375 protein-coding genes, 1 tRNA gene and 6 pseudogenes (2 of these 382 only partly in view) are annotated in these 461,373 nt (G+C 58.6%); 176 read left to right on the forward strand and 206 right to left on the reverse strand.

The window, feature by feature from the left end:
* A protein-coding gene (locus ACJJU9_RS12810; RefSeq protein WP_407728630.1) for an MFS transporter crosses the window boundary here: on the forward strand, positions 1-1,148 show its 3' portion. It extends 166 nt beyond the left edge of the window; the window shows 1,148 of its 1,314 coding nt (coding positions 167-1,314); its start codon lies beyond the left edge, outside the window; the stop codon is at positions 1,146-1,148.
* A gap of 74 nt (positions 1,149-1,222) precedes the next feature.
* Here the strand turns inward: ACJJU9_RS12810 and ACJJU9_RS12815 are convergent, their stop codons facing one another.
* The 6 genes from ACJJU9_RS12815 to ACJJU9_RS12840 all read right to left on the reverse strand — a co-directional run bounded on the left by ACJJU9_RS12815 (position 1,223) and on the right by ACJJU9_RS12840 (position 9,724).
* Positions 1,223-2,434 carry an amino acid deaminase gene (locus ACJJU9_RS12815; protein ID WP_407728631.1) on the reverse strand — a complete coding sequence of 404 codons (1,212 nt, stop codon included), beginning with the start codon at positions 2,432-2,434 and terminating at the stop codon, positions 1,223-1,225.
* Positions 2,435-2,450: 16 nt separating this feature from the next.
* Positions 2,451-2,840: a RidA family protein gene (locus ACJJU9_RS12820; protein ID WP_407728632.1), complete on the reverse strand. Its 390-nt coding sequence runs from the start codon at positions 2,838-2,840 to the stop codon at positions 2,451-2,453.
* 51 nt (positions 2,841-2,891) lie between these two features.
* On the reverse strand, positions 2,892-5,144 hold the full coding sequence (locus ACJJU9_RS12825) for an ATP-dependent DNA helicase (RefSeq protein WP_407728633.1): 2,253 nt from the start codon (positions 5,142-5,144) through the stop codon (positions 2,892-2,894).
* Positions 5,141-6,790 (reverse strand): VRR-NUC domain-containing protein, encoded by a 1,650-nt coding sequence (locus ACJJU9_RS12830; RefSeq protein ID WP_407730987.1) that lies wholly within the window; start codon positions 6,788-6,790, stop codon positions 5,141-5,143. Before ACJJU9_RS12830 ends, ACJJU9_RS12825 begins: the two co-directional genes overlap by 4 nt.
* A gap of 157 nt (positions 6,791-6,947) precedes the next feature.
* The gene (locus ACJJU9_RS12835) at positions 6,948-8,390 is read right to left on the reverse strand and encodes a hypothetical protein (protein WP_407728634.1); all 1,443 of its coding nucleotides are present in this window, start codon (positions 8,388-8,390) and stop codon (positions 6,948-6,950) included.
* A gap of 317 nt (positions 8,391-8,707) precedes the next feature.
* On the reverse strand, positions 8,708-9,724 hold the full coding sequence (locus ACJJU9_RS12840; protein ID WP_407728635.1) for a zinc-dependent alcohol dehydrogenase family protein: 1,017 nt from the start codon (positions 9,722-9,724) through the stop codon (positions 8,708-8,710).
* Between the two features lie 289 nt (positions 9,725-10,013).
* Here ACJJU9_RS12840 and ACJJU9_RS12845 point away from each other — a divergent pair, with 289 nt between their 5' ends.
* Together ACJJU9_RS12845 and ACJJU9_RS12850 are read left to right on the forward strand one after the other, a co-directional pair.
* Entirely contained in the window at positions 10,014-10,928 is a 915-nt protein-coding gene (locus tag ACJJU9_RS12845; RefSeq protein ID WP_153355524.1) for a LysR family transcriptional regulator, read from the forward strand.
* 445 nt (positions 10,929-11,373) lie between these two features.
* Entirely contained in the window at positions 11,374-11,697 is a 324-nt protein-coding gene (locus ACJJU9_RS12850; RefSeq protein ID WP_407728636.1) for a hypothetical protein, read from the forward strand.
* Between the two features lie 615 nt (positions 11,698-12,312).
* Here ACJJU9_RS12850 and ACJJU9_RS12855 read toward each other — a convergent pair.
* From ACJJU9_RS12855 to ACJJU9_RS12900, 10 genes are all read right to left on the reverse strand, one after another.
* On the reverse strand, positions 12,313-16,233 hold the full coding sequence (locus ACJJU9_RS12855) for a hypothetical protein (RefSeq protein WP_407728637.1): 3,921 nt from the start codon (positions 16,231-16,233) through the stop codon (positions 12,313-12,315).
* Between the two features lie 553 nt (positions 16,234-16,786).
* Positions 16,787-18,046, reverse strand: a complete 1,260-nt coding sequence (locus ACJJU9_RS12860) for a type II toxin-antitoxin system HipA family toxin (protein WP_407728638.1) — start codon at positions 18,044-18,046, stop codon at positions 16,787-16,789.
* A complete protein-coding gene (locus ACJJU9_RS12865) occupies positions 18,039-18,356 on the reverse strand; it encodes a helix-turn-helix domain-containing protein (protein WP_407728639.1) in 318 nt (105 codons plus the stop codon). The genes ACJJU9_RS12860 and ACJJU9_RS12865 overlap by 8 nt, the downstream gene beginning before the upstream one ends.
* A 259-nt stretch (positions 18,357-18,615) precedes the next feature.
* A complete protein-coding gene (locus ACJJU9_RS12870) occupies positions 18,616-20,832 on the reverse strand; it encodes a TonB-dependent receptor (RefSeq protein ID WP_407728640.1) in 2,217 nt (738 codons plus the stop codon).
* A gap of 115 nt (positions 20,833-20,947) precedes the next feature.
* The gene (locus ACJJU9_RS12875) at positions 20,948-21,940 is read right to left on the reverse strand and encodes a siderophore ABC transporter substrate-binding protein (protein WP_407728641.1); all 993 of its coding nucleotides are present in this window, start codon (positions 21,938-21,940) and stop codon (positions 20,948-20,950) included.
* Between the two features lie 14 nt (positions 21,941-21,954).
* A complete protein-coding gene (locus ACJJU9_RS12880; protein WP_407728642.1) occupies positions 21,955-22,716 on the reverse strand; it encodes an ABC transporter ATP-binding protein in 762 nt (253 codons plus the stop codon).
* Entirely contained in the window at positions 22,713-23,663 is a 951-nt protein-coding gene (locus ACJJU9_RS12885) for an iron chelate uptake ABC transporter family permease subunit (protein ID WP_407728643.1), read from the reverse strand. Before ACJJU9_RS12885 ends, ACJJU9_RS12880 begins: the two co-directional genes overlap by 4 nt.
* Positions 23,660-24,601 carry an ABC transporter permease gene (locus tag ACJJU9_RS12890; RefSeq protein ID WP_407728644.1) on the reverse strand — a complete coding sequence of 314 codons (942 nt, stop codon included), beginning with the start codon at positions 24,599-24,601 and terminating at the stop codon, positions 23,660-23,662. The genes ACJJU9_RS12885 and ACJJU9_RS12890 overlap by 4 nt, the downstream gene beginning before the upstream one ends.
* A complete protein-coding gene (locus ACJJU9_RS12895; RefSeq protein ID WP_407728645.1) occupies positions 24,601-26,367 on the reverse strand; it encodes an ABC transporter ATP-binding protein in 1,767 nt (588 codons plus the stop codon). The genes ACJJU9_RS12890 and ACJJU9_RS12895 overlap by 1 nt, the downstream gene beginning before the upstream one ends.
* Positions 26,361-28,148, reverse strand: coding sequence for an ABC transporter ATP-binding protein (locus tag ACJJU9_RS12900; RefSeq protein WP_407728646.1), 1,788 nt, complete (start codon positions 28,146-28,148; stop codon positions 26,361-26,363). The genes ACJJU9_RS12895 and ACJJU9_RS12900 overlap by 7 nt, the downstream gene beginning before the upstream one ends.
* A gap of 190 nt (positions 28,149-28,338) precedes the next feature.
* On the opposite strand from ACJJU9_RS12900, the gene ACJJU9_RS12905 reads away from it, so the two are divergent.
* The 6 genes from ACJJU9_RS12905 to ACJJU9_RS12930 all read left to right on the forward strand — a co-directional run bounded on the left by ACJJU9_RS12905 (position 28,339) and on the right by ACJJU9_RS12930 (position 37,385).
* Complete coding sequence (locus tag ACJJU9_RS12905; RefSeq protein ID WP_407728647.1) at positions 28,339-28,983, forward strand: TetR/AcrR family transcriptional regulator; 645 nt, start codon at positions 28,339-28,341, stop codon at positions 28,981-28,983.
* A 190-nt stretch (positions 28,984-29,173) separates the two neighbouring features.
* A complete protein-coding gene (locus ACJJU9_RS12910; protein ID WP_407728648.1) occupies positions 29,174-31,846 on the forward strand; it encodes an RHS repeat-associated core domain-containing protein in 2,673 nt (890 codons plus the stop codon).
* A gap of 356 nt (positions 31,847-32,202) precedes the next feature.
* The gene (locus ACJJU9_RS12915; RefSeq protein WP_153389672.1) at positions 32,203-32,712 is read left to right on the forward strand and encodes a sigma-70 family RNA polymerase sigma factor; all 510 of its coding nucleotides are present in this window, start codon (positions 32,203-32,205) and stop codon (positions 32,710-32,712) included.
* A 5-nt stretch (positions 32,713-32,717) separates the two neighbouring features.
* Positions 32,718-33,707 carry a FecR domain-containing protein gene (locus ACJJU9_RS12920; protein WP_407728649.1) on the forward strand — a complete coding sequence of 330 codons (990 nt, stop codon included), beginning with the start codon at positions 32,718-32,720 and terminating at the stop codon, positions 33,705-33,707.
* Between the two features lie 180 nt (positions 33,708-33,887).
* The gene (locus ACJJU9_RS12925; RefSeq protein ID WP_407730988.1) at positions 33,888-36,284 is read left to right on the forward strand and encodes a TonB-dependent siderophore receptor; all 2,397 of its coding nucleotides are present in this window, start codon (positions 33,888-33,890) and stop codon (positions 36,282-36,284) included.
* Positions 36,285-36,761: 477 nt separating this feature from the next.
* Positions 36,762-37,385 (forward strand): glutathione S-transferase family protein, encoded by a 624-nt coding sequence (locus ACJJU9_RS12930; RefSeq protein ID WP_153438859.1) that lies wholly within the window; start codon positions 36,762-36,764, stop codon positions 37,383-37,385.
* A gap of 58 nt (positions 37,386-37,443) precedes the next feature.
* On the opposite strand, the gene ACJJU9_RS12935 is transcribed toward ACJJU9_RS12930, so the two are convergent.
* From ACJJU9_RS12935 to ACJJU9_RS12960, 6 genes are all read right to left on the reverse strand, one after another.
* Positions 37,444-38,787 carry an OprD family outer membrane porin gene (locus ACJJU9_RS12935; RefSeq protein WP_407728650.1) on the reverse strand — a complete coding sequence of 448 codons (1,344 nt, stop codon included), beginning with the start codon at positions 38,785-38,787 and terminating at the stop codon, positions 37,444-37,446.
* A 137-nt stretch (positions 38,788-38,924) separates the two neighbouring features.
* Entirely contained in the window at positions 38,925-40,760 is a 1,836-nt protein-coding gene (locus ACJJU9_RS12940) for a dipeptide ABC transporter ATP-binding protein (protein ID WP_407728651.1), read from the reverse strand.
* 10 nt (positions 40,761-40,770) lie between these two features.
* Complete coding sequence (gene argH, locus ACJJU9_RS12945; RefSeq protein ID WP_407728652.1) at positions 40,771-42,276, reverse strand: argininosuccinate lyase; 1,506 nt, start codon at positions 42,274-42,276, stop codon at positions 40,771-40,773.
* A gap of 6 nt (positions 42,277-42,282) precedes the next feature.
* Positions 42,283-43,809, reverse strand: coding sequence for an ABC transporter substrate-binding protein (locus ACJJU9_RS12950; protein WP_407730989.1), 1,527 nt, complete (start codon positions 43,807-43,809; stop codon positions 42,283-42,285).
* Between the two features lie 116 nt (positions 43,810-43,925).
* Positions 43,926-44,693 carry an ABC transporter permease gene (locus tag ACJJU9_RS12955; RefSeq protein WP_228386082.1) on the reverse strand — a complete coding sequence of 256 codons (768 nt, stop codon included), beginning with the start codon at positions 44,691-44,693 and terminating at the stop codon, positions 43,926-43,928.
* A gap of 103 nt (positions 44,694-44,796) precedes the next feature.
* Positions 44,797-45,717, reverse strand: a complete 921-nt coding sequence (locus ACJJU9_RS12960; RefSeq protein WP_353232771.1) for an ABC transporter permease — start codon at positions 45,715-45,717, stop codon at positions 44,797-44,799.
* Between the two features lie 189 nt (positions 45,718-45,906).
* On the opposite strand from ACJJU9_RS12960, the gene ACJJU9_RS12965 reads away from it, so the two are divergent.
* On the forward strand, positions 45,907-46,827 hold the full coding sequence (locus tag ACJJU9_RS12965) for a LysR substrate-binding domain-containing protein (protein WP_407728653.1): 921 nt from the start codon (positions 45,907-45,909) through the stop codon (positions 46,825-46,827).
* 61 nt (positions 46,828-46,888) lie between these two features.
* Here the strand turns inward: ACJJU9_RS12965 and ACJJU9_RS12970 are convergent, their stop codons facing one another.
* The 18 genes from ACJJU9_RS12970 to ACJJU9_RS13055 form a co-directional block, all read right to left on the reverse strand.
* The gene (locus ACJJU9_RS12970) at positions 46,889-48,316 is read right to left on the reverse strand and encodes an aldehyde dehydrogenase family protein (RefSeq protein ID WP_407728654.1); all 1,428 of its coding nucleotides are present in this window, start codon (positions 48,314-48,316) and stop codon (positions 46,889-46,891) included.
* Between the two features lie 14 nt (positions 48,317-48,330).
* Positions 48,331-49,830, reverse strand: coding sequence for a CoA-acylating methylmalonate-semialdehyde dehydrogenase (locus ACJJU9_RS12975; protein ID WP_407728655.1), 1,500 nt, complete (start codon positions 49,828-49,830; stop codon positions 48,331-48,333).
* Between the two features lie 52 nt (positions 49,831-49,882).
* Positions 49,883-50,242, reverse strand: a complete 360-nt coding sequence (locus ACJJU9_RS12980) for a RidA family protein (protein ID WP_407728656.1) — start codon at positions 50,240-50,242, stop codon at positions 49,883-49,885.
* A 34-nt stretch (positions 50,243-50,276) separates the two neighbouring features.
* On the reverse strand, positions 50,277-51,311 hold the full coding sequence (locus tag ACJJU9_RS12985) for a zinc-dependent alcohol dehydrogenase (RefSeq protein WP_407728657.1): 1,035 nt from the start codon (positions 51,309-51,311) through the stop codon (positions 50,277-50,279).
* Positions 51,312-51,414: 103 nt separating this feature from the next.
* Positions 51,415-52,206, reverse strand: coding sequence for an IclR family transcriptional regulator (locus ACJJU9_RS12990; RefSeq protein WP_048371989.1), 792 nt, complete (start codon positions 52,204-52,206; stop codon positions 51,415-51,417).
* An 81-nt stretch (positions 52,207-52,287) separates the two neighbouring features.
* Positions 52,288-53,457, reverse strand: a complete 1,170-nt coding sequence (locus ACJJU9_RS12995; protein ID WP_407728658.1) for an NAD(P)/FAD-dependent oxidoreductase — start codon at positions 53,455-53,457, stop codon at positions 52,288-52,290.
* Positions 53,454-54,935: an FAD-dependent oxidoreductase gene (locus ACJJU9_RS13000; protein ID WP_407728659.1), complete on the reverse strand. Its 1,482-nt coding sequence runs from the start codon at positions 54,933-54,935 to the stop codon at positions 53,454-53,456. Before ACJJU9_RS13000 ends, ACJJU9_RS12995 begins: the two co-directional genes overlap by 4 nt.
* Positions 54,932-55,747, reverse strand: a complete 816-nt coding sequence (locus ACJJU9_RS13005) for an ABC transporter permease (protein ID WP_407728660.1) — start codon at positions 55,745-55,747, stop codon at positions 54,932-54,934. The genes ACJJU9_RS13000 and ACJJU9_RS13005 overlap by 4 nt, the downstream gene beginning before the upstream one ends.
* A 4-nt stretch (positions 55,748-55,751) precedes the next feature.
* The gene (locus tag ACJJU9_RS13010; RefSeq protein WP_048371981.1) at positions 55,752-56,633 is read right to left on the reverse strand and encodes an ABC transporter permease; all 882 of its coding nucleotides are present in this window, start codon (positions 56,631-56,633) and stop codon (positions 55,752-55,754) included.
* A complete protein-coding gene (locus ACJJU9_RS13015; RefSeq protein ID WP_407728661.1) occupies positions 56,630-57,712 on the reverse strand; it encodes an ABC transporter ATP-binding protein in 1,083 nt (360 codons plus the stop codon). The genes ACJJU9_RS13010 and ACJJU9_RS13015 overlap by 4 nt, the downstream gene beginning before the upstream one ends.
* A 76-nt stretch (positions 57,713-57,788) precedes the next feature.
* Positions 57,789-58,823, reverse strand: a complete 1,035-nt coding sequence (locus ACJJU9_RS13020) for a polyamine ABC transporter substrate-binding protein (RefSeq protein ID WP_407728662.1) — start codon at positions 58,821-58,823, stop codon at positions 57,789-57,791.
* A gap of 13 nt (positions 58,824-58,836) precedes the next feature.
* On the reverse strand, positions 58,837-59,868 hold the full coding sequence (locus ACJJU9_RS13025) for a polyamine ABC transporter substrate-binding protein (protein WP_407728663.1): 1,032 nt from the start codon (positions 59,866-59,868) through the stop codon (positions 58,837-58,839).
* A 137-nt stretch (positions 59,869-60,005) separates the two neighbouring features.
* Complete coding sequence (locus tag ACJJU9_RS13030) at positions 60,006-61,304, reverse strand: NAD(P)/FAD-dependent oxidoreductase (protein WP_407728664.1); 1,299 nt, start codon at positions 61,302-61,304, stop codon at positions 60,006-60,008.
* A gap of 318 nt (positions 61,305-61,622) precedes the next feature.
* Positions 61,623-64,265: a TonB-dependent receptor gene (locus tag ACJJU9_RS13035; protein WP_153373137.1), complete on the reverse strand. Its 2,643-nt coding sequence runs from the start codon at positions 64,263-64,265 to the stop codon at positions 61,623-61,625.
* Between the two features lie 114 nt (positions 64,266-64,379).
* Entirely contained in the window at positions 64,380-65,339 is a 960-nt protein-coding gene (locus ACJJU9_RS13040; protein WP_407728665.1) for a FecR domain-containing protein, read from the reverse strand.
* Between the two features lies 1 nt (position 65,340).
* The gene (locus ACJJU9_RS13045; protein ID WP_123749284.1) at positions 65,341-65,850 is read right to left on the reverse strand and encodes a sigma-70 family RNA polymerase sigma factor; all 510 of its coding nucleotides are present in this window, start codon (positions 65,848-65,850) and stop codon (positions 65,341-65,343) included.
* A 283-nt stretch (positions 65,851-66,133) separates the two neighbouring features.
* Positions 66,134-71,500, reverse strand: coding sequence for a dermonecrotic toxin domain-containing protein (locus ACJJU9_RS13050; protein WP_407728666.1), 5,367 nt, complete (start codon positions 71,498-71,500; stop codon positions 66,134-66,136).
* 139 nt (positions 71,501-71,639) lie between these two features.
* Positions 71,640-72,659: a glycoside hydrolase family 3 N-terminal domain-containing protein gene (locus ACJJU9_RS13055; RefSeq protein WP_407728667.1), complete on the reverse strand. Its 1,020-nt coding sequence runs from the start codon at positions 72,657-72,659 to the stop codon at positions 71,640-71,642.
* 119 nt (positions 72,660-72,778) lie between these two features.
* Between ACJJU9_RS13055 and ACJJU9_RS13060 the strand changes: the two genes are divergently transcribed.
* Positions 72,779-73,555, forward strand: a complete 777-nt coding sequence (locus ACJJU9_RS13060) for a DeoR/GlpR family DNA-binding transcription regulator (protein ID WP_407728668.1) — start codon at positions 72,779-72,781, stop codon at positions 73,553-73,555.
* Between the two features lie 146 nt (positions 73,556-73,701).
* On the opposite strand, the gene ACJJU9_RS13065 is transcribed toward ACJJU9_RS13060, so the two are convergent.
* The 5 genes from ACJJU9_RS13065 to ACJJU9_RS13085 are packed head-to-tail and all read right to left on the reverse strand — an operon-like array spanning position 73,702 to position 79,752.
* Positions 73,702-74,472 (reverse strand): ABC transporter ATP-binding protein, encoded by a 771-nt coding sequence (locus ACJJU9_RS13065; RefSeq protein ID WP_407728669.1) that lies wholly within the window; start codon positions 74,470-74,472, stop codon positions 73,702-73,704.
* On the reverse strand, positions 74,469-75,530 hold the full coding sequence (locus ACJJU9_RS13070) for an iron ABC transporter permease (protein WP_048371955.1): 1,062 nt from the start codon (positions 75,528-75,530) through the stop codon (positions 74,469-74,471). Before ACJJU9_RS13070 ends, ACJJU9_RS13065 begins: the two co-directional genes overlap by 4 nt.
* Positions 75,527-76,621: an ABC transporter substrate-binding protein gene (locus tag ACJJU9_RS13075; protein WP_407730990.1), complete on the reverse strand. Its 1,095-nt coding sequence runs from the start codon at positions 76,619-76,621 to the stop codon at positions 75,527-75,529. Before ACJJU9_RS13075 ends, ACJJU9_RS13070 begins: the two co-directional genes overlap by 4 nt.
* A 47-nt stretch (positions 76,622-76,668) precedes the next feature.
* Positions 76,669-77,349, reverse strand: coding sequence for a Fe2+-dependent dioxygenase (locus ACJJU9_RS13080; protein ID WP_407728670.1), 681 nt, complete (start codon positions 77,347-77,349; stop codon positions 76,669-76,671).
* 24 nt (positions 77,350-77,373) lie between these two features.
* Positions 77,374-79,752 carry a TonB-dependent siderophore receptor gene (locus tag ACJJU9_RS13085; protein WP_314915280.1) on the reverse strand — a complete coding sequence of 793 codons (2,379 nt, stop codon included), beginning with the start codon at positions 79,750-79,752 and terminating at the stop codon, positions 77,374-77,376.
* Positions 79,753-79,941: 189 nt separating this feature from the next.
* Between ACJJU9_RS13085 and ACJJU9_RS13090 the strand changes: the two genes are divergently transcribed.
* Together ACJJU9_RS13090 and ACJJU9_RS13095 are read left to right on the forward strand one after the other, a co-directional pair.
* Positions 79,942-80,652 (forward strand): response regulator, encoded by a 711-nt coding sequence (locus ACJJU9_RS13090; protein ID WP_407728671.1) that lies wholly within the window; start codon positions 79,942-79,944, stop codon positions 80,650-80,652.
* Positions 80,649-82,037, forward strand: coding sequence for an ATP-binding protein (locus tag ACJJU9_RS13095; protein WP_407728672.1), 1,389 nt, complete (start codon positions 80,649-80,651; stop codon positions 82,035-82,037). The genes ACJJU9_RS13090 and ACJJU9_RS13095 overlap by 4 nt, the downstream gene beginning before the upstream one ends.
* Positions 82,038-82,169: 132 nt before the next feature.
* Here the strand turns inward: ACJJU9_RS13095 and mtlD are convergent, their stop codons facing one another.
* Both mtlD and ACJJU9_RS13105 read right to left on the reverse strand, forming a co-directional pair.
* Positions 82,170-84,296 (reverse strand): bifunctional mannitol-1-phosphate dehydrogenase/phosphatase, encoded by a 2,127-nt coding sequence (gene mtlD / locus ACJJU9_RS13100; RefSeq protein WP_407728673.1) that lies wholly within the window; start codon positions 84,294-84,296, stop codon positions 82,170-82,172.
* A gap of 504 nt (positions 84,297-84,800) precedes the next feature.
* A pseudogene (locus ACJJU9_RS13105) lies at positions 84,801-84,968 on the reverse strand (alpha/beta hydrolase); the annotation flags it as partial.
* 140 nt (positions 84,969-85,108) lie between these two features.
* Between ACJJU9_RS13105 and ACJJU9_RS13110 the strand changes: the two are divergent.
* The 3 genes from ACJJU9_RS13110 to ACJJU9_RS13120 are packed head-to-tail and all read left to right on the forward strand — an operon-like array spanning position 85,109 to position 97,296.
* Positions 85,109-88,036 (forward strand): Tc toxin subunit A, encoded by a 2,928-nt coding sequence (locus tag ACJJU9_RS13110; protein WP_407728674.1) that lies wholly within the window; start codon positions 85,109-85,111, stop codon positions 88,034-88,036.
* 33 nt (positions 88,037-88,069) lie between these two features.
* The gene (locus ACJJU9_RS13115; RefSeq protein WP_407728675.1) at positions 88,070-92,935 is read left to right on the forward strand and encodes a neuraminidase-like domain-containing protein; all 4,866 of its coding nucleotides are present in this window, start codon (positions 88,070-88,072) and stop codon (positions 92,933-92,935) included.
* Entirely contained in the window at positions 92,932-97,296 is a 4,365-nt protein-coding gene (locus tag ACJJU9_RS13120; protein WP_407728676.1) for a SpvB/TcaC N-terminal domain-containing protein, read from the forward strand. Before ACJJU9_RS13115 ends, ACJJU9_RS13120 begins: the two co-directional genes overlap by 4 nt.
* Before the next feature lie 85 nt (positions 97,297-97,381).
* On the opposite strand, the gene ACJJU9_RS13125 is transcribed toward ACJJU9_RS13120, so the two are convergent.
* Positions 97,382-100,054: an RHS repeat-associated core domain-containing protein gene (locus ACJJU9_RS13125; protein WP_407728677.1), complete on the reverse strand. Its 2,673-nt coding sequence runs from the start codon at positions 100,052-100,054 to the stop codon at positions 97,382-97,384.
* Positions 100,055-100,671: 617 nt separating this feature from the next.
* On the opposite strand from ACJJU9_RS13125, the gene mexE reads away from it, so the two are divergent.
* The 5 genes from mexE to ACJJU9_RS13150 all read left to right on the forward strand — a co-directional run bounded on the left by mexE (position 100,672) and on the right by ACJJU9_RS13150 (position 108,153).
* Positions 100,672-101,916 carry a multidrug efflux RND transporter periplasmic adaptor subunit MexE gene (gene mexE / locus ACJJU9_RS13130; protein WP_048389870.1) on the forward strand — a complete coding sequence of 415 codons (1,245 nt, stop codon included), beginning with the start codon at positions 100,672-100,674 and terminating at the stop codon, positions 101,914-101,916.
* A gap of 15 nt (positions 101,917-101,931) precedes the next feature.
* Positions 101,932-105,111, forward strand: coding sequence for an efflux RND transporter permease subunit (locus tag ACJJU9_RS13135; RefSeq protein ID WP_407728678.1), 3,180 nt, complete (start codon positions 101,932-101,934; stop codon positions 105,109-105,111).
* The gene (locus ACJJU9_RS13140) at positions 105,108-106,517 is read left to right on the forward strand and encodes an efflux transporter outer membrane subunit (RefSeq protein ID WP_048373352.1); all 1,410 of its coding nucleotides are present in this window, start codon (positions 105,108-105,110) and stop codon (positions 106,515-106,517) included. The genes ACJJU9_RS13135 and ACJJU9_RS13140 overlap by 4 nt, the downstream gene beginning before the upstream one ends.
* Before the next feature lie 488 nt (positions 106,518-107,005).
* Entirely contained in the window at positions 107,006-107,314 is a 309-nt protein-coding gene (locus ACJJU9_RS13145) for a transposase (protein WP_076965378.1), read from the forward strand.
* An 8-nt stretch (positions 107,315-107,322) separates the two neighbouring features.
* Positions 107,323-108,153: an IS3 family transposase gene (locus ACJJU9_RS13150; RefSeq protein ID WP_407730991.1), complete on the forward strand. Its 831-nt coding sequence runs from the start codon at positions 107,323-107,325 to the stop codon at positions 108,151-108,153.
* A gap of 147 nt (positions 108,154-108,300) precedes the next feature.
* On the opposite strand, the gene ACJJU9_RS13155 is transcribed toward ACJJU9_RS13150, so the two are convergent.
* Positions 108,301-109,446 carry an IS481 family transposase gene (locus ACJJU9_RS13155; RefSeq protein WP_407728679.1) on the reverse strand — a complete coding sequence of 382 codons (1,146 nt, stop codon included), beginning with the start codon at positions 109,444-109,446 and terminating at the stop codon, positions 108,301-108,303.
* Between the two features lie 286 nt (positions 109,447-109,732).
* Between ACJJU9_RS13155 and ACJJU9_RS13160 the strand changes: the two genes are divergently transcribed.
* The gene (locus ACJJU9_RS13160; protein ID WP_407728680.1) at positions 109,733-110,791 is read left to right on the forward strand and encodes a tetratricopeptide repeat protein; all 1,059 of its coding nucleotides are present in this window, start codon (positions 109,733-109,735) and stop codon (positions 110,789-110,791) included.
* A 26-nt stretch (positions 110,792-110,817) separates the two neighbouring features.
* On the opposite strand, the gene ACJJU9_RS13165 is transcribed toward ACJJU9_RS13160, so the two are convergent.
* The 5 genes from ACJJU9_RS13165 to ACJJU9_RS13185 form a co-directional block, all read right to left on the reverse strand.
* Positions 110,818-111,195: a response regulator gene (locus ACJJU9_RS13165; RefSeq protein ID WP_048373356.1), complete on the reverse strand. Its 378-nt coding sequence runs from the start codon at positions 111,193-111,195 to the stop codon at positions 110,818-110,820.
* A 65-nt stretch (positions 111,196-111,260) separates the two neighbouring features.
* Positions 111,261-112,457, reverse strand: coding sequence for a hybrid sensor histidine kinase/response regulator (locus tag ACJJU9_RS13170; RefSeq protein WP_353231341.1), 1,197 nt, complete (start codon positions 112,455-112,457; stop codon positions 111,261-111,263).
* Positions 112,448-113,056: a chemotaxis protein CheB gene (locus ACJJU9_RS13175; RefSeq protein ID WP_048373359.1), complete on the reverse strand. Its 609-nt coding sequence runs from the start codon at positions 113,054-113,056 to the stop codon at positions 112,448-112,450. Before ACJJU9_RS13175 ends, ACJJU9_RS13170 begins: the two co-directional genes overlap by 10 nt.
* Positions 113,053-113,868 carry a protein-glutamate O-methyltransferase CheR gene (locus tag ACJJU9_RS13180; protein WP_048389860.1) on the reverse strand — a complete coding sequence of 272 codons (816 nt, stop codon included), beginning with the start codon at positions 113,866-113,868 and terminating at the stop codon, positions 113,053-113,055. Before ACJJU9_RS13180 ends, ACJJU9_RS13175 begins: the two co-directional genes overlap by 4 nt.
* Entirely contained in the window at positions 113,869-117,345 is a 3,477-nt protein-coding gene (locus ACJJU9_RS13185) for a response regulator (protein WP_407728681.1), read from the reverse strand.
* 188 nt (positions 117,346-117,533) lie between these two features.
* Here ACJJU9_RS13185 and ACJJU9_RS13190 point away from each other — a divergent pair, with 188 nt between their 5' ends.
* From ACJJU9_RS13190 to cobM, 3 genes are all read left to right on the forward strand, one after another.
* Complete coding sequence (locus ACJJU9_RS13190) at positions 117,534-117,905, forward strand: response regulator (protein ID WP_407728682.1); 372 nt, start codon at positions 117,534-117,536, stop codon at positions 117,903-117,905.
* A gap of 55 nt (positions 117,906-117,960) precedes the next feature.
* Positions 117,961-118,386 carry a cobalamin biosynthesis protein gene (locus ACJJU9_RS13195; RefSeq protein WP_407728683.1) on the forward strand — a complete coding sequence of 142 codons (426 nt, stop codon included), beginning with the start codon at positions 117,961-117,963 and terminating at the stop codon, positions 118,384-118,386.
* A gap of 63 nt (positions 118,387-118,449) precedes the next feature.
* Positions 118,450-119,202 (forward strand): precorrin-4 C(11)-methyltransferase, encoded by a 753-nt coding sequence (gene cobM, locus ACJJU9_RS13200; RefSeq protein WP_407728684.1) that lies wholly within the window; start codon positions 118,450-118,452, stop codon positions 119,200-119,202.
* Between the two features lie 214 nt (positions 119,203-119,416).
* Here the strand turns inward: cobM and nfuA are convergent, their stop codons facing one another.
* Together nfuA and ACJJU9_RS13210 are read right to left on the reverse strand one after the other, a co-directional pair.
* Positions 119,417-120,001: a Fe-S biogenesis protein NfuA gene (nfuA, locus tag ACJJU9_RS13205; RefSeq protein WP_153433541.1), complete on the reverse strand. Its 585-nt coding sequence runs from the start codon at positions 119,999-120,001 to the stop codon at positions 119,417-119,419.
* Between the two features lie 112 nt (positions 120,002-120,113).
* Positions 120,114-122,411: a fatty acid cis/trans isomerase gene (locus ACJJU9_RS13210; RefSeq protein WP_153334214.1), complete on the reverse strand. Its 2,298-nt coding sequence runs from the start codon at positions 122,409-122,411 to the stop codon at positions 120,114-120,116.
* Positions 122,412-122,562: 151 nt separating this feature from the next.
* Here ACJJU9_RS13210 and metH point away from each other — a divergent pair, with 151 nt between their 5' ends.
* A complete protein-coding gene (metH, locus tag ACJJU9_RS13215; protein WP_407728685.1) occupies positions 122,563-126,273 on the forward strand; it encodes a methionine synthase in 3,711 nt (1,236 codons plus the stop codon).
* Between the two features lie 85 nt (positions 126,274-126,358).
* On the opposite strand, the gene gorA is transcribed toward metH, so the two are convergent.
* Together gorA and galU are read right to left on the reverse strand one after the other, a co-directional pair.
* Complete coding sequence (gene gorA, locus ACJJU9_RS13220) at positions 126,359-127,717, reverse strand: glutathione-disulfide reductase (protein WP_048389849.1); 1,359 nt, start codon at positions 127,715-127,717, stop codon at positions 126,359-126,361.
* Between the two features lie 135 nt (positions 127,718-127,852).
* Positions 127,853-128,692 (reverse strand): UTP--glucose-1-phosphate uridylyltransferase GalU, encoded by an 840-nt coding sequence (gene galU / locus ACJJU9_RS13225; RefSeq protein WP_048373375.1) that lies wholly within the window; start codon positions 128,690-128,692, stop codon positions 127,853-127,855.
* 283 nt (positions 128,693-128,975) lie between these two features.
* Between galU and ACJJU9_RS13230 the strand changes: the two genes are divergently transcribed.
* Positions 128,976-129,161 (forward strand): hypothetical protein, encoded by a 186-nt coding sequence (locus ACJJU9_RS13230; RefSeq protein ID WP_273218317.1) that lies wholly within the window; start codon positions 128,976-128,978, stop codon positions 129,159-129,161.
* A 38-nt stretch (positions 129,162-129,199) separates the two neighbouring features.
* Here ACJJU9_RS13230 and ACJJU9_RS13235 read toward each other — a convergent pair whose 3' ends face one another.
* The 3 genes and pseudogenes from ACJJU9_RS13235 to ACJJU9_RS13245 form a co-directional block, all read right to left on the reverse strand.
* Positions 129,200-130,117 carry a c-type cytochrome gene (locus ACJJU9_RS13235; RefSeq protein ID WP_407730992.1) on the reverse strand — a complete coding sequence of 306 codons (918 nt, stop codon included), beginning with the start codon at positions 130,115-130,117 and terminating at the stop codon, positions 129,200-129,202.
* A 5-nt stretch (positions 130,118-130,122) separates the two neighbouring features.
* A pseudogene (locus ACJJU9_RS13240) lies at positions 130,123-130,771 on the reverse strand (c-type cytochrome).
* A 184-nt stretch (positions 130,772-130,955) separates the two neighbouring features.
* Entirely contained in the window at positions 130,956-131,309 is a 354-nt protein-coding gene (locus ACJJU9_RS13245; protein WP_048373380.1) for a hypothetical protein, read from the reverse strand.
* A 210-nt stretch (positions 131,310-131,519) separates the two neighbouring features.
* Here ACJJU9_RS13245 and ACJJU9_RS13250 point away from each other — a divergent pair, with 210 nt between their 5' ends.
* From ACJJU9_RS13250 to modC, 6 genes are all read left to right on the forward strand, one after another.
* Positions 131,520-131,822: a DUF1883 domain-containing protein gene (locus tag ACJJU9_RS13250; protein ID WP_048373382.1), complete on the forward strand. Its 303-nt coding sequence runs from the start codon at positions 131,520-131,522 to the stop codon at positions 131,820-131,822.
* Between the two features lie 32 nt (positions 131,823-131,854).
* Positions 131,855-132,019 (forward strand): hypothetical protein, encoded by a 165-nt coding sequence (locus ACJJU9_RS13255; protein ID WP_407728686.1) that lies wholly within the window; start codon positions 131,855-131,857, stop codon positions 132,017-132,019.
* 5 nt (positions 132,020-132,024) lie between these two features.
* A complete protein-coding gene (gene alkB / locus ACJJU9_RS13260) occupies positions 132,025-132,681 on the forward strand; it encodes a DNA oxidative demethylase AlkB (RefSeq protein ID WP_153373096.1) in 657 nt (218 codons plus the stop codon).
* 113 nt (positions 132,682-132,794) lie between these two features.
* The gene (gene modA, locus ACJJU9_RS13265) at positions 132,795-133,562 is read left to right on the forward strand and encodes a molybdate ABC transporter substrate-binding protein (protein ID WP_407728687.1); all 768 of its coding nucleotides are present in this window, start codon (positions 132,795-132,797) and stop codon (positions 133,560-133,562) included.
* A complete protein-coding gene (modB, locus tag ACJJU9_RS13270) occupies positions 133,563-134,243 on the forward strand; it encodes a molybdate ABC transporter permease subunit (protein WP_048373386.1) in 681 nt (226 codons plus the stop codon).
* 2 nt (positions 134,244-134,245) lie between these two features.
* Entirely contained in the window at positions 134,246-135,334 is a 1,089-nt protein-coding gene (gene modC, locus ACJJU9_RS13275) for a molybdenum ABC transporter ATP-binding protein (protein ID WP_407728688.1), read from the forward strand.
* Here the strand turns inward: modC and ACJJU9_RS13280 are convergent.
* A complete protein-coding gene (locus tag ACJJU9_RS13280; protein ID WP_407728689.1) occupies positions 135,326-136,612 on the reverse strand; it encodes a Wzz/FepE/Etk N-terminal domain-containing protein in 1,287 nt (428 codons plus the stop codon). The two genes, modC and ACJJU9_RS13280, sit on opposite strands and share 9 nt — an antisense overlap.
* 366 nt (positions 136,613-136,978) lie before the next feature.
* Between ACJJU9_RS13280 and ACJJU9_RS13285 the strand changes: the two genes are divergently transcribed.
* Complete coding sequence (locus ACJJU9_RS13285) at positions 136,979-137,914, forward strand: LysR family transcriptional regulator (protein WP_407728690.1); 936 nt, start codon at positions 136,979-136,981, stop codon at positions 137,912-137,914.
* A gap of 28 nt (positions 137,915-137,942) precedes the next feature.
* Here the strand turns inward: ACJJU9_RS13285 and ACJJU9_RS13290 are convergent, their stop codons facing one another.
* Together ACJJU9_RS13290 and ACJJU9_RS13295 are read right to left on the reverse strand one after the other, a co-directional pair.
* Positions 137,943-140,045 (reverse strand): TonB-dependent siderophore receptor, encoded by a 2,103-nt coding sequence (locus ACJJU9_RS13290; RefSeq protein WP_407728691.1) that lies wholly within the window; start codon positions 140,043-140,045, stop codon positions 137,943-137,945.
* 98 nt (positions 140,046-140,143) lie between these two features.
* Complete coding sequence (locus tag ACJJU9_RS13295) at positions 140,144-140,776, reverse strand: metalloregulator ArsR/SmtB family transcription factor (RefSeq protein WP_228393717.1); 633 nt, start codon at positions 140,774-140,776, stop codon at positions 140,144-140,146.
* 128 nt (positions 140,777-140,904) lie between these two features.
* Here ACJJU9_RS13295 and ACJJU9_RS13300 point away from each other — a divergent pair, with 128 nt between their 5' ends.
* Positions 140,905-142,302: an MFS transporter gene (locus tag ACJJU9_RS13300; protein ID WP_407728692.1), complete on the forward strand. Its 1,398-nt coding sequence runs from the start codon at positions 140,905-140,907 to the stop codon at positions 142,300-142,302.
* Between the two features lie 236 nt (positions 142,303-142,538).
* Positions 142,539-143,702: a GGDEF domain-containing protein gene (locus tag ACJJU9_RS13305; protein ID WP_407728693.1), complete on the forward strand. Its 1,164-nt coding sequence runs from the start codon at positions 142,539-142,541 to the stop codon at positions 143,700-143,702.
* A 332-nt stretch (positions 143,703-144,034) separates the two neighbouring features.
* On the opposite strand, the gene ACJJU9_RS13310 is transcribed toward ACJJU9_RS13305, so the two are convergent.
* Positions 144,035-144,316: a hypothetical protein gene (locus ACJJU9_RS13310; RefSeq protein WP_228394070.1), complete on the reverse strand. Its 282-nt coding sequence runs from the start codon at positions 144,314-144,316 to the stop codon at positions 144,035-144,037.
* Positions 144,317-144,516: 200 nt separating this feature from the next.
* On the opposite strand from ACJJU9_RS13310, the gene ACJJU9_RS13315 reads away from it, so the two are divergent.
* Positions 144,517-144,807, forward strand: coding sequence for a hypothetical protein (locus ACJJU9_RS13315; RefSeq protein ID WP_407728694.1), 291 nt, complete (start codon positions 144,517-144,519; stop codon positions 144,805-144,807).
* Positions 144,808-144,864: 57 nt separating this feature from the next.
* On the opposite strand, the gene ACJJU9_RS13320 is transcribed toward ACJJU9_RS13315, so the two are convergent.
* Positions 144,865-145,038, reverse strand: a complete 174-nt coding sequence (locus tag ACJJU9_RS13320) for a GrpB family protein (protein WP_407730993.1) — start codon at positions 145,036-145,038, stop codon at positions 144,865-144,867.
* A gap of 133 nt (positions 145,039-145,171) precedes the next feature.
* Here ACJJU9_RS13320 and ACJJU9_RS13325 point away from each other — a divergent pair, with 133 nt between their 5' ends.
* The 3 genes from ACJJU9_RS13325 (at position 145,172) to ACJJU9_RS13335 (ending at position 147,570) form a co-directional block, all read left to right on the forward strand.
* On the forward strand, positions 145,172-145,573 hold the full coding sequence (locus tag ACJJU9_RS13325) for a GFA family protein (protein ID WP_353231352.1): 402 nt from the start codon (positions 145,172-145,174) through the stop codon (positions 145,571-145,573).
* Positions 145,574-145,578: 5 nt separating this feature from the next.
* On the forward strand, positions 145,579-146,691 hold the full coding sequence (locus ACJJU9_RS13330) for an NAD(P)/FAD-dependent oxidoreductase (protein ID WP_407728695.1): 1,113 nt from the start codon (positions 145,579-145,581) through the stop codon (positions 146,689-146,691).
* A 195-nt stretch (positions 146,692-146,886) separates the two neighbouring features.
* Positions 146,887-147,570: a YoaK family protein gene (locus ACJJU9_RS13335; RefSeq protein ID WP_407728696.1), complete on the forward strand. Its 684-nt coding sequence runs from the start codon at positions 146,887-146,889 to the stop codon at positions 147,568-147,570.
* Between the two features lie 136 nt (positions 147,571-147,706).
* On the opposite strand, the gene ACJJU9_RS13340 is transcribed toward ACJJU9_RS13335, so the two are convergent.
* Positions 147,707-148,918: a YeeE/YedE family protein gene (locus ACJJU9_RS13340; protein WP_153332179.1), complete on the reverse strand. Its 1,212-nt coding sequence runs from the start codon at positions 148,916-148,918 to the stop codon at positions 147,707-147,709.
* Positions 148,919-149,146: 228 nt separating this feature from the next.
* Between ACJJU9_RS13340 and ACJJU9_RS13345 the strand changes: the two genes are divergently transcribed.
* On the forward strand, positions 149,147-151,384 hold the full coding sequence (locus ACJJU9_RS13345; protein ID WP_407728697.1) for a TonB-dependent siderophore receptor: 2,238 nt from the start codon (positions 149,147-149,149) through the stop codon (positions 151,382-151,384).
* A 105-nt stretch (positions 151,385-151,489) separates the two neighbouring features.
* Here the strand turns inward: ACJJU9_RS13345 and ACJJU9_RS13350 are convergent, their stop codons facing one another.
* Positions 151,490-152,335: an SDR family NAD(P)-dependent oxidoreductase gene (locus ACJJU9_RS13350; RefSeq protein WP_407728698.1), complete on the reverse strand. Its 846-nt coding sequence runs from the start codon at positions 152,333-152,335 to the stop codon at positions 151,490-151,492.
* A gap of 120 nt (positions 152,336-152,455) precedes the next feature.
* Here ACJJU9_RS13350 and ACJJU9_RS13355 point away from each other — a divergent pair, with 120 nt between their 5' ends.
* Positions 152,456-153,427, forward strand: a complete 972-nt coding sequence (locus tag ACJJU9_RS13355) for a LysR family transcriptional regulator (protein WP_407728699.1) — start codon at positions 152,456-152,458, stop codon at positions 153,425-153,427.
* On the opposite strand, the gene ACJJU9_RS13360 is transcribed toward ACJJU9_RS13355, so the two are convergent.
* From ACJJU9_RS13360 to ACJJU9_RS13370, 3 genes are read right to left on the reverse strand one after another with little or no spacing between them, the layout of a single operon-like run.
* Positions 153,357-154,571, reverse strand: a complete 1,215-nt coding sequence (locus tag ACJJU9_RS13360) for a CynX/NimT family MFS transporter (RefSeq protein ID WP_407728700.1) — start codon at positions 154,569-154,571, stop codon at positions 153,357-153,359. The genes ACJJU9_RS13355 and ACJJU9_RS13360 overlap by 71 nt on opposite strands.
* On the reverse strand, positions 154,558-155,019 hold the full coding sequence (locus tag ACJJU9_RS13365; protein WP_407728701.1) for a nucleoside deaminase: 462 nt from the start codon (positions 155,017-155,019) through the stop codon (positions 154,558-154,560). The genes ACJJU9_RS13360 and ACJJU9_RS13365 overlap by 14 nt, the downstream gene beginning before the upstream one ends.
* 21 nt (positions 155,020-155,040) lie before the next feature.
* Positions 155,041-155,700, reverse strand: coding sequence for an ankyrin repeat domain-containing protein (locus ACJJU9_RS13370; protein ID WP_407728702.1), 660 nt, complete (start codon positions 155,698-155,700; stop codon positions 155,041-155,043).
* Between the two features lie 110 nt (positions 155,701-155,810).
* On the opposite strand from ACJJU9_RS13370, the gene ACJJU9_RS13375 reads away from it, so the two are divergent.
* Entirely contained in the window at positions 155,811-156,668 is an 858-nt protein-coding gene (locus ACJJU9_RS13375; RefSeq protein WP_048373420.1) for a LysR family transcriptional regulator, read from the forward strand.
* Positions 156,669-156,724: 56 nt separating this feature from the next.
* Here ACJJU9_RS13375 and ACJJU9_RS13380 read toward each other — a convergent pair whose 3' ends face one another.
* From ACJJU9_RS13380 to ACJJU9_RS13395, 4 genes are all read right to left on the reverse strand, one after another.
* Complete coding sequence (locus ACJJU9_RS13380) at positions 156,725-157,402, reverse strand: DUF421 domain-containing protein (RefSeq protein WP_153350618.1); 678 nt, start codon at positions 157,400-157,402, stop codon at positions 156,725-156,727.
* Positions 157,403-157,478: 76 nt separating this feature from the next.
* Positions 157,479-157,826 carry a hypothetical protein gene (locus ACJJU9_RS13385; RefSeq protein WP_153350619.1) on the reverse strand — a complete coding sequence of 116 codons (348 nt, stop codon included), beginning with the start codon at positions 157,824-157,826 and terminating at the stop codon, positions 157,479-157,481.
* Positions 157,827-158,106: 280 nt separating this feature from the next.
* The gene (locus tag ACJJU9_RS13390) at positions 158,107-158,268 is read right to left on the reverse strand and encodes a DUF2986 domain-containing protein (RefSeq protein WP_082148799.1); all 162 of its coding nucleotides are present in this window, start codon (positions 158,266-158,268) and stop codon (positions 158,107-158,109) included.
* 108 nt (positions 158,269-158,376) lie between these two features.
* Positions 158,377-158,733 carry a VOC family protein gene (locus ACJJU9_RS13395; protein ID WP_407728703.1) on the reverse strand — a complete coding sequence of 119 codons (357 nt, stop codon included), beginning with the start codon at positions 158,731-158,733 and terminating at the stop codon, positions 158,377-158,379.
* A gap of 389 nt (positions 158,734-159,122) precedes the next feature.
* Between ACJJU9_RS13395 and ACJJU9_RS13400 the strand changes: the two genes are divergently transcribed.
* From ACJJU9_RS13400 to ACJJU9_RS13420, 5 genes and pseudogenes are all read left to right on the forward strand, one after another.
* The gene (locus tag ACJJU9_RS13400) at positions 159,123-159,470 is read left to right on the forward strand and encodes a metalloregulator ArsR/SmtB family transcription factor (protein ID WP_123749345.1); all 348 of its coding nucleotides are present in this window, start codon (positions 159,123-159,125) and stop codon (positions 159,468-159,470) included.
* An 18-nt stretch (positions 159,471-159,488) separates the two neighbouring features.
* A pseudogene (locus tag ACJJU9_RS13405) lies at positions 159,489-160,772 on the forward strand (arsenic transporter).
* A 27-nt stretch (positions 160,773-160,799) separates the two neighbouring features.
* Positions 160,800-161,270 carry an arsenate reductase ArsC gene (locus ACJJU9_RS13410; RefSeq protein ID WP_278938772.1) on the forward strand — a complete coding sequence of 157 codons (471 nt, stop codon included), beginning with the start codon at positions 160,800-160,802 and terminating at the stop codon, positions 161,268-161,270.
* Positions 161,271-161,281: 11 nt separating this feature from the next.
* Positions 161,282-161,974, forward strand: coding sequence for an arsenical resistance protein ArsH (arsH, locus tag ACJJU9_RS13415; protein WP_153330229.1), 693 nt, complete (start codon positions 161,282-161,284; stop codon positions 161,972-161,974).
* Positions 161,975-162,085: 111 nt separating this feature from the next.
* The gene (locus ACJJU9_RS13420; RefSeq protein WP_407730994.1) at positions 162,086-162,781 is read left to right on the forward strand and encodes a tRNA (adenine(22)-N(1))-methyltransferase; all 696 of its coding nucleotides are present in this window, start codon (positions 162,086-162,088) and stop codon (positions 162,779-162,781) included.
* 3 nt (positions 162,782-162,784) lie between these two features.
* Here ACJJU9_RS13420 and yghU read toward each other — a convergent pair whose 3' ends face one another.
* Together yghU and ACJJU9_RS13430 are read right to left on the reverse strand one after the other, a co-directional pair.
* Positions 162,785-163,624 carry a glutathione-dependent disulfide-bond oxidoreductase gene (gene yghU, locus ACJJU9_RS13425; RefSeq protein WP_407728704.1) on the reverse strand — a complete coding sequence of 280 codons (840 nt, stop codon included), beginning with the start codon at positions 163,622-163,624 and terminating at the stop codon, positions 162,785-162,787.
* 144 nt (positions 163,625-163,768) lie between these two features.
* Positions 163,769-164,662, reverse strand: a complete 894-nt coding sequence (locus tag ACJJU9_RS13430; RefSeq protein WP_407728705.1) for a LysR family transcriptional regulator — start codon at positions 164,660-164,662, stop codon at positions 163,769-163,771.
* Positions 164,663-164,793: 131 nt separating this feature from the next.
* Here ACJJU9_RS13430 and ACJJU9_RS13435 point away from each other — a divergent pair, with 131 nt between their 5' ends.
* Together ACJJU9_RS13435 and ACJJU9_RS13440 are read left to right on the forward strand one after the other, a co-directional pair.
* Positions 164,794-165,198, forward strand: coding sequence for a cupin domain-containing protein (locus tag ACJJU9_RS13435; protein ID WP_407728706.1), 405 nt, complete (start codon positions 164,794-164,796; stop codon positions 165,196-165,198).
* A 32-nt stretch (positions 165,199-165,230) separates the two neighbouring features.
* The gene (locus tag ACJJU9_RS13440; protein WP_407728707.1) at positions 165,231-166,073 is read left to right on the forward strand and encodes an SDR family oxidoreductase; all 843 of its coding nucleotides are present in this window, start codon (positions 165,231-165,233) and stop codon (positions 166,071-166,073) included.
* A gap of 7 nt (positions 166,074-166,080) precedes the next feature.
* On the opposite strand, the gene ACJJU9_RS13445 is transcribed toward ACJJU9_RS13440, so the two are convergent.
* Complete coding sequence (locus ACJJU9_RS13445; RefSeq protein WP_407728708.1) at positions 166,081-166,968, reverse strand: serine hydrolase domain-containing protein; 888 nt, start codon at positions 166,966-166,968, stop codon at positions 166,081-166,083.
* Between the two features lie 284 nt (positions 166,969-167,252).
* Here ACJJU9_RS13445 and ACJJU9_RS13450 point away from each other — a divergent pair, with 284 nt between their 5' ends.
* Together ACJJU9_RS13450 and ACJJU9_RS13455 are read left to right on the forward strand one after the other, a co-directional pair.
* Positions 167,253-168,818, forward strand: coding sequence for a cryptochrome/photolyase family protein (locus ACJJU9_RS13450; RefSeq protein WP_407728709.1), 1,566 nt, complete (start codon positions 167,253-167,255; stop codon positions 168,816-168,818).
* On the forward strand, positions 168,815-168,961 hold the full coding sequence (locus ACJJU9_RS13455; protein WP_407728710.1) for a DUF2256 domain-containing protein: 147 nt from the start codon (positions 168,815-168,817) through the stop codon (positions 168,959-168,961). Before ACJJU9_RS13450 ends, ACJJU9_RS13455 begins: the two co-directional genes overlap by 4 nt.
* An 89-nt stretch (positions 168,962-169,050) precedes the next feature.
* On the opposite strand, the gene ACJJU9_RS13460 is transcribed toward ACJJU9_RS13455, so the two are convergent.
* On the reverse strand, positions 169,051-170,721 hold the full coding sequence (locus tag ACJJU9_RS13460) for a M24 family metallopeptidase (RefSeq protein ID WP_407728711.1): 1,671 nt from the start codon (positions 170,719-170,721) through the stop codon (positions 169,051-169,053).
* Positions 170,722-170,798: 77 nt separating this feature from the next.
* On the opposite strand from ACJJU9_RS13460, the gene ACJJU9_RS13465 reads away from it, so the two are divergent.
* Positions 170,799-172,289 (forward strand): PLP-dependent aminotransferase family protein, encoded by a 1,491-nt coding sequence (locus tag ACJJU9_RS13465; protein ID WP_407728712.1) that lies wholly within the window; start codon positions 170,799-170,801, stop codon positions 172,287-172,289.
* Between the two features lie 7 nt (positions 172,290-172,296).
* Here the strand turns inward: ACJJU9_RS13465 and ACJJU9_RS13470 are convergent, their stop codons facing one another.
* The gene (locus ACJJU9_RS13470) at positions 172,297-172,746 is read right to left on the reverse strand and encodes a helix-turn-helix domain-containing protein (protein WP_273218382.1); all 450 of its coding nucleotides are present in this window, start codon (positions 172,744-172,746) and stop codon (positions 172,297-172,299) included.
* A 120-nt stretch (positions 172,747-172,866) separates the two neighbouring features.
* On the opposite strand from ACJJU9_RS13470, the gene ACJJU9_RS13475 reads away from it, so the two are divergent.
* Positions 172,867-174,093: an MFS transporter gene (locus ACJJU9_RS13475; RefSeq protein ID WP_407728713.1), complete on the forward strand. Its 1,227-nt coding sequence runs from the start codon at positions 172,867-172,869 to the stop codon at positions 174,091-174,093.
* Here the strand turns inward: ACJJU9_RS13475 and ACJJU9_RS13480 are convergent.
* The 5 genes from ACJJU9_RS13480 to ACJJU9_RS13500 form a co-directional block, all read right to left on the reverse strand.
* Entirely contained in the window at positions 174,081-174,623 is a 543-nt protein-coding gene (locus ACJJU9_RS13480) for a dihydrofolate reductase family protein (protein ID WP_048373459.1), read from the reverse strand. The genes ACJJU9_RS13475 and ACJJU9_RS13480 overlap by 13 nt on opposite strands.
* Positions 174,624-174,707: 84 nt before the next feature.
* The gene (locus tag ACJJU9_RS13485) at positions 174,708-175,118 is read right to left on the reverse strand and encodes a RidA family protein (RefSeq protein ID WP_153350635.1); all 411 of its coding nucleotides are present in this window, start codon (positions 175,116-175,118) and stop codon (positions 174,708-174,710) included.
* A 303-nt stretch (positions 175,119-175,421) separates the two neighbouring features.
* Positions 175,422-175,874, reverse strand: coding sequence for an N-acetyltransferase family protein (locus tag ACJJU9_RS13490; protein WP_407728714.1), 453 nt, complete (start codon positions 175,872-175,874; stop codon positions 175,422-175,424).
* A 34-nt stretch (positions 175,875-175,908) separates the two neighbouring features.
* Positions 175,909-176,340: an MAPEG family protein gene (locus tag ACJJU9_RS13495; RefSeq protein WP_407728715.1), complete on the reverse strand. Its 432-nt coding sequence runs from the start codon at positions 176,338-176,340 to the stop codon at positions 175,909-175,911.
* On the reverse strand, positions 176,337-176,651 hold the full coding sequence (locus ACJJU9_RS13500) for a DUF2834 domain-containing protein (RefSeq protein WP_407728716.1): 315 nt from the start codon (positions 176,649-176,651) through the stop codon (positions 176,337-176,339). Before ACJJU9_RS13500 ends, ACJJU9_RS13495 begins: the two co-directional genes overlap by 4 nt.
* A 120-nt stretch (positions 176,652-176,771) precedes the next feature.
* Between ACJJU9_RS13500 and ACJJU9_RS13505 the strand changes: the two genes are divergently transcribed.
* From ACJJU9_RS13505 to ACJJU9_RS13535, 7 genes are all read left to right on the forward strand, one after another.
* A complete protein-coding gene (locus ACJJU9_RS13505) occupies positions 176,772-177,578 on the forward strand; it encodes a helix-turn-helix domain-containing protein (protein WP_407728717.1) in 807 nt (268 codons plus the stop codon).
* Between the two features lie 279 nt (positions 177,579-177,857).
* Positions 177,858-179,618 carry a type VI secretion system baseplate subunit TssF gene (tssF, locus tag ACJJU9_RS13510; protein WP_407728718.1) on the forward strand — a complete coding sequence of 587 codons (1,761 nt, stop codon included), beginning with the start codon at positions 177,858-177,860 and terminating at the stop codon, positions 179,616-179,618.
* Between the two features lie 227 nt (positions 179,619-179,845).
* Positions 179,846-182,593 carry a type VI secretion system Vgr family protein gene (locus tag ACJJU9_RS13515; RefSeq protein ID WP_407728719.1) on the forward strand — a complete coding sequence of 916 codons (2,748 nt, stop codon included), beginning with the start codon at positions 179,846-179,848 and terminating at the stop codon, positions 182,591-182,593.
* On the forward strand, positions 182,590-187,020 hold the full coding sequence (locus tag ACJJU9_RS13520) for an RHS repeat-associated core domain-containing protein (protein ID WP_407728720.1): 4,431 nt from the start codon (positions 182,590-182,592) through the stop codon (positions 187,018-187,020). Before ACJJU9_RS13515 ends, ACJJU9_RS13520 begins: the two co-directional genes overlap by 4 nt.
* Positions 187,017-187,274, forward strand: coding sequence for a hypothetical protein (locus ACJJU9_RS13525; RefSeq protein WP_407728721.1), 258 nt, complete (start codon positions 187,017-187,019; stop codon positions 187,272-187,274). The genes ACJJU9_RS13520 and ACJJU9_RS13525 overlap by 4 nt, the downstream gene beginning before the upstream one ends.
* Before the next feature lie 19 nt (positions 187,275-187,293).
* On the forward strand, positions 187,294-187,557 hold the full coding sequence (locus tag ACJJU9_RS13530) for a PAAR domain-containing protein (protein WP_323369748.1): 264 nt from the start codon (positions 187,294-187,296) through the stop codon (positions 187,555-187,557).
* 169 nt (positions 187,558-187,726) lie between these two features.
* Positions 187,727-188,884: a MalY/PatB family protein gene (locus tag ACJJU9_RS13535; RefSeq protein ID WP_407728722.1), complete on the forward strand. Its 1,158-nt coding sequence runs from the start codon at positions 187,727-187,729 to the stop codon at positions 188,882-188,884.
* An 80-nt stretch (positions 188,885-188,964) separates the two neighbouring features.
* Here ACJJU9_RS13535 and ACJJU9_RS13540 read toward each other — a convergent pair.
* Positions 188,965-189,225 (reverse strand): annotated as a pseudogene (locus tag ACJJU9_RS13540) (LysR family transcriptional regulator); the annotation flags it as partial.
* Positions 189,226-189,302: 77 nt separating this feature from the next.
* On the opposite strand from ACJJU9_RS13540, the gene lldD reads away from it, so the two are divergent.
* Positions 189,303-190,445, forward strand: coding sequence for an FMN-dependent L-lactate dehydrogenase LldD (gene lldD / locus ACJJU9_RS13545; protein WP_278938666.1), 1,143 nt, complete (start codon positions 189,303-189,305; stop codon positions 190,443-190,445).
* A gap of 26 nt (positions 190,446-190,471) precedes the next feature.
* Here lldD and ACJJU9_RS13550 read toward each other — a convergent pair whose 3' ends face one another.
* On the reverse strand, positions 190,472-191,410 hold the full coding sequence (locus ACJJU9_RS13550; RefSeq protein ID WP_407728723.1) for an AEC family transporter: 939 nt from the start codon (positions 191,408-191,410) through the stop codon (positions 190,472-190,474).
* Positions 191,411-191,902: 492 nt separating this feature from the next.
* On the opposite strand from ACJJU9_RS13550, the gene ACJJU9_RS13555 reads away from it, so the two are divergent.
* A complete protein-coding gene (locus ACJJU9_RS13555) occupies positions 191,903-192,643 on the forward strand; it encodes an SDR family oxidoreductase (RefSeq protein ID WP_048390649.1) in 741 nt (246 codons plus the stop codon).
* 53 nt (positions 192,644-192,696) lie between these two features.
* On the opposite strand, the gene lpdA is transcribed toward ACJJU9_RS13555, so the two are convergent.
* From lpdA to ACJJU9_RS13575, 4 genes are all read right to left on the reverse strand, one after another.
* Complete coding sequence (gene lpdA / locus ACJJU9_RS13560) at positions 192,697-194,172, reverse strand: dihydrolipoyl dehydrogenase (protein WP_407728724.1); 1,476 nt, start codon at positions 194,170-194,172, stop codon at positions 192,697-192,699.
* An 11-nt stretch (positions 194,173-194,183) separates the two neighbouring features.
* On the reverse strand, positions 194,184-195,464 hold the full coding sequence (aceF, locus tag ACJJU9_RS13565) for a dihydrolipoyllysine-residue acetyltransferase (RefSeq protein WP_407728725.1): 1,281 nt from the start codon (positions 195,462-195,464) through the stop codon (positions 194,184-194,186).
* Positions 195,465-195,498: 34 nt separating this feature from the next.
* On the reverse strand, positions 195,499-198,171 hold the full coding sequence (mdeB, locus tag ACJJU9_RS13570) for an alpha-ketoglutarate dehydrogenase (RefSeq protein ID WP_407728726.1): 2,673 nt from the start codon (positions 198,169-198,171) through the stop codon (positions 195,499-195,501).
* Positions 198,172-198,290: 119 nt separating this feature from the next.
* A complete protein-coding gene (locus ACJJU9_RS13575) occupies positions 198,291-199,328 on the reverse strand; it encodes a D-cysteine desulfhydrase family protein (RefSeq protein ID WP_407728727.1) in 1,038 nt (345 codons plus the stop codon).
* A gap of 187 nt (positions 199,329-199,515) precedes the next feature.
* Between ACJJU9_RS13575 and ACJJU9_RS13580 the strand changes: the two genes are divergently transcribed.
* Complete coding sequence (locus ACJJU9_RS13580) at positions 199,516-200,424, forward strand: LysR substrate-binding domain-containing protein (RefSeq protein ID WP_407728728.1); 909 nt, start codon at positions 199,516-199,518, stop codon at positions 200,422-200,424.
* Here the strand turns inward: ACJJU9_RS13580 and ACJJU9_RS13585 are convergent.
* Positions 200,418-201,329, reverse strand: a complete 912-nt coding sequence (locus ACJJU9_RS13585; protein ID WP_407728729.1) for a LysR family transcriptional regulator — start codon at positions 201,327-201,329, stop codon at positions 200,418-200,420. The two genes, ACJJU9_RS13580 and ACJJU9_RS13585, sit on opposite strands and share 7 nt — an antisense overlap.
* A gap of 125 nt (positions 201,330-201,454) precedes the next feature.
* On the opposite strand from ACJJU9_RS13585, the gene ACJJU9_RS13590 reads away from it, so the two are divergent.
* Together ACJJU9_RS13590 and ACJJU9_RS13595 are read left to right on the forward strand one after the other, a co-directional pair.
* Entirely contained in the window at positions 201,455-202,759 is a 1,305-nt protein-coding gene (locus ACJJU9_RS13590) for an MFS transporter (RefSeq protein WP_153427921.1), read from the forward strand.
* A 29-nt stretch (positions 202,760-202,788) separates the two neighbouring features.
* Positions 202,789-204,279 carry a M81 family metallopeptidase gene (locus tag ACJJU9_RS13595; protein WP_407728730.1) on the forward strand — a complete coding sequence of 497 codons (1,491 nt, stop codon included), beginning with the start codon at positions 202,789-202,791 and terminating at the stop codon, positions 204,277-204,279.
* Here the strand turns inward: ACJJU9_RS13595 and ACJJU9_RS13600 are convergent.
* Positions 204,273-205,121, reverse strand: coding sequence for a LysR substrate-binding domain-containing protein (locus ACJJU9_RS13600; RefSeq protein ID WP_048390670.1), 849 nt, complete (start codon positions 205,119-205,121; stop codon positions 204,273-204,275). The genes ACJJU9_RS13595 and ACJJU9_RS13600 overlap by 7 nt on opposite strands.
* 162 nt (positions 205,122-205,283) lie before the next feature.
* Between ACJJU9_RS13600 and ACJJU9_RS13605 the strand changes: the two genes are divergently transcribed.
* Genes ACJJU9_RS13605 through ACJJU9_RS13615 form a run of 3 tightly spaced genes read left to right on the forward strand, consistent with a single transcriptional unit; the run spans position 205,284 to position 208,168 of the window.
* Positions 205,284-206,264, forward strand: coding sequence for a hypothetical protein (locus ACJJU9_RS13605; protein WP_153332066.1), 981 nt, complete (start codon positions 205,284-205,286; stop codon positions 206,262-206,264).
* 24 nt (positions 206,265-206,288) lie between these two features.
* Positions 206,289-207,248 carry a 2OG-Fe(II) oxygenase gene (locus ACJJU9_RS13610; RefSeq protein WP_407728731.1) on the forward strand — a complete coding sequence of 320 codons (960 nt, stop codon included), beginning with the start codon at positions 206,289-206,291 and terminating at the stop codon, positions 207,246-207,248.
* 2 nt (positions 207,249-207,250) lie between these two features.
* Entirely contained in the window at positions 207,251-208,168 is a 918-nt protein-coding gene (locus tag ACJJU9_RS13615; RefSeq protein WP_407728732.1) for a DMT family transporter, read from the forward strand.
* 28 nt (positions 208,169-208,196) lie between these two features.
* On the opposite strand, the gene ACJJU9_RS13620 is transcribed toward ACJJU9_RS13615, so the two are convergent.
* The gene (locus ACJJU9_RS13620; protein WP_123749384.1) at positions 208,197-209,687 is read right to left on the reverse strand and encodes an aldehyde dehydrogenase family protein; all 1,491 of its coding nucleotides are present in this window, start codon (positions 209,685-209,687) and stop codon (positions 208,197-208,199) included.
* Positions 209,688-209,979: 292 nt separating this feature from the next.
* Between ACJJU9_RS13620 and tynA the strand changes: the two genes are divergently transcribed.
* Positions 209,980-212,268, forward strand: coding sequence for a primary-amine oxidase (tynA, locus tag ACJJU9_RS13625; protein ID WP_407728733.1), 2,289 nt, complete (start codon positions 209,980-209,982; stop codon positions 212,266-212,268).
* A gap of 49 nt (positions 212,269-212,317) precedes the next feature.
* Here the strand turns inward: tynA and feaR are convergent, their stop codons facing one another.
* The 3 genes from feaR to paaY all read right to left on the reverse strand — a co-directional run bounded on the left by feaR (position 212,318) and on the right by paaY (position 214,891).
* On the reverse strand, positions 212,318-213,232 hold the full coding sequence (feaR, locus tag ACJJU9_RS13630) for a transcriptional regulator FeaR (protein ID WP_048372766.1): 915 nt from the start codon (positions 213,230-213,232) through the stop codon (positions 212,318-212,320).
* Positions 213,233-213,315: 83 nt separating this feature from the next.
* Positions 213,316-214,239 (reverse strand): phenylacetic acid degradation operon negative regulatory protein PaaX, encoded by a 924-nt coding sequence (gene paaX / locus ACJJU9_RS13635; protein WP_153332071.1) that lies wholly within the window; start codon positions 214,237-214,239, stop codon positions 213,316-213,318.
* 55 nt (positions 214,240-214,294) lie between these two features.
* A complete protein-coding gene (gene paaY / locus ACJJU9_RS13640) occupies positions 214,295-214,891 on the reverse strand; it encodes a phenylacetic acid degradation protein PaaY (RefSeq protein ID WP_153351114.1) in 597 nt (198 codons plus the stop codon).
* A gap of 370 nt (positions 214,892-215,261) precedes the next feature.
* Between paaY and paaF the strand changes: the two genes are divergently transcribed.
* The 33 genes from paaF to ACJJU9_RS13805 all read left to right on the forward strand — a co-directional run bounded on the left by paaF (position 215,262) and on the right by ACJJU9_RS13805 (position 249,305).
* Positions 215,262-216,035, forward strand: coding sequence for a 2,3-dehydroadipyl-CoA hydratase PaaF (gene paaF / locus ACJJU9_RS13645; protein WP_153332073.1), 774 nt, complete (start codon positions 215,262-215,264; stop codon positions 216,033-216,035).
* A gap of 40 nt (positions 216,036-216,075) precedes the next feature.
* Positions 216,076-216,867 carry a 2-(1,2-epoxy-1,2-dihydrophenyl)acetyl-CoA isomerase PaaG gene (gene paaG, locus ACJJU9_RS13650; protein WP_048372756.1) on the forward strand — a complete coding sequence of 264 codons (792 nt, stop codon included), beginning with the start codon at positions 216,076-216,078 and terminating at the stop codon, positions 216,865-216,867.
* Between the two features lie 2 nt (positions 216,868-216,869).
* Complete coding sequence (gene paaH / locus ACJJU9_RS13655) at positions 216,870-218,387, forward strand: 3-hydroxyacyl-CoA dehydrogenase PaaH (RefSeq protein WP_407728734.1); 1,518 nt, start codon at positions 216,870-216,872, stop codon at positions 218,385-218,387.
* The gene (gene paaI, locus ACJJU9_RS13660) at positions 218,380-218,829 is read left to right on the forward strand and encodes a hydroxyphenylacetyl-CoA thioesterase PaaI (RefSeq protein ID WP_153332075.1); all 450 of its coding nucleotides are present in this window, start codon (positions 218,380-218,382) and stop codon (positions 218,827-218,829) included. The genes paaH and paaI overlap by 8 nt, the downstream gene beginning before the upstream one ends.
* The gene (gene pcaF / locus ACJJU9_RS13665) at positions 218,822-220,033 is read left to right on the forward strand and encodes a 3-oxoadipyl-CoA thiolase (protein WP_407728735.1); all 1,212 of its coding nucleotides are present in this window, start codon (positions 218,822-218,824) and stop codon (positions 220,031-220,033) included. The genes paaI and pcaF overlap by 8 nt, the downstream gene beginning before the upstream one ends.
* A gap of 102 nt (positions 220,034-220,135) precedes the next feature.
* Positions 220,136-221,461, forward strand: coding sequence for a phenylacetate--CoA ligase PaaK (gene paaK / locus ACJJU9_RS13670; protein ID WP_153391053.1), 1,326 nt, complete (start codon positions 220,136-220,138; stop codon positions 221,459-221,461).
* Positions 221,462-221,712: 251 nt separating this feature from the next.
* Positions 221,713-222,702: a 1,2-phenylacetyl-CoA epoxidase subunit PaaA gene (gene paaA, locus ACJJU9_RS13675; RefSeq protein WP_048372745.1), complete on the forward strand. Its 990-nt coding sequence runs from the start codon at positions 221,713-221,715 to the stop codon at positions 222,700-222,702.
* A gap of 15 nt (positions 222,703-222,717) precedes the next feature.
* Positions 222,718-222,999 (forward strand): 1,2-phenylacetyl-CoA epoxidase subunit PaaB, encoded by a 282-nt coding sequence (gene paaB / locus ACJJU9_RS13680; RefSeq protein ID WP_048372742.1) that lies wholly within the window; start codon positions 222,718-222,720, stop codon positions 222,997-222,999.
* Between the two features lie 8 nt (positions 223,000-223,007).
* A complete protein-coding gene (gene paaC / locus ACJJU9_RS13685) occupies positions 223,008-223,769 on the forward strand; it encodes a 1,2-phenylacetyl-CoA epoxidase subunit PaaC (protein WP_153350664.1) in 762 nt (253 codons plus the stop codon).
* Complete coding sequence (gene paaD, locus ACJJU9_RS13690; RefSeq protein ID WP_048389427.1) at positions 223,756-224,289, forward strand: 1,2-phenylacetyl-CoA epoxidase subunit PaaD; 534 nt, start codon at positions 223,756-223,758, stop codon at positions 224,287-224,289. The genes paaC and paaD overlap by 14 nt, the downstream gene beginning before the upstream one ends.
* 33 nt (positions 224,290-224,322) lie before the next feature.
* Positions 224,323-225,399 (forward strand): 1,2-phenylacetyl-CoA epoxidase subunit PaaE, encoded by a 1,077-nt coding sequence (gene paaE, locus ACJJU9_RS13695; RefSeq protein WP_407728736.1) that lies wholly within the window; start codon positions 224,323-224,325, stop codon positions 225,397-225,399.
* Between the two features lie 43 nt (positions 225,400-225,442).
* The gene (locus tag ACJJU9_RS13700; protein ID WP_153350662.1) at positions 225,443-225,751 is read left to right on the forward strand and encodes a DUF485 domain-containing protein; all 309 of its coding nucleotides are present in this window, start codon (positions 225,443-225,445) and stop codon (positions 225,749-225,751) included.
* A gap of 35 nt (positions 225,752-225,786) precedes the next feature.
* Positions 225,787-227,394, forward strand: coding sequence for a cation acetate symporter (locus tag ACJJU9_RS13705; protein WP_407730995.1), 1,608 nt, complete (start codon positions 225,787-225,789; stop codon positions 227,392-227,394).
* A gap of 29 nt (positions 227,395-227,423) precedes the next feature.
* On the forward strand, positions 227,424-229,478 hold the full coding sequence (gene paaZ, locus ACJJU9_RS13710) for a phenylacetic acid degradation bifunctional protein PaaZ (protein ID WP_407728737.1): 2,055 nt from the start codon (positions 227,424-227,426) through the stop codon (positions 229,476-229,478).
* Between the two features lie 131 nt (positions 229,479-229,609).
* Complete coding sequence (locus ACJJU9_RS13715; protein WP_407728738.1) at positions 229,610-230,101, forward strand: GNAT family N-acetyltransferase; 492 nt, start codon at positions 229,610-229,612, stop codon at positions 230,099-230,101.
* Positions 230,102-230,663: 562 nt separating this feature from the next.
* A complete protein-coding gene (locus tag ACJJU9_RS13720; protein ID WP_048372729.1) occupies positions 230,664-231,071 on the forward strand; it encodes a biopolymer transporter ExbD in 408 nt (135 codons plus the stop codon).
* A gap of 3 nt (positions 231,072-231,074) precedes the next feature.
* The gene (locus ACJJU9_RS13725; protein ID WP_407728739.1) at positions 231,075-231,833 is read left to right on the forward strand and encodes an energy transducer TonB; all 759 of its coding nucleotides are present in this window, start codon (positions 231,075-231,077) and stop codon (positions 231,831-231,833) included.
* Positions 231,834-231,879: 46 nt separating this feature from the next.
* A complete protein-coding gene (locus ACJJU9_RS13730) occupies positions 231,880-234,120 on the forward strand; it encodes a TonB-dependent receptor family protein (RefSeq protein ID WP_407728740.1) in 2,241 nt (746 codons plus the stop codon).
* A gap of 73 nt (positions 234,121-234,193) precedes the next feature.
* Entirely contained in the window at positions 234,194-234,841 is a 648-nt protein-coding gene (locus tag ACJJU9_RS13735) for a MotA/TolQ/ExbB proton channel family protein (protein ID WP_048372726.1), read from the forward strand.
* A 19-nt stretch (positions 234,842-234,860) separates the two neighbouring features.
* Positions 234,861-236,585, forward strand: a complete 1,725-nt coding sequence (locus ACJJU9_RS13740) for a bifunctional metallophosphatase/5'-nucleotidase (protein ID WP_407728741.1) — start codon at positions 234,861-234,863, stop codon at positions 236,583-236,585.
* Positions 236,582-236,998, forward strand: coding sequence for a cytidine deaminase (locus ACJJU9_RS13745; protein ID WP_048389435.1), 417 nt, complete (start codon positions 236,582-236,584; stop codon positions 236,996-236,998). The genes ACJJU9_RS13740 and ACJJU9_RS13745 overlap by 4 nt, the downstream gene beginning before the upstream one ends.
* Positions 236,999-237,075: 77 nt before the next feature.
* On the forward strand, positions 237,076-238,335 hold the full coding sequence (locus tag ACJJU9_RS13750; RefSeq protein WP_048372721.1) for a NupC/NupG family nucleoside CNT transporter: 1,260 nt from the start codon (positions 237,076-237,078) through the stop codon (positions 238,333-238,335).
* A 68-nt stretch (positions 238,336-238,403) separates the two neighbouring features.
* Positions 238,404-239,177, forward strand: a complete 774-nt coding sequence (deoC, locus tag ACJJU9_RS13755) for a deoxyribose-phosphate aldolase (RefSeq protein ID WP_407728742.1) — start codon at positions 238,404-238,406, stop codon at positions 239,175-239,177.
* Positions 239,177-240,499 carry a thymidine phosphorylase gene (gene deoA / locus ACJJU9_RS13760; protein WP_407728743.1) on the forward strand — a complete coding sequence of 441 codons (1,323 nt, stop codon included), beginning with the start codon at positions 239,177-239,179 and terminating at the stop codon, positions 240,497-240,499. The genes deoC and deoA overlap by 1 nt, the downstream gene beginning before the upstream one ends.
* On the forward strand, positions 240,496-241,737 hold the full coding sequence (locus ACJJU9_RS13765) for a phosphopentomutase (RefSeq protein ID WP_407728744.1): 1,242 nt from the start codon (positions 240,496-240,498) through the stop codon (positions 241,735-241,737). The genes deoA and ACJJU9_RS13765 overlap by 4 nt, the downstream gene beginning before the upstream one ends.
* A 2-nt stretch (positions 241,738-241,739) precedes the next feature.
* Entirely contained in the window at positions 241,740-242,450 is a 711-nt protein-coding gene (gene deoD, locus ACJJU9_RS13770; protein WP_407728745.1) for a purine-nucleoside phosphorylase, read from the forward strand.
* A 50-nt stretch (positions 242,451-242,500) separates the two neighbouring features.
* Positions 242,501-243,589 carry an endonuclease/exonuclease/phosphatase family protein gene (locus ACJJU9_RS13775; RefSeq protein ID WP_407728746.1) on the forward strand — a complete coding sequence of 363 codons (1,089 nt, stop codon included), beginning with the start codon at positions 242,501-242,503 and terminating at the stop codon, positions 243,587-243,589.
* A gap of 114 nt (positions 243,590-243,703) precedes the next feature.
* Complete coding sequence (locus tag ACJJU9_RS13780; protein ID WP_048372709.1) at positions 243,704-244,324, forward strand: TetR/AcrR family transcriptional regulator; 621 nt, start codon at positions 243,704-243,706, stop codon at positions 244,322-244,324.
* Between the two features lie 299 nt (positions 244,325-244,623).
* Positions 244,624-245,469 (forward strand): ABC transporter substrate-binding protein, encoded by an 846-nt coding sequence (locus tag ACJJU9_RS13785; RefSeq protein ID WP_407728747.1) that lies wholly within the window; start codon positions 244,624-244,626, stop codon positions 245,467-245,469.
* Between the two features lie 82 nt (positions 245,470-245,551).
* Positions 245,552-247,060 (forward strand): amino acid ABC transporter permease/ATP-binding protein, encoded by a 1,509-nt coding sequence (locus tag ACJJU9_RS13790; protein WP_407728748.1) that lies wholly within the window; start codon positions 245,552-245,554, stop codon positions 247,058-247,060.
* On the forward strand, positions 247,057-247,743 hold the full coding sequence (locus tag ACJJU9_RS13795) for a GntR family transcriptional regulator (RefSeq protein ID WP_048372704.1): 687 nt from the start codon (positions 247,057-247,059) through the stop codon (positions 247,741-247,743). The genes ACJJU9_RS13790 and ACJJU9_RS13795 overlap by 4 nt, the downstream gene beginning before the upstream one ends.
* 14 nt (positions 247,744-247,757) lie before the next feature.
* A complete protein-coding gene (locus tag ACJJU9_RS13800; RefSeq protein ID WP_153332264.1) occupies positions 247,758-248,609 on the forward strand; it encodes a DUF1989 domain-containing protein in 852 nt (283 codons plus the stop codon).
* Between the two features lie 117 nt (positions 248,610-248,726).
* Positions 248,727-249,305, forward strand: coding sequence for a flavin reductase family protein (locus ACJJU9_RS13805; protein ID WP_407728749.1), 579 nt, complete (start codon positions 248,727-248,729; stop codon positions 249,303-249,305).
* Between the two features lie 114 nt (positions 249,306-249,419).
* Here ACJJU9_RS13805 and ACJJU9_RS13810 read toward each other — a convergent pair whose 3' ends face one another.
* Positions 249,420-249,905, reverse strand: coding sequence for an AAA family ATPase (locus ACJJU9_RS13810; RefSeq protein WP_407728750.1), 486 nt, complete (start codon positions 249,903-249,905; stop codon positions 249,420-249,422).
* 213 nt (positions 249,906-250,118) lie between these two features.
* Here ACJJU9_RS13810 and ACJJU9_RS13815 point away from each other — a divergent pair.
* The 3 genes and pseudogenes from ACJJU9_RS13815 to ACJJU9_RS13825 all read left to right on the forward strand — a co-directional run.
* A pseudogene (locus ACJJU9_RS13815) lies at positions 250,119-250,475 on the forward strand (glyoxalase superfamily protein); the annotation flags it as partial.
* Between the two features lie 111 nt (positions 250,476-250,586).
* Positions 250,587-251,120: an RNA polymerase sigma factor gene (locus ACJJU9_RS13820; protein WP_123749411.1), complete on the forward strand. Its 534-nt coding sequence runs from the start codon at positions 250,587-250,589 to the stop codon at positions 251,118-251,120.
* Entirely contained in the window at positions 251,113-252,078 is a 966-nt protein-coding gene (locus tag ACJJU9_RS13825) for a FecR family protein (RefSeq protein WP_407728751.1), read from the forward strand. Before ACJJU9_RS13820 ends, ACJJU9_RS13825 begins: the two co-directional genes overlap by 8 nt.
* Positions 252,079-252,116: 38 nt before the next feature.
* On the opposite strand, the gene ACJJU9_RS13830 is transcribed toward ACJJU9_RS13825, so the two are convergent.
* From ACJJU9_RS13830 to ACJJU9_RS13840, 3 genes are all read right to left on the reverse strand, one after another.
* Positions 252,117-254,900 (reverse strand): ABC transporter ATP-binding protein, encoded by a 2,784-nt coding sequence (locus tag ACJJU9_RS13830; RefSeq protein WP_407728752.1) that lies wholly within the window; start codon positions 254,898-254,900, stop codon positions 252,117-252,119.
* A 38-nt stretch (positions 254,901-254,938) separates the two neighbouring features.
* Entirely contained in the window at positions 254,939-255,127 is a 189-nt protein-coding gene (locus ACJJU9_RS13835) for a hypothetical protein (RefSeq protein ID WP_153363898.1), read from the reverse strand.
* Between the two features lie 335 nt (positions 255,128-255,462).
* Complete coding sequence (locus ACJJU9_RS13840) at positions 255,463-256,500, reverse strand: ABC transporter substrate-binding protein (RefSeq protein ID WP_123749415.1); 1,038 nt, start codon at positions 256,498-256,500, stop codon at positions 255,463-255,465.
* A 290-nt stretch (positions 256,501-256,790) separates the two neighbouring features.
* Between ACJJU9_RS13840 and ACJJU9_RS13845 the strand changes: the two genes are divergently transcribed.
* Positions 256,791-259,232, forward strand: coding sequence for a TonB-dependent siderophore receptor (locus ACJJU9_RS13845; RefSeq protein ID WP_407728753.1), 2,442 nt, complete (start codon positions 256,791-256,793; stop codon positions 259,230-259,232).
* Positions 259,233-259,310: 78 nt separating this feature from the next.
* On the opposite strand, the gene ACJJU9_RS13850 is transcribed toward ACJJU9_RS13845, so the two are convergent.
* A complete protein-coding gene (locus tag ACJJU9_RS13850) occupies positions 259,311-260,444 on the reverse strand; it encodes an FAD-dependent oxidoreductase (RefSeq protein ID WP_407728754.1) in 1,134 nt (377 codons plus the stop codon).
* Between the two features lie 62 nt (positions 260,445-260,506).
* Here ACJJU9_RS13850 and ACJJU9_RS13855 point away from each other — a divergent pair, with 62 nt between their 5' ends.
* Complete coding sequence (locus ACJJU9_RS13855; protein ID WP_407728755.1) at positions 260,507-260,968, forward strand: MarR family winged helix-turn-helix transcriptional regulator; 462 nt, start codon at positions 260,507-260,509, stop codon at positions 260,966-260,968.
* A 959-nt stretch (positions 260,969-261,927) separates the two neighbouring features.
* Here ACJJU9_RS13855 and ACJJU9_RS13860 read toward each other — a convergent pair.
* Complete coding sequence (locus ACJJU9_RS13860) at positions 261,928-263,418, reverse strand: MFS transporter (protein ID WP_407728756.1); 1,491 nt, start codon at positions 263,416-263,418, stop codon at positions 261,928-261,930.
* A 171-nt stretch (positions 263,419-263,589) separates the two neighbouring features.
* On the opposite strand from ACJJU9_RS13860, the gene ACJJU9_RS13865 reads away from it, so the two are divergent.
* Complete coding sequence (locus ACJJU9_RS13865; RefSeq protein WP_407728757.1) at positions 263,590-264,438, forward strand: LysR substrate-binding domain-containing protein; 849 nt, start codon at positions 263,590-263,592, stop codon at positions 264,436-264,438.
* Between the two features lie 23 nt (positions 264,439-264,461).
* On the opposite strand, the gene ACJJU9_RS13870 is transcribed toward ACJJU9_RS13865, so the two are convergent.
* The 7 genes from ACJJU9_RS13870 to ACJJU9_RS13900 all read right to left on the reverse strand — a co-directional run bounded on the left by ACJJU9_RS13870 (position 264,462) and on the right by ACJJU9_RS13900 (position 271,850).
* Entirely contained in the window at positions 264,462-265,517 is a 1,056-nt protein-coding gene (locus tag ACJJU9_RS13870; protein WP_153332026.1) for a linear amide C-N hydrolase, read from the reverse strand.
* A 24-nt stretch (positions 265,518-265,541) separates the two neighbouring features.
* Positions 265,542-266,345, reverse strand: coding sequence for a hypothetical protein (locus tag ACJJU9_RS13875; protein WP_407728758.1), 804 nt, complete (start codon positions 266,343-266,345; stop codon positions 265,542-265,544).
* Positions 266,346-267,174: 829 nt separating this feature from the next.
* Complete coding sequence (locus tag ACJJU9_RS13880; protein WP_407728759.1) at positions 267,175-268,200, reverse strand: GlxA family transcriptional regulator; 1,026 nt, start codon at positions 268,198-268,200, stop codon at positions 267,175-267,177.
* A gap of 123 nt (positions 268,201-268,323) precedes the next feature.
* On the reverse strand, positions 268,324-268,995 hold the full coding sequence (locus ACJJU9_RS13885; protein WP_407728760.1) for a methionine ABC transporter permease: 672 nt from the start codon (positions 268,993-268,995) through the stop codon (positions 268,324-268,326).
* A complete protein-coding gene (locus ACJJU9_RS13890; protein WP_407728761.1) occupies positions 268,992-269,972 on the reverse strand; it encodes a methionine ABC transporter ATP-binding protein in 981 nt (326 codons plus the stop codon). Before ACJJU9_RS13890 ends, ACJJU9_RS13885 begins: the two co-directional genes overlap by 4 nt.
* Positions 269,969-270,784, reverse strand: a complete 816-nt coding sequence (locus ACJJU9_RS13895) for a MetQ/NlpA family ABC transporter substrate-binding protein (protein ID WP_407728762.1) — start codon at positions 270,782-270,784, stop codon at positions 269,969-269,971. Before ACJJU9_RS13895 ends, ACJJU9_RS13890 begins: the two co-directional genes overlap by 4 nt.
* Positions 270,785-270,812: 28 nt before the next feature.
* Positions 270,813-271,850, reverse strand: a complete 1,038-nt coding sequence (locus tag ACJJU9_RS13900) for an isopenicillin N synthase family oxygenase (protein ID WP_153332022.1) — start codon at positions 271,848-271,850, stop codon at positions 270,813-270,815.
* Between the two features lie 317 nt (positions 271,851-272,167).
* Between ACJJU9_RS13900 and ACJJU9_RS13905 the strand changes: the two genes are divergently transcribed.
* The 3 genes from ACJJU9_RS13905 (at position 272,168) to ACJJU9_RS13915 (ending at position 273,642) form a co-directional block, all read left to right on the forward strand.
* Positions 272,168-272,329, forward strand: coding sequence for a hypothetical protein (locus ACJJU9_RS13905; protein WP_164488153.1), 162 nt, complete (start codon positions 272,168-272,170; stop codon positions 272,327-272,329).
* 5 nt (positions 272,330-272,334) lie between these two features.
* Entirely contained in the window at positions 272,335-272,973 is a 639-nt protein-coding gene (locus ACJJU9_RS13910) for a helix-turn-helix domain-containing protein (protein ID WP_407728763.1), read from the forward strand.
* A 147-nt stretch (positions 272,974-273,120) separates the two neighbouring features.
* Positions 273,121-273,642, forward strand: a complete 522-nt coding sequence (locus tag ACJJU9_RS13915; RefSeq protein ID WP_407728764.1) for a hypothetical protein — start codon at positions 273,121-273,123, stop codon at positions 273,640-273,642.
* 285 nt (positions 273,643-273,927) lie between these two features.
* Here ACJJU9_RS13915 and ACJJU9_RS13920 read toward each other — a convergent pair whose 3' ends face one another.
* The 3 genes from ACJJU9_RS13920 to ACJJU9_RS13930 form a co-directional block, all read right to left on the reverse strand.
* Positions 273,928-275,316: a tripartite tricarboxylate transporter permease gene (locus tag ACJJU9_RS13920; protein ID WP_048372638.1), complete on the reverse strand. Its 1,389-nt coding sequence runs from the start codon at positions 275,314-275,316 to the stop codon at positions 273,928-273,930.
* On the reverse strand, positions 275,313-275,777 hold the full coding sequence (locus ACJJU9_RS13925; RefSeq protein WP_153332013.1) for a hypothetical protein: 465 nt from the start codon (positions 275,775-275,777) through the stop codon (positions 275,313-275,315). The genes ACJJU9_RS13920 and ACJJU9_RS13925 overlap by 4 nt, the downstream gene beginning before the upstream one ends.
* A 118-nt stretch (positions 275,778-275,895) precedes the next feature.
* Positions 275,896-277,182 carry a hydroxymethylglutaryl-CoA reductase, degradative gene (locus tag ACJJU9_RS13930; protein WP_153332012.1) on the reverse strand — a complete coding sequence of 429 codons (1,287 nt, stop codon included), beginning with the start codon at positions 277,180-277,182 and terminating at the stop codon, positions 275,896-275,898.
* Between the two features lie 132 nt (positions 277,183-277,314).
* Between ACJJU9_RS13930 and ACJJU9_RS13935 the strand changes: the two genes are divergently transcribed.
* Positions 277,315-278,685, forward strand: a complete 1,371-nt coding sequence (locus ACJJU9_RS13935; RefSeq protein WP_407728765.1) for a PLP-dependent aminotransferase family protein — start codon at positions 277,315-277,317, stop codon at positions 278,683-278,685.
* Positions 278,686-278,707: 22 nt separating this feature from the next.
* Here the strand turns inward: ACJJU9_RS13935 and catA are convergent, their stop codons facing one another.
* The 8 genes from catA to ACJJU9_RS13975 form a co-directional block, all read right to left on the reverse strand.
* A complete protein-coding gene (gene catA / locus ACJJU9_RS13940) occupies positions 278,708-279,631 on the reverse strand; it encodes a catechol 1,2-dioxygenase (protein ID WP_407728766.1) in 924 nt (307 codons plus the stop codon).
* 54 nt (positions 279,632-279,685) lie between these two features.
* Entirely contained in the window at positions 279,686-279,976 is a 291-nt protein-coding gene (gene catC, locus ACJJU9_RS13945) for a muconolactone Delta-isomerase (protein WP_407728767.1), read from the reverse strand.
* Positions 279,977-279,994: 18 nt separating this feature from the next.
* Positions 279,995-281,116, reverse strand: a complete 1,122-nt coding sequence (locus ACJJU9_RS13950; protein WP_407728768.1) for a muconate cycloisomerase family protein — start codon at positions 281,114-281,116, stop codon at positions 279,995-279,997.
* 29 nt (positions 281,117-281,145) lie between these two features.
* On the reverse strand, positions 281,146-281,907 hold the full coding sequence (locus ACJJU9_RS13955; RefSeq protein ID WP_407728769.1) for a 1,6-dihydroxycyclohexa-2,4-diene-1-carboxylate dehydrogenase: 762 nt from the start codon (positions 281,905-281,907) through the stop codon (positions 281,146-281,148).
* 22 nt (positions 281,908-281,929) lie between these two features.
* Positions 281,930-282,943: a benzoate 1,2-dioxygenase electron transfer component BenC gene (gene benC / locus ACJJU9_RS13960; protein WP_407728770.1), complete on the reverse strand. Its 1,014-nt coding sequence runs from the start codon at positions 282,941-282,943 to the stop codon at positions 281,930-281,932.
* A gap of 70 nt (positions 282,944-283,013) precedes the next feature.
* The gene (benB, locus tag ACJJU9_RS13965; RefSeq protein ID WP_407728771.1) at positions 283,014-283,502 is read right to left on the reverse strand and encodes a benzoate 1,2-dioxygenase small subunit; all 489 of its coding nucleotides are present in this window, start codon (positions 283,500-283,502) and stop codon (positions 283,014-283,016) included.
* On the reverse strand, positions 283,502-284,857 hold the full coding sequence (gene benA / locus ACJJU9_RS13970) for a benzoate 1,2-dioxygenase large subunit (protein WP_407728772.1): 1,356 nt from the start codon (positions 284,855-284,857) through the stop codon (positions 283,502-283,504). The genes benB and benA overlap by 1 nt, the downstream gene beginning before the upstream one ends.
* 113 nt (positions 284,858-284,970) lie before the next feature.
* Positions 284,971-285,927, reverse strand: a complete 957-nt coding sequence (locus ACJJU9_RS13975; protein WP_153332003.1) for an AraC family transcriptional regulator — start codon at positions 285,925-285,927, stop codon at positions 284,971-284,973.
* 265 nt (positions 285,928-286,192) lie between these two features.
* Here ACJJU9_RS13975 and alr point away from each other — a divergent pair, with 265 nt between their 5' ends.
* On the forward strand, positions 286,193-287,425 hold the full coding sequence (gene alr, locus ACJJU9_RS13980; protein WP_407728773.1) for an alanine racemase: 1,233 nt from the start codon (positions 286,193-286,195) through the stop codon (positions 287,423-287,425).
* A gap of 72 nt (positions 287,426-287,497) precedes the next feature.
* Here the strand turns inward: alr and ACJJU9_RS13985 are convergent, their stop codons facing one another.
* A complete protein-coding gene (locus ACJJU9_RS13985) occupies positions 287,498-288,598 on the reverse strand; it encodes a polyamine ABC transporter substrate-binding protein (RefSeq protein WP_153332001.1) in 1,101 nt (366 codons plus the stop codon).
* 406 nt (positions 288,599-289,004) lie between these two features.
* Between ACJJU9_RS13985 and msuE the strand changes: the two genes are divergently transcribed.
* Together msuE and ssuD are read left to right on the forward strand one after the other, a co-directional pair.
* Complete coding sequence (gene msuE, locus ACJJU9_RS13990; protein WP_048372627.1) at positions 289,005-289,568, forward strand: FMN reductase; 564 nt, start codon at positions 289,005-289,007, stop codon at positions 289,566-289,568.
* 10 nt (positions 289,569-289,578) lie between these two features.
* Positions 289,579-290,721, forward strand: a complete 1,143-nt coding sequence (gene ssuD, locus ACJJU9_RS13995; RefSeq protein ID WP_153332000.1) for an FMNH2-dependent alkanesulfonate monooxygenase — start codon at positions 289,579-289,581, stop codon at positions 290,719-290,721.
* Positions 290,722-290,817: 96 nt separating this feature from the next.
* On the opposite strand, the gene ACJJU9_RS14000 is transcribed toward ssuD, so the two are convergent.
* Positions 290,818-293,463, reverse strand: coding sequence for an RHS repeat domain-containing protein (locus ACJJU9_RS14000; protein ID WP_407728774.1), 2,646 nt, complete (start codon positions 293,461-293,463; stop codon positions 290,818-290,820).
* Positions 293,464-293,780: 317 nt separating this feature from the next.
* On the opposite strand from ACJJU9_RS14000, the gene ACJJU9_RS14005 reads away from it, so the two are divergent.
* The gene (locus ACJJU9_RS14005; RefSeq protein WP_407728775.1) at positions 293,781-298,289 is read left to right on the forward strand and encodes a SpvB/TcaC N-terminal domain-containing protein; all 4,509 of its coding nucleotides are present in this window, start codon (positions 293,781-293,783) and stop codon (positions 298,287-298,289) included.
* Positions 298,290-298,722: 433 nt separating this feature from the next.
* Entirely contained in the window at positions 298,723-299,760 is a 1,038-nt protein-coding gene (gene mgrA, locus ACJJU9_RS14010; protein ID WP_048369108.1) for an L-glyceraldehyde 3-phosphate reductase, read from the forward strand.
* 84 nt (positions 299,761-299,844) lie between these two features.
* On the opposite strand, the gene ACJJU9_RS14015 is transcribed toward mgrA, so the two are convergent.
* From ACJJU9_RS14015 to ACJJU9_RS14030, 4 genes are read right to left on the reverse strand one after another with little or no spacing between them, the layout of a single operon-like run.
* Entirely contained in the window at positions 299,845-301,272 is a 1,428-nt protein-coding gene (locus ACJJU9_RS14015) for an FAD/NAD(P)-binding protein (RefSeq protein WP_407728776.1), read from the reverse strand.
* A 28-nt stretch (positions 301,273-301,300) separates the two neighbouring features.
* Complete coding sequence (locus tag ACJJU9_RS14020) at positions 301,301-302,701, reverse strand: LLM class flavin-dependent oxidoreductase (RefSeq protein ID WP_048369110.1); 1,401 nt, start codon at positions 302,699-302,701, stop codon at positions 301,301-301,303.
* A gap of 4 nt (positions 302,702-302,705) precedes the next feature.
* Positions 302,706-303,152, reverse strand: coding sequence for an acyl-CoA dehydrogenase (locus tag ACJJU9_RS14025; protein WP_153373789.1), 447 nt, complete (start codon positions 303,150-303,152; stop codon positions 302,706-302,708).
* 16 nt (positions 303,153-303,168) lie between these two features.
* Positions 303,169-304,371, reverse strand: coding sequence for an SfnB family sulfur acquisition oxidoreductase (locus ACJJU9_RS14030; RefSeq protein ID WP_048369112.1), 1,203 nt, complete (start codon positions 304,369-304,371; stop codon positions 303,169-303,171).
* A 367-nt stretch (positions 304,372-304,738) separates the two neighbouring features.
* Between ACJJU9_RS14030 and ACJJU9_RS14035 the strand changes: the two genes are divergently transcribed.
* Together ACJJU9_RS14035 and ACJJU9_RS14040 are read left to right on the forward strand one after the other, a co-directional pair.
* The gene (locus ACJJU9_RS14035; RefSeq protein ID WP_407728679.1) at positions 304,739-305,884 is read left to right on the forward strand and encodes an IS481 family transposase; all 1,146 of its coding nucleotides are present in this window, start codon (positions 304,739-304,741) and stop codon (positions 305,882-305,884) included.
* A 577-nt stretch (positions 305,885-306,461) separates the two neighbouring features.
* Positions 306,462-307,685 carry an acyl-CoA dehydrogenase family protein gene (locus ACJJU9_RS14040; protein WP_407728777.1) on the forward strand — a complete coding sequence of 408 codons (1,224 nt, stop codon included), beginning with the start codon at positions 306,462-306,464 and terminating at the stop codon, positions 307,683-307,685.
* A 122-nt stretch (positions 307,686-307,807) separates the two neighbouring features.
* Here the strand turns inward: ACJJU9_RS14040 and ACJJU9_RS14045 are convergent, their stop codons facing one another.
* The 4 genes from ACJJU9_RS14045 to ACJJU9_RS14060 are packed head-to-tail and all read right to left on the reverse strand — an operon-like array spanning position 307,808 to position 312,124.
* Complete coding sequence (locus ACJJU9_RS14045) at positions 307,808-309,175, reverse strand: glutamine synthetase family protein (RefSeq protein WP_407728778.1); 1,368 nt, start codon at positions 309,173-309,175, stop codon at positions 307,808-307,810.
* Between the two features lies 1 nt (position 309,176).
* The gene (locus ACJJU9_RS14050) at positions 309,177-310,583 is read right to left on the reverse strand and encodes an aspartate aminotransferase family protein (protein WP_407728779.1); all 1,407 of its coding nucleotides are present in this window, start codon (positions 310,581-310,583) and stop codon (positions 309,177-309,179) included.
* A 29-nt stretch (positions 310,584-310,612) separates the two neighbouring features.
* Complete coding sequence (locus ACJJU9_RS14055) at positions 310,613-311,344, reverse strand: SDR family NAD(P)-dependent oxidoreductase (RefSeq protein ID WP_407728780.1); 732 nt, start codon at positions 311,342-311,344, stop codon at positions 310,613-310,615.
* The gene (locus tag ACJJU9_RS14060) at positions 311,345-312,124 is read right to left on the reverse strand and encodes an SDR family NAD(P)-dependent oxidoreductase (protein ID WP_407728781.1); all 780 of its coding nucleotides are present in this window, start codon (positions 312,122-312,124) and stop codon (positions 311,345-311,347) included.
* Positions 312,125-312,216: 92 nt separating this feature from the next.
* On the opposite strand from ACJJU9_RS14060, the gene ACJJU9_RS14065 reads away from it, so the two are divergent.
* Complete coding sequence (locus ACJJU9_RS14065) at positions 312,217-313,122, forward strand: LysR family transcriptional regulator (RefSeq protein WP_407728782.1); 906 nt, start codon at positions 312,217-312,219, stop codon at positions 313,120-313,122.
* Positions 313,123-313,314: 192 nt separating this feature from the next.
* On the opposite strand, the gene ACJJU9_RS14070 is transcribed toward ACJJU9_RS14065, so the two are convergent.
* From ACJJU9_RS14070 to ACJJU9_RS14080, 3 genes are read right to left on the reverse strand one after another with little or no spacing between them, the layout of a single operon-like run.
* Entirely contained in the window at positions 313,315-314,058 is a 744-nt protein-coding gene (locus ACJJU9_RS14070; RefSeq protein WP_153334129.1) for a PAS domain-containing protein, read from the reverse strand.
* Positions 314,059-314,718 (reverse strand): response regulator, encoded by a 660-nt coding sequence (locus ACJJU9_RS14075; RefSeq protein ID WP_153334131.1) that lies wholly within the window; start codon positions 314,716-314,718, stop codon positions 314,059-314,061.
* Positions 314,687-315,766, reverse strand: a complete 1,080-nt coding sequence (locus tag ACJJU9_RS14080; RefSeq protein ID WP_407728783.1) for an ATP-binding protein — start codon at positions 315,764-315,766, stop codon at positions 314,687-314,689. The genes ACJJU9_RS14075 and ACJJU9_RS14080 overlap by 32 nt, the downstream gene beginning before the upstream one ends.
* 268 nt (positions 315,767-316,034) lie before the next feature.
* Between ACJJU9_RS14080 and ACJJU9_RS14085 the strand changes: the two genes are divergently transcribed.
* The 10 genes from ACJJU9_RS14085 to ACJJU9_RS14130 all read left to right on the forward strand — a co-directional run bounded on the left by ACJJU9_RS14085 (position 316,035) and on the right by ACJJU9_RS14130 (position 327,413).
* The gene (locus ACJJU9_RS14085; protein ID WP_407728784.1) at positions 316,035-316,547 is read left to right on the forward strand and encodes a dimethylamine monooxygenase subunit DmmA family protein; all 513 of its coding nucleotides are present in this window, start codon (positions 316,035-316,037) and stop codon (positions 316,545-316,547) included.
* Entirely contained in the window at positions 316,544-317,470 is a 927-nt protein-coding gene (locus ACJJU9_RS14090; protein WP_407728785.1) for a PDR/VanB family oxidoreductase, read from the forward strand. Before ACJJU9_RS14085 ends, ACJJU9_RS14090 begins: the two co-directional genes overlap by 4 nt.
* 12 nt (positions 317,471-317,482) lie before the next feature.
* The gene (locus tag ACJJU9_RS14095; RefSeq protein ID WP_153373779.1) at positions 317,483-318,499 is read left to right on the forward strand and encodes a DUF3445 domain-containing protein; all 1,017 of its coding nucleotides are present in this window, start codon (positions 317,483-317,485) and stop codon (positions 318,497-318,499) included.
* Between the two features lie 41 nt (positions 318,500-318,540).
* Entirely contained in the window at positions 318,541-319,671 is a 1,131-nt protein-coding gene (locus ACJJU9_RS14100) for an aminomethyltransferase family protein (RefSeq protein ID WP_153329034.1), read from the forward strand.
* A 31-nt stretch (positions 319,672-319,702) separates the two neighbouring features.
* Positions 319,703-320,569, forward strand: coding sequence for a formyltetrahydrofolate deformylase (purU, locus tag ACJJU9_RS14105; protein ID WP_048369128.1), 867 nt, complete (start codon positions 319,703-319,705; stop codon positions 320,567-320,569).
* Between the two features lie 26 nt (positions 320,570-320,595).
* Positions 320,596-321,963 (forward strand): NAD(P)-binding domain-containing protein, encoded by a 1,368-nt coding sequence (locus ACJJU9_RS14110; RefSeq protein WP_407728786.1) that lies wholly within the window; start codon positions 320,596-320,598, stop codon positions 321,961-321,963.
* A gap of 15 nt (positions 321,964-321,978) precedes the next feature.
* Positions 321,979-324,321 (forward strand): DUF1989 domain-containing protein, encoded by a 2,343-nt coding sequence (locus ACJJU9_RS14115; protein ID WP_407728787.1) that lies wholly within the window; start codon positions 321,979-321,981, stop codon positions 324,319-324,321.
* A gap of 64 nt (positions 324,322-324,385) precedes the next feature.
* Positions 324,386-326,068: an APC family permease gene (locus ACJJU9_RS14120; RefSeq protein ID WP_048369132.1), complete on the forward strand. Its 1,683-nt coding sequence runs from the start codon at positions 324,386-324,388 to the stop codon at positions 326,066-326,068.
* Positions 326,069-326,101: 33 nt separating this feature from the next.
* Positions 326,102-327,052, forward strand: coding sequence for a bifunctional methylenetetrahydrofolate dehydrogenase/methenyltetrahydrofolate cyclohydrolase FolD (folD, locus tag ACJJU9_RS14125; protein WP_153329030.1), 951 nt, complete (start codon positions 326,102-326,104; stop codon positions 327,050-327,052).
* 82 nt (positions 327,053-327,134) lie between these two features.
* Positions 327,135-327,413 carry a hypothetical protein gene (locus ACJJU9_RS14130; RefSeq protein WP_048369134.1) on the forward strand — a complete coding sequence of 93 codons (279 nt, stop codon included), beginning with the start codon at positions 327,135-327,137 and terminating at the stop codon, positions 327,411-327,413.
* Here the strand turns inward: ACJJU9_RS14130 and ACJJU9_RS14135 are convergent.
* Both ACJJU9_RS14135 and ACJJU9_RS14140 read right to left on the reverse strand, forming a co-directional pair.
* Positions 327,410-329,770 (reverse strand): DNA polymerase II, encoded by a 2,361-nt coding sequence (locus tag ACJJU9_RS14135; protein ID WP_407728788.1) that lies wholly within the window; start codon positions 329,768-329,770, stop codon positions 327,410-327,412. The genes ACJJU9_RS14130 and ACJJU9_RS14135 overlap by 4 nt on opposite strands.
* 13 nt (positions 329,771-329,783) lie before the next feature.
* Positions 329,784-330,137: a hypothetical protein gene (locus ACJJU9_RS14140; protein WP_153331378.1), complete on the reverse strand. Its 354-nt coding sequence runs from the start codon at positions 330,135-330,137 to the stop codon at positions 329,784-329,786.
* A gap of 296 nt (positions 330,138-330,433) precedes the next feature.
* Here ACJJU9_RS14140 and gudD point away from each other — a divergent pair, with 296 nt between their 5' ends.
* On the forward strand, positions 330,434-331,783 hold the full coding sequence (gudD, locus tag ACJJU9_RS14145; protein ID WP_407728789.1) for a glucarate dehydratase: 1,350 nt from the start codon (positions 330,434-330,436) through the stop codon (positions 331,781-331,783).
* 40 nt (positions 331,784-331,823) lie between these two features.
* A complete protein-coding gene (locus tag ACJJU9_RS14150; protein WP_407728790.1) occupies positions 331,824-333,407 on the forward strand; it encodes an aldehyde dehydrogenase (NADP(+)) in 1,584 nt (527 codons plus the stop codon).
* A gap of 261 nt (positions 333,408-333,668) precedes the next feature.
* Here the strand turns inward: ACJJU9_RS14150 and ACJJU9_RS14155 are convergent, their stop codons facing one another.
* From ACJJU9_RS14155 to ACJJU9_RS14200, 10 genes are all read right to left on the reverse strand, one after another.
* Complete coding sequence (locus ACJJU9_RS14155; RefSeq protein WP_153331381.1) at positions 333,669-334,502, reverse strand: amidohydrolase; 834 nt, start codon at positions 334,500-334,502, stop codon at positions 333,669-333,671.
* A 28-nt stretch (positions 334,503-334,530) separates the two neighbouring features.
* Positions 334,531-335,820, reverse strand: coding sequence for an MFS transporter (locus ACJJU9_RS14160; protein WP_407728791.1), 1,290 nt, complete (start codon positions 335,818-335,820; stop codon positions 334,531-334,533).
* Between the two features lie 122 nt (positions 335,821-335,942).
* Complete coding sequence (locus tag ACJJU9_RS14165) at positions 335,943-336,674, reverse strand: GntR family transcriptional regulator (protein WP_153331382.1); 732 nt, start codon at positions 336,672-336,674, stop codon at positions 335,943-335,945.
* Positions 336,675-336,803: 129 nt separating this feature from the next.
* A complete protein-coding gene (locus ACJJU9_RS14170; RefSeq protein WP_407728792.1) occupies positions 336,804-337,109 on the reverse strand; it encodes an NIPSNAP family protein in 306 nt (101 codons plus the stop codon).
* A 1-nt stretch (position 337,110) separates the two neighbouring features.
* On the reverse strand, positions 337,111-337,323 hold the full coding sequence (locus tag ACJJU9_RS14175; protein WP_407728793.1) for a hypothetical protein: 213 nt from the start codon (positions 337,321-337,323) through the stop codon (positions 337,111-337,113).
* Positions 337,324-337,441: 118 nt separating this feature from the next.
* The gene (locus ACJJU9_RS14180; protein ID WP_407728794.1) at positions 337,442-337,774 is read right to left on the reverse strand and encodes a copper-binding protein; all 333 of its coding nucleotides are present in this window, start codon (positions 337,772-337,774) and stop codon (positions 337,442-337,444) included.
* The gene (locus ACJJU9_RS14185; protein ID WP_407728795.1) at positions 337,771-340,929 is read right to left on the reverse strand and encodes an efflux RND transporter permease subunit; all 3,159 of its coding nucleotides are present in this window, start codon (positions 340,927-340,929) and stop codon (positions 337,771-337,773) included. The genes ACJJU9_RS14180 and ACJJU9_RS14185 overlap by 4 nt, the downstream gene beginning before the upstream one ends.
* Complete coding sequence (locus ACJJU9_RS14190) at positions 340,926-342,164, reverse strand: efflux RND transporter periplasmic adaptor subunit (RefSeq protein ID WP_407728796.1); 1,239 nt, start codon at positions 342,162-342,164, stop codon at positions 340,926-340,928. The genes ACJJU9_RS14185 and ACJJU9_RS14190 overlap by 4 nt, the downstream gene beginning before the upstream one ends.
* The gene (locus ACJJU9_RS14195) at positions 342,154-343,416 is read right to left on the reverse strand and encodes a TolC family protein (protein ID WP_407728797.1); all 1,263 of its coding nucleotides are present in this window, start codon (positions 343,414-343,416) and stop codon (positions 342,154-342,156) included. Before ACJJU9_RS14195 ends, ACJJU9_RS14190 begins: the two co-directional genes overlap by 11 nt.
* A 96-nt stretch (positions 343,417-343,512) precedes the next feature.
* Entirely contained in the window at positions 343,513-343,854 is a 342-nt protein-coding gene (locus ACJJU9_RS14200; RefSeq protein WP_123749474.1) for a hypothetical protein, read from the reverse strand.
* Positions 343,855-344,062: 208 nt separating this feature from the next.
* Between ACJJU9_RS14200 and ACJJU9_RS14205 the strand changes: the two genes are divergently transcribed.
* Positions 344,063-345,775 (forward strand): amidase, encoded by a 1,713-nt coding sequence (locus tag ACJJU9_RS14205; protein ID WP_407728798.1) that lies wholly within the window; start codon positions 344,063-344,065, stop codon positions 345,773-345,775.
* Between the two features lie 65 nt (positions 345,776-345,840).
* Here the strand turns inward: ACJJU9_RS14205 and ACJJU9_RS14210 are convergent, their stop codons facing one another.
* The 5 genes from ACJJU9_RS14210 to glnT all read right to left on the reverse strand — a co-directional run bounded on the left by ACJJU9_RS14210 (position 345,841) and on the right by glnT (position 351,619).
* On the reverse strand, positions 345,841-347,166 hold the full coding sequence (locus tag ACJJU9_RS14210) for an ammonium transporter (RefSeq protein ID WP_407728799.1): 1,326 nt from the start codon (positions 347,164-347,166) through the stop codon (positions 345,841-345,843).
* A 112-nt stretch (positions 347,167-347,278) separates the two neighbouring features.
* Positions 347,279-348,616, reverse strand: coding sequence for an FMN-binding glutamate synthase family protein (locus ACJJU9_RS14215; RefSeq protein WP_153392157.1), 1,338 nt, complete (start codon positions 348,614-348,616; stop codon positions 347,279-347,281).
* A 19-nt stretch (positions 348,617-348,635) separates the two neighbouring features.
* Complete coding sequence (locus tag ACJJU9_RS14220; protein WP_407728800.1) at positions 348,636-349,319, reverse strand: protein glxC; 684 nt, start codon at positions 349,317-349,319, stop codon at positions 348,636-348,638.
* Positions 349,320-349,330: 11 nt separating this feature from the next.
* Entirely contained in the window at positions 349,331-350,236 is a 906-nt protein-coding gene (locus tag ACJJU9_RS14225) for a glutamine amidotransferase family protein (protein WP_153331389.1), read from the reverse strand.
* Positions 350,237-350,284: 48 nt separating this feature from the next.
* The gene (glnT, locus tag ACJJU9_RS14230; protein ID WP_048369154.1) at positions 350,285-351,619 is read right to left on the reverse strand and encodes a type III glutamate--ammonia ligase; all 1,335 of its coding nucleotides are present in this window, start codon (positions 351,617-351,619) and stop codon (positions 350,285-350,287) included.
* A 283-nt stretch (positions 351,620-351,902) separates the two neighbouring features.
* On the opposite strand from glnT, the gene ACJJU9_RS14235 reads away from it, so the two are divergent.
* From ACJJU9_RS14235 to ACJJU9_RS14265, 7 genes are all read left to right on the forward strand, one after another.
* Entirely contained in the window at positions 351,903-352,502 is a 600-nt protein-coding gene (locus ACJJU9_RS14235; RefSeq protein ID WP_407728801.1) for a helix-turn-helix domain-containing protein, read from the forward strand.
* A 379-nt stretch (positions 352,503-352,881) separates the two neighbouring features.
* The gene (gene purU, locus ACJJU9_RS14240; RefSeq protein WP_048369156.1) at positions 352,882-353,748 is read left to right on the forward strand and encodes a formyltetrahydrofolate deformylase; all 867 of its coding nucleotides are present in this window, start codon (positions 352,882-352,884) and stop codon (positions 353,746-353,748) included.
* Positions 353,745-354,650, forward strand: a complete 906-nt coding sequence (gene folD, locus ACJJU9_RS14245; protein ID WP_407728802.1) for a bifunctional methylenetetrahydrofolate dehydrogenase/methenyltetrahydrofolate cyclohydrolase FolD — start codon at positions 353,745-353,747, stop codon at positions 354,648-354,650. The genes purU (ACJJU9_RS14240) and folD (ACJJU9_RS14245) overlap by 4 nt, the downstream gene beginning before the upstream one ends.
* Positions 354,632-355,873, forward strand: a complete 1,242-nt coding sequence (locus ACJJU9_RS14250; protein ID WP_048387478.1) for an FAD-dependent oxidoreductase — start codon at positions 354,632-354,634, stop codon at positions 355,871-355,873. Before folD (ACJJU9_RS14245) ends, ACJJU9_RS14250 begins: the two co-directional genes overlap by 19 nt.
* Positions 355,874-355,886: 13 nt before the next feature.
* Positions 355,887-356,189, forward strand: coding sequence for a sarcosine oxidase subunit delta (locus ACJJU9_RS14255; RefSeq protein ID WP_153433899.1), 303 nt, complete (start codon positions 355,887-355,889; stop codon positions 356,187-356,189).
* Positions 356,186-359,083: a 2Fe-2S iron-sulfur cluster-binding protein gene (locus tag ACJJU9_RS14260; RefSeq protein WP_407728803.1), complete on the forward strand. Its 2,898-nt coding sequence runs from the start codon at positions 356,186-356,188 to the stop codon at positions 359,081-359,083. Before ACJJU9_RS14255 ends, ACJJU9_RS14260 begins: the two co-directional genes overlap by 4 nt.
* Before the next feature lie 3 nt (positions 359,084-359,086).
* Positions 359,087-359,638: a sarcosine oxidase subunit gamma gene (locus ACJJU9_RS14265; RefSeq protein WP_407728804.1), complete on the forward strand. Its 552-nt coding sequence runs from the start codon at positions 359,087-359,089 to the stop codon at positions 359,636-359,638.
* 96 nt (positions 359,639-359,734) lie between these two features.
* Here ACJJU9_RS14265 and ACJJU9_RS14270 read toward each other — a convergent pair whose 3' ends face one another.
* The 10 genes from ACJJU9_RS14270 to ACJJU9_RS14315 form a co-directional block, all read right to left on the reverse strand.
* Complete coding sequence (locus ACJJU9_RS14270) at positions 359,735-361,333, reverse strand: GMC family oxidoreductase (protein ID WP_282363700.1); 1,599 nt, start codon at positions 361,331-361,333, stop codon at positions 359,735-359,737.
* A complete protein-coding gene (locus tag ACJJU9_RS14275) occupies positions 361,320-362,150 on the reverse strand; it encodes a shikimate dehydrogenase (protein ID WP_153326407.1) in 831 nt (276 codons plus the stop codon). Before ACJJU9_RS14275 ends, ACJJU9_RS14270 begins: the two co-directional genes overlap by 14 nt.
* Positions 362,151-362,154: 4 nt before the next feature.
* A complete protein-coding gene (locus ACJJU9_RS14280) occupies positions 362,155-363,588 on the reverse strand; it encodes an aldehyde dehydrogenase family protein (RefSeq protein WP_407728805.1) in 1,434 nt (477 codons plus the stop codon).
* A gap of 967 nt (positions 363,589-364,555) precedes the next feature.
* A complete protein-coding gene (locus ACJJU9_RS14285) occupies positions 364,556-365,284 on the reverse strand; it encodes a UTRA domain-containing protein (RefSeq protein ID WP_407728806.1) in 729 nt (242 codons plus the stop codon).
* Positions 365,274-365,873, reverse strand: a complete 600-nt coding sequence (gene pnuC / locus ACJJU9_RS14290) for a nicotinamide riboside transporter PnuC (RefSeq protein ID WP_407728807.1) — start codon at positions 365,871-365,873, stop codon at positions 365,274-365,276. Before pnuC ends, ACJJU9_RS14285 begins: the two co-directional genes overlap by 11 nt.
* A 48-nt stretch (positions 365,874-365,921) precedes the next feature.
* Positions 365,922-368,144 carry a TonB-dependent siderophore receptor gene (locus ACJJU9_RS14295; RefSeq protein WP_407728808.1) on the reverse strand — a complete coding sequence of 741 codons (2,223 nt, stop codon included), beginning with the start codon at positions 368,142-368,144 and terminating at the stop codon, positions 365,922-365,924.
* 127 nt (positions 368,145-368,271) lie between these two features.
* On the reverse strand, positions 368,272-369,150 hold the full coding sequence (locus ACJJU9_RS14300) for a sulfurtransferase (protein WP_407728809.1): 879 nt from the start codon (positions 369,148-369,150) through the stop codon (positions 368,272-368,274).
* Positions 369,147-370,313, reverse strand: a complete 1,167-nt coding sequence (locus ACJJU9_RS14305; RefSeq protein WP_407728810.1) for a phosphotransferase enzyme family protein — start codon at positions 370,311-370,313, stop codon at positions 369,147-369,149. Before ACJJU9_RS14305 ends, ACJJU9_RS14300 begins: the two co-directional genes overlap by 4 nt.
* Positions 370,313-371,230: an ABC transporter substrate-binding protein gene (locus ACJJU9_RS14310; protein ID WP_153331399.1), complete on the reverse strand. Its 918-nt coding sequence runs from the start codon at positions 371,228-371,230 to the stop codon at positions 370,313-370,315. Before ACJJU9_RS14310 ends, ACJJU9_RS14305 begins: the two co-directional genes overlap by 1 nt.
* Positions 371,231-371,696: 466 nt before the next feature.
* Complete coding sequence (locus tag ACJJU9_RS14315; protein WP_407728811.1) at positions 371,697-372,611, reverse strand: LysR substrate-binding domain-containing protein; 915 nt, start codon at positions 372,609-372,611, stop codon at positions 371,697-371,699.
* Positions 372,612-372,730: 119 nt separating this feature from the next.
* Between ACJJU9_RS14315 and ACJJU9_RS14320 the strand changes: the two genes are divergently transcribed.
* Positions 372,731-374,140, forward strand: coding sequence for an MFS transporter (locus tag ACJJU9_RS14320; protein ID WP_407728812.1), 1,410 nt, complete (start codon positions 372,731-372,733; stop codon positions 374,138-374,140).
* Between the two features lie 17 nt (positions 374,141-374,157).
* On the opposite strand, the gene ACJJU9_RS14325 is transcribed toward ACJJU9_RS14320, so the two are convergent.
* Positions 374,158-375,033, reverse strand: coding sequence for a LysR substrate-binding domain-containing protein (locus tag ACJJU9_RS14325; protein ID WP_314914958.1), 876 nt, complete (start codon positions 375,031-375,033; stop codon positions 374,158-374,160).
* Positions 375,034-375,136: 103 nt separating this feature from the next.
* Between ACJJU9_RS14325 and ACJJU9_RS14330 the strand changes: the two genes are divergently transcribed.
* Positions 375,137-376,330, forward strand: a complete 1,194-nt coding sequence (locus ACJJU9_RS14330; protein WP_407728813.1) for an MFS transporter — start codon at positions 375,137-375,139, stop codon at positions 376,328-376,330.
* Here ACJJU9_RS14330 and ACJJU9_RS14335 read toward each other — a convergent pair.
* A complete protein-coding gene (locus ACJJU9_RS14335) occupies positions 376,307-377,578 on the reverse strand; it encodes a sensor histidine kinase (protein WP_407730996.1) in 1,272 nt (423 codons plus the stop codon). The genes ACJJU9_RS14330 and ACJJU9_RS14335 overlap by 24 nt on opposite strands.
* Positions 377,579-377,655: 77 nt before the next feature.
* Positions 377,656-378,366, reverse strand: a complete 711-nt coding sequence (locus ACJJU9_RS14340) for a response regulator (RefSeq protein ID WP_048369177.1) — start codon at positions 378,364-378,366, stop codon at positions 377,656-377,658.
* Between the two features lie 145 nt (positions 378,367-378,511).
* Between ACJJU9_RS14340 and ACJJU9_RS14345 the strand changes: the two genes are divergently transcribed.
* Complete coding sequence (locus tag ACJJU9_RS14345; RefSeq protein WP_350582148.1) at positions 378,512-378,772, forward strand: hypothetical protein; 261 nt, start codon at positions 378,512-378,514, stop codon at positions 378,770-378,772.
* Here ACJJU9_RS14345 and ACJJU9_RS14350 read toward each other — a convergent pair.
* The 5 genes from ACJJU9_RS14350 to ACJJU9_RS14370 form a co-directional block, all read right to left on the reverse strand.
* The gene (locus ACJJU9_RS14350; RefSeq protein ID WP_407728814.1) at positions 378,769-380,346 is read right to left on the reverse strand and encodes a type VI immunity family protein; all 1,578 of its coding nucleotides are present in this window, start codon (positions 380,344-380,346) and stop codon (positions 378,769-378,771) included. The genes ACJJU9_RS14345 and ACJJU9_RS14350 overlap by 4 nt on opposite strands.
* Before the next feature lie 2 nt (positions 380,347-380,348).
* Positions 380,349-381,227 (reverse strand): VRR-NUC domain-containing protein, encoded by an 879-nt coding sequence (locus ACJJU9_RS14355; RefSeq protein ID WP_353231956.1) that lies wholly within the window; start codon positions 381,225-381,227, stop codon positions 380,349-380,351.
* Positions 381,227-383,593, reverse strand: a complete 2,367-nt coding sequence (locus ACJJU9_RS14360) for a type VI secretion system Vgr family protein (protein ID WP_407728815.1) — start codon at positions 383,591-383,593, stop codon at positions 381,227-381,229. The genes ACJJU9_RS14355 and ACJJU9_RS14360 overlap by 1 nt, the downstream gene beginning before the upstream one ends.
* Positions 383,594-384,206: 613 nt before the next feature.
* Positions 384,207-384,282, reverse strand: a tRNA-Asn gene (locus ACJJU9_RS14365).
* A 66-nt stretch (positions 384,283-384,348) separates the two neighbouring features.
* Positions 384,349-385,545: an amino acid aminotransferase gene (locus tag ACJJU9_RS14370; RefSeq protein ID WP_048369183.1), complete on the reverse strand. Its 1,197-nt coding sequence runs from the start codon at positions 385,543-385,545 to the stop codon at positions 384,349-384,351.
* Between the two features lie 334 nt (positions 385,546-385,879).
* On the opposite strand from ACJJU9_RS14370, the gene uvrB reads away from it, so the two are divergent.
* From uvrB to ACJJU9_RS14390, 4 genes are all read left to right on the forward strand, one after another.
* Positions 385,880-387,895, forward strand: a complete 2,016-nt coding sequence (gene uvrB / locus ACJJU9_RS14375; RefSeq protein WP_048387442.1) for an excinuclease ABC subunit UvrB — start codon at positions 385,880-385,882, stop codon at positions 387,893-387,895.
* 282 nt (positions 387,896-388,177) lie between these two features.
* Positions 388,178-388,822 carry a sugar dehydrogenase complex small subunit gene (locus ACJJU9_RS14380; protein WP_407728816.1) on the forward strand — a complete coding sequence of 215 codons (645 nt, stop codon included), beginning with the start codon at positions 388,178-388,180 and terminating at the stop codon, positions 388,820-388,822.
* On the forward strand, positions 388,819-390,411 hold the full coding sequence (locus ACJJU9_RS14385; protein WP_407728817.1) for a GMC family oxidoreductase: 1,593 nt from the start codon (positions 388,819-388,821) through the stop codon (positions 390,409-390,411). Before ACJJU9_RS14380 ends, ACJJU9_RS14385 begins: the two co-directional genes overlap by 4 nt.
* Position 390,412: 1 nt before the next feature.
* On the forward strand, positions 390,413-391,756 hold the full coding sequence (locus ACJJU9_RS14390) for a c-type cytochrome (RefSeq protein ID WP_407728818.1): 1,344 nt from the start codon (positions 390,413-390,415) through the stop codon (positions 391,754-391,756).
* 8 nt (positions 391,757-391,764) lie between these two features.
* On the opposite strand, the gene ACJJU9_RS14395 is transcribed toward ACJJU9_RS14390, so the two are convergent.
* Complete coding sequence (locus ACJJU9_RS14395; protein ID WP_157384274.1) at positions 391,765-391,926, reverse strand: hypothetical protein; 162 nt, start codon at positions 391,924-391,926, stop codon at positions 391,765-391,767.
* On the opposite strand from ACJJU9_RS14395, the gene ACJJU9_RS14400 reads away from it, so the two are divergent.
* On the forward strand, positions 391,916-393,064 hold the full coding sequence (locus ACJJU9_RS14400; protein WP_407728819.1) for an MFS transporter: 1,149 nt from the start codon (positions 391,916-391,918) through the stop codon (positions 393,062-393,064). The genes ACJJU9_RS14395 and ACJJU9_RS14400 overlap by 11 nt on opposite strands.
* Positions 393,065-393,137: 73 nt before the next feature.
* Here the strand turns inward: ACJJU9_RS14400 and ACJJU9_RS14405 are convergent, their stop codons facing one another.
* The 8 genes from ACJJU9_RS14405 to ACJJU9_RS14440 all read right to left on the reverse strand — a co-directional run bounded on the left by ACJJU9_RS14405 (position 393,138) and on the right by ACJJU9_RS14440 (position 404,075).
* Positions 393,138-395,483: a TonB-dependent siderophore receptor gene (locus ACJJU9_RS14405; RefSeq protein WP_407730997.1), complete on the reverse strand. Its 2,346-nt coding sequence runs from the start codon at positions 395,481-395,483 to the stop codon at positions 393,138-393,140.
* Between the two features lie 228 nt (positions 395,484-395,711).
* Complete coding sequence (locus tag ACJJU9_RS14410; RefSeq protein WP_407730998.1) at positions 395,712-396,689, reverse strand: FecR family protein; 978 nt, start codon at positions 396,687-396,689, stop codon at positions 395,712-395,714.
* On the reverse strand, positions 396,689-397,183 hold the full coding sequence (locus tag ACJJU9_RS14415; protein WP_153332362.1) for a sigma-70 family RNA polymerase sigma factor: 495 nt from the start codon (positions 397,181-397,183) through the stop codon (positions 396,689-396,691). Before ACJJU9_RS14415 ends, ACJJU9_RS14410 begins: the two co-directional genes overlap by 1 nt.
* A gap of 84 nt (positions 397,184-397,267) precedes the next feature.
* Complete coding sequence (locus tag ACJJU9_RS14420) at positions 397,268-398,587, reverse strand: MFS transporter (protein ID WP_407728820.1); 1,320 nt, start codon at positions 398,585-398,587, stop codon at positions 397,268-397,270.
* Positions 398,588-398,975: 388 nt separating this feature from the next.
* Positions 398,976-400,406, reverse strand: a complete 1,431-nt coding sequence (locus tag ACJJU9_RS14425) for an efflux transporter outer membrane subunit (protein ID WP_407728821.1) — start codon at positions 400,404-400,406, stop codon at positions 398,976-398,978.
* On the reverse strand, positions 400,403-401,467 hold the full coding sequence (locus ACJJU9_RS14430; RefSeq protein WP_048387426.1) for an HlyD family secretion protein: 1,065 nt from the start codon (positions 401,465-401,467) through the stop codon (positions 400,403-400,405). The genes ACJJU9_RS14425 and ACJJU9_RS14430 overlap by 4 nt, the downstream gene beginning before the upstream one ends.
* Positions 401,464-403,011 carry an MFS transporter gene (locus ACJJU9_RS14435; protein ID WP_407728822.1) on the reverse strand — a complete coding sequence of 516 codons (1,548 nt, stop codon included), beginning with the start codon at positions 403,009-403,011 and terminating at the stop codon, positions 401,464-401,466. Before ACJJU9_RS14435 ends, ACJJU9_RS14430 begins: the two co-directional genes overlap by 4 nt.
* A gap of 155 nt (positions 403,012-403,166) precedes the next feature.
* Positions 403,167-404,075 (reverse strand): LysR family transcriptional regulator, encoded by a 909-nt coding sequence (locus ACJJU9_RS14440; RefSeq protein WP_407728823.1) that lies wholly within the window; start codon positions 404,073-404,075, stop codon positions 403,167-403,169.
* Between the two features lie 379 nt (positions 404,076-404,454).
* Between ACJJU9_RS14440 and ACJJU9_RS14445 the strand changes: the two genes are divergently transcribed.
* Entirely contained in the window at positions 404,455-405,240 is a 786-nt protein-coding gene (locus ACJJU9_RS14445; RefSeq protein ID WP_407728824.1) for an SDR family NAD(P)-dependent oxidoreductase, read from the forward strand.
* 55 nt (positions 405,241-405,295) lie between these two features.
* Here ACJJU9_RS14445 and ACJJU9_RS14450 read toward each other — a convergent pair whose 3' ends face one another.
* Both ACJJU9_RS14450 and ACJJU9_RS14455 read right to left on the reverse strand, forming a co-directional pair.
* Positions 405,296-406,330 carry an ABC transporter substrate-binding protein gene (locus ACJJU9_RS14450; protein ID WP_407728825.1) on the reverse strand — a complete coding sequence of 345 codons (1,035 nt, stop codon included), beginning with the start codon at positions 406,328-406,330 and terminating at the stop codon, positions 405,296-405,298.
* Positions 406,331-406,473: 143 nt separating this feature from the next.
* Positions 406,474-407,247: a class II aldolase/adducin family protein gene (locus tag ACJJU9_RS14455; RefSeq protein ID WP_048387562.1), complete on the reverse strand. Its 774-nt coding sequence runs from the start codon at positions 407,245-407,247 to the stop codon at positions 406,474-406,476.
* 153 nt (positions 407,248-407,400) lie between these two features.
* Here ACJJU9_RS14455 and ACJJU9_RS14460 point away from each other — a divergent pair, with 153 nt between their 5' ends.
* Together ACJJU9_RS14460 and ACJJU9_RS14465 are read left to right on the forward strand one after the other, a co-directional pair.
* Complete coding sequence (locus ACJJU9_RS14460; protein ID WP_407728826.1) at positions 407,401-408,813, forward strand: PLP-dependent aminotransferase family protein; 1,413 nt, start codon at positions 407,401-407,403, stop codon at positions 408,811-408,813.
* Positions 408,814-409,024: 211 nt separating this feature from the next.
* Positions 409,025-410,368, forward strand: coding sequence for an MFS transporter (locus ACJJU9_RS14465; RefSeq protein ID WP_407728827.1), 1,344 nt, complete (start codon positions 409,025-409,027; stop codon positions 410,366-410,368).
* A gap of 4 nt (positions 410,369-410,372) precedes the next feature.
* Here the strand turns inward: ACJJU9_RS14465 and ACJJU9_RS14470 are convergent, their stop codons facing one another.
* Together ACJJU9_RS14470 and ACJJU9_RS14475 are read right to left on the reverse strand one after the other, a co-directional pair.
* Positions 410,373-411,326, reverse strand: coding sequence for a LysR substrate-binding domain-containing protein (locus ACJJU9_RS14470; protein ID WP_407728828.1), 954 nt, complete (start codon positions 411,324-411,326; stop codon positions 410,373-410,375).
* Positions 411,327-411,361: 35 nt separating this feature from the next.
* Positions 411,362-412,765, reverse strand: a complete 1,404-nt coding sequence (locus ACJJU9_RS14475; protein ID WP_048369201.1) for an FAD-binding oxidoreductase — start codon at positions 412,763-412,765, stop codon at positions 411,362-411,364.
* A gap of 173 nt (positions 412,766-412,938) precedes the next feature.
* On the opposite strand from ACJJU9_RS14475, the gene ACJJU9_RS14480 reads away from it, so the two are divergent.
* The 12 genes and pseudogenes from ACJJU9_RS14480 (at position 412,939) to kch (ACJJU9_RS14535) (ending at position 425,020) form a co-directional block, all read left to right on the forward strand.
* Positions 412,939-414,015, forward strand: coding sequence for an FUSC family protein (locus ACJJU9_RS14480; protein ID WP_407728829.1), 1,077 nt, complete (start codon positions 412,939-412,941; stop codon positions 414,013-414,015).
* Between the two features lie 495 nt (positions 414,016-414,510).
* Positions 414,511-414,813: an urease subunit gamma gene (locus ACJJU9_RS14485; protein WP_048369202.1), complete on the forward strand. Its 303-nt coding sequence runs from the start codon at positions 414,511-414,513 to the stop codon at positions 414,811-414,813.
* A 171-nt stretch (positions 414,814-414,984) separates the two neighbouring features.
* Positions 414,985-415,275, forward strand: a pseudogene (locus tag ACJJU9_RS14490) (urease subunit beta); the annotation flags it as partial.
* Positions 415,276-415,466: 191 nt separating this feature from the next.
* Entirely contained in the window at positions 415,467-417,185 is a 1,719-nt protein-coding gene (locus ACJJU9_RS14495; RefSeq protein WP_153326474.1) for an urease subunit alpha, read from the forward strand.
* Between the two features lie 102 nt (positions 417,186-417,287).
* Complete coding sequence (gene ureE / locus ACJJU9_RS14500; RefSeq protein ID WP_407728830.1) at positions 417,288-417,965, forward strand: urease accessory protein UreE; 678 nt, start codon at positions 417,288-417,290, stop codon at positions 417,963-417,965.
* A gap of 21 nt (positions 417,966-417,986) precedes the next feature.
* On the forward strand, positions 417,987-418,673 hold the full coding sequence (locus ACJJU9_RS14505) for an urease accessory protein UreF (RefSeq protein ID WP_048387409.1): 687 nt from the start codon (positions 417,987-417,989) through the stop codon (positions 418,671-418,673).
* 27 nt (positions 418,674-418,700) lie between these two features.
* A complete protein-coding gene (gene ureG, locus ACJJU9_RS14510) occupies positions 418,701-419,357 on the forward strand; it encodes an urease accessory protein UreG (RefSeq protein ID WP_048387408.1) in 657 nt (218 codons plus the stop codon).
* Complete coding sequence (locus ACJJU9_RS14515) at positions 419,354-420,316, forward strand: urease accessory protein UreD (RefSeq protein ID WP_407728831.1); 963 nt, start codon at positions 419,354-419,356, stop codon at positions 420,314-420,316. Before ureG ends, ACJJU9_RS14515 begins: the two co-directional genes overlap by 4 nt.
* 45 nt (positions 420,317-420,361) lie before the next feature.
* A complete protein-coding gene (gene yut, locus ACJJU9_RS14520; protein WP_407728832.1) occupies positions 420,362-421,360 on the forward strand; it encodes an urea transporter in 999 nt (332 codons plus the stop codon).
* Between the two features lie 23 nt (positions 421,361-421,383).
* Positions 421,384-422,442 (forward strand): HoxN/HupN/NixA family nickel/cobalt transporter, encoded by a 1,059-nt coding sequence (locus ACJJU9_RS14525; RefSeq protein ID WP_407728833.1) that lies wholly within the window; start codon positions 421,384-421,386, stop codon positions 422,440-422,442.
* 93 nt (positions 422,443-422,535) lie between these two features.
* Positions 422,536-423,708 (forward strand): voltage-gated potassium channel protein, encoded by a 1,173-nt coding sequence (kch, locus tag ACJJU9_RS14530; protein WP_153335202.1) that lies wholly within the window; start codon positions 422,536-422,538, stop codon positions 423,706-423,708.
* 136 nt (positions 423,709-423,844) lie between these two features.
* Positions 423,845-425,020 carry a voltage-gated potassium channel protein gene (gene kch, locus ACJJU9_RS14535; protein WP_407728834.1) on the forward strand — a complete coding sequence of 392 codons (1,176 nt, stop codon included), beginning with the start codon at positions 423,845-423,847 and terminating at the stop codon, positions 425,018-425,020.
* A 66-nt stretch (positions 425,021-425,086) separates the two neighbouring features.
* Here kch (ACJJU9_RS14535) and ACJJU9_RS14540 read toward each other — a convergent pair whose 3' ends face one another.
* From ACJJU9_RS14540 to ACJJU9_RS14550, 3 genes are all read right to left on the reverse strand, one after another.
* Positions 425,087-425,716: a hypothetical protein gene (locus tag ACJJU9_RS14540; RefSeq protein WP_048387555.1), complete on the reverse strand. Its 630-nt coding sequence runs from the start codon at positions 425,714-425,716 to the stop codon at positions 425,087-425,089.
* Positions 425,717-425,812: 96 nt separating this feature from the next.
* A complete protein-coding gene (locus ACJJU9_RS14545) occupies positions 425,813-426,193 on the reverse strand; it encodes a RidA family protein (protein WP_048369212.1) in 381 nt (126 codons plus the stop codon).
* A 32-nt stretch (positions 426,194-426,225) separates the two neighbouring features.
* Positions 426,226-427,257: a Fic family protein gene (locus ACJJU9_RS14550; protein WP_407728835.1), complete on the reverse strand. Its 1,032-nt coding sequence runs from the start codon at positions 427,255-427,257 to the stop codon at positions 426,226-426,228.
* Positions 427,258-427,628: 371 nt separating this feature from the next.
* Between ACJJU9_RS14550 and ACJJU9_RS14555 the strand changes: the two genes are divergently transcribed.
* Positions 427,629-428,558, forward strand: a complete 930-nt coding sequence (locus ACJJU9_RS14555) for a DHH family phosphoesterase (RefSeq protein ID WP_407728836.1) — start codon at positions 427,629-427,631, stop codon at positions 428,556-428,558.
* A 429-nt stretch (positions 428,559-428,987) separates the two neighbouring features.
* Here the strand turns inward: ACJJU9_RS14555 and ACJJU9_RS14560 are convergent, their stop codons facing one another.
* Positions 428,988-429,890, reverse strand: coding sequence for an EamA family transporter (locus ACJJU9_RS14560; RefSeq protein WP_407728837.1), 903 nt, complete (start codon positions 429,888-429,890; stop codon positions 428,988-428,990).
* Between the two features lie 597 nt (positions 429,891-430,487).
* Between ACJJU9_RS14560 and ACJJU9_RS14565 the strand changes: the two genes are divergently transcribed.
* Complete coding sequence (locus ACJJU9_RS14565) at positions 430,488-431,276, forward strand: IclR family transcriptional regulator (RefSeq protein WP_048387035.1); 789 nt, start codon at positions 430,488-430,490, stop codon at positions 431,274-431,276.
* 12 nt (positions 431,277-431,288) lie between these two features.
* Here the strand turns inward: ACJJU9_RS14565 and ACJJU9_RS14570 are convergent, their stop codons facing one another.
* Both ACJJU9_RS14570 and ACJJU9_RS14575 read right to left on the reverse strand, forming a co-directional pair.
* Positions 431,289-432,767 carry a class I adenylate-forming enzyme family protein gene (locus tag ACJJU9_RS14570; RefSeq protein WP_407728838.1) on the reverse strand — a complete coding sequence of 493 codons (1,479 nt, stop codon included), beginning with the start codon at positions 432,765-432,767 and terminating at the stop codon, positions 431,289-431,291.
* A gap of 2 nt (positions 432,768-432,769) precedes the next feature.
* The gene (locus ACJJU9_RS14575; RefSeq protein ID WP_401092919.1) at positions 432,770-433,795 is read right to left on the reverse strand and encodes an alcohol dehydrogenase catalytic domain-containing protein; all 1,026 of its coding nucleotides are present in this window, start codon (positions 433,793-433,795) and stop codon (positions 432,770-432,772) included.
* Positions 433,796-433,941: 146 nt separating this feature from the next.
* Between ACJJU9_RS14575 and ACJJU9_RS14580 the strand changes: the two genes are divergently transcribed.
* The 4 genes from ACJJU9_RS14580 to ACJJU9_RS14595 all read left to right on the forward strand — a co-directional run bounded on the left by ACJJU9_RS14580 (position 433,942) and on the right by ACJJU9_RS14595 (position 439,788).
* Positions 433,942-434,643: an enoyl-CoA hydratase/isomerase family protein gene (locus tag ACJJU9_RS14580; RefSeq protein ID WP_407728839.1), complete on the forward strand. Its 702-nt coding sequence runs from the start codon at positions 433,942-433,944 to the stop codon at positions 434,641-434,643.
* A 92-nt stretch (positions 434,644-434,735) separates the two neighbouring features.
* Positions 434,736-437,240, forward strand: a complete 2,505-nt coding sequence (locus tag ACJJU9_RS14585) for a TonB-dependent siderophore receptor (RefSeq protein WP_053225418.1) — start codon at positions 434,736-434,738, stop codon at positions 437,238-437,240.
* 6 nt (positions 437,241-437,246) lie between these two features.
* Positions 437,247-438,611: an MFS transporter gene (locus ACJJU9_RS14590; RefSeq protein ID WP_407728840.1), complete on the forward strand. Its 1,365-nt coding sequence runs from the start codon at positions 437,247-437,249 to the stop codon at positions 438,609-438,611.
* Positions 438,604-439,788, forward strand: coding sequence for an acyl-CoA dehydrogenase family protein (locus tag ACJJU9_RS14595; RefSeq protein ID WP_407728841.1), 1,185 nt, complete (start codon positions 438,604-438,606; stop codon positions 439,786-439,788). Before ACJJU9_RS14590 ends, ACJJU9_RS14595 begins: the two co-directional genes overlap by 8 nt.
* Positions 439,789-439,859: 71 nt before the next feature.
* On the opposite strand, the gene ACJJU9_RS14600 is transcribed toward ACJJU9_RS14595, so the two are convergent.
* Positions 439,860-440,681, reverse strand: coding sequence for a helix-turn-helix domain-containing protein (locus ACJJU9_RS14600; protein WP_153331770.1), 822 nt, complete (start codon positions 440,679-440,681; stop codon positions 439,860-439,862).
* 166 nt (positions 440,682-440,847) lie between these two features.
* Between ACJJU9_RS14600 and ACJJU9_RS14605 the strand changes: the two genes are divergently transcribed.
* A complete protein-coding gene (locus ACJJU9_RS14605; RefSeq protein ID WP_256665492.1) occupies positions 440,848-441,996 on the forward strand; it encodes an MFS transporter in 1,149 nt (382 codons plus the stop codon).
* 78 nt (positions 441,997-442,074) lie between these two features.
* On the opposite strand, the gene ACJJU9_RS14610 is transcribed toward ACJJU9_RS14605, so the two are convergent.
* Entirely contained in the window at positions 442,075-442,965 is an 891-nt protein-coding gene (locus ACJJU9_RS14610) for a LysR substrate-binding domain-containing protein (RefSeq protein ID WP_407728842.1), read from the reverse strand.
* A gap of 135 nt (positions 442,966-443,100) precedes the next feature.
* Here ACJJU9_RS14610 and ACJJU9_RS14615 point away from each other — a divergent pair, with 135 nt between their 5' ends.
* Genes ACJJU9_RS14615 through ACJJU9_RS14625 form a run of 3 tightly spaced genes read left to right on the forward strand, consistent with a single transcriptional unit; the run spans position 443,101 to position 445,716 of the window.
* On the forward strand, positions 443,101-443,799 hold the full coding sequence (locus tag ACJJU9_RS14615; RefSeq protein ID WP_048369230.1) for a CoA transferase subunit A: 699 nt from the start codon (positions 443,101-443,103) through the stop codon (positions 443,797-443,799).
* Between the two features lie 49 nt (positions 443,800-443,848).
* Positions 443,849-444,508, forward strand: a complete 660-nt coding sequence (locus ACJJU9_RS14620; protein ID WP_407728843.1) for a CoA transferase subunit B — start codon at positions 443,849-443,851, stop codon at positions 444,506-444,508.
* Between the two features lie 26 nt (positions 444,509-444,534).
* The gene (locus ACJJU9_RS14625) at positions 444,535-445,716 is read left to right on the forward strand and encodes an acetyl-CoA C-acetyltransferase (RefSeq protein ID WP_153391112.1); all 1,182 of its coding nucleotides are present in this window, start codon (positions 444,535-444,537) and stop codon (positions 445,714-445,716) included.
* A gap of 73 nt (positions 445,717-445,789) precedes the next feature.
* Here ACJJU9_RS14625 and ACJJU9_RS14630 read toward each other — a convergent pair whose 3' ends face one another.
* From ACJJU9_RS14630 to mdlC, 12 genes are all read right to left on the reverse strand, one after another.
* Complete coding sequence (locus tag ACJJU9_RS14630; RefSeq protein ID WP_407728844.1) at positions 445,790-446,539, reverse strand: putative DNA-binding domain-containing protein; 750 nt, start codon at positions 446,537-446,539, stop codon at positions 445,790-445,792.
* Positions 446,536-447,387, reverse strand: coding sequence for a DUF692 domain-containing protein (locus ACJJU9_RS14635; protein WP_153351269.1), 852 nt, complete (start codon positions 447,385-447,387; stop codon positions 446,536-446,538). Before ACJJU9_RS14635 ends, ACJJU9_RS14630 begins: the two co-directional genes overlap by 4 nt.
* A 121-nt stretch (positions 447,388-447,508) precedes the next feature.
* On the reverse strand, positions 447,509-447,781 hold the full coding sequence (locus tag ACJJU9_RS14640; protein ID WP_153331776.1) for a hypothetical protein: 273 nt from the start codon (positions 447,779-447,781) through the stop codon (positions 447,509-447,511).
* 35 nt (positions 447,782-447,816) lie between these two features.
* Positions 447,817-448,584: an alpha/beta fold hydrolase gene (locus ACJJU9_RS14645; RefSeq protein ID WP_407728845.1), complete on the reverse strand. Its 768-nt coding sequence runs from the start codon at positions 448,582-448,584 to the stop codon at positions 447,817-447,819.
* Positions 448,585-448,616: 32 nt separating this feature from the next.
* Positions 448,617-449,045: a DoxX family protein gene (locus ACJJU9_RS14650; RefSeq protein WP_407728846.1), complete on the reverse strand. Its 429-nt coding sequence runs from the start codon at positions 449,043-449,045 to the stop codon at positions 448,617-448,619.
* On the reverse strand, positions 449,042-449,314 hold the full coding sequence (locus tag ACJJU9_RS14655; protein WP_048369240.1) for a DUF2282 domain-containing protein: 273 nt from the start codon (positions 449,312-449,314) through the stop codon (positions 449,042-449,044). The genes ACJJU9_RS14650 and ACJJU9_RS14655 overlap by 4 nt, the downstream gene beginning before the upstream one ends.
* A 194-nt stretch (positions 449,315-449,508) precedes the next feature.
* Positions 449,509-449,913 (reverse strand): COG3650 family protein, encoded by a 405-nt coding sequence (locus tag ACJJU9_RS14660; RefSeq protein ID WP_407728847.1) that lies wholly within the window; start codon positions 449,911-449,913, stop codon positions 449,509-449,511.
* 294 nt (positions 449,914-450,207) lie between these two features.
* Positions 450,208-450,699, reverse strand: coding sequence for a DUF1543 domain-containing protein (locus ACJJU9_RS14665; protein ID WP_407728848.1), 492 nt, complete (start codon positions 450,697-450,699; stop codon positions 450,208-450,210).
* Between the two features lie 51 nt (positions 450,700-450,750).
* Positions 450,751-450,918: a hypothetical protein gene (locus tag ACJJU9_RS14670; RefSeq protein WP_153326517.1), complete on the reverse strand. Its 168-nt coding sequence runs from the start codon at positions 450,916-450,918 to the stop codon at positions 450,751-450,753.
* 989 nt (positions 450,919-451,907) lie between these two features.
* Positions 451,908-453,371, reverse strand: coding sequence for an aldehyde dehydrogenase family protein (locus ACJJU9_RS14675; RefSeq protein WP_153391107.1), 1,464 nt, complete (start codon positions 453,369-453,371; stop codon positions 451,908-451,910).
* Between the two features lie 12 nt (positions 453,372-453,383).
* Positions 453,384-454,712 carry an MFS transporter gene (locus ACJJU9_RS14680; RefSeq protein ID WP_407728849.1) on the reverse strand — a complete coding sequence of 443 codons (1,329 nt, stop codon included), beginning with the start codon at positions 454,710-454,712 and terminating at the stop codon, positions 453,384-453,386.
* A gap of 80 nt (positions 454,713-454,792) precedes the next feature.
* Positions 454,793-456,379, reverse strand: a complete 1,587-nt coding sequence (gene mdlC, locus ACJJU9_RS14685; protein WP_407728850.1) for a benzoylformate decarboxylase — start codon at positions 456,377-456,379, stop codon at positions 454,793-454,795.
* 124 nt (positions 456,380-456,503) lie between these two features.
* On the opposite strand from mdlC, the gene ACJJU9_RS14690 reads away from it, so the two are divergent.
* Positions 456,504-457,400, forward strand: coding sequence for a LysR family transcriptional regulator (locus ACJJU9_RS14690; protein WP_048369251.1), 897 nt, complete (start codon positions 456,504-456,506; stop codon positions 457,398-457,400).
* A gap of 56 nt (positions 457,401-457,456) precedes the next feature.
* On the opposite strand, the gene ACJJU9_RS14695 is transcribed toward ACJJU9_RS14690, so the two are convergent.
* Genes ACJJU9_RS14695 through ACJJU9_RS14705 form a run of 3 tightly spaced genes read right to left on the reverse strand, consistent with a single transcriptional unit; the run spans position 457,457 to position 459,943 of the window.
* Entirely contained in the window at positions 457,457-457,960 is a 504-nt protein-coding gene (locus ACJJU9_RS14695; RefSeq protein ID WP_407728851.1) for a RidA family protein, read from the reverse strand.
* A gap of 44 nt (positions 457,961-458,004) precedes the next feature.
* Positions 458,005-458,400, reverse strand: coding sequence for a c-type cytochrome (locus ACJJU9_RS14700; protein WP_407728852.1), 396 nt, complete (start codon positions 458,398-458,400; stop codon positions 458,005-458,007).
* Between the two features lie 13 nt (positions 458,401-458,413).
* Positions 458,414-459,943, reverse strand: a complete 1,530-nt coding sequence (locus ACJJU9_RS14705; RefSeq protein ID WP_123752135.1) for a flavin monoamine oxidase family protein — start codon at positions 459,941-459,943, stop codon at positions 458,414-458,416.
* Between the two features lie 692 nt (positions 459,944-460,635).
* Between ACJJU9_RS14705 and ACJJU9_RS14710 the strand changes: the two genes are divergently transcribed.
* Positions 460,636-461,274 carry a LysE family translocator gene (locus ACJJU9_RS14710; RefSeq protein WP_407728853.1) on the forward strand — a complete coding sequence of 213 codons (639 nt, stop codon included), beginning with the start codon at positions 460,636-460,638 and terminating at the stop codon, positions 461,272-461,274.
* Between the two features lie 29 nt (positions 461,275-461,303).
* On the opposite strand, the gene glcC is transcribed toward ACJJU9_RS14710, so the two are convergent.
* Positions 461,304-461,373, reverse strand: partial view of a transcriptional regulator GlcC gene (gene glcC, locus ACJJU9_RS14715; protein WP_153330772.1) — the end only. Its footprint extends 698 nt past the window's final position; only the last 70 of its 768 coding nucleotides appear in the window; its start codon lies beyond the right edge, outside the window; it ends in the stop codon at positions 461,304-461,306.

Below are 461,373 nucleotides of genomic sequence, written 5' to 3' on the forward strand. Positions count from 1 at the left end.
AGTTCAGCGAAACCGTATACGGCCTGGGCGCCGGTATTTTCTTTATCGGCTATGTGCTCTGCGGCGTACCGAGCAATCTGGCGCTGACCCGCTTCGGCCCACGGCGCTGGATTGCGGTGATGATGATCACCTGGGGCCTGCTCTCGACCTGCCTGATGTTCGTCACCACGCCAACTCAGTTCTACGGCCTGCGTCTACTCACCGGCGCCGCCGAAGCCGGCTTCTTCCCCGGCGTGGTGCTGTACCTCTCGCAGTGGTTCCCGACCTTCCGCCGTGGTCGCATCATGGCGTTGTTTATGTCGGCCATTCCGGTGTCCGGATTGCTCGGCGGGCCTTTCTCCGGGTGGATTCTCAGCCACTTCGCGGCGGGCCAGGGTGGTCTGGCAGGCTGGCAGTGGATGTTTCTGCTGCAAGGGATTCCGACCGTGCTGCTGGGTGGCCTGGCGATTTTCCTGTTGAGCGACAGCTTCGCCAATGCCAAATGGCTGAGCGCCCACGAGCGCGCAGTACTGGAAGCCGACCATCAACTGGACGCCGCCAACCGGCCCTCCACGGCAACTGATTCGCTGCTGGCGGTGTTCAAGAACCCGGCCATCTGGGCGTTTGGCTTGATTTACTTCTGCATTCAGAGTGGCGTGTACGCGATCAACTTCTGGCTGCCGTCGATCATCAAAAACCTGGGCTTCAATGACGCCCTGGTCATTGGCTGGATCAGCGCCATCCCCTACTTGCTGGCAGCAGTATTCATGCTGCTGGTAGGCCGTTCTGCCGACCTGCGCAAAGAGCGGCGCTGGCACTTGGTGGTGCCGATGCTGATGGGGGCAATCGGGCTGATCATTGCGGTCAACTTCGCCACCCAACCGGCCATTGCGATTTTGGGCCTGACCATCGCGACCATGGGCGCATTGACCGGCCTGCCGATGTTCTGGCCGGTGCCGACCGCCCTGCTCAGCGCCGGTGCCGCAGCGGGTGGCCTGGCCTTGATTAACTCGATGGGGCAGATGGCGGGCTTCTTGAGCCCTTACCTGGTCGGTTTTGTCAAAGATGCGACCGGCTCTACGGACGTGGCCTTGTACATGCTGGCTGCCGTGATTGTCGGTGGCAGCCTGCTGGCCTTGCGCATGACCCGGGGCATGACCAACGCTTGATGTTCATAACGTTGCCACGCGATCTTTTTGATTTTTAAGATCAAAAGATCGCGAGGCGAGCTCGCTCCTACGGGTTAGAACTCGATATCCAGCTGTTCAACCACGTTGAACAGCTCGTCTACCAGGCAACCGACGCGCCATTTGTCGAAGGTCAGGCACGGATGTGAAGTACCAAAGCTGATGATGTCGCCGATGGTCAGCTCAATGCCTGGAGCAACGGTCATAAAGGCATGCTGATCCATCACGGCGGTGACCCGGCATTCGCTGACGTTATCGCCAAACGCAGGCACTACGCCTTCGCGGTAACGTTTTAGCGGCATCGGCAAGCCCGCATCGTAGGCCACATCACGTTTGCCCAAGGCAACAACGGCAAAGCCCGGCTCGGGCAGCGATTGCACGTGGGCCCAGACTTCCAGCGCCGGACGCAGACCTTCGTGCAGATCGCTGCGCCGATCCAGCACGCAGCATTGCGCCTCTTTGTAAATGCCGTGATCGTGAACCACGTAGCTGCCGGGGCGCAGCACGCTGAGGAATCGCCCGCTGGCCGACTCGGCGGCGAACGCTTCGGCAATCAAGTCATACCAGGCAGACCCCGACGCCGTGATAATCGGTTTATCGAGGGCAAAGGCGCCGTCTTTTTGCAGATGCAGGGCCAAACGCACCAGCGACGCTGCAAAAGCACGAATCTCGCTGATCGCTGTGTCACCACGAATCACCCCTTCGTAGCCTTCGATGCCAGTCAACGCCAGCGCTGGCTGGGCGTTGATCGCCGCCGCTAAAGCCAGCACTTGCTCCTCTGTGCGACAGCCGCAACGCCCGCCAACCACGCCGTACTCGATCATCACGTTGAGACGCTGGCCGCGCTCGGCAAAGAACGCGCCCAAGGCCGCGACGTTGTCCGGGTGATCCACCATGCAGTAGAACTCGAACGCCGGGTCCGTTTGCAGCTCGGCTATCAGTGCCATGTTCGGCTGACCCACCAACTGGTTGGCCATCAGCACGCGGCGTACGCCGGCGGCATAGGCCGCACGGGTTTGCACCGCAGTGCCCAAGGTAATGCCCCAGGCGCCCTGCTCCAACTGGCGGCGAAACAAGGCCGGGGCCATGCTGGTTTTGCCGTGGGGGGCCAGCACTGCGCCGCTGCGGGTCACGAAGTCCTGCATCCAGCGAATGTTATGTTCCAGCGCCGCACGGTGGATCACCAGCGCAGGCAAGCTCACGTCACGCAGCAGATTGTCGGCACGTTTGCCAGCGCCCTTTGGCACCAGCGCAGTATTGAGTGGCATCGGTATACCTCGTGTGTCAGACCTTGGCTTTGTAGGCGATGCAGTCGATCTCGACCTTGCAATCGACCATCATCATGGCCTGAACGCAGGCGCGGGCCGGGGCATGTTCGCTTTTGAAATACGACGCAAAGACCTTGTTGAAGCTCCAGAAATAACGCGGGTCTTGCAGCCAGACTCCGGCACGCACCACATCTTCCAGGCCGTAACCGGCTTCTTCGAGAATCGCGATGAGGTTTTGCATGGTCTTGTGGGTTTGCTCAACAATCCCGCCGTTGATGATTTCACCGTTTTCCATGGCCACCTGACCCGACACGTGCAGCCAGCCATCGGCCTCTACAGCGCGGGCAAATGGCAAGGGTTGACCACCGGCGCCCACAGCGCCAGTACCGTAACGTTTGATGCTCATAAGCAGGGCTCGGTTAGTGAACAGGCAGGCAGTGTGGCACACGCCACGCCATCAGCCCAATTGCCACCAACCGGGCAGCAGTTGCTGCACCTTGGGCTCGGCATAGCGGTCATCGATCAAGAACAGCGTGCCTTGGTCGCTTTGGGTACGGATCACGCGCCCGGCGGCCTGGACGACTTTTTGCAGGCCAGGATAGAGATACGTGTAGTCATACCCCGCGCCAAACAGCCCGGCCATGCGCTGTTTGATTTGCTCATTGACCGGGTTCAATTGCGCCAGCCCAAGGGTGGCGACAAATGCACCGATCAGCCGCGCGCCCGGCAAGTCGATGCCCTCGCCAAACGCACCGCCCAGCACCGCGAAACCTACCCCTTGGCTGGCCAAGGTGAATTGATCAAGAAAGCCTTGGCGCGCGGCTTCGTCCATGCGTCGTGATTGCAACCACTGCGGCACCTGCGGATGGCGTTCGGCGAGCAACTCTGCAACCTGTTGCAGGTAGTCAAAACTGCTGAAAAACGCCAGATAGTTGCCGGGGCGTTGCGCGAACTGGGCCGCGATCAATTCGACGATAGGCGCCAGGGACGCTTCGCGGTGCACATAGCGGGTCGAGATCTGGCTGACAACCTGCACTTTGAGTTGCTGTGCACTGAACGGCGATTCGACATCGATCCAGACCGTATCGGCAGGCAACCCCAGCAGGTTGGCGTAGTAAGGGCGCGGGCTCAGGGTGGCAGAAAACAAAACGTTACTTTGCGCGCTGGCCAGGCGCGGGCCGATGAATCCCGCTGGGACAATGTTGCGCAGGTTGAGCTGTGACACACGTCGCCGGCCAGCATCGCGCACGCTGACGTCGAACAAAAAGTGCTGGTCAAACAGCTCTGCGACCCGGTTGAACTGCAGGGCTTCGAAATAGAAGGCTTGCAGGTTGCCGGTCAGCCCTTGCGGATGATCGTTGAGGTAGTCACCGATTGCCGTTATACAGCCCGACAACGCGCTGAGCCATTTAGCCGGCAGTTGCGGATGCACTTGATAAGGCCCGTTTTGTTCCTTGTGCAGCGCATTCCATTCACGATTGAGGCGCTTGAACGACTTGTCGAGCGGCGCCGGAGCGTTTTGCCGAACGCTGTTGAGGGTGTGTTGATCGAGGCTGGCGCTGTACATCTGGCGCGCCCGCTCCACCAGGTTATGGGCTTCGTCGACCAGCGTCGCGACCCGCCATTGATTGGCTTGGGCCAGGCCGTAGAGCAAGGCCGTAAAGTCGAAATAGTAGTTGTAATCGGCAATCACCAGATCAGCCCAGCGGGCCATTTCCTGGCTCAGGAAGTACGGGCACACCTGATGGTCCAGGGCGACGTTGCGCAGTGTCTGCTGGTCCAGCGGTGACTGGGCAACGGCCGCCTGACGCGCAGCGGGCAGGCGATCATAAAAACCCTTGGCCAACGGACAGGAATCGCCATTACAGGCGTTTTCGGGGTACTCACAGGCCTTGTCCCGCGCCACCAGTTCCAGCACGCGAAACGGGCTCTGCGAGCCCACCGGGTACAGCACTTGTGCAGCATCCAGCGCCAATTTGCGGCCGGGCGTCTTGGCGGTCAGGAACATCAGCGTGTCGAGTTGTTGCTTGGGCATGGCCTTGATCAAGGGGAACAAGGTGCCTATGGTTTTGCCGATGCCGGTGGGTGCCTGGGCCATCAGGCAACGACCGCCGCTGGCGGTTTTATACACGGCCTCTGCCAGGCTGCGTTGCCCGGTACGAAATTGCGCATGGGGGAATGCCAACTGCTGCGCCGCCTCATCACGGGCCTGACGATGGCGCATCTCTTGTTCGGCCCAGTTCAGGAACAGCGAGCATTGCTGATTGAAGAACTGTTCGAGGTCGGCGGCCTTCCAGGTTTCTTCGACTCGTGTTTCTTTCTCGCTAACGATATCGAAGTACACCAGCGCCAGATTCACCTGGGGCAGTTGCAGGCTTTGACACAGCAGCCAGCCATACACCCGGGCCTGAGCCCAGTGCAATTGCCGATGGTTGGCGGGGATCGAGGCAAAGTCGCCGCGAAAGGTTTTTACCTCTTCAAGCACATTACCTTGCGGGTCGTAACCGTCGGCACGACCGCGCACGGTCAAGCTCTGGTACTGCCCTTCAAGGCTCACCTCGGTTTGATACCCGGCACTGCGCCGTGAAGCCACCGTACGATGCCCGGCAATACCCTGCTGGGCCGTGGGCGACGGGGTAAATCGCAAGTCAAGGTCGCCGACCTTGGCCGTGAACTCGCACAAGGCGCGCACTGCCACGCGATAACTCAAGGGCTCAGGTCCTGCCATTGCACGTAACACACCGTGACCGGCATCTGATGTTGCTCGCACAGCGCGAGCCAGCGCAGCTGGTTGTCTTGCAGGCGGTCACCGGGGCCTTTGACTTCGATCATGCGGTAAGCCTTTTGCGCGGGCCAGAACTGAATCAGGTCAGGCATGCCGGCACGATTGGTTTTGATGTCTTGCAACAAACGCTTGAACCAGACTTTCAAATGTTCAGGCGGCAAGCACAGCAAGGCATCGTCCAGCAGGCTTTGGCTGACATAGTCCCAGGCCACAAAAGGTGACTGCACGCCGAACTTGGCGGCGTAGGTGGCGCGTATGGTGTGTTGGTATTGCAGGCTGTCCAACTGCGCCAGGCAGGCGTCGAACAAGTCTGCACGCCTGGAAAAGAAATCTTGATCGAGCAAATCGGCCGGGCCGCTTTGATAAGGGTGAAAAAACGCACCCGGCAGCGGTGTGAAAATCGCCGGCCAGCACAGCAAGCCGAACAGACCGTTGATCAAGGTATTTTCGACGTAGTAAACCGGTGTTTCAGGCGCTTGCAGGTGGTTGACCACTTTGAACTCGACCGACAGGGGTTCATCGCGATCAAGGCTCAGGTCCAGGCGCTCGATCGGTTGCGCCTTGGGTCGTTCCAGCGCCGCCAGGCCCAGCTTGCGGCGCAAACGGGGCAGCATGCGCAGCAATTGCTGTTGCTCAGCGTCGGTAAAAGGCGCATCCGCATCGGGCTCGGTCAACGCCATGGCTTGTTCAAACTCACCCAGCAGCTCAAGCACCCGAACCATGCGCAAACGCGCCTCAGGGTGCTGGCTGTCACGGTAGACCCGTAAACCCAGGGCCAACTGCCCTGCCCGCTCGTGGAACTGGCCGATTTGAAACAACAAACGCGCCCGACGGCGTTGCAGCCAGCGGTTATCAGTGTGGTAGTCGAGCACCCTGCCCTGTATGTCCTGCACATCGCCACCCGCTTCAAACGCCTCACGGCAGGCGTGGAGGTGCAGGTAGCCATCAATATCGGCCCGGCAGCGCAAGGCGCGTGATTCCGGGCTGAACGCCACGGTTTCGTAGTTAAACAGCCCCAGGTCAGCCAGTACCAGATCCGGCCAGCCTTGGCTCAGGTTGCCAAAGAACATCAGTCGCAAACGATCGCTCAAGTCCCGGTAATTGAGGGTGTAGAGCTGTTCATCCAGTGCGGGATGCCATTTATTGAAACTTTGTTGATGAGGGAAATCGGCTGCAAGATCCTCCAGCCACGCGGTCTTTTTACCCTTGGGCTGGGTGATGTGCGCACTGAAACAGCCAAGAATCTCGGGCTTGGTCAAGACCTCAAACACCTCGGCCAGTACCAAGGGCGCCTGATCATTCACCCAGCCGCCCTCCACCAAAGGCCGCGCAGCAGAGCGGATATCACCTATTTCTGCATAACTGAGCTTGCTCGCGCGAAAATGCGCGCCTTTACGCATCACCATTCGCACCCACAGCGCTTGTGAGGGCGTTGGCAACTGGCCAAAACCGGCAATAAATTGCTGTTCTTCAGGGCTCAGGACATCCTCATACCGGGCAGCAACCCAGGCGAGTACATGCTGAAAGTTTTTGAGGTAGTAAAACGGGTCTTGTAGGGGATCAGAAATCACAGGCACAACAAACCACTGGCTTAGGTTACTGGTTATGCATACAGATAGCAGTTCGCCTACCCGGCTGGCAAACCCTATTGGATGAGCGGCCGGGAAGTTCCCGTGTGGTAGCCGCTGACCCGGGACCAGGCAGCGGCTTCAGATTTACGGTTGAACCTCAGAGCTGCTTGTCTGGGTCATACATCCACAGTGCGGCAATCAAGGACTTACCGGCTGAGAAGTCTGTTTTTGACATACCAAACAGCACACGAAGTGATGACACAGGTAGCCCGCTGACAGATTCAAGCCACTTTACATCAGCCTCAGACGCGGCATTTTCCTCCATCAGGGTCTGTCGCAAGTCATTGCGTACATGGAGTTTTTCGGGATGACGTTGTTGTAAAAACACTTCGAGGCCGCTTGCCTGATCCACAAACGGTGAGTACAGAGCGCAGATCAGATGTTCATCGGTCATGCCATGAAGTTCGGCCAGATAGTGAGTAATGGTTTGCCGTAGTCTTTCTATGCGCTTTGGCGTATTAAAACTGCCGCCCAACTTTTTAATCACCTGACCTTTATAGCGTTCGTTAGTTTGATTGTCGGCGCTGGCCTTGCGCAAGAAATCTTGCACTCCAACATGGTACTCATCCCCGCAGTGACAGACACCACGAATGCCCTGTATGTGCGCCGATAATAAAACAACAGCAGCCTGGGGTTCCTCAACATCCAACACCTTTACATTCCAAGAGCCTTCTACAAACATCAGCACTTGCGAATGCAGCATATCGACTTCATAAGAGAGGCAATCAAAGACGTTGATAATATTAATTTCGCTGTCTGCGCTGTGTGCCCCCAACAGATTCAACGGCACAGGAAGACGCAACCAGTGTTTAAAGTCATCATCCAGTTTTGAACATAATTTAACTGCACTTTCAAAGTCTTGGGCATACAGAGCATTAGCCGCATGCCCCTGTTTAAGGGCTACCTGCCGTATCCATCGAGTGTATTCACCCAAGTGTTCAGGCGGGCGGCGATCAATTAACGCATCAACGTGCCCACCCCATTCGCAGGCGCGCCGGTAAAGCTTGGCCCGTGACAGCAGATCGGCATAAAAGAACGTCGCTCGGGGCGCAGCTTCCGAGAGATGCCCTGCCATCAGTATTTGTGTGCGATCCATGACCGACGCCAAGCGCTCAAAGGCTACCGGTATGTGCTTGTCCAACCGCCTGACTTGCGTCTCATCCACCAGCAGCAGTTCCACTGTGGGATCGTCATACACAAACAACTCATTGCATTGTGTCTGTATTCGCGCCATGACATTGGTCGTGACACGAGGCTGACGCAATACGGCAATACGCAAAGTAAATGTTTCGGGGGTACGACCGGCAATACTCAGTTGGGCTGCACGTAAAAAAGCCAAGGTGTAAGCGCATTCTTTGCCGCCTTCATGGACCACCATGACCCGATAACTTCCAATCCGTTCCAGTCCTCCTGCGGCGACTAATATGCGTTGAACCAACAGTTGCAACGCAATGCGCTCGGGACGACTAAAAAACCCCAGCAGCCGGTGTAGAACTTGTTGATAAACAAAATGCATGGCTTGTTCATGAAAGTTGCTCATGGGCTATTCCTCCAGTTCGACCGCTGTATTATCGACAGCCCTCAGCGCCAAGCACACCGTTACCTAATAGGTTCACCTCATAACAGATGCGACCCACATATGCATAGGAATTCACCTACACATAAAACACACACAAAAGAATATTTTTCCAGTTTGGAAAAATCTAAACGAATTGATGCCCGACATTAAAAACTGCCAGCATCACTATTCAATAAACAAAAGCAGGCCCATGTTTATTCATGCGCAACAAAAATGCCCTTGAACTCAAGGTTCAAGGGCAGGCTGTTTGCAACTGCAGTCAGTCTGTAGGCTTAAAATTACCCCAGTTCCAGTGCCACACGTCCGCGGCATGGGCAATCGTCCATGTAGCGATGGGCTTCAACGAACTTATCGAAGGGGAACACTTTTACGTCCAGAGGCAGCAACACCCTGTCGGCGGTTAACTGGTTGATTTCACGCAGGGCGCGCTGGATGGCCTCAACGTCCTGGTCAATGCCCAACTCCGGCTTGCCAGTGAAGTTACCGATGCAGTGCACAAAAAACTGAATATTCTTCTGAAAACAGGCACAGGCTGGCAGACGCGTCTGGTTGCCACCTTGCAGACCGTAGAGCACCAGGCTGCCGCGAGGTGCCAGCACGTCACCCAGTACTGACATTTGCGGACCACCCAGGCCATCAAATACGGCGTCCACGCCTCGGCTGTCGGTAATCTTGTTGACCTGCATCAGCAGGTCCTGCTCTTCGGTCACGATGACGTGATCGGCACCCAGGCCCAGCAGGTATTCGCGCTCTTCACTTTCTTTGGTCGCAGCGATGACCTGCGCCCCCAACGCTTTGCCCAACTGCACAAATGAAGGGCCAGCGCAGTGGCTGGCATCGGTAATCAATACCGATTGACCCGGCTTGATACGCGCCAGATCGACATAGGCGAAATAGGCTATCAACAGCGGGGTGTAATGGGTGCTGGCCTGCACCGGGGTCAAAATATCCGGATAACGGGTGAGTGCTGAGCGCGGCATCAGGATCAGCTCACCGTAGGTTGGATACGCGTTGGCGCTCTCGGCCGGGAAACTCGCCACCTTATCGCCCACCGCCAAGTCATCAACGCCCTCACCCACGGCAGTAACAATGCCAGCCATTTCGTGGCCGATACCCGCCGGCAAACGCGCCGGGCTTGGCGCCAGGTTCTGGCGCCAGAGCACGTCATACCAACTGATACCTATCGCCTCGACACGCACCTGCACTTCGCCAGGCGCAGGCACAGCGACCGGGTGCTCTTCGCACTTGAGCACCTCTGCTGGCCCAAACTTGTGAAAACGGATCGTGCGCGACATCACAAACCTCGCCTTATTAATCGCTAATACCACGGGACTTTATCCGGGCTTTGTGCGCAAGACTAACAGACAGCATTAATAGTCGACATGCCTGTCATTGATCCGGCGCGTTTTTTTAGCCGTGAAAAGCCGTGAACTGCGCCGCAAAAAACCTTCTAATTGCCGCCTATAAGCCCTGAAACACGCCTCCTCAATCCAAGAAAGGCAATCTACCGAGTGACGATTTATGAACTTTGCCAGTAAGATCCATTACCTGACTTTCCGTTGACCCTTCAGTGAATCCCGCCAGATGAACCGTAACGACTTGCGTCGCGTCGATCTGAACTTGCTGATCGTCTTCGAAACCCTGATGCATGAACGCAGTGTGACCCGTGCCGCCGAAAAGCTTTTTCTGGGGCAGCCGGCCATCAGTGCGGCCTTGTCACGCCTGCGCAATTTGTTTGACGACCCCTTGTTCGTGCGTACCGGCCGCAGCATGGAGCCCACAGCGCGGGCGATAGAGATTTTCGCGCTGCTGTCACCGGCACTCGACTCCATCTCCACCGCCGTCAGCCGTGCTTCAGAGTTCGACCCGGCCACCAGCACCTCGGTGTTTCGTATTGGCTTGTCGGATGACGTTGAATTCGCCCTGCTGCCGATGCTGCTTAAGCGCTTGCGCGCAGAAGCCCCGGGCATCGTCCTCGTGGTGCGGCGAGTCAACTACATCCTCATGCCACCGCTGTTGGCGTCGGGAGAGATTTCGGTAGGCGTCAGCTACACCACCGACCTGCCCGCCAATGCCAAGCGCAAAGTCTTGCGCCGCAGCCGATCCAAACTACTGCGTGCCGACACCATGCCCGGCGCCATGAGCCTGGACGACTTTTGCGCGCGGCCCCACGCACTGGTCTCATTTGCCGGCGACTTGAGCGGCTACATCGACACCGAACTGGAAAAAATCGGACGCAAGCGCCATGTGGTACTCGCGGTGCCGCAGTTCAATGGTTTAAGCACACTGTTGGCGGGCACCGACATCGTCGCCATGGTCCCCGACTACACCGCCGAAGCCCTCACCGCCGCCGGCGGCGTCCGCGCCGAAGACCCGCCGCTAGAGATAGAAAGCTTTGAACTGCACATGGCCTGGCGCGGGGCACAGGACAACGACCCGGGAGAACGGTGGTTGCGGTCGAGGATTCAGATGTTTTTTGGGGATCCGGAGAGTCTTTAAAACGGGTTTTCCTGCTATGCAGAGCCATGGGGTCATGGCCTCGTAAAGCTCGACAACTGTTACAAAGAAGTTGTAGGAGCAAGCTTGTCTCGCGATCTTTTGATCCTCCCACCCAACTTTGAAATGCACTGATTCACAAAGCTCAACTGTTCGTAGGCCCCCCCATCCCAAACTGGATGGTATCGGCGCTCGCTGATAGGCTTTGTTGGTGAAGTTGTGGTTGACTTTTACAAGAGCTAGCTTGCCAGCCATCCCAGTATAAGGGCGTATGGTTAGTATCCCTAGCCTTCCCGTCAAGGATAGGAGGTAGGCCTAGTCTTCGAGATCTATCAGTGCCACGTTCGACATCAGCCTATTTTGGGGTGTGTCGAATCCTCTCTTGGTGGCGCAATGATATTAGAATGGTTAAAATCAATTTTTCTAGTAGCTCGCAGGATAGCTAGCAATGGATAGCGACGAAGATTCACAACCGGAAAAAGAATCGCAATCTCTCTATTTCGATCTCAAGGATGCATATCAAGAGGTGTCTGGAGCGATAGGTGCCAAAGACACTGCTTTTGCTGGAGCCAAGCTTTTTGGCAAAGGGTTGTTCAACTCAGTTCTTTACGCAGGTACAGCGGCAGTAAAGAAAGTACGTGAAGCAAATGATCTGAAAGATTCCTATCAAGATTTGCCGGATGCCCACTTACGGAAACTGCGCGACACAGGCAGGATTGAAGAAAAAATGGCGGCGAATCTCGTTTTAAAAAACCGCCAAGAAAATGATTAAGAGGTATATGTATGTCGTGTAGTCAATGCGGTGCAGGCAATCACACTCTGCGTAACTGCCCTAACGTTAATCGTTGCACTGTTTGTAGTAAACCTGGGCATAATGCTCAAACATGCCCAGATGCAAGACGATGCAGTATTTGCTCCGGCCGCAATCATGATGCCCGTAACTGTCCAATGAAAAAATAAAACCAAGGAGGGGTAGTCTTTTGTAGCCAAGCTAAACTTAGCTTCTAACAAAACCACTCCCCCTCTTTTTTCATCAACCAACTTCGAAATCCGCGAAAACAAAAACTCCTCAAACTATTAATAATTTCTAGGGATTTGAGATAACGCTGGCTTTACTCTATTCCAGCCGTCTTAAGTGCTCCACTAAAAAACCCACGAACTGGTCAACCTACCTGATTATTGCAGTGTCTCAACATTGCTTTGGACGAAGCCTAATATTTTAGTACTAGCCCGGTGATGGACTAGGCATTGAATCGTCCTGAAAATTCTAGACACCTTAAAAGCCTCATATGGAGCGTCTACCACGGCGTCATTATTGACTTCCTTACGAGCCGTACTCTCAGCGCCATTATAAATAGCGCTGATATAATAGAGACAAAAAATCTATCTATTCGGCGAATGCCGTGCTTTTCATTTCACTGGGTCGTGTGTGCGCTATTAGTACGTCGTCTTTCGCCGTCACACTGCCAACAAAGCCTCGTGCTTTAAATGCCTCAAGCAATCGTAGATTGGCTGCACTGGACGCGACCTCAACCTTTCTCACATTGGGCGCTAACCGGTCGAAACCTTCCGCTAGCAGTCCAAGTAGGGATGCCACCTCTGCCCACGTGCTGGACGCTAAACATTGAATGAGCATTTCCTGTCGCTGTTCTGACGACAATCCATTCTCAGCCATTAGCTTTCTAAGTATGGGGGCAAATGAAGCGGGGAATTGCAATGTACCGGCGTTGAGCCAACTGCAAAGCCGGGCAATTTCCGAGGCTGCAATGCTAGAGCTATCAAACGTCCCGAGCGGTACAGCCGTCCACATGTTGATTTTGTCATCTGGTGTCGGCACGCTACTTTGGCTGAGCCTAAGTAATGCTTCTAGAGGCAATTGGCCGAAGTCCATTTGTTCGCGCGCTTGCCCCCAGTGAGTGAGGAGATACGGAACCTCCAGGTTTGTGTCGTGCGCGCGTACACATTCTCGGATTTCGGGATTAAATGCCAAGAACTCAGCACTCGCCAGCATTGCCCATCGCTCTGTTGGCAACTTCCCTAAGGCGCTACTTAGGATCGCGGGGTTATCCAGGGTAAGCCCTGCGAACAGACCAGCAAGGGTTTCGTTATCGACTTCTGATGAACCTAGGAGATAACTCTGAAAATCAAAATGTCGAGCCTGATTGATTTTCCATAAATCATGATTCAGCGCTAATAAGTGGCGCTTGATGTAACCCGCGAATGTATCCATGTCTGCATGCTTTAGAACTATCTCGGTAGACACCGGCAGCAATACACTATTGAAATATGCCCATACGGCGTCGACTTCCATCAATACTCGATCCGTTGACAGCACGTCCGTCCACAAGAGTTGAGGAGCATTCTCCAAACGCTCAAACTTGCAAGTTGTTCGCTCAAACAGCTGACACATACTGCCTATCTCGAGCGCATCGTAAAGCGATCGTAAAAGTACTGAAAGTGATGCGGATGATTCGTCCAACTGCCCCACTTGACTCAACAAAACATTTGCTAGCTCGCCCGGCGATTCAAACAACTGCTCATCAAGGTCCGTGATATTCAGCGCCTTTAGTCTACGATAACTGACGCTCGAGCTATCGATAGAGGGCGTGCTCTGTAAGTCCGAAGCTTTTTTAGCTTCACCCTTCTGACAAATCAGCGAAAGCATGTGCAGGTTAAAGTTGATACAACGCCACGTAATCAATTGCTGTAAATCGTTCAAAGTCGAGGTGTCGCCCAAACGATTGAACTTAAGGGGCAAATTCTTTAACCAACCCCAGCCCGCCGCCCCCAACTCAAGTCGCGGTATCAAGCGCGAGCTATCCTCAAGCCCCTCAATGGCATCCAAAATTTCAGTGTCAGGCTGATCATCAAGCGTCTGCATTTGATCGGCGGTCAACGCGTCGCAGATGACGCTAACCAGATATTGTTTCGAGAGCACAGGCTCAAAACGGGCGGCGTCCGTCAAGAGCGCACGAAACAATCTGGGCTCAAGTAAAAATATGGTTTGAACAAAGTGATTCGAACTTGGACCTAGGGTCAGCAACTCGACAGCCTCCGCCATCCTGCTCAGATCATCTTTGAATCCGCTTCCGAGAATGGTCGCGAGTAACTCGCGATCATGGTTCCCACCGGACTCAGTATAAGAACAGCTAGCCAAGTAATCGATCAGAGTTGCAATGATGCCCCTTCCATCACTAAGGTCGTCGGCATCCAATTTTTCTACCACCGTCTTGGGGTCGTTGATGACTGTTGCCACATCAGGCGTGGCGCCGCCGCGGAGTCCCAGAATCAAGTTTTTATCTTCCGCCGTGAGCGAACCTGGGTAAAAGTAACCGAAGTAATCCATATAATCGGTATCAAGGTAGCCGTGGCGCATCAGATAAATAACAATATCTAGGCCCCCCAGTTTTTGAAGGATGACTTCGCCATAGGCTTTTTTGGCCGCACCGCGAAAGGACATGCGATTTATCTGGGCCAACTCCAGACGTTGTTCGGAAATCTTTTTTTCAATACTACCCTTCGTTGTTTGGAGCAAGTCATAGCGTTTTTGGTACGTCGTTGCAGCCAAAAGCTCCTGCGGGTCGAGTGCCATGGATGACTGATCGTAAAGTCGTCCATATTGATCAACGGCGATCATGAACAGCTGGGCACTTTGAGAAAAAATCGCGCCAAAACCTTCATCACTGACGAATTCACTCAACGTATATCGGTTAGCATTGCGCACCTGAATATGTGTTGCTCCAAAATTACCGGCTCTTTTCTGACACTCTAACCAAACGTATGCGCGAAGCTCAGATGTACTAGCAGCTACCTCCTCTACCTTCTGCTCGCGCTTCTCTCGCAATGCCTGATAGACATTTTCGGCCTCTTGGCGCAGTTGGCTTCGCCACTCACGAAAACCATGAACGGTTTCGTAGATAGCGCCACAACGCTTTACCAAGTCGGCATATTCATTTGGGTGCAAGTTGCGAATCACAATGATCGCAAACAGTTTGTTGGGGTTGAGCTTTAAGCCCGAGCCAGCACTCAAGATGCTGGAGAACATGTCAAACTCATTGACGATATGTTTGATCAAGCGCATGTCATCAATAAAATAACACACGGTTTCAAGCAGATGAGGACTCAACCCAGCGTCTAACGACGCCCCGTTGAATTTTCGCTGCCGCAGCAGTTCTATCATCTTCTCACGTGAGTTTTCTGAGTTGACCACCGGTATGACGGGAATAATCAGGTCAAAAAACTTGGTCTTTTCACCCACCGCGAACATCTCATCGCGTAGCGCATACAAAAAATAAACGCGCCGCCGAATCTGCGGTGACTGTTTGATAATGAAATTGATCTCGCGCAAGCGCGTGAACACATCATGAATGCCAAAGCGGTCCAGGTCTTCGATCACCACCACATTGATATCACTGCGTTCGAAACAATAAATAATTTCGTCAACATTTTTATGCAACACCGAACCGTGATGTGTCGTTTCCAACTTCCCACCTTTGATGGTGAAGCCGTCAATGCTGAACGAGGACAGCAACCTTAATCCAGAGAACACTAGGTACACGCAACCCACACAGAGCACGATGATCGCCATCCCTTCCGGAAGCAGTGCAAGCCATCCAAGTAGCCACTCAGGGATGATGGTGAGTGTTTTCTCTGCCACGGGCACGTACAGCCTTAGGGCACACACCGCCAACAAAATGTAGAACACAGTGTGAGCCCAAAGCACTGACAATGAGGCTTGAGTGATGCGTTTCAAACGGGTTTTGGGCAGTTGCTTTGATGGCACGGCATACAGCAACTGCTGAACGATGGCTTCCTCTATTCTAGTTGAGAGGCTGGAGTCGTTTGAAGGTACCGCGGATTGTTTTTCTGTCGGTCGTGGAGTGGGTTGTTCATTAGACGCGAGCGACGAGGGGACCGAGATGTCCACGCCCAAGTCCCGCTCCTTGCCAAAGGCGGCTAGTGAAATAAACGCATAGTTGAATTCAGGATGCCGATCCACAAATGTCCGAATAACACTGCTCTTGCCGGCACCGTACTCACCGGTTATCGCAATATTACGCACCTGATCATTACTCAGCGCACTCAACAACTCACGCTCATAACGACGCGACGATGGTAGGTCTAACAGAATAGGCGTCAGCGGTTCAAAGACTGTAGTGCCTCCCGGAGCGCTTAAAAAATCCCGCGCCGCTTGCAGCGCCTTGCGCAACGCCGTGGTGTATCGTTTGTACTGTCGAATGACCAGCCGAATCACGTCACTGCCGCGATCATGAATTGAATGAAAAAAAGCCAATGCAGGCCTGAGCATCCTTGTCTCCTGACTATCTATAAATTCTTCGCCCCTCGTAGCCGATGACGACTGGCATGCTTCCAGAATCCCAATGATAGCGCACTGCCATCTCCCTAGGCGATATGTCCAACCAATTGCATCCGCATACGCGGCGTGATGGATCGTACCCGGTAGAGTCTGATGCTTAATAAAGTCAACTTATCGACAATCTCAGCCAGTCTAGGCTTAGGCTTCGGGCACTATCTCTAGTTCCACTTGAAGAGCGAAATTGATCATGAGTTGGTGGCATAATTATTTAGAGGCTAAACGAGTGGAGCACGTTGCTACGCATGAATTAACCAATCGTCTGAAGTGAGCGGAATTACTCAAGGCTAGCCTATTCCCTATTTGTATTCTGTTGGTAGTCCACTGCGAGTGCGGTAAAGTCGGTTCATAAATATTTATAAAACCACTTTAAATCACCGCTATAGAGCCCAGTCAAAATATTTATTGTAAACCTGACAGCCTTTAAACAGCCGAGAAATGTCTCGTCAGGCTCCAGCTTTCCAACTCGATTAAAAATTCGGCCCCCTCAAGACAGCAGCGCCATATTGTGCTCAATGCGGCTTTGGATCGTGTGCAAGGTGTCTCGAGTAATAGCCCCTGGGTAGAGATCCTCAGCGATAGCTGCAAACTGGCTCGCGACATTACAAATGCCGTCAATCACTCTACCTGCAACGTCCTGAGGCACTTCGGCTTCCTCAGCGAGCCGAAGCATTTGCGCGCGAGAAATCGACAGGGCTTCACCCAGTACATCCATTTGGTGATATCCACCAGGTCCTTCGCAGAAGGTCACGTCATAAGCCGGCGCCAGTCGCCACTTTCCGTTTTGCGACATGAGGTAGGCGAAGTTCTTCGGATGGTCATCTCTGTTGTTGAACGCAACATTGAAGACGGCCCGCTCGAAGGCCACTGCCATTTCTCGCACGTCGTTGGTACACATCTGCGTTGCCCGCAAGAAGTTGACGTAATCCAGTACCCCAGGTGATCTGTAATCGGCTCCGGTAAAGGCAGCGAGACTCTGCATAGGTATGCGCAGCCCCTCTTGGCGGTCAAAGCGTTTGCTGGCAAACGCCGCCAACCCGTCAGGCAGGCTGAAATACTGCGTATCAGGAGTGTCGATGCCGCACTTGCGCAGGCACGCGGCGTAGACCATTTCGATAGCACATACCTCGGCATGCTCATCTCTTGCCGGGAACTTGACTAACCAGGCTTCAAAGCCCGGCGTGACAGCCGTGGTAAACCCGCCAGTTTCGGGGTCGCGATAAACGAGAGCTTTAGGCCTTGCTCCTTGAGGCGAGCCCCCCACCAGCAGCAATGTCTGCAAAAACTCACCACCGTGACCATGAAGCACTTCCTGCACTTGGGCGGCAAGCTGTTGCAGCGGGACGTGAACGTCAGATTCCTGCCCTTCGGGGGCGACGGGATGAAATGTCATGGCCCCCATCGCATTGCTACCGATATAGGCCAGCCGCTCCAGAGCACCTATGCGCGCCGTGGTAAGCCTGCGCTGTCTGAACATGCGGTCCATCAGCAACAGCCCCCAGCCGTCCGGCAGCGAGTCGTAAACAGGCCCGGGCAAGTGCAGTTGGTGGCCCGGAAAATCTCGGCGCAACTGAGCCCTCTCCAACGGCAGTGTGTAGGAGGACAGTTCCAGGCGCCTTTGCCGGGCTTCGTTGCTGTACTCGAATACAATCAGCGGGCGACCGGTCAGCGCAGTCGTGGAGACCAGCGTGCCCCATAGCCACCGTTCACCCCAGCCCTCATAGAAGACGCTCACCTGCTCAAGCATTGCTGGATTTCCTCTTGGATCGCTGACGATTGGCAGTGCTTTCGTAGCGCCGAATATCCTCAATGCTTTCCAGCTTTGGCAGGAACAGACTTTCTAGTTCCTTGGCTCGACCCAAGGCCATTGCCACCCGGACCACATTCTCGAACCCGACATTACGTCCGGCCTCAAGGTTGGACACCGTGTTAGCAGCGATACCGGCACGCCCGGCCAATTCGGTTTGTGTCATGCCCAGTGCCAGGCGCTCTGTGCGCAAGCGTTCGCAAAGGCGCTTAACGATCTCGCCGGGTTTGCTGAAGCTTAAATCCAACATAGCGTGTACCAAGTCTGTGCAATATCAGTTAATTCGCAAAAACTCTCGAATTAGCACCTAATCCTATAAACGGCTTAATTCCCTGTATTTGTGAGTTAAAGCCAATTTACTGACTTTAGCCACATTTTATTGGATTTATATATCTTGAAGCTTATGCGCAGACTTGAAGCCGCCATGAGTCGTAGCGTGGATGAAGGTTTGACCCTCCCCCCAACCAAAATCTGGCGGCACCTGCCGCCAGACATTCTTCCAAGCTAGCTCAAAAATCCACCGAAGCCGAAAGCTCTACCGTCCGTGGCGCGCCCAGCCCCAGGCTGGACAGTAGTGGCGTCCCCCAATAGCCCTTGTTGGTGACGTTGGTCACGCTGCCGCGCAAGGTGATCGGGCGGCTGGCCAGGTGGGTGGTGTAGCGGGTGCCAACGTCAAAGATGGTGTAGCCAGGGATCGATTGCGAGTTGTCAGCATTGATGTATTGCTTGGACACTGAGGTTGCATTGGCGGTGAGGGTCAGGCCGTCGATTACCGGGGTGTCCCATTCCACGCCCAGCTTGCCTTGTAATTTGGGCAAGCCGGTGGCTGTTTTGCCCTGATTGATGCCGCCAGCAGTCTTGGTGAGTTTGGGATCAACATGGGCCACGCCGCCCATGAGCCGCAGGTCGTTCAGCGGCGCGCCGAAGAAGCCCCATTCAATCCCGCGGTTGCGTTGTTCGCCGCCAAAGGAGAAGACGTTGGTGTCCGGGTCGGTATAGCTGCTGGGCCGCTTGATTTCATAGAGGCTCAGGGTATGGGTGAAGTCGCCTAAGTCCAGTTTGAGGCCGACTTCTTTTTGCTTGGACTTGTAGGGCGCGAACACATCCCCGGCATTCGCGGCTGTCATCGGCGCGGTGGCGCCTTTGCTCAGGCCTTCTATGTAGTTGGCATACACGGAGACATTGTCGGTGACCTTGATCAGTAATGCCGCTGCAGGTGTGGTAGCGGCTTCGTCATAGCGGCCGGTTCGTGCGCCGGTGCTGACGCTGAAGGTGTCGGTCAGGACTTGCTGACGACGTACCCCCAGGGTCAATTGCACCTGGTCTTCAAGCACTGACAAGGTGTCTGCCACGCCGTAACTGGTCAGGCGGGTTTCACTGTGAGCAATGTACGGAAAGCTTTTATCCGCCGCCGGGCCCCAGACCGGGTTGTAGATGTTGGTTATCCAGTCCGCTCCGGGCACCTGTCTGCGGCCGTAGTCCTTCTGGGTGTCGCCGTAGTGCGTGGCGTTGATCGACCATTGGTGCTTGATCGCCGCTGTCTGGAAGTTGCCTTTCAAGCCAGCTTCGCCTGAGGTTTTCTCCAGCTCCATTTTCAGTTGCCCCATGCTGGTCTTGAAGTCGCCCGCCTCGTTAAAGACCGTGGCCAACATGGTGCCGCTGTAGACGTAGCGGGTTTCGCTGGTGCCAAACGCCGCATAAGCCATCAGGTCGTCAGTCAGGTCGTACTCACCGCGTACGATGGCGCCGTGATCCTTGGTCTGCACGTAGGCCCAGTCAGGGTTGAGCAAGGTATCGGACTTGGGTGGCTTGGGCACCGCCACCCCGGAGGCCAGGTTGATACCGCGGTTTTGCCCGCGAACACGGTCTTCACTCTCATACAGGTCGGCCGACAGACGCGCGCGCTCGCCTCGCCAGTCCAGACCGAGCGAGGTCAATTCGGCTTTGAGCTTTTGATGATTCACAGCGCCGTCGCCATCCCGGTACACCCCGTTAAAGCGCACGCCGAACTGCTGGTCTTCGCCAAAGCGCCGACCCACGTCCAGGTGACCGCCAAACTGCGCATCGGACATATAAGTGCCGGTGAAGCGCGTCAACGGCTCGTTGCCTGCGCGCTTGGGCACCAGGTTGACGGCACCTCCGACCGAACCTCCCGGCGGCATGCCGTTGAGCAGCGCGGACGGGCCTTTGAGCACCTCGATGCGCTCGTACATTTCCGGCGAAATCCGGTAGTAAGGGGCGACGCCATACAACCCGCCGATGGTCACGTCGCTGATGTTGCTGGCAAAACCGCGTATGGAGTAGTTCTCGCTGAAGGTGCCGGTCAACCCATTGCTGAACACTGCCGGGTCCGTGGCAGCGATCACTTGGGTGATGTTTTGCGCCTGGCGGTCAGCAATGTATTTTTCGGTGTAACTGACGGTGCTAAATGGCGTTTCCATAAAGTCTTTATTGCCCAGCAAGCCAACCCGGCTGCCATAGGCAACCTGCCCTCCCGCGTAGCTGGGGGGCAATTCGGAAGGCAAGTCCATTTCACCCTCCACCCTCGTTTCAGGCAGTGTCGAAACAGCCTTTTCTTCGGTGTTCAAGGTGTCGGCATAGGCTGGCAAGCCGGCCACGGCCAAGGTCATGCCCAGTAGCACGCGCTGTACGGCAGTGGCGGTGCGGCTCAAGGCAAAGTCTGCGCAAGGTTGCGCAATGCGGGTTGAAAAGTGATTTTTACGCACGCTAAGGCTCCATTCAACTGGGAAGTTGCTGGTTGTTGTTTATCTAAATAAAAAGGGTGTTTTTAATGAGAATCGTTAGATAGCCAATAAATGACTGGCCAAGACCTGGCGCGGCTTAACGCTGATAGCCTTTTTCAACGTCCTCAATCATCAATTTCAGCGAGGTCGGACTCGCGCCGGTCACGTACCAGGCCTGAGCATCGGCAAAAATCACCTTGCCGTTCTTCCATGCATTGGTCTGTTGCAGCAACGGGTTGCCCATGCTCTGGGCGTCCATCACCGGGCGACGCTCCATCACCGCCGTGCGGTCCACCACATAAATGATGTCGGGGTTGGCCTGCTGGATGAATTCGCTGGAAATCGGCTGACCATGCAGACCCGCTTCGGCGGTCGCGCTAGCGGGTTTCACTCCCAGGGCATTGAAGATAAAGCCGTAGCGCGACTGCACGCCGAATGAACTGAAAGCGCCATTGTTATGAAGCACCACCAGGGCTTTTTCGGGCCTTCCTTGCGTGAGATGCCTGACCTCTTCGACTATGGCATCCAGCTCATCAACCTTCTGACGGGCCAGCGCCTGCTTGTCGAAAATCTGCCCCAAGGTCAGCAAATGATCCTTGATGACGTCGATATGCCGCGCTTCGCTGTCGCGATAGTCGACATCGAAATGGACCGTCGGGGCCATTTCACTCAGCTCTTGATAGTGATTGGCCTGTAACGAGGTGATGAGGATCAGGTCCGGCCTGGCCGCATACACCCGTTCAAGATTGGGCTGCACAATGGCGCCGACGTCTTCGACACTCGCGGCATCCTTGTAGCGGGCGAGAAAATGCGGGACAAAATCCTTAGGCATCCCCACCACCGGCACGCCGAGCTGGTCAAGAAAATCGACCTCATTCATGTCCAGGGCCACCACACGTTGCGGGGCGTGCTCGATCACCGTTGTGCCCAATTGATGCTGCACGCTGACCGGTGCGTAAGCGCCCTGCACCGTCTGCGCGGAAGAGCTGGCCTTGGTCGGTGTTGCCGGTTTGTCGTTGCAGCCCTGCAGCGCAAAAGCTGCGGCTATCAACAGGGCCAACGGCCACAAACGCTGGGTGTGATGCGCCATGTTCAAGGTTCTCTCTAGGGGTTGAAGTAGTTGCACAGAAGCCCGCGCGGGCCCTGGCTGATGTCGAAGTCCAGCCCGTACAGTTCGCTAAGCCGGGTTTGAGTAATCACCTGCTCAACGCTCCCGGCGCACTGCACCGCACCCGCCTTCATCGCCACGATGTGATCGGAATAGCTGGCGGCAAAGTTGATGTCATGCACCACCAGAATCACCGTGCGGCCGAACTCGTCGCAGAGTCGGCGCAGCGCCCGCATGATCTGCACGGCGTGCTTGATATCAAGGTTGTTGAGCGGCTCATCGAGCAACAGGTAGTCGGTTTGCTGAGCAATCGTCATCGCCAAAAAGGCCATTTGCCGCTGCCCGCCGCTGAGCTCATCGAGGTAGGCATGGCGCAGCGGTTGCAGAGACAGAAATTCGATTGCCTCGCCGATCAGCCGCCGGTCTTCGGCGGTCAACGCCCCACGGCTGAACGGAAAGCGCCCAAACGCGACCAACTCCTCCACCGTCAAGCGCAAGTTGAAGTCTGGCGACTGGCGCAACGTCGCCACCCGCTTGGCGTACTCATTGATTGGCAAGCCCGTGACCGAGCGGCCTTCAAGACGCACTTCGCCACGCCCCGGCGCCATCAGCCGCGCGATCATCATCAGCAACGTGGTCTTGCCAGCCCCATTTGGGCCGATCAGCGAGGTCAGCCCGCCTCTCGGGAAACACGCATTAACGTTGTTCAGCACGGTCTTGGCGCCATAGGCCTTATGGATGTCATGGACAGTAATCATGGGGTTCCTCGGGTACGCACCATCAACACCAGGAAGTACCCGCCGCACACCAGATTGACGAGGATGCCGACAGTGGTCTTGTAGTTGAAAACATGCTCGACCAAGAGTTGGGCGGCGATAAACATACCGACGGCAATCGCGCTGCCCAGCGCCAGGGTGACCCGGTGCCTGAAGGTGCGGGCCAGCGCATACGTGATGTTTGCGACAAATACGCCCATAAAGGCTGTGGGCCCGAGCAAGCTGGTGGAAATCGCCACCAGCGCCGCTATCAAGCCCAGGTGCAGGCGCACGTTGCGCTGGTAATCAACCCCCAGCGAAATGGCCTGATCGCGCCCAAGGGCGAGTACATCCAGGGTGGGTAAGGCCTTCAGGCCCACCAGGCAAACCGCCGCCACCAGCGCCCCGCAGAAGAGCAACTGCGCAGGCTGTGCCCGATTAAAAGAAGCCTGGCTAAAGCCCTGCAACACAGAGAACTCACCGGGGCTGACCTTGAGCTGGACGAACTGGGTAAAAGTACTGATCACCATGGTCAGTACCAGGCCGACCAACAGCAGAAAATACACGTTGTTCTTGCCGTCCCGGAACAACCCGCGATGGATGCACCACGAATAGGCAAGCATCAGCAGCACGGACAGCAAAAAGTTACCGGAGACACCTAGCAGAACCGCGCTGTAAGTGCCGAGAAACAACACCAGCAAGGCCTGCAAGAGTAGATACACCGCCTCATAGCCCATGATTGCAGGGGTCAATATGCGGTTGCCGGTAAGGGTCTGGAAGGTGATCGACGACCAGGCAATCGCCACTCCGCCGATCACCATGGCTGCGAGCCGGGCGAGCCGTTTGGGGATCACATAGTCAACGTCCAGGCCCGAGCGCAGGAACACAAACACCAGCGCCAACACAACGACCACGCCCCACACGGCATATCGGGGCAGCACGCGGTTCATCGGTGCCTCCAGATGATCAGCGCGAGGAACAACACCCCGCCTACGCTGCCCGCAGTCAAACCGATGGGCACTTCGAACGGATAAATAATCAGGCGCCCAAGAATGTCGCAGACCAGCAGCAAGCACGCGCCACCCAGTGCCACGATGGGCAGCGTGCGCGCCAGGTTGTCGCCATAACGCAGCGCGACCAGATTGGGGATGACCAGGCCGACAAAGGGGATCGCGCCGACCGTAATCACCGTGGCAGACACCGTGACTGCCACCAGCAGCAAGCCCAGCACCACGGTTGCCGGGTAGTTGAGCCCCAGGCTGGTGGCCATGCCTTCGCCCATGCCCACCACGGTGAAACGGTGGGCATACAGGTAGGTCAGAACAACAATCGGCAGAATCAAATAGATGATTTCGTAGCTGCCCTGCACCACCCGGGAAAAGTCCCCCAGCAACCAGCCCTGCATGCTTTGCATGATGTTATTGCGATAGGCATAAAACTCGGCAAAAGCGCTCAGTACGCCGCCGTACATCAGGCCGATAACCGGGACCAATACTGTGCTTTTGAACTGGATGCGGCGGATCACCAAGACAAAGATCAGGCCGGCAGCGAAACAGAACACCAAGGCGCACAGCATTCGTGCAGGCGCCCCGGCAGCGGGCGCCAGCGCCAACGACACGAGGATGCCGAGCTTGGCCGCATCCAGCCCGCCCGTGGTGCCCGGCTCGACGAATTTGTTACGCACAATATGCTGCAGAATCACCCCGCACACCGCCAGGCCAACCCCGGTTAGCACCAATGCGGCAAGCCGCGGCAGGCGGCTGGCCGTGATCGTCAGCCAGGCATCGCCCGACGCAGAGAACAGCTGCGACCACTGCAACTGCCGTGCCCCGACCAATAGCGACGCCAGGCAGAGCAAGGCAAACAGCACAGTCCACCGTGCACGCATCAGGCTTGCTCGCCGTTTATGGGCGCAGCAATCCGCCAGCCCTTGGCCGCCCGGCGTTGTGCGAGGAACTGCGCATAACGACCGTTGCTGGCGCGCAATGCTGCCGGGGAGCCTTGCTCAACCAATTGGCCCTTATCGAGCACCAGAATCTGGTCCGCCATGGCCACCGTAGACAACTGGTGCGCGATCACCACCAGCGTGTGCCGACCGCGCAGCCTGGCGAGTGTCTGGGCGATCACCTGTTGGTTCTCGGCATCCAGGGCGGCGGTGGCTTCATCGACCAGCAGGATGGGGGCGTTTTTGATCAGCGCCCGGGCAATCGCAATGCGTTGGCGTTCACCGCCGGACAATTGCGTACCACCCTCACCCACCGGCGTATCGATGCCCTGAGGCAAACGCTCGATCAGCTCACTGACCCCGGCCTGCTGCGCCGCATCGAGAATTTCGGCGAGGCTGGCGGCAGGTCTGCCGATACGAATGTTGTCGGCAATGCTGCCCTGAAACAGATAAGTGTCCTGAAAAATCTGACTGATCTGGCTGGCCAGTTGCACGCTGGACATCTGCCGCACGTCCACCCCGCCAATCAGCACGCTGCCCTGGCTGGCATCGAAAAACCGCGCGAGCAAACTCACCAGCGTGGTCTTGCCGGAGCCGGAAGCACCAATCAGTGCCGTCATGCTGCCCGGCGCAATGCGCAGGCTGACGCCGTGCAACACTTCCGGCTGATCGGGCGCATAGCGCATGCTGACCCCGCGCAACTCGATCGAAGCATCTGCCGGGGTCTGTGGCTGCTCGGGTTCAGGCAATGGCGCAACGGCAAAAATACTTTGCACTTGCTCAAGCTGGCCGTAGGCACCACGCACGGTTTCGGCGTAGCTGGCCACGTCGAGCAGTGGATCGATGTAGCGGCTGGCCAACACCAGCGCGACCACAACAGCAATCACCGAGCCGGTGTCTTGGGCAATACCCAGTTGTGCGTCGAGCCAGCCCACAGCCGCTATCAGCAATAGCGCAAAGATGGCCTGCACCACCCAGGCGTTGAGCACCACCGAGAGCGTGGACTGCAAAATCAGACGCATGCCGGAGCGGCGCTGCCGGTCGATGGCTTGCTCCAGCAACTGCGTCCCGCCGCCTTCGCCGTTAAAGGCGCGCAGCACCGACTGTGCCTGGGCGAACTCAACCATGCGCTGGCTGGCATCGGCAAAGTGCTGCTGGTAAGCCCGGCCGGAGTGTCGCCCGAGCCGCCCTGTTAAACGCAGCGCGAGCACCAGCAGCGGCAGGCCCAGCAGTGCAATCAGGCCCAGCGGCCAGTGCAGCGCAAACAGCGCAGCGACCATCACCAGCGGCGTGACGGCGCCGGTGATAAGCGGCGTAAAGACATGCGCCGGTAATTGCGCAACCGCCATCACGCCGTGGGTAATCACATGCCCAAGGCGACTGGTATTTTGCGCGGTGAACCAGCCCAGCGGCAGGCTCGCGACATGATCGCCGATACGTTGGCGGGCGCCCTGCAAGATCGCCACACCCACCGCCACACCTGCCTTGTCTAACTGGCGTCGCCAGGCCCAGCACACCTCTACGCCCGCCAGCGTCAGGCCAAGCCATAACCCGGCGCCCCGTACATCGTTGGCCAGTAAATGCTGTAACACGGGGACCAGGGTGATAAGGGCAAGCCCGCTGAGCAGGCCATAGGCTACGGCCATCCACAGGTAGCGGCGCAAGACGGGCGTGTCATCGCCCAATAATTGAGCAAGGGGTTTTAGCATGACGGCACCGCCTGTTGTTCTGAATGCGTGTAACCACCCTGCGCCCACAAGCGCGCATAGAGCCCCTTGCGTGCCAGCAGTTGCTGATGCGAGCCCTGTTCATGCACCGTGCCGTTGTCGAGCACGATGATCTGGTCGGCATGCATCACCGTGTCGAGGCGATGGGCAATCACCAGCAGAGTGCGGCCTGCGGCAAAGCGTGACAGCGCTTCCTGGATCGCCACTTCGCTTTCGGCGTCGGCGGCGGCCGTGGCTTCGTCGAGCACCAACACGGGCGGATCAAGCAATACGGCGCGGGCGACGCTCAAACGCTGCTGTTCGCCGCCGGAGAGCTGTGCGTCTTCGCCGATCACGGCGTCATAGCCGCGTGGCAACGCGAGGATTCGCTCGTGGATATTCGCGGTTCGCGCTGCCTCCTCGACCTCTTGCCGGGTGGCCGACGGCCTGCCCAGGGCAATGTTGTCGCGCACGCTGGCGTGGATCAGGCGCACCTCCTGCAAGACAAAACCGATGTGCCGGTACAGGCTAGAGGACTCGATGTGGCGAATGTCCACACCGCCCAGCGTGATGCGCCCCTCGGTAGGGTCAAAGAAGCGCAGCAGCAGTCGCGCCAGCGTCGATTTGCCCGCACCGGAGTAACCGACGATGGCCGTGGTGGTGCCCAGTTTCAGCGTCAAGTCGACGTCTGCAAGCACACGGCGCTCGGCGTCATAGGCGTAACCCACACGCTCAAAGCGGATCTCGTTGCCGTTGGGCGATGCCTGTTCGCTCGGGCTCGGCTGCTCCAGCACCGGTGTATCCAGCAAGGTCTGCACACGCCGGGCGGCGCCAGTCGCGTGATTAAGGTCATGGGTGATGTAGTGCAACAACAGCAAGGGGCCGCAAAGCCCCGGGGCCACCAGGGCAAACGGCAGTACATCGAGAGGTTCCATCCAGCCCAGGCCAACGAATACGGTGCCAAACACCAGCACCATGCCCAGTACCGTGACCGGCGCAATCAGCGCATTGGCATTGGCCATCGGCACCACCAGTGGCCGGGTGAAACCGACAAAAGCCTCGGCGAAGGCATCCACCGCATCGCGGTAGCTGCGGGGAGCCCTGGCGCTGCCATTAAACGATTTGACCACGGCAATACCGTTGACGAATTCCACGACTGCGTTGTCAATGCGCCCCATGCCGGCCGCGAACGCCTGCATGTTCGCTTCGCTGGCTTTCATGGCCTTGGCAAAAAACAGGAAAAACCCCCCAAGCGGCAGAAGCGAGACAATAGCCAGCCGCCAATCCAGCGCAAACAGGTAGCTCAGCGCGATCAGAATGGCCCCGCCTGCACGGCCCAGTGTCGTGTAGAAATGCGCCGTCAGGCTGTGCAGCGTATTGATGTCGTCCTGCATCGCCTGCTTGACCTCGCCCGAGGCCCGGCTGGTGAACCAGCCTAACAGTACCCGGCTCAGGCGTTGCGCAATCGCCACTCGCAAATGATGGGTGAGGCGGTTGTCAGCCAAATGCGCGAGCAGCTCAGAGGCGGCGATCAACAACAAACCTGCACACAGGCTCACCAGCCCGACCGTCACGGCCCACCACACCTGGGTTTGCAGCATGTCGGCATCGCTCAGGGCAAGCCGGGCGATGTGCGCAATTACCGCCAGCGGCACCAGCATCAACATCGCACCTAAAGCCGCAAGCATGGCGGCAAGGATTAATCGCCCACGAACTGGCTTCAGTAGCTGGCTGATCGGGCCACGCACCTTTGGTTTGGCCGAGGCCGGGTCAGGAGTTTCCATGGAATTCAAACGTCCGGAATTTCAGGAGAGCTGGAAAGCTCGCGCTTTCCTTCGCAGGGATACAAGCGTCGTCAGCGCATTAGAAACGCCACTGTAAACGCCAATCTTAATTAGTTGCATGACTATAAACTAATTTGCGAAATCCTGACAAGACGGCTACAAGACTGTCACCCCCGTTCAAGGATTTGTTATGACACCGCCACAATCGCCCGCAACCCGAGGGCGCCCTCGTACCATCACCCGGGAACGCATCGTCGAAGCAGGCATCAAGATGGGCTTGCCGAGCATTACCTTTGTCGGCGTAGCTGCGGCGCTGGGCGTCAGCCATATGGCGCTTTATAAGCACGTGGCGAATCTGGAAGCCCTCAAGAGCATGGTCGCCGAGGAGATTTTCACCCGCTGGCAGATACCCCAGGCCGAGGCTGATCAATACAGCGGGCTGAAGGACTACATGCTGGTGTTTGCCACCTCGGTGCGGGTGTTCGTCAAGGCGCATCCCGGACTGACGCCTTACGTCATCCGCAGGCTGGCGGCGACCCAGCCGATGCTCGCCAAAATCGACGACCATCAGAGCCATATCGCCCAGGCCTATGGCCTTTCAAAAGAGCGCGCGCGCTGGCTGCTGGCGACTGTCGCCTTTCACGGTATCGCCGTGGCCGATACGGTGTATTCGGTGACCGGTCGGGAACCGGTGCTGGAGGCGGAAAGCGCGGCAGAAGAAGCCGAGATGGAAGCCGAGCTTGAACAAGGCATGCATGCGCTGATCGTCGGTGCACTGGTGCTGCTGGAGCAAGACGCTGAAAAAGAGGACCTGGCAAAACCGGCCATGCCCTAAACCTGGCGGGCAAGCAGGTTGTGAGGCAATAGCGGCTCGCCGCGTTTGACATCGATCAAATTGATCCAGATGTCTTCCTTTCTCAGCCCGGCGTTCCAAGTAACTTGGCTCATTCCATAACCGCCTGCTACCGTTTAAATTCAAGCGGCTTCTACAACTGAGTCCGTGGCTGATACGTTGAGAATTGCTTATGCCAAGCTCCCTGCATCAGCGCACGCCTTTGCTGACTGTCACCGATCCACGTGGTTTGGTTGTGCGCAGCATTGCTTATCATCGACAGGAAGTTGAGGAGCCCATCGCTGAGCGGATCCAGCGTCAAGTGTTCAATGCCAACGGGCACTTGTGCCAGCAATGGGACCCGCGTTTATGTGAGCTGAGCGATCTTGCAAACCAGTCCATGCGCTACAGCCTCAGCGGCCAAGTGCTGCTGACCACGAGCGTGGATGCCGGCTGGCGGCTTGCCTGCCATGACGCTGCCGGGCAGTTGCGTGATAGCTGGGACGGGCGCGATAGCCATCGGCGCTTTACCTACGATGAACTGATGCGGCCAGTAAATGTTTTCGAGAACGAGCCGCCGCTGTGCGTGGAACGTTTTACCTACGCAGGTGCCGACGAAGAAGACGCCCACCACAACCGCTGCGGACAACTGCTTCGCCACGATGATCAAGCGGGCAGCCTGTGGCATGACGCATTTGCCCTCAGCGTGCAGCCGCTGAACGAAGCGCGGCGATTCTGCACCGCACTGGAACCGCCCCGTTGGCCCGCGTCTGAGGCCGATCTTGAAGACACTGCTTACACCACACGCTGGCGTCACGATGCCTTGGGCACGGTGATCGAGCAAGTCGATGCCCTTGAGCATGTGCAGCGTTTTGAATTTGATGTGGCCGGGCAACCTTTTGCGTCCTGGCTGGACGACGTTGCCCTGCTCAAAAGCACGACCTACAACGCTTTGGTTCGAGTAGAAACTGAGCAGGCAGGCAACGATGTGACGACCACGGCCTATTACTCGGCGCGGGACGGCCTGCTGTCCAACCTCAAAGCCAAAAGGTCAGATGGCAAGACACTACAGGACTTGCACTATCAGTACGATCCGGTAGGCAACATCACCCGTATCGAAGACCTTGCCCAGCCAGTGCAATGGTTTGCCGGGCAGCGTATTCAGGCAGTCAGTACGTACACCTACGACACGCTCTATCAGTTAATCAGCGCCACCGGTCGCGAAAACGCCAGCCAAACCATCGGCCCGAACCTGCCTGGGCTGGAGATCTTCGGCCCGGTAGATGACAGCCGTTGGCGCACTTACAGCCAGACCTACAGCTACGACAGCGGCGGCAACCTGACCCGGCTCAAGCACGCTGCCGGGGCTGGCAACAGCTACACCCGCGAAATGGTCGTCGACACACGCAGCAACCGCAGCCTGTTCAAGGACGGCTCACCGATAGATTTTGCCAAGGCGTTTGATGCCAACGGCAATCTCCAAGCCTTGGCCCCAGGCCAACGTATGCAGTGGGACAGCCGCAATCAGTTACAGCACGTGACCCAAGTGCAGCGCGAAGATCCCGATGGCCAGGACGACGATACAGAAACTTACGTCTATGACGGCGGCGGCCAGCGCGTGCGTAAAGTACGCCGAGCCAAAACCCGGGGTGGCGAGCACATCAGCGAAGTGCGCTACTTGCCGGGGCTGGAGATCCGCAGGCGCACATCAGGCGATCAATTGCACGTGGTGCTTGCCCAAGCGGGGCGTAATGCCGTGCGTTTGTTGAACCGTGAAAATGGCCAGCATCAACACCGTTACAGCGTGAACGACCACTTGGGCAGCAGCACGCTGGAGCTGGATCAAAACGGCGAGTTGCTGAGTCAGGAAAGTTACTACCCCTACGGCGGGACGGCCTGGTGGGCGGCCAAAAGTGCACTGGAAGCCCGCTACAAAGTGATTCGTTATTCGGGTAAAGAGCGAGATGCAACCGGGTTGTATTACTACGGATTCCGGTATTACGCGCCGTGGTTGCAGCGCTGGATCAATCCGGATCCGGCGGGGGATGTGGATGGGTTGAACCTGTATCGAATGGTCAGAAATAACCCAGTGCGCTTTTACGATGGCGATGGCAGGCAGCCCAAAGAGAATGATGATGACTACTCAGACAATTCCCCCAGCGCACACTTTCCGGGCGTTCAACAAGAACTGAAAACATTCTGGCGTCGGGACCTGGATGAGCAGGCAGCGGTAGCACGTCAAGAAGCTGTTGCGAGTAGCCTTTCTCATCAGGTGTATGGCACACACACGATGGGATCGGTCTACACGGATCCTTCCATACCTGAAAGATTTCGTTTCAAAAATGAGTACTTACCGGGGCGTTGGAAAATGATGGAAAACTTCCGCGCCCCCGACGCAGAAGCGAACGCAACTGATGTGACGTGGTACCAATATGAACAGATCTCAAGGCAAAACAATTTTTACGGCGTGCTGCCGCAAGTCATTGTGCGCTGGGACGTCATTAATAATGAGGCGCTGGACGCGACCAAAAAGCAGGAAGGAATGCTTGTGAATTTCCTCAACAGTGCAGGTAATGGCCGCTCTACCAAAAGAATCATGGATGCATTCGGTCTGCAGGCAACGGCGATCTACAGGCAAGTGGTTCGTGATGCCTTCAAAGGGGTGGATATCGACATTATTGCTGTACATGTCAAACCTGATCCCGAGGTTTTACTTAAAATCCAGGAAAGATTGCGCATAGCCAAGGAATTCCAGTGGGGCTTAAAGCAGGCCAGACGTAATCCTGTTTCGCGTGCAGCGCACAGTGCCTGGCGAGTAGTCATACGGGGCATGCTGCCGAACGCTTCTCGACGTGCATTACGCTAATCCGTGGCAGAGGCCAGCATTGGCCTCTGCCACGGAGTGTTTGCCAACCTGCTTTTCGTAACGGGCCTAACGTCTGATTTGCTGGTGCCTAACTGCCCACACGATAAACAGCGCTGGCAGTAACAACCCCAGCACCAGCCACGGTATGGCTTGCGGCCCCTTCCTTATCGAGCGTTTCAATCGGGCAACCCATGATTTGTTGCTCGATACCAAGGATGCTGCGCACTAAACAGCGGGTTATTCACTCTCCTGCCATCCCTGTGAACACACTGGGCCCGGTACTGGCAGATTGCATCCCTCCTGCGGCCACGCTAAAGTTGAGAATACTTATCAATCACTAACTGATTTTCATCATCATGACCAACCACCGCAGTTTCGAACAGGATGTCGAGCACCTCTACCTGCAACACAGTGGTTGGCTGAAGAACTGGTTGCGTAAACGCTTGCAGGAAAACGCCGATGCCGATGACCTGACGCAGGATACGTTTGTACGCATCATGCGGTCGCGGCGCCCGGTCGATGACTTGCGCCAGCCCTTGGCCTATCTGGCGACGATTGCCAATAGCCTGCTGATCAATCGCTGGCGCCGTCAGGCGGTGGAGCGCGCTTACTTGCAAGCGTTGGCCGAGCAGCCACAAGCACTGCAAATGTCCCCGGAAGACAAATCCCTGCTGATTGAAACCCTGGTAGAGATCGATGAATTGCTCAACGGCATGCCGCCGTCCATGCGAGAAATTTTCTTGCTCTCGCAACTCGACGGCCTGACCTACAAACAGATCGGCAGCCAACTGGGGATGAGTGTCGATAAAGTCCAAAAGTCCATGAGCAAAGCGTTCGCCATGTGCTACGCCAGCCAGTTCGAGTGAGTCGCGTGTCAGTACCCGAAAACCCGTCCACGCCTCTGCCCGAAGCCATCCGTGACCAGGCCCTGGCATGGTTTACCCTGGCGCAATCGGGCGAAATGAATTCGGCGCAAGCGTTGGCGCTCCAACAATGGCGCAACGCACATGTACAAAACGAACAGGCATGGCAACGCTTCAACAGCATTCGCCAACAGTTGCAGCGTCGTTCCAGCCAACTGGCCAATCCCTTGGCCCGGCAGATCTTAAAGAACACCCCTGCACAGGAACGCGATCGTCGCCAAGTGCTCAAGATACTGCTCGGCGCAGGGCTGCTGGGCGGCACTGCCTGGCAAGCCAGCGACAGCTTCTGGCTGCAAAGCACGTTTGCCGATTATCACACCGGCACCGGCGAACGCAGCCACTACACCTTGGCAGACGGTACGCAGATCTGGCTTAACACGCGCACCCTGCTGGATGTGCACTACGACGCTCAGGTACGGCGTCTGACCTTGCGGCAAGGCGAAATAGATGTGCTTACCGGCATCGACCCTGGCGGGCGACCGCTGCTGGTCTATACCGCCGAGGCAAGTTTGCAACCGCTGGGCACGCGTTTTAGCGTGCGCCGCGAGGAGGATGGGCGCGGCACTCTGCTGGCGGTCAGTAGCGGCAAAGTGGCTGCCAGCCTGAAGAGCGGTGGCGACTCACGGGTGGTGCAAGCCCACTCCCAAGCCTGGATCAGCAGTCGCCAGGTGTACCCTGCACAACCCGCCAATCTCGCCGATACAGCCTGGATCGACGGATTTATTGTCGCCGAGCGCATGCGCCTGGGGGACTTCATACAGGAACTTTCGCGCCATGTGCCGGGCCTGTTGCGCTGCGATCCCGCTGTCGCGGACCTGCGGCTGACAGGGTCGTACCCGTTGCAAGACCCCGAACAGATCTTCTCGATGTTGGAGCAAAGTTTGCCGGTGACAGTGCAGCGTCGCACCCGTTATTGGACAACCCTTACCTCGCGCTGAACACGTCTGCAAAATAAATCAAAAAAATCGGCAGGTTTTTGATTCTCATTTGGCTTATGGGCAAATCCCGCTGATTGCGCTAGCGGGCAGCCCCTCTCCTGACGTCGGAAACCCGCCATGAAAGACCGCTCTATCCCTCGACCGCCTCTACGTAAACGCAGCTGTGTATCAGCCGTCAGCATGCTGCTGCTCGGCGGACTGGTCGTTACCGAAGGCTTGCTGATACCCCAGGTTCAGGCGCAGGCAGCGGATCGGCAGATTCAGTTTTCAGTCAATCCCGGCCCCCTGGATCAAGCGCTCGGCCAGTTTGGCCGGCAAGCCGCCATTGCCCTGTCGACCAATGCCAGCCTGACCGCAGGCAAAACCAGCCAGGGCCTTAAGGGTCAATACAGCGTGGCCGAGGGGCTGGCACACATTCTGGCAGGCAGCGGTTACTCCGCCGTGCAGCAGGCCAATGGCGCCTATTTGCTGGTGCCGCAGGTCGCCGGTGCGCTGGAGCTTGGCGCCACCAGTATCAACGCTTCGCCATTGGGCAGCACCACAGAGAACACCGGATCCTACGCCACCGGTGCCATGCAGACAGCGACCAAACTGTCGATGAGCCAGCGCGAGACCCCGCAAGCGGTCACCGTCATCACCCGCCAGCGCATGGACGACCAAGACATGCGTAACCTGGATGACGTGGTGCAAGCGACTCCGGGCTTGCGCATGGCGGCTGCACGTCCCGCCAACAGCGAATATTTTTCACGGGGCTTTCCCATTACCAACCTGATGTTCGATGGCTTGCCCACCACCTACAACGCCGACTGGGTAGCCGCTGCAGACATGGCACCGTACGACCGCGTAGAAATCGTGCGCGGCGCCACCGGCTTGATGCAAGGCGCGGGCAACCCGTCTGCCGCCATCAACATGGTGCGCAAACGCCCAACCCATGACTTTCAAGGCAGCATTAGCGCAGGGGCCGGGAGCTGGGACAATTACCGTTCCGAACTGGACCTCTCAGGCCCGTTGAACGACTCGGGCAGCCTGCGCGGACGCTTTGTCGGCGCCTACCAGGACAAGGACGGTTTCCAGGACTATGCCGGACGTGAGCGCGGTGTGTTTTACGGCATCAGCGAGTTCGACCTGAACGACTCCACCACCCTGACCGTCGGAGCTTCGGATCAAAACGATAACAACAACATCAACTGGGGCGGCTTGCCGGTCAACCCGGACGGCAGCCACGTCAACTTCTCTCGCTCCAAGACCTTCGGTTACACCTGGAGCCATCAGGACATCGACAACAAGACCGTGTTTGCCGAGCTGGACCATCGCTTCGCCAATGACTGGCGCGGCCATGTTTCGGCCTCTAAAAACTGGTCGGACTTCAAGCTGACCGGCGCTGTGCTGGAGCATTACGCCACCTACCAACAGCGGGTCTTCAACCAGAAGCGCAACTACGACCAGTCCACCTATGACGCCTATGTCAGCGGGCCTTTCAACCTGTTTGACCGCCAGCACGAGCTGGTAGTCGGTGCCAGCAAGCGCCAGTTGAAGACCTCCGGCAAGGGCGGCAACATGTTTATTCCGGTGGCCGACATCATCAACTTCGACCCCCACAGCGTGCCCAAACCCTATGTGCCTGACAGCTACAACCTGAGCGAAAACATCGACCAGGAAGGGCTCTATGTGACCACCCGCTGGAGTATCAGCGACCCGTTAAAAGTGATCCTCGGCGCTCGCCTGGACTGGTACGACACCACGTCGATCTACGATCAGTTGAACGACGATTACTACACCAACAGCAATTACAAGGTCACGCGCAACCTGACCCGCTATGCCGGGGTGATCTATGAACTGGACGCCAACCATTCGGTCTACGCCAGCTACACCGACATCTTCATGCCGCAAAGCGAAGTGGCGAATGACAACTCCGTCATCAAGCCTATCGTTGGCAAGAACTACGAAATCGGGATCAAGGGCGAATACTTCAATGGCGCTTTGAACGCCAGCGCGGCCATCTTCCAGATTGATCAGGAGAACCGGGCGGCCTTGCTCGACAACCAGTCCCAATGCGCCCGCAGCGATGACGGCGTGTATTGCTACGAAGCCGCGGGCAAAGTACGCAGCCAGGGCATTGACCTGGAGTTGATCGGCGCCTTGACCCCGGACTGGCAAATCGGCGCAGGCTACACCTTTGCCCAGGCCAAGTACCGCAAGGATGCTGACCACAACAAGGAAGGCCGACTGTTCGATACCGACGTGCCGCGCCACCTGTTCAAGCTCAATACGGTTTACACCCTGCCGGGTGAGCTCAACCAATGGCGCGTCGGGGCCAACCTGTATAGCCAGAGCAGCATTTTCAACAAAGGCAGCAACTCAACCTTCGGCCAATATCACATCGAGCAAAGAACCTATGCATTGGTTGGGCTGATGGCGGGCTACAAGGTGAACCAGCACCTGGATACCCGCTTGAACATCAACAACCTGTTCGACAAAAAGTACTACCAGGGTATCGCCAGCAACAGCACCTGGAGCCCCTACGACGTTTACGGCGACCCGCGTAACTTCAGCATCACGGCAAAATACAGCTTCTAAACACCGTGGGAATCGCTCCTTGGATCAACAGCCACAGGGTTGCCTGGTTCTTGTAGCAGTTGACGAGCCTTGCGAGGCTACGTCCGGCTGCGCAGCAGCCGTAGAGCCTGGCGGCAAAGATCAAAAGATCGCGAGGCAAGCTCGCTCCTACAGGACCTTTTAATCAATCACTTATTTTGTGACGCCGCGCTGTCGCGCAGCAAACAGGACAGCGAGTATCTTCAGCATCCCCCAATCGGTTCCCTCTCCTTCGGGAGAGGCGTGGCGAGGGGGGCTCTTAGATAAAGATCAAAAGATCGCGAGCAAGCTCGCTCCTACAGGGCCTTAGGAATCAATCATTTATTTTATGTTTGAAAAGAGGGAACCCGGGTTTCGTATCAATCCAACCAACCTCAGTGATTTGGCTTGAAGCAATCGGGCCAATGTGGAATATACCGAAGTGTCGACACCAATAGCCTCCAACGAGAAGGGCCTGGCATGTTACGCATAATGGGTAGGGCATCATCGATCAATGTACGCAAGGTACTCTGGGCCTGCGCCGAGATGGAAATACCCTTTGAGCGAGAGGATTGGGGGGCTGGCTTCAAATCGACGCACACCGCTGAGTTTCTGGCACTGAATCCCAATGCCATGGTGCCGGTCATTCAGGATGGCGATTTCATTCTGTGGGAATCAAATTCGATCATTCGCTACCTGGCTGCCCGTGACAACGCCAGCAACCTTTACCCCCACGAAGCGAAAGCCAGAGCCCGCGTGGACCAATGGATCGACTGGCAAGCGTCGGATCTCAACAAGTCGTGGAGTTATGCCTTTATGTCACTGGTCAGGCACTCGCCAGAGCACCAGGACAGCCAGGCGCTGGCTGCCGCGTGCAATGACTGGTCCAGGCACATGGAGATTCTCAACAGGCAGCTTGAATCAACCGGGGCCTACGTTGCCGGCAACGAATTTTCCCTTGCAGACATCCCCATCGGCCTGTCGGTTAATCGTTGGTTCGAAACGCCGCTTGCACACCCGGATTTCCCGGCCGTCAGCGACTATTACGAACGTTTGAGTCAGCGACCGGGCTACCTCCTGCACGGCAGAAATGGCACGCCATGACCCGCCATGACCCGCCGGGCCACGCCGGCGGGGATGGGATCAAGATCAAAAGATCGCGCTACCAGAGCGCATAGGTGTAGTTGATATAGAACCGGGTCTGGTCCTGGTTCTGCAACGTTGACGTCGGCAGTTCGGTTCTGAAGTTGGCCCGACGTAATGACACGCCTAGTCCTTTAAGTGAGCCGCTCTGGAGGGTGTAGTCCAGGCGGTAATCACTCTCCCATTCGCTATACCGCCCGGTGGTTGTATTGCCGATGCCACGGATATCCTGGCCTTTGACGTAAGTCCATTGCGCTCTCAGCCCCGGTAATCCCATGCCGGCAAAGTCATACCGGTAGATACCAAAGGTGGAGTTTTCACCCGCGCGGGTAAAGTTGTTGATCATGATATCGGTGTACAAATACACACTCGCCCCGCCCTCACCTTCTGAGCGCCCGCGACCATTCACCAAGTTGCCGTTGGTGATATAGGGCATGCCGCCACTGTCACTGACACGTTGATGACCCAGGGTCAGCGAGTGAGCATTGAGCGCATAAGTAAATGCCGCCGACCAGGTGGTGTTATCAATTTTCCCTGTGCCGCCTGCGTTATAGCCGCTTTTATATTGGTAATCGGGGTCGCTGCCGTTCTTGCCGTCAGAGTGACTATTAAAGTAACGCAGGTCGGTTTTAAGCGACTGTTGCGAATCAATTTGCAGGTCATGGACTAACCCGAAAAACGATTGCCCGTAATAGTCATCCAGTTGCGCGTAGTAATACTGCAGCAGCAGGTTTTTAGCGGGCTTCCAGTCGGCTCCGGCAAACCGAAAGGCGTCACTGCCCTTGCGCCCGCCCGCCGCAATACCGCCCCAGTTACTCGAAGCCCGCCCTATGGCGCGGTTAAGCTGCCCCGCGGTGAACGTGACGTTATCGAGGTCTTGTGAGGTAAGCATCGCGCCTTGAAAAGACTGGGGCAGCAAACGTGCGTCATTGGCCACCAACACCGGCAAGTTGGGCGCCAGCGCATTGCCGGCTTTCAGTTCGGTTTTGGCGACTTTATAGCGGGCATTGGCGCCCACGCGGCTCCAGTTATCAACCGGCGTACCGTTGGTTTTCAACGGGGTGATGGTATTGCTGGTGGCGGGGCTGTGGGGTGAAATACCGCCGTCCAGGTTGACGCCCAGCAAGCCCATAACATCCAGCCCGACACCCATAAAGCCCTCGGTATAACCCGAGTTAAAGTCAACTCTTAAACCCGTGACTGACTGGCGTTGATCGACGCCGTTCTTGCCACGCTGGTCACTTTCAAAATAGAGCGAGCGAGATCCAATAGAAGCTTTACTGTCGTCTATAAAACCCGCAGACCAGGCCGGTTGATAAAAAGCGGCCACGCTCAAGCCGAGTGCCATTGCACGTTTATTCATGTGTGTTTTCCCATGCAGGCGTAAAGCCCGCTGTCAGTCGCACGTTATTGTTGTTATTTGCCACACTTATAAAACTTTACTGCTCAAACAGACTGCGTATTGAATAACTGACGTTAACTTCGCATTGCACGAAACGCTTACATAATGTTCGAGCTGGCCACAAAGTGCCCTGGGGCAACTTCCCTGTAACTCATATCAGGGGCTTGGTAGTTGATGTCGTAAATTCTGCTCGGTGCTACTTCCTCGATCAGTTCAAAGCGCTTTCTGGCCACGGTGACATCCGCAGAAGGCACCGCGCTCAGCAACTTTTGGGTGTAAGCATGCTGCGGATTTTCGAAGACCGAGTGACGTGGGCCAATTTCAACAATTCGTCCGTGGTACATCACTCCGACGCGATGACTCACCCGTTCGACCACCGCAAGATCATGGGAGATAAACAGGAATGAAATACCCATGTCCCGCTGCAAGTCCTGCAGCAGATTAATAACCTGGGCCTGAATGGATACGTCCAGCGCCGACACGGCTTCATCGGCAATGATCAACTTGGGCGATAACGTCAAGGCACGGGCAATGCAAATCCGCTGCCGTTGCCCGCCAGAAAACTCATGCGGGTAACGCTGCGCATGTTCTGCCGACAGCCCCACGCGTTCCAGCAAACTGCGCACTTGTTTACGGGCTTCGGCGCCATGGGCAATGTTATGGACCTGCAGCGGCTCCATCAGGCTGTCTTCAATCGTCAGGCGCGGGTTGAGCGAGGCATAAGGGTCCTGGAAGACCATTTGAATGTCCCGGCGCAAAGCCTTCAAACCACTCTTGTTCAATGAACCGAGGTTCTTGCCTTCAAAAACGATGTTCCCGCCCTGAATCGGCATCAACCCGGCAATGGCACGCGCGCTGGTGGATTTACCGCACCCGGACTCCCCTACCAACGCCAGGGTTTCGCCCGAATAGATGTCAAAGTCGATGGCCTCGACCGCATGCACCCGGCGCTGAACCCTGCCCAACAGCCCGCCTTTGAGGTCGTAGCGAATGGACAGCGATTTGACGCTGAGGATGGGGGGCTGCTGGTAATCAGGGGCAACACTGGGCTGCGTGGCCAAGGCCGCGGAAGTTTGGTCCTCAATCAGCGCAAACTTGGCGGGCAGCAACGTCCCCTGCATCGAGCCGATTTTAGGCACCGCCGCCAGCAAGGATTGGGTGTAAGGTTGCCGGGGCGACTGCAACACCGCATTGACGGAACCCTGCTCGACAGTCTCACCGCGTTTCATGACCATGACCTGATCGGCCACTTCGGCCACCACGCCCATGTCATGGGTAATGAAGATAACGCCCATGGCCAGGTTGCTTTGCAGCTCTTTGATGATGCGTAAAATCTGCGCCTGCACGGTCACGTCCAGCGCGGTGGTCGGTTCGTCAGCGATCAGCAAGGTCGGTTCGCAGACCAGCGACATGGCAATCATGATGCGTTGGCGCATCCCGCCGGAAAGCTCGTGGGGAAAGCGGTTCATCACCTGCCGGGCATCCGGAATACGCACCAGATCCAGCATGCGCAAGGCCTGGGCGTCAGCTTCTGCACGGGTGCAGCGTTTGTGCAGAATGATCGCCTCGGTCAACTGGGCGCTGACCTTGAACACCGGGTTCAACGAGGTCATGGGCTCCTGGAAGATCATCGACATCGACGAGCCGCGCAAGTGACGCATCACCGACTCAGGAGCCGAGACCAGATCAATGACCTGGTTGTCGCGGGTGTAAAGCTCCATCGAGCCCGACAAAACCCTGCCGCCCGCGCGCTTGGTCAGGCCCATCATGGCCATTGACGTGACCGACTTGCCGGAGCCGGACTCACCGACTATCGCCAGCGTCTGGCCGCGCTTCACATCAAAAGAGACATCACGCACCACGGGCAATTCACGCCCGACCGGGCCGAACCCCACGCTCAGGTTTCGAACCCGAGCGACCAAATTCTCGTTCATGTACGGCTCCTTAGTCGACGATCTTCGACACAGCGGCATCGAGGTCAGCACGGGACTGGGCGATCTTCAGGCGGTGCTCACTTACCCACTCGTTGTCCTGGGCCAGCTCAACGCGGGCAATGGTCAGCAAGCGCTCGATTTCGTTCGGGCAGACACCGCCCGCAGAGGTTCGGGTCTCGACAAATCGGCGTGGATTCAGCGCGTCGCGCACCTGTTCATCCGTGTACTTAAGCGTTGAACCGATGGTTTCCAGTGCCGCGGTATCCAGAGCAGCGCCCGTGACCTGCGCGGGTATCACGCCCTCGCGCAAGCTGTTACGCACCAGACGCGCCACCACATGGTGCACCTGACGGAACGAAATACCGCGATCACGAACAATCACGTCAGCCAGATTGCTCGCCGTGCACCAACTGCCTGACAACAGTTCTGCCATGCGGTCCTCGTGCACGATCAGGGTCTCGATGATGCCGGTAAACAGGTCAAGCATCCCGTCGGTAATGGCCAGGGCATCATGGATCAACGGCAAATCGCGCATGGCCTGATCGCCAGTGCCTTCAGCACGGAACGTAGCCAGTGCGGTGCTCAACCAGGTCACCGAACCACCGGCCGCCTTCTTGATGGTTTCCAGGCCGCTGGGGTTTTTCTTCTGCGGGAAAATGCTGCTGGTGCCGCAATAACCGTCGTGGCTTTCGACCGTGGCAAACTCGACACTGGACCAGATATGCAGGTCGGTGGCCAGGTCGTTGAGGTCCGCCATGATAAAAGACAACGCGCTGATCGTTTCTGCCGCATACCAGGCCTCGCGGCCCAGTTTGGAGTTCTCGACCAGGCTGTCAAAACCCAACAAATACGTGGTGCGCTGACGGTCGAGCGGCCACGACGTGCCTGCCAGCCCTACCGCGCCCAGCGGGTTGCGGTTAACCCGGCTATAGGCATGCACCAGACGGCTGAAGCTGTCGTGCAGACGCGAGGTAAAGCTCAACAGGTAGTGGCCGAACACCCATGGTTGGGCGTGTTGCATATGGGTGTAGCCCGGCATGATGGTGTTCGAGTGCTGGGCGGCCTTTTGAATCAGCGCCGCCTGGAACACATTGAGGCGGTCGAGCACACCCAGAATGCGCTTGCGATCGTACAACCGGCGCACGGTGGCGCCCTGGTCAATACGGCTGCGCCCGGTGTGCATTTGCCCGGCCGAATCTTCGCCGATCCGGGAAAACAGGTAAGACTCGACTTGCAGTAAAAAGCTGCCTTTTTTCACGTCGAACGGGAAGTCCGCAGGCACCATGTCGCGTATTTTGCGCAGCTCAAGGAGAATCGACTTACCGACTGCTTCAGTAAGGATATGTTGCTCAACCAGCATCACGGTGTGCGCCAAATCAACTTCGACGAACTCATGGAATTGCCGCTTCTCGGTTTCAAGCGCAGGTACATCATGATGTTTGACCATGCGTTCTGCAGGCGGAGCACTCAAACGGGCATCAGTTAACAGGGCTTCGTTGGCATGTAAATTGGACATCTTAAATCACCGTTTAATGAGTTCTACATTCTTGAAATCGAGGGTCCCTTCGTAATTAACATCGAGACCGGTTAACTCTTTACGCACGCCGATAATTTGTTCCTGATCAAACAGGGGCAAATTATCGGGGTCTTGTTCCCATAAAATTTTTTGTATGTCCTTGTAATAAGACAGGCGTTTATCAACATCCATTTCATGGGCCGCGAGTTTCAACAAATTATCAACTTGCGGGTTGCTGTAACCCGTGAGGTTTTGCGGATCACCGGTCGACAACTTGCGCCTTAGTCGAATATCAGCGTCCGATAGACCGGTGCCCAATAACCACATGTTGGCGTCGTTAGTGCCTTTACCCGTGCCCTTTCCAGGGTCGGCGCGGTACAGACTTTTTTGATAAGTGGCCCATTCCCACACTTTGAAATCGGTTTTAAGCCCCACCGCATTGAGATAGCCCTGCACCACTTCGGCAACCTGGCGATCTTTGGTATAGCGGCCTGCGGGTGTCCACATCACCACGGTGCCGGGGTAACCGCCCGGGTAAACGTCGTTAATGATTTTTCTTGCCGCGTCCGGGTCGTACTTGACCGGCTCAAACACTTGCCGCGCCTGCGTGCCTTCAGGGAATGGCCCCGTCGGGACCTTTCCATAACCCAGCAGCACTTTGTCGACCAGCGCCTGACGGTCAATCGCCATGCTCACCGCGCGGCGGATACGCGGATCATCAAAAGGCGGCTTGGTCAGGTTCATTTCAAAGAACACCTGAAACGTACTGGGCACCCGCAACAGATCGGACTTGTTGAGCGACTGTAATTCGATCGCCGCTTCGGGCGACAAATTGCCCGCCACATCGGCATTGTTGGTGCGCAGTTCAATCACCCGGGACGAATCCTCCCGCACAGGCCGGAAGACGATTTTCGAGGGTTTGCCGGGCTCACCATAAAAGGCCGGGTTCTTTTCTATAATCGCCTGATCATTGGGTATCCAGCTGTCGAAGGTATAAGGCCCCGTCCCGACCGGATGATGACCATAGGCCCGCCCGTATTGTTTGACCGCTGCCGGGCTGCTGATGGACGAAGACTCTTTGGCCAGTAACTCCAGCAGCGTCGGCGAAGCTTCTTTGGTGGTAATGCGAAGTTCGTAAGGTGATACTGCCTCGACCGAACTGATGTCCGCATAGTACGAACGGTGCGGAGAGCCCAACTTGGGGTCACGAATGCGGTCCAGGTTAAATTTCACCGCCTGGGCATTAAAGTCCGTGCCGTCGTGAAACTTCACGCCCTGTTTTAAAACAAAAGTCCAGGTTTTCCCGTCTTCGGTTTTTGACCATGAGGTGGCCAAATCCGGGACAACCGCCGAGCGATCGCGGCCGTCCCAGGCCACCATGCGATTAAACACATGATTAATCACATTGTAAGAAGGCACACTGCGCGAGACAGCTGGGTCCAACGTATCGATATCAGAACCTTGCACAAAGGTTATCTTGCCCGCGTCTTTAGCTTGGGCAACCAGCGGCAAACTGAGCGACAGCCCAATCATGCCCAGCACAGAAACCCGGCGCATGAGTGCTGCCAGTAACGTTAAGCGTCCCATTCTCTTTTCTCGCTTTATTATTGTTGTCGCGTTTATCGGCCACTGCCTCGCCTGATGTTTACTCAGGCGTTGCGTGATTTCGGATCGATAAAGTCTCGTAGTGCATCGCCAACAATGTTGAAGCTCAAGATGGTCAGCACCAGCGCGCAACCGGGGGCAAACAACACGTAAGGGTGTGTGGTCAACAACGGCCGTGACTCGGCGATCATCGAACCCCACTCTGGAGTGGGCGGCGGTGGCCCCAATCCGAGGAAGCTCAGCCCGGAGCCAATCAGGATGGCTTCGGCCAGCGATACGGTGATTTGAATAATCACCAGCGAACCGATGTTGGGCAGGATATGCACCAGCAACAGACGCAGGTCACTCACACCGATGGATTTGGAAGCCAGCACAAACTCGCGATTTCTCAGGGCCATGACCGGCCCGGCAAAGAAGCGCACATAGATCGGAATGCTGGAGATGGCAATCGCCAGGGTCAGGCTCAAGATGCTGTTACCGGCCACCGTAATCACCAGAATGGCCACCAGAGTGCGCGGGAAGGCAATCATGGAGTCCATGATGCGCATCACCACACTGGAAAGCGCCCCGTTGTAATAGCCGCAGGCAGCGCCGACCGAAACACCCACCAGCATCGCTATCGCCACGCTGGAAACCGCAACCGTCAGGGTGATGCGCGCGCCCCACAAAACCCGCCCGAGCAAGTCCCGGCCCATCTGGTCGGTGCCCAGCCAGTAGTCACTGCCCGGTGCAATCAGTGACTTGGACAAGTTGATTTTGGTCACCGAGTCCCAATCGAAGAACAACGGTGCACAAAGTGCCGCCAGAACCATGGCAACAATGACAATTAATGCGCTAAGTGCGAACCAGCGCTGATGGGAAACCAGAAACCGTACAAAGCCCAATCGACGTTTAACCGACGGCTGTGTATCCGTCTTAGTTGTAGGTGATGCGAGGGTCGAGGATGCCATATACGAGGTCCACCATTAAATTAATGATTACAACGAGGGCCGCAAATACAAGGATGGTTCCCTGAACGACGTAAAGATCTCGCGCCATGATTGCATCGATCAAATATCGCCCCATGCCGGGCCAGGCAAATACGGTTTCAACAATGACGGCACCGCCCAGCAAGCGACCGAAGTCCATCCCGAACACTGTTACTAATGGAATCGCCGCATTGGAAAGTGCATGTTTAAGGACAACTTTATAACTGGGGACACCTTTGGCGTAGGCGGTGCGAATGTAGTCTTCTTTGAGCACGTCCATCATGGTGGAGCGCGCCAGCCGCGAGAACGTCGCCACATAAGGGAAGCCCAAAGTGATGGCCGGCAGTATCAAATGTTGCCAGCCGCCTCTGCCCGTCGGCGGAAGCCACCCCAAATAAGCCGAAAAGATCGACATCAGGATGAGCCCTAAAAAGAAGCCGGGCATGGAGATACCCAACACCGCAAACGTTGTCAGTGAACTGTCCAGAAAACCCCGTGGCCGCAGCGCCGCGATAATCCCTAATGGCACACCGATAATGATTGCCAGGAGCATGGCCGCCAATGTCAGTTCAAGGGTTGCCGGTAATGTTCTGGCGATACCTTGCAGTACCGGGGTGTAGGTTTGGAACGATTCACCAAAGTCGCCGGTGACTATCTTTTTCACATAAATGAAGTATTGCGTGGCCAGCGGTTTATCCAGCCCGTAGTTATGGCGTATTTGCGCAATATCTTCTTCAGTTGCATCGGGGCCGGCCGCCAGTTGAGCCGGGTCTCCTGGAATAAAATGCATTACCAGGAATACCACGATGGATACCCCCGCCAGCATCGGAAGCAGGAGTAATAACCTGCGCAAGGTATAGTTCAGCACGAGTTGCCCTCTTCTTATTTTGTTCAGCGCCGTCCGGCGTTAATGGCCGGTCAGTGCTGTATCGCGAAACATCGCCGACAAATCATCGCTCGGCCACCTCACTATCGCAAACCGGCAACATGTTGGACGCACATAACAAAATGTTATACGTTGGCGCCGCATGCTACTCACACCACGCCGAGCACTTCGATGAAACTCAACCCCCGTCAACTCGAAGCCTTCAGGGCCGTCATGCTCACCGGGAGCATGACCATCGCGGCCGAAAGCCTGCAGATCAGCCAGCCTGCGGTCAGCAGGCTGATACGTGATCTGGAATCAATATTGTCGTTGAAGTTGTTTCGCCGTGAAGGCAACCGCCTGATACCCGGCGCAGAGGCACAAGTGCTGTACGCCGAAGTGGACAAATTTTATCAAGGGATCGAGCGAATTGAGCGCATTGCTGACGACCTGGTAACACTGCGCACCGGTACGTTGCGAATCGCGTCCATGAGTACGCTGGGGCTTAGCGTGGTTGCAGAAGGTGTTTGCCGGTTTGCCCGCAAACACCCCGAGGTCAAAACATCATTGGATGTTCGCAACTCGTTGGGGATTCTGGAGCTGACGTCGGCCAACCAGACAGACATCGGTTTTGTTCAGATACCGTCGGGGGAATATCCGGGGATACAAACGATTCCACTGCCCCCCATCAGTGCCGTGTGCGTGCTTCCAGCAGACGATGCACTGGCGGCTAAAAGCGTCATTTCACTGGAGGATCTGCACCAGCGCCGCTTGATCAGCCTCAATACCCATAATCCGCTGCAACGGCGCATTACCTCGGCCATGGAGTCGCGTGGGGTTGTCGGGCTGTCAAATGTGGAAACCACGGCCGCGCACTCAGCCTGTGGCATGGTCGCCGGAGGGTTGGGTATCACGATCTGTGACCCGTTTACGGCGGCCTACTCAAAGTACCCGGGCATTACCTTCAGAAAGCTGGATCAGGACATCCCTTTCGAAATTTCCATGGTCTTTCCCAGCCACCAGCATCGTTCAAGGCTGACCCAGGACTTTATGAACGTCATGGAGAGCCTGTTTAAATCGCAGTTCCTGTCCATGTATCAAGTGGCACCTTGATGTGGGAGCGGGCTTGCTCGCGATGCGTGCAAGCCCGCTCCCACCGGGTCAAGCCAACTGCTTAGTTGCCCCAGCCCACCACGCCCTTGATTTCCAGGAAGTCGTGGATGCCCCAGCCCGCATATTCGCGGCCATTACCCGACTGTTTGTAGCCACCAAACGGCGCAAAGGTGTCCCAGTCCGGGTAGTTCAGGTACACCGAACCTGCACGCATGCGCCCGGCCACGGCTCGGGCGTGTTCGAGATTAGTGGATTGCACATAAGCGGCCAGGCCGTAAACGGTATCGTTGGCGATTTCGATGGCTTGCTCTTCGCTGTCGTAAGGCAGAATCGACAGCACCGGCCCGAATATCTCTTCGCGGGCAATGGTCATGCTTGGCTGTACGTTACCGAACACCGTGGGACGCACGTAATAGCCCTTGTCCAACCCTTCCGGGCGGCCCAGACCACCGGCCACCAGGGTGGCGCCCTCCTCGATCCCGGCCTGGATCAAGCCCTGGATTTTGTCGAACTGTGCCGCGCTGATCACCGGGCCCAGGTTGGAGTTGGCATCACGCGGACTGCCGGTGACCAGTTGCTGCGCTGTACGTTTGGCAATTTCCAACGCCCGGGCATGCTGCGCCGCCGGGACCAGCATGCGCGTCGGCGCGTCGCACGATTGCCCCGAGTTGGAGAAGCAGCCCTGCACACCCTTGGCAACAGCGACCTCAAAGTCAGCGTCTTCCAGCAGGATATTCGCCGACTTGCCGCCCAGTTCCTGAGCCACACGCTTGACCGTATCGGCTGCCGACTTGGCGACCATGATGCCTGCACGCGTAGAGCCGGTGAACGAAACCATGTCGACCTGCGGATGGCTGCTCATGGGTTGGCCGACATCCGGCCCGGTGCCATTGACCAGGTTGAATACCCCGGCCGGCACGCCCGCTTCATGCAAAATTTCGGCAAAGATGATGCCGGTCAACGGTGCGATTTCACTGGGTTTGAGCACCACGGTGCAGCCCGCGGCAATGGCCGGCGCGACTTTGCAGACGATTTGGTTGAGCGGCCAGTTCCACGGCGTGATCAGCGCACACACGCCGATGGCTTCACGCACCACACGGGTGGTGCCGTGCTGTTCGCTGAACGTGAACGACTTCAGCGCGCTGATGGTTGATTCAAGGTGCGCACGACCGCTCCAGACCTGTGCATCGCGGGCAAAATGCAGCGGCGCGCCCATTTCCTGGCTGACGGCCTGGACCAGGTCGTCATAGCGCAGGTTGTAGACCCGCAAAATCTCTTCCAGCAGTGCCAGACGCTCACCAACGCTGCTCACCGAAAACGCCGGGAAAGCCCTGCGGGCCGCTGCCACAGCTTTGTTCACATCCTCGGCATTGCCCACGGCGATCTTGATAAAGGCCTGTTCGGTTGAGGGATCAACCACCTCAAGCGTTTCTCCAGACTCGGCCTCAAGCCATTGACCCTCGATATAAAACTTCAGTGCATTGTTCATTGTGTTCACTCAGTTCAATGGTTACTGGGGAAGGCAAACTGCGCCGCCTCGTGGCTGGCACGGCGCGGCCAACGTTGGGTAATGGCTTTTTTCCGGGTATAGAAACGCACCCCGTCCGGGCCATAGGCGTGCAGATCGCCAAACAGTGAGCGCTTCCAGCCGCCAAAGCTGTGGTAGCTCACTGGCACGGGCAGCGGGACGTTAACCCCGACCATGCCCACTTCGATTTCATCGCAGAACAACCGGGCCGCTTCACCGTCGCGGGTGAAGATGCACGTGCCGTTACCGTATTCGTGTTCATTGATCAGTTGCATGGCCGCTTCTAGGCTTCCCACGCGGACGATACACAATACCGGGCCGAAGATTTCATCGGTATAGATGCTCATCTGCGCGGTCACCCGATCGAACAGCGTACCGCCGACAAAGAAGCCGTTTTCATGCCCTTGCACCTGCAAGTCACGGCCATCCACCACCAGCTCAGCACCTTGGGCAACGCCCGCATCAATGTAGCCCTTGACCTTGTCCCGCGCCGCAGCGGTGACCAACGGCCCCATGTCGAGGCCGCTGGAAGTGCCCGCACCAATTTTCAGTCCACGGATTTGCGGCAGCAGTTTTGCTACCAGCGCATCGGCAACCGCATCGCCCACACACACCGCCACCGACAGGGCCATGCAGCGCTCGCCACAGGAACCATAGGCTGCGCCCATCAAGGCGCCAACGGTATTGTCCAGATCCGCGTCGGGCATCACCACGCAATGGTTTTTTGCCCCGCCCAATGCCTGAATGCGCTTACCGCGCTTGGTGCCCTCGCTGTAGATGTATTCAGCAATCGGCGTAGAGCCGACAAAACTCAGGGCTTTGACATGCACAGACTCGATCAGGCCATCCACCGCTTCCTTGTCGCCATGCACCACGCTCAGCACGCCGTTGGGCAAGCCCGCCTGAATCAGCAACTCAGCGATATACAAGGTCGAACTCGGATCGCGCTCCGAGGGTTTGAGGATGAAGCAGTTCCCGCAGACGATCGCCAGCGGGTACATCCACAACGGCACCATGGCCGGGAAGTTGAACGGCGTAATGCCCGCCACCACCCCAAGCGGTTGCAGGTCGCTCCAGGCATCGATGCCGGGGCCAACATTGCGGCTGTAATCGCCCTTTAGCAGTTGCGGCGCGCCACAGGCGAATTCGACGTTTTCAATCCCGCGTTTGAGTTCACCCGCCGCGTCTTCGAGGGTTTTGCCGTGCTCTTCGCTGATCATCAGGGCAATCGCCGCTTCGTTTTCCTCAAGCAACTGCTTGAAGCGGTACATCACCTGCGCGCGTTTGGCCGGTGGCGTGTTGCGCCAGGCCGGAAACGCCGCCTTGGCGGCCTCGATGGCCTGCTGCAAGGTTGCCGCGTCGGCCAGGGCCACTTGCTTGCTCACCGCGCCCGTTGAGGGGTTGTAAACGTCGGCGGTGCGGCCTGTACCCTGGACCCGCACACCGTTGATCAAATGAGGAACGATACTGCCCATTACGACTCTCCCATGCCGGGCAAGCAGCCCTTGCCCGGCCGTATTAAATGGCTCAGGCCTTGACGGCTGCCTGCAAGGCGATTTCAACCAAAATGTTGTCGGCAGCCATATTGGCCTCGACGGTGGCGCGTGCCGGCAATGCATCCTGCGGAATCCACTCACGCCAGACGGCGTTCATGGCGGCAAAATTCTGCACGGCATGCTTGAGCCAGATCTGTGCGAATAGAATGTGTGATTTGTCCGAGCCTGCTTCGGCGAGCAAGGCGTCGATCCGCGCCAGAACCTGCGCGGTCTGCCCGGCGACGTCTTGAGTGCGGTCGGCCGGGACCTGGCCGGTGATGTAGACAATGCCGTTGTGTACCAGCGCATGGCTGAGCAGGCCTGGATTGGGTTGCAGGCGAGTAATGGTCATGGGTGCTAACTCCTGTTGAGGTTTAAGGATCAGGTCAGGCGATTTTCAGGACCGTGCGCCCGACCAGTTGGCCCCGGCGCATGCGTTCAAAGATGTCGTTGATGTCTTCCAGGCGTTCAAGGCTGATCTGTGCCTTGACCTGGCCACGGGCGGCAAACGCCACCGCCTCGTTAAGGTCCTGGCGGGTGCCGATATTGGAGCCGGTGATCGACAGCTCCCAGCCGCTGATGCTGGAAATGGAAGCGCGAACCGTGTCGGCATCACCGCCTGGCAAGCCGATAAACACCGCTGTACCACCGGGTCGCAGCATCTTGATCGACTGCTCAAAAGCGGCATTGGCCGTGGCGGTCACCAACACCGCGTGCACGCCACCAGGGATCTGTTGCTTGAGGCTTGCCAGTGGATTGTCGAGGGCATTGATCAGGCACTCGGCGCCATAACTGCGGGCCAGTTCGAGCTTGTCGGCCGACACATCAATGGCCGCCACACGCAAGCCCATGGCGATGGCGTACTGCACAGCAACGTGTCCCAGACCACCGATGCCCATGACGGCCACCCATTGCCCCGGCCGGGCCCGCGAGCGCATCAGGCCGCGATAAGTGGTGACACCCGCGCACAGAATTGGCGCCAAGGCGTACAGGTCGGCACCGGAGGGGATGCTGGCGACGAATGCCGCAGGGGCAATCATGTATTCGGCATAACCGCCCTGCTTGCTGTAGCCCGTGGATTCACGATGCTCACAGATGGTTTCCATGCCGCCCAGGCAAAACTCGCAGGTACCGCAGGCGCTGTACATCCAAGGCATGCCGACCGCTGTGCCGATGGCGGGCTCGGTTACGCCTGCGCCGTGGGCGGCGACATGGCCGGTGATTTCATGGCCCGGTATCAGCGGCAAGGTGGGTAAGTCCGACCAGTCACCGTCCATGGCATGCAGGTCGCTGTGGCAGACGCCACAGGCAACGATGCGAATCAGGATTTCACCGGGCCCCGGGGTCGGGATTGTCACCTGTTCGATCCGCAGTGGCTCACCCACGGCGTGCAGTACGGCAGCCTTCATGGTTTGACTCATCGCTGTCTCCTTGTAGTTAGGCCCTGAGGCCGGGCAAAGCGGCACCTATACCGCGGGCCAGGCCCGCAGCAGTGCGTATCAGGTAAAAGGATTGCCCTGGGGGTTAGCCCGCCGGGCGCAAACTGCGTGTCGCGCTGGCGATGGACCGGGCGGTGTTAATCACTTTGGGTGCCAGCTGTTTTCGGGCGTCGTCCAGGTTCCAGCGGCTGAACGGCACCGAGATGTTCACGGCCCCCAGCGGGTAACCATCGGCATTGACCACCGCCGCGGCCACGCTGATATCCCCGGCGTAATACTCTTCGAGGGCGTAGGCGTAGCCGTCGTGACGGGCCTCAGCGACGATGGCGCGCAGTTGATCAAGGTCGGTGACAGTGTTGGGGGTGTAGCCCTTGCGTTCAGAGGCGACCAGGATCGCGTCAGCCTCGTGCTCCGGCAGCGCCGCCAGATAAGCCCGGCCTGCCGAAGTGCAGTACATGGGCAGGTGGCGACCCAGCGGGATGTGAATGGCAATTTGTTTGTGGCTGGGAAAACGCGCCACATAGAGCATGTCCAGGCCGCAGGGTTCGAGCAGGTTGCAACTCTCTTCGACATCGCGGTTCAGTTCATGCAGGTACGGGTTGGCGCGTTCGATCAGCTCACTGGTTTGCAGGTAACCGGTGCCCAGATCAAGGGATTTGGGGGCCAGGCGAAAGCGCTTGGTGACCGGATCCTTGTACAGATAGCCCAGCGCCTCAAGGGTGAACGCCGAACGCTGTACGGCGCTTTTGTTCAGCCCTGTCGCTTCTGCCAGTTCAATCAGGCTCATGCTGGGGCGCCCGGCGCGAAAGGCCGTCAGCAAAGACAGACCTTTGGACAAGGCGGTAATGAAAAGTGGCGAGTCTTCCAGAGAACTCATGGTTGTTTCCTTGTGTGCCGCGAGGCATGTCGATCACGGTGCGTAAATTCGAGAGCCGGCTTGGGGCTCAAGCACGGTTGGTTATTCAAAATGACTCAATACAATACCGGGCTCTACCACGGCTTGGTTACGCTCAAAACGGTCGACGGCAAACGGGCGCATACGCTCATCCACCACGCCCTTGACGATGGCCTTGGCCAGAAATTCACCGGCGGCCGGTGCGCCGGCGTGACCGTAGCACCAGCCAGCGCTGATAAACAAACCCGGCAAGGCATTGTGCGCGCCCAGTAGCGGGCCAAAATCTTTGGATATATGCACCAGCCCGGCCCATTGCCGCAAGATACGGGCATGCCCCAGTTGAGGAAACATCTCCAGATACGCTTTGGCAGTCGCGGCCATCACCGGCACGTCGGCATTCAAGGTGTTTTGCGGGCGTTCGGCAACTTCTGCGCCACCCACCACTTCGCCACGTGCGGTCTGGTGCATGTAACAAAGCCGGTCCAGCAATGCGACGGCGGGGCCTATCAAGGGCCGCATCGGCTCCAGCGCCATGGCTTCGAGGCGCATCGGGTAGCCGTCCAGCGGCACGCCGGCCAATTGCGCCAACCGGTTGCTTTCGGCACCGCCAGCCAGCACCAGGGTGTCGGTAGCAATGCGCTGTTCACCCACACGAACGCCGGTCACCCGCCCGGCGCTGCGGTCGATGGCGCTAACCTCGGTGCGGTAACGAATGCTCACGCCACGCGCCTCGCATGCCTGGCGATAGGCGTACATGGCGGCATGGTGCGGCGCGACCCCGCTGTCGGGCAGGTGCAATGCGGCGCTGACCCGCTGGTGTGCCAGCGCCGGTAGCACTTCACGCAGTTGCGCAGCGTTCAACAGGCTTGAGTTGATGCCGCAGGCTTTGTGTACCTCCAGGGTGCGGTCAAGCATGGCGGCCGTGCTGCTGCGCTCGCCGATCATGCTGTAGCCGCGGCGCGAGTACATGACGTTCTCGCCCAGGCGCCTGGATAAGCCCTGCCACAAGTAGCACGAATGGGCGAAGAAGCGCGTCCATTCCGGTGAACTGAACGCCCCGCGAATCAACGTCCCGTTGCGACCCGAGGCGCCGCCCTGCCAATAACCGGCGTCAAGCACGAGCACATCGCGCACGCCCAGCTCAGCCAGATTGAAGGCCAGCGACAGGCCCTGGATCCCCGCACCAACGATGATGATCGACGCCTGTGCAGGCAAAGGTTGTGTAGGGGTCATTGCAGAGGCTCCACAACATCGGCCAGACCGGCCGCTTGCGCGACACTCAGGGCACGCCGTGGTGGGCGCAGGGTTGGCCTTGGCAAGGTGTGCAACGGGATCCCGCTGCGGGCGCTGACCAGAGCGCGCAGCAAGTCCCAGCAAGGTTGGCCCTGACACGGCCCCATGCCGCAGGAGGTCAGGCGTTTGATCACCTCAAGGTCGGTGATGCCCTGCTCGATCAAGGCTTCGACCTCGTGGCAGGACACATCAAAACACGGGCACAACAACGCCTTGTAGCGAGTACGTGCAGCCACCGGCAGCGGTTGATCAGGTTCAGCCGCCGAGCCAACCGTGCGCAGGCGGCTTTGGCGCTGCTCACGCAATTGCAGCAGCCCTTCGGCGCGGCTCTGGAACGTCAGGCTGGCATCAACCAGCCACGGCCCGGCGTGGACCAGCGCGTCGCAGGCGACCGGTTGCTCGAACAGTGCCGCCGACACCGCGTTGCGCCCCAGAACACGGCGCAATTCGCTAATGGCTTTCACCGCCACCACATTCACCCCCAGCTCACGCAAACGATTGGCATGGGCGGTTTGATCGCCATTACCGACCACTACCACTCGCGCACCGGGCGCCACTGCCTGTTCGTGGGCCATGATCAACGCGGTGCGCGCGTCCATGACGCCGGGCAACCACATATTCGGGATCACCGGCGGGCAAGCACGCCGCCCGGTGGCCAGTACCACGTCATCAGCTTCGAACGCCACGGCGCCTTGCGCCGGGTCGTGGGGCGCACCGAGTAACAATTGCCCTTCCCGGTAAGCCCCAAAGACCTCAACCCCGGTCACCCGTTGCACCCGCTCATCCAACTGCGGTTTCGGCTGCCCGGCGCTTTGCGCATAACGGCCAAGTTGATGACCACGGGTCACCAACACCACGCTGCGCCCGGCCCGTGCCGCTTCATTGGCGGCGGCACAGCCCGCTGGCCCGCCACCGATGACCAAAACGTCACTGCTCAAATACCGGCCTTGCGGCACAGCCACTTCAGCCGTTCGCTCGGCCGGTTTGGCGACGCCGGCGAGGAACGCCAAAAGGGCTTCCCAACGCTGAAACAGCGGCGAACCGCTGGGCACCAGATTGGTGTGCTCAAAGCCGCCCTGAAGCCAACGGTCCGGAATCAGCCGCGACAGGCGCAGCACGTCGAACGCCGGGCCCGGCCAGCAATTTTGCATTTCAACCTGTACCCCGGCTGTGACCGCCAGCAGATCCAGTCGCACATTGGGCACCCCGTCGACCCTGGCCAGCACCCCGGCCACGTAGCTGCCCGAGTAACCCAGCGGCCGATGGGATTTACGCGTCCAGGCAAGTGTCTGAACACCGTTGGCCAGCAGCGCTGCCGCCAGGCTCTCGCCCTTGCGCCCTTGCAGGGAACGGCCATTCCAGAAGAATTCGACACACTCGCTGCTGGCATGGCGCAGGCGCAGGTTGACCTCACTCATTCAACGGCCCTCCCGGCCTTGCGCTTGGCCATGATGCTGATGCACAGCATGATGATCGACAGGAATGTCATCAAGGTCGCCACCACCGCGATCAAGGGATCGATCTCAGAACGCAGCGAACTGAACATCCGCTTGGTCAGGGTCGACGTGTCGCCGCCACTGATAAACAGCGAGATCACCGCTTCGTCCAGGGAAATGGCGAAGGCGAACATCGCAGCCGCAATCACGGAAAAGCGGATCTGCGGCAAGGTCACGTCAAAGAACGCCCGTAAACGACTGGCGCCAAGAATGCAGGCAGCCTGTTCCTGGGTCATGTCATAGCTGCGCAACCCGGCGCTGACGTTGATCACCACGTAAGGCAGCGCCAGCAACGTATGGCCCAGTACCAGGCCGGGAATGGTGTTGTTCAGGTCAAACTTGGCATAGACAAAGAACAAGCCAATGGCGATGAAAATGGTCGGCACAATCATCGGCGCCATCAACAAGCCGCGCAGCACCCCCGAGACTTTCGACTGGGTCACGTGCAGCGAATACGCCGCCGCGGTGCCCAAGGTGGTCGCCAGCACCATTACCAGTGACGCCGTGATCAGCGAGACCTGGGTTGCGCTGCGCCATTCCAGCGAAGCGAAATACTTGAAGAACGGCTCAATGCTGAACGACTTGGGCGGAAAGCTCAGGTAGCGCGCATCCGAGAACGACATCGGGATCACGATCAAGGTGGGCAGCACCAGGAAAACCATGGTCGCCAACACCAGTACATAGAGCCAGGAGCCGCGCACCGCTGCCATCAGGTTTTGTTTTAGTCGGACCATGATTTCACTCGCTGCGCCGGCCGAGGCCCGCGCTCTTTTTGACAATGAACAAGATCAGCAACGTGGCCAACAGCAGCACCACACCCAAGGACGAAGCCGCACCCCAGTTGGCGTACATGGAGACGTCACTTTCGATCCGCATCGAGATCATCTGCACCTTGCCGCCACCCAACAACGCCGGTGTGACGTAGAACCCCAGGGTGATCACAAACACCAAAGTGGCACCGGCGGCCAGCCCCGGCCCCGACAACGGCAGAAACACATCACGGAAGGCCCGCGACGGTGACGCGCCAAACGCGGCGGCGGCCTGGCTGTAGATCGGATCGATGCTCTTCATGGCGGCATACAGCGGCAAAATCATGAACGGCAACATGATGTGGACCATGCCAATCACCGTGCCGGTCAGGTTGTACACAAGCGGCAGCGGCGCATCGGTAATGCCCAGGCTCATCAATAAGTCATTGGCGATGCCGCGCCGTTGCAAAATGATCAGCCAGGCATAGGTGCGCACCAGCAACGACGTCCACAGCGACACCAGCAACAGCGCCATGGCCACATTAGCCAGCCAGCGCGGCCCCTTGATCATGAAGTACGCGTAGGGATAACCGATCAGCACGCAGGCGATGGTCACAATGATCCCGGTCTTGAAGGTCTGCACAAACGTCAGCACATAGATCGGTTCCAGCAGCCGGGTGTAGTTCTCTATGGATAATTGCCCGTCGGCATTGAACAGTGACAGCCAGAACAGCCAGCCAATCGGCAGCACAAACGTCAGCAGCACCAGAAGCAAGGCCGGCAGCCCGGAGCCGAACAAGTACCAGCGCTCACGTCTTTGCGCCTTGCGCAGGTCACGCGCGTTGAGCGCATCGAAAAGGTCGCTGCTCATTGATCATCTCCAACCAGCAGCGTGTCCTGTACGTGCAGGCCCAGCACCACGGCATCGCCGCGGGCTGGCAGGCGGTTGCCTTCGGAACTGTTGGTGGGCCGACGAATTGCCACCGACATGCCCTCCCCCAGATCAATCTGCACCAACTGGCTTTCCCCCTGGAAAATCACGTCGGCCACATGCCCGCGCAACAGGTTGTAATCGCTGGCCTCGGCCGGCACGAACTGCAGTTTTTCCGGGCGCACCACCAGGCTCGGGTTCTTTAAACCACCGGTAACGTTGCCGCCGCGCAAAGCCCGGCCCTGAAACAGTGCCTGGCCGCCCTGCAAGGTGATCGGCAAACACGACGACTCCCCGACAAACTCCGCAATAAAGCGGTTGGCCGGGCGCTCATAGAGATTGACCGGAGTATCGATCTGGCGGATCCGCCCTTTGCTCATGACCGCGATCCGGTCAGACATGGTCAGCGCTTCACGCTGGTCATGGGTGACGTACACCACGGTCATGCCCAGGCGCTCGTGCAGACGGCGCAGCTCCAGTTGCATGGTTTCGCGCAGGCGTTTGTCCAGAGCCGACAGCGGCTCGTCCATCAGCAGGATTTTTGGCTCGAAGACAATCGCCCGGGCCAGCGCAATGCGTTGTCGCTGGCCGCCCGACATTTCGGTAATGCCGCGCTCGATCAAGTGATCCAGCTCCACAGTGGCCAACGCCTGCTCGACCCGCTGACGGATGTCGGCACGTTTGTAACCGCGCAACTTCAGCGGGTAGGCGACGTTTTGAAACACGTTCATGTGCGGAAACAACGCGTAGCTTTGGAACATCATGCCCACATCACGCTTGTGCGGTGGCTCGAAGATCATCTCGCGCCCGCCAAAACGGATACTGCCTGCATCCGGGCGAACGAACCCGGCCAAGGCCATCAGCAGCGTGGTCTTGCCAGAGCCGGAGGAGCCCAGCAACGACAGAAACTCACCGCTTTTGATCGATAGCGAAACATCATCCAGCGCGGCAAAACTGTCATAGGTCTTGGTCAGCTTTTCGATATCGATCGACATCGAAAGTTTGTGTTCTTCGGACATATTCACACTCGGCACATACGGACGTCAGGCGCCCTTGTTTCGTAGACGGGACGCCAGCGGCGTCCCACCCCACTGCTTAGTTGGCGAGGAACAGGGCGAACCGCTGGCGAACCGCCGCCTGGTTCTTGACCCACCATTCGGGCGACACGGTGACCACTTTGTCGATGTTCTGAGGCGAGGTCGGTAACCGCGCGGCCAGTTCGTCAGTAATGATCGGCAAGTCATACGCCTTGCTGTTCACCGGGGAGTACGGAATCAGCGTGGCCAGCGTGGCCTGGCTTTCGGGCTGCATGATGTGAGCGATGAGTTTCATGGCCTGCGCCTTGTTCGCCGCGCCTTTGGGGATGATCAGGCAGTCATGGCTCAACAGCGCGCCATCGAAGCTGTAGTTGACCTTCTCACCGCTGGCCTTGACCTCGTTGACCCGACCATTCCAGATCGCCAGAAAATCGACTTCACGGCTGCGCAATAACTGCGCCGAGTCCGCGCCCGCGCCCCACCAGTTCACCACCTGCGGCTTGATCCGGTTGAGCACCTTGATCGCCCGTTCTACGTCCAGCGGGTACAAGTCTTTAGGCGCAACTCCGTCGCCCAACAAGGCCGCTTCCATGGTCAGCCACGGCTGGCGGTATAAGGCGCGGGCACCCTTGAACTGCGGGTCGAAGAACTGTTGCCAGTTTTTCGCCACCGGCGCGCCGGTGTCTTCAGCCCAAGCCACCACTGTGGCGTAGGCATGGCTGGCAATCCAGTGGCTGCTGACCACGGACTTATCGACATGGGTGGCATCAATCACGCTGTAATCCAGCGGCTCGGCCAGCCCCTCCAACTGCGCCTGGGCGCACTCGGTGCTGCCCAGTTCCACCACGTCCCATTTGGGCTTGCCTGACATCACCTGGGCACGCACTGCCGCCAGGCCGTCCATGTTGTCTTCACGGATAGTCACGCCCAAGGCCTTGGCGGCGGGTTCGAGGTAGGCTTTGCGCTCGGCGTCCTGCAAGGCTCCGCCCCAGCCGGCAAAGGTCAGGGTGTCAGCCAGGGCGGCAAAGCTTGCGCCCCAGCCCAAAGAAGCGATGACCGCCCCGCACAACAGGCTTTTCTTGAAACTGATCATGGTCACGGCCTTCTCAATTCTGGATGAACAGGTCGTAGCGACGTTGAACCTCAGCTTGGTGGGCTTGCCACCAGACCGGATCGAAGAACACCACTTTGTCGATATTGGCCGGAGCCGTCGGCAACGTGGCCGCCATGTCCGCAGGAATGATGCCGGTGTCGTAGGCCTTGACGTTGATCGGCGGGTTCGGGATCACGGTTACCAGGGTTGCCTGGCTTTCGGGGTTCATGATTTCGGCGATCAGTTTCATCGCCAGAGCTTTGTTCGGTGCACCTTTTGGCACCACGACGCAGTCGTAATCCAGCAACGCATGGTCATAGGTGTAGTCCACGTTCTCGCCGGACTTTTTCAACTCATCAACCCGCGACGCCCAGATGGACAGCGCGTCCACTTCGCGGCTGCGCAACAGTTGTGCAGAGTCGGTGCCGCTGCGCCACCAATTGACCACTTGCGGCTTGATGCGCTCCAGCACCTTGAACGCCCGGTCGATATCCAGCGGGTAGAGTTGCTTGGGTGAAACGCCATCGGCGATCAACGCCAGTTCCAGCGTGGTGTAAGGCTGGCGGTACAAGGAGCGTGAAGCCTTGATAGACGGGTCAAAGAACTCTTGCCAGTTCTTCGGGGTCGGGCCTGTGGCATCTTTTGCCCAGGCCAGTACGGTGGAATAGGCGTTACTGGCGATCCAGTTTTTGCCGTAGAAGTTCGAGGCCACGCCATCGGTGCTGATCACCGAATAATCCAGTGGCTCGGTCAGCCCCTGCTCTTGGGCCAGCACGCAATCATTGGACGCCAGCTCGACAACATCCCACTTGGGCTTGCCCGACATCACTTGGGCGCGCACCGCAGCAAGGCCGTCCATGTTGTCTTCTTTGATGGTGATGCCCAGTGCTTTTTCCGCGGGCTTCAGATACGCCGTACGCTCGGCATCCTGTAGCGCCCCTCCCCAACCCGCAAAGGTGACGGTATCGGCCGCCTGTGCGTGCACGCTTGCACCGAAGGTAATGGCCAGCGCAAGACTGGCCATGGGTGTGTTGATTAATCGCATTTTCAACTCCTGAGTTTGTTGTAATTAGACAGTTGAATAAAACGCCGGCCGTGTTGGCCCGAATCACTCTTTTTATAATGAGCGCAGGCAATGTCACACCTGCACGGGTTACTTCTTTTTCGCTGAAACCGTGGTCGTTATGAAGCGTCTTTGAATCGATACCAGGCATAGGCCATACGCTGGCCCATGCGCAAAAACGGTTGGAACGGGAAACGCTTGGGGCATTGATGAAGAAAGTCCACCTCGGTGGGATGCGGATCGCCGGTGACCATCTGTGCAAGACGCTTGCCCACCTGCAGTGAAAATGAAACACCGCTGCCGGCATAGCCGCCGCCGGCGAACACGTTTTCCAGCTCTGGCACTTTGCAGACAAATGGCAGCGAGCTTTCACTGACGGCGACCCAGCCGCCCCAGTTGTAATCGACCTGGATACCTTCGAGCATCGGGAACTTGCGGGACAAGGCGTCCTGCAGGTTTTGCCGGTGCTTCGGGCTTTCGGCTTCGCGCCCGGTAATGGCGCTGCGCCCGCCAAACAAAATGCGGTCGTCGGGCAAACGACGGTAGTAAGACAACAGATGGCGGGTATCGAACATGCACTCGCTGCCGGGCAGTGTCTGGCGCTTTTCTTCAGCGCTGAGGGGGCGCGTAACGATAATTTGCGAGTGAACCGGTAACACACGCCCCGCGGTTGCACGATTAAGCGCCGTGGAGGTGTAGCCATTGGTGGCGACCACCACCTTGCGCGCTGTCACCACGCCGCCCGGCGTCACCAGCCGGTGGCTGCCATTGGCGCTGATCCAGTCGACCACCGGCGAACCCACGTGCACGGTGGCCCCTGCCTCACGGGCCAGGCGATGAACGCCCCAGGCCAGCTTCAACGGGTGCATGGAAAAGCCATCAGGCATGTACAGCGCGCCAAATGACTCAGCACCGCGATGCACCGCTTGCACCTGGTCGCCGCTGACCAGTTGCGCGCCATAACCCAGTACATCGTGATACAGACCCACTTCGCGCTTGAGCGATTCAACATGCTTGGCATTGCTGGCGACCTTGTACACGCCGTCCGGCTGCGCGTCGCAATCAATCTGGCCTTCACGGATCAGCCCACGCACGGTGTTTAGCCCGGCAGTCATCTCGGCAAAATACTGTTTCGCGGTGTGCTCGCCGTAGCGACTGATCAACTGCGCCAGCGGCACTCGCCCGCCGGAGATACGGGCAAAGCTGCCATTACGCCCACTGCACCCCCAGGCCACCTGATTGGCTTCCAGGACCACGGCGCGAATGCCGTGCTCGCGGGCCAGGTGCAACGCACAACTCAGGCCTGTGTAACCGGCGCCAATAATCGCAACGTCGACCTCAATGTCTCCCTTGAGCGGGCCGTCATCTGGCGGCGCTGTACCTGCCGTATCCACCCAGTAAGAAGAGGAATGAGGCACTCCGACACCTGGATGAGCATTGACCAGTGGATCGTACAATTTAATCTCCGTATCGCTGTGCGATATCTATAAATCATTTAATTGCAATGCTCGATCAAATAAATACAACTGTCAATTGCATTAACTAATTTTAAAACCATTAAATAATCGTGAAGACAGCAAGATGGAGTGCTAAAAACCGCTATCTATTTGAAAGATATGTTTATTTTTGAATTTACAGACGCATAACCCCGCCGATGAGCGGGACGTTATGCAGAAGGAGGAAGGACGGGTAAAACCGATGGTTGAAGTGGTGGCGGGTTGCCCCGCCACCGCGTATCAGAACTCGTAGCTCAAGCGGGTGTAGTAAAACGTGCCTTCAGGTGCCGCCGGTGACAGGTAGCTGTACTTCTGGCTTGGGGTTTGACGCAGGTGGCTGTCAAAGTCATCCGGTTTGCTGTTGAACAGGTTGTTGGCACCGACCGACACGCGCAGTTGCTTGGTGAAGGCGTAGTTGACGTCCAGGTCTGTGGTCCATTGAGCGCCGAAGGTTTGATCGTATTGCGAGTCGCTGGCCTGTGCGGCGAACTTGCGGTATTCGCCATAACGGGTTTCGTTCAAGGCCACGGTCCACGGGCCGTAGCGGTGAATCGCGCCCAGCACGAACTTGTCTTTGGGGTAGCCATACTCCAGGTAACCACGGCTTTCACGGGTCACGGTTTCAAAGCCGTTGGCGTTTTCGTGGACCTTCTCAATGGTGGTTTTAGCACGGGTGTAACCCGCGCTCAGTGCCAGCGAACCGTACTGTTGCAGGTCAAAGTTGTACTTGCCGACGATGTCGACGCCGCGGGTGCGGGTATCGACCGCGTTGGTCATGAACTGCGCCCAGGTGTACTGGCCGTAGCCCGCCTCCGTCAGAATGCGCTCGGCGTCTGGCCCGGAAATACCGCCGCTGAACAACAGTCGATCACGGATGGAGATCTGATACGCATCGATGGTCACAGAGGCCTGGTCAACAGGACGCAGCACCAGACCCAGCGAGTAGTTGGTCGATTTCTCAGGCTTCAATTGTTCGGCACCCAAGGCGCGTGCCGCCGGGTTATCGGACGGCAAGATGCGTGTCAGTACCGGGTTGCCATTGGCATCGACGTTGGTGGTGGTGGTCCAGGAGGTGCCGATTTGACCCAGTGTCGGTGCGCGATAAGCGTTGTTGACGGTGGCACGTAACCCGACCTTGGGCGTGAAGTCATACCGCGCCGACAGTTTGCCCGTGGTGGCCGAACCGAAGTCCGAGTAATGCTCGGTCCGCGCCGCCAGGCCCAGTTGCAGCTTTTCAGTGAGCTGGTTTTCCAGACCGAAATACACCCCGGCAACATCCCGCGAGTAGGTACCGGCATCGTCCGGGGTCAAACCTGAGGCCTGTACGCCCCCCACTTGCACACCGTCGATTCCGCCAAACGAATAGGAGTCTGAATCACCCGACTCCAGGCGATAACGCTCGTTGCGGTAGGCGATCCCGGCCGAAATGTTCAGCGGGTTGGTCAGCCAGTTCACGGGCAAGTCTTTGACGTAGTCCAGACCCACGTTGGTTTGCTCGTTGATCAGCGTCGCAATCTGGAATTTGGTCGGGCTGGCGATGCCAAAACTGGGGTTGAGGGTGTTGTAGGCCAGTTCGTCATGTTCGTCGCGGCCATAAGTGGCGCTTAAATCAAAGCGGCCAAGGGTGTCGTCTTCATACCGGGTGCCGACCGTCAGCGCGCCATCTTCATAGCGGTAGCGGTATTTGGGAATGGTCCCGTTGGGGTAGATCTCGGTGACGTTGTTCGGGTTGTTGGCCAACAGCTTTGGGGTATTGTTGACCGATTTGTCCTGACCGAACGTGGCGAAGCTGTAGAGGCGCCATTGATCGTTGAGACCGATTTCGGCATTCGCCGCCAGGTTGTATTTGTCACGCCCTGCACCACCCCAGCGCGGGTCTTGCACTTGGCCATCAGCGAAATACTTGTCGCCGATATCGTCCGGTTTATTGTTCAGCGCGTTAAAGCTGACGGTCAGAAAACCGTCCCCCGGCAGTCCCAGGCCGTACCAGCCATCAGCGGTTTTGCTGAAGCCGTCACCCTGAGAAAACTTGCCCAATTGCGTATTGATTTGCCCGCCGCTGTCGCGCTCTTTGAGCACGATGTTGATCACCCCGGCAATCGCATCCGAACCGTATTGCGCAGAAGCGCCGTCACGCAGCACCTCGACGTGGTCGATGGCGCTTATCGGGATCATGTCCAGGTCGACAGACTGCGCACCAATAAATGGCACACCACCCGACAAGTTCACCACTGCCGACGCATGCCGACGCTTGCCGTTGATCAACACCAGTGTTTCGTCCGGGGACAGGCCGCGCAAAGAAGCGCCTTTAGGGTCCTGGCCACGGGTCGCGCTCTGGTTTTGCGGAAAGTTGAACGAGGGCAGCAACTGGAACAGCGCCTGGTTGAGAGTCACGGCGCCAGTCTGCACCAGCTCTTCGCTGTTGATCACATCCACGGGGGCGCTGCTGCTCAACGCCGTGGCGTTGGCGCGCCGAGTGCCGATGGCGACGACCCGGTCCAGGGCTGTGGTGGGCGCTGCGTCCTGGGCCTGGGTCCCGGCTTTGTTAGCGCTGGCCGCGCCCTCTTTGATGATAAACGCCCCGTCCGGGCTGACTTGCAACTGCAAACCGGTGCCGCGCAGGGCCTCGCCAACGGCCTGCTCCGCCGACAACGAGCCATTGATCGCCGCCGACGAATAACGGCTCAGTTGCGGGGTAAACGAAATGACTTGTCCGCTCTGACGGCTGATATTCAGCAGCACTTCATCCAGCGGGCCGGAGGCGATGTGGTAGACCTGGCGGGCTTCTTCGGCCGCATAGGCGCAGGTCAGGAACAGGCTCGCCAGAGGCCCTATGGCAAAAGCCCGTAGCTGGCGACGTGAAAAGGTGTTGGACGCGCTCAAGGTGACTCTCCCTAAATCTCTGAACAACGCTGCTCCCCGCAGCGCTTACGGGAGAGGTGTGGTTTGGCGCAAAGAAAACTTGCAGATCGTTTGGTTATGTCCTTAGAACTGCACTTAAACGGAGGTGACGGTGACCCAATAATCACTGCGACGCAGCACCTGGATCGGCAAGGTTCGCGCCAATGTGTCGAGCACCTGTTCGGTTTTATCCAGCCGAAACATGCCGCTGACGCGCAACTCAGCAACCGCAGGGTCGATACGCAGCACACCGCCGCGATAAGGCCGCAAGGCCTCGATAATCTGTGCCAGCGGCACATCCCGCACTTCGAGCAAGCCATCGACCCAGGCGGCGGCACCCAGGCTCATCACGCGTACAGGGCTAAACCCGTAGCGGTCATAAGAGACTTCATGCCCGGTTTGCAGTTGCAGGGTTTCCAGCCCCTGGCGAGCGATCTGCAACGCGCCTTTGAGCGCCACCACCAGCCCCTGCCCTTCGCGTTCACGTACGGTCAAATCACTGCCCAGCACGTGGATCAACGCCTGCGGCGTCACCAGTTGAAAAGGCGTTGCCGGATTGACGGCGACCTTGACTCGCAGCTCCCCATCGAGCAATCGGACGATCCGGTGCGGGCCGCTGAAATCCAGATCGACCGCGCTTTTGGCGTTCAAAAACAGTTCGCTGCCATCGGGCAAACTCACCGTACGGCGTTCAGCGGTGCCGGTTGAAACGTCCGCCGTCAGCTCCCCGAGCGCGGTGCGCTGGCTGACCAACAGGCTGGCACCCAATGCCACACCGGTACAGGCCAGTGCGCCCTGCAATAATTTGCGGCGGCTGGTGCCAGGGGTAGTCAGGGCCTGTTGCAGCACCTTGCCGCTGATCCCTTGGGCAATCGGCACCTTAAAAACCCCCAGGCGGGTTTCCAGTTGCGCGCAGAGTTGTTCATGCCGCGGGTCTTGCGCGCGCCACTGCCGGTAAGCCTGCCAATCAGCCTCGCTGGCATGGCCAGAACGCAGCAATACAATCCACCGAGTCGCGTTGTCGATCACGTCGTCGTGTTGGTGTTCGATGTTCATGTCATTCCAGGCAAGCCCGCAGGCAGCGATTGACCGCCTTGGTCATGTAGTCACTGACCGAGCGTTGGGAAATGCCCAATTCAGCGGCAATTTCAGGGTAAGTCAGGCCATTGACCTGAGACAGCAAAAAGGTGGCCTTGACCTTGGCCGGCAAGCCATCGAGCAACTGGTCAATGCATTGCAGCGCCTCAATCATCTGCGCCAGGTCTTCGGGCGAAGGCGCTTCGTACACGTCATCCAGTTGCAGGGCATCGAGATAGGCCCGCTCCAGATCGCGACGGCGCCACAGCTGGTACATCAAACGCTGGGCAATGGTGGTCAACAACGCACGGGGTTGGCGAATCGGCACCACGCCCGGCGAAGTCAGCAACTGCACAAATGTATCGGCGGCAATGTCTTCGGCGTGGGCGCTGGAATCGAGGTGGCGGCGCAGGCGTGTGCACAGCCATTGGTAATGACTGCGGAATAATCCGCCCACGTATTCACTGTGAGAAGTGTCGGCGCCGGACATGGAGACTCCAATCAGGGTGAGATGCGCTGTGTGTCCGGTGTACCGGCGGGGCAATGCTATCAAAAGGCGTTATTCGCTAATAATACTTAAAATGTATTTTTATATAACTTTTTGTATTGATCAGCGGCGTCTCTGCCACTCCCACGGGCAGGGTAAATGCCTGCCCGCGATACAAGCAAAACTCTGCTCTATGGGTATGTGGCGCGAGTGGGTCTTTTCTTGCAGATTTTTTTTAAAAAAAACCGGGGGCAGGAACTCTGCCCCCATGCCACTTGCCTTGCAATCAAGGCGTCGGAGCCTGAACCGGTAAATAGGTATCTAATTTTCCGCCCAAACGGCTGATGATGAGCGTTATAGAATCGGCATTGGAAAGAATAACGCTGGCTCGTTTTACCGGGTCGGCCAAGAACACATCACGTGCATCGTCCAACCGCGTGGTGCCCGTAACGGACAGAATACGCTGTACTGCGCTTGCTTCGAGCGGGGGCTCAGAGCCGTCCCGGGAGAACAATTTGTCGCGTGGTGTAGTCAGGGAAAGGGTATTGCGCTGAAGATCACTTATTCTTTGTTTGGAAACAGCACCAAAGGCGGGGTTGTTTTTCAAGAGCTCAACAAACGGATAGGCCACGTTCATGTATTGAATATCTTCCGTGAAGAACTTTTGATGAGACAACTCATGGATCAATGTGACTGCCCGGTAGTGATTGTTAAAGTCAAAGGGTGGCAAGGTGGCTTCCAGCCATTCATGATCACTCGCGTTCAGGTTGTCGAACGGGGTGTTGAAGAAAAAATCTGTCAGGTACACGTATTTATGTGTGTCATTCGGGTCAATAAACGCGACAACGCCATCGTCCGGCCTTTTAGCCTTGACCTGCAAAAAACGCTCGGAATTGACAGGGTTCATGGAAGGCTTGCTCAAGCGGGTATAGATCAAGTCGATAGCCAGATCAATAGTAAGAATCTGACGCTCTGTCAACGTCGGCATATTCAAGTAATCAGCCAGCCACAAACGATACTGAAGCGCTTGCGGATCCATTACTTTCATCGCACTAAGTGTTTGCTTTGCTCCGCTCAGGTACTCCATGGCCAATTGATGAGCCATTTGAATCATCAAGGCTTTGTCAGGTGATAACCGTCGGATGCTCTTGATACCTCGGGCCTGAATCGTGTAATCGTGAACATCACGACCACTCGAATGCCTGGAATAAGCAGGGCCACCGCCCAATAAACGTTCCCGGGGATCCAGTTCCCATTTTTGCCACGCATTCAACTTGACCGCAGGGCCTACACGGTTTTCACCTAAATAGATTCTCCAGCGATTTTCAGACTCAGTGACACGAAAGACCTTGCCTGCCAGCACGATGTAATACAGGCCTCTTGGCTTGCTGTGATACAGATGAGTTAAAACATCATGCTCCATGGCATCCAGTGAAACAGTGTTCTCACTGTAGGCGTCCAATGCCGCTAACTGTTTTGCATTGAACATGTTTTTTTCGATGACGATGTCATCGACCTTAGGGCTTGGCTCGGGTAGCGGCAGGGTTAGCGGCGAGTCAATGTCAACCTGTTCAAGAACAGGTGACTCAGGCAAGTGCATCAAGCGATTGTCTGGCTGTCTTTTCGGACCAGGAATCAACAACATAAATGCCGTCACAAATGTCTCGACCGCCTCGCCCCATTGATGTTTGCTCACGGCCCTCCCCCCTGCCTTTAACAGGCCCAGTGTTTGTGCCACAAAGAAGGGAATATTCAACACAGCCGGTAAAAAAGGTGCGGCAAGCCCCATTGCTGAATCACTGCCTAAAGACATCAAGCCCTTGAACGTTTTCCAGTCAGCCTCCTCTGTGGAGAGCGATTGCTGTTCTGCCAAATCGATCAACAAGTTGTAATTATCGTCGTACAGTTGCAACAGCAGATTGTTCTGAATGGGCGTGTTTGAAATACTCGCTGGAGCGGGTGTACTGGACACATCAAACGAAAAGAAATCCAGACCAATGTAAATAATGTGCGGTTCATTGAAGCCACCGTTGTCATATTTTTTCCGGTTCTGCTGGTCCAGTCGTTTCAGAACACGTTGCTGCAATGTCTCGCGCGAGCGTAGGTCAATCAGAAAACTGGCTTCGTTCGTATATTCCTTGAACGTAAAGTCTTGTGCATACAAGGTCCACAAAATAAACGGGCCATCACTTGATGAGACGGGGGCAATTAAATACATACCCTTGACAAGATCAGGCTCTGAATTGGGTGAGGCGAGTAATTTCAACTGCCGTATGGTGATAAGGGTCCCGTTGAGAGGTTCGCGGGCAACAGCATCTGGCATATCAAGAACATGCTTTATAAAGCTATACGCTTTGTCACTTAACGTATGCTCCAACTTTGCCCTGAACGCTGCTTCCAGAGCGTGAGGAGGCAGCTGTTTGTAAAAGAGTGCGCAGCGCTCAACACGCTCCTGGCCGGGATTGTGAAGTTTTTGTTTCAGCAATGTTCTGTACTGGCCACCAATGTTCAACTTGCGCACTAGCGACTTTACATACTGTTCATCGATGCCACTCGGGAGGGGTGTCGTACCGGTTGAGCTTGCTTTCAGGTGGCCCTTCAATTGACTGAAACCGGTCAGGGCAAATGCTGTCAATGTTTGCGTCTCACGAGAAACCGCAGCGCCCATGGCCGCTATTTCAGCTGACCAACCAGGGCTGATGACTTGTGTCAGAGTAATAGTGATTTCATCTGGCGTCAGTGAGAGATCTGGAAAATCGAGAGCCAGTTGAACCTTGAGAGCATCCAGGGCATAGGCATTGATCTCGGGTATACCGTACAGATAATCATGATTGTCTCTGACCACATCACGGTAACGTTCAAGTAAACGTATATATTCAATTTGCTCGTCAACCGTGGCCATGCCTAATGTTATTGGCAATGCCTTTTTAAATAGTGCGGTATCAACTTGCTGGATAATCGTCGATACATCCAAACTCTCGCGGAATCGCTCTACGTAGCTTTGAATGGTGTTTTCCAGGGCCTCACTGGACAATTTTGCCGTGACGGCCTCCATCAATGCCACACCGACCTCTCTGATTTGCTGATCAATAAAGCTGCGTGACAAGGTATCCATATAGTCATCTTCAATCAGGAAAAAACTGAACAAGGCGCCCTGCTCACCTGACAGCTCTGACAGATGACCGAACACGCTTCCCAGCGCGTTTTTCCCGATGTTATTCAATAGGGTCATGCAATCTGTTTTATCAAACAGGCGCGTCTTTAATGCCGACTGACAGGCGTCAAGCGTATCGAACACTTCAAACTTATGACCTGGCGACCAAAAAATAACATGCCCTGCACATTCGGATTCCAGGCCTCCGCGCTCAGTAATGAGAAAACAGTTTTCTACATTAACATTAATACCAGCCGACGCTGAGTACAGCACCAGACTGTAAACATCCGGAACAAAGTAAAAGAAGGTAGTTCGCTCAGCGCGTTTGCGTTGCGTCTGAACACCCGCAATGTAACTGGCTTCGCGCACGCCTAACAAGTCGTTATAACTGAAAAAGTAATATCCGCCTGCCCATATCAACGTGGATTTGAAAATAGCTAATCGATCAGCCTTCGTAAAAATATCGACCTCAGGAGATCGACTATAGAAAAACGAGTTCAGATAGAGATCCAGTTTTTGGCTGAAATCGCGGGTAATTTCCGCCATCAGTTGGTGGAGGGCTGCACACTCTGCAGCATCCAGAGAGATGGTTTTTCCATCGACCTGGCCGACACGCTCGAAAGTGACCCGTGTTTTATCATCGGGCAATGGTGTATGACCGGTCAGGTTTTCCAAAAAAGCGTCAATCATGGGGCGAGAGGTGAGCGGCGTCCGATTGAGGCCTTGTGAACCGTTAAATACAATCACCCTCAAGGCTTCGGCATCTACCAGCCCCGATCGGCCCATAAGCGCCCAATCCTGCTGCATGAGTTCCTTGACGCATGTCCGAATAGTTGGAAATCCGTTGTGGTAAAAGGCTATATCATCACGTAACGATTCAAGACGCGCCCTGACTAAGGACAATGGCACTTTTAATTGTTCAATGGCTTCTGTCGGGGTTTCAAATGCAGTTTCACCGATGGAAAAACGTGAGCTCCAGCGATTATTAATAGCCCCCTCCAGCAGTTCAGGATTTATCAGCAGACGAATATCCGATGCCTGGTCCAACACAGAGTGCGTAAAGCTGGCGTAATCTTGGGACGTGTAAGAACTTATCTGAGTGGCGGTATTTTTCAGAAAGGAAGTAAGCCCGTTAATATCATCACTCATTCGTGTACGCACACTGCTTGCCAAGACGGCAAACAAGTCAATGGCCCGTAAACCAAACTCAATATTCAGCTGCAGGCCTTTAGTCAATCGGTCACGGTCCTTGAAACTTATATAGCGGCTTAATGAGGCCTCAGACAAAGGCAGTTCTTTCAAGGACGTGTCAGATCGCAAGGCTTTAAAACGAGGCAGGTTCTCACGTGTGAAATCGAACCAGTCTCTGTAGAACTTCAGGCCTTGATCCCCCATCACCAGTAAACTGCGCTCGTGACTGTCGATGAAAAAGCAATACCAGCCCGCCAAAGGGATTGGATCACCCTTTACGCCCGCCAAGTGCAGAGTCGCTGAATTCACGCTGGATGAATCTATGCCCATCGCGCATTCATACACTGCGTTGAAGTCGTTTTCGGTAATTGAACCAACATGCCGGGCTTGCATCAGCGCATCCATGAAGCGATCTCGCAGGGCATGTTTGATGCACTCATGCAAACTCAGCTCAGGATGGATGGGAGAATCCCAGTACTGGGTAATCGCTGCTTCAAGTTGGCTGTCCAGATTGTTAGAAACCTGTCCAATAGAACGTAGAAACTCAAGTTCCAGTACTTCACGACTTTTTCCCTTTATGCCCCTGCTATTGGCAGAACGAGCAAACTCATAATCATGTAGACCGGAGAAACTGCCCTTCAAAAAAAATTCAAAAACCAGGTCTGCTACAGGGTTGCGCACCCGGTTCTGGGTTTCTGCGGCATTGGGCTCCAGGGCGCCATTGGCCTGAGCATTAAGTTTTTCAATTACCACTGTTCGAGCAGAAGGCACACCCGACAATAGGCTCAAGACATTTTGCAGGTCGATTGTTCGCTCAGACTCAAATAGAGAACTGGTGGTCCCGAATACAGAGCCCGATATCGGTTGTTTTACAACATTAAAATCACCCGCTTCCAATAAATGCGGACGTGCATCCATTGGAAGAAAATGCATGATTTGGGCTTTACTGTTGCTCAGGTGTTGACGATAGGTCTCAGTCAGAGACTGCCAACTGGAAAAGGTTTCCAGCCCGTTCACCAACGAGAACAGCACGTAGGTATCCGAGTCTTTAAGCCCTTTGGACAGTGTGAAGGCCCCTCTGAAATACCCTTTGCGAGTGTTGGATGCGCCACGATAAAAAAACACTTCGCACACATGCATCGGATCAGGCTGGCCGGTGCGGCTATCTTCAGTTTGAAGCAGCACTTGATTTAGCCAACTGCGCTGATCCGGGCTTAAGGTTCCTGCTAAAAACTGCTCATTCACTTGGGCCAGAAAACGCTCTTTGATCGCATTTTCCGAATAGTAATAGTTTGACGCATCGGTCATAGGTCCGTCCTTGTCAGGAGGGCCTGCCCTGCCGAATAGCAAGGCACAAGCCCCTATGAGTGGGGACAGTACGCGGAACATGGGGGCGACAATGACTACATATTGCTATACCAGCCCGTCGGAGAAAGTGCTGAGGTAATCAGGTACTGACTGCCTGCGTTAAAGCCATCTGATGCACTTTGAAAGAGGCCGCCAGCAACACCTGACGCTCCAGCGTTCCTTCATCCACTGCGCTGACAATCGCCTCGGCAATGGCATCGAGCCCTGACTCGCTGGACACCAGCAACAGATGCGCACCCGCCGCCAGCGAAGCCACGGCCGTATCGGTCAAGGTATTGCCCCGCAGGATGGACACTGCGTCCAGGTCATCTGAAATGATCAGCCCGTCGAACCCCAGCGTGTCACGCAACAAGGCAATGACCTTGGCCGATGTCGAGGCCGACTGGTCAGGGTCAATAGCCGGGAACACCGCCGGGCCTGGCATCACCGCTTGCACACCGGCTCCAATCACTTGTCGAAACACCTGGAGGTTGTCGTCAAGCAACTCCAGCGGGCCGTGCACGGCAGCCAGAGCAATGGCCGGGTCATGCTCAGTGGCGTAGTGACCCGGAAAATGTTTAGCCGTGGCAATGACCCCGGCACGCTGAACCCCACGGATAAAGGCACAAGAAATTCGACTGACCTGCACCGGGTCATCACCCAAATGCCGGTTAAGCAGCCAGGGATTGATGCCGGTCACCACATCAACAATCGGCGCGAGGAACAGATTGACGCCTAACCGGCGTGCCACACTGGCCATTTCATAGCAGCGCTGTTCAATAACCTCTGCACTCAGGTCTTTGAGTTGCGCCCTTGAAGGAATAGCCGGGACCAATTGGTGCAGGCGCTCGATGCCACCGAGTTCTTGATCCACCGCGATTAACACTGGCCCACCGGCCAATGCCGCGACGTGTTGAGTCAGGCTGGCCAATTTGGTTTGCGTCTCGGCGTCGCGACGGGCCTGGGTCATGGCCCTGCCGATGTACTCATCCCGTGTTTCGCCCAACAACACCGAGACGCCACCACGGCTTAAATGGCGACGGACAGGCTCATCCAGATTCAAATCGCCGATGGCGGGCAACAATACCGAATACGCAGCCCGCAGCAGTTCACCTGACATTACGACTCCTTTACCGCTATTTGACGCGCGACCAGCCGCCACGCATGATATCGATCAACTTCGAGCACAAAACTAATTATAAATGCTCGTTTATGCTCAATTTAAACAGGATTCAAGGGATGTCAATGCTCACTCATGAGAGTTTCCCCGGAGAGCGACAAACCCTGATCGCTCAACGGCTGGCGACTCACGGCCGGGTGGTGGCTGGGGAGCTGGCTCAAGAATTTAACGTTTCCGAGCACTCAATCCGCCGCGATCTTGCGGCGCTGGCGCAAGCGGGGCTGTGTAAACGGGTGTACGGAGGGGCCATTTCATTGGCGCCTGAGCGACCTGTGAAGGACAGGCAAACGCAACACATCGAGCGCAAAAGCTCGCTGGGCCAGGCGGCAGCGACCCTGATCAAAGCGGGCCAGCACGTGTTTATCGATGGCGGCACCACCAACGCCTGCATAACGAGCGCAATCGATCACAATATTGCAGTTTGCGTCACCACCAACTCACCCACCATTGCCCTGCAACTGGACACGCTGCCGTTGGCCGAAGTGATCTTGCTGGGTGGGCGCCTGGACAAAACCTCAGGCAACATCCATGGCCTGAGCGCGATTCAACAATTGGCCCATTTCAATTTTGATCTGTGCTTTTTAGGCGCCTGCGCGATTGATGCCAGCAAGGGCGTGACAGCGTTCAACATGGACGAAGCAGAATTCAAGCGTGCCGTGGTGTCGCGAAGCGGGCAAATTGTGGTGGCCGTAACCAATGAAAAACTGTCCAGCATTGCCCACTACCACGTCGCTGCCTGTGACGAATTGAGTGTGCTGGTGGTGGAGCATGACGCCCCGGCAGAACGGCTGGAGCCTATTCAGGCCAAGGTCTCGACAGTTGTGGTCGCGAGCTGAGATCAAGAGATTGCGAGGCTGGGTGGTGTTGAAGAACGGATAACTACCCTGAAAACTGTAGGAGCGAGCCTCGCGATCTTTTAAAAGATCAAAAGATCGCGAGGCAAGCTCGCTCCTACAGGACCTTTAAATCCATACGCTATTTATTAGACAGGGCAATCCACCAGCACTTGCAGGGTCTGTTGCGAGCAGCGCTCGACCCGTGCCTTGACGCCGTATACATCGGCAAACAATTGCGGGGTCAGTACATCCTCTGCGGCGCCAAAGCCCATGATTTGCCCGTCACGTAACACCGCAATGGTGTCGGCATAACGCGCCGCAAGGCTGATGTCGTGCATCACGATCACCGCGATCAATTGGTGCTGGCGAACCATGTCACGCACGCATTCCATCACCCGCAGCTGGTAGCTCAGATCCAGCGCACTGGTGGGTTCGTCCAGCAGCATGACGCTCGGACGACGCGCAATCAGTTGCCCCAGGCTAACCAGTTGCCGCTGCCCGCCCGAGAGCGCATTGAGCATACGATCCGCCAGGTGTTCGATGCCAATGCGCTGCAAAGCGGCATAGGCCTGTTCCAGGTAATCACCACCGCTACCACCGACACGCAAGGCTGCCATGACGCTTTCGATCACGCTGAGCCCCAGCCCCGGCGGCAGGTGTTGCGGCATGTAGGTGATGAGTCGCGCTCGCTCCGACACCGACATCGTCGTCAATGGCCGGGCTTGCAAGCTGACCGTGCCCTGCAAGCGTTCAAGCCCCGCCAGACCGCGTAGCAACGTGGATTTGCCGGCACCATTGGGCCCGATCAACGCGGTGAGAGTGCCGGGTTGTAACTCGGGCAATGACGCATCCGAAATCACCACGCGACGGCCATAAGTCACCTGGGCATGGCTGATCACTAAGCCTTGAGCACTCATAACTGTCGACCCCGCTTGAACACCAGCGCCACAAAAATCGGCACGCCCACCAAAGCGGTGACGATGCCGACCGGCACGATCACCCCCGGCATGATGATTTTGCTGACCACCGAGGACAGTGACAGCAACAGCGCCCCCACCAGCGCGCTGGCCGGGAACAGAAAGCGCTGGTCTTCACCAATCAAAATACGCGCAATGTGCGGGCCCACCAGACCGATAAAGCCAATGGTGCCGACAAAGGCCACCGCCGTCGCCGACAGCAAGCTGATGCGCAGCAGCGAGAAAAACCGCAGCCGGCGCACGTCAACGCCAAAGCTTTGCGCGCGGTCCTCGCCCATGCGCAACAAGGTCATGCGCGAAGACGCCTGCAGCGAAAACGGCATGATCAGCGCCAGCACCACGGCCAGAATGCTCAACTTGTCCCAATTGGCCCGCGCGACGCTGCCCAGGCTCCAGAACACCAGCTGTTGCAGCACATCTTCGGTGGCCAGCAACTGCAACAGCGCCACCAAAGCGTTACAGCTGAACACCAGGGCAATGCCGAACAGCACCAGGGTTTCGACCCCTGCGCCTCTTAATCGCGACATGCCATGCAGCAAAAACATCGAGCCGCAGGCAAACACGAAGGCTGACAACGCCACGATCGAATCGCGGCTCAACAAGGCGCTGCTGACTGGAAAAACTATGATCAGCGAGGCGCCCAACGCCGCCGCCGACGAAACACCAAGGGTAAAGGGGCTGGCCAGCGGGTTATTGAGGATGGCCTGCATTTCTGCACCGGCCAGTGACAGCGCAGCGCCCACCAGCACCGCCATCAGCGCGTAAGGCAAGCGCACATTCCAGATGATCACCCGGTCGGTCACAGCCAGGTTTTGCGGGTGCAACAGGCCGTCGACCAAAGCCCCAAGGGTCATCCCCGAGGAGCCGGTCGACAAATCGAGCAACACCGCCGCGACCAAAGCAATGCCGATGCCCACTAACAAGCCAACCCGTCGCGCCAGCAGACGCCGGTAGCCGTGGCTGGCAGCAGCCACGGCAGGGTTCAGGTGCGCGGTCATTTCTGTTCACTGATCCAGTATTGGCCTGCCAGCGGCATGCCGAGGAACTGCTGGTTGATTTGCTCCAGCGTGTGCTGCGGGTCAAGGGAGGCAAACTTCTCGGGGTGTATCCACTTGGCCATGGCCTCGATCGCCAGGATGTTGTACGGCGAGTTGTAAAAGTCATGCCACAAGCCATGTACATTGCCTTCGCGAATCGCCCGCAGTTGGGCGAACTCAGGGCGGCTCAGCACCTGCTTGAGCGACGCCTGGGCCGTGGCCTGGTCAACGCCTGCGCCCATCATCACGCCGGGCTTTTGGTTGCCGGTGAGGATGTAAATGTCCGGATCAGCCTTGAGCGCATATTCAACACTGATATCGCCCAGTGCACCGGGCACGACGCCAGCGGCAATATTGCGGCCGCCCACCAGTTTGATCAGTTCGCCCATGCCGCCTTTGCCCGTGGTATGCCCCGGGTTGGCCCAGACCCCGGCCAGCAGTTCAAGAAACACGCTTGGGCGGTTGCTGTCGTCAATCACGCCCAAGGTTTCGGTGATGTGGTCAATGTGCTGCTGGTAGAAATCCAGGAAAGCTTGAGCTTGCGCTTCACGCCCCAGGGCCTTGCCCAGTGCCGTCATGCTGTCATGGGTGCCCTGTACCGGGTTAACCCGAAAGTCGACAAACAGCACCGGGATACCGGCTTTTTCGAGGATATCGGCCACCGGGCTGTGCTCGGTCGGGCCATGCCCGGAGATGCTGAACACCGCCAGGTCCGGCTTCAGCGAGAGGATTTCCTCAGCGCTGACGCTCTGCTCCGAGGCCTGGCCAATCAGCGGAATGTCTTTGACCTCGGGGAACTTCGCCACGTAAGCGGCGTAGGTATTGGGGTCAAGTTTGCGCAAGTCGTTCTGCCAGCCCACGACGCGCTTAAAAGGCTGATCGCGGTCAAGAATGGCCAGCGTCGAAATCAATCGACCCTCGCCCAGCACCACCCGCTGAACATGCTCAGGCACGTCAACCACCCGACCCAACACGTCGGTGACGTCTTTGGCCCAGGCCGACGACACCATGCCGAACCCGCCAACAACTAACACCACCAGCAATGACCACATGCGTGAAAACGATTTGGACACGATTAATCTCCCACTAAATGAAGGGCTCACACGTCGCTCCAGCGACGCAAGAGGTTGTGGTACACGCCGCTGAGTTGCAGCAACGACTCGTCGTCGGCCTGTTGTGCGCTCAGGCGCTGAATGGCTACATCCATGTCGAGTAACAGGCTGCGCTGGCTGTCTTCGCGGACCAGGCTTTCGATCCAGAAAAATGCCGCCACCCGTTCGCCACGAGTGACGGGATTGACCTTGTGCACGCTGGTGCCGGGGTACAGCACCAGATGCCCGGCCGGTAACTTGACGCTGCGCTCGCCAAAGGTGTCGCGGATCACCAGTTCGCCGCCGTCGTAGGTCTGCGGGTCGGTCAAAAACAAGGTGGCGGACAGGTCGGTGCGCACCCGTTCGCGCACACCTTTGATGCCGCGAATGGCGTTATCGATATGAAAGCCGAACGCTTCGCCCCCGCTGTAACGATTGAACAGTGGCGGATAGATCCGCTTGGGCAACGCCGCCGACATAAACAGCGCGTTCTCGGACAACCGCGCGAGGATGCGCTGGCCAAACAACACACCCAGCGCCGAATCTTCGTTCAATTGGCGGTTGAACTTGTCACGGGCCGAGCGCTGCCCGGCCGTGACTTTGCCATCCACCCAAGGTTCAGCCAGCAACCGCGTGCGCATCTCGTCCACTTCGTCGGCGGTGAAGACGTCGGCAATGTCGATCAGCATGCGCGGCTCCCGCGCCCGCCAGGCTTAAAAGTCATAGTCGATGCTGGCGGTCAGCGTGCGCCCGGCACCCGGTACGCCATACAGCTGGAAACCATCCAGCGAGGCGCCGATACGGCTGAAATAAAAGGTGTTGAACAGGTTGTCGACGTTGAGGTTGACCGTGGTCTGGCGGTTGACCTTGTACTGCGCCGCTACGTAGTGCACCCAGTAGCCCGGCGCCTTTTCTTTGTCGCGGGTGTAGATCGGCAGCACCCCGGACGGGCCATCGGCGTTGCTGCTGTTGTTGTTCAGGCCGCCCACGTATTTGTTGTCTGTGTAACGGCGACGCCCGACATAGTTGGCACCGTAGCTGAAGCTCAGGTCGTCGGTGAAGGCATAGGTGGTCCACAGATTGGCGGTCAGGTCGGGAACGTTCTTGGCCTCTTCACCTTTGTTGACGCCCTTGGTTTGATCGCTTTTAAGCGCCGAGAAACCACTGTAGGCCGTCCAGCGCTCGGTAATGTTGCCTTGCAGGCCCAACTCGACGCCATCGACCCGTTTGGCAGGCAGTGCGCGCACCGGCGAAGCATCACCTTCGGTGTATTCCCAGGAGTTTTCCAGCTCGGTACGGAAAATCGCCGCCGTCACGCTGATGCCTTTATCCAGCAAATCCCACTTGGTGCCGAGTTCATAGGTTTTCGATTGGGCGGGTTTGTAGCTGCTGGTGCTCGCCGCGCCATAGATCTGATTGTTGGTCGAGGCACCCACCGCCGAAGGCTGCGCCGATTGGCTGTAAGACGCGTAAATAGTGCCGTTTGGCCGGGGTTTGAAGACCACACCGGCACGGCCGCTCCAGGCGCCCGAGGTGTCTTTGATGTCCGCCTGGCCACTCTGGGTGGTTTCGGCAGTCCAGTGGTCGTAGCGCAGCGAGCCCATCACTTGCCACCACTGATTGAGGGTCAGGGTGTCGGCCGCGTACAGCCCGGCGTTGTCGATACTGGAGCGCGGTTCGTTAAAGCCTTTGGTGGTGTAAACCGTATCAAAGCTGTGTTGCGGGTCGCCCATGTCGAACGTCATGTTCGCCGCCGGAACCTTGGCATTGCGGTGCAGGCCGCCGTAGGTTTCGTGGTACAGATCCAGGCCGGTGACGGCCTTGTGGCTGATGGAGCCGGTGTCGAAGGCAAAGCTGAGGTCGGTCTGGTTGTCGAGGATGGTGTAGCGCTTGGACAGGCCGAAATCGCTGCCGCGCAACACGCCATTGGCGGTGCTGCCGTTGTTGGTGTAATCGGTGTACACCTTGACCCCGTTGACCGTCGACACAGGGCCCACGCCGACATAACCCAGGGTGGCGCAACGGCTGCCGGTGCAGGTCTTGGATCCATCCGGGTTGGCGGAGAAAAACCGTGCCGGGGACAAGACCGCAAAGTTGTCAGTCTGCTGCCAGCGCACCTGGTTGGTCAGCAAGGCGCCGTTGTCAAAGTCATGTTCCAGCTTCCCGGTCAGCGAGGTGGTCTCGGTCTGTTGAGTGTACAAACTGGAGTCGCCGTACCAATTGTTGCGTTTAACACCGGGCATACGTTTGCCATCGGTGCCGCGCAAAATCGGCAAGCCGCCGTCAGGGGTGTTGTCATCCTTTTGATAGAAGAAATCGAGGTAAGCACGGGTCGGTGTCGACAACCCCAAGGCCAGTGAGGTGGCAATGCCCCAGCGGTCGTAATCGACGTCATCACGGTCGGCCACCTGGCTTTCATGCTTCATCAAGTTGATGCGCACGGCGCTGGTGTCGGTCAGTTCCTGGTTGATGTCGGCGGTCACCCGACGGTAACCGTCGGTGCCCACACCGGCAGAGATGCGGTTGGCATCACCCAAATGAGCTTCCTTGCTCACCAGGTTGACGCTGCCGCCCACTGCCGAAATGCCCGACTCAATCGCGCCGGTGCCTTTAAAGACTTCAGCCTGTTGCAGGTTAAAGGTGTCATTGCGACTCGACATGCCCGCATCACGCACGCCATCGACTGTCAGGCTTTGCTCGGACGAAAACCCGCGTATAGAAAACAGGTCGCCCCAGCCCAGGTTGCCCTCCCCTGACATAAAGGTGATGCCCGGTACGTTGCGCAGAATGTCTTGCAGGCTCTGCGCGTTTTGTTCCTTGAGCACTTGCTGGGGCACGATGGTGATACTTTGCGGGGCGTCCAGCAGCGGCGTCATGACTTTGCGCGAGGACACTTCGTCCACCTTGAACGGTGAATCGTAGCTACCCTGAACACTCAAGGCAGGCAAGGTCAGGGCGGCGTCAGCTTGCTCGGCAGCACGGGTTGGCACGCTGAAGACTCCGAGCGCCATCACTCCGATAAAGGGCGCCAATGTCCCGTTCAAGGCATAAGGGGTATTGCGAACAACAGCCGCATCGGGTGACGATGGCATCGGACCTTCCTTAATTACAATGACTCGCATTTAGATTCGCCATTCTAAAGAGGGTCATTGCCGGCAATTGTTCGACTTTGTATTGGTGACGCATGAAAATCGCCGCCACAACATTTCATTACATTTCGCTGGCCTCGCCATCGCAAAATCCGCTATTGCACATCTTTCCCAAGGCCCAGACGAGTTCACATGTCCAAGCTAGATCACGTATTAATCGTCGATGACGACCCCGAAATCCGCCAACTGCTGGCCGACTACCTGCGCGATGCCGGCTATCAGACGTCAACGGCTTGTGACGGCAAGGAGATGCACCGCCGCCTAGAGATGAACGTCATTGACCTGATCGTGCTCGACCTGATGCTGCCCGGCGAAGACGGCCTTAGCCTGTGCCGCACGTTACGGGTGACCTCCAACATCCCGGTGATCATGCTCACCGCACGCGGCAGCCTGATCGACCGCATTGTGGGGCTGGAAATTGGCGCGGATGATTACCTGCCCAAGCCGTTCGATCCGCGCGAATTGCTGGTGCGGATCAAGGTGGTCTTGCGCCGGGCGCAGAGCTTTCCGGAGCGGGCACGGGTCGACGAAGCGCCGTATGTGAACTTCGACGGCTGGCGCCTCGACACCCGCGCGCGTCAAGTACTGTCCCCCGAAGGGCTGGTGATCAGCCTCGGCAACTCCGACTACCGTGTGCTGCGCTTATTGTTGCAGCACCCTAACCGCCCGCTGAGCCGGGATTTTTTGCTTAATCATGTGTTCGAGAAAGACAGCACGCCCTTCGACCGCTCGATTGATGTGTGCGTCAGCCGCCTGCGCCAGCAACTGACTCCCGAGCTGATCAAAACCGTGCGCAACGAAGGCTACATGCTGACCTCAAGCAAGGTGACCCACGAATCATGAAGCTGATACCGCGCACGCTTTATGGGCGACTGGTGATCATTCTGGTGGCCGGCATGCTCGGCGCCCAGGTGGCCACCAGCAGCATCTGGTATGACGTGCGTCACAGCCAGGTGCTGGAGATCCCGACCCGGCTGATTGCCAGCCGCCTGGCCGATATCGTGCGGGTGTCAGCGTTCAGCCCCGAGAACACCGCCCAGTTGCTCAGCAACTTGAACACACCTGACTTTCAGTTGACCGAGCACGATGCGCCCCTCCCCGTCAGCGCGAGGCTGTCGACTCAGGATCAGGCGACGCAAGACCTGCTGAAAAATCTGATCAATGAAAAAACCGGCACCCGCACGCCCCTGAGGTTGCTTAACCTGACCTTGCTTGATCAGCAAGGCCTTAAAGCCGGGGTCGACGCCTTGTTCGGCTCCAGCCCGGTCGCCGGGCAGTTTTCCATTGAGCTGCAACTGCCCGATGGGCGCTGGCTGCAGGTGCAGGCCAAGGAAGATCAAGGCTGGACTAGCCTGTCCCCTGCCGATGTGATGCTCGACTACTTTTGGCGTATCTACCTGGTGCGCATCATCGTGCTGGTTATCATCGCCCTGTTTGCCGTGCGCCTGGCCATTCGGCCATTAAACCAACTGGCTCAGGCCGCCCAGGCGCTGGGCAACGATATCCGCCGCAAGCCACTGGAAGTCGAAGGGCCGGTGGAAGTCCGCCGCGCCGCCGAGGCCTTCAACCTGATGCAACAGCGTCTGCTGCAGAGCCTGGCCGAGCGCACACGTTTTTTGGCGGCGGTGTCCCATGATCTGCGCTCGCCAATTACCCGCCTGCGCCTGCGCACCGAAATGCTTGATGACGAGCAACAAAAGCAGCGCTTTCGCAAAGACCTGACCGACATGGAGGGGTTAGTGTCGACCACGCTGGAGTTTGTCAGCAGTGGTGAGATCAACGAAGCCCGGCAGAACATCGACATCAACGCCTTGTTGCAGAGCTTGCAGGCTGACCTGCAAGACATTGGCGAGCACATCACCCTGACAGGCCGCGCCAGACACCCGGTGTCGGGTTATGCCCGCAGCCTCAAGCGGTGTGTGCAAAACTTGCTGGAAAATGCCGTGCGCTACGCCCGTGACGTGCAGGTGATCGTCGATGAGCAACCAGAGCATTTAGTCATTACCGTGCGCGACAGCGGCCCCGGTATTGCGCCTGAGCAACTGACACAAGTGCTGGAGCCCTTTTACCGACTCGACACTTCGCGCAACAGCAGCACCGGCGGCTACGGCCTGGGTTTGAGCATTGCCCAGACCGTAGCAACGGCCCATGGCGGCACGTTGGTGCTGCGTAACCGCCCCGAAGGCGGGCTGGATGCCGTATTGACGTTAAAGATCTGTAGTCGCTGACGAGCGGAGCGAGGCTGCGATCGAGGACGCAGTCGTCGTAAATCCGGGCAATGCGGTGTCTCAGGCATACCGTGTCATGGGATTTTACGGCTGCTGCGCAACCGATCGCAGCCTCGCTTCGCTCCTCAGCGACTACAAGCCACAGACGGCAGGCAGTTGTTCGTGTAACCGAGCAAACTGCTTGCTAATGGATTTCACCAACGCTGCATCTGCCACCGGGTCCAGCCCCGGATAGGCTTTGCCGTTGTAGAGGCCGCTGTAGGTCAGCACGTCTTCAATGTTCCCCGACGCGTCATACACGCTGCGGATCAACTGGCTTTCCGGGTCTTTGCTGTCGGCGCAATACACTGCGTAATGCAAGGCCAGGGCGCTGCCAAACTCCAGGGCGCTGCTGTCAATGCCATGCTTTTTGGCCAGGTCAATGCTGCGAAAAATGCGTTCGTTGCGCTGCAATTTGCGCAGTGGGTCACGTCCAACGCGGGCACACGGGTCTTTGAACGAGGTGTTGCAGCGTTCCAGAAAGGTTTTCGAAAAATCTGCCACCGCCTCGGCCATCTGCGGGTACTCAGCTACCAGCGCCGGGCCAACCTCTTGGTGAATCAAGCGTTCAGCCAGGGCGCTGACCCGCGCATCGCCCATGCCCTGCCCCAACACGTTGTAACCCAGCACACTGGCATACCAGGCAATGATCGCGTGCGGGCCGTTCCACAGCAGGTTTTTCATGACCTGGGTCTGGCTGATGTCTTCCACGGTTTTGATCTGACGCAAACGCTCCAGCAAGTTGCTGCTGCGCTCTGCATACAGCGGCATGTCCGACTCGCTGTTAAACAAAATCAGGTGCAACTGGCTGAGGGCGTTGCTCGACTGAGCAAAGGGCCGAAAACGTGCGATCAAACGCTCGTACTCAGGCGCAGGCACTTTGGGTGAAGCTTTACGGGGCAATGGCTGCTCATCCAGGCTGTTCTGGAAAATCTTCGATTTGATACGCAATTGCCGCACCAGTGCATCGTTGGAGATTTTCGAGACAATGCGACTGACCACCGTTTCTGCAAAATGGGTGTTATCAAGAATTTTTTGCGCAATCTCCGGCGACACCAGTTGGGCCAGTTGGGTTTTCACGTGACGCCTTACAAAATCGGCCCCGCCCACTTTATTCAATACCGTCAAAATCGTCAGTTCACGCCCGCGTCGCTCATAGCGGCGGATCAATCCCTTGGCAATCACGTGCGCCTGATTGCGAATGGCCGTTTCGGGCAGGCTCAGCCCGATGATTTCCGCCACGTCGTACATGCGGATCACCGCTTCGGCGTCGTCCAGGTCGATCATGGTCAGGTTATCGATGGTCTGGTCGAATGACGTCGCGCCATAGCGCACGCTGTAGCGGCCAAATGCCTGGATGGTGTCGCGCAACATCCGCGAGCGGGTCGCGGCAATGATTTCACACGGCCGGGTATAGCCATCCCAGTGAGAGAAAATTTGCGTCAGGTAGCCGCCGCCCATGGCGCCAAAACCATGAATCCCGACGCTGAACTGGTTGAACGCCTGCGGGAAGCTCTCGGTCAGCTCCGGCGTGCCCAAGTCGGGCATGCAGTCGTTCAAGTCAGCCAAGAACTCATGCATGTTCTGGTAGGCCTTTAAAGCGCCCGCCTTGACCTCGGGCGCGGGGGCTTTGATGTCTTCGATGAGAATCGGCTGGCCTTCAGCGCGAATGGCCGAGAGCAAACCATTTTCGGAGTCTTCGAGCATCAGACAATGCGGCGCCAGGCAATTCAGCGCACTGGCTGCGGTCAGAAAAATCTCTGGATGTGGCTTGCCCTGAGTCACTTCGTCACCGCACACCGTGACATCGAAATACTTCAAGACATTAGCGTTGATCAGGTATTCCTCGGCAATCGCACGCCGACTGGAAGTGGCAACGGCCATGGTCAGGCCGTACTTGCGCAAGCGTTCCAGCACTTCGAGCAAGCCGTCCTTGATCGGCACGCCATGGTCACGCACATAGGCCAGTTCCAGCTCATCCGCGCGCTTGCGCACTTGGGCATAGGGGAAGTCTTCGCCATGATTGGCCTTGGCCAGCGCTTCGGCCTTTTTCGCGCTCAAGCCTAATGACCCAATAAGGGTTTCTTCACTCAGCGGCGTGCCGTGAAGCTCAACGGCAGCTTGCTTGAGGGTTTTGAAACGCAGGCGTTCGGTGTCAAACATGGTGCCATCCATATCAAAGATGGCGCTCAAGATTCTCTTGCCCTGGAAATAGATCATGGGGGTGTCGTTCCTTGTACTGCGAGCGCTTGGCCGCCTGTTTCTGGATGGCCAGCAAAGCGCTGATGGAGACCTGAAACCACTGTCCAGTAGACGCAGCAGGTCAACAATGAAAGGTTCAGATAAAAAGCCGGGCAGCCGTACTCGCCGTTAAAAACGTGCGGTAAACGCGCCGGTTGGGCGAACGATCAGAAAAAATCAGGCGGAGGGATGTAACAGTGGCGCCAGTTGGCGCTGCTACCTGAAAAGCAGGGTTTGAGGTGGGGTAAAGCGAGATTTGCCAGGAGGCGGGAGAGACACCCTGCGGTTGCGCGAACGCAGCCTTTTAGATGAGGCCCACATTGCGCAATCAGGGTGGCGAAATGTGAGCCGAACTGGCGATGGATACGTGTGCTTCCGTCCATAAGTGTTTGTCATTTCCTGTAAAACTATTGAATACCTTTTTAGCTATAACGCAGGTGAGCGCTCTAAATCAAGGTTTGATTCGCAGATGAACCCACCGTAGTCGCTGCCGCGGCTGGCCAGTAATGCATGGGTGTTGGTTGACAACTGTTGCAAACTCAATTGGTAGTCTGCCGTTTTAGTTGAGGTGCAAAAACCAATCTGGTCCGGCGCCACTACCCGATAGCCCGCGTCGCTCAAGGCTTTGATGCTGTCACCCCAAGTCAGGCAAGCAAAACGCCTTTATCTGTAACAAGAAGCGATATCTCCTAGCCTGCAAAGGGCCCGGTCTGGCTGTTTACACCTGAGTGCCTTGATAGCTTCGAAACGGCCAAAGGATTGTCCATTTGGCCCTTAGGAGCAGCCTCGCTATGCCCGATTCCCTCCCACTGCTGCATTCGTTAATCGATTCTCCAGCGCCACCCGCTGAAGGCAGGCTTAACTTCAAACAGACTATGGCAGCGCTCAAACTGCATTCTGTCTTCGACATCATTCGCTTATCCAGAACTGAATTTATCGAACAAGTGGTTCAACACTGCGATGACAACGCCGCAGAGGCTTACGATCACGCCTGCGGTTACGCCGCACAGTTGGAGTTCCTGCACCGGGAGCAACTGGTAAGGCCCAAGCGAAGCCTTGGCAGTGAAACAGCTGCCGGGCCGACCTATGCGGCCTTATTTGAAGAAAGCTGGAATACGTTCTGCGATGCATCTTCAATCGCTGCGCTCGACTCGCCTGCGGCTTATTTGCGGGCTTTGTATCTGTTTGCGCAACAGGTCGAGAAAACCGGTAAAGGCACCGGCAGGCGCATTACCCTCGCCATACGAAGACCCGCCCTCAAAGACATGGTAATAGACAACCAGAGCCTCTCCAGGAAGCTGCCTCTGTTGACCATCGTCAATGAAACCTTAACCGAGCATTTGCACATCCACCTGGCCCAAAACACCGATAGGTACAAAAAAAAATCGGTTAATGAAGTATTGGCAATAACGCGCTATCCCTTCGAGTTGCCCTTTGATCTTGCGCATCAACAGTGTCTGCTGGGCTTGAACGCAAACAAACCCGGACTGGGTGAACTGAATTATCGCTTAAGCCTGAGCTTGCCTCTCGGCGAAATGGCCACAAACACCTATGGCGTAATCCATCATCAGGCTTACGAAGCTCAACGGTTAATGTCAGGTCTAAGCCCTGAGCAGCAAACCCTGTTAACCGAGCCGTTTTGGACAGAGAGTCAATCGGCTTTCACGGCCCACTATGGCAGCGATGAACCTGCTCTCAAAAAGCTTGCTCATTTCATGCAGCAAACAGGGCTGACATCAGCACAGGCGGATGAACTGCTGGCGCGAGGCAAGTACCTGCCCCGATCGTCTAAAATTGGACTGCCCACCCACTTGGACACAGATCTGGCCAGCCTCCATGGTGTTTGTTACATCAATGGCACTGAACTCGATTCAACCAAGCGGTTAAACCTTAAAACTGACCGCAACGGTCAGGTTGAACTGCTCAATACTTCTGCCGAGCGATTTGATCGCCTGCAGCGCATGATCCGCTTGCAGCGCTGGCTACAAGAGCCTTTCGCACAACTGGATACCCTGATGTACAGCGCCATGCGCTGCGAAGGCGGGCCGGACCCGGCTTTTGCGATTAATGACAACAGCCTGCGTGTGTTGGGGGTGTTCCGTTACTTGAAACGTCGCTACGGCCTGCAGGCTGAAGAATTTTCAGCGCTGCTGTACCGCTTGCCTGTTCATGCGGTGGGCAACAGCGATTCACTGTTTGATCGCCTCTTCAACAGGGGGCAATTAAACGAGCAGTCTCTGCAACTCGATGACAGTACGCTGAACCTGAACGCGACAGACATCGCTACCCAGACTGCCCTGTATCAGATTTGTACGGCACTTGGCCTGAACCATACGGCCGAGTCCCTGGGTTTTGTGGCCGAGCGCACACAACAGATCAATGGACACCTCAAAAAAGACCTGTCCACGCTTTCTTCCTTCTACCGACAATCACGGATTGCCAGCCTGTTCGGGCTTTCAGTCATGGAGTGCGCCCATCTGGCCAATATGCTGGGATCCGCAAATACGTCCGATCAATGGGTCAAACCCAGTTTGCGCGCCTCTGGCCAAAGCTCACCAGCAGACTTTCTTGATGTGCTCATGCAAATGGACTGGGCAGTCAATTGGCTGAAGCGTAACGGCAGCAGTGTGCAGCAATTGCGCCATCAGTTGATTTTAAGCCACACACCACAAAGCTCGCTCGTCACCGAGCAGTTAAAAAAACTCGGTGAGTTACTTGAGGACTTTCAGGCGCGACTGATCCCCCAGGCAGAAATCGATGCACTCAACCTGCCCGAGCCCAAGGCTAAACTCAAGACCAGGGCAAATTTCAACCCCGAATCCAAAGTGGCACCTATCTCGCTTTCATGGCGTAACTTGATTGCTATTGGGTTGGTGAGAGCCCAGCCGCAGTTAGCGCAAAAAACCGATTTGGAGTCACTAAAACGTGCCGTTTTCTATGTCATTTCTGATCAAGTTGAACTCCATGCTGATACTGATACCGACCAACATCTAAAAGCCCAAGTTATACAAAACCTTGAACCCAAATTGCTCGCGGCCTACACACGTTTACAACCCGTGGCCGAGCACATTACGCGGTTGTTCAAAGACTCTTCACACGCATCTGACACGAGTCAGTTACTAAACCTGCGCTTCAAACATGTCGCTCGCCACATGGTCAATGCGCTCGGGCGGCCAAGAACACCCTACGGGCTCAAATACCTGCTGCTCTTACTCCCCGATGCGGATAGCACTTTGCAACTACCTCTGACGCGGGAAGCCTTGCAAGTGTTTTTGCTGAATCCGCACTGGCTGGACACTCACAACGCCCCTCATTCAATGCTCAAGCTGACCCTGAGCACCCTGTACCTGCTCCAGCAATTCAAACACTGCATCAACACCTATGGGGTAACGCAAGACGTCCTGCTGAGTTACTTCCATTCCTCGAACACCGACCACGCAAAAAGTGATTCCACATTACTGGCTGCGCACTGCAACAAATTGCTGGGGGCAATTTTTAACTGGGACTCCGCTGAGATTGAGGCCTTGGTCAATCATTTGCCGACCAAACGAGTGCGTTCCATGCAGGAGTTGGAGTGGCTGATGCGCGGGCATGACACCGCCAAAATCACCGGGCTATCCAGCAAAGTGCTGCTTAAGGCTACGGATTTACACGCACAAATTGCCAACGCTGATTGGGAGCTGGTCGGCAAGGCCGTCATTGCGGCGCAAAAACCATAACGTTTTTCTTACCGAACTGTTCAAGGAATGACCATGTCTCACACGCTCAATCAGCAACTCAATGAAAAACTGCGAGATGCGCAACTTGCGCTTTACTTAACCCATGCTGTGCCGCATGACCCGGCGCTACAAGCACTTGGGCTGGCCCAGACACTCAAAACCGCCGATGATCTTTACGCCTACTGGCTGCTGGATGTGCTAGTCAGCCAGGCGGTACCGACCAGCCGGGTGGCGTGCGTCATTGCCAGCCTGCAGCAATATATCAATGGCATTTCACTGGGCCTGGAACCCGGCTATGAAAACGTTGGCATGTCGCCAGCGCAACTTGCAACCTGGCAGGACACCCTGCACAACTACTCGACCTGGCACGCCAACCAGCAACTGCGGTATTTCCCCTCTACTTTTTTAAACCCGGAACTACGTAATAACAAGACTGAAAATTTTCAGCAACTTGAAAATGACATAAATCAAAATCGAATTCAATCCAGCACTATTTTATCGGCGGTACAAAGTTATCTGGGCAGGTTTGAAGATATTGCCAGCCTGACGACGCTTAACGGCTATATTGATGGCGAAATCAATATAGCCGCAAATGAAGAAATCAATATCAAAAATAATGAATCTGTCAAAAAAAACATAGCCAGCAGCGTGTATTACTTTGTGGGCAAGTCCAGAGCAGAAAAAACTTATTATTGGCGATCTCTAAACATGGCCAAACGAGCCATGCATCCATCCGAAGACGGCACAAGTACTGGAAAAAAAGACACACCCGAAGCCTCTGCCTGGTCGGACTGGCAAAAAATTCCGCTACCGGCATCAGACAATATTCCGGATCGCAGTGTGCGCCCGGTTTTTTTCAACAATCGTCTATTCATTATTTGGGCACAGGTGATAAAACCCACACCTTCATTCAGTGAAACCGACCCGCTTTCAGACTTCAAACATGACGAAGACGAGCAACAGTACAAAGCCCGCTCCGAAGCATTTCTTAAAACTCGGCTTTCAAAGATCAGCCTAAACTTTATCTATCAGAAATACGATGGCAGTTGGAGCCTGCCACAAATCTGCATTGATGAATACAACACGTTAAAAGTTAGTCCGGATGGCATTAATGCCGCTACCACGACTATTGCCACGTTGGACTCATCAACTCGCCCCCCCTCTCTATTTTTGGGCTTGCACATTGAAACTGTCAGCAACAACACCCACGAAACAACCACAGAATTGACCCAGGGTTTTTACCAAGCCGCAAGACTCGACCTGCAGTTCGGCATCAAGCCACTGTATTCAGTTGGAACACTACGGGACTTTATTGCCACCCCAACAAACGCCCGACTGGCCAAACAATATGGAGCGATTTTTGCTGTCCACAACAAATTCAACTTTAATTTTCACGCGCCCTCCAGTCGAGCCGTAGAAGTTGAGCACTTCACAAACATGTCCGACCACACTGACTTAGCCCAATGGAACTTCGAGGACAAACAAAAGCATATAAACAATATTTCAAATACTGATGGATTACGGTTTAATACAACCACCAGCGCGCTTGAAGTTAAGTCCACCCTTGCGGATGACTTCCCAAAACGTCAGAGGCTTAATTTTAAATCCAACAACGGCCCCAATAAGGTATGGCTTGATCTGACAGTAAACTTGAACGTTACCGACCAACCCAAACTGCTCTTGCAACCAGGTTCCTCGATCACCTTTACACAACAGACGTTCGCCATTAAAGATGTACAAGACATCATCATCATTAATACCAGAAACCTCCAGAAGACTTCACTCTTCTCCGTTTCTCAAGAGATAGAAAGCCACGTCAACCTCCCCGACAAAAACAATAAAATAACGTTTGACTTGAAAGACCTAGAGGTAGACAAAGACATCTTCAGTCAACTGCACATTTCCAATTCCGAATCGTATTCTATCAGCGTCGTGATCAAATCCGATGACAAAGAAGACCCTGTAAAACATTTAACCTTTGATAATTTGACAACCACTGCGTTTAACCGCACCTACAAACACATCATCATTATCCCTCTAGATAAACAAACACCTACTCCGAAAAAAATACTTCGCTCAAACACTCTGATTATTGGTGAAGACTATGATGAACCGCGCCACTTTCTGAAAGGCACCTCGCTAGAACTAAAATCCGGACAATCAATTACCTCCCAAGTGCAACTCGACGCTGATTCACTGCGCCCGTATGCTGAAAAAAACGTGCAATCGGCGCTTAGATCCGAGCAGACTGAATTCACCCTTCTGCATGGCGTCGCTATTCTTGAGGTAGAAACCAGGTACTCACAACCCTACCTACTGGGTTATGCACTCAAGACGCTGACAGTCACCCTGGACAAAAATGCCAAAGCCATTATTCCACGGGCTCCTAAAGTCAAGCGCATTGCGTCAAATATCAATAGCACCACCGAATGCATGGACTTCAGCGGCTCATTCATTGAACACAGTGACTCCCTACATCAAAAAGAACTCCGTGAACCTATTCGCCTGAATACCGGTTTTGCCGAAACGCTGACAAAAGCGGCTACTATCAGCCTCGAAGCGCTCTTCTCATTACCCCCCAATTCATGGTTCGAAGCTCCATTAACAGAAGATCGCCGATTGCAGCCTCTTGACTTTCATGGCGCCCATGGCAAGTACTATTGGGAGCTTTTTTTGTATCTGCCCTGGCTGATCGCCTATCGGCTGAATATGGAGCAGCGTTATGCAGAGGCTCAGAAGTGGCTGCATTACCTTTTCAACCCTGGGTGCAAAGATGACAGTAACGATGATACGTCCGGTTTCTGGCGACTTAAACTCCTGACAAGCACCATCACAGAACCCAGTTATGCTCGCGACAACCCCTATGACCCCAATCAGATTGCTTTAAGTGCGCCTGTTCATTTTCGCCAGGCCTTGTACCAGTTGTACCTGGACATTCTGATCAATCGTGGCGATGCGGCTTATCGACAAATGACCGCCGACAGCCTGGCAGAAGCCAAGCTCTGGTATGTACGCGCCAAACGTCTGCTCGGGCCACGTCCGGCCTTCACATCCATTGACCCGTGGGCAAGCATCAGCCTTGAAAAGCTTAGCGCTGAATCGTCCGATGAGCTGCGAAAACTGGAAGCGCATGTCAGCCAGAGAGATGTGGTTTCAGCGCTTCCTAGTCGTAGCCCCGCTCGCGACAATCTCTTGCCATTGACCGCAGACACGCCTTATTTGCGCAGACCTCTGAATCCGGGCCTGACTGCACGGTGGGACAAAATAGACAGTCGATTGCATAACCTGCGCCACCATCTCGACCTCGCAGGTAAACCGTTGCAACTCTCTTTGTTTGCCACCCCGTTGTCACCTCATGATCTGCTGTCGAGAGCTGATCGAGGCGGCAATAATCAGGTGACAGCCTTGCATGCGCAACAATTCCAAGCTGGCCATTATCGCTTCCAGGTGATGCATGCGCAGGCCATGCTGGCTGTCGATAACCTGATTCAATTTGGAAACACCTTGCTGTCGTTACTCGAGCGAAAAGAGCAGACAGAACAGATCGCGCAGCAATATGCACACGCTTGGGACCTGAGCGCAGTGGCTGTAGAACAGCAGGCTCAAGCACTGCTTGTTGATGAAAAAAATCAATCGGCCTTGCGCGCCGGTCGCAGGGTCGTCGAAGCCCGCACAAAGTACTTCGAGAAACAATTGCTGGAAGGTATCAACCCGGGTGAAACCCGGGCCACTCAGGAATATCAGGAAAGTGCAAAGGTGGAAATCGGCGCCTATGCCGCACAGGCGGCTGCCGGTATCGCCATGTTACTGCCCAATATTTTCGGCACTTCCAATGGAGGTATGCGATTCGAAGGCGCTGCGCAGGCTGTACAAGCAACACTTCAGAGTGAAGCACATATAAAACGCTCCAGCGCATTCCACCTTGAACGCACCGAGCAGTTCAACCGCCGCAACCAGGAATGGAGTTACGCACTGGAGCAAGCCCAGCTTGAGCTCAGTCAAATTGATGCCCAGCTTGAAACTTATGCCGAACAAACCCGAGTCTCGCGTTTACAACTTCGACACACTGAAACGGCGCTGATACAGGCCAAAGCGACTTACGAAACACTCAGCAAACGCTTCTGCAGCGTTCAACTTTATCAGTGGCTCAACAACCAACTGTCGACGTTTTACTTCCAGGCCTATGACATGGCTCATTCACTGTGCTTGGCCGCTCAAGCATGCTGGCAATTTGAGCAGGCTGACTATACCCGAACCTTTATTCAGAACACCCTGTGGAACAACCAATACCGGGGCCTGGCAGCGGGCGAATCGCTTAAGCTCAATCTGCTGCAAATGAGCACTGCCTACCTGCAGCACAACCAGCGGGCACTGGAAATCAGTAAAACCATTTCACTGCGCCAACTGCACCGCAAAGACAACGATGCGACGCTGAATCAAGAGTGGAGCGCACTTAAGACTGATCTGCTGGTGAACGGCACCGTAGACTTTGAACTCACTCAAGCACTGTTTGATGCTGACTATCCAGGGCACTATCTGCGCCGAATCAAAAGCATCAGTGTGTCGCTTCCTGCAACGTTGGGGCCTTATGAGAACATCAGGGCCACCCTGACCCAGACTTACAACAAAATCCAGTTCTCCGAAGCGCCCGACAGCATCAAGGAAAACCTGCACGTACATGAAGAAATAGCCCTCTCTACCGGCCTGAATGACAACGGCCTGTTTACTCTGAATTTCGATCACGATGAGCGCTACTTACCCTTCGAATACACCGGTGCGGTGTCTCGCTGGCAACTGGCATTTCCCAACCCTATAGATCAGGCCATCCTGCTGGGGTCATTGACCGACATCATTGTTCACGTGCGCTACACCGCAAAAAACTTGGGAGGCAGAGCATGACCGGCCAACCTGGCAATAATGAGGTGCTCACCCCTGCTCTGCCCAAGGGCGGGGGTGCCATCCAGAGCATCGGTACCGGTTGGGGCGCTGTTGGCATGACCGGGCAGGCATCGTTTGACATACCGCTGCCGTTGTCACCCGGTCGCGCTTTCGCCCCATCATTGAGCCTCAGTTACCGCAGCACGCTAGGCAATGGCCCTTTCGGCATGGGCTGGAGTTTATCGGTCGGGGCCATTGTTCGTAATACCCTCAAGGGCGTACCGTCCTACACCGAGCAGGATGGTTTTGTAAGCGCTGGCGGTGAGGAAATGTTCGCCCAACGCACCGCACAAGGGGCGCTCATCTCCAGCACCGTCAGTGAGTACAACGGTGTAGAACTCAGCGCGCCACACACTGTGGTGCGTTATTTTCCGCGTATCGAAAGCACTTTTGACCGCATAGAACATTGGTCGACCAGCGAAGACACGTCGGGTTTCTGGTTGGTACAGAGTGGCGATGGAAACATCCATTTTTTTGGCAAAACCCAAGCGGCGCGCTGTGCAGATCCCGATGCGCCCGAGCATGTCGCGCAATGGCTGCTTGAAGAAAGTCTGAGCCCCCACGGCGAACATATTTACTACGACTACAAAAGCGACACGGCCGCCCAAGACGCCAGCCAACCCCATGACTATCGCGCGCAGCGTTATCTGGTACGTGTTTGCTATGCCAATCTCAAGGCACTGAAGAATCTCGTGCTGTGGAATAGCCATGCTCCGACAGACATACAGTGGCACTTTGAGCTGGTACTGGACTATGGAGAACGAGCAATCGGGCTGACCGAAAAGCCCACTTACACTGAACAGAATCCCTGGTTACAGCGTCAGGATCCGTTCTTCAATTACACCTACGGCTTTGAGCTCGGCACGCAAAGGTTGTGTCAGCAAATCTTGATGTTCCATTACTTTCCTGACGAGCCGGAAATGGGGCCGGCTCCAGTGCTGGTCCGGCGCCTGGTGTTGCAATACCAGTTCACTGAAACGGGCGGAAACTTGCTGCATATCGTGCAAAACCAGGCCTACGACGCATCCGACAGCACGGGTAAATGGCCGCCGCTGAGGTTGAGGTACAGCGCCTTTGTGCTGAAAACCGAGCCTGAAAACTACCGGCCTTTCGACGCTTTGCAGGTGCCCCTCAGTCAGACAGGCTATCAGCTAGTGGATTTATACAACGATGGCCTGCCGGGGGTGCTCAGTCGCTCAGACCATAACTGGACTTACCGGGAACCGCTCAGAGCATCGCCGTCCGAGGGCAAGGACGCGGTGAGCTATGGCCCGGCGCACGTTTTACCTCGTGTGCCTGTTGCGGACTCGAGCCAACCCACCCTGCAAGCACTGAGCGATCTGAACGGCGATGGCCAGCTGGATTGGGTGCTCGCACAGCCCGGCATGAGCGGCTTTTTCACCCTCAATGGCGACAGAAGCTGGTCAGGTTTTACCCCGTTTGCAGCACTGCCCCAAGAGTTTTTTCACCCCGCGGGCCAACTGGCCGATTTGATGGGTAATGGTATCCAGGACCTTGCCCTGATCGGTAGCCAAAGTGTTCGACTGTATATCAATCAGGGCACCTCGGGGTTTACCGCACCGCAGCAGATAGACCATGAGCCCGACACCGACGCACTGCCACAACCCGGTAACTCAGCCAGCGAACTGGTCGCGTTCAGTGATGTGCTGGGCAGTGGTCAGCAGCACCTGATCCGTATTCGCCACGACCAGATCACCTGCTGGCCAAACCTGGGACGCGGTCGCTTCGGTAAAAGTTTTGTGTTCGCCAACCTGCCTTTCAGTTACACAGCGTTCGATCCTTCGCGGGTTCTGCTGGCTGACCTGGATGGATCCGGGGCGGTCGATCTGTTGTATGTAGAAACCGATCACGTGCTGATTTTCATGAACCGTTTTGGTAATGGTCTGCAATCGTCACCCACCCTTTTAAAGTGGCCTGAAGGCGTACGTCATGACCGCTTTTGCCAAGTCAGTACTGCCGATTTGCAGGGCATTGGTTGCTCCAGCCTGGTGTTGACTACGACGCATCCCACCCTCCGTCATTGGCGCTATGATTTTGTCACTCATAAGCCCTACCTGCTAACCGGCGCCACCAACAATATGGGTGCGACGGCAACCCTGAACTATCGCAGTAGCGCTCAGGAATGGCTGGATGAAAAACAAGAACGTCAGGCAGCCAACAAACCCCTGGTCAGCGGTTTGCCATTCCCGCTGCATCTGGTCAGCCAGCAGCAGCAACAAGACTTGATCAGCGGCAACCGGATGATCCAGCAGTTCCAGTACCGGGAAGGGTTTTATGACAGTCGGGAACGTTCGTTTCAGGGATACGGTTTATTGCTTGAAACTGACACGCCCACCCTGCTCGGCGAACCTTCAGGTACCGAACACAGCGATGCACTGCTGCGCAAATCATGGTTTCACACCGGCAAACACATCGATATGCCACTCACTGATTACTACGACAAGGACAAAAACGTCGAGGCTCCAGGCTTAACGTTGCTCAGTCGTCTGGAGACCGACAGCCTTCAAGATACATTGGTCACCACTCGCTCGGACTCGATGGTCCTGGAGATGAAAAAGGCCCTCAGCGGCTCGGCGCTGCGCGAGGAGATCTACGCCGCCAACGATCCAGCGGAATCCGCTGTGCCCTACTCCGTCAACCAGCAACGCTACATGGTCCGCATGCTGGAGCCCTCAGGGTGCATGTTGCTGGCGATTGAGTCGATTGCCCGACGCTATGAGCGCGAACCGCTTGATCCGGCCTGCAGCCATACCCTTAACCTGCGTGTAGACGCTTACGGCAGCCTGGAACATGGCGTAGCGATCAATTACGCGCGGCGTAAACTCCCGACCGACATGCCGCCGTTCACCGACACACATCTGCAAACATGGTGGCGCGATACCCACGATTCAGCGCAACAAGCCTACTACCTGACAGAAGCCCGCGCCCAGGCCATTCACTTGGTCGAGCCTCAATGCTGGCGCCTGGGCTTGCCCTATCGTCAGCGCAGCAACGCATTAGTGTTACCTAAAGGCAAAGGCGCAAACACCCTGGACGACGGGCGCATCAGCTACGAACACTTCATTTCGGACACCGCTGACAGCCCTCTAGGCGTCAATGCCGAGCGCGTGCTGGCGGGTATGTCCGAGCACTATTACTGCCTTGCTCAAAGTTCTACCCCCCTGCCTGCAGGCCAGGCCTCTATTCAGGCGCTGGAGCATCACAGTGAACACGCGGAACTGGATGAACAGGCATTAGCCGTGTATGACGACGTACCACGCATGCCCGGAGCCGAACCTTTCGACCTGGAAAAGGCGCTGACCGAGGCCCACTACACCCCTATGACCCCGTTTCTGCCAGACCCGGAGCCAGACCTGTCTGAAAAACCCGCCAAAACCGCGTTATGGGCAATCAAACAAGGCTTTGCGATCTATAGCGGTCTTGCCGGTTTTTACCGGGCCAATCATTTTCGCGCCACAGAAGACCATGGGGTCACGGTGGTTGAACATGATCGCTACCACTGTCTGGTCACCTCGGTTAAAACCCCGGATGGCTGCACAACCCAGGCTAAACATGACTATCGCTGCCTGCTGCCAATAAAGATCACCGACCCGCAAAACAACGTGCAAGAGGCCCGCTATAACGCATTTGGTCAGTTGCTGGTCTCCAGTTTCTACGGCGAAGAAGACGGTAAGCCCGTGGGGTTTGACCCCTTGGATAAATATGCCCGCCCCAAAGATGACAGCCCGAAAGCCGCCATTGCCGATCCAGGCAGCGCTTTGCAGAAAGCTGCCAGTGCCTGTTTCTACCAACCCTTCAGTTGGATGAACAACCGTGAGCCCGTGCATGTTGCGGTGCTGCAGGCCGACCGCTACCCCACCAGTGCGGACAGTGCTGAGCTGATCATCCGTATCAGCCTGGCGTGCAGCGACGGGTTCGGCCGGGTTCTGCAAAACAAACAACTGACCGTGCCAGGGCCTGCTTATCAAATCGACAAGAACGGTGCTCTGACACTGGACAGCAGCGACAAACCGGTAAGCAGTCACAGCGACAAACGTTGGCGAGTCAGCGGCCGGGTCGAATACAACAACAAAGGTCAGGCTATCCGTCAGTACCAACCGTACTTTGCTGATCAGTACCGCTACCTGAATGACGTGTCACTGCGCGCAAACGGCTACTGTGACCAACTCTTCTACGACCCACTGGGGCGCGTAATCAAGACTCTGCATGCCAACGGTGATTTCACCCGCCAGACCTATTGCACCTGGTACACCATCAGCGAAGACGAAAACGATACGTACGAGCCAGATTCAAACAGTTAGGTGAGTTCCCGTCGTACTGGGTGGGTGAGCCACCAGTACGACGGTCATGCAGCCCGCGTGTCAGCGGATTATACCGCTCGGTTCATTAGCGCCGATGGGGATCGCGGACACCGACTGCCCGGTAAGTACGGCCACCTGTGTGCTCAAGCATCAGCCGTACAGCGCCTCGCCTGGTTGATCCCGGATGACCATGTAAATCTGCAGACCACAGTCTGTCAGCATGACGATGCCAGTTAACCGCTGCAAAACGCCCCTCTTGCAAATGACCCAGGGTAATACCAATGCTTCGTCCTGCAGCGCCCTCCATTAAATGCGTTATCTGTGACTCGTCAATAATGAAGCGGGGCTCAGACGCTGCGCCCGCTTGCGAAGTGCTTTCACCGGAGGGCGCTGGCTGCTGTCTATTACCCAGTTTTTTTCTGGCCAGATGAGTAGCCGCTTGAGTTTCAAACTGGCTGACACTGCCCTGAGCGGATGAGGGGCGAGATGCTGGTGTCTCTGAAGTGCTTTCACGCTGCGAATCTCGAAGCTGAATACTCCTGAAGCCCAACTGTCTGATTTCCCTTGGCGTGGGCTCACGCGTGCTACTTATCAACTTTAGCTGTTGACCTGCCCGAGCAGGCCCAGTGTAGGCATAGATGTTTTCGTTGGCCGCAGGGCTGAAAACAATGGCAAGCCCTTCTCCTTGATATCCCTGACGATGGCTATAGATGAAATTAACCAGCCTGTTTGTTTCTTCTCTGCTCAATCCCCTGCGCTTTGAAGTTTCCAGAATGACATGGGCGACCAACTGAGCGTATCCCTCCTCCCCTGAACCCATGGATTGCAATTGTTCTGCTGCGACACTCGTGCGCCAACTCATTAAACCCAGACCAACACCCGCCGCCGCGCCGGTCATCGCGCCCTCTCGTGGATAGCCTGCTGCCCAGCCCAAGGCATACCCGACAAGAGCCAGTGCGCCTGTAATTATTATTCTTGCTATAGAACGAACAAGCGTTTGGTTGGGTGCCAGCCCCATAGCGTCAGTGAGGGTGACAGGGTTATTGCCAACCATTGCATACAGGTTAAGGCTGTCTACATCGCCTGCGGGGTCAGCACTGATCCAGCGCATCAGCCAGGGTGCGTAATACCGGTAGCCGTAATAGTAAAGCCCGGTTGCATCACGTTCTTTACCCGAGTAACGCACCGTCTTGAACCTGGCCTCGACCTGACTTTTGGCAGCCCACCAGGCTGTACCGCCAAACGGGTAATAGCCTTCCTGGCTCAGCAAGGCCGCCTGCTCGTCGAGTTCGAGGGTACTGCTGGCTGTCGCGTCCACAAGGCTGAAACGCAGTTGCTCGTCTGCAACCTCCGCAGGGCGTTGGTGTTCCCACACCAACGCCCTGACGCGTGCGAATCCGGCCTCAATCGACAGCACATTGAACGACTCGCCTGTGGCGTCATTACTGTGCAACTCAAGGCCTGGCAAATAGCGCACTTGCTCAACGTGCTGGCGGTTTTTAGCCAGGCTTGAGCGCCTCTTGAATACCCGCAGGCCTGCACCATCATAGCCATAGGTTTCGTCGTCACTGCTCCCCTGCTCACGAACCACTTGCGTGACCCGCTGCAGTTGGTTGCGCGCATTCCAGCTCATGGCCTGGCCGCGCATGAGCAATTGCTGGTTGCCGTTTTTATCAAAACCCTTGAGCGGATCAGCGTGCGAATCGAAACCATTGAGTACGCCGTGATTACTGTGCGCGGCGGTGTTGATGCGCTGGGTGTACCCCTGGCCGCTGGACGGCACGTGCTGCATCTGCACAAGATTGCCGCCCTCGTTGTACTGATAGTGGCGGGTGTAGTTACGCATCAGGCTGCTATCGGTTGAACCAAACTGCACCAGGGCCGGTAACGCCGGACCGCTCGCATGTTGCGCATTTTCGCGACCTGTCGCCTTGATCAACTGGTATAACGTGTCGTATTCAAAGCTGGCGGTGGCGTCGATTTTCGTATTGCTGGCCCACGTCGTGGGTTGCGCCGCATCACGGATACTGAGCACATTACCGACGCGGTCATAGGTGTAGGTCAGATCTTGCAAAATGACCTGGGTACTCCCCGGCTTGCGCGCTGTCAGCCTTAGCAAACGCCCATCGTGGGGCCTGTAGGTGGCTAGGGTCTGCACATTGTTGCCCGCACGCTCTGACCCAACCTGGCCCTGTGCGTTATAGGTGCGCAAGTCGAACAACCGCTTGCGCGTGCCGCTGCTGAACACCAATGAGGCCCCGGTAAGCTCGCCCTCAGGCCCGTATAACAATTGCTGGCAATTACCCTTGGCATCCGTTTGCTCCACAAGACCACCCAACGCATCGTAGCGCCACGCACTGGTATGACACTCAGTCTCCAGTTGCGCCTTGCGCACATCGAGCTGCGCAGACCAGTCAAGGGTCTCCTCTGCCCGTAAAAACAGGCGGCCTTGTTGGGCAATGGCTCCCGATAACGCGTATTGCTCGTACAACACGCTACCGGCAGGATCATCGTGACGAATCAGTCGGCCACATTGATTGCGCGCTGAATGTTGGGGGTTCATCGCGGCGTACTCCAACCGCTCGGTGCAACGCTCGCGCGTGTCATCGTCGGCCTGTTCATACACGGCAACCGGCCTGAGAACAGAGTCAAATTCATAACGCTGCAGTGAGCCACGTGCATCCCAGACCGATAACAACTGACCCGCAATACCGCTCAATGCAATACGCCACCCGGCATCGATGCTGTGGCTGCGCAAGACGCGCCCGCTCAAACTGTGCCGAAGGCGCTGATTGGCTTGCACCGCAGGGTCTGTCTTATGCAGGCGGTGCAGACGCGCATCCCACTGCTGTTGCAACTGGCCGCCGGCGCTGAACGTTTGTCTATGCACGCGCGCTTGGGGCTCATCCTGGGCTCGGGCACGGTGATAAGCCACCGCGCGCAGGGTTAAACCTCTGGGATCAAAGGCTGTCAATGACGGTGTGTGCTGATGTAACGAAGACATAAGAAACGACCTGTTTTACACAATGATTCAAAAAGCGTAGTGATCAGGTCATGTGCCAAGGTGGTCGTACAGGCAGCTTTATGTGTCCAAATGATTACGGTGTTATTGGCTACTGAGCAACGGCCAAATGCACCGTGTTAGAGCCCTGCTGGCCTACAGCGAGCAATCCTCATTCCGGTCATGCAACGGACTTTCACCTTGTTCAAATACGAATTTAATTGATAGCTCACTCATAAAACGCGCAGGCTAGAGGGCTTGGATAAGCTTTGTATCATTCTGAATGATATTAACCTTCGCTGGGTTCGATTCGTGCCCCGGCGCGCGCGACAGCATTATCCCGCCCATCTCAATAGATTGGCGGACTCCCCCTCATGGAACAGTCACTGAAACATTTGCGCTTCCCACTCGCGGCCCTGGCGATCGTGGTGATGAGTGCATGCGGTAAAACTCCACAAGCGACTGCTCCTGCACCTGCTGCAAAAGTCAGTGTGGCCAAAGTGCTAGAGCAACCCGTGAACGAGTGGGACGAGTTCACCGGTCGCCTCGAAGCACCCGAAACCGTTGAAATCCGCCCGCGTGTGTCGGGCCAAATTGATCAGGTCGCCTTTACTGAAGGTGCCCTGGTCAAAAAAGGCGATCTGTTGTTCCAGATCGACCCGCGCCCTTTCCAGGCGGCTGTCCGTCAACTTGAAGCAGAACTCCAGCAAGCTCGCGCCAATGCCACCCGCAGTGAAAACGAAGCCCAGCGCGGCGAGCGTCTGCGTCAGAGCAACGCGATTTCCGCTGAATTGGCTGACTCGCGCAGCACCGCCTCCCAAGCTGCGCGGGCTGCCGTCGCTGCTATCCAGGCGCAACTGGATCTGGCCAAACTCAACCTGAGCTTTACCCGCGTCACCTCGCCGATCACTGGCCGTGTCAGCCGTGCCGACATCACCGCCGGCAACATCGTCACAGCGGATGTCACGCCGCTGACCAGTGTGGTGTCGACCGACAAGGTGTATGCCTACTTCGATGCTGATGAGCGTGTGTTCCTCAAGTACAACCAGTTGGCACGCGATGGCAAGCGTGGCCAGACCACGCCGGTTTATCTTGGGCTGTCCAACGAAGAGGGCAACCCGCACTTGGGTCAGATGAACTTCGTCGACAACCAGGTCAACCCTAAAACCGGCACCATTCGCGGTCGCGCGGTGTTCGACAACACTGATGGCAGCTTCACCCCGGGCCTGTATGCGCGCCTCAAACTGGTCGGTAGCGGCACCTACGAAGCCGTGCTGATCAATGACGAAGCGGTCGGCACCGACCTGGGCAAGAAGTTTGTATTGGTGATGGACGGCAATAACAACACCGCCTACCGGGCCATTGACCTGGGGCCAAAAATCGAAGGCCTGCGCATTGTCCGCAGCGGCCTGAACAAAGACGACACCATCATCGTCAAGGGCCTGCAACGGGTTCGTCCTGGCTCGCCGGTGACCCCTGAAGTCATCCCGATGGCCAATGAACAAACCCTCGCCGCACTGGCGCAACAACGACACGCCCTGGAAGCCAGCAACCTGTTACCTGCAACGCCCGCAACCCCTGCGGCGAAGCTGGCCAGCGTTGCGACTCCTCGCGGTTAAGGGACGACAACTTCGATGAATTTTTCCCAGTTCTTCATTCAACGGCCGATTTTCGCTGCCGTACTTTCGCTGTTGATTTTGATTGCGGGCGGCATTTCGCTGTTCCAGTTACCGATCAGCGAATACCCGGAGGTCGTACCGCCAACGGTGGTGGTGCGCGCCAACTTCCCGGGTGCCAACCCTAAAGTGATCGGTGAAACCGTGGCAGCGCCATTGGAGCAGGCCATCACCGGTGTTGAACACATGTTGTACATGTCTTCGCAATCCACCGCTGACGGCAAACTCACGCTGACCATTACCTTCGCCCTGGGCACTGACCTGGACAACGCGCAGGTGCAGGTGCAAAACCGCGTAACCCGCACCGAGCCCAAGTTGCCCGAGGAAGTGACGCGCATCGGTATTACGGTAGACAAAGCATCGCCCGACCTGACCATGGTGGTGCACTTGACCTCACCGGATCAGCGCTACGACATGCTCTACCTGTCCAACTACGTGATCCTCAACATCAAGGATGAGCTGGCCCGTCTGGGCGGTGTGGGTGACGTGCAGTTGTTCGGCATGGGCGATTACTCGTTGCGTGTGTGGCTTGATCCGAACAAAACCGCTTCGCGCAATTTGACCGCCACTGACGTGGTCAACGCCATTCGCGAACAGAATCGCCAGGTAGCAGCCGGTGCACTGGGCGCGCCCCCTGCCCCGAACGCCACCAGCTTCCAGCTGTCGGTGAACACCCAAGGCCGTCTGGTGACCGAGGAAGAGTTTGAGAACATCATCATTCGCGCAGGCGATGACGGTGAAATCACTCGTTTGAAGGACATTGCCCGGGTTGAATTGGGCTCAAGCCAGTACGCCTTGCGCTCCTTGCTCAATAACCAGCCCGCAGTCGCGATCCCAATTTTCCAGCGTCCTGGCTCGAACGCCATCGATATCTCGAACGAAGTTCGCGCGAAGATGGACGAGTTGAAGAAGAGCTTCCCGCAGGGCATGGACTACAGCATCGTGTATGACCCGACGATCTTCGTTCGTGGTTCTATCGAGGCGGTGATTCATACCCTGTTCGAAGCGCTGATTCTCGTGGTGCTGGTGGTGATCCTGTTCCTGCAGACCTGGCGCGCCTCGATCATTCCGTTGGCGGCGGTGCCGGTGTCGTTGATCGGTACCTTTGCGGTCATGCACATGTTCGGCTTCTCGCTAAACGCCCTGTCGCTGTTCGGTTTGGTACTGGCCATCGGTATCGTGGTCGACGATGCGATTGTGGTGGTGGAAAACGTCGAGCGAAACATCGAGCTTGGGCTCGAACCGGTAGAAGCCACCAAGCGCGCCATGCGCGAAGTGACCGGCCCGATCATCGCCACAGCGCTGGTACTGTGCGCCGTGTTTATTCCGGCTGCGTTCATCTCCGGGCTGACCGGGCAGTTCTATAAACAGTTCGCGCTGACCATTGCGATCTCGACGGTCATCTCGGCCTTCAACTCGCTGACCCTGTCGCCAGCACTGGCAGCAGTGTTGCTTAAAGGCCATCACGCGCCCAAAGACCGTTTCACGCGGGTTCTGGACAAGCTCTTCGGTGGCTGGTTGTTCCGCCCGTTCAACCGGTTCTTTGAACGTGCAAGCCACGGCTATGTCGGCACTGTCGCCCGGGTTATCCGCAGCAGCGGTATTGCCTTGCTGGTGTACGCAGGCCTGATGGTGCTGACCTTCTTTGGCTTCGCCCACACGCCGACCGGTTTCGTGCCGGGGCAAGACAAGCAGTACCTGGTGGCCTTCGCTCAACTGCCGGATGCGGCGAGCCTTGACCGTACCGAAGATGTGATCAAGCGTATGTCCGACTTTGCCCTCAAGGAACCGGGCGTTGCCAACTCCATCGCCTTCCCGGGTCTGTCGATCAACGGTTTCACCAATAGCCCCAACAGCGGCATCGTGTTCGTGGCGCTCAAGGACTTTGACCAGCGCAAAGACCCAAGCCAGTCGGCTGCGGCCATTGCGGCAACCCTGAACGCCAAGTTCGGTGGCATTGAAGAAGCCTACATTGCGATCTTCCCGCCGCCGCCTGTGCAAGGTCTGGGGACCATTGGCGGTTTCCGTCTGCAAGTCGAAGACCGTGGTGGTCTGGGCTATGAGGCGCTCTATAAAGAAGTACAGAACGTCATCGCCAAAAGCCACAACGTGCCAGAACTGGCCGGCCTGTTCACCAGCTACACCGTGAACGTGCCGCAAGTAGACGCCGCAATCGATCGTGATAAAGCCAAGACCCATGGCGTGGCCGTCAGCGACATCTTCGACACCCTGCAGGTGTATCTGGGTTCGTTGTATGCCAACGACTTCAACCGCTTCGGTCGTACCTATCAGGTCAACGTTCAGGCCGAGCAACAGTTCCGCCTCGAACCCGACCAGATCGGCCAGTTGAAAGTGCGCAACAACAAAGGCGAGATGATCCCGCTGGCGACCTTCATCAAGGTCAGCGACACCTCGGGGCCGGACCGCGTGATGCACTACAACGGCTTTATCACTGCCGAAATCAACGGTGCTGCGGCCCCGGGCTACAGCTCGGGCCAGGCTGAAGCAGCCATCGACAAACTGCTCAAGGAAGAACTTCCGAACGGCATGACGTACGAATGGACCGACTTGACCTACCAACAGATTCTGTCTGGCAACACCGCGCTGTTCGTCTTCCCGCTCTGCGTATTGCTGGCCTTCCTGGTACTGGCGGCTCAATACGAAAGCTGGAGCCTGCCGCTGGCGGTGATCCTGATCGTACCGATGACCTTGCTGTCGGCCATCACCGGGGTGATTGCCTCGGGGGGTGACAACAACATCTTTACCCAGATCGGCTTGATCGTACTGGTGGGACTGGCGTGTAAAAACGCGATTCTGATCGTCGAATTTGCCAAGGACAAACAAGCCGAAGGCCTCAGCCCGCTGGCTGCGGTGCTGGAAGCCTGCCGCCTGCGTCTGCGTCCGATCCTGATGACCTCCATCGCCTTCATCATGGGTGTTGTGCCGCTGGTGCTGTCCACGGGTGCAGGTGCTGAAATGCGCCATGCGATGGGTGTTGCAGTGTTCTCCGGGATGCTCGGTGTGACCTTCTTCGGCCTGCTGTTGACGCCTGTGTTCTATGTGTTGATCCGCAACTATGTTGAGCGCAGTGAAGCGCGCAAAGCGGCGCGGCACCTCAAGTTGGAGTCGCAACAATGAGCCTCAAAGTTTTCCTTCCCAGCCTTCTGGTGCTGGCCCTGAGTGCATGCGCCGTTGGCCCGGACTACAAAACCCCGGCCACCGAGCCTGCACAGATCAGCGCTGATAACCTCAAGGGCTTTGACCGGGCGCATTTTCAAGGGATCTGGTGGCAGCAGTTCGACGACCCGACCCTGAACAAACTGGTCGCTCAGTCGCTGGCAGGCAACCGTGAGTTGCGCGTGGCCTTTGCCCGTCTGCGGGCAGCCCGCGCCATTCGTGATGACGTCAGCACAGAAACCATGCCGACCATCACCAGCCGTGCCAGCAGCGATGTGGGCAAGGGGCAAGTGCCGGGCACTACTGAAAAGCGCGTCAACAGTGAGCGCTACGATTTGGGCCTGGACATGGCCTGGGAAGTCGACCTGTTTGGCCGTATCCAGCGCGAACTGGAGGCCAGCGATGCCGACGAACAGGCCGCAGCGGCAGACCTGTATCAGTTGCAAGTGACCATGATTGCCGAGTTGGTTGACGCTTACGGCGAACTGCGCGGCGCACAATTGCGTGAACATATCGCCCTGGAAAACCTGAAAAACCAGCAGGACTCCAAGGCCATCACTGTCAGCCTGCGTGATGCTGGCGTCGGCGATGAACTCGACGTGGTGCGCGCCGATGCCCGGCTTGCGGCGGTTGAGGCCAGCGTGCCGCAACTGCAGGCCGAGCAAGTGCGTGAGCGCAACCGTATCGCCACGCTGTTGGGTGAGCGCCCTGAAAACCTCAGCGTTGATCTGAGCCCGGCGCAACTGCCTGCCATCGCCAAGGCCTTGAACATCGGCAATCCCGGCGACTTGCTGCAACGTCGCCCGGACATTTTGAGCGCCGAACGCAAGCTGGCAGCTGCTACGGCCCGGATAGGCGTGGCCAAGGCGGATTTGTTCCCGCGTGTCAGCCTCAGCGGCTTCCTGGGCTTTACCGCCGGGCGTGGTTCGCAGATCGGTTCGGCGGCGGCCAATGCCTGGGCTTTGGGCCCGAGCATTACCTGGCCGGCATTTAACCTGGGCAGCGTGCGGGCACGTTTGCGTGGCGCCAACGCAGAGGCCGATGGCGCGCTGGCCAACTACGAGCAGCAAGTGTTGCTGGCCCTGGAAGAGTCTGAGAACGCGTTCAGTGACTACGGCAAACGTCAGCAGCGCTTGGTCTCGTTGATTCGTCAAAGCGAAGCCAGCCGTACCGCCGCCGACTTGGCAGCAATTCGCTACCGCGAAGGCACGGTGGATTTTCTGGTCTTGCTGGACGCCCAGCGTGAGCGCCTGGCGGCAGAAGACAGCCAGGCCCAGGCAGAAGTAGATCAGTTTCGCGGTGTAGTGGCGATCTACAAAGCCCTGGGCGGTGGCTGGCAAGCCGAGACCGTCGCTAGCGTGCAGTAAAGTAAAGAGCTCCTTTGGTTGGCCGCAACCAACCAATTTTTAGCCCCGCGCTCTTTCGGTCGCGGGGCTTTTTTTTGTTTGTGCATGTGCGCCTGACTGTAGTCGCTGACAAGGAACGAAGGCTGCGATTTGTCGCCCCTCAACATCAAGAGATCGCGAGACAAGCTCGCTTTCATCAAACATAAAATAAGTACTTGATTCTAAAGACTCTGTAGGAGAGAGCTTGTCTCGCGATCTGTTGATCTTGATCTAAGAGGCCCCTCACCCTAGCCCTCTCCCGAAGGAGAGGGAACCGATTGGGGGATGCTGAAGATACTCGCTGTCCTGTTTGCTGCGCGACAGCGCGGCTGTCGTAGACGGGGCGGCAACTCTTATCAAACATAAAATAAGTGATTGATTCTAAAGGTCTTGTAGGAGCGAGCTTGAACTGGCCTAATGCTCCCGGACACCTCTTAAGGGCGATATGATTCGCCCAATCAGGAGGTTCCATGCAAGAGCGAAAGACCTACACCCGCGAGTTCAAGCAACGTGCTGCAAGCATGGTTCTTGATGATAGCTGCTCAGTTCCTGACGTCTGTGCATCGATGGACGTTGGGCCTACCGCTCTGCGCCGCTGGATTGATCAGGTTCGCAAAGAGCGTCAGAAAGGGCAGCCAGTGGCAGGTACCAAGGCAATCAGCGACGAACAACGAGAGCTTCAACAGCTGCGAGCCAAGGTCAAGCGCCTGGAGACCGAGGCTGAAATCTTAAAAAAAGCTACGGCTCTCTTGATGTCGGATCCCGATCGTTTTTCCTGATCGAAGAGCTGAGAGAGTCGACCTCATATCCGACCCGCCTCCTTTGTAGTGCTTTGAGCGTTTCCCGCAGCGCGTTTTATGACTGGCTTAAGCGTCGTTCAGCGCCGAATACCAAGCGTGACGCGCTCAGAGCAAAAGTCGTGCAACTGCATGACGAAAGCCGGGGAAGTGCAGGCGCGCGGATGATCTCTCAGCACTTGAAGGCCCAGCAGATCAAAGTGGGGCGGCATCTGGCCGGAAAACTCATGGCGGAGGCAAATTTGGCCAGCAGACAGCGCCGTCGCCATCAGTATCGCTCTAGAGGCGTCGAAGCATTTGTGGCCAAGAACCTGCTCAAGCGTAACTTCGAGCCAACCGCAATCAATCAGGTCTGGTGCGGCGACGTTACCAGCCTGATGGTTGGTAAACGCTGGTATCACTTGGCAGCAGTCATTGATCTGTTCGCCCGCCGAATCGTTGGCTGGGCGTTCTCTCTGATCAATGACGCCAACCTGGTTAGCAGAGCGCTGAGAATGGCGGTGGAGGTTCGAGGTAAACATGCAGGCTTGATGTTTCATTCGGATCAAGGCTGCCAATACACCAGCCAGCTCTTTCAGTCCGCGCTGCTGGAGCATGGGATAACACAAAGCATGAGCCGCAGAGGGCAGTGCTGGGACAACGCGCCAACAGAGCGTTTCTTCGGGACACTCAAATCAGAGTGGGTGCCCAATAAGGGCTACACGACAGTTGAAGAAGCCAGGCAGGATATAACTAGCTTCTTCATGCGATACAACCGAATCAGGCTCCACAGCTACAACAACTACCTGTCGCCAATAGCCATGGAGCAAAAAGCGGCATAAACACCGTAATCGGTGTCCGGGATTACTTGACCAGTTCAGCTTGCTCGCGATCTTTTGATCTTGATCTAAGAGCCCCCCTCACCCTAGCCCTCTCCCTGTATGGACCGGGGACATAGCGAACACTTTGTTCGGAGACATAGCGAACAGTTAACGAAGCTTTTTCCCTGATATTACAACCCCGGTCACTCTGTCAATTTGCGCAATACGATGGCTTCCCCAGAAGACATCGTATTGCCCATCTTCAATACCCTCTTGTACACCTACACGCTCGCCTTTAAAGCCTTTACCGAGCCTCCAGGGCTGACCCTGCCAGTAGATCTCACCTTTAGCCTGCACCTTTCGCACATGAAGCTCAGCACCGTACTCGATGGCAGGTAGCACCTCCTGATACTCCCGTGCGCTGGGCGTATAGCGAGACGCTGGTACCTGCATGCCTATGCCACCGTGCGGGCGCTCGTAGTTGTAGATCTTGCGCCATTCATCCAGCGTGAACTGCGCGCTGGGCAGGTCAATCAGACACAAGCCCTTAAAAACCTCCCTGATCATGCTGCGATGCTGTCTTTCCAGCTTGCCCTGCGTTTGAGGGTGGTAGGGGCGTGAGTGGCTCACCCTTACGCCCTGACGCATGATCCAGATTTCCAGCCCTGTATACGCATCAGGCTCGTCGCCCCACGGCGCCCCGTTGTCCATCGTCATGCGCTCAGGTAGCCCGTAATGGCGAAACGCATTGATCAAATGGGCCTGTACGGTACTGCGCTGCTCGTTGCCACAGGCGGCGATAGTTAAAAAGAAACGCGAGTGGTCATCCAGAAGTGTCAATGGATGGCAGCGACCCGTACGCATGGGCACATGGCCTTTAAAGTCCATTTGCCACAGATCATTGGGCTGCTCGTGTTCAAATCTGATGAATGGTTTGACTAGACCTGCATGAGGGTCGATGCGCTCATTACGCTTGAGAATGGCATGAACCGTACTGGCTGCAGGCATGTTGTTGCCGCGCCGCTCAAGGCATCCCTTGATCTTGCGCGCCCCCCAGCCGGTGTGCTCGATATTAAGCGCCAGTATCTGCTTCTCAGACTCGTGAGCAGTTCGATTAGGCGAACTGTGGGGTCGACGGGACCGATTTATCAGCCCGTCTTTACCCTCACATTGGAAACGCTTGAGCCATTTATAAGCAGTGGTGCGGCCGATATTGAAGTGCTCGCACAATGCTTTGATGTTAGCGCCCTCAGCCAAAGCCAAGGCGACGAATTCGAGACGAAGATCCACTGCGGACACCTCTTTCCAGGACACATCACACCTCCTAAGGGGTCAATGTGTCCTATTAAAAGTGTTCGCGATGTCTCCGAACATTGTGTTCGCTATGTCCCCGGTCCATACACTCCCGAAGGAGAGGGAACCTATTGGGGGATGCTGAAGATTCTCGGTAGCCTGTTTGCTGCGCGACAGCGCGGAGTCGTAGACGGGGCGGCCCCTCCTACAGAGGGGATTTGGGCCGTGTTTGTGGATCCCGGTTTGACTCAGGCCCTCTACTGTCCCAATCTTGCACTTCATACGCACGACTGTTACTGGATTTTGCATGTCTCAGCCTCGCCGTTACCTGATTGTAAGCCTTCTGTCTGCTCTGATCGCAGTGGGCCTTTGGTATTGGATGCGCCCTGCTCCGGGCACCGCGCCGTCAAACACGGTCAATCACAGCTATTCGTCCGCCCTGGAACAAGCCCATAACGGGCAGCCGGGGGCCGCCAGGGTGCTGTATCAGCAACTGGCACGCACTGATCTTTCCGATATTCGCCGCGCCAGCCTGCATGCCGAGCTGCCTAACTATCCGAGCCCGCAAGCACTGAAGCTGGCCGATGCCGACTTGCAAAACCCGTCACCGCTGGTGCGCAAGGCGGCGATACAAAGTATTTCGGGACTGGTGCCCAATGCTCAGCGCACGCTGCTGCTTGGCCCGCTGCTGGATGATCCCGAGCAAAGCGTTCGCTTTGCCGCCGCCAGCGCGCTGCTGGGCTTGTCTCCTGATGAGCAAGGTCTGTATTTCGGCCCGCTGCAGCAAGTCATCGACGAGTACGAGCGTACGCTCAAGACACAACCCGACGACCCGCAGGCCCAAGGCCAGCTCGCACGTTTGTATTTGCATGAAGGGCAACTGGACGAGGCGCAGGCAGCACTGGAGAAATTCCTGGCGCTGGATCCGGAGAATCTCAAGGCTGTGGTGGCGCAGATTGATCTGCTGGATAAACGCGGCAAAACCGATCAGGCCCGTGAACTGCTGGCCAATCAGCTTAAAGCCCACCCCGACTCCGCGTACCTGCAACACGCGCTGGGGATTTGGTTGCTCAATCACGGGCAAACCGAATACGCGTTGTTGGGTCTGGCCAAAGCCGTTGAACTGGAGCCAGACAACAGCGAGTACCGCTATAAGCTCGCTATTGCCTTGCATGAGCTGGAGCAACTGGAACCGGCGCAGCGTCAGTTGGAAGAGTTGTTGCAACGCCAGCCCGCCAATCGCAAGGCGCGTCTGTTGTTGATTCGCTACTGGAAAGAGGCCGGTCAACTACAGAATGTACAGGTGCTGCTGGCGCAACTGGAGCAACTAAACCCTGACGATCCAGCGCTGCAACAAGGGTTGTAGGTGCGCTGCGCGCAAGCTGCAAGCAATTAGGCGAGCAGTTTCTGGATTTGTGCTTGCAAGGTGTCGAGGTCGAAGGGTTTGGCCAAAATCGGGGCTGTGAGGGTGATCGGGCTGCCGGTGTCACGGATTTCTGCCGGATAACCGCTGATAAAAATCACCTTCAGGTCCGGGCGCAGCTTCACTGCAGGCTCGGCAATCTGCACGCCTGATATCCCGCCCGGCAAACGGAAGTCCGTGACCATAAGGTCCAGGTGCGGTTTAGTGGCTAAAATCGCAAACGCCTGCTCGCCGTTTTCGGCCTGCAATACCCGGTAGCCTTCGCCTGACAGGTAAGCACTGAGGATCATCAGGATCGATGGATCGTCCTCGACAATCAAAACAACATCTTGCGCATCTTCACTCATGGGAAACCTTAATCCGAACTTTGCTGCCATTACGACCGCAGCCATGGCCATAGGTTGCGGCCAATTTATGTCTTTTGTACCAGCGGCAGGCAGACTTTGAACAAAGCGCCCTCACCTAACTCACTGCGTACTTCTATTTTGCCACTATGGGCCGCGACAATCTGTTCCGAAATAAATAAGCCCAACCCCAGGCCCGAAACAACATGGCTGCCAGATACCCGTTCAAACTGCTGGAAAATCCGCTGCTGATTCTCCTGGCTAATGCCAATACCCTGATCACGTACTTGCACCACGGCATACCCCTCTTCGCTGTACACCGCCACATCAATTGGCTTCTGTGCACCATAACGCAGGGCGTTGGTGAGCAAGTTGGAAATCACCTGCTCGATTCTGAATTCATCCCACTGCCCCACCACCGGCTGCGCCGCACTGAAGCTGATGCTCGCTTGCGCTGCACTGATCTGGGGCGAAAACACCTCAAGCAAATTGGCAACCAACTGCGACAGATCAAATTCCGACGGCCTGATTGACAGCTTGCCCGTGCGAATCCGTGATACGTCCAGCATGTCTTCAATCAGCCGAATCAGGCTTTGGATCTGCCGCTCGTCGCGGTCAACCATGGCCTCCAGCTTGTCCTTGGTGAACGCTGCCGTGTTGTCCCGCGCCAGATGCATCTTGCGCAGCTGGGTTTCGAGGATCAGCCCGTTCAAAGGCGTGCGGACCTCATGGGAGACAATCGACATAAAGTCGTCACGCATGCGCACCGCATGCTCCAGTTCAACCTGTGTCTGTTGCAATTGCGCGAGCAGCACTTCTTGCTCGCGGCGGCTTCGCTCCAGCGCTTCGACCTGTCGTTGCACCGCTTTGCTTTGCCGGTACAGGTCGACAAATACGTTGACCTTGCTTTTAACCGCGTGAATGTCCAAAGGCTTATGCAAGAAATCGACCGCCCCGCTCTCATACCCTTTGAACGCGTAGTTCATCTCCCGACCGGCGGCACTGACAAACACTATCGGAATATTTTTGGTGCGATCGGTCCCGCGCATCATCTCGGCCAATTCGAAGCCGTTCATGCCCGGCATCTGCACGTCCAGAATCGCCATTGCAAACTCATGTTGCAGCAACAACGAAAGCGCCTCGTCCGCAGACAAGGCTTTATAGACGATTCGGTCATCGCGTTTGATCAAGGCTTCCAGCGCCAACAGATTCTCTGGCAAATCGTCGACGATCAGCAGCTTGGCTTGAATATCACTTAGTGGCATTCGATTCGTTCCAGCTCAACAAGCAAACGGGCAATACCCTTCAAACTCAGGATGCGGTCCGGTTGGCAACGCTCCAGCGCCGCAAGCGGCATGGTGGGTACCCAGGCTTCTTCAGGGTCCTGGACGACCGTCAGGCCGCCCAGCTGTTTGACCGTGGCCAACCCCTGCGCACCATCCTGATTGGCGCCCGTGAGTAATATCGCAGCCAGGGTGTCTTGGTACACATCGGCTGCGGATTCAAAAAGGTAATCAATCGAGGGGCGTGAATAATGCACCCGCTCCTCTCGACTCAATGAAAAACTGTGATCGTGCTCCACCGACACGTGGTAACCCGGCGCCGCGAAATACAACGTGCCCGACGCAATCGGCTCTTTGTCCTCTACTTCCTTGACCGGTATCTCCAAACGTCGGTCAAACACAGCAGCCAACTGGCTGCGACGTTCGTCGGGCATGTGCAAGACGACGATGATCGGTAGCCTGAAACCGGGCTTCAAATCAGCAAAAATCGCCAGCAACGCCTCGACGCCCCCCGCAGAAGCCCCAACAACAATGGCCTGAACAGGGCGCAGTCCGGTGATTGCGATGTCTTGGACTGTCATAGCTTGCGATAGATCCGTTCTTGCTTGAGCAAAGGCGAAAATTGTTTGCTGTAATCGGAAAAATCCAGGGTTTCTTTGCTACCCAGCATCAAGAAGCCCCGATGACAGAGCGACTCCGCGAACAAACCAAACGCCCTGTTTTGTAGATTTTTATTGAAATAAATCAATACGTTACGACACGAAATTAAATTAGTTTCTGAGAATACACTGTCTGTCGCCAGACTGTGATCAGCAAAGGTCACGTTTTCACGCAGGCTTTTGTCAAAAATCGCGTAGTCATAAGCCGCCGTGTAGTAATCGGCAAATGAGCGCTGCCCCCCGGCCTTTTGGTAGTTGTGGGTGTAGGCACGAACGTTTTCCAGCGAAAAGATCCCTTGCTTGGCTTTTTCAAGCGAGCGCGGGTTGATGTCAGTGGCATAAATGATGGTGCGATCGAGTAGCCCTTCCTCACGCAGCAAGATCGCCATCGAGTACACCTCTTCGCCGGTACTGCACCCTGCGATCCAGATTTTCAGCGACGGATAGGTCTTGAGAATCGGCACAACTTCCTGGCGAATGGCCAGGAAGTGCTCGGGGTCACGAAACATCTCACTCACCGGAATCGTCAGCAGTTGCAGCAACTGCATGAACACGGCCGGGTCATGCAGCACCCGCTCCTGCAAGGCCGAGATGGTTTTGCAGTCGAACTGGCGCACTGCATGCAGCACCCGGCGCTTGATCGATGCGCCGGAGTAGTCTCGAAAGTCATAGCTGTACTTGAGGTAGATCGCCTCAATCAGCAGCCGTATCTCGATGTCGGTGTTTCGTAGCACTTAGAGTCGTTCCATTTTCGGTAGCCATACCCGGATCAACGAAAACAGTCGATCCAGATCAATCGGTTTAGCCAGGTAATCGTTGGAACCCGCTTGCAGGCAGCGCTCCTGATCGTCCTTCATCGCCTTGGCCGTGACTGCAATGATCGGCAGCTTGCGCCAGCGCGGGTTCTTGCGAATTTCAATGGTGGCCTCATAGCCATCCATCTCCGGCATCATCACGTCCATCAGCACCAGGTCGATGTCGTCGACCTCATTCAAACGCTCGATCGCCTCGCGGCCATTACGCCCGATAACGACGATTGCGCCCTTGTGCTCCAGCGCGCTGGTGAGGGCGAAAATGTTCCGCACGTCGTCATCAACCAACAGAATCTTGCGCCCTTCGAACACTTTGTCGCGACTGCGTGCCGTCTTGAGCATCGTTTGACGCTCATGGGACAACTGAGATTCAACTTTGTGCAGAAATAATGTCACTTCGTCCAGCAAACGCTCAGGCGAACGGGCGCCCTTGATGATGATCGAACGTGAGTATTTGCGCAGTTCGGCCTCTTCGTCGCGGGTCAGGTTGCGCCCGGTATAGACAATGACGGGCGGGAACGAGCAGATGTCTTCGGTAGACATACGCTTGAGCAGGTCGTTGCCCAGCATGTCCGGGAGCTTGAGGTCGATGATCATGCAGTCGTAGATGTTACTGCGCAGCAGATCAAGCGCCTCTTGAGCAAAACCCACGGCGGTGATTTCAATGTCATCGTCGCCGATCAGGCGGGAAATACTGTCGCGTTGCAGGTCATCGTCTTCGACCAGCAATATTCGTTTGACCTTCTGCGTGAGCTTTGCTTCAAGGCGGGCGAAGACATCTTTGAGTTCCTCGCGGGTGGTCGGTTTGACCGCGTAGCCAACGGCGCCCATGTGCATCGCAGCTTCAACCCGGTCTTCGACAGAAATCACGTGCACCGGGATATGCCGGGTGGCGGCCAGGGCTTTCAAGCGCTGCAGTACGGTCAACCCGGAGTGATCGGGCAAGCGCATGTCGAGCAGAATGGCGTCGGGAATAAACTGCGCCGCCAGGCTGAAGCCTTCGTCAGCACCGTGGGCGACCAGGCAGCGATAGCCGAGTTCGTGGGCCAGATCGTAGAGGATGTGCGCAAAGTTCGGCTCATCTTCAATCACCAGAATGCAGCGCGTACTGAATGGCGCTTGTTCGCGGTCGTCCATGAAGCGCGGGATATTCAGCGGCACATCCGGCGCCTGTACCGGCAACGCCTTGGCAGGCAATGTCTGTGGCACGCGCGGGGCATTGACTGGAGCCTCTACGGGCAGTTGGGCGTCTTCGACGAACTGTACGGGCATGATCAAGGTGAAGACGCTGCCCTGCCCCGGCTCGCTGCTGACACTGATAGAACCGCCAAGCAAGGTCGCCAGATCCCGCGAGATCGACAAGCCGAGGCCGGTGCCACCATATCGGCGGTTGGTGGTGCCATCTGCCTGACGGAACGCTTCAAAAATGCTCTCTTGCTGCTCGGCCGCAATGCCGATGCCGGAGTCTTCGACGGCAAAGGCAATGGCATTGCCCGAATGACGCGACACCGTCAGGCTGACCCGGCCTTTTTCGGTGAACTTGACCGCGTTGGACAGCAGGTTCTTGAGAATTTGCTCCAGGCGCTGGCTGTCGGTGTAGATCAACGCGGGGGTGCCAGGCTGCAAGTCGACGCGCAACTCCAGCGACTTGTCACTGGCCAACGGCTGGAACACCCCGCGTATGCCATCGAGCATCCGTGCCACGCTGGTGTTTTCGGGGCGCACCTCAAGCTTGCCGGCCTCGACCTTGGATATATCCAGAATGTCGTTGATCAGGTTGAGCAAATCGTTGCCTGCCGAGTAGATCGATTCGGCAAATTTGACTTGTTCACCCGTGAGGTTCTGCTGCGGGTTCTCCGACAACAGTTTGGCCAGAATCAGCGAGCTGTTAAGCGGTGTGCGCAGCTCGTGGGACATGTTGGCGAGGAATTCCGACTTGTACTTGCTTGAACGCATCAGCTCATCGGCACGCTCTTCGAGCTGCTCCTGAGCCTGGTTCAGCTCGGTATTCTTGCGGTCCATGGCATCACGCTGCTCTGCCAGGGCCTCGTTGGTCTGTTCGAGCTCTGCTTGCTGCGCCTCAAGGCTGGTCTGCGACTCTTTAAGAATGCGCGACTGCTCTTCCAGCTCTTCGTTGGCGGTCTTGAGTTCTTCTTGCTGCACTTGCAACTCTTCATTGAGCTGCTGGGTCTCTGCCAGCACCTCTTGAAGGCGCTGGCGGTAACGCGCGGCCTCAATCGAGGTGCCGATGTTGTCTGCGATCAAGTCGAACAGCTCGATGTCACGGTCTTCCAACGGGCGAAGAAAGCCCAGCTCAATCACCCCGTTTACCCGGTCATCGTCGCTGGTCGGCACCACTAGCACACTGCGAGGCGCGCCCTCACCCAGCCCGGAGCTGACTTTGAAGCAGTAGTCCGACGGCACATCGTCCAGACGGATCAACTGATCCTGGAACGCGGCTTGCCCGACAATCCCTTCGTCATTGTGAATCACCTCGTTGCGCGCTTCTTGCTCACGAGAGAATCCGTAGCTGGCGATGCGGCGCAAGCCACCGTGATCTTCACGCACATACACCGCGGCAACCACCGTGCCGAGGTACTGCGCGCAGAACTGCAGGATATTGCGGCCCAGCATGTTCAGCGTGAGGCGGCCAAGCACTTGCTCGGCAAGTTCGGTCTGCCCGTTACGCAGCCAGGCTTGACGCTCAAGGCGCTCTGCGGCCTTAACCTGAAGCTCGAAGTTATTTTGATAACTCTTTGAAAGATTGAGTAAATCTCTACGGCCGACATACGCCAAAAAGCCGCTCAGGCCCAGCACAAAGAGCAAATAAAGCCTGACGCAGACGAAGGTAGTCGTACTGGCTTCGTTGTTGCGGGCTACCCGCAACTGTTGCTCCAGCTGGATGAAGTCGTCGTACTCCTGACGGATCTGGTCGGTCAGGCTTTTGCCTCTGCCAGACTGCACCGCTGCACGGTAATCACCGTTCTGGCGGCGCAAATCCACCATGGACTGGGCATAAGAAGCCCATTCGTTCTGCAGCGCCGCAATGCGTTTGAGGCGATCAACCTGCTGCGGGTTATCACTGACCAGTTCTTGCAAACCCTGGATCTGCGCAAGAATTTGCGGTTTGGCGACCGCGTAAGGGTCAAGAAAATGCTCATCGCCGGTAATCAGAAACCCGCGCATGCCGGTTTCCAGATCAACTGTCAGCCTGATCGCTTCATTGGTGTTGCTGATGACACGGTCGCTGTGCTCGACCCATTTAAGGACTGACAGCAAATAGCTGATCATCACCACGAACAGCACTGCACTCATCACACCGACTGCCAAAGGCAAACCAACGTTACGACTCAGCAGTTTGCGAAAACTTCGCTCGTCAATGGATGCAGGTGAATTCATTTTTCTGGCCTGTGGACGTAAAAATTAGTGAGAGTCTGAAGGAATACCGCGAAATAGTTCAGTTTTCTTGCACCTTAGTAGGATTTTTCTTACAAAAAACCGTACTTTGCTGGTGCTCAAGGCTATTCTTACCGGCCAGATGCCAGTGTGAAGGGTCCTGGATTTAAATTTTTATCGAGATCATAAATATGTCTGCAACGCCCTCCACCATTCTTGTAGTCGAAGACGACGCCATTGTTCGTATGCTGATCGTTGACGTGCTTGAAGAGTTGGAGTTCAACGTGCTTGAAGCTGAAGGCAGTGAGCGCGCAATGGCGTTTCTTGAAGACAAAGGCCAGCGTATCGACTTGATGATGACCGATGTCGGGCTACCGGGTATGGACGGTCATACACTGGCTTGCAAAGCCCGTGAACTGTATCAGCAACTGCCCATTCTGTTTGCCAGCGGCTACGCCGAGACCCTCACTGTGCCTGAGGGCATGGCCGTCATTGGCAAGCCCTTCTCTATTGATCAGTTGCGCGTCAAGGTAAAGAGCATGTTGGTCCAGACGCAAAGTTGACAGGCTAAACGCACCTCAACAACACTGCGCACCTCGTTTTGGCTCTGGAACAGTGATGCCGCCTGCCACACACACCGCTTGCGCGATTATTGGCCTGGGATGCCGCCAGGGGTGCACTTGCGAGGATTTATTGGCATTGGTTGAGCAATCTCTCGACAAGACCGGGCTCACATTAAGCGCTGTTCAGGGCATTGCCAGCATCGACCTCAAGCGAGAAGAACCGGGTCTTATCGAACTCTGCAGGCGGCTGAACCTGCCTTTTAATGTGTTCAGCGCCGATCAGCTTGCCCCCTATGCCTCACAGCTCAGTCAGCGCTCCAAGGTTGCTTTCGAGCAAACCGGGTGCTGGGGTGTGGCCGAAAGTGCCGCATTGGCACTGGCCGAACAGCTGGGTGGCGCAGGCGCAACACTGCTTGTGACACGCCAGGCGTCCTCAGTGGCAACCTTTGCATTGGCCTGCACAGGGCAAATAACGCGATAATCCCCCGCCTCACTATGAGCGTTCTTCACGAGCGGCTCTAATTCGACCTTTTCAGAGACTGCCATGACTGTTTACTTCATCGGTGCCGGGCCCGGCGACCCAGAGCTGATTACCGTCAAAGGCCAGCGTTTGATCCGTACCTGCCCGGTGATTATTTATGCCGGCTCGCTGGTGCCCACGGCCGTACTGGACGGCAATCGCGCTGAGCAGATTATCAACAGCGCTGAACTGCACCTTGAGCAAATCATCGAGCTGATAAAAGGCGCCGACGCCAAAGGTCAAGACGTGGCCCGCGTGCACTCGGGTGATCCAAGCCTGTATGGCGCCATTGGCGAGCAAATTCGCTGCCTGCGTGAGCTGGGCATCGCCTTTGAAATCATTCCGGGCGTGACCGCCACCGCAGCGTGCGCCGCCATTCTGGGCGCCGAGCTGACGCTGCCGGACATTTCGCAAACAGTGATCCTGACCCGTTACGCGGAAAAAACCGTAATGCCGCCCGGTGAAGAGCTGTCCAGCCTGGCGCAGCACGGCGCGACCATGGCGATTCACTTAGGGGTTAAAAACCTTGAAAGCATCGTTCGCGAACTGCAGCCGCATTACGGCAGCGACTGCCCGATAGCAGTGATTCACCGCGCCAGTTGGCCGGATCAGGATTGGGTACAAGGCACCCTTGAAGATATTCAGGCCAAAGTACAGGCCAAGGGATTCAGACGCACCGCGTTGATTTTGGTCGGCCGGGTACTGGCCAGTGACAGCTTTGCCGAGTCCTCGCTATACCGGGCCGGGCATGCACATTTGTATCGACCTGAAGGTTAATTGCGCAACTCCCGGACGTAGCCTCGCCAAGCTCGACAACTGCTACGGGTTTTGTAACGCCACACAACTGTAGGAGCGAGCTTGCCTCGCGATCTTTTAAGATCAAATGATCGCGAGGCAAGCTCGCTCCTACAAAGATGAGGCATAAAAAAACGGTGCTCACGGGGCACCGTTTTTTTATTCACGTCGCAGCGAACACCCTGTTACTGATCACTCAGTAGTAGGCGTTTTCTTTCTGCGAGTGATCGGTCACGTCACGCACACCCTTAAGCTCGGGCACGCGTTCAAGCAAGGTGCGCTCAATGCCTTCGCGCAGGGTTACGTCTGCCTGACCGCAGCCCTGGCAGCCGCCACCGAACTTGAGCACGGCAATCCCGTCTTCAACCACTTCGATCAGGCTGACCTGACCACCGTGGCTCGCCAAACCGGGGTTGATCTCAGTTTGCAGGTAGTAGTTGATACGCTCGTTGATCGGGCTATCAGCGTTAACCATTGGCACTTTGGCGTTCGGCGCCTTGATGGTCAGTTGGCCACCCATGCGGTCTGTGGCGTAGTCCACCACCGCATCGTCGAGGAACGCTTCGCTGAACGAATCGATCCAGGCCGTGAAACTCTTCAGGCCAATGGCAGTATCTTCAGGCTTCACTTCATTGGGCTTGCAGTAGGCTATGCAAGTTTCAGCGTACTGGGTGCCCGGCTGGGTGATAAAGACGCGGATGCCGATACCCGGGGTGTTCTGCTTGGACAGCAGATCAGCCAGGTAATCGTGGGCGGCGTCGGTAATCGTTATGGCGCTCATGGAATCTCCTCGCAGACATGGGGGGCAGTTTACGCCAATCGGCGCGCCTGACAAAGTCCTAGTGTTTTTGTCAGGCAATCTGCCCTCTCTTGTTAAATTATTACCGGCCGCATTACAGGTTTTCGTAGCGATTCATGTCCAAAACACCCGCTTCAACCGGATCGGTCTCATTGATGTACTCGCCAATATCATGGAAGTACTGCCAGAACTGCGGGTTGCTGCGGCGAACGCCCCACCGCTCGACGATAGCCTCGAAGCTTTTCTGATCTTTGGATTGCTCCATCGCTTCGACAAACGCCTCAACATCAGTTGCCGGAATGTTGAACATGAAGTTCGGGTAACTGCTGAGCACACCCGGGAAAATCGTCAGTGTGTCCAACCCCGGTTGCAGGCGATAGGCCTCGCCAAGCATAAAGGCCACGTTGCTGTGGGCACGGTTGCGCAACATGCTGTACATCTCGCGGTCACCGTTGTTGCCTTCAATGCGCAGCATGGTCGCTTCTGGCAATTGATTGATGACCGCCAGCCCCGCTGCCGGACGCGCAGTAAGACGGCTGAGTGATTGCTCGGCGAACTGGAACTCCTGTGCAATATCAGGTCGCGAGCAATAAGCGCCGGTGCAACGGTTGATCGGATCCGGGTTGGCATTCAAGGTGCCGGCGCGGTCAATTAACTTGAGGGCAAAGTCACGCTTTGGATCAGTCGGATCGAGGATCATGCCGGTTGGCGTGCTGGTGTCGATTTTTTCGTAATCCAGCCACATCTTGATCTTGCCGCTGTTCTGGTACCAGTCACTGAGGATGCTGGCGCGCGAGTCTGCCGGCATCAGGCGCAAAAAGTTGGCCTCAGCACCGTTACGGATCAAGTCAAAGTACAACCGCGTCTGAGCCTGATGCGAAACGTTGCCGAACACATCAAAGTTGACCGCCAACTGATAGTAGGTGCGCTCGAGCAACGGGAAGTCGAATAGCCACATCGTCTGCGGCACTTCACCGATCAAGCCCTTGGTGACGCTGGCGCTATCAAAGTGCCGAAAGATCGTCAGCAACGCATTGTCATTGCCCGCCCACAGAGTTGCCCAGCTGGGAGGCGGCATGTCCGCGTAAGCATCTTGACGCAGCTTTACGTATTCATTGCGCTTGTCACGGAAGCTGTGCCACAGCGAAAGAACACTGCCGACGTCATCGTTCTGCCCCGGCATCGCCAGCAACGGCGTTGCCTCGCCCCGATAGGCCGCATCGGTGATGTAGCGGTCGTGGGCAGGTTCCTGGAACAGCGCCCAGAAGTTGTCACGGATTACGTCCGTGGCAATTTGCCCGCGGCACACCGGCCCGCGAATAAAGGTGCGCACAAAATACTCGGCGTTATCGAGCATGAACTGATAACGCGCCACGGCCGGGATCGCTTCAAAGGTTTCAAACGGATTGGCGCGGCTGCGCGGCCCGTAACCCGGCAGCGAAGTGGCATGCCAGTCGCCGCTGTAGAACAGCTGCTTGACCCGCTCAAGCTTTTGCTTGCCCATCGGGTAAGTGATGTGGGTTTTGTGCACGATCACGCCCTGTACCGGCATTAACCGGTAATAGAACGTGGTACCCGGATCATCATTTGGACGGCGGGTGGCGATCAGATCAATCGGCTGACCGCTCGGCGTGCGCGAACGCACCCACTGGAAGAAATGCCCTGGCACGCCGTTGTCAAAATACGTATGGGCGAGGAACAAGTGTTCGAACAGCCAGCGCCCGACCAACGCCTCTGTTGAGCCCGGACGATTGAGCAGCGCTTCCCATTCAGCAATCTGCGCAGCTTCACCTGCGCTTGGCTTGATAGCGTGCTGGTCAACCGGTGCGCCTTGCTTGAGCCAGGTCTGCACGGTTTGGTATTGCTTGTCGGTGAGGCCGGTGACGGCCAGGGGCATGCCTTCTTTAGGGTGCTTTTGGGCGTAGGCATCGAACTCGCCCGGCGCGGGGCATGAGTTATCTCGGTTCAGCCCCAGGACGATTTCTTCTGGCAACTTGGCATTGGGCGTCAGCGGGGTGTTATGGCCCAGCTCAAGCATCCGCTCCATCAAGGCCGCTTGCGCGCCTTGCGCATCGAGCACCGAGTAAAAGCCTTTGCGGCGCCATTCATCCGGACCGCTGGCATCGTAGAAAATCCGCGTGGGTGCAACCGGTGTAGTGCGGTCTCCTTTATAGACAGGCACTTTACTGGCGCCACGGGTTGCGCCCTCGGCACTGCCCAGGTTGAGCTGGCAGGCTGCGTCGTTGCACGCATGGCAGGCAACGCATTTTTCGGTAAGGATCGGCTGTATGTCCCGTGTGTAGGATATAGCCGGACTCGCCAGCGGGGCTTGTCCCAGCGCTGTACTACACACCACCAGCGTCACGGCGCCGGTGAGTAGGCGAAAAAACATGTGCCATTGTCCTGATATTGAAATCTCGCGATTCTACCCGTGCTACACGTCTTTCAACATGAGCTGAATTCATGCAAATCTTCCGGCGCTCAAATTAGGCGCAGGTTTGTTATGATTTGCCATCTTTTGCATGGCTCTAACAGGTAGTCCTATGTCTGACCGCAGCGCTCGTATCCAAGCACTTCAGCAAGCCCTCAAAGAGCGCATTCTGATTCTCGATGGCGGCATGGGTACTATGATCCAAAGCTACCGCCTTGAGGAACACGACTATCGTGGCACGCGTTTTGCCGATTGGCCGAGCGACGTCAAAGGCAACAACGACCTTTTGGTCATCACCCGCCCGGATGTCATTGGCTCGATCGAAAAAGCCTACCTGGATGCCGGTGCCGACATTCTCGAAACCAACACCTTTAACGCCACTCAGGTTTCCCAGGCCGACTACGGCATGCAGGCCCTCGCCTACGAGCTAAACGTAGAAGGCGCACGCCTTGCGCGCAAGGTCGCCGACGCCAAGACCCTCGAAACCCCGGACAAACCGCGTTTTGTTGCGGGCGTGCTCGGCCCGACCAGCCGTACCTGTTCGCTGTCGCCAGACGTCAACAACCCCGGCTACCGCAACGTTACCTTCGATGAACTGGTGGAAAACTACACCGAGGCCACCAGGGGCCTGATCGAAGGCGGCGCCGACCTGATCCTGATCGAAACTATTTTCGACACCTTGAATGCCAAGGCCGCGATCTTTGCCGTGCAAGGCGTGTTCGAAGAGCTGGGCTTTGAGTTGCCGATCATGATCTCCGGCACCATCACCGACGCCTCCGGCCGCACGCTGTCGGGCCAGACCACCGAAGCGTTCTGGAACTCTGTGAGCCATGCCAAGCCGATTTCGGTGGGCTTGAACTGCGCACTGGGCGCCAGCGAACTGCGCCCGTACCTCGAAGAGTTGTCGAACAAGGCCGACACCCACGTCTCGGCTCACCCCAACGCGGGTTTGCCAAACGAATTCGGCGAGTACGATGAACTGCCTGCACAAACCGCCAAGGTGATTGAAGAGTTCGCCCAAAGCGGCTTTTTGAACATTGTCGGCGGCTGCTGCGGTACCACGCCGGGCCACATCCAGGCCATCGCCAATGCCGTGGCCGGTTACGCGCCGCGCCAGATCCCGGACATCCCGAAGGCTTGCCGCCTGTCGGGCCTTGAGCCGTTCACCATTGATCGCAGTTCGTTGTTCGTCAACGTCGGCGAACGTACCAACATCACCGGCTCTGCGCGCTTTGCCCGCCTGATCCGCGAAGACAACTACACCGAAGCCCTCGAAGTGGCCTTGCAACAAGTTGAAGCCGGTGCGCAGATCATCGACATCAACATGGACGAAGGCATGCTGGATTCGAAGAAGGCGATGATCACCTTCCTCAACCTGATTGCCGGCGAGCCGGATATCTCCCGCGTACCGATCATGATCGACTCCTCCAAGTGGGACGTGATTGAAGCGGGCCTCAAATGCATTCAGGGCAAAGGCATCGTCAACTCGATCAGCATGAAAGAAGGCGTCGAGCAGTTCATTCACCACGCCAAACTGTGCAAGCGCTACGGCGCTGCCGTGGTGGTGATGGCATTTGACGAAGCGGGCCAGGCTGACACCGAAGAACGCAAAAAAGAGATCTGCAAACGCTCCTACGACATTCTGGTCAATGAAGTCGGTTTCCCGCCGCAAGACATCATCTTCGACCCGAACATCTTCGCCGTGGCCACCGGCATTGAAGAACACAACAACTATGCAGTGGACTTCATCAACGCCTGCGCCTACATCCGCGATGAACTGCCGTATGCCCTGACCTCGGGTGGTGTGTCCAACGTATCGTTCTCGTTCCGCGGCAACAACCCGGTGCGTGAGGCGATCCACTCGGTGTTCCTGCTGTATGCCATTCGCAGCGGCCTGACCATGGGTATCGTTAACGCCGGGCAACTGGAGATCTACGACCAGATCCCGGTGGAACTGCGCGATGCCGTCGAAGATGTGGTGCTCAACCGCACCCCGGACGCCACGGACAACCTGTTGGCGATTGCCGACAAGTACAAGGGCGATGGCAGCGTCAAAGAGGCCGAGACCGAGGAATGGCGCAGCTGGGACGTCAACAAGCGTCTGGAGCACGCACTGGTCAAGGGCATCACCACCCATATCGTCGAAGACACCGAAGAATCGCGCCTGTCCTTCAGCCGCCCGATTGAGGTGATTGAAGGCCCGCTGATGTCGGGCATGAATATCGTCGGCGACCTGTTTGGCGCGGGCAAAATGTTCCTGCCGCAGGTGGTGAAGTCCGCCCGCGTGATGAAACAGGCGGTGGCCCACCTGATTCCGTTTATCGAACTGGAAAAAGGCGACAAACCAGAAGCCAAGGGCAAGATCCTCATGGCCACGGTGAAAGGCGATGTGCATGACATCGGCAAGAACATCGTGGGTGTGGTGCTGGGTTGTAACGGCTACGACATCGTTGACCTGGGCGTTATGGTGCCTGCGGAAAAAATCCTGCAAGTGGCCAAAGAACAGAAATGCGACATCATCGGCTTGTCCGGCCTGATTACCCCGTCGCTGGATGAAATGGTGCACGTGGCCCGTGAAATGCAGCGCCAGGACTTCCATCTGCCGCTGATGATCGGCGGCGCCACGACCTCCAAGGCGCACACTGCGGTCAAGATCGAACCCAAGTATCAAAATGATGCCGTGGTTTACGTCACCGACGCCTCACGGGCCGTGGGCGTGGCTACACAGCTGCTGTCCAAGGAACTCAAGGCCGGTTTTGTCGAGAAAACCCGCGAAGAGTACGTTGAGGTGCGCGAGCGCACGGCAAACCGCAGCGCCCGCACCGAACGCTTGAGCTATGCCGCATCGATTGCCAAGAAGCCGCAGTTCGACTGGGCCACCTACCAGCCCGTCAAACCGACGTTCACGGGCGCCAAGGTGCTGGACAATATCGACCTCAAAGTACTGGCTGAGTACATCGACTGGACGCCGTTCTTTATCTCTTGGGACCTGGCCGGCAAGTTCCCGCGCATCCTCGACGACGAAGTGGTCGGCGAAGCGGCAAGAGCGTTGTACGCCGACGCGCAAGAGATGCTGAAAAAGCTGATTGATGAAAAGCTGATCAGTGCGCGGGCGGTCTTTGGTTTCTGGCCTGCCAACCAGGTTAACGATGACGATCTGGAGCTCTACGGTGACGACGGCAAACCTTTGGCCAAGCTGCATCACCTGCGCCAACAAATCATCAAGACCGATGGCAAACCAAACTTCTCGCTGGCCGACTTTGTCGCGCCAAAAGACAGCGGCGTGACCGACTACGTGGGCGGCTTTATTACCACCGCGGGGATCGGAGCCGAAGAAGTGGCCAAGGCCTACCAGGATGCAGGCGACGACTACAACTCGATCATGGTCAAGGCCCTCGCCGACCGTTTGGCCGAGGCTTGCGCCGAGTGGCTGCACCAACAAGTGCGGACAAACTACTGGGGCTATGCCAAGGATGAGCACCTGGACAACGAGGCATTGATCAAAGAGCAGTACAGCGGCATCCGCCCTGCTCCTGGCTACCCGGCGTGCCCGGACCACACTGAAAAAGCGACGTTGTTCGCCTTGCTGGACCCTGAAGCTCAAGAAATGCGTGCAGGCCAGAGCGGCGTGTTCCTGACCGAGCACTACGCGATGTTCCCGGCAGCTGCGGTGAGCGGCTGGTACTTCGCGCACCCGCAAGCGCAGTACTTTGCTGTAGGTAAAGTCGATAAGGACCAGATCGACAGCTACACCGCGCGTAAAGATCAGGACTTGAATGTGACCGAACGCTGGCTGGCGCCTAACCTCGGCTACGACAACTAAGTAAAAACCCTGTAGGAGCGAGCTTGTCTCGCGATCTTTTGATTGTTTAAAAGATCGCGAGGCAAGCTCGCGCCTACAAAGGGATTTACCGTTTAACCGGCGTGCGCATGGTGACGAACTCTTCAGCCGCCGTCGGGTGGACGCCGATGGTTTCGTCAAAATGCTGTTTGGTTGCACCGGCTTTCAAGGCAATCGCCAGTCCTTGCACGATCTCCCCCGCCTCTGGCCCTACCATGTGGCAGCCCAGCACTTTATCGGTGTCGGCATCGACCACCAGTTTCATCAACGTACGCTCCTGACACTCGGTCAGGGTCAGTTTCATTGGGCGGAAGCTGCTCTCGAAGATCTGCACCTTGTGCCCGTCTTCGATGGCCTGTTCTTCGCTCAGCCCCACCGTGCCTATGTTCGGCAAGCTGAACACCGCAGTCGGGATCATGCGGTAGTCCACGGGGCGATATTGCTCAGGCTTGAATAGACGCCGCGCAACCGCCATGCCTTCGGCCAAAGCCACTGGCGTGAGTTGCACACGGCCAATCACGTCACCAATCGCCAGAATCGACGGTTCGGTGCTCTGGTACAGGTCATCGACTTGCACAAAGCCGCGCTTGTCGAGTTTGACCCCGGTATTTTCCAGCCCGAGGTTGTCGAGCATCGGGCGACGACCCGTCGCGTAGAACACGCAATCGGCTTCTAGCTCACGGCCGTCTTTAAGGGTGGCCTTGAGGCTGCCATCTGCCTGCTTGTCGATGCGTGCAATGTCTGCGTTGAACTGCACGTCCATGCCGCGCTTGGTCAGCTCTTCATGCAGGTGTTTGCGCACAGCGCCGTCAAAGCCACGCAGGAACATATCACCGCGGTACAACAACGACGTCTGGGCGCCCAGGCCGTGGAAGATCCCGGCGAATTCCACGGCGATGTAGCCGCCACCCACCACCAGCACGCGCTTGGGCAGCTCTTTGAGGAAGAACGCTTCGTTGGAGCTGATTGCCAGCTCATGCCCCGCAATCTCCGGAATCTGCGGCCAGCCGCCCGTTGCGATCAGGATATGTTTGGCCGTATGACGCTGGCCATTGACTTCAACCTCGTTGGGCCCGGTCAGTTTGGCGTGACCTTCCATCAGGGTGACGCCACTGTTAACCAGCAGGTTGCGGTAAATACCGTTGAGGCGGTGGATTTCGCGATCTTTATTGGCGATCAGGGTCGCCCAGTCAAAATTCGCTTCACCCAGGCTCCAGCCAAAGCCGGACGCTTGCTCGAAGTCTTCGGCGAAGTGCGCACCGTAGACCAGCAGCTTTTTCGGCACGCAGCCCACGTTCACGCAGGTACCGCCCAGATAACGGCTTTCTGCTACCGCCACTTTGGCTCCAAAACCCGCAGCAAAGCGTGCAGCACGCACACCACCGGAACCCGCACCAATTACAAACAAATCAAATTCGTAGGCCATTTCTCTCTCCTAGGCAGGCCATCAGCATAATCGCTCCAGCGCGATTGACCAGCGCCGACGGTTAACGCGAGGCAAATAAACGACAAAGCCACCCGAAGGTGGCTTTGTCTTGCAACGTTCTACACGCAGGCTCTGTTAGTAAGCCTTGCCGGTTTTGTAGAAGTTTTCGAAGCAGAAGTTGGTTGCTTCGATGTAGCCTTCAGCACCACCGCAGTCGAAACGCTTGCCTTTGAATTTGTAGGCAATCACGCAACCGTTTTGCGCCTGTTTCATCAGGGCGTCGGTGATCTGGATCTCGCCACCTTTACCCGGCTCGGTCTGCTTGATCAGGTCGAAGATGTCCGGAGTCAGGATGTAGCGGCCGATGATGGCCAGGTTCGATGGCGCGTCTTCCGGTGCTGGTTTTTCAACCATGTTGCGCACGCGGTACAGGTCATCACCAATCAGGTCGCCAGCGATGACGCCGTACTTGTTGGTTTCTTGCGGGTCAACTTCCTGGATCGCGATGATGGTGCAACGGTACTGGTTGTACAGTTTGACCATCTGCGTCAGTACGCCGTCGCCTTCCAGGTTTACGCACAGGTCATCTGCCAGTACCACGGCAAACGGCTCGTCGCCGATCAGCGGGCGGCCAGTCAGAATGGCGTGGCCCAGGCCTTTCATTTCGGTTTGACGGGTGTACGAGAACGAACACTGATCCAGCAGACGACGGATACCTACCAGGTATTTTTCTTTGTCAGTGCCCTTGATCTGGTTTTCCAGCTCATAGCTGATGTCGAAGTGGTCTTCCAGTGCGCGTTTGCCACGTCCTGTGACGATAGAAATTTCATTCAAGCCAGCGTCCAGTGCTTCTTCAACCCCGTACTGGATCAGTGGCTTGTTCACCACCGGCAGCATTTCTTTTGGCATGGCCTTGGTCGCTGGCAAAAAGCGAGTGCCGTAACCGGCTGCTGGGAACAAGCATTTCTTGATCATATGAGTCCTTAAAAGGGCTGTACGTTCGAATTTTGGCGCAGTCTAATCAGGCGGCATCGACGTTACAATGCCCCGAATAGCAAACTGATGCCAACCTAGATGAATTTTTTGCCAACAAGTTCATTAATTACTTATTTTTCAACTACTCATCGACTGGGTGAGGCGGTTAACACGCCTGCAGCTGCTACAGGCAGATTGCGGCCAAACGCCATATCACGAGGCCAACGCCCTCGATTGGCGGTATTATTGCCGCCGTTTTCGATTCTTAAAGGTCCCAGCTTCGATGTCAGCCACAAAAAGCGTCAACGGTTACCTGATAAAAAATGTCAGTTCAAAAGAATGGTGGATGGTCGCTCCATCAGGCGAACACGTCGCGGGGCCATTCCCCACGGAAAAAGCCGCAATCGAGGTTGCCGAAGTCTTTGAAGACCTTGCTGGGCCAGCACCTCGCGGGCGCAGCAAGGATTGAGCATAGACGCTTCTGCCGCCTGAGGGCGGCAGCCTTTTTTATTGGGTACCGACACCTATCAACACGCCATTAATGGTCAGCCCGTAAGCATTCACACCATCATTGGCGTGGTACTTGAGTCGGGTTTTCTCGACCGAGCCTTCTACCAGCCGCGGATCCTGCGGCCGCTCATGGGTATTGATGTAGGCGGCCACATCCCACGCTTGTTCATCGCTCAAGCTGTTGGCCTTGCCCAGTGGCATGTTGTGTTTGATAAACGAGGCAGCGGTGTTGATCCGGTGCATGCCGGCCCCCCAGTTATAAGACTCCTTGCCCCACAGCGGCGGCATCACGTAATCAGCGCCAACCTTTTGCCCCTGGCCATTATCGCCATGACAAATCGCACACTGGTCCTTGTAGACCACAGCGCCGCGTACCAGATCGTAGCCACTGGCGGGCTGCGCGACATCCGGATAGCCACGCCCCGGCAACTCGACACCCACCGGCGCTTTGGTCGATAACCAATAGGCATACACCGACAATGCGGTGATCTCACGACTGTCGGCCGCAGGGGGCGTGCCGCCATTCATGCTGAACTGAAAGCAGCCCTGCAAGCGCTCGGCAAAGGTGTTGACCTTTTCGTTCTTCTTTCGATAGGCCGGGTACATCGGGTAAGCACCCCATAGTGGCGCCGAATTGGCCATGCGCCCCTGATCCAGGTGGCAGTTGGTACAGTTCAGGCCATTGCCCACGAACTGCGGGGCTTGGCGCTTGGTATCGACAAACAGCGCATAACCGTCTTTAACCATTTTTCCGTAAGCGTTATCCGGCAGTTCGCTTTCCAGCGGCGGCTGGAAATACTCCGGGCCGTGGCCACTCACCGGCGGGATTTTGATCTGGCTCTGATCGTCCATGGCGATCGTCGCGGCCAGGACGACAGGGCTCAATAGCATCGACAGCGCGCAAGCAGGCATCATGCTTTTCATGGCGCGACCTCCTTGTGGCCCACGGTTGAGAAATACTCGGCCACGGCTTTGACTTCGTCCTCACTCATGGCCTTGGCGATATGGCCCATCAAGTCGTCGGGGTCATTCTTGCGCGAGCCATCGCGCCAGGCATTCAACTGCGCCACCAGATACAGCGCAGGCTGATTGGCCAGTGGCGGGAAAGCGCTGCCCACCCCTGCCCCGCCCGGCCCGTGGCAACTCACGCACCGGGATTTGCCGATCCCAAGCGCCACGCAATGCCAGCGTTTCCCCCACGCCTTCAGGCATGCTGCTGCGGTTGATCGGCGGGACCGGCGGCGCCGGCATCGCAGCAATAGCCTGGGTGACCAAGGCAATTTCGTCGTCAGTCAAGGCCTTGGCCAGCGGCTGCATCACAGGACTGAACCGTTTGCCACTTTGGAAGTCGTGAAGCTGTTTGCTCAGGTAGTCAGCAGAAATACCGGCTAATCGCGGAAAACCTGCAGGTGCCAGCCCCATGCCATCAGCCCCGTGGCAAGCCACACACGCCAGGGCACCGGGCTGTGCCCCGCCCTGCAGGTAAATGTTGGCAGAGGTTTGCGCCTGTACGCTGATGAGCGTGAGCAGCACTACACCGCCCAACAGCGCTCGGTTAAGTGGAATCATGACCCACTCCATTATTGTTATAAGTTTAGGCCTAAAAAATATAAGCCTTATGGACCGTAGGGGAATTCCGACGGAGTCACAACTAATGGGTAAAGGAACCCGCCTAACAGGCATAAAAAAACCTGACGCGGCCTTGAGCCGCTGTCAGGTTTTACGGGGAACGCGGACCGATCAGGTGCCTGCGTTATTCTCCAGAAATACAATGTGTAGCTGACTGACGAATGTCCCCCGGACGAACCGGCACATTGGACATGCTTTCATAGACCTTGATGCTGCTGCCGCCTGAACGCTCTTCGATATCAATGACCGCCGTTGGATTGGAGGTCAGTTTTTGCGGCACGATAATCCTCAGCCCATCTTTGTGCGGCTCGATCTGTGGGTCGTTACGAGTTTTGGACAACTGTTGCACCAGGCATTGAGCATAGGCGTCCGGTTTTTTGCCCGAAATAACATTCAGGGTAGGAATCGTGTGTTCGATATCCGTCACTGAAGCACAGCCACCCAACGCCAGCACCGCCACCAAAACGCCCCACTTCATACAATTCCTCCGTTAAAGACCCTAAGACAGTAAATCTTTAACTTTGCTCCCTGATGTCAGGGAATAAGTTTTCAACAGTGGCCAATTATCTGCCTTTTACGTCAGACTCGCCTGAACCACGGCATAATAAGCGCCTTTAGACCCAAGCTTGGACTAAAGCACGTGCTATCGTGCTGATTTTTTGGCAAAAGCCGCCTTTTTGGAGCCCACATGAAGTTCATTCACCAGCGCGAGCACCTTAACGAAGACGACATTGTCGTTATCGAGTGCTCCCAGCCCTGCAACATCCGCCTGATGAGCGATGCGCACTTTCGCAGCTTCAAGAATGGCGGGCGCCACTCTTATCACGGCGGCGCATTCAAAGATTTCCCGGCTCGCATCACCGCGCCAAGCACCGGTTTCTGGAACATTACCATCGATACGGTAACCACCCGTGCCATCAGCGTAACCCGCAAGCCTTCGTTCAAGCCTACGATCAAGATCGTACGTCGCTCGACCTCCAAGCTGCGCTAAGCCTGACACCTCTTTAATAGACAGGAAATATTGTGGACACCGTTAAATACGTCATCAAGTACAAGCTCAGCGACGAACGCCGCTTTGACTTTGCCCAGCTCAAAACCGGCAGCGAAGAAGAAGCACGTGAAGCGATGAAAAAGCTCCACGGTGATACCGAGGTATTTACCGACATCAAGGTCAGCAAGGCGCTCTAAGCCCGATGACGCTCGACCTGTTTGGCGAAGAAGACCTGCAGCAGCCCGCCCGGATCGAACGCATCGGTGCGCAGGCGTATGTGCTTCGCGGGTTCGCCCTGCCGTGGATCGAGGCACTGCTAAGCGCTGTTGAGGCCGTGTTGCAGCAATCGCCCTTCAGGCACATGCAAACCCCCGGCGGTTTTACCATGTCGGCCCGTTTAAGCAGTTGCGGTGATTTGGGCTGGACCTCGGATGGCCACGGCTACCGCTACAGCCCTGTTGATCCGGTCAGCGCGACGCCCTGGCCGCACATGCCAGAGGCCTTTTTCAACATCGCTGCAGGCGCCGCGAACGCGGCTGGTTTTGCAGGTTTTGTACCTGATGCAGGGCTGATTAATACCTACAGTCCCGGCGCAAAAATGTCCCTGCATCAGGACAAAAACGAACGTTCTTACGATGCCCCCATCGTTTCGATTTCTCTGGGCCTGCCTGCGGTCTTCCAATTTGGCGGTTTTCAGCGCAGTGACCCGGCGCAGCGGATCTCTCTGTTTCATGGCGATGTGGTGGTGTGGGGCGGCGTCGATCGCTTGCGTTTCCATGGCGTACTGCCGATAAAACCGGGCAACCATCCAGAGTTGGGCGAACAGCGCATCAATATCACCCTGCGCAAGGCAGGCTGAGGCATAGCACAGGGCTATATATTTTTTTATATACCGTCTATCTTCCTCTAGCCCGACCAAAATCAACCCAACAATTCGGGCAGCTCACGCTTCTAAAGGAATGGAGTTACGCCATGAATCTTCGCGCTCGACACTTTGCCCCCTCCGCGCTTGCGGCACTGATTGGATGTTTCGCGTTTACTTCAGCGCAGGCCGATGACGTTCAGGTAGCCGTCGCGGCCAACTTCACCGCGCCGATTCAGGCCATCGCCAAAGACTTTGAAAAAGACACCGGGCACAAAGTGATCGCTGCGTATGGCGCCACAGGTCAGTTCTACACCCAGATCAAAAATGGTGCTCCGTTTGAAGTCTTTCTGGCAGCCGACGACAGCACGCCAGAAAAACTCGAAAAAGAAGAAGATATCGTCCCGGGCTCACGTTTCACTTACGCCATCGGCACGCTGGCGCTGTGGTCAGCCAAAGACGGCTACATCAATAACACTGACGAAGTGCTGAAGCAAAACCAGTTCAAACACCTGTCTATCGCCAACCCTAAAGCGGCCCCTTACGGCCTCGCAGCCACGCAAGTGCTGGCAAAACTGGGGCTGACTGACGCGGTCAAAGGCAAGATTGTTGAAGGCCAGAACATCACCCAGGCCTATCAATTCGTCTCGACGGGTAATGCCGAATTGGGTTTTGTCGCCCTGTCGCAGATCTATAAGGATGGCAAAGTCAGCGAAGGATCCGCCTGGCTGGTGCCAGAAGCCTTGCACGACCCGATCAAACAAGACGCGGTGATCCTGAAGAAGGGTGAAAACAATCCCGCTGCCAAAGCCTTGGTTGATTACCTGAAAAGCCCTAAAGCGGCGGCCATTATCAAATCCTACGGTTATCAGCTGTAAATGCCGCTCTCGAGTGCTGACTTTGCGGCCATCTGGCTGACCCTGAAGCTGGCGTCACTGACCACGGTCATTCTGCTGCTGGTCGGCACTCCGATCGCCCTGTGGCTCGCGCATACCCGATCACGGCTGCGCGGGCCGATTGGCGCTATCGTGGCCTTGCCGTTGGTGTTGCCGCCCACCGTCATCGGTTTTTATCTGTTACTGGCGATGGGCCCGCATGGCTATGTCGGGCAGCTCACCCAGGCCATGGGGCTGGGAACGCTGACCTTCAGCTTTGCCGGGCTGGTGATCGGCTCAGTGATTTATTCGATGCCCTTTGTCGTTCAGCCTTTGCAGAACGCATTCACCGCCATCGGTCCCAGACCTCTGGAAGTTGCCGCCACGTTGCGGGCCAATCCTTGGGATTGTTTTTTCACCGTGGTGCTACCGCTCGCGCGCCCCGGCTTTATCACTGCGGCGATTCTGGGCTTTGCCCACACAGTCGGTGAGTTTGGCGTGGTGCTGATGATTGGCGGCAATATCCCGGAAAAAACCCGCGTGGTTTCCGTGCAAATCTACGACCACGTTGAAGCACTGGAATATGCCCAGGCGCACTGGCTGGCAGGCGCCATGGTGGTGTTCTCATTTCTGGTGCTGTTGGCGCTGTACTCAAGCCGCAAATCTCAAAGCACCTGGAGTTGAACATGAGTTCTCACATCACTGTTCGGCTGCAGCTCAGCTATTCCGGTTTTTCGCTGGACCTGGACGTACAGTTGCCCGGAAAAGGGGTGACGGCTTTGTTTGGTCACTCGGGATCTGGCAAGACCACCTGCTTGCGCTGTATCGCCGGTCTGGAGCGGGCTGAACATGCCTTCGTGCAGATCAATGACGAAGTCTGGCAAGACAGCCACAACAAGCTGTTTGTGCCGGTTCATAAACGGTCATTGGGGTATATCTTTCAAGAAGCCAGCCTGTTCCCGCACCTCTCGGTGCGCGCCAACCTTGAATTCGGCCTGCGCCGCATCCCGGGTCAAGAACGGCGGGTAGAACTGGCCCACGCGGCCGACCTGCTGGGCATCACTCATCTGCTGGAACGTGCCCCCAATCACTTGTCGGGTGGCGAGCGTCAGCGGGTCGGTATTGCCCGTGCACTGTTGACCAGCCCTAAACTGTTGCTGATGGACGAGCCGCTCGCTGCACTCGACAGCCAGCGCAAGGCCGAGATCCTGCCCTACCTTGAGCGTCTGCATGCCGAGCTGGATATACCGGTGCTGTATGTCAGCCACTCGCAGGATGAAGTCGCGCGTCTGGCAGACCACATCGTGCTCTTGAGTGAAGGCAAGGCTCTGGCCAGCGGGCCTGTCGGTGACATTCTGGCCAGGCTTGATCTGCCGCTGTCGCAGGGCGATGACGCAGGCGTGGTGATCGAAGGTACGGTGTGTGAATACGATGCGCAGTATCAATTGCTGACCCTGCAACTGCCGAACAGTACTCAATGCTTGCGGGTTGCCCATGCGCCACTGGCGGTGGGTCAGGCCCTACGGGTAAAGGTGCAGGCCCGCGACATCAGCCTGAGCCTCCATCGCAGCGAACACAGCAGTATCCTCAACAGCCTGCAAGCCACTGTCATCAGCGAAACTGCGGCAGACAACCAAGCCCATGTGCTGGTGCGTCTGGACATCGCCGGCAGCGCCCTGCTGGCCCGTATTACCCGCTACTCCCGTGACCAGCTTGACCTGCAGCCGGGGCAAAGCATCTGGCTGCAGATCAAATCTGTTGCGGTTTTAGCTTGATTGCTTGAGCTCTTCACGGCGGCGGACATTGAAGTAACGCACCGTGGTAATACCCAAGCCCAACAGACCACCGAGGAACAAGCCCAGCACAATGGTCAGGGCTTTTTTCGGCTTGAGCGCGCTGACAGGCGTCTGCGCCTTACGGTCAATACTGACCAGGCCCAACGCACTCATGTCGGTATTCAAATTACCCAGGCGGACGATCTCTGCACGCAAAGGCTCGATATTTTTCAGGTAGACGTCTTCATTCGCGCGCTTGCCGAGTTGCTCAACCTCGCGATTGACCTCCAGCAACTTCAGCTTTTTGTCGATCTCCAGAACCCTTTTGTCGGTAAAGTCGTCGGAAGTTCGCTTGAGCAAAACGGCGCGTTCAGCTTGCAGGGCTTGAGTGCCCAAAAAGTACAGCGGCGTATCCTGGGAGGTGATGTCCGTGCGAATCACTCGTGATCCGCCGCCAGCACTCTCGCCCATTGCATAAGGCGTGGTCGGGCGGGAAATGCCCAAGGTACTGGCAATGCTGATGGCTTCGTCCAGTTGATCAATGCGCGCTTCACGCATGGCCTTGAGTTGCAGGCGCAGGGCCTGCAATTCGTCCTTCAAGGTAGCGCGCTTTAACTCATCGTCTTCTTCAAGCGTGGCAATCTTGGCTTCTTTGTCTGACTGGTAGCCCAATCGTGCAGCGCTGATTTTTTCTCTCAGCTCTTTCTGCCGGTTATTAATGATGGTCTTGAGATCCGAGCTGATTTGCGCACGCTGGTTATCGATTGCGTAGGCAACAAACCCGTTGATGATATCGACACCCAGAACCGATTTGGGATAGGTCAGCTCAAGCTTGATAGACGGGCTCAAGGCATCAGGGTTTTTGACGCCGACTTGAGTCAAGTTGATCGAGTCCCGGTTAAACACCTCAAAGCTTTGTTCAAGCGTCATACCCTCTTTTTCAAGTGGCTTGAACAATTCCTGATGGCTGCGGAAGAAGCTCAGGCGCGTCTCATAGGAATCCAGCGCTGCACCGACTTTCAATAGCGCTTCATTTGGTGGGAGCTTGTAGACCTCTGAACGGTTCAAGGCATCCAGTTCATTAATCTCTGCGGGGCGCAGCACAGTGCTTGCCTGATAAATTGGCTGCACAACCAAGACGTAGCCTAGTGCAATGGCGCCAGCGATTGCTGAAGTAGTCGCAATAAATTTCTTTTGCTGCCAAAAAAAAGAAAACAGGTCGACCAGGTCAATTTCGGGGCTGGAGGCTTTAGGCCGCGGATGCTCGGTGTTTTTCAAAAATAGGCGCCTTGTGAGTAATACATCTTGTTCAGCTGGCCTCTTTGATTGAGGCATGAAAGAGCTGAGCAAAAACAGAATAAACGTCTGACAGATTCTTGTACGAAAAGATTCCAATTCATAAGAATCAAGCACATACGATGACAAAATCAAGTAACGCGAAACCAAGGGCTGCGCACTTTTTGTGGTACAGCCTCATAGCCTTTTGTTTTATAAGAGAATTTTTAACAGCAAAAAAGAATATTCCTACAGCGCACAATGATTTTTCATCTAAACCTGTGAGCACGCCAACACGGCATCTTTCAGCGCTCTGTGTAATGATTGCCATCACCAAAAAGCACGCCTACGTGTGGGGTTACAAGAAGCATGGATATTTTTCAGGCGATGCGAGTGTTCGTGCGCGTAGTCGAGACAGGCAGTTTTACCGCAGCGGCTCAGGCGCTGGGCTATTCAACCGCGCAAACCTCTCGTTTGCTGTCTGAACTTGAATCTTCACTACAAGCACGCTTGTTGCAGCGCAGCACCCGTCGCCTGGCCCTGACCGAAGTCGGCATGCGCTATCTGGAACGTTGCCGACTGATTCTCGGAGAAATTGAAGACGCCAATGCTGAAGCCGGAGGGGCGCACCTGATACCCCGCGGCCATTTGCGCGTGCAATCCACCACGGGCATCGGGATTCAGTTGCTGGCCCCCTTGGTCGCCAGGTACGCCGAGCTTTACCCGCAAGTGAATGTCGACTTGACCCTGTCGCAACGCCAGCCAGACCTGTTTGAAGAAGGCCACGACGTGGTCATTACCTTGTCAGCTCATCTGCCTGACTCCGAGCTGGTGGGCCAAGAGTTGGGGCGCATTTACAGCGTGCTCAGTGCCGCCCCTTCCTACCTGGAAAAACACGGCATCCCGCAAACCCCGGAACAACTGAGCGAGCATCGTTGCTTGCACCTTGTCGACCCTTTGTTCACCGACAGCTGGACGTTCCGTGATGAACAGGGTGAGCGTTCGATTCGTCCAGGTGAAGTGTTTCGGGTCAACGTGGCCGAGGCCATGGCCAAAGCTGCCGAAGCGGGCCTGGGTGTTTGCCTGATGCCGGACTACGTGAGCATGGCGTCCTACCTCAGCGGCTCATTGGTCCGCCTGCTGCCGCAATACCGCCTGCATGAGAAAAGCATCTATGCGCTCTACCCTTCGCGCCGCTTTCTGGATGCGAAAGTTAAAACGTGGGTCGAGTTCTTGAAAAACGAAATCCCTAAGGTGTTGCAAGAACACCAGGCCATCGTCGATGACCCGGCGCATTGGGCTTGAGCAGGAGCAAAAGTCAGCCAGTTGCGAGTTAGAAGTTATAACTCAGCGATGCCGTCACGTTGCGCGATGCGCCGTAGAAGCCGGAACCACCGCTGTACAGGCTCATCAGGTATTTGCGATTGGCCACATTGTTAAGATTGAGCGCAGTACTCCAGTGTTTGTCGATGTCGTAACTGGCCATCAGGTCGACCAAAGCATAAGCGTTCTGGCGAATGCGGCTGTCGCCGTCGACCTGGATCGCACTTTGCCACGCGACCCGGGTGCCAACCTTGGCCTGCGGTAAACCGGGCAGTTGGTAAGTCAGGCTGCCACGCAGGGTGTGCGCCGGGACGTATTGGCGCGCTTTGTCGCCGTCGGGATCTTCGATATGCACATAGGTGTAACCCCCCAGCACCTGTAACCCGGTCGCCAATTGGCCGCTGGCTTCAAGCTCTACGCCGCGGCTTTTATAGTCTTCGCTCTGGTAAACCGATTGTGCACCGATCATCTCGCCCGTCGCTTCAGCAACGTTACGTTGGTCGGTCTTGAACACGGCAGCCGAGACATCGAGCTTCTGCTCCAGCACGCTGCCCTTGACCCCGACTTCATAGCTTTTACCTTCAAGCGGCTCAAGTACCTTGCCCGCGGAGTCCACCACGTATTGCGGATTGAAGATTTTGGTGTAACTGGCGTAGACCGAGTATTGCGCGTTGAGGTCGTAGACCAACCCGGTGTACGGCGTCACTTTGCCGTGAATACGCACGTCACGCGGCGAGCCATAATCGGTGCCTTCACTGTCGACACTGAGCATGCGCGCACCGGCGATCCAGTGCAGTTGGTCGGTGAGGTTGAAACGAGCACCGGCGTACACGCTTTTTTGTCGATCGGTGAAGCTGGCCATTTTTGTATCGTTGTCGGTGTATGACAGCTCAGGACGCGGGACGTGGCCACCCAGGGTCTGGTCCAGATCGGCCGGCATCATCTCGTCAATGCTGTTGTAGTAGCCGCGCTCATGGTGGCGCGAGCGCCCGTAGTTCATGCCGACCGTCAATTCATGTTCGCGACCGCCCAGACTGAACGGACCGCTCAGTTGCGCCTCGCCAAGCAATTGTCTTTCGTTGACATTGGTGTGGCTCGGATCGGCCAGCCAGGGCTGCTGACCATCGTTGGCCATCAGGTAATACATATTGGCTGACTGCCGCTGATCCACTGCGGTGACGTTTAACGTGCTCTTCCAGCCGTTACCGAAGTCGTGGGTCAACTTGGCGAAGGTTCGCAACGTGTGCACGTCCCAATAGGTCCAGTCCTGGCCGACGCTGGAGCCACGGCGGCTGTAATGGATCAGATTGCCTTCAGCATCGACCAGAGGCAGGCCTCCCCAACTGCTGCCGTTGGAATTGCTCTTGTTGTCAGAAACACCCAGCGTGAGCGTATCTGCGTCACTCAAGTCGAAAGCCAGCATGCCGCTGAGGACGTTCTTCTCGCGTGAATAACGATCAAGATAGGAATTGCCGGTTTCGTTGGCATAGATAAAGCGACCGCGCACGCTACCTGCGTCGTTCAGCGGGCCAGACACGTCGACATCGACCCGACGGGTGTCCCATGAACCGGCCGACACCTTCAATTGGGCCTGGGGTGTGGCCGTCGGGCGTTTGCGGATAAAGTTGACCGTGGCCGAAGGGTTGCCCGTGCCGCTCATCAACCCGTTGGCGCCATGCAGAATATCGACCTGCTGGTACTCTGCCATGTCCAGATCGCCGTTGAGCAAGCCCGCGCTAAACGGCGCACCCATGCCGTCGTACTCAAAGTTACTAATATCGAAACCACGTGAGGTGAAGTTGGTGCGGTCTGTTTCATATTGCTCGATAGTCACCGAGGGCGCGCTGCGCAATGCATCCTTGACGCTATTGAGGTTGAAATCATTCAACTGCTCGCGTGACAACGTGGTCACGCCCTGCGGAGTTTCCTTGGCCGTCAGGCCCATTCGCGTGGTACTGCTGTCGACAGGTTGTTGGTAGTCGCTCGGCGATATCTCGCTTTCGGCACTGGCCTGAACTTCAGTTTTGGGCAGGGTTAACGCGTCGGCGTGGGCAGCAGGCGCTGCAGCCCATGCGGCGGCCAGCAGGGCTGAGACAGGCAGAATTGATTTCAAAATAACGGATCCATAAGTGCAAATGCGCCTGAATACTATTTGAGATCAATTATCAGGTAAAGCGTCAAGCACTCAAAATGTAACATTTCATGAACCGATTACCTTGCAGCAATGCGATAAGCACAACGCCTTGCCCCCAGTTGGATGTGCTCCACGCGCTCGACTTTCGCCTGTAGCACCTGCTCGAACACTTGCAATTCCGCCCGGCAAAACCCCTGGCATGCCGTGGCAGCCGCGCAGATCGGGCAGTGGTTTTCCACCAGTATCAGGGCGCCATCCGGTTGCTCGCTGCATTGGGCCATGTAGCCTTCGCGGCTGCGTAACTGCGCCAGTCGCTCGACTCGCGCTTTAAGGCCCACCACACCTTGCATTTCGCGCTCATACAGCGCCTGGGTCTGACGCTCACGGACGTCGATCAAACGCTCAATCGCGTCTTCACCAAAGGTTTCGCGCACGGTCTGCAACAGCTGCACCGTCAGTTCTGAATGCGTGTCCGGAAAACGCGCATGCCCCGCTGCGGTCAAGTGCCAGACCTGCGTCGGGCGCCCGACACCACGCACCTCTGCCTTGGCCTCTGCCAAACCGCTGGCCGCCAGCTTGACCAATTGTTGTCGCGCCGCCTCCCCGGTGGTGCCCAAATACTCGCCCGCATCACTGGCCAGTTGTGGCCCGCGTGTTTTGAGCAGGTGTAAAAGGCGATCCGCCGGAGATGACGACGCCGAATATTCCAAGTCATTTCTTGACAAAATAAAGAGCCCCACAGCAATATTCAAAGCAATTGCTTGGCAAATTAACCCAGCTCCACGTTTCATGCAATTCGCCGAGCGTTCACAGGCAGTCGCCGCACAAGGAAACATCCATGCAAGCCCAAGACAGCAGTTGGGGAGAATTACTCCTCGGCAAGAACGCCACCCGCTCCATCGCCCTCTCGGGTGGCATTGCGCTTTATGCCACCAACACCTATATCGCCACGACGATTTTGCCGTCGGTGGTCGCCGAAATCGGCGGGTTGGAACTCTATGCCTGGAGCACCACGCTGTACGTGGTGGCCTCTATCCTGGGCTCTGCACTGACGTCCAAATTGCTCCAGCACACCGGCCCGCGCCTGGCGTATACCATCGCCACCTTGATATTTATGGTCGGCGTGCTGATCTGCGCATTGGCGCCGAGCATGCCGGTGATGCTGGCGGGGCGCTTGATTCAAGGGCTGGGCGGTGGCGTGCTGCTGGCCTTGTGTTACTCGATGATTCAACTGGTGTTTGAAGAGCGTCTGTGGCCGCGTGCCATGGCACTGGTGTCAGGTATGTGGGGTGTCGCGACGTTGGTCGGGCCTGCGGTGGGGGGTGTATTTGCCGAAATGGATGCCTGGCGCATGGCCTTTGGTGTCATGGTCCCGGTGAGCCTTGCCTATATCGCCTTAACTCACCGCGCCTTGCCGCCTCGCGACAGTGAAGCCGTTGCGTCTACGCGCCTGCCGGTTGTGCAACTGGTGCTGCTGGCCGCTGCCGTGCTGGCCGTGTGTGCAGGCAGTGTCTCGTCGCTGCCAAGCTGGAACGTGCTGGGTATCGCCGTCTGCGCGGTACTGGTATTCATGCTGATCCGCTACGAATCCAGCGCCACGGTACGCCTGCTGCCTAAAGACGCGTTCAGGTTCAGTACCCCGCTTTGCGCGCTTTACGCGACCACTTGCCTGCTGGTGATCGGGATGAGCAGCGAAATTTTCATGCCGTATTTTCTGCAGCACTTGCATGGTCAGTCGCCGTTGGCTGCCGGCTACATGACGGCGTTAATGGCGGCGGGCTGGACCGTCTCGGAAATCCTCAGCTCCGGCTGGACAGGTCGAGGCCCACAGCGCGCCATCCTTGCGGGGCCGCTGTTTATCGTGATTGGCCTGGTAATGCTGGCAATCACCACGCCCATGGCGGGCCTGGGTGAATGGATGCAACTGGCGCCGATCTGTCTCGGGCTGTTCCTGGTGGGATTTGGCATCGGCCTGGGCTGGCCGCACCTGCTGACGCGCATCTTGCAGGTGGCGTCGGAACAAGACAAAGACACCGCGGCTGCCTCGATCACCACATTGCAATTGTTCGCCATGGCCATGGGCGCAGCATTGGCCGGGGTGATTTCCAACGTGGCGGGCATTAATGACGCGACGGGCGATGCCGGCATCGCCAATGCGGCACTGTGGTTGTTCGGACTGTTTACCGTGGCACCAGTGTTGGCGCTGGTTATGGCTCGGCGGGCTGTGCGCAGTTAACAGATGCTCAAAAGATCGTTCAGATCGGCAGGCGCCCCCTGGACGGGTAGCATTGTTTTGTGGGAGCGGGCTTGCTCGCGATGGAGTCAACAAGGTGTTACAGATACACCGAGTTGCCTGCATCGCGAGCAAGCCCGCTCCCACTGGGGATGAAGTGCGTTTTGCAGTCTGCGAAAAGTCACTAAATACGCATACAATTGCCAGCACCTCCGCACTTAAGGCAAGCCGGTCAATTCATGGCGCTCGACCCTCTCACTTTATTGACCCTGACCATCGCGCTGGCCGCTGCCGCCGCACTCTATCTGGCCATTGAATGGCGCAGCGTCCGAGAATCCTCGCTGCTGTTGTGGAGTGCAGGTTTTGCCACCATCGCCATAGGCTCATCCCTTGCGCTGTTACGCAGTATCGGACTGCTGCTCATCGGTATCTGGTTTGCCAACGGCTTGCTGGTGGTGGCCCACTGGCTGTTTCTGCTGGGTGTTGCGCGCTTCACACAAGTGCGTTTGTCGCGCAGTTGGTACCTTATTTTTGCGATCTGGCCCGTGCTGTTGCTTATCCCGAATGAGCCGTCATGGTCCAGGGTCATGTTGCTGGTTAATTCGCTGTTGGTCGCGCTCCTGGCACTCAAGGCCAGCTGGTTGTTGCGCCCCCACGGCAAGTCGTTGAGCGTGGGCGCCGTGCAGTTGCGCTATGTACTGCTGATCCACGGGGTGTTTTATCTCATCAAAGCGCTGATTGCAGTGCTTCCGGGCGAGTTTATTGACTTGGCCGCGTTTCGCGGCGAAATCATTCAGATCTCGCTGGTAGAAGGCGCAATGGCGATCATGCTGATCGCCTTGTCGATGACCGGAACCGAACGCTATCGACGCGAAAAACAGATCGCCCGCCTCGCCGCCCGCGATCCATTGACCGCCCTGTACAACCGCCGAGCCCTCGAAATGCGCGCGCCGCCCTTGCTGAACGGCGTCTCAGCCGAACGACCTGGGGCTTTGCTGCTGATCGACATCGACAACTTCAAACTGATCAACGACCTGTTTGGCCATACGGCAGGCGACCGGCTATTGATCTCCCTGAGCGAAATGATTCGTGCGGTACTGCCCAAAGACGCACTGGCAGCCCGGCTGGGCGGCGATGAGTTCGTGATCCTGTTGAGCAACGCCTCAAGCGAGCGCATTGAAGCGCTGGCCAGCGTCCTGCGCGAGCCGTTTTACCTCGCCACTTCACAAACCTTCGCCACCCCGCAAGCGGTAACGCTGAGTATCGGCGCCGAACTCTTCGACCGCCCACCTGCCAGCCTCAGCCAATTGATCGAACTGGGTGACGCCGCGCTCTACGCCTCCAAACGCGGGGGGCGTAACAGTTTGCGCTTGGTGGACAGGACCACGGCTAATCAATTGTAAAAAACAGCTTAACTACGGGTCTGTGCACTTGAAACTGTACGTTTCAAATTGACGCTGGCTTCAGATTGTCCGGGCATCAGATATCACTGACGGGCAAATCTGAGGCCAGATGTTTGGCAATGACTTGCGAAAAGCCTTGAGCATTAAAACATTCACCCAATGGCAATTATCCAACACTGTTCTTTCGTGGCTTTCTTTTAACATCATTGCGTATGCCTTGCCGGACAGCATCACCCAGAAATAGCACCTGGGTGATTGCTACCTGCACATGGCCCGCCAGCTCTTGTCTGGCGGGCTTTTTTGTCAATGGCACCCGTTCTGCACTCAAGGCTTTACCAGTCAATACGGTCAATTTCTTCTCTGCTCATCGCGCGCCAATCAGTTTCCAGGATGCCGTAGTCATTTCGTGCAGACATGAGGGCCTGATCCAGTGAGAACATGAGGTGATCGCCGTCTATCTGCCGGGCCAGGTAATCAATGAAACGAATCTCCATATAGACAGGCGAGTCTTCCCCTTCAACAGTGAGACCAAACAACACAATAGCCGTCACATTGGGTCGCCCCTCACAGGGGTGGCGTACATTCGCGAAAAGGTATAAAGGCGTTTGTGTCATGTGAAAGCTCATAACGGGATAATTGCGGACCATAGTCATGCACACAGTAGAGGCCGGCAAGTCTGCACAATAGAACTCACATTTGACACGATGGTCGGATAGTTCGCTTCCACAGTTTGAAAACGGGTTGATGCACTAAGGCAGGCGCTTGCAAAAACCAGCGGCAAACCGTGTACACCCACTTTCTGAGGTCGTTATTGATGACAATCACTAAGCGCTGGCGCAGCGTGGCCGAGCGGGCATCGGAGGACTTGTTCGCATGGTCGTCTTTTGTCGCGCAAACCGAATTCTTGTGGCAAAACACTGCGTTGGTCGAGGACGGTGATGCCTGGCAACGCGTCTGGTTTGAACTGGAAATCTTGAACGGGCTTGCACTGGCAGAATGGGATGATCAGGGACGGCCTGATGATTGGTCAAACAGCTGGGCTGCCGGGTATCGACAAGAGGCTGCTGCCCTGACAATTGAGCTGGTAAGCTTGCTCGCACCCTAAACGCCACTCAGGGCGTTACGACTAAAACCGACACCCCATACACGCCTGAAGCTAGCCTTATTCATCCAGATGCGGCTCAAGCCAGGCATCTATATAAGGTGCTTTGTGCGAGAGGTATTCGCCAATCCCTCCCCGACTGCTGGCCTCCAGCTGTAGCTTTACATCCTGATATTGCTGGCGGATGTTGTCGTTTACTCGCAACAGGTCGCGAAAGCGCAGCATGCGGTCTATCTGCGCATGAAGAGGCCAGCCATTTTACGGCGCTGAAGTGGCTGAATTATGACGGCGTGCGGCGCAGTAATCATTGAGATGCGCGCCCGCCCGCGTTTAGAGTGGCGCTCTCCTCGTCTGGAAGTGTGTGCCAATGGATAACCTCTTGCTCGGCAGTTGCCTGTGCGGCGCTGTCCACTATCAAACGTGTACGCCGCCCAAGGTGGTTTCACACTGTCATTGCAGCCAATGCCGCAAAGGACACGGGGCCGCCTTTGCCAGCTTTTTTAATGTGCTGCGTAACGATCTTGAATTGACCCGCGGTGCTGAAAGTCTCAAGTCATTTGAGTCTTCAGAGTCGGTCTTGCGTCAGTTCTGCGGCGAGTGCGGTTCATCCTTGTTTTGGTCAACTTCAAAAGGGCCCTACGCCGACTGGATCTCAATCGCCATGGGTACCCTCGACACGCCCGTCACCGGCGCTAAACAAAAGCATATCTGTGTGGCGTCAAAGGCCTCGTGGCATGACATTAGCGATCATTGGCCGCAACATCCGTAACGTCAATGGATCAAAGCCGAGACAAGGAAGACCTTATGGCGTTAACGCCTGACAAGCATATTGTGATTATCGGTGCAGGGATCGTCGGCGCCTCGTTGGCGTACCACCTGGCTGATAAAGGGGCAAAGGTCACTGTTGTTGAAGCGGCCGAGATTGCGTCAGGGGTGACCGCAACCTCGTTCGCCTGGATCAACACCACGCACGGTGAACCGGACCCTATAGCGCAACTGCGCCGCGAAGCCATCAAGGAATACCACCGCCTTGAAGCGCAACTGCCAGCGCTGAACATACGCTGGACGGGCGCTTTGTCGTATGGCGAGGGGCAGAGTGAAGTGTCGCCTGCTCACGCTCAGTTGCTGAGCCGATCACAGATTCTCGCCCTTGAACCGAACCTCAAGCAGCCACCACAACAGGCGGTGTATGTGGCGCAAGAAGGCGCACTGGACGCTGTCGCAGCCACCCACGCATTGATCGCAGGCGCTCAGGCGAACGGGGCAAAAGTGCTCACGCAAACCCGCGTGCTGGGCTTTAAAACCCTGCACGGCACAGTGACAGCGATTGAAACCTCAAACGGCACATTAGTGGCTGATACCGTGGTATTGGCAGCCGGGACCGGCATTGCCGAGCTGACTCAGATGCTCAACAGCCCCCTCCCTGTGCAAGCTTCACCTTGCATTTTTATCCGCTACACGGCGCAGCCTGGTCTGGTGCAGACAATCATTTCCAACTCAGCGATGGAAGTCAGACAAGCTGCGGATGGAACGTTGCTGGCGGCAGAAGATTATCTGGACGACAGCGCCGAGAACCAGCCGTCCGCTGTGGCGCAGCGGACGACCAAGGCCATCGAAAGCGAGCTTGAAGGCGCGGCTTTATCAGAGCCGGAGTTGGCATGTGTGGGGCTCAGGCCGATATCGATCGATCGTCTGCCCATCGTCGGCTATTTGCCCAACGTCAGCGGTGTGTATGTGTGCACCCTGCACCCCGGCGTTGCACTGGCGGCCATAGTCGGCCGCCTGGTGAGTGAAGAAATTCTTGATGCCAAGTTGAGCGATGCGCTCACAGCGTGTCGGCCTGACCGGTTCTGTCTGGACACGCCTGCCCGGCACGAGCGACCGTGATCTTCGACGCCGCGCCGTCGCGAGGCTTTACGGCTGCTGCGTAGCCGGACGTAGCCTCGCAAAGCTCGTCAACTGCTACAAGTGTGCGTGCCTTTAAAACTAAGTATCTGTCCGTTTTGCTGAAGCTGTTGGCCGGGAGGCCCTGCGCACGGTTGCTAAGCTGGCTTCCCCTTAACCAAGTGAAGTCACCCCCCTATGCAGGACATTTCTCGCCAAATAGCCCCCGCCCTCAGCTTTAACGGTGGGTTCGTAGACACCATCGGGTTTATTGCGCTGCAAGGGCTTTTTACTGCTCACGTCACCGGAAACTTTGTCACCTTGGGGGTCAGTATTGTTCAAGGCACGTCCGGCATTATCGGCAAGCTGATGGCATTACCGGTGTTCGCCCTTGTCGTCGGCCTGACTCACCTCGCCGCGTGCGCGCTACACCGCAGAAACCTGGCTTCACTGCATATTTTGCTGGCAGCTTATGTGTTGTTGCTGTCGGCGTTTGGAGGGCTGGCCGTGTGGTTTGGGCCCTTCAGCGACCCGGATTCTGCCATGGCACTCACCACCGGAATGGTCGGCGTGGCAGCCATGGCCATACAAAACACATTGTCGCGTCAACATCTGAAAGCCGCGCCACCGACCACCCTGATGACGGGCAATGTCACCCAGTTGGCGATCGACATTTTCACCCTGCTAACAGAGCGCAACGCCCCGGAGCGAGCCCGTGTGCGGACTCGCATGGCGCCTATTGCCGTGAACCTGACCGGCTTCACGGCGGGTTGCTTAAGCGCCGCCCTGCTTTACCTGTCCATCGGGCTGTGGAGCCTGCTGGTGCCCATCATTGCCGCGATGTGGGTGTGCTTGAAATCACACCGTGCGGCCACGGCATAATCCGTTACGAGGCTTGCGTTGGGTCAACCGCAGAACCGACTCCGGTTGTCCCACACGGCGGCTGATGTTGAAAGCAAGATCCGCGCAGTGCTTGAACCTAAGAGGGTCGAATTGACTGCATCGATGCGAGTCAAACTCAGCAACCGCTCAACGCCACCTGCGGACGCTCGCCGACGAAGAAAAACGGCCGTAGGCGCACGCCCACACTGTTGCCCAGAAAAGCCGCTACCAGCCACACCCAGCCATGCAGACTGCCTGAGGCTATGCCGCTGAAGTACGCACCGATGTTGCAGCCGTAGGCCAGACGCGAGCCGTAGCCGAGCAGCAGACCACCGATCACCGCCGCGAAAAGCGAGCGAGCGGGAATTTTCAGGCTCGGTGCAAAGCGACCGGCCAGCCCCGCAGCCAGCAGCGCGCCGAGGATGATGCCGATATCCATGACGCTGGTGATGTCTTCCCACACCGGTGCCGCCAGCGCCTTGGCATTGCTCGGCACTTGCCAGAAGCCCCAACTGCTGACATCTACGCCCAACCCGCTCACCGCCTTGGCGCCCCACAGAGCGAACGCTGAGGTGATGCCCCACGGGCGACCGGCCAAAGCCAGCGTGGCGTAATTGAGCAAGGCCAGGCCAATCGCGCCCCAGACCAATGGCCATGGCCCGCGCAGAAACCGGCGCAGCCCTTGGTGTTCGCTGGTCACACCCGCTTCAAGCTGCCCATGACGGGCTTTTTCGAGACGCACGGTAACCGCCGCAATCACCCCGAAAATGGCCAGGCTCAGCAGCAGCGCTGGCACGACCCCCAAACTTTTGACGATGGAGGTGGCCGGCAGCGAAGGCAGGGCAAACCACCAGTCGGCGTGATGGGTGGCGATGACCGAGCCACAGATGAAAAAGAACAGTGTCACCAGCATTCGCGCATTACCACCGCCGACTGTGAACAAGGTGCCGGAGGCGCAGCCGCCCCCCAACTGCATGCCGATGCCGAAAATAAACGCACCGAACACTACAGATACACCCACTGGCGCGACCAGCCCGACCACGGGCTGACCGAACAGCGTGCCGGAGCCCAGTGCCGGGAAAAACAGCAGTACGGCCACCGACAGCATGATCATTTGCGCGCGCAAGCCGGCACCGCGCCGGTCATTGATAAACACCCGCCAGGCCGAGGTAAAGCCAAAAGCCGCGTGATACAGCGTTAAACCCAGTGCAGCGCCCACCACCAGCAATAACACTTGGCGTGAACCCACCGTGTTTTGCAGGAACGCTGCGCCCAGCAACAGCAAGATAAAAGCCACCAGCGGCGCAAACGACTTGCGCTCCGGTGCGATAGACAGAGAACGGCTCATTAAGAATCTCGGTTTGTTTGATTTGAAGATGTGCGAAGGCGGCCAGTATAAACCGTGAACGTATGTGCACTGTTGTTGATTGACGGGTTGCACGTAGCCTTCTTCCTACAGGGTGCTTGTGCGAAAAGTCTCTATTTAGCCAACACACTGAAAATGGCCTAACTATGTCCTTTGTCATTCGTTTGAAGCACTGACAACTTCAAAAAACCTGACAAGGAATCCGTTGCAATGCGTGCTCCCCTCACCCGCTCCGTCACGTTAGCCCTCGGCCTTATCAGCAGTTCGCATTTATTGGCCGACACTGAGGCCTTGGATGAAGCTGAGACAAAACCTTCCGGCATGGAACTCGCAAGCACCCGCATCAGCGCCCAAGGACTGGGTTCGACGACTGAAGACACCGGTTCCTATACCACCGGCTCGACCAACACCGCGACCAAACTCAACTTGAGCATTCGCGAAACGCCACAGTCGATCTCGGTGGTTACCCGCCAGGAAATGAATGACTTCAACCTCAATACCCTCACTGAAGCCATGCGTCATACCACCGGCGTGGTGGTGCAACACAACGACTCGGACCGGGTCAGCTATTCGTCACGCGGCTATACCATCAATAACTTCCAGATTGATGGAATGCTCAACACCTTCAGCTACATGAAGACTGACGCCGACACCATCATCTACGACCGCATTGAAGTGGTCCGCGGCGCCACCGGCCTGACCACCGGCGCAGGCGATCCGTCGGGGACCATCAACATGATCCGCAAACGCCCGACCCACGAACTGGCGGCCACGGCCGGAGTCAGCGGCGGCAGCTATGACAACTACTACAGTTACGTCGATGTGGGGGGACCACTGGGGTTCGACGGGCGTTTGCGCGGCCGCACCGTACTGGCCTACCGAGACAGCAAGTCGTTTCGCGATAATTACGCGCTAAAGCGTGAAGTAGCTTACGGAATTCTGGAGGCCGACCTCACCGACAACACCACCGTAGCCGTCGGTTACGACTATCAGGACAAGCAGGTTCGCGGCTCCTCCTGGGGCACAACGCCCTATTGGACCGGTACTGGCGAAAAGGCCAACCTGGGGCGTTCGACCAATTATGCGACGCCCTGGAGCTCCTGGCCGAAGAAGGACAAAACCGCCTTCGCCACCCTCGACCAGCAGTTGTTCGATAACTGGCGCCTGAAAGCCGCTTATACCCACCGTTCCAGCGATTCCGAAGGCAAGGTGTATTACGCCGGTGGCGGCTTCCCGAACGCAGATGGCACCGGCATGTCCGCCTATAGCAGCCACTTTGCCGGTGACGAAACCATGACGGCGATCGACGTTAACCTATCGGGCACTTACGCCCTGCTGGGGCGTGATCATGAATTAATGGTCGGTTACGGCGAAGCCAAGTACGACAATACCTCGCCGCTCTTTATTGGTTTAAACCCTGAGGGCTACGATAGAGTGCCTGACTGGGGTGATATGGGCGCCATCCCGAAATACCGCGACCTTGACAGCGGTATCGACAGCAACCACAGCACCGTCAAACAGAAGTCCGGCTACCTGGCCACGCGCTTTAACCTCACCGATCAGTGGCACGCCGTGCTCGGCACACGTTATGGCAGCTGGAAAAGCTCAAACGTTGACCGCGAATTCGACGATAAAGCACCTGGCGGTGTCAGCTACGATAAAGTCGTGCAGACCCACAACGACATGATCACCCCCTATGCTGGCTTACTGTATGACTTCACTGAAGAGTTAACGGCCTATGTCAGCTATACCGACATTTTCAAGCCTTCTACCAATAAAGATGTCAGCGGCTCGTACCTTATGCCCGTGGTCGGCAGCGTCTATGAGGTGGGGCTCAAAGGTAGCTTCCTGGAGGAACGCTTGAACCTGACGAGCGCGGTGTTCTGGAGCAAGCAGGATAACGTGCCAGAGATCGATAGCTCCGTGCCGCGCGGCCCGAATGGTGAGAACTATTACACTTCCGGGGGCAAGGGCAACAAAGTCAAAGGCTTTGAAGTTGAGCTGGCCGGTGAAGTGATGCGCGACTGGAACATGATGGCGGGCTACACCTATACCCACTCGCTTAACGCCGACGGCAAACGCATCAATACGGCCTCACCGTTGAACCTGGTCAAGGTATCGACTACCTACAAACTCCCGGGTGAATGGAGCGCGATGACCGTGGGGGCAGCCGTTAACTGGCAGAGCGATATCTACCGTGCCGCCCGTCGCCCCGACGGGACGACAGATGCAAAAGGCAATCCGAACACCTTCAAGGAAAACATTACCCAGAAGTCCTATACCCTCCTCGACCTGATGGCACGCTACGAGTTTGATACCCACGTCTCGGCAACGTTGAACGTCAAAAACGTGCTGGACCAGAAGTACTACGACAACGTCGGCTTCTATAACGGCGTGTTCTGGGGCGAGCCAAGAACCGTCAGCCTGGGCCTGGAGTGGAAGCTGTAACACCAACCATCCAGCCTGTAGGAGCGAGCTTGCCTCGCGATCTTTTGATCTGTTGAACAAAACATAAGATCAAAAGATCGCGAGACAAGCTCGCTCCTACACCAATCAACATTCTTTGATCTGTTCCCACAACTGCGCCACCTGCTCGGCACTGCTGGCCTTGACCCGCGCCAGGTCGACGGGATAGTCGACGCCAGGGTTTTCAACGAAACGGGTGGCGGTGAACTGACCATTGCTGGCCCGTACGATGTAGCCGGTGTCGCGGCACTGCTGCGAAGCCAGAAACACCACGCCGGGTGTGACCCATTCCGGCTTGAGGTTGACCGGTGCTTCGGTCAGGCCCCACATTCTGGTTTTTGCCACCGGCGACACAGCGTTAACCAAAATCCCGTCGACCATTCCCTCCATGCTCAGGGCATTCATGACGCCCAGTTGCGCCATTTTGCCTGCCGCGTAAGCCACCAGCCCCGGCTGTGCATAGGGCTGGTACATGGCCCGGTCCGAGGTGGTCAGGACCACCCGCGCGGCTGGCGATTGCCGCAGGTGTTGCCAGGCATGTTTGCACAACCAGACAGGCGCGTAGACATTGATATCCAGTGCCCGCTCGATAAAAGCCACCTCGGCCTCTTCTATCCGCTGATAACCGACCCAACCCGCGTTGTGAATCACGATATCCAGTTGCCCAAACGTGTCGACCGCCGCCGCGACCAATTGCTCGCACCCACGCTCGCTGGCAAGGTCGGTGTGGTGACCCAGCACGCTGTAACCTTCGGCCTCAAGCGCACGTGCCGCCTCGTAGGCAATCGAGGCATCGGCACCTTCGCCCAGCGTATCCGCGCCAATATCGCTGATCACCACATTGGCGCCCAACCTTGCCAGTTCGCAGGCGTAGCTCAGACCCAAACCTTGACCAGCGCCCGTTACAATTGCGGTTTTGCCTGCAAAGTCCACAGTTGACTCCTCTTGATCACTGCCCTCACCTTAACCCTGCCTTAGAGGCTTGTTTAATACTGTTCAAGCGCGAAGTTGATACGCTGCGCCTATCACAGTTCAAAGGAAGGAACGGACACCATGATCGAGACCCGTCTGCTCAAGCAGTTCATTGCCGTTGCCGAAGAATTGCACTTCCACAACGCCGCCAAGCGCCTGCACATGGCCCAGCCTGCACTCAGCCAGGCGATTAACCGCCTGGAAGACAAACTGGGGATCAGCCTGCTGACACGCAGCAAACGTGAAGTGCGACTGACGCCTGCGGGCAGCGCCTTTCTGGACACGGCCTACAGCACCCTCAACACGCTGGAATCCGGTGCCGAGCATGCGCGCTTGGTGGCACAAGGCATCGCTGGCAAACTCACGGTCACCACCGTGTCCATTGCCCACTACACGCCGCTGCTCAATGCACTGCGAGCGTTTCGCGATACCTTCCCCAACGTTCAGTTGACCCTCAAGGAAATGCCCTCAGCCAGCCAGGCCCAAGCGATCTCGCACGCTGAAGCGGACATCGCCTTTATGCGTAAACAGCCTTTTGACACGCCCAATTTGCAGTCGCGCTTGCTGTTTGAAGAGGCAATCGTCATGGCCTTGCCCGCCGATCACGCCAAAGCCCATGCCGCCGACATCGACCTGCGTGACTTCGCAGATGAAGCGTTTGTCTTCACTCCCGAAGTGCTGGGCAGCGGTTATCACCGACAACTGATTGCCCTGTGCGACGCCGCGGGTTTTTACCCGAAGGTGGTGCAGGAAGCGGCACAACTCCACACCGTGATCGGCCTGGTTGCCTGTGGCTTCGGTGTGGCGTTGGTGCCGGCCTCCATTGCCCGTTCGTTTACGCAAGACAACGTGGTGTTTCGGAGCATTTTGCCGGTGGCGCAATCACGCAACCCCGGCATTGGCCTCTATGTGGGCTGGCATGCCCACAACGTTTCACCGCTGGTTGAGCGCTTTATGTCGATATTGGATCTGAATGTAGCGCTCAAGGATGTGTCGACAGCGCCGGGGAGCCATGCGGTTCAGCAAACGATTCCCGATAACTCGCCGGGCTGAAAATGCGGGTTAACAGCAGCATCGCTATAACCCCGACAATCAACACCCACCAGGCGCTGACAAAGCTGCCCGTGAGTTCTCGCAACCAGCCGGTCAACCAGGGCGAGACCGCGTTGATGAGAAACCCCACCCCTTGCACAAACGCCGCCAACTGCCCGGCTGCACGAGGTTCCCGGCAATGGTCAAGGGTCAGGATCAGGCTTAGGGCAAAACAAGCGCCCAGACCAAAGCCGATCAACGCCACCCAGATATGCGGCGACTCAAGCGGCCACATCACCAGACCGAAAAACCCAAATGCCTGCGCAGCAAGGCTGAGGGCCAAAAACGGGCGTCTGTCGCGACTGCGCTGCGCCAGAGCAGGCATCACCAACGCGGCCAGCACCTGAAACACGGTCATGAACGCCAGCAGCGAACCGCTTTGGGTCGCGCTCCAGTCCATTTGCAGGTAATACGCCGGCAGCCAGGCAACCATGCTCATGTAACCGCAATTAACCAGCCCGAAGTACAGCGCCAACAGCCAGGCCCTGCGTTTGCGCCATGGCTGCGCAGACGCGCCGTGAGTGCGCGCAGTCAGCCCGGCAAAAGGCAACAGCCACCACATCAATAGCGCCGCCAGCGCGGGCAACAACCACACGCCGAGCCCGGCCTGCCACTGGCTGAAATGCCCGGCCACCACCGGGCTGAGCAACGCGGCCAAACCGCCACCTCCCATCAACGAGGCCGAATACACCCCCAAAGCCAGCGCCACTTGCCCCTGAAATTGGCGCTTGATCAGCGCCGGCACCAATGCCTGAATCAACGCTACACCGGCGCCGCCCAGCAAGGCCGTGATGAGCAACACTTCAGCCTGATGCCCCAGCAGGCGCCACAGGCACGCGCCCAGAATCATCAGCAGGCCCAACGCCACGCCCCGTCGCTCGCCCAAACGGGCTTCTATGCGCACCCCGAGCAAGGCCACCAGCCCCATGCAAATCACCGGCAGGCTGGTCAGCCAGGCGCTGCTTTGAAAGCTCATGCCGGTGTCGCCACGAATCTGCATCAACAATGGGCTGATGGAACTCAAAATCGGCCGCAAGTTAAGCCCCAATGCGATGATCAGGGCCCAACTTGCCAGGCTGCGCAGACGGGTTTTAGTGAGCGGCATGGCGCGCCTGCCAGTTTTCATAGACCTCAACCATTGCGGGCTGCGGCAGATGTTGCACGTTCAGGCGCTGCTCGCTCAATGGCAACGCCAGTTGCTGGTAGATCGCCGCCGTAGACAAACCAAACGGTTCACCCAGTTCGTTTGCTGCGCCATACACGGCACGGCTCACACCGCACAGGTACATGGCGGCCAGGCACATCGGGCACGGCTGGCCACTGGCGTAGATCACGCACCCGTCCAGACGCGAGCCCAGGTGCTGGCTGGCACGGCGGATGGTCAGCAATTCCGCGTGGGCGGTCGGGTCTTGGTCGAGATGAATTTCGTTAACCGCCTCGACAATTACTTTACCGTCCTTGACCAGTACTGCGCCAAAAGGTCGTCCACCCTCGGCAACGTTGATGCGCGCCAGTTCCACCGCGCGTTGCAGGTAATCTTGATCGTTATTCATGAACACTCCCGTGCAGGTCATTCACTGGGCGCCAGCGTCACGCAGCAACTTGGCCGTTGCGCTCTGACCGCGCTGCTCTGCCTGATACAACGGGCTGTGACCCTCGTTGTCCGGCAGGTTGAGATCTGCGCCCGCCTGAATCAGTTGGGCAACAATCTGCTGATGAGCCGGGCCACCATCGGACAGTACGATGGCTTCCATCAAACAGGTCCAGCCCAGTCGATTGACATGGTTAACGTCGACCCCGGCGGCAATCAACAAGCGTACGGTTTCAACATGGCCGCGCTCACACGCGGGAATCAACGCGGTGCCGCCGTAACGGTTGGTGCTTTTCAGGTCCGCGCCATGGGCCAGCGTCAACTTGAGGATGTCGTTGTAACCACTGGCACCCGCCAGCAAATAGGCGCTGTCGTGCATCAGGTTTTTCTGATTGACGTCGGCGCCCGCCGCTATCAAGGCGCGGGCGATCTCAACGTTGTTGCGCTGGGTCGCCAGCAGCAGCGCGCTACTGCCGTCCGGCGCCTGTGCCTTCAGATCCGCACCGCCGGTGATCAATTGCTGCACGTGGGTCACTTCACCACTACGCACCGCATCCAACAGACTTTTCTCGTTAGCCATCACTCCTCCCATCATTAATATCCCGACCGCTAGAAGGCCGGATTTAAACGTCAGGCGACTCATGGTCACTTTCTCTCTGCAGATTCAATGAAGAACGAGTATGGTCAGCCAGACAGGTATTCTGAAATTAAATATAACCATGCCTTTCAGTGGCAATTCGAATGGTGACGTGTATGTTCGATCCCGTGTTGTTGCGCAGTTTTGTTGCCGTGGTGGAGTGCGCCAATTTCACTCGGGCAGCGCAGCGGCTGCATTTGACTCAGTCCACGGTCAGCCAGCAGATTCGTCGCCTTGAAGACAACCTTGGCTGCACACTGCTCGATCGCGATCAACGCCACGTCATTGCCACGGCTGAGGGCGAGCGCTTGCTGGCCTATGCGCGGCGCATTCTGACGCTCCATGAAGAAGCCCGTGAGGCCATGTTCAACCAACAAAGCGAAGGCGTATTGCGTTTGGGGGTGCCGGAAGATTTCGCCGCAGACCGTTTGATGCCGTTGCTGTCGAGCTTCGGCCTGGAGCATCCGGGTGTGCGTCTGGAAGTCACCAGCGGCTTGGGCCCCGACTTGCAGCGGCTATTTCGCCGGGGTGAGTTTGAGGTGTTGCTGGTCAAGCAGATGGGCCAGAACGATGATTGCCTGGCGAGTTGGCCAGAACCTTTGTGCTGGGTCGACAGCCGCTCCCAGCCAGCGCTGGGGCGTGATCCGTTGCCGCTGGTGACCTTCCCCGCAGGCGGCTTGTACCGCAATGAAATGCTGAACCACCTGGAAATGGGCGGCTGGCACTGGCGCATCAGTTATTCGAGCGCCAGCCTGGCCAGTGTTTGCTCAGCAGTGGCCGCGGGTTTGGGCGTCAGTTTGCTCCCGCGGCGGGTCATCACCGCAGGCCATCAAGTGCTCGACGCCAGCAGCGGCCTGCCAGATATCCAGGGCGTGTATTTGGCGCTCTATGCTCAGGGCGGGCTGAGCTACGCTGGCAAAGTGTTGCAGGAGCAATTGCTTAATCTGTGCGCAGGTTTGGGACAGACAGGGTGACCGCAGGCTCGGGCTATTAGGCGATCCTTCGGCTCGCATCGCAGCCTCGTGCCTCGTCAGCGACTACAAGCGGGCTGGGGGACGGGGCTTATCACGCTGCCATCGCGAGCGGTGATGCATAATTCCCCGCGCCAAAACTCGGCGAGAAAGACTTCTTCAGTTTCAAGCCCCAGTTCTTTGATTTTGTCATCCAGCCATTGCGGATCATGGCCGATGGAGGTCAGTTGATCGAGTCGCGCCTCACCGTTAAACATGACGATCACCGACGGCATGTCGCGTTCATCGCAAATGACCGTCAACTCGCCACCCGGCTCAATTTGCGCGTAGTAGACCTGCTGGAAAGCACACGCCCCCTGAGCATGTAACTGCGAGGCTAGCCGCAAGATGTCTATCTTGTGTTTATTATCGACCAGATTTTCAACAATGAACTTTCCGTTCTTGATGATCGGTATAGGGCTACCGATCGCAAAACCACGCAGCACCTGGATATGTTTAGTGGCGGTATTCAGTATGTAGATCAACAACACACCTAATAACAGCACCAGCAAATATTGTTTAAAGGGAATGGTATCGCTATAAATAACACCCCCAATAATACCGCCCAGAATAAAGTTGCCAATCAGGTCGATCGCTGTCATTTGCGACAGTTGGGTCCGGCCTGACATATACATGTGAGTTGCAATAATCGCGAACCCCGCCACGAATTTCGCCAGTACCCATGCGTAATACTCCATACCACTCCCTTATCAATCACTTTGCGCAATGTCCAATGCGCACCAGCGTAGCAGGTTTGAAATCCACGAGACAAAATCAATAGCCTTGCGTCTGCCGGGCATCCTTACAGGCCGTGAGCTGGTAATTAATCAGGCTGTACAACGTATGGGTATCCGAGGACTGCACCGTTTGTGTCTCGGCATAATCCACTTGTATGGCATCCAGCTTCGCTTTGTTTTCAGACATCTGCACGATGCAGCGATTGACGTTATCAGAGCGTAGCGGCTGCGAACTTGAAATATCAGCGTATTCCAGAGTGCGTGTGGCAATCACTTGTTTAATCGCCTCAACTTTTTCCCGTGCAACTTTATCTTTATCAGCCTCACACCCGGCCAATACTAAAACTGACAAAAAACCCACTGCACAATGCTTGATCACCGTCATACCCTGAATTCCTTAAGGGAACTGATCTTCATTTTTGTACCGTTTGAACCGCCACGCCGGGTTTAAACATCCCCAAAACTTGCGCTTACTGCCTCAATTTAGAGCACTTAGATGACACTATTGCCTTCATCCGACCTTAACCACGCTCATTCAGAACCTTGGTATGCAGGTATTTGTCGCAAGACCCGGCATTGAGCGCCGGGCCACGCAATCAAAAAGCAAAGGCTGTGCCATTTAACCGCCCATCTACAACGGGAGGGTTGTCACTGAGCGCTATCAATCAGCTTTCAGATACAACGGTTGAGGCCTCTGCCGATTCAGTCGCCAACTTCAATCGGTCAGCCTTGCTAACGTAAGTGGACTTTTTTTTCGGTGCCAATTTGGCACTGGCTTTCTTGGCATGTGCCTTTAAAAGCTGCTGGATCTTTTTACGACGATTCATCTTGGGTCACTCGGTTTGTAAGCGTTTGAATCATATCAGTTAAAAGAAGCAGGCCGGTCACCCGAACACGTACTGTCCAGGTAGGCGAGTAGACCGCGAGAGTGAAATCTACTCCTGGCGCGTCCAAACCGCCAGTTCATAACCGTCAGGATCGACAAAATGAAAGCGGCGCCCACCGGGGAAAGAAAAGGTCTCACGGCTGATCACGGCGCCCAAGCTTTTGATGCGTGCCTGAGTGGCCTCAAGATCATCAGCGTACACAATCACTAATGGCCCACCAGGCCGAACCGGTTCACCCGTGGTGAAACCACCCGTCAAGCGGCCATCATTGAACTCTGTGTACGCCGGACCGTAATCGACGAATGTCCAGCCGAACGCACTGCCATAGAAGGCTTTGCTGCGGCTGATATCGCCCACATTGAATTCGATATTGTCGATCTGCCGATCGTTACCGTTAGCACTCATGAGAACCTCCCGCCTGTCGTGAAAAGAGGTTAATCATAGTGTTATTTAGCTACCACTGCGCAGTGTCAGAGCCGAGTTCATGGGCTGGTAATGCCCACCAGGCCGGGCAGCCTGCGATCTGAACAGGCCATTGGATGCATACTGATCCGGTCCCGCGCGAACTATGTGGGTGAAGCGGTGCAGGCTTGAGACCTCACCCCCGCTTTCTTGTAGTCGCTGACGAGGTACGAGGCTGCGATGCGGGCCGCAGGACCGCCAGCCGGGGTCGCTGCGCAACCCATCGCAGCCTCGTACCTCGACAGCGACTACAGGTGTCTATTAAATTCAGGCTTGCTTGATACATATGGATAAACGTATATTCGGATAAACATATACACAGAGGCAAACCCATGCTTAATCCAGCCGCCATTTTCAAATGCCTGGCCGACGAAACCCGGGCCAGAGCCACCTTGCTGATCACCCGTGAGGGCGAGCTATGCGTGTGCGAACTGGTCTGCGCTCTGGACGAAAGCCAGCCGAAAATATCCCGGCACCTCGCACAATTGCGCAGTTGCGGGTTGCTGCTTGATCGTCGCCAGGGCCAATGGGTGTATTACCGCTTGAACCCGGAACTCCCCGCCTGGGTGCGTGAAGTACTGGAAACCACCCTGACGGCCAACTCCGAGTGGCTTGCGTCAAACACTCGCCGCCTCAGCACCATGGATGGCCGCCCTCTCAACACAACAGCGTGCTGCTGATCAAAGGACGAGACGCTTATGCTCACCGCCTCCGCCATTTTTTTGTTCACGCTGGTCTTGGTCATCTGGCAACCCAGAGGCCTGGGCATCGGCTGGAGTGCCACATTGGGCGCTGCGCTGGCCCTGATTACAGGGGTTGTGAAGCTGGATGATATCCCTCTGGTCTGGGGCATTATCTGGAACGCCACGGCCACCTTTATCGCGGTCATTATCATCAGCCTGCTACTGGATGAAGCTGGTTTTTTTCAGTAGGCGGCCCTGCATGTGGCGCGCCTGGCCAAAGGCAAGGGCCGCCGCCTTTTCGCCTTTACCGTGCTGCTGGGGGCTGCCGTGTCGGCCCTGTTTGCCAATGACGGCGCGGCCCTTATCCTCACGCCCATCGTGATGTCGATACTGCTTGCTTTACGTTTTTCGCCCGCCTCTACCCTGGCGTTTGTCATGGCCGCCGGGTTTATTGCCGATACCGCCAGCTTGCCTCTGGTGGTCTCAAACCTGGTCAATATCGTTTCGGCGGACTACTTCGGGCTGAGTTATAGCGCGTACGCCTCGATCATGGTGCCGGTGAACATGGTGGCAGTCGCCGCCACCCTCGCGGTGTTGTACGGGTTTTACCGCCGCGACATCCCGCACAGCTATTCACAAGACGACTTGCAAGAACCTCGACAGGCCGTGCGCGACGTCATGACCTTTCGCGCAGGCTGGGGCGTGCTGATTCTGTTGCTGGCGGGCCTGTTTGTACTGGAACCCATGGGCATTCCCATCAGTGCCATTGCTGCGGTGTGCGCCGTTATTTTGCTGGCGGTCGCTGCCCGTGGGCGCATCATTTCGACCCGCCGCGTGGTTCGCGAAGCCCCTTGGCAAATCGTTCTTTTCTCGCTGGGTATGTACCTGGTGGTCTACGGGTTGAAAAACGCTGGCCTGACAGACTATCTGACCCTGGCCCTTAATTATCTGCTCGACTCCAATCTGTGGCTGGTCACGCTGGGCACCGGGTTTCTCTCGGCATTTCTGTCATCAGCCATGAACAACTTGCCTGCCGTATTGATTGGCGCCCTGTCGATTCACGCCAGTGAGGCCAGCGGTGTCATGCGTGAAGCCATGATCTATGCCAACGTCATCGGCGCCGATCTGGGCCCGAAAATAACCCCTATTGGCAGCCTGGCGACACTGTTGTGGCTGCACGTTTTGCAGCGCAAAGGCATTCGCATCACCTGGGGTTACTACTTCAAGACAGGCGTGATTTTGACCCTGCCGATTCTGTTCATCACCTTGTCGGCCCTGGCCTTGCGCCTGAGCCTTTAACCCTCTGACCAACCAGTGAGCAACCTTATGCGGATCCTGTTTATGTGCACGGCCAACAGCTGTCGGAGCATTTTGTCCGAGGCCATGTTTAACCACCTCGCCCCTGAAGGCGTCCAAGCCTTCAGTGCCGGGAGCTTTCCCAAAGGCCAGGTGCTGCCGCGCAGTTTGAGCACACTGCAACAAGCCGGTATCAGCATCGCGGGCTTGAGCAGCAAGGGCAATGAAGCCTTCGAAAGCAACCCGCCCGACATCGTGATTACCGTCTGCGACAAAGCAGCCGGCGAAGCCTGCCCTGTGTACTTTGGTCCGGCGATCAAAGCCCACTGGGGGCTTGAGGATCCATCAGAAGTTGTTGGCGATGAAGCAGCAATCTCGGCGGCTTTCCACGCGACCCTGGCGCTTATTGAAAAACGTTGCCGCGCCCTGCTGGCCCTGCCTCTTGCCCAGCTCGACAGTGCAAGCCTGAAGCAGCACCTGGACCGCATCAGCACCCTCTAACCGGAGTTCACATGACCGATCAACTGCCTAATCTCGACACCTCATTAGCCACCGGCACGCTGGTCGATGCCGACGTTCATAAACCCCGGATCCTGCTGTTATACGGCTCGACCCGCGAACGCTCGTTCAGCCGTTTATTGGTTGAAGAGGCCGCCAGATTGCTGGAGCACTTCGGCGCCGAAACCCGGATTTTCAACCCCAGCGGCTTACCTTTGCCGGACGATGCACCCGTCGATCACCCAAAAGTGCAGGAACTGCTAGAACTGATGCAGTGGTCTGAAGGCCAGGTCTGGTGCTCCCCGGAGCGCCATGGCGCCATGTCTGCGGTGTTCAAGGCGCAAATAGACTGGGTGCCTCTGGCATTGGGGGCCGTGCGCCCCACCCAGGGTAAAACCCTGGCGGTGATGCAGGTCTGTGGCGGCTCGCAATCCTTCAACGTGGTTAACCAACTGCGAGTGCTGGGGCGCTGGATGCGGATGTTCACTATCCCTAACCAGTCGTCAGTCCCAAAGGCCTACCTTGAATTTGATCAACACAACCGTATGCAACCCTCTGCCCTGTATGACCGGGTGGTGGACGTGATGGAAGAACTGGTCAGGTTCACGCTGTTGCTCAGAGAGCGCCCTGATCTGGTTGACCGCTACTCGGAGCGCAAGGAATCAGCTGAAGCACTGACTCAACGGGTTAATCAACGCTCCATTTAGTCGTCAGCGCCACACCGCAGACCCGATATGCCAAAATCGCCCTTTTGCCCAGAACGAGCGTTTGATGGACTCACGTGAGTGCCGCGCATTCGGGCTGACAAGGAACTGCAGTTGAACGAACACACATTGTCCATGCGCCTGGAACGGGTGGCGGCGCACGTGCCCGCCGGGGCCCGATTGGCAGATATTGGCTCGGATCACGGTTATCTACCGGTAGCGCTCGTACACCGTGGCACCCTCTGCGCGGCAGTCGCAGGTGAAGTGGCCTTAACGCCCTTCCATGCCGCACAGCGTACCGTGCGCGAGAACCAGCTTGAACAGCAGATTACCGTGCGCCTGGCCAACGGCCTGGCAGCCATTGAACCGTCCGACGGCATCACCGCCATCAGCCTGTGCGGCATGGGTGGCGAGACCATCCGCGACATTCTCGACAGTGGCAAGGCGCACCTGCGCGGTGAGGAACGCCTGATCCTGCAACCCAATGGCGGCGAACAACCTCTGCGCCAATGGCTGATGGACAACCACTACCGCATCGTCGCTGAAGAGGTGCTGCAAGAAAACCGCTTCTACTACGAAATCATCGTCGCTGAACGCAGCGGGCCCGTGACTTACAGCGCCGAAGCACTGTATTTCGGGCCGCTGCACTTAGAGGCCCGTAGCCCGGTATTCCTGGCCAAATGGCAGCGTATCCTGGGCGAGCGGCAAAAAACCTTGGAGCAATTCGCCCGTGCACGGCACGCCGTACCCGAGCACAAATTGCAAGACATCGCCCAACAGATACGCTGGATCACTGAACTGCTGGCCTGACGATTAATCCAGGTCGGCCGCCTCATGCCGCTCCGGCACCTGGCTGGCCTCATCGCCCCACGTCCGGTTAACCCGCAGCCCGCGAACTACCGCCGGGCGATTGGCAATTTCTTCAGCCCAACGCTGAACATGGGTGTATTCGTGGGCTGAAAGGAACTCCGCCGCCGAGTACACCGTGTTGCGCACCAGTTGACCGTACCAGGACCAGACCGCGATATCGGCGATGGTGTAGGTGTCGCCCGCCAGATACGGGGTTTCAGCCAGACGACGGTCCAGCACATCCAGTTGACGCTTGACCTCCATAGTGAAGCGGTTGATCGGGTACTCGAGCTTTTCTGGCGCATACGCATAGAAATGCCCAAACCCGCCGCCCAGATAAGGCGCAGCACCCATTTGCCAAAACAGCCAGTTGAGGGTTTCGGTACGCCCGGCCAGATCAGTCGGGATAAACGCGTCGAACTTCTGCGCGAGATACAGCAGGATCGAACCCGACTCAAACACCCGAATGGCAGGCTCTACGCTGCGGTCCAGCAGGGCTGGAATCTTGGAATTCGGGTTGACCTCAACAAACCCGCTGGAGAACTGATCCCCCTCGCCGATACGGATCAACCAGGCATCGTACTCAGCCCCGGAGTACCCCGCTGCCAGCAACTCCTCCAGCAGGATCGTCACCTTTACCCCATTGGGCGTGGCCAGCGAATACAACTGCAAAGGATGCTTGCCGACCGGCAATTCCTTGTCATGTGTGGGGCCTGCAACCGGGCGATTGATACTCGCAAAATGGCCGCCAGACGGAGCGTTGTTTGTCCAGACTTTAGGCGGAACGTACGGTGTATTGCTCAAGAGACGGGCCTCATCGGTTGTGTGCTGAGATGACCAGAACCCGCTTAGACACTGGGTTCGTTGACCACAGCACAGCATAATCAGCCAGCAAATGCCAATGAATGACGCTCACACAAGCAAAGAAGAATCGACTGCCTTGGTCAATCAGCCCTTGTAACGCAACGCTTCAACCAGCAGCGCGAAGGCAGGCGACGATTGGCGCCGACTTGGGTAATAAAGATGAAAGCCGGCGAATTGCGGCGACCAGTCTTCAAGTACTTGAATCAGCCGACCCGTTGCAAGATACGGCGCCACCAGGTCAAGAGGCAGATAGCTCAGCCCAAAGCCATCCACTGCTGCGTGCAACAATTGATAGACACCGCTGTAGGTGACTTGGCCTTTAACCCGCGCCTTGATGACTTCGTCATTCTTGGCGAACTCCCACGCATACAGGCCGCCATTGGTGGGCAAACGCAAGTTATTGCATAAGTGATGCGTGAGCGCTCGGGGTGTGTCAGGTAATTGGCGCTGAGCAAAGTAGGCCGCCGAGCCAACCACGCACATGCGCATATCCGGGCCGATTCGGGTAGCAATCATGCCTTCAGCCACGTCCTCGCCCAGCCTGACCCCGGCGTCAAAACCTTGGGCGGCAATGTCGACAAAGCTGTAATCGCAGCATACCTCCACCGAAATATCCGGGTACTTGGGCAAAAACTTTTTGAGCACGGGCCGGATGATCAGGTCCAGTACATGATCTGTGGCACTAATGCGGATATTGCCTGCCGGGGTATCGCGCAAATCACTCAGCCCGGCCAACTCAATTTCAATTTCCTGAAAAAGCGGCCCTACTTTTCTGATTAAACGCTCGCCCGCTTCAGTTGGCGAAACACTGCGGGTAGTGCGCGTCAGCAACCGCAGACCTAGCCGCGCCTCTAACGCTCGAACAGTGTGGCTTAGCGCCGATTGAGAAACACCTGACTTGGCAGCTGCCTTAGTGAAACTACGCTCACGTGCAACAGCAAGAAAGGCGAGTAAGTCGTTAGCATTTTCTCGCAACATTGATGAGCACCTTTCATAAATATTATCGAACTCTAGCGACTAATCATTGCAATTGGCAGTTGTTAAATTTAAGTGACTATTCTCATGGCGAGTTTCCTGCCCCCATCTGAACGACCTTTAGAGGTAACACCATGCTAACGATTACGACCAATGGCTCCCAGCCATCCGCCAAGGGTTCGGCCGACTACTTTACCGGCACAGTGCGTGTCGATGCGCCTTTCAAAGGCACCGAAGACGCTCGAATCAGCGGTGCCACAGTGACCTTCGAACCAGGTGCACGGACTTCATGGCACACCCACCCACTAGGCCAAATGCTTATCGTCACCGCAGGCTCGGGGTGGATTCAGGAGTCCGGCCAGCCGGCGCGTTCAATCAATCCGGGCGATACGGTATGGATCCCCCCCTACGTCAAACACTGGCACGGTGCGACAGCGACGTGTGCAATGACTCACATCGCAATAGCCGAAGCACTGGAAGGCGAAGTGGTTGAGTGGATGGAGCACGTCAGCGATGAGCACTATGCTCAAGCTCGTTAACCGTACCTCGGCGCTTTTAAGTCAACCTGGAGATGCCTGTGAAAAATACCCGTAAAGTCACCGTTGTCATCGGTGCAGGTTCGATTGGCCAAGCGATCGCCCGTCGGGTCAGCGCAGGCAAACATGTGCTGTTGGCCGATCTGCGTCAGGACAACCTCGATGCAGCGGCCAAAGTGCTGCTCGATGCCGGTTTCGACGTCAGCACCGCTATCGTCGATGTGTCATCGCGCCACTCAGTCGAGGCGCTTGTCCAAACCGCAATGACCCTGGGAGAGATCACCGGGGTCATTCACGCCGCCGGTGTTTCCCCTTCACAAGCACCTGTGGCCACCATTTTGCGTGTGGACCTGTATGGCACTGCGCTGGTGCTGGAAGCCTTCGGCAATGCGATCGCCGAAGGAGGTTCAGGTATTGTCATCGCCTCGCAATCAGGCCACCGGTTACCCGCGCTCACCCGTGAACAGAACAGCGCATTGGCGACTACCGCCGTTGAAGACCTGTTGACGTTGCCCATGCTTCAACCCGAGAACATCAGCGATCCGCTGCACGCTTACCAACTGTCCAAACGCGGCAACTCGCTGCGCGTCATGGCCGAAGCCGTTCGCTGGGGAAAACGTGGGGCGCGGGTTAACACCATTAGTCCCGGCATCATCTTCACCCCGCTGGCCAGAGACGAACTCAACGGCCCACGAGGCGAAGGTTACCGCCGTATGCTTGACCTCTGCCCAACAGGTCGTGGCGGCACACCCGATGAAGTCGGCGCCCTCGCCGCCCTGTTGATGGGACCCGAAGGCACCTTTATCACCGGCAGCGACTTTTTGATGGACGGTGGCGTGACTGCCGCTTACTGGTATGGTGACCTTGCATCGCAATAGGGCGCCTTCAGCCACCCGGCAGAACAACTTGCTTCAGTTGCTCAACAACGACGGCTTCGATAGCACCCTGACTGGCGCCTTGCTCAAAAGCAGCGCAACACACCGTTGTGTCGCCGTCGCTTATACGGTAAACGGCAATGACACTGCCTGGCCCGCAGCCTGTGTGCCCTGTCAGGGTATAACCACCCGCAACAGCCCCCTGCATCACCCCCAGGCCATAGCCCGGGGTGATCCATGGACGCTCGGGAATCGGACCACCAACTATTCGTGCTGTCTGCATGTCCTGAAGCAAGGCTGTGGGGAGGAGGTCTGTGCACAAGAGCCGATCGAGAAATAGCGCCGCTTGCGAGACAGGGCCGATCAACAGACCGTGATACACCCAGGCGGGATCATAAGTTGAGGTGCTTCCTGGAATGGAGGCTGGCAAGTCTGATCGTGACTTGGCAAAGCGAACGTTTGACAGACCCAGAGGAGCAAGCGCCCGTTGCATCACCGCGTCATCAAGCGCCAGACCCGTCAGGCGCTCAATTAGCCTGCCGATATGCCAGTAGCCCACATTCGAATACCGCCAACCGGTTCCGGGACTGTATCGAAGTCGGGTACCGTCGAGGCGTTGCATCATTTCATCAGCAGACCAGGCTGGTTCGCCGTTGCTAACGGCTGTGTGATAGTCAACGAGTTCACCATAATCAGCCAGACCCGCCTCATGCCGCAGTAGCTGGCGTAATGTGAACGGCTGATCAAGTATTGGCTCGTCCAGGCTGACCAGCCTGTCACGTACTAACGTCAGAGCCGTCGCAGCCAGGACTGTTTTAGTAAAGCTCCACCAAGGGACCATCAGATCTGATGGGGCAGACGATTGAGGCTGACCGTTTGATATGAGTGAACTGAGCATTGGCTTCCTTGGAGGGTTGAGCGGATCGACACGATATCCCATTCACTCTTCCTGGACGTAGCCGCGCCAAGCTCGGCAACTGCTACGACGATCAATACAATCCGTAGGAGCGAGCTTGCCTTGCGATCTTTTGATCTTTAAAAGCTCGCAGCCTTCGTTCCTCGTCAGCGACTACGCCGTTACGCCACGATCGGTTGGACGAGACACTCCTTAACAATAAACTTGTACAAACTATTTGTTCTGTACAAGAATTCGCACTCAACCTCCTTGAGTGCATTCTGCAGATGAGAGCCACACAGCCATCGGGCCGTAACGCCAAGCCTGGCCGATTATGCCTGGTCCTGGGCGACCAATTATCTTTCGACCTGGCCTCATTGCAGGGGCTGGATAAAGAGCGCGATACAGTGCTGCTGGTCGAGGTGATGGAGGAAGCCAGTCATGTTCCCCATCACCCGCAAAAAATCACCCTGATTTTCAGCGCGATGCGTCACTTTGCCGAAGCCTTGCAGATGAGGGGGATCAAGGTGCAGTACGTGAAGCTGGATGATCCGGACAATACCGGTTCAGTGCCCAGTGAGTTGCACCGCTGGCAAGCACAGCTTCAACCGCATGAAATCCACCTGACAGAATGCGGCGACTGGCGTCTGGAGCAATCCATCAAGGATTGCGGCTTGGCTGTTCAGTGGCATTGCGATGATCGATTTTTGTGCTCTCGTACCGAGTTCTCTCGCTGGGCTCAGGGCAAAAAGCAGCTGCGCATGGAGTTCTTTTACCGCGAGATGCGCCGCAAGAGCCGGTTGTTGCTCAATGGTGACGGCAGCCCGGTTGGCGGCGCCTGGAACTTTGATGCAGAAAACCGCAAGGCATTGCCCAAGGGCGTCAGGCCCCCTTCGCCCGCCCGTTTTACCCCGGATGCAATCACACAAGAGGTTCTGGCGCTGGTCGCAAAACACTTCTCGGATCACTATGGTGCCCTCGGCACGTTCGATTATCCGGTGACTCACGCAGAAGCTCAGGCCCTTTGGGACTACTTCCTGGATTGGGGTTTGGCAGCTTTTGGCGACTATCAAGACGCCATGGCCAGCGATGAGCCGTTTCTGTTCCACGCCCGTATCAGCGCGGCGCTGAATATTGGCTTGCTGGATCTTCGCCAGCTGTGCAGCGATGTGGAGTCGGCGTACTGGGCCGGCAATATTGCGCTCAACGCCGCCGAAGGTTTTATTCGGCAATTGATCGGCTGGCGTGAGTATGTGCGGGGCGTGTACTGGTTGAAGATGCCTGACTATGCCCATGGCAATGCCTTCGGCAATACCAGGCCGCTGCCAGAGTTCTACTGGACAGGCAACACGCAGATGAACTGCATGCGCCAAGCCATCAACCAGAGCCTTGAGCACGCCTACGCTCACCACATCCAACGGCTGATGGTCACCGGCAATTTCGCCCTGCTCGCCGGGATCGCTCCAAGTGCAATCTGCGAGTGGTATCTGGCGATCTATATGGACGCCTTCGACTGGGTGGAGCTGCCCAACACGCTGGGTATGGTCATGCACGCTGATGGCGGCTATCTGGGTTCCAAACCCTATTGCGCGAGTGGCCAGTACATCAAACGCATGTCTGACTATTGCCGTGGCTGCGCCTACAAAGTGAGCGAAAGCACCACAGACGACGCCTGCCCGTTCAACGCGCTCTATTGGCACTTTTTGATGCGTCACGGCGACCGCCTGCGCGGTAATCAACGCATGGGCATGATCTACAAAAACCTCGACCGCATGCCTGAATCCAAACAGCAAGCGCTGTGGGACCGCGGCCAGTTGTTGCTCACTGCCTTGGACAACGGTGAATCGTTGTGAAAAAAAGTGAGCTGCCAGTCAAAACCTGCGCCACCTGCGGGCTGCTGTTTACCTGGCGCAAGAAATGGGCTCGCTGCTGGGAAGATGTGCGCTACTGCTCGGAGCGTTGTCGACGGAGCAAGAAGAAGCCAGATGGTCTGTGACATGCGAAAAACAGGCAGGCGCTGGCGATCTTGTGGTCTTGGGGATTCGCCGCTCACCTGAGCGGCGCTCCTGCAGCCTGCGTTCCTTGTCAGCGACTACGTTGCTCGCCAATCAGGATGTCTTCAAAAAACGCCCCGACCGGTTCTGTGGGGTGACACAGCTGTATTTCCAGCACCCAGACCATTTCGCTCGGGACGATCTCGATCTCTGCCAGCTTGTCCTGCCCGAACAGGGCATGGGGGAAGTCGGCAATGCGGTGCCCGGCCAGATTGCGTTCAAGGCGCCAGCCTTGGGTATGGGCACTTTGCTCTGCGAAATCATACAGCTCGCGCCCGGTCAGCCCGCGGTGCCAGGCGTCGCGGGTTTCGTCGAACACTTGGTGCAGCGCCTTGACGCAGTCCTCATACAGCCGGTGCTCACCGAAGACAAACGTGTCGCCATAATCACCTTCATAGCCGTCCCACACCGGGCCAAGGTCGACCACCGCGATGTCGGTGGCGCGCAGCGTGCGCTGTGGATCAATGCCTTGGCGCGGGGTGCGGATGGTGTCGTCGCCAAAACGTATATAGGTAGGGTGCCAGGTGTGGGATGCCCCCATGCTCTGCAAGGTCTGACTGGCCATATCGAGGGCTTGCGCGGTGGTCATGCCAACTTTCAATTGCTCAGCGATGGCGGCCAATGCCCGTACCGTTTGCTCGCGGGCTGCGAGCATGCCATCCAGTGAGTAGCGCGGACCGACTTTTTCCAGCACCGGGTCCAATGCCTTCAATGATGAAGCTGGCGGTAATGCCCCGCTGGGGACGAAAGCTTCAGCGACAAAACGATGGGCCTGTACACCCGAAGCCAGGCAGGTTTCACGCACCTGATTGATCATCGCGCTATTGCCACAGGCATAGATTTGGCTATCGGACCAGTTGTGCGGTTGTGCCTGCGCGACCTGCTGTACGCGGGCGTCTGCCGACAGCACCCGATGCCACTTAAAACGTGGATGGGCACGGCTGGCCTGCTCCAGAAACTCAGTATCGTAGAAGTCTTCTGGCGCTGAATTACCCCAATACAAGGTAACTTCGGCATCACGGTCCAACGCCGTTAGCAGCATCGGCTTGATGCCGGCATACCCGGTACCGGTGGCGAACAACACAACCGGGCGCTCATCCTCATGCTGCCAGGTGCACGCGCCGACAGGACCTTCCAGGGTGAGCACATCGCCCACTTGCAGGGCTGCCAGAATACCCTCGGAAAACAGTCCACCACTGACCTGACGAATATGAAACACACACTGACCCTGGTCCTGTGCAGGCAGATTGGCCACGGAGAAACAGCGGCTATCGCCCTCATCGAGGCGAAATCTGACGTACTGGCCGGCGCGTACTTCAAGGGGCTGAGCGGGCAGCAAGACCAGTTCAACAATATCCATGCTCAGTGCCCGCTTGCTGATCACCCGTGAGCTGACGTCCCGCACCGGCGCGTCCAACGACCAACCGGGTATTTCCAGGCGCATGTCACTGCAGGCATGGCTCTGGCACAGCAACATCTCGTCCGCCGCCAGCGGGTAGCAAGGGGCTGGCGCGTCTGGCGCGAGTTGCTTTGCGCGGTAGTGACCTGAGACCACCTTGACCTTGCACGACCCGCAAGCGCCGCGCCTGCAAGAAAACGGCACCGCGAGACCGCTGGCGAGCATGGCGTCGAGGAGTAATTGATCGGCGGCTTGAAACGATTTGCCCGAGGGCAACAACTCTACGACATGGCGGTTCTGCATAAACACCTCAGGGCAATTGAGGTTCGATTGTTGCGTTAGACTAGGACCCCAAGAACCTCCAGTTTTGGATAATTCATATGGTCCAGCTTCGCAAATGGCGCCCGCTGCTCAAACTCGATGGCGCGCAACCGCAAGCGTCATACCGAAAGATCATAGAAGGGTTAGTGAGCGCGATTGTCGAAGGCCGTCTGCGCCCCGGTACGTTGTTGCCCGGCACGCGGGAAATGGCCCGTCTGCTGGATGTCAATCGCAAGACGGTGATCCTTGCCTACGAAGAGGCAGTGACCAAAGGCTGGTTGGTCAGCCTTCAGCGTCGCGGCACGTTCGTCAGCACGCAACTGGCGCCAGGAAAGGTTGCGGCCCCCAGTGCACCCACGTCATTTGCCCTGGCGCTCAAGCCAACCCCTGCCGCGATCTATTTCGACCCGGGCGAGCAGGTCATCGCGTTGCAACATCAGGTCGGGGCGCTGTTTTTCGATAATGGCGCCTCTGACCATCGCTTGCTGCCCCAGGCAGTGCTGCACCGTTACTACCGCAACGCTTTGCGCAACAGCTTCACCACCAACACCGTGCGCCATGGCAGCGAGAGCAGCAGCCAGTACCTGCGCAACGCCCTGGCCGAAATGCTGCGCCATAATCGCGGCCTGGCGGTGGACGCGCAGCAGATTTGCCTGACCCAGGGTGTGCAGATGTCGCTGTATCTGACGGCCAGCGTGATGCTAAAACCTGGCGATGTGGTGGTGGTCGAACGCCTGAGCTACCCCCCGGCCTGGGAAATTTTCCGCCAGTTGGGCGCGCGATTGGTCACCGTGGACCTGGATGACGAAGGTTGCCGAATCGATCAACTCGCCGACTTGTGCCGGCTGCACAGCGTGCGAATGCTCTATCTCACCCCTCACCACCAGTTCCCCACCACCGTCAGCTTGCGTGCCGGGCGTCGTCAGCAACTCCTGGAATTGGCCCGGCTGCATGATTTCTGCATCATCGAAGAAGACTATGACCATGAGTACCACTTTGCCGGGCGCCCCTATTTGCCTCTGGCCAGCGACAGCGCGCAGCGTCATGTGATCTACATCGGCTCGCTGTCCAAATCGTTAGGCAGCACCTTTCGTTGCAGCTACATCGTTGCCCCGCCGGATCTCATTCAGGCCCTCGAACGCACCGCTGCGGTGACCTTGGGCCAGGGCGATGCCGTCATGCAGCGGATGCTGGGGGACTTGATCAATGACGGCGAACTGAAGAAGCATCTGCGCCGGGTCTCCAGAGAATACCGCCAGCGCCGGGACACGCTGCTCAGTTGTCTGCAAGAAGCGTTTGCCGAGCAGATATCCGTACAGGAACCGGAAGGAGGACTGGCGCTGTGGGTGAGGTTTGCTGATTCAATCGACGTGAACCTGCTGGTTGAAAAAGCCCTGGAGCTGGACCTGGTAATACGCAACGCTCGCCAGTTTTCACCCGACGGTCACCCTGAAAACGCCTTGCGCCTGGGCTTTGCCTCGCTCGATCAGGAGGAAATCCGCAGCGCTACACAGCGCCTGGCCCAGGCGGCGCAGGCCATCAAGCGGTAAAACGCATTTACAACACCTCTTTATCGACCCGGGTTTGCTCCGCAGCAATCACCCGACCATCTGCCGCTACTGGCTGCATGAGCGGCAGCGGTTGCTGTGTCACGGTATCCAGCAGTCGTGAATGGGCTTCGTGCGGCTCGAACAGGTGCTGCTCCCCCCATTGGCGCAGCGCTACTACCAGGGTAAACAGGCTCTCGCCCTTGGCTGTCAGCACGTACTCCTGATACGACGTGCCATCGGATGCCGGGCGCACCTGCAAAATATCCGCTTCAACCAGCGCCTTGAGGCGCTGGGTCAGAACACTGCGGGCCACCCCCAGGCCACTTTGAAAATCGCCAAACCGGCGCACGCCATCGAAGGCGTCGCGCACGATCAACAATGACCAGCGATCTCCAATCAAGTCGACCGTTCGTGCCACGGGGCAGGTTTGCGCTGAAAGGTTGCGGGTTTTGCTCATGCCGGTTCCTTGGTGTGTGTCGGACATCAGATCGAATCAAAAAAGCAGTTTTATTTTAAGACTGATAGACCTAGAATCAAATCGGTCTTTTTTTGAGACTAGATTACCAAAGGTTCAACTATGCCCATTGATCAATGCCTGTCCGCCCGCCCCTTGACGCCTGAACCCGCGAATACGCCCATGCCGCGTAGCCTGGTGGGGCTATTTGCCTGCGCGAGCGGGTTGAGCGTCGCTAACGTCTATTATGCCCAACCGTTACTGGATCAAGTGGCTGCTGATTTTGCCATTAGCCAGGCTGCGGTTGGCGGTGTCATCACTGCTACACAGGTCGGTAGCGTACTCGCGTTGCTGCTGATTGTGCCTCTGGGCGACCAGATGGACCGTCGCTCCTTGATGTTGATGCAGATTGCCGCCCTGATCGGCGCACTGTTCTGTGTAGGCATGACGCACTCCCCGACGGTGATGTTAGTCAGCATGCTGGCCATCGGTCTTATGGGCACGGCCATGACCCAAGGCCTGATTGCCTATGCCGCGACGGCCTGTTTGCCGCAAGAGCGCGGGCGCGTAGTGGGGACAGTTCAAGGCGGGGTCGTTATCGGTCTGCTGCTGTCACGGCTGGCCGCCGGATTGATCGCGGACATGGCCGGTTGGCGCTGGGTGTATCTGGGCGCGGCGCTGGTGATGGTGGCGCTGGCGGTTACGCTCTGCAGATCGCTGGTTTCGCAGCGTCCTTCTACGCCTCCCATGCCCTACCCTAAGCTGGTGTTTTCAATGTTCACGCTATTGAAAAACGATCGCGTCCTGCAAATCCGCGGCATGCTTGCGCTGTTTATATTTGCGGTGCTGAGCATTTTCTGGAGTGCGCTGGTTTTTCTGCTAACGAGCCCGCCCTACTCCTTTTCGCATACCACCATCGGCACCTTTGGTCTGGTCGGTGTGGTCGGTGCTTTGGCGGCGGCACGTGCAGGCGTGTTGGCGGACAAAGGGCTGGGTCAATGGACCACCGGTTTATCACTGGCGTTGCTGATACTGGCCTGGCTGATGCTTGCGCTCACCCCCTGGTCCATCCTGTGGCTGGTCCTTGGCGTAGTGGTGCTGGACCTTGGCGCCCAGGCCATTCATGTCACCAATCAGAGCATGATTTTCAGTACCAGCACGGGTTCACACAGCCGGGTGGTTGGCTGCTACATGCTGTTTTATGCCGTGGGCAGCGGCCTCGGCGCACTCGCCTCGACCACCCTCTACACACTGTATGGGTGGACGGGCGTTTGCGCGCTGGGCGCCAGCGTCAGTCTGGCAGCGCTGGTGTTCTGGAGGCTGACGCTAAAAGCCACTCAAAGCACTTGATAGCGACTTTGCACAAAGCCGTTATCGGACATCGCCGAGTCGATCAGGCGTAGTTTCTGTTCGGTGCCCAGCGGGCCAAACAAGGGGATACCCCGGCCCAGCAACACGGGAATGCGGGTGATGACGAGCTCATTGATCAGGCCAGCCGCAAGAAAAGCCTGAACGGTCTGCCCACCGTCGATGTACAGATGCTTCATACCGCGAGCCGCCAACTGCGCCACGATATCGGCCGGCTCGCCTGCCAATACTTCAACCTTGCCTTGCAAGGGTTCAGGCAGGCTCACGCCTAGACGGGAAAGCACGATGACCGCTTTATCCGCATAAGGCCACTCAGGAAATGACAGCACCTTGTCCAGGGTTTTGCGCCCCATGACCAACGCATCGATGCTGCTCATGAAGTCTTCGTAGCTGAGGCCGTTCAACGCAGGGCACTCATACTCAGGCGAGTGCAGCCACTCAATATCGCCATCTTCGCGCGCGATAAAACCGTCTACGCTGGCGGCGATAAACACCGAGCATTTGATATCCATAACCTGCAGCTCCTTTTTTTGGGCGCCGTTTATAGCATGAACGGCACCACGAAAGCTGCGCTGATTAGCGCGATAGCCCTGTGCTTAGTCACTCGCAGACGCTGATCGCTGCACGGCGATGCACTTGATCTCCACCAGTAGACCGGGCTTGGCCAGTTCACTGACGCCAATACAGGTCCATGCGCAGGTGTTGCGGGGGAACAGGCTGTCTTTCACCTGCCTGAACAACGGCATGTGCTGGTTCATGTCGATGTGATAGGTGGTCATTTCGACCACATCCTCAAAGCTACAGCCACCGGCTGCGAGCACCTGGCGAAGGTTTTCCCAGGCGGCCAAAAACTGTTGCTCGGGGTCTTCTATCACCACTAAATCCGCCGTGCGCCCGACCTGACCTGCGCAATACAGCGTTGTGCCGACTTTGACCGCAGGCGCATAACCGGCGCGCTCAGCCAGCAATTTCATGGTGTCTGGAACGATGATCTGACGATCACTCATGGTGGTCACTCCCAACCCACCGCTTTGGCGATGGGCGCAGCTTGCTGGCAAACGTTAACAGCGATTCAAGGTCGCCATTTTAGAGGGCCAAGATCACAAAAAAAAGTTTTCGGCGCTCTGAATGCAGAGCAATCGACGACACCTTGAACCACTTGGCAAATTGACAACGCGGCCTCAGATCCGATGAACACATACCCGTAGCAGTTGACGAGCTTTGCGAGGCCACGTCCGGCTGCGCAGCAGTCGTAAAACCATGCTCTGCGGTGTGTCAGTTGAACCTGAGACGTAGCCTCGCGGTGCTCGTCAACTGCGACGAAGGGTTGGGATGCTCTTTTCAAAGCGGATATCACCCTCGGGCAGGTTCTTCACAGGCTGCCAGCCAAGTGCTCGATAAAAGCCATTGGCGCGACTGGCTTCAGCGGTTTCCAGCCATATCGTGGAGTGCTGCTCAAACAGAAAAGCCTCCGCTTTCGCCATCAACAGGCGACCCAGACCGAGCCCCTCGTAGTCCGGCAAAACGAAGGCTGCAAACACGCAAGCGTCTTGCAGATCAGCCATGGAAAACCCGACTGGGGTGCCATCGACCTCGGCAACCCAAATGCAGGGGGCGTTCGCAATGACTTCGCGGATAGCCTCTGGCGTTACGCCGATGTCTGCCAATTGCTCACGTGACAAATGGTTTTCCCGAACACGGGTTCGAATTTCAAAAATGGTGTCGATATCGCCGACATTGGCAACTCTTATGGTTTTTTTCATAGCCTGTTAACTCCCTTGCAGGTCATTAATCCCCTCACAGCGTCGCTAGCGCCCTAAGCCCAACCATTGCGCCCAGCCCCGACAGACAAACAATGCCGATGGCATACGCCACGGTTCGCCAAGGCTGCCACCCTGCCAGATAGCACACGGAGTGCAACACCCGCGCCACGCTGAACACGCAGAATAGCCAAATCGTGGCACCACTCGACGTCTCCAATGCACAACACAAACCGCCCAATACAAAGAACAATGGGATGTTCTCCAGATCGTTAGCCCAGGCTTTCGCGGCGTGTGCGACTTGCGGCAATTCCTGCGGGCTGACCGGGCGTTTGAAGTAACCTGCGTCTTCACGATTGGTAAAGACCAGGGACTTGATGCGATAGAAGCCTTGATAGCAGGAAAGCGCAAACATCTTCACGCACAGCACTACCACGCAGAGCGCGTAGACACTCAACACGCCGCTCATGGCTGCGCCCTGTTTTTAAAACCATTGACCACGATGTACAGCAACGGGCCGATGGATACGAATACAGCCGTCAGCATGAAGTAAGGCAACAGCGAGACTTTAGAGCGGCCCTGCCGTTGCGCATCCCGGTACATCCATACGCACGCCAGGGCGGCCATCAAATAGAGATCAATCACCACTTGGGCGGTGTCCGGGCTGGACATCAGTGCCAGGCCAAACTCAATCAGTGGCTGATCTGCCAGCCACAGGGTATAGGCCGTGTACACAGAGAAACCCAGTAAAGCGACAAGGGCGAGGTACGGTCTTTTCATGTCTTCATCCAGGAAAACAGCAACGGCTGATGGGAGGCCCACGTTAGTGATACTTTTGCCTGCTCAGCAATGACCTCCCAGGTCATGGACTAATCCCGTTTGCACTGCCAGAGTTCGCCCATGAGCAGCCCACCGATTCAGCGCACCCCGCCCACGATCACCGCCGGCCCACTGTTGCGTGAGCTTCGCCGCCACGCCCGCTTGAGCCAGCTTGAGCTGTCTCTGATCACCGGGGTTTCCCAGCGCCATCTAAGTTGCATCGAAACCGGGCGGGCCAAGCCGAGCCCCGCCACGCTGCATCATTTATTGATGGCCCTCGAAGCGCCCCTTGAGCAGTGCAACAGTGTTTTTCTGGCGGCGGGTTATGCGCCCCGCTATGAAGCCACCCCGCTGGCCTCTCCCGCCATGGAGGCGGTACGCGAGGCCATCACTCATGTCCTGCACGCCAACAACCCGGCCCCGGCCATTGTGCTGGGCAGCCAATGGGAAGTGCTGGCCGCCAATGCCAGCACTCAAGTGCTCTTCGACCTTGTCGGCCTGCCGAGTGATTCGGCACATGGGTTGAATCTGTTAGTCACCCTGCTACAGCCCGGCGGGCTGGGTGATCATTTGATCAATGCCGACGAAATCCGCCATGTTGCCTGGCAGCGCGCTACCCGCGAGGCATTGAACAACTCGGTTCTGGCCAGAATACTGGAGCGCCTGCCCGCACCAGATGCCCCTGAAACAGGCCCCGGCGAACTCCCCCCGCTGGTGTTGACGCGTATTAAATGCCCGCAGGGCGAGCTGAACTTTATGTCCACGTTCACCACCTTCGGCATGCCGCTCGACATCACCGTCACCTCACTACGCATCGAACATTTGATTCCGGCGGATACACACACCTGGCAAGTCATGACAGCGGCATACGAGCAATCGCGCCTTTAGCCCAACTGTACCTTCGCCCAAACAATGCCTATGTAGGAATTAACCGTCAGACAAAAACATCATCACAGGTAAGTTCGCTCCTGATTTTTGCTAGATGGTTGTGACTGCATAGCCCCCTGCCTAGACTCTCTTCATGTAGGGATAAGTACTCACTTCACAATTATCCAACCTGAAACTGTCCACTCATAAAACCTCACAGCTGTTAGTTGCAGGAAGCTTCTTACAAATACTTCCTGCAACTAACCACTCAAACTCAACCCTTTATTAATCGGTATCGCCATGTCCTTGAAAGATCGCTTTGCGAAAGAACTTCGCGACCTCCAGGAGTTAGGGCGCGAGTTTGCTGAGGACAATCCGCAGTTGGCACCTTTTCTAGGGCCGGGAGCCAGCGACCCGGATGTGGCGCGCTTGATGGAGGGGTTCGCTTTTTTGACCGCCAAGCTGGCGATGAAGATTGAAGATGATCTGCCCGAACTCACTCACCCGCTGCTGCAAATGGTCGCCCCGAATGCTCTGCGGCCATTGCCCAGCACCACGCTCATGCGCTTTGAACCGGTGCAACATGCGCTCAGCGGCTCGCAGATCATCCCCAAGGGCACACTGTTGCATGCCAAGCCGGTCAATGGTGTGAACTGCACCTTCCGCACCTGTACCGACGTGCACCTGCACCCGATGGTGGTCAGCAGCGCCAGTGTCTCCCACAGCGTGCAAAAGTCCGTTATCAGACTTGAGCTGCAAGCTCTGTCGCAACAGCCCTGGAACCAGATCAACTGCGACCGGCTGGATTTCCACCTCGGCGTCAATAGCGCCAACGCGCTGGTGCTTTACCAATGGCTCTCACAGCACCTCAAGAGAATCAGCCTGGGCATCGGTGATCATCAACTCAGTTTGCCGCCAAATATCTTGAGTTTTGCCGGCTTCGATCCCGATGACGCACTGCTGCCTGGCTTTGCTCCACACCAGAACGGCTATCGCCTGCTGCAGGAGTATTTCTGCTTTCCCGAGCGTTTCCATGGGTTCACGCTCAAAGGGCTGAAGCGCCATTGGCCCGAAAAAACCAGCGAAACCGTGCGCCTGGAGCTGCATTTTTCAAAACCGCTGCCCGCTTCAGTAGAGATCAGCCCCGAGACGTTCTGCCTGTACTGCACCCCAGCCATCAACCTGTTTGAGCACCCGGCCGAGCCGATCCTGCTGGACGGTGCAGAACTGAATCAAATCGTACGCCCGCGCACCCGGCGCCCGGAGGCTTACAGTATTTTCAGCGTTGATCAGGTGAGCGCCCGTCAGCGTGACCCCGAGTCACTACAGCCCGAGCGGCGTTTCGAACCTTACCAGTCGCTGGCCCATCGCGTCGAAACTGCCAGCGAACAAGAAGCGGCCTATTACAACCTGGCGATTGAATCCGAGCTGCTGACGCAACAGGCCAGGCACACCCTCAGCCTGATACATGGCAATCAGCGCCCTTACCTGGGCCAGCGCGAAGAACTCAATATTGCCTTGACCTGCACCAACAATGACGTGCCCCAGCAACTGGAAATCGGCGATATCTGCCTGGTGACACAAACCACACCGGCCTTTGCCACTTACCGCAACCTGACCCGGCCGACACCTCAATACCCGCCCGTGTTTGACGGTGAAGCGCATTGGGCGCTGATCTCCAACCTGTCGCTGAACCGATTGTCCCTCACCTCACCCGCCGCGTTGAAGGCAGTGTTGCAGGTCTACGACTTCATCGCCCCCCATGACCTGCAGCATCAGCGGGCCACCCAGCACCGCTTGAACGGCATCAAAAAGGTCAGCAACCAGCCCATAGACTATGTGTTCAAGGGCATCCCGATGCGGGGCAGCCAAACCACGCTCTGTGTCGATCCGGCAGCCTTCAGTGGCGAGGGCGATTTACAGGTGTTCGGCAGTGTCCTGTCGCACTTTATGGCGTTATACGCCAGCAACCAGTCTTTTCACCTTTTACACATGGTCAATATTGCTCGCGATACCGCGTTCACCTGGCCTGTTCAAACTGGCCAACAAGCCAACATTTAAACGTGTTAACGGGTGTCTATTTATAAAAACAGACCTGTCAAATAAACAACGAGACGTCATAGACGAATAAACATAAAAGCATCTTGTCTTTGACAACAATAAAACAGGCAATTCAAGCCTGACAAGCGTACCTACAAACACTTGCACGTTTATTTAACCGTGGGCACTTACATGCCCGAACACTCATTAATTAAATCTGCCCATGCACTTAATATGCGGGAGCCTTCATGCCCTCTTCACAGGATGTGCGATTTACCTTCAGTTCAACAGCCGACATTGCCTTTGAGGTGGTGTCATTTGAACTGAGCGAAGGCATCTCTGAACTTTTCTGTTTAAACGTTGAATTGATCAGTGAATCCGCCACTGCCGATTTCGCCACCCTGCTGGACAAACCCGCCACACTGACCCTCTTTCAGGGCGGTCTGCCCGTGCGGTACGTACACGGCTTGATCAGCCAGTTCGAGCAAGGTAAAACCGGCTTTCGTCGCACCTGTTATCGCGCCCGTATCGAGCCCGAGCTGGCCCGCGCCAACCTGCAATCGGACTGGCGCATCTTTCAGCAGCGCAGCGTGCCGCAGATTCTCCAGCAGTTGTTCAAGGATCGCCACTGGGGCGCGTGTACCCAGCGCCTGACCGAACCTCATCAAACACGCGAGTTCTGCGTTCAGGCCGGCGAGCTGGACCTGGCGTTTTATCAGCGCCTGGCCGCCGAAGAAGGCCTGCTGTCGATTTTTCAACACAGTGAGGCCGGGCATTCGTTGATTCTGGCTGACCACATCGCCACCTTCGGCATTTTGCAGGATGAGCCGTTGGTGTACGCGCCCAACCCCGGCGGTGATCCCGCGCAACCGGCACTGCACAGTTTTACCTACCGCGAACAGGTACGTAGCAGCGAGCAGACTCAGCGCGATTACACCTTCACCCACCCGCGTTACAACCTGGAGCAACAAGAACAGGCGATGCATCTGGACCATCAATCCAGCGGCTATGAACGCTACGACTACCCCGGCCGGTACAAACATGACGACGCCGGCAAACCCTTCACCTGCACCCGCCTGTTGGCCTTGCGCAGCGACGCGCGCACGGTTGAAGTGACGGGTGATGATGCGCGGCTGGTGCCGGGTTTGGCCTTTGATCTGGTCGGCCACCCGCGCGAAGACATGAACATCGGCTGGCGCGCCGTGCACATCCACCACAGCGGGCAGCAGCACACCGCCCTGGAAGAAGAGTCCGCCGACAGCCATGTCGGCACTCGCTACAACCTGACCGCCACCCTGATCCCGGACACCCTGCAATGGCAAGCCCCGCTGCTGCCCAAGCCGTGCATCGAAGGCCCGCAAATCGCCACGGTGGTCGGCCCGGCCAATGAAGAAGTCTATTGCGATGAGCATGCCCGGGTGCGTCTGCAGTTCCCTTGGGACCGCGAAGACCGCAACGATGACCGCAGCTCTTGCTGGGTGCGGGTGTGCCAGAGCTGGGCCGGGGCGGGTTGGGGCCATGTGGCGTTGCCGCGTATAGGTCAAGAGGTGCTGGTGGCGTTCCTGCATGGGGACCCCGACCAGCCGATGGTGATGGGCCGCAGTTACCACGCCATCAACCGCACACCTTACAAACTCCCGGAATTCAAGGCCATTAGCCCGATCCGCAGCAAGGAGCTGCACGGCCAACGCCACAACGAACTGCGCCTTGATGACACCCATGGCCAAATCAGCGCCACGCTGATGACCGACCATCAGCACACAGCGCTGAACACGGGCTTCTTGACCCATCCGCGCCCGGATGGCGGAGCGCCTCGTGGCGAAGGTTTTGAATTGCGTACCGACGCCCACGGTGTGGTGCGTGCGGGCGGCGGCTTGTTGCTGACGACCCAGCTTCGCGCCCGCGCCGTCGCCCATCACACCGACCTGCCCGAATGCGCCGAGCAACTCAGCATTGCGCAGCAACATCACGCTACCTTTTCCCAACTGGCCCGCGACCATCTGGCCCAGGAAAGCGGCGATCAAGATGAAGTCGCGCAGGCACTCAGTGACCAGCATGCGGCCATTCGCGGCACAGGCGGCAACCCGAGCGCCAACCAGTTCCCGGAGCTGAGCGAACCCTATCTGGTGCTGCACAGCCCTGCCGGAATCGCCAGCAGCACACCGCAATCCACTCACTTGACCAGCGGCGAGCACCTGGCCCTGACCAGTGGCGGCCACACCAGCCTGGCCATCGGCAAACGCCTGCTGATCAGCGCCAGCCGCGGCGTGCGCACTTTCGTCCAAAGTATGGGCTGGCGACTGGTCGCGGCCTCTGGCGACATTGACATTCGCGCTCTCAAAGACAACATCAACCTGCTGGCCAAGCTCAACATCACCGCCACAGCCGAACGCATCACCCTCAGCGCCAAAGAAGAACTGGTAATCAAGGCCGCAGGCAGCACTACCACCTATAACGCCGGTGGCATCATCCACACCACTAGCGGCCAATACATCGCCCATGCCAGTAACTTTGCCTATAAAAACGCGCAAAACCAGGCCGCGGCGTTTCCCCAAGACCTCAAAAGCGGTACCGGGAATCTGGAGTTGCTTCAGCAGTATGCCAATGGGTTGGCGTTCAAGGGGGGCCAATACCAGGTAGAAGATGCTCTAGGGCAGGTGTTCAAAGGCGTGCTGGATGCCAATGGATTTGCAGCCGTGGCGGGGTTGGCGCCCGGCCCGGCCAACGTCCAGTTCAACAAAGACCCGGTTGATGTCTGGACCGATCCGGGTTTCCCCGGGCCCCATGAACAAATCGAAACCACCACCGCTGACACCACCCGCACCCACCTGCCGGTTCAGGCCCGAGCAGTGCTTGAGACAGTACTCAACACCCCACCGTCTAAAAACGCGCTGAAGGCAGCAGCTCTCAGCAAAATGCCCTCGTCCGTCAAAACCCTCGCAGGCAGCAGCGATGCTTCCGGACAGCGGCCCGGCAACCCGGAGAAATCATCATGAATTCTCCTGCCACTCGCCCACGGCAATCGGCCAACAGCCCAATCAATACGGTCACCAAAGACGATATCGAGGCAAGCAAGGAAAAGCTCGACCAATGGCTGCGCAAGCTCACCAACGATACGGTCAGCTGGAACATGGTGCACGCCGCTGGCTCGGTGATTCCCGGGGTCGGTACAGTCTTTGCGGGGATTGATGCCATTGGCGATCTGCTCACGCTGATCGAAGGTGACCGCGAGGATTTCCTCACTTGGGTGAGCCTGGGTATCAATGTGGTCGGGTTGGTCTCGTTCCCCGGCGTCGGTCCTGCCCGGCTTGCGGTGCGCACCACGCTGTCCACGGTGCGCAAAAACGGTCTGGCGGCCATCTCAGCAGCCATGCTTACCGCCCTCGAAGAGAATCTCAACGACAAAACCCGAGGCGCACTCGAAGACTTTGCCGCCGCCATTCAAACCCGTCTCAGCGAGCTGTTGGCGAAAATCGCCGCCGAAATCAGCAAAGCCTGTGCCGCCTTCGCCCAGATGCTCAGGAGCATCGCCAGCGATGACGGACAGAAGACGCTGGCAAACAAGACTAAAACTGCGTCTCTGTTCGCAGGCCCGCTGTTCGCCATTGGGGCGCATTTTTTAATCGACGACAGACTGCTCTCCAAAAGCACCTGCCAAGAGCTGCTCAGCGTGGCCAAGAGTGCCGACGATATCGGCAAGCTGACCGCGCAAAAGGTCACGTCGCTGGGCGATGCGGGAAAAATCGGCAGTATTGGCAATTTGATTGCCGAACTGGTCTGCGCCCTCGCCCGCCGCAAGCGCCGCGGCACCCAGCCAGCAAGCGTCGCACCACAACACGTCAGCCACGCCCAGGCCCAAACTGGCCAACGGGGGATGGTGACTCAAAACACTCAACGTCACACCGACAGAGATCCCGGCTGCAAAAACAAAACCGCCTCAAGCACCGGTTGCAGCATCAGCTTCGCCACGGGTAGCGAAACCGTCGCACACGCTGACTTTTCCCTGCCCGGACCCTTCCCGGTTGAATGGGTGCGCACCTACCGTTCAAGCCTCGACGCCCTGGATCACGGCAGCCTCGGCGCACGCTGGATCACCCCCTTCACGACCCGCATCACGGTCAACGACACAGGCCTGATCTACCTCGGTGCCGACGGGCGCAACCATCGCTATCCCAACCCCAAGCTCGGCAAACATCACTACGACGCTGTTGAAGGCGTACTGCTGGTTCGCAACTCAGCCACCACCCTGGTCATCGCCCGCGGCCACGACAGCCAGGAACACTACCAGCAGTTGAGCGATCACTACGCCCTTAGTGAAATCACCCTGCGCGGCGGCGCCCGCATCACCCTGCACTATGACCACCAGCACGCAGGCCAGGCGGTGCTGTCGGACCTGATCACCTATCAGGGCGACACCCCGCACCAGCATATCCACACCCAACTCGACGACAACGGCCGCATCAACGCCCTGTGGCTGATGCACGAAGGCGCGCCCTTGCGCCAACTGGCGGGCTACGACTATGACGAACACGGCGATCTGCGCGCTGCCCGCGACGAAAACGCCGCGCAGTGGGCGTATCAATATCAGCATCACCTGATCACCCGCTACACCGACCGCACCGGGCGCGGTATGAACCTGCAATGGCAAGGCGACGGTCCGGACGCCAAAGCCGTGCGCGAGTGGGCCGACGACGGCAGCTACGACACCCGCCTGGAATGGGACGCCAACATCCGTCTCACCTACGTCACCGATGCCCTGGGCCAAGAGACCTGGCACTACTACGACATCCTCGGCTACACCTATCGCATCATTTACCCCGACGGCAACGAAGAATGGCTGTTTCGCGACGCCGCCAAAAACGTCACCCGCCATATCCACACCGATGGCAGCACCGATTCATATGCCTACGATGAGCGCGGCAACCTGCTGCAACACACCCGCGCCGACGGCAGCAGCATTCACCACGCCTACGACGACCAGGACCAGCGCTTCAAGACCCGCGATGCCGAAGGCGGCCTGTGGAAATACGACTACGACCCGCGCGGCAACATCATCGAAACCCTCGACCCCCTGGAGAACACAACCTGCTACGCCTACAACAGCGACAACCTGCCGGTGCTCATCACCGACTCCCTCGGCGGCAGCAAACACCTGGCCTACAACGCCGACGGCCAACTGACCCGCTACACCGACTGCTCGGGCAAAGTCAGCCAGTGGCAGTACAACGCCCTCGGCCAGCTCAGCCGGTTTACCGACGCTGCGGGCAACATCACCGCCTACCATTACAGCGCCGGGCAACTGGTGCGCCTGACCCTGCCAGACAACACCGAAGAGCATTTCGAGCGCAACGCCGAAGGCCGCCTGCTCAGCCACACCGACGCCCTGCGCCAGCGCACAGTGTGGCACTACAACGAAGCCGGGTTGATCCAGCAACGCCTGCAGGCCGACGGCAGCACCCTGGCCTACCGCTGGGACAAGCTCGGCCAATTACTGGAACTGCGTAACGAGAACAACAGCACAGCCACCTTCGCCTACGACCCGGCAGGCAAACTGCTGAGCGAAACCGGCTTCGACCGGCAAACCATTCACTACCAGTACGAGAACGGTAGCCAACAGCCGACCCACCGATCCGACGGCGACCGGGTCTGGCGATACGACTACGATCCGCTCGGCCGTCTGAGCGCCCGCCACGCCGCCTACCAGGGTGGTAAGCAATGGCAAACCGAAACCTTTGCTTACGATGGCAACGGCAACTTGCTGCTGGCCACCAACCCGACCTGCAAACTGCAGTGGTTTTACGATGCCGCGGGCAACAACACCCGCGAACATCAGCACCTGCACCTCTACAAACCCTGCCACGTTGCCATCTGGCAGCACGAGTACGACGCCCTCAACCAACGCATCGCCACCACCCGCCCCGACGGCCACCGGGTCAGTTGGCTGACCTACGGCAGCGGCCACTTGCTGGCGATGAAAGTCGACGACATCGAACTGCTCAGCTACCAGCGCGACGACCTGCACCGCGAAATCGTCCGCCACCAAGGCAACGGCCTGCAACAGCGCCAGAGCTGGACGCCCAACGGCCAGTTAAAGGAACAGACCGTAGCCCTTAGCGGCTCAAGCACGCGCCTGCTGGTGCGCAACTACCGCTATGACGATGCCGGGCAATTGACCGACCTGCACGACAACCGCCGTGGCGACATCAACTACCGTTACGACCCGCTCGGCCGCCTGCTCGGGGCCAGCAGCCAGCACAAAGAAGAAACCTTCGCCTTCGATCCGGCCAGCAACCTGCTCGACCCCAAGGCCCCGCGCCGGCCCATACACCACCCGCCGCCCAAGCTCCTCGATAACCTGCTGCGCGACTACGCCGGCCAGCACTACACCTACGATGTGCGCGGCAACCTGCTTGAACGCCTCGACAACGGCAAAAAAGCTCGCTTCACCTGGGACCTCTACGACCGCCTGACCCGCTACGAAGACGACCGCCTGACCGCCGAATTCGCCTACGACGCCCTGGGGCGACGCGTAGCCAAATACTCCAAAGCCCACTGCCCGCCCAGCCCCGGCGCCGGCCCGGCGTGGATCGAGCAGCAACAGCGCACGCTCAACGCCCAATACGACTGCGGCCAAAACATCTACGGCTGGGACGGCGACACCCTCGCCTATGAAACGCGCTACAGCGATAACCCCGGCGAACGACGCCTGATCCACTACTTCTACGAACCGGGCAGCTTCATCCCCGTCGCCCAAACCGTCGAAAACCGCAGCCTGTCGCTAGTGCGCGAGCCAAGCCATGAAAACGGCTACCACATCGACCGCGACCCGCTGTGGCAACACCAACCCGTGGCGAAACCGTTCAACGCCATGGCCTGGTACCAATGCGACCACCTCGGCACGCCCATGGAACTCACCGACCAACGCGGCGAGATTGCCTGGAGTGGGACCTATCAAGCGTGGGGGTTGGCCAAAGAAAAGCGTACCGACAGCGCAACTCGCGAAAACATCCGCAACCCGTTGCGCTTTCAAGGGCAGTACTTCGACACCGAAACCGGGCTGCACTACAACCGCTATCGGTACTATGATCCGCAGGTCGGGAGGTTTATCAGCAAGGATCCGATCGGGTTTGCGGGTGGGCTGAATGTCTATGCGTATGCGCCGAATCCGGTGGGGTGGGTTGATCCGCTGGGGTTGGCTAAATCTGGACGCTGGCAGCCAGTTGGAAATGGAAGGATTCGCATTGATCCACCTCACGTTGAGAATATAAATCAGCAAATACATGCACACTGTGAATGCAAATCCAGACGCAAAGAAATAGTCATAAATCAAGATGGCACACAAAGTCACGGCTCTCGCGGAGATATTTCGGGATTAACCAGGCATGAAAAAGATTTTTTGAAAGAAAAGGGTTTTGACATATGAATAATCTGAAAACGTTCGCCATCTACGGAACTGCCGAAAGTACCTATCAAGATATAAAACTTGATGAAATATCAATAGTGGCCGATGCCCAAACACTCAGATTAATCGGGAGTTTTCTTACTAATTCAGCTAAAAAAATGGAGGCCAACGATCTGGAACACATACACTTTCAGGATATTGTTAAAAATTTCTCACATGAGAATCACGTGGACATTATTGTTATTAATAAAGATGTAGTCCTGACAACAAAATGATCCAGTTGAGACGAAGCTTATTATTCGACTCAGCGACACCGCCGACTATGGCGGAGCCGTCATCGAATCCATCCTCCACACCAAGCTCAACGGCAATTTGGTGATGAGCCCCTTATGCAAGGGGCCGTTCCATATTGTCGAGAGCGGAAGCACCTATTTCGTCAACGGAGTTCCTGTCGCCAAGGACGGCATGAAGACAGCCTGCGGGGTACCAGCCTGCTGCATCTCTCCCCCCATGAAACCCGCCGACCAACACGGCACAACCCCTACCCTGCAAACCTAAAACCGATCAACACTCCCACCCCGCATAACCCATCGTCTTTTAACGCCAGACAGTGGCCGTTTGGTGCCAACGGTGCGTACTATGACGCCCGTTTCAATAACGCGATCCAAGCGCCCCATACGGCGGTGTATGCCTTGCGCTGACACCTTTTGACTCTTTTGAGAACAGCATGACTTTTGACTTCGATACGCTGCTGGATCGTGCCGGCAGCGGCAGTAAAAAATGGGGCCGCTATCCGGATGAGGTTCTGCCGATGTGGGTCGCGGACATGGATTTTGCCGTCGCGCCGGTCATTCAACAGACCTTGCAACAGCGCATCGCACACCCTGCTTTCGGTTATTGCCTGGCTACCGACGCGTTGCGCCACACGCTGGTTGATTACCTTTGGCATAACTATGCCTGGCGGATCGAACCTCAGGATCTGGTGTTTCTGCCGGGTATCGAACCCGGCGTCAGTATGGCGCTGCGCTCATTGATCGAACCGGGGGCGGGGGTGGTTGTGCAGACCCCAAACTATTCGCCGCTGCGTAATGCCGCCAGCCATTGGCGGTTGCCAAGCATTGAGTTGCCGTTCCAGGCCGATGTCCAAGGCCACTGCTATACCGATATCCCGGCACTGCACGAGGCATTGGCCAGCGCCGGTGCGCTGCTGTTGAGCAACCCGCACAATCCGTTGGGCAAAAGCTTTTCTGCCAGCGAACTGACAGATATTGGTCATGCCTGTGTCGAGCACAATGCGCTGATCATCAGCGACGAAATTCACGCCGATCTGCAATTTGATGGTCTGCGCCATGTGCCTATTGCGTCACTTGATCCGCAGTTCGCGCACCGCACGGTGACTCTGATGTCGGCCAGCAAGGCCTATAACATTGCCGGTCTGAAGACCGCGTTTGCGGTGATCCAGAACCCGCAGCTACGTGAGCGGTTTGATAACGCCCGCGCCGGCATGGTCGACAGTGTAAATGCCTTGGGTCTGGAAGCCACTCGCGCCGCCTACGCCGATGCTAAACCGTGGTTGATCGAGCTGCTGGCTTACCTGCAGGGTAACCGTGATTATCTGCTTGAGGCCGTGCGCTCGCGGCTGCCGGGCATTACCCTGCGCGCGCCGCAAAGCACTTACCTGGCCTGGCTGGACTGCTCAGCCCTGGGCCTGGACGACCCGCAACGCTTTTTCCTCGAAGAAGCCAAGGTTGCCCTGAGCGCCGGGACTGAGTTCGGCGCAGCCTGTCAGCAATTTGTACGGCTCAATTTCGGTTGCCCGCGCTCGACCCTGGAAGAAGGTCTGGCGCGGATGGAACGCAGCTTGCGGGGCACCACAAAACCGTAGGAGCGAGCTTGCCTCGCGATCTTTTGAGGTTAAAAGACCGCAGCCTTCGTACCTCGACAGCGACTACAGTTGCGTAGCGCTTTACGGTAGGTCCCAAATATGGCGGCAAACAACACCCTACAAGCCACCGGTGGCAGGCCGATGCGCAACCTGCCACGCTTGAGGTCGAGCAGTTCGTTGATTTCAGCGAGCATGTCACTACGCTCAGAGAGCAAAACAAGTGCACGCCGGCAGGCGATCTCACCGGCAGCCGTCAGCTAAACTTTGTGACCGGCGCGGTTAAACAAGGGCATGCCTAACTCGTCTTCAAGGGACTTGAACGCCTTGCTGACGCAGAATTGGTTTTTGCCTATCTTTAGCCCACCCCGGCGACACGGCGCGGTCACTGAGCTCATCTGGTTTTTGAGGAATGATTGACATGATTATTTCATCCGCTTCCGATTATCGTGAAGCCGCTAAACGCAAGTTGCCGCGCTTTCTGTTCGACTACATCGACGGTGGTGCCTACGCCGAGCACACCCTGCGCGCCAACAGCGCCGACCTCTCGTCCATCAGCTTGCGCCAACGCATCCTGCGAAATGTCGAGAGCCTGAGCCTCAAGACCACGCTGTTTGGCCAGGAACACGCAATGCCGGTCATCCTCAGCCCGGTCGGCCTGACCGGCATGTTCGCCCGTCGCGGTGAAGTGCAGGTGGCCAAGGCTGCCGCCAACAAAGGCATCCCTTACTGCCTGTCGACGGTCTCGGTGTGCTCCATTGAAGAGGTGGCGTCGCAGAGTCCGCAGGCGATCTGGTTTCAGTTGTACGTGCTCAAAGACCGCGGCTTTATGCGCAACGCGCTGGAGCGTGCCCAGGCAGCAGGTGTCACCACCCTGGTGTTTACCGTTGACATGCCCACCCCAGGGGCGCGCTACCGCGATGCCCACTCCGGGATGTCAGGGCCGTACGCCTCCTCGCGGCGCATCCTGCAAGCCATGACCAAGCCAAGCTGGGCGCTAGATGTGGGTCTGTTGGGTCGCCCCCACGACTTGGGCAATATCACTAAATACCGCGGCAAACCTACCACGCTGGAAGATTACATCGGCTGGCTGGCCAACAACTTCGACGCGTCCATCAGTTGGAAAGACCTGGAATGGATCCGTGAGTTCTGGAAAGGCCCGATGATCATCAAGGGCATCCTGGACCCGCAGGATGCCAAGGATGCGGTGAGTTTCGGCGCCGACGGCATCGTTGTCTCCAACCATGGCGGCCGCCAACTCGATGGCGTGCTGTCTACCGCCAAAGCCTTGCCCGCGATTGCCGACAGCGTGGGAGATGACCTGACCGTCCTCGTCGACTCCGGCATTCGTTCCGGGCTGGACGTAGTGCGCATGCTGGCACTGGGCGCAAAAGGATGCTTGCTGGGGCGCTCCAGCGCTTATGCACTGGCGGCTGACGGGCAGCAAGGAGTTGAAAACCTGCTGGATATCTTCAGCAAGGAAATGCGCGTTGCCATGACGCTCACAGGTGTTACGTCGATTGACCAGATCGACCGCTCTACCCTGACCCAGGGCGATTATTGAAAACGCGCCCCGGCAAGATGCAGTGATCAGGCAGCCAGCCCGCCATCTATGAGGTAGATGGCGGCAGAAAACGTGACGATCGACAACACGGTACTGATCAAGATGGAGGTCGCGGCCTCGCTCTGATAAACACCGGCCTGGTTGGCGAACATGGCCGGTATCGTCGCCGAGGGCAGCGCACTCAACAGGATCATTTGCTGGGCAAATAAGCCGTGTCTGCCCAGTACCACCATCGCCCCAAACATCAAGGCCGGCTGAACAAACAGCTTGAGCCCCAGATTGGTCCATACCTCACCCGACATCTTCAGCGTGTCGGTAGACATGATCAAACCCAGACAAAACAGCGAAACCCCTGGCGTCGCCTTGCCCAGCAAGTTAAACGACTCGGCGGCCACGGCGGGCAATTTGAACTCCAGCATGGACAGCAGAATACCCAGCGCAGGCGCCCATACCAGAGGTCGGCGCACTGCCGTTGACAGGCTCGACACAAACGCCTGAATACCGCTGTCTTTGCCATCGGCGATAGTCAGCAACGTGATGGTCAGGGGGATCATGATCAAGGTTGCGACAAGGTTTAAGACCAGCACCGAATAGATGCTCTGCGGCCCGTACATGGCACCCAGGATGGGGATCCCCATGAACGCGGCATCCGGAAAACCGTTGACCAGCCCTTTGAGGGTCGCCGCCTTGAGGTCGCGAAGGCGCAGCCAGCCAATGCCCAGCGCCAGCAGGAACATGCCGATGATGCCAATCACCGTCGCGAAAATGTACTTGAAGTCCAAAAGCTGCGCTCGCGGCGTGTTCGCCATGCCCACGAAGAGCAAAGCCGGCATGATCCAGCCGAGTACCAAGCGGCTGATCAACAAGCTGTCCGAGTGGGTTAACTTCCCGCGCTTACCGGCGATGAAGCCGAGGAGGATGACGCATGCAACAGGCAAAAGAGGCCCTACTATCCTGTCTAACACTTCTTGAATCCTCGACTTTATTTTTATCTCTGGAGTGTGATCCCGACACGTTCGGCACGCGCCATCACACCCGGTAACTGCGGCTACCGAACGTTGCACACGCGGGCGATGAATTCGGGGTCAATACAACGGATCAGATGGCCAAGGCCTGGGCGCCCATACACAGGCGGTTATCAACCGTGTCGAGCAGCAGTTGTGCTGGGGTGTTGCGCCGTTTGAACCGGCCACGCGCTGAAGCGCTGTCGGCTTCAAAGTCAGCGGAAAGTAATTGAGCTAACGTTGTTCAGCAAATTAAAAAACATGACTTTTTCTTCATTTTCGATCTGAGCGGCGCGCAACATTGTTGTGATTTTACGAATAGAGATTGCAGAAAATCTCTCTTTATTCAGCATCACCGAACATGCAAACCTTTGGACAGAGCACGATTAAGCTCACCCGCACGACTGTGCAGACGTGCCGGGGGCCAGGTTATTTTCTTAAGGGTTTTAACTCATGAACACGTCCAGCAAAAAAGTCGCCATCGTTACCGGTTCCTCACGTGGGATCGGCGCAGCCATCGCTGAGCGCCTCGCCCACGATGGTTTCGCAGTCGTGGTCAATTATTCGGGAAGCGCTGAACCGGCCCACGCCTTGGTCGATAAAATCACCCAGCAAGGGGGCAGCGCAATCGCGGTTCAAGCCGATATCAGCGATAGTGCAGCGGTCAAGCAACTGTTCGAAACCACCATCACAACCTTTGGCGGTGTCGATGTGCTGGTCAACAATGCCGGGATCATGGCGCTGGCCCCCTTGGGCGATACCGACGACGCGACCTTCGACCGACTGCTGGCGATCAACTTCAAAGGCACCTTCAATACCCTGCGCGAAGCCACCAAGCACTTGCGTGATGGCGGGCGGATCGTCAACTTTTCGTCCAGCGTGACCGCCCTGCTGCAACCGACCTACTCAATCTATGCCGCCACCAAAGCCGCAGTAGAAGCCATGACCAGCGTTCTGGCCAAAGAACTGCGCGGTCGCAATATCACCATCAACGCCGTGGCTCCAGGCCCGACGGCAACCGACCTGTTCCTTAACGGCAAACCTCAGGAGGTAATCGACCGCCTGGCCAAACTGGCGCCGCTGGAACGCCTGGGCCAACCTGCGGATATCGCAGCAGTTGTGTCGTTCCTCTCGGGCCCGGACGGTGCCTGGATCAACGGCCAGACCCTGCGCGCCAACGGCGGGATTATTTGATAAGGGTGTGAACCTGCCGCGCGGTTGGCAGCAAGCAGGCTTAAGGCGGCGCTCTAACGCCTGCGCGCAGGCAAGTCGGTGCAACTGCCGAGGGCAACCTCGGCAGCCATACCGACCGTCTCACCCAAGGTGGGGTGCGGGTGAATGGTCTTGCCGATGTCCAGAGCGTCGGCCCCCATTTCGATGGCCAGGCAGACTTCACTGATCAAATCACCCGCCCCGGTGCCGACAATGCCGCCGCCGATCACACGCCGCGTGTCTGCATCGAACACCAGTTTGGTCAGACCTTCATCGCGGCCGTTGGCAATCGCACGGCCTGATGCAGCCCACGGGAACACCGCCACCTCTACCTTGATGCCTTGGACTTTGGCTTCTTGCTGAGTCAGCCCGGCCCACGCCACCTCCGGGTTGGTGTAGGCAACCCCGGGGATCTGCAACGCATCAAAATGGCTGCACACCAGCTCAGGGTTATTCAGGGCCTCACCCGCCGCCACTTCGGCGGCGACATGGCCTTCGTGCACGGCTTTATGCGCCAGCATGGGCTGGCCAACAATGTCACCGATCGCGAAAATGTGCGGCACAGTGCTGCGCATCTGCTTGTCGACGCGGATAAACCCGCGCTCATCCACATGGACACCGGCCTTGTCAGCGCCGATCCGGTCGCCATTGGGTTTGCGCCCGACCGCAACCAGCACCAAGTCATAACACTGCGGCTCGGCAGGTGCTTGCTCACCGTCAAAGGTCACCCAGATGCCCTGCTCGCTGGCCTGGGCGCTCACCGTGCGGGTATTGACCATCACCCGATCAAAACGCGGGTGGTTGTACTGCTCCCAGACCTTGACCAGGTCGCGATCAGGCCCCTGCATCAGGCCATCCAGCCTTTCGACCACGTCGATACGTGCACCAAGGGCCGAATAGACGGTGGCCATTTCCAGGCCGATAATCCCGCCGCCCACCACCAGCATGCGCTTGGGCACCGCCTTGAGTTCAAGGGCGCCGGTGGAATCCACGATGCGTGGATCATCCGGCATGAACGGCAACGTCACCGGTTGGCTACCGGCAGCAATCACGCACTGCTTGAACCGGATCACCTGCTTTTCACCCGTCAGCTCAAGACCTGCGCCCGAACACAGCGAGACCTCAAGGTGATGCGGGTCCAGAAAACGCCCGACCCCTCGTACAACCTCAACCTTTCGCCCCTTAGCCATCCCCGCCAGCCCGCTGGTCAGTGTGTCGACCACCGCCTCTTTGTGACGGCGCAACGAACCCAGATCAACCTTGCCAACACCAAACTCAATGCCCATGGCGGCCAAGTGCGGCACTTCCTCCATCACCGCAGCGATATGCAGCAACGCTTTGGAGGGGATGCAGCCGACATTCAGGCACACGCCGCCCAAGGTGGCATAGCGCTCAACCAGCAGGGTGTTCTGGCCCAGATCGGCCGAGCGAAAGGCCGCCGAATAGCCGCCGGGGCCGCCACCCAGCACCAGCACATCGCACTCAACACTTACTTCGTTCACCTGACTCATGTGCGCCCTCCTCACAAGGTAATTCGACGAAAGTCAGCCAACAGCGCTGCCAGATGCTGAAGGAAACGCGCCGCAGCCGCGCCATCGACCACGCGGTGATCCCACGAAAGCGCCAACGGCAGAACCAGGCGCGGGGCAAACGCCTGGCCATCCCACAGGGGCCTGATCTGTGCCCGGGTCACCCCCAGAATGGCAACTTCCGGGGCGTTGATAATCGGGTTAAAGCCGGTGCCGCCAATCCCGCCCAGACTGGAAACGGTAAAGGTCCCTCCGCTCATGTCAGCAGGCCCCAATTTGCCGTCCCGGGCCTTTTTTGCCAGTTCTGCGCACTCTGTGGCGATCTGGCCGATGCCTTTGTGCTCGACATCGCGAATCACCGGCACCACCAGCCCATTGGGCGTGTCCGCGGCAAAACCGATGTGGCAGTACTGCTTCATAATCAGGATCGGCTCACCGTCTTCATGGCCCAGAGAACTGTTGAACGCCGGGAAAGCCTTCAGCGTCGCAGCCGCCGCCTTGATCAGGAATGCCAGCAAGGTGTACTTGATCGCCTCCTTGTTGCCCTCCTGATTGAGTTGAACCCTGAATGCCTCCAGGTCGGTGATGTCTACCTCCTCGTTATTGGTGACATGGGGAATCATCACCCAGTTGCGCGACAGGTTGGCCCCCGAGATTTTCTTGATGCGTGACAGCGCCACTTTTTCAACCGGACCGAACCGGGCAAAATCCACCTCCGGCCACGGCAGCAGATTGAGCCCGGCGCTTTGCCCAGGGCTATCCAGACGCACCATGGCGTCCTTGACGAAGCGCTCGACATCCTCGCGCAGCATGCGTCCGCCCTTGCCGGTGGGCACCACGCGCGACACATCCACCCCCAATTTGCGCGCATAACTGCGCACGGAGGGGCTGGCGTGCGGCTTGGCCGCCGATGGGTTCACCGCCGCAACAGCCGCAGGAGCCGCAGGAGCCGACGGCGCAGTGACAGCCACAGGCGTAACACTGACCTGCGCAGGGCTGCTGACTACCGGTTGAGGCGAAGGCTCGGCACTCACCGCCACCTGCAACGTCAGCATGGGGCTGCCCCTGGAAACCCGATCACCCTCTTTGACCGTCACCGCCACCACAACCCCGGCCTCGGGACTGGGCACATCCATCGAGGCCTTGTCCGACTCCAGGGTCAGCAAGGGCTCATCGATTGCCACTGTGTCGCCCGGTTTGACCAACACCTCAATCACCGGGAGGTCTTTGAAGTCCCCAATGTCCGGGACATGAATCTCTCTGATTTCACTCATGACTTACCGCCGCATAAAAAAGGGAAGACATCCGTTAGCGCGTCCAGGGCGCGGGACGATCACCGCCCAGTCCATAACGCTCAACGGCCTCAGCCAACACCTGTCGCGGTAAACGGCCGTCACGCACCAGGCCGTCCAATGCCGCCAAAACGATCTGCTGACGGTCCACTTCAAAGAAGTCACGCAAGGCGGCGCGGGTATCACTGCGGCCAAAGCCATCGGTGCCCAGCGCAATAAAGCGCGCATCGACATAACTGGCGATCAGTTGCGGCCAGGCGCGAACATAGTCAGAGGCAGCAATCACCGGCGCATCGCCAGCCAGCGACGCGCACAGATGGCTGACCTGCTCAGGCGCGGCCGGATTGAGCCGGTTGTGCCGTTCGACCTCACGGGCTTCACGCGCCAGCTCGCTGAAACTGGTGACGCTCCACACCTCACTCGCAACCTGCCAGTCGGTTGCGAGCATTTCAGACGCGGCGATCACTTCGCGCAAAATAGTCCCGCTGCCCAGCAGCCGAACCGAACCACGGGGCGCATCAGCCTCTGTCTGTGCATAGCGATACATACCGCGGATAACCTGGGCTTCAACGCCACTCGGCAATGACGGCTGGGCGTAGTTTTCGTTCATCACGGTGATGTAATAGAACTCATCGACATCGCGCTCCATCATCTGGCGCATGCCATGGTCGACAATCACCGCCAGTTCACCTGCGAACGCCGGGTCATAGGCGCGGCAGTTGGGTACGGTGGCCGCCACCACGTGGCTACTGCCGTCCTGATGCTGCAGCCCTTCGCCGCCCAAGGTAGTTCGCCCGGCGGTGGCGCCGAGTAAAAAGCCCCGTGCACGTTGGTCCGCCGCAGCCCAAATCAAGTCCGCAACCCGCTGAAAACCAAACATGGAGTAATAGATGTAGAACGCCAGCATCGGCTTGCCATGGGCACTGTACGAGGTCGCAGCCGCCACCCACGAAGAAATCGCCCCGGCTTCGGTGATGCCCTCCTCCAGCAACTGGCCATCGCGGGCTTCGCGGTAATAGAGCATGGAACCCGCGTCTTCAGGCTCGTACAACTGGCCCAGCGGCGAGTAAATGCCGATCTGACGAAACAGATTGGCCATGCCAAAGGTGCGCGCTTCATCCGCCACAATCGGCACGATTCGCGGCCCCAGCTCTTTGTCCTTGAGCAAACCGCCCAGCATGCGGACCACGGCCATGGTGGTGGACATTTCCTTGCCATCGGCTTCAAAGGCGAAACGCGCGTAGTCCGCCATGGCCGGTATGGCGACGTGCTCACTGCCCTTGTTACGCGCAGGCAGGTAACCACCCAATGCACTGCGGCGTTCGCGCAGATAGCGCATTTCCTGGCTGTCTTCAGCCGGGCGATAAAAGCGTAATTGCGCTACATCATCATCCGACAGCGGCAAGGCGAAGCGATCCCGAAACGCCTTGAGCGCATCGACATCCAGCTTCTTAGCCTGGTGCGAGGTCATGCGTGACTCCCCCGCGCCGCCCATGCCGTAGCCTTTTTTGGTCTTGGCGAGGATGACCGTCGGCTGGCCTTTGTGCGCCTTGGCGGCGGCGAACGCGGCATACAGCTTGCGCAAGTCATGCCCGCCACGCTTGAGGGCATCAATCTCGGCATCCGACATATGCGAGACCAGCGCCTGGATCTCCGGATCCTGCTGAAAGAAGTGCAGCAAATTGTAGGCGCCATCCTTGGAACCCAACGTCTGATACTGACCATCGACCGTCTGGGCGAAGCGTTGCAACAAGGCGTTGTGGGTGTCCCGGGCAAACAGCGGGTCCCAGTCCGAGCCCCAGATCACCTTGATCACATTCCAACCAGCGCCGGTAAACAGGGCTTCAAGTTCTTGAATGACCTGGCCGTTACCGCGCACCGGGCCATCCAGACGCTGCAAGTTGCAGTTGACGATAAAGGTCAGGTTGTCGAGCTTCTCCCGCGCCGCGAGCGTGAGCCCGGCAATCGACTCGGGCTCATCCATTTCACCGTCACCGAAGACGCCCCAGACATGGCGCTCGGCGGTATCGGCCAAGTGGCGGTGTTCGAGGTAACGCATGTACCGCGCCTGATAGATCGCACTGATCGGACCGATGCCCATCGAGCCGGTCGGGAATTGCCAGAAGTCCGGCATCAACCAGGGGTGCGGATATGAACTCAGGCCGTTGCCGCCGACTTCCTGACGATAATTCGCCAGTTGTTCTTCAGACAAGCGCCCCTCAAGGAACGCACGGGCATAGACCCCAGGCGCCGAGTGCGGCTGGAAAAACACCAGATCGCCGCCATGCTGCCCATCACGGGCACGGAAAAAATGGTTGAACCCCACCTCGAAAATTTCAGCGGCAGAGGCGTAACTGGCGATATGCCCGCCCAGTTCGCCGTAGGCCTGATTGGCGCGCACCACCATGGCCAATGCATTCCAGCGAATGATTGCGGTAATCCGTTCCTCGACGGCCAGGTCGCCCGGGTAAGGCCCTTGGCGTTCAATCGAAAGGGTATTTCGATAGGCCGAGTACGGATGCACCTGCGCGGTGACGCCAAGTGCTCTTGCGTGTTGCTCCAGTTGTTTGAGTAAAAACTGGCCGCGCTCGCAGCCAGCCTCCCGAACCACGGCCTCCAGCGACTCCAGCCACTCCAGGGTTTCATCGCGATCACTGTCAACCGGCACACGTTCGTTTGGCACACCCATGGTGGCCTCCTTGATTATTATTTGAGGGCGCAGCTGTAGTCGCTGTCGAGGGACGAAGGCTGCGATGCGGGCCGCAGGACCGCCGTTTCATCTCTCGCAGCCTCGTGCCTTTGCAGCGACTACAGGCTTTGGCTGAAGGTGTCGCGGTAGGCATAAAGGCCCGGAGTGCCGCCGGTCATAACGAACAGCACGTTATCGCCAGCGCGGTAGCGGCCTTGGCGAAGGTCGGCCAGCAGGCCTGCGAAGGCCTTGCCCGAGTACACAGGGTCAACCAGCAGCCCTTCGCAACGGGCCATCAGGTGCACGGCTTCGATCATCGCCGGTGTCGGCAGCCCGTAGCCTTCCCCCAGTTGGCTGCCATCGATATGGATGGCCTGCGGCGCAAGGGTGGCTGCATGACCGAGCAGCGCCAGCGCCTCTTGAGTCAGCTGCCGCGTCCTGCTTGCAGAGGTTTGCTGATCGGCCAGCACCGACCAGGACTTCACGGTCGAAGCCCCACGCCCCAGCAGCTCAAAGCCTGCCGCGAGCCCGGCATGGGTGCCCGCACTGCCATTGGGGATCACCACTTCGCTGAAATGAACGCCCAACTCGATCTCTTGCTGCGCGATTTCTGCCGCGCAACGGGCGTAGCCCAGGCTACCCAACGGCGTCGAGCCGCCAGTGGGAATGACCATGACGTTGCGCCCCGCTGCTCTCAATTCATTGGCCCGGTGCTCGGCGGCGGCCAGAGAGTCGCCCCCCTTGGCCAGCACCTGTATCCGGGCACCAAAAAGCTGATCCAGCAAGACGTTGCCGTTGAGTTCGTAATCGGTGTCGGCCTTGGGCACCGAGCGGGTCAGAATCAACTCGCAGGCCATGCCCAGTCGCGCACAGACCGCCGCCGTCAAACGCGCATGGTTGGACTGAATACCACCAACCGTAATCAGCGTATCAACACCGTTTTTCAGCGCGGCACCGAGATGAAACTCAAGCTTGCGCAGCTTGTTGCCGCCACCGCCGATGTGCATGTGATCATCACGTTTGAGGTAAAGGCCGACGCCTTGCTCGCGCAAGCCCAACTCCTGCTCAAGCCGCTCGGCGCGTTGAATGCGGGTGGCGCCCTGCAACACATCTGCCCGGGGAAAGGCCGCCAAAGCCTTGTCCAGTCTGGTTTGCATGTTCTGTTACCTCATCGCTGATGTTTATTCTTAATTAATATAGGAACAAACCAGCGGGTAATAAACGCACTGAAAGTTAGTACTTGTATAACCTGAGGTTCGCAATCGATGTCGCCTGCTGTTCAGGCCGCAAACTGCGCTATAAGGGTTTTTGGTTTTTTATCTGTCCAGCCAGAAGGCATTTTTTATGAGCAAGCTCAGGCAAATGGAAGTCTTTGTGGCGGTCGTCGAGGCGGGCAGTTTTGCTGAGGCTGCGGTTCAGGTGGGCATGTCGGCGGTCATGGTCGGGCGGCATATTCAGAGCCTTGAAACGGCCTTGAACACCAGGCTGATTCAGCGAACAACGCGCCGCCAGTCCGTCACCGGTGAAGGCCGGTTGTTTTACGCCGAAGCCAAAACCGCCCTTGAGCAGATCGAGTACGCCTTCAAGCGCGTCGAAGCCTCCACCGACAGACCCAGCGGCCTGCTGCGCGTAACCGCGCCGATGACCCTGGGCAGCGCGTTGATTGGTCCACTCGTCACCGAGTTCATGCAGCTGTATCCCGAAATTCAGATTGAGCTGATCTTGAGCAATAAGGTCGTGGACCTCTACGAAAGCTCATTTGATCTGGGCTTCAGGATTTCCGAGCGGGTGGACGTCAACCTCGTCTGCAGGCCACTGCCGCCCTACCGGATGGTGATCTGCGCGGCGCCCAAATACCTCACCACCTGGCAGGCACCGCAGACCCCGGAGGACCTTTCTACACACCGTATTTTGACCCACACCTCGTGGAACAATCGCTTTGCCTGGCCCTTGCGCCAAGGCAACAAGGACGTTCCGTGGCCCGAGCGGGCGGTCCTCAAAAGCAACGATGGCAAGGTGCTGCTTGAAGCGGCCATTGCCGGCTGCGGGATCTTGATGCAGCCCGATTTCCTGGTAGCTGCGGCATTGGCCAGTGGCGAGCTGGTGCCGCTGATGAGTGCCTGTGCACCGGAGCCCAAGCCGGTGCAAATGGTCTATTTGCGCTCAAAAAAATCACTGCCCAAGCTCAATGCCTTTGTCACGTTCATCAGCGAACGGCTGGGCTCGTCCACGCCTGAGCCACACGCTCACTGACCGAAAATAGACGTTCGATGCTCGATCCACTTGAGCAACTCTTCAGCCCCTACCGATTGCGGCTTGTTGAGCTTGACCAACAGCCGGGCATGCACATTCTGAAACAGCGGGTGATCGATTGAGCGGGTCACCAGCGCACCGCTGACCCGGTCGTTGAAGGCCGAGAACTCGCTCATCATGGTCACCGCATCACCGCTCATCACATACCGCCTGAGGGCCGTCAGGGAGTTGGTCACCATGGCCGGGCGAATGGACAGGTTTTCGGTATGCAGCACGAGCTGAATGATTTGCCCCAAACCGTATTCCGACGGCATCACTGCCAGCGGGTAACGCAAAATGTCTTCCAGCTTCAACGGCTCGCTGAGCTGCGCCAACGGATGGCCCGAGCGCATCAGTAAACGAACCGGCTGCAAGGACGACGCGCGATAGGTCACGTCAGGGTGCGCCGGGGGGTTGTAGGCCAGGCCAATGCTCGCGGTGCTTTGCGCGACTTCTTCAAGCACGCTGTTGACCGGCAACACGTCCAGCGTGATACGAATGCCGGGATAGGTGTCAGTGAATTCACTCAAGACCTTATCGATCAGCAAGTCGATAAAGCCCTCGCTGATAACAATCCGGATATCCCCTTCCCTCAAGCCTTTGAGCCCGCGCAAGCGGTCTTCGAGGTGTTCTTGCTGCGCCTGGCAGCCACGCCAGAACTCCAGAAGAAACTGCGCCGCTTCAGTCGGCACCACACCGCGGGCTTGCCGTTCAAACAAGACGCTGCCGACCTCTTCCTCCAGCAATTGAATTTGCCGGGTAATCACAGAAGGTGCGGTGTTCAGATTCTCCGCCGCCCCGCGAATGGAGCCGCTGGAAAGGACTTCATAGAAATAGCGCATTCGACGTTGATTCAGATCTCTCACGATAAACCTGCTGCTCAATGACTGTTGCTTACAGAGCAACGCTAGCATTAAAAAGTTGCTCTTGCTCACGCAAGGTTTCCACTTGAATATCGATCGAACAATAAAAAGATCCCGTGGAGAGCCGTATGCACAGCAGCAAGCCAGCGAGTGAGCTTTCAGCCATCTATCGAAAGATTGACTGGCGGTTATTACCTTTTTTGCTCGTGTGTTACTTCGTGGCGTATCTGGACCGGGTCAATGTGGGCTTTGCCAAGTTGCAAATGCAAAGCGACCTGAACTTGTCCGATGCCGCTTATGGGCTGGGCGCCGGTATCTTTTTTATCGGCTACGCCTTGTTCGAGACGCCGAGCAATCTGCTGCTACCCAAGATCGGCGCTCGCAAGACCCTCAGTCGAGTGATGATCTTATGGGGCACCACGTCGGCTTGCATGATGTTCGTCGAGACGGAGCGGGCGTTTTACGTCTTGCGCTTTTTCCTCGGGGTGTTTGAGGCCGGATTCGCGCCGGGCATGTTGTTCTATTTGACCTATTGGTACGGCCGCGAACGGCTGGGGCAAGTGCTGGCAATCGTCATGCTGGCAGCGCCGCTGGGCGGGATCTTTGGCGCGCCGCTCTCGGTATGGCTAATGACTGCGTTCGAAGGCGTACACGGTTTGTCCGGCTGGCAATGGATGTTCTTTCTGGAAGCCATCCCCGCTGTGCTGCTGGGCGTGCTTGCGCTAAAAGTGCTGAGTGACAAACCGGCCACCGCGCCCTGGTTGAGTGAACCTGAAAAACAGGTACTGGCGGCGCACATCGGCACAGGTCGGGGCGACCACCATTCGTTCAAACAGGTATTGAAAGACCCACGGGTTTACCTGATGGCTGCGGGGTATTTCTGCTTGATCTGCGGCATCTATGCCATGAGTTTCTGGCTGCCGACCATCATCAAAGAGTCAGGTATCCACGACACCATGCAGATCGGCTGGTACTCGGCCATTCCTTATATAGGCGCGATGGCGGGCATGCTGATCTTTGCCCGGACCTCCGACCGTTTCTATGAACGGCGCTGGCACACAGCCCTTCCGGCATTAATAGGTGCGATCTGCCTGACCGCGTCGGTGATCTACAAGACCCACTTCGGGTTATCACTGCTGTTCCTGACCTTGGCCACCACCATGATGTGGTCAGCCTACACAGTGTTTTGGGCCATCCCATCGCAGCACTTAAAGGGTGACGCGGCCGCAGGCGGCATTGCCGTCATCAACACCATCGGGCTTACCGGTGGTTTCCTCAGCCCGACGCTGATGGGCTATGTCAAAACGGCCACGGGCAACTCTGACTCGGGCCTGGTGTTCATCTCGGTGATTCTGCTGCTGGGGGCCGTGCTGCTGGCCGCGAATAAACCTGAACACGCCCAGCAAAGAGCAACGTCTACCCAAACCGTTTAAACCCATAATAAAAAGGTGATTTTACTGTCATGGCCTATCGAATCCTGGTGGCTGGTTTCCAGCATGAAACCAATACCTTCGCGCCCTCCAAAGCAGAATACGAAAACTTCGTCAGAGGCGAAGGTTTCCCGCAAATGGTCAGGGGCGCGGACGTGCTGAAATTACGCGAGGTCAACATCCCCGCAGGCGGCTTTCTGATTGAGGCTGAACGACTGGGCTATGAGGTGGTTCCAGTGATCTGGTCCGGAGCCAGCCCGTCAGCCCATGTCACCCAAGCGGCCTACGAACGCATTGCCAACGAAATCATTCAGGCGGCTGCCAGCCAGACACTGGACGGCCTCTATCTGGACCTGCATGGCGCCATGGTTGCCGAACATACCAATGACGGTGAAGGCACACTGCTGAGCCGGCTGCGTGCCGTGGTGGGGCCGGACATACCGATCGTGGTCTCACTGGACCTACACGCCAACGTGACCGATTTGATGCTCGAACAGGCCGATGCCATGGTTGCCTTTCGAACCTATCCCCACGTGGACATGGCTGAAACCGGCATAAAAGCCGCGCAACTGCTTGATCTGCGACTGCGTTGCGGGAAACTGCAGCATGCCAGTCTGCGACTGCCCTTCCTGATTCCGGTCAATGGCATGTGCACCCTGCTGGAGCCCGCGCGCAGCCTTTACCAGCAACTGGAGCACCTTGAGTCTGAAGGCCTGTCGCTGTCCTTCACCCCGGGCTTTCCGGCCGCCGATTTCGAAGAGTGCGGGCCGGTCATCTGGGGCTATGGGCTGGATCCGCAGGCGCTGCAAGCCGCCGTCGGAGCCCTGTATGACAAGCTGCTCAGTGAAGAAGATCAGTGGGAAGTACCGCTTCTGCTTCCAGACGATGCCGTGCGCCAGGCAATGGCATTGGCAGCGTCGGCCCAACGCCCCATCGTGATTGCAGACACCCAGGACAACCCCGGCGCAGGTGGCGACGGCAATACCATGGGCATGCTCAAGGCCCTGTTAAGCCACCAGGCGCGTAACGCTGCCATCGGTTTGATCTATGATCCTGCGGCCGTTCAGGCCGCGATTGCCGCCGGGCTGGGCGGTTTTATTGACATCGCGCTGGGCGGGCAATCCGGCGTGCCGGGGGATGAGCCATTACAAGGCCGCTTTGAAGTCACCCACCTGTCTGACGGCCGCTGCCGCTTCGAAGGCCCCATGATGAATGGCATGGACGTTGATGTCGGCCCGGTGGCGGGTCTGAAAATCGACGATGTGAGCATTGCCGTCAGCTCAGGCAAATGCCAGATGCTGGACCGTACCCTGTACCGGCTGGCCGGCATCGACCCTGAAAAAATGAGCGTACTGGTCAACAAAAGCTCCGTGCATTTTCGCGCCGACTTCCAACCCATCGCCGAGCACATCCTGGTGGCCAAAGCACCCGGTCCGATGACCGCAGACCCGGCGGACATCCCGTGGACAAGGTTGCGTGAAGGCATCCGCTTAAAGCCCAACGGGCCTGCGTTTCATCACTGAATCAAAAAGGATGACCTGAGCATTTCGTGCAGATGCACTGCCGCATGATGGGACGTATCCGTCAGCAGATAAACGTGATGCTCAGGCAGGCCAGGCAACGCCATCTGAAGAATAAGCGAACCGTCATCGGCCGCCCCCTGGGCTTCCACAATGCCCAACGCCAAACCGCTTCTCACACACGCCAATACAGCGTGGGAATTGGCACTCTCCAGCAGGATCCGGTAACGGATCCCGGCGGCTTTCAAGATCGCCAGCGCTGACTCCCGGTACGGGCAGCCACTCAATTGCAGGGCAATGGGCAAAGGCTGATCTGGATCGTACTTGAAGCCAGCAGCCGCCGCCCAGCACGGCTGTGTAGAACGCAGGCGCTCAGCATGGCTCAGTTGCTCATGACTGACAGCGATGGTCAGGTCCAGTTGCTTGCGTGCAAACAGGTCGAGCAGTTCAGTACTGGATTTGACCACCACTTCAAGCTCCAGAGCCGGATTGCCCGCGACGAACAGCGGTAAAAAGTCCGCCATCAATTGCTCGGCATAACCGTCCGGCACTCCCATACGAACCTTGCCCGTCATCAGTTGTGGCGACAACGTTGCCAACAGCCGGTCATGAGCCATCAAAAAACGCGTGGTTTCGCCCAACAGTTGCCGCCCTGCAGGCGTCAACTCAACGAGTTGATTGTTGCGGACCAAAAGTTGATGCCCAACCTTTGCCTCAAGTTTCTGGATCTGCGTTGTCACTGCCGAAGGGCTGCGATGGACGTAATCGGCCGCATCCTTGAAGCGCCTGAACCTGGCCACGGCCTGGAAGGTTCTGAGCACATCAATGTCGAGGGCTCTGCCCATGAGGTCACCTGATTTCGTTATGTCGAACCAGCGATTCGATTTATTCAACTGTACAGGGTTTACACCCACTCCTATGGTGGGGTCAACACATGCCAGCCACTGCACGCGCAACCTCAACCGGAGCAAACAAGACCACTCAAACCATCGTATGGAGTGACACCGATGAGCCTGAATGACTTTGTTGTAGATGCCCTCATACGCACCGAACGCTATAAGAACACCCGACTATGGACCGTTGAGAACCACGCCAAGTACTCGACCCTGACCGCCCCCCTGGCCAGTTCTGGCAACCCTTCGCGCTTCAACTTGCAAATATTTCAGCTCATGTGCGCCTTGAATCAGCAAGGCATGGCCGAGGATGGGCTGTGTGCCGACGCCCAAGGCCAGGGCGCACTCAAAGACATTCTCGGCACGCTTGCCGAGCGGCTGGCCCTGCTGAGCGAGAATCGCCATGTGCACTATGTTGAATTAGGCCCTGAACCGATCAAGACCGCACACTTGCTAGGGCGGATCACTGAGGCTTGCACCTCCCTGCGCTATACCGCCATCGACATCAATCAGACCTCAGAAAGCGTAATGCGTGACGCGGTGTTTCCAATCGTGGAACAGCATGGCAGCTTCAATTACATCGCCGCCGACTATCGAACCGTTGAACGTGCCGACCTGCATCATGAGCAGGACATTACCCTGATTACCTTGCTTGGCTTTCAAGAAGGCAACGAGTTGCCGGTGACCACCGGACGACTCATTCGTAGCCTCGCGAGCGACGCCACATACATCATTTCGGAGATGCAGATCTACGAAGAAGGGCTGCAAAGCAACATCCACGCTTTTTATGCCAACCCGCACATGATCAGGTTTTCGCAGGTCGTTGCAATGCAGCAAGGCTTCATCCCGCTGGATGAGCATGCTGTCACCCTCGTGAGATTCAAACTGCTGGATGAGCTGATCCATGTGGCAGTCACCCTGCAACCCGTTGAGAAGGGACGCCAACAAGGCTGCCTGCTGACCAATATCTGCCTCAAATACACCCCAGAACAGTTCCGTCGCATCAGAGCCCGACACTGCAACTGCAGCGTGCTGGATGAATTCGCCAGCGGTGATGGCTCGGTGCGCTATCAGATTGCCAAATACCTCCAATAGCAACACCACAGGGAGCCATGAACCATGGATCACACAGACCCGCTACCCCTGTTTGAACGCGGCGTCGGGCGAGTAAAACTGGCGCTGAAATCCACGTTGAGAAAAAGCTCGCGCAGTGCCTCGCCCGCTGCCGACGAGCAAGCGCCCTGGCGTGACGACCTGCTCTGCCAGGCAAACCTTACGATCAGCGATGCGCGAACACTTGCCGACCTGGGCTACGCCTTGAGCCCGCACCCCGACATACCGGCCGAAACCATCACCGCAGTGGCTTGCGCACACCGGTTGTTCACGCCCGAAGCCGTGGCGATTCTTCAAGACATCTGCACGCGTCTGGAAGAACGTGCAGATGACAGCGACTGGATCATTTCCCGGCGCACACGCGCAGTCACCACGCTATCGCCGTTCATCAACGCCATGATGAACAGTCGCCGCTTCCTGTTAGCCATCTCGCGCATTGCGGGCGTCCCCTTGGTGCCCTACCCCATGCTCAATGCCCGGTCGCAGATCAATTATTTCTATCCCAAGCCTGAGCATGAACAGCAGCAACTCGGTATGTGGCATACCGACGGCACCAACTATGTGCTGAACATTGTGCTGACGCGCTCGTCCGACTACACCGGCGGGGAATTCGTCTTTCATAACAGCACTGTCGAGTCTTTCGACGCCCTTAATCACCGTACGTTCGAAACCGCCCCGCTGATCGAACCCGGTGATGCGCTATTCATTTATGGCAGTCGATTGTTTCATGGCGTTCGGCCAGTAAGCACCGGCCGACGCATGTCGTTGGTGCTGTCCTTCCACTGCCCTTACGCCCGTGAAGATTCCAACCAGTTCTGGCACCTCGCCTCAGACGACGGCATCCCCGCGACCATTCCTAACTGGTTAAAACTGCGCTGGGCCTTACAGCGCTCAGCCGCCAGACAATTCGCACGTATCGGTATCGCCCCCATTACCTTCGAAGAACTGCGCTATCCAGAGAGTTGACTATGTCACGCAGCACGCTGTATCTGTTTTCACTGCAAGCCGTCTTCGTCCTGTCCTGGAGTTCGGGCTTTATCGGCGCCCGCTTGGGCACTGAAGATGCAGGCGCCATCAACCTGCTGTTCTGGCGGTTCCTGCTGGTCACTGCGTGTTTGCTGCCGTTTGTCTGGCAGCGACTGTGGGCATTGTCCCGGGCACAGTTGCGCTATAACTCCATTATTGGCTTCCTGTCTCAGTTCGCTTACCTGGTCAGTGTCTATATCGCCATACGTGGCGGCCTGCCCGCCGGGATAGCGGCGATTATCTGCGCACTGCAGCCATTGATCACCGCCGCCCTGGCCGCACGGGGCAACCACGAGCGCAGCGGCTTGCAAGAATGGCTTGGGCTGGTGATCGGATTCAGCGGGGTCGGCATCGTGATCTGCGGCGAGTATGCCCTGTCCGACAACAACATCGGCATTGGCCTGTATGCCCTGCCATTGATCGCGGCGATCACCCTGTCTATCGCCACGTTGTATCAGCGCCAGCAATCGGTATTGACAACCGGACACAGCAAGGACGGCCAGCTAATGCCACTGTTTCTACAATCGGCCACCACGCTGGTCCTGCTGTTTGCTGCCGGTTTGGCACTGAATGACATCCAGGTGCCCACCCAGGCCAATGTCTGGGTGGCCGTCGGCTGGTTGACGCTGTTCTCAACGTTTATTGCTTACCTCAGCCTGTGGACCCTGCTCAAGCGAATGTCCGCTACTCGCGTGTCGGCGCTGGTCTATCTGGAGCCGCCGGTCACCTTGCTGTGGGCCGCCCTGATGTTTGGCGACGCCCTGCACTGGACCACCTACGTGGGCATTTTGGTGGTGGCCACTGGAGTCCTGATTACCCGGCGGCGCAGCCATGCCTGCGCCGTTTGCAGTGAAGCGTGAGAAGGCAATCAAACTGGGCGACGAGCAATCAGTGGGCAATGCACACCGATTTAAGCTCAGTACACGCCTCAATCACCGAACGGCCAAATTCACGCCCCATGCCCGATTGTTTAACACCCCCAAATGGCATCGCCGGGTCCAGCAGGACATGGGCGTTGACCCACACGGTGCCGGCTTCAATGCGTGGCACCAGGTTAAGTGCCTTGGTCAGGTCGTTGGTCCAGAGGCTGGCAGCCAAGCCATAGCGGTTGTCGTTGGCCAGCTCAATCGCGGTGTCCTCATCGTCAAACGGCATGACAGCCAGCACAGGACCAAACACTTCCTCGCGGGCCACCGCCATGCTGTGGTCAATGTCTGCGAGGATGGTCGGCTGCACATAGAACCCCTCGCCTTCCTGCGATTCACCCCCCAACACCACGCGCGCACCTTGCTCGCGCGCCAGTTCGATGTGCTTGAGCACGCTCTGTTGCTGTTTACGCGACACCAAAGGATTGATCGCTGCATCGCAATTCATGCCCGCGCCCATCGGCAACGCCGAGACTGCAGCGGCGAGCCCTTCGACAAAACGATCGTGAATCGAGCGGTGCACATAGAAGCGCGATGCCGCAGCACACACCTGGCCATTGTTCAACAGACCGCCGAGGATCGCGCCCTGGATGGCTTTTTCGACGTCAGCATCGGCCAGGATGATCATCGGGTTCTTGCCGCCCAGTTCCAGGGCAAACCGCGTCATATTCTCCATGCAAGCCACGCCGACACTTTTGCCCACAAGGGTGGAGCCGGTGAACGACACCTTGCTCACCAGTGGATGGCTGGTCAACCTACCGCCGACTGAGGCGCCACCGCCGGTCACCACGTTGAATACGCCAGCCGGAATACCCGCCTCAACCGCCAGTTCAGCCAGACGCATGGCGGTCAGCGGGGTTTCCATCGCCGGTTTAATGATCACCGTGCAACCGCTGGCCAGTGCTGGCATCAGTTTCCAGGCAGCGATCATCAGCGGGAAGTTCCACGGCACGATACCCACCACCACACCGACCGGTTCACGCTTGGTAAACGTGGTGAACTTAGCCCCCTGCGGAAGCGGAATCGACACATCAAAGGTCTGGCCTTCAATTTTCGTCGCCCAACCGGACATGTAACGCATGAATTCAACGGTGGCATTGAGGTCCAGCGCCCGCGCCATATTGATCGACTTGCCCTGACTCAGCGTTTCAAGCTGCGCCAGTTCTTCAGCGTGTTCTTCAACCAGGCGAGTGAAATTCAGCAGGATCCGTTCCCGATCGGCCGGACGCAAACCGGACCACACACCCGACTTGAAAGCCGCGCGAGACGACTGTACGGCCTGTTCAACCAAGTGTGGCGGTGCATCCAGGGTTTCGCACAGCACTTGACCCGTCGCCGGGTTGAGTACTGCAATGGTTTGCCCGTCTGCCAATACCCATTGGCCGTCAATAAAGCAGCCATGGCGACGATCGAGGAATGCAGCAACCTGTGGCAGGATTTCAACGTTGCTCATAAAGCACCTTTCTTTCAATTGAGTTGCAAGCCGTTCACTGTTACCGGCAAGGTTGACGCGATTGTCGATGCTCGACGCCAAGCCGGGTTTTCCCTGCGTGCCAGTTGTATTGGCTGATTTGCCAAACGTTGCGCAACCTGGATCGCAGGTATAACAACGGTTGCGAATAAGGCGGCCTGACAATTCAGGCACGCAGCACAAGGATTTTGGCGAGAATCCAAAAGCATCCCTCCACGCGCTGTAGCAAAGTGCTGCCTGACACTGTCCTCGGTTTACCTCAAGGAAATCAGAAATGCTTTCGCCCGCCGCTTTGCTCAAACGAACGCCCCTGGCCCGACTCGCACTGGCCATTGCCCTGGGCACCTTAGGCCTGCCCGGTTTGCAGTCCAACGCCCACGCCCATGGCGGTGCCGCCGAAATGGTGCCGCTGCAGTCAACCCTTGAAGCGTTTGGCGCCACCGTCAAATGGGACGATTACGCCGATGTGTTTGTGATTGCCAAGGACGGCGCCTACCTCAAGGTGAAACCCGACAGCAAAGTCGCCGTGCTCAACGGCAAGCGCATGGAGTTGACGGTGCCAGTGGTGTTCAAGGGCAAGACGGCGTTCATGTCCAAAGACTTCATCAACCAGGTGTTCCAGTCCGGTCTGGACAAAACATTTGTCATCGAAACCCGCCCCAGCCCGCTCAACCCGCTGAGCGCGGATGAGATCAACACTGCGGTCGAGATCATCAAGACATCCGGGCACTACAAACCGGGTTTGCGTTTCACCGAAATCTCGGTGCATACCCCGCCCAAGGACCAGGTGTGGAATTTCATCTACACCGGGCAAAAACCTGCACAGCCGCGTCAGGCCAATATCGTGGTGCTGGACGCAAAGCACGTGATTGAAGGCCAGGTCGATCTGGACAGCAAAACCCTGCTGTCGTGGAAGCCCATTGAAGGCGCTCACGGCATGGTGCTGCTGGACGACTTTGCCACCGTGCAGTCCGTGATCGATACCAGCCCCGAGTACGCCCAGGCGCTGGCCAAACGTGGCATCACTGACATTAAAAAAGTGGTGACGACACCCCTCACCGTGGGCTATTTCGACGGCAAGGACGGTCTGACCCAAGACAAGCGCCTGCTGAAAATCGTCAGCTACCTCGATGTTGGTGACGGCAACTACTGGGCCCATCCGATCGAGGGGCTGGTCGCGGTGGTCGACCTGGAGCAAAAGAAACTCATCAAGGTCGAGGATGGAGGAGTGATTCCGGTCCCCATAAAAGCCACCCCCTACGATGGTCGCGATCGCAAGAGCGTCGCGCTAAAGCCGCTGGAGATCATCGAGCCGGAGGGCAAGAACTACACCATTACCGGCAACAGCATTCACTGGCAGAACTGGGACTTGCACGTGCGTCTCGACTCACGGGTCGGGCCGATCCTGTCTACCGTCACTTATGACGACAAGGGCAATAAACGCAAGATCATGTACGAGGGCAACCTGGGCGGCATGATCGTGCCGTACGGGGATCCGGACGCAGGCTGGTACTTCAAGGCGTATCTGGATTCGGGCGACTACGGCATGGGCACGCTCACCTCGCCGATTGCCCGTGGTAAAGACGCTCCGCAAAATGCCGTGCTGCTGGATGCAACCATTGCTGATTACACCGGTGCACCCACCACAATCCCTCACGCCCTCGCTGTGTTCGAACGTTACGCCGGTCCAGAATACAAACACCAGGAAATGGGCCAGCCCAACCTGAGCGCCGAGCGCCGTGAATTGGTGATCCGCTGGATCAGCACCGTGGGCAACTACGACTACATCTTCGACTGGGTCTTGCAGCAGAACGGCACCATTGGCATCGACGTAGGCGCTACGGGTATCGAAGCGGTCAAGGGCGTGAAAAGTAAAACCATGCATGAAGCAACCGCCAAGGAAGACACTCGCTACGGCACCCTGATCGACCACAACATCGTCGGCACCACCCACCAGCACATCTATAACTTTCGCCTGGACATGGACATAGACGGGGAAAACAACTCACTGGTCGAAATAAACCCGGTCATCGCGCCAAACGACCGTGGCGGCCCACGCACCAGCACCATGCAGACCGAACAGCGGGTGGTCAGCACCGAACAGCAAGCTGCACAAAAATTCGACCCGTCGACCGTGCGCCTGCTGAGCAACCTTAATAAGGAAAACAAAGTCGGCAACCCCGTGTCCTACCAACTGATCCCGTATGCCGGTGGCACTCACCCGGTGGCCAAGGGCGCCAACTTCGGCAAGGACGAATGGCTCTACCACCGCTTGAGCTTCATGGACAAACAACTCTGGGTGACGCGCTACAACCCGGACGAAAAGTACCCGGAAGGCAAATACCCGAACCGCTCGCAAACCGACACCGGGCTGGGGCAGTTCACCCATGATAACCAGTCCATCGAAAACACCGACAATGTGGTGTGGCTCACCACCGGTACAACCCACATCGCCAGGGCCGAGGAATGGCCGATCATGCCGACCGAGTGGGTACACGTGCTGTTGAAACCGTGGAACTTCTTCGATGAGACTCCGACGCTGAACCTCAACACGGCAAAATAACCTGTATAAGCCATGCCCCTGTCACCGTGGTGACGGGGGCATTGTTGTTTCAGGCGTACTGCTTGCGGTATTCACCAGGCGAAATACCAAAGCGCGACTTGAACGCGGTAGAGAAGTAGCTCGAATCGGAAAATCCCCACGAGTAGCCCAGTGCCGACAACTTCTGTTCGGTACGCGACTGACGAAGGGATTCGGCACACAGGTCAAGGCGGCGATTTTTGATATAGCGCGCAACCACCAGGCCCTTGCGGGCAAACATCCGGTACAACCCGCGCATCGACACCCCCACCTCCCGCGCCAGCAGTTCGGGGCAGAGGTCTTCCGAGCGAATATGCTCATCGATATAGCCGAGGGTCTTGCGAAAAATACGCTCATGCACATCGTCGACACCTTCACTCTGGCTGATGGCCGGGCGCAGCAGGCTGATCACGGCATCCAGGGTCGCTTCGCTTTCCTGCTGGCTCAAGTTGGTCTGGCGCGCAGCGTCCAGTATCAAGTGGTGCGACAACGTGGCAATGGGTGACTTCGCGCCGATCAAGTGGCCGCACTTGACCGGGGTATAACGCAAGGACTGCTCGATCAGCCGGTGCGGCAGGATCAATGACAACTGCCGGGAGTTTTCGTGATAGGTGAAATCGCTGGGCTGGGAGGCGTCGATCAAGGTGATGTCACCGGCGCACAGCGACACCCGGTTGTCGCCCTGCGCCATGCAGGCGCTGCCGTCAAGCTGGAACACCGCAAAGTACTTGCCGCCTTCGCTCGCTGCGACTTCCTTTGGCGTGCGGTACAACCGCGCCTGACAAGCATCGACAAAGCTGAGTTTGAGTGCACCGCTCTGGTATTCACGGATGTGACCGGAAAACTCATCGCCCAAGGTTTGCGCACTGAAGGCGCCGCAGATGCGGTTGACCTGATGGATCCATTGATCGAAGCCGTCACGGCGCTGTGCAATTGAAGAATTCATGTGAGGCCTCACGCAGGTTTATTGTTTTTATCTACGTTGATCCACGCTAAAACGAACAGCGACTCTCCTGGGATGATGGCGGCTTATTTAAGCCCGCCAAAACGCCGATAGAAACTCTCTCCGACATCCGGCAACGGCCCATCGGCCGTTTCCAGTGCACTGTTCAACCACTCCTCCGCCTTGGCGAAGATCAAACGGTAGATATTTCGGCACAGCTGTCGTGCAGCCCGGCCCTCCCAGTCGCCGGGCAGCAGTTCGTCTGGCAACTGCGGGTCACGCAGCAGCAATTTACGGTACTCATGCACTAGCAGAAGACGTGCCAGGAAGCAGTCTGACGGCAGCAAATTGTCCTGCTCGCGCAGGGCTTGCCAGAGCGGTCGGAACAACTTGATGAACTCGCTGTAATGGGTTGCCAGCTCCTCGATATTCCAGCTTTCACGAACCTGCAGACGCAAGGCCTTGGAGGCCATTACATCCTGCGCGGTGGTCTCGAAGACAATGGTGTCTTCCTGGGCATCGAGGTCGGCCAAGGTCGCGTTAACGTCGGCACGATCACTGCGCGGGCAGGCCAGCAGCACCGGAGAAATTGCACCAAAACCTTGCCACTCCAGCTCTTCGCGCACTTGTTTGCGCTTGTCCTGGGCCAGTTGCGTGAGCATCACCAGACACCACGAGCCATCCCAGGCCGGAACGGTCGAGCTGTAGACCCGCTTGAACGCCTTGTCGAAACGCCGACGCCCGGCACCGGTGAGGCTGTAGTAACTGCGTCGGCCGACTTTTTCGGCGCTCAGCCAGCCTTCCTTGGTCAGGCGGAAGATCGACGTGCGGATCAGCCGTTCATTGATCCCGACAGGCTCGAGCAGTTGAATCAAACTCCCCAACCAGACCGTTCCGCCATGGGGCTCAATGGCATCCCCGTACAAGGTGATGATCAGGGAACTGGCGCGAATCGGCGTTTGCTCCTGAAAGCGCGTAATCAGTTGATTCAAGGGGGTCAGGGACGACATGGACGTACCGGGCTGAAAAAAGAAAGGAATATACCGAAAAATTCGGCGCCAGAGTTCACTGGGCGCTGCGCTTGGGGCGCAAACCGCTGTCGCTGATACGCGGCCGGTCGGGCTCCGGCTCACCAAGCGGCGCGCATTCTTGCATCTGCGTCAGGCAACGCTGGGCCAGGCGCTGATATTCAAGGGTGCCCGTGCGCTTCCAGGCCACTTCTTCATCACTGAGTGTGCGTTTGACGCTGGCCGGTGTGCCCATGACCAATGACTGCGGCGGACACTCGAAACCGGCTTTAACGAACGCCGCCGCCGACACAAATGAGCGCTCACCGATGCGCGCATGGTCCATCACCACGGCATTCATCCCCACCAGCGCATCAGCGCCCACCCGACAGCCGTGCAAAACCGCGCCATGGCCGATGTGGCCGTTGCGCTCCACGACTGTGTCGCTGTCCGGAAAACCATGCATGACGCAGGTGTCCTGAAGGTTGGCGCCCTCTTCGAGCACGATCCGCCCGAAATCACCGCGCAAACTCGCCAGCGGGCCCACGTAGCAATGCGGGCCAATGATCACATCGCCGATCAGCACCGCTGAAGGGTGGACATAGGCGGTGGGATCGACCACCGGGGTCAGGCCATCGAGGCTGTAACAGGTCATGAACGCTTCCTTTTGACTCAGTGCCTGGCGTATTCGCAAAGCGATGCCAATGTTCGGGCATTTTGTATCACATCACTTTTGTAATCACAATTTACAAAAAAGCGTATCACTTAAAAACCTCTCACCAGCAACCCCGTAAAGCCGGCCATACAACGCCTTAAAAGCCTATTAAATCGCGGCTCTCAGGTCATAAATCCTCATAAAAAAGCGCTACACAAAAATTCAAAGCAGCATAATAAGACACGTTAAATTAATTTTATCGTTGCATTTGTGTATCACGTCAAAGCTATACTTGGGCAAAACCGGCCCCTCAGGCCGATCCAATAATGAGCCGGCTGACCGCCGAGCGTGCACCGTGAGGGCATCCGCCATGCCACTAACCCTTGCCGTCGAGTTCATCGAGCCCGGCGTGCGTTTGATTACCTTGCAGCGCCCGCAAGCCTTGAACGCCCTGACCACCCAATTGCTCGGCGAACTGGCAGACGAACTGAACGCTGCGCAAAGCGATCACAACACCCACGCGGTGGTTATCACCGGCAGCGCCAAGGCCTTTGCCGCAGGCGCCGACATCAACGAGATGGCCGAACGCAATCTGGTCGGCATCCTCGACGACCCGCGTCAGGCGTCCTGGCAGACCCTCACTCGTTTCAGCAAGCCGTTGATTGCAGCGGTTAACGGGTTTGCCCTGGGCGGTGGCTGCGAGCTGGCAATGCATGCCGACATCATCATCGCGGGTGAAGACGCACGCTTCGGCCAGCCGGAAATCAACCTGGGGATCATGCCCGGCGCGGGGGGCACCCAACGTCTGCTGCGCGCCGTGGGCAAGTCGATGGCCATGCAAATGGTCCTCACGGGCGAGCCGATCAGCGCCCGCCAGGCCCAGCGTTCAGGATTGGTGAGTGAAGTGACCCAGCCCGAATTCACTGTCGAACGCGCCCTGCACATCGCCCACAGCATCGCCACCAAGGCGCCGCTGGCCGTGCGTCTGGCCAAAGAAGCGCTGCTCAAGGCAATGGACACCGACCTTGCCAGCGGTCTGCGCCTGGAGCGCCATGCCTTCACCCTGCTGGCCGGCACGCGTGACCGCGATGAAGGCATCCGCGCCTTCCAGGAAAAGCGCCGACCGGCCTTCACCGGCGAATAAACCGCGCACTCGAACGACTACTCAAGCGAGCATCAAGACCATGACTTTCGAACACATTGTGTTTTCCATTGAGGCCGGCGTTGCGCTGCTCAGCCTCAACCGCCCCGAGCAGCTCAACAGCTTCAACACGCAGATGCACGGCGAGGTCAAGGAAGCCCTGAAACAGGTGCGGCAAAACCCCGAAGTGCGGGTATTGCTGCTGACCGGTGAAGGCCGCGGCTTTTGCGCCGGGCAAGACCTCAGCGACCGCAATGTGGCGCCCGGCAGCGAAGTGCCGGACCTGGGGCTGTCCATCGAGAAATTCTACAACCCGCTGATCCGCCAACTGCGCGACCTGCCCATGCCGGTGATCTGCGCCGTAAATGGCGTGGCAGCCGGAGCCGGGGCCAATATCCCGCTGGCCTGCGACCTGGTGCTGGCGGCGCGTTCGGCCAGCTTTATTCAAGCGTTCTGCAAAATTGGCCTGATCCCGGATTCCGGCGGCACCTGGACCTTACCCCGTCTGGTCGGCATGGCACGGGCCAAGGCCCTGGCCCTGCTGGGCAACAAACTGAGTGCCGAACAAGCGGAACAATGGGGCTTGATCTACCGCTGTGTAGACGATGCTGAACTGCGCAACGAAGCCCTGATCCTCGCCCGCCACCTGGCCACGCAACCGACCTATGGCCTGGCGCTGATCAAGCGCAGCCTCAATGCCAGCCTGAGCAACACCTTCGATGAACAATTGGAGCTGGAAAAAGACCTGCAACGCCTGGCCGGGCGCAGCGACGATTACCGTGAAGGCGTCAGCGCCTTCATGGAAAAACGCAGCCCGCGTTTCAAGGGGTGCTAGCCATGAGCGCACTCAACCTCAATGCTCGCATCGGCGTGATTGGCGCCGGGGCCATGGGCGCCGGGATCGCCCAGGTCGCAGCACAGGCCGGCCATCAGGTGCTGTTGCTGGACAACCGTCCGGGCGCTGCTGCCCAGGCCATTGACAACATCGATCGGCAACTGGGCAAACGCGTCGAAAACGGTAAGCTTGCCGCCGAAGCCCGCGACGCCACCCTCGCCCGCCTGCACCCGGTCGACAGCGCACAAACGCTGGCTGACTGCGCATTGGTCATCGAAGCCATTGCCGAGAACCTCGAGGCCAAGCGCGCGCTGTTTGTGCAGCTGGAGAGCGTGTGCAGTGCGCAGTGCGTGTTCGCCAGTAACACCTCGTCACTGTCGATCACCGCCATCGCCGCGCCACTCAAGCACCCGCACCGCCTGCTCGGCCTGCATTTTTTCAACCCGGCGCCGGTCATGGCGCTGGTGGAAGTGGTGTGTGGCGTGGCCAGCGACCCGGCGCTCGCCGACTGCTTGTACGACACCGCCAAGGCCTGGGGCAAAAAACCGGTGCACACGCGCTCCACGCCCGGATTTATTGTTAACCGTGTCGCCCGGCCGTTTTACGCCGAAAGCCTGCGCCTGCTGCAAGAAGGCGCAGCCGATTGCCCGACGCTCGATGCGCTGCTGCGTGAGACCGGTGGCTTCGCCATGGGCGCGTTCGAATTGACCGACCTGATCGGCCATGACGTCAACTACGCAGTCACCTGCTCGGTGTTCGACGCCTATTACGGCGACCCGCGCTTTCAGCCATCACTGGCGCAAAAAGCGCTGGTCGACGCAGGACGCTTGGGGCGCAAAAGCGGTCAGGGTTTCTACTGCTACAGCGAGCAGGCCGAACGCCCCGGCCCCAGCACCCTGCCCGATGCTCCAGCTCCTCACACCTGCGTGGTCGAGGGCGATCTGGGCGCTGCGCAACCGCTGCTCAGCCGCTTGCAAGGCCAGGGCGTGAAGGTCATCCGCCGTGACGGGGGCGGCCTGCTGCGAGTTGGCGATGCGGTACTGGCCCTGAGTGACGGGCGCATGGCGTGCCAACGGGCGCAGGAAGACGGCCTGCGCAATCTGATACTGCTCGACCTTGCCTTCGATTACCGCCAGGCCACGCGCATTGGTATCAGTTGCGCCGCCGGTATCGACCCGCAGGCTTTTGAACAAGGCGTGGGGCTGCTGCAACGGGCCGGGCTGCACGTCAGCCTGCTCAGTGACACCCCGGCGCTGGCGGTGTTGCGCACCGTGACCATGCTGGCCAACGAGGCTGCCGACGCGCTGCTACAAGGCGTGGCATCAGCCGCTGACATCGATCTGGCGATGCGCGCTGGCGTCAACTACCCCCAAGGTCCGCTGGCCTGGGCTGACGCCATCGGCCCGGCCTATGTGCTGCGGGTGCTGCACAACCTGCAAGCCACGTACGGCGAAGACCGCTATCGGCCGTCGTTACTGCTGCGCCGCCGGGTCGCTGAAGGGAGAACACTGCATGACTGACCTTCAAGCCATGAACCTGGCCAATCAATGCGCCCAGGCAATGCTCAAGCGTGACGCGGCCAGCCAGGCCATGGGCATGCATTTATTGGCAGCAGCACCCGGTTGCGCGCACGTGAGCATGAGCGTGCGCGCAGACATGATCCAGGGGCACGGCACCTGCCACGGCGGCTACCTGTTTGCTTTGGCCGACTCGGCATTCGCCCTGGCCTGCAACAGCTACAACGATGCCACCGTCGGCCTCGGTTGCAGCATCGACTACGTTGCCCCGGCCCACCTGGGTGACACCTTGAGCGCCGAGTGCCGCGAGCAAAGCCGCGCCGGGCGTACCGGCAACTACGACGTGCGCATTACCAACCAACTGGGCCAGCTGATTGCGCTGTTCCATGGCAAATCCTACAAAGTGCGCGGCACGGTGCTGGCGCAGGAGACCCCCAATGAATGACGCCTTGATCATCGACGCGGTACGCACCCCGATTGGCCGTTATGCCGGTGCCTTGAGCAGCGTGCGCACCGACGACCTTGGCGCGGTGCCGCTGCGTGAGCTGCTGCGCCGTCACCCGCAAGTAGACTGGAACAGCGTCGACGACGTGATCTATGGCTGCGCCAACCAGGCCGGCGAAGACAATCGCAACGTCGCGCGCATGTCGGCCTTGCTCGCCGGGCTGCCAGTGAGTGTGCCGGGCACCACTCTCAATCGTTTGTGTGGTTCCGGGCTGGACGCCATCGGCAACGCCGCCCGCGCCATTCGCTGTGGTGAAGCCGGTTTGCTGCTGGCCGGTGGCGTTGAGTCAATGTCCCGCGCGCCCATGGTCATGGGTAAGGCCGAGCAGGCGTTTTCACGCGAGGCACAACTGTACGACACCACCATCGGCTGGCGCTTTATCAACCCGCTGATGAAGCAGGCTCACGGCGTCGATTCGATGCCCGAAACCGCTGAAAACGTCGCAGAGCAGTTTGCTATCTCCCGAGCCGATCAGGACGCCTTTGCTTTACGCAGCCAGCAACGCGCCGCGGCTGCCCAAGCCAGCGGGCGCTTGGCCAAAGAAATCGTCGCGGTACAGATTGCCCAGCGCAAAGGCCCGGCCAAAGTGGTCGAGCACGACGAACACCCCCGCGGTGATACCACCCTCGAACAACTGCAAAAACTCGGTACGCCATTTCGTGCAGGCGGCAGCATCACCGCAGGCAACGCCTCGGGAGTCAATGACGGTGCCTGCGCGCTGTTGCTGGCCAGCCCCGCAGTGGCCAAGCGCTTCGGTTTGGTCGCCCGCGCCCGGGTGCTGGCAATGGCCGCCGCCGGTGTTGAACCGCGCATCATGGGCATCGGCCCGGTACCCGCCACCCACAAGGTGCTGGAGCTGGCCAACCTGAACCTGGCCGATATGGATGTAATCGAACTCAACGAAGCCTTTGCCGCACAAGGCCTGGCGGTTCTGCGCGAGTTGGGCCTGGCCGACAACGACCCACGGGTAAACCCCAATGGCGGCGCCATTGCCCTGGGCCACCCGCTGGGCATGAGTGGTGCGCGACTGGTCACCACCGCCCTGCATGAACTGGAAGAACGTCATGGCCGCTATGCCCTGTGCACCATGTGTATCGGCGTCGGCCAGGGCATAGCGCTGATCATCGAACGCCTGGGCGACTAAAAGATTCGCGATTCCCGGGGAGCCGAGCGGTATCCTTGGGGCATGCACTCAAGGCCCGACATTTAAGCCGGGCTGATAGACAAAAATAATTCGAGTGAACTTATGAACATGCCAATGTCAACGACCGTGCTTAACCCGCTGTTGGACCCGATGGAAACTGCCAGCGTCGATCAATTGCGAGAACACCAGCTCGAACGCCTGCGCTGGAGCCTGGGCCACGCCTACAACAACGTGCCGCTTTACCGTCAGCGCTTCGATGCACTGGGCATTCACCCCAACGACGTCACGTCTCTGGCGGATCTGGCCAAGTTCCCCTTCACCACCAAGAACGACCTGCGCGACAGTTACCCGTACGGCATGTTTGCCGTGCCCATGAATGAGGTCGTACGCCTGCACGCCTCCAGCGGCACCACCGGCAAACCAACGGTGGTGGGCTATACCCAGAACGACATCGACACCTGGGCCAATGTGGTTGCCCGCTCGATTCGCGCCGCTGGCGGCCAGCGAGGCGACAAGGTGCATATTTCCTATGGTTACGGCCTGTTTACCGGCGGTCTTGGCGCTCACTACGGGGCCGAACGCCTGGGCTGCACAGTGATCCCGATGTCCGGCGGGCAAACCGAAAAGCAAGTGCAACTGATCAAGGATTTCCAGCCGGACATCATCATGGTCACCCCCTCGTACATGCTCAATATTGCCGATGAGCTGGAACGCCAGGGCATCGACCCGCACAAGCTGGCCTTGCGCCTGGGGATCTTCGGCGCCGAGCCGTGGACCGGCGAACTGCGCAGCGCCATCGAAGCGCGACTGGGCATCACCGCACTGGACATCTACGGCCTCTCGGAAATCATGGGCCCCGGCGTTGCCATGGAGTGCGCAGAAAGCAAAGACGGCCCGACCATTTGGGAAGACCACTTCTACCCCGAAATCATCGACCCGGTCACCGGCGAGGTGCTGCCAGACGGGCAAATGGGCGAACTGGTGTTCACCTCCCTGAGCAAGGAGGCGCTGCCCATGATCCGCTACCGCACCCGCGACCTCACGCGCCTGCTGCCAGGCACGGCGCGGCCCATGCGGCGCATCGACAAAATCACCGGGCGCAGCGATGACATGCTGATCATTCGCGGGGTCAACGTGTTCCCGACCCAGGTCGAGGAACAAGTACTCAAAGTAAAACAACTTTGCGAGAGCTATGAGATTCATCTGTATCGCAATGGCAATCTCGACAGCGTGGACGTGCATGTAGAGCTTAAAGCCGAGCATCAACACCTCAGCAGCGAACAACAGAGCGCCGTAACCAACGAGCTGAGCCGACATATCAAAACCCATATCGGCATCAGTTCCCGTATCGTTTTGCAGCCGCTTCATTCGCTCAAGCGCTCGGAAGGCAAAGCCTGCCACGTGATCGACAAACGCCCTAAAGCCTGACCACCGGCCTGTAGGAGCGAGCTTGCCTCGCGATCTTTTCAGCATCAAAAGATCGCGAGGCAAGCTCGCTCCTACAGATGATTGACGTACAGCCCCGCTTTTGCGGGGCTTTTTTTCGCCTGGCAAAAACCCAAACACATCGAAAGCGATACAAAAATAAATAGAACAAAGTATTTTCTGTTTGATATTAATTTTTGTATCGCTTATAAAGTTCTCCATGCCTATGAACACATGCAAGGCGGGAGAGCCCCATGTACGCACAGCTTGTAGAAACCGGCGTTAAGCGCATCAAGGACCTAGCTGAGATGTCCGATCAGGAACGCGCCTTCCAGGAAAAAATCGACGCCGAAATCAAGATCGAAGCGAAAAACTGGATGCCCGATGCCTATCGGCAAACCCTGATCCGCCAGATCTCTCAACACGCCCACTCAGAAATCGTCGGCATGCTGCCGGAAGGCAATTGGGTCACCCGCGCGCCGTCGCTCAAACGCAAACTGCAATTGATGGCCAAGATCCAGGACGAAGCCGGCCACGGCCTGTACCTGTACAGCGCGATGGAAACCCTGGGCGCCGACCGCGACGAAGAAATCGCCAAGCTGCACAGCGGCAAGGCCAAGTACTCGAGCATCTTCAATTACCCGACCCTGAACTGGGCCGACATGGGCGCCGTCGGCTGGCTGGTGGATGGCGCGGCCATCGTCAACCAGGTAGTGCTGCAGCGCACCTCTTACGGGCCTTATTCACGGGCCATGGTGCGTATCTGCAAGGAAGAGAGCTTTCATCAGCGTCAGGGCTACGAAATCCTCCTGACCATGATGCGCGAAGGCAATCAGGCGCAAAAAGACATGGTTCAGGACGCGATCAACCGCCTCTGGTGGCCGTCGCTGATGATGTTCGGCCCCAGCGACGAACACTCCCCCAACAGCGCCCAGTCCATGGCCTGGAAGATCAAGCGCCAGAGCAACGACGAATTGCGCCAGCGTTTCATCGACCAAACCATTCCACAGCTTGAACTGCTGGGCTGCACCTGCCCCGACCCGGACCTGAAGTGGAACGCCGAACGCGGTCATTACGACTTCGGCGAAATCCAGTGGAACGAATTCTACGAAGTGCTCAAGGGCAACGGCCCATGCAACCAGGAGCGCGTCGCCACCCGCCGCAAGGCTATTGAAGACGGCGCCTGGGTGCGCGAAGCCGCCGTCGCCCACGCCCGTAAAAAACACAATAAGAACGCTGCCTGATCCGGAGTTACCGTTATGTCTGAATGGACCCTCTTTGAAGTCTTTGTGCGCAGCAAGCACGGCCTCAACCACAAACACGTTGGCAGCGTTCACGCCGCCGACACCACCATGGCCATCGAGAACGCCCGCGAGCTCTACACCCGCCGCAGCGAAGGCGTGAGCCTGTGGGTGGTGCCCTCCATGTTGATTACCGCCTCGTCGCCGGATGAAAAAGACCCGTTGTTTGACCCGGCCGACGACAAGGTCTACCGCCACGCCAGCTTCTACGAGTTGCCGGCCGAAGTCGGGCACATGTGAGGTCAACCATGAAGCCAAACACTGATCTGATCGAATACCTCCTGCGCCTCGGCGACAGCGCCCTGATCCAGGGCCAGCGCCTGTGCCAGTGGTGCGGCCATGCACCCGCACTGGAAGAAGAACTGGCGCTGATGAACGTCGGCCTCGACCTGGTCGGCCAGGCGCGCAACTGGCTGGAATACGCCGCCGAACTGCTGGATGACGGCCGCGATGCCGACCACCTGGCCTTTCGCCGGGATGAGCGGGCCTATCGTAACTTGCTGCTGGTGGAGCAACCCAATGGCGACTACGCGGTCACCATTCTCAAGCAGTTTTTGTATGACGCCTGGCACCTGCCAGTCCTCGAAGGCCTGAGCCAGTCCAGCGACGAGCGCATCGCCGGTATCGCCGCCAAAGCCGTCAAAGAAGTCACTTACCACCTGCGCCGCTCCAGCGAATGGGTGGAGCGGCTCGGTGACGGCACCGACGAAAGCCATACGCGCATGCTCGCCGCCCTCCCCGAGGTGTGGCGCTTTACTGTGGAACTGACCAGCGCCGATGACAGCGAACAGCGCCTGTGCGAGGCCGCCATCACGCCAGATGCAGCCCAAGTCGCCGCCATATGGCAGGCCACCGTCAGCGACACGTTTACCCGCGCCACCCTGCCCGTGCCCGCGGCACCGAGCTATTTCTACCTGAACGCGCGACGCGGCCTGCACACCGAACACTTGGGCATTTTGCTGGCCGAAATGCAGTTTTTGCCCCGAGCGTACCCCGATGCAACCTGGTGAGCTGATCGCCAGCGACCTCGGCGCGCGCCCGGCGCAACCTACGGACCTGGCGGCGGCGTGGGCGATCCTGGCGCAGGTCATGGACCCGGAAGTGCCGGTGGTCAGCGTGGTCGACCTGGGCATTGTCCGCGATCTGGCCTGGCAAGCCGGGCACCTGCATGTGGTGGTCACGCCCACCTATTCCGGTTGCCCCGCCACAGAAGTGATCGAGAGCGACATTCGTGAGGCATTGGAGCTGGCCGGTTTTCGCGCACCGCAACTGGAGCGCAAGTTAACCCCGGCCTGGTCCACCGACTGGATCACCCACAGTGGCCGTGAGCGCCTGCGCGCCTATGGCATCGCGCCGCCGCAGGGCAGCGCCAGCAAGCGCACGTTGCTTGGCGAAAGCCCGGTGATCGCCTGCCCGCAATGCGCCAGCACCCACACCGAAGTGCTCAGCGAATTCGGCTCCACCGCCTGTAAGGCACTGTACCGCTGCCGCGACTGCCTGGAACCGTTCGACTATTTCAAATGCATCTGAGGCGCCCTCGGCCGTCTTGGTTGGAGAATAACCATGAGTAAGTTTCACAGCCTGACCATCAAGGATGTGCGCACCGAGACCCGTGATGCGGTGTCCATCGCCTTCGACATTCCGCAGCACCTGCAAGACAGTTTTCACTTCACCCAAGGCCAGCATCTGGTCATGCGCACCCTGCTGGACGGCGAAGAAGTGCGACGCTCTTATTCGATCTGCACCGGGGTCAATGACGGCGAGCTGAGAATTGCCGTCAAACGTGTCGCAGGCGGGCGTTTTTCGGCCTTTGCCAACGAGCAGTTAAAGGCCGGGCACAGCCTGGAGGTGATGCCGCCCGCCGGGCATTTTCACGTAGAGCTGGACCCGGCGCGCCATGGCAATTACCTGGCGGTGGCCGCAGGCAGCGGCATTACGCCGATTCTCTCGATCATCAAGACCACCTTGCAGACTGAACCGCACAGCCGCGTGACGCTGCTGTACGGCAACCGTTCCAGCTCCGGCGCGCTGTTTCGCGAGCAGCTCGAAGACTTGAAAAACCGCTATTTGCAGCGCTTGAACCTGATCTTTGTGTTCAGCCGTGAGCAGCAGGACGTCGACCTTTATAACGGCCGGATCAACGCCGAAAAATGCACCCAGCTGTTTACCCGCTGGCTCGACGTCAAGCAACTCGACGCCGCGTTTATCTGCGGCCCCCAAGAGATGACCGAAATCGTACGCGACTGCCTCAAGGCTGAGGGCATGGTGCCTGAAAACATTCATTTCGAACTCTTTGCCGCGGCTGGCAGCCAGCAAAAACGCGAGGCCCGCGAAGCGGCCCGCCAAGTAGACGCTGCGATCAGCCAGATCACCGTGATCAGCGACGGTCGCGCTCTGGCTTTCGACCTGCCGCGCAACAGCCAGAGCATCCTCGACGCAGGCAACGCGCAGGGTGCCGAGCTGCCGTATTCGTGCAAGGCCGGGGTGTGCTCGACCTGCAAGTGCAAGGTGATCGAAGGCGAAGTGGAGATGGACAGCAACCACGCCCTCGAAGACTACGAAGTGGCTGCCGGATATGTGCTGTCGTGCCAGGCATTCCCGGTCAGTGACAAGGTGGTATTGGACTTCGACCAGCTGTAACACCGTCTCGCCCCACTACAACAATAAGAAGGAGCACACCACCATGTCCCCCGACGACATCCAACGTATTTGCCAAAACCCCGATTTCATTCAGTTGGTACGCCGCAAGCAAAACCTCTATTGGTCGCTGTCGTTGATCATGCTGGTGATCTATTTCGGCTTTGTGCTACTGGTGGCGTTCTCTCCGGCAACCCTGGGCCGGCCCCTGAGTGACGGCGTGACCTCGGTGGGCATGCTGGTCGGTGTATTGGTGGTGTTGGCGGCCTTCGCCCTGACCGGCTTTTACGTGTACCGGGCCAACCGGGTCATCGACCCGCTCAACGATAAACTCAAACAGGAGTGCGCGCTGTGAGCCGCCTCAATGCTGGGTTTGTTTTGCCTTTGGTGATGATCGCGGACCTGGCGCTTGCCGCCGAGGAAACATCACGGCCATTGAACTGGAACGCCATCGGCATGTTCATGGTGTTTGTGCTGTTTACCCTCGGCGTCACGCGCTGGGCCGCCCTGCGCACACGCTCGGCCAGTGACTTCTACACCGCTGGCGGTGGCATGAGCGGTTTCCAGAACGGCCTGGCGATTGCCGGTGACATGATCTCGGCGGCGTCGTTTCTGGGCATCTCGGCGATGATGTTTCTCAACGGCTATGACGGGCTTTTGTACGCGCTGGGCGTATTGGCCGGCTGGCCGATCATCCTGTTCCTGATCGCCGAGCGCCTGCGCAACCTGGGCAAATACACATTTGCCGACGTGGTCTCGTATCGCCTTGAACAAATGCCAGTACGCCTGACTTCAGCGTTCGGCACCCTGACCGTGGCGTTGATGTACCTGGTGGCGCAGATGGTCGGGGCGGGCAAACTCATTGAGCTGCTATTTGGCATCGACTACCTCTACGCGGTGATCCTGGTCGGCGTGCTGATGGTGTTCTATGTGACCTTTGGCGGCATGCTGGCCACCACGTGGGTGCAGATCATCAAGGCCGTCATGCTGCTGTTCGGCACCAGTTTCATGGCCTTTATGGTGCTCAAGCACTTTGGTTTCAGCACCGAAGCGATGTTCGCCCAAGCGAGTGCAGTCCATACCAAGGGCACTGCGATCATGGCGCCGGGCGGCTTGCTGGCCAACCCTGTCGAGGCCATTTCCCTGGGGCTAGGCTTGATTTTCGGCACCGCTGGCCTGCCGCACATTCTTATGCGTTTTTTCACCGTCAGCGATGCCAAGGAAGCCCGCAAGAGCGTGTTCTACGCCACCGGCTTTATCGGCTACTTCTACCTGCTGCTGATCATCGTCGGCTTTGGCGCCATCGTCATGGTCGGCACGGCCCCGGAGTTCCGTGACGCCAGCGGGGCGATCATCGGAGGCAGCAACATGATCGCCGTGCACTTGGCGCAGGCGGTGGGTGGCAACCTGTTTTTGGGGTTCATTTCGGCGGTGGCCTTCGCCACGATCCTGGCGGTGGTGGCCGGGCTCGCACTGTCGGGCGCCTCAGCGGTGTCCCATGACGTGTATGCCTGTGTCATCCGCAAGGGCCAGGTCAGCGAACAACAGGAAATTCGCGTGTCGCGCATCGCCACCCTGTGCATTGGCGTGCTGGCGATCATCCTCGGCCTGTTGTTTGAATCTCAGAACATTGCCTTTCTCTCCGGCCTGGTGCTGGCAATTGCCGCCTCGGTGAATTTCCCGGTGCTGTTCCTTTCCATGTACTGGAAGGGCCTGACCACCCGCGGCGCCGTACTCGGCAGCTTGTCGGGACTGGTCTCGGCGATTGTGCTGCTGGTGCTCAGCCCGGCGGTGTGGGTCAACGTGTTGCAGCACGACAAGGCGCTGTTCCCGTATTCCAACCCCGCGTTGTTTTCCATGAGCCTGGCGTTTTTCAGCGCGTGGTTCTTTTCCGTGACCGACCGTTCGCCCCGTGCAGTCCTTGAGCGCGGCCGATACCTGGCGCAGTTCATTCGTTCCATGACCGGCATTGGCGCTGCGGGCGCCAGCAAACACTAATCCCATCTTTTAAACCCGGAGGAACCGTGATGCCTCACGCCCCTACCCTGCAAAGTTTTATCGCTGGCCGCTGGATCGGCCAACACGGCGCTCAAGTGCTGCGCAGCGCCATCCACGGCCACGAACTGGCGCGCACCCACGAGGAGCGCCTGGACTTTGCCGAAGCCATCGAGCACGGGCGCCATCAAGGCATCAGCGCCCTGCAGGCCCTCGATTTTCAACAGCGCGCCCAGCGTCTCAAGGCATTGGCGCTGTACCTGAGCGAGCGCAAAGAACAGCTCTACGCGCTGTCCCATCACAGTGGCGCGACCCGTGCCGACAGCTGGATTGATATCGAGGGCGGCAACAGCACGCTGTTCACCTATGCCAGCCTCGGCTCACGCGAACTGCCGTCAGGCAACATCGTGCACGAAGGTCCAGCGATGCCGCTGAGCAAGCTGGGCACGTTCGCGGGCACGCACATTCTGGTGCCCCGTGGCGGCCTGGTGGTGCACATCAACGCCTTCAACTTCCCGATCTGGGGCATGTTGGAAAAATTTGCCCCAAGCTTTCTGGCGGGCATGCCGTGCATCGTCAAGCCGGCCAGCGCCACCAGCTACCTGACCGAAGCCGTGGTACGTCTGATGGACGAGTCGGGCTTGCTGCCTGCTGGCAGCCTGCAACTGATCATTGGCAGCACCGGTGACTTGCTCGATCGCCTGCAAGGCCAGGATGTGGTGACCTTTACCGGCTCTGCCGACACCGCCGCCAAGCTGCGGGTCAACCCCAACCTGATCCGCCACTCGGTGCCGTTCAACGCCGAAGCTGACTCGCTGAACTGCGCAATTTTGGCCCCGGACGTGAGCCCGGACGATGAAGAGTTCGAGCTGTTCATCAAAGAAGTAGCCCGCGAGATGACCACCAAGGCCGGGCAAAAATGCACCGCCATCCGCCGCGCCATCGTCCCGGCCAAGCACATCGATGCGGTAGCCAGCCGCTTGCGTGATCGATTGCGTAAAGTCGTGGTCGGCGACCCGTCGGTCGAAGGCGTGCGCATGGGTGCACTGGCTTCCCACGATCAACTCAAAGACGTCAGCGAACGCCTTGAAAGCCTGCTGCAAAGCAGCGACCTGCTGTTCGGTGCCCGCGACGGTTTTGAGCCACGCGGTACAAACGTCAGCCAGGGTGCGTTCTTTGCCCCAACCTTGCTGCAAGCCCGTGACCCGCATGCTGAAGGCGGCGCCCATGACATCGAAGCGTTCGGCCCGGTCAGCACCTTGATGGCCTACGACGATCTCGACGAAGCACTGGCACTGGCCGCACGCGGCAAAGGCAGCCTGGTGGCCAGTTTGATCACCAAAGACCCGCACATTGCGGCCAAGGCCATCCCGGTGGCGGCAGCCTGGCACGGCCGTTTACTGGTGCTTGATCGTGAATCGGCGGCAGAGTCCACCGGCCACGGCTCGCCCCTGCCGCAACTCAAGCACGGCGGCCCGGGCCGCGCGGGCGGCGGCGAAGAGCTCGGCGGTTTGCGTGCAGTCAAACACTACCTGCAACGCGCCGCCGTACAGGGCTCGCCGAGCATGCTGGCAGCGGTCACCGGGGAATACGTACGCGGCGCCAAGGTCATCGAAACCGACGTGCACCCGTTCCGCCGGTACTTCCAGGACCTGCAGATCGGCGAGTCACTCTTGACCCACCGGCGCACCGTCACCGAAGCCGACCTGGTGAACTTCGGTTGCCTGTCGGGTGATCACTTCTATATGCACTTTGACGACATCGCCGCCAAGGAATCGCAGTTCGGCAAACGCATTGCCCACGGCTACTTTGTGCTGTCGGCAGCGGCTGGCCTGTTTGTCTCCCCGGCACCCGGCCCGGTACTGGCCAACTACGGGCTGGACACCCTGCGGTTTATCAACCCGGTGGGGATTGGCGACACCATTCAGGCGCGCCTGACCTGCAAGCGCAAGATTGACCAAGGCAAGAAGAGCCCCCAAGGCATCCCGCAAGGGGTGGTGGCGTGGGATGTTGAAGTGACCAACCAACTGGGCGAACTGGTCGCCAGTTACGATATTTTGACCTTGGTGGTTAAGCGCGAAGCTTAAGAGCCTTCCACCTGAAGCGATCGAGAACCATACTGCAAGCGCCCCAAAGGACTGAGCTGAGTCTTTTGGGGCGCATTTTGTTCTGAGCTTAAAAGGCCAAACCTACTCGCGCTTCAACAGGATTGATCCACATGACACACCCCATCTTCCGCCAGGCAGTACCCGCTGACGCGGATCGCTGCTTCGAAATCGAAACCAAGGCCTACGAAGGTGACGAAGCCGCCACCCTCGCAAAAATTGCCACGCGTATCGGTCAGTATCCTGAAGGCTTTCTGGTACTGGAACTGGAGGGCGAAATCGCCGGTTTCATCAACAGTGGTTGTGCCCATGAAGTGGTCATGTCCGACGAGTCTTTCAAAGAGCTGGCAGGCCACGACCCAGACGCTGCCAATGTCGTGATCATGTCGGTGGTGCTGGATCCGGCCTATCAAGGCAAGGGCCATGCGGGCAAGCTGATGCGCCAATTTGTCGAACATATGCGCGGAATGGGCAAATCCACCATTCACCTGATGTGCAAAGAACAGCATATCGACCTCTACACACATTTTGGCTATGTCTACGTGCAGCCTTCACCCTCCGAGCATGGCGGGATGGCGTGGCACGAGATGGTGATGGTGCTGTAGGAGGGACCGTCTTAGACGCCGCGCTGTCGCGCAGCAAACAGGCCACCGATAATCGTCAGCATCCCCCAATCGGTTCCCTCTCCTTCGGGAGAGGGCTAGGGTGAGGGGGCTCTTTTGATCGTGAGCTGTTCGCAAGTTTTAACCTCGCTGTCATACAAATCACCATGACCTGACCGTAACGTGTCGTCAACATTGTAACGGTCTGCTTCCCCTCCCCACGCTGAAAGCCACTCATAAATCCAAAAAAACTGACACACATGTCAGTTTTTTTCAGTTTGAGCCAGCAATTCACCTACTCCCTGCGCACCAGTTCAAAACCCTTAAAATCACGTTAAAACCCATAAAAAACCGCGACTTACACAGCAACTTTACAGAAACAACACACATCCAGAGCTTTCGTAACAAAATAATATTGCTGAAATCAAAATGAAACACCGCTCCCCTACTCTCCAACCTGTCACTTGAGACAGGTTCGACAGCTACTGTGCCCTGGCTAACCACAAGTGAGAATCTGAATGGGCGATCAGCTGTGTGATCCCCTCTGTGGACTGGAGTACACGTGATGCGAAGCTGGGAAGAACCGAAGAAAAAGCGCCTGCATATCGAGATCATTCCGATGATCGACGTGATGATGTTTCTGCTGGTGTTTTTCGTATTGATCAGTCTCAACGTGATCCCTGCGCTGGGGATCAAGACTCAGTTGCCAGGCGCTGCACACGCGCAACAACTCAAGCCGCAAAACAAGGCTGTGATTACCCTGGGCCTGGACGACCGCCTGCAACTGGACGGCAAGGACCTGGACCAGACCGAACTGGTGGTACAGCTCAAGGCCATGGAAAACCCTGAGCAGAAGATGGTGATCATCCTCAACAGCGATGAGGGTGTTGAAGTAGCGCGTTTGGTGAGCGTGATGGACGTGCTCAAAAGCAGCGGTTTCTCCTCCGTTTCCATCGCGACCCGGAAGCTCTAAGTCATGTCGGTTCTTTTCAAATCCCGCAAAGCAATCGCCTGTCTTCCCGCGATTTGCCTGCTGGCGGTGGCCATTCATAGCGCCACACACACGACCTTGAAGATCACGCCGAAGTACGACGATACAACCGTCGAAATCGCCCTGATCGATCCTGAGGAATTGCTCCCGCCGCCTGAGCCCGAGCCTGAGCCAGTGGTTGAACAACCGCCACCGCCGCCGGAAATCGAAGAGGCCGAAGCGCAAATCGAAGAGCCGCCACCACCGCCACCCAAGCCCAAGCCGCCGGCACCAAAACCGCCGCCGCCCAAGCCCAAGCCGCAAGTGGTCAAGGCCGCACCGACACCGCCCAAGCCACAACCGGTGGTGCAGGCACCGGCCCCCGCTCCGGCAGCGGCACCGCCAGCGGCAGCCCCGGTGACCAGACCTGTTGCCCAGGTACCCCACACCAACCCGGCAGACCAGGAGAGCCGCTACACCGCTCGCCTGCTCGCAGAGTTAGAGAGATACAAGCAATACCCGCGAGGTCGCGAAGCTTCATTACAACGCCCTGAAGGCAATGTGGTGGTGTGGTTGCTGATTGACCGAAGCGGCAAGGTGCTCGATTCGGGCATTGAAAAGAAGGCGGCAAACATGTTGCTCAATCGGGCAGCACAAACAAGTTTGAAACGCCTCGACCAAGTTGTGCCTTTTCCCGACAACACTTTTTCGGGCAAGGATAAATACCGCTTTAGCGCCACGCTTGTATACAACATTGAGCAATAACTAAAACCACTTCTGCTCCACTCATGATGTTCAAGAGGAAAGCGTTTTGAAACTCAATACTTTATTTGCAACGTTGCTGGCCGTTGGGGTTGGCGGCTGGACTTTGTCTGCGCTCGCGCAAGATTCAGTTGATATAGGCGACGTTAAAGTAACCGGCCAAAGTCTGGGCAATGGCCATATGGTTCAGGAAGACTCGGCCAAGGCGCGCTCAACGGTAACCAAAGAGGCGATGGACGAAATGGCACCCACTGCCAACGCCCTCGACAAACTCAAGTACACGCCCGGCATCAACGTGTCCAGCACCGACGCCTCGGGCCTCAGCGGCACCAGCTTCACCATGCGCGGCATGAACTCCGACCAGGTCGGCGTCTCGGCTGACGGCATCCCGATCAACGACTCGGGTGACTACTCGATCTATCCAAACTTGCTCGGCGACCCTGAGAACTTCAGTGAAATATTCGCCACTCAAGGTTCTTCGGAAATTGACGGCCCGCATATTGGTTCCAGCGGTGGCAACATCGGCCTGGTGACCCTGCGTCCGACGAAGGACTTTGGTGTTTTCGTTAAACAGGCGGTGGGTTCCAACAGCCTCGACAAATCGTTTGTGCGTATTAACACCGGCGACATCAACGGTTTTAAAACCTATATATCGGCGTCCCACACCGAAGGTGATAAATGGCGCGGTAAAGGTGTTGTACGCGCAGACAAAGTTGAATGGAACACCTTGTTTGAAGACGGCAATGGCAACTCGACCAACGCCATCATTAAATACAACCGCCAGGACAACTATAACTACAACACGCTGAGCAAGGCGCAGTTCGAGAAGTCGGGTCGTAGCCTTGATTACGCAGAAAACCCGATCTACAACAGCAGCGGCAAGTTGACCTCGTATTACAAGATCAACCGTAACCCGTTTGAAAACGTGTCCGCCACGCTGACCCAGCGCTTCCAGCTGCGCGACGACCTGTCACTGTCCATTGCGCCTTACTACATGTGGGCCAACGGCGGCAGCTTCAGCGGCCAGACCGCCTCCGCCCTGTCGTCCACCAGCAGCAAAGCCGGCAACTACGACCTCAAGGGCCTGCCGTACGACACCTACTACCGCCCTTCCTGGACCGAAACCTGGCGTACAGGTATCTACAACAAGCTGAAATGGGACATGAACGAGTCCCACAGCATCGACCTGGGCTACTGGTACGAGCGCGCCCGTCAGCGCCAGACCCAGCCATTTATCAGCATCGATGCCAACGGCGCGCCAAGCGACATCTGGGGCGATTACAACTCGGGCAACCAGGTTAAAGACAACAATGGCGTGACCGTACAGGGCCGCCATCAGTACACCGTTACCCCGGCGCAGAAACTCTCGCTGCAAGACACCTGGATCGTGACACCCGACCTGACCCTGGTCGGCGGCCTTGCCTACCAGTACGTCGAGCGTGACGGTAACAACCTCGGCGACCTGTACAACAAGCCTGAAAAACGTGACGCCAAGTACCACCAGTTCCTGCCGAACTTCAGCGCCCGCTACCAGATCAACGAGCAGAACCAGGCGTTCTATAACATCACCCGCAACATGCGCACCCCGCCGAACTACGTGCTGTACAACGTCGGCGACTCGATCAGCACCAAGCCTGAGCTGAGCTGGAACCAGGAACTGGGCTGGCGCTTCACCAAGGACGACATGGCGTTGAGCGCAACGCTGTTCCACATCTCGTACCGCGACCGTCAGTTGTCAACCACCAACTCGGATGGCGACTACGAGATGCTCAACGTCGGCAGTGTGGTCAACAAAGGTCTGGAACTGGAGTGGAGCGGCCTGCTGCCCTACAACTTCAACTACTACACCTCGTACACCTACACCGATTCCGAGCAGAAAGACGATATCTCAGTTCGCAACAGAGACTTGCCGACCGCGGGCAAGCAACTGGCCAACGTGCCGAAAAACATGCTTAACGCCAGCATCGGTTGGGACAACAAACGCTACTACGCCAACATCGCCGGCAAATACGTTGGCAGCTACTACGGCGACTTGACCAACGACCAGGAAATCGCTGGCCGTACCACCGTTGACCTGAGCGCCGGCGTGCGCCTGCCGGTCGACAAAAAGATCTTCAAATCTGCCGCCATCCGCGTCTCGATGCTCAACGTCTTCGACAAGGAATACCTGTCGTCGGCACGCACCGTGGTGCTCAACGCCGCGCCGGTTAACGGTCTGAACGCTGCAACGCCGTACTACAACGTCGGTGAAGAACGTACTGCCATGGTTTCGTTTGAAGCCAACTTCTAACCCTTGATTTGACCTGTAACCAGGCCCGGCTAAACAGCGGGCCTGGGCTGTACCCACCCATAGGAAGAACCTGATGAACATGAATCTGCTGCACGATCTCACTTTCTACGTCATGTACGGCGCTGCTGCGCTGGCCGCCTTTGTCGTCGTTGAACGTTGCATCTTTTTCAGCTACTCCCTGCGCAAGGCCCGCCAACTGGTCCCGGCCATCAGCGGCAAAGTGCGCAGCGTCGATGACCTGCCAGCAGCCTTGACCCAACGTGACAGCCTGCCACTGCAATTACTCTCGCAGATTTACGACGGCCGTCGCCAACTGCACTCGCACCAAGAACTCGAAGACCTCGGCCAGGCCATTTACATTTCCATGCGCGGCAAGCTGTCCCACAGCCTGTGGATCCTCGAAGCCGTCGTCGCCGGCGCACCGTTACTGGGTTTGCTCGGCACCATCATGGGCATTATCGACACCTTCAAGGCCCTGGCCGAAGCCGGTGTTTCCGACCCGGGTGAAGTGTCCCGCGGTATCGGTACTGCGCTGTACGCCACCGCGCTGGGTATCGCCATTGCACTGGTGGGCATGGTCTTCAACAGCCACCTGCAAGACCGCCTGGAACTGATCAACGACAACCTGAAAATGCTTCTGCTGCGCGCAGGCCTGGGCACTCAATACGTCGCCTCCCCTACACCTGCCGCCTCGCTGGCCGGCCAGCCACGTACCGCCTGAGCCAAGCCAAGGAGCCCCCATGTCGAATGTATTCTCGCGCCTGTGCCAGGCCAGCCTGATTCTGCCGCTGGCCCTGGCAATAGCCGCCTGTAACCCGCCCGGCAAAACGGTCGAGGTCAACATTGCTGCTATCAACGATTTCCACGGCAATCTCGCACCTAACCCGTTCACCTACGCCGATGCCTCGGCGCCGGGTGGCAAGGTGACGATGCAGGCGGGCGGTATTAACGCCCTCAGCGGTGTGGTCAGCGAATTGCGCAAAAAAGACCCGCAAACACTGTTGGTCGGCGCCGGGGACATGATTGGGGCCAGCCCGCCGATGTCTGCCATGTGGGCCGACGAGCCGACGTTGACGGCTCTCGGCACCCTGGGGCTGAAGTTCAGCGTGATCGGCAACCATGAACTGGATCAGGGCACGATCGAGTTGCAACGCCAGATCAACGGCGGCTGCGACTCGCCGCGCCCGGAAAAGGCCTGCCTGTACAGCAAGGATTACAAAGGCACGCGCTTCCCCTATGTGGCAGCCAACCTGATGGACGCACAAACCGGCAAGACGCTCTTTCCGGCTTACCAGATTGAAGAAGCCAACGGCGCGAAAATCGCGTTCGTCGGCGCCGTGCTGCGCAATGTGTCGACCTATGTCAGCACCCAAAGCATGAACGGCCTGTACACCATCGATGAAGCCGAAGCGGCCAACGCGCTGCTGCCAGAACTGCACAAGCAAGGTGTGGACGCGGTGATCATGGTGATTCACCAGGGCGGCGAAACTACCGAGTCCTTCGATAAGACCGATTGCAGCCAGCTCAAGGGCGACATCCTCGACGTGACCAACCGTCTGGCCCCGGAAATCAAGGTGGTGATCACTGCGCACACCCACCAGGGCTACATGTGCCGCCTGGGCGACAAACTCATCACCCAGGCCAGCTCGTACGGGCGGCTGGTCACGCACCTGAACCTGAAGATCGACACCGGCAAGCACCAGTTGCTGGATGCCAAGGCCGAAAACATTGTGGTCGATCCCAAGCGCTACCAGCCGATGCCAGAAATCGCCGCGCAACAGGCCGAAGTCGAAGCCCGCAGCCATGAGCAACTGAACAAGCCCATCGCGCGCATGGCCGCGACAGAGGTCAAACGCACACTCAACGCCGCAGGCGAGTCCGCCATGGGTGACCTGGTGTCCGATGCGCAATTGCATGCCACCCGTTCGCTGGGTGCGCAGGTGGCGTTCATCAATCTCGGCGGGATCCGTACCGACCTGATTCTCGACCCGGGCCAGGAACAACTCAGCTACAGCCAGGTGGCCTCGGTCCAGCCCTTCAACAACACCCTGAACATCCTCACCCTGACCGGCGCACAGCTGAAACAACTGCTAGAACAACAGTGGCAAAACAACGGTTTCGGCTTCTACCCGTTGCAGCCGTCGTCTTCGCTGACTTACAGCTGGGATGCCAGCAAACCTCAAGGTGACCGGGTACTGGCCAACAGCATGAAAATTGACGGCGTGCCGGTGATTGCCGATTACCCGTACCAAGTCACCGTCAACTCGTTTATGGCCGGCGGCGGCGATAACTTCACGGTCTTCAAGGACGCCAGCGAACGTCTGGACACCGGCCTCAATGACCTCAATGCGTTGATCGACTACCTGCAAGTCAACGACCGCGCCGGTAACCCGGTGGGCGAACACACTCCCGCGCAGCGCATTCACAAGGTCGACGATGCATTGGCCAAGAGTGCCCAACGATGAGCCGCACGGCCCAAGCGCAAGCACTTTACGAGCGCCTGCTGCCCGAGGCCATTGCGGCCTCGCAAGCCGCCTGGTGCCCACACTCGGACTTCCCTGTCGGGGCCGCGTTGCTAACCGCGGATGATCAGATCATCCGCGGCTGCAACGTCGAAAACGTCTCGTACGGCCTGACCAACTGCGCTGAACGCAGTGCACTGTTCAGCGCTATCGCCCAGGGGCATGCCCCCGGCAGCTTCAAGGCGATGCTGGTGTATGCCCCCAAAGTGGCGCTGATTTCCCCCTGCGGCGCCTGCCGTCAGGTCATGCACGAACTCATGCTTGCTCACTGCCCGGTGTTTTGCGTCGGGCATCAAGAATCGGCCAGCCGCGACTGGACCATCGAGCAACTGTTACCCGGCGCTTTCCGTTTTTAACGACCCACTGCCCTGCCCGCCGCAGCACCCAACAGAGGTGCAGGCGATTTTGATGCTTTACACATGGGAATGCAGTCATGAGCTTCATTGGTGTAGGTGTATTGATCCTTCTGGCGGTCTTGCTCTCCAGCAACCGCCGGGCGATCAAGTTACAAACAGTGGGCGGAGCCTTTTTACTGCAAGCAGGTGTCGGTGCATTCGCGCTGTACGTGCCATGGGGGCAGACCACCCTGGCGGCCATTTCCAACACCGTTTCGTCGCTGCAGGACTATGCCAACGAAGGGATCAGCTTTCTCTTCGGGCCGCTGGCCAGCGAGAAGATGTTCGAGGTGTTCGGCCATCAGGGGTTCGTCTTTGCGATCAAGGTGTTGCCGCTGATTGTGTTCTTCAGCAGCTTCATTGCCATTCTTTACTACCTGGGCGTGATGAACGTAATCATCCGGGTGATCGGTGGCGCGTTGCACCGCATCTTGGGCACCAGCCGCACCGAGTCGATGTCGGCCACCGCCAACATCTTTGTCGGCCAGTCCGAAGCGCCGATGGTGGTGCGCCCGTTTCTGGCCAGCATGACCCGCAGCGAACTGTTCGCGGTGATGGCGGGCGGCCTGGCCTCGGTGGCCGGCTCTGTATTGATCGGCTACGCCAGCCTCGGCATCGAGCTTAAATACCTGATCGCGGCCAGCTTTATGGCCGCCCCCGGCGGGCTGCTGATGGCCAAGCTGATGGAGCCTGAAACCCACCTGCCCCATGACGACCCGAGCTGCGTTGAGGTGTACCCCGAGGACAAACCGGCCAACGTCATCGACGCTGCGGCACTGGGCGTCAGCAACGGCCTGCACCTGGCACTCAACGTCGGGGCCATGCTGCTGGCCTTTATCGCCCTCATCGCCATGCTCAACGGCATTCTCGGCTGGTGCGGCGCCTGGTTCGGCCTGCCGCACCTGAGCATGCAACTGATCCTCGGCCACCTGTTTGCGCCGCTGGCCTTCCTGATTGGCGTGCCATGGAGCGAAGCCACCATTGCGGGCGGGTTTATCGGTGAAAAACTGGTGCTCAACGAGTTTGTTGCTTACGTCGACTTCGCGGCTTACATCGACCCAGTGCAAGCGGCAAGCAAAGGCGTCAGCGTGTTGTCGGCCCATACCCAAGTCATCGTGACCTTTGCCCTGTGCGGTTTTGCCAACCTCTCGTCGATCGGCATCATCCTCGGCGGCCTGGGGGTCATGGCCCCCTCCCGTCGCAAGGATCTCGCCCGCATGGGCCTGCGCGCTGTCACCGCCGGGACATTGTCTAACCTTATGAGTGCAGCACTGGCCGGCGTGTTTATTTCACTGTGAAACGCACCTTATTACCCCAACAGGCGCCCGCCACTGACCGGGCGCCCTTGAAAGATCGAAGAACCGACATGAATGACACCGAACTCCAACTGGCACGTCGAGTCATCGCCCTGCTGGACCTTACCTCACTCAACGCCGACGACACCGACGCCAGCATCCAGGCGCTGTGCCGCAAGGCCCTGACCCCGGTCGGGCCTGTCGCCGCAGTGTGTGTCTACCCGCAGTTTGTCCGTTTGGCGCGCAGCACCCTGAATACCCTGGGTGGCGACTCGATCCAGGTGGCCACCGTGTGCAACTTCCCCGCAGGCGATGCGCCGCTGGCCGAGGTGCTGGCGCAAATTAGCCAGGCACTGGCAGACGGGGCCAACGAAATCGATGTGGTTTACCCATACCGCGCCCTGATTGGCGGCGACGAACAACGCGGGCGCGAGCTGGTCGCCGCCTGCAAAGCGCTGTGCGAAGGCCGCGCGCTGCTCAAAGTGATCCTCGAAACCGGCGAGCTTAACGCCTTGCTGATCCGCCGGGCGAGCATCGATGCCATCGAAGCCGGCGCCGACTTTATCAAGACCAGCACCGGCAAAGTGAAGGTCAACGCCACCCCTGAAGCGGCTGAATTGATGCTGCATGTGATCGCCAAAACCAACCCGAACGTCGGCTTCAAGCCCGCAGGCGGCATGCGCATGCTGGGCGACGCAGCCGTGTACCTGTGGCTGGCCGAGCACACGCTTGGCAAAGCCTGGGTCACGCCACGCCACTTGCGCTTTGGCGCCTCCAGCCTGCTCGACAACACGCTTGAACTCATCGGCCTGAGTGCCGACACCCCAGCGCAAGGAGCGTACTGATGAACTGGTTGCCACAAGAAGTCATTCGTCGCAAATGCGCAGGCCTGCCCCTCAGCGACAGCGATATCCAGCGCTTTGTTCGCGGCATCACCGACAACAGCATTGGCGAAGGCCAGATCGCCGCCTTCGCCATGGCCGTGATGCTCAAGGGCATGACGGTGCAGGAACGCGTCGCCCTGGCGCTGGCCATGCGCGACTCAGGACAAGTCATGAGCTGGAACCTGCCGGGCCCTGTGGTAGACAAACACTCCACCGGCGGAGTCGGTGACATGGTCAGCCTGCCGCTTGCACCGCTGCTGGCCGCCTGCGGCTGTTACGTGCCGATGATCTCCGGGCGCGGCTTGGGCCACACCGGCGGCACCCTCGACAAACTCGACAGCATCCCCGGCTACAACAGCCTGCCTTCCCCCGAGCGCTTGCAGGCCATCGTCGCTGACGTGGGTTGCGCAATCATTGGCCAGACCGGTGATCTGGCCCCGGCCGACAAGCGCCTGTACTCGATTCGCGACGTGACCGCGACCGTCGAATCCATCGACCTGATCACCGCTTCGATCCTCAGCAAAAAACTGGCGGCAGGCCTCGATGTGCTGCTGATCGACGTCAAAGTGGGCAACGGCGCGTTTATGTCCACCGCCGACAACGCCGTGGCCCTCGCCGACTCGCTGGTGTCCGGAGCCAACGGTGCCGGAGTCAAGACCCGCGCCCTGATCACTGACATGAATCAGCCGCTGGCGCGCTCGGCGGGCAACGCGCTGGAGGTCGAAGAAGCGATTGCCCTGTTGCGCGGTGAAGTGCGCAGCGAGCGCCTGTGGGAAGTAACCCTGGCGCTGGCCACCCAAGTGCTGCTCTGTGCAGGCCTGGCCAGCAGCGCCGAGCAGGCCCGTGAGCACTTGCTCGACGCCTGGCGCAGCGGTGAAGCCCTGCGCCGCTTCTCACGCATGGTCGAAGCACTCGGCGGCCCGGCCGACCTGGTCGATCACCCGCAGGCCTACCTGGCCTCAGCCGAGGTAGTGATCCCGGTCTGCGCCCCGGTGTCGGGCGTGGTCAACAGCATTGATACCCGGGCCATCGGCATTTGCGTGGTGTCTCTGGGCGGCGGCCGCCTGCACCCGCAAGACCGCATCGACCCAAGCGTCGGGCTCAGCCAGTTGAAGCTCCCCGGCGAACACGTTGAGGCGGGTCAACCGTTGGCCATGGTTCATGCCAGCAACCCGTTCAAGGCCGAGCAAGCCGCCAAGGCCGTGCTTGCGGCCTATACCATCACCGAGCACACCGACAGCGCCTCGCCGTTGATCGTGCAGCTGTTGATGGAGGCTTCATGAGCCGGGCACTGCTGCTGGTGCTCGACTCTTTCGGCATTGGCGCCAGCGCCGATGCCGACGCCTTTGGTGACAACGGGGCCAACACCTTGCTGCATATCGCCCAGGCCTGCGCCCGTGGCGAAGCCAACACTCCACAACGCCAAGGGCTGCTGCACCTGCCCAACCTGGCCCGCCTCGGGCTGGGGCATGCCGCTGCATTAAGCTCCGGGGTGTTCCCGCCCGGCCTGCCAGCCGATAGTCGGGTTGATGGCGCCTACGGCTACGCCCGTGAGCTGTCCAGCGGCAAAGACACACCGTCCGGGCACTGGGAAATGGCCGGTGTGCCGGTGCTGTTTGAGTGGGGTTACTTTACCGAACAGCAAAACAGCTTCCCGCCCGAACTGCTGGCGGCTTTGATCGCACGGGGCAATCTGCCGGGCATTCTCGGCAACTGCCACGCCTCCGGCACCATTATCCTCGAGCAATTGGGCGACGAGCATCGGCGCAGCGGCAAGCCGATTCTCTACACCTCGGCCGACAGCGTGTTGCAAATCGCCGCCCACGAGGACGACTTTGGCCTTGAGCGGTTGCTGGCTCTGTGCGAAATCGCCCGTGAATTGTGCGATGCGTACACCATCGGCCGGGTCATCGCCCGACCCTTTAAAGGTGATAGCCCGAGCACCTACGTGCGCACTGGCAACCGCCATGACTACACCGTGCCGCCGCCCGCCCCGACCGTACTTGACCGCTTGTGCGAAGCCGGTGGCCAGGTATTTGCCGTGGGCAAGATCGGCGATATTTTTGCCCACCGTGGTATCAGCCGTTTGTACAAGGCCGACGGTAACGATGCGCTGTTCGACGCCACCCTCAGCGCGCTGGCCGATGCCCCGGACCGCACGTTGGTATTCAGCAACTTTGTCGACTTCGACATGCTCTACGGCCATCGCCGGGACATTCCCGGCTATGCCGCAGCGCTGGAGGCCTTCGACCGGCGCCTGCCCGAGTTGCTCGCGCAGATGCGCCCTGACGATCTGCTGCTGCTTGGCGCCGACCATGGCTGCGACCCCAGCTTTGCCGGCAGCGATCACACCCGCGAACACATTCCCGTGTTGGCCTGGGGCGCAGGCATTACGCCTGGCAGCCTCGGCGAACGCGACAGTTTTGCCGATTTTGGCCAGACCCTGGCTGATTTCTTCAGGCTACCGCCATGCTCCCATGGGCGGTCTTTTCTTCTCGAAACACCGGCGCGAGGCAACTGATCATGGCCACTGTGCACATCAACGCCGAACCTGGCGCCTTTGCAGACACCGTGCTGATGCCCGGCGACCCGCTGCGCGCCAAAATGCTCGCTGACACCTACCTGACCGACGTGGTGCAGGTTAACGGCGTGCGCAACATGCTGGCCTACACCGGCCGCTTTAACGGCCAGCGGATCTCGGTGATGGGCTCCGGCATGGGCATCCCCTCGGTGTCCATCTATGCCCATGAACTGTTCAGCCAGTTTGGCGTGGAACAGATCATCCGCGTCGGTAGCTGCGGCTCGGTGCAGCCCCACGTACAGCTCAGCGAGCTGGTCATCGCCATGGGCGCCTGCACCGATTCCAACGTCAACCGCAAACGTCTGGCCGGCCACGACTTTGCCGCCATCTGCGATTACCGCCTGCTTGAACGGGTGGTGCGTCAGGCCGACAGGCAAAAACTGCCGGTACACATCGGCAATATTTTTTCCGCCGACCTGTTCTACGAACCAGAGGCCGGCCTGTTTGAACGCATGCAAAAAATGGGCTTGCTGGCCGTCGAAATGGAAGCGGCCGGGCTGTATGGCGTTGCCGCCGAGCTGGGGAAAAAAGCCCTGACCGTACTCACCGTCAGCGACCACATCCTCACCGGTGACAGGCTCAGCGCCCAACAACGCCAGGACGACTTCCACACCATGATGCAGTTGAGCCTGGAGGCGCTGACCACTCCGTAGCCCCTGACGCTTAAGACTAAAACTTCCCTACTTGCCTGGATCGATCCACCATGAAATTCCTCCGTGCCCCTATCGCCATTGCGCTGAGCGTCCTGTGCCTGAGCGCCTGCACCCCCCATCACAGCGCCGACACAGCGCGGGTGTCGCTGATGACCTATAACGTCGAAAACCTCTTCGACACCGTGCACGACGAGGGCAAGGACGACTACGCCTACCTGCCCCTGAGCGTCAAGCAAGCTCACCCTGAATACCTCGCCACCTGCACCAAAATTGACGTGGCGGCGTGGCGCAAGGAATGTGAAGAAAACGACTGGACCGACGCCCTGCTCAACGAAAAACTCAAACGCCTGAGCGCCGTCATCCAGCAGGTCAACCAGGGCCGTGGCCCGGACATCCTGATGCTCGACGAAGTTGAAAACATCAACGTGATTGAGCAGCTCAACAGCCACCTCGGCAAGTCGGACTACAAAACCCGTGTGCTGATCGAAGGTTGGGATGCGCGGGGTATCGACACCGCCGTGCTCAGCCGTTTACCGCAATGGGACAAGGCCCGACTGCACCGCGTGCCGTACAAAGCCCTGGGCAACGAAGATCAGGAACGCGTGAGCAAAACCCGCGGCATTCTTGAAGTGCGCTTGTTGCTGCCGGGTGGCCAAAAGGCCGCCGTGTTCGCCGTGCACTTGCCGTCTGGCGGCGCTCCGGGCTACCTGCGCCAGCAAGCCGTGGCGTATCTGGCACACCTGAAAAGCGAACTGCCAAGCGATGTGCTGCCCATTGTCGGCGGTGACTTCAACATCAATGCCGGGGAAGAAAAACAGAATGGCTATATCGCCAAAGACCTGGCCAGCACCTGGGCAGTCTCGCAATTCATTGGCTGCAATGACTGCAAAGGCAGCTACTACTACCACACCAAGCGCGAGTGGTCGTTCTTCGACATGTTGCTGTTCCCCAAGCAAATGACCACGGCGGGCGGCTTCAATGGCTGGCAGGTTGACCCGGCGAGCATCCGATTGGCCAACCATAGCCCGTACCAGGTCAATCGCTGGGGCAGCCCGGCACGTTTTGACAGTGCCCGGCATGCCGAAGGCGTGTCTGACCACTGGCCGCTGTACGCAGAAATCTTCCGCCCTACGCCTTGAAAAACGGGCCAGTCGGCCGTCTGTTCAGGCGGCTGACCTGATTTTTGTAAATGATTTGAACTATGCTACGCACGCATAAACCCGAGCTGATCCTTCGCCCGAATATGGAATTCGATGACCAATCCTAAAGTTAAAATCCGCCGAAAAAACGTCGAAAAAATCCTTTTAGCCGCGGAGAAAATTTTTGCCGAACAAGGCTATGCCGGGACCAAAATGGCCGACATTGCCCTGCATGCCGAACTGCCACGCTCCAACCTGCATTACTACTTCACCACCAAGGAAGACCTCTACCGCGAAGTGCTGGTTAACCTGCTCGGCACTTGGGATCTGGAAGGCGACTGCTTTGTGCAGTTCGACGACCCGCGCGTGGTACTGACCAGCTACGTGATGAAAAAAATGACCCACTCGCGTTTGCGCCCCCACGGTTCAAAACTCTGGGCCAACGAGATCATGCGCGGGGCGCCACTGTTTCAGGACATGCTCGAAGAACACATGTCCAAGGGCGCCAAATTCATGGAGGAGAAGATCCGCCAGTGGGTTGAAGAAAAACGCATCAACCCGGTCGAGCCCTCTGCCCTGCTGTACATGATCTGGGCCTCGACCCAGCACTACGCGGACTTCGACTACCAGGTCAACGTGCTCAACGGCCACCAGCCGCTGTCAGACCAACAGTTTGACCAGGCGGTACAAACCATCACCACGGTCATCCTGCGTGGCATCGGGCTGGAGCCATAGGCTGCCCTTGCCCCCTTGTAGGAGCGAGCTTGCCTCGCGATCTTTTGATTTTTGAAAAGATCGCGAGGCAAGCTCGCTCCTACACATTGAACTGCCCCACACCCCGCCCCAAAACGTGGCGCCCGGTAACAAATCGCACCGCTTAAGCGCACCTTCCCCCCTCAAAAAATCATTTACCTGACTCTAAAGCGCTCTTTCGCACGCCAAAAATAATAGTTGGCACGAAATACGCTTACTCACTAATAACAGATTGTTGAACAATCATTGCCGCACTGCTGTCACCCACCGAGGATACGAAGATGCGTAAAGGTCTGATGAGCAAAACCACCAAGCACACCCTGGCGCTGACAGTCGCCCTTGCGTGTTTAGCGCCGCTGGTATCGGCGGCAGAGGTCAAAGGCACGCTCAAACAAGGGGAGCTGTCGATCGGCTCCGACCTGACCTACCCGCCTTACACCTACCTGGATCAAAAACAACCTGCCGGGTTCGACCCGGAGTTCATCCAGTTGCTCGGCCAGCAATTGGGGCTGAAGCCGCGCTTTCTCGATACTCGCTTCGCCAACCTGATTCTCGGAGTCAACGCCCAGCGCTTCGACGTGGTGGCTTCGGCGCTTTACGTCACCCCGGAGCGCACCAAGCAGGTCGACTTTGTCAGCTACCTGAAAACCGGCTCATCGCTGATGGTGCTCAGCGGCAGCGACTTCAAGCCTCAGCAACCCCAGGACTTGTGCGGCAAGCGCGTCGGCTCGATCAAAGGCGCCTCGTGGGTGCCCAAGCTCAACCAGGTTTCCGCCGAGTACTGCCTGCCCAATGGCAAGCCAGCAATTGAGTCCCGCGAGTTCCCGACATCGCCGGAAGCTACTCAGGCCCTGCTGTCACGCGCGGTCGACGTGCAAATGGAAGACCCGGCCGTAGCCAAGATCACCGTCGAAAAACTTCAGGGCAAAACCGTTATCAGTTCCAACGAACTGATTTACCCGGTGGTCATCGGCCTGGCCGTGCGCAAGGGCAACCAGCCGCTGCTGGAAGAACTGACCGAAGCCCTCGCGCAAATCAAGCAGAACGGTAGTTACGGCCAACTGCTCGCCCGCTACAACCTGGCTGAACCCACGGCTCAGGAAATCAGCACGGCATTGGGCAACTGAAACACCCCGTGAGGCGTAACCGGTAGCGGATCCCCGGTGTTTCCCTACCGGCGCAACGATCACAGACATTCGGAGCAAGCACATGCAATTCGATTGGCACTACACCCTGGGCCTGTTGTGGAACGGTGACTTCTGGCGGGCCGTCGCGACGGTGGTTGAACTGAGCCTGGAAACCTGGGTGCTGGGGATCATCTTCGGCTTCTTTCTGGCCCTGGCCAGACAGTCGCAACGCCGCTGGCTGCGTAATGCCGCGGGCCTGTATATCTGGTTCTTTCGCAGCCTGCCGCTGCTGGTCCTGCTGATTTTTGTCTACAACCTGCCGCAGGTGTTTCCGTCCACCAGCGTGGTGTTGTCCAACCCCTACAGCGCCGGGCTTATTGCGCTGGTGCTCAGTGAAGCGGCGTATATCGCCGAGATCCACCGTGGCGGGCTGCTGGCCGTGGTCAAAGGGCAACTGGAGGCCGGCAAGGCGCTGGGCGTTGACTATAAAGGCATTCAACGCCTGATTGTGGTGCCCCAAGCCTTGCGTGTCGCGCTGCCCACCCTGGCCAATGAATACATCACGATCGTCAAACTGACCTCGCTGGTGTCGGTGATTTCGCTGTCAGAAATCCTTCTGGTGGGCCAACAGCTGTACACCCAGAACTTCCTCGTGATGGAGACCATGCTGGCCGTGGCGTTCTATTACGTACTTATCGTCACAGTGTTCAGCCGCCTGCTACACCTGCTGGAAAACCATCTGGACGTGACCCGCCGCAAACCCAAAACCATCGCCCCGGCGGAACTGGGTCAAGTGGTTACCCGGCGTAACAGCGATCAGGCTGCGCCCGGCGAATTCGCCCTGCAAGCGCAAAGCGTGCGCAAGTCGTATGGCGAACTGGAAGTGCTCAAAGGCGTGGACCTGAATGTGCGCTGGGGTGAAGTGGTATCGATCATCGGCCCTTCCGGCTCGGGCAAGACCACGCTGATCCGCACCATGAATGGTCTCGAAAGTCTCGACCATGGTCAGATCACCCTGCAAGGCCAGCCATTTCTGCGCGGCACGCAAGACCCTGAAGGCCCGCTCAGCCACAAAGTGCACATGCAAAACATTGTGCACGTGGGCATGGTGTTCCAGGGCTTCAACCTGTTCGCCCACAAGACCGTGCTGGAGAACGTGATGCTCGCCCCGGTCTATCACGCCCACGGCGCGGGTGAAGAACTGCGCCTGCTGAGCCTGGCCCTGTTGAAAAAGGTCGGCATGCTCGACCACGCCGGCAAATACCCGCATCAACTGTCTGGCGGCCAGCAACAACGGGTGGCCATCGCCCGGGCATTGGCCATGCGTCCTTCGGTGATGCTGTTTGACGAACCGACCTCGGCCCTCGACCCGGAACTGGTCGGCGACGTACTGACGGTCATCGAAGAGTTGGCCCGCGAAGGCATGACCATGGTCATCGTCACCCACGAAATGAACTTCGCCTTCAAGCTTTCGGACCGCGTGGTGTTTATGGAGGGCGGCCAGATCATCCAGGACGCGGCGCCACGCGAGATGCTCGAACAACGCAGCGAACGCATGACCAAGTTCCTCAAAGACGTACAGCTTGCATGAGCCCAAGGAGTCTCAGCGTGAATCAGCCCAAGGAAAAAAGCCTGTCCCTGTCGGATCAGGTCGCCATCGAATTGCGTGAAGACATCATTGGCGGGCGCCTGCTGCCGGGCATGCCGCTGACAGAAAGCGAGCTGGTGAATGCCTACAACGCCTCTCGCAACACCGTGCGCGAGGCCCTGCACCAACTGGGCCGTGAGGGCCTGACCAGCTACGTACGCAACAAAGGCGTGATGGTACGGCGCATGGGCATCGACGACGTGCGCGACATTTTCAATGTGCGCCGCACCCTCGAATTACAGGCCATTGCCGCCAGCAAACCGCTGCGTGAGTACCAGTCCGACCTGATGCTTGAAGCCATCGAAGCCGCGCAACTGGCCCAGGACCGGGAAAACTGGCAAGCCTTCGGCACCCACAGCTTGCGCTTTCACCAACACATCGTCGGCTTGCTGCGCAGCCCGCTGTTCGATGAGTTTTTCACCCAGGTCGCGGCGCAAATGCGCCTGGTGTTTTCCAGCGCCCCCAGTGAAGAAAACTTTCAGAAACCCTGGCTCGAACGCGACCGGCAGATCCACGACCTGCTCGCCGAAGGCAACAAGAAAGCCGCCGAGGAAGCCATGAGCAGCTACCTCAATGATTCCGAAACCGTGCTGTTGGACATTCTGGCCAGCACGCCCAAACCCTGAGAAGAGGACCCACTATGTACAAGGACTATCCAGCGGCCTACCAAGTCAGCAAAGGTGCCGCGCTACAAGTCGACAAGCCTTTCTATGACCGCGTGCGTGAATCTGCCGGCAAACGCACCCTGATCGAACAGTTTGAAGTGCCGATCCGTACCGGCCGTGCCTGGAAAGTACCCGCAGGCCATGTGTTTCGCGTGACCACGCCGGTAGGTCCGCAAGTCGGCGACTTCAACATCTGGAACGCCAACGACCCGCGCGAGCGCATGTGGGCCGCCCGTACCCGCCAGTTGCAGGGCGCGCACGTCACTACTTATGACCGCCTGTGGTCGAACCTGCCATTTTTGCGGCCTTTGGTGACCATCACGGACGACAGCCTGGCCGATTACGGCATTGATGAACACGGCGGCCGCCTGCACGACTTGCTCGGCACCCGCTGCGACCCTTACGTCAACAAGATGCTCACCGGCGAAGACTTTCATCATCACTGCCACTCCAACCTGACCCGCGCAGTCCTGCCCCACGGCCTGACCGAGTTCGACGTGCATGACGTGCTGAACATCTTCCAGTGCACCGGCCTGAACCACGACGACATGTACTTTATGAAGGCATGCCCGGCAAAACAGGGTGATTACTTGGAGTTTTTCGCCGAAATTGACGTGCTGTGTGCCCTGTCGACCTGCCCTGGCGGCGACCTGTCATTGCCAATGTGGGGCCCGGACGCAGAAGACCCGCTCAAGGTCTGCCGCCCGCTGGGCGTAGAAATCTACAGACTCGACGAGTCGCTGCTCGAAGGCTGGAAGCAACCCGAGCGCGCCGCCTATAAGGGCAATCACGGCTTGCTGATTGCCAAGGCTGAGTGGGAAAAGTAATACCCCTGAACCGTGCACGTGTAACCCGCAGCGGCGCTGTCAACGCCGGCCCGCTGACGGGTTTGCACAAATCAGTCATTATCTGCTCCCCACCCGGCCCTCTATTCAGGAGCAAGAATGGACAAGCACATTGCCGCCGTCCCGCTGGACAAAGCCTATCGACTGATCAACCACGGGCCGACCATTCTGGTCTCGGCGCGCCATGCTGGCGTGCAAAACGTCATGGCGGCCTCATGGGCTTGTGCGCTGGATTTTGCCCCGCCCAAGCTCACCGTGGTGCTGGACAAGAGCGTAAAAACCCGCGAACTGGTGGAGCACAGCGGCTTGTTCGTGATTCAGGTGCCGACCGTGGCGCAAATTGAACTCACCAGCAAAGTCGGCAGTTTGAGCCTCAACACCGACCCGAACAAACTCAGCGACAGCGGTGTTGAACTGTTTGCGATTGAAGGGCATGACCAACCTTTCGTAGCCGGGTGTTCGGCATGGCTGGCCTGCAAACTGATCCCCGAACCGCACAACCAGTCGGCCTACGACCTGTTTATAGGTGAAGTGGTTGGTGCCTGGGCAGACACCCGCGTTTTCAGCGACGGCCATTGGCACTTCGAAACCGCCGACCCGGCCTGGCGCAGCCTGCACTACATTGCCGGTGGCCACTACTACGCGACTGGCGAAGCGCTGGATATTGACGAGGCCTGACCCTCGCTACGGGTTGTACGCGATCCAACTGTAGGAGCGAGCTTGTCTCGCGATCTTTACGGCCGATGCTCGACCGATCGCAGCCTTCGTGCCTCGTCAGCGACTACAGGGCGGCTAGGCGTTATGTCTAACGACGGTTAATCCTTCTTCCTCATCCGGGGCCTTGAAGTAACGGGTGATCAAGTCGAACTCTGCATCGGTGGCGGCGAAGTCATGCTCGCCCTTGGCGTTGCGCGCGCGCAATCGGGCGCGACAGGTGTCGTCATCGACGTCCAGGTAATGCAGACAATGCGCAACCTGTGCCTGATCAGCCAAGGCCCGCAGCCATTGACGATCGGCGACGGTGTTGGCCGGAAAATCCAGCACCACGTTGACACCGGAACCCAGCAAGTCGATCACCAAGGGCTGCAACACGTCACGCAGGCGCCGGGCGCAGCGCAGGTAATCGGTTACCGAACGAATCTCCTCAGGGTAAAGCGCCGCCAGCCAGCGATCTTCGCTAATCAAAATCGCCGCATGCTCTTCGACCAACGCCTTTGCCAGGGTCGATTTGCCCGAAGCGATCTTGCCGCACATCAAATGCAGATCGGGGGTGGTCATAAGCAGCCTTCCTGAAGGTGAGCCAAAGATCATGCCCAACCGCTATCGGGCCAGCAAGCAATGCCCAGCCGAGACACGCAACTTTCACCTTTGCACCCGCTTGGTTATGCTCGGCGCTGGCTGAAGCTGCCCGCCCTTTTGTCTCTCTTGAGCATCAAGGCTTGGCAGCGCGAGCATCCAGACATGTCGGTGACAGGAGGCAGCATGTTTTCAATCGAATTCGAAAAACCCATCCCCATCTTGCGAATGTTTGACGAGGCCAAGGCGCGGGAGTTTTATCTCGAGTTTCTGGGTTTTAACGTGGAGTTCGAGCATCGCTTTGAACCTGGCATGCCGTTGTACCTGGGCATCAGCCGTAACGGGCTTGAACTGCATTTGTCGGAACATCACGGCGATGCCAGCCCGGGTTCGACGCTGTTTGTCCCGATGCACAATATCGAGCTGTTTCACGCTGAGTTAGCAGCCAAACACTATGGTTATGCGCGCCCGCAAATCGTTCAACAGGACTGGGGCCAAGTGCTGGAAGTGCACGACCCTTTCGGCAACCGCATACGATTCTGTCAACGCTGATCGGCCCACCAGCGCGGGCTGATAAAAAATTATGTGGAAATGATACTGTTTCTCATTAGAATGCTCCCCGAGCACGCTGGATTTGCGTGGGAATGGCGGGAGCGGTTCAGCATGAGTACAGAGGACAGTCAGCAAAAACTGAGCGAGCTTTTCATCAACCAGCGGGTTTCGCTGGTGCGGATGCTCTCGCGGGTGGTGGGCTGCGCCAGCCTGGCAGAAGACCTGGCGCAGGAAACCTATGTAAAAGTGGCCCATGCGCTGAAAACCCGGCCAGTGGAGTTTCTGCACCCTTTTTTGTATCAGACCGCCCGCTACCTGGCCTTCGATCACCTGCGCAGCTTACGCAGCAAAAGGCGCTTCGAATGCCAGGTCAGCGATGAGCGCCATTTGACCGAAATCGCCACCACCGCCCCCGGCCCGGACAGTCAGCTGCAAGGCCAGCAGTCCCTGAAGCAGTTTCAGGCTGCCCTCAAGACCTTGCCCAAGCGCCAGCAACAGATTCTGGTGCTGAGCCGATTACAGGACCTGTCCAAAGGAGAAATCGCCCAGCGCCTGGATGTTTCGATCAGTACGGTTGAAAAAGATTTGCGTACTGCGCTTAATGCCTGCGCCAAAGCCATCCAGAAGCAAGCCGCCCATGACTGACTCACCCACCGCCCCTGTTGTGCCCAGCGAGCACGTGCAACGTCAGGCAACCGACTGGTTCGCCCAGCGCGAAGAAATGGCCCGGCAACCCGCCTTGCGTCAACGCTTTGAACAATGGCGTACGGCAAACCCCGAACACCGCGCCGCCTACCAGACCCTGGAAAACCTGTGGCAAAGCCATGCGTTCGAGCAAGCGCTGCGCAGCCTTGAACTGGATCTCGACCTGCCCGCCGCCCCGCCCCACAAGCCGCGCAAGGTGTGGGCGTTTGCCACAGCAGCGATGCTGCTGCTCATGCTCACCAGCGCCTGGTTGTCAGACCTGCCGATGCACCTGCGCGCCGATCAAATGACTGGCGTGGCAGAGGTCAGACACCTCACCCTGGGCGATGGCTCGCAGATTGTGCTGGGCAGTAACAGCGCCATCAGCACCGACATCAACGCCGATCACCGGCGCATCCGCTTATTGCGGGGTGAGTTTTTTATCGAAGCCTCCCATGATCCATCGCGCCCGCTGGAAATCGACGCCGCCGACGCCCGCGTCACCGTGGTCGGCACCCAATTCAGCGTGGCCCTCCAGGGCGAGAACGTTACCGTCGCAGTACGTGAAGGCAAGGTGCGCTTTACCGACAAGGCCGGTGAGCAAAGCCTGTTGCAGGCCGGCAACTGGCAACAGTTCGAAAACGGTCATTTGCAAGACCTCAACAGCGACGGGGCTGAACGGCAAATGGCCTGGGTGCAAGGCCGACTGTCATTTCAGGACCAGCCACTGGCGCAGGTGCTGAACACCCTCGGGCGTTACTACCCGCAGCCCATCCTGTTGTTCAACGAAGCGGCGGCCAAACACCGTGTCAGCGGCAATTACCAACTGAACAATCCCGTGGCAATCGTTGAGGCGCTGAATAAAGTCACGTCAACCCAACTGACGCGTTTGCCCGGTGGTGTGCTGGTGATTCATTAAGAGTTGAGTATCGTCACGGCCCGACGAGCAACTGTCACTTAGACCGCGTTCCTGGGCCGGTCGCCGCTGACCAGCTCGCCGAGCTCGATGTCATGTTCCAGTCGGCAACGATGATCCACCAACACCAGGGTGTTGCCGCTACGCTCGACGAAACGATGCAGCGCCTGCACACGCTCGGCCAGTTGTTCGGAGGGCAAAGCGCTGAACGGCTCATCCAGCAATAAAAGATGGTGGTGTTCCTTCGGCAATGTGCTCAGCCAGGTATCCAGCCATCTGCTTGCCCCGGACGCACCGCTGAGCAACGCCAGGGTATTGCTGTCCAGGTAATAGCGGGTTGATGTCAGGTCCTGCGTCGCGCCCGGTTCTTCTATGACCACATCGGTGATACCCGCCACGCCCTTGAGATACTCGCTCTTGCCGGATCCGGAGTGGCCAGACAGCGAATACAACCGGCCCAGTTCCAGGTGCAGAGCGCGATAGCCACGTTGAGCGATAAAGGGCGCGATGCGCAGGCTCTGCCCGGCGATCACAACAGCCACCGAGCTTTTAGGCCGGGCAAAATGTTGCAGGCGCTCCACCGACACCGACTGCGATTTGAACCCCGTGATGGCTAGAAACACATTGGCCAGGTCGGAACGCACCAGCAGCAAGGCCGTGACCGCGAGCACAAAAGCCGATTCGCAGGTCTGATAAAAACTGCCCATCAGGGCCACCAGGACAATCACCAGATCGCTGAGCAAGGTGCAACTGGCCGCAGTGATGTTGCGGGCGATCACGCTGCGCATGCGGGTAGTGTAGAAATGCTGCAGCCCATCAGCTATCGCGTCCCGCTGGGTCAGCGCCAGCCAGTCGCCCAGGCGTTCGAAACCCACGCCAGCGATCCGGGAAATGGCAAACGCCACATGGGCCGAGCGTAGAAGGGAGTCGAATCCCTTCACGCTCTCGACTCGAGTTCGATACAGCTCGTTGATCGAAAGACGATACAACACCGCCAGCAGACCGCTGAACAGTAGCGCCACGGCGATGCCGAACAGGCCAAACCCCATCCACAAGGCCACGCCATTGCACAGCAACAACGCGATGATCCAGGCAATGTCGTGGGCATACCAGGCAATGCGTTCGAATGTAGTGGTGATATCGCGAGAAACCACCTGCAACGCATCAGCCAGGCCGGTGACCCGGATGTCGCGCAGGCCAACGGTGAACAAGCAGGAAAAGCGGCTGCGCAACAGATTCTCGATAAACAGCGCGCCCGTGATTCCTGCTCCTACCCCGGCCACGACATACAACAGAACCTGCCACGGCGAGTAACCGGCCTCTGGCAGCGTCAGGTTGGCCGCATAGCTCATCATCAGCGCCGGCACCCACAACATCAGCACACCCCAGCCACAGTACTTGAACAGATCGGCGAGACTGAAGCGGGCCGGCGGCGGGTCTCGGGCAGGCACTGACGAAGCCATCCGCTCGCCGACTTGGGCCAGCGGGCCTTCGCGCAGCGCTATCGCCCTTGTGGCCGATGGGCTGAAGCTTACCCAAGGCAGGCGCTCCAAGGCGTCTTTCACTGCCAACGCAGCCGTAGCGTCCAACGCCGACAAGTCGTGATCAATACTTAGGGTCCCATCCTGGGCACGAGCCATAAATACCCCACGCAGCAGTTGCAAACGCATGCGCTGCCCGGCAGAGAGGTTGCTCCCGTTCAGCTCGACAGGCAGTTGCAGGACCTGATGTGGGTCCTGTCCTAGCTCGGGTATCAGCCGCAAAGCACCCAGCAACGCGTGCAGATTTTCGCGTTGGCTCTCCAGCGGGCCAGGAATCAGCTCGATCAGCGCCGCGGGCCAGATCGGCCAGTCGGCATCGAACGCGATCAAACCGCACACCTTATCGGCTGCAGCTGGGGGTAATAGCGAATGCCTGGAGGAATTCTGATACAGGCCATTGAGCTCTTTCAGAGAGCGGCCGACAGCCTTGTAACTCACATAGGAACGGGGTAACTCGAGCACCGCCGCCAGCAACGGAATGCTCAGCCAGAAAATCGCCCCGTCCCAGACCATAGCCGATTCAGAGGTGCCCAGCAGCCCCAGCAAGACAAAAGGAATCAGGCGGCCGAAACCGATGATATAGCTGTCGGCACCGCGCAGGAGCGTATCCACGTTTCGCAGGAAGCGTTCGCCCGCCAGCGTCCGCTCAATACTCTGCAAGGCTGTGCGGTCAGCGAACTGCTTGAGCCACGGTCCTTCGCGCAACCATACCGAACACTGTTCGATACGCTGTGCCACCCTGTCCATGATCCGCTTGTAATTAGGGTCCGAGAGCCTGGCCAACAGATAGGAAAGCGGCAGGAATGCACCGATCACCGCAACCGCCCAGAACCCTGCGCGGCCAAAGACCAACAACGCCAGCAGGATTGAAAGCAGCAGGAAAATCGGAATCGCCAACAGGTTAACGCAGGCACCGATCCCGTCGAGAATGATGCTGAAATCCCGCAAAACTACCCGTTCCAGCACCGAGACCTCTACCCGGAGGTGCATTTTACGCGCCAAAAGGCGCTCGAACTCGCGGCATAACCTCAAGGAGATGTAGCGTTCCAGATTGAGCTCGCTCACCACCAGCAAAAAAACGCTGATGGCCAAGAACAGCAGGAGCGCGACATCGGCACTTCCCTGGGCCATCACCAGAGTGCTCAGCCTATAGATGAACAACAACGGCACGCTGTATTGCAATAACGACACCAGCACATAAGCGCCGACCGCCCAGGGCGCAACGCTAAAGACCAAGCCGAAAAAACCATCGGCAAAGGATCGTCCTTCAGAGGGAGCGGCCATCCGATAGCACAATGCCGGTGTAAAGCAGTACATCCACCTCATGGCAGCGCCTGCTCGTAATACATCCGCCCAGGCCCCAAGGCCTGTACACGTTGCAGGCAGTCGCGGATTTTCTGCAGATCGTAATAGTGGGCAGGAATCTCACGGCATGCACAGTAATGGGCCACCCACTCCTCCAGATCCCACGAGAACTCCGGGCCCGCTCCCAGGAAGCGGCTCAAGGACACGATGTCGAACCACACGCTGCGATGCAGGGAATGAGTCTCCAGGTCGAACGAGGGGACACGGCAGCGACATACCAACACTAGATAACGGAAAAGGCACTCGCAACGCTAAAAAGGCGCAAGGAGTAACTTTGGGAAGCGTCCTACAAGAGGGCGAACGGTAATTGTCCTAGGCTAAAGCACAGAGAATTAAAACTGTCGCGGCCTGACTTTACTCGGGACTGTGCGGACTTCGTATTGAGTGGTCGTGATTGCCGAGTTGACGAATCCAGACGAAGAAAGCCGCATATGATTAGGACGACCGCCATGGCTCACACACCATGGCGGTGTCATTCAGGTCAGCGCGAAGCCCAGGCGTTGAACCGCTGTTCCAGTTGTTCGCCGTGATCGGCCCAGAACAGCGCATCTACCGGGATCTGCTGCGCCAGGTTGGCAGGCGCGGTGGGCAGTTCGGCGATCCGGGCCTTGTCGAGCAGGTCCATGGCGCGCATGTTGGCGGCGCCGTAGTCGATGTTTTCGGCGAAGTTTTTCTGCTGTTCAGGCTCTAACGTAAAAGCGATGAACTCGCGGGTCTTGTCTTGATGCTTGGCGCCTTTGGGGATGGCCCAGGAATCGAACTCGTAGAGCCCGCCGTTCCAGACCAGGTCCAGGTCATACTTTTTCTTTTGCTCGGCCGAGAGCCGTCCGTTGTAGACGGAACTCATCACCACGTCCCCGGCAGCCAAAAACTGCGGCGGCTGGGCACCGGCCTCCCACCATTGAATGTGCGGTTTAATCTGGTCCAGTTTGGCAAAGGCACGGTCCTGACCGGCCTTGGTCGCCAAGGTGGTGTAGACCTCGGCAGGCGCAACGCCGTCAGCGATCAAGGCAAACTCCAGGGTCGACTTGGCCAGTTTGCGCAGGCCACGTTTACCCGGGAATTTCTCGACATCCCAGAAGTCCTGCCAGCCGGTAGGCGCCTCTTTCAGCTTCTTGGTGTTGTAGGCCAGTACCGTCGAGTAGACGAGAAAGCCGATGCCGCACGGCTGGATGGCGCCTGGCACGAAGTCTTTGGGGTCGAGGCCGATTTGCGCCGGATCGAGGGTTTCGAACATGCCCTCGTCGCAGCCGCGAGCCAGCTCGGCAGACTCAACTTCCACGGTATTCCAGGACACGCTGCCGGTGTCGACCATGGCTTTGACCTTGGCCATTTCCCCGTTGTATTCACCGGAAATCACCTTGCTGCCATCGGCCTTTTGCCAAGGCTTGTAGAAGGCTTTTACCTGGGCGTCCTTGTTGGCGCCGCCAAACGAAACGATGGTGAGGTCGGCCGCGAGGCCGTGGCTGGCAGTGACGATCCCCGTTGCCAGAACTGCGAATTTCAGAGCTTTGATCATTATTGTTATCTCCTACTGTTCAAGGGTGATTGCACATCACTCGAATGGGTCTTGCTCTCCTGTTGCGGGCTGAATGAACGGCGTAAGGTGGCACGGTGCTATTGAGGGTAAAAGTCTGCTTTCCTGATGCTTGGATCGGTTTTGACTAAACAATGGCAGGCTCCCACGCACTTCATTGCAGGTAGAAGCGCGCCCCGCGCAAAAAAATTCAAAAAGTTTTACGGCTTTCGTGAGCTCAACCCGTCAAGGTGTTTGTTATTGCAAATACTTCCTATTCACTCGGGGCTCGCATGTACTTTCCTACCCTCAACACCACCTATGCACGCAGCGCATTGGCGCTCGCTGTTTTCCTCGCATACAGCAACGTTCAGGCCGTCGAGCCCGCAACCACCTCCGTCAGCAATACAGCGCTGGACACCCACAGTTTCGCGATTGCCCGCCAGCCGCTGGCCAATGCGCTGGACCAACTGAGCACCCAGAGCGGGCTGCAAATCGCCTACTCCGCAGACATGGCCCAGGGCATTACCTCGCCGGGCGTCAACGGCACCATGACCACCCGCCAGGCCTTGACTCAACTGCTGAGCGGCAGCGGCCTTGAAGCCCAGTCGAGTGGCGAAAATGCCGTGGTGCTGGCGCCGGTGCCGCAAACCGGTTCGGCACTGGAACTGGGCGCGACAGCGGTCACCAGCAACCTGTTGGGTACCGTGACCGAAGGCTCGGGGTCCTACACGCCGGGCACCATCGCCACCGCCACCCGGTTGGTGCTGACACCGCGTGAAACACCGCAAACGGTCACCGTTGTGACCCGTCAGCACATGGACGACTTCGGCCTCAACAACGTCGACGACGTGATGCGCCACACACCCGGCATCACCGTGTCGGCCTATGACAGTGACCGCAGCAACTACTACGCACGCGGGTTCTCGATCAGCAACTTCCAGTACGACGGCATCCCGTCGGCCACCACCAACGTCGGCTATTCGGCAGGCAATACCTTGAGCGACACGGCCATTTATGACCGTATTGAAGTGATCAAGGGCTCGACCGGCCTGCTCACCGGGGCTGGTTCGTTGGGCGCGGTCATCAACCTGGTGCGCAAAAAACCCACCTCTGAGTTCAAAGGCCATGCCACGCTCGGTGCGGGCTCGTGGGACGACTACCGCAGCGAAGTGGACGTAAGCGGCCCCCTGACCGAAACCGGTAACGTGCGTGGCCGCGCCGTCGCGGCTTATCAGGACAAAAACTCGTACCAGGACCACTACTCGCGCAAAACCTCGGTGTTCTACGGGATTCTCGAATTTGACCTGACGCCCGACACACTACTGACCGTGGGCGGCGACTATCAGGACAACAAACCCATGGGCTCGAGCTGGTCCGGAAGCTACCCGCTGATCAATTCCAAGGGTGACCTCAACAGCGTCAAACGCTCATTCAACAACGGCACCGACTGGAGCAACTGGAAGCAATACACCCGCACCGTATTCGCCACGCTTGAGCATGACCTGGGCGAAGGCTGGGTGACCAAGCTGCAACTGGACCACAAGCTCAATGGCTACGATGCGCAAATGGGCTCGATCCAGGGTGACTACCCGTATGAAGACGGCACCACCCCGATCAACGCCCAACGCTACGTTGGCAACACGCGCAGCAACTCGGCCGACCTGTATGTGAGCGGCCCCTTCCAGCTGTTTGGTCGTGAACATGAAATGGTCCTTGGCGGCTCGATCAGCTCGGCCCACTGGAAGGGTCAAGGCTACTGGAACCCCATCTACCAGGGCACCAATCTGGTGGACTTCAACAACTGGGACGGCCACGCCGAAAAACCGGCCTGGGGGCCTGTTGGCCAATACACCGATGACGTGATTCGCCAGACCGGCACCTACATGACCACCCGCTTCAACGTCACTGATGACTTGAAAGTGCTGGTCGGTGGCCGCGTGGTGGACTACCACATGACTGGCAACACGCCGTCGTACCGCGAATCCGGGCGCTTCATTCCCTATGTCGGGGCCATTTACGACCTGAATGACACCTACTCCGTGTACGCCAGCTACACCGATATTTTCATTCCGCAGGAAAACTACAACCGCGACCGAAATGATCGCCTGATTGATCCGGACAAAGGCGAGAACTACGAAGTGGGTCTCAAGGCCGAGTTCCTTGAAGGCCGACTGAACGCTAGCCTGGCTTACTTCGAGATCAAGGAAAGCAACCGTTCAGTACCCGATGATGCCTACAACAACCTCAAGCCGACCCCTTCCAACTATGCGTTCGTCGGCACCAAAGCCCGGACCAAAGGCTTTGAATTTGAACTGTCGGGCGAGCTGAGCCCTGGCTGGCAGGTACAAGGCGGCTACACCCACAAGATCGTGCGCGACGACAACGGCGAGAAAATCTCCACCTTCGAACCGCAGGACCAGTTCAAGGTGTACACCAGCTACAAACTGCAAGGCCAGCTGGACAAATTTACCGTGGGTGGCGGCGCACGCTGGCAGAACACCGCGTGGCAAAACATCTGGAACTCACCGCACGGCCAGTACGAGAAGTTTGAACAGCCGGACTACTGGGTGGTTGACCTGATGACCCGTTACCAGATCAGCAAAAACCTCTCGGCTACGGTGAACGTCAACAACCTGTTCGACAAATACTACTTCACCAACATCGGCTTCTATAACTCGGCGGTGTACGGCGAACCGCGTAACTTCATGGTGACCACGCGCTGGGATTTCTGATGCAGAGAAAAAATCGCAGCCGTCGTTCCTCGGCAGCTCCTACGTCCGATGTAGGATCTGCCGCAGGCTGCGATATTTTTAACGTTGTTCAAAGTGCTCCAGCGAAAGCTCCAGCCCCACATGAGATAGCGCGGTGGCCACTGCCTCGCCAGCGTGGGTCGCCGGCTCGATCACCCGCTCAAACATTGCGGTTTCAGCCGCCCTTACCGCTTCGCGCCAGTCATCGCTACTCAGCAAATGGCGCGCAAGCTCGGCCGCATCAAGCATCGCCGCATTCACCCCTTCCCCACCAAATGGCGACATCACGTGCGCTGCATCTCCGATCAGGGTGAGTCCGTTTCGGTTGGGCCAATGATGCCCCACGGGCAGCGCATACAATGGCCGTGCAACCAGCAGGTCGTTACTGGCCCGGATCAAATCAGTAAACACCGGCGCCCAACCGCTGAACTCCTGCTCAAGCCGGGCGCGTGCTGTTGCCGGTGAGCTGAATGCAAAGGTCGCATCGGCCCAGCCTGCCGGCACCCGAAACATCGCATAACCGCGCAAATGCGCATGGGCATTGCGCTGCACAATCAACCCGCGACCGTCACCTTGCACATCCATTTTGCCGGGCCCCACCAGCGCGGATAACGCCGGGTAGCGGCTGTCAGCCGAATCGATGCCAAACTCAACCAGCGTCAGCCCCGTATAGGCTGGCTGATAACGCGACAGCAACGGCCGCACCCGTGACCACGTGCCATCTGCACCCACCACCAAGTCAAAAGGCCCGACCGTTTCGCCCTCGAACACCAGCTCCCATGTACCGTCCTCACGGGGCTGCACGCGCTGCAAGGTCTTGCCCCACTGAACGGAGGGCCCAGCCAGTGATTGCAGGAGCATCTCGCGCAACGCCGTCCGGTCAACTTCCGGGCGCTCGCCCTGCGCTGCGGAGTCATCCGTAGCGTAAATCAAACGCCCGGTCTTGTCATACAGGCGATCGCCCTGGTCCTCATAACGGGCAATGCCCATGAACGCTTCGGACAACCCCGCGCACTCGATGGCGTGCTGCCCGGAACCGACATGCAGGTCGAGCGTGCCGCCCTGCGGTCGCTCATGGGCATGCGCCTCACGCTCAAACACCGTCGCCTGCACACCGTGCTGCTGGAGGATCCGCGTCAGGGTCAAACCGCCAGGACCGGCGCCAATAATGGCAATGCGCAGTAATTGAGTCATGGACTTGGCGCCTCATTCAATTTATATAGGCTCCTATATAACACGCTCGAGTGGCCATTTACATGAACACACTAGATTGGGATTTGTTCGCCAAACCGGCCCCGCTGATCAACATGGCAGCGCGCAGCTTTTCCCGTTTGGGCGAGCGGCGCCTCAAAAGCCTGGGGCTCAATGTTGCTCAGGTCCCGGTGCTCTACCTGCTGCGCAATGGCGAGGCGCTGTCACAGAAAAGCCTCGCCCAATTGACCCGGGTCGAACAGCCGTCCATGGCGCAAACCCTGGTCAGAATGGAACGTGAAGGCCTGATCCAGCGCACCCCGGCCCCGGATGACCGCAGGAGCCAACTAATTTCATTGACCGGCGCCGCACTGGCAAAACTGCCCGCTGCCCGCGAAGCGCTGGATGCGGGCAGCAGCCGCGCCCTGGAAGGTTTTAGCGACGCAGAGGCGGCAACACTGCTGGCTTTACTGCGTCGCCTCAACCAGAACCTGGACCGGATGGTGATTGAAGAAGCGCTGCTCTAGCGCCGGGCACTGGCGGTGCGAAACACCCACAAACTGGCCGCCATCGACAACCATGCCTACGCACCGCAACTCTCTGTAGCCGCTGACGAGGTACGAAGGCTGCGATGCGGGCCGCAGGACCGCCGCTTGGGGGCGCTTCGCTCCCCATCGCAGCCTCATGCTTCGACAGCGACTACAAGTACAGCCATGCCCACGCGCCGCAATTCTCTGTAGTCGCTGACGAGGCACGAAGGCTGCGATGCGGGCCGCAGGACCGCCGTTTGGGGGCGCTTCGCTCCCCATCGCAGCCTCATGCTTCGACAGCGACTACAAGTACAGCCATGCCCACGCGCCGCAGTTCTCTGTAGCCGCTGACGAGGCACGAAGGCTGCGATGCGGGCCGCAGGACCGCCGTCTGGGGGCGCTTCGCTCCCCATCGCAGCCTCATGCTTCGACAGCGACTACAAGTACAGCCATGCCTACGCGCCGCAATTCTCTGTAGTCGCTGACAAGGTACGAAGGCTGCGATGCGGGCCGCAGGACCGCCGTCTGGGGGCGCTTCGCTCCCCATCGCAGCCTCATACTTCGGCAGCGACTACAAGTACAGCCATGCCCACGCGCCGCAGTTCTCTGTAGTCGCTGACGAGGCACGAAGGCTGCGATGCGGGCCGCAGGACCGCCGTCTGGGGGCGCTTCGCACCCCATCGCAGCCTCATGCTTCGACAGCGACTACAAGTACAGCCATACCCACGCGCCGCACTTCCCTGTAGTCGCTGACGAGGCACGAAGGCTGCGATGCGGGCCGCAGGACCGCCGTTTGGGGGCGCTTCGCTTCCCATCGCAGCCTCATACTTCGGCAGCGACTACAAGTACAGCCATGCCCACGCGCCGCAATTATCTGTAGTCGCTGACAAGGCACGAAGGCTGCGATGCGGGCCGCAGGACCGCCGTCTGGGGGCGCTTCGCACCCCATCGCATCCTCAAGCTTGGGCAGCGACTACAGTACGGTCTCGAAACACCCAGTAACTGGCCGCCATCAACAACCATGCTGCCATCGCGCCATACAGCATCACCCAGCCGAAGCCGTGGGCCAATGCCGCGCCCTGCCCCACACCATTGACGCTACCCGCTGAAATGGTCTGCGCCAGCACGCGCAATTGCTCCTCATCGACCAGGCCGGTCACGCTGCCACGCAACGAAGACAGCGTGCCTTGCACGAGGATAAAACCCATCAACGCGATGTTCACCGCGAGGCTGATCATGCGCGCGCTGATGTCGATGCCCGAGGCCATGCCTGAGCGCTCGCTGGGTACAGAACAGGTGGTGGTATTGGTCACCGGGGTGTTGGTCAGGCCAAGTCCGGTCCCGGCCAGTACGCAACCGGCCAGCATGGTCAGCCAACTGGCCTGCTCGACGCTGCTGCCCCATTTCATCAACAAAAAGCCCAGGCCGATGGTGAACAAACCCACGGGGATCACCCTTTCGGCGCGGTAGCGCAGCGCCAGGCGTTCGCCAAGGGGCGGCACCACCAGCGTCGGCAAGGTGTACGCCAGTAGGGCCAAGCCGGTCCCCACACTGCTGTAGCCCAGGCTGTTTTGAAAGTACAACGGTAGGTAGATCATAAAAGGCCAAAAACTGAAGTTCATCGCCGCAGCGCCAATCAGCGCGCCCGAAAAACGCCGAATACGCAGGACCGAAAAGTCGAACATCGCATCGCTGCGACGGCGCTGCGACCCTACAAACACAGCAAAACTCAGCACTGCCGCGAGCAAGCTGAACAGAGCCTCGCGAGTGCCAAACCCGGTGACCGCACCTTGAGTCAAAAACCATGAAAGCCCCAGCACCGCCAATGACAGCGACGTAATGCCCAGCACATCCAGACGCCGACGTTGCGGGTCTTTGGACTCGTCGACCCCGGCAATCACCAGCAGCAGCGCCAGCACGGCAATCGGCGCATGCACCAGAAACACCCATTCCCAACTCGACACGGCGACAATGCCCGCGCCAATGATCGGACCAAAGCCCAGGCCAATGCCGAAGACAATGCCCCAGGCGCTGAAAGCTTTACCCCGTGCAGCCGCTGACTGAAACCTGTGGGAGAGCACTGCCACCTGGCAGATCAACATCGCCCCGGCCGCCATGCCTTGCAGAAAACGGCTGGCAATCAGCACGTCATTGTCGGGTGCCAGGCCGCAGCTCAACGAGGTGATGCCGAACAACACCAGGCTGATCATAAACACGCGTTTACGCCCGTAACGATCCGCCAGTGTACCGATGGCCATCAGCACCATGGTACAGGCGATGGTGTAGGCATTCATGATCCACTGCAGATCGCTGAAATTACTGTTCAGCTCTGCCTCAAGGGTAGGCAGGATGGCCGGTACGCTGGATATTTCGAGGCCAAACATCAGGGCTGCAATGCACACGGCAGCCAGGGTAAAAGCATCTTTTTGTGCGGGGGAGAACAGCATGGCGATCTTCCAGATCAAAGGGATGGGTACTGGCAAAGGCTCCATAAGGTATTGCTGCCAGCATCACCCGAGGTGTCTTCAGGCGACCGCGCGCATTCTGCGAGCAATTAAAAAATGACAAAAATGATTTAATTTCGTAGGTTTTATTAATTTTCATCATGAGTGGGCCAAATGGATTTCGACCCGGCGCTGTTGCGCGCCTTTATTGCAATCAAAGAAACCGGCAGCTTCACCCGTGCCGCAGAGCGGATGCACATCAGCCAATCGGCCATAAGCCATCAGATCCGGCGTCTCGAAGAACAGGCCGCAACCAAACTGCTGAGCCGCACCACCCGCAGTTTGACGCTGACCGAAGATGGCGAGGATTTTCTGCGCCACGCCGAATGCATCCTCAAGGCACAGGACGCGTTGATCCGCCGTTTTGCCACCTCATCGGTGTCAGGTGCCGTGCGCTTTGGCCTGCCCGAGAACTTTATCGGTGACGGTTTGCCGCCGTTGCTGACGCGCTTTACCCGCCAATTCCCGGCCGTGCGCCTGGACGTCACGGTTTGCCCTTACCTTGACCTGCGCGCACAGGTCGACACCGACAAGCTTGATCTGGCCGTGGTGCTGGCACTGCCGGGCAGCCCGCCGGCGGGCACGGTTTTGCGTGAAACTCACTTTGTCTGGGCGGCTGCGCACGACTTCGAGTTCTCAGGGGAGAACCCGCTACCGCTGGCCTTTGCCCCCATGCCTTGTGTACATCGGCAAGTGGCCATCGACGCGCTGCAAAACTCCAGCGTGCAATGGCGGGTGGCGTTCACCTCACCCAGCCAGCAAGGCTTGCGCGCAGCGGTACTGGCCGGGCTGGCCGTGACCGCTTTGCCTTTGGGTGATCTGGAACCCGGCATGCGCGTGATTGACGGCCACTACGGCCTGCCAGCGTTGCCTGAAGCGGACTTCCGGCTTATCTGGAGTACCACCACCAAAACCCCGGCGGCCTGCGCATTCGGGCAATTGCTGATCGGTGAATGTGAATGACAGGCCTCGCAGAAACAGCCTGATCAAGCGCCTTCAAACTTGAACGGCGCAGCCACTTCAAAGCGGCCCGACACTTCGCCAGAGAAGATGTTGCTCTGATTCGGCCCCAGATCGAGCTTTTTAACCTTGCCGGTGGCCTGGGACAGATCCAGTTTTTTCAGGTCCACCCAGAATGTATTCGGGGTGACGGCCGACTCAAAAAAGTACAGCCCCTGCTTGTGGTCGATAACCGAGCGCCAACGGGTCGAGGAGATATTCGGCTCGCCGGGGGTGGTGATGCCGTAAGGCACCGACACGTTGCGGATCACGCTAAACACGCTGGCCAATGACAAACGCGCATCTTGATCCTTGGGCACCGCGTTCACGTAAAACGACGCACGCGCAAAACGGTCCGCAGACCGGTTGGTGCCGGGCAACATGACCGTGCCGCCAATTGCCTGCCAGTAAGCGTTCATCGCCAGCTGGGCTTCGAACGCCGGGGAGTTGGTCATCACCTGATACTTGCGGCTGTGATGAATCACTTGCTTGCCGTCGATGTATTCAATGATCGCGCTGTCGCCCGAGGCATCAGACATTGACAGGTGCAGCGTGGCCAGTCGGCTTTCGCCCGGCACTTGCGCAGTCACTACATTGAATGGCTCGGTTTTGAGCACTTCAACGGCCTCGGCTACGGTGCTGAAGTTGTCCAGAACGTATTGCGCCCAAGCGGCAATGCTCAAGCCGGGTTTGTCCTTGTTGAACGGCGGATACTCCGACTCCACCAGCCACAAGACGTTGGCCGCCAGGCCGGCTTCGTTGACGCCGTCAGTGGTGGAAATGTCGTAACCGCTGGCAATCAGGCTGCCGTACTTGGAGGTCCACTTGACGGACGAAGGCCCGACTTCACCCGTGCGCTGCATGCCCTTGGGAAACACCCACAGGTTGGTCGCGACGTCGGTTTTCCAGTCCATGGAACGGGCCGTGATCACGCTGTGATCGTCGCCCAGGTACACCAGCCGGGTGCACGCCTGCGCCAATGGCAGTGATAAAACAAACCCTGATACCGCCAGTACCAGCGCTTTGAGAACAGGCTTTTTCATTCCGTTGATCCTTGCAAAAACAGATTAGAAACGCATGGACAAGCCCAACACCGGGCCGCGCTGAGTCACATCGTATTTAAAGGTGTTGCCGGTAAAATCCCGGCTTTTGTATTCCTGCGCCAGCACCCGATAACCGACCCGCACAATCGTCGGGTTATCGAACAGGTACAGGCGATAGCCGAGGTAAGCCTGGGCGTTGTAGGTTTTTTTCGATGAAGTATCAAACCCGCCGGTGTCCGCCGCGCCAGACAGCGTCCAGCGATCGGTCAGGTCGGCCTGCATGCGCAGCCCTACAAACGGGTCGGTCCACTCGGTTTTTTTCTTGGTGCTGTAGCCCACCGGGTCGATCTCGACTTTGGTCGACAGCTTGGTCCAGCGCAGCCCCGCCGTGGGCTCAACCCGCCAGCTACGTGGCTCGCCAAACACATTGTTGCCGCCTAAAGCGTATTCATACACCCGGTAATACACGCCCCCTGCCAGGGTGCTCTGAGTGATGTCCAGGCCGATTTTCTGGCCGTAGGCACGTTCAGACTGGCTGGTCTTGGCGTAGACCCCGTCCAGGTAAAAGCCCAGTTTGCGGTTGGTGACTTCCAGGTTGCCCATAAAGACCCGGTTGAGATTATTGAAAATCTCGCGAAAGCCGACATCCGCCTTGGCATCAACCCCGCCCAACGCCACTTGACCATTCATGGCCGGGGCCCAGACAAAAGGGCTGACCAATACCAGCCATTCATCTTTATCAGTACTGGATTTGCCCTGAGAATCGTCGGCATTTGCCGTCGTGTAAACGCCCATTAAAGGCCAGGCAATGCACATCATTCTGAACATCTGCTTAGCCGCAACTAGCCTCAGTGTCATCGCTTTCGTCTTCCTGACTGCAAGTTCTAAATTTCTGACCACTGTGTATAGCACAGCCATCCTGAACCGCTAATGCATGCCCGCGAAAACCTGCAGGACCCGCCACCCCGTCTTCGATTCCGCGCTGTCGCGCATCAAACGGGCCACCGATAATCGACAGAATCCCCCAATCGGTCCCTCTCCTTCGGGAGAGGCGTGGGGAGAGGCTCTCAGATCAAAAAACCAGATCAAGATCAACAGATCGCGAGACAAGCTCGCTCCTACAGGGCCGTTTGATAAGAGGGGGTCGCTCCGTCTTCGACGCCGCGCTGTCGCGCAGCAAACAGGCCACCGAATATCTTCAGCATCCCCCAATCAGTTCCCTCTCCTTCGGGAGAGGGCTAGGGTGAGGGGCTCTTGATTTTTTTGTACATATCCGTTGCTGCGGCAACGGCCACTTAGGGTTCCGGCCTTACGCCGCGTCACTTTGAAAGCGCAAAGTAACCAAACGCTTTTTGCCCCACCACTCGGTGCCTCGCTGTGGCTCGGCATGCCCTCACCACAGGCCTTGCTCCGTGGGCCCGCCGCGATCGGCCATCCTTGGCCGTGTCGCGGCTAACCCGGCGTCCTGCCGGGTTACCCTCTGCGCAACACCTGCGTTCGGCCAGCGTGGTTTAACGGGGCCTCTCAGATCAAAAACCAGATCAAGATCAACAGATCGCGAGACAAGCTCGCTCCTACAGAGCCTTTAGAATCAATCACTTATTTTATGTCTGATAAGAACGGGCGCGTTCTGGATCTTTTGATCATCGCCCAGCCGCTATTTAACCAGGCGTTTTTCCTTGGACGGCCGATAGCCAAAGTAGGCGCTGTAGCATTTACTGAAATGACTGGGCGAGACAAATCCGCACGCCACCAGCACATCAACCTGCGACAGTTCGGTGTGTTGCAACAAGCGGCGCGCTTCGGTAATGCGCAACTCCATGTAATAACGCTGTGGCGTGGTGCCCAGCTGTTCCTTGAACAACCGCTCAAGCTGGCGACGCGAGCGCCCCGCGTACACCGCCAACTGTTCCAGTTCCAGCGGCTCTTCAAGGTTGGCATCCATCAGTTTCAACACTTCACGCAAGGGCGCGCTGACGCTGATTTTTTCGGTGGGTTTGATACGTCGGTAACGCGACTCTTCAAACGCCAGAATGTCCTCGACCCCTTCAACCAGCGCTTTGTCATGCAGGCTCTTGATCCACGCAAGGGCCATCTGAATCGCCCCCGAGGGGCTGGAGGCCGTGAGCCGGTCGCGGTCAATCACAAAAGGCTCGCTGGTCACATGCGCCGTCTTGGACACTTCGGCCAACGCCGGGCGATGCTCAGGGTGAATCGCACACCGATAGCCTTCCAGCAACCCCGCACTGCCGAGAAACCAGGCGCCATTCCACAACCCGGCCAAGGTAATGCCCTGTTGCGCAGCGGTTTTAAGCACGTGGGTAAACGCCTCATCGCTGTTCAGTTCAGTGCGGTAGCCGCCGCACACCACCAGCACATCCAGCGCGTAGAGCTGCGACACATCAAGCTGCGAATCGGGCCGGATCACCAGCCCCAGGTCACTGACCACCTCGCCTTGCGCCAGGCCGAAAGTCTGGGTGGCAAACAACCCTGGGCGCAGCAAGTTGGCGGTGATCAGGGCATCCAGCGCCTGGGTAAACGCTGGCAGAGAAAAGTGCTCAAGCAGGACAAAACCCACGCGCACCGTTGGCCGGTCCAGACCCGGGTTTTCGGTTAGATAGCGCAGGTTCTTGCCTTTAAGGCCTGCACTGAATTGACGACGCTCAATCACGATTCGATCCATCTGGTCAGGTTAACGAACAGCCGCATGTACCGGGCCGATCATACCTGCAGAGGTATCGATTATCAGAACAATGCTGACTTCACCCGTGAAGGGTGAATGCCTGCATTCGCCAAGCACCACACGTCAACGCCGATGGGCCAACGAACGCACCATCCGGTCGCCCAGGCTTTGCGCACTCTGCACCAGAACCACCAGCACGATGACGGTGACCACCATCACCTGGTTGTTGAAGCGTTGATAGCCGTAGCGAATGGCCAAATCACCCAGCCCGCCGCCGCCAATAACCCCGGCCATGGATGAAAAGCCAATCAGCATGACCAGGGTCAAGGTCACGCCCGCCACTAACGCCGGCAAGGCTTCGGGCAGCAGCACTTTAAAGATCACATCACGCAGATCACCGCCCATGGCGAGGATCGCTTCTATGCGGCCCTTGTCGACTTCGTCCAGGGCGTTTTCGACAATTCGCGCAAAGAACGGGAACGCGCCAATGGTGATGGGCACCACCGCCGCCGTGCTGCCCAACGTGGTACCGACAATAAGCCGGGTCAGCGGGATCAAGGCGATGAGCATGACCACGAACGGCAATGAACGCCCGAGGTTGACCAGCCCTCCCAGGCTTTTATGCAATTGCGGCATCGGATAAATGCCGCCACTGCGACTGATAAACAGCAGTACCCCCAAAGGCAGGCCGATCAGCAGGGTAAACAGCCCCGCCAACAGCACCATGTACAGGGTTTCGCCGGTGGCATTGAACACCAGTTGCAAAATCTCGTTCCAATCGATCGTTCGGTTCATGTGCGTTCTACCCTGACGCCGCGCTGTTTAAGAAAGTCCACGACCTGGGTCAACTTCAGTTCGCTGCCCGGCTGACGCAAGGCCACACGCAAACGGCCCACGTTTTGCCCGCCAACGGATTCAACCCCTTGGGCCAGCAAGTCCACTGCGACACCGTGCTGGCGAGTCAATTCGCTGAGCACTGGCGTGGCCAGCAGCGAGTCGAAAAAGCTCAGTTCCAGTACCTGCGCGTTACTGCCCAGTGCAGTGCTGTAGCCCGGTAACAAGGAGCGACCGAGTGCAGAGTCGGGGTTGGCCAACAGCTGAGCAATCGGCCCCGCCTCGACCAGACGACCATTGGCCAGTGAGGCGGCGTGGTCACATATGGACTTGACCACGTCCAGCTCGTGGGTGATCAGAACGATAGTCAGCCCCAACTGGCGATTGATGTCGCGCAGCAGTTCGATAATCGAGGCTGTGGTTTCCGGGTCGAGGGCGCTGGTTGCCTCGTCCGAAAGCAGGTAGGCAGGCCGCGCAGCCAAGGCCCGGGCGATGCCCACCCGCTGCTTTTGCCCGCCGGACAACTGCGACGGGAACGCCAGCGCCTTGTCACTCAGGCCCACCAGCTCCAACAACTCCAGCACCCGCGCCTGACGCTGCGATTTACTGACCTTGGCAATTTCCAGAGGCACGGCGATGTTGTCAAAAACATTACGCGAGTGCAGCAGGTTGAAGCCCTGAAAGATCATGCCGATGCGTTGCCGTTGCAGGCGCAATTCACGATCTGACAACGCTGTCAGGTCTGCGCCGTCCAGCACAATACGCCCGGCACTGGGCCGTTCGAGCAGGTTGAGACAGCGCAGCAGCGTCGATTTACCCGCCCCGCTACGCCCAAGAATCCCGTAGATGGCACCGTCTGGAATGCTCAATGACACTTGATCCAGTGAAGGCCCCTGCCCCGGTACGTACGTCTTGCTCAACTGCTCGATGCTGATCATGGCCGGGCACCCACCTGGGTCACGGGCAAGACCGAGCCGGTGTAGGAATCGGTAATGAACGTGGCCACTTCGGGCGACGTCAGGTCCTTGGCCAGGCGCTTGATGCGCGGGTCATCCAGCAGCCTGGGCGTGGTCACCAGAATATTGGCGTACGGGTTGTTCTCGACCTTTTCGAGCCCCAAGGCGTCCTTGGCCGGCACCAGCCCGGCTTCCAGCGCGTAGTTGCCATTGATCACCGCCAGATCAAGGTCGCCCAGCGCCCGTGGGATCTGCGCCGACTCCACTTCGAGGATTTTCAGTTGTTTGGGGTTTTCAGCGATGTCCTTGGGGGTTGCCTGCTCTGCCGCGGGGTCGTTGAAGCCGGGTTTGAGCTTGATCAGGCCGTTGTCTTGCAGCAGATACAGGGCACGGCTGAGGTTGGTCACGTTATTGGGCACGGCGACGGTGCCCTTGACCGGTACATCGGCGAAGCTTTTATGGCGCTGGGAATAAATGCCCAGTGGCTCGATGTGCACGGTCGCGGCCACGGCAAATTTTTGCCCCAAAGCCTGTTCCTGCGACTTTAAATACGGCAAGTGCTGGGTGTAATTGGCATCGACATCACCGTGGGCCAACAGTTCGTTAGCGTTGATGCCGCTGGTGAGTTCGATCACCTTGATCTTCAGTTCCGGATCGATTTTGCGCACGTATTCCAGAATCTGCGCATGGGGCACCGGGTCGGCTGCTATTCGCAGGGTTTCCAGTGCCAATGCATCGTAAGACGTCAGCAAGCTGCCGAGCACCGCCAGGGTCAATCCTGTTTGTTTCAACATGGTCAAAATCCTTGATCGGGTGAGGGACTCAAGCGCTCAGCGCGTCGGGAATCAGTGCATCGGCGTAATAACGTTGGGCGACATCGGGGTGCGAACGCAGGCGACCCTTAAGGTAGTTCCAGCCCACATCCCGAAACAACGGGTTGTCCGGGTCGCTGGCAGGTCCACGGGCCTCGCGCAACAGCGCCGCAGGCAATGGATACAGCGGCACCACGGCATCTAGTCGGGCACCCAGGAAGAACGCGATCGACAAACGCTCGCTGCCCTGGGCCGGTGACACCACACGGTGCACAGTGGCGCGCAGATAGCCATTAGTCGCGAGCTCGAGCAACTCGCCAATGTTCACCACCAGGGTGTTGGCGCGCGGCAGTGCGTCAATCCAGCGCCCCTCTTCAACCTCGACCTGCAAACCCGCCTGCTGGTCCTGCAACAGAAAACTCAGAAAACCTGAATCCTTGTGTGCCCCAACCCCCTGGTTGCTGGCATCTGCCGCCTGGCCCGGATAGCGAATCAACTTGATGTGTTCATTGGGTGTGTCGCCGTACAACTGATCAAAGGCGTGCTCGGGCAGCGACAGCGCCTGGGCAAACGCACGCAACAAACGCAAGGACATAGCGGTCATCGCCTGCTGCCATTCCAGCAGCAAGGGTTTCAGCTCGGGCAGCGCTTCGGGCCACTGGTTCGGGCCTTGCAGACGTGCCCAGAACGGGCTGTTTGGGTCAGTGGGCAGCACCGCCCGTTCAGCGCCAAGGTCGAACTGCTCGCGCAGATCGGGCTTGCCACGGGTGATCTCGGAAGCGGCGCGGTTGTAGCCGCGAAAGTGCGGGGAGTTGATCATCCCGACGGCCGCTTTATCGGCGTCGGGCAAGGCGAAGAATTGCCGAGAATGCTGTTGCACCTGGCTCAACAACTCGCTGTCGATGCCATGCCCGGTCAAATAGAAAAAGCCAACGTCCCGTGCCGCGTTACGCAACTCCTCAAAAAAGCCCTGACGCTGCGCCACGGTGCCTTCAAGCAGCGACAAGTCGAGGACTGGCAAGGCGGTGATATCCCTTGTATGCGACATGCTTCACTCCCATGTGAATCAATGAAGATCGCGGGCGATGTAACTGCCCTGCGTTTCATTAAAGCTAAACGATCTTAAAAATCACCATCCAATACCTTTTTAGAATTAGCTTAAGTAAAAAACCACCTTGCCTCGTGATCTTTTTGATTCATTAAAAGATCGCGAGGCAAGCTCGCTCCTACAGAGGTTATTTGTCTGAATAGGGAGGACACGCTAAGTCCAAAATCGAATTAACAAATGAAAATTCAGTATTTATAGAAATAAGAACATCGGATTACTGTGGGTCCACTGAGTTGCCACTGCCCAAGGATCTGACCATGTCCGTATCTGCCAATGTCATTGATTTCGCCCTTTACCGAAAACGCCGTCAGGCACGTGCGGCGGCTGAGCTGATGTGGACTGCGTACGCAGCACGAGCCGGGATCGCTGTGTTTTTTGCCCCGCCGGTGAGTTCGTCCAGCGATACCCGCCGGGCGTAACGTGGATGAATTACCTGCACACCGTTCCCGATCTGCCAGAACTCCCTCCCCCCGCCAAAGACTGTAATAACGGCGACGATGACGCCATTGGCCAATGCGTCGCCCTCAACCTGCAACGCCTGCGCAGCAAACGCTACTTGTCACTGGATGCACTGGCCCGCGCCAGCGGCGTGAGTCGGGCGATGCTGGCGCAGATTGAGTCCGGGCGCAGCGTGCCCTCGATCAAGGTGCTGTGCAAAATTGCCAAGGGGCTGAAAGTCTCGGTGGCCGCGTTTCTGGAAAACCGCGCGTTTGAAGGGGTCGAGTTGCTGCCGGCGCAACAGAGCAAGCGACTGGTCAGTGCCAGTGGTGCGTTCACCAGCCGGGCGTTGTTCCCCTACGACAGGGCGCGCCAGTCCGAGTTTTACGAGATTCGCCTCAAGCCATTGGGCGAAGAAGTGTCCGAGGGGCATGGCCCCGGCATTCAGGAGAACCTGGTGGTGGCCCAGGGAGTGGTGGAGGTCAGCGTTAACGAAGAACGTTATTTACTCTCGACCGGGAACTCGATCCTGTTCTATGCCGACCAGCCCCACCGCTATCGCAACCCGGCGGACAGCGAAGCCGTGGCGTTTCTGGTGATTACCTACCCCGAACGCCTGGATTAAATGCTGTAGTCGCTGCCGCAGGCTGCGATACGGGCCGAAGGACCGTCAAGCGGGCTGCAACCGATAAGCGGCCGCAACCGTCAAGCGGGCCGCTGCGCAGCCCATCGCAGCCTCGTTCCTCGTCAGCGACTACGGGGGGGTTAGCAGGTGCAGCACATCATTGGCATGCCGTTGCAGCTCATCATCATCGGCATGGCGCAGTCGTTCATCATTTTCATCATCAACATGCAGCAGTTGTTCATCATGTCCATGCTCATGCCGGGCATCGGCATCATCATGCAGGTCATGCCATCTGCTTCCATTTTGCATTGCATGACGCATTTCATCATCGGCATAGGCATGCCCATTGGCATCATCATCGGCATGTTCATGCTCGACATGCTGTTCATCATCGCCATGCCGTCTTCAGACATGCACATCATCGACATGTTGGCGCACTGCATCATCATCGGCATGCCGCAGTTCATCATCATCGCCATCATTTCGGCGTTGTTTTTGAACATTGCCATGTCCATGCCCGCAGCTGGCTTCATGGTGCACTTCATGCCCTTGTCGGTCATTTCGCACTTCATGGTGGCCATCATCATCGGCATGCCCATCATCGGCATCATTGGCATGGAGGTGTTCATTGGCATTTGCATGGCGTTCATCATGTTCGAAACTCCGTAATCGACAGTCATGTAGAAATTCTGGGTTCGATTTTAGAGCGCCCCGAGGCCCGCGCAAGGTGACGGCCGAGCAGCAGAAATAGCCGTTGCACCGCCTGTTTACCCAAGCAATACAGCCTTTAACGCTGCCATTGCAGGTAAATACTTGTTGCAACTGCATAATCTGTCTGCTGCTACAGCTATACCGACGCAATAGATATTCATTCGAGGAATATCTAAAGACCTTAAAGAAATAAACGGTCTAACCAATGATCAATCAAGGCCAGACCGGTTCGGGGCAGGTCACTCAGCCCGCCAACAGCGCAACCAGGGCCGGTACGGTCAGCACCGCGGTGTAATACCCCATGAACTGCACGCCGATGTTGAAGCCCAGAAAGCGCGAGAGAAAACCGCCCAGCAGGCCAACGGTGACAATCACCAGCAAGCCGAGCAAACCGCCCTCCCAGATCCCGATCACCAGAATCAGCCCGACAAACGTCGCGATTACCGCTTCGTGGCTGATTTTGCGCGACACGTACGACGCCGCGCGATACGCGTAGTTCATGGTGAAGGGATAGGCGATCAACAAGGCCACCACCACTGCCAACATGCCATAGCCGAGAAACTCCCAGGTGCTGAGCAACGAGTGCAGGTTGTGCACCTCGCCCGAGGCCGAGTCCACGCTAAAGCGCGGCGGCGCGTTGAACAACGGCGCTGCCGGGCCCGCCGCCACCGGGCTCAGTGGCAAGCCAAAGGCAATCAGCGGGATCAGCGCCTCGGCGATGTAGGTGGACTCGGTCACGCCATTGCGCGCGGTAATCACTGTGGTCAGGCGGTGGTAGACATGCTTGACCCGCGAGCCGACCAGTTCACCCATGATCACAGTCATGGCCACCGGGCTGAACACGAAGGTTGCACTGGAGATTACAGCGGTAATGCCGGTCCACAGGCTTTGTTTGCGGTCCAGAACCTTGAGCGGGTTGGGAAAGAAGCCGCCGCCGCTTTTTACATCAGGCGACAGTGAAAACGTGCGCACTTCACTGCGGCGCATGTTCTCGCGCTCGGCCGGGGCCATCATCGCGAACAGGGCTGCAATCAACGGCCCGATGGCGATGCCCAGAAAGTAACTGACGGTGAGCTTGACCCCGTATTGGCCGGTCAGGGTTTGCAGGCCGAGAATAATCAGCACAAAGGGGATCAAGGCCAGTACCGCCGCCAGCCGCCCTTTCGAAAACCACGCAATGGCAATCGCCGCCGCCAGGAAAATCCACGGCGCCGAGCGTTTGATGGTGTCGCCAAACGGCGCCAGCATGACCGCAAACAGAACTGCCATGGGCACGGCGATCAGCGCAGCAATCACCGCCCCGGAAATCATCTTGCGCAAGGCAATGTGCGGCACCCCGAGGTTGCGCAAAAAGTTGGCCTCGCGCATCAACGGCGTGGCCATGGTGTCACCGGGAATCCCCAGCAGGGCCGTGGGCACGGCGTGGGTCATGTGCTTGGCCACCGCACCGGCCAGAAAGAACGTCAGCACTCCCGGCGCAGGCACGCCCAACAGCACCACCAGCAAGGTCAGCGGTGCCAGGGTGGTGGTTTCATCGCTGCCGGAAATCAGCCCGATGGCGGCAAAAATTACCGCCCCCAGAATGCCCATGCCCAGGGCAATCAGCACTTGATCGAACAATGAAACGATCATGAGCGGCCTCCATTGGCAGCCAGGCCATCGACCGCTGGCGGCGAATCAGCCCCGGCGTTGTGCAAGCCCTTCTCGTAGTCCACGAACAGCTCGTACAGGTCCATCTCCTTGAGCTCGGCGATGGTTTCGGGGGGCAAATCAGCCAGACGCCCAAGGTCACCAAACTCGCTTTGCAAATCCTTCAAGATCTGGCTGCGCCAGGCCGGGTCTGCCTCGTGCTCGACCACATGGCGCTTGGGTTTGAACAGGCTCGCACTGATTGCCCCGCCCACCAGGCAACCCACGATGCCCACCAGCATGGCGTAGGCCCGGGCCATCTGTGCGGAGGCCACCCACTCAAGCAAAAAGTGCTGTGCGGTAAAAAACGCGCTGAGGCTGACGATGGCGCCAATCAAAATGGCGTACACCAGATGGCGCACATCAACCGTGTCACCCCAGACTTCATAGAGTTCAGGTTTCAAAGAATTCTCCCACTGCTTTTATTGTTATGGAGGTGAAGAGAGACAACTCATGACGTGTAGGAGCGAGCTTGCCTCGCGATCTTTTAGAAGGTCAAAAGATCGCGAGACGAGCTCGCTCCTACATGCCGCGTTTTTGCTTGAGCAGTGCCGCCGCATGATCCGCACGCACGTCGTGGGCTTCGACCATCTGCTTGACCAACCAGTCGAGTTCTTCACCCTTGGCGCCCGCCGTCAGCGCAATGTTGCGTGCATGCAAGGCCATGTGCCCGCGCTGGATGCCCTCAGTCGACAACGCCCGCAACGCTCCGAGATTCTGTGCCAGCCCGACCGCAACGGCAATTTCCGCCAGTTCCTGAGCACTCTCGACACGCAAAATGCGCAGCGACAATTGCGCCAGAGGGTGAGTTTTGGTGGCACCGCCCACCAGCCCGACCGGCATCGGCATTTCCAGGGTGCCCACCAGATTGCCCTGGCCGTCTTTCTCCCAGGTGGTCAGCGAGCCGTAATGGCCATTGCGACAGGCGTAAGCATGTGCGCCCGCCTCCACCGCCCGCCAGTCATTGCCGGTGGCGACAATCAACGGGTCTATGCCGTTCATGATGCCCTTGTTGTGGGTGGCGGCGCGGTACGGGTCAATCACCGCGAAGTTGTAAGCGTCGAGAATGCCTTCGATCACCTCCTCGCCCTTGAATGCTGGCGTGGTGAGCAACTCGGGGGCGATGCGGATTTGCGCACGGGCCAGACGCAAGTCAGCCAGATTGGAAAGGATGCGCAGGCGCACCTTGGCCCCGGTGATTTCTTCGATCAGCGGCGCGACCGCCTCGGCCATGGTGTTGACCGTGTTGGCGCCCATGGCATCACGCACATCGACGATCAAATGCGCGACCAGCATCGGCCCACGCGGGCTTTGCGCAAAGGTGTGGACTTCAATGTCCCGGCAGCCACCACCCAGCGAGTTGAGGAGTTGGTCTTTGCGGTTCGCCAGCTCGATGATTTCGTCCTTGCGCCGCAAAAGGCTGAGGCGCGCATTGAACGGGTCAGCGACATCAACGATCTGCACCTGCGCGCGCATCAACGGCAACGAACTGGAGGTCTGAAACCCGCCTGCCTCCCGCGCCAGCTTGGCCATAAAGGAGGCCGCCGCCACCACCGAAGGTTCCTCGACCACCATGGGCACGATCACGTCGCGGCCATTGATCTGGAAGTTGCTTGCGACGGCATAGGGCAACTCGAAGGTGCCGATCACGTTCTCGATCATGCCGTCAGCCCGCTCCAGCGCCAGTGCACCCGGCTCACGCAACAGCGCGACGTCATCAGCGGGCAGGTCGAGCAGCGCTTGCAGGTGCTGCAAACGCTCGGCGGGCGCCAGGCTACGGAACTTGGGAAGGCGCGAATCAATACTCATGGTTCAATCCTGTGGTCATTATTGTTGTCTTTGAGCACCACCCTAAAGCGCCCTGTGCCCGCATGAAAGGTACAGTTCGCACAAACAGTACCCAAGCTGTACCCTCGCTAAAAAACAGCAGGATGGCCAACCATGGTGCGTCTGACACTCGCTCAGCAACTGACCGCGTCACTGGTCGAACAGATCGGCAATGGCACTTACCGGGTGGGCGACCGCCTGCCGTCGCTGCGTGAATGCATGCGCCTGTTCGGTCATTCGAAAAATACCGTGATCAATGCCTATGAAGCCCTGGCCTCCCAAGGGCTGGTCGAACCGCGCCATGGCCAGGGCTTTTTTGTCCGCCAGGGCAGCCCCAACCACAGCGAACCGGACGAACCGCAGCCCTATGCGCGGGCCATGGACACGATCTGGCTGATGCGCCAGCAGTTCGTCCGTGAGCCGGGGCATTCGCCGCTCGGCGAAGGCTTCCCGCCGGTGGAATGGCTGATGGACATGCGCCTGGACAAGTTCACCCGCCAGATCATGCGCACTGAGGTCAACACGCTGTTTCGCTACGGCAACCGCCTGGGCAATGCCAGCCTGCGTCAACATCTGGCGCAAAAACTGGCCAGCTATTCGATCACCGCCAGCCCCCGCCAGATCGTCACCACTCACGGCGCCAACCATGCGCTGGACCTGATCATCCGACGTTTCATTGCCCACGGCGATACGGTGCTGGTTGAAGACCCCGGCTATTACCCGCTGTTTGGCAAGCTGCAACTGCAAGGCGCCCACATGCTCTGCGTACCGCGCCTGGCTGATGGCCCGGACATGCAGGTGCTGGAGCAACACCTGCGCAACCACAAGCCAAAACTGTTTTTTATCCAGTCGGTGGGCCACAACCCGACCGGTTCGGATATCTCGCCGGGCAAGGCTCATCGGCTGGTGCAACTCGCGCAGCAACACAACTTCATTCTGGTTGACGACGATGCCCTGGCCGACTTTAAACCGGCGTCTGCGATCAAGGTGTCTGCGCTCGATCAACTGCAGCGTTCACTGTACGTGGGCAGTTTTTCCAAATCGGTGTCTGCGGCGCTGCGGGTAGGCTTTATCGCCGGCAGCAAGGACGTGATTGATGAGCTGGGCGACTTGAAAATGTTGTTGCACACCAGCTCCTCTGAGCTGTGTGAGCGAACCATGGACGTGATCCTCACCGAGGGGCATTTCCTGCGCCATTTGATTCGCCTGCAAGAACGGCTGCAAGCCGCCACCGCTGCCGGGCTGGCGATGCTCGATGAGATTGGCGCCGAGGTGTTTTGCCGCCCGCAACAAAGCTTGTACCTGTGGGCACGCTTTGCCCACATCGACGACGCCAAGGAACTGACCCGCCAATTGCAGCCCAAGGGCTTCATGATCGCGCCGGGGCACATCTTTTCTCCCGAGCAATCACGCACCAACCCCTGGACCCGGCTCAACGTGGCGTATTTGAACGACCCGCTACTTAAAGCCGTGTTCAAGGGCTGAGCGCAATAGTGTGCGTCGCAGTTCAGTCCTGCAGCGCACGCGGGCGATGGCTGCGCTGTTCGGCTGCAAGGTCGACCGCCTGCTGCAACTGGAAGTCGAAGCTCATTTCGGCATATCGGCCCGGCACACCACGGGCGCCGTCCTCGCGGAACACCACCTCGCCCACCAGCCCGTCACGGGTGGCATAGGCGAAGTCGTCCCACAGGTATTTCTCTCCCGACAGGTTGATCTGGGTGGTCAGGTGCCGCTGGCCGGGGGCCGAAATAAAGAAGTGCACATGGGCGGGACGCTGCCCGTGACGACCCAGTTGATCCAGGCATTCCTGAGTCGGGCCCTGCGGATCGCAGCCGTAGCCTGATGGCACGATGCTGCGCGCGCGGTAGCGCCCCTCGCTGTCGGTCATGATCCGGCGGCGCAGGTTGTACTCTGACTGGCCCGGATCAAAAAACGAGTACGTGCCCTTGGTATTGGCTTGCCACAGGTCAACCGTGGCGCCAGGCACCGGTTTGCCATGGGCATCGAACACCCGGCCTTCAAGGAACAGCACCGTGCCGACGCCGTCCTCGCTGCCGTCATCCATGCGCGCTTCACCTTCGAAAATTGGGGCTCCGGCCACATACAACGGGCCTTCAATGGTCCTTGGCGTGCCGCCAGTCAATCCGGCCTGCTGGTCTTTGACGTCATGTAGCAGATCCAGGAAGTGTTCGATGCCCAGCCCGGCCACCAGCAAGCCCGCTTCCGAGCGCCCGCCCAATCGGTTGAGGTAGTCCACCGCCTTCCAGAACTCGTCTTCGCTAATATCGAGGTCTTCTATGAGTTTGGCGCTGTCCTGGAGCACCCGCAGGATGATGCTTTTCAGACGCGGATTGCCGTTGTCGTTACCGAATCCGGCGGCTTCTTTGAAGAAAGCCTGAATCGCATCGGTGTCAGAGATTTTCACGGTCATGTTGCTCACCTCATTTTGTTTTTATGCAACGGATTATTCAGTGTCAAACAGGCGTCAACGATCGTCGGCATGGATCGAAGACGGGTGGCGGCACAAGCCTTCAATGTCGATGTGCATGTACGGGAACAGCGGCAGTTGCAGCAGCAGGTCATGCAGGGCTTCGACGCTGGCGACGTCGAACACGCTGTAATTGGCGTAATGCCCGGCAATACGCCACAGGTGGCGCCACTGACCCTCGCGTTGCAGTCGCTGGGCCAGTTCTTTCTCGTCAGCCTTGAGCTGGGCAGCCTTGGCCGGGTCCATGTCGAGAGGCAGGTTCACGGTCATTTTTACGTGGAAGAGCATGAGGTTCTCCTACAGAGATCAATCGCGGCGAAAATGCGCCAGGCGTTCTTCGTCCAGCGTCAGGCCAAGGCCCGGCGCGTACGGAATGTGCAGTTCAAAATCGCGGTACACCGGGGCGTCGATGACGATGTCAGCGGTCAACAGCAACGGACCGAACAGCTCGGTACCCCAGGTCAATTGCTTGAGCGTGAGAAACGCATGGGCCGAGGCCAGGGTGCCGATCGAGCCTTCGAGCATGGTCCCGCCATACAGTGCGATGCCCGCCGCTTCGGCAATGTGCGCCGTACGCAGCACCGCGCGCGGGCCGCCGTTTTTTGCGATCTTGAGGGCAAACACACTGGCGGCACCGTCAACCGCCAGACTGAATGCGTCCTCTACGCTTTCAATGGACTCATCCGCCATGATCGGCGCCGGGCTGCGCAGGTTGAGACGCACCTGGCCCGAGCGGTTGACGCGTGAAATCGGCTGTTCAATCAGATCAATACCGTGCTCGCCCAATACGTGGCAGCCACGAATTGCCTGGGACTCATCCCAATACTGGTTGACGTCGACACGCACACTGGCCCGCTCACCCAGGGCTTTTTTGATCGCGACAACGTGCTTGAGATCGTGCTCCAGCGGGTTGGCGCCAATCTTCAATTTGAAAATCCGGTGGCGCCGCGCCTCAAGCATCTGCTCGGCTTCGGCAATGTCGCGGGCGGTGTCGCCACTGGCCAGGGTCCAGGCCACTTCCAGGCTGTCGCGCACCCGCCCGCCCAGCAGTTCGCTAAGCGGCAGGCCGAGGCGTTTGCCTTGCGCATCGAGCAGTGCAGTTTCGATCCCGGACTTGGCGAAGGTGTTGCCTTTGGCGATTTTGTCCAGGGCTTGCATGGCGCCATTGATGTTGTCAGCAGCCAGGCCCACCAGTACCGGTGCCAGGTGCGCATCAATGTTGGCTTTAATGCTCTCAGGGCTTTCGTAGCCGTAGGCCAGGCCACCAATGGTGGTCGCTTCGCCGATGCCTTCAATCCCGTCGCTGCAACGCAGGCGCAGGATGACCAGGGTTTGTTTTTGCATCGTGTGCATCGCCAGCTTGTGCGGGCGAATGGTCGGCAGGTCGACGATGATCGTCGTCAGGCTTTCAATCAGGACAGTGGGCATTTGAGTTTTTCCAATCGGATAGATAAGGATCAGCCGAGGTCGCCGCCACCCACCGGCAGTGTCACGCCGGTGATGTATGACGCCTCGTCACTGGCCAGAAAAAGGATTGCGCCGACCTGCTCGTCAATACGGGCGTAGCGTTTCATCAAGCTGCTGTCGAGGGTCTGGTCGACGATTTGCTGATACCACGCCTTTTCCGCCGGGCTTTGTTCGCCAGGGTTGCGCGGGATGCGCCGTGGCGGCGCTTCGGTGCCTCCCGGTGCGGTGGCGTTAACCCGAATGCCACGCTCGGCATTTTCGAAGGCCAAACAGGCGGTCAACGCATTGACCCCGCCTTTGGCGGCTCCGTAAGGCACGCGATTGACACTTCGGGTCGCGATTGAAGACACATTCACAATCGCCCCGCGGCCCTGTTTAAGCATGTGCGGTAATGCCGCGTGGCAGCACCACAAGGTCGGGAACAGTGAGCGCCGAACTTCGGCTTCGATCTGGTCAGCCTGGTAGTGTTCGAATGGCTTGGCCCAGATCGTGCCGCCAACGTTATTGACCAGCACGTCCAGACGGCCAAAGGCCTGTACGCCTTCTGCCATCACCCGGGCACAGTCCGGGTATTGCTCAAGATCGGCGATCAGCGTCAGCACACCGGGGCCTTGCAGTTCGTGAACCAGTTCGGAGCGGTCGACCGCGATCACCTGCGCACCTTCGGCCAGCAGGCGTTCGCAGACGCGACGACCGATACCTTGCGCAGCGCCTGTCACCAGTGCGACTTTGTTGTCGAATCGGTTGTTCATGGCTACCTCGATTTAATACAGATCACGCCGCTGCGGCTGCGAACTTTTCGTAGTAGAAGTTGGCCGGGGAGATGCCCTGCTCGCGGATGTATTGGCTGACCGCCTCGACCATCGGCGGCGGACCGCACAGGTACACGTCGACATCGCCCTGGTTCAAGTGGCGTGGCTCGATGTGCTGGGTGACGTACCCCTTGAGCGGGTGCTGGCTGTGCGGGTTGGCCACACAGGCGCTGAAGCTGAAATTGGCGATTTGTGCGCTTAAAGCGTGCAGCCGGTCCACTTCGACCAGATCAAAATCGTTGGTCACGCCGTAGATCAAATGCACCGGGTGCGGGCTGCCCTGCTCGGCAATTTTTTCGAGCATTGCCGTAAAAGGTGCCAGGCCCGTGCCGCCGGCCAGCAGCAACAGCGGGCGCTGGATCTGGCGCAGGTAGAAACTGCCCAGCGGCCCGACCAGCGTCATGCTGTCACCGGCCTTGGCCAGCCCGGTCAAGAAGCTGCTCATCAGTCCGCCCGGCACGTTGCGAATCAAGAAACTGACCTCGCCATCCTTTTGCAGGGTGCTGAAGGAATACGCCCGTGTTTGCGCGCTGCCAGGCACTTGCAGGTTGACGTACTGCCCCGGCAGAAACGCCAGGCGGCTGAGGGCCTCGCCCTTGATCGTCAACGCGATGGTGCTTTCGGACAGTTGGCGCAGGTTGCTGATCACGGCCTCGAAAATGGACTGCTGGGTCTTGCAGACCGTCGAAGAGGCCGGCACCCGCAGCACGCAGTCACTTTGGGCACGCATCTGGCACGTCAGCACGTAACCCTGCTGGACCTCTTCATCGCTCAAGGCGTCTTCGATAAACTCGTCGCCCAGGTCGTAACGCCCCGTTTCAGCGAAGCATTTGCAGGTACCGCAGGCGCCATCACGGCAGTCCAACGGGATGTTGATGCCTTGGCGATACGCCGCGTCGGCGACTGTTTCGTGGCCTCTGGCCTCGATAAAGCGGGTTACTCCGTCTTCAAAGTTGAGCGCTATCTGAAAGCTCATGATATGTCTCCCGCACAATGCCGGGCCGAAGGCGCCCAGAGGCGCCCGCCACCACTCGGCACTCGGTTAATCAGATGTGATAGATGTCGATGACCTGACGCACGTAGTCATTCTTGAGCACCACTTTCTTGGCCGTGATCAACGGTTGGGCGCCGCGCATATCAAGGGTGTAGAAGCTGGTGCCGAAGTAGCTGTCAGTGGTCTTGTAGCGAAAGCTCAGGGTGTGCCAGTTGAAGCGCACCGTGCAGTGCCCGTCGCCTTCCTCGACGATTTCGATGTTGCTCAGGTTGTGCGAGGTGCGGGTGTCGGGCATGGTCGCACTGGAGCGTTCGGTCTTGATCCGGAACACACGGTCTTCAAGGCCTCCACGGTTGCCATACCAGATCAGCGAGATTTCGCTTTGCGGGTCTTCAGTGAGCGCGTCGTTGTCATCCCAGGACGGCATCCAGAAGCTGGCGTTGGCGGCGTATAACTCCAGCCACAGATCCCATTGCGAGTCATCCAGATAGCGCGCTTCGCGGTACAAAAAATCACGGACGGTTTCATAGGTCGTGGGCATTACACGGCCTCCACGGGGATCAGCGCCGGGTCACTGGCAACCGCCTTGAGCAGCGTGTCTTGCCAATACTTGTGTTGCAGCACGAACAGCCCTTCGTCCTCGGTGCGAACCCCGGAGAGCAGCGGTTTTAGGTCGATCTCTTCGGCCGCCGCATCCGCGCCCTCAACCCAGTGTGTTGCCCCGCGCGACATGTCGTTCCAGCCGCGCCCGGCGCCGTAGCCCGTCTGGCATGAGCGAAACTCTTCAAGGTCATCCGGGGTGGCCATGCCGCTGACGTTGAAGAAATCCTCGTACTGGCGAATCCGCTGGGTCCGGGCCTCTTCGCTCTCGCCTTTGGGGGCAATGCAGTAAATGGTGATTTCGGTCTTGTTAACCGAAATGGGCCGGGCGATACGAATTTGCGAACTGAACTGATCCATCAGGTACACATTCGGGTACAGGCACAGGTTGCGCGAATTCTCGATCATCCAGTCGGCCCGCGCCTGGCCGAAGTCGCGCGCCAGCTCATCACGACGCTCATACGCCGGGCGGTCCTGGGGGTTGGCCCAGCGGGTCCAGAGCAACAAGTGGCCATGATCAAACGAGTAGAAACCGCCACCACTTTTAGCCCAGCTACCGGCGCTCATGGTTTTGATTTCACCACCAGCCTCACGCAAGGTGCGCTGGTTTTGCGTGGCGGCGTAGTTCCAGTGCACGGAGCTGACGTGATAACCATCGGCGCCGTTCTCAGCGGTGAGTTTCCAGTTGCCTTCATAGATATATGAGCTGGAGCCGCGCAGCACTTCCAGGCCGTCGGCAGACTGGTCGACGATCATGTCGATGATTTTCGCTGACTCGCCCAGGTGCTCGGCCAGCGTGCTGACGTTTGCATTAAGGCTGCCAAACAGAAAGCCGCGATAAGACTCGAATCGCGCGACCTTGGTCAGGTCGTGCGAGCCTTCACAATTGAAGCCCGCAGGATAACCGGCCTCGCTCGGGTCCTTGACCTTGAGCAGCTTGCCGCTGTTATTGAACGTCCAGCCATGGAATGGACAGGTATAGCTGGCGCGGTTACCGGTCTTGTGGCGACAGAGCATGGCACCGCGGTGGCTACAGGCATTGAGAAAGGCATTCAACTCACCGGCCTTGTTGCGGGCAATAAAAATGGGCTGGCGCCCCATCGTGGTGGTCAAGAAATCATTCACGTTGGGGATTTGGCTTTCGTGAGCAAGATAGATCCAGTTGCCCTCGAAAATGTGCGTCATTTCGAGTTCAAACAGACGCGGATCGGTGAACATCTCACGCTTGCAGCGATGCACGCCCTGCTCTTTGTCTTCCTCAAGCATGGCATTCAGGTAGTCGATTCCCAGGGACATGGCCAGGGCCTCCGTTGTTATTATTCAGGCCAGGTCAAGGTAGGGAACCGAGGGGCGCAGCACTATCCGTTGGCTGCAGATCGCTATCCGATTACTGCACGCGAGGCGTGTTTTTAGTGGCGGCGCTTGAGGGTGCTGGAAGGGAGTTCGCCATATTGCTGGCGATAGCTGGCAGAAAACCGGCCCAAATGCACAAACCCGTAATCCAGCGCCAATTCAGTCAGGCTGCGTACAGTGCAATGGGGGTCACTCAGGCACGTGTGAATACGCGCCAACTTGCGTTGGCGGATGTAATGCAACGGCGTCACACCCAATCCGCGTTCGAACAATACGTACAACGAACGCTCGCTCATGCAGGCTTGCAGTGCCAGGTGCCCGGCGCTCAGTTCCTGTTTCAGGTTGCGTTCGATGTAATCGAGAATGCGCTCAAGGCTGGCGCCGCCAGCGGCGAGATTTTCGCGGCTAATGTTGGTTTGCATAAGAGTCAGCAACTTGCTGCCAACAATCTGCGTGTAATGCTCTTGCACCCGCAGCAACGGGTCGCTGGCTTCAGACTCTTGGCAGACCATGCCCAGCAAACCGAGAAACCCTTCCAGTTCGTCCAACTGATAGTGGTTGCGCACAAAGCGCACGCCACTGGCCGGGCGCTTCCAGCGCTGCTCATCGCACACCGACTCAAGCACTTCGATCGGCAGTTTGAGGATGAATTTTTCGCAATCTTCTGAATACGTCAGGTCAACCGGGTCATCCGGGTTGATCAGCAACAGTTCGCCGGGCACCAGATGGTGTTCGCGCCGGGGCCCGCGCCACAGGCAATTGCCACGCAACAACACTTGCAGATGAAAGATGTTTTCCAGCGCCGGCGAGGTCACGCGCACGCTGCCACCGTAGCTGATACGGCACAGATCCAGCTCGGCAAATTTGCGGTGGTTGAGACTCGCCTGGGGTCGGGTGGTTCGCGACAGGCCTATACAATGTTGCCCGACATGCAGGTTCACATAGTCGGAAACGGCATGCGGATCGGCGTGCTGGAACACGCTACTGCGCTCACTCAACAGGCGGCTATCCATCGGTAAGGCTCTCACGCGTCTTGTAATTATTGTGGGTGTTACGTCAGCCAGAGTACCCATCTGCCTGACCGCAGATCAATCAGGAAAACGGCTGGCGTCCGATAGCCGAACATTATTTGCCACTTTTGTGGCATGCCCTGCTCATGGTCGAGATAACGACACAACCTGACAGATACGCGGCCCGGGACGTGACTTTCCAGCAGCCCGCCCCTAGTATCGCCGGCGTTTTAAATCCCTTCCCTAACAATAAAGTATGGAAACTCGCATGCTCCCTTTCGCTCGCACCCTGCTCGCCCTGTCTTTGGGCATGACATTGCTGCAAACCCCGACCTTCGCCGCTCCGCCATTGACCATGAGCAATGGCGTCGCGCAGGTGAACACCCAAGACAGCAACGCCTGGGTTGAAATCAACAAAACCGCGTTTGAACACAATATTCAGGTCCTGAAAGACACCCTCGGCGACAAATCGAAAATCTGTGCGGTGCTCAAGGCCGATGCCTACGGCCACGGCATTGGTTTGTTGATGCCTTCGATCATCGCCACTGGCGTACCTTGCGTCGGCGTTGCCAGCAACGAAGAAGCCCGCGTGGTCCGCGAGAGCGGTTACAAAGGCCAATTGATTCGCGTGCGCACCGCCGCCCTGAGCGAGCTGGAAGCGGCGCTGCAATACAACATGGAAGAGCTGGTCGGCAACCTCGATTTCGCTAAGAAAGCCGCGCAAATTGCCGAGAAACACGGCCGTCCACTCGTCGTGCACCTGGGCTTGAACTCCAGCGGCATGAGCCGTAACGGCGTAGAAATGAGCACCGCTCAAGGCCGCAGCGATGCCGTAGCCATCACTAAAATACCGAACCTGGAAGTACGGGCGATCATGACCCACTTCGCCGTGGAAGACGCCGATGACGTGCGCGCGGGCCTGAAGGCGTTCAACGAACAGGCACAGTGGCTGATCAAAGAGGCCAAGCTGGATCGCAGCAAAATCACGCTGCATGCGGCCAACTCGTTCGCCACCCTGGAAGTGCCTGAATCGCACCTGGACATGGTCCGCCCAGGCGGCGCGCTGTTCGGTGACACGGTGCCTTCGCACACCGATTACAAGCGCGTCATGCAGTTCAAGTCGCACGTGGCCTCGGTCAACAGCTACCCGAAAGGCAATACCGTCGGCTACGACCGCACCTACACCCTGGCGCGTGATTCGAAGCTGGCGAACATTACGGTCGGTTACTCCGACGGCTATCGCCGTGCGTTCACCAATAAGGGCATCGTGCTGATCAACGGCCACCGCGTGCCGGTGGTGGGCAAAGTGTCGATGAACACCTTGATGGTTGACGTGACCGATGCGCCGGACGTCAAAAGCGGCGATGAAGTGGTGCTGTTCGGCAAACAGGGCGACGCCGAGATCAGCCAGAGCGAAGTTGAAGACATCAACGGTGCATTGTTGGCTGACCTGTACACCGTATGGGGCAACTCCAACCCTAAAGTCTTGATCGAAGAGTAAGCCACTTGTCTCGCGATCTTTTAAAAGACCAAAAGATCGCGAGGCAAGCTCGCTCCTACCGGGTTTGGGCGGTTATTTATCCGATTTGATGCTGGTCCAGGTGCGGGTCCGTACACGCTCCAGCTTTTGTGGCAGTGGTTGCACCACATACAGTGATTTCAACGCTTCTGGCGTCGGCGTCAGGTTCGGGTTGCCGGTGATGTCTTTATTGATCAGTGGCAGCGAGTCTTTGTTGGCGTTCGGGTAACCCAAAAAGTCACTGATCGACGCAATCACCTTGGGTTCCAGCAAGGTGTTCAGGAACTCATGCGCTTCTTCGACATTTTTTGCGCTTTTAGGGATAGCGAAGGTGTCAAACCAGATCGGCGCGCCCTCTTTTGGCAAACGCCAGTCCACTACCACCCCGTTCTTAGCTTCTTTGGCCCGGTTGCCAAACTGGTAAAAACTGCCCGAATAACCAATGGCCACGCAGATGTCGCCGTTGGCGATATCGGTCATGTATTTGGCCGAGTTGAAGTAGGTGACATACGGGCGAATCTTCAGCATCAGCTCTTTGGCTTTTTCATAGTCGGCCGGGTTCTGGCTGTTCGGGTCCAGGCCCAGGTAATGCAAGGCTAGCGGCAAGATCTCCGACGGCGAATCCAGCATCGCGACGCCACAGGATTTCAGTTTGGCCATGTTCTCAGGCTTGAACACCAGGTCCCAACTGTCCACCGGCGCGTCCTCGCCCAGGGCCGCCTTGACCTTGGCCGGGTTAAAACCGATTAACACTGTACCAACCATGTAGGGCACGGCGTACTGGTTGCCGGGGTCGTTGGTTTCCAGCAGCTTGAGCAATTGCGGGTCTTGGTGCTGCCAATTGGGCAGCTTGGATTTGTCGAGTTTCTGAAACACCCCGGCCTTGATCTGGGTGTCGAGGAACTGGTTGGACGGCACCACCAGGTCATAGCCCGAGTTGCCGGTCAGGAGCTTGGCTTCCAGCGATTCGTTGGTGTCGAAGGTGTCCCAGGTCACTTTAATCCCGGTGTCCTTGGCAAAGTCTTTGGGCACTGACGGCAAGATGTAGTCCGCCCAGTTGTACACCCGCAATTCGCGCTGATCGGCTTGCACCGCGCTGGCCAACAGTGACAACCCACATACCGTGGCGCCCAGTAAGCGTTTGATCGTGCTCATGAATGTATTCCCCATCTTTGGCGTGAGATCGATAGTTGTTATGTTTTGTACACGGCAGCAGCCCGCAAAAAGGGCAAGGGTCAGGAAGACAACTCTTATAAGTTGATTTGATTCTTGCCGACCGCTGGAGCGGTTCACAGGGGTAGGCAGGCCAAAAAGGGATCGTTACGGCCATTGTTTGTGTCCGAATCTATGTCCGCCATCGCCCTCTTGCATCGCCCAAGTGTTCATCCAGCAACTGTTGCAAATCAAACAGCAAATCTGCACTTAACCACTCAATCAACAGCGCCCGCCTTGCCCGCCTCCGGCCAACCCCCCGAATTACAGGGGTTTGCCTGTTGGTACGGAGATTGCTGACAGGGAGTACCTGTCCACAGTCTGCTGAACACTAGCCAAGGATTCGAACATGTCTAACGCGCTGCAAGTCGTCGTCGTTTCGGGTGGGGCGTACAGCCCTTCGCGCACTCTGGTGTTGGCCAAGGCCATTCTCGATGAACTGCAAACCCGGCTCACTATCGAAAGCCGCTTGATTGAGCTGGGCACTATTGCCCGGCAACTGGGCGGCGCCTTGTCACGCCAGGAACTGAGCCCTGAGGTCGATGCCGAGATCCAGGCGATTGAAAACGCCGACCTGCTGATCATTGCCACCCCGGTGTATCGCGGCTCCTACCCCGGCCTGCTCAAGCATCTGTTCGATCTGGTGGATATCAACGGCCTGATCGACACCCCGGTGTTGCTGGCCGCCACCGGTGGCAGCGATCGCCATGCGCTGGTGCTCGAACACCAGTTGCGTCCGCTGTTCAGCTTTTTCCAGGCGTTGACGCTGCCGATCGGCGTGTATGCCACCGAGTCTGATTTCGCCAATTACCAAATAATCAGCGAGCCCTTGCAGGCTCGTATCCGCCTTGCTGCAGAACGTGCCGCGCCGCTGTTTGGCGCCTCGGCCACACCTTTGCTGAAAATCGCTTAAGGACTTCTTCATGAATGTGTTTTGGTTCCTCCCCACCCACGGTGACGGCCACTTTCTGGGCACCACCAAAGGTGCTCGCCCGGTCACGCTCAACTACCTCAAACAAGTCGCCCAGGCGGCTGATGACCTGGGCTACTACGGCGTTTTGATCCCGACCGGACGCTCCTGCGAAGACTCGTGGGTCATCGCCTCGGCATTGGTACCGTTGACCGAGCGCCTGCGTTATCTGGTGGCGATTCGTCCGGGGATCATCTCGCCGACCGTGTCGGCGCGTATGGCGGCCACCCTGGACCGGCTGTCCGGCGGGCGCTTGTTAATTAACGTGGTGACCGGCGGCGACCCGGATGAAAACCGCGGTGATGGCAGCTTCCTCAGCCACAGCGAACGCTACGAAGTGTCGGATGAGTTTCTGAAAATCTGGCGCCGGGTGCTGCAAGGCGAGTCGGTCGACTTTGAAGGTAAGCACTTACACGTGCAGAACGCCAAGGCGCTCTACCCGCCGGTGCAAAAACCTTATCCGCCGCTGTATTTCGGCGGTTCGTCCGACGCCGCTCATGACCTGGCCGCCGAGCAGGTTGACGTGTACCTGACCTGGGGCGAACCGCCTGCGGCCGTGGCCGAGAAAATCGCCGATGTACGTGAACGCGCAGCACGCTTGGGCCGCACCGTACGCTTTGGCATTCGTCTGCACGTGATTGTCCGTGAAACCGAGGAGCAAGCCTGGAAAGCCGCCGACACCCTGATCGAACACATCAGCGACGAAACCATAGCCGCCGCGCAAAAGTCCTTCTCGCGCTTTGATTCCGAAGGCCAGCGGCGCATGGCTGCGCTGCACGACGGGCGCCGCGACAATCTGGAGATCTCACCCAACCTGTGGGCAGGCGTCGGCCTGGTTCGCGGCGGCGCCGGCACCGCGCTGGTGGGCAACCCGCAACAGGTGGCTGAACGCATCAAGGAATACGCCGACCTGGGCATCGAAAGCTTTATCTTCTCGGGCTACCCGCACCTGGAAGAAGCCTATCGCTTTGCTGAACTGGTGTTCCCGCTGCTGCCAGAACCTTACGCCAGCCTGGCGGGTCGCGGCATCACCAACCTGACCGGGCCCTTTGGCGAAATGATCGCCAATGATGTGCTGCCAGGCCAGGCCAAATAACCTGTAAGAGCCGAGACAGGCTGTGATTTTTATCACGGCCTGCAATAACGTCACTGAACGATGTGCAAGCGAAACGACCGAATATTCAGTCGAACCTCATGCGGCTCTCTTTGGCCTCACGGCATTCATTCTCATGAACACTTCTTCACCCGGGTTAATATGCGTTATAAATTCCGGCTTTATAGGCCCTTTCACCTGCACCTCTTTAGTCACATTAAAGCTCAGCGCATACCCTTCAAGAACTGATTTAAAATTTTCAATATTTAATTCATATAACTCTTCACTGTTTTCTTTCAGCATGGCCACATCACCCTCCCCATAAGTTGCTATAAAAGCAGCCTCAATGAAGCCATCTTCATTCACCGCACTGCTCAGCACTTTATGAGGATGATGTTCAGGAATCGAAATCTTATATAAATAAAGCGGCCTTGGAACCTCTTTAAAATACCCTCCTACCAGTTTCATTTCAAAATAGTACTTTCTCGCCTCACCAAACATATTCTCACTTTTGTTAGACACCTCTGCTCTAAAGGCATCTATACCCTCCAGATCCTGAGCTACGAAAATCGTATCGTCTCCAAAATACTTTAGTACTCTCTCTGTATTATTACCTTGGAAACCTTGGGCTAATACTTCACTGGGTGGAGCAAGATCCACTCGAAAAAAATCAACTGTTGCGTTCTCACTACCTCTCTCATCGCTGTCATCCTCTGGAGAGAGCTGAGTTAATAATGAGAAAGCCAATACGTTACTCATGTGGTCCTGAGCGTTTACTTCAGGCTCATCTGATTCATTAGCAAAGGCTTGGTTTGCAGCTCGAAGCATTCGCCCATCGGTATCGGAGCAACTGACCGGGTTATTTCTAACCATACAAAACACATTCAACCCATCCACATCCCCCGCCGGATCCGGATTTATCCAGCGCTGCAACCACGGTGCGTAATAACGGAACCCGTAGTAATACAACCCGGTTGCATCCCGTTCTTTACCCGAATAACGAATCACTTTGTAGCGGGCTTCCAGTGCATTTTTGGCCGCCCACCAGGCCGTACCGCCGTAGGGGTAGTAACTTTCCTGGCTTAAGACTTCTCCGCTTTGATTCAGCTCCAGCGTGCTGCTGCCCAAGTGGTCATTCACGCTGTAACGGTGTTGATGCTGGCCATTTTCCCGGTTCAACAAACGCACGGCATTACGCCCCGCTTGGGCAAGCACCACGTGCAATTGCTCGCCTGATGTGCGGCTGCGGATCTCCAGCCCAGGCAAGTAGCGCACTTCGCTGATGTGCTCGCCACCCCGGGTTTTGGCTCGGCGTACTTTGCGCACGCGCTGGCCGCCGCCGTCATAGACGTAGGTTTCCGTATCGTCGTCCTGACCATCGGGATCTTCGCGCTGCACTTGGGTTACGTGCTGCAACTGGTTGCGGCTGTCCCACTGCATAAGTTGGCCAGGGGCCAAAGCCTGGAGATTGCCGTTGGCATCAAACGCCTTGGCAAAATCTAACGGTGAGCCGTCCTTGAACAGGCTGCGGTTGCTGCGTGCGTCGACGACCATTTCGCGGGTGTAGCCATTGCCAGCCCCGGCAGCGTGCTTGAGCCGGGTCAGGTTGCCGCCACTGTCGTAGCTGTAGGTCTGGCTGTAAGTGCGCCAACGGCTGTCATCCACCGAGCCGAAAATCTCCAGCCCCGGCAGGTTCGGCCCGATGGTTTGGCTGGCGTTTTCGCGACCGGTGGCGCTGATCAATTGATAGAGCGTGTCATAGGCGTACGTACTGACTGCCTGAATACGCTGCCCGGCAAACCATTGCACCGGCTGGGCAAGGTCTTCGATACGGGTGATGTTGCCTACCGGATCGTACTGGTAGTGCAGGTCCTGTAGCGTCTTGCCGTCTGATCTTTTGGCCTTAAGGTTGGACAGCAGGCCGTCCCGCGCCGAGTAATAGGCCGTGGTCGTCACATCGTTGCCTGCCTGCTCAGTTTCTACATGGCCAAAGGCGTTGTAGGTCGTGCTTTTAAGCAAGGCAACATCGTCCAGCCAGGACGCAAGAGGTTGCCCGGCCACATCCACTTCAAAACGTTGCACGTGCTCAAGGGCGTCGGTCTGCTCGATAACAGCGCCCAGCGCATCGTGACGCCAGCGCGTGGTGTAAGCCGTGTCTTCAAGATCGGCTTCAGACGCGGGCCAATGGGGCTGCGTCAGTGTGGTGCAGAATTGCCGCGCTTCGCTCAGCGGCTGCCCGCTGAGGGCAAATGCGTCATGCCACAGGCAGCCTGCCTGATCATCGTGGCGAAGCAGTTGCCCGCAGCGGTTGTGGCGGGCGGCCTCTTCGTCGGCGCCCGTGTAGGTAAAACGCTCCACGCACAGCGGCGGATCGTGTTCGAACACATTCACTGGCCGCATCAGTTCATCGTAGGTAAAGCGCCGATGGGTGTCACGCCCGTCCCAGCTATCACGCAACTGCCCGGCAGCGTCATGGCAGGCAAGCCGCCAGCCGGCATCCACGCTCGTGGTCAGCAGCGCTTGGCCGCTGAGGCTGTACAGCCTGGATTGGTTTGCGAGATCGCTCAGTTCAAATAAACGCGGGTCCCATTGCTGGTTCAACCGGCCAATCGCGTCGTAGCGCTGAAGCGTATTGCGTGCTTGTACCGTGTCCTGCGTTGCACTTCGGTGCCAAGACACCGTGCGCACGACAAGACCGCGAGGGTCGCTCACAGTCAAAGTCGGGGTGTTTTGGTGCAGGGACATGCTCAATACCGCCTCAGAATATGAGGTTAGTGTTCAATCTGGTGACAGTAGCGCTCTGTAAATACTTTAAACAACTGTCAGAAATGACAGGTCACAGAAGTAGGAAAATTCCGTAGCTTGGTCAGAAATCATCTACACGACCAGGATGCGGAAATGGCCACACATTCACTTCTCATGACACTTGTGCCCACCGCCAAACTTCCCGAAAAGGCCCTCGCACCTGATCGACAGGACCTCATGGGCGCGCTCGCGGCTGCTGCACTCCCTGCCCAATCAGGTAAAGCCGCCAAAAAACTGCCCCGCCGGAGTATTTGATCATGGCCGAAGACTCGCTGAGTGTTTCTACCCCGGTACTGCCCAAAGGCGGCGGCGCGATTCAAAGCATCGGTAAAGGTTGGGGCGCGGTTGGCAGCTCAGGGGCTGCCAGCAGTGGGCTGCCTTTACCTGTGTCGGCGGGACGTGGTTATGGGCCTTCTCTGAGTTTGAGCTACAGCAGTTCAGCGGGGAACGGGCTTTTTGGCCTGGGTTGGGCGCTCAACCGCGGGGTTGTTGCCCGACGCAGCAACAAGGGCGTACCCACTTACACTGACGAGGATGTGATTGTCGGCCCCAGCGGTGATGTGTGGCTGGCTGAGCGAGATCAACAGGGCGAGCGTTTCGCGACGCGTGTTACCCAACAAGGCATTGCATACGATGTGACCCGCCACTTTGCCCGTGCCGAAGGCGCTTTCGATCGCATTGAGCACTGGCGGCCAGCACCGGCCAAACCGACAGATCCGCTAGACCCGGGTTTTTGGCGGGTATACAGCGCCGATGGCAGCCAGTCTGTATTTGGCTTACGTCCCGGCTCTCGCAGTACGGACCCGCACAACCCGCTGCGGGTCGGCGAATGGTTGCTGGAAGAGACCATGAACGCCCACGGTGAGCACGTGCTTTACGAGTACAAATCTGAAGACGAGGTGGGGCTGGACCCCGAGCACCCTCGCGACTTCATCGCCCAGTGCTATCTGAACCGCGTGCGTTACGGCAATTTCGAGGCGTATGACGCGCTTTACTTATGGGATGAGCAAGCGCTTGAAAGTGCTCAGTGGCATTTCGACCTGCTGTTTGACTACGGCGAGCGCACAGTCGAGCTGACCGAAAAACCCACCTATGAAGAAGAAACCGTATGGCCGGTACGCAGCGACCCGCACTCAAGTTTTGCCTACGGCTTTGAACTGGGCAATCTGCGTCTGTGCCGTCAAGTATTGATGTTTCATCACTTCCCCGACGAATTGGGTGAGGCGCCAATGCTGGTGCAGCGCCTGCTGCTGAACTATGAAACCAGCCCACTGAGTTACAACTGCCTGGTGGCAGCCCATCTCATCGCCTATGGTGATGATGGCGCAGCAGAGTTTCGCCCTCCTGTGGAGTTCACCTACTCAGCGTTTAAGCTGCAGGATCAGCACTTTACCGAGTTTGAGTCCATGCCCGGCCTCAATGATGGCCAGCAGTATCAACTGCTGGACCTTTATGGCGAAGGCATGCCCGGCGTGTTGTACCGAAGTGATGATAATTGGCTGTACCGCGAACCGATGCGCGCCGACTCGGGTGACACCAACCAAGTCAAATATGGCCCTTGGCAATCGTTGCCTACGCATCCAGTGGCTGACTCCAGCAAGCCGGTGCAGCAGTCACTGACCGATTTGACCGGCGACGGAAAACTGGACTGGATCGTAGCCCAGCCAGGCTTGAGCGGTTTTTTCACCCTCAACCCGGATCGCACATGGTCACGCTTTGCAACGTTCGCAGCATTCCCTCAGGAGTTCTTCCACCCGCAAGGGCAAATGGCCGATTTGATCGGTGCCGGACTCTCCGATCTGGCACTGATCGGCACGCGCAGCGTGCGCCTGTATGCCAATCGCCGCGAAGCAGGTTTTAGCGCTGCACTGGACGTGCCCCACCCGCTGCCAGACGACCATCTGCCCTTGCTCAGTGACAGCCGAACCGAAGTCGTAGCATTCAGCGACCTGCTGGGCAGCGGCCAACAACACTTGGTACGTATTCGCCACAATGAGGTGCGCTGCTGGCCGAATCTGGGTCGGGGTAACTTTGGCAAAGGCTTCTTGCTGCCTTGCCCGCAGTTTGCGCAGTACGCAGACTTTGACGCATCCCGTGTATTACTGGCCGATCTGGATGGCAGCGGTGCGGCCGATATTCTGTACCTGAACTCGCAAACGATCGATATCTATATGAACCAATGCGGTAACGCTTTTGCTGCCAGGCAAAGCGTGCCCTGGCCCGAAGGCGTTCGTTACGACAATACCTGCCAGCTCAGTACCGCAGACCTGCAAGGGCTGGGTTGTTCGAGCCTGATTTTTACATCACCGCACATGTCACCACGCCATTGGCGTTGCGACTTTGTACAGGCCAAGCCGTACATGCTTGTTGAAACCAATAACAACATGGGGGCAACAGGCACTGTCAGATATCGCAGTTCGGCCCAGGAGTGGCTGGACGAAAAGCAATCACTGCTTGCCGCTCAAAAGCCTGCCGTTTGCTACCTGCCGTTTCCGATGCACGTGGTGGCTCAGCAAACTCAACTCGACGAGATTACCGGCAATCGCCTGACTCAACACTTCCAGTATCGTCAGGGCTTCTACGACGGTCTTGAGCGAGAAGTCCGCGGTTTTGGTCTGCTGATCCAAACTGATACCGAAGCTGCCGAAAACGCAAACACACCGGTAGGCTATACCGCCCCGACACTGACCAAAACCTGGTTCCACACCGGCCGCTACCCCGAGCTTGCGCCAGAAGGTTATGACCTGCGGGACACTAAGGCTCAACCCTTAGGCCCTACCCTGCTGAGCCGTTACAAGGCTGAAAACATCGGTGGGGGTGAAACTCGGCACCATGACAACCTTGTTCTCGCGCCTACGCAGACCCAATTGCGCGAAGTGGCACGAACCCTTAGCGGCTCCCCCCTTCGCGTAGAAGTCTTTGGTCTGGAAGATGCCGACGGTCATAACGTGCTGTATTCGGTGCAACACAATCGATACCTGGTCCGTGAGCTAATGGCCCAGGACCTAGAACACCGTCAGCCCTACGCGGCAATGCTGGTGTTGCCGCTGGAATCCATCAGCTACCAGTACGACAGCGTTACCAACCAAATCGAAGATTTTGATCCGCTCTGCAAGCACAGCGTAGGACTGAGTTGGGATGCCTATGGCAGCTCGACTCACGCCGTTGTAGTCGATTATGCACGGCGCAAAACGTCTGCCAGCGTGCCTCCGTTCATCGACGAACATCAACAACGGTGGTGGCAGGCAGCGCACGATGAGGCCCAGCAGTCTTATTACTTGAGCGAAAGCCGGGCCCAGGCGATCAACCTGACGACCCGTAAAGCCTGGCGTCTTGGCTTGCCCTACCGGACGCGCACTAATGCCCTGGTGCTCCCTGCAAGCGAACTGTCCCCCGAAACGCTGGGTTACGAAACGCTATTGGATACCCTGGCAGGGCCGCTCAGGCCACGACAAGAACGCGTGCTGACAGGGCAAGCCGTCCAGCATTACAAAGGTGGTCAAGCCACACTGACGGCACTCGCCGACTTCACTGAAACGGCGGAGCTGGATGAAACCGCGCTGGCCGCCTATGACCGTGTATTTACCAAGCGTGCTGATCTTTATCAGCGCCTCGAAGAGCTGGGTTATGTACGCATGGCGGTTTTTTTACCCAACGATGGAGAGGCGCTGTGGGCCGTCAGACGCGGATTCGCGAGCTACGGCACGGCGGCCCAGTTTTACAACATCCTGCAATTTCGGCCCACCCTCAGTCATGGTCTGACAACCGTCACCTATGACCCGTACTTCCTGGCGCCGCTCAGTGTCACCACTCCGGATGGCTGTAGCACCGTGGCTACCTATGACTACCGAACCCTGCAAGCGTGGCGCATCGTCGACCCTAACCAAAATACCCAAGAGGCCATTTTTGACGCGTTCGGGCAACTGCGGGCGAGCAGCTTCTACGGGACCGAACGCGGGGAAGCGATCGGATTTGATCCGATCAGCAGTTTTGAAACGAGCATCAAAGATCCGGGGGCGGCCATCGAAAGCCCTGAAGACGCGATTAAAAACGCCGCATCGGTGAGTGTCTACGACGCGTTTAGCTGGATGGGCCGTGTGCCCGACACCTTGCGTAATGACAAGGCCTGGATGCGCAAGCATGTGGCCTCAGGTGACGTCATACCCTCCGGGCATCTGTGTGCCAAGGCTCGGGCCCGCGCCATGACCCACCCGGAGTTGGCGCTCCTGGCTCAGGCGGTCCGGCGCGAGCCGGTACACAGCGCCGTGCTGGTGGCAGATCGTTACCCTGGAGATGCCGCTCAACAAATCCGCATCAGCCTGGCGAGCTTCGACGGTTTTGGCCGCCCCCTGCAAAGCAAACAGAAAGTCGAGAATGGCTATGCCTTTGCGGTCGACGATGAAGGCAACCTGATCATCGAAAACGGTAAACCGGTCCAGGTACAGGACGTACCGCGATGGCGGGTCAGTGAGCGGGTGGAATACAACAACAAAGGCCTGGCGATTCGTACGTATCAGCCTTACTTCGCGGATAAACATCGCTATATCAACGATGAGTCCTTTCGTGAGTTCGGTTACAGCAATCTCCAGTTCTACGACTCACTGGGGCGGCCGACGGACACCTTCACTGCCAGAGGCGGATGGCGCCGCCAAACCTACCTGACGTGGTACACCATCAGCGAAGATGAAAATGACCTGGACCAAGAGGTGCCGCCAGCACCGTTGAAGGCGACATTACTGGCACAGTTGCGAAACCGTCGTGAATGACGACTGAATGGCCCCAGGTTTTCTAAACACCCGACAAGAAACTACGGTGTAATTTTTATTGAACCTCAAACAACAACATCTCAGGACAATAGAACATTCGAAGGCAACCTTGATCGTGTCTTTGAGGCAGTTGAGGCCTATCGTCCGCAGATAGCACAGGTACACGCAATACATTGTCGGGCAGTGTTCAATAGGGATCGCCAACGTATTAATAAATAATCTGCTGGCGGGTCTGTATCCAGGGTTGCTTAAGGTGTTGACCTGATCGAAAGCCAGAGCGAACCTAAGCCTCGCCGAACAAGGCCGAAAACGGCGGGCAACCGGGGCGCATATCGCCTCATCCCGCGCCTGCGACACTGCGTGAACACTTGGGATTGAAGCGTCCGGCCAACCGGGATGCAGGGTCTCTACCTTCTCAACACGAGACTTTTCGATGACTTATACCGCAGCCGAAAACCGCTATGAATCCATTCCTTATCGCCGCGTAGGCCGCAGCGGCCTGGTGTTGCCAGCCCTGTCCCTGGGGCTGTGGCACAACTTTGGCGACAGCACGCCCATCGACACCCAGCGCGCCCTGCTGCGCACCGCCTTCGACCTGGGCATCAACCACTTTGACCTCGCCAACAACTACGGCCCGCCGTATGGCAGTGCCGAGATCAACTTTGGCCGTTTGCTGCGCGAAGACTTCAAGCACTACCGCGACGAGCTGATCATCTCCAGCAAAGCCGGCTGGGACATGTGGCCCGGCCCTTACGGCCAGGGCGGCGGCTCACGCAAGTACGTGCTCGCCAGCCTTGACCAGAGCCTGCAGCGCCTGGGCCTGGACTACGTCGATATTTTCTACTCGCACCGCTTCGATCCGGACACCCCGCTGGAAGAAACCGCCAGCGCTCTGGCCACAGCCGTACAACAAGGCAAGGCGCTGTATATCGGGATTTCGTCGTACTCCGGGGTCAAAACCCGTGAAATCGCGGCGCTGCTCAAAGAGTGGAAAGTACCGCTGCTGATCCACCAACCGGCGTACAACCTGTTGAATCGCTGGGTGGAAAAAGACCTGCTGGACACCACCGAGGAACTCGGCACCGGGGTGATTGCCTTCACCCCGCTGGCGCAGGGTTTACTGACGGACAAATACCTCAATGGCATTCCGGCTGATGCGCGGGTCAATCGCCCGGGTGGTGGTTCGTTGCAGAGCAAGCACTTGTCTGAAAGCAACATTGCCCATGTACGCGCGCTCAACGAGATCGCCAAACGCCGCGGTCAGAGCCTGGCCCAACTGGCACTGGCCTGGACCCTGCGTGACCCGCGCGTGACCTCGGCACTGATTGGCGCAAGCCGCCCCGAGCAAATTGTCGAAAACGTCGGTGCGTTGCAGAACCTGGCGTTCAGCGCAGAAGAACTGGCCGAAATCGACCGCTTTGCCCAGGAAGGCGGGATCAACCTATGGGAAAAACCATCAACGGCTGAATAACCCAGCCTCACCTGGAGCGAGCTTGCCTCGCGATCTTTTGATCTTCTAAAAAGATCGCGAGACAAGCTCGCTCCTACACCTGCATTACAACGCCAACCGCGCCGCCAACGCCTTGGCCTGCAAGGCCACATCGGTCACGGCGGTACTTTCCCACCATTCGCCACGCAACGGCGGGCCCATGGCAAACAGGCGTTTCGCCGGTTCCGACTGTGCATTGAGCACAGCCCCTGACGGATCAGCAGCAATACCCAGGCCCAGGTTGCCTGCACGAATCAACCCCCGCTCCAACAACTGACGCGGCAAGGCTTTATCGACCCGACGCCAGTCGTATTCAATGCCGGTGGAATTGATCAGGCCATCCCCTTCAACCACCCTCACCTGCGCCTGCCCACGATAGCGCAGGTGAACCCGTGGACGTCCGTCAGCGCTGACCTCCACGCCCTGCAGTGACGCGGCATTGATGGTCAACCGCCCTTCCCCCAGCAACTGCTCCAGCAAGGCATTACCCTGTGGCGGCGAACGGTGGTGATGGCTTTCCCACCACGGCCGCACATGGCGCACAAACTGGCGACGCTGAACATCACTGGCCTGGCTCCACAACCGACCGATATGCACGCGCACGGTGTCCAGCGGCGCCTGCCAGTCAATGCCCGCCGCCTCGGCCAGCTCACACTGGCGACGCAACGCCCGGAGCAATTGCAACGGGCTGCGAATCTCCGGGTCCTGAGTCAAAAAGTCTTCCCAGGCCGGTGGCTGACGCCGCACGTGCGGCAACAGGCCGTGCCGTGAAAATACCTCGATGGAGCCGCGATGCCCGGCCCGATTCAACGACTCAAGCGCATCGACCATGGTCAGCCCGGAGCCAATGATCAGCACCCGTGCATCCACCGGCAAATCGCGCAATGCCTGAACATCCCAAGGGTCCAGCGCGGCCGCGTTAAGGCCGCTGGACTGGCGCTGCGCCGTACGCGCGGCCGGGAACATGCCGGTGGCCAACACAGCCACCGCCGCCTGCAACTGACGCCCGTCCTTGAGGGTCACCTGAACCCGGTTTTGCTCGGTTTGCAGGTCGATGGCTTCGTCACGCACATGGGTCAGGCTTGAGCCTTGCGCCGAACCGGTGGCCAGCGCTTCGGCCAGCCTCTGCTGGGCATACTGGCCAAACAGCCCGCGTGGCGGGAACAGGTGCTCGACCGGCACATTCTGCAACGCCGACTCAGGCCAGCCGCCGCTTGCAATATGCGCGTTGAGCCAGCGCGTCAGATCATCGGCATCGTCCGGGTCAATGCTCATGCGCGCCGCATTGCCGTTCAGGGTATGCCCCAGTTCAGTGGCACTGTAAGCCTCGCCCCGCCCCAGTTCGACCCGCGGCTCGACCAGCACGATATTCCGGGCACCCGGCAAACGCAGCAATTGCATGGCCAGCAAGGTGCCGCTCAGGCCACCGCCAACAATCAACACATCGGCCTCGCGGATGGCAGACGTTGCCTGTCCGCCTTGTGGCTCACTCATGGGTATTCTCTCTTTTGAAAACAGCTCATCACGCACGTTCTTTTTCACGCGCCCGGTTCAGTTCGCCGAGGTTACGGTAGCCGGCACCGGGGTGCCAATCCGCCAGTTTCGGGCCCTCGCCAAACAGTTTCTCGCGCAATGTACCCGGCGCATATTCCTTTTTGTACACCCCGCGCTTTTGCAACTCCGGTACCAGCAACTCCACCGCGTCGATAAAGGTTTCGTGGGTCACGGCATAAGCCAGGTTGAACCCGTCGACGTCGGTCTCGGCCACCCACTCTTCAAGCAGGTCGGCCACGGTTTCCGGGCCGCCGACAAACAACGGGCCAAAACCACCGATACCCACCCAGTCGGCCAGCGCATTTGGCGTCCAGATCGTGTTCGGATCGGCAGTCGAGAAGGTTTCCACTGCCGACTGGATGGCGTTGGTGTGCACATGCTTGAGCGGCTCGTCAGGTTTGAACTGACTGAAGTCGATGCCGGTCCAGCCCGAAATCAAGGCCATCGCCCCTTCGTAGCTGACGTAGCTTTTGTACTCTTCGAACTTGGCTTTGGCCTTGGCGTCGGTCTCGCCGACGATCACCGTTTGCAGGTTGAAAATCAGGATTTTCGACGGATCACGGCCCGCCTCGGCAGCACGACGGCGAATATCGGCCACGGTCTTTTTCAACAAGGCCTTGGACGGCGATGCCACAAACACGCACTCGGCATGTTCAGCGGCAAATTGCTTGCCACGGCTGGAGGCTCCGGCCTGGTACAACACCGGCGTACGCTGCGGCGATGGCTCACAAAGGTGAATGCCAGGCACCTGGAAGTGCTCGCCGACATGCTGGATCTCATGAATCTTGCTCGGATCACTGAACACCCGGCGCTCACGGTCACGCAGGATAGCGCCGTCTTCCCAGCTGCCTTCCCAGAGTTTGTAGCAAACTTCCAGGTATTCCTCAGCGAAGTCGTAGCGCGAGTCGTGGGCTGTCTGGGTTTTTTGCCCGAGATTTTTGGCGCCGCTTTCCAGGTACGAGGTCACGATGTTCCAGCCAGCACGGCCCTTGGTCAGGTGATCAAGCGTGGACAGACGACGGGCGAACGGGTACGGGTGCTCAAACGACAACGACGCAGTCAGGCCAAAACCCAAATGCTCAGTGACCATCGCCATGGGTGGAATCAGTTGCAGCGGGTCATTGACCGGCACTTGCGCCGCCTGACGAATCGCCGCCTCGCCGTTGCCGCGATAAACATCGTAAATGCCCAGCACGTCGGCGATAAACAAGCCGTCAAACTTGCCGCGTTCGAGGATTTTTGCCAGATCGGTCCAGTATTCCAGGTCTTTGTATTGCCACGAACGATCACGCGGGTGCGCCCACAGGCCGGGCGACTGGTGGCCCACACAGTTCATGTCGAAAGCGTTGAGACGAATTTCACGGGACATCTGTTTACTCCTGAAGCTGAGGCGGTATGACGCCGTTCAAACGGTAGTTACCAATAATCCGGGCCTGCCAGCGCAAGGGTTCGCGGCCTTCCAGAGAAGGCGACGGCGAACGGCTGCCGGTAAGCTCTTGCTGCACGTTGCCCACCGCCTGCAATGCTTCGGCGCTGGCGAGCACGGCTTCGGCCGTCGCCACCAGGATCTCGGCAGCCGGGCCAACAAAGTGTTGCGCGCGCTGATAGAGGGCCTCGGCCACGTCGAGGCGAATGTTCAGGTCGCCAAACTTGCCGATGATGTACGGGTCGTCCACGGCCTTGCTTAAGCCGCTGAGCGCCCACGGTTGAGCCTGTTCGCGAACGAATGTGAGGGTCTGCTCCAGGCCTTGGCGGGCCAGACGCAAGTCTTCGGCCGCTGCTGCAAGCTGGTTGGGCAAAGCGATTGCCGGGCTGTTCATGATGGTGAGTCCTCTATCAGTTCCAGGCATGGCGTGGAGGCAGGATGCCGTTGAGCAGGCGGTTGCCGATCAGGTGGTATTTCCAGCGCGCCGGGTCATGCAGGGTGTGAGTACGGGCGTTGCGCCAAAAGCGGTCTAGGTTGTGTTTGCCGAGCACCGAGCGTGTACCGGCCAGTTCGAACAGCTTGCTGCTGGCGAGCAAGGCGATCTCGGCCGAGAGCACTTTGGCCTGAGCCACGATCACCGAGGCTTCAGCCACGCTCTCTTCGCTGGGCGAGCGCAGCGCGTGATCAATGGCCCGCCCGGCCTTGGCCAGAATCGCGTCGGTGCCGTGCAGGCGCCATTGCAAATCGCCAATGGCGGCAATCGTGTAAGGGTCTTGCCAGCCGTGATCCAGTTGGCTGTCGACCCACGGGCGGGACAACCGCGCATGAATCAGCGCCTGTTCAAAGGCGCCATGGGCGATGCCGGTGTCCACTGCCGCCTGAATGATTTGCGAGATCGGACCGTCTGCCGTGGGCTCTTCAAAGGCTTTATACGCCGGGATCACGGCGCTCAATGGCACGCGCACGCCTGCCAGCACAGCACCACCACTGGCGGTGGTGCGTTGGCCGAAACCGTCCCAACTGTCGATGATGGTCAGCCCCGGATTGTCGCGCTCAACGAAGGCGATAAAGGGACGATTCTGTTCATCCACGCCCACCGCCGGGACGATATGGGCGAACAGTGCGCCAGTGCAGTAAAACTTCTCACCGTCGACCACCGCATGCTCGTCTTCAAAGCGGATCCGGGTCTGAAAGGCGCCGACATTCTTGCTCTTGGATTCTGAAAAGGCGTTGCCGAAACGCCAGCCCTCCAGGGCTTTGCCGTAGTAGTAACGCTTCTGCTCTTCGCTGCCGGTGTGCAGCAGGATATCCAGCACGCCCAAATGGTTTTGCGGGATTTGCCCCAATGATGAGTCGGCAGCCGAAATGATCTTGATCACCTCGGCAACGGTGACATACGACACCCCGGCCCCGCCGTAGGCCTTAGGCACCGTAATGCCCCACAGGCCACTGGCGGCAAACAGATCCAGCTCGGCCACCGGCAAACGCCGGTCCCGGTCACGCACCGAGGCTTCTTCAGCAAAACGCACCGCCAGGGCTTTGGCGATCTCGATGGCCTCGGCATCCGAGGCGATCACATGGGCCTTGGCAGGGGGTGATACAGAAATGCTCATGGGCAGACTCCAATCCAGTGGAAAACACTGAAGTCCCCATTGCACAGGTCGTGCCGTTTTTAAATATCGTTATAAATCATATAGTTAGTAAATTTAATGCTGAGCAAATAACAACAACTCACGTGCAATCTGTCCACTTGCTGTTGGCTAAGCAACAGTTGCGATAGCAACACATACCTGTAGGAGTTGCCGCCCCGTCTACGACGCCGCGCTGTCGCGCAGCAAACAGGCCACCGAATATCTTCAGCATCCCCCAATCGGTTCCCTCTCCTTCGGGAGTGTATGGACCGGGGACATAGCGAACACAATGTTCGGAGACATCGCGAACACTTTTAATAGGACACATTGACCCCTTAGGAGGTGTGATGTGTCCTGGAAAGAGGTGTCCGCAGTGGATCTTCGTCTCGAATTCGTCGCCTTGGCTTTGGCTGAGGGCGCTAACATCAAAGCATTGTGCGAGCACTTCAATATCGGCCGCACCACTGCTTATAAATGGCTCAAGCGTTTCCAATGTGAGGGTAAAGACGGGCTGATAAATCGGTCCCGTCGACCCCACAGTTCGCCTAATCGAACTGCTCACGAGTCTGAGAAGCAGATACTGGCGCTTAATATCGAGCACACCGGCTGGGGGGCGCGCAAGATCAAGGGATGCCTTGAGCGGCGCGGCAACAACATGCCTGCAGCCAGTACGGTTCATGCCATTCTCAAGCGTAATGAGCGCATCGACCCTCATGCAGGTCTAGTCAAACCATTCATCAGATTTGAACACGAGCAGCCCAATGATCTGTGGCAAATGGACTTTAAAGGCCATGTGCCCATGCGTACGGGTCGCTGCCATCCATTGACACTTCTGGATGACCACTCGCGTTTCTTTTTAACTATCGCCGCCTGTGGCAACGAGCAGCGCAGTACCGTACAGGCCCATTTGATCAATGCGTTTCGCCATTACGGGCTACCTGAGCGCATGACGATGGACAACGGGGCGCCGTGGGGCGACGAGCCTGATGCGTATACAGGGCTGGAAATCTGGATCATGCGTCAGGGCGTAAGGGTGAGCCACTCACGCCCCTACCACCCTCAAACGCAGGGCAAGCTGGAAAGACAGCATCGCAGCATGATCAGGGAGGTTTTTAAGGGCTTGTGTCTGATTGACCTGCCCAGCGCGCAGTTCACGCTGGATGAATGGCGCAAGATCTACAACTACGAGCGCCCGCACGGTGGCATAGGCATGCAGGTACCAGCGTCTCGCTATACGCCCAGCGCACGGGAGTATCAGGAGGTGCTACCTGCCATCGAGTACGGTGCTGAGCTTCATGTGCGAAAGGTGCAGGCTAAAGGTGAGATCTACTGGCAGGGTCAGCCCTGGAGGCTCGGTAAAGGCTTTAAAGGCGAGCGTGTAGGTGTACAAGAGGGTATTGAAGATGGGCAATACGATGTCTTCTGGGGAAGCCATCGTATTGCGCAAATTGACAGAGTGACCGGGGTTGTAATATCAGGGAAAAAGCTTCGTTAACTGTTCGCTATGTCTCCGAACAAAGTGTTCGCTATGTCCCCGGTCCATACAGGGAGAGGGCTAGGGTGAGGGGGCTTTGGCTTTTATGTACATATCCATTGCTGCGGCAACGGCCACTTAGGGTTCCGGCCTTACGCCGTGCCACTTTGAAAAGCGCAAAGTGGCCAAACGCTTTTTGCCCCTACCCCTCGGTGCCTCGCTGAGGCTCGGCATGCCCTCACCACAGGCTTTGCTCCGAGGGCCGCCGCGATCGGCCATCCCTGGCCGTGTCGCGGCTAACCCGGCGTCCTGCCGGGTTACCCTCTGCGCAAAACCTGCGCTCGGCCAGCGTGGTTTAAGGGGGCCTCTTAGATCAAGATCAAAAACCAGATCAAGATCAACAGATCGCGAGCAAGCTCGCTCCTACAGGGGGGAGCGGTGCTGTTGGATTGGCGTACAACGTGTTAATCCACTGTTGCAAAGCCAACAGTTGAGCTGACAAAAAAGCACCAAACGCCCGAATTATCGGCTTGCGATTTAACGGCACAGAGTGTGCAACGGGCATGCCAATGACCTTTATTTATGCAGGAGCATTGTCATGAGTCAAAACCCTCTGTCCGTCGGCACCGACTACGAAACGCTGGCCAATCGTTTTCGCCCACTGTTCCGGCAAATCGCCGCCGGGACGGTAGAGCGCGAGCAGGCGCGCGACCTGCCTTTTGAGCCGATTCGCTGGCTGAAAGAGGCCGGGTTTGGCGCCGTGCGGGTGCCCGTGGAGTTCGGCGGCGCGGGGGCTTCAATCAGCCAGCTGTTCCAGTTGCTGATCGAACTGGCTGAGGCCGACTCGAACATTGTGCAATCGCTGCGTGGCCATTTTGCCTTTGTCGAAGACCGTCTCAATGCTCCGCCAAGCCCGGCGCGGAATGCCTGGTTTGCGCGTTTTGTAACGGGGGATCTGGTGGGCAACGGCTGGACCGAAATCGGCGCAGTTAAAATCGGTGAGGTCATCACCAAAGTGCGCCCGGAAGGCGAGAATTTTGTGCTCAACGGCGCCAAGTATTACAGCACCGGCAGCATTTTTGCCGACTGGGTGGACGTCTACGCGCAGCGCTCGGACAACGGCGCCGATGTGATTGCCATCGTCGACGCCCGTCACTCGGGCGTCAGCCACAGCGATGACTGGGACGGCTTTGGCCAGCGCACCACAGGCAGCGGCACGTCGCTGTATGTCGAGGTACCGCTGAGCGCCGAGCAGGTGATCCCGTTCGAAACCCGCTTCAAATACCAGACCGCGTTTTATCAGTTGGTCTTGCTGGCGGTGCTGGCCGGGATTGGCCGTGCCGTGGAGCGCGATGTGGCCCATGAAGTGCGCACCCGCAAGCGCGTGTTCAGCCAGGGCTCTGCCGATACCACCCACGGCGACCCGCAAATACAGCAGGTGGTGGGGCAAATCTCGGCACAGGTCTACGCCGCCGAAGCGGCCACCCTGCGCTCGGCCGAACCGCTGCAGCGCGCTTACCTTGCGCGTTTTGCCAACGATGCCGAAGCCGAACGTCAGGCCAATATCGACGCCGAAATTGAAACGTCCAAGGCTCAAGTCGTGGTCTCGGAACTGGTACTGCGGGCAACCACCGACCTGTTCAATGCGCTGGGTGCCTCGGGGGTCAGCATCAACAAGTCGCTGGACCGTCACTGGCGTAATGCCCGCACCGCCGCTTCGCATAACCCGTGGATCTTCAAGGCGCGGATCATCGGCGACTGGGTGGTCAACGGCATCGAACCCAAATACGTCTGGCAGATCGGCAACAGCGTAAAAAGCTAAAAGACGTAGTCGGTGACGAGGCACGAGGCTGCGATGCGGGCCGCAGGACCGCCGTCAGAGGGGTCGCTTCGCAACCCATCGCAGCCTCGTGCCTCGGCAGCGACTACAGGTTTTTTCACAGCTCAAGCGTGGGTCAAATACCAGCGCCAGTCCTGCTCACCCACTTCAGCGTTGAACAGCCGGTACTCCTGCCACTTGATCGCCAGGTAGACCTTGATAAACCCCTCCCCCAACGCTTCCCGTGCCCAGCTTGAATGCTCCAGTGCCAACAGCGCAGTGAGCCAGTCGGTGGGTAGAAAGTCGGTCGCCTGCTCATAGCCATTACCCACAATCGGCGCCCCGGGATCGATCTGCTGACGGATGCCGAGATGGATCCCCGCCAGCAACGCAGCCGCCGCCAGATACGGGTTGGCGTCGGCGCCGCAGATGCGATGTTCGATGTGCCGACTCTGCGCAGGGCCACCGGGCACGCGAAAGGACACGGTGCGGTTGTTCACCCCCCAACTCTTGGCCAGCGGCGCATAACTGCTGGCCTGAAAGCGCCGGTACGAGTTGGCGTGAGGGCAAAAGATCGCCAGTGAATCCGTCAGGGTGTGCATCATCCCGCCGATGGAATGGCGCAGCAGCGGCGTACCGTGCGGGTCATCACTGGCGTAGAGGTTATGCCCCTGTTCATCGGCAAGGCTTACGTGCAGGTGCAAACCGCTGCCCGCCTGATCGCTGAACGGCTTGGCCATAAAACAGGCCTGTAGCCCGTGCTTGTTGGCCACCCCTTTGACCAATCGCTTGTAGCGCACGCCTTCATCAATGGCCTGCAGTGCGTCGAAACGATGCTCAAGGGTCAGCTCGACCTGACCGGGCGCGTACTCGGAAATTGCCGTGCGCACCGGCAAGCCTTGCGCTTCGCAGGCGGCATACAGGTCGTCCAGAAAAGGCTGTAGCTGCTCAAGCTCGTAAATCCCGTACACCTGCGGCGCCTGCGGGCGCACGCCATTGGCTTGCAGTGCCGGTTGCGGGCGGCCATTGGCGTCACGTTGGCGGTCGAGCAAATAAAACTCCAGCTCAACCGCCATCACCGGGTGATAGCCGTCGGCCTTGAGCCGGTCAATGGTCTGCGCAAGCACATGCCGGGGATCGGCCGGGGCTGCTGGCAAGCCCTGTTCGGGGTGCATGCTCACCTGCAACTGGCCGGTCGGCGTGGTGCGCCAGGGTTGTACGGTCAGACTTCCGGGCAACGGGTACGTCCAGCAATCTGCGTCGGCCACGTCCCAGACCAGCCCGGTGCCTTCAACGTCTTCACCCTGGAGGGTCAACGCCAGAATCGAACTGGGCAGCGGTCGTCCGTTGTCGTAAATGGCCAGCAGCTCATCGCGATGCAGCAACTTGCCACGCGGCACGCCGTTGGCGTCGATCAGAAACAGCTCGATGCTGCGCACCTGCGGGTTGGCAGCCAAAAAGGCTTCAGCTTCTTTTCTATCGGCAAACTGCATTTCAAACCTCTTGAGTAGCGACGCGGGCACCCGGCAGCGCCAGCAAGGTGCTTAGCGCTTGATCCAGTTCGCCAATTAAACGTTCGACGTCCGCCGCGCTGGTGGACGGGCAGCACAGGGTCATGTTGTGGAACGGCGTGATGAGGATCCCGCGGTTGATCAGGTACAGGTGCAAGGCCATTTGCAGGCTGTCATGGAACGCCGCCTCGGCTTGCGCGCCGGTTTTGGGGGGCGCGGCACAGAACTGGAACTCGCAGCGTGCGCCCAACTCCGTCACCGACCACTGCAGGCCATGCTGTTTAAACACTCCCCGCAGCCCTTGGGCCAGATCGGCTGCCAGCGACAAGATGTGCTGGTAGGCCTGTTCGGTCATGACTTCCTGCAAATTGGCGCGCATGCAATGCATGGCCAGGGCATTGGCTGACAGGGTGGTGCCCATGCCGCTGTGGCCATGCCCGGTGCTGTGTTCAGTTTTTTTCTGTTGCACGGCCTGCATCCCCGTCGCGACTTCTTGGGTAAACCCGAATACCGCGCAGGGCACGCCGCCTGCAATCGGTTTGCCGACCACAAAAAAGTCCGGCTGCAAGTCCCACAGGCGGGTACAACCGCCCATGCCGGTGGAGATGGTGTGGGTTTCATCGATGATCAGCAGGCTGCCATAGCGGCGCGTCAGTTCGCGGCACTTTTGCATAAAGCCGTCTGCGGGCAGGACCATGCCGATATTGGTCATCGCCGGTTCGCACAACAGCGCGCAGACATCGCCCTGCGCCAACGCCGCCTCAAGCGCGTCGACGTCATTGAACGGGATCGACCGGCTGTACTGGGTCAGGTCATAGGCCTGGCCGACCAGACCGGAACGATGCACCGTGGCGCCCTCGCGATTGCGCACCATCACGTCATCCACGGTGCCGTGGTAGCAGCCGTCGAACACCAGCAGTGTCTTGCGTTGGCTGATCGCCCTCGCCCAGCGCACCACGTAGCGGTTGGCATCGGTGGCCGTGGCGGTCACCTGCCAAAACGGCAAGCCAAAGCGCTCGGCAAGCAATTCGCCGCAGACCACTGCATCTTCGCCGGGGAGCATCGTGGTCAGGCCGCTGTGGGCTTGCTCGATCATGGCGCGGGCAATCGGCTCGGGGGAATGCCCGAACATGCTGCCGGTATCGCCCAGGCAAAAATCGACGTATTCATGACCGTCCACATCGGTGAAACGTGCGCCTTTGGCCTGCTGCACAAACAGCGGCGTAGGCATTGACCAGTCACTCATCCAGTGCATGGGCACGCCGTTATACAGGTTGGCCCGGGCCCGCTCTGCCAGCGCAATCGACTTGGGGTTGTTCTGGATAAAACGCTCGCGTTCGGCCGCTGCGAACGCTTCAACCGCTGATTCGCTAATTCCACTGATCGACATGCTTAAGTCCTTTTTGCTGCGTGTTGTTGTTAGTTGCCAGCCGAGAGGCCGCAATCGATGGCCAGGTCGGCGCCGGTAATCGAGCGCGCACCGGGCTGGCTCAAGAAAAACGCCAGTTCGGCTATTTCTTGCGCCTGAATAAAACGGGCACGCGCGCCCTGCGGGTACTTGTCCAGCAAGGCCCGGTAATAGCCTTGCGTATCGCCCTGGCCGTATTGCTCGGCCTGAAACCTGAGCATCGGGGTCTCGATATCGCCGGGGGAAATCGCGTTGCAACGCACGCCAAAGGGCGCCAAATCCAGCGCCAGGGTTTTGCTCAGCAACGTCACCCCGCCTTTACTGGCGCAATACGCGGCGGCGTTTTTATTGCCTTGGCGACCGGCATCGCTGGAAATATTCACGATGCTGCCTTCAGATTCTTTTAAATACGGGATGGCCGCAGCGCACATAAAAAAAGTGCCCTTGAGGTTCACATCCAGCACCAGATCAAAGTCTTCTTCGCTGCATTCCTCTACCGGGCCTTCACGCCAGACACCGGCGGCGTTGATCAGCACATCCAGGCGCCCCATAGCCGCCACCGCAGCGGCAACCACCGCTTTACACGCCGCAGGGCGGCGAATATCGGCTTGGTAGTCAACCTCTAAAGCCGCGAGATCGGTGGCGAATACCTTGCAGCCCTGCTTCTTAAAATGCTCAACCAGCGCCCGTCCGACGCCGCCTGCGGCACCGGTCACCAGCACTGAAATGGTGGACTCAGACATTCAGGGCGCCTTGTTTTCGATCAGACAGTTGCCGCCATCCACCACCAGCACTTCGCCGGTGATGTAGCTGGCCTCGGATGACGCCAAAAACGCCACAGCGCTGGCCACCTCTCGCGGGTCGCCTGCGCGGCCTATGGGCACGTAGCGTGCAGCTTCAGCTTCTTCTGGCGTGCTGGAGCCAGTGGCGATCCAGCCGGGGGCCACCGCATTGACGGTAATGCCATGGCTGGCCACTTCCAGGGCCAGCCCCATGTTCATCCCGAGCATCCCGGCCTTGGCCGCGCTGTAAGCCGACTCGCCAGGGTTGCTGCCGCGCGTGCCGGTGGTTGAGCTGACATTGACGATGCGCCCGTAGCCACGGGCTTTCATGCCCGGCAACACGGCGCGGGTGAGCAAAAAGGCGCTGGTCAGGTTGCGCGCCAGCGACAGGTTCCAGGTGTGCAAATCCATGCTTGCCAGTTCACTGAACGGTTCCGGGCTGCCTTGCATGGCCATGCCGGCGTTGTTCACCAGAATATCGATGCGCCCCCAGAGGCTTTCGGCCCACTGCCCCAACTCATGCACTTGGTGTTCATCGGTCAGGTCTGCGACCCGGCCGTGGGCGTCAAAGCCTTCTGCACGCAGCTCTGCGACCCGCTCAGCAATGCGCGCGCTGCTGGCAGTAATGATCAGCTTGACCCCGGCCGCCCCCAGCCTGCGGGCAATGGCCATACCGATGCCGCGTTCGCTACCGGCGCCACTGACGAGCGCGACGCGCCCCTGATCATTCGCGTTGAACATGCTGCGATCCACCTGCGGTTGTGATGGGACTGGAATTTAGGTTCATAAAGCTGATAAAAAAAGACGATTATCATCAACAAAACTGACAACCCATGGCCTTCACCAGCGAAACACTCAAGGTATTCCTTGCCGTCGTCGACAGCGGTTCGTTTTCTGCGGCAGCGCGTAAGCTCGGGCGCGTGCCCTCGGCGGTGAGCATGGCGGTGTCACAACTGGAGGCCGAACTGGACCTGGCGCTGTTCGACCGCTCGACCCGAAAAGCCATCCCCACACCCGCTGCCAGAGCATTGGAGCCGCAGGCCAGGCAGGTCGCCAGCCAATTGAACCTGCTCGATGCCCACGCCTTGCAACTGCATCAAGGGCTGGAGCAACGCTTTATCGTGGCCATGGCCCCAGAGCTGCAAACCGGGGTCTGGAGCCGCCCGCTGGCGACGCTGGCCAGGGAATTTCCCACCCTGGAAATCGAGATCCGTTCGGCTTCGCAGTCCCAGGCCATCCGCATGCTGCACGAGGGCACGGTGCAACTGGCGCTGGTTTTTGAGCGTCCGGGTATTGATGAGCGCGAAACCTTTCTCGAGGCCGGCAGCCAGTTGCTGGTGGCCGTGGTGTCGCCAGACCACCCGGCGGGTGGCGAGCAGAAAAGCCCGCTGCGTGAAGAAGAGCTGGTCAACACCCGGCAGATTATCGTCGCCACCGACGAGCCCACCGGCTCCGACCCGCGGGTGGTGCTGTCACGCCGCGTGTGGCTGAGCGACAGCTACCTGGCGACCCTTGATCTGGTACAAGCCGGGGTTGGCTGGGCGTGGTTACCGCGACCGTTGGTGCAACCCTTGATTGCAACCGGAGCCCTGACCGAGGTGGTGTTTGACAACATGGCCAGCCAGATGCGCTTGTGGGTCGATATTGTCTGGGTCAAAAACCGCCCGCTGGGATTAGGCGCCAGCCGCTACCTGGCGCTGATGCGCGAGATGGTCAACAGCGAACCGCGCCGCTCGTAGATCGGCACCACCGTCACCTGTACAAGCGAGCTTGCTCGCGATCTTTTGATCTAAGAGGCCCCGTTAAACCACGCTGGCCGAACGCAGGTGATGGTTTTACGGCTGAACGCAGCCGTTCGAAGCCTTCGTGCCTCGTCAGCGACTACAGTGGCCTGTTTGCTGCGCGGCAGCGCGGTGTTGTAGACGAGCCCCTTAAGTGCCTCGTTCGAAAATCGCGCCTTCGATGCCCAGCACTTCGCGGGTGTCGGCATAGATGCCCACGCCCTTCTCCCAGACTTTTTTGATCGCGCCATCCGCGCAGCGAATGCGATAGCTCAATTCAAACGGTTCACAACGCGTCAGGGCGTATTGCACTTCGCGCCAGACGTAGTCGGCGTCTTGTTCCAGGATCAAGCTGTTGTAGGTGAATTCATGGTTGTCCACCAGACGCTCCGGCGGGTAGCCGGTCAGGCGCATGCACCCGGCGCTGACAAATTCCATGGTCCAGTCGCGGTTGTTGCGCCCGCGATAAATTAACCCCGGCATGCTGTCGAGCAAGCTGGCACTGCTGCGCTGGCTGGCTTGCAGGGCAATCTCGCGGCGTTTGTGTGCGGTGACGTCGCCTGCCACCAGATAAAAGCCGCCAGGCCCACGCTTGAGGCTCACCTCCAGCCAGCGCAATTCGCCTGAGGGATGAACAAAGCGCAAGCGCTGGCTGAACGTGGTGGCCGGGCGCCGTTGCAGTTCCAGCAGGGCCTGGCGCCATAACGAGCGGTCTTCACGGTGTACGTAGTCGATCAGGTTGCGCTGCGCCGACGGCTGGTCCATCAACTCGACCCAGGCCTGGTTGAAATGAACGATTTGCCCGTTGTCGCGCAGCTCCAGCAGCGCCGCCGCAAAACCATCCATCAGCGCCCACGACGGCACCTGCGGCTGTGTTTCTCGTCGTTCCATCATTTAATGACGCTCCTCGGACCGGTTCGATGCACCGTTATGCACCCAGGCTGCCAGTTCGAGGCGTGAGTGCAGGCTGAGCTTTTGCAGCAGGTTCTTCACATAGATCTTCACCGTGCCGTCGCTTATCCCGAGTTTGCGGCCGATCTGTTTATTGCTCATGCCCGCCGCAATCAACGCCAGAGTCTGGCCTTCGCGCTCGGTCAGGTGACTTGTGTCCAACGGATCGCACACACTCACCGCCTCGTTTTGATCGGCAAGCAAAGCGATCAAAGTGGAATCCAGAACAATTGCGCCCTTGTTGCAATTGCGCATGTAGGCCAGCAAGGCATCGGGTTCGGTTTCTTTGAGCACATAACCGCTGGCGCCCAAGCGCAAGGCACTGAGCAACTCGCTACGGTCCATGGACGCGGTTAGCACCACGATCTGGCACTCCAGGCGCAACTGGCGCAGTTCGTCGAGCACTTGCAAGCCGCTCAGGCCGGGCATGTGCAAATCCAGCAGGACTTGCTGTGGTGCCAGGCTGACCGCCAGGTTGATGCCCTCGCGCCCACTGGCGGCCTGCCCGACCACTTCGAAGTCGTCACTGGCACTGAACAGCTGCGCCAGGCCCTTGCGAAACAGCGGATGATCATCGATCAGCAATAAGGTGGTGCTCTGCATCGAAACTCCCCTCTGGCACGTCTGGATGGCCGACCAGCGCAAGGTGCACACGCACCCCGTGCGGGCGGTTGGCGTCGATGCTCAAACGTGCGCCAATGCTGGCCGCCCGCTCGCGGATGATCGCCAGACCAAAATGGTTTTCTTCACCGGATGCAGGGCTCAGGCCGATGCCGTCGTCTTCGACCGACACCGATACCTCGCCGCCCTGGCTTTGCCGCAGTTCAATGCGCACATGCCGCGCGTGCGAGTGACGCACTGCATTGGCCAGCGCCTCGCGGATGATCTGCAGCACCTGCAATTCTGTTTCCGCGCTCAAGGCGTTGTCGGCCAGCCGGTTATCCAGCTCGAAGACGATGATGCAACGCCGGGAAAACTCTGCAACCGAGTCTGCCAGGGCCTGGCGCAACGAGCGCCCGTCCATGGTCAGGCGGGCGCTCGTGATCAGTTCGCGCACCTGGCGCTGTAACTGGCTCAAACCGCTGCGCAGTTCCTGGAGTACCGCGCCCGCCTGCTCAGGCATGTTGATTTGCGCGTGCAGCACCCGCGCCTGAAACGACAGATAACCCAACTGCTGGGCCACGGAGTCGTGCAGCTCGCGGGCCAGAGCCGCGTGCTGCGAGGTGGCCTGCTTGCGCTGTTGCTCCCGGCTGTAGCCGCGCACGCGCAGGGTGACGCTGACCCCCTGGGCAACTTCGTTCAACAACTGGCGCCAACTGCCATCGGCCGCCCGCGGGGTGTCCAGCAACAGCCAGCCTGATGGCACATCGGCGGCGGCCGCCGTGGCGCACAACAGCCGCTGCACGCCACGCCGCCGACACGGGGCGCAGGCATGCGCGGTGTCAGTAGCCGGATGATCAAGCAAGGGGCAACCGGCCACTGCCGGGCAACGCTTGAGCACACCGCAGTGCGCAGTCTGCGGCCCCTCCTCGGCGAGCATCAAATCAAGTCTGGCCATCGGCAGCAGTGCTTCAAAACGGTCCAAAAAATCGCTCACGGCACTGTCCACGTGCAACTGACTCAAGGGCAGTTCGATCAGCAGCTTGCGCACGCTACTTGCCTGTTCAGGGCGGACACGCCCCAACCAGAGCGGCCACCATCGCGATCGTGTTTGCACTCTCGTTAACTCCCTGTGAACCCACGCAAACACGAGCAACTTCCGTGCCCCTGAGGCCCGCCACGCTTGGCTTATCTCCAAAGAGGTAGCCCTTTGGCCAGATTGAGAAGATTTTCCCCTTAGGAAACTATCTTCCCCAACAGGAAACACAAAACGCCACTTTCGCCCTGTTTACCGGGGTGGATCAGCCAGGACAGCCCACATGACGGATAGCCTCAATGCCGCCCTCGAGCAACGCCACAGCCTGCCGCGCTATCAGGCAGCGCCCCTTGGCGCCAATGCCCGCCAGCACCTCGTGGTCATGCAAAGCACCGCAGCCAGCGCGCCCTTTGTCAGCGAACTGGACCCGGCTCAGGTGTTGAACGCCGAGCACCCGGACTTTGCCCGACGCCTGCAACAGCTTCTGGGCAGCGCCACGGTGGGCAGCCACCTCTACGTGATGGGCGACGAAGCGTTTATGTGGCGCATCCACGGCCTGGCCCGCGACGCCGGGCTCGAAGAACAGGAAATCGACCTCAGCCACACCCTCAGCGGCCCGCGCCAGGTGTATTGCGTGCATTGCGGCCTGCTCCAGGCCGCCTCGCCCATCGCGCAACTGGCGTGCCTGGGCTGTGACGTCGAGCTGGAAGTGCGCGAGCATTTTTCCCGGCGCCTGGGCGCCTACATCGGCGTGTGCCGCAACCCGGACCAACCGTATGCAGGAGCGCACTCATGAGCCGCCCGCTTCAGGTGCAGGTCAGCGCCACGCGGATGCTCACCGAAGCCGTGCGCGAGTTCACCTTCACGCCGTGCTCGGGCCACTTGCCCGCGTTCTCCCCCGGCAGCCATGTGCAAGTCCATTTACCGTTGGCCGCAGGCACGTTGCGCAATGCCTATTCGCTGACCAGCGATCCGGCCGACAACCGCCATTACCGGATTGCCGTGCGCCTGCAAGAACACTCACGTGGCGGCTCGCGTTTTCTGCACCGCGAGGTGCAGGTGGGCGACACCCTGCAACTGTCGGCCCCGGCCAACCTGTTTGCCCTGCACTCGACCGCCAGCCTGCACATATTGATTGCAGGTGGCATCGGTATCACCCCGTTCATGGCCTATATCGCGGCCCTGGAGCAGCGCCAGGCAAACTTCGAATTGCACTATGTGTATCGCCAGGGCCAGAGCGATGCCTATATCGACGAATTGCAACAGCGCCTTGGCACGCGCCTGCACACCTATAACCAACGACCCGACCTGAACCACATCCTGCGCGAGCGACCGCTGGGCAGCCACGTTTACAGCTGCGGCCCACAACCCTTGCTCGATGCCGTTCGCCAGCAGGCTAACGCCCTCGGTTGGCCCGCACAGCGGGTGCACTGGGAGGCCTTCAGTGCAGCGCAGCCCGGCCAGCCGTTTGACCTGAACCTGCTGCGCAGCGCCCGGCAACTGCGGGTCGGCGCCGAGCAAAGCCTGCTCGAAGCCCTGGAAGCTGCCGGGCTCAACGTGCCGAACCTGTGCCGTGGCGGTGTGTGCGGCCAATGCAAAGTGCGCCACATCGGTGGCGTCATCGAGCACCGCGACAGTTTTCTGAGCCCCGCCGAGCAAGCCGAATTCTTAATGCCCTGCGTCTCGCGCGGCCACCCTTGCGTCTCGCTGGATCTCTAGGAGGAGTCGACCATGCTCACCCCATCAAGCCCCGTGCTCAGCTACCGCGACGACTTCAGCTTTCGCAATAGCCCGGCCGCCATTCGCCGCTTCCCTTTCCCGTTCACCGAAGACAGCTACCTGTACTCGGTGAACATCGAACCCGCCACCTCCCGTGACCCCGGTTCGATTTATCACTGCACGTTTGACATCGACGAACACTACCGCTCGGAAATGGCCGAACGCGCCCAGGTGCTGGACAAAGACCCGCGCCGTTATCTGGTCCTGCCACACATGCAGGTGGCCGCCTGGGATGCCCTGCAATTACTGATGGAAAGCCTTGCCGCCGATTACCCGCAGTGGTTCGTGCTCAATCGTGACGGCGAGCGCTGGCACTGGCGCAACCTGTTGCTGGACATTGATCAGCACTTTGTTTTCGGTGACGCCAGCAGCTTGCCGTGCGAACCGCTGGAGTTTATCGGGCGCCAGGTGCAAGGCGACTTCGCCCTGCTCGATCAACGCGACAACGACTTGTTTATGGACGCCGGCATCGTCACCAGCCCGGCCGACTGGTCGCTGGCCTTTGACGCTGGCATGAGCTTCAAACAGTGGCATTCGCCGGTGCCGATGGCCCATCAAATGGGCATTTTCGAACGGGCCCTGAAATACCTGCTCAACCTGCAAACAGGCCAGCCGGTTCGGCGCCTGAACTGGACGCTGACGATCAAGCCGCGCCTGGATTCATCGCCCGAGACCTTTCACGAATGGGGCGCCGACCGCGGCCGCATCACCGCTGACAACGTCGGCCAGGAGGTGCACCTGCGCGTCGAGCTGCAAGTGATGCTGCGCCTGCCGCGCAGCAACGCGGTGATGTTCAGCATTCGCACCTACCTGATCAGCCTGCAAGAACTGGTGACCCAGCCCGGCTGGGGTTGCCGCCTGCACCGGGTGCTGCGCGACCTGCCCGAGCCGATTGCCGACTACAAGGGCATGACCCGCTACCGCCAGACCCTGGTCGAGTGGCTGGCGCAATTCGATCCGCAGAGTTGACCTCTGCCTCCTGACCCCTTCCTCCAGACAAGGATTTTCACATGGCACATTCATGGCGTATTTCTGCACTGGCTGAGCGTCACCGCGCACTCGGCTCCCACCTCGAAGACTGGAACGGCATGGGCACCGCCTGGACCTATGCCAGCCCGCTGGCCGATCACCACGAGGCGATCCGCACCCGCGCAGGCTTGATGGACGTCTCTGGGCTGAAAAAAGTCCACTACGTCGGCCCGCATGCCGAGAGCCTGCTGCAATGGGCGACCACCCGCGACATCGCCAAGCTATACCCCGGCAAGTCGGTGTACGCCTCGATGCTCGACGAAGAAGGCAAGTTCGTCGATGACTGCATCGTTTACCGCACCGGGCCCAACGCGTTCATGGTGGTGCACGGCGCAGGCACCGGCTACGAAATGCTCGTGCGTTCGGCGCAAGGTCGGCAAGTGGCGGTGCTGTTCGATGACGACCTGCACGACCTGTCGTTGCAAGGGCCGCTGGCGGTGGATTTTCTGGCGGAATACGTGCCGGGCATTCGCCAGCTGCCGTACTTCCACCACCTGCAAACCCGCCTGTTTGACCGCCCAGTGATGATTTCCCGGACCGGCTACACCGGCGAGCGCGGCTACGAAATCTTCTGCAAGGCCGCCGACGCACCGGCCATCTGGGACGCAATTGTCGAGCACGGCGCCGGCATGGGCATCATCCCGTGTGCCTTTACCGCGCTGGACTGGCTGCGGGTCGAAAGCGCACTGATGTTCTTCCCGTATGACAACTCGCAGATGTACCCCTTCGCCGACCAAAAGGCCGGGGACACACTGTGGGAGATGGGCCTGGACTTCACCGTCTCCCCCGACAAGCGCGAGTTTCGCGGCGCCGAAGAGCACTTTCGTTTACGCGGCAAAGAGCGCTTCAAGATCGCTGGCGTGCTGCTCGACGGCGAACGTCCCGCCGAGGCGGGCGACACCCTGTGGCAAGGCGACAAACAGGTCGGGGTCATCACCTGCGCCATGTACTCGCGCCTGAGCAAACGCTCGATGGCGATAGCCCGCCTGAGCGTCGACTGCGCTACCCCCGGCACGCCGTTGCAGGTGCGCGGCAGCCTCAATGCCAGCGCCGCCAGCCACGCCCTGCCCTTCGACGACCCGCAAAAAACCAAGCGCACGGCCAAAGGCTGATCCGCACATTTTTTTACCCTCGGAGCCTTTGATGAACACTTCGACCGAACATTACATCCTCAAGATCAACTGCCCGGCGACCTCCGGCATCGTTGCTGCGATCAGCGACTGCCTGGCCCGCCAGCAGTGCTACATCAGTGAACTGGCGCAGTTTGACGACGAGTTCACCGGGCAGTTTTTCATGCGCGCGGTGTTTCGTTTCAACAACGGTGTGACGGGCGACATAGACGCCTTGCGTGCAGGGCTGGGCGCTCTGGCCGGTGGTTTTGACATGCAGTGGCAACTGTTCTGCTCCAGTCAGCCCACCCGCGTGTTGCTGATGGTGAGCAAGTTCGACCACTGCCTGACCGACCTGCTGTACCGCCACCGCAAGGGCGAACTGGACATGCAGATCACCGCCGTGGTCTCCAACCACCTGGACCTGCGGGCCATGGCCGAACGCGAAGGCATTCGCTTCATTTACCTGCCGATCAGCAAAGACAACAAGGCACGCCAGGAAGCCGAGCTGATGCGCATTGTCGACGAGACCGGAACTGACCTGGTGGTGCTAGCCCGCTACATGCAGATCCTGTCTGACACCTTGTGCCAGCAACTGTCGGGCCGGGCGATCAACATCCACCACTCGTTCCTCCCCGGTTTCAAAGGCGCCAAGCCCTATCACCAGGCGTACGACCGGGGCGTCAAGCTGATCGGCGCCACCGCGCACTACGTGACCAGCGACCTCGACGAAGGGCCGATCATTGAGCAGGAAATCCAGCGCGTTGACCACACCCACCTGCCCGACTCGCTGGTCGCCATCGGCCGCGACACCGAAACCGTGGCCCTTTCCAAAGCGCTGAAGTACCACCTGGAACACCGGGTGTTCATCAACCAGGACAAGACAGTGATCTTTCGCTGATTTCCCCTTTTACCCGAGGCACGATCATGACCTTACGCGTGGCAATCATCGGTGCCGGCCCTTGCGGCATGGCGCAACTTCGAGCCTTCCAGTCGGCCCGTGACAAGGGCGCCGAGATCCCCGAGCTGGTGTGTTACGAGAAGCAAAACGATTGGGGCGGCATGTGGAACTACACCTGGCGCACCGGCCTGGATGAAAACGGCGAGCCGGTGCACGGCAGCATGTACCGCTACCTGTGGTCGAACGGGCCGAAAGAGTGCCTGGAGTTCGCCGACTACACCTTCGAAGAGCATTTTGGTCGCCCCATCGCCTCGTACCCGCCCCGTGAAGTGCTGTGGGACTACATCAAGGGCCGGGTCGAAAAAGCCGGAGTGCGCGACTACATCCGCTTCAACAATGCGGTGCGCCAAGTGACTTTCGATGAGGCCAGCCAGCGCTTTACCGTGCAGGCCCACGACTACAACAGCGACACATTGACCAGCGAGCAGTTCGACTACGTGATCAACGCCTGCGGGCACTTTTCTACGCCCAAGGTCCCGTACTTCGAAGGCTTCGAGCAGTTCGCCGGGCGCATCCTGCACGCCCATGATTTTCGCGAAGCGCTGGAGTTCAAGGGCAAGGACCTGCTGATTGTCGGCAGCAGCTACTCGGCCGAAGACATCGGTTCGCAGTGTTACAAATATGGGGCACGGAGCATTACCAGTTGCTACCGCACCGCGCCCATGGGCTATGCCTGGCCGGACAACTGGGAAGAAAAACCGCAGCTGCAACGCCTGGAAAACAACCGCGCCTGGTTTGCCGATGGCAGCAGCAAGCACATCGATGCGGTGATTCTGTGCACCGGCTACAAGCATCATTTCCCGTTCCTGCCCGACGAATTGAGCCTCAAGACCGACAACCGCTTGTGGCCGATGAACCTCTACAAGGGCGTGTTCTGGGAACCCAACCCGCACCTGATCTACCTCGGCATGCAAGACCAGTGGTACTCGTTCAACATGTTCGACGCCCAGGCCTGGTACGCCCGCGACGTGATTTTGGGGCGCATCGAGTTGCCCGACCACGCCCAGCGGACCGCTGACAGCCAACAATGGCAGGCCCGTGAACAAACCCTGGAAACCAACCAGCAGATGTTCGAATTCCAGGGCGCGTACATCCAGGAACTGGTCGACGCCACCGACTACCCGAACTTCGACATCGCGGCGGTCAATCAAACCTTCCTGCACTGGAAGCATGACAAAGCCGAAAACATCATGGGTTATCGCGACAAGTCGTACCGCTCACTGATGACCGGCACCCAATCGCCGCCCCACCACACGCCGTGGCTGCATGCGCTGGACGACTCCATGGCGGCGTATCTGGGCGAGCCGCCCACCACCATCAAGTCGGTCGGCTGACCCGGGAGCCTGTTAATGAATGCACCACGCATTTCCCGGCCCCACGAACCCGGGCTGTTTGCCCGGGCGCCCAATCTGGAGCGCTACCGGGTGGCGGCGGGCGGCCTGACCCTGATCGCCTTGCAACCCGGTGACGGCCTGCAAGTGATCGACCTTGAAGGCCAGCAGCCGTGTGAGCTGCTGGCGCTCACTGCGCAAGGTGCCAGCGCGTTAAGCGATTGGGGGCTGAGCGCATCGGCCGCCAACACTTACCTGCGCACCCGGCTGAGCGAGCCCACGCTGCAAGCCCGACGGATCACTCAAGCCCTGGGCAAACGCGCCATTGAGGCTAACAACCTGCCGCACCCGGCCTTGCTCTGGGGCGCCGACAGCCCGGCCGGACACCAGCGCCAGTGGGTTGCCGAGGCCGAACGGCTGGTACTCATCGCCGCCCCCGCCGAACCCACCGCGGTTGACCGCCAGTACCGGCCCAGCGAACTGCGGGTGCTGGTGACCCGGGCCAATCCCTCGGCCCTGCTGCTGCCCGCGCTGCCCGAGCCGTTGGCTGAACTGGTCGACGAATTCACCCTGCGCCCCGGCACGGCGCACAGCTATACCGTCGCCAAGGGCCAGTACGTGCAGGTACTGGATGTGGCTGGCCGGCAATGCTCTGACTTTGTCGCGCTGGACCGCCGGGCGCTGGATCGCGGCCAGGAGCTGGACCTCGACCAGACCGTGACCCGTACCCTGAACGGCAGTGCTTACCCGCTGCCCGGCCTGTTTTCGAAGTTTTTCGACCGCCAGATGCAACCGATGCTCGAAGTGGTGCAAGACACCGTTGGCCGCCACGACTCCTTCGCCCTGGCCTGCGCGGCACGCTACTACGAAACCCATGGCTATTTTGGGCACGACAACTGCAGCGACAACCTGAGCCGGGTACTCGCCGCGCATGGCGTACAACCCCGCGCCGGTTGGCCGGCGATCAATTTCTTCTTTAACACCGGGATCGATGCCCACCAGCACCTGACCCTCGACGAGCCCTGGTCACGCCCCGGCGATTACGTGCTGCTGCGGGCCATGACCGACCTGGTGTGTGGCAGCACGTCGTGCCCGGACGACATCGACCCGGCAAACGGCTGGAACCCGACGGACATTCATGTCCGCATCTACAGCGAAAAGGAGCGTTTTTCCATCGCCATGAGCACTCGAGCAACGGCGGATGCCGACCCGATCCTGACCCGCGAAAGCGCATTCCACGGGCGTACCCGCGCCCTCACCAGCAGTTTTGTCGACTACCGCAACTGGTGGCTGCCACTGCGCTACGACGGCTACGGCGCCATCGAGGAATACCTCGGCTGCCGCGAGCGGGTGGCGGTAATGGACCTCACCGCCCTGCGCAAATTCGAAATCCTCGGGCCGGACGCCGAAGCCTTGTTGCAGTACTGCCTGACCCGCGACGTGCGGCGTCTGGCAATCGGCCAGGTGGTGTATTCAGCCATGTGCCACGAACACGGCGGCATGCTCGACGACGGCACTCTGCTGCGGCTGGGCCAGGACAATTTTCGCTGGATCTGCGGCGAGGACTACGCCGGGGTCTGGTTGCGTGAACAAGCACTAAAACTGGGCATGAAAGTCTGGATCAAGTCCGCCAGCGAGCAGATTCACAACCTAGCCGTACAAGGTCCGCGCAGCCGCGAGCTGCTGCAACAGATGGTCTGGACCCCGCCCGGCCAGCCAAGCATTGAAACCCTGGGCTGGTTCCGCTTTCTGGTGGGCCGCCTGGACGGTTACGACGGCTGCCCGCTGATGATTTCACGCACCGGCTACACCGGCGAACTGGGCTTTGAGGTCTGGTGCCAGCCCGAAGATGCCGAGCGCGTCTGGGACCGGATCTGGGCGCTGGGCCAACCCTTGGGCATCGTCCCGTTGGGCCTGGAAGCACTGGACATGCTGCGCATCGAAGCCGGTCTGATTTTTGCCGGGTATGAATTCAGCGATCAGACCGATCCGTTTGAAGCCGGGATCGGTTTTTCAGTGCCGCTTAAAAGCAAAACCGATGACTTTATCGGCCGCGACGCCCTGCTGCGCCGCAGCGCCCACCCCACGCACAAGCTGGTGGGCCTGCACCTGAACGGCAACGAAGGCGCACACCACGGCGACCCGGTCTACCGTGGCCGAGCCCAGGTCGGGGTGGTCACCAGCGCCTGCCGCTCACCGCTGCTGGGCAGCAACATTGCTTTGTGCCGGGTGGATGTGGCGTGCAGCGAAGCCGGTACTGAGCTGGAAGTTGGAAAAGTCGATGGCCTGCAGAAGCGCATCAGCGCCACGGTCAGCGCAGCGATCTTCTATGACCCGGACAAGAGCCGGGTCCGTAGCTGATCGACGAACGTCACCCCACTTTGCCTGCCCCACTACCACGCAATACAGATATGGGATCAAGAAAATGGAAGCGACTACGTTCGAGGCCGTACCGCAGTCCGCCCGTTCAGTGGGCAGCCTGCAGCGAAAAATCGATTGGCGAGGGGCGTTTTGGGTCGCCAGCGGCGTGCCGGCGCTGGTGCTGTTCACCATCGGCGCCATTGCCGCAACGGTGGGCAAACCGGCCTGGATTGTGTGGATCGTGTCGATCCTGTTCGGGTTTATCCAGGCCTTCACTTACGCCGAAATTGCCGGATTGTTCCCGCATAAATCCGGCGGTGCTTCGGTGTATGGCGCCGTGGCCTGGGTGCGCTACAGCAAGCTGATTGCCCCGGTGTCGGTGTGGTGCAACTGGCTGGCCTGGTCGCCGGTGCTGTCCATCGGCTCGGGGCTGGCCGCAGGCTACATCCTGACGGCGCTGTTTCCGGCCGACTCGCTGATCAACACCTGGCAACTGACCCTGCTCGATCTGGGCTGGGTCAAAAGCGGGCTGTCGTTGCGCATCAACGCCACCTTCGCTATCGGCCTGTTGATTCTGCTGACGGTGTTTGCCGTGCAGCACGGCGGCATTCTGCGCTCGGCACGCCTGACCCTGGTGTTGGGCATGACTTCGCTGATTCCGCTGCTGCTGGTCGGCGTGGTTCCGCTGTTTACCGGCGACACCCTGCAGGCCAATTTCTTCCCGCTCTACCCGCTGGCCCACGATGCAGCCGGGCAAGTGGTCGACGGCAGCTGGAACATGTCCGGCTGGACCCTGATGGCGGGCGGGCTGTTCATGGCCGCCTGGTCGACCTACGGTTTCGAAACGGCAGTGTGCTACACCCGCGAATTCAAAGACCCGAAACGCGACACCTTCAAGGCGATTTTTTACGCGGGCGTGCTGTGTATCTTCGTCTTCACCCTGGTCCCGCTGGCGTTTCAGGGCAGCCTCGGGCTGGGCCAACTGGTGACACCGGCGGTGCTTGATGCCAGCGGTGCGGTGGTTACCCCGGCGGTCTACAGCGGGCTGTTGTCCCCTGCCATCTACAGCGGCATGGGCGTCGGCCAAGTGATGGCCGACAGCATCGGTGGCGGCAAGCTGGTGGCCAACATCGTGCTGATCATGCTGGTGCTCGCCACTTTGCTGGCGATCATGACCTCCATGTCAGGCTCGTCGCGCACCCTGTACCAGGCGTCGGTAGACGGCTGGCTGCCCAAATACCTGGGCCGCACCAATGAACATGGGGCGCCGACAGCGGCCATGTGGACCGACCTGGGTTTCAACCTGCTGTTGTTATTGATGTCGGACTACGTGTTCGTGCTGGCGGCATCCAACGTCAGCTACATCATCTTTAACTTCCTCAACCTCAATGCCGGCTGGATCCACCGCATGGACCGCCCGGACTGGGCCCGCCCGTACAAGGCGCCCACCCTGCTGCTGGCAGCCGGTGGCGTGCTGAGTTTCGTCAACCTGGCCTGCATGGGCCTGGGCGCCGACATTTGGGGCGCGGGCACATTGCTGACAGGGCTGCTGCTGGCGCTGCTGATCCTGCCGGTGTTTTGCTTCCGCCATTACCTGCAGGACAAAGGGCGCTTCCCCGAAGCCATGCTCAACGACCTCTATATCGAGGCCGACTCGGGTCAAAAACGCGCGGGCTGGTTGCCCTACGCCACGTTGATCGCGGGTGTGCTCGTGGTCTATGGCTGCCATCAACTGGCGGTGATCTGACGTTTACGGCTGGAGCATAAGGGCACGTCCCTGATGCTCCAGCCCTTTTTAAACCTCAAGACAACGGTGATTCGATTGAACCCTTCAGCCCAGACACACGCCCGCATCATCGACGGCAAAGCCCTGTCGGCGCAGGTCCTCGATGAGGTTCGCGAAGACGTCCGCGCCCTCGCCGCACAACAGATTTACCCGGCGCTGGCGGTCCTGCTGATCGGCCAGGACCCGGCCAGCGAAGTCTACGTGCGCAACAAGCTGCTGCGCGCCAAAGACGTCGGCATCCGATCGCTGGAGCACCGCCTGCCCGACAATGTTAGTCAGCAGCAGGTGCTGCAACTGATCCAGCGCCTCAACGCCGACCCGGGCGTGAACGGCATTCTGGTGCAACTGCCGTTACCTGCGCACATCAATGAACAAGCGGTGATCCAGGCCATTGCGCCGATCAAGGACGTAGACGGATTTCATCGTGAAAACGTTGGCGGGCTGGTGCAGGGCGACGAGGTCCTCACACCCTGCACGCCCAGCGGTTGCATGCGCCTGCTGCACGAAACCCTCGGTGACCTGAGCGGCCTGCATGCCGTGGTGGTGGGTCGCTCCAACATCGTCGGCAAGCCCATGGCGACCTTGCTGTTGCAGGCCAATTGCAGCGTCAGTGTGGTGCATTCGCGCAGCGTCGATGCTGCGGCGCTGTGCCGTCTGGCGGATATCGTGGTCGCGGCCGTGGGCAGGCCGCAGATGATCGATGCCCGTTGGCTCAAGCCGGGCGCTGTGGTGATTGATGTCGGCATCAACCGCATCGACACCAGCAGCGGGCCCCGACTGGTGGGCGACGTGGATTTTGAGAGCGCGAGTCGCGTGGCCAGCGCCATCACCCCGGTTCCGGGCGGTGTGGGACCGATGACCATTGCCTATCTACTGAAAAACACCCTGATCGCCAGTGAGCTGCAACGCGCAGAGCGCCCGATCAGCTACCCGGCTGTCGGCTAAAACAGATACGGGGGTGTAAGGGATTTGTGGCGAAAAGGAGTACCCTGCCGTCCGGCTTTTATTTTCCGCCCCAGGACCCTCTATGTTTCCCAACGCTGAACGCTATAACCATTCCACTGAATACGCCAACAAGCTGGTGGACCGCATCGGCCAGACCCCGGCCTGGATTGCCCAGCGCATCGGTGTCACTGAAAAACGCATGCGCTACATTCTCGCCGGTTCGCGCACGATCAAAGGCGATACCACCGAGATCCTGATGAGTTACGCCGAGCAGTTTTGTCTGGAAAGTCTGGCCGCTGAAGCCAAGGCCGCAAAAGACCGTGCCCGTTCCAAGGCCGCGACGCCCGCCAGCGACGCTTAAAACAACCCCATCTGCCCGCCCACCAGCGCGCTGAAGTCATCGTCGACAAACACCAGAATCGCATCGGCCACGGGCTGCAACTGCCGGGTCAGGTAGTGGTCGTAGTCGACCTCGGCGGTGCGGTTTTCCAGCGGTTGCGGACCCGCCACAGTGATGACGTAGCTGATATAGCCGCCATTCTGGTATTGCCGGGGTCGGCCTTGCTGGTCGTTGTATTCGTCTGCCAGCCGCGCCGCGCGCACGTGCGGCGGGACGTTGCGCTCGTAGTCGCTCAACGGCCGGCGCAAGCGTTTGCGGTAGATCAGCCATTCGTCATGCTGGCCCGCCAGGGTGCGCTGCACAAAATCGCGCACGTAATCCTGGTACGGCTGGCGGTTGAGGATGCGCAAGTACAACGCCTGCTGAAATTGTTGCGCCAGCGGCGACCAGTCGCTGCGCACGGCTTCAAGGCCCTTGTAGACCATTTCTGCCTGCCCGTCAGGGCGCATCACCAGCCCGGCATAGCGTTTTTTACTGCCCTCTTCGGCCCCGCGAATGGTCGGCATCAAAAACCGGCTGTAGTGCGTTTCGAATTGCAGTTCCAGCGCGCTGACCAGCCCGTACTCATCGCGGACATGGGCTTGCCACCATTGATTGACGTGCTGCACCAGTTCACGGCCGATGCGTGCGGCATCGGCTTCGCTGTGCTCGCTGCGCAGCCAGACAAAGGTCGAATCGGTGTCACCGTAGATCACGCTGTAACCCTGCGCTTCGATCAGGGCACGGGTCTTGAGCATGATTTCATGGCCACGCAGGGTGATTGACGACGCCAGCCGGGTGTCGAAAAAGCGGCAGCCACTGGAGCCCAGCACCCCATAAAACGAGTTCATGATGATTTTCAGCGCTTGTGACAGCGGCGCATTTTTCTCGCGTTTGGCCACTTCCCGGCCATTGGCTATCTGCTCGATGATCGCGGGCAAACAATGCCGGGTACGGGAGAAACGCGCGCCCCGAAAGCCCGGAACCGAGTGTTCATCGTCAGGCTCTCGCAGCCCTTCTATCAGCCCCAGCGGGTCGATCAAAAACGTGCGGATGATCGACGGATACAGGCTCTTGTAGTCCAGCACCAGCACCGACTCATACAACCCCGGCTGCGACTCCATGACAAAGCCGCCGGGGCTGGCCTGCGGCGGGTTATCGCCGAGGTTCGGGGCAACATAGCCCTGGCGGTGCATCAGCGGCATGTACAAGTGGTAGAACGCCGCCACCGAACCGCCGCTGCGGTCGGCTTCCAGCCCGGTGACCGAGGCACGTTCCAGCAAAAAGGTCAGCAGCTCGGTCTTGTGGAAGATGCGCGTCACCAGCTCGCAGTCCTTGAGGTTGTAGCGCGCCAGAGCGGGCTTGTCCTCGGCGAACATGCGGTTGATTTCGTCCATGCGCTGGTACGGGGTGCTGATGTCCTTGCCTTCACCCAACAAGGTTTGCGCGACGTTTTCCAGGCTGAACGAGGTAAACGACCAGGTCGCCGAACGCAGCGATTCGATACCGTCGATGATCAAGCGCCCCGCCGCGCTGGCGAAGTAATGATTGTTGCGCGAGCCGTGCTCACGCCACTGCATTTCGCTGCCCCCACGCCCCAACAGCAACGGGATGCCCAGGCGTCGAGCATGCTCGTGCAATATGCGCATATCGAATTGCACCACGTTCCAGCCAATGATCGCGTCGGGGTCGTGCAGCGCCATCCAGTGGTTCAGGCGCAACAACAGGTCGCCACGGGTGGCGCAAAACTCAAGGTCGAAATCCACCGGGGTGTCGGCGTCCGTCGCCTTGCCCAGCATGTACACCTGGCGCTGGCCACAACCTTCGAGGGCAATCGAATACAGGTCGCCCTGGGCGCTGGTTTCAATGTCCAGCGAGACCAGTTTTAAACGCGGCCGATAGTCCGGGTGCGGTTTCATCCGCGTATCCAGCAGCGGGCCATCCGTTTGGGGCTGGCCGCTAAAACTCACCGGGGCGGTGATAAAACGCTCCATCAAAAAGCGTTCAGGTGGCCGAATATCGGCCTCGAACACCTCAACCCCGGCGCGGCGCAGGCGCTGGGCGATGTCGATCAATTGCCCATGCTGCTGGCTGTAAAGGCCCAGCACCGGCCGCGAGTGGAAGTCGCGCAGGGCCAGCTCACGCAACTCGATATTGCGCTCATCCTGCACCAGCGCTTCGACCTGGGCACGTTGCGCCTGCGGCACAAACGCGACAGACGTCTGCACTGGCAGGCGCACGTGCTGCGGCCCGTCATCGGTGGCCAGCCAGAACTCCACTTCAACCCCTGACGGCGTATCGCGCCAATGCCGGGTCAGTACAAAGCCATGTCTCAGCAAAACGAGGCGCGCCTTACAGACACGTGGCAACCATGGCCAAACGGCGCAATGCAGCGCTGTCGTCTGGCTGCTTGGCGTAATAGCTCAAGGCGGTGCCGGTGCCCTGCGGCTGCAGGTCGACAAACGACTCGGCGCCACGGGTATAAACCGTCAAACGACCGGATTTGTCTTTATCGATATAGGCACTGGCGTCCACCCCGAACACACCCTCGTCTTCCCAGGTGAACTTGATGCACTCGGCCACCTTCGGCGTCTCTTTGTCAGAGATCAGGGTCCGCGCGGGGGCCTGGTTGCGGGCTTCATTCATCGCCGGTGAGACACACCCCGCCAGCAAGGCCATGCCTACAGCGCCAATCAGCATTCGCATTGAATATCCCCTCAAAAAAAGTCGCCCACGATAGCACGCGGGTACAGCGGATTCATTGACTGACAGCCACACCACTACACATACGATGACTTGATAGCCTTTTTTAAAACGGTGCGCTTCTCAACGGGCTTACGCAGACGTAAAAATGGCGGACCGCTTATAGAAATCACCGTTTTCGGGTCTTTTTTTTAACTGATTGGTTTGATTGAGGCATTGCGAGGTGAAAACTCAAGTCATATGATGTCTGTCAACTTGATTCGCCCAGCCCTGACTCTAATTCTAATAAGGACCATGCCATGACTGCCGAACACCCTCATCACGCCAGCAAAACGCCCGTGGTCACCAGCCTCCAGGTCATTCCGGTGGCTGGCCACGACAGCATGCTGCTCAACCTCAGCGGTGCCCACGGGCCTTTCTTTACCCGCAACATCGTGATCCTCAAGGACAGCAGTGGCAATGTCGGCGTGGGTGAGGTGCCGGGCGGTGAACGCATTCGTGAAACCCTGGAGGACGCCCGCAGCCTGGTGGTCGGCCAGGCCATCGGCAACTACCAGCGGGTGCTCAACAGCATGCGCAGCACCTTTGCTGCCCGTGATGCCGGTGGCCGTGGCCTGCAAACCTTTGACCTGCGCATCACCATTCACGCCGTGACGGCCATGGAGTCTGCCCTGCTCGATCTGCTTGGCCAGTTCCTTGAGGTGCCGGTGGCGGCCTTGCTCGGCGAAGGCCAGCAGCGGGACGCGGTGAAGATGCTCGGCTACCTGTTTTACATCGGCGACCGCCAGCAAACCGATCTGGGATACCGCACTGAAGACAGCGCCGATGACTGGTTCCGCCTGCGCAATGAACACGCCATGACCCCCGAAGCCGTGGTGCGACTGGCTGAAGCCGCGCAGGCCAAATATGGCTTTAACGACTTCAAGCTCAAGGGTGGCGTGCTGCGCGGCGCTGAAGAAATCGAAGCCGTAACCGCCCTGGCCGAACGCTTCCCCAACGCGCGTATCACCCTTGACCCCAACGGCGCGTGGTCGCTCAAGGAAGCCATCGCCCTGTGCCGCGATCAGCATAAAGTGCTGGCCTACGCCGAAGACCCGTGTGGCGCCGAAAACGGCTATTCCGGGCGCGAAGTGATGGCCGAGTTCCGCCGCGCCACTGGCCTGCCGACCGCCACCAACATGATCGCCACCGACTGGCGCGAAATGGGCCATGCGATCCAGTTGCAATCGGTCGATATCCCGCTGGCCGATCCGCATTTCTGGACCATGCAAGGCTCGGTGCGGGTCGCGCAAATGTGCCACGAATGGGGCCTGACCTGGGGCTCGCACTCCAACAACCACTTTGATATTTCGCTGGCCATGTTCACCCAGGTCGCTGCTGCCGCGCCCGGCGAAATCACCGCCATTGATACCCACTGGATCTGGCAGGACGGCCAGCACCTGACCCGCGACCCGCTGCAGATCATTGACGGAGAGATCCAGGTGCCGGCTAGACCCGGCCTGGGCGTGAACATCGACATGGACGCCGTGGCCAAGGCCCACGAGCTGTACAAAGGCATGGGCCTCGGCGCACGGGACGACAGCATCGCCATGCAATACATGATTCCCGGCTGGAAATTCGATAACAAAAAACCGTGTCTGGTGCGCTGAGCCGCGCTGCACGCACGCCTAATGAGTAAGGATTGAACACATGTCGACAGTTACAGGCCACAACTTTATCGCCGGTCGCCGCAGCGCCGCAGGCACCACCCTCCTTCAAAGCCTTGATGCGACCACGGGCGAAGCCCTGCCTTATCACTTTTATCAAGCCACCGCCGAAGAGGTCGACCTGGCCGCCCAGGCCGCCGATGAAGCCTTTGCGAGCTTCCGCCAACTGAGCTCCGAGCGCCGCGCCGAGTTCCTCGACGCCGTCGCCGATGAAATCGACCAGTTGGGTGAGGATTTTGTCGCGCTGGTCTGCCGTGAAACTGCGCTGCCGGCCGGGCGCATTCAAGGGGAGCGTGGCCGCACCAGCGGGCAGATGCGCCTGTTTGCCAAGGTTTTGCGGCGTGGCGACTTTTTGGGCGCACGCATTGATTTGCCGTTGCCGGATCGCAAGCCGCTTCCCCGCGCAGACTTGCGCCAATACCGGATTGGTGTAGGGCCGATTGCGGTGTTCGGCGCGAGCAACTTTCCGCTGGCGTTTTCAACGGCGGGTGGCGATACCGCCGCGGCCTTTGCCGCAGGCTGCCCGGTAGTGTTCAAGGCCCACAGCGGGCACATGGCGACGGCAGATCAGGTCGGCTGCGCGATTATCCGCGCCGCCGAAAAAACCGGCATGCCCAAAGGCGTGTTCAACATGATTTTTGGCGCAGGCGTCGGCGAGCCGCTGGTCAAGCACCCGGCTATCCAGGCCGTGGGCTTTACCGGATCGCTGCATGGCGGCAATGCCCTGAGCAAAATGGCCGCCGAGCGCGAGCAGCCGATCCCGGTGTTTGCCGAGATGTCGAGCATCAACCCGGTCATCCTCCTGCCTCAAGCCCTGGCCGCACGCGCGCAAAGCATCGCCAAAGACCTGGCCGCTTCGGTGACCTTGGGCGGCGGCCAGTTCTGCACCAATCCGGGCTTGGTCATCGGCGTGCGCTCACCTGAGTTCAGCGGGTTTGTGCAACAACTGACCCAACACATGAGCGAACAGGCGCCGCACACCTTGCTCAATGCCGGTGGCCTGCGCAATTACGCCAAGGGCATCGAGCAGTTGCTCAACCACGCGGGCATCAGCCATCTGGCGGGGCACGCACAGAGCGGCACGCAAGCGCAGCCGCAATTGTTCAAGGCCGATGTCAGCCTGCTGCTGAACAAGGACCCGCTGCTGCAAGAAGAAGTGTTTGGCCCGGCGACCTTGATCATCGAAGTGGCTGATGACGCGCAGCTAAAAGCTGCCTTGCTAGCCTTGCGCGGGCAACTGACTGCCACCCTGATTGGTGAACCGGACGACCTGCAACACTATCAGTGGCTGGTGCCGATCCTTGAACAAAAGGTCGGGCGTATTCTGGTCAACGGCTACCCGACCGGCGTCGAAGTGTGCGATGCCATGGTCCACGGCGGCCCTTACCCGGCCACCTCGGATGCTCGCGGCACGTCGGTGGGTTCGCTGGCGATTGATCGCTTCCTGCGCCCGGTGTGCTACCAGAACTACCCCGACGCCCTGCTTCCCGCAGCGTTGCAAAACAGCAACCCGCTGGGCTTGCAGCGCTTGGTCAATGGCGAGTGGAGTGCGAGGGTGATCGATTAAAAGATCACTCTGTAGGAGCGAGCTTGCCTCGCGATCTTTTAATCTTCTAAAAGATCGCGAGGCAAGCTCGCTCCTACAGTTTTGCTGTACATGCCAAATTTCAGGCAAAAAAAAGCCCAAGTAGCTGATGGAAACTTGGGGCTTAAAAATGCATAAACCGTGGTAGGTGAACGCAGGGCGATAATACCCCAGTGTTACGACAGGTAACAAGAAATTTTGCGCGATTTTTCTCCGGGCGGTACTGACCCAAATCAATAAACGCTACTCGAACCCGAACAATGCCCGTGGCGCCTCGACCAGCAGTGCATGCCTGACCTCGGCCGAGCACTCCAGTGCGTCCAGCTGCTGAACCACCGAGGTGTAGCTGACACGCTCTTCGTGTTGCGTATGCGGCCAGTCGCTGCCCCACACCAACCGCTCTGGACCAAGGCTTTGCTGCAACAGGCGCAACGCCGCCCTGGCGAAATCGAGGTTCTGCTGCTCAGTCCCGGTCAGTCGATAAATGCCCGAGACTTTCATCCACACCTGCCCGCCCTGCCCCAGTTCAAGCATCTGGCGAAAGCCCGGCTGTTCTAGCCCCAAACGCGCATCCGGGCGACCGAAGTGATCGATGACCACTTTTATCCCGAACGGCTTGAGTTGCCGGAGCAAACCCGGCAGGTCTTCAACCTGGCGGTGCAGTTCGATGTGCCAGCCTAACGCCGCGATATTCCCCAGAAATGCCTTCCAGACCGGCTGGTTAAAATCAGGCAATGCACAGCCCATCAAGTTCAAGCGTGCGCCCACCACGCCCTGGCCAGCCAGCTCACGCATCTGCGCCCGTTCAGTGCCGGGGTCCAGCACCACAACCCCGCGCAACTGTTGCGGCGCTTGCTTGAGCGCCGCCAGCAGGTAGCGGTTGTCAGTGCCGAGAAAACTCGGCTGCACCAGTACGCCATGACTGAAGCCATTGGCCTGCAATTGGCTCTGGTACTGCGCCAGAGTGGCGTCGTAGCCCGGGGTATAGCGCCGTGCGGCCGCCAGGCTCAGTTCGCGACTGAACACATGAGCGTGGGAGTCAATGCCGCTAATCGGCGTAAAGCGGGTATCAGGCATGTCGTTCATCTATCAAAAGTAATGGGTATCAGGCACGTGCGGCGTCGTTGCTGCTACCACTGGCCGGTTGCGCCTGGATGGGCGCTTCAAGGTTGCGGCCACGGGTTTCCGGCAGGCACAGGGCGGCAATCACTGCCACGCCATAGGCAATCCCGGCGTCGATACCAATCGCCGAGCCCAAGGACATGGATTCACTCATGTGACCGACCAAAAACGGGAACACCGCCGACAACACGCGCCCGAAGTTGTAGCAAAAGCCGACACCGGCGCCGCGCACATCCGCCGGGTACAGTTCGTTGAACAGCGCCCCGAGGCTGGCCGGAATCCCCGCCGCGAAAAAGCCCAGCGGGAAGCCGAGGAACAGCATTTGCGTATTGCTTAGGGGCAGGAATACATAGCACTGCACGGTGATTACGCAGCACAGGGCGAACAGGATGATATTTTTGCGTCGCCCGATGCGGTCGATCAAAAAGCCGCTGACCACGCAGCCGCACCAGAAAGCCGCAATGATCACCGCCAGATAACCGCCCGAGTTCAACACCGACAAGTTGCGCTCGGTTTTCAGGAAGGTCGGCAGCCAGGTCATGACCGCGTGGTAACCGCCGTGGGCACCGAGGCCCAACAGCCCGCCAAACAAGGTCACGCGCAGCAGTTCAGGGCGAAAAATACCCGATAGCGATTTGAAGAAGCTTGGCGGGATGGCGTTTTCTTTTTGCAGACGCTGAAAGCTGTCGGGTTCTTGCACGTTGCGTCGCACCCAGATAATCAGCAGCGACGGCAGCAGCCCGACCAGGAACATCACCCGCCAGGCCATGTCTTGCGGCACCAGCGAATAGATCAGCGTAAACACCCCGACGGCCAGCCCCCAGCCCACAGCCCAGGCGCTTTGCACGGTGCCCATGACCTTGCCGCGATAGTTCGGGTTAATGGTTTCGGCCATCAGCACCGCGCCCGCGGCCCACTCGCCGCCGATACCAAAGCCTTGCAGCGCCTTGACGATCAACAGTTGGTTGAAGTCGGTGACAAAAGCCGAGAGAAAGGTGAAGAACGAAAACCACAGGATCATCCACTGCAACGTGCGCACTCGCCCGTAGCGGTCGGACAACGTGCCGCCGACCCAGCCGCCGATGGCCGAAGTCACCAGGGTCACGCCGCTGATCAGGCCGGCGTCGCCCTTGGTCAAGGCGAAAGCGGCAATCAGTGCCGGAATCGCCAGACCAAACATTTGTACTTCCAAAGCGTCGAGCGACCAGCCACCGAAGCAGGCCCAGAACGTTTTGCGTTCCCGTGAAGTGATCTGACGATACCAACTGAACATGTTTTTTATCCTTATAAGTCAAACGCAAGGCGGCCGGATGCGGACCGTGCCGCCGTCAGGCCAGTCAAAAGCAACACACAAAAAAGCCCCCGGTCCGCAGGCAGCGGGCCGAAGGCTTGGGGTTAGCGGATGTCCACGCTGTAACGGAAGTGCTCGGCATGCCCGCGCGAGCGCCGCCATTCCAGCGGCGTACCGGCGTAATCACGGGCCAGGCGCTCAATCACCACCACCGGGCTGTTGACCGGCACTTGCAGCAGGCGCGCATACACGTCATTGACCGATTCGGCGGTCAGGGTCTCTTCCGCACGGGCGACGACCTGAGCGCAAACATCTTCATAGATGGGATAGAGCAACGGGCCCTGCTGGCTCAAGTCGAGCTGCAGCAAGGGCGCAAACAGTGCGTGAGGCAGCCAGATTTCTTCGGCCAGCACCGGCTGCTCATCCAGCAAACGCACGCGCATGATACGAATGACCTGCGCATCGGCGGGCAAGCCCAAGGCTTGAGCCACGGCCGAAGGCGCGGCGACCGGCTCTACTGAGAGGATGCGGCTCTGCGGCACCTGGCGCTCACCGGCAGCAGTTTGAAAACGAAAAAAACGAAACAGCGACGATTGAAACTGAGGCCGACGAATAAACGTCCCGCGACCTTGCTGGCGCTCCAGAATGCCTTCGCTGACCAGCGCATCAATGGCTTTGCGCACGGTGCCGGTTGAGAGCAGGTATTGCGCCGACAGCGCGGCTTCAGTCGGGATCGCCTCCCCCGGACGCCAGCGATTTTGCGCGATCTGCTGCGCCAAATGATCACGCAAGCGTTGGTACTGCGGCAGGCGGGTATCACCGGATAGAGAATTCATTGACCTTATTCGCCTTGTTATCTAGTCATATATATGAATATGGGTGGCGAGTATTTCTCCGGACGGGTTGGCTGTCAAGCACCGAATAGCGGCGGGCGCTGTCAGGCACCCGCACGTTTGAAATAGGGCTTATTCGAACACGGGCCGGAAGAAGCTGCGCTCGTAGCTGAGGATGCAGCGGTTGTCTTCGGCCAGCTTGAACGCGGCGATGCATTCAGCATCGGTCTTGGAGCGCTGACGATAGTCTTCGTAGGCGGTCAGGCTGGGGAAGGTAAACATGGCCAGGGCGATATTGTTGGCCCCTTCCGAAGGCAGGAAATAACCGTGATGGGTGCCGCCGAATTTCTCCACCAGCGGGATCCAGATGCGCGCATACGCTTCGAATTCTGCCAGTTGGTAGGGGTCGATCACATAACGCAGGTAACACGTAACCATTTCATCGTTCCTTTGAAGGGTAGAGTCTATTCAGCACGCCCATCGTGATAACCACCGCAGGGATCATCAGCAGCACGGGGTTGAAAGATACCGGGATCAACAGCGTGATCAGCCATGCGATAAAAAAGCCTGCGGCGACCAGACCAAAAAGCCAGGTCGGGAACCGCTTTCCGAAGCGTTCACACGCCTGATTGAAGCGCTTAAACCATTGCATCTAAACAACATCCTTGTGAATCGGCCCGCAGAATATACCCCTGTAGGAGCGAGCTTGCCTCGCGATCTTTTGATCGTTGAAAAGATCGCGAGACAAGCTCGCTCCTAGAGTCATCCGGTTATTTCTTGATGGAGACAATCGTCGCTTTGCTGCCTTCCATGCGGAAGCTGAACACCACGTTGTCACCCACCGCCAGCCCGGCCAATTGCGCGTCGGTCACGGCAAAGCCCATGGTCATGGGCGGCCATTGCAAAGCCGGGACCGGGCCGTGGGCCAGGGTCACGGTGTGCCTGGCCGGATCAATCGCCTTGATCACGCCTTCGGCGCTGGCAGCCGGTGCTTGCTGCTGAGCCTGCATGCCGTCCATTGGCATGCCCGACATGTCTTCTGCATGGGCCGCGACACTGAACGCGGCAACAAGGCTGGCTACGACTACGAGAGGGAATTTCATAGGGGGTTTCCTTGAGAAGGTTGGGTTTCAACAGGTAAATGGCGACGGCGCATCACGCGGTACGCCGCCGGGATAACAAACAGGGAAAGCAGAGGCGCGGTGAGCATGCCGCCGACCATGGGCGCCGCGATGCGGCTCATGATTTCACTGCCGGTGCCGCCGCCCAGCAAGATCGGCAACAGCCCGGCAATGATCACGGCCACGGTCATCGCCTTGGGCCGCACACGTTGCACGGCGCCTTCGCGAATGGCAGCAACCAGCCCTGGCTCGCTGCCCTCGCCCGCCTGCTGACGCTCGGCCCAGGCGTTTTTCAGGTACAGCAGCATGATCACACCGAACTCGGCAGACACCCCGGCCAGGGCGATAAACCCGACTCCGGTGGCCACTGACAAGTTGAAGCCCAGCAGGTACAAGAACCACACGCCCCCCGTGAGGGCAAAGGGCAAGGTCGCCATGATCAGCAGGGCTTCGTCGAAACGGCTGAAGGTCAGGTACAGCAGCACAAAGATGATCAGCAAGGTCGCAGGCACGACCAGCTTGAGCCGTGCGTTGGCCCGCTCAAGGTATTCAAACTGGCCCGAGTAATTCACGCTCATGCCCGGCTGCAAGTGCACCTGCTCGCTGATGGCCTGGCGCAAATCCCTCACCACCGATGCCAAATCGCGGTCACGTACGTCGATATACACCCAGCCGGAAGGCCGCGCATTTTCACTTTTGAGCATCGGCGGGCCCTCGCTGATGCGCACAGTGGCCACGGTGCCGAGGGTGATCTGGCTGCCCTGCGGGGTGTAGATCGGCAACTGTTGCAGCGCACTCAGCGAGTCCCGCCAGGCACGCGGGTACCTTACGTTGATGGGGAATCGCGCCCGCCCTTCGATGGTTTCACCAACGTTTTCACCGCCAATCGCCCCGGCCACAATCGCCTGTACATCGGCAATGTTGAGCCCGTAACGGGCCGCTGCCCCACGGTCGATATCGACGTCAATGTAACGCCCGCCCGTGAGCCGTTCAGCCAGCGCCGAGCTGACTCCCGGCACGCCCTTGGCCACGCGCTCTATGGCTTGGGCAACGCTGTCGATTGCGGCCAGATCACCGCCGTTGACCTTGACCCCGATAGGGCTCTTGATCCCGGTGGCGAGCATGTCGAGGCGGTTGCGGATCGGCGGTACCCACAGGTTGGTCAGCCCCGGCACCCGCACCACACGGTCCAGTTCCTCCACCAGCTTTTTCGGGGTCATACCGGGACGCCATTGCTCGCGGGGCTTGAACGCGATGGTGGTCTCAAACATCTCCAGCGGCGCCGGGTCGGTGGCGCTTTCGGCGCGACCGGCCTTGCCCGACACGTGGGCAACTTCCGGCACGGTCTTGATCAACCGGTCGGTGAGTTGCAGAAGTTGCGCGGCCTTTTGCGCCGACAACCCTGGCAGCGCTGACGGCATGTACAGCAAATCCCCTTCATCCAGTGGCGGCAGAAACTCCCCGCCCAGCCGCGACATCGGCCACAAGGCGCTGACGAACACCAGCAAGGCAACTGCCAGAGTGGTTTTAGGGCGGCGCAATACCGCGTCCAGCGCCGGTTGATACAGCCGGATCAAACCACGGTTGAGCGGGTTCTTTTTTTCGTCGGGGATGGGCCCGCGAATCCAGTAACCCATCAGCACCGGCACCAAGGTCACCGACAACCCGGCAGCCGCGGCCATCGACCAGGTTTTGGTGAACGCCAGCGGGCCGAACAACCGCCCTTCCTGCGCCTCCAGGGTGAACACCGGGATAAACGACAAGGTGATGATCAGCAGGCAAAAGAACAACGCCGGCCCGACTTCCGTGGCGGCCTGGGTGATCACCTGCCAGTGCTGCGCACCCTTCAGTTCTTCACCGGGATGCGCGTGGTGCCAGGCTTCGATTTTTTTATGGGCGTTCTCGATCATCACCACCGCCGCATCGACCATGGCGCCGATGGCAATCGCGATACCGCCCAGCGACATGATGTTGGCGTTGATGCCCTGGTAGCGCATCACAATAAAGGCCATCAACACCCCCACCGGCAGCGAGATAATCGCCACCAGCGAGGAGCGCAGATGCCACAGAAAGACCCCGCACACCAGCGCCACCACCAGGAACTCCTCCAGCAGCTTGTGGCTGAGGTTGTCCACCGCCCGATCAATCAACTGGCTGCGGTCGTAGGTGGTGACGATCTCGACACCCGCGGGCAGGCTGGCCTTCAGCTCCTCGAGCTTTTGCTTGACGGCAGCAATGGTCTCGCGAGCGTTTTTGCCGCTGCGCAGAATCACCACGCCGCCCACGGCCTCGCCTTGACCGTCGAGTTCTGAAATGCCCCGGCGCAATTCTGGTCCCAGCTGAATGTTTGCTACGTCCCCCAGCGTGACCGGTACCGCACCGACGCCAAGCTTGAGCGAGATTGCCCTGAAGTCCTCCAGGGTCTTGAGGTAGCCCGACGCCCGCACCATAAATTCGCTTTCGGCCATGGTCAGCACCGCGCCGCCGGTTTCCTGATTGGCCTTGCCGATGGCCTCAGTGACTTCAGCCTGAGTAATGCCCAACGCGGCCATTTTCAGGGGATCGAGTTGCACCTGATACTGCTTGACCATCCCGCCCACAGTCGCCACTTCCGCCACATTGGGCAGGGTTTTGAGTTCGAACTTGAGAAACCAGTCCTGCAGGGCGCGCAATTGTGCGAGGTCATGCTTGCCACTGCGGTCCACCAGCGAGTACTGATAAATCCAGCCCACCCCCGTGGCATCCGGGCCCAGCGCCGGTTTGGCGCTGGCGGGCAAGCGGCCTTGAATCTGGCTCAGGTACTCCAGCACCCGCGAGCGCGCCCAATACAGGTCGGTGCCGTCTTCAAACAACACGTAGACAAAGCTGTCACCGAAAAACGAATAGCCACGCACGGCCTTGGCGCCAGGCACCGAGAGCATGGTGGTGGTCAACGGGTAAGTGACCTGGTTTTCGACAATCTGCGGGGCTTGCCCAGGGTACGGCGTGCGGATAATCACCTGCACATCGGACAAGTCCGGCAGGGCATCAATCGGCGTGTTTTGCACCGACCAGATGCCCCACGCCGTCACAAACAACGTCGCCAGCAACACCAGCATCCGGTTGCCGACAGACCAGCGAATCAGCGCGGCAATCATGGCTGGCTCCCGGTTGGCAGGTTTGGCGCCAGCGGCGTGACGTCCAGCCCCTTGAGGCTGGCCTCTGAGTCAAGCAGGAACTGGCCTGAACTCACTACCTGCTGGCCTTCTTGCAGCCCTTGCAGGATCGCGGTCTGGCCGTCATTTTCAGGCCCGGTACGCACCTCAACCGGGCGGTAATGCCCGCCCTCCTCAGCCAGCATGACCAAGGCTTGATGGCCGGTGCGAATCACCGCTTCGCCGGGCACCCACAGCACATGCTGATCGATACCCTGTTCAAGGCTGACCTGCGCGGTCAAACCCGGTCGCAGCCGTGCACCGGGGTTGGCCAGTTCGACCCGCACCTGCAACGTGCGGCTGTCGGCGTTGGTTTGCGGCAGGATTGTGCTGACCGTGCCCTTGAACACTTCCCCGGCAAAGGCCGGTAAACGAGCCTCGACGGTTTGCCCCGGCGCAACGGCTGCGGCTTGCGCCTCGGGCACCGCCACGGTCAGCCAGACGCTGCCCAGTCCATTGACCTGGGCCAAGGTTTCTCCTAGCGCCAAGGTCATGCCCTGACGCACGTTCAGGGTTTGCAGCACACCGCCCACCGGGCTGGTAACGGTCAACACCGGCTGCACCTTGCCACTGCGCTCGACCTGCGCAATCAGTGCTGGCGGCATGCCCGTGAGGCGCAGACGCTGACGCGCCGCCGCCAACAGCGCGGAATCACCCACGCGCTTGAGCGCCAGAAACTCTTCCTGCGGCGCCGCCCATTCCGGCACCAGAACATCCGCCAGCGCAGCGTCGGGTTTGAGCACATCACCGGGCGCAAGATTGTAAACGCGCTCGACAAAGCCCGGCGTGCGTGCCTGAATCACTGCCACATCACGCTCATTGAACCCCAGCACCCCGGACGCCATGACACGGGTCGCCAACATGCCGCGACTGACCGTGGCCAGGCGCACACCGAGATTTTCGGTCTGCCCCGGATCAACCCGCAGCGTTTGCGCGTCGGCTTTATCGTCGGCGTACTGCGCCACCAATTGCATGTCCATAAAAGGCGACTTGCCCGGTTTATCGAACTTTTGCTGCGGGAACATCGGGTCATACCAGTACAGCGCCTTGGGCTCGTTGGTTGCCATTGACGGCGCCATACCGGTGTCACGGGGTTGCCCCGCCCACCAGCCTGCTGCCACGCCCAACGCCAGCGCAGCGACTACCAGCCCGGTTACTTTGGTTTTATTAAATGTCATGTGCGCCTTCCCCATAAGCGAAATACAGACGGGCATTGACCGCTGCGCGCTGCTCTTCAACGTCCACCTGTTTGAGGCGGGCCTGGATCAACTCGCGACGCGCCGTGACCAGCGCATTCAGATCACCTTTGCCTGCGCGGTAACTGGCCATGCTCAGCGCGACCTTCTCTTGGGCCAGCGGAATCAGGCTGTTTTGACCGCGTTGCACAGCGCGATTGAGGCGCTGAAAATCGGCCAGATCATCGTCCAGTTGCCGGGTATGCTCGCGGGTCATGTCTTCGCGCTCGGCATCCAGCTGGTCGAGGTCGGCTTGCCGGGCGGCAATCACCGGGTTTTGTCGGCGACCGGGAAATATCGGTAAATCCCAGGAAAACTGCACGCTGACCATGTCACCGAATTGCTGCCCACGGTGCTGGTAGTCGAGCTCCCAACTCCAGTCCGAATGCTTCTGGGCCTCGGCCTCATGGAGCTTGGCTTGCGCCTCGCGGGTCATGGGTTCAAAGGCGGCGAGCTGCGGATGGTGCTGCACGTTATGGGTGTACATCCCGCCTTCGACCGGCCATTCGGGCAAGCGCCCCAGCGGCGTATCGTTGCCCGCCGGGCCAATCCAGCGCTTGAGTGCGGCATGGGCCTGGGCACGCTGTTGCTGCAACTCATCCTGCTGCTCAGCCAACAATGCAGCTTCCTGTTTGGGGGTCACGGCATCAGAGGGTTGCGCGCGGCCGCCCGCAATCGCCGCACGCACGGCATCGCCAAACAGGCGGTTTTCAGAGTAAAAACCCTTAAACAGCGCGTCTTTGCGCTCTACTGAATAACTGTTGATCCACGCCAGCGCGGTGGCCTGACGCACATTCAGCCGCGCCACCCGGCGCTGGGCTATGGCGGTGTCAACGGCGGCATCCGCCACTTCAATGCGCGCCTTGCGCTTCTCGCTATTGGGCATGTCCTGACGGATGCCGACCATTTGCATGGTCATGAAATCGCGGTCCAGGCTGCCGCGATCGGGGCCGCCCACCGGGAAGTTCTGCACCCCCAGCACCAGCTTAGGGTCCGGTAATTCGCCCGCCGGGATTGCGGCACTGCTGGCCGCTTGCACGCTGGCGTTTTGGGCCGCCAGCGCAGGCGCCGTATTGTCGGCCAGGCGCAGCGCTTCATCGAGGGTCAGACCACCCGCGAAACTCGGCCACGCCAGCACACTTGCCACCAGGCCGACGCATACGCGCAAGCCCGTGCCAAAGCACATGGGTTTCATGTTTTAAATTCCTGTGAAGATCCCGTGCACGCTGCAAACACAGCGCACAACTGTGCCTCGCGCTAATGCGCAAGACGGTTCAAAGAGGAACAGGAATCAAACCCGTGGCGGGCGCCACACCCCGGACGGGGCTGAGGTGGGTACGGCATCGCTGAACAGCGCCAGCGTGAGCGGATTGGGCAAGGAAAGTGCGGGCTTGATGACCGAAATTTGCAACATCGTACCGGTTTTGCATTCCTGGCCGGGTTTGCACGACTTGCCATGTTCGGACGGCGCCTTGCTGTCGTCGCAGCAGTCCATGCCCATGTCGTTCATCATCTTCATGCCCAACACTTGCATGGGGCACGGGTCTGCCGGTGCCTGCACACCCGCCATCCCACTCAAGGGAAGCGCGAGGCTCAGGACAAAAACAAGGCAAAGCCGCAGATAGCGTTTCATGGGGCGCGAGTTTAATCGTTAAAAATGACGGTTACAATTAGCCGACTCGCGCTATCAGAGCGTGCTGGAATTAAGCGCAGATTATGTTCAGCGTTTTATTCGATAGGCGCGAGCCGCTTAATAATTACGGATAAATATCGATTAACGAAAACGGTTTCGCTAAGCTGCACACAGTCCACATCCACCCTTAACCTTCGGCGGTGAGCGCATGATCGAAGTTACTGAAGTTTCCATTGCCCAACTGCGTGAAGCGCTCGATTCGGGCCAGACCACCGCGGTTGAGCTGGTCAAGTCGTACCTTGCACGCATCGAGGCCTATGACGGCCCGCAAACGCCGACCGCGCTGAACGCGGTGGTGGTGCGCAACCCCGAAGCCCTTAAAGAAGCCGAAGCGTCGGACGCCCGTCGCGCCAAGGGTGAAACCCTCGGCCCGCTGGACGGGATCCCCTATACCGCCAAGGACAGTTACCTGGTCAAGGGCCTGACAGCCGCCTCCGGCAGCCCGGCCTTTAAAGACCTGATCGCTTATCGCGATGCGTTCACCATTGAGCGTTTGCGTGCCGCAGGGGCCATTTGCCTGGGCAAAACCAACATGCCGCCCATGGCCAACGGCGGCATGCAACGCGGCGTGTATGGCCGCGCCGAAAGCCCTTACAACGCTGACTACCTGACTGCGCCCTTCGCGTCCGGCTCGTCCAATGGTGCTGGCACGGCCACCGCTGCGAGTTTCTCGGCGTTTGGGCTGGCCGAAGAAACCTGGTCTAGCGGGCGCGGACCGGCCTCCAACAACGGCCTGTGCGCGTACACGCCATCTCGCGGAGTGATTTCAGTGCGCGGTAACTGGCCGCTGACGCCGACCATGGACGTGGTCGTGCCCTACGCCAGGACCATGGCCGACTTGCTGCAAGTGCTCGACGTGGTGGTTGCCGAAGACCCGGACACCCGTGGCGACCTGTGGCGCATGCAGCCCTGGGTGCCGCTACCGAGCGTTGAATCCGTGCGCCCGGCGTCGTACCTGGATTTGGCCGCCAGCGCTGAATCCTTGGCCGGCAAGCGCTTTGGCGTGCCGCGCATGTACATCAATGCCGACCCGCTGGCCGGCACCGCAGAGAACCCCGGCATCGGCGGCCCGACCGGGCAGCGCATCATCACCCGCGCCTCGGTCATCGACCTGTGGCAAGCCGCGCGTCAGGCCCTTGAGGCCAAGGGCGCCGAAGTAATCGAGGTCGACTTCCCGCTGGTGTCCAACTGCGAAGGCGACCGTCCGGGCGCGCCAACCGTGTTCACCCGCGGGCTGGTGTCCAAGGAATTCATGCACGACGAATTGTGGGAGCTGTCAGCCTGGGCCTTCGATGACTTCCTGCGTGCCAATGGCGACCCGAAACTCAACCGCCTGGCCGACGTGGATGGCCCGCAGATTTTCCCGCACGACCCGGGCACCCTGCCCAACCGCGAAGATGACCTGGCTGCGGGCATGGATGAGTACGTGCGCATGGCCCAGCGCGGGATCACCCCGTGGGACCAGATCGCGAGCTTGCCGGACGGCCTGCGAGGCCTGGAACAGACCCGCAAGATCGACCTTGAACAATGGATGGATGATCTGGGCCTGGATGCCGTGCTGTTCCCGACTGTCGCCGATGTAGGCCCGGCCGACGCCGATGTTAATCCGGCATCAGCCGACATTGCCTGGAGCAACGGCGTATGGGTCGCCAACGGCAACCTGGCGATCCGTCATTTGGGTGTGCCGACCGTCACCGTGCCGATGGGTGTGATGGCAGACATCGGCATGCCGGTGGGCCTGACCTTTGCCGGGCGCGCTTACGACGATTCGGCGTTGCTGAGCATTGCTTCGGCGTTTGAAGCATTGGGCAGCAAACGCCAGGTCCCGCCCCGCACCCCGCCGCTGAATACCGCTCTGTAGGCTTGAGTTTGCTCGCGATCTGTTGTCAAAGATCGCGAGCACGATCACTACAGGATGCTAATGCTTCAGTGGTTATAAGCCCGCTCGTTATGCTCAGCCAGATCCAGCCCCAGCTCTTCCACGGCATCGTCGGCACGTAAACCCATCACGCGGTCGATGATTTTCAGAATCACCCAACTGGCGGCAAAGCAATACACCGTGGTCAGCAATACGCCCTTGATCTGCGCCATCACTTGCGCGCCCATGCTCACGCCGTCCACCAGACCGCCCAACGACGGCACACAGAACACCCCGGTCAGCACTGCACCGATCATCCCGCCAATGCCATGCAAGCCGAATACGTCCAGGCTGTCGTCATAACCGATACGGCGCTTGAGCACGGTGACGCTCAGGTAGCAGAACACCCCGCACAACAAGCCGATGGCCAGCGCACCGCCGACGCCGACATAAGCACACGCCGGGGTAATACCCACCAGCCCGGCCAGTGCACCGCAGGCCAAGCCTTGAGCACTGGGTTTGCCGACCTTGAACCACTCGGTGAACATCCAGCCCAGAATGCCTGCACATGCGCCCAACTGGGTGTTGAGCATCACCATCCCGGACAACCCGCTCAAGCCGCCGCCCGAACCGATATTGAAGCCAAACCAGCCGACCCACAGCATCGCCGCACCGGCCATGGTCAGGCTCAGGTTGTGCGCGGGCATCGGGGTGTTCTGGTAGCCCTTGCGCTTGCCCAGAATCAGGCAAGCGGCCAAGGCGGCAACCCCGGCATTGATGTGCACCGCCGTACCACCGGCATAATCCAGCACGCCCCAGTTATGCATTAATGCACCGGGGCCGCCCCAGACCATATGCGCCACCGGGGCATACACCAGGGTGAACCACACCGCCATGAACAGCAGCGCCGCCGAGAACTTCATGCGCTCGGCAAAGGCACCGGCGATCAGCGCCGGGGTGATGATGGCGAAGGTCATCTGGAAGGTCACGTACACCCCTTCCGGGATGTCACCCACCAGGCTGTCGGCGTTAATGCCTTTCAAAAAGGCTTGCCCCAGGCCACCAACAAAACTGTTGAAGGTCACCTGCCCCTCCACCATGCCCGTGGTATCCACCACCATGCTGTAGCCATAGATCACCCACAGCACGCCCACCACCCCGGCAATCCCGAAGCACTGGGTAAACAGTGAAAGCATGTTCTTGGCCCGTACCAGGCCGCCATAAAACAGCGCCAGACCGGGCAGGCACATAAATAACACGAGCGCGGCAGCGGTGATCATCCAGGCGGTGCTGCCGGTGTTCAGGACGGGGGCATCGGCGGCCTGAGCCAGCGGTGCCAACAGCATGGCTGTGCCCACCATCAGTAGTGATTTGCCGAGAGGGCGATTGACCATGTTCAAAGCTCCTGCAAAAGAACGTTCGAAATTGTAGGAGCGAGCTTGTCTCGCGATCTTTTAAAAGATCAAAAGATCGCCAGACAAGCTGGCTCCTACGGGTTGGGGTCTATCAGTAGCCGGAGCCCGGTACCCAACTGGTGCCCGCCAGCGGCACGCGGGCCATGGCAGCCGACTCCACGGTCAGGGCGACCAGGTCTTCGGGGTCAAGGTTGTGCAGGTGCGATTTGCCACAGGCCCGGGCCATGGTCTGGGCTTCCAGCACCATCACCCGCAGGTAGTTGGCCAAACGCCGACCGCCTTCGACCGGATCCAGACGCTTGGACAGTTCCGGGTCCTGGGTGGTAATCCCTGCGGGGTCGCGGCCGTTCTGCCAGTCGTCGTAGTAACCCGCTGCCGAACCGATTTTCTTCAGTTCAGCGTCCAGCCGCGGATGGTTGTCACCCAGGGCGATCAAGGCTGCCGTGCCAATGGCCACAGCGTCTGCCCCCAGGGCCATGGCCTTGGCCACGTCGGCGCCATTGCGGATGCCGCCCGAGACAATCAACTGCACTTTGCGGTGCATGCCCATCTCTTGCAGAGCCTGAATTGCTTGCGGGATGGCTGACAAAATCGGGATGCCGACGTGTTCGATAAACACTTCCTGAGTGGCCGCCGTGCCGCCTTGCATGCCGTCAAGCACGATCACGTCGGCCCCGGCTTTGACTGCCAGTTTGACGTCGTAGTACGGACGGCTGGCGCCGATTTTTACGTAGATGGGTTTTTCCCAGTCGGTGATTTCCCGCAGTTCGGCAATTTTGATCGCCAGGTCATCCGGGCCTGTCCAGTCCGGGTGACGGCAGGCGCTGCGCTGATCGACGCCAATCGGCAAGGTGCGCATCCCGGCCACCCGCTCGGTGACTTTCATCCCCAGCAGCATGCCGCCACCGCCCGGTTTGGCGCCCTGCCCGAGGACGATTTCAATCGCGTCGGCCTTGCGCAAATCGTCCGGGTTCATGCCGTAGCGTGACGGCAAATACTGATACACCAGATGCTGCGACTGGCCACGCTCTTCCGGGGTCATGCCGCCGTCGCCGGTGGTGGTACTGGTCCCGGCGATGGTCGCGCCACGGCCCAGGGCTTCCTTGGCATTGGCCGACAAGGCACCGAAGCTCATCCCGGCGATGGTCACCGGGATTTTCAGGTGAATCGGCTTCTTCGCGAAGCGGTTGCCGAGGATCACATCGGTGCCGCACTTCTCGCGATAGCCTTCCAGCGGGTAGCGCGAGACGCTGGCGCCGAGCAGCAGCAAGTCATCGAAATGTGGCAGTTTGCGTTTGGTGCCACCGCCACGAATATCGTAGATACCGGTTTCGGCCGCGCGCTGGATCTCCTGAATGGTCAGGCGATCGAAGGTGGCCGATTCGCGCAGTACCGGCGTGGTTGGCGTTGGGTTAGTGGAATCGCTCATGGGGTTCTCCTCGCGCGGATCAGTACGCGGACGCGTTATCGACTTTGAAGTTGTACAGCTGACGGGCCGAGCCATAGCGCTTGAACTCGGCGGCTTTGTGCGTAAAACCGGCTACATCCAGCAGCCCTTGCAGCTCTTGCAAATGTTCGGCGCGCATCTCTTTTTCAACACAGTCCGACCCCAGCGACTCGACGCTGCCGCGCACATAGATGTGGGTTTCGTACAGCGAGTCGCCCAGTGCATCACCGGCATCGCCGCACACCACCAGACGCCCGGCCTGGCCCATAAAACAACTCATGTGGCCAATGCTGCCGCCGACCACAATGTCGATGCCTTTCATGGAGATCCCGCAGCGCGCCCCGGCATCGCCCTCAATCACCAGCAGGCCGCCATGGGCAGTGGCCCCGGCCGCCTGCGAGGCGCTGCCTTTGACACGCACGACGCCCGACATCATGTTCTCGGCGCAGCCCACGCCGACGTTGCCGTGCACGGTAATCGTCGCCTGCTGGTTCATGCCCGCGCAGTAGTAACCGGCGTGGCCTTCAATATCGATGGACACGGCCTGGTTCACGCCCACCGCGAGGTTGTGCTTGCCGTTGGAGTGGATCACCCGCCATTCAGCGTCGATAACGTTATGAACCTGGTCGTGCAGCGCCTGATTGAGTTCGCGCACGCTGGCAGTGGAAAGATCGATGGTTTTCATGTGTGCGCTCCTTAAGCTGACTCGCGTTCCCAGATGTACAACGTGGCCGGTGCCGGCTCCCAGATGCGTGCGTGTTCAATGCCCGGCAGGCTCGACAGCGCCTGATACTCAGAAGCCATGGCCACGTAATCGTCGGTTTCAGCCAAAATCGCCGGTTTGCAGGCAATCGGGTCGCGGATCACCGCAAAACCGTTACGGGTGCCGATGGCGAAGGTGTAGAAGCCGTCGAGGTCTTCCAGCGCATGGTCCAGCGCTTCTTTCAGCGAGTCGCCCTGTTGCAGGCGCCAGGTCAGATAACCGGCCGCGACTTCAGTGTCGTTGTCGGTTTCGAAATGAATCCCTTCGCGCTTGAGCTCCTGACGCAGGCGGAAGTGATTGGACAGCGAACCGTTGTGCACCAGGCACAAGTCGGCGCCGGTCGAAAACGGGTGGCTGCCTTCCATGGTCACCGCACTTTCAGTGGCCATGCGGGTGTGGCCGATGATGTGGCTGCCCTGCATGCCGGCCAGGCCGAAGCGCCGGGAAATGTCCTCAGGCAAGCCCATGCCCTTAAGGATCTCGATGCTCTGCCCGGCGCTCATGATGCGCACCGTCGGCGCCAGCTCAGCCAGTGCTGCACGCACCGATGCCTCGTCGGCATTGACCTTGAGCACCGCAGCACTGGCGTTCTGGAACCAGTCCAGCGAGCAGCCCAGGCGTCCTTCCAGCGCGCCCATCAAATTGTTCCAGTCAAAGCTTTCAGTGGTTGCCTGCAACGTCAACTTGACCCAGCCTGCCGCCACTTCGTCGCCGTAGATAGCAAAGCCGGCACTGTCCGGGCCGCGATCCGTCATGGCCTGCAACATGGGTTCAAACAACGTGCCGAGCCGGGCTTCCAGCTGCGGGTTTTTCAGATACAGACCTACGATTCCACACATATGAGCAGTCCTCAGGTTGTTCGGGAGCGGCTGTGCCGCCAGACATAATCAGAAGAATTCGGTGTAACGCTTGATTTCCCAGTCGGAGACGTGGCGGCTGTACTCCACCCACTCCATGCGTTTGAGCTTGATAAACTCGCCAACGATTTGTGGGCCGAGCACTTCGGCAAACAGCGGGTCGGCTTGCAACGCGTCACAGGCTTCCTTGAGCGATTGCGGCAAGGTCTTGATGCCCCGGGCGGCAATTTCTTCGAGGCTCAGGCTGTAGAGGTTTTCGTTGCAGACGTGGTCGATTTCCAGTTGGCGATCGATGCCGTCGAGCCCGGCCGCGATGATCGCTGCGCTGACCAGATACGGGTTGCACCCGGCATCCGGCAAGCGAAATTCCAGACGCCCGTAAGGCACGCGGACCATGGCTGAACGGTTGTTGGCGCCGAAGGCGATAAAGGCCGGTGCCCAGGTGGCGCCGGACAAGGACTGCCCCACCACAAGGCGCTTGTAAGAGTTGACGGTCGGCGCAGCGAAGGCACACAGGGCCGGGCCGTGGGCGAGCAGACCGGCAGCAAAGTGATAAGCCATTTTCGACAGGCCCATGCCGCTCGGATCGCTGGCGTCATGGAACAGGTTTTTGTTCTCGGCGCTGCTGATCGACAGGTGAAAGTGCATGCCGTTGCCCGCCCGCTTGGGGTCCGGCTTGGGCATGAATGAGCAAATCATGCCCAGGTCATTGGCGATTTCACCGGCCGCCATGCGAAAGAACGTGAAGCGGTCGGCGGAGGTCAGTGCATCGCTGTAGGTGTAATTGATCTCGAATTGGCCGTTGGCGTCTTCGTGGTCAATTTGGTAGACCTCAAAGTCCACCGCTTGCAGGGCTTCGGTGAGTTTTTCCAGAAACTCTCTTGAGCGCGACAGGCCTTTGTAGTCGTAGCAAGGCTTGTCGAGATTGTCGCTGGGGTCGACCAGTTGCAGCGTGCCCTGCTCGTCACGGCGCATCAGGTTGAACTCAGGCTCCAGCCCGGTATTGAGGGTCCAGCCCTTGTCCGCCAGGCGCTGCACTTGTTGCTGCAACACATAACGGCTGTCGTAAGGGTGCGGCTTGCCATCAACATGCCCCACGCACACCACTCGCCCGTAACCTGGCTGCCAAGGCACCGGGGTCAGGGTCGACAAATCGCCACGGGCCATAAAATCCGCGCCGTGGGGCTCCATGCCCATGCCACTAATGGCAAAACCGGCGAACCCGGCACCCTCTTCGGCGACGGTCTTGAGACCACAAATCGGCACCGACTTGGTTTTTGCCGCACCGTGAATATCGACAAACTGCGCAAGCACGTACTTGATCCCGTGCTTATCGATGATGCGCTGGGTTTCTGCTGGCAGCATTACTCGTCACTCCTGGCGAAAGGCAAAACAGTGAGGGTTGGCCTTAACTGTCTTTTTATTCCTAAAAAGAAAGTTAGTTTCCCAATAGGAATGCAAAGCCCTTGCCAGAGTTGTCAGCGCTGCGTCAAAACGCCTCCAGTGGCGTTTTCGTGCTGTCTATATGGGAAAATTCTTTTCCCGGTGGGAATATGGCCAATGATCCGCTAGCCTGTAACCAGCTTTTTGCACTTTCTCAGTGCGAAACTATTATTACTGAACGGAAAGTGTGCAGGACTGAATGACGATGCCAACCGAACCCGCTCCACGGCTCAAGCTTGAGCAATACTTGGGCATGCAGATAAAGCGCCAACGCCAGGCTCAGGATTTGAAGTTGTCCGACGTGGCCAAAATTGCCGATATCAGCCAGGGCATGTTGAGCAAAATCGAAAACGCCCAGGTCTCTACCAGCCTCGATACCTTGAGCCGTCTGTGCGACGTGCTCGGCTTGCCGATGTCCAAGCTGTTCAGTGAATACGACCAGCAGGACGGCAGCGCGCTGCTGGTCAAGGCCGACCAAGGCATGGAGGTGGTGCGCCGGGGCACCGAGAAAGGCCACACCTATCACTTGCTCAACCACACGCGCGGCCCGAAGAAGAGTTTTGAGGCGTACATGGTGAGCATGGACGACGCCAGCGAAGAGTTCCCGACCTTCGCCCATCCGGGCACCGAGTTTTTGCATTTGCTGGAAGGCGAATTGGTTTATCGCCACGGCAACCAGTTGTACCGCATGCAGGCAGGCGACAGCCTGACCTTCGAAGGCGACATTCCCCACGGGCCAGAACAGCTGGTGCAAGTCCCGATTCGTTTGCTGTCGATCATGAACTACGGCAACGACAAGGAATAAGCCATCCCCTCTTTGGCTGCCGCCCCGTCTTCGATACCGCGTTGTGGCGCAGCAAAAAGGCCACCGAATATCTTCAGCATCCCCCAATCGGTTCCCTCTCCTTCGGGAGAGGGCTAGGGTGAGGGGGCTCTTAGATCAAGATCAAAAGATCGCGAGGCAAGCTCGCTCCTACAGATTGCATCTTTCTCCCCGCATAAAATTCCTGTCAGTTAAAAAACTTTCTCAAAACCTCTGGACGCGGCGCGGGCATTCCCCTATAAAGCCAACATTCAGGAATATTTTATTCCCCCTAAGAAAGTACGTTCCGCCTCGAGAACGGCTGTGCTGATGTCTTTTTTCGCCCTGCGATGAGCTGCCACTACCTTCCCGAGGATGTGTCATGCAACACGAAAAAAACCATTTCATCATCAAGGTCACGTGTCCGGCGGTGTCTGGCATCGTTGCTGCCGTGACCACGTTTCTGGCAGACAACGGTTGCTACATCGGGGAGATGGCGCAATTCGACGATGAGTTCAGCGGGCGCTTTTTCATGCGGGCCGTGTTTCGCTTCAACGATGAGCAGGCCGCTGACCTTCAGCAGATCAAAGACGGGTTCAGTGACGTTGCCGCCGCCTTCGACATGACTTGGGAACTCCACGACACCCGCCAGCCGATGCGTGTGTTGCTGATGGTGAGCAAGTACGACCATTGCCTGGGTGACTTGCTGTACCGCTACCACAAGGGCGAGGTCGACATGACCATCACCGCCATTGTTTCCAACCACCTCGACCTGCGGCCCATGGCTGAGCGCGAGGGTATCCGCTTCATTTACCTGCCCGTCAACAAAGACACCAAGGCCCGGCAAGAAGCCGAACTGATGAAAATCGTCGACGACACCGGCACCGAGCTGGTGGTGTTGGCGCGTTACATGCAGATCCTCTCCGACGACCTGTGCCAACAGCTGTCAGGCCGGGCGATCAATATCCACCATTCGTTCCTGCCCGGCTTCAAGGGCGCCAAGCCGTATCACCAGGCCTGGCAACGCGGGGTAAAGCTGATCGGTGCCACCGCGCATTACGTGACCAGCGACCTGGACGAGGGGCCGATCATTGAGCAGCAAGTGCAACGGGTCGATCACGCCCATTTGCCCGAAGATCTGGTGGCAATCGGGCGCGACACCGAAACCGTGGCGCTGTCCAGGGCGGTCAAATACCACCTTGAACATCGGGTGTTTCTCAACCAGGACAGAACGGTGATTTTCCGGTGAATACGCCCCTTTTGATTGACGGTAAAGCCGCCGCCACACGCGTGTTGCAGCAAGTGCGCGAAGACGTGGCCAGCCTCTACGAGCAGGCCATTGAGCCCACGCTGGCGGTGATTCTGGTGGGCAACGACCCGGCCAGTCAGGTGTATGTGCGCAACAAGGTGCTGCGCGCCGAAGAGGTCGGTATTCGTTCGCTGGAACATCGCCTGCCGAGCGACACCACAACTGAGCACTTGCTGCAATTGATCGATCATTTGAATGCCGACCGTTCGGTTCACGGTGTGTTGCTGCAACTGCCCCTGCCCGCGCATATCGACGAACTGCGCGCCCTGCAGGCCATCAGCCCGGACAAGGACGTCGACGGTTTCCACAGTGACAACGTCGGCGGGCTGAGTCAGGGCCGCGCGGTGCTGGCGCCCTGCACCCCCAGCGGCTGCCTGTATTTGCTCAAGCAGGCTTGCGGTGATTTGCGCGGCAAGCACGCGGTGGTGATTGGCCGCTCGAACATCGTCGGTAAACCCATGGCCGCCCTGCTGCTGCAAGCCGACTGTTCGGTGACCGTGCTCCACTCTCGCAGCCAGGACCCACAAGCGCTGTGCCGCCAGGCCGACATTGTGATCGCCGCCGTGGGCCGCCCGCGCCTGATCGACGCCGATTGGCTCAAGCCCGGCGCCGTGGTGATTGATGTCGGCATCAACCGCATCGATGACAACGGTCGCAGCCGCCTGGTCGGCGATGTGGATTTCGACAGCGCACTGACCCGCGTCGCGGCCATCACCCCGGTGCCCGGCGGTGTCGGCCCGATGACTATCGCTTTTCTGATGAAAAACACCGTGACCGCTGCCCTTAACCAATCTCAGGCGCAACGCAGCCTGTCGGAGGCCGTATGCCCTTCAATCTATTGAAATACGGGCTGAGTTCGGAGTACCCGGTAGAGGTCGATTTACCGCCGCCCAAGGCGCTCAAACCCAGCTATGACGTGGTCATCATCGGCGCGGGCGGGCATGGCCTGGCCACCGCTTATTACCTGTCCAAATACCACGGCATCAGCAATATCGCGGTACTCGAAAAGGCCTATCTGGGGGGCGGCAATACGGCGCGCAACACGGCAGTCATTCGCTCCAACTACCTGACCAGCGAAGGCGTGAAGTTTTACGCCGAGTCAGTGCGAATGTTCCAGTCGCTGTCCAACGAATTCGACTTCAACATCATGTATTCGGAGCGCGGCCAACTGACGCTGGCCCACACCGATGCCACCGTGCGTTCGTTCCGCCAGCGGGCCGAGGTCAACAAGCACTTTGGCGGGCGCAGCGAGATGATTGACCGCCAGCAGATCCGCGAACTGGTGCCCACCCTCAACCTTGATCCTGGCCATCTGCCGGTGCTCGCCGGGCTGTGGCACATCGACGGCGCCACCGCCCGTCACGATGCCGTGGCCTGGGGTTATGCCAAGCAGGCGGCCAAGCGCGGGGTGGAGATTCATCAACTGACCGAGGTTCAGGACCTGGTCATCGAGAACGGCGCAATCACCGCCGTCAAAACCAATCGCGGAACGATCCGCTGCGGTTGCGCCGTGCAGGCCATTGCCGGGCATAGCTCGCTGCTGATGGCCAAAGCCGGGATCCGCTCGCCGATTCAGACCTTCCCGCTGCAAGCCATGGTCACGCAACCTTTCAAGCCGTTTCTCGACCCGCTGGTGAGTTCGTCGGCACTGCACTGTTACGTGCAGCAAACCAGCCGAGGCGAAGTGGTGTTCGGTGGCGGCTCCGACCCCTACCCGCTGTACAACACCCGCTCTACCCTGGACTTGAAAGAAAGCTTGCTGGCCCACGCCATCGAGATGTTCCCATTTTTGGCCAACGCCAAACTGATGCGCCAATGGGCCGGGAGCACCGACATGACCCCCGACTACAGCCCGATCATGGGCTTGTCGCCGGTGAAAAATTACTACCTCGACGCCGGTTGGGGCACGTGGGGTTTCAAGGCCACGCCCATCTGCGGCAAGACCATGGCCGAGCTGGTTGCCAGCGGCGGCAAGGTGCCCGAACTGATCAAACCGTTCGCCCTCGAACGTTTTTCAACCTTCCAGCAAGTCAACGAAATGGGCGCCACGGCGGCCAGCCACTGACCCGGAGCACGCAATGAAAATCATGATGTGCCCGCTCAACGGGCCGCGCAATATCAGTGAGTTCACCTACGGCGGCGAGTTCAAGGTCATGCCAGACCCGACCACCTGCAGCGATGGCGTATGGGCCGACTACGTGTTCAACAGCGAAAACCTCGCCGGGGTGGTGCGCGAATGGTGGATGCACACGCCGTCCAGCTACTGGTTTATCGCCGAGCGCCACACCGTCAGCGATGAAGTACTGCGCACCTTCGACCCCAAAGAGCTGTTTACCCGCCGTGTCGAGTTCAGCACCGCCGCCAAGGAGATTGCAGGATGAACCGCCTCCCCGCCCCGATGGGCCTGCTGATCGACCGTCATCAGCCGCTGGACTTCACCTTCGATGGTGAACGCTACCAGGGCCTGCAAGGTGACAGCATTGCCAGTGCGCTGCTGGCCAACGGCCGGTTTCTGCTCTCCCGTTCGTTCAAATACCACCGCCCCCGTGGCCCGCTGACCATGGCCGGGCAAGACGCCAACAGCCTGGTGCAACTGCCCAAAGAACCCAACGTGCTGGCCGATGCCTGCCCGCTGACGTCGGGTTTGCAGGTCAGCGCGCAAAACGTCAACGGCAGCCTGGACCATGACCGCGACGCCTGGCTGGGCAAGTTTTCCAAATTCATGCCGGTGGGGTTCTACTACCGCTCGTTCTACAAGCCCAAGGGTATGTGGAAGCTCTGGGAGCCGATGATTCGCAAAAAAGCCGGGCTGGGTGTGCTCGACCTGAATTTCACCCCCGAGTACTACGACAAGGCGTATTTATTCACGGATCTGGCGGTGATCGGCGCCGGGCCTGCCGGTTTGCAAGCCGCGTTGACGGCCGCCAATGCCGGGGCCAAGGTGCTGCTGATCGAGCAGCAAGCGGTGCTCGGTGGCTCACTGACCTATGCCCGCTTCGACATTGAAGGCATTCAGGCCAACGCTGTGCGCCATTCGCTGCTGGCGCAAGTGGTGCAGCACGCCAATATTAAAGTGCTCACCGAGGCGACCTGTAACGCCTGGTTCACCGACAACTACCTGCCGGTGATTCAGGGCAAACGCCTGTACAAGGTGCGGGCCAGCCAATGCCTGGTGTGCAGCGGGTCGTTCGATCAGCCGGTGATCTTTCGCAACAACGACCTGCCGGGGGTGATGCTGAGCAGTGCCGCCCAACGCCTGATGAAACTCTATGCGGTCAAGCCCGGCCAGCGGGCCGTGGTACTGACCGGCAATGACGACGGGTATCTGGCCGCGCTGGATTTGCATGAGCAAGGGGTGGAGGTTGCATCGCTGATCGACCTGCGGGCCGCGCCGGGCAATCAGGCGCTGCGTGAAGCCTTGCTGCAACGCAAGATCCCGTGCCTGAACAACAGCACCGTGTACGAAGCCCTGCACGAAAAAGGCATGCGCCACGTGACCGGGGTCGAGGTGCGCACCATCCTCGCCCAGGGCCGCGTGGCCGACAGCGGCAAACGTCTGGACTGCGACCTGTTGTGCATGTCGGCAGGCTATATGCCGGTCTATCAACTGCTGTGCCAGGCGGGCGGCAAACTGGCCTATGACGACCAGCGCGCCGAGTTCACCCTCAGCGGGCTGCCGCAAAACTTGCTGGTAGCCGGGTCCGTCAATGGCCGCCACTCACTGGACAACGTACTCGCCGACGGCGCCCGTGCCGGTGCTGCTGCGGCACGGGCACTCGGCCTGAGCGCAGACGCAGCCCCTGAACGGTGGCGGGCAGAAGCGCCCGTCAACTTCAGTTGGCCGATATTCCCGCATCCCAAGGGCAAAGACTTCGTCGACTATGACGAAGACCTGCAAGTGGCCGACATCGTCAACGCCACGCGCATCGGCTATCGCGACGTGCAACTGGTCAAACGCTACTCCACCGTGGGCATGGGCCCGTCCCAAGGCCGCCACTCGGCACTGCCCACCGCACGCCTGGTGGCGTGGGCGACACAACGCAACATCAGCGAGACCGGGGTCACCACCGCGCGGCCGCCGTTTGTGGCAGAAAAACTGGCCCATGTGGCCGGTCGCGCGTTTGACCCGTATCGACAAACACCCATGCATATCCGCCATGTGCAGGCAGGCGCAAAAATGATGCCGGCCGGGATCTGGCAACGCCCGGCCTACTACGGCGCGGCCAAAGACCGCGAAGCCTGCATGCAGGCCGAAGCCCTGCACGTGCGCAACAAGGTCGGCATCATTGACGTGTCGACCCTGGGCGGCCTCGATGTGCGCGGCCCGGATGCGGCTGAGCTGTTGAACCGCCTGTACACCTTTGCCTTCATCAAGCAGCCCGTGGGCCGCTCGCGCTATGCGCTGATGACCAACGAGCACGGGGTGGTGATTGATGATGGCGTGTGCGCACGCTTTGCCGAGCAGCACTTTTACGTCACCGCCACCACCAGCGGCGTAGACCGCATTTACCAGCAGATGCTGAAGTGGAACGCGCAATGGCGTCTGGACGTCGACATCACCAACGTGACCGCCGCCATTTGCGCGGTCAACGTGGCCGGGCCGGACTCACGCAAAGTCCTCGAACTGCTCTGTTCTGACCTCGATTTAAGTGCCAGTGCCTTCCCGTATCTGGGCGTGCGCCAAGGCACGGTGGCCGGGATTGCAGCGCGCTTGCTGCGGGTCGGTTTTGTCGGCGAGCTGGGGTATGAGATCCACGTTCCGGCCCGTCACGGGCTGGCGCTCTGGGATGCCCTGATCAGCGCCGGCAAAGCGTTTGATATTCGCCCGTTTGGCGTTGAAACCCAGCGCTTGCTGCGCCTTGAAAAAGGCCACGTGATCATCAGCCAGGACACCGACGGCATGACCCACCCGGCAGAAATCGACATGGGCTGGGCGGTGAGCCGCAACAAACCCTTCTTCGTCGGGCGGCGCTCGGTGGACATCCTCGAAGCCCAACCGCTCAAGCGCAAACTGGTGGGCTTCAGCTTGCCCAAAGACAGCGCGCAACCGCTTGAAGGGCATCTGGTGCTTAACGGCCCGGACATCAGCGGCAGCGTCACTTCATGTGAATACTCTGCCAGCTTGGGCAAGATCATTGGCCTGGCCTATGCGGGCATCAACCAGAGCACGCCGGGGCAACGCATCCCGATCCGTGTTGAAGGTGGTGTGACCGTTCAGGCCGAGGTTGTCGCCCTGCCCTTCTTTGACCCTGAAAACCAGCGCCAGGAGCTTTGACCCATGACCAGCCTGAGACAACAGCAAGTGCCCTTGATTGGCTGTGCCCTGAGCGACTTGACCGACCTGCCCCGGGTCGGCTTTCGCGGGGCTGACAGCGCCGACTACCTGCGCGGCCGCGGCTTCGAACTGCCGACCGCCCCCAACCGCGCCATCACCCAACCTGACGGCAGCCTGGTGGCACGGCTGTCACAGACCGAATACCTGCTGATCGCCAGCCACCTGCAAGACGAACGCATCGCCGACGAAGAAGCACGCTGGGAGATGGACCATCAAGCCAACTACCTGCTGCCGCGCCAGGACAGCCACGGCTGTTTCCAGCTCAGTGGCGAGCACCTGAGCGAGATCATGGCCAAGCTCTGCGGCGTCGACCTGAGTGCCGAAACTTTCGGGTTTGGCGCCGTGGCGCAAACCTCGGCGGCGCGTATCAACGTCATCGTGATCAATTCGGGCAGTGCGCAGCAGCCGGCTTTGCACATTCTGTTTGACCGGCCCTCGAAAGCCTATTTTCACGAAGCGCTGGTAGATGCAATGCAGGAGTTTATTGGGGGGTAAAAAGGCCTGTAGGAGCCGCCGCAGGTTGCGATCTTTTGATCAAGAACGTCAAAAGATCGCGAGGCAAGCTCGCTCCTACCGTTGGGTGACGCTTTTTCAATGCAGCGAAGCCGCTTCCAGAATCAGGTCCGCGCCGCGCTCTGCCACGGCCATGACCGCGCCCTGGATGTTGCCGGAGACCATTGACGGAATCACCGAAGCGTCAACCACGCGCAACCCCGTCATGCCCCGTACCCGCAGGGACGAGTCGACCACGGCGTCAGCATCTTCGCCCATGCGGCAGGTGGCGATGGGGTGATAGATGGTCTGGCCGTTACGTTGGGCAAATTCAAGCCATTGTTCATCGGTTTGCACGTCAATGCCCGGGCCGGTTTCCAGCTCGACAAAGGCTTGCATGGCAGGCCGCTGCATGATCCGACGGGCGATTTTCATGCCCTCGATCAGGCTCTGGCGGTCTTCTTCGACACTCAAGAAGTTCGGCCGAATGGCCGGCATGACTTGCGGGTCGGCTGACTGGATATGGATGCTGCCCTTGGACTTTGGCCGCAATTGGCTAACCCCGATGGTCATGCCCGGGTGCTTGTCGAGAATCCGCTCGGCCGCGTTGGCGTAGCTGGCGTGCACCACAAAGTACTGCACGTCCGGGGTTGGCATCTGCGCCTGACTTTTGACAAACCCGTGCACCAGCCCGGTACCCAGGGTCAGAATCCCGGTGCGCTGGGTGAAGTACTCGAACACCGCCATGCCCAAGCGCCAGCCACGGGCCATTTGGTTGAGGGTGATCGCGTTTTTGAGCTTCCAGTTCAGGCGGGTGGCAAAGTGGTCGATGTAGTTTTCACCGACCCCGTCCAACCGGTGTTTGACTGCGATGCCGACTTTTTCGAGGACATCCGGTCGACCGATCCCGGACAACTCAAGGATCTGTGGCGACTGGATCGCCCCGGCACAGAGGATCACGTCCTGCTGAGCGTTGACGGTGATTTCCCGGCCATTCTGGCGGTAAGTGATGCCCGTGCAGCGATTGCCCTTGAGCTCCAGGCGCAACACATGGGCATGGGTTTCAATGGTCAGGTTGGGCCTGCGCCGGGCCGGATTCAGGTAACCGTCAACCACGCTCCAGCGCCGCCCTTGGTGCTGGACCACCTGGTAGTAGCCGAAACCGGTCTGCTGTTCATTGTTGTAGTCGCTGTTGAATGGCTGATTGTCTTGCTTGGCCGCAAGCATGAACGCGTCGGCAATGGGATAGCGCTCGGACACCTGGCTGAGGTGCATAGGGCCGTCATGACCGCGGCGATGATCGCCCAGCGGATAGTTTTCGATCTTCTTGAAGTACGGCTTGAGGGTGGTGAAGTTCCAGCCCTTGGCGCCAGCGGCTTCCCAGGCGTCGTAATCACCCGGCTGACCGCGCACGTAGATCATCCCGTTGATCAAGGTCGAGCCGCCGAGGCCTTTGCCGCGTGGTACGGCAATTTCGCGACCCTGGGTGTTCTCTTCGGCCTGGGTCTTGAAACGCCAGTTATAGCGTTTGTCGACCAGCAGTTTGCTGAAGCCTGCCGGAATCGGAATCCAGAAACCCTTGGGTTCACCACCGGCTTCCAGCACCAGGACACGGTACTTGCCGGAGGCAGTCAAACGGTTGGCGAGAATGCAGCCTGCGGTGCCGCCGCCGACGATGATGTAATCAAACGCACTCATGACAGGACTCTTTCTTGCTCGACGACATTGCCGCTGCCATCAACTCAATCTGGCAGAGCAGCATAGGCAGGCCTTCGTGGATCCGGCAGCCGACTTTTTGCGCCGCCGCCAATAATGGGGTGATAACAGGTTTCATGATGATCTCGGCAACCACTTGATCGGCCGTGAGCAGCGTGACGTCACACGGCAGCGGGTCGCCCTCCTTAAGCCCCAGTGACGTACCGTTGACCACCAGGTCGTAGCCTGAAGGGTCGGACGTTCCGACCGTGACTTGCAGATCAGGAAACGCCTTGGCGAGACGGTCAACCAGCGACGTGGCTTTCTCGCGACTGCGGTTGGCGATGGTCAGCCAGCCAATCCCGGAGGCTGCCAGGGCAAAAGCGATGGCATTGGCCGCACCGCCTGCGCCCGCCAGGTACACCGCGCGGCCTTCAAGTTCGATGCCCGCTTGCCGCAAGCCGCTGACGAAGCCTTCGCCATCGAGAATTTCACCGTGTAATTTGCCGTCGCAGGTACGGGTCACGACGTTCACCGCACCCACCAGGCGCGCGGCCTCGGAAACGCTGTCGCACAGATCTACAATGGCGGTTTTGTGCGGCACCGTGACAATAAAACCGTCAAGGCTCTTGATACCGCGCAAGCCGTTGACCACCCGCTCAAGGTCGGACGGCGACACATGAAACGGCACCAGCACCTGGTCCAGCCCCATCGAGGAAAACAGCCGGTTCATGGCTTGCGGGGTCTGCACGTGGTGGATCGGGTCGGCAAGGATGGCGAAGACCCGTGTGGTGCCGCTTATTTGAGTGATGTCAGTCATTGCTTCAGGCCAGGGTGTAGGCGGTTTTTACGCCTGTATAGAATTCACGGGCATAGCTGCCCTGCTCTCGTGTGCCGTAACTGGAGGCCTTTCGGCCGCCAAACGGGGCGTGATAGTCGACGCCTGCGGTGGCCACATTGACCATCACCATGCCCGCGCCGGAACGCTGCTTGAAGTCAGCGGCGTATTTCAGCGAGGTGGTGCAGATACCCGAGGACAAACCGAAATCGGTGTCGTTGGCCAACGCAACGGCCTGCTCGTAATCCTTGACCCGGATCACGCTGGCCACCGGACCAAAGACTTCTTCGCGGTTGATGCGCATATCGTTGGTGGTCTCGGTAATCAGCGCCGGGGACAAGTAAAAGCCGGGGGTTGCACGTTCCAGACGTTCGCCGCCAAAGACCAGATTGCCGCCTTCACTGCGCGCAATGTCGATGTACTCGCAGTCCTGCTTGAGTTGCGCCTGGGACACTACCGGGCCCATGTCACAGCCGTCGGCCAGTGCATGGTCGACCCGCAGCCCGGCGAGCCGTTGTTTCACGGCTTCGACAAAGCGGTCGTGGATGCCGTCTTGCACGATCAAGCGGCTGGAAGCGGTACAGCGCTGGCCGGTCGAGAAATACGAACCGGACACCGCGACTTCCACGGCTTGCTGCAAATCGGCGTCGTCCAGAATCACCAGCGGGTTTTTACCGCCCATTTCCAGTTGCACCTTGGCGCCCCGTTCCATGCAGGCCAGGCCCACCTGGCGGCCGGTGAAGGTTGAGCCGGTGAAGGTCACAGCGCGCACTTTGCGCGAATGGGCCAAGACGTCACCCACTTTTGAACCCGGTCCCATGACCAGGTTAAACACCCCGGCCGGCAGCGCCCCGGCCCGCACAATGATTTCGGCCAGCGCCCAGGCACTGCCCGGCACCAGATCTGCGGGTTTGAAGACCACGGTATTGCCGAACGCCAGCGCGGGGGCGATCTTCCAGGCAGGGATCGCGATGGGGAAGTTCCACGGCGTGATGATCCCGATCACCCCTTCAGGCTCGCGGCGTACATCGACCTCGACGCCAGGGCGAATGGAAGGCAAACGCTCGCCTGACATTCGCAAGGCTTCACCGGCGAAAAACTTGAACACGCGCCCGGCCCGCACCACTTCCCCGACGCCTTCTGCGAGGGTTTTGCCCTCTTCACGGGCGAGCAAACGCCCGAGTTCTTCACGACGTGCGAGGACCTCGCTGCCGATACGGTCCAGCGCGTCACTGCGTTGTTCTGCGGTAAATTTTGCCCATGCGGCCTGCGCATCAAACGCCGCTTCAACCGCCGCTTGTGCCTGCGTGGCATCAGCCCGCGCATACTCGCCGATTACATCCTTGGTGTCTGACGGATTGATGTTCAGGTTCACATCAACGCCGGTAACCCACTCTCCGCCTATATAGTTTTTATTCACGCGTAGTGCTCCAGCGAGGGAATAAACACGTTCCAGGTTCACTATGGGTGTGCTGCCTTGAAGGGAGCCGAACGCCTTGACCATGACGCAGGGCGCCAGCTTTTAGGGGGCGAAATACCCTGGAAAATGCAGTCAATCGCTATTAAGAAGGTGATGGCAAAAACATACGCTTAAGCCCGGACAGCGTCTATGAATTGGCTGTGACGGGGGTTCATACCCGCTGTGCCAGGACGGCACAGGGCTATTGGTTTGCTGCCACCGTCTTCGACGCCGCGCTGTCGCGCAACAAACAGGCCACCGAATATCTTCAGCATCCCCCAATCGGTTCCCTCTCCTTCGGGAGAGGCGTGGTGAGGGGGCTCTTGACTTGAGTACATATCCGTTGCTGCGGCAACGGCCACTTAGGGTTCCGGCCTTACGCCGCGTCACTTTGCAAAAGCGGCAAAGTAACCAAAACGCTTTTGCCCCTACCCCTCGGTGCCTCGCTTTGGCTCGGCATGCCCTCACCACAGGCCTTGCTCCGTAGGCCCGCCGCGATCGGCCATCCATGGCCGTGTCGCGGCTAACCCGGCGTCCTGCCGGGTTACCCACTGCGCAAAACCTGCGTTCGGCCAGCGTGGTTTAATGGGGCCTTTTAGATCAAGATCAAAAGCAAGATCTAGATCAAAAGATCGCGAGCAAGCTCGCTCCTACAAAGCCTTTAAAATCAATCACTTATTTTATGTTTGATAAGAGGGGCCACCCCGTCTTCGACGCCGCGCTGTCGCGCAGCAAACAGGACAGCGAGTATCTTCAGCATCCCCCAATCGGTTCCCTCTCCTTCGGGAGAGGGCTAGGGTGAGGGGGGGCTCTTAGATCAAGATCAAAAGATCGCGAGCAAGCTCGCTCCTACAGGGCCTTTAGAATCAATTACTTATTTTGTGTTTGATAGGAGCTGCCGAGGAACGAAGGCTGCGATCTTTTACGGTTAACCCGGGTAGCGGGTTTCCATGACCACGGACAAGGCGTCCGGGCGCCAAAACTCCTGGTCAAACTCAACCGGCTGGCCGGCTTCACCAAAGTTCAGGCGTTCCAGGTACAAGCTACTGGAACCGACACTGAGTTGCAGCAGTTCGGCCTGATGCTCGTCTACGGTGCCGGTGTGCATGGCCAGTTCGCAGCGCGACTGGACACGGCCAAAACGTTCTCTCAGCACAGTAGTCAGAGACGTGTTGAGGTCAGCATCGAGTAACCCCGGGCACCAGTTGGCGACCAGTGCGTTGAATTCCAGAAGCACCGGGCGCCGATCTACCCAGCGCCGCCGTTGCAGATAAAACACCGGCTCGTCAGCCGATGCCAAGCCCATCCGCTGTGCCAGCCAACTGCCCGCCGGGCGCAGTTCGGCGTGCAGGCATTCGGTTAATGGAGTACGCCCTTGGGCGGCAACGTAGTCCATAAAGCCGGTGATGCGCGTCGGGTCGTAACGAATTCGCTGGGGGCTGACGAACCAGCCCCGGCGGTTTTCCCGGTATACCACCCCTTCGGCTTCGAGTTGCTGCAACGCTTGGCGCAATGTCACGCGGGTGCAGCCAAAACGCTCGGCCATCTCACGTTCGGACGGAAATTTGTGGTCGGCGCAGGGCGTCCCGCTGGCGACGTCAGCGGCAATTTCATCACGAATACGCAGGTAATGAGGGGACACGGGATCAAATGGCATTGGCACATCCACGGGCTTGGGTCTGCGCTTCCTGGCTCAGCAGGTCACGCTTCCAGCTACGGTAGCCATAGAACGCCAGCAGCACAAACCCGGCGTAAAGGCCTGCCGTCAGTTGCAGGTCTTTGCTCAAGTACATGCCCACGTAGACAACGTCCAGGGCTATCCATAACGCCCAGCTGGCCACGTATTTACGCGCTGCCCAGACGCTGGCGACCAAACTGAACGCCGTCAAGCAAGCGTCCAGCCAAGGCACAGCGGCATCGGTAAAACTGGACATCAGGCCGCCCAGCAACAGGGTGCCGATAACACCGGCAATCGCGCCCAGCACGGCATCGCGTAATGGCAGTCGCGCCACGTGCACTTTGCCGTGATCCAGCCCGCCTTGGCTCCAGCGCCACCAGCCGTAACCTTGCAGAAAGGCAAAGATGATTTGCAGCAAGGTGTCGGAATACAGCTTGGCGTCGAAAAAAATCCACGCATACAACAACACGGCCACGACACTGACCGGCCAGCACCAGCGGATGCGCTGGGTGGTCAGCCAGACTCCGAGGACATTGATCAGCACGGCGACGATTTCCAGATTTGACATTCTTGCGCCCTCAATAAAGTGGTGCAGCACGCAGGGGTGCTGCCCGAATCAGAAGTTCACAGTGGCGGACAATCGCGCGGTTCGCGGCGCACCCTGGAATACGTAGTCGTCGCCCATGTAGGCCCCCACGTCACGCCAGTAGCGTTTGTCGAACAGGTTGTCGACGGTCAGGCGAAACACTGTGTCGTAACCTTCGATGTTGGTGCTGTAGCGGCTGCCGACATCGAACACGGTGTAACCGGCGGCTTTGACGCTGCCCTGCTGATTGGCATATTTGCTGGCGCTGTATTGCCCGCCGCCCAGCAAGGCCAACCCCGGCACCCCCGGGATGCTGTAGTCAGCGTGCAGGCTGGCGCGCAGGTTCGGGACGTTGATGGCTTGATGCCCGTCATAGGCGTCGGTGCCGCTGTCGCTGACCCGGGCGCGAATGGCGGCAACACTGGCGGCGATTTGCAGGTTAGTGCTCACGTAGCCATTGGCCGATAACTCGATCCCGGTGTTTTTCTGCTTGCCCTGCTGCACGTAGGTGAAGCTGCCGTCGCCGTTAGGTTTGTTGTACTGGTAGTCCTGGCTGATCTGGAACAGCGCGGCAGTCAGGCTCAGGTTTTGCCAGTCGTGCTTGACCCCCAGTTCGAGTTGGCGCGAGGTGGTGGGCGCGAGGATTTCACTGGCATTGGTGCTGAACCAGGCCGCCTGGCCGCCCAGTGACAAGCCCTTGCTGTAGCTGAGGTACACCGAGGTATCTAGCCATGGCTTGTAGATCAAAGCCGCTTGCGGCAAAAACTCCGAGCGTTGGGTATGCCGATTGGTCGACCCGTCGCTGTCATAGGCTTTTTCGTCGAGGCGAATCTGCCGCCCGCCGAGCACGGTTTGCCACTGCTCGTTGAAACTGATGCGGTCGGTCACGAACACGCCGTATTGGCGGCTGTCGAGATGGCGGTAAGTGTGGCCCGGGGTGCCGTCATACGGATCCAGCGGTTCAGGGGTGGAGCCAATCGTGCCGGAACCGATCATCTGGTTGAACTCAGGGCGGCTGTCGAGCACCCGGCGAAATGCGCTGCTGCCCACCGTCAGTTCGTGCTTGAGCGAACCGGTGTCGAACTGGCCGCTGAGTGCCAGTTGCGCCTCATCATTGCGCCGCGTGTCATCAGGGTTGCGGTAGTCATAAATGTCGTAGTTGCCTTCTGGGCTGAAGGTGTTCGGCACGGCGGCGTCGGCGCAACTGGCCGAGCCATAGCAGCCCCAGGCGAAGGTGCTGTAGTCATCAATCACCACCCGGCTGCGCGAAGCGCTGAAGCTGGCTTTCCAGTTCTCGTTGAAGCGGTACTCGTACAAGCCGTCCATGTTCAGCGAGTTGATGGTCACCGGCTTCGACCAGCTTTGATAAGCCAGCAGATCGTGAGGGTTGACGTGATGAGGCAGCTCAGTGCCGCCCAGCAACTGATAACCCGGCACCGAGCGCTGTTGACGGCGCTGGTACTCGGCATTCAATTGCAACGTGCTGTTGGGGTCGATGTTCCAGTCCAGCGCCAGCGAGGCAAAATCGCGCTTGCCGTCGGCATGGTCGACATAGGAATGGATGTCTTCATGGGCCAGGTTGGTGCGGATACCCACCTGCTGCTCGCTGCCGAACCAGCCACCCAAATCAGTCGCCAGATAACTGCCGCCCTGATCGGTGGTCGATACCGTCACCGAGTGCACATTTTCCGGGCGTTTGGTCACGTAGTTGACCAGGCCGCCAGGCTCGGACACGCCACTTTGCAGGCCCGCCAGGCCTTTGAGCACTTCGACCTGCTGCTTGTTTTCCAGGCCGACGTTTTGCTCGCCGGTGATGGTGCGGCCATTGATCTTGTAACTGCTGGCCGAGTTCAAAGAGAAGCCGCGCACCTCAAAGTTTTCGTAGTAACCAATCGGCGCATAGCTTTCGCCCACAGAGGCGTCATTGCGCAGGACTTCGCTGAGCAGGCGCGCTTGCTGATCCTTGATCTGCTGATCGGTGATCACGCTGATTGCTGCGGGCGTGTCGAGCAGCGGCGCCGAGTCAAAACCGCCGACCGAGGCGGAGGTGGCCTGATAACCGCTGTCGTGCTCGCCGACTACGGTTACGGCGTCCAGTTGAACGCTATTGGATGAAGCCGCCGGGCTGTCCGCCCATGCCCCTGCCGGCAGCAAGGTGGTGCCCACACCACAGGCCATCAACATGCCGGCGCGTAACAGATTTGGCGAAAACCGAGGGAGGGATAACTCGGCAGTTCGATACAACATGACCATGAAAGCTCCTTAACGGGCACCGCCGTCACCGGCGCTATTTGCCAGGCACGGTGCCGCAAACGCGCCAGAACTGCAAAGCCCCGGTACTACTTGGATTGATTGGCCAGTGCCCGAAGGCCCGTGGACGTCAGGCCGGAGCTGCTCCGGTGGTCATTGGCAAGCGCGGGTCGGCGGCCCATTCCTGGAGGGAACCGTCGTAGATATAGACGTCGCAGCGACCGACTAATGTAAGGGCCAGCGCCTGCGCGGCGGCAGAAATACCGCCCCCGCAGTACACCACCACGGGTGCCGCGGCCTGCAACAGCGGCGCCAGCACCTCACGCAAAGCATGGGGTTCGAGGTAGCGACCGTGGTCATCGAACACACTGCGGGCTGGCACATTGAGGCTGCCCGGAATATGCCCGCGACGGGCATAACGGGTCACGGCGCTGCCCTCGAACAAACCGGCAGACAAGGCACAGACCAGGGTCGCGGAGCGCTCCCCGGCGAGTACGGCCTCAACGCCTGCACGGTCGATCCACAAGCCTTCGACAAAGGCTGGCAGCCACTGGCTTGGCTGCGACACCTGCGCCCCGCTCTGCTCGGGCAAACCAGCGCGCTGCCAGGCCCTGAAACCGCCGTCCAGCACCTGGCTGTGCAGGCCGACACTGCGCAGCATCCACCACAGCCGCGCCGCCCAGAATCCGTCATTACGGTCGTAGATCACCACCCGCCTTTGTGGGCTGATACCCAGTTGCGTCAAGCCGTCCGCCAACTGCGCAATGCCCGGCAAGGCAAAACTGAACGACGCTTGCTGATCTGCCAGAGCGCCGTACAAGTCGGCATGCAACGCCCCCGGAATGTGTGCCTGCAGCCAGCCATCGCGACCGCTGCGCACTTGATAGTCGCCATCAAAACGCGGTGCTGGCAGTTCAACCGTGGCGTCGATGATCAACAGATCCGGGTCGTTCAACGCCGCATGCAGGGCCTGCGGGCAGATCAACGGGCTGTTCCCGGCGTCGCTCATGGTTGCTCACCCTCTTCGGCGCGGGCGGCCAAATCGTGCAGATGAGCCAGCAGGCGTTGACCTTCTGCGCCGTTAAACCAGCGCGTATGGCCGATCAAGTAAACCTCGTAGGCCACCGTGGCATTGGCCTCGGAACCGACGATGCCCTGGTAATAGGCGACTTCTGACAACGCAAAATCGGTGTGCACCAGCGGCAGCAAGGCCGCCAGGGTCAAAAAGTCTTGGGCCTTCAAAGGCCGCACACTGTGGTAGCCCTGCAAGATAGCGTCGACGGACTCCAGCGAGGCGGCAGCGCTGCCGCCGATGTCCAGGTCCAGCCAGGGAATGCTGTTGCGCTCCACAGCCGTGGCCAGATCGAACAAGGCAAAGGTCTGATCGGCCAAACCAAAATCCAGCACGCTGCTGACCTGGCTGTCTGGCTGCGTGGTGTCCCAGAGCAGATTGGAGGCATGCCAGTCGTTGTGGGTCCACAAGGGCTGTTGCGTGGCGAGCAACGGATACAACTGCTGATGAAAAGGCAGGTGCAGGCTTTGCAGGTCAGCACGCCAATCGCGCTGGCTCAAGTACGCCGCCAGTGCCGGATCATTCACGCAGGCCGCTTCGATGGCCGCAATCGGATCGGGCTGGCTGAACAGACGGAAGTTGGCCAACAGCACCGGCGCCTGACGCGGCGGCGCGGTAAAACCGCTGGCAGCGTCATGCAAACGGGCCAGGCTCTGCCCGGCTGCCCAGGCATGTTGATACGCCTGAAACGGCGTCCACGACAGCGCCTCACGGTAGAGGTCTTGCCCGGCAGCGATCTGGTGCACTTCATACGTCCACTCGCCAAGGGCAATGGCCGTATCGCCCTCAGCACTGCTCAGCACTTGGGCCACCGGCGCGCCGTTGCCACGCAGATGGGCCATAAAGCGATGCTCTTCGCGCAACCACTCCGGCTCACGCACCGAGCGGTGATGACGTTTGACAAACAGCGGCTGCTCACTGGTGGTGATCAGGCAGGCCGCCGAGAAAGGACGCGGGCTGTGCCAATTGACTTCACGCAGACGGCCGGCCGCCGGGTAGTGACTGAGCAGTTGCTCAATCGCCGCATCGCCAATCGCTGGCCAGTCGGCTTGTACCGGCTCCAGTCCCACGCCATGAGCACTGCTGCGCGCGTCTGCCATCAGAGCGTCTCCGGCAGGTAGGCATTGGTGGTTGCGCCACGCCAGGCGTGTGCGTCGTTCAGCACCTGATGCTCATGCAGCCACTGGGCATAAGGTTGCAGCAAGCTCTCGCGCTGCTCGCCCCAACGGCCTTGGTGCAGCCAGGTCGGGGCGATGTGCTGCAAAGACTGCGCGAGCAGTTCTCGGGGGAAATACGGCGTGGCGAGTTCGTAAGCTTGCAGCGCGCTCAACGGGTCTTGCGCGGCGGCCAGATAACCGCGAGCAGTGACGGCAAGGAAGGCGCGGGTCAGTTCAGGGTCAGCGGCCAGGGTGTCTTCGTGGGCGCCGAGCAAATAGCTGTGATACGCCGGGGCACCGATGTCATCCACCGGCCACACCACGCGACGCTCTTCGGCAACCGGGCTGGCCATCAACGCTTCCCAGGCCCAGTAACCGCCAAAACTGGCATCAGCGGCACCGGCGGCCAACTCCTCGGGACGCAGTTCGCGCACGCCGCTGTCGACGATGATGACCGCATCCGGATCGCCGCCATCGGCTGCCACCAGGTGACGCACCATGGCCAGACCGCGTGGGGTCGGGTTCAACGCCAGGCGGCGCCCGGCCAGATCACGGGGCCGGGTAATGCCCGAGTCGGTGAGGGTTTGAATCGACTCCAGGCCGCGATGGTTGATCGCCGCAATGCCGCGCAATGGCTGGCCCAAGGCGCGACGCACCAATAAGCGGTTGCTGGGGAACAAACCGAAGTGCACAGCTTTGCCGAGCAAGTGATCCAGCGTGTCGCCACGCCATGGGTCATGCACCACCAGTTCAACGTCCAGACCGGCGTCGCTGTACCAACCCTTTTCACGGGCCAGATAAAGCCCGGCCGAGTTCGGCCAGGGGTGGAAATATTCGAGCATTACGCGTACGCCAATCATTACCGCGCTCCTGCCCTGCCACTCAACGGTGAAGGGCGCTGTTTTTTGAGTAGGCGATTTATAAAGGTGAAATCTGGTCTATACCAATATCGTTTTTTGCTATGGATATAGCTGTTTTGGTTTTGCTGGCGCCATGTACTCGGTGCGTAGGAGGGGCCCGTCTACGACGCCGTGCTGTCGCGCAGCAAACAGGCCACTGTAGTCGCTGACGAGGTACGAAGGCTGCGATCGGCTGCGTGCAGCCGTAAAACCATCCACCTCGGGATTCTTGGGTACATATCCATTGCTGCGGCAACGGCTACTTAGGGTTCCGCCCTTACGGCGCGTCACTTTGAAAGCGCAAAGTAACCAAACGCTTTTTGCCCCAACCCCTCAAGCGTGGTTTAACGGGGCCTCTTAGATCAAGATCAAAAGCCAGATCAAGATCAAAAGATCGCGAGGCAAGCTCGCTCCTACGGGGGTTAGTTTATAAAGATGCTCGACCCGGCAGCGGTGACTCGCGCAGCAGGTCTATGACGATGCGAACCCGGGCGGTCATCGCCGGGGACGCTGGCCATACCGCATGAATCGGCAAACCCGGTGCCTGATACGCTTGCAACAACGCCACCAAGGCACCCGTCTTGATCTGTGCATCGACCAACCAACCGGGCAACTGTGCCACTCCGTGGCCGTTGAGAGCCGCAGCTGCAACGGCTTCCATGTCCCCCAGACGCAATCGCGCAGGTAGTTGCAACAGGCTCGTGCGGCCCTGCAAGCCGCTAAAATGCCAGCCCTCGACACGCCCGTTGCGCAGCGTTCCAATGCAGGCATGGCTGGCCAGGTCTGCGGGAGATTGCGGCTGACCATGCGCCTGCAAATAGGCCGGTGACGCACATACCACCAGGCTTTGGCTGCCTATATGTCTGGCCGCCAAGGTGGTGCTGTCTTCCAGCGTGCCAATGCGAACCGCCAGGTCGTAACCCTCTTCGGCAAAGTCCACCGCGCGGCTGGAGAAGACCATTTCAAGTTCAAGTGCCGGGTACTGCGCTGCCAATTTCAAGAGCAACGGCGCAATCCAGTAGCGCCCCAGCAAGACCGGAACAGCCATGCGCAATCGCCCGGAAGGCACGCGACGACGCTCGCTTAAAGAGGACTGCGCGCGTTGTAATTCCTCCAGCGCCAGCACGCAGCTGTCATAAAACGCCAGCCCTTCATCCGTCAGCGACAGGCTGCGGGTGGTGCGGTGCAGCAATCGCGCGTCCAGCCGTTGTTCAAGCCGCGACACCGCTTTGCCAATGCCCGAAGGTGTCTGCCCCAATTGGCGGGCAGCGCCACTGAAACTGCCGGTTTGCACAGCCGCGACAAACGCTTGAATACCGGTCAATCCTTCTACTGAAACCATGGCTGAGGCCTTTTCTATTTGAGACTTATAGTCCTGAGAGCTTGGTATTTATAGCTGAACTGCGGATTAAACCTCACAGATAAAATACGCAAACTTCTTTTGCACGAGTCTTGTCTGCCATGTCTTCTGCTTTCAAAACCCACAGCCGCTGGCTGGCGTTGGGGGGCATTTCCATTGCCAGCTTTCTGGGCTGCATCGACTTCACCATCGTTAACACCGCGATACCGGCGATTCAAACCGAGTTGAGTGCGAGCATCGATCAAAGCCAATGGGTGGTGACGATGTTTGTCATGGCGCTCTGTTCATTCATGGTCGCAGCCGGGCGGCTGGCGGATCTGTATGGCCGCCGTGGCGCGCTGTATGCCGGCATGCTGGTGTTTGCCCTGGCGTCATTGGGTGCTGGCTTGTCGACTTCAATCGGCATGCTGATTGCCTGGCGCTTTGTGCAAGGCCTGGCCTGCGCCGTGCTCTACACCACCTCGGCCAACCTGGTGGCCGATGCGTTCGCGCCCCGGCAGCGTGGCATGGCCCTGGGGCTTCTGTTTGCCGCCAATGGCCTGGGGCTGGCAGCGGGCCCGGTTGCCGGCGGGTTACTGGTGGCGGCATGGGGCTGGCGCTCGGTGTTTTTACTCAATGTGCCCTTGATCGTGCTCGCTTTTGCGCTGTGCCTGGGGCAGTTGCAAGCCTCACGCCCACCTGCAACGACGCAAAAGCTCGACATCCCCGGCTTGCTCCTGCTCATGCTGGGCATCCCCGGCCTGCTGCTGTTGATCAACCATGCCGGTGAATGGGGCTGGGGGTCTGTTCAGACGCTGCTGCTGGCGGGGGGCACGGTGGTGGTGCTGGGCCTGTTTATTCGCATCGAGCTAAGGGCTGAACAACCGTTGGTAAACCTCGGGATTTTTACTAACCGGCGCTTTATAGCGGCCAGTATTGCGACGTTTTGCCTGGCGTTTTTTTACTGCGCGGCGTTTTTTCTCATGCCGTTGTATCTGGGTTTTATCCGCGGGCAGGACAGCGCGGGCATTGGCTGGATGCTCCTGCCGACGACCTTGGTGATGGCTGCAGTATCCCCGCTCGCCGGACGACTGGTTGATCGCTACACCACCACGCCAGTGTTGATTGCGGGCCTGCTGTTTCTGGCGCTGTCGGCGCTGATTCAGTCGCGTTTTACCCTGAACAGTGATCTGTCCACGGTGTTGCTGGCATTTGCCTGTATGGGTATCGGTTGGGGATGCATGCTCGGCCCTTCGACCATGGCGGCCTTGTCTTCGGTGCCAGAACAACTGGGCGCAGTCGCGATGGGCACGTCATGGACCTTGCATAACCTGGGCGGCGCGCTGGGCGTGACGATTGCTACGGCGCTGTATACCTCGGTGACATCGTCCGCGGGCGTGTGGACACAGGTGGTTTTTTTATCGGGTTTTCAGGCCGCGATGGGCTTGCTGGTCGGTGTTTCACTAGCAGGAGGGCTGGCAGTGCTGGCCTTGAGCCGTCGACCGGGCATGACTGCGCCAGCGCAGACGTGATCTGGTGAGTAGAACACTCACTCCAGTTGCTGCTTGATCGCCTGCAAAACGATGCGTGACAAGCGCTCGACAGCCACGGATCTTTCCGCCTGCTGATAGCGCAAGGTCAAGGCGATGCTCGGCAGTTCCGGCAGTCCTAGGTGCTGCTCGTCAAGCACGCAGGTGCCGGCCTGCAAGCCCAGGCGGGTTCTGATGGTGTAGCCCAGACCTGCCTGGGTGGCGGCTGCCAGGCCGGGCAAGCTGGAGCTGGTGAACGCCACCCGCCAGTCGATGCCTTGACGGCTCAACGCCTCGGTGCCCGCCGTGTGAAACGGGCAAGGGGTGTCAAACATGATCAGCGGCAGGGGCTCCGCTAAATGGGCTTTCCAGGCGAGTGACTGCTGTTCGGAGCCGATCCAGCGCATGGGTAAACGGGCGATGGTTTCACTGCGCCGGGCGCCCTCGCCCCACACCACTGCCATGTCCAGCGCACCGGACTCCAGACGGCTGAGCAAATCGGCATTGCGGGCAATTTGCGCCTCGACCCGGACCTGCGGATGGGCACGGGTAAATTGCCCCAGCACCGAGGGCAGAAAACCGCTCAAATCTTCTTGCAGGCCGAATCGCACCCAACCTTGCAGGGACGCCTCTGAAACCGCAAACAGCGCTTCGTCATTCAGACTCAGCAAGCGCCGCGCATAGTCCAGCAATTGCTCGCCCGCCTGAGTCAACTCAAGCCCCCTGCCCGCCTTGCGCAGCAACGGCGCACCCACTTGGGCCTCGAGCTTTTTCATCTGGGCGCTGATGGCCGATGTCGAGCGCGCCAGCTTGTCCGCCGCTGCCGCAAAGCTCCCTGACTCAACCCCGCAGACGAAGCTGCGCAACACATCAAGGTCGAAACTGACTGGTCGCATAATCATCCTGTTTTTCGGGATTATTTTATAAATTAATTGATTTTACGCACGATCATGGCATGGGACGCTGGCCGCTCACAAGTCACCCAACGGGAGAGCGTCAATGCCACTCAATCAACAACATCGCTGGAAAGTACTGGCTGCGGGAGTTGGCGCGAACGTCAGTTTTTCCTGCGTGGTCGGCGGTGTACCGGCCACGGCGGTGTATCTGCGCAGCAGCTATCAGTTATCGAACAGTGAACTGGGGCTGGCACTGGGTATTCTCGGACTCGGCATTGCCGTGAGTGAAATCCCTTGGGGTTTGCTGACCGACCGCTGGGGCGACCGGCCTGTGCTGCTGACAGGCTTGTTGAGCGCTGCGCTGTCTTTACTCTTGCTCGCGGCTTTTGCCGGGCATGCCCCCACCGCGCTGGGATTGTGTCTTGGACTGTTCGCCACCGGCGTGTTGGGCAGCAGCGTCAACGGCGCCAGTGGCCGGGCGATCATGCTGTGGTTTCAGGAGCGCGAACGCGGGCTGGCCATGAGCATTCGGCAAACCGCCGTACCCACCGGCTATGCATTGGGCGCAATCGTTTTGCCCTGGCTCGCCCACACCTATGGGTTCAGCGCGGTGTTTGCTGCTGCCGCGGCGTTGTGCCTGCTGTGCAGTGGCCTGGTCTGGCGCTGGATTCATGAGCCAGAAATCGCCCAGACCAAGCCTGCGCTCAAGCGTGTCAGCCCGCTGCGTGATCTGAACGTATGGCGCGCCGTGCTCGCCATCAGCCTGCTCTGCGCACCGCAATTCACTCTGGTGACCTATGCCGTGGTGTTCTTCCACGATGGCGTCGGCCTGAGTGTGGCGACGGCTTCGCTAGCGCTGGCAGTGATCCAGGCCGGCGCCATTGTCGGCCGTTTGTGGAGCGGCCACTGGACCGATCAACGCAATAACCGCCCGACCTTTCTAAAAGCCTGCGCCTTGTTCAGCGCCGCAGCGTTCCTTGGGCTGAGCATCGCCAGCGGCGTACTGCCAATGCCTTCCGCACTGGCCAGCGTGGTGCTGCCCGCCGTGCTGATCGTTGCCGGTTCGCTGGTGTCGATCTGGCACGGTGTGGCCTACGCCGAACTGGCCACCCTTGCCGGGGCCCAACGCTCAGGCACGGCCATCGCCATGGGCAACAGCGGCGCCTTCCTCGGTTTGTTCCTCGCACCCCTCGTTGCGTCTGCCGCCGTGAGCCAGTGGGGATGGGAAGCGCTCTGGGCACTGTGCGCGTTGTGCGCGCTGGTGGCGGCCTTGTTATTTGCCGTGCAAAACCGGTAGCAACACCTTCACTTCGAGCCCGCCGTCAGGGCGATTGCAGAGGGTTAGTGTGCCGCCCTGCCCCAACACAATCGCTCTGGCGGCTGACAAGCCCAAGCCCACCCCACCGGTGTTTTTATTGCGCGAGCCTTCAAGGCGAAAGAACGGTGCGAACACCTGTTCCTGGCTCTCAGGTGCAATCCCCGGGCCTCGGTCAAGTACCAGCAGGGTCACCTGCTGGTCGTCTGCGCTCAGCTCAATTGTCGGTTCTTTAGCGTATTTGACGGCGTTGTCCAGCAAGTTGCCCACCACCCGCTTGATGCCCATGGGCCGACCAAAAAAGACCAGATGCTGCGGGCTGCTGATTGCGATGTCGATGGACTGATCGCGGTAGTCGTCCGTCAGGGTCCGCAGCAGTTCTGCCAGATCAAATGAGGTCGCCTGCTCAAGGCGGGCGTCGTCGCGAAAGAACTCCAGGCTGGCATTGATCATGGCCTGCATCTCGTCGACATCGCGAAACAGCCGCTGCTGTTGCTCGGAGTCTTCAATGAACTCGCCGCGCAGACGCATGCGCGTCAGCGGCGTGCGAAGGTCATGGGAAATGGCCGCCAGCATTTGCGTGCGGTCGTTGATGAAATGCTGCAATTGCCCCTGCATGGCATTGAACGCAACGATCACCTGGCGGATTTCTATAGGCCCAACCGGTTCAATTGGCGGAGCGCCGAAGTCTGCGCCGAAACGCCGGGCCCCTTCGGCAAAATGGCGCAACGGTTTGGCCAGATGACGCGTCGCAATCAGCGCGACCAGAACGGTGGAGATCAGCACCAGGACGATCAGAATCAAGTTGCGCTGCCACTCCCCCAGCCCCCAACTGCGCGCTGCTGCGCTGAACATCAACCAGGAGCCATCAGACAATTGCACGACCAAGGCGTAATAACCGTGTCCCTGCGGCCAATCGTCGGGGTTGTAGACCTCCAGTTGCTGTTCAGGCTTGCCCAACAGTTGCCTGCCCTCGGGCGTGACGGTTCGACGCAGATCATCATGGAGCACTGGCAAGTGCATTTCTTGATGCGTGGCGTGCCAACTGACGGTGGATTTGGCGTTACTCGCCGTAGCTGCCAGATGCGCACGCAGCCCAGGGGGCGCGGCTTCAATCAGGTGCGTGGTTAACGCGGTGCGTTCGAGCAAGCCTATTTCGCTCAAGGGCGGGTAAGCCCAAACGCCGGCCAGTTGGGTAAACAGGGCATTGAAGGCCAGCGCAGTGAGCATGGCGGCAAGCGTGGTCAGGGCGATCCAGCGCGTGAGGGTGTCGTGCGTGCGCAGGCTCCAGCCTGAAAACCAGCGCTTCACTTACGAACCACGCCGAGTGTGAACAGGTAGCCGACGTTGCGTACCGTACGAATCATCTCTACCCCGTTGCTGTCGAACTCCAGCTTGCGCCGCAAGCGGCTGACCTGAACGTCGATGCTGCGATCAAACGCTTCATGGGCAGGACCGCGGGCCAAATCCAGCAACACTTCACGGGTCAGAATGCGCTGCGGGTGCTCCAGAAAAACCAGTAGCAAATCAAACTCGCCCGCCGACAGCGGGATCATTACTTGCTGCGGCGAGCGTAACTCGCGGCGCGTGAGGTCCAGTTGCCAATTGGCAAACACAAGGATTGGCCGCGGCACTTCGCCGGTCACCGGCTGGCTGTCGGCCGCCCGGCGCAGCACCGCACGAACCCGGGCCAGAAGCTCGCGGGCGTCAAAAGGTTTGCTCAGGTAATCGTCGGCCCCCATTTCCAGGCCAACCACCCGGTCACTCAACTCGCCCATGGCGGTCAGCATGATAACGGGCGTGGAATACTGCTGGCGCAGGCGTTGGCACAGGGCCAGACCGTTTTCTCCGGGCAACATCAAGTCAAGAATGATCAAGTCGGGTGACTGGATCGCCACGGCCGCCCACAGCGCCGCGCCATCGATAGCGACCTGCACCGAATAACCGTGCTGCTCAAAGAATTTTTTCAGTAGCGCAAGGACCTCAAGGTCATCGTCTACGATCAACAGACTGCTCACCGGCGCATCACTTAAGTTCTGTAAGAATTCATATCTAAAACTATTCAGCGCGCCCCGTCATATATTTCAACTTGGCAACAAAGCAGACATACACGCGCAAAACGCGGGTGCGAGCATCAGCCTCCCGCGATCGAGAAGGTGTGCCATGTCTGCTGATAATTCACCCATGCTGCTGGAGCAACGCCTGGTAAAAAGTGACACCGCCACCCTGCAATGCAGTGAAACCAGCCTGTGCCTGTCGGATGATCGGGATGAAATCGTGCTCACTCGCTACATTGAGCATTACAGCCTCGACGACGTGCACTGGGTTGAGCGCACTCATCGGGTGCCGGTAAGCGCGCTGCTCAAATGGATGATGTCGCAGGGTGAAGCGCTGACCGTAAGGCAGGGTCAGGACGGGGGCTAGCCCTCGTCTGGCGGCGGCTCCATTCCGTCCCACAACCAAGAGACACGTTCCCCCTCAAGCGTCGGCATCACCACCCCATAGTTCATGTGCACCCGGATGCCCTCTTTGCGCTCAAAGATATACGCACCCGGATAAGGGCAAGGTTCTCCGCTGCAGGCGCGCATCCTGGTGACCGTCCAGCGCCACAGAACCGTGCGACCTTGATGGGTGGGCAGTTTTTCGTTCAGGAGGCGAATGCACGAGATGCACGAATCGGTTTCCAGCTCCCAGCGACCTTCACGAGGCGCCGGTTCCTGACTGTGAGCATGGCGGGCGGGTTCGGGGGCGGTTTGATCCGCATCAAGCTGCCATAGGGTCAGTTGCCCCGCGGGTGCTGAATCAACGCTCGGCATGGTCTCGCCGGCCTTGAACGCGCGACGCGTATTGGTCTGACCCACCGCCAACCACCAACCGGCCTGAGTACAGGCCATGCCGGCAATGATCCGCTTGAGCTGTGGCATAAGCCCCTGCCCTGCCGCTTTGGCCGGTGGTGCGTTAAAGCGCTTTTGCGTTGATGGCCAGTCACTGTCTGCATCAAAACGGGCCAACCAGCGACGGCTGTCAGGGTCAGTGAAACGCTCGTTAGGGTCGCCTTCCCATTGACCAAGCCCCAACAAACCCATTTCGTCATTACGGATTGGTTTGAGGAGTTTGTTCAAAAGCATGGGCAGTTCCGGCACGCCCAGCTCGACCGGATACAGCTCAGGCTGCTCACCCAGTTCAATCCACAGGCCGCTGTGCAATTCGGTGATGCTGATGCGCGGATGGGCCAGGTTTTCCTGTACCTGCTTGCGGGTCAGATCAAGTTTTTCACGCCAGGGGTCAGACAACAGGAAGCCCCAGGTGGGTGGGCGAATGCCGTTTTCCAGATCGCTGTGCATGACAAAGTCGTAGTCGATATCCAGCCCATAGAAAGCAGGAGTCAATGATCGCTCCCAGGTTTCGATGGCCGAGCGCGTTCCGAACTGAAGCGGGTTGGCCATGGCGAAACCGCTGTAGACCTGATCAGCCTTCAGCAGGTCGATTGTCTTGAGCACAAAGCAGCGCCAGGCATCGCGGTTATCCAGCCACCACTGCCAGCGGTAATAGAACGTGATTGAAGAGTACGCCTGCATTTTGCCCTTGTAGGGATTAAACCAGTGGCGCCAGAAATACCCCGCAGTGGTGGGGGATGAGCGGTGGTTTTGCTCATCGGTAAAATTGAACAGAAAGGCCTCGGCCTCGTACGCCTCCATGGCTGCCTTGCGCAAATCCGGTATCCGTGAAGAGCCATAAGGGTATGGCCGCTCTGAAACCGGGTGAGTCGCAATGGTGTATGGCTTGCCAAGCATTTGTTCAAAAGCCTCATGGACGTCCAGCATCAGCAGTGTGGCCTCAACGTGATTTCCGGGCTTGGGTGGGAAGTAGAAGCTGATGAATGGGCTGACGCTGTGTCGTGCATAGTCCGTTCCCCAGTCCGTATTGGCCCACTCCTTGAGCTCTGCAATAAACTCTTGGCGCTCTTCTTCATCAAACAATCCATGAGTAGTACTCACGCTTACCTCCTGTTTTTGTTGCCTTTGGCTACTGGTGTCTGCTTCCCCGTGGTTTCAAACCCCGTGCAATCTTCCGGCACCCGCAGCAAGGCCACTTTCTCCCTGCCCGTTTTTATCGGGTTGATGCCCACAGTTGGCGTCATCAGTTCGACATAGGTTTCCAGTTGATTTTTCTTGGCCCAATCCCCCGGAAACTTGATTTCTACCGCTGCGAACACGTTTTCGGTTTCAAAAGGTTCATGGCGGTATTCAACAATCACCAGATCAGGCGCCAATAAACCTTTAGGTCTCGGCCAAAAGGGCTGTATGTCGCTGCCAAAGCGTTTAGGCCGTGTGGCGGGCTCGCCGAGCAAGGCCTTCTTGCTGGTGCCGTTGTAGTTGGGTTCGGACTTGAGCGGGCTGCGCCACTCCAGGGCTTCGTCGACAGCCTCAAAAAACAGCGAGGCGGTGAACTGCTTGAGTGCTATCTCAATCGTCGTTTCCACTGTGTCACCGGCGATTTTCTTGCGAATGCGCCGGGGCACCTTGATCGGCATCTGCAGGGCCACGGTGCAAACTTGGCTAATAGCGGGTCGAAAAGGCACCTTGCGTTCAATGTATTCCTTGAACTCTATGTTCTCCTGCCCCCTGCGCGAGACCGTGCTATTGCCGCCCCGGTCGACCACCGCAAACGTCGAACTTTTGGTGTCAATCTCTTGGGCCATGGCCTCGATGGTTGCTCTCAGGGTCTGCTTAATATGCTCCCTGCGCTGCTCGATTTCGCGCACGAGCTGAACCAGCTCAACAGCAGATTTGCCATTTTCAATGGTTTGGTTTGCCCGGTAGGCACGATATGCCCCGTCGACAATGCGACCAATAAGATGAATAAGAGGCGCTGGCATCAGTCAAGGTCCCCACCGTGCAGATCCAGAAACTCATCCGCAAAAATGTCCTTCGGATCAATGCTCTCGGCCGGTTCATCAATGCCTTTCAGATACGGCTGCCAAGTCTCAGTAACTCTCTGGTCTTCACGCATGACAGCTTTGTGCGCCTGGACAGATGTGCTGGCATCGGTCACCGTCCAGTCCGTTCCGCCCGCCGGGCACGTCAAGCCCTCGGTCAACAGTACCGCGCCCTTAGTGATGCGGTACCGATACCCTGCAAAAGCACGTTGATCGTTCTTCAGTAACGTATAGCGCCCCAGGTAGGCGCCCGGCGGTGCGGGAAGCACTGGAGTGCTGTCCAGTGGATTACCCGTGCCGAGGGGTGTTGAGGCCACCGGCCCTTTAATGTGGATGGCAAGGCCATCAAGGGTAATGCCATTACTGTCGAGGGTAATGCTGCCGCCGGGCGCCCTCAGGACAATGCGCTGACCTGCTGCAACATCGAACACCGTGGTGTTCTGCTCAATCAATTGCCCTGCCGACAGACTGTACCGATGGCGAACGGCGTGGCTCGACGAGCCACCGATTTGGCTATCACAGTTTGCAGCCACCTTGACGCTGCGGTTATTGGCAATCTCCTCGGTATGATCCCCGCCAATGCTGCTTCGGTAATGACGCCCCAAGGTTTGAATGCGATCACGACCTACTTTCAGCCTTTGGTCCTGACCAACCGCGACCCGCTCGTCATGCCCTACCCGTTCGGTCCGGTCACGACCAATCTCAAGGGTTTCATCCCGCGCCACCTGCTCCTTACGGTCATTGCCCACAAACGTCGTGTTGTCATGCTTGATGTAAACGTTCTTGTCCCGCTCGGCATGGATGTAAACCTCTTGCTGGCCCAGCTCATCCTCAAAGCGCAGTTCGTTAAACCCCGTGCCTTTGTGGGTGCGGCTTTTGATGGTCATGCGGGTTTTGTGTTTGGGCAGTTCGTAGGGCGGCAGGTTGGCCTGGCGGTAGGCCCTGCCGGTGGCGATGGGTTGGTCGGGGTCGCCGTCGAGGTAGCTGATGATCAGTTCCTGGCCGATGCGCGGCACGGCCATGGCGCCCCATAAGGTGCCCGCCCAGCCTTGGGTGACGCGGATCCAGCAGGAGCTGTGGTCGTTTTCCTGGCTGTCGCGGTCCCACGGGAAGCTGACTTTGACCCGGCCCCATTCGTCGCAGTAGATTTCTTCCCCCGGCGGGCCGACCACGGTGGCGGTGTGCGGGCCGTCGATGCAGGGTTTGGGCTGCAACGGGGCTTTCCACTCGGCGTCCCAGCGGATGGCGCTGGCCTTTAAATGGTAGGTGGTGCTGTAGTCGCTACCGCCGGCTTCTTCTTGCAGGCTGCTATGTTGTTTGCCGGTGTGCTCAAGGGCGATGCTGCGCCAGCGATCGTTGAAATCCGGGCGTGGGTGTTCGCTCAGGTCGAAGGCCAGACCGGGTTGCAGGCGGGCGTCGTCGCCTTCGAGTTCGGCCATGCGCGCGTCGCTGCGCAAGGCGTGAAGGCGGGTTTTAGTAAAAGGTTTACCCGCCGCATCGCGCTTGTAGCGGCCGGGGTAGTCGTAGCGCTCGTAATCCTTGTGCTGGTTTTTCAGGGCCAGGCCGCCATCGGCGGTGTGTTGCTGGTTGTAGCGCGGGTGAGTGAAGGTGTAATCGCGCTGCACTTGCCGAGAAGTGCGCACCTGTTCGGTGTAACTGAAGCGATGCAGGGCAGGCTCTGCCGAATCGCCGCCGCCCATGGGCTGGTAAAGCACCGGGCAGTCTTTGTGGGTGCCGATGGTGCCAAGCCCGCCGACGCGATCGGTGAGGATCAAGGTGTGGCCATCGGCGCGGTGTTCGAAGGTGTAAAGCAGGCCTTCCTCAGCGGCCAGGCGGGCAATAAAGTCGAGATCGGTTTCACCCGCCTGCACGCAGTATTCGCGGGTCTGGTGATCGAAACAGATCTGTTTTTCGAGGTCAGTGATGCGCTGGCCCTTGAGCACCAGGGCGATGATCTCGGGCACGGTTTTGTACTGAAACATCCGCCAGTTGGAGCGCAGGCCCGCGCGGGCCAAGGTCGGTTCGATCACCGCGTGGTAGCGGGTGCGGCGAAAACCGGTGTCGCCCTGACGGAACAGACTGACCAGACCATGGACATAGCGCACCGGCGTTTCGCCGCGCCACACCGTGAACAGCGCACCCAAATCGAGGACACGATTAAAGTCCACCGCCGGGTCGTGGCTGACCAGGTCCAGGGTTAATTTGAAGGGTTGCGACAAGCCTTCTTCGAGCTTGAACTCGACCACCTCAAAGGCATCGCCTTGCAGGGGCTCGAAGGTAAAACGCAGATCGCTTTGACGGGGCATGGGCGCTCCTGAGGCGGCAAGCACCCTACCCCGGATTTTTTACCGGTAGAAGGCAACTGGCACGGCGTGGATCTAGACCAAGGGAGGGAGGATTTTGACGGGCGCTAGCCCTGCTCTTGCCTGCCGAGCACAGGCAAGTGAACAGGACGTACTTTTGGAGTGGTGCCGGAGTATTGTTTCGACATTAGGGATGTCCTTTTTCCTATTCAGAATAAGGAACATTTAACCCTGTAAAGACCCAAGCTGTACTGTAGGCACGATAGCTTTATGGCGTGGGAATAGTCCTAGGAAAAGCCGCCCCGCCTAAGACGTCGCGCTATCGCGCAGGCCACCGAATATCTTCAGCATCCCCCAATCGGTCGCGTCTCCTTCCGGAGAGGCGTGGTGAGGGCTTTTAGATCAAAAGCCAGATCAAAAGATCGCGAGCAAGCTCGCTCCTACAGGGGCTTTAGAATCAATCCCATACTTTTTGGGGTGCGGTCTAGATAGAAATGGTCAATTTGGGCAGGATGCGCGGTTCATCTGCGAGCTCAGCGCATAAACGAAAAAACCCGCCTTTCGGCGGGTTTTTCGGACGATTCAGAAGCGCTGAAAGCGGCTCTGAATCTTTATCTGGCTCCACGACCTGGACTCGAACCAGGGACCCAATGATTAACAGTCATTTGCTCTACCAACTGAGCTATCGCGGAATGAGGGCTATCTTACTGATATCTAAAAAGAAGTCAACGCTTTGGCTGACTTCTCTCCAAAAATTTTTAGATGACCTTCACAATGGCGTCGGTTACGCCTTCGATGTTGCGCTGGTTCAGGGTTGCAACGCAGATCCGGCCAGTGTCGAGCGCGTAGATGCCGAACTCGGTGCGCAGGCGCCCTACTTGTTCAGCGGTCAGGCCAGAGTACGAGAACATGCCGCGCTGACGCGCAACAAAGCTGAAATCGTGGCCTGGTGCTTTTTTCGCGAGCAGTTCAACCATCTGACGGCGCATGCCGCTGATGCGCTCGCGCATTTCAGCCAGTTCGGCTTCCCACTTGGCACGCAGGTCCGGGCTGTTGAGAACGGCCGCGACAATGCTTGCACCGTGAGTCGGCGGGTTGGAGTAGTTGGTGCGGATCACACGCTTGACCTGGGACAGAACGCGAGCGCTCTCGTCTTTGGATTGGGTGACGATCGACAGTGCACCTACACGCTCGCCGTAGATCGAGAACGATTTGGAGAACGAGCTGGACACGAAGAAGCTCAGGCCCGAGTCAGCAAACAGACGCACGGCAGCGGCGTCTTCGGCGATGCCATCGCCAAAGCCCTGGTAAGCCATGTCCAGGAACGGGATCAGGCCCTTGGCTTTAACAACTTCCAGTACGTTCTGCCAGTCAGCCGGGGTCAGGTCAACGCCGGTCGGGTTGTGGCAGCAAGCGTGCAGCACAACGATCGAGCCGGCAGGCAGGGCGTTGAGGTCTTCGAGCATGCCAGCGCGGTTGACGTCATGGCTGGCGGCGTCGTAGTAACGGTAGTTCTGTACCGGGAAACCCGCGGCTTCGAACAGTGCGCGGTGGTTTTCCCAGCTTGGATCGCTGATGGCGACCACAGCGTCTGGCTGCAGTTGCTTGAGGAAGTCAGCACCGATTTTCAGCGCGCCCGTGCCACCAACCGATTGCGTGGTAATCACACGGCCAGCCGCCAACAGTGCCGAGTCAGCACCGAACAGCAGCTTCTGTACTGCCTGGTCGTAGGCTTGAATACCATCGATCGGCAAGTAGCCGCGCGAAGCGTGCTCTGCTGCCCGGATCGTTTCGGCTTCGATAACGGCACGCAAGAGTGGAATTCGTCCCTCTTCGTTGCAGTAAACACCGACCCCCAAATTCACTTTGTCGGTACGAGTATCGGCATTGAATGCTTCGTTGAGGCCCAGGATAGGATCGCGTGGTGCCATTTCGACAGCGGAGAACAGGCTCATTATTACGGCGGCTCTGAATGGATGATGGAGGGGTGACAACGCTCCAGCCGATTGCACTAGAGCGGTGCACAAACGGGGAGCAAGTATAAAGCTGATCAGGATTGGGGCAACAGGCGAAACCCGGTTTTGGCCAAGTATTTGAGTTTATTTTTGGCCCACTGGTCTAATTGCAATATTTGCCCAAACCGGCGTGCCAGCCTCACGCCTTGAAACAGTCAGTCACGATCTCCATATTTACACGTATCCTGTTTGCGCTGCGGCATGCGTCGTGTGCAGTCTTTCTCGCTTTGGCCGGGATTATCCCGACTCAAGGAAGCGAAACCAGAGGTCCTTTATGTCCGATTTTCAGCTCGTTACCCGCTTTCAGCCCGCCGGCGACCAGCCCGTGGCCATTCGCCAGATGATCGAAGGCATTGAGGCCGGTCTGTCGCACCAGACCCTGCTCGGGGTAACCGGTTCGGGCAAGACGTTCAGCATTGCCAACGTGATTGCCCATGTCAATCGACCGACGCTGGTGCTGGCGCCGAACAAAACCCTGGCCGCGCAGTTGTACGGCGAGTTCAAGTCGTTCTTCCCGAACAACGCGGTGGAATACTTCGTCTCGTACTACGACTACTACCAGCCGGAAGCCTACGTGCCCTCCTCCGATACCTTTATCGAGAAAGACGCGTCGATCAACGACCACATCGAACAGATGCGACTGTCGGCGACCAAGGCGTTGCTGGAGCGCAAGGACGCGATCATCGTGACTACCGTGTCGTGCATTTATGGTTTGGGCAGTCCGGAAACCTATCTGAAGATGGTGCTGCACATCGACCGTGGCGACAAACTCGACCAGCGCGAGCTGTTGCGCCGTCTGGCCGACCTGCAATACACCCGCAATGACATGGATTTTGCCCGCGCCACCTTCCGCGTGCGCGGCGATGTGATTGATATCTACCCGGCCGAATCGGACCTTGAAGCGATCCGCATCGAACTGTTCGATGACGAGGTCGAAAGCATCAGCGCCTTTGACCCGCTGACCGGCGAAGTGATCCGCAAAATGCCGCGCTTCACCTTCTATCCGAAGAGCCACTATGTGACCCCGCGCGAAACCTTGCTCGAGGCCGTCGAAGGGATCAAGGCAGAACTCAAGGAACGCCTCGACTACCTGCGCACCCACGACAAACTGGTTGAGGCGCAGCGTCTGGAACAGCGCACCCGCTTCGATCTGGAAATGATCATGGAGCTGGGTTATTGCAATGGCATCGAAAACTACTCGCGCTACCTCTCGGGCCGTGAGTCGGGAGCCCCGCCGCCAACGCTGTTTGATTACCTGCCTGCTGACGCGCTGCTGGTAATCGACGAATCCCACGTCAGCGTGCCGCAAGTCGGGGCCATGTACAAAGGCGACCGCTCGCGTAAAGAAACCCTGGTGGAATATGGCTTCCGTCTGCCTTCGGCGCTGGACAACCGGCCGATGCGCTTTGACGAGTGGGAGCGCATCAGCCCGCAAACGATCTTCGTCTCGGCGACTCCGGGCAATTACGAAGCCGAGCACGCGGGCCAGGTGATTGAGCAGGTAGTACGGCCAACCGGTCTGGTTGATCCGCAAATCGAGATTCGCCCGGCGCTGACCCAGGTCGACGATCTGCTCTCCGAAATCAACAAACGCGTGGCAATTGAAGAACGGGTGCTGGTGACTACGCTGACCAAGCGCATGTCCGAAGACTTGACCGACTACCTGGCCGATCACGGCGTGCGCGTGCGTTACCTGCACTCGGACATCGACACCGTGGAGCGGGTCGAGATCATTCGCGATTTGCGCCTGGGGGTGTTTGATGTGCTGGTGGGCATCAACTTGCTGCGTGAAGGCCTGGACATGCCAGAAGTGTCGCTGGTGGCGATTCTGGACGCCGACAAAGAAGGCTTCCTGCGCTCCGAACGCTCCTTGATCCAGACCATTGGCCGCGCCGCTCGTAACCTCAATGGCCAGGCGATTCTGTACGCCGACCGCATCACCGGGTCGATGGAACGGGCCATTGGTGAAACCGAACGCCGTCGCGAAAAACAGATCGCGTTCAACGCAGCCAACGGCATCACCCCTAAAGGCGTATTCAAAGACGTCGCCGACATCATGGAAGGCGCGGTGGTACCGGGTTCGCGCAGCAAGAAGCGCAAAGGCATGGCCAAGGCCGCCGAAGAAAACGCCAAGTACGAAAACGAATTGCGCTCGCCGAGCGAGATCAGCAAACGCATTCGCCAACTGGAAGAAAAAATGTACGCCCTGGCCCGCGACCTGGAATTCGAAGCCGCCGCACAAATGCGCGACGAAATCGGCAAACTCCGGGAGCGGTTGTTGCAGGTTTAATGATCTAAATCGCACCTTTAACTGTAGGAGCGAGCTTGCCTCGCGATCTTTTAAATAATCAAAAGATCGCAAGACAAACTCGCTCCCACAAACCAATAATGATTTTCATTTCCAAAAACACATATATAAATAGCCGCACTTCAAAGATTCAACACCCATTTTATTAATCTGAAAGTCCCCTCCCTGACTAACAATCAAAACTTGCTGTTAGTTGTATTTTGGCTATAAACAACTTTCAAAGTATTAACACCGGACGTTAATCAGTTTGCCAGGGTGGGCACTATGTCTATGGATCGTCGCTCCTTTCTTGTATCGCTGGCCTTGATACCGCCTGCCTTGTATTGGTCGAGTGCACTGTTGGCCGCAGGGTCTGCTTCAGATGCGTTTCGCGAGGTGAGCCGGATCATTACCGGCGCCGATAACCTGACCCCCGGTGCCGCCGCACGGATCGAGGCCTTGCTGACTGAGCGTCATGCAGGATTTGCCGCACACCTCGCCGCATTGCACAAAACCCTGGCGGCAAGCACCAGCCGCGAAGCGGGTCTGTCGGCCCTCAGCGGTGCGGATCTGGATACAGCACTGATCATCGCCAAGCCCTGGTATTTGGGCTATGTCGGCACGCCGTCAGGGCGAATTCTTGAAGATGACGCCGCCTTCGCCACGTTTCTTGAAATGCAGGCGTATGCCAAGACCGGCGGCATTATCCCTGCGCAGAGCTACCCACCCGGCCCGGCAGGCTGGTGGCGAGACACGCCACGCGGGGTCGATGCTTCTGATCTGCCGGAAGGCGCCACCACCTGGGCTTATCAGCCACTGAAGCATTACACCATCGCCGCCCCTGATCCGGCCTGGCACGCCTATGCAGAAGGCCGGTTCGATTCAATCGAAGCTGCCCGCGCGGCACTGGGCCAGGAGGCAAGGAAATGAGCGATTACGATGCAGACGTGATTGTCGTGGGCTCAGGTTCACTGGGCTCCATGGTGGCGCTGGAACTGGCCCGTGCCGGGAAAAAAGTCATCGTGCTGGAAGCCGGGCCTGAAACCACGGACTGGAAAGTCACCGACAACTTTCGTAACTCGGCGCGGCAAAACAATTTCAACGCGCTGTTCCCGGATGTGCCCTACGCCCCCAACAGCTTCAGCCCCGGCTATATCAGCCCGCACCTTGAAGGGATCGAGGTGTTCCCCGGCACCCTGCGTTCAGTGGGCGGCACCTCACGGCACTGGACGGCGGCCACATGGCGCCTGCTCCCCGAAGACATGACCTTGAAGTCCAGCTTCGGCCTCGCCGTGGACTGGCCCATCACCTATGCCGAGCTTGAGCCGTTCTATTGCGACGCCGAGTACGAAATCGGGGTCAACGGCATCGCCGATTACGACGAGTCCGGCCAAGGGTTGGGGTATACCTACCCGCCCCGCTCCCGGCCTTTTCCACTGCCGCCCGAAGCCAAGCCCTACGCCATTCAGCGCTTGCAGCAACAAATTGCAACCAAGGGTTATCGCATCGACGTCGCCCCTTCGTCACGCATCAGCAAACCCTATGACGGCCGCCCCGCGTGCATTGGCAACAACATGTGCAACTGGAACTGCCCGATCGGCGCCAAGCACTCGGGGTATCACGTCGTTGAAAAGATCCGCAAGTTGGGCGTCGACCTGCGCAGCAACGCCATCGTGCACAAGATCGAAACCGGCGCGGACGGCCAGGTGACCGCCCTCCACTACCTGACGCCAAACCGTTCTGCCACGCGGCTCACGGCCAAAGTTTATGTGCTGGCCGGCCATGGCTTTGAAACCCCCAAGCTGATGCTGATGAACAACCTCGGGGCGCGTTCGGGCATGGTCGGGCGCAACCTGATGGTTCACCCCACCATCGACATGACCCTGCTTTCGTCGGAGCCGTTGTGGGCCGGACGCGGGCAGAACATTCACGGCGCGATCATGCAGCGGCGCAATCAGCCAGACCGCACGCGTATTCCTTCGACGCGCTATGACTTGCTGAACAACCCGCCCACTGTCGGCATTGCCGAAACCGCCCTGTCGGAGCGCAAGATCGGCGCCGCGCTGGATGACGAAATCCACGATCGTTCAGCCCGTATTTTCACCTTTGAAGCCCTGACCGAAGATTTGCCCGACAAGGCCAACGGGATATCCCTGAACCCCGGCTTCAAGGATTCGCTCGGTTTACCGGGATTACGTCTGGACTACCGAATCTCGGACTACACCAACGCCAACCTGCCCCGGCTGATGGACGACTTTGCCAACTTCCTGCAAGCCACCAACGGTAAGCGGATCAGTGCACCCACACAATGGATTTGCCAGCAACACATCATGGGCACGGTACGCATGGGCACCCAGGCCGAGGATGCTGTGGTGGACCGGGATCTGCGCTGTTTTGATCACCAGAACCTGTTTCTGGTGACCACCGGAGTCATGCCCACGGCGGGCGGTGTTAACCCCACCCTGACCGGGATGGCGCTGGCCATCCGCGCTGGCAAACATATCGCCAAGGAGGTGTGACATGCGTAAAGCCCTGATAGCCGTCACCCTCGCCCTCGGCACACAGTGGGCCAGTGCTCAGTCAAACGATGCCAGCACGGTTGAGCGTGGCAAATACATCGCCACGGCAGCCGATTGCGCGGGCTGCCATGGCGAAAATCTGGCGGGCGGCGCTGCAATTGCCAGCCCCCTGGGGCCTATTTATGCCTCCAACATCACCCCGGACACACGCACCGGCATCGGCGGCTGGAGCGAAGAACAGTTGCGCGACGCCCTGCGCAAAGGCCGCGCCCCCGGCAAAGGCTGGCTGTATCCGGCAATGCCGTACACGTCATACACCGGCATCAGCGATGCCGATGTGTCAGCGCTCTACGCCTATTTGCAGAGCGTGCCTGCGGTCAACCATGAAGTGCGCGCAACCGACTTGGGCTTTCCATTCATGCGGCCGGCCATGATTATCTGGAGCGCGCTGTACCTGAAGGAAGGACACGCGGCAGGCGAGAAACCTGCGCAAGGTGAGTCGGCAGAACGCGGGCGCTATCTGGTCGAGGCCCTCGGGCATTGCAGTGCGTGTCACACACCACGCGGGGTACTCATGGCGGAGTTGCCGGAGCAGCATCTGGGCGGCGCGTTTGTCGGCGGCTGGCAAGCCCCCAACCTCACTAACGACCCGTCCGGGCTGGGTAGCTGGAGCGATGAGGAACTCAATCAGTTTCTGCAAAAAGGCCATAACTCGGGGGCGGTCGCAGGGGGTGATATGGGCCTGGCTGTGAGTCGTAGCCTGAGCCATCTGGGCGACAGCGACATTGCCGACATCATTGCCTATTTGCGCCAAGTGCCACCGGTCATGACTCAAAGCTTGCCTGCTGCGCCCTCACGTCCGGCACGCGTCGACCCTGACACGGTCGAGGGGCCGATTACCGGCTGGCGTAACCTGGCCAACAACGCCACCACCGATGGTGCCGTGTTGTATCAATCGGCGTGTGCCAGTTGTCACGGGGTCGACGGCACTGGCACCGCAGGCCCGGATCTAGGCCGGTTACGCGACTTGCGCTCGGCCCATCCCAATAACCTGGTGCAAGTCATCGCCGGGGGCATCAACCTCAAAATAGATGGCAGGCACATCCTCATGCCCGGTTTCCGCGACCAAATGAACAACGAGCAAATCGCCGCGCTGGCGCGCTATGTGCGTTCGACATTTGGGCAAGTGCCAGGGTCCGGGCCGGATGAACAGGAGGTGGCCAGCATTCTGTCGGATAAAACACCGGTGAGCTGGCTGATCAACTACGCCCCGGCGCTGGCCTGGGGCGCGATTGTCGTGCTGGTGCTGCTGGTGGGCTGGGTGTTTGCGCGGCGTAAAGCTTAGGTCTGTTCTTAGAAGCCCTGCGATTGCGGGGCTTCGAGGATCAAAAGATCGCGAGGCAAGCTCGCTCCTACGGTTTGATGGCGTTCGCGGGTCGCGAGATTGGCCGCAACTGTGTAAGGATGTTGCTTTGTTTTTGCCGCTTGTCCTTCAAGGAAGACCATGACCTCCATGCCTAAAGCGCCTCCGGTTCCGGGGCGTCTCGAACAACTTTCGACGCGAATTGCCTTTTTTATTGCCGGCTTCGGCATCGCTGCCTGGGCACCGCTGGTGCCTTACGCCAAGGCGCGGGCCGGGCTGGATGACGCGACGTTGGGGCTGTTGCTGCTGTCGCTGGGCGTCGGTTCGATTCTGGCCATGCCGATTGCCGGGGTGCTGGCCACCCGCTTTGGTTGCCGTAGGGTACTGACCGCCGGGACCCTGCTGATCTGCCTGAGTCTGCCGCTGCTGGCGACGGTCAGTTCCATCCCGTTGCTGATCGCCGCGCTGTTTGTTTTTGGCGCGGGGCTGGGTACCGTCGACTCCACCGTCAACTTGCAGGCGGTGATTGTTGAACGCGCCAGCGGGCGCAACATGATGTCGGGCTTTCATGGCCTGTTCAGTGTCGGCGGGATCGTCGGCGCTGCCGGGGTTAGCGGCCTGCTGGCCGTCGGTCTGACGCCTTTGTGGGCCATGGCCGTGGTCATCGTGCTGATCCTCGCGGCGCTGTTCAAGGCCGCTCCACACCTGTTGCCCTATGGCAGCGAGAGCAGCGGCCCGGCGTTTGCCATCCCCCATGGCGTGGTGCTGTTTATCGGCCTGTTGTGCTTTACCGTGTTTTTGGCTGAAGGCGCGATGCTCGACTGGAGCGCGGTATTCCTGACCTCTGAAAAACACATCAACGAAGTGTATGCCGGGCTCGGTTATGCCGCGTTTGCCCTGACCATGACGGCAGGCCGCTTGCTCGGCGATACCATCGTCAGCCGCCTGGGCGCACGTCGGGTCATTGTTCTGGGCGGGCTATGTGCTGCCGCCGGGCTGGCGTTGGCAACTGTGGCGCCGGACTGGGAAGTGTCGCTGTTGGGCTACGCGCTGGTGGGTGCCGGCTGCTCGAATATCGTGCCGGTGCTGTACACCGCGGTGGGCAAGCAGACCGTGATGCCTGAGAGCATCGCCGTGCCGGCCATTACTACGCTGGGTTATGCGGGGATTTTGGTTGGGCCTGCGGCCATTGGCTTTATCGCCCATGCCAGCAGTTTGAACATCGCCTTCGGCCTGATCGCCGTGATGCTGGTAGGCGTGGCCATCAGCGGGCGCATCTTGAAGGTCTGATTCACTCTGTAGGAGCGAGCTTGCCTCGCGATCTTTTAAACCCTCAAAAGACCGCGAGACAAGCCGTGCTGCTTTAGAACCCTACGCTGGCCTGCACGAAGAACGTGCGCGGCTCACCCACGTAGATGCCCGAGTTGTTGTCGCTGGAACGGGTGTAGTACTCCTGGTTGAACAGGTTTTTGATGCCCGCGCCCACTTTCAGGTTCGAGGCTTCAGGGCCAAAGTCGTAACCGACACGGGTGCTCCAGGTGGCGTAACCCGGAATATCACCGTATTGGCCGTCCGGGGTCGGGTCGGTGATGTAAACCCCGCCAGTGCCAGGTGCATGCTGTTGCGACTGGGCAAACATGTCGAGGTTGTAGCTCCAGCGGTTGACCACATAACGGGCGCCCAAGTTAAGCACTTGGCGCGAGTACAACGGCAGGTCACGGCCTTTGAAGTTGGCGATGTCACCCTCGGAGGTGGCTTTGGTGTAGGTGAAACCGGCGTTCACCGACAGGCCGTCAAGGGCCGGATTAAGCGTCGACATGTCGTAATGAACCGACGTTTCGATACCCTGGTGCTTGGTTGCGCCGAGGTTGGTCCAGCCCACGTCGTTGCTCACGTATTGCAGTTCGTCAGCAAAGTCGATGTAGAACAGCGTAACTTCCCCGCCCCACACGCCATTGTCATAACGGGTACCGATTTCATAGGTCTTGGCCTTCTCAGGCTTCAGGCCCGCGGCGGTCTGGTCGCCCTGGCCGCCCTGACCCAACTGGAAGTACTGCAAGCTGCCAAACGAGGTTTCGTAGTTGGCGAACAGTTTCCAGGCATCGGATAGGTGGTACATCACGCTCAAGGCCGGCAAGGCTTCGTTGCTGTCGATGCTGCGGTTTTTTTCCGGAACCGGCACGCCTTTGTTGTCCAGTACAGCGTGGTCATGCCAGTTGGTGCTGATGCGCTCGAAGCGAATGCCCGGGGTGATGGTCCACTTGCCGACATCGATCTTGTCATCGATATAGAACGAGTTGGCTTCGGTCCCGCCGGTACGGTCCTGATAAACATGGCCGTCAGCCCCCGGACGGGCCACAGGCACGTTATTGACCAGTTGCAGCTGGCTGGCTTCTTCCTGCATGGCTTCTTTCAGGTAGCGATAGCCAATGCCCACTTCCTGAGTAACCTCACCCAGGGTGAAGACGTGCGACACCCGTGGCTCGATGCCGAAGGTGTGGTAGCTACGCGGGTATGACGCCAGGGTTTGCAGGTTGCGCGCGGCAATGTTGCTGCCACGGAAGCTGTCGGTGTAGTAGGTCAGGACTTCAAACTGGGTCTGGTCATCAATCTGCCGCAGGTATTTGAAGGACACGTCCTTGCGGCGCCCGGTGAAGTTGTCCCAGTCGCGTACGGACTGGTACGGGTCAGCGTCAAACTGCTTCTGCGTCAGGCCGCCGGGCATGTCGGCGGTGGCATCGTAGTAGTGGAAGTTAAGGCTGAAATCGTCCTGATCGGTCGGCGCCCAATGGGTTTTCAGCAACACGTCGTCGATGTCGTTGTTGTTATTGCTCGCTCGGTAGCCATCACCTTTGACACCGGAATAGAGCAATGCAGCACCGATACCGTTGTCGGCCGTGCCGCCCAGAAAGGCCGATTCCAGGTGCTTCCAGCCGCCACGCTCGGAGGTTTCCAGAGTGGTGCCAACTTCGCCCTGAAAGGTTTCCGGGATGGCGCGGGTCACAAAGTTGATCACGCCGCCCACGTTCTGTGGTCCATAGCGCACCGAACCGGCACCGCGTACCACGTCAATGCTGTCGAGGTTGCCCGAGGAAATCGGCGCCATCGACAGTTGCGGCTGGCCATAGGGGGCAAACGCTGCGGGAACGCCGTCAATCAATACGGTCGAACGGGGCGACAGGCGCGAGGTCAAGCCACGCACGCCGACGTTGAGGGAGATATCGCTGCCACCGGTGCCGTTGGATTCCTGCACCTGCACACCGGGAATGGTCTTGAGCACGTCGCCGACGGTCATTGCGCCCTGCTCAACCATTGCCTCGCGGCGCACCACCGTCCGCGCACCGGGGTGGTTCTGCACCACTTGGGCGTTGGCATCACCCAGCCAGTTACCCACCACTTTCACGTCAACCGGCCCCAGTTCCAGCGGGCCGGAAGCGTCGGAGGCGCTCACGGTGGCCGCCGGGGTCAGAGTCACGGCGTCGCCATCAAGCTGGTAGTTCAAGCCACTGCCTTGCAGTAGTTCACGCAACGCTTGCTCGGGTGACAGGGTGCCGTTGACCGCAGGCGCCTGCTTGCCAGCCACCAGTTGCGGACTGAAAAACACCTGCAACGAGGTTTGCTGCGCCAACTGGCTCAACGCGGCACCCAGCGGCTGGGCCTGGATATGGATGGCGCTGGCAACGGCTTCGCCGGCAAACGCAGCGGGCATCGCCGCACTGACCGCGAGGGCCAGCGCCAGTGGCAACAAGCGCGATCGTGCGCTGGACGATGGAGCGTTCAAAGATGATTTAAGCGAGGAAAACCGCACACAAGGATGGTTGTTTTTCACGTCGAGTCTTGCCCAGTTGATCGCATTTGATTGCGCTTGTTAATGCAAACCAGTTGCAGTTGATCAAGAAGACGAAGAACTCGAAAAAAACCTGAATCCGATCTGAAATTATTTTGCCGAGATGATTTCCTGGCTGCCATCGTCACGGGTTTTGATCGCCACCGGCAGGATGCGCGGCAAGGCGCTGAGCAAGGCGTCGGTGTCATTGGTTTTGAACACGCTGGTCAGACGCAACTGCCCCAGCGCTGGCGTACTGACGTGCAGCGGCGTGTCCCGATAGCGCGACACTTCGGCGGCAACCTCAGCCAGGCTGGCGTTATTGAACACCAGTTGCCCCTTGCGCCAGGCCGTCAGTGCTTCGGTATTCACCGGCTGTACGGCCGCCACCTGCCCTTGGGCATTGACCACCGTGCCCAGACCCGCCGTCAGGTTAACCCGCGATCCGGGTTCGTTACCCTGCACCCGCACAGTGCCCGACTCCACGGCGACTTGCGCCTGGCCGTCCTCGTGGCGCACATCAAAACGGGTGCCGGTGACGGTCACCTGGCCAGGGCCTGCGAGCACCACAAAAGGCCGATCCGTGTCGTGGGCCACGTTGAACATCGCCTCGCCCTGCTTGAGCACCACCGTGCGTTGCTGGCGCTCAAAACTGACCAGCAACTGGCTACGGCTGTTGAGTTCGATGGCCGAACCGTCCGGCAAGGTTACGGTGCGGCGCTCGCCTGCCGTGGTGGCAAAGCTGCCCTGGTAATTGCCCATAGACTGCAACTGCGTCCACACCAATGCGCCGCCCGCCATTGCCAGCACGCTGGCGGCCAGACCAAAACCCAGTACAGAACGGCGTTTGATCGGCTTGACCGGCACCTCGCAGAGGGCCTGCAGGCGCTCCTTGGGCAGCAAATCTGCTGCCGACCAGAGGTTGACCAGCCATTGGTATTCCGTTTCATGGCTCGGATGGCGGGCACGCCAGGCCTCGAATTCAGCCTGCTCTGCTGCATTCAAGGCCTGCGCCTGCTCACGGGCAAACCAGGTTGCGGCAGCGTCACGCACACTGGCGATGTCGAGGGTAGCGTCACGCGTATCCATCATTGAGCCTCCACCCGTTCACGCAGATGTCGCAGGGTGCGGATCATATATTTTTCCACCATGTTCTTGGACAGTCCCAGGCGCTCGGCGATCTCGGCTTGAGTCAGGCCTTCGATCTTCTGCCAGACAAACACCTTCCTGCAGTTCAGCGGGAGCTCTTGCAGGGCTTTTTCAACAGACTCAGCCAACTGGATAGCACGCATGTACTGCTCCGGGTCGCCCGCCTCGGACGAACTTGGGGGAACGGCTGCCTGCTCCTTGGCGTCACGTAACTCTTCACGGCGAAAACCATCGACAGCGATATTACGCGCCATTTGATGCAAATAGGCACGCGGCTGCTCGACGGCCTCCGAAGTGGATTCGAGCACGCGTACAAAAGTGTCATGGGCCAAGTCTTGCGCCTGCTGGCGATTACGCAAGCGACGTGTCCAGGTACCGATCAACTCTTCGTAATGTTCAAAAAAGCCCGCTCGGCGGGGCACTTTGTGAGTCATCGCACTGGACTGAATAGGTGGGGCGTGAATAGTAATGCTTCCTATTAATCCCAGCAATCATTGCGCTGATGGAAGGTTTCTGCATCACACCTCTGCCAACGCACGCAAACGCCGCTCGACCTGATGGCCACGGGCAAAGCCGAACCAGCGGGCCGTGAGCACGCCGACCAGGCCCATCACCCCACAGAACAGCACGCACACCCACGGACTCCACGGCATCAGGGCAATCAGCAACAACGGCGTGATACTGGCCCAAAGCGCGTAAGCGATGTTGTAGGTAAAGGAAATGCCCGACACGCGAATCTCTGCCGGGAACAAACCGACCATCACTGATGGCACCACGCCAACAATCCCGCAGGTCAAACCAGCCAAGGCGTAAGCCAGCCCCGGCAAGCCCCATTGCCCGACCAGGCTGGCGTAGAGCACGCCAATCCCCAGCGGCAACAGCACGCTGTACAGCACGATGCTGCGCCAGACGCCGATCCGGTCAACGACCAGACCCGCCAACACACAGCCAATGTTCAAAAACACGATGCCTACGCTGCTCAAGGCAAACGTGTGGCTGGCGGTCATGCCAAATTGCTGTTGCATCACGGTGGGAGTAATGACGACAAACACCACCACGGCGCTGGTCAGTACGCAGGTCAGCAACGCGGCGGGCAGCAATGACGGGCGAAAATCCCGCAATACCGTGCGCAAAGGCAGCTCTACCCTGCCCTCACGGCGCTCTCGCAAGGCCAGAAAAACCGGGGTTTCGCTCAGCCAGCGACGCAGCCACACACCGATCACGCCAAACACGCCGCCCAGCAAAAACGGAAAGCGCCAGGCGTAATCAAGGATTTCGGCCGGGGTAAACAGTTGCGCCAGCAAGGTCGCCGTCAGGGCGCCGATCAAATAACCGAAGGTCAGACCGGCCTGTAAAAAGCCCAAGGCATAGCCGCGACGCCCGGCAGGCGCGTGTTCGGCAACAAATACCCAAGCACTGGGCACCTCACCACCAACTGCGGCGCCCTGAAAAATCCGCAGCGCCAGCAGCAAGAGCGGCGCGAAATAGCCAATATCGGCATACGTCGGCATGATCCCGATCAGCAGACACGGCAGGGCCATCATCAGGATGCTCAGGCTGAACACCCGTTTGCGCCCCAGATGATCGGCAAAATGCGCCATCAAGATGCCACCCAACGGGCGGGCCAGATAGCCGGTCACAAAAATCCCGAAACTTTGCAGCAAGCGCAGCCATTCCGGCATATCGGGCGGGAAAAACAGCTGGCTGAGGGTCAGGGCGAAGAACACGAAAATGATGAAATCATAGATTTCCAGCGCCCCACCCAGGGCCGCCAGCCCCAGAGTTCTATAGTCGGAGCGCGAAAAACGCGTCGTGACAGCTTGAGTATCGGCAGACATAAATACGCTCAAAGTGAACTGGACACGCCTATGCTGGCGCTTGATTCGAGGGCCGAGCATAACAAATCCCTGAGCAGCCACGCAGATACGAACGCTGCAACTCGTCTTGCAGAATGCTGTTGGAACTGACGCCCCGTCTACGACGCCGCGCTGTCGCGCAGCAAACAGGACAGCGAGTATCTTCAGCATTCCCCAATCGGTTCCCTCTCCTTCGGGAGAGGCGTGGTGAGGGGGCTCTTAGATCAAGTCAAAAGATCGCGAGGCGAGCTCGCTCCTACACGTGGAGGGGTAGTAAAAAGACCCTATCGCGAGACAAGCTCGTACTTCGGATTCGGGATGCGCCTCAAATCCTTGGCCCGAGCCTGTCTCGCGATAGGGTCTCGATTTATCAGCCCTGCCAGCCTCCGCCCAGCGCGCCATACAGGTCGACCAGCGACAGTGAAACTTGGGCGGTGCTGTCGACCAGCGCCGCTTGGTTGGCCAGCAGTGCGTTTTGCACGGTCAGCACGTTAAGAAAGTCCACGGTGCCTTGTGTGTACTGTTGGTGCACGCTGTCCAGTGCCCGCTGGTTGTGCGCGACCGCCTGCAGCAGGCTGTCTCGGCGGCGCTGGTTGGCCTGGTACGCCACCAGCGCGTCGTCTACTTCGTGCCAGGCACGCAGCACGGTTTTCTGAAAGCCAATACCGGCTTCTTGCTGGCGGCCTTCTTGTAATTGCAGCGCGCCTTTCAGGCGTCCACCCTCGAACAAGGGCACGCTCAGCCCCGGGCCAAAGGCAAAGCTGCGCGAACCCCAACTGCCCAGGTCCGACAGTTGCAACGCCTGAAACCCCACACTCCCGGACAAGGTAATGCGCGGGTAAAAGTCCGCCTCGGCGACGCCAATCGCGGCCGTGGCTGCATGCAGTTGGGCCTGCGCGCGGCGAATGTCCGGACGTCGTTCTGCCAGTTCGCTGGGCAAGCCGATCGGTACGGTCGCGGTATAGGACGGTACGTTGGCTGGCGTGCTCAATTGCGCCTGCAAGGCTCTCGGTTCGCGTGCCAGCAACAGGCTCAGGGCGTTGATCAATTGCGCGCTGTGCTGTTGCAACGGTGCCAGACGCGCCTGGATTTCTGCGACTTGGGCGGCCGCTTCAGAGACTTCCAGATCCGTCGCCACGCCTTCCTTGAGTTGCAACCGGGTCAGTTCCAGACTGCGTTGGGCGATGTGCAGGTTCTGCTCGACCACCGCCAGCCCTTGCTGGGTGCTGCGCAGTTCAATGTAATCCTGGGCGGTCTGCACGATCACCAGCAGTTGCACGGCATGGCGGTCTTCTTCAGCCATTTGCACCGACGCATCTGCTACCTCCACCGAGCGCTTCACGCGCCCCCACAGGTCGGCTTCCCAACTGATGCCGAGCCCGCCGTTCCACAGGTTAAACGCCTGCTTGCCCGCTTTACCCGACGGGTCATTCAAGCCGCGCTGGCTGTTGCGACTGCGGCTGTAGCCCGCCGAACCGTCTACCGCCGGCAGCGTGTCGGCGGCGACCTGACGGCGCATGGCCCGGCTTTGCTCAAGACGGCTGGCGGCCATTTGCAGGTCGAAGTTGCGCGTCTGGGCTTCACGTACCAACGCCGATAACTGCGCGTCGCCAAAACTGTCCCACCAGCGCATGTCCACCGGCGACTCAACCGTCCCGCTGTGCCCGGACTGGCTTGGCGTGTTCGCCCAATGCGCGGCCAACGGTGTCTCGGGCGTCCTGAAATCAGGGCCCATTACGCAACCGCCAAGGCTCAGCAGGCTGAAACAGGTGACGGCGCAGGTCATTATTTTGCTGTTCATCGTGCGCTGACCTGCTGCCCGGAGGTGCTAGCGGTGTCGACGGATGCATCCACCGACATGCCCAGACGCAGTTGCTGGATCAACGGCTGGTCTGAGTCCAAGGTGATTTTGACCGGGATGCGCTGAACCACCTTGGTGAAGTTGCCGGTAGCGTTATCCGGCGCGATGGCCGAGAACGTCACCCCCGTGGCCGGGGCAATACTGTCGACGGTGCCGTGCAGTTGCTCGCCGGGGAAGGTATCGACCGTAACCATCACCCGCTGCCCCGGGCTCATGTGCGTCAGTTGATGCTCAAGAAAGTTCGCCACCACGTAGGCCTTGGCCACCGGCACAACGGCGAGCAAGGTGTCGCCCGGTTTGACGTATGCACCTTTGCGCACGCTGCGGCGCCCGACCACGCCGTCAAATGGCGCCACCAACTGGGTGTACGACAACTCCAGTTCTGCCCGAGCCTGCAACGCTTGTGCATGCTGCACCGAAGCCTCGGCGGCGGTGTGTTGCGCGGCCAGCACTCTTGTTTGCTGGCGGGCGGCTTCCAGTGCCGCGCGGTGTTGCGCCAATTGTGCTCGGGCTGTCTGTGAACGGTTCTTCGCCTGCTGCGAGTTTTGCAGAGTGCCTGCACCCTGCCCGGCCAAGTGCTCATAGCGTTGTAATTCGTGCTCGGCGAACTCCACCTGGGCGAGGTCGGCATCGACCGTGGCCTTGGCCTCTTCGATCAGCGAACGCTGGCGCTCAAGCATCGCCTGAGCATTCATCTGCTGGGCCTGGGCTGTAGCCACCATGGCCTGGGCGGCCATAACACTGGCTTGGTAATCCTGCGCATCGATGCGCGCCAGCAACTGCCCGGCTTTGACCGGCTGGTTATCTTCCACCAGCACTTCATCAATAAAGCCCGCGACTTTCGGCGCGATCAGGGTGAAGTCGGCACTCACATAAGCATCATTGGTACTTTGCTCCGGGCCGTTGGCAAACACCACGCGCCACAACCCGTACAGCACCGCCAGCGCCAGTACCCCTGCACCAGCCATCAGCAAAGGCTTGCGCCCGTTTGTCGTACTCATTTAACTGCTCCCGCCACTGTGCCCGGCGGATAAATCCGCGTCGGGCCAAAAGGAATAATGACAACCAATAAAATCGCGACACCGGCCATGCACAGGTACAAATCCGACGAGGTCAGTACCATCGCCTGCTGGTGCACCCGGTGCGCCAGATCGACACCGGCAGACACCAGCGGCGAGTTGCCCAGGCGATCGACCAGGCTCATCGAGTGGAAGTGCTCACGATTCACCGTCAGCACTTGCAACACGCTGCCCGCCGCCACCGCCGAGAAGCCTTTAACGGTGTTGAACCAGGCCGAAGCGAATGGTCCGTCAGCCGGATTGAGGCCACCCGTGGCCAGCATCAGCAAAGGGATCACCGCCATCGGCTGAGCGATGATTTGAATCGCCTGCAAGGCGTAAAAGTTCTCGCGGCTCCACACCGAGGTCACCTGCGAACCCAGCGCACAGGCCAACGCCAGCAAGCCCAGACCGATGGCCAGCACCCAGCGGCAATCAACCCGGCGCAGGTTGCACAGGGCGACCACCAGCGGCAGCGCAATCAACTGCGGCAAGGCCACCATCAGCATCACCGGCGCGGTTTCCAGCGGGCGATAGCCCTGAATCTCCGCCAGGTAGCTGGACGGGATCTTGATCACCGCCAACAGCACAAACAGCACCCCGGCCAGGGTCAACAAGGCGCTGGAGAGGTTGCGGTTCTTCAGTAACTGCAATTTGAAGAACGGCAGCGGGTGCGACCATTCGTTGATGAAAAACAGCACCAGCAAGGCCAGCCCGCCGACGATAAAGATCCGGATCATTTCGGACTCGAACCAGTTCAGTCGCTGGCCCAGCTCAAGGCCCAGCACCAGCATGATCAAACCGGGCAAGCCGAGCAGCAGCCCGCGCCAGTCAAACTGCTTGAAACGCTCCAGGCGCAGCGGGTCTTGCGGCAAACCCCAGGCCACACAAGCCATGGCCAGTAAGCTGAGGGGAATGACTTGCCAGAATGCCCACTGCCAACCGGCGTATTCCACCCACCAGGCCGACAACGGCGTACCAAAGCTGGGGCCAAAGGTGGCGGTCAACGCATAACTGCCCAACCCGTACAGGCGGATGTGCGGCGGCAAAAAACGCAACGCCACCGACATCAACATGGGCGGCAACGCGCCCCCGGCAAACCCTTGCAAGGTCCGCAGCAACATCAACACAGAAACGTTGGGGGCGAAGGGGCACAAGATGCCCAGCAGCAAAAACGCGCCGATCGCACACAAGGTGAAACGACGCAGCGAGAACGTTGCCGCACACCACGGGGCAAAGGCCATGGCGCTGATCGACGTGGCCGAATACACCGCCAGCAACCAGGTGCTTTCGTCATAACCGATGCCCATGGCGCCGCGTATGTCCGGCATCGCCACTTTGGTCACGTTCTCGTTAAAACCCGAGACCAACACCGCCAGCAGTACCCCCACCAGCCCGGTAAAAATTCGCAGGCCAAACGCGGCACTGGCCGGTGGCGCTGCAACGGGCGGCGCGACGCTGACCGAGCCTGCGGCCAGCGAGGTCACCGCCAGGCTCCCGGCGCCCAATCACGCCCACACTTAAAACGCCAATACATGGCTAACTCCGTCTTCTAACTAGATGACAAAAAGTTTAACCAAGCGGCAATGCTATAAAAATTGATAAATAGCTAACTGTGGAGTGCGTCAGACGCAATCCACAATCAGGCAGTGGCGTTATCGCAGAAGGTTTTGAGGGTGCGGCGCAACCAGCGATGGGCGTGGTCATTGTCCAGGCGCGGGTGCCAGGCCTGGCTGATTTCGACAGGTTGCAGGGTGATGGGCAATTCAAACTGGCGCAGCTTCAAGCCCATGGGTTCAAGGGTTTTAACTAGCATCTTCGGCATGAGCGGCAAGATCAGGTCGGAAGCTGCGAGGGCAAAGATCGCTGAATAAAAAGTCGGCGTGGTAAAGGACACGCGCCGTTCAAGGCCCATCTCGGCCAGCATCGAATCGATCGGCCCACGAGGAACACCTCGGCGGGACACACTGATGTGGTCAAACTCGGTAAAGCGTTGCACGGTGAGCGGCTGGTCAAAAATGGGGTGACCTTCCCGGGCCAGCCCCACAAACGGACAAGTAAACAGGCGCTGGACCTTGATGTCCGCAGAAAACTTGTTGGTGGCGCAGATGGTCAGGTCGATACGCCCCTCGTTCAGCGCCTGATCATCGGTAAACCCCTCGGGCACAACCCGCAAGGTCGCCTTGGGCATTTCTTGGGCCATGCGCTGACGCAACGCTTCGCCGTACACACCGAAAAACACATCGTTGGAGCGAATGCTGAACGTGCGCTCCAGCGTGCGCAAATCACTGTCCTGGCTTTGGGTGAACACCCCGTGCGCCAGCTCCACCACGCCGCGGACCTGCTCGCGCAGTTCCAGGGCTCTGGGGGTTGGCACCAGCCCGCGCCCGGAACGCACCAGAATCGGGTCATTCAACACTTCGCGGATACGCGTCAGGGTGCGGCTCATGGCCGGAGCACTGAGGTTCATGCGCCGGGCAGCGCCCGCCACAGAGCCCTCTTCGAGCAAGATATTGAGGGCAACCAGCAGATTCAAGTCAGGTATTTGCATGGCCGCAAGGTTAGCGTTTAAGGCCCGCAGAGGCCAGATGCATCAAACAGCATCGCCCATTAGAGAAGGCAAACGGCGCACCATTATTGCGCAGAAGGTAAAACTGTATCCCAGCTCCTTAGCTAGCTAACTAAACCCCGGACAGGTAAATTGCCCGCCGTCAGGTTGATGCCTGACGCTCTCTTTGGTTGAGAATCTTGGCCATTACCGGATCCCCATGAGGGTAATGGCCCTTTTTTCTCACTGCTTGACGCCATGTCTTTCTCCCCCCAAACACGCCTTTAAAGATCGCTGCCTCATACGTGGGCCGCGACTACAAACCGGCTCATCATCAGGTCTATGATGCTCACTCGTTTAACCCACTGACAGGAACCCTGGCATGAATCTCAATCTGCGTGGAAAACTTGTGGTCATTACCGGCGGCAGCAAGGGCATCGGCCTGGCCTGCGCTCGCGCATTCGGCCAGGAACAGGCCCGTGTGGTGATCGTGTCGCGAACGCTTGAGAACATCGAAGCTGCGCTCACAACCCTGGAGCAGGACGGGATCAAGGCAAGCGGTTTTGCCGCTCACCTGTCGGTCTACGAAAATGCAGTGCAGGTGATCGCCGATATCGAAGCGCAGCATGGCCCTGTCGACATCCTGATCAACAGCGCCGGAGCGGCCAAACGATATGACCCGCAAGACCTCGACGGCCAGGCGCTGCGCGCGGGCATGGAGGACAAATACTATCCGGTGATCAATAGCCAGCAAGCCGTACTGGTGGGCATGCGCGCCCGCGGTCAGGGCGTGATCGTCAATATCATCGGCTCGGGCGGCAAGGTGCCGACCAGCACTCACCTGTCCGGCGGGGCTGCCAACGCCGCATTGATGCTGGCCACCGTAGGCGCCGCCGAACACTACGCGGCGCAGGGCATCCGGATCAATGCAATCAACCCCGGCTATACCCTCACGGGCCGGGTCGAACAATCGGTGGCCGTGGAAGCCAAGCGCTTGAGTATTTCCCCCGAAGAAGCGTTGGCGCGTGGCGTGGCCAGCGTGCCGCTGGGGCGTTACGGAAAACCTGAGGAAGTGGCCGACGCGGCGCTGTTTCTCGCCAGCGACCGGGCCAGTTACATCGTCGGCGCGATCCTGCCGGTGAACGGCGGGCGCAATCCGGTTATCTGAACCTCTGCACCAAACGCAATGCGGCCTGCTGGCAGGCCGCATTCATTCGCCGCGGTTACTTGGTTTTGGCGATCCATGAATTGAAGCGCTGTTCCAGTTCTTCGCCATGGTTGACCCAGAACTCGTTATTGATCGGCATGGCCTGAGACAGGTTATCCGGCGCGGTATTGAGCCGTGCTGCTAAGGCCGGGTCCAACAACGCTGCGGTGTTCAGGTTGACCGAGCCGTAGCCCAACTCTTTGGTATGGATCTTCTGGTTTTCCGGCTTGAGGGTGAAGGCAATAAAGTCTTCAGCCACGTCCTTGTTTTTGCTGCCAGTCGGGATCGCCCACGAGTCGATGGCGTAGATGCTGCCATTCCAGACCACCTTGAGGTTGGCCCCGGATTGTTGAGCGGCGAATACCCGGCCATTAAAGGCGGTAGTCATGACCACGTCACCGCTGGCCAGAAACTGCATCGGTTGCGCACCGGCTTCCCACCACTGGATATCGGACTTGATCTCATCAAGCTTGCGGAATGCGCGATCCACGCCTTCCTTGGTCGACAGCTGTTTATAGATGTCGGCGTACGGTACGCCGTCGGCCATCAACGCTACTTCAAGTGAGTACTTGGCACCTTTGCGCAGGCTGCGCTTGCCAGGAAATTTGCGGGTGTCCCAAAAATCGGCCCAGCCGGTCGGCGCGCTGCTGACTTTGTCACCGTTGTAGGCCATGGCCATCGACCACACCAGCACACCGGCACCACACTCGGACAGCGTACCGGGCACGTAGTCCGCCGGGTTGCCCAGCTTGCTCTGGTCGAGGGGTTCAAACAGGCCTTCTTCACAACCGCGAATCAGCTCCGGCGCTTCGACCTGCACGACGTCCCAGTTGACACTCTTGGTGTCGACCATGGCTTTGATCCGGCCCATCTCGCCGTTGTACTCGCCTGCGATTACTTTGTTGCCGCTGGCGCTGGCGAAGGGTTTGTAGAACGCGTCGGTCTGCACGTCCTTGCTGGCACCACCAAACGAAATCACGGTAATTTCGTTAGCCATCGCATTGGCCGAAATAGCCGCGATAAGCAAGGCTCCGATTGCTGTCTTTTTCATATCTACCTCTAGGATTAATTGTTATGGCAGAGTTGAATCACGCTTGGCAGCGCTCACTGAGCGAGCGCCCAGCTTCGCACATCTGGCTCTGGGGCCAGTCGAGTGTTGAGTCAGGCCGGTGACGACCTGACCGCTGCTGTCCCTCAGCTTTGGTAATCTCCTTCATCTTTGGAAATCAAACGCAGCACAGACGACCAGGCCAGTTGATGCAGGTTATGCTCAATCTCGTCATCGGACTGTTGAGCGGTCAACTCACACACGGCCTCGGAGGGGAACCGCAACGTCGCCCCGCCCGCCTGCGCTTGAACCTGGGCCTGACAGGCACGCTCCAGGAAGTAAATCTGATTGAACGCCTCGGCAATCGAGCGGCCGGTGGCGAGCAAACCGTGGTTACGCAAAATCATCACCATGTGCGGACCCAGGTCGCGCACCAGGCGCTGGCGCTCATCCGGGTTGAGAGCGATGCCCTCGTAGTCGTGGTAACCCAGACGCCGATAGAACTTCAGCGCGTGCTGGCTGATCGGCAACAAGCCGTCTTCTTGCGCGGACACCGCGATGCCTGCCGAGGTGTGGGTATGCACGATGCAACTGATGTCATGCCGTGCAGCATGAATCGCTGAATGGATGTTGAAACCCGCACGGTTGACGCTGTCAGGGCCGTGATGGGCATCGACGGTATTGCCGTCGTAGTCGATCTTGACCAGATCGGACGCGCGCATTTCATGGAACAACACCCCGTAGCGGTTGATCAAGAAGTGCCCTTCCTCACCAGGCACCCGAGCCGAAATGTGCGTGTCGATCAGATCGGTCATTCGAAAATGCGCCACCAGCCGGTACAGTGCTGCCAGGTCGCAACGGGTTTTCCACTCGTCATCGGAAATCAGGCTGCGGTCGAATTGAAAAGGCGTGTCGTGCATCGCGGGTCCTTGTTCGATTGAGGTGGCAATGGCATAAGCTTGCCCCCGCACGCCAGCGGCGACCATGCACAGAAAACCTGCTGCTGGCGCATTACTGTTATGGTCTTTTTACCGGTACACACACCGCAGCCCTTCGAGCCTGGACGGATGTTTATGATGTTTTTGGATCCCGACTCCGAGGAGTCACTGGTCAACCAGATCGTTTCGGGGATCAGCCTGGCGATCAAAGAACACCGGCTGAAATCCGGCAGCAAACTGCCTTCGATCCGCAAATTCGCACAGACCCACAAGGTCAGCCACTTTACTGCTGTCGAAGCCTACGACCGCCTGGTAGCGCTCGGTCATCTGACGCCGGTGCGCAATGCCGGTTTCTATGTGCGCAGCAGCCCCGGCAACCCGCGCCCCGACCCCGTGCCAGTGACCCACGAGGAAGACACTGAGTTCGACTTTGACGCGCACCTGCTGCTGCAAAAAGTCTTCCAGCCCATGGGCATGGAATTACGCCCGGGCATCGGCCTGCTGCCCGAGCAGTGGACAGACCACGACGGCCTGCAACGCGGCCTGCGCACTTTGGCGCGCAGCGAGCCCGGCAGTTTTTCCGGTTACGGGCAGGCCAAAGGTTCGCCGCGGCTGCGCGCTAAACTTGCCGAAAAACTGGCAGACACGCGAATCGCTGCGCACCCTGAACAGATCATGCTGACCAGCGGCGGCAGCCATGCGCTGGACCTGGTCACGCGTTATCTGGTGCAACGCGGTGACAGCGTGCTGGTCGACGAACCGGGCTATCACAACCTGTTCCTCAACTTGCGTTTGCAAGGGGCCAAACTGCTGGGTGTGCCGCGCACCCTCGATGGCTTTAACCTTGAGGTGCTTGAAGCGCTGATTATCCAGCATCGGCCCAAAGTGTTTTTCACCAACACTCGCCTGCACTGCCCGACCGGCACCAGCCTGTCGCTGGCGGTGGCACATCGGGTGCTGCAACTGGCTGAAAAGTACGACTTCCTGATTGTCGAAAATGACATTTACGCCGACCTCGACACCACCGGCCAGCAAGCGCTGGCGGGCATGGATCAGCTGTCGCGGGTGATCTACATCGGCAGCTTTTCGAAAACCATTGCCCCGGCATTGCGGGTCGGGTTTGTAGCGGCACACCAGGAACTGATCGACGAATTGGTGCCGCTCAAGCTGGTCAGCGGCCTCACCACCTCGGAGCTGACCGAAGAACTGGCCCTGACGGTATTGCTACAGGGCCGCCACCGCAAACACGTCAAACAGTTACAGAGCAACCTCGCCGACGCCCACGAAACCGTCGCGCGGTTACTGGAAGGCGTGGGCATGGAGCTGTTCGTCAAACCCCATGCCGGGATGTTTCTGTGGGCCCGTCATCCCTTGATCGAAGACTCCACCGCGCTGGCAACCAAAGCCCGCGACGAAAAAATCCTGCTCGCCCCCGGCCAGTTATTCATGCCCAACGCTCAGATCGTTCCGTGGATGCGATTCAATGTGGCGCATTCCCTGGATGAGCGCATTTACCGGCTGTTGGAGCGGGAGATAGAGCGCCTCTAAGATCAAAAGATCGCGAGGCAAGCTCGCTCCTACAGGGTATTCGGGTTTTTTTGTCCTACAAAAAACGTTCTGACGATTGTATGAATCGTCCATCGACTCTAGAGTCTGGGTTGCCCTGCTGGCGTTTACGTAAACGTTATGTTCTGCACGGCCTAAAAAGGATGCCTGGCCACGCCCGTGTTCAGGCGCGCTATAACAAAAAGGGCTACTCATGACTCCTTCATCTTCGCCTCACCCCGAGCGCATTGATCAGCATCTGGATTCGGCTTATCGCAGAACGGCTTGGCGTGTCATGCCGCTGCTGATGGTGTGTTTTCTCGTCGCATACCTGGACCGGGTCAACGTCGGCTTTGCCAAATTGCAGATGCTCGATGACCTTAAATTCAGTGAGGCGGTGTACGGCTTGGGCGCCGGGATTTTCTTCATCGGTTACCTGATGTTTGAAGTCCCGAGCAACATCGCCCTGCACCGTTACGGCGCGCGCCGCTGGATCGCACGGATTATGGTCACCTGGGGGTTGCTCTCGGCGGCAATGATGTTTGTGCAAACACCGTGGAGCTTTTACACCCTGCGTTTTTTGATCGGCGTGGCTGAAGCCGGGTTCTTCCCGGGGATTATTTTTTACCTCACCACCTGGTTCCCGGGCCATCGTCGGGGCGTGATGGTGGCGTTGTTTATCTCGGCCTTGCCGATTTCCAACATGCTGGGCTCACTGATTTCCGGTTTCATCATGCAGTACATGCATGGCGTGGCGGGTTTCGCAGGTTGGCAATGGCTGTTTGTTATCGAAGGCTTGCCGGCGGTGGCGCTGGGCATGGCGGTGTTTTATCTGTTGCATGACCGCATCGCCGATGCCAAGTGGCTGACGGCCGAGGAAAAACAAGGCATGCAGGCCGCCATCGAGCGTGACAACCAAGGCAAGCAAGGACACTCGATACGCGAAGGGTTGCTCAACCCGAAAATATGGCTGCTGGGCGGCGTGTATTTTTGCCTGGTCATGGGCCAGTACATCATCAGCTTCTGGATGCCGACCATTATCCGCAACAGCGGCATCGAGCAACCGTGGGTGATCGGCATGCTCTCGGCGATTCCGTTCACCGCAGCAGCGGTGGTCATGGTGCTGGTGGGGCGCAGCTCAGACCGCCATCGTGAGTACCGCTGGCACTTGGCAATCTGCGCCACCCTGGGCGCCGCCGGGGTGCTGTTTGGCACACTGTTCGGCGGCAATCTGCTGCTCGGCATGATCGGTTTGACCATTGGCACCGCGGCCATGGTCAGCAGCCTGCCGGTGTTCTGGAGCATGCCCACCGCAGTGGTCGGCGGGGCTGCCGCAGCGGCAGGTATCGCGCTGATCAACTCCATGGGCAACGTCGCCGGATTCTTTGCCACCATCGTGGTCGGCTGGATCACCCAAGTCACCGGCAGCACCCAAGCCTCGATGTACATGATGGCGGCGGTGCTGGTGCTGGGCGGCGTATTGGGCCTCTGTGTGCCCAAGGTCAAAGCCGGTATCAGCGGGCTGGCCCCGGCCAACCCGCTGCCACAGCAGCCCTGACCGCTCAGGCGGGCCCGGCGGTCAGTACATGGCTGCCGGGCCATTGATCCTGCAGGCACATGTCGCTGACCACCTGACGTATCAGGTCAGCCACGGCCTGCCGCGCCGGGGTCGATGGCATGCGCGTCGACACGCACAACCCTACACGCCGATTCAACCCGGGGCAGTCTATGCGCCGCGCAATCAACCGACCTTCGTCGACTTCGCGGCGGGCCAGGTTGAGCGGCATGATGGTCGGCCCAATCCCCGCCTCCACCGCACTTTTAAGAATGTGCACCGAGTTGACCTCCAGGGCCACCGACTCAACGAACGCACCCTGTTTGGCCAGCGCAGACTCAACCAGCGCCCGCGTGCAATGCCCGTGGGCCAGCCCCGGCCACACCAGCGGGCGCGCCAGTGCCTGCTCAAGCGTGAGGGCGCCGGTGCCCGGAGGCTGTGGGTCGGTCGCCGCGCTGAGCCAGTAAAAGTCCTCTTGCAGCAGCGGGCTGAAGGCGATTTCGGCAGGCAAGCCGACATCGGTAAACAACGCCAGGTCAATGCGCCCGTACAGCAGTTGCTCAAACAGATTGCCGGTCAGTTCTTCATTGAGGTTCAGGCTGATATGCGGATAACGCGCCGCCACCGCACGCAGCAATGGCAAGGCCAGCGGGCTGGCGACGCTCTGCGGCAAGGCCACCACCACCGAGCCGCTGAGGGTTTGCGCCGAGTCAAGGACCGCCACGCGGGCGTCCTGTAGATGCTTGAGAATGCCTTGGGCGTACTCGTAGAAGACTTTGCCCGGATCCGTCGCGCTGACGCCGTTGCGGCTGCGGTGCAACAACTGCACCCCGAGTTCTTTTTCGAGTTCCAGGACCTGTTTACTCAGGGCCGATTGGGCCACAAAGACTTCGCGGGCAGCCCCCGAGAGGCTGCCGCAGTCAATAATCGCCACAAAATATTTGAGCTGTCGAATTTCCATGCTGGCGATTCTACAGCCCTTGAGGTGCCCAGGCGTCAGCCAAAAATCTTGCCGGGGTTCATCAAGCCTTTGGGGTCTAGCGCGTGCTTGATTGAACGCATGACATCCACCGCATTCTGGCCATGCTCGACCGCCATGTAGTCCCGCTTGGTCAAGCCAATGCCGTGCTCGCCGGTGCAACTGCCTTCGTAAGCAATGGCCCGCTCGGCCAGGCGGTGCGCCACCGCTTCGGCGCGAGCCACTTCGTCGGCATTGTCGGGATCGACGAGGATCAGGGCGTGGAAATTGCCATCGCCCACATGGCCAAAAATCGGCGCCAGCAGGCCATTTTCTTCAAGGTCTGCGGCGGTCGCTTCAATGCACTCGGCCAGGCGCGAAATCGGTACCACCGAGTCGGTGGTCAAGGATCGGCAGCCAGGACGCAACGCCACCGAAGCAAAGTAGGCATCGTGCCGCGCTTGCCACAGCCGGGTACGGTCTTCAGGGTTGACCGCCCATTCAAAGTCCTGGCCGCCGTGTTCATCAGCCACCAGGCGCACGGTTTCAATCTGCTCTTTAACCCCGGACTCCGAGCCATGCAATTCAAAGAACAAGGACGGCGCTTCACGCAGTGAAGTCTTGCTGTAAGCGTTGATCGCCCGCACGGTCAGCGCATCGATCAGCTCGATGCGGGCAATCGGCACGCCCAACTGAATGGTCTGGATCACCGCCTGCACGGCTTGATCCACAGAAGGGAACGTGCAAATGGCCGCCGACACGGCTTCAGGCAAGGGGTGCAATTTAACCGTCAACTCGGCGAAGGTCGCCAACGTACCGCCCGAACCCACCAGCAAGTGCGTCAGGTCATACCCGGCCGAAGACTTGCGGGCCCGGCCGCCGGTCTGGATCACTCGACCGTCTGCCAGCACCGCGGTCATGCCCAGCACGTTCTCGCGCATGGTGCCGTAACGCACAGCGTTGGTGCCCGACGCCCGGGTCGAGGCCATGCCGCCCAACGACGCATCGGCCCCCGGATCAATCGGAAAAAACAAACCGGTGCCGTGCAAAGCGGCGTTCAATTGTTTGCGCGTGACACCCGGCTGCACCGTCACGTCCATGTCGTCCGGGCGGATCTGGATAATCTGGTTCATGCCCGACACATCGATGCACACCCCGCCCTGCACCGCCTGCAGCCAGCCCTCAAGTGAGGTGCCGCTGCCGTAAGGAATCATCGGCACATCGTGGGCGTGGCACAGGCTCGAGACGCTAATGATCTCCTCAAGGCTCTCGACAAACGCAACCGCATCCGGCGGGACCGGGCCCAACGACGAAATATCGCTGCCGTGGTGCTCGCGCACACTGGCCGACGTCGACAGCCGTGTGCCCAAAAGTTGCCCCAGTGCGAGCAATAAAGACTCGGGCAAGGGCTTGCGGTTCAGCAGCGTTGGAATTGCGTTCATCAGGCCATCCTCGATTATTTTTTTGGCACCACGCGAGCATCTTAAACGCAGCGGCCGCCCTCCTCGCCATTCCAAATACAGAGGGTACTATCTGCTTAAAGCATGGCACATGGTCAATCGCGCCAGCCTGAACTACGCTGGCTGCCCGATCCTTCGTCGTCGTGGGGCTCTCTATGCAATTGGGTAAAAAGATCTCCAACCTGGAACAGCTGACCTACCGGTACTACCGCTGGATCCACGCCCTGCGCATCAGCCTGGCGTTTCTCATCACCTACACCGTGATCCGTTATTTCAGGCTCGACGGGGCCGTGTGGATCCTCATCACCCTGCTGATCGTAATGGGGCCGCAGCCGTATTGGGGCAACGTGTTCTCAAGGGCGCTGCAACGTACTGGCGGGACGGTGATCGGCGCATTATCCGGGCTGATCGCGCTGTTTCTGGAGATCTATTCATTCCCGGCAATGCTGCTGTGGTGCGCGGTGGTGATGTTTGTAGCCGGCTACCTGACCCTCGGCAAGCACCCGTACATGGCCTTGCTCATCGGTTCAACCCTGGCCGTGGTCAGTTGCTCACCGCCCAATGACATGGAGTCTGCCCTTCTGCGCAGCCTGTATGTGTTGACCGGCTCCGTGCTAGCGATGCTCTATTCGAGCATCTACCCGCAGCGCGCCTACACCGACTGGCGCATCACCTTCAGCCAGAGCCTGGGCAAACTCAAGCATCTGTACGAAACCTGCTTTTCGCAGAAGACCCTTGAGCGGCCGCAACTGGAAGAACAGCTAAAGGATGAGCTAGACACCATCCTTAAACTGCGAAACTACATCGTCCCGGCCAGCAGTGAAAGCAAGCTCAAGCCTGCGGTTTTACACGGGTTGCAAACGCTGCACCGGAATCTGCTGTCGACGCTGACGCTGATGATCGATGCCTACTGGTCGTCTGCCCAAAGCCACACGCTGATTGAAGACCAACCAGTGTTGCGTGAGGTTCGGCAGTTGATCCCCCAAGCCTTGCAGTCGCTGCAAAACACGTTGTGCATGGGCATTGGCAACAACGACATCAGCGACCAGTTGCGTCAAACCACTCGTGACCTCAAGGACCTGGCCCTGCAAGTCGCCAACAGCAAAAGTGTCGAAACCCCGTTCTACGCCTATGTCTGGCTGAGCCTGCAAATGCTCCAGCAGTTGACCGAACTGAATGATCAATTGCATGCCGCGCTCTATCGAGGACACGTAGCTGCTCATCGAAGTTGAGCGCAAAAAACTAAAGACAATTCCTACTTATTAGGTAGGAATTACCCTACTTAAAACTAAGATTTTTTACCTTCTTGTGATTTTTTATAACAACGCAAATTCACGATAAACGCTCAAAAAAAGTCATGAATAGATAAATAACTAATTGTTTTTAATTAAAAAATTAAGAACAAAAAACACTCCCTGCCAACACGCTCTGGCAACCCCTGTGCCCAAATAATTGCTCTTGCGCTAACCCCCCCAAAAATATGGTCTAGGCTCAGATCGCCCCCACCGCAATGGATTTGAACGGTCGAGCCGATGAAACACACCTGCATCGGGTATTACGTGCCTACGGCCCGTCAATCGGGGTGGGCAGCCCCTGTAAAACCCTCATTTATTGTCACCACGCCTGAACGGCTCAGCCCGTTACCGGCCTTTTTGTGTGGGCGCAGGTTCATGCCCTGCCCCACACGCCGAACACTCATTTTTACCGCACTGTAGACAGGAGGGCTTATGCAACTCACCCCCAGAGAGATCGACAAACTCATGGTTTACACCCTCTCGGACGTGGCGCTGCGCCGCAAGGCGCGCGGCTTGAAGCTGAACTACCCGGAGGCCGTTTCAATCATCACCGTCACGGCCCTGGAAGGCGCCCGGGACGGCAAGTCGGTTGAAGACGTCATGACAGAAGCCAGCAAAGTGCTGACCAAAGACGATGTGATGGAAGGCGTCAGCGAGCTGATTCCGAACGTTCAGGTTGAGGCGATTTTTACCGACGGCAGCCGTCTGGTGACCGTTCACGACCCGATCAAATAACGGCCTGGCTTGATCGCTCAACGCACACAGCCCTGTTTTGAGGAGCCCGTCATGACCCGCAAAAAAACTGCCGCACCCGCCAGCCCGCACCAGGACACGCATCCTGAGCACAGCATCCCCAACGCCAAAGACCCCGGTGGCGTGCCCAAAGGCCAAGAGGACGATGTACCGCTGGGCGGCATTGTCTACGCCAGCACACCGATCACCTTCAACGAAGACCGCCCGGTGACCCAGATCAAAGTGCGCAACACCGGCGACCGCCCGATTCAGATCGGCTCGCATTACCACTTTTTTGAAGTGAACCGCGCACTGGAATTCGACCGGGCTGCCGCCTTTGGCAAACGTCTGAACATCACTTCGACCACGGCGATCCGCTTTGAGCCGGGCGATGAAATTGAAGTGTCACTGATCCCTTACGGTGGCAAACAAACCGTCTACGGCTTCAACAACCTGGTCGATGGCTGGGCGCCAGACAACACCATCGCCCTGCATGAGCGCGCGGAAAAACTGCAAGCCATACAACTTGCCACCGAGCTGGGTTTCAAGTTTTCCAAGACCGACCCGTAGACCGCTCAGCCCCTCATGCACTCACTTTTTTTGCACCTGCGCAGTGACGCCCTCAGCGCCAGCGCGGCATTAGCAAGGAGCCACCGATGCCCACCATTTCACGCAAAGAATACGCAGGCCTGTTTGGCCCCACCACCGGCGACAAAATCCGCCTGGGCGATACCAACCTGTTCGTCGAAATCGAAAAGGACCTGCGCGGTTACGGCGAAGAATCGGTCTACGGAGGGGGTAAATCCCTGCGCGACGGCATGGGTCACAACAACCACCTGACCCGCGACAACGGCGTGCTGGACCTGGTGATCACCAACGTCACCATCATTGACCCGATTCAGGGCGTGATCAAAGCCGACGTCGGTATTCGTGACGGCAAGATTTGCGGCATCGGCAAAAGCGGCAACCCGGACGTGATGTCCGGCATCAGCACAGACATGGTGGTCGGCGTCAGCACCGATGCCATCTCGGGCGAGCACTTGATCCTCACCGCTGCCGGGATCGACACGCATATTCACCTGATCTCGCCGCAACAGGCCTACCACGGCCTGTCCAATGGCATTACCACTTTCTTCGGCGGCGGCATTGGCCCCACAGATGGCACCAACGGCACCACCGTAACCCCCGGTCCGTGGAACATCCGCAAGATGCTGCGGGCCATTGAAGGCCTGCCGATCAACGTCGGTTTGCTGGGCAAAGGCAACTCTTATGCCCACGCCCCGCTGGCCGAGCAAATCATTGCCGGGGTCGCGGGCCTCAAGGTCCACGAAGACTGGGGCGCCACTTCCAACGCCCTGCGCCACTCGCTGCGCATTGCCGATGAAATGGACGTGCAGGTCTCGGTCCACACCGACAGCCTGAACGAAGGCGGCTACGTCGAAGACACCATTGATGCCTTTGAAGGCCGCACCATTCACACCTTCCATACCGAAGGTGCAGGTGGCGGCCACGCCCCGGACATTATCCGCGTGGCCAGCCAGCTCAACGTGCTGCCGAGTTCGACCAACCCGACCCTGCCCTATGGTGTCAACAGCCAGGCAGAGCTGTTCGACATGATCATGGTGTGCCACAACCTTAACCCCAACGTGCCCGCCGACGTGTCGTTTGCAGAAAGCCGGGTGCGCCCGGAAACCATCGCTGCCGAAAACGTGCTGCAGGACATGGGCGTGATTTCGATGTTTTCCAGCGACTCTCAGGCCATGGGCCGGGTCGGGGAAAACTGGCTGCGGGTGATGCAAACCGCCCACGCGATGAAAGCCTCTCGCGGCAAACTACCGGAAGACAGCCCGGATAACGACAACTTCCGGGTGCTGCGCTACGTCGCGAAAATCACCATCAACCCGGCCATTGCCCAGGGTGTGAGCCATGTTCTGGGCTCGGTCGAAGTCGGCAAAATGGCCGATCTGGTGCTCTGGGACCCACGGTTCTTCGGGGCCAAGCCAAAAATGGTGATCAAGGGCGGGATGATCAACTGGGCCGCCATGGGCGACCCCAACGCCTCCCTGCCCACGCCGCAACCGGTGTACTACCGCCCCATGTTCGGCGCCTTCGGCAAAACCCTGCAGGACACCTGCGTGACCTTTGTGTCGCAAGCCGCGCTGGAGGACGGGGTAAAAGAAAAAGCCGGGCTGGACCGCCAGGTCATGGCCATACGCAACTGCCGCACCATCTCCAAAAAAGACCTGGTGCGTAACGACCAGACGCCAAAAATCGAAGTGAATCCGGAAACCTTCGAGGTCAAGGTCGACGGCGTGCACGCCACGTGCAAACCCATCGACGTGGCCGCCATGAACCAGCGCTACTTCTTCGGCTAAGCCAAACAAATCTGTAGGAGCGAGCTTGCCTCGCGATCTTTTAAACGATCGAAAGATCGCGAGGCAAGCTCGCTCCTACGGGTTCAATAAGGAGTTTTTGACGTGATTTTGATTGAACACATTCTGGGCAATGCCAAGAAAGACCCGGCCTGGAAGCAAAAACTGCAAGGGGCTGACATTGATGTGCTGGTCCTCGATCAGCGTGAAGCGCAAAAAAGCCGCTGCCGCCGCACCAGCGTCGGCGGGCTTGACCTCGGGATCTCGCTGGACCGCAACGTGGTGCTGGCTGACGGCGACGTACTGATGTGGGATGAGCCCACCCGGCATGCCGTGGTGGTGCAACTCAACCTGCGCGACGTGATGGTCATTGACTTGAGAGAGCTCAAGCAGCAACCCCTGGACGTACTGATCAAGACCAGCTTCGAACTCGGGCATGCCCTGGGCAACCAGCACTGGAAAGCCGTGACCAAAAACAACGAGGTGTACATCCCGCTCACGGTGGAAACCAAGATGATGGATTCGGTGATGCGCACCCACGGCTTTGAGCACCTGCCCTACGCCTTTGTCAGCGGTGCCGCCGTGCTGCCCAACCTCACCTCTTCTGAAGCGCGCCTGCTGTTTGGTGGCGCCGAAGAAACCGCCACCCACGTTCATGTGGCCAGCCCCCAGGACAAATTGGAAGCCGCCGCCCTGCAGATCAAAGGCCAATACCTGCATGACCCGCACAGCCATAGCCATGACAACGGCCTGACGTTTCACAGCCATGACGCTAAGCACTAAACCCGGCATAAGGCACTTTGGATGAACGCATCAGACCTGATTCGCATCATGCAGTTTGGCGACTCGGTATTGCCCGTAGGCGCCTTTTCGTTCTCGAACGGCGTCGAGTCGGCGATTCAGACCGGCATCGTGCACGATGTCGACAGCCTCAAGGGGTTTGTCCTCACCGCCCTCAAACAAGCCGCCAGTTGTGACGGCATGGGCGTGGTCGCGGCGCACCGGGCCGCCGTGGCCGATGACCGTGACGCGATCCTGCGCGCCGACTGGGCGGTGAACAACCGCAAGCTCAACGAAGAAAGCCGGTTAATGGCCACCCGCATGGGCAAAAAACTCGCCGAAATGTCGATCCATGTGGTGGAAAAACCACTGGTGCGCTGGTGGCTCGAACAAATCAAAGCCGGCCATGCCGCCGGCACCTACCCCGTCACCCAGGCCGTGGTCATGTCGACCCAAGGCATCGGTGCCCGAGAAGTGGTGGTGATGCACCAGTATGGTGTGGCCATGACCATCCTCAGCGCGGCCATGCGCCTGATGCGGGTCACCCACCTCGACACCCAGCGCATTTTGTTTGAACTGAACCATGACATCGAAACCTTCTGCGACATCGCAGAAATCGGCGACATCGAGCAAATGTCGTCGTATGTCCCCATCGTCGACGTGCTGGCGGCGGTCCACGTCAAAGCCCATGTGCGTTTGTTCATGAACTGAATCGTTGCACTTTCCAAGGAAGAGCCTGTGAAAAAGATTACCCGTATTGGTATTGGCGGCCCGGTCGGCTCCGGCAAAACCGCCGTCATTGAAGTGATCACCCCGATCCTGATCCAGCGTGGCTACAAACCGCTGATCATCACCAACGACATCGTTACTACCGAAGATGCCAAACAGGTCAAGCGCACGCTCAAGGGCATCCTCGACGAAGACAAGATACTTGGCGTTGAAACCGGCGCCTGCCCGCACACGGCGGTACGCGAAGACCCGAGCATGAACATCGCCGCGGTCGAAGAGATGGAAGAGAAGTTCCCGGACAGCGACCTGATCATGATCGAGAGCGGCGGCGACAACCTGACCCTGACCTTCAGCCCCGCCCTGGCCGACTTTTATATCTACGTGATCGACGTCGCCGAAGGCGAGAAAATCCCCCGCAAGAACGGCCCCGGCCTGGTGCAAGCGGACATTCTGATCATCAATAAAATCGACCTGGCGCCTTACGTGGGCGCGAGCCTGGAGGTCATGGAAAGCGACACCCAAGTGGTGCGCAGCGGCCGCCCTTACATCCTCACCAACTGCAAAACCGGGCATGGCATCGAAGCGCTGGTGGACATGATCGAACACATGTTCCTGTTCGCCCACAAACCCTCTGCCCCGGCGACCAAGGCTGAGGTTACGGCATGACCGCGCAGAGCCAGATCGTGAACAACCCTTCACGGCTTCGTGCTCATTCACTCGGCAACGACGCCCCGGAACTCGCGCAGTACCAGGACGAACCCGCGCAGATGCACAGCGGCGCCGTCGGCAAAAGCGGTTACCTGCGCCTGGGCTTTGAGCAACGCGGCAAGCGCAGCGTGCTGGCGGACATGGAGCGGCGCGTGCCGTCATTGGTGCAACGAGCCTTGTACTGGGACGAAGCACTGCCGCAACTGCCCTGCGTGACCATGATCTCGACCTCGGGTTGCGTGCTCCAGGGCGACCGTCTGGCCACCGATGTGAGCGTGGGCGTGGGCGCCTGCGGGCATGTCACCACCCAATCGGCGACCAAAGTGCACTCCATGAACGCCAACTACGCCACGCAGGTTCAGCACCTGCGAATCGAAGAAAACGGCTATCTGGAGTTTATGCCCGACCCGCTGATCCCCCATCGCGATGCGCGGTTTATCACTGATACGCGCATCAGCATCCACCCGACGGCAACGGCCCTTTACTGCGAGACCCTGATGTCGGGGCGCAAGTATCACCATGTCGATGAGCGTTTCGGCTTTGATGTGTATTCCTCGCGGGTATCCGCCGAAACCCTTGAGGGCAAGGAGCTGTTTGTCGAGAAATACGTGCTGGAGCCGAAAAAGCAAAGCCTGGACGCCGTGGGTGTCATGCAAACCTTTGACGTGTTCGCCAACGTGGTGTTGCTCACGCCCCAAGAACATCACGAGCGCATTGTCGAGCGCATCCCGGCCGTGTTTGACAGGCAGGCGGGGCTGGCCAGCGGTGTCACACGCTTGCCCAATCAGTGCGGTTTAATCTTCAAAGTGCTGGGCAATGACAGCGGCGCGGTCAAAGCGCAAATCCGCGCATTTTGGGCCGTCGCCCGTGAAGAGATCCTGGGCGTGACTTTGCCACCGCCCTATTTGTGGAAGTAAACGCCGCTGACGGGAGCAGGTGAACACGGCTCCCAGCGGGGTTCGATGGAGACAGTCACTATGCACGCGGCGTTATCCAAGTGGTCGCAACTGGCAAACGGCAATGCACTGCTGGGGTTTATTGACGTCACCCTGCGCGGCTGCGCGCAGGTGATGTTCCAGAACAACCCGCTGACCGGCTTGCTGTTTTTTGCCGCGATATTTGTCGGGGCCTTTGCCGAAGGCAATCCGGCGGTCGCATTTGGCAGCGTGCTGGGCACTGTCGCGGCCACATTTACCGGCATGCACCTCAAGGACCAGACGTCGTGGAAAGCCGGTTTGTTCGGCTATAACGGCTGCCTGGTGGGCGTTGGCTTGCCGACGTTTCTGGAGGTCACGCCCATCGTCTGGCTGTGCATCATCCTCGGCGGCGTGGTCTCGGTGATCGTCACCATCTGCATTGCCGACATTCTGAAAACCTGGAAAGTCGCGGCCCTGACGGCGCCCTTCGTTCTGGTGACCTGGACCATGCTGTTGGCCAGCTATGCCTTTGGCGGCCTGAACAGCCACGCACTGCCCCTGCCCAATCTGCCCCACGATCTGGTCGCACATACGCCAGACCTGCTCGACGGCATCGATGTGTTCCATGCCACGTTCTACGGCATCTCCGAAGTGTTTTTGATGAGCACCGTGGTCGGCAGTTTATTATTTTTGGCCGGTCTGGCAGTGTCTTCGTTGTGGGCAGCGCTGTTTGGGCTGGTGGGTTCATTACTGGCGGTGCTGGTGGCAACCCTGTTGCAGGGCGAGCAGTCGGCCATCAACAACGGCTTGTATGCGTTCAGTGCCGTGCTCACCGCCATCGCGCTGGGCTCAACCTTCAACAAGCCGCGCTTGCGGGTACTGATTTACACGCTGATCGGCGTAATTTTCACTGTATTTGTGCAGGGTGCTTTGAATACTGTGTTGGCCCCTGTGGGCATCCCGACCCTGACCATGCCTTTTGTGCTCGCGTCGTGGTTATTTCTGGTGCCAAACAAGGACGTAATGCCCTCTCATCGTCAATAAGTGCAGTGTTTTGAGGAACAACAATGACCGCTATCGCTCACCCTTCCAGCCGTTCTGACACCAGCGATACCACAAGGCGGGCCATTTATTTACTGGTAGGCCTGGTGGTCGCCAACCTGCTCGCCTGGGCCTGGGCGTTTATCGAGTTCGGCAGCAACCCGGTACTGATGGGCACCGCGTTGCTGGCCTACGGCTTCGGGTTACGCCATGCGGTGGATGCTGACCACATCGCGGCCATTGATAACGTCACGCGCAAATTGATGCAGCAAGGCAAGCGACCGATTGCCGTCGGTACGTGGTTCTCCCTCGGGCACTCAACCATTGTGGTGCTCGCCTCCTTTGCCATCGCCGCCACCGCCATGGCCTTCAAGGACGACATGGAGTGGTTCCATGAAACCGGCGGTTTGATCGGCACCCTGGTGTCCTCTGTGTTCCTGCTGCTGTTCGGCGTGCTCAACCTGGTGATCCTGCTGTCGGTGTACAAAAAGTTCAAACAGGTCAAGGCGGGCCACACCTTGCCCGCCGAAGAACTGGACCTGTTGGTGGTCAACAAGGGCGGGCTGATGGCACGCATCTTTGGCCGCCTGTTCAACCTGGTCAATAAAAGCTGGCACATGTACCCGGTGGGGTTCCTGTTCGGCCTTGGCTTTGACACCGCCACCGAAGTCGGGCTGCTGGGTATCAGCGCCACCAGCGCCTCACAAGGCATCAACCTGTGGTCAATCATGGTGTTCCCGGTGCTGTTTGCCGCCGGTATGGCACTGATCGACTCGCTCGACAACTTCGTGATGATCGGCGCCTATGGCTGGGCCTTCTCCAAGCCCGTGCGCAAGCTCTACTACAACATCACCATCACCGCCGCGTCGGTGTTTGTCGCGCTGTTTATCGGCGGCGTCGAAGCGCTGGGCCTGATCGCTGACAAGCTGGAACTGAGCGGCGGAGTATGGGCGCCGATTGCGGCGCTTAACGACAACTTTGGAGAAATTGGCTACTGGATCATCGCCCTGTTCGTGCTCTGCTGGCTGATCTCGGGGCTCAACTACTACTTGCGAGGCTATGACCAACTGGGTGCCAGCGTCTAAGGGCACTTGTTAAACTGCGCGAAGCCAGAAAGGTCAGGAGCATTAACCTGACCTACACTCTTGAAACCGCTAAATAGACACGTCGTAGGAATTATGACTTTATTACAGGAAGTTAAATCGCGACTCTCGTTTGCGTATGGGGTAGCCCTGGTGGCTGCCATCAATGGGATGGCCCTGATTCTGCCGGTGCTGCAACGCGGCATCGCCCACTCTGATGCGGCAGGCGGTGTCTTTAACTCGTGGAAGGACGCCTTAAGCTTTTTGGCCTTGCTGGAAATCCCCGGATTTGTCGTTGGCTTTTTGCTGGTGCTGATGTCGATAGGCCTGTTGCTCAAGTCACGCATCAGTTGGTTTTTTTCGCTGCTGTTATTGATCGCCACGGTCTGCGTCGATTTTTTTATCGTGAAAAATCCCAACGGCGTGGCCTACTACTCGTTGTTCACCATCGCCCTGCTGATTTTTTACTGGCGCCGCTTTGATCACCACAGCCTGGCCACCGGCAGCTTCTTTGCGATCGTCAGTATCGCCTCGCTGATTGTCTACAGCACGCTGGGCACGCTGTACTTGGGCGATCAGTTCACCCCCGAGGTCAACGACCTGCCTTCGGCGTTTTATTTCTCCATTGTGGTGATGTCGACCGTCGGCTTTGGCGACATCGTGCCGCATAGCACCGATGCCCGGCTCTTCACCGTCACGGTGATTATTCTGGGGATCACCATCTTCGCGGTGTCGGTGGCGTCGATTGCCGGACCTCTGATCAGCAACAACATTCAACGCATTGTCAAAGGCAGGATTACCCACATGGCCCGCAAAAATCACTACATTCTGGTTGGCACTGGCTCACTGGCCCAAAACGTCTATACCGGCCTGATTGATCGTGGCGAGCACGTCACGGTCATCAATGTCCCTGGCGCCCAGCACGAACTGCCGGAAACCGCCGACATCATCGAGGGTGATCCGTCTTCAACCGCGACCCTCAAACTGGCCGGTGCCGACGAAGCCAAATACATCGTCACCTTGCGTGAAAACGATGCAGAGAATGTGTTCACCATTCTGGCTGCCAAGGAAGTGGCCGGCGACACCACCAAAATCATCGCGCTGGTCAACGAAACCGACAACATCCCCAAGGTCAAACGCGTGGCCCCGAACATGGTGTTGTCCCTGCCGTTGCTGGGCAGTGAACTGCTGGTGCGCACCCTGCAGGGCGACCAGATCGACAACAACCTGATCACCGAAATCTTCTTCGGCAAGCGCACGTCGCTGTAACCAAACGCCCTTTCGTTTTGCCCCGCAATGGCCTGGAACAAGGCCATTACGGGGCCCCTCGCCCTGCCAGCGTAAAACTTAAAACCTGTCCTACACTCCCCCGAACCTCATAACGGACATGTGGTAGGTGGGAACCATGGCTTTATTACAGGAAGTTAAATCGCGACTCAGTTTTGCCTATGGCGTCGCGCTGCTGGTGGCAATCAATGGCTGTGCGATGGTCCTGCCCGTGTGGCTACGCTGGCTCGCGCAGGCCGAAGCTGCGGGCAGCTCGTTTCATTCATGGAAAGAAGCCCTGGGCTTTTTCGCCTTGCTGGAAATCCCTGTGGTCATCACAGGCTGCGTGCTTGTACTGATGTCATTCGGGCTGCTGATCAAGTCACGGATCAGTTGGTTCTTTGCCCTGCTGTTATTGCTGGCGGCGGTCTGCATCGACTTTTTCATCGAGAAAAAGCCCAGCTATGTCACTTACCTTTCGTTAGTCAGCATCGCCGTGCTGTTTTATAACTGGCGACGGTTTGACCACTACAGCCTGGCCACCGGCAGCTTTTTTGCAATCGTCAGCCTGGCCTCGCTGACCGTCTACAGCACGCTGGGCACGTTGTACCTGGGTGAGCAGTTCGCACCGCCAGTCACCGACCTGACCACGGCGTTCTATTTCGCGCTTGAGGTCATGACCACCGTTGCCTTTGGCGACATCCTCCCGCACTCCACCGTGTCCCGGTATTTTTGCCTGACGGTGATTGTGCTGGGCATCACCCTGTTTGCCATTTCCCTGGCGTCCATTGTCGGGCCGCTAATCAGCAACAATATCCAGCGCATCATTAAAGGCCGGATGACCCACATGGCGCGCAAAAAGCACTACATCCTGGTGGGCGCCAGTTCATTGGCCCACAACGTCTACAAAGGCCTGACGGCACGTGGCGAGCATGTCACGGTGATCTGCGCTCCGGGCAGCCAGCACGATCTGCCAGACCAGGCCGACATCATCGAGGGGGACCCGTCGGCCATCGCGACCCTCAAACTGGCGGACGCCGGTGCAGCCAAGTACATCGTCACCCTGTCGGACAGCGATGCACAAAACGTATTCACCATTTTGGCGGCCAAGGAAGTGGCCGGCGAAAACACCAAGATCATTGCGCTGGTCAACGACACTCAGAACATCTCCAAGGTCAAACGCGTTAACCCGACCCTGCTGTTGTCACTGCCGCTGCTGGGCAGTGAATTGCTGATACGCACCCTGCAAGGCGACACCATCAACAACGATCTGATCACTGAAATGTTCTTCGGCCAGCGCACGTCACTGGCGTAAAACGTGTGCTCGCTAAAGAGTAAAGCGAGGCCGTGACACCCATCACAGCCTCGCCCTGCAAGCGGATTAAAGCTTCTTCAGGGTTTCCTGAGTAATGGCCTCAAGACCCTCTTCGGTGATGTTCTTCCAGACCGAGTCGGTCACCACCTTAGCGTTTTCGGTGACCAGGGTTTTCACGCTGTACTCAGGCGCGCCTGCGGGTTTGATCTGCAACAGCGACTGATTGCGTACGCCCTTGTCCAGCACCCCGTCGACACCTGACCATGACCAGAACTCAATAATGCGCACCTGCACCTTGTTCACATTACTGCCCGTTGGCGTGCTCACGACCTCATAACCGGCCTGGCGATAAGCGCTGGCCACCGCATCACTCACCAACCCGGCCACCGTGCGGCCTTTGGGCAGGAGCACATCGCCAATGGCCCAATTGAAGTTGTTGCGTTTGCGCGCAATCGCCCGTTCGGTAATCGACTTATCGTCAATGTCGTCGTACTTCAGCGAAGGGATATCGAAACTGTCTGGCTTGATCTGAAAAACACGCTCATCAACGGCACTGACAAACACCTTCTTGCCATTGCTCGGGGCAGGCGTTTGCGTATTGCCCGGCGGCAAAACATCCACGTCCACTTCTGCCCGGTTGGTGGCGCAACCGGCCAGCAATACCAACGCTACAACGCCCAAAAATCTGCGAACCATGTTCATTACTCCCTTTCTTTGTGTGCCTTCATTGGCACGGCCAAAAACTGGCCAAAAGGGAGTGTAGAAGACCGAACGCAGTTGGGTGTTATTGACTCAGGCCTTGGCCGCCATGGCGGTCACTTCCACACGCATGCCTTCTACCGCCAGAGCCGCTACGCCAACAGCAGCACGCACCGGCCACGGCTTGGCGAAAAAGCGCTTGTAGACTTCGTTGAACGCCGCGCGGTCAGCCATGTCAGTCAGGTAAATCGTCAGGTGCAACACCCGGTCCATCGAACTGCCAGCCTTTTCCAGGGCAACCTTGAGTGCCTGCAACGTGCACTCGCTTTGCTCAGTGATCCCGCCCAGTTCCAGACTGCCGTCAGCGCGGGTCGGGATCTGCGTGGAGACCAGAATCCCGGCAAAACCGGCAACATCCGAAGAGATGGAATCGGCGTCTGGATCAGGGGTGAAGGTAATGTCTTGGTGGGCCATGTGAGTCTCTGGTTCAGGGTGAATAAAAATCTTCAGGTCTTGCTCATGCCCAGGCAATTGAGGCCTTGGGCAGTCAGTCGGTATTTCTGTACCGGGCTGCGCGGCGAAAGCGGATCCGTCATTTCAACGAGCCCGGCTGTCAACGCAGGTGACAAATAGTTACTGCGAAAGGTTGCCCGATGAGTCAGCCGCAGCAGAGGCATCAATTCAGCCGTTTTCAACCCCGTGCTGCCTTTTAATGCTTCAAGCAAGCGGATTACATGACGGCTTACTTGGTCGGTTACTTGGTCGGTTACTTGGTCGGTCTGTTCTGCATTCAACAAGGCCTGCTGCAAGGCTTGCAGCATAAACTCCACAAAGGGCGTGGCCTGCGCTTGTTGATCGGCAGCCAGCAGCGCGGCGTAATAAGCCTCTTGCTGTTCGCAAATCACGCTTTCCACCGGCAGCCAGGCCAACACCGAGCGCCATTGACTGAGGATCAGTGTTTGCCATAAACGGCCCATACGACCGTTGCCATCAGCGAACGGATGAATAAATTCAAACTCGTAATGAAAGACGCAACTGGCGATCAAGGGGTGAAGCTCCGTCACCTCAAGCCAGGCCAGCAGATCATCAATGAGTGTTGCCACCCGACTCGGCGGCGGCGCCATGTGTACCAGCTTGTCACCGCGGTAAATCCCAACGCCACCTCGACGAAATTGGCCTGCGTCGTCAATCAACCCCAGCATCAACAACCGATGAGCCGCCAGCACATCAGCACGCGATGACGGACGCCAATCAGGCATGGCTTCATAGGCCGCAAACGCATTGCGGACCTCCTGAATTTCACGGGGCAAGCCCAACACGCGTTTACCTTCCAGTACGGCCGTGACTTGCTCGACACTCAGGGGGTTGTTTTCAATCGCCAACGAAGCCTGGATGGTGCGGATCCGGTTACCCCGTCGCAACTGCGGTGTCAGGGTCGCAGCGTGCAACGCCGACAACCGGCCAATCTGCTCGCTGATCTCTGCCACCAGCCCGAGCATCGGCAGAGTCAGCGACAGGGGTGGCTGGTAGCGACTCATTGTTGATCCATCATGGGAGTATTCCGGTAAGCAATGCGTGGCCTCATTAAAAACTAAAAGCCCGCCTCACGCCTGGCTAACTTAATCAACCGCCGCGCTGGCTTGTTCTGCGGCGAGGGCGAGTTTAACACTGGGGCGCGCTGCAGGCGGCAATCGACGGGCCGGGCAGAATGCGGCCAGAGCAAGATCTGCACACGCAATAAAACCGTAGGAGCGAGCTTGCCTCGCGATCTTTTGATCTTGATCGCAGCCTTCGTTCCTCGTCAGCGACTACAGGCCGTGGGAGATCACAAAAGCTGAAACACCGCTGACATCTCTTTGAGCTAAGTTGGCGGGCCTCTATCTTGCCGCTCCCGGACTTGCCCTCGCCCATGATTGTTGTCACCAGCGGCTCTGCCTATCTCGATGTCGATGCTTATGCGGGGTGTATTGCTTTCGCCCAGTTGCTTAACCTGCAAGGCCTTGAAGCCAAGGCGATCAGCAGTGCCCCGCTCAATCAGAGCATCAGCCAGACCCTGCGCGACTGGCCCGTGGGCCTTGATGCGCATCATGCCACTGAGCACGATCACTTCGTGATGATCGACATCAGTGACCCCAGCCATTTCGATACCTGTGTCGATGCACAGCGTGTGGTTGAAGTGATTGACCATCACCCGGGCTTTGAGTCGTATTGGCAGCAACGGCTGGGCACCAGGGCCGCCATCGAAGCTGTCGGCGCTGCCTGCACACAGGTGTATGAGCGCTGGGTCGAAGCCGGTCTGTTCCACGCAATGAATTCAAGCACCGCCGCCTTGCTGGCCACTGCGATTCTCGATAACACCCTGAACCTCAAGGGCCAGATCACCACTGCCCGCGATCTGCAGGCCTACGCAGCGCTGGCCGACAAAGCAGGATTGGCTCAGGACTGGCCAGCCCGTTACTTCAGTGAATGCCAGACCGCGATCGAGCATGACCTGCCTGCGGCGATCAACAAAGACCTCAAGCGCATGGATGCTCAATTGCCGCTGCCACGGGTGATCGGGCAGCTCACAGTATGGAATGCGCAGCACCTGTTGCAGACACAGCGGGCAACGCTGGTATCGACCCTGCAAGCCCATGACCCGGACTGGCTGCTCAACCTGATCAGCATCGACGAACACTGCAGCTACCTGTTGGTCGGCAGCCCGGCCAGCGCTGCGCACGTCGCTGAGTTGCTCGACGTAACCTTTGTCGAGCAACTGGCCAAGGTGCCCGGCGCATTGCTGCGCAAGCAAATCCTGCGCGCGGCGTTGAAATTCGCCGACAAGCCATTGAGCAGGTGATCGACGATCAGCAGAAAATGATTTACTCCTTAAAACAATAACTACGCGTTTCGACAGGTTATTTAGGGTATATGGAAAGATTAAAAGATCGCGAGGCAAGCTCGCTCTTATCAAACATAAAATAAGTGATTGATTCTAAAGACCTTGTAGGAGCGAGCTTGCCTCGCGATCTTTTGATCTTGATCTAAGAGCGCCCCTCACCCTAGCCCTCTCCCGTAGGAGAGGGAACCGATTGGGGGATGCTGAAGATATTCGGCGGCCTGTTTGCTGCGCGACAGCGCGGCGTCGAAGACGGGGCGGCACCTCCTACAGAGGGTGCGTTATTAGCCAGTTTTGTAGTCGCTGCCGAAGGCTGCGATGTTTTGATCTTGATACATTGTGATTAGGCAAATCCGCTCTGGCCCAACAACGAATAGTTGTACGCGAGATTTATGATCGTCGTTTTATCCGCAAAAACATTTTTATGGGCGACTCCAAAACCACCAAAATCATCCCCAGAAAAATCACTAAAAATACCACAAGCATTTCAAAAGAAATTATTTGCCCATAGAAAACCACTGCAACACAAAACTGAGTCAGTGGTAGCACAAACTGCAACAATCCCATGACACTCAAAGGCAGACTTTTTGCAGCAAATGCAAAGAGTGCCAAAGGAATCAATGAAACCAGACCACAGCTTAGAAGCAATGACCAATCGATTACAGTTAACCCTACAGGAACCTCCATGCCACCATCAGAATATAAAACCAAGGCAACAACCATAACGGAGAGCAATAAAGATTCAACAAACAATCCAGACACAGGATCTAGACGGGCCATTTTTTTCAACCACGTGTAAGCCCCCCACGTCACACCGATGCTTAAATACACACGAAAATCCAAGCCCGGCACGCTCAAAATCAGAAACAACACGCTCAACACTACAAAGAACAGGGCAACACCTTTAAATATGGATATAAACTCTTTATAAAAAACCAGCCCTAAGCCAATTCCAAACAACGGAGCAATGAGGTAACCCAGCCCACTCTCAAACACCCGAGAATGAATCGAAGCCCAAATAAATACCCCCCAGTTACAAGCCACTAAAATCGCTGCCGCGCCGTGCAGTGATACATCTTTCCACTTGATCTCCAACAACAAGCACTTAAGCTCTTTTCGAGCCAACAAAATAAACGTCACACTTACCGTTGAAAAAACAACTCTATAACTTAATAAAGCAAACGGGGACATTTCATCAAGTGCTTTCCAATAAAGTGAAGAAAGCCCAAGCAGTACATTTGAGATTATCGCCGCGAGCAAACCAGCCTTGGCTCCGGCGCGAGCATAACTCATAACAAAAATTTAGCGCACAACATAGACCTACTCCTAATAACTTAGTGCAACCCCCTTAAAAATATACTCACACTCAGCAGCCCGTTAAAATCGCTACCCCAACACAAAACATCATCCTCCAACGCCACTAACAGGCCAAGATAAAAAGCACCACTAAAACGACACATTACGACACACGAAAACTCAAACCACCACACCCCTTACCCTTAACACTCCAAGCCAACATATAACGACTTTTACAACGAGCACAACCCGAGCAAAGCTGACGAACGGCACATATACCCGCATACAAAATCAAACAAACACGCCATACAAATAAACCATATGACAAATAGCTATTTACGACTAAACACCACACTTTCAGCACGCCACGCACAACAATTAAAACCACCCAAAACAAACTCTTATTTCTTAAAAAGATACTTCGCTGCAAGTTAAAGGAAATGCAGATCATCAGTTTCAAGACTTTTCCTACGCCAAACCTCGGCTCCTCCTACCCTCTATTTTTCATCCCCCACGCATTCCCCCCTTTCTCTCCCACCGCGTTCACCGCTACCCTTACCCGCTCGCAATGGCTCGGACACGCACAGGATTTTAATGGACACTTCTTCACTCCCACTCGCAGCACAGGCCAGCCAGGATAAAGCCGGCAACTGCGGACGCGTTCAGGTGATTGACCGTTCGATTGTCTTGCTCAGGACGCTGGCCCGGCTCAAGCAGGGCGCGTCGGCGCTGGAGCTGGCCAAGCTGACGGGGATTGATCGCACCACGATCCATCGTCTACTCAAGACGCTCAATCACTGGAATCTGATCGAGTCGCACGCCGGTACGTACCGGATCGGCGCCGAGTCATTGATTTATTCGTCGGCTTATCTCAATCGCCTTAACCTGCGCAAGATCGCCCTGCCGTTCACCATTGAATTGCAGCGTGTGATCGGTGACTTGCAGGCCATTGTCTCGCTGTCGATTCCGGTGGGTGATGAGGTGGTGTTGATTGAGCGGATGTGGACGCCGTCGACGCCGCTGAATGTGATTGTCGATCTGGCGGATCAATTCCCTATCGACGGCAGCCCCAGCGGACGGGCGATTCTGGCCACTTACAGCGCCGAGCAAGCGCACGGTTTACTCGGTGAAGAGCGTTGGCAACAGATCGATCCAGCCTTGCAAAAGATCCGCAGCGAGCAGGACTTTGCCTTCGGCCACGAAGAGTTCAAACCGGGCTTGCACTCGATTGCCTACCCGATTCGCCCCGCCAACGGCCATGCCGTCGGGGCACTGGTCATCGCTGGGCTGGCCATGGAAGAGCAAACCCACCCCGGCTCTGAGCTGGCCAGCCATCTGCGCCGTACCTGTCAGGGCATTGCTGCGCAAATGGCGCCCAACTAATACTGCACACGCTCAGCCCAGTTGCTCCAGCAAGCGGTTGAGCTGGATCTTGCCGTAGTGCGAACGCGGCAAGGTCTCCACGAAGTACACGTGGCGCGGCACTTTGAAACGCGACAACACTTGCTGGCAATGGCTTTGCAGTTGCTCACTGGAAGGCGCAGCACCGGGCTTAAGCACGACTGCCGCGCATACCCGCTCGCCCCACTCCAGATCGGCCTGACCAAACACATGGGCATCCGCCACCTGCGGATGGTTCAGCAGGCACTCGATGACTTCACCCGGCTGGATGCTTTTACCGCCACTGCGGATGATTTCCTTGCTGCGGCCCATGACCTGCAAATAACCATCAGCGCGGATCCGGCCCAGGTCGCCGCTGCGCAGCCAGCCCTCTTCCAGCACCTGCGCAGTCAATTCGGGCTGCTGCCAGTAACCCGCCATTAACTGCGGACCCGCCAGCATGATTTCACCCATACCCTGGTCATCGGGCCGGTCGATTCGCAACCCCGCAGCAAACACCGGACGTCCGACCAGCCCTTCGGCGCTCTCGCCGTCGCGGCGCAACTGGCCCATTTGTGCGGCCGACAAATAACAGGTCCAGGGGGCTTCGGTCATGCCGTACAACACACTCAAACGCGGCCCGAACAATTCACAGGCGTCGTCCAGAACCGAGGGCGCGATGGCGGCCGCACCGATGTCGATGCTCTTCAACACGCTCAGGTCCGGGTAAGCCAGGCGCGGCTCACGCAATACCCGCAACAAATGTGTCGGCACCAACGAACTGAAGGCCGCACGGTGCTGCTGCAACTGGCCAACAAAGGTAGATGCCTCAAAACGCTCAGCCAGCACCAACTGCCCACCACTGAGCACATGGGCCAGCAATGCCACCGCCGCAATCGGCCACAGCGGCCGCACGTTCAGCAGTACATCACCGGGCAACGCCGCACGGGCCATGATGATGTTCTGCAACACCGCACACAGGCTGGCGTGGGTGTGCATGACCGCCTTCGGCGCGCCGGTGGTGCCGCCGGTGTAGTTCAACGACGCCAGCTCCGTGCGTGCCCGGGCAACCCGCAGCGGTGCATCGGCCATGCCACGAACACTCACCGCGTCCAGCGGCAGGCAGACCACGCCCTGCTCAACCAGCGCAGCCGCCACGTGAGCATGGCCTTTGCCGAACAGCAGCAAACGCGCGCCAGCATCGTTGATCTGCGCCAGCAATTCGCCCGATGCCAGCGACGGATCCAGCGGCACGCGGACCCGGCCATGGGCCATGCAGCCGTAATCGGCCAGCAGATAATCCAGGCTGGTATCGGCCAACAGGGCAACCCGCTCGCCTGTAAGGACACCCAACTCAACCAGTCCGGCCGCGAAGTCATCAAGGGCCTGATCGAGCTCGGCAAAGGTCAGCTCACGAGCGCTGCGCAGGTCTTTGATCGCCAGCGCCTGCGGCCATTTGCGGGCAGCCTGGGTAAACAGTGTGCTGATGTCCATGCTCACCACCCACTGAGGACGATGCGGCCATTGACCTGGCGTTTTTCGAGCAAGGCGTGGGCCTGAGCCACTTCGGTAAACGGCAGCACCCGGTCGATCAAAGGCCGGACCTGACCGGCCGCGATCATTGCCAACGCCGTGCGCAAATCCTCCAGCGTGGCGCTGCCGGAGCCGAGCAGGCTCAGGCGTCGGCCTATCAACAGCCCCGGCGACACCGGCACAGTGCCCGGCTGCACATTGCCCAGCACCACCACGCGCCCGCCCATCGCCATGCTGCGCAAGGTGTCGTGCAAGGTGTGGCCGACGTTCTCCATGGCCACGTCGACACCCTGACGTCCGGTCAGTTGCCAGACGGCGGCGCTGTAGCCTTCGCTGCCCGCTACCACCACGTCATGGGCGCCCAAGGTACGCAAAAAGTCCACTTTGTCGGCGCTGCCAGTCACTGCAATCACCCGCGCGCCCAGCGAGCGCGCCAGTTGCAATTGGTGCGCGCCCAACCCGCCGCTGGCGCCGTTGATCAAGACGGTTTCACCCGGTTTGAGCTGTGCTTGCGACACCAGCGCACGTACGCTGGTGGCGATCGGGCAACATGCCAGGGCGGCATCGGCATAGCCAATGCTGTCCGGCAATTGCACTGCTGAAGCCGCAGGTACGCGCAGGTATTCGGCATACGCGCCTTCGGTGTCGACCGAGGGCAAGCCTAAAGCGCGGCACAAGTCCTGACGTCCACGCAGGCAGTCACGGCACTGCCCGCAAAAACGTCGCTGGTACACCACCACGCGGCTGCCGACTTTCAAGTGATGCACCTGGGCACCTACTTCAACCACCTCACCCGACACTTCATGACCGAGCACCACACCGGTGTGCGCCCCCGGCAACTTGCCAGCACGGTGCATCAAATCGTGATGACACACACCAGCGGCTTCAATGCGCACCAGCACTTCATGGGCGTCTGGCTGTGGCGTCGGCACCGTCTCAAGCTGCAACTGCTCGGGGCCACCAAAATCTTTTAGAACGATTGCTTTCATCTTTTATAACCATATGGAAGTACATAAGAATATGTTCATATAACAAACACATTGTTTGTATTGTGCACATGATTTAAGTTTTGCTCACTTTGACGCAGAGCTCAAGTGGCAATGCGTTTTCCTTAAAACGACACTGAATCGAAGCCATGACTGTCGAGTACGAAATAGTTGAAGACGGCGTTTTACTGGTCACGCTCAATCGCCCGGAACGCTTGAATGCCTTGAACGGTGCCGCCAAATTGGCCCTCGCGCAGGTCTGGCAGCGTGCGCAAGACGACTGCGCAGTGCGCGCCATCGTGCTGCGCGGTGCCGGTGAACGGGCCTTTTGCGCCGGCTCCGACCTCAAGGAAATTGCCGCCACGGGTGAGACTGTCAGCACACAGGTACTGGCCAATTCGCTGCCCGGCGTGGGCACCCCGTTGACCAAGCCAGTGATCGCCGCGTTGCAGGGCCATACACTGGGCCTGGGCATCAGCCTGGCGATTCATTGCGATTTCCGCATTGCCCGGCACGACACCCGCTTCAGCTTTCCCGAAGTCGGCCATGGCATGCTCTCTGGTTTCAGCACCATCACCCTGCCCAGCCTGATCGGCGAAGCCGCTGCGCTGGATATCATGCTTAGCGCACGCCCGTTCGATGCCGCGCAGGCACTGGAAATGGGGCTGGTCAATGCTGTGGTCGACGACTCCATCGCCGCCGCACTGGACCTCGCCCGGCGTCTGGCAGCCCATGACTCACGCGCCATGCAATGGACCAAACGCTTGCTGCTGGCCGATCGCAACAACCGCCTGCAACAGCATCTGGCCCTGATCGACGAAGCCCGAACCGACGTAATGCAACCTCACTGACAGCCACTAACACTTACTCGCCACCACGACCTGTCAGGAACACCCACCACCAGGAATGGAAAGCGGGCGCCAATCATTTTTGGAGCCTCACCATGTTTCGCCCACGTAAAAATTTCCGCCCCAAGCTGAGCCTCCTGACCGTCGGGATTCTCGGTCTGTACGCCAGCCAGCCTGCGCTCGCCGAAGAGTCGAGCACGCCTTCACTGCAAACCGTGGTGGTGACCGGTGCCCGTGACGGCGGCCGCACTGTGGCCAAGAGCCTTGCGCCGATTGATGTGATCAGCGCCGACGATTTGATGCGTTCGGGCAAACAAAACCTGCGCGACGCGTTGGCCGCTGCGGTGCCGTCGTACACCAATGCCGCCGGGTTTACCGGCGGCACCGGCTTGTCAGTGAAGTCCGCCACGCTGCGCGGACTGGGCGGCAACCATGTGTTGGTGCTGGTGAACGGCAAACGCCGCCATACCACCTCGCTGATCTTCGTCCAGACGGCGGCCACGGCCAGCGGCCAGTCGCCCACCGACCTGGACCTGATCCCGATTTCGGCGGTGGATCACATCGAAGTACTGCGTGACGGCGCGGCAGCGCAATACGGCTCGGATGCGATTGCCGGGGTGATCAACATCATCCTCAAAAGCAACAGCTCGGGCGGCAGCGGCAGCGCCTTGTACGGCCAGTTCAAAGACCGCGTGGGCGGCAAAGGCAACTTCGGCGCACGCGGTCAGGCCTCGGTGAACCAGGGCTTTGAACTGCCCAACGATGGCTTTTTCAGCCTGAGTGCCGACCTCGGCATTCAAGACAACTCCAACGTGGCCGGTGCCGTACCGGCGCGCACCCGCATCTACTTCCCGGTCAACGGCCAGCCTGACCCACGGGAAAACGGTGAGAGCCGCTACCGCCAGATCATGGGCCAGCCGCGCTCGCAAACCTATAACCTGGCCTACAACATGGAGTTGCCGCTCAACGCGGACTACACGTTGTACTCGTTCTCCACTGCCAGCCATCGCAACTCAGAGAGCTGGGGCACCTATCGCACCGCAAGCTCACCGCAGAACATCGTCTCGGTGTACCCGGACGGTTTCTCGCCGCGTTTTGTGGTTGAAGAGGATGACTTCCAGACCGTAGTGGGCCTGCGCAACGACAACCTGTTCGGCTGGAAGTGGGACCTGAGCACCAGCTTCGGCCAGGACAACGCCAACATCCGCAATGAAAAGTCGATCAACCCGTCTTTCGGGCCCGACAGCCCGCGCAACATGGATGGCGGCAACCTGATTGCCAACCAGTGGACCAACAACCTCGACCTGACCCGCGCCTTTGACACCGGTCTGTTCGAGAAACCGCTAAACGTCTCGACCGGCCTTGAGTTCCGTCGCGAGGGCTTCGAGATCCAGTCCGGCGAACTGGCTTCTTATGGCGACGGCGGCTACGTGTTCCCGGTCGGCAGCCCGTTGGCAGGCCAGCGCCCCAACCCCGGTGCACCGGGCCTGACCGGCTTTACCCCGGCGGATGCGCATAACTATTCGCGCACCAACACCGCAGGCTACGTCGACTTCAGCCAGAGCCTGACCGACAAGTGGGATGCCAGTGTGGCCGGGCGTTTTGAGCATTACAGCGACTTTGGCGACACCGCCAGCGGCAAGCTCTCGACCCGCTATGCTTTCACCCCGCAATTTGCGATGCGCGGCACGGTGAGCAACGGTTTCAGAGCGCCGTCCTTGCAACAGGAATACTACTCATCGTCGCTGACAGCCTGGCGCGCCAACACCCTCACCGGGCAACTTGAACAGAACGTGACCCGTTACGTCACCGTCGATGATCCGGCCGGTCAGGCCTTGGGCGCCAAAGCCCTGAAGCCGGAAAAATCGATGAACTACAGCGTCGGCTTTGTCGCCACGCCCACCTCCAATCTGGACATCACCGTCGACCTGTACCAGATCGACATCAACAACCGCATCCTGCAAACCAGCAACCTGCAAGGCCCTGCCGTGTCCAACCTGCTGGCAAGCAAAGGCCTGGACCCGAACCAGATCGTCTCGTATTTCGGCAACCTGGCCGACACCCGCACCCGCGGGATCGACCTGGTGGCCGACTACCGCTACGACTTCGGCCAGTACGGCAAGGTCAAGTGGACCCTGCTCAGCAACCAGAGCTTGCAGACCGTGCGCAAAGTCAAGGAACCCGCCGCACTGGCCGGCACCGGCGTGACCGCCGTGGGCCGCGACAAGATCGGCAACCTGACCAGCGCCTACCCGAAAAACGTCACCTCGCTGAACACCGCATGGCAACTGGGCGACTTCGACGTCAACCTCAAAGAAACCCACTACACCGGCGTCACCGGCCTGAACCAGGTTTCGCCAACCCGCGACGAAAAAATCGACCCGGCGTTTATCACCGACCTGAGCGTGGGTTACTGGCTGAGCGACGCGGTGAAACTGACCGTGGGCGGCGAAAACATCTTCAACCGTCGCCCGCAGCAGCTTAACGACGAAGCCAAGAAGTACTACTTCGCCCCCACCGACAACCCGACCTACAGCTGGTACTCACCCTATGGTCTGGACGGCGCGTACTACTTCGCCAAAGTCGACGTGAGCTGGTAATTGCCCATGAATCCGCCCATTGCCTCGCCCGTCACTCACCCCTCGCCGCATGCGGCCGAGGGTTTTGATCAGGCCCTGTACCGCAAGCTTGCCTGGCGGATCATGCCCTTTTTGTTTCTGTGTTTTGTGCTCAATTGGCTGGACCGGGTCAATATTGGCTTTGCCCACCTGCGCTTCAAAACCGACCTGAATATCAGTGATGCCACCTTCGGCATCATTGTCGGGGTGTTCTCCATCGGCTATTTGCTGTTCGAAATTCCCAGCAACTTGCTGCTGGAAAAGATCGGCGCCAAAAAGACCATGACCCGCATCATGATCCTGTGGGGGCTGGTGACCGTGGCCACGGCCTTTGCCCAGACACCCGCGCAATTCTATGTGCTGCGCGTGCTGCTGGGCGCGGCCGAGGCGGGGTTTTTTCCGGGGGTGATCCTGTACCTGACGTACTGGTTCCCGGCCAGTCACCGGGCGCGGATCACCTCAAGGTTCATCATGGCGATTGCCGTGTGCGGGATTATCGGCGGGCCGCTGTCGACGTCGATCATGAGCCACTTCGACACCGTGGCCGGGTTCCACGGCTGGCAATGGCTGTTCGTGTTGACCGGCTTGCCGCCGATTCTGGCCGGGCTGTTCGCCTGGTATTGGCTGGACAACCGCCCGGCCGACGCACGCTGGCTCAGCCAGGATGAAAAACGGCGCATCGAGCAAGCGTTGGCCGAGGAACGCGGACGCCGCCAACCGGGCGGCCATCAGCATTTTCTGGGTGCGCTTAAAGACCGCAAAGTCTGGTTTATCGTCCTCGCCTACTGCCTGACCATCATGAGTACCGGCAACGTAACCAACATCTGGGCACCGTCGATCATCCGTGACTCGGGCATTACCAGCCTCAGCCAATTGGGCCTGCTCTCAGCCCTGCCCTACGTCATCGCCGTAGGCGTGATGCTGCTGGTGTGTCGCCACTCAGACCAGCAGCAAGAACGGCGCTGGCACTTCACCGTGCCCGGTCTGCTGGCGGCGCTGGCCATGTTGATCTTGCCGCAATGCCTGGGCAGCCCGACCGCGACCGTGGCGACGATGATCCTGATGACCACCGGCTACCTGAGCGCCACGGCGGTGTTCTGGACCATCCCTACGTACTACCTGTCGGACCGGGCAAAAGCGGCGGGTCTGGCCATGGTCAATTGCTGCGGGCAAATCAGCAGCCTGCTGACCCCGATCATGATCGGCCAGATCAAAACCGCCACCGGCGACATTCGCCTGGCCCTCTATATCGTGGCGGCCATGGTCGCCAGCGGCGCCTTGATCCTGTTCTTCGGCGTACCGCGCAAAGCCTTGCGCGACGCTCCTTCAACCCTGGAAAAAACACATGACTGACTACGTCGCCCTGGCCACACAACTGGCTGCGCAGATCCAGCCCGGCGCTGCGCAACGCGATGCCGAGCGCACCCTGCCCCACGAACAAATCGAGTTGATCCGCCAGTCAGGGCTGGGCGCCGCACGAGTGCCCGCCGAACTGGGCGGCGGTGACATCAGCCAAGTCGATGTGGCGCGGATTTTCATTAACCTGGCCAAGGCTGACCCGTGTGTGGCCCAGGCCATTTTTCCACACTTCGCCACCGTCGAGCACCTGCGCCTGATCGCCAACCCGGAGCAACAGGCCCGTTACCTGGGGGCTTTCGTAGACCACCAGCTGTCATCGGGTGCCATTGCCGAGCGCAGCGGCACTTTTCGCGGCGAGATCCACACCCGTCTCGAACGTCGTGGCGAGCAACTGATCCTCAACGGCAGCAAGTTCTACAGCACCGGTTGCCTGTTTGCCGACCTGCTGAAAATCCAGGCCGTGGACGAGACCGGCGCCGCCCTGTACGTCATGCTCCCGGCCAATACACCGGGCATCACCCTGCTCGATGACTGGGACGGTATGGGCCAGCGCACCACGGCCAGCGGCAGCACTCTGCTGGAAAACGTGCAGGTAGCGCCCGAGCAGGTGATCCCCTTGAGCCAGTGGTATCAACGGCGTAATTACATTGGCGCCAGCGCGCAACTGATCCATTGCTCTATCGACATCGGCATTGGCCTGGCAGCGCTGGACGATGCGGTGTCATGGGCGCGCAATGGCTCACGGCCGGTGCGTGAAAGCGGTGTGCAGCGGGCCAGCGATGATCCGTACATTTTGCACACCATTGGCGACCTTGCCGCCTGCATCCACGGCGCTGAAGCGCTGGTTGAGAAAGCCGCAGCGGCTGTCGACTTCGCCGCCCGCAGCCAGTTACAGGGCCTGCTGCAAGGCGATGAACTGGAAGCGGTCCTGGCGAAGGCCTCCATCGAAGTGGCCGAAGCAAAAATCGCTTCCACCCGTGCGGCGCTGCATGTGTGCGAGCGTTTGTATGAAGTCGGCGGCGCAGCCACCACGCAAAGCCTGCACAACTTCGATCGCCACTGGCGCAACGCCCGTACCCACACCACCCATGATTCGCTGGCTTACAAATACAAGGCGATTGGCGAGTTCCTGCTCAACGGCCGCCACCCACCGATCGCGTTTACGTATTAAGCCCTGATTGGCCTCGCGATCTTTTAAACGATCAAAAGATCGCGAGGCAAGCTCGCTCCTACGGGATGGTGTTATTTGAAGAAATTGCTCGGTGTTTTGCCGAATTGCTTTTTGAACATGGTGGTAAACGCACTGGGGCTGTCGTAGCCCAATGACCCGGCGACATCGATGATTTTTTCGCCGACGGCAATGCGCTCCAATGCCAGCAGCAACCGCGATTGCTGGCGCCATTGGCCAAAGGTCATGCCGGTTTCCTTGTGAAACAGCCGCTGGATGGTTTTTTCATCCAGCGCCAGCCGGGCACTCCAGTCGGCCAGGGTCGAACCGTCGCCAGGGTCACGCTGCAACACGCTGCAAATGCTCTGGATGCGCGGGTCGAGCGGCTGCGGCAGGTGCAGCGGCAGCACCGGTAAAATCGCCAGCTCATCCAGAATCAGCTTCATGATCCGGTCTTCTCGTGAGTCGACCTCGTAAGGCGCACGGATGTCGACCGAGGCCTTGATCAGTTCGCTCAACAGCGCCGAAATACTCACTGCACGGGTCTGTGTCGGCAGTTGCGCCACCACTTCGGGCCGAACATACACGCTGCGCATTTTCAGCGGGCCAACGCACCGCACCGAGTGCACCTGACCACAGGGCATCCAGATGCCGCGACTGGGCGGCACCGTCCACTGGCTCAACGCCGAGTGCACCACCATCACCCCTTCAATGGCATACAGCAGTTGATGCTTGGCGTGGGAATGCGGCGCGATAACAAAGTCGGCCGGATAATCGGTAGCGCTGCAGCTCACTGTCCAGTGCGCTTCATCGACCTCAAGCAGAAATTCTTTCAGCGGTTTGATCATGATTCCCTTTTTGCGACAGTGAGCGCCCGAATTGCGCGAGACAGGCAATTTCGCGAAACCTAGGATAGCCGCTGGTTTGCCTGCGTGCATCCCGTGTCCTTACTCCCTGCCCGGATGATCTTCGATGTCTATAACAAGTACGACCCCGGCGGCTATCAGCAGCCCCAGCAGCAGTCCCAGTGCCTCAGTCAGCAGCCAGTCCAGCCCGTTGGTCATGCGCGTGATCGCCGCTTGCGCGCTTGCCCACCTGATCAACGACCTGATTCAAGCCGTGCTGCCGTCGATTTACCCGATGCTCAAGGCCAACTACGACCTGAGTTTTACCCAAATCGGCCTGATTACCCTGACCTTCCAGCTAACCGCTTCGCTGCTGCAACCGGGCGTCGGCTATTACACCGACCGCCACCCCAAGCCGTGGCTGTTGCCAGCGGGCATGGTGTGCACCTTGATCGGCATTTTGATGCTGGCGTTTGTTGGCTCGTTCACCGCCATTCTGGTGGCATCGGCGCTGATCGGCGTGGGCTCCTCGACCTTTCACCCCGAGACTTCGCGGGTTGCGCGGCTGGCATCGGGCGGGCGTTATGGCCTGGCACAATCCACCTTCCAGGTCGGCGGTAACGCGGGCAGCGCGTTCGGCCCGTTGCTGGCAGCAGCCATCGTCATCCCTTACGGTCAGGGCAACGTGGCGTGGTTCGGCCTGTTTGCAGCGTTTGCCATTTTGATCCTGTTCGGTTTGAGCCGCTGGTACCGCCACCACCTCAACCTGTTCAAGCTCAAGCAAGGCAGCGTGGCCACCCACGGCCTGTCGAAAAAACACGTGACCGGTGCCCTGGTGGTGCTGGCGTTGCTGGTGTTCTCCAAGTACTTCTACATGTCCAGCTTCACCAGCTACTTCACTTTTTTCCTGATCAAAAAGTTTGACCTGTCGGTGGCCAGCTCCCAGCTGTATCTGTTTCTGTTCCTCGGCGCGGTGGCGGCGGGTACCTTCTTTGGCGGCCCGATTGGCGACAAGATCGGGCGCAAGGCAGTGATCTGGTTCTCGATACTCGGCGCAGCGCCATTCAGCCTCGCGTTGCCCTATGTCGACCTGTTCTGGACCGGCATCCTGAGCATGATCATCGGTTTTATTCTGGCCTCTGCGTTCTCGGCCATCGTGGTGTATGCGCAAGAACTGGTGCCGGGCAATGTCGGCATGATCGCCGGGGTGTTCTTCGGCCTGATGTTCGGCTTTGGCGGCATCGGCGCGGCTTTGCTCGGGCACCTGGCGGACATTCACGGCATTGAGTACGTGTATTCGCTGTGTTCGTACCTGCCATTGCTGGGCATTTTGACCATCTTGTTGCCGTCAACAAAAAAGGTTTAAGCCTTAAATAAACCTCTGTAGGAGCGAGCTTGCCTCGCGATCTTTTCAAGATCAAAAGATCGCGAGACAAGCTCGCTCCTACAGGGCAGATTTCCACTCATCCTGCAGGCTGTCGAACAGTGCCTGCGCGGCCGCTGACAGTTCATGCCCCGGCTTGGTCAGCACACCCATTGCCCGTTCGACAATCGGCTCATGCAAGGTGATACAACGTGCGCCCAACTCGCGCATTTGCGCGACGCACAGGGCCGGGACAGCGCTCACGCCCAACCCGCTGGCGACCATGCGCCCGACAGTAGCCAGTTGATGGCTTTCGAACTCCACCGGCAATTTCATCTGCCGCGCCTGCAAATGCTCTTCCAGCAGCACCCGCACCGCCGACGGCCGTTGCAGGGTGATAAATGGCTGCTCCAGCAAGGTTTTCCAGTCGATCACCGTGGCATTCGCCAGCGGGCTGTCACTGGGCACCACCGCCACAAAACGGTCGATGTACAGCGGGGTGAATGTCAGTGATGAACCCGGCGCCGGTTCAAACGCGACCCCCAGTTCAACCTGGCGATCGCGGACCATTTCCAGCACCTGCTCGTTGATGACGTCGTTGACCGTGACATTGAGCTTGGGATAGCGCAGACGAAAATGCTTGAGGATGGGCGGCAGCAGGTTGCAGGCAAACGACGGAATAGCCGCCAACGTCACCCGCCCACGCTGCAAGGTGAACAGTTGGCGCATTTCGTCTTCTGCGTTGTCCCAGTCCGCCACCAGCTTTCGCGCTCGCGGCAACAGCGCCTGACCTTCGGGGGTCAGGGCCACGTTGCGCGTGGTGCGGCTGAACAGGCGGCCGCCCAGGCCTTCTTCCAGCGCTTTGATGGTCAGGCTCAAGGCCGATTGCGATAAATGCAGGCGCTCGCAGGCCACGGCAAAGCTCAGGCTTTGCGCCACGGCAAGGAAGGCGCGGATCTGTTTCACCGTCATGGGCGTGCTCTTGTGTTTGATTATTTCGATTTATCTATCAATCAACCGCAAAAATCAATTTAACAAATCAATCCAGTGGAGTAACACTCGTACCATTCGACACACCATCACCCATCAATAATAAAAGAGGTGCATATGGCAGGTTTTGATAAGCGCGTAGCGTCCTACGAGGAAGCGCTGGCCGGGCTCGAAGATGGCATGACCGTGATTTCAGGCGGTTTTGGTTTGTGCGGCATCCCCGAGAACCTGATCAACGAGATCAAACGCAAAGGCACCCGTGATCTGACCGTGGTGTCCAACAACTGTGGCGTCGACGGTTTCGGCCTCGGCATCCTCCTTGAAGACCGCCAGATCAGCAAAGTGATCGCCTCCTATGTGGGTGAAAACGCGCTGTTCGAGAAGCAACTGCTCAGCGGCGAAATTGAAGTCGAACTCACCCCCCAAGGCACCCTCGCAGAAAAAATGCGCGCAGGCGGTGCGGGCATCCCGGCGTTTTTCACTGCCACAGGCGTAGGCACTCCGGTCGCTGAAGGCAAGGAAACCCGCAAATTCAAAGGCCGCGACTACCTGATGGAAGAGTCCATCACCGGCGACTTTGCCATCGTCAAAGGCTGGAAAGCCGACCATTTCGGTAACGTGATCTACCGCCACACCGCGCAAAACTTCAACCCGCTGGCCGCTACCGCGGGCAAGATCACCGTGGTCGAAGTCGAAGAAATTGTTGAACCCGGCGAGCTGGACCCGGCGCAGATCCACACCCCTGGCATCTACGTCGACCGGATCATTTGCGGCACGTTTGAAAAACGTATCGAACAGCTCACTGAGCGCTCTTGATCCCCTACCCCCAGCCTTAAGCTCTGGATTCAGAGCACGGAGAATAATAATGGCCCTTACCCGCGAACAAATGGCTCAGCGCGTCGCCCGCGAAATGCAGGACGGCTTTTACGTGAACCTCGGCATCGGTATCCCGACCCTGGTTGCCAACTACATCCCCGATGGCATGGAAGTCATGCTGCAATCGGAAAACGGCCTGCTCGGCATGGGCGCCTTCCCGCTCAAGGGTGAAGCCGATGCCGACATGATCAACGCCGGCAAACAAACCGTCACCGCCCGCACCGGCGCGTCGATTTTCTCGTCTGCAGAGTCGTTCGCGATGATACGCGGCGGCCACATTGACCTCACGGTGCTGGGCGCCTTTGAGGTCGACGTGCACGGCAACATCGCCTCGTGGATGATCCCCGGCAAGCTGGTCAAGGGCATGGGCGGCGCGATGGATCTGGTGGCCGGTGCCGACAACATCATCGTCACCATGACCCACGCCTCCAAAGACGGCGAATCCAAACTGCTGTCGCGCTGCAGCCTGCCGCTGACCGGTGCCGGATGCATCAAGCGGGTGCTGACTGACCTGGCCTACCTGGAAATCGAAGACGGCGCCTTCATCCTTAAAGAGCGGGCGCCCGGCGTCAGCGTTGAAGAAATCGTCAGCAAAACAGCCGGTAAATTGATCGTCCCGGACCACGTCCCGGAAATGCAGTTCGCCTGATCCGCCACTATTTAAGGAGAGAAGTCATGCAAGAAGTCGTCATTGTTGCCGCCACCCGCACGGCCATTGGCAGTTTTCAGGGCGCGCTGGCCAACATTCCGGCTGCCGAACTCGGCGCCGCCGTCATTCGTCAACTGCTGGAAACCACCGGTCTTAAAGGCGAGCAGGTTGACGAAGTGATCCTTGGCCAGGTGCTCACTGCGGGCTGCGGCCAGAACCCGGCGCGTCAGGCGTCGATCCTCGCCGGTCTGCCCCACGCTGTACCGGCGCTGACCCTGAACAAACTCTGCGGTTCGGGCCTCAAGGCGCTGCATCTGGCCACCCAGGCCATTCGCTGCGGCGATGCCGAAGTCATCATCGCCGGAGGCATGGAAAGCATGAGCCTGGCGCCGTACGTGCTGCCGGCCGCACGCACCGGCCTGCGCATGGGCCACGCCAAAATGCTCGACAGCATGCTGCAAGACGGCCTGATGGACGCGTTCAACGATTACCACATGGGCATCACCGCCGAGAACCTGGTGGACAAATACCATCTGACCCGCGAGCAACAGGACGCCTTCGCCGCCGCGTCGCAACAAAAAGCCATTGCAGCCATCGAGTCCGGGCGCTTTGCCGACGAGATCACCCCCATCCAGATTCCTCAGCGCAAAGGCGAGCCGATTTCGTTCAAGGTTGATGAACAACCGCGCGACGGCATCACCGCCGAGGCTTTGAGCAAACTCAAGCCTGCGTTCAAAAAAGACGGCAGCGTCACCGCTGGCAACTCCTCGACCATCAACGACGGCGCTGCCGCCGTGGTGCTGATGAGCGCCGATAAGGCCAAAGCCCTGGGCCTGCCCGTGCTGGCCCGGATCGCCGGTTACGCCAACGCCGGTGTCGACCCGGCCATCATGGGCATCGGCCCGGTTTCGGCAACCCGCACCTGCTTGAAAAAAGCCGGCTGGAGCCTCGACCAACTGGACCTGATCGAAGCCAACGAAGCCTTCGCTGCGCAAGCGCTGGCGGTGAGCAAAGAGCTGGAATGGGACATGGACAAGGTCAACGTCAATGGCGGCGCCATTGCCCTGGGTCACCCGATTGGTGCCTCGGGCTGCCGTGTACTGGTGTCGTTGCTGCACGAAATGATCAAGCGTGACGCCAAAAAAGGCCTCGCGACCTTATGCATCGGCGGCGGTCAGGGCGTGGCCCTGGCCATCGAGCGCAGCTAACCGTAGGAGCGAGCTTGCCTCGCGATCTTTTGATGTTTAAAAGATCGCGAGCAAGCTCGCTCCGACGCCGTTATTAGTCGCTGATCACACCGACAATCAATTCACTGCCAATCCAGCCCGCCAGCAGTTCACCGGCCCGGGCTATACCCTCTTCTTCACCCAGACGCTCAACTAAAAACTCGCACAACCCGGCAAAGCTGCCGTCGTGTTGCAGGTGCTGCAGCGCGTGCAGTTCCAGCGCGTCGACCTGGCGCAGGCGCGAGGTGTATTGGCGACGCCACACCAGCAACCCGCCCGCCTCGGCCAGCATCGCGGCTTCGGGCGGCGGGGTTTGCTGCCACAAGGCCGACCAGATGGCTTCGGCATTGGTGGTCAAGGCGTGGCTGCGCAGCGACGGCGCCAATTGCAGGCGCGCCGTGTCCCAGTCAACGGAGGCAAGCGCCTCCATCCGCAGGGGCGCAGCGTCGGCGGCGACAAACGCTTCGCTCAGTGACCATTCGATCCACGCCAGTTCGTGCACGTCCGGGTTGTCAGGGAAGACTTCATATAAGGTTTTTTGCAAGCCTGCCGGGTAAACATCAAGGGTCCAGGCATGCGGCGGATGGCGGTCGATATGGGTGATGCACGCGGCCAAAAAGGCTTCATCCCCCAGCCATTGGCGCAGGTTGGGGAACGCCCCTTCCAGGCAGCCTACCAATTGCGCCCGGTAGTTGTTCTGGTACACCGCCAGACCGGCAATATGATTGCCCAGGAGCGCGGCGGATTCATCCGAAGCGTTCACCAGCCAGTTCTGGAATTCCTGCTGCAAACGGGCCAGGTTCATGCTCGCACCTGCGCACGCTGTTTGGCCGCGCTAGCGCCCAATGCCCGTGCGATGGCGAGTTCATCGAGCAGTTCGGACAAAGGCGGAATCTCATCATCACGCTCGATCATGGTGGCCACCGGGCCCAGCCGTTCAATGGCCTTGGCGTACAAGTGCCAGACGCCGCTGCACACCGGGCTGTCATGGCTGTCAATCAACAGGCTGGGGCCCTGGCTGTGGCCCGCGAGGTGCACCTGACGCACGCGTTCGGCGGGTATGCCGTCGAGAAACGCCAGTGCATCAAAGCCATGGTTGCTGGCGCTGACAAACACATTATTGACGTCCAGCAGCAGCTCGCAGCCGGTGCGCCGGGACATCTCGGCAATAAATTCCCACTCGCTCATGGACGCGCCCGCAAAAGCCAGATAGCTCGACGGGTTTTCAAACAGCATAGTGCGGCCCAGGGCCTCTTGAGCCTGATGGATATTGGCGCAGACCAGGTTCAGTGCCTCTTCGGTGTAAGGCAGTGGCAGCAAATCGTGGGAGTTGAAGCCGCCGGTCCGCGACCAACTTAAATGGTCCGACACAAACAGCGGTTCAATGGCGTCCACCAGCGACTTGAGGCGCTTGAGGTAGTCAGGGTCCAGCCCTTGGGCGGTGCCGATGGACATGGACACGCCGTGCAGCGCCACCGGATGCCGCTCACGGATCTGGCGCAGGATATGCAGTGGCTGGCCGCCTGCAACCATAAAATTCTCGGAGATCACTTCGACGAAATCCACGGCGACCGAGGTTTCAAGAAAGTCGCTGTAATGTTCCTTGCGCAACCCCAGGCCATAGCCCGAGAAACGTGGATTGGATGTCGCCATGTGATGTGCTCCAGTGCATCGATAGGTCGTTGTACGCAAACACTGCAGGAGCCAACTGTCTCGCGATCTTTTGATCGTTTAAAAGATCGCGAGACAAGCTCGCTCCTGCACCGGGGGCGGGTTACTTGGCCTCGGTGGTCGTGCCGCCCAGTTTCAGGCACTCGGACGGGGTTTTCACCACAACGCCCTGGCCTTTACAGCTATTGAGGCCTTTGCAGTCGTTTTTCGACGTGGCGCACAGGCTTTCGCCCTTGCAGTTGTTGACGCCGTAGCAGCGGCCGGGTTTTTCCTGCTGATCGGCAGCGCTGGCGGCCGTAGCGAAGGACGCGGATGCCATGGCGATCAGGGCAGCAGCAGTGGCAAGGCTGACGCGGGATTTCAAAGAAGTGCTCATGGGGGTGTCTCCAGGGTGTTTTTTGGTGTTTTGGGTTAGTTAATAACTGATGCAGCGTCTTCGATCACTTTGGCCACCGCTTCCGGCTGGGAAATGTACACGGAGTGGCTGCCTTTTAGCTCAGTGACTTTGGAACCGGCGCGCTTGTACATCCAGCGCTGTAAATCGGGGCTCAGGGCCTTGTCTTCGGTAGAAAGCACCGCGTAGGTCGGTTTCTTGTGCCAGGCGGCGTCCCACACGGTGCCGCCGAACAATGCGGTGGTGGCCGGAACTTGCGAGGCGGCCATAAAGTCGGTGCGGTTGGTGGTCAGGTCAGCGGCAAAATCATCATGGAACTTGCTGCGGTCCACAAACAGATGGCCGTCGCGGCTCTGCTTGATGTCATTGCTAGGCGCAGGCATGGAGTTCAACAACTGGGACATGTTCTCGCCCACTTCCGGCTGCAAGGCCGAAACGTAGACCAGCGCCCTGACCTTGCCGCGGTCACCGGCAATCGAGATCACGCCGCCGCCGGAACTGTGACCCACCAGCACCACCGGGCCGACCTGTTGTTCCAGCACTTCACGGGCTTCGGCTACGTCTGCCGCGAGGCTTTCATGGCCCTGGTGCACCACGGTGACCTTGTAGCCCTGGTGGGACAGGATGTCGTGCACCACTCGCCAGCCGGAGCCGTCGACAAACGAGCCAGGCACAATTACCACGTTTTTGCCGGTGCCGGGCAACGCCTGCAGCTTTTCAGCCGCCGAAGCCAGCATGGGCGCCGTCAACGCCATGGCGATGACCAGAGAAGACAGAACACGCATAAAGACACTCCACAACTTTATTGTTAAAGGGTTCACACACGCCGACGGCGCAACACGTTGTCCAGCGACCAGGCCCCGCCACCGTAGGCCAACAGCGGTAACAACAACCCCGCCCAGGTCAGGTGCGTCGGCCAGGCGTCGGGGTAGACAAACACCTCGATCACCAGGGTCATGCCCAACAGCGCAGCAGCAGACAGGCGGGTCATCAGGCCCAGCACCAGCAACAGCGGGAACGCATGCTCGGCGTAAGCCGCCAGGTGCGCCGCCCATTCCGGGGGGATCACAGGCAAGGCGTATTCCGAGCGAAACAAGGTGTAAGTCGACTGTTTGAGTTCCAGAAAACCGGTGACTTTGGTACGGCCCGAGAGGAAGAACACCGAGGCGATACCGACACGGGCCACCAACAACAGCAGTGCCTCAGGCAATAACCGCTTGAGCACCGCCGGGGCAGCGGCAATCACGGTTTTTCCGTCAGGCTGCCGTAGCCTTTAGGGGTTTTGATCTGGGTGCAGGTGCCTTTGTCCACCAGGATCCAGGCGTTGCCCTGATAGTCGGCTGTGGCGGTACCAGCGCACGAGGTGCCTTTACCCGCGGCACAATCATTGGCACCGGCCAGCGACACGCCGAAGCATTTCTCTTGGGGCTTGGCATCATCAGCGTGGGCAGCACCGGCAAAAGCACCGAGGGACAGAGCGAGGGTGGCGGCGAGAGCGGCGTAATGGCGCTTCATTGTTAGATCTCCTGGCTTGACTGAATGTGTCCGTAGCGCAAGTTCAGGTGAGTGATCACTTGCGCTATCGGGTAGACAGATTTAAAGCCAGGCGTGTATCTGGTCTGTGTCGCGTTCGACCGTTAACAACCTGCGGGTGTATCAGCGTGGGGTTGGTACACAGTGTGATACACAGCGAGTGCGTTCCCCCTGAATCAGTTGCCTTCGCCAGCACAACCACTGTTGCGTTCACCGGCATAAGTCCAGGTAGACGTGTGGCTGAACGTCTCACCCGACATCGAATCGGTGCAGGGTTTGGGCTCGATCACCAGGCTGAACGCCTTGCCCTGATCGGTGCCGGTGTAGGTCGTGCGATCCCCCGACACCACCTTGTCGGCATGCAATTGCCGCCCCTCTAAATGATCCGGGGTAATCCAGGCCAGGGTGTCGCCATTGACCTTGAGGGTCCAGAACGGCTCGTTGCCACGGGCGACAAACTGCCGGGCCGCGCCCGTTGCTTCAGGGGCCGTGGTGCTGACCGAGGGCGCATGCTGGCTGCATGCGCTCAAAAGCAACGGCAACACAAGCGCCACGAGGGGCGTCATCACTTCCTTTTTCATCACGTCATTCCTTAAATGAGTCCGTTGGTCACCCTAGCAAATCAGCATGCAAGACGCATTGCGGCAGCTCAAAAAACCCTGTTACATACGCGCATCCCTCGCCATGGACTGCCCGGATGTTTAACTCGACCTCGTCATTCAAAACCTTGAGCGTCAGCTTTTTATTGAAAGCGCGCCGGACGAACTCGACTCAAAAATAAAGTTTTTGTTGCATGACCAAGGGCAAACGCGTGTTGTGCGGTAAGCGGTGATTGAACAATTGCCTGCAGGAGCTGCGGCTGTTGCTGATACACGCTAAATAACGATGTAGTCGTTGTGCTGAATCACACCCCGGTGCTCGCCCTCAACCAGATGAATGTAGCGCCCGCTCACCTGATCAATCGGCAAGCAATCATCCACATCCAGCAGCGCGTCGGTGTGGGCCTGATGCCAGTGCTTGAGCATGTGCTGTCTGGCCCTGGATTTGGCCTGGTTCTTGTCCTGGGCAACCACCAGCAGGTAATGATGGGCTTCACCAAAAGTATTCGCCTCGTAGCCACCCAGGTTGATGAAATACAAACGCGGAGAACCTGGTAGCGGTGCCAGCGGGCTCAGCTCAACCTTCCAGCCTTCTACGCCGTCAACCCGCATCCAGGCGTCGATGTGCAACCCTGCCGGGTTGCCAAACCAGCCCTGACGCAGTTGCGGGTAGGTTGCTTCCAGGCTGTCGGCGATGGCAAACACCACGTCATGGACTTCGATTTTGGCTCGGGGATGCTTGCCCCCGAGCATGACAACAAACAGCATTTCAGCTCTCCAGAAGATCACGACCGGCAGGGAGCACCGTACGGAAAAACTTTATTTTTTGCCCGCTGTCCTGAACAGAGGCAGTGCCAGAAATAGTAGCCCGCCGCCCAGAAGCGTAGTGCCGAAACTGGCATGACCGGCCACTATCATTCCCAGCCCCGCGACGATCCCTGCCAAGCCGACAATTCGAATATTTTTGTCCGGTGATTTCAGTTCCATGCTGTCTGTACTCCCTTTGCGATTACCACACAGACTAGCAAAACTCGAGGCGAGCTTGCCAGACTGCGGTTTTACGCCTGTTTTATGAGGCAACCGACGATTGGTATGACGTTTGTCATGGCAAGGGAACTTGAGTTCTAAACTGAGTCCAATGAGGTTCTTATCGACTCAGGATTGCCAAGATGAACGCCACTTCCTCACACGGCTGGGTCTGGGCTTACCGAAAAGTCCGCAGCTTGCAATGCTCACGCCTGTCGTCTGCCTACAGGGCCACTTTGTATGTTTTACGGGGAGATACCGGCACGTTTCACAGTGACTTCAGCTGGCAGAAGAATCGTATCCGGCGATGAAGTTTTGAATCCCCCCATTCCCACTGTAGGAGGGGCCGCCCCGTCTTCGATGCCGCGCTGTCGCGCAGCAAACAGGCCGCCGAGTATCTTCAGCATCCCCCAATCGGTTCCCTCTCCTTCGGGAGAGGCGTGGTGAGGGGGCTCTTGACTTGAGTACATATCCGTTGCTGCGGCAACGGCCACTTAGGGTTCCGGCCTTACGCCGCGTCACTTTGCAAAAGCGGCAAAGTAACCAAAACGCTTTTGCCCCTACCCCTCGGTGCCTCGCTTTGGCTCGGCATGCCCTCACCACAGGCCTTGCTCCGTAGGCCCGCCGCGATCGGCCATCCATGGCCGTGTCGCGGCTAACCCGGCGTCCTGCCGGGTTACCCACTGCGCAAAACCTGCGTTCGGCCAGCGTGGTTTAATGGGGCCTTTTAGATCAAGATCAAAAGCAAGATCTAGATCAAAAGATCGCGAGCAAGCTCGCTACTAAAAAGCCTTTAGAATCAATCACTTATTTTATATTTGATAAGAGCGAGCTTGACCTTGAGATTTATCGCAGCCTTCGTGCCTCGGCAGCGACTACGGGTTCTGTAGGAGCGAGCTTGCCTCGCGATCTCTTGACCTTAAAAGATTGCGAGACAAGGACGCTGGCGTTTAAAACGGGTAGTGCCGTGGCGTGTGTTGCACGCTGATCCAGTGGTCACGGGTGAATTCGTCAATCGCCCAGTCACCATTGAAACGGCCAAGCCCTGAGTTCTTTTCACCGCCAAAAGGTGCATTGGCTTCGTCGTTGACCGGGATGTCGTTGACGTGGGTCATGCCTGCTCTCACTTTGCGGGCAAAGGTGACGGCGCGCTCCAGGTTGGTACTGAAGACGGCACTGGAAAGGCCGAATTCAGTGGCGTTGGCCAATTCCAGGGCATGGGCTTCGTCGCGGGCACGGATCAACCCCACCAGCGGGCCGAAAATCTCATTGCGGGCCAGGTCCATGTCGACGGTGACTTCGCCATAGACATGGGGCGCCATCAAGTTCCCATTACTGCCGCCCTCGAACAGCGGACGGGCCCCTTCAGCGCGGGCCAGTTCGATCTTTTCATGCAAGCCCTGCAACTGCTTGGCGTTGATGACCGGGCCGATCACGGTGTCTTGCAGGTTAGGGTCGCCCACCTTGAGCCCTTTGACCCGCTCTACAAAACGCTCGGCAAAGGCCGAATACAAACGCTCGTCGATGATGATGCGGTTGATCGCCATGCAGATCTGACCCTGGTGCAGGAATTTACCAAACACCGCAGCATTCACCGCCTGCTCCAGGTCAGCGTCTTCCAGCACGACAAACGGGCTGTTGCCGCCCAGCTCCAGCGCGACGTGCTTGAGGTGTTCGCCGCCGCTGGCAATTGCGCCAATACCGCGACCGACCGGGGTTGAGCCAGTGAAGGTGATGAGCGACGGCACCGGGTGCTCGACAAACGCGTCACCAATTTCACTGCCCGCACCCACCACCACGCTCAATACACCAGCCGGCAATCCGGCCTCTTCAAAGATCCGCGCCAGCAGCAAACCACCGCACACCGGGGTGTCGCTGGCCGGTTTGATGACCACGGCATTGCCCAGCGCCAGCGCCGGGGCAATGGAGCGCTGGGTCAAGTGCAGCGGGAAGTTCCACGGGCTGATCACGCCTACCACGCCAAGCGCGCTGCGATACACCCGGCTCTCTTTACCCGGCACGTTGGACTCGACGATTCGCCCGTGAACCCGCGCCGGGAACGATGCCGACTCCAGCGCAATGGCCCGTGCCGCACCCCACTCCAGTTGCGCCTTGAGCCGGGTGCTGCCGGACTCGCGGATGAGCCAGTCGATGATTTCATCGCGGCGCCGGTCAAACACCGCCACCACCTCATGCAACACCGCCGCTCGCGCCGAAGGCCCAAGCGCAGCCCATTGCGGCTGCACCTCGGCGGCCTTGCGATAGGCAGCGTCGAGGTCGGCCCGGTTAGCCTGAGGGATTTCCAGCAGCAGCGAATCGTCGAACGGGTTAGTCACCCGCAGGTGTTTGCCGCCCGTGCCTTTACGCCACTCTCCGGCAATCGGTTGCAGATGAAAATCGCTGTAATGGGTCATGTCATGCTCCTTTTAAACAGATTCAGAGGCTTGGGTAATGGAAGACGTGGGGCGTACGTGAATGCACACGATGGCCAAAGCACCTATTACTCCGGGCAACGCGAACGCCAAAAAGTTCTGCTGGAAGGGCAAGTCCAGCGCCAACAGGCTGCCACCGAGCATCGGCCCGGCAATGGCCCCGAGGCGGCCAATCCCGGCGGCCCAGCCCACGCCGGTAGAACGGATATGCGCCGGGTAAGAAATCGAAGCATAGGCATGAATCACCGCCAGGGTGCCGATGGTGGTTGCGCCGGCAATCAGCAACAGCAGGTTAAGCAGGATCGGGCCGGGTTTAAAGCCGAGGGCGGCCAACGACAGCGCCGCCAGAACAAAAAACAACGCCAGAGTGCGCTGCACACCCAGACGGTCCGCCAGCCAGCCGCCGAACAGTGCGCCCACCGTGGCACCCACGTTGAGGGTCACCAGAAACGCGAGGCTCGAACCCAGGGGGTAACCACCGTGCGCCATAAGCTTGGGCAACCAGGTATTGAGCCCGTAGCTCATCAGCATACACATGGCGAATGCTACCCACAGCAACAAGGTGGCCAGCGCCTGACCTTTGCTGAATAGCTGCGGCAGACGGGCAGCGCGGGTCTGTTTGTGATTGACCGGCAGGCTCAACGCAGTGCCGGGACGATATGCCGGGTCGACTTTGACCAACAGTTGGTCGAGTTCACCACGGCGCCCCTTGAGGGCCAGAAACGCCGCCGACTCAGGCAGATAACGCAGCATAAATGGCACCGCCAACACCGGCAGGACGGCCACGTAAAACACCGCCTGCCAGCCCCACTGCGGGATCACCGCAATCGCCAGCAAGGCCGACAGCACCGCGCCCACCGAGTAGAAGCTCGACATCACGGTAATCATGGTGCTGCGCCGCCCTTCGGGGGCGAACTCGCTGATCAGGTTGATCGCACTCGGCACCAGCGCGCCCAAGGCCAGGCCCGTCACCAGACGGCAGGCGCCCAGCTCGAAAGGCGTGGTGGCGTGCCCGGTAAAAAACGCCGCCAGGCTGGCCAGCAAGGTGGTGAGGATGATCAGCTTGCGCCGTCCAAAACGGTCGGCCAACGGTGCAATCAAGGTGCCGCCGAACAACATGCCGAACAACGCGCAACTGCCCAGGGTTCCGGCTTCAATCGCAGACAATCGCCAGTCCTGCATCAACTGCGGCACCACCGAGCCATAGATCACCATGTCGTAGCCATCGAACAGCATGATGAAACAGCCCCACATCAGTATCAGCAGGTGCGTGCGATTAAACGGTGCGGCGTCGATCACTTCACTGACGGAAGTTTTGTTCATAACCACCTCTTTTTTTATTGTTGTTGTCGTGCGGTATCAGGCCCGTTCCCCCAGACAAGGCTCGGGCCTGACGTGGGCTGCTAAGGCTCGATGGTGAGCGTCGGCACCTCGATCAAGACCGGGCGCTGGCCCGCCAGTGCCTCAGCAAATGCCGCGGCAAACTGCTCGGCGGTGTCGGTGCGCACGGCGTGTACGCCGTACCCCTGGGCAATCGCGCAAAAGTCCAGGCCCGGTACATCCAGCCCCGGCGCATCGCTGACGTTCAATACATCGGCAAACCAGCGCAAGGCACCGTACGTACCGTTTTTAAGGATGATGAACACCACAGGGATGCCATATTGCGCCGCCGTCCACAGCGCCGTAATGCCGTAGTTGGCCGAGCCGTCACCAATAATGCCGACCACCCGCCGCTCTGGCGTGGCCAGTTGCACGCCGACCGCCGCAGGCAAGCCAAAGCCCAGGCCACCGGCGGCCGGAAAGAAGTAACTGCCCGGTTCGCGCATTTCGACGCGCTGCCAGAACGCGCCCACGGTTGAGGTGGACTCCTTGACGTAGATGGTGTCTTTAGGCGCCAGTTGGTCGATCAGATCAAAGACAGTTTCCGGGCGCAGCAAACCACCCTCCTCGACCACCGCTGGCGGGCGCGGCAAGGCCTGGGGCATTGCCCGCGTGCCGGGTGCAACCTCGGCCACCAGGGCTTCAAGGGTCAGGGCAATATCCGCCACCAGCGCGTCACCCATCGGCGCACGCGCCGCCTCGCCCGGATCACAGGTGATGTGCAGCAGTTGCGTGCCCGCTGGCAGGTAGTCACCGGGGGCGAACTGGTGATAACGAAACACCGGCGCGCCCACCACTAGAATCACATCATGGTCCGCCAACTGGCGGCTGATCCCGGCAATCGCCGCGGGAAGCACACCGCGAAAACACGGATGACGAGTCGGGAACGGGCAGCGCGATGCCGAAGGGGCCACCCATACGGGCATGCGCAGTTTTTCCGCCAGTTGCACGGCCAGCGCGTTGCTGCCACTGCCATCTACGTCCGGGCCGAGCACCAACACCGGGTTACGCGCGCTCGACAGGCGCTGCCCCCAGTCGTGCAACTGCGCGGGCGACGGCACACCGGCGCTTGCCACGTGGCGCCGGGCCAAGTGCTCAACCCCGGCAGGGGCTTCGCAGGCCCAATCGTCATACGGGATGGACACATACACCGGACCACGGGGCGCCAGGCTGGCCATGTGAATGGCCTGGCTCAGGGTGCGCGGCACGTCCTGCGCCGAGGCCGGTTCGTGGCTCCACTTCACCAGAGGCTTGGGCAACTGCGCGGCATCGACGTTGGCCAGCATCGCTTCGACACCGATCATCGAACGCACTTGCTGCCCGGCGGTAATCACCAGCGGGCTGTGGGAGTACCAGGCATTGGTCAGCGCGCCCATGCCGTTACCGGTGCCTGCCGCAGCGTGCAGGTTGACGAAGGTCGGTTTGCCGGTGGCCAGGGCAAAGCCGTCGGCCATGCCCACCACGGCGCCTTCGTGCAGGCCGAGGATGTAGCTGAAATCTTCGGGGAACCCCTTCAGAAACGGCAGCTCATTGGAGCCGGGGTTGCCAAAAATGGTGGTCAGGCCTTGCTCGCGCAGAATGTCGTAAGTGGCAGAGTGAACGGTTTTCATAGGGACCCTTGCAGCTGTTTTTAGACTTTGGGTTACTCTTGCAGCTGCCAGTTGATTGATCAAATCGATACTATCTCTATTAAAAATAAGCCCCATCTATATCGCTGTAGCCACTTGAGGCGCCATGAGCCACATCGACCTGAACCTGATCCGCACCTTCATCACTCTGTATGAAGCCCGCAGCGTGACCCTGGCCGCAGAACGTCTGTTCGTCACCCAGCCTTCCGTGAGCTATGGCCTGGCCCGCCTGCGCGAGCTGTTCGATGACAAATTGTTCAGCCGCACCCGAGACGGCATTCAGCCGACATTTGTCGCGCAGCAGCTCTACCCCACGCTGCGTGATTGTCTGACACGCATTGAGGGCGCCGTGCAGAGCACTCGCCAGTTTGACCCGGCAACCACTGAGCGCCGCTTTCGCATTGCGCTCTCGGATCTGGGTGAGATGGGCTTTTTATCGCTGATTCTGGCGCGCCTGAATCGCGAGGCACCGCAGGCGGAGGTCGAAGTCATACCGCTGCAGGTCGACCAGGTGGGTGAATGGCTGGCCAGCGCCAAGATCGACGCCGCGATCTGCCGCCATCCGGTGCCCGGCACCCACAACCGGGTGCTGATGCATGAGCGCTATACCTGCTTGCTCAGCGCCAGTCATCCGCGCATCCGCGAGCACATCAATCTGCAACAGTTTCTCGCCGAACGGCACGTCACCGTGACCCGTACCTCCGGCCACGGCAGCATTGAAGACGTCTTGAAGAGCATGAATGTCGAGCGACGGATAAACCTGCACGTGCCGCATTTTTCCGTGCTGCCGAAAATTCTTCCGGGCACCGACCTGCTGGCCGTGCTGCCTGAGCAGATCGCCAGATTATTTGTGCATGACGGGGGGTTGCAGATGCTGGACTTGCCGTTCCAGGTGCCCGAGTTCGATGTCTCGTTGCACTGGAACCCCAACAGTGAGAGTTCGGCGGCGCTGCGCTGGTTTTGCGCAACCATTGCCGATGCGATTATCAGCGGCCAGGTTTAAAGGCCACCCACCCTGGCCAGCGTGTTTGCTGACCAGGGTTTAAGGCACAGATCAGGTTATGGACGAACCGCCGTCACTTCGATTTCTACCAGGTAGTTGGGGTTGGCCAGACCTGCCACCTGGAACGCTGAGCGGGTTGGCAACTTGGGCTGGGCAGCCGTGCCAAAGAACTGGGTGTAGCCCTTCATAAAGCCGGCGAAATCCATCTTGCCGGTTTCAGGCGTGCCCACCAGATAGACCTGCATTTTCACCACATCGCCCATGGTCAGATTGAGGCTTTTCAACGTGCCTTCAATGTTCTTCAGCACATTGACGGTCTGCACTTCGGTGTCGCCATAAGCGGCCAGTGTCTTGGGATCGGCCTTGCTGTCGGCAATTGGCGGCACCACACCACTGAGGTTGACCACGGTGGCCCCTGGCGGAATTTCCACGGCCAGGGAGATCGGGAAATCAGAGTTTGGCAGCTTGTGCCGGATCACTTCAGCAGCGTTAACCTGCGTGGCCATGAGGCCGCCCAACAAAGAGGTCAGCAGGACGGTGGAGATGATGGTCTTCGACATTGTTTATTCCTTTAGGGATGAAAAAACGTAATCCATGGAGACTTTCAGCGCTGGGTAAGAACCCTAACCTCTTCGGCCGTGACCGTATCGGGGTATTGATTACCAAAATGTGTGCGGACATAGTTGACCACCGCTGCAATCTGCTGGTCATCCATGTACTTTTTGAAGCCCGGCATACCGCCTTGCCCGGAGGCCACCATGTACATCGGGTACACCTTGGCGCCGAGCTTGGGGTTGGTCGACAGCGCCGGGTAAGCCCCGGCACCGTGAGCCCCCTGGCCTTGGGCCATGTGGCAGCCCTGGCAGACCTGATTGAACAGCGCTTCGCCGGTCTGTTCTTCGAATTTGCCGGAGGTGGACAGGATCGGGGCGTCAGCGGCAAACGCCGTCGCGCTGCCCATCAGGCCCCACAACACAGCGGTGGACATAATCGTACGCATGGCTAACTCCCTGTCAGGCGGTTTTAGTGCTGGCGATGATGTGGGTGTGCAGGCGCTTGATCGCATCGTGCGACGACAAAATAGCGCCCTCCATCCAGGCTGGAATGTACGAGGCATGCTCACCCGCGAGCACAATGCGGCCGTCGATCTGGCACAGGTTTTTGTAGTGCTGCTGGCGCGTCTCGGGCGTCCATAAGCCGTAGCAGCCGTTAGTCCAGGGCACACGGTGCCAGCCAACGGCGATGCCGTTTTCGAATTCGCCGGGGTATTGCGGGTGAATCTGCGCGCCAAACTCCACAGCCTTTTGCACGCGCATTTGCGGGCTCATGGCGGTAAATTCGTAGGCATTCGGGCCCCATATATACGCCCCTAGCAACACGCCCTTGCCTTGCTTGCCATAGTCGGTGCTCGGGTAGCTGATCTTGCTGACGGGCGTGTCGGTGTAGGTGATGCCACCGTAGATATGCTCGTCCTGCTCCCAGAAACGCCGCTTGAACTGTAAGCCGACCTTCACCGAAGACTCGTAAGGCACGGCGCGAATGGCGCTCATCATTGGCGCGCTGACATCGATGGGCAGTTGCCCAAGGATCGAAAGCGGCAAGGTGCACACGCACCAGTCCGCCTGCTCCTGCTGTGCCCCGCCGCTGCCATCACTGTTTTGATAGGTCACGGTCACGCCGTTGGCATCTTGCTGGATGCGCGTGACCTTGGCGTTGTAATGAATCAGGTCATTCACCTGTTTCTGAAAGGCTTGGGCAATCATGTCCATGCCGCCCACCGGCTGGAAAATGCTGCTCTGGAATTCGTACTCCTGGCCGCTGGCGATGCTTTGCCAGAGGTTGGAATCGAGTAGCGCCTTGCAGTCAATGGGCTCGGATGGCACTGCCTCGGGCATCAGACCGCCGCCGTCATCCACAGCAAAACCCCGGCGCAGGCTGGTTTCCAGGGATTTTTTGTAGGCGTTGTTAGCATCCAGCGCGCCCCACTTGCGCATCACTTCCAGCAAGCGTTCGCGGTCCTCGCGGGTCAGGGCCTGGTCCAGGCCGTGCTGGTTGACGGCCTTGCTCAGCAGTTCGGCAACATGCCCCTGAAAATCGGCCTGCACCTCGCGATAACGCTGCGGCTTGCCACCAAACGCCTTGGTGGAATGCACCATGGCGTTGTAATTGACCTGAATAAAGGGCTCCAGCGCGACACCGAACTTATGGCAGTAATCGAGCACTGCATGGTGATGGTAAGGGATACGCCACGGCCCGGGATTGAGGTACAAGCCCTTATCAAACTCGCACTGCTGGGTCGCACCACCCAACTCGGTAAAGCGGTCACCACCGCGCAACGTCCAGCAACGCCCGCCCGGCTTGGCGTTGAACTCCAGGACCTTGACCTGGTACCCGGCCTTACGCAGTTCGTAAGCGGCAGTCATGCCCGCCAGCCCTGCCCCGAGAATCAATACTCGGGTGCCCTTGGGCGCGCCGCTCAAGGCAAAATTGCGCTCGTAGGTGGATTCTGCGGCAAAGCTCAAGGCGCTCATTGCCTGATACATCGCAGCGGCACCCGCTGTCACACCGATCCAGTTCAGCACCTTGCGGCGGCTCACAACCATTGCTTGCTCTTGCATGATCAGTCCTTTGAAGCGAAAGAAAATATCTGTGCCTGCAAGGGCCTGGAGCAAGGGCTGTGCCAGCCTGTCAAAACCACTAAAAATGAAGAAAATTTCATAAAAATACGCATGCGGATGCATCGGCATCGATCATGCGCGGCCGCTTTTGGTGCGCGGAGGGTGCGCCATCACTGGGCACAATCAGAACGGGCGTGCACGATGAAAACTGTAGGAGTGGCCGCCCCGTCTTCGACGCCGCGCTGTCGCGCAGCAAACAGGACAGCGAGTATCTTCAGCATCCCCCAATCGGTTCCCTCTCCTTCGGGAGAGGGCTAGGGTGAGGGGGCTCTTAGATCAAGATCAACAGATCGCGAGGCAAGCTCGCTCCTACAGGGCCTTTAGAATCAATCACTTATTTGTGTTTGATAGGAGCGAGCTTGCCTCGCGATCTTTTGATCTGGCTCTTTTTACGGCCGCTGCGCGCCCGGACGTAGCCTCGCAAAGCTCGTCAACTGCTACGGGGGTACGCAATTCAAGCTCGCTTCTACAGATATCCAAGAGATGTATAGAACACAGCACCCGCTCTATGAGAATCTTGCAGCCCCTGCTGTGTGGGTCTTGCGGAGAGTTCCCCTTTGGTTTCATTAAATGATTGGCTGAGCTTCACTTTTATCGCCATGCTCGTGACGCTCACCCCCGGGCCTGCGGTGATCATGTCGTTGTCCAACTCCATCAGCCATGGCCCGTGGCGGGCGATGATCGGTTCGCTGGGCAATGCCATCGGGCTGCTGCTGATTGCCTCGGCCACCAGTGCCGGCCTCGGTGCACTGTTGATCGCGTCTGCCACGGCGTTCCTGGTACTGAAGGTCGCGGGGGCCAGTTACCTGATTTATCTGGGCATCAAACAGTGGCGCAGCCGCAATCGCGCGTTTGATAACGTGCAGGCCAATTCTTCGGAAAATCTGTCGGGCTGGAAGCTGTTCACCAAGGGCTTCTCGGTCGCGATTACCAACCCCAAAGCCATCCTGTTCTTTGCCGCCTTCTTGCCGCAGTTCATTCAGGGCGGTGACTCCAGCCTGTCTTACCTGGCCGTGCTGATCATCACGTTTGCCGGCTGCTCGATTGTCGCTCACCTGTTTTATGCCCTGCTCGCACAGACGCTAAAAGGCTACCTGGCGACGCCAGCGCGGGCCAAAGCCCTAAACCGCTTGTTTGGCGCCTCGTTTATGGGCCTGGGCATCAGCCTGTTGACCATCCGCGGCAAAGTGGCCTGACCCCGCGACACAGGAGCTGGACGCCATGTTCAGCTCCACCCCTCCAGGCGCATCGTCGCTCGCACCAGCCGCTGTTCTTCGTTTTCGATCTCTTTAAGA

Source organism: Pseudomonas helleri (assembly GCF_045830615.1).
In the GTDB taxonomy this organism is placed as follows: Bacteria; Pseudomonadota; Gammaproteobacteria; order Pseudomonadales; family Pseudomonadaceae; genus Aquipseudomonas; species Aquipseudomonas helleri.

Coding starts and splice junctions, on each gene's coding strand:
- ACJJU9_RS14335 (WP_407730996.1), bottom strand. CDS start 377,578: ATGCTCACTGCGCTGGCCTTCAATGCCCTGTTTACCCAACTGGCCGGC.
- ACJJU9_RS14330 (WP_407728813.1), top strand. CDS start 375,137: ATGCCACTCAATCAACAACATCGCTGGAAAGTACTGGCTGCGGGAGTT.
- ACJJU9_RS12910 (WP_407728648.1), top strand. CDS start 29,174: ATGCCAAGCTCCCTGCATCAGCGCACGCCTTTGCTGACTGTCACCGAT.
- paaY (WP_153351114.1), bottom strand. CDS start 214,891: ATGACCTGTTACAGCCTCGATGGCCTGACCCCGGTGGTCGATCCCACC.
- ACJJU9_RS14180 (WP_407728794.1), bottom strand. CDS start 337,774: ATGAAATTCCCTCTCGTAGTCGTAGCCAGCCTTGTTGCCGCGTTCAGT.
- ACJJU9_RS14430 (WP_048387426.1), bottom strand. CDS start 401,467: ATGAGTACGACAAACGGGCGCAAGCCTTTGCTGATGGCTGGTGCAGGG.
- ACJJU9_RS12820 (WP_407728632.1), bottom strand. CDS start 2,840: ATGAGCATCAAACGTTACGGTACTGGCGCTGTGGGCGCCGGTGGTCAA.
- ACJJU9_RS14665 (WP_407728848.1), bottom strand. CDS start 450,699: ATGCTGTTTGTTGTCATGCTCGGGGGCAAGCATCCCCGAGCCAAAATC.
- ACJJU9_RS14595 (WP_407728841.1), top strand. CDS start 438,604: ATGACTGACTACGTCGCCCTGGCCACACAACTGGCTGCGCAGATCCAG.
- ACJJU9_RS14680 (WP_407728849.1), bottom strand. CDS start 454,712: ATGAACAAAACTTCCGTCAGTGAAGTGATCGACGCCGCACCGTTTAAT.
- ACJJU9_RS13575 (WP_407728727.1), bottom strand. CDS start 199,328: ATGCAAACCAGACTGGACAAGGCTTTGGCGGCCTTTCCCCGGGCAGAT.
- ACJJU9_RS14575 (WP_401092919.1), bottom strand. CDS start 433,795: ATGAAAGCAATCGTTCTAAAAGATTTTGGTGGCCCCGAGCAGTTGCAG.
- ACJJU9_RS13715 (WP_407728738.1), top strand. CDS start 229,610: ATGACACACCCCATCTTCCGCCAGGCAGTACCCGCTGACGCGGATCGC.
- ACJJU9_RS13895 (WP_407728762.1), bottom strand. CDS start 270,784: ATGTTGAAACAAACAGGATTGACCCTGGCGGTGCTCGGCAGCTTGCTG.
- ACJJU9_RS13600 (WP_048390670.1), bottom strand. CDS start 205,121: ATGGGCAGAGCCCTCGACATTGATGTGCTCAGAACCTTCCAGGCCGTG.
- ACJJU9_RS13210 (WP_153334214.1), bottom strand. CDS start 122,411: ATGTTTTTTCGCCTACTCACCGGCGCCGTGACGCTGGTGGTGTGTAGT.
- ACJJU9_RS14270 (WP_282363700.1), bottom strand. CDS start 361,333: ATGAGTGCGTTTGATTACATCATCGTCGGCGGCGGCACCGCAGGCTGC.
- deoA (WP_407728743.1), top strand. CDS start 239,177: ATGAACTGGTTGCCACAAGAAGTCATTCGTCGCAAATGCGCAGGCCTG.
- ACJJU9_RS13515 (WP_407728719.1), top strand. CDS start 179,846: ATGCCCTCTTCACAGGATGTGCGATTTACCTTCAGTTCAACAGCCGAC.
- ACJJU9_RS13595 (WP_407728730.1), top strand. CDS start 202,789: ATGGCCTATCGAATCCTGGTGGCTGGTTTCCAGCATGAAACCAATACC.
- pnuC (WP_407728807.1), bottom strand. CDS start 365,873: ATGTCAAATCTGGAAATCGTCGCCGTGCTGATCAATGTCCTCGGAGTC.
- ACJJU9_RS13745 (WP_048389435.1), top strand. CDS start 236,582: ATGAGCCGCACGGCCCAAGCGCAAGCACTTTACGAGCGCCTGCTGCCC.
- ACJJU9_RS14220 (WP_407728800.1), bottom strand. CDS start 349,319: ATGAAAACCATCGATCTTTCCACTGCCAGCGTGCGCGAACTCAATCAG.
- ACJJU9_RS13845 (WP_407728753.1), top strand. CDS start 256,791: ATGTACTTTCCTACCCTCAACACCACCTATGCACGCAGCGCATTGGCG.
- ACJJU9_RS13375 (WP_048373420.1), top strand. CDS start 155,811: ATGTTCGATCCCGTGTTGTTGCGCAGTTTTGTTGCCGTGGTGGAGTGC.
- ACJJU9_RS13470 (WP_273218382.1), bottom strand. CDS start 172,746: ATGAGCAAAACCCGCAACCTTTCAGCGCAAACCTGCCCCGTGGCACGA.
- ACJJU9_RS12925 (WP_407730988.1), top strand. CDS start 33,888: ATGCTGCTGCTCGGCGGACTGGTCGTTACCGAAGGCTTGCTGATACCC.
- ACJJU9_RS13590 (WP_153427921.1), top strand. CDS start 201,455: ATGCACAGCAGCAAGCCAGCGAGTGAGCTTTCAGCCATCTATCGAAAG.
- ACJJU9_RS13520 (WP_407728720.1), top strand. CDS start 182,590: ATGAATTCTCCTGCCACTCGCCCACGGCAATCGGCCAACAGCCCAATC.
- ACJJU9_RS13475 (WP_407728713.1), top strand. CDS start 172,867: ATGCCCATTGATCAATGCCTGTCCGCCCGCCCCTTGACGCCTGAACCC.
- ACJJU9_RS13360 (WP_407728700.1), bottom strand. CDS start 154,571: ATGCCGCTCACTAAAACCCGTCTGCGCAGCCTGGCAAGTTGGGCCCTG.
- ACJJU9_RS13750 (WP_048372721.1), top strand. CDS start 237,076: ATGAGCTTCATTGGTGTAGGTGTATTGATCCTTCTGGCGGTCTTGCTC.
- ACJJU9_RS13380 (WP_153350618.1), bottom strand. CDS start 157,402: ATGGAGTATTACGCATGGGTACTGGCGAAATTCGTGGCGGGGTTCGCG.
- ACJJU9_RS12965 (WP_407728653.1), top strand. CDS start 45,907: ATGAAACTCAACCCCCGTCAACTCGAAGCCTTCAGGGCCGTCATGCTC.
- ACJJU9_RS13345 (WP_407728697.1), top strand. CDS start 149,147: ATGCGTGCTCCCCTCACCCGCTCCGTCACGTTAGCCCTCGGCCTTATC.
- yut (WP_407728832.1), top strand. CDS start 420,362: ATGGAGACAGTCACTATGCACGCGGCGTTATCCAAGTGGTCGCAACTG.
- ACJJU9_RS13010 (WP_048371981.1), bottom strand. CDS start 56,633: ATGAGCAGCGACCTTTTCGATGCGCTCAACGCGCGTGACCTGCGCAAG.
- ACJJU9_RS14085 (WP_407728784.1), top strand. CDS start 316,035: ATGACGGATAGCCTCAATGCCGCCCTCGAGCAACGCCACAGCCTGCCG.
- paaG (WP_048372756.1), top strand. CDS start 216,076: ATGACTTTCGAACACATTGTGTTTTCCATTGAGGCCGGCGTTGCGCTG.
- ACJJU9_RS14095 (WP_153373779.1), top strand. CDS start 317,483: ATGCTCACCCCATCAAGCCCCGTGCTCAGCTACCGCGACGACTTCAGC.
- benB (WP_407728771.1), bottom strand. CDS start 283,502: ATGCCCACGACCTATGAAACCGTCCGTGATTTTTTGTACCGCGAAGCG.
- ACJJU9_RS13825 (WP_407728751.1), top strand. CDS start 251,113: ATGACTGACTCACCCACCGCCCCTGTTGTGCCCAGCGAGCACGTGCAA.
- ACJJU9_RS14415 (WP_153332362.1), bottom strand. CDS start 397,183: ATGACTCACAAAGTGCCCCGCCGAGCGGGCTTTTTTGAACATTACGAA.
- ACJJU9_RS14155 (WP_153331381.1), bottom strand. CDS start 334,502: ATGCCTGATACCCGCTTTACGCCGATTAGCGGCATTGACTCCCACGCT.
- ACJJU9_RS14555 (WP_407728836.1), top strand. CDS start 427,629: ATGATTGTTGTCACCAGCGGCTCTGCCTATCTCGATGTCGATGCTTAT.
- aceF (WP_407728725.1), bottom strand. CDS start 195,464: ATGAGTGAAATCAGAGAGATTCATGTCCCGGACATTGGGGACTTCAAA.
- ACJJU9_RS14150 (WP_407728790.1), top strand. CDS start 331,824: ATGTCGACAGTTACAGGCCACAACTTTATCGCCGGTCGCCGCAGCGCC.
- ACJJU9_RS13190 (WP_407728682.1), top strand. CDS start 117,534: ATGTCTGCAACGCCCTCCACCATTCTTGTAGTCGAAGACGACGCCATT.
- ACJJU9_RS13890 (WP_407728761.1), bottom strand. CDS start 269,972: ATGATCAGCATCGAGCAGTTGAGCAAGACGTACGTACCGGGGCAGGGG.
- ACJJU9_RS13110 (WP_407728674.1), top strand. CDS start 85,109: ATGCCCGATTCCCTCCCACTGCTGCATTCGTTAATCGATTCTCCAGCG.
- ACJJU9_RS14175 (WP_407728793.1), bottom strand. CDS start 337,323: ATGCAATGGTTTAAGCGCTTCAATCAGGCGTGTGAACGCTTCGGAAAG.
- ACJJU9_RS14660 (WP_407728847.1), bottom strand. CDS start 449,913: ATGAAAAAGGAAGTGATGACGCCCCTCGTGGCGCTTGTGTTGCCGTTG.
- cobM (WP_407728684.1), top strand. CDS start 118,450: ATGACTGTTTACTTCATCGGTGCCGGGCCCGGCGACCCAGAGCTGATT.
- ACJJU9_RS13165 (WP_048373356.1), bottom strand. CDS start 111,195: ATGAGTGAAGATGCGCAAGATGTTGTTTTGATTGTCGAGGACGATCCA.
- ACJJU9_RS14410 (WP_407730998.1), bottom strand. CDS start 396,689: ATGGATACGCGTGACGCTACCCTCGACATCGCCAGTGTGCGTGACGCT.
- ACJJU9_RS14355 (WP_353231956.1), bottom strand. CDS start 381,227: ATGCCAGCGCCTCTTATTCATCTTATTGGTCGCATTGTCGACGGGGCA.
- ACJJU9_RS13235 (WP_407730992.1), bottom strand. CDS start 130,117: ATGATGCCTGCTTGCGCGCTGTCGATGCTATTGAGCCCTGTCGTCCTG.
- ACJJU9_RS13930 (WP_153332012.1), bottom strand. CDS start 277,182: ATGAGTATTGATTCGCGCCTTCCCAAGTTCCGTAGCCTGGCGCCCGCC.
- ACJJU9_RS14235 (WP_407728801.1), top strand. CDS start 351,903: ATGCCAACCGAACCCGCTCCACGGCTCAAGCTTGAGCAATACTTGGGC.
- lldD (WP_278938666.1), top strand. CDS start 189,303: ATGATTATTTCATCCGCTTCCGATTATCGTGAAGCCGCTAAACGCAAG.
- ACJJU9_RS14580 (WP_407728839.1), top strand. CDS start 433,942: ATGACTGTCGAGTACGAAATAGTTGAAGACGGCGTTTTACTGGTCACG.
- ACJJU9_RS14215 (WP_153392157.1), bottom strand. CDS start 348,616: ATGAGCGATTCCACTAACCCAACGCCAACCACGCCGGTACTGCGCGAA.
- ACJJU9_RS13620 (WP_123749384.1), bottom strand. CDS start 209,687: ATGAGCAACGTTGAAATCCTGCCACAGGTTGCTGCATTCCTCGATCGT.
- catC (WP_407728767.1), bottom strand. CDS start 279,976: ATGCTCTTCCACGTAAAAATGACCGTGAACCTGCCTCTCGACATGGAC.
- ACJJU9_RS13120 (WP_407728676.1), top strand. CDS start 92,932: ATGACCGGCCAACCTGGCAATAATGAGGTGCTCACCCCTGCTCTGCCC.
- ACJJU9_RS13395 (WP_407728703.1), bottom strand. CDS start 158,733: ATGAGTGCTAACGGTAACGATCGGCAGATCGACAATATCGAATTCAAT.
- ACJJU9_RS13820 (WP_123749411.1), top strand. CDS start 250,587: ATGAGTACAGAGGACAGTCAGCAAAAACTGAGCGAGCTTTTCATCAAC.
- ACJJU9_RS14505 (WP_048387409.1), top strand. CDS start 417,987: ATGAACGCATCAGACCTGATTCGCATCATGCAGTTTGGCGACTCGGTA.
- paaE (WP_407728736.1), top strand. CDS start 224,323: ATGAGTAAGTTTCACAGCCTGACCATCAAGGATGTGCGCACCGAGACC.
- ACJJU9_RS13555 (WP_048390649.1), top strand. CDS start 191,903: ATGAACACGTCCAGCAAAAAAGTCGCCATCGTTACCGGTTCCTCACGT.
- ACJJU9_RS13070 (WP_048371955.1), bottom strand. CDS start 75,530: ATGACCGCGCACCTGAACCCTGCCGTGGCTGCTGCCAGCCACGGCTAC.
- ACJJU9_RS14120 (WP_048369132.1), top strand. CDS start 324,386: ATGGAAGCGACTACGTTCGAGGCCGTACCGCAGTCCGCCCGTTCAGTG.
- ACJJU9_RS13445 (WP_407728708.1), bottom strand. CDS start 166,968: ATGCTCAGTTCACTCATATCAAACGGTCAGCCTCAATCGTCTGCCCCA.
- ACJJU9_RS13195 (WP_407728683.1), top strand. CDS start 117,961: ATGCCGCCTGCCACACACACCGCTTGCGCGATTATTGGCCTGGGATGC.
- uvrB (WP_048387442.1), top strand. CDS start 385,880: ATGTCCGATTTTCAGCTCGTTACCCGCTTTCAGCCCGCCGGCGACCAG.
- ACJJU9_RS13355 (WP_407728699.1), top strand. CDS start 152,456: ATGATCGAGACCCGTCTGCTCAAGCAGTTCATTGCCGTTGCCGAAGAA.
- ACJJU9_RS14115 (WP_407728787.1), top strand. CDS start 321,979: ATGAATGCACCACGCATTTCCCGGCCCCACGAACCCGGGCTGTTTGCC.
- nfuA (WP_153433541.1), bottom strand. CDS start 120,001: ATGAGCGCCATAACGATTACCGACGCCGCCCACGATTACCTGGCTGAT.
- ACJJU9_RS14675 (WP_153391107.1), bottom strand. CDS start 453,371: ATGACCCATTACAGCGATTTTCATCTGCAACCGATTGCCGGAGAGTGG.
- ACJJU9_RS14205 (WP_407728798.1), top strand. CDS start 344,063: ATGATCGAAGTTACTGAAGTTTCCATTGCCCAACTGCGTGAAGCGCTC.
- ACJJU9_RS14635 (WP_153351269.1), bottom strand. CDS start 447,387: ATGGCGACATCCAATCCACGTTTCTCGGGCTATGGCCTGGGGTTGCGC.
- ACJJU9_RS13440 (WP_407728707.1), top strand. CDS start 165,231: ATGCCTGTGAAAAATACCCGTAAAGTCACCGTTGTCATCGGTGCAGGT.
- ACJJU9_RS14190 (WP_407728796.1), bottom strand. CDS start 342,164: ATGACATTTAATAAAACCAAAGTAACCGGGCTGGTAGTCGCTGCGCTG.
- ACJJU9_RS14170 (WP_407728792.1), bottom strand. CDS start 337,109: ATGGTTACGTGTTACCTGCGTTATGTGATCGACCCCTACCAACTGGCA.
- ACJJU9_RS14070 (WP_153334129.1), bottom strand. CDS start 314,058: ATGATGGAACGACGAGAAACACAGCCGCAGGTGCCGTCGTGGGCGCTG.
- paaK (WP_153391053.1), top strand. CDS start 220,136: ATGAACATGCCAATGTCAACGACCGTGCTTAACCCGCTGTTGGACCCG.
- ACJJU9_RS14385 (WP_407728817.1), top strand. CDS start 388,819: ATGAGCGATTACGATGCAGACGTGATTGTCGTGGGCTCAGGTTCACTG.
- ACJJU9_RS13885 (WP_407728760.1), bottom strand. CDS start 268,995: ATGAACCGAACGATCGATTGGAACGAGATTTTGCAACTGGTGTTCAAT.
- ACJJU9_RS12950 (WP_407730989.1), bottom strand. CDS start 43,809: ATGATTGGGCTGTCGCTCAGTTTGCCGCTGGTTGCCCAAGCTAAAGAC.
- ACJJU9_RS13460 (WP_407728711.1), bottom strand. CDS start 170,721: ATGCAGAACCGCCATGTCGTAGAGTTGTTGCCCTCGGGCAAATCGTTT.
- ACJJU9_RS12970 (WP_407728654.1), bottom strand. CDS start 48,316: ATGAACAATGCACTGAAGTTTTATATCGAGGGTCAATGGCTTGAGGCC.
- lpdA (WP_407728724.1), bottom strand. CDS start 194,172: ATGAGTCAGGTGAACGAAGTAAGTGTTGAGTGCGATGTGCTGGTGCTG.
- ACJJU9_RS14075 (WP_153334131.1), bottom strand. CDS start 314,718: ATGCAGAGCACCACCTTATTGCTGATCGATGATCATCCGCTGTTTCGC.
- ACJJU9_RS14585 (WP_053225418.1), top strand. CDS start 434,736: ATGTTTCGCCCACGTAAAAATTTCCGCCCCAAGCTGAGCCTCCTGACC.
- ACJJU9_RS14470 (WP_407728828.1), bottom strand. CDS start 411,326: ATGGAAATTCGACAGCTCAAATATTTTGTGGCGATTATTGACTGCGGC.
- paaF (WP_153332073.1), top strand. CDS start 215,262: ATGCCACTAACCCTTGCCGTCGAGTTCATCGAGCCCGGCGTGCGTTTG.
- ACJJU9_RS14005 (WP_407728775.1), top strand. CDS start 293,781: ATGGCCGAAGACTCGCTGAGTGTTTCTACCCCGGTACTGCCCAAAGGC.
- ACJJU9_RS13020 (WP_407728662.1), bottom strand. CDS start 58,823: ATGATCAGTTTCAAGAAAAGCCTGTTGTGCGGGGCGGTCATCGCTTCT.
- ACJJU9_RS13865 (WP_407728757.1), top strand. CDS start 263,590: ATGGATTTCGACCCGGCGCTGTTGCGCGCCTTTATTGCAATCAAAGAA.
- ACJJU9_RS13465 (WP_407728712.1), top strand. CDS start 170,799: ATGGTCCAGCTTCGCAAATGGCGCCCGCTGCTCAAACTCGATGGCGCG.
- ACJJU9_RS14620 (WP_407728843.1), top strand. CDS start 443,849: ATGGCCCTTACCCGCGAACAAATGGCTCAGCGCGTCGCCCGCGAAATG.
- ACJJU9_RS12895 (WP_407728645.1), bottom strand. CDS start 26,367: ATGCTAAAACCCCTTGCTCAATTATTGGGCGATGACACGCCCGTCTTG.
- ACJJU9_RS14395 (WP_157384274.1), bottom strand. CDS start 391,926: ATGGAGGTCATGGTCTTCCTTGAAGGACAAGCGGCAAAAACAAAGCAA.
- ACJJU9_RS13525 (WP_407728721.1), top strand. CDS start 187,017: ATGAATAATCTGAAAACGTTCGCCATCTACGGAACTGCCGAAAGTACC.
- ACJJU9_RS13535 (WP_407728722.1), top strand. CDS start 187,727: ATGACTTTTGACTTCGATACGCTGCTGGATCGTGCCGGCAGCGGCAGT.
- ACJJU9_RS13050 (WP_407728666.1), bottom strand. CDS start 71,500: ATGACCGATGCGTCAAACTATTACTATTCGGAAAATGCGATCAAAGAG.
- ACJJU9_RS13780 (WP_048372709.1), top strand. CDS start 243,704: ATGACCAATCCTAAAGTTAAAATCCGCCGAAAAAACGTCGAAAAAATC.
- ACJJU9_RS13910 (WP_407728763.1), top strand. CDS start 272,335: ATGAATTACCTGCACACCGTTCCCGATCTGCCAGAACTCCCTCCCCCC.
- ACJJU9_RS13790 (WP_407728748.1), top strand. CDS start 245,552: ATGCAATTCGATTGGCACTACACCCTGGGCCTGTTGTGGAACGGTGAC.
- glnT (WP_048369154.1), bottom strand. CDS start 351,619: ATGCTGCCAGCAGAAACCCAGCGCATCATCGATAAGCACGGGATCAAG.
- ACJJU9_RS13365 (WP_407728701.1), bottom strand. CDS start 155,019: ATGAATAACGATCAAGATTACCTGCAACGCGCGGTGGAACTGGCGCGC.
- ACJJU9_RS14645 (WP_407728845.1), bottom strand. CDS start 448,584: ATGCGTGTTCTGTCTTCTCTGGTCATCGCCATGGCGTTGACGGCGCCC.
- purU (WP_048369156.1), top strand. CDS start 352,882: ATGCAACACGAAAAAAACCATTTCATCATCAAGGTCACGTGTCCGGCG.
- mdeB (WP_407728726.1), bottom strand. CDS start 198,171: ATGGGTGTGCCAAACGAACGTGTGCCGGTTGACAGTGATCGCGATGAA.
- arsH (WP_153330229.1), top strand. CDS start 161,282: ATGACCGATCAACTGCCTAATCTCGACACCTCATTAGCCACCGGCACG.
- ACJJU9_RS12890 (WP_407728644.1), bottom strand. CDS start 24,601: ATGCGTGCACGGTGGACTGTGCTGTTTGCCTTGCTCTGCCTGGCGTCG.
- ACJJU9_RS13055 (WP_407728667.1), bottom strand. CDS start 72,659: ATGTCAGGTGAACTGCTGCGGGCTGCGTATTCGGTATTGTTGCCCGCC.
- ACJJU9_RS13045 (WP_123749284.1), bottom strand. CDS start 65,850: ATGTCCGGCGCCGACACTTCTCACAGTGAATACGTGGGCGGATTATTC.
- ACJJU9_RS13340 (WP_153332179.1), bottom strand. CDS start 148,918: ATGAGCCGTTCTCTGTCTATCGCACCGGAGCGCAAGTCGTTTGCGCCG.
- ACJJU9_RS14405 (WP_407730997.1), bottom strand. CDS start 395,483: ATGCCCGCTGCGTTTGCCGGCGAAGCCGTTGCCAGCGCCATCCATATC.
- ACJJU9_RS13765 (WP_407728744.1), top strand. CDS start 240,496: ATGAGCCGGGCACTGCTGCTGGTGCTCGACTCTTTCGGCATTGGCGCC.
- ACJJU9_RS13450 (WP_407728709.1), top strand. CDS start 167,253: ATGAGAGCCACACAGCCATCGGGCCGTAACGCCAAGCCTGGCCGATTA.
- ACJJU9_RS14325 (WP_314914958.1), bottom strand. CDS start 375,033: ATGCGACCAGTCAGTTTCGACCTTGATGTGTTGCGCAGCTTCGTCTGC.
- ACJJU9_RS14525 (WP_407728833.1), top strand. CDS start 421,384: ATGACCGCTATCGCTCACCCTTCCAGCCGTTCTGACACCAGCGATACC.
- ACJJU9_RS12850 (WP_407728636.1), top strand. CDS start 11,374: ATGGATAGCGACGAAGATTCACAACCGGAAAAAGAATCGCAATCTCTC.
- ACJJU9_RS14020 (WP_048369110.1), bottom strand. CDS start 302,701: ATGTCCCGTGAAATTCGTCTCAACGCTTTCGACATGAACTGTGTGGGC.
- paaZ (WP_407728737.1), top strand. CDS start 227,424: ATGCCTCACGCCCCTACCCTGCAAAGTTTTATCGCTGGCCGCTGGATC.
- metH (WP_407728685.1), top strand. CDS start 122,563: ATGTCTGACCGCAGCGCTCGTATCCAAGCACTTCAGCAAGCCCTCAAA.
- ACJJU9_RS14565 (WP_048387035.1), top strand. CDS start 430,488: ATGGACACTTCTTCACTCCCACTCGCAGCACAGGCCAGCCAGGATAAA.
- ACJJU9_RS13830 (WP_407728752.1), bottom strand. CDS start 254,900: ATGGCCGCTCCCTCTGAAGGACGATCCTTTGCCGATGGTTTTTTCGGC.
- ACJJU9_RS13975 (WP_153332003.1), bottom strand. CDS start 285,927: ATGGATAGCCGCCTGTTGAGTGAGCGCAGTAGCGTGTTCCAGCACGCC.
- ACJJU9_RS13735 (WP_048372726.1), top strand. CDS start 234,194: ATGAACATGAATCTGCTGCACGATCTCACTTTCTACGTCATGTACGGC.
- ACJJU9_RS14045 (WP_407728778.1), bottom strand. CDS start 309,175: ATGCAGTTTGCCGATAGAAAAGAAGCTGAAGCCTTTTTGGCTGCCAAC.
- paaA (WP_048372745.1), top strand. CDS start 221,713: ATGTACGCACAGCTTGTAGAAACCGGCGTTAAGCGCATCAAGGACCTA.
- ACJJU9_RS14455 (WP_048387562.1), bottom strand. CDS start 407,247: ATGCACGACACGCCTTTTCAATTCGACCGCAGCCTGATTTCCGATGAC.
- ACJJU9_RS14640 (WP_153331776.1), bottom strand. CDS start 447,781: ATGAGCACTTCTTTGAAATCCCGCGTCAGCCTTGCCACTGCTGCTGCC.
- ACJJU9_RS14570 (WP_407728838.1), bottom strand. CDS start 432,767: ATGGACATCAGCACACTGTTTACCCAGGCTGCCCGCAAATGGCCGCAG.
- ACJJU9_RS14265 (WP_407728804.1), top strand. CDS start 359,087: ATGACCAGCCTGAGACAACAGCAAGTGCCCTTGATTGGCTGTGCCCTG.
- ACJJU9_RS14025 (WP_153373789.1), bottom strand. CDS start 303,152: ATGAACAGCCCGGCAATCGCTTTGCCCAACCAGCTTGCAGCAGCGGCC.
- ACJJU9_RS13880 (WP_407728759.1), bottom strand. CDS start 268,200: ATGGATCGAATCGTGATTGAGCGTCGTCAATTCAGTGCAGGCCTTAAA.
- ACJJU9_RS14475 (WP_048369201.1), bottom strand. CDS start 412,765: ATGAACGCAATTCCAACGCTGCTGAACCGCAAGCCCTTGCCCGAGTCT.
- ACJJU9_RS13285 (WP_407728690.1), top strand. CDS start 136,979: ATGGATATTTTTCAGGCGATGCGAGTGTTCGTGCGCGTAGTCGAGACA.
- paaI (WP_153332075.1), top strand. CDS start 218,380: ATGACTGACCTTCAAGCCATGAACCTGGCCAATCAATGCGCCCAGGCA.
- ACJJU9_RS13065 (WP_407728669.1), bottom strand. CDS start 74,472: ATGAGTGCTCAAGGCTTAGTGATCAGCCATGCCCAGGTGACTTATGGC.
- ACJJU9_RS13785 (WP_407728747.1), top strand. CDS start 244,624: ATGCGTAAAGGTCTGATGAGCAAAACCACCAAGCACACCCTGGCGCTG.
- alkB (WP_153373096.1), top strand. CDS start 132,025: ATGACGCTCGACCTGTTTGGCGAAGAAGACCTGCAGCAGCCCGCCCGG.
- ACJJU9_RS14200 (WP_123749474.1), bottom strand. CDS start 343,854: ATGAAACGCTATCTGCGGCTTTGCCTTGTTTTTGTCCTGAGCCTCGCG.
- msuE (WP_048372627.1), top strand. CDS start 289,005: ATGTCTAACGCGCTGCAAGTCGTCGTCGTTTCGGGTGGGGCGTACAGC.
- ACJJU9_RS14605 (WP_256665492.1), top strand. CDS start 440,848: ATGCGCGTGATCGCCGCTTGCGCGCTTGCCCACCTGATCAACGACCTG.
- mdlC (WP_407728850.1), bottom strand. CDS start 456,379: ATGAAAACCGTTCACTCTGCCACTTACGACATTCTGCGCGAGCAAGGC.
- ACJJU9_RS14090 (WP_407728785.1), top strand. CDS start 316,544: ATGAGCCGCCCGCTTCAGGTGCAGGTCAGCGCCACGCGGATGCTCACC.
- ACJJU9_RS14015 (WP_407728776.1), bottom strand. CDS start 301,272: ATGAGTGAGCCACAAGGCGGACAGGCAACGTCTGCCATCCGCGAGGCC.
- ACJJU9_RS13950 (WP_407728768.1), bottom strand. CDS start 281,116: ATGCCCACTGTCCTGATTGAAAGCCTGACGACGATCATCGTCGACCTG.
- ACJJU9_RS14420 (WP_407728820.1), bottom strand. CDS start 398,587: ATGTCTGCCGATACTCAAGCTGTCACGACGCGTTTTTCGCGCTCCGAC.
- ACJJU9_RS14670 (WP_153326517.1), bottom strand. CDS start 450,918: ATGGAACTGAAATCACCGGACAAAAATATTCGAATTGTCGGCTTGGCA.
- ACJJU9_RS13900 (WP_153332022.1), bottom strand. CDS start 271,850: ATGTCGCATACAAGGGATATCACCGCCTTGCCAGTCCTCGACTTGTCG.
- ACJJU9_RS13720 (WP_048372729.1), top strand. CDS start 230,664: ATGCGAAGCTGGGAAGAACCGAAGAAAAAGCGCCTGCATATCGAGATC.
- ACJJU9_RS13300 (WP_407728692.1), top strand. CDS start 140,905: ATGCAAGCCCAAGACAGCAGTTGGGGAGAATTACTCCTCGGCAAGAAC.
- ACJJU9_RS14100 (WP_153329034.1), top strand. CDS start 318,541: ATGGCACATTCATGGCGTATTTCTGCACTGGCTGAGCGTCACCGCGCA.
- ACJJU9_RS12940 (WP_407728651.1), bottom strand. CDS start 40,760: ATGAACGAGAATTTGGTCGCTCGGGTTCGAAACCTGAGCGTGGGGTTC.
- paaX (WP_153332071.1), bottom strand. CDS start 214,239: ATGTCGTCCCTGACCCCCTTGAATCAACTGATTACGCGCTTTCAGGAG.
- ACJJU9_RS13505 (WP_407728717.1), top strand. CDS start 176,772: ATGAGCAGCCCACCGATTCAGCGCACCCCGCCCACGATCACCGCCGGC.
- argH (WP_407728652.1), bottom strand. CDS start 42,276: ATGTCCAATTTACATGCCAACGAAGCCCTGTTAACTGATGCCCGTTTG.
- ACJJU9_RS14625 (WP_153391112.1), top strand. CDS start 444,535: ATGCAAGAAGTCGTCATTGTTGCCGCCACCCGCACGGCCATTGGCAGT.
- ACJJU9_RS14485 (WP_048369202.1), top strand. CDS start 414,511: ATGCAACTCACCCCCAGAGAGATCGACAAACTCATGGTTTACACCCTC.
- ACJJU9_RS13005 (WP_407728660.1), bottom strand. CDS start 55,747: ATGGTCCGACTAAAACAAAACCTGATGGCAGCGGTGCGCGGCTCCTGG.
- mtlD (WP_407728673.1), bottom strand. CDS start 84,296: ATGATCTATTTCCAGGGCAAGAGAATCTTGAGCGCCATCTTTGATATG.
- ACJJU9_RS14050 (WP_407728779.1), bottom strand. CDS start 310,583: ATGTCGATCAGTGGAATTAGCGAATCAGCGGTTGAAGCGTTCGCAGCG.
- catA (WP_407728766.1), bottom strand. CDS start 279,631: ATGACCGTGAAAATCTCTGACACCGATGCGATTCAGGCTTTCTTCAAA.
- ACJJU9_RS12915 (WP_153389672.1), top strand. CDS start 32,203: ATGACCAACCACCGCAGTTTCGAACAGGATGTCGAGCACCTCTACCTG.
- ACJJU9_RS14140 (WP_153331378.1), bottom strand. CDS start 330,137: ATGCGAATGCTGATTGGCGCTGTAGGCATGGCCTTGCTGGCGGGGTGT.
- deoC (WP_407728742.1), top strand. CDS start 238,404: ATGAATGACACCGAACTCCAACTGGCACGTCGAGTCATCGCCCTGCTG.
- modA (WP_407728687.1), top strand. CDS start 132,795: ATGAATCTTCGCGCTCGACACTTTGCCCCCTCCGCGCTTGCGGCACTG.
- ACJJU9_RS14700 (WP_407728852.1), bottom strand. CDS start 458,400: ATGCGTACGATTATGTCCACCGCTGTGTTGTGGGGCCTGATGGGCAGC.
- paaC (WP_153350664.1), top strand. CDS start 223,008: ATGAAGCCAAACACTGATCTGATCGAATACCTCCTGCGCCTCGGCGAC.
- benA (WP_407728772.1), bottom strand. CDS start 284,857: ATGTCCCTGGGAATCGACTACCTGAATGCCATGCTTGAGGAAGACAAA.
- ACJJU9_RS13705 (WP_407730995.1), top strand. CDS start 225,787: ATGATCGCGGACCTGGCGCTTGCCGCCGAGGAAACATCACGGCCATTG.
- ACJJU9_RS14195 (WP_407728797.1), bottom strand. CDS start 343,416: ATGAAACCCATGTGCTTTGGCACGGGCTTGCGCGTATGCGTCGGCCTG.
- ACJJU9_RS13955 (WP_407728769.1), bottom strand. CDS start 281,907: ATGAACAACCGATTCGACAACAAAGTCGCACTGGTGACAGGCGCTGCG.
- ACJJU9_RS14300 (WP_407728809.1), bottom strand. CDS start 369,150: ATGAGCGACGCCGGGAACAGCCCGTTGATCTGCCCGCAGGCCCTGCAT.
- ACJJU9_RS14460 (WP_407728826.1), top strand. CDS start 407,401: ATGATGTTTTTGGATCCCGACTCCGAGGAGTCACTGGTCAACCAGATC.
- ACJJU9_RS13000 (WP_407728659.1), bottom strand. CDS start 54,935: ATGAGTGAGGTCAACCTGCGCCTGCGCCATGCCAGCAGCGAGTGTGTC.
- ACJJU9_RS13860 (WP_407728756.1), bottom strand. CDS start 263,418: ATGCTGTTCTCCCCCGCACAAAAAGATGCTTTTACCCTGGCTGCCGTG.
- ACJJU9_RS14630 (WP_407728844.1), bottom strand. CDS start 446,539: ATGAACCTGGCCCGTTTGCAGCAGGAATTCCAGAACTGGCTGGTGAAC.
- ACJJU9_RS13185 (WP_407728681.1), bottom strand. CDS start 117,345: ATGAATTCACCTGCATCCATTGACGAGCGAAGTTTTCGCAAACTGCTG.
- ACJJU9_RS14560 (WP_407728837.1), bottom strand. CDS start 429,890: ATGAGTTATGCTCGCGCCGGAGCCAAGGCTGGTTTGCTCGCGGCGATA.
- paaH (WP_407728734.1), top strand. CDS start 216,870: ATGAGCGCACTCAACCTCAATGCTCGCATCGGCGTGATTGGCGCCGGG.
- ACJJU9_RS12855 (WP_407728637.1), bottom strand. CDS start 16,233: ATGCTCAGGCCTGCATTGGCTTTTTTTCATTCAATTCATGATCGCGGC.
- ACJJU9_RS14310 (WP_153331399.1), bottom strand. CDS start 371,230: ATGATTGGCGTACGCGTAATGCTCGAATATTTCCACCCCTGGCCGAAC.
- ACJJU9_RS13385 (WP_153350619.1), bottom strand. CDS start 157,826: ATGACGGTGATCAAGCATTGTGCAGTGGGTTTTTTGTCAGTTTTAGTA.
- ACJJU9_RS14590 (WP_407728840.1), top strand. CDS start 437,247: ATGAATCCGCCCATTGCCTCGCCCGTCACTCACCCCTCGCCGCATGCG.
- ACJJU9_RS14445 (WP_407728824.1), top strand. CDS start 404,455: ATGAATCTCAATCTGCGTGGAAAACTTGTGGTCATTACCGGCGGCAGC.
- folD (WP_153329030.1), top strand. CDS start 326,102: ATGCTCCAGCCCTTTTTAAACCTCAAGACAACGGTGATTCGATTGAAC.
- ACJJU9_RS13875 (WP_407728758.1), bottom strand. CDS start 266,345: ATGTTCAGAATGATGTGCATTGCCTGGCCTTTAATGGGCGTTTACACG.
- ACJJU9_RS14540 (WP_048387555.1), bottom strand. CDS start 425,716: ATGGTTCGCAGATTTTTGGGCGTTGTAGCGTTGGTATTGCTGGCCGGT.
- feaR (WP_048372766.1), bottom strand. CDS start 213,232: ATGAATTCTTCAATTGCACAGCGCCGTGACGGCTTCGATCAATGGATC.
- ACJJU9_RS13605 (WP_153332066.1), top strand. CDS start 205,284: ATGAGCCTGAATGACTTTGTTGTAGATGCCCTCATACGCACCGAACGC.
- ACJJU9_RS14695 (WP_407728851.1), bottom strand. CDS start 457,960: ATGTCGAAGACCATCATCTCCACCGTCCTGCTGACCTCTTTGTTGGGC.
- ACJJU9_RS14260 (WP_407728803.1), top strand. CDS start 356,186: ATGAACCGCCTCCCCGCCCCGATGGGCCTGCTGATCGACCGTCATCAG.
- ACJJU9_RS13805 (WP_407728749.1), top strand. CDS start 248,727: ATGGACAAGCACATTGCCGCCGTCCCGCTGGACAAAGCCTATCGACTG.
- ACJJU9_RS13230 (WP_273218317.1), top strand. CDS start 128,976: ATGTCAGCCACAAAAAGCGTCAACGGTTACCTGATAAAAAATGTCAGT.
- ACJJU9_RS12840 (WP_407728635.1), bottom strand. CDS start 9,724: ATGTCGCGCACGATCCGTTTTCACAAGTTTGGGCCAGCAGAGGTGCTC.
- ACJJU9_RS14425 (WP_407728821.1), bottom strand. CDS start 400,406: ATGAACAGCAAAATAATGACCTGCGCCGTCACCTGTTTCAGCCTGCTG.
- ACJJU9_RS13850 (WP_407728754.1), bottom strand. CDS start 260,444: ATGACTCAATTACTGCGCATTGCCATTATTGGCGCCGGTCCTGGCGGT.
- ACJJU9_RS13040 (WP_407728665.1), bottom strand. CDS start 65,339: ATGAACATCGAACACCAACACGACGACGTGATCGACAACGCGACTCGG.
- ACJJU9_RS13370 (WP_407728702.1), bottom strand. CDS start 155,700: ATGAGTCGCCTGACGTTTAAATCCGGCCTTCTAGCGGTCGGGATATTA.
- mgrA (WP_048369108.1), top strand. CDS start 298,723: ATGACTTATACCGCAGCCGAAAACCGCTATGAATCCATTCCTTATCGC.
- ACJJU9_RS14495 (WP_153326474.1), top strand. CDS start 415,467: ATGCCCACCATTTCACGCAAAGAATACGCAGGCCTGTTTGGCCCCACC.
- ACJJU9_RS14400 (WP_407728819.1), top strand. CDS start 391,916: ATGACCTCCATGCCTAAAGCGCCTCCGGTTCCGGGGCGTCTCGAACAA.
- ACJJU9_RS14295 (WP_407728808.1), bottom strand. CDS start 368,144: ATGGTCATGTTGTATCGAACTGCCGAGTTATCCCTCCCTCGGTTTTCG.
- ACJJU9_RS12815 (WP_407728631.1), bottom strand. CDS start 2,434: ATGCCACTCAATACTGCGCTGGTGCCAAAGGGCGCTGGCAAACGTGCC.
- ACJJU9_RS13095 (WP_407728672.1), top strand. CDS start 80,649: ATGAAGCTGATACCGCGCACGCTTTATGGGCGACTGGTGATCATTCTG.
- ACJJU9_RS13725 (WP_407728739.1), top strand. CDS start 231,075: ATGTCGGTTCTTTTCAAATCCCGCAAAGCAATCGCCTGTCTTCCCGCG.
- kch (WP_407728834.1), top strand. CDS start 423,845: ATGGCTTTATTACAGGAAGTTAAATCGCGACTCAGTTTTGCCTATGGC.
- ACJJU9_RS14615 (WP_048369230.1), top strand. CDS start 443,101: ATGGCAGGTTTTGATAAGCGCGTAGCGTCCTACGAGGAAGCGCTGGCC.
- ACJJU9_RS13615 (WP_407728732.1), top strand. CDS start 207,251: ATGTCACGCAGCACGCTGTATCTGTTTTCACTGCAAGCCGTCTTCGTC.
- ACJJU9_RS13135 (WP_407728678.1), top strand. CDS start 101,932: ATGAATTTTTCCCAGTTCTTCATTCAACGGCCGATTTTCGCTGCCGTA.
- ACJJU9_RS13310 (WP_228394070.1), bottom strand. CDS start 144,316: ATGACACAAACGCCTTTATACCTTTTCGCGAATGTACGCCACCCCTGT.
- ACJJU9_RS13855 (WP_407728755.1), top strand. CDS start 260,507: ATGAACACACTAGATTGGGATTTGTTCGCCAAACCGGCCCCGCTGATC.
- ACJJU9_RS12860 (WP_407728638.1), bottom strand. CDS start 18,046: ATGCTTGAGCAGGTGAGCGTCTTCTATGAGGGCTGGGGTGAACGGTGG.
- ACJJU9_RS14130 (WP_048369134.1), top strand. CDS start 327,135: ATGTTTCCCAACGCTGAACGCTATAACCATTCCACTGAATACGCCAAC.
- ACJJU9_RS14305 (WP_407728810.1), bottom strand. CDS start 370,313: ATGGCAGACGCGCGCAGCAGTGCTCATGGCGTGGGACTGGAGCCGGTA.
- ACJJU9_RS14515 (WP_407728831.1), top strand. CDS start 419,354: ATGACCGCGCAGAGCCAGATCGTGAACAACCCTTCACGGCTTCGTGCT.
- ACJJU9_RS13935 (WP_407728765.1), top strand. CDS start 277,315: ATGGTGCGTCTGACACTCGCTCAGCAACTGACCGCGTCACTGGTCGAA.
- ACJJU9_RS14040 (WP_407728777.1), top strand. CDS start 306,462: ATGAGTCAAAACCCTCTGTCCGTCGGCACCGACTACGAAACGCTGGCC.
- ACJJU9_RS14440 (WP_407728823.1), bottom strand. CDS start 404,075: ATGCAAATACCTGACTTGAATCTGCTGGTTGCCCTCAATATCTTGCTC.
- gorA (WP_048389849.1), bottom strand. CDS start 127,717: ATGGCCTACGAATTTGATTTGTTTGTAATTGGTGCGGGTTCCGGTGGT.
- ACJJU9_RS12880 (WP_407728642.1), bottom strand. CDS start 22,716: ATGATTACTGTCCATGACATCCATAAGGCCTATGGCGCCAAGACCGTG.
- pcaF (WP_407728735.1), top strand. CDS start 218,822: ATGAATGACGCCTTGATCATCGACGCGGTACGCACCCCGATTGGCCGT.
- ACJJU9_RS13060 (WP_407728668.1), top strand. CDS start 72,779: ATGTCAATGCTCACTCATGAGAGTTTCCCCGGAGAGCGACAAACCCTG.
- ssuD (WP_153332000.1), top strand. CDS start 289,579: ATGAATGTGTTTTGGTTCCTCCCCACCCACGGTGACGGCCACTTTCTG.
- ACJJU9_RS14255 (WP_153433899.1), top strand. CDS start 355,887: ATGAAAATCATGATGTGCCCGCTCAACGGGCCGCGCAATATCAGTGAG.
- ACJJU9_RS13920 (WP_048372638.1), bottom strand. CDS start 275,316: ATGATCGTTTCATTGTTCGATCAAGTGCTGATTGCCCTGGGCATGGGC.
- ACJJU9_RS14370 (WP_048369183.1), bottom strand. CDS start 385,545: ATGAGCCTGTTCTCCGCTGTCGAAATGGCACCACGCGATCCTATCCTG.
- ACJJU9_RS13435 (WP_407728706.1), top strand. CDS start 164,794: ATGCTAACGATTACGACCAATGGCTCCCAGCCATCCGCCAAGGGTTCG.
- paaD (WP_048389427.1), top strand. CDS start 223,756: ATGCAACCTGGTGAGCTGATCGCCAGCGACCTCGGCGCGCGCCCGGCG.
- kch (WP_153335202.1), top strand. CDS start 422,536: ATGACTTTATTACAGGAAGTTAAATCGCGACTCTCGTTTGCGTATGGG.
- ACJJU9_RS14160 (WP_407728791.1), bottom strand. CDS start 335,820: ATGTTCAGTTGGTATCGTCAGATCACTTCACGGGAACGCAAAACGTTC.
- ACJJU9_RS13140 (WP_048373352.1), top strand. CDS start 105,108: ATGAGCCTCAAAGTTTTCCTTCCCAGCCTTCTGGTGCTGGCCCTGAGT.
- modC (WP_407728688.1), top strand. CDS start 134,246: ATGAGTTCTCACATCACTGTTCGGCTGCAGCTCAGCTATTCCGGTTTT.
- ACJJU9_RS14185 (WP_407728795.1), bottom strand. CDS start 340,929: ATGATTGCCGCGCTGATTCGCTGGTCTGTCGGCAACCGGATGCTGGTG.
- deoD (WP_407728745.1), top strand. CDS start 241,740: ATGGCCACTGTGCACATCAACGCCGAACCTGGCGCCTTTGCAGACACC.
- ACJJU9_RS14610 (WP_407728842.1), bottom strand. CDS start 442,965: ATGACGGTGAAACAGATCCGCGCCTTCCTTGCCGTGGCGCAAAGCCTG.
- ACJJU9_RS14550 (WP_407728835.1), bottom strand. CDS start 427,257: ATGAGTCGCTACCAGCCACCCCTGTCGCTGACTCTGCCGATGCTCGGG.
- ACJJU9_RS14450 (WP_407728825.1), bottom strand. CDS start 406,330: ATGAAAAAGACAGCAATCGGAGCCTTGCTTATCGCGGCTATTTCGGCC.
- ACJJU9_RS14655 (WP_048369240.1), bottom strand. CDS start 449,314: ATGAAGCGCCATTACGCCGCTCTCGCCGCCACCCTCGCTCTGTCCCTC.
- ACJJU9_RS14315 (WP_407728811.1), bottom strand. CDS start 372,611: ATGGTTTCAGTAGAAGGATTGACCGGTATTCAAGCGTTTGTCGCGGCT.
- ACJJU9_RS13490 (WP_407728714.1), bottom strand. CDS start 175,874: ATGAAAAAAACCATAAGAGTTGCCAATGTCGGCGATATCGACACCATT.
- ACJJU9_RS13905 (WP_164488153.1), top strand. CDS start 272,168: ATGTCCGTATCTGCCAATGTCATTGATTTCGCCCTTTACCGAAAACGC.
- ACJJU9_RS14380 (WP_407728816.1), top strand. CDS start 388,178: ATGTCTATGGATCGTCGCTCCTTTCTTGTATCGCTGGCCTTGATACCG.
- alr (WP_407728773.1), top strand. CDS start 286,193: ATGCTCCCTTTCGCTCGCACCCTGCTCGCCCTGTCTTTGGGCATGACA.
- ACJJU9_RS13090 (WP_407728671.1), top strand. CDS start 79,942: ATGTCCAAGCTAGATCACGTATTAATCGTCGATGACGACCCCGAAATC.
- ACJJU9_RS13580 (WP_407728728.1), top strand. CDS start 199,516: ATGAGCAAGCTCAGGCAAATGGAAGTCTTTGTGGCGGTCGTCGAGGCG.
- ACJJU9_RS14210 (WP_407728799.1), bottom strand. CDS start 347,166: ATGGTCAATCGCCCTCTCGGCAAATCACTACTGATGGTGGGCACAGCC.
- ACJJU9_RS13610 (WP_407728731.1), top strand. CDS start 206,289: ATGGATCACACAGACCCGCTACCCCTGTTTGAACGCGGCGTCGGGCGA.
- ACJJU9_RS13400 (WP_123749345.1), top strand. CDS start 159,123: ATGCTTAATCCAGCCGCCATTTTCAAATGCCTGGCCGACGAAACCCGG.
- mexE (WP_048389870.1), top strand. CDS start 100,672: ATGGAACAGTCACTGAAACATTTGCGCTTCCCACTCGCGGCCCTGGCG.
- ACJJU9_RS12975 (WP_407728655.1), bottom strand. CDS start 49,830: ATGGGCAGTATCGTTCCTCATTTGATCAACGGTGTGCGGGTCCAGGGT.
- ACJJU9_RS13870 (WP_153332026.1), bottom strand. CDS start 265,517: ATGAAAAAGCCTGTTCTCAAAGCGCTGGTACTGGCGGTATCAGGGTTT.
- ACJJU9_RS13075 (WP_407730990.1), bottom strand. CDS start 76,621: ATGTGGTCATTGCTGGTGGTGTTAGTTGTTGGCGGGTTCGGCATGGTG.
- ACJJU9_RS13315 (WP_407728694.1), top strand. CDS start 144,517: ATGACAATCACTAAGCGCTGGCGCAGCGTGGCCGAGCGGGCATCGGAG.
- ACJJU9_RS13430 (WP_407728705.1), bottom strand. CDS start 164,662: ATGTTGCGAGAAAATGCTAACGACTTACTCGCCTTTCTTGCTGTTGCA.
- ACJJU9_RS13175 (WP_048373359.1), bottom strand. CDS start 113,056: ATGACAGTCCAAGACATCGCAATCACCGGACTGCGCCCTGTTCAGGCC.
- ACJJU9_RS12865 (WP_407728639.1), bottom strand. CDS start 18,356: ATGTTGGATTTAAGCTTCAGCAAACCCGGCGAGATCGTTAAGCGCCTT.
- ACJJU9_RS13085 (WP_314915280.1), bottom strand. CDS start 79,752: ATGCCATCGTCACCCGATGCGGCTGTTGTTCGCAATACCCCTTATGCC.
- ACJJU9_RS14320 (WP_407728812.1), top strand. CDS start 372,731: ATGTCTTCTGCTTTCAAAACCCACAGCCGCTGGCTGGCGTTGGGGGGC.
- ACJJU9_RS14030 (WP_048369112.1), bottom strand. CDS start 304,371: ATGAGCATTTCTGTATCACCCCCTGCCAAGGCCCATGTGATCGCCTCG.
- tssF (WP_407728718.1), top strand. CDS start 177,858: ATGTCCTTGAAAGATCGCTTTGCGAAAGAACTTCGCGACCTCCAGGAG.
- ACJJU9_RS13325 (WP_353231352.1), top strand. CDS start 145,172: ATGGATAACCTCTTGCTCGGCAGTTGCCTGTGCGGCGCTGTCCACTAT.
- ACJJU9_RS13480 (WP_048373459.1), bottom strand. CDS start 174,623: ATGGATATCAAATGCTCGGTGTTTATCGCCGCCAGCGTAGACGGTTTT.
- ACJJU9_RS13800 (WP_153332264.1), top strand. CDS start 247,758: ATGTACAAGGACTATCCAGCGGCCTACCAAGTCAGCAAAGGTGCCGCG.
- purU (WP_048369128.1), top strand. CDS start 319,703: ATGAACACTTCGACCGAACATTACATCCTCAAGATCAACTGCCCGGCG.
- galU (WP_048373375.1), bottom strand. CDS start 128,692: ATGATCAAGAAATGCTTGTTCCCAGCAGCCGGTTACGGCACTCGCTTT.
- ACJJU9_RS12935 (WP_407728650.1), bottom strand. CDS start 38,787: ATGAATAAACGTGCAATGGCACTCGGCTTGAGCGTGGCCGCTTTTTAT.
- ACJJU9_RS12835 (WP_407728634.1), bottom strand. CDS start 8,390: ATGAGCAACTTTCATGAACAAGCCATGCATTTTGTTTATCAACAAGTT.
- ACJJU9_RS14165 (WP_153331382.1), bottom strand. CDS start 336,674: ATGAATTCTCTATCCGGTGATACCCGCCTGCCGCAGTACCAACGCTTG.
- ACJJU9_RS13145 (WP_076965378.1), top strand. CDS start 107,006: ATGCAAGAGCGAAAGACCTACACCCGCGAGTTCAAGCAACGTGCTGCA.
- ACJJU9_RS14360 (WP_407728815.1), bottom strand. CDS start 383,593: ATGCCCCGTCAAAGCGATCTGCGTTTTACCTTCGAGCCCCTGCAAGGC.
- ACJJU9_RS14065 (WP_407728782.1), top strand. CDS start 312,217: ATGGCCTTCACCAGCGAAACACTCAAGGTATTCCTTGCCGTCGTCGAC.
- ACJJU9_RS13250 (WP_048373382.1), top strand. CDS start 131,520: ATGAAGTTCATTCACCAGCGCGAGCACCTTAACGAAGACGACATTGTC.
- gudD (WP_407728789.1), top strand. CDS start 330,434: ATGACTGCCGAACACCCTCATCACGCCAGCAAAACGCCCGTGGTCACC.
- ACJJU9_RS13115 (WP_407728675.1), top strand. CDS start 88,070: ATGTCTCACACGCTCAATCAGCAACTCAATGAAAAACTGCGAGATGCG.
- ACJJU9_RS14055 (WP_407728780.1), bottom strand. CDS start 311,344: ATGTCTGAGTCCACCATTTCAGTGCTGGTGACCGGTGCCGCAGGCGGC.
- ACJJU9_RS13015 (WP_407728661.1), bottom strand. CDS start 57,712: ATGTCCGAAGAACACAAACTTTCGATGTCGATCGATATCGAAAAGCTG.
- ACJJU9_RS14000 (WP_407728774.1), bottom strand. CDS start 293,463: ATGTCCCTGCACCAAAACACCCCGACTTTGACTGTGAGCGACCCTCGC.
- ACJJU9_RS13485 (WP_153350635.1), bottom strand. CDS start 175,118: ATGAGTGATCGTCAGATCATCGTTCCAGACACCATGAAATTGCTGGCT.
- ACJJU9_RS13810 (WP_407728750.1), bottom strand. CDS start 249,905: ATGACCACCCCCGATCTGCATTTGATGTGCGGCAAGATCGCTTCGGGC.
- ACJJU9_RS12990 (WP_048371989.1), bottom strand. CDS start 52,206: ATGAGTTCTCTGGAAGACTCGCCACTTTTCATTACCGCCTTGTCCAAA.
- ACJJU9_RS12900 (WP_407728646.1), bottom strand. CDS start 28,148: ATGGAAACTCCTGACCCGGCCTCGGCCAAACCAAAGGTGCGTGGCCCG.
- ACJJU9_RS13390 (WP_082148799.1), bottom strand. CDS start 158,268: ATGAATCGTCGTAAAAAGATCCAGCAGCTTTTAAAGGCACATGCCAAG.
- ACJJU9_RS13500 (WP_407728716.1), bottom strand. CDS start 176,651: ATGAAAAGACCGTACCTCGCCCTTGTCGCTTTACTGGGTTTCTCTGTG.
- ACJJU9_RS13160 (WP_407728680.1), top strand. CDS start 109,733: ATGTCTCAGCCTCGCCGTTACCTGATTGTAAGCCTTCTGTCTGCTCTG.
- ACJJU9_RS13330 (WP_407728695.1), top strand. CDS start 145,579: ATGGATCAAAGCCGAGACAAGGAAGACCTTATGGCGTTAACGCCTGAC.
- ACJJU9_RS12985 (WP_407728657.1), bottom strand. CDS start 51,311: ATGAGTCAAACCATGAAGGCTGCCGTACTGCACGCCGTGGGTGAGCCA.
- ACJJU9_RS12930 (WP_153438859.1), top strand. CDS start 36,762: ATGTTACGCATAATGGGTAGGGCATCATCGATCAATGTACGCAAGGTA.
- ACJJU9_RS14545 (WP_048369212.1), bottom strand. CDS start 426,193: ATGGCCCACCAAGACATTACCTTCACCCCTGATCCAGACGCCGATTCC.
- ACJJU9_RS14285 (WP_407728806.1), bottom strand. CDS start 365,284: ATGCCATTTGATCCCGTGTCCCCTCATTACCTGCGTATTCGTGATGAA.
- ACJJU9_RS14250 (WP_048387478.1), top strand. CDS start 354,632: ATGCCCTTCAATCTATTGAAATACGGGCTGAGTTCGGAGTACCCGGTA.
- ACJJU9_RS12905 (WP_407728647.1), top strand. CDS start 28,339: ATGACACCGCCACAATCGCCCGCAACCCGAGGGCGCCCTCGTACCATC.
- ACJJU9_RS14705 (WP_123752135.1), bottom strand. CDS start 459,943: ATGTATCAGGCAATGAGCGCCTTGAGCTTTGCCGCAGAATCCACCTAC.
- ACJJU9_RS12885 (WP_407728643.1), bottom strand. CDS start 23,663: ATGAACCGCGTGCTGCCCCGATATGCCGTGTGGGGCGTGGTCGTTGTG.
- ACJJU9_RS12955 (WP_228386082.1), bottom strand. CDS start 44,693: ATGGTTCTGGCGGCACTTTGTGCACCGTTGTTCTTCGATTGGGACTCG.
- modB (WP_048373386.1), top strand. CDS start 133,563: ATGCCGCTCTCGAGTGCTGACTTTGCGGCCATCTGGCTGACCCTGAAG.
- ACJJU9_RS14465 (WP_407728827.1), top strand. CDS start 409,025: ATGACTCCTTCATCTTCGCCTCACCCCGAGCGCATTGATCAGCATCTG.
- ACJJU9_RS12980 (WP_407728656.1), bottom strand. CDS start 50,242: ATGACCATTACTCGCCTGCAACCCAATCCAGGCCTGCTCAGCCATGCG.
- ACJJU9_RS13305 (WP_407728693.1), top strand. CDS start 142,539: ATGGCGCTCGACCCTCTCACTTTATTGACCCTGACCATCGCGCTGGCC.
- ACJJU9_RS14060 (WP_407728781.1), bottom strand. CDS start 312,124: ATGTTCAACGCGAATGATCAGGGGCGCGTCGCGCTCGTCAGTGGCGCC.
- ACJJU9_RS14110 (WP_407728786.1), top strand. CDS start 320,596: ATGACCTTACGCGTGGCAATCATCGGTGCCGGCCCTTGCGGCATGGCG.
- ACJJU9_RS13245 (WP_048373380.1), bottom strand. CDS start 131,309: ATGAAGTGGGGCGTTTTGGTGGCGGTGCTGGCGTTGGGTGGCTGTGCT.
- ACJJU9_RS14345 (WP_350582148.1), top strand. CDS start 378,512: ATGTCTGCTGATAATTCACCCATGCTGCTGGAGCAACGCCTGGTAAAA.
- ACJJU9_RS13335 (WP_407728696.1), top strand. CDS start 146,887: ATGCAGGACATTTCTCGCCAAATAGCCCCCGCCCTCAGCTTTAACGGT.
- ACJJU9_RS12875 (WP_407728641.1), bottom strand. CDS start 21,940: ATGGCGCATCACACCCAGCGTTTGTGGCCGTTGGCCCTGTTGATAGCC.
- tynA (WP_407728733.1), top strand. CDS start 209,980: ATGCTTTCGCCCGCCGCTTTGCTCAAACGAACGCCCCTGGCCCGACTC.
- ACJJU9_RS13025 (WP_407728663.1), bottom strand. CDS start 59,868: ATGCGATTAATCAACACACCCATGGCCAGTCTTGCGCTGGCCATTACC.
- ACJJU9_RS13700 (WP_153350662.1), top strand. CDS start 225,443: ATGTCCCCCGACGACATCCAACGTATTTGCCAAAACCCCGATTTCATT.
- ACJJU9_RS14390 (WP_407728818.1), top strand. CDS start 390,413: ATGCGTAAAGCCCTGATAGCCGTCACCCTCGCCCTCGGCACACAGTGG.
- benC (WP_407728770.1), bottom strand. CDS start 282,943: ATGAGCTTTCAGATAGCGCTCAACTTTGAAGACGGAGTAACCCGCTTT.
- ACJJU9_RS12995 (WP_407728658.1), bottom strand. CDS start 53,457: ATGACCCCTACACAACCTTTGCCTGCACAGGCGTCGATCATCATCGTT.
- ACJJU9_RS14690 (WP_048369251.1), top strand. CDS start 456,504: ATGAGCCACATCGACCTGAACCTGATCCGCACCTTCATCACTCTGTAT.
- ACJJU9_RS13985 (WP_153332001.1), bottom strand. CDS start 288,598: ATGAGCACGATCAAACGCTTACTGGGCGCCACGGTATGTGGGTTGTCA.
- ACJJU9_RS14225 (WP_153331389.1), bottom strand. CDS start 350,236: ATGTGTGGAATCGTAGGTCTGTATCTGAAAAACCCGCAGCTGGAAGCC.
- ACJJU9_RS13840 (WP_123749415.1), bottom strand. CDS start 256,500: ATGATCAAAGCTCTGAAATTCGCAGTTCTGGCAACGGGGATCGTCACT.
- ACJJU9_RS13775 (WP_407728746.1), top strand. CDS start 242,501: ATGAAATTCCTCCGTGCCCCTATCGCCATTGCGCTGAGCGTCCTGTGC.
- ACJJU9_RS14275 (WP_153326407.1), bottom strand. CDS start 362,150: ATGACTGACATCACTCAAATAAGCGGCACCACACGGGTCTTCGCCATC.
- paaB (WP_048372742.1), top strand. CDS start 222,718: ATGTCTGAATGGACCCTCTTTGAAGTCTTTGTGCGCAGCAAGCACGGC.
- ACJJU9_RS13170 (WP_353231341.1), bottom strand. CDS start 112,457: ATGCCACTAAGTGATATTCAAGCCAAGCTGCTGATCGTCGACGATTTG.
- ACJJU9_RS13795 (WP_048372704.1), top strand. CDS start 247,057: ATGAGCCCAAGGAGTCTCAGCGTGAATCAGCCCAAGGAAAAAAGCCTG.
- ACJJU9_RS13740 (WP_407728741.1), top strand. CDS start 234,861: ATGTCGAATGTATTCTCGCGCCTGTGCCAGGCCAGCCTGATTCTGCCG.
- ACJJU9_RS12845 (WP_153355524.1), top strand. CDS start 10,014: ATGAACCGTAACGACTTGCGTCGCGTCGATCTGAACTTGCTGATCGTC.
- ACJJU9_RS13080 (WP_407728670.1), bottom strand. CDS start 77,349: ATGCTGATCGACATTGCCGACGTCTTCACCGCCGACGAAGTGGACGAG.
- ACJJU9_RS13410 (WP_278938772.1), top strand. CDS start 160,800: ATGCGGATCCTGTTTATGTGCACGGCCAACAGCTGTCGGAGCATTTTG.
- ACJJU9_RS13495 (WP_407728715.1), bottom strand. CDS start 176,340: ATGAGCGGCGTGTTGAGTGTCTACGCGCTCTGCGTGGTAGTGCTGTGC.
- ACJJU9_RS14480 (WP_407728829.1), top strand. CDS start 412,939: ATGCAATTGGGTAAAAAGATCTCCAACCTGGAACAGCTGACCTACCGG.